The sequence below is a fragment of the Nanhaiella sioensis genome (genome assembly GCF_046557775.1).
GTDB lineage: Bacteria > Bacillota > Bacilli > Bacillales > SM2101 > Nanhaiella > Nanhaiella sioensis.
Genome location: NZ_JBKAEG010000001.1, coordinates 173,015 through 634,387, shown reverse-complemented (window position 1 = coordinate 634,387; position 461,373 = coordinate 173,015). Strand labels below are relative to the sequence as shown.

Here is a 461,373-nt window from a genome sequence, read left to right as displayed (position 1 = left end):
ATTACTGTAAATACCAAACTCACATTAACTCCCCCCCCTTTCAATCTATAAATTATATCACTAAAAGAAAGGGGGCGGTGCAATGTTCGAAATAGGCAAGCAGTTTCCACTTGCGGGAGACGTTGAACGCTTAGCAAAATATAAGCGAGGTAAATCGTTCTTTGACGGCAAGTAACACGAAGTCTATCAACGTGCATCGGAACTATTAAAAGACACACCTTTTGCGTTTAAAATGGAAAAGATATATATCGCGATTAACGGTAATTATTAATTGTAATTGCAACGGTAAAGAATGTGGAGTAAGCCTTATATTATGTGGTAGTTTTCAAAATTATGAAGTTAAAGAAGAGATATTGTATTAATTTGATAATTCAACAATTGGGCCATATTGTGGAATAACAAGTTTTTTTGATTAATTATTTAGTAGGTTATAACTTGCAGGAACTGGCTTAATTAGCTGACTCAGACTATATAAAAATATATTAAATCCCATTTTTGTTATAGGGGGGGATTTTCAGTGTTCTATACGCAGGATAAGTATTCATCATGGTATTTAGTAATTAGCTAAGATCTTCTGGGTGAAACAATGCTATTAGCTTATAACACTTATTTTGTATTTTGTTTACTAAATAAATTAGTGGCAAAAAACAGTAGCGTTTATTGCCCGAGTTCGAATACTCAAAGTAGTATTTATTAAACTTATGAAGGAGGGATCGCTAAAAAATATACGGTATACATGACACCCTATACCAGGTTGCATATCAGTCCATGTAAGATTAGGAATCAATGCACCAGAATCAAATGGAGGTGGATTTACCGGATTTTCGAAAATTAAATCTTGTGCTGGTCGGATGGTTGCAAGTGTTTTGAAAATTCCATTATTCGTAGAACGTTGAAGTAGATAATTAAATCTGAAAGAAGAAATTGCGTTTAAACCTATTGCTTCAGTGAGTATTTCAACACATGAGTCTACTTTAACTTTGACATCATTTTTCTTAATAAGAACAGGCAATCTTATTATTTCACCAATATTTATATTACCGATGACGGGAATTATTTCTGCTGATTGATTTTCAAAGTAGTTGGGGCATTTATCATCTTTACACTTACAACTCACCACAATAAATCATTCCTTTAAAAAAGTTATTTGATATTAGTAAATGTGGATTGTATAAAAAGGCAACTGATAAATGACCATTAAGTATTAAAAGTTTTAGAAACTCATGAATTAGTGAGGTTACTAAAAAAAGATAGGAGTGATTAAGTTGAGCAAAGCGAAGTATACAGGTGATGTTGGGTGTGAATATATGACTCTCTTAGTGAACGAAGGATCAAAAGAATTTCATAGTGCTTATTTTTCAACAGTTCAAGGTCAAGACGGAAAAGAATACTTTATAAAAGATGAAAATGCCCCATTTAAGATGCAGTCCAATTAAGTACTAACGGTAGGATCACAGAAATTAACGATAAGTTTATGGCTATGGATACAATTAATATTTCTACAAATAGTGGTGATGAACTTAATAATCATACTTTTATTGAGATATCAAACAGTGTATTAAAAACAGAGTCAAACAATGGGAATTTATTTTTAACCAACATATGTAACATATCATTTGTAGAAAAACCATAAATGAAGAATTTGTAAATCTTATATACCTCCCTTTCCGTTCGAGGCATAAGGATAGCTCAGGGAGGTTTGAGGGAATGTGATGAGTCTCCGTACATAATATTTTATTCGGAATTTATGTATAAGTTATGTGCGAATGTACTAGAAGATAAATAATTCTATAGAAAAAAATAGCATTGTGAAAAATGAAAAAATTCCTCCATACTCTGAAGCGGAAGGAGAGTACAGAGGAATTGCCATAACAAATCCTTAAAACTCTCTCTGTTTGTTCGTAAAGGAGGATACAGGAAGAGAGTGGTAATTATGGTGTACTTCTATGTTATGCAAGATTTTTATTCAAGCTTGCATTAATGTGCTAAGACAGATAAATCATTTTTATAAGACTTAATAAGCATGGAGTCGTTTAAAAATAAAACCTCTTCATCCTTGACCGGTGGACGCGGAGGAAGTAGAGAGGCATTATTCGAAAAAAAGAAGATACGACACTATATGTTTATGCAAATTTAAAACTGGGAGATTGGATATTTTTTATATAGCGTTTAAAATATGTAACCTCCCTGTTTCGATCAGTAAAGGAGGCATGCCCAGGGAGGTTTATATGAGTGTAGTTGGCCGTACATTATGTTATGCAAATTATGTATGTATGTACTAGGTAATACATACAAGTTTTATAAGACTTAATAGCAATTATGTATCCTCCCGAAATTTTCGAGAGGTGCTAAATGGCTGGATATAAGGTATCAACTTATAGAATACATTGTATGCAATTTAACTTAGTGAGTTTGTTGTTTTTAACCAGTAACTGAAATTGTACATCTGCCTATTATGATATATATACACATCCCTATACACCTATTTATTCAAAAGCATAATATGGAGTATATAATAGCTAGGGGGTGATTAAATGGCTCACTATAAGGTATCCACATCACCTTGTGGTTGTAAGTCTTTAGTTAAAGAAGAGGTAAAGGAAATTGTAACAGAGGTCACAACATGTGATTGTTGTACTAGAGATTGGCAAGCAAATGTATTAACGCTTTTTCCACCTGGTCAACAAGTTACCATACTCTTTAATAACGGTGAGAGTAGGGTTGTGATTGTAGATTCATTAGTAGGGACATTGCTAGTTGGTACAAATCAACAAGGACAAAGAGAAGTAGCTTCATTGTGCGATGTTTCAGATATAAGAGAAGGTGGATTATAAAAGATGTGTGAATCCTTGATGGAATGTGCCAAGTCATTAACAATGCATTTCGTCAAGTTACATAATAATTATTTTATTTGACTAGTAACCTCAATGATAGTTCTGTCCATTGTTTTAAGTAATAAGGAGAAAGAGAGAAATAGATTGAGTGTTCAAATGGAAAACTATATGGAAAAACAGTTAGATATCAGTTTTATTGTAAAGGATAAAAAATATTCCCTACTCTTTAACATTTGCTAAAGCAATTGTTGAAGTTAGCCATGTTGCAATTGATCCAAACAATAAAACTAGAGTTATAACAAGAGAACGCTCATTTGTTATGGAGTTATATCCTAGCCATTCTAAAAAATCAACAGGAGAAATGATAATAATAAATGTAAAAAATACCATAAAAATAAATGAATATGTTTTAGAGGCATTAAGGTGTTTTATGTTAAGTTTTTTAATATTTTTGTAGTCTAATTCATTTGACATTGTATCACTCCTTCTGGGTGATTATACCATGTTTGCTGATTTAGAACTATTGTATGCGTCTTAGAAATTACAAAAAGATACTTTAGTAAACACAAGATAGATTGTATTTGATAGGGGGATGTTCAGAAGATAAAAGAATGAGAGATTAAATGTACAACATGTTAAATCACCTAATGTTACTTAACAATATGGCGCAAGAATGTAGTTAAGGATATCCCAGCTACCTTTCAACGATCATCTTCTTGAAATCTTGAGTATATTTTTTGCCTGTATTTTTGTTTCCCATCCGGACACAACCTTTCTAAGTACATTTTAAGTACTTACTCTACCGTTCTGGTAGCTCTGTCAAAGAACTTAGTAATGAATATGGCGTATCGGAAGTAACTATTTATTTGGCCATAGCCTTTTTTAAGATTTCATTCTCCTCTTGAAGACGAAGCATCTGTTTTTGCATCTTTGAAATATCGTCAGCAGTAAGGCTTGAACCATCTTCTGTTTCAATAGGAGAGAACTTCTTATTCCAAATTACCACCCGAAGGGTTAATTCTACATACTGACCTAGGTTCACAATATACAAGCCAAGCATTTACTGATCGTATTAAATCTTATGGTATAACACACTCCTTTAGCCAAAAAGGATGCCCTTATGATAACGCCTGTATTGAATCTTTCCACGCTATATTGAAGAAAGAAGAAGTAAATCATGTTCAATATCTAGACTATAAAACTGCCAATATCGCCATCTTTGAATTTATCGAAGCATGGTATAACAGAAAAAGAAAGCATAGCAGCATTGCTTATAAAACACCCCAAGCAATAGAAGAACTATTCAAAGACTCTGCATAAAACTTAATCTTTTTGTGTCCAAGATATTGACTCAAATCCACTATTCTAGAAACAAGTAGTTTAGTCTTTGGTGGATTTCTATTAATATTTTATAATAACTAATAAAATCATCAAAAAGATCCCTCTTATTAATAAAAAGGATCCTAGTTCCAAATAAATAAAAAGTATAAAGTCATATAATAACTATAGCCATCTCTAAATATTCCTCATCATATTCTGTTGTTATTCTTTTCTAGAGTTCCTGTTTCCCCATGGCAGCTATCAAACATTTCTTTTTGCTCTTGTGTTGACCAATCAGGATGCATTTCTTGTATATAAGGCTTCATTTGTCCAAAGTTTATATTGTCATTACCTTCATCACTTGAATGTGCAAATGCATAGGATACGGTTCCCCCTAAGATGATTGTGGTACCTAATGAACTAAATATTATTTTTTTCATTGTTTTCCAACTCCTTTCTTAGATATTTTCATTGTAGATACTGAATATGGAGATTTTATGTTCAAATTGTGTGGAAGTCATGGAGATTATGTTTTTTCGTAAAGAAGATGATAATATTCATATGAGAGGTGGATTTAATGACTAAAATTCTCGTGATTGATGATGAACAAGTAATACTTGAAGTATTGGAAGCTTATTTTGAAAAAGAAGGATGGGAAATCTCCTTTGCTTCTAATGGTATCGAAGCATTAAAAAAAGTGAGGGAACAGAGTCCAGACCTTATAGTATTAGATTTGATGTTACCTGATATTTCTGGTGAAGAAGTATGTAGGTTGATAAGAAAGGATAGCCATATGCCCATTATCATGCTTACGGCTAAATCAGCTGAAGAAGATTTGATTAATGGAATCGTGATTGGTGCTGATGATTATGTAAAAAAGCCATTTAGTCCTAGAGAAGTTGTTGTAAGAGTTAAAGCATTATTAAGAAGAACACAGCAGATGACAGATGTGAAGCGAATTAGTTTTAATGATCAAAAGTTGATAATTGATCATGTGAAAAAGGAAGTAAAGCTTAATGCTGACATACTCGCTCTAACTCCAAATGAATATAAAATTCTAATTACGATGGCGAGCTATCCTGGAAGAGTATACAGTAGGGCTGATTTATTGGAAAAAATACAAGAAGATGGTATCTATTTTGAAGGCTACGAAAGAAGTATTGATACCCATATAAAAAATTTGCGCAAAAAAATTGAAACCGATTCTCGTCACCCTGAATTTATTGTTACTGTGTTCGGAATGGGGTATAAATTTGGAGGAGAAAAGGATGAGATTGACACTTAGGTCAAGGATATTAATGTATCTTTTAGTTGTCTCTTTAAGTGGTGTTTTCATTACAAGCTTTACCATCTTTTTTGGCGTTGAAAATCAATTTGCTGATTATCTCAAAAAAAACAGAGCGGAACGGATAGAAGCGATAAAAAAGGAAGTACTTCAACAATATGATGAGACGGGTAAGTTAACAAGCGAGCAACTAGATAATATTATGCATGAGCATGCAATGACAGAAAATTTATACTATAAACTTTATGATACTAACGGTGTTTTACTAATTGATACAACAGCATTGCAATCGATGATGGGTATGATGAGCGGGATGCATTCTTCAATTGACTTTAGTGATTATCGATCAGCTTCATACCAATTAATAAAAGGTAATAAACCAATCGGGAATTTAACAGTATTCTACCCAGAAAAATTAATGGGTGAAGATTTTATCTTTTTGAAATCAATAAAAAGAAATATTATACTCGCATTATTAGTTACTGTTGTTCTATCAATCCTATTTAGTTTATTATTTTCAAATCGTTTAACATTAGGGTTTAAGAAGTTGAAAAATGCAATTCTTGAATTACGCAATCATCAATGGCGAACACGAATGCCTATTCAAGAATTGACAGATGAAATGAAGCCTTTAGGAGAGTCTTTTAATCAACTTGCAGAATCTTTAGCAAAAGAGGAATTACTAAGAAAACAATTTACAGCAAATTTTGCACATGAACTTAGAACACCACTAGCAACGTTAAGAAGTCATATCGAAGCCTTTCAGGATGGCATATGGGTACCTGACTCAAAGAGGTTAGAGCAATGTCATGAGGAACTTATGAGATTAGTTCGTCTAGTCAATGAATTAGAAACATTAATAGCCGCAGAAAATCCACAAATTAGATTAGATAAAACAAAGATCGAGATTGAAAAACTCTTATCTTCTATAAAAAATCAATTCAGTCCATTATTTATGAAAAAAGGGGTGGATTTAAAAATTGAATCCCCTGCAGAACCATTATGGTTTTTAGGAGATCGTGATAAAATCATTCAAATTTTAACTAATGTAGTGAATAATGCTCTACAATATACACCACAAGAGAAAACAGTTTCTATTCATATAGAAATAAATCATGATCAAATTGTTTTTATAGTTAAAGATGAAGGTGAAGGAATAAGTGAGGACGACCTCCCTTTCTTATTTGAAAGATTCTATCGCGGTGATAAATCTCGTGACCGAAAAACTGGAGGAGTGGGAATTGGGTTATCAATCGTCAAGGCATTAGTAGAAGCACATCAAGGTGATATTAAAATAACCAGTCAATTAAACGTTGGGACAACAGTAGAAGTACAGTTCCCATTACAGTAAGGTCAATACCGTCAAGATTTTAAATATGCGTACTATTGTAGAAATAGGAGATTAAGCCACTGAGCTTAATCTTTTTTTGTTTTATATTTTTCCTCCTTTCGTTTTTGTTAATAGTGAGTAAACCTACATAACTTCCACATAAGTTGCTCACAAGATCTTTACAAGTATTGCTTATGATAAGAGCAAGTAAAGAAAACAAATTCAAAGATCACACAAAAAAATAGGAGGGGATTAGATGTTTCACTTTACCGTTAATACCGATAAACCAGTAAGTCAAATACTCAAAGATTTGGAGGAGAATTTATCTAAAGAACAGTTTAGTGTTTTATGGAGTTTCAATATTAAAGATAAACTAAATGCTAAAGGTTTAGAATATAATCAAGATTTTTATGTGTTAGAAGTATGCAATCCTTTTGATGCAAAAGAAGTTTTATCAATTACAAATCAAGTAGGATATTTTTTACCATGCAAAATCGTGGTGTACGGGGAGCAAGAAACCAACAAAATAGGGATGGTTAAACCGACCACATTAATGAGTATCTTAGACGATGCCAATCTAGATAGTAAAGCTAATGAAATTGAACAACGTCTAGTTAAGTGTATTGATCGCAGTAAATAAAGAAATGGATTGAGATTTATTAATAAGACAACGATGAGCTCGCGACATGATTTTGTAATATTGGACTCGGAGGTGGATCATTCATGATGATATTGGGTTTTTTAATCATTGGTTATCTTATTTATTTAGTGGTTAATAATCAACATCCAGTTGCCGAAAATAGAACTCAGTCAGCAACAAACTCAAATGCAATAGAAATTGCAAAGTCTAGGCTGGCAAAAGGAGAAATTTCCTTTGAAGAATTTGAGGAAATCAAGAAAAAGATTCTTTAAGTAAAACCAAAAATAACTTTATAAAAGGAATTGATTAGAAATGAATATACTTAATAGTGTTATTACAGCAGCTATTGTATTTACAGGTGGAGCAGGACTATCTCTAATTTCTGAAATAGATACACTAGATGAAAATTCGGTGAATCGAAAACAGGATGTAAGTTATGATCAAATGACGGATTGGATGGTCACAGGCAATTTTGAAAGTATGCAACAATTCATGGAAGAAGGAATTGTGAAATTTGAACAAATGGAACCATACATGAATGATATGCATCCCAATTTGGACTATCAAGAACAAGAAGAATTATATAAGAGAATGCATGGGGGTGGTGGTTCATCTCAGAGCAGTAATTTGAGAGGAATGAGTATGTATTAAAAATTGCAGGCTAATTACTCAGGAACCCTACAAAAGTTCAAAAAATATAAATATTGGAGGAATGAAACTATGTTGTTAATACTTATTCTGGCTATTAGTCTTTATCTGTATAAAACTGGTGAACTACAAAAATTATTAAGGAATCTACAATCTAAAGAAACCAACAGCACAAACGATCTTAAAGATGTAATCGATTATAGATATGCATCAGGTCAAATTTCTATAGAAGAATATCAAAAATTAATTGCATTATTATAATAAAAACAAAATAGGAAAGGAGAATATGTATGATGAATGGAGGACATATGGGATCCTTTGGAGGTAATGGAGGATTTTACGGATATAATGGAATGCCATCAGGATTCAACAATTTTGATATGATGTTTAATGGTTCTTTTATGACAATTATTGTGATTGGCATTATCACGGTAGGTTTAATATTAATATTTAAAAATCAAAAGATACATCGAACTAGCGCTTCATCATATAACAAGCAGGGTACAACAGTCATTGAGGCAGAAGAGGTTGCGAAGTTGCGTTATGCTCGTGGTGAGATTACACATGATGAACTTCAAGCCATTCTAAAAACTATTAAGATGTAAAGAGGTGAAATAGAGGTGTTAAACCTAGTTCTATCCATTATAATATTTTACTATCTTTTGAAAACAGGTGATTTATACAAATTAATAAAAATAGCCAAAAATTTAACTTTTGACTTGCTAACTGTCTTTAAAACAGGGAAACAAAATAATAGAGGTGACAATAATACATTAGATATATTAAAGCTACGTTATGTTCAAGGAGAAATTGATAAAGAAGAATATAAACAGATTTTAAAGAACTTATAAGTAAAGTAAAGAAGCTGTCTGAAATAGAATATGCGGCTTTTTTATAGCTTTTTGATGATGATTAATAGGATTTTCTAAGGTATGTATTAAATAGTTATAAACCCGCTCACTACATTGATTGGTTGATTGATCTAATGGTGAAATAATTACAAGAAATATTTTCAAGTAGCTACAATTTTGTGTTGTTTACATTTAATTTAGTCTTTATAAAAAACAGTATATCATTTTATATTTGTGCATTTTAAACATTCTTACTCAACAGTCCCTGATCCCACAAATGCTCTTCATTGTAATTTTTTTTGCAATTCTTACTGCAAATAGATTATTGTTTTTTAAATTTTTTCCTTACCTAGTGAACACATTATTTTGTAAATATCAACTCGACCATGATAAGAGATATTCGCATAATGCTCTCAAACACCTATTCCATTATAGGAACAGCAAATAATATTCTCCACGTGCCTCGTCATAATGAACATTACAAGCATGGGTTGAACATTATACAATTAAACTAATATACAAAAGGGGGTTAGTTGCCTCCTTTTTATTTTGCTGATCTTCAACAATATGGCGCTCATCTGTAATAAAGAATAGCGTCCTTTCTATATATTAATATTTACTTCAAATAAGCCGTTTCAGTATAATTAGACTGGTAAATTAATGAATGTTAAATATAGAGATGAAATATAAGGAAAACAAGGGTATACAAAGAAATGGGGTCAACATTATTGAATAAAAAACTATATCAATTCTTATTTCTAATGTCTTTATTCGTAATTATTTTACTTGTTTTCGTTAATCAATCTCCAAAGAAAATTAATTCTTATTATTTTACTTTATCGGGAGATAGTGAAAACTGGGAAGTAAGGAATTATAAGATTGCAATACTCCCTGATAAACATAAGACTGGGAGTACAGAACTAAAATTTAAATCTAAAGATGGGTTGAAAACAAATTTCTATGATTTTAGTGTTTATACGGCTATTAGCAAAGAAATAGAGGGCAGTACAGGTAAGAAAATAGTAGTAGAAGAAGAAACGATATATTCGCAATCTCGAGGTGGCTTCATACCAACAATAAACGAGATATTAATAGAAAAATATGAAAGTACATCTCCATTAATATATAAAGGAACTCCAATAACGATTGCAAATATTGAGGAAATATATGCAGAAGTGCTATGGGAAGACGAATCAGGGCAAATAATTAAGGAAAAAATATCATTATATCGATGAAAAAAATAAGTATCGGAATGAGATAATTTGTGAATAGATACATATATACTATCAGATGTTTTTCAACAATATTGATCTTAAACAATATGGCGCAAGAAGCTAGTAAAGGCTATCCTGACTACCTTAAGAATAATATCACTTGAAAATGGGTCAATCAGGTAACTGAATGACCTTATAATACAATATGGTCCTATTGATAATAAACATGAAAAGTGCCCTTTTTTTTATAACTTGTGTCATAATAAATTTAATACACATTTTTAGAAATTTGTATAGAAAAAAGTTTTAAGTAGAGTGGAGGTATTGTAGATGCAAAGTACTTTTTGGACTGTTCATGATCTGAGAACCTTATGCAAAGCCTAGTGTCTGAAGGCGATACTTTGCATAAGGTGATATAACAAATCGTCTTAGTTAGAGAATGCCATTTCTGACATGATTGGTTTTGCACCTTATCATATTTCATAAATAAGGGGCTGCAGAAATGAGTAAATCTAAAATAAGAAAAGAATTACCTAAAGAACTACTTACAGAGCTTCAAAAATATGTACAAGGTGAAACTATATATATTCCAAAACCCAAAAAGAACTATAAAAAATGGGGAACATGTTCTGGTGGAAGAAAGGAAATTAATGATAGGAATACCTTACTTAAAAGGGAATTTAACAATGGAAAGTCCATTAATCAATTTGCAGATGAATTTTTTCTTTCAACAGCAACAATCAAAAAAATAGTATATTCAAAAAAATAGTAATGAAAGCACTGATCATATTTTATATAAATAAGATCAGTGCTTTTTTATGGTGAAAATACTGCTAGATCATTTTTTCTATATATTTAACAATTACAAACGATTATCATTTATGTTAATGAAACTCTCTTGTTCCAATGTTAAAACAAGCTGACGTAGTTTTATGGGATCCTTATCGTTTGGAAGATGAAAGGATAAAGTAAATTGCGGTTGTAAACGTTAATCTTCTAGTACTGAAAAGCAACAATCAATGCGAATAGAAAATATACGATTTTCATTCATGTAGTACGTGAATGTATTTTGAAAAAATTATTAAAAATTTATAGAAAGGTATGATTTGCATGATGTTTCCTGTAACTTATTCTACACTTTGTGAAAATGAATTAAAAAAATACATTTTTGAGAAATATGAAGTAAAACCAGTTAGAGTAAATTTTTTCTTAAGAGGTATGAATGATACATATATCGTACATACAGAAGACTCTAAGTATGTATTTCGAGTGTACAGAAATGATTGGAGGACTAACAAAGAGGAGATTACTTTTGAATTAGATCTAGTACTTCATTTAGAAAGTGAAGGAATACCCGTTTCTTACCCAATAACTCGAAAAGATGGAGAATTCATTAATAGACTAAACGCTCCAGAAGGAAATCGTTTCGGAGTATTGTTTAGTTTTGCCCAGGGTGAAGAAAAGCCTATTGACAATGAACAAATAAGTTCCTTGTTTGGCAAATCAGTGGCAGAACTACATATAAAATCTGAAAATTTTACATCAACAAAGAAACGATTCGAACTAAATTTAACCTATCTTATTGATAAACCACTGAAAATAATAAAGGATTTTATGTTACACCGAATAGAGGATTATACTTTTATTGAGGAAGTTGCTAGTAAATTAAAAGCTAGAATTCAGGAGCTCGAAACTAGTGGGCTTGATTGGGGAATATGTCACGGTGATTTACATGGAAACACAAATATTAGCTTTAAAGAAGATTTTTCTTATACACATTATGATTTTGATCTTTGTGGGTATGGATGGAGGTCATACGATATAGCAGAATTTAGACTTGCACGCCAAATTCATACAAGAGGTGACAATAAAAAGTTAGAAAGTTTATGGAATGCATTTATTCAAGGATACACTTCTATAAGACCACTAAACCAGCATGATTTAGAAGCAATCCCAGTGTTTGTTGGGATTAGGAAGCTATGGTTAATGGGCTTATGCCTACATGATCTTCATATTGTAGGAAGTATTGATACAGGGGATGATTACATTAATAATAATTTAAAGTTCTTCAGAGAATTGTCTATTTAGCTTTAATTAGCATTTAATAATTTTCATACTTTAAAGGTTTAATGTAATTTATTTGTAAATCGTCAGGTAGTTGTTGTTTAACACTATCAACTGAAAAACACATAAGATCTTCCGCAATATGGCGCAATAAGTGTGTAAAGCTATCTGGAATACCTTAAGGATAGTTACCTATTAAGGAAACTTGAGTCTATTACAGCACGAATTGCCTGATAGACACTACTATCAGACTAAACTCGTGTGGTTTTTTTAATTCAGGGCGAATTTGTATTTGTTTATTAGTGTTACCAATTTCACATTACAAAACTTTTTACTAACTATAATAGAAATATAGTTGATTAGTTTTAGTTTTCGGTCTACAGCAAGAACCCTGTCAGTTATCCAAATATAGGAATAAGTTATTTGCTCTAGTTGTTGCTATAATATTACTCGTAATAGATAGTTAACGCGTTCGTGAAAAGGGTGCTGATTAATCAATGAAAAAAAGAATTTTATTATTTACTACTTTAGTAACTCTATTTCTTATTATTCTTATTTCTACATACACAAATAAAAGTACCATACAAATAGAAAATTATAATGGTAGTAAATTAAATATCGGAATAATTGGAACTAAACCGAATACTCAATTCAACAACGTAATATTCCACCAATTAGAGTTACAAGATATTGGAGAAAATAAGCAACAATATGATGCTTTTATGTTAACAGAGGAGGTCTTTCAAGAAGCATCATTACCTGAAAACAAAGGAGTATTTTTTAGAGGAAATTTAAAAACCCCTGTATTCTTTATAGGCCTCTACAAACCCTATTGGATATTTGCATATGATTTTGGAAAGACTTATAATGAGGAACTTTCATATGATTATATGGGTCACACACAAGGGTTCTTAATGATGGAAGATGGAAGTATACGGACTTGGACTATATCTTTGAAAAATTATGAAAAAAATGAAGAAAACATTTATGATATGTATTTAAATCTATTTAGCCTAATCGAAGATATTAAATATGGAAATTTAGCCAATCCGGTTAATGATGATCCAGAAGCTATAATAAGGTATGAAAATTATTAATTCAAATCAAATATAAAGACCTATCAGTTTTTGAAACACAATGATTAATGAGTCGAATAGTTCTATGACTACATGACAATATTATTCCACAAAAAGGCGCATATCTAAGAGGTATGCGCCTTTCATTATGAGAGAATACAAAAATTTAAATTTCGAACATTGTGATTACTTCAATTACAAAAAATCTTAATAGTCAGCTTATTTTTAAAAAGTGAAATTATTGTGTACATCCATCCTAATTCATATTTATTTTAATTTTCATAATGTAAACTGTATGAGACTAAGTGAATATTACTAACATTGGAGGTTTCTAATGATGAAAAAATATCTAATTATGATGACAGCTATAATAATATCTATTTTTGTTTTATCAGCATGTGGAAAAACTAACGATGAAGGTTCTGCTTCTTCTGACCAAAAAGAAAGTCATGAATTAACTGTTAGTGGTTCAAATTGGGAATTTGATCAAGAAACATATACGATCCCTGCGAATGTGGATGTAACGTTTAATTATGAAGATACTTCAGGTGTTCATGGGGTCAAATTAAGACCATATGATGATAAGGATAACATTATTGCAAAAGTAATGGATGGTGACAGCGCTACAATTAACTTAGAACCAGGTACGTATGAAATCCGTTGTTTAACATTTTGTGGTGACCCCGGACACAAGGAAATGAGATCTCAACTAGTTGTTGAATAATGGATTAGTAATTCTGACTAATAGACAACCTGAATTTTTTCAACAATCTGTCGCAAATCTGAAAGATAAGCATCATTTTTTACTTCTTTCAGCATAATGTCGATTTAACATATGCAGAAATGTAAATAGTTATAACAGCCGTATATAGAACTGGATGGAGCTTTTTAATGGTATAGCGACTAAATAAAGAAAATCCAAGAGAAAGGGGGTAAGATGGTTTGCTTCAGAGAATATCTATGCAGGAAAAAATGTACTTTTTGATTAATTTAATTCTCGCAATAATAAACTTCTATATTTTGTTTCAAAATATATTTATTCGTAATGTAGGAATGAACATGACTTCTTTGACAGCTCTGTTAATTGGGAGTGCTTGTGTGTTATCAATATGGAGAATAATAAAAAAATCAAAGAAAAACAATGAAAAACAGGGGATCATCTTGGATTAGGTATGACCCTATAAAAGATTTAACGACAGGCTATGATCATATATCCATTTAATTCTAACGTACTTAATAGAGATTATCCTTGGATTACGGATGCTGCATTAAAAGGAGAAAGTGCAAAGGTAGATTATGGGTATATGACAGTTGAAACCTTTACAGATGATTATTTAATAGAGTTTACATTAAAAGATATCTCTGGGTATTTTAATGCACCTGCAGGTCATGTATATGGTTATCCTAAAATAGAGGTTGACCCGAAACCAATAAACTAATTAATAAAGGGTGTACGAGGTACTCCCTTTTGTTGTGTTGATCTTCCACAATCTGGCGCGATGATCTAATATTATCGCGTTTTGTTTATGATATTGTTGTTTAGAAAGAACAAAGTTACTATTTACAAAACGAGAAATAATTAGATTTAGAAAGACTCAAAGAGGACTAAAGAATGGAAAAATTTAATGAGATTATAGATTTTCTGACAAGCCAAAAAATAATTAAAGATGGAATAATAGAATATAAAGACATAAATAGTGGAACTACTAATGCTGTTTTATACACTTTATATCTTAACAAGAAACCGAAATATGTGATAAAAAGAGGCTGGGACAAAACCCAGTTAAAATGAAGAAACCGAACGAAATCAAATTTATAAACCTTGATTTCATGCGGTTATATTTTTGAGTATTGTATAAAAATCAGTTAGATTTGAACTTATGTCCCAGCCTCTTATTGTAATTAAATCAATTGTACTTTTTCTTCATAGGAAGCTCTTATTCTTTCATAAGGTGCTTGACTTCTAAACCCTAATGGGATAAATAAAGCAACCTCATATTCTTCAGGTGAACGGTTAATAATTTCTAATACTACATCATTTACAAACCCTTCCATTGGACATGAATCGATCTCAAGTGAAGCAGCAGCTAGCATAATAAAAGATGATGCAAGGTACCCTTGTGATTTTGATCATGTTGTAAACGCTTCTTTATTTGGGAAAGATCTTAAGAAATTTAATGCGATAGGTACCCCATTTTCAGGAATTCTTGATTTAATCAGATTCTGTACTTCTTCTGATTCTGGGTCCAATAATTTATGCTTTTTCGTAAGAATAATGACAACAGCACTTGCCTCTTCTACTTGAGCCTGATCAAAAGCTGCACCTCTTAGTTTCGTTTTTGTGGCTTGATCTTGAACGACGACGTATTCAGAATGCTCCAGGTTTAGAGATGAAGGAGCTTTAATAGCACTTTCAAGAATGAATTTTAAATCCTTTTGATCAATTTCTTTTCCTTTTATAAAATGACGAGCTGCATGTCTAAAATTAACAGCCTCAGTAAAAATTTAACACAATAATTTCCTCCTCTTTGTTTTTATAATGGATCATAAAAATGATTGTTTACAATTTAAATAGTATTATGCGGTAATTTATAAGTAAATAAGTCAAATTTTTTTGACCTTTAAGGTGGAATAGTGATTACAATTCTAAGTCACAAAAACAATTTTGATTTTTTAGAGCTACTTTCAGACTTTAGTCAAATTTCACTTACCCTGCAGGAAATTTAGGTTTGTTGAAAGTTGCTATGTTTTTCTCTTGTATATAAGCTTATTATGAGCAGTTTAGAAACTTTGTCACCTGAGGATTCAGTTACTATAACTACAATTTTTTAAATATCCTGGAGTGATAAACCCCATGTGCGGAAGGAATATTATCTCCGTATGCTGATGTTTAAAGCATAAGCTTTTCTTGTATTATTACTTACTAGATTTATTTCAAACTAATTTCATAGCAGCTATTTTGTATAAAATAGCGTATAGACAAATAAATAGTCTTACATGGATAGGAATGGTAAGATATGAGAAAATTCACTTCTATTCTTGATACTTAAGTTCAACTTAATTTAGAAATAAGGAGGTAGAAAAATGGATAATTTTACATTTTATAATCCAACGAAGCTAATATTTGGAGATAACCAATTAGAGCAATTAACAACAGAAATACCATACGGCCAAAAGGTTCTTCTTGTGTATGGTGGAGGGAGCATTATACGAAGTGGTCTTTATGACAAGGTCATTTCATATTTACATGAAATAGAAGCCACCATTTTTGAACTATCTGGGGTCGAGCCTAATCCTCGTTTATCGACGGTTCATAAAGGCGTAGAAATCTGTAAATCTGAGGGAATTGAATTTTTGTTAGCTGTAGGTGGAGGAAGTGTTATTGACTGTACGAAAACGATCGCAGCTGGTGCAAAGTATGATGGGGATGCTTGGGATCTTGTGACAAAAAAAGCGACCCCACAACACGCACTTCCATTAGGAACGGTCCTTACTCTTGCAGCAACAGGATCTGAAATGAACGCGGGTAGTGTAATCACGAACTGGGAAACAAAAGAAAAATATGGTTGGGGAAATCCACTGATTTTTCCAAAATTCTCTATTTTGGAGCCGGTAAATACAGTAACGGTTCCAAGAAATCATACCATTTACGGAATAGTAGATATGATGTCACACGTATTAGAGCAATATTTTCATAACAGCAAAAACACTCCTCTGCAAGATCGCCTATGTGAGTCCGTTTTAAAAACCGTTATAGAAGTAGGACCTTCTCTCTTAGATGACCTAGAAAATGTAACATTTCGTGAAACGGTTTTATATTCGGGTACTATCGCTTTAAACGGCATGCTTCAAATGGGTTATCGTCCTGATGGGGCCACGCATAATATTGAGCACGCTGTATCCGCGGTGTACGACATTCCTCACGCAGGTGGACTAGCCATTCTTTATCCCAATTGGATGAAGCATAACATTAAAGTAAATCCAGCACGTTTTTCTCAGCTTGCGCAACGCGTGTTTTATGTGAATCCTGAGAAGAAAACAGATGAGGAAATTGGGCTAGAAGGAATAGAAGCGTTAAGTAAATTTTGGAAGTCTCTTGGAGCTCCAACACGCCTTATTGAATATGACATCGACGATAAACAGCTAGACGTAATCGCAGATAAAGCAGTCATAAATGGGGACTTTGGAAACTTTAATCGTTTAAACAAAGAAGATGTTTTAGCCATATTACAGGCCTCTCTATAAGAAACAGTAGAATTGCTTTAAAAAAGACACGCTGCCCTTTGGATATGCATTTTCAAAGGGTATTAATATGGCGCATTTCTTGAACTAGAAATTGTCTGAATAAACAGGTTCGTAAGTAGGGGGAATACTGAAACTTTTACTGGTATTTATTCGTTAATTATTAAAAGGGAGGAACAATGATGAGAATAAATACATTGTTATTTGTAATTATAGTATTTTCTTCGTTTTGGATAACTGGTTCTTCAAACGAAATGTTTAAAGACACGGAAGGAAGGGGCGAGGAATTTCCCCCATCTATGTCAGGGAAGATTAATATAAATGAAACGGATTATGAAATGTTAGTAGGTAATTACAAATGGGAAAGAAAGCAAGGTTTATATACTCAGGTTGTACAAACTGATGCTATTTCTCCGTACCAAATTGCTGATAATTTTGAATCTGTTAGAGTCGAACCCAACGATAAAATTAATATTCAGATTGAAGGCAATCCCCAAATAACTGTTTACTTATGGAATGAAAACGGAAGAGAAATGGAAGTTATGCTAAATGATAAGCAAGTATTGATACCAAATAGTAAAGGTCATAATATATATGAAGTATTAGCTAAATGGCCTGATGGTGAATTATCATACACATTTGTAATAGAAGTTAGATAAACAGTTCTACTTCAGATAAAGGATACTTTAATACCATTTCAATATTTTTGATTATTTACTACTTCCGATCTTCCACAATATGGCGCAAGAATCTAGTAAAGGGGTATGTCAGTTACCTAAATAATAAGATAAAAAAAGATATACTGAAAATGAATGAAGTAATCATAATACGATATGGCGCATATCTGAAATATAGATATGCGCCATTATTCATTTTAGGGGCTTAGTCCCGAAAATGCAGATTTACAACGTTAAGCAGTTATTCAAAATAAAAAAACTACATTTAACAACGATAAGGATTTTAATACAAGTTGTATGAGACAGTGAAAGGCCCTATTTTACGCCATAAATAACGTATTTATGACAACGTTTGTAACCATAACGTTGTCATTGTCAAATTCCTGACACTACCCCTTTTATATATTTTTATCAGGTGTGAATACTTTTCGAATATCTTCTTTTTTGACTAGTGCTTGAAAAATATTTGTTGTAAGATGATCCATAGGTTTTAAATCAAATAAGAGTAGTTATTAATTGTGGGTTGTGATCACTGTCATTACTCCGGTTTTATTTGAATAAAGTCTAAGTTGTTGGATACAGTAAAAATGCTTTTAAAAATTGATATCACGAGAGGGAAGAAGATAAATGAAAAAATTATTGTATATTAATGCACATCCATTAACTGAAGAACATTCTGTGAGTCTTCAAGTAGGTAAAGAGTTTTTAGAAAATTACGAAAAGAAAAATTCAGATGTAGAAATTGTTAAATTAGATCTATATAATGAATATTTACCTTTCATTGATGCAGATGTACTTAGTGCTTGGGGAAAATTAGGTGCTGGGGAAAGTTTTGATTCATTAACTAAAGAACAACAAGCTAAAGTAGGTCGTATCAGTCAAATAGCATCACAGTTTGCTGAAGCAGATCGTTATGTGTTCGTTACTCCAATGTGGAACTTTAGCTTTCCAGCAGTGTTAAAAGCATACATTGATACAATTGTAGTTAAAGGAATAACTATTGACTTTAATGAAAAAGGAACATTTGGTTTATTAAAAGGGAAAAAAGCTGTTCATATAATGGCTTCTGGTAGCATCTATTCTCATGGATCAAAGACAGAATCGGAACATGCTAACAGCCTCTTAAAAACAAATTTAGAATATATGGGGGTAGAAGAAATAGAGAGTATCTTTGCAGAAGGTACGGCTATTCCTGATTTAGCAGAAAAAAATAAACAAGCTGCAATTAATAAAGCACATGAAGTAGCACAAAACTTAGAAGTATAAAAAAGTATTTCAAAAAATAAATATTTTAATTCATTCAACTACCTTTAAAAATAATTTTTTCTACAATTTCGTATAACTTTTTTAAAAAAGTAAAGTAGTTTACCTCAAATGTAGAATCCATTTTGATGTATATTTTTTTCAAAATGGATTCTTTTGTTTGCCATACGATACGGGTTTTCATGAAATTTGATCAAACTTTATTTTAAATCAACATATTCAACAATATGGCGCAAAAATGCAGTTAGTGCTATTGCAACTACCTTAAGAGTAATATCTATCAATCAGAATTGTTACTGGCTGACCCCTAATACGATCTGTCGCTAATCTGAAATAAAGATTAGCGTCCTTTTCATTTTATGGTCATATTCTGTAACAAGAATTGCCTAAGTACTGAACATTTGAAATAATTGTTCTTAAGTTAAAGGGGTGCTGAAATGAAATAAATAGATTCAGAAATATTAACATAAGAACAAATTGATGTAACAAGACATCCAAATAAATATGGATATTTTGATATGGTCCGACAAGGTGGTGTTTGCATTGCAAAAATGTGTGAACTGTAACAGACAATTTAGTTGGAGTAAAATCTATAAATCGTTTTGGTGGGCATATAAGCCCATTGAATGTGATAACTGTAATACAGAGTATAGGATAAGACTTTCTGGTAGGTTCGTATTTGTATCTTTAACGCTTTTACCTATGTTGATTTTTAGCTTCTTCCTTTCACCCTTTAGTAATCCTTTTTTAACAATTGGTATGGGACTCACTATATTGTTAATTGGATCTTTATTTACACCATATTTAGTAAGATACAAATTGAAGAAGTAAACAAAAACCACCAAAGGGGTATAACTTCAACAATATGGCGCAAGAAGGTAGTAAAGGCTATCTGGACTACCTTATGGGTAGTTGTCTATTTTTCACTTATTTCATCTAATATTCGGGGGATCCATTTAAACTAACAATGGTAATGACGGAGTGAGTTTTAGTATCAATGACTGAAACATTAGTTGAAATAACATTTGTAACATATGCACAGCTCATTAACCACCTTTAGTGAAAAATGTTAATTCATTATATGTGAAGAGATGGGAATAAATTTAAAAAGAAAATGTAGTAACTTCAATGATAGTTGTGGTTACTAGAGTCCTTGAAAAGCTAACTAAAAAGGTGGAGATGCTGTTACATAAGCTAACTTTCCATCCGGTGTGAAAACTACAAAACCTGGAGGAAAATCAACTTGAATAGTAGCGATAACAGAATGAGTCTTTACATCAATAACAGATACGGATCGGTCTGGACTATTAACAACATAAATGAGTTTTCCATCTGGTGAAATATCTAGGTTTACAGGCGTTTGCCCAACTATTATAGTAGCGATAACAGAATGGGTTTTTGTGTCAATAACAGATACAGAATTATTACCACTATTTGTAACAAAAACAAGCTTTCCATCTGGTGTAATAGCGTTGTTTAATGGACCAGTGCCAACCGGAACATTTGCAATAACAGAATGAGTTTTTGTATCAATTACTGATGTAGAACCGTCTGCAATAACAACATAAGCTAGTTTCCCGTCTGAGGTTAAAGAAATCCTATTTGGGGAATCCTGAAGATCCAGAGTAGCAATAACAGTATGAGTTGTAACATCAATAATAGTAACTGAATTATTGAGATTAGTAACATATGCAATTTTTCCATTTGGGGTAAATAAAACTGATGATGGGCTTTGGCCAACTAAAATAGAAGCAATGATAGAATGTGTTTTTATGTCAATGGCAGAAACAGTCCCCACCAAATTATTGTTAACTACATAAGCAAGTTTTCCACTAGGAGAGATTTTTAGATTAACAGGAGTTTGTTCAACTGGGACAATAGCAACAATAGAATGAGTTTTCGTGTCAATAACTGTAACGTTATCATTACCTTCATCAACAACATAAGCAAGTTTTCCATCTGGTGTAATTGCCAAAGAAAAAGGTCTATTTACTTGGGCTGTAGAAATCAACGAATGAGTTTTAACATCAAAAACAGAAACATCTGAAGTGTCCCCAATATAAGCTAGTTTCCCGTCTGGTGTAAAAGCAGGGGTTGAACGAGATCCAACAGGAAGAGTAGTAATAACTGAATGGGTCTTAACGTCAATAACAGCGGTAGGCAAAAAATCACCTCATTAAATTATTTGTTATAACAAAGGTATGTGGGGAATTCTTATTTTGTAGATACAGAAGAAAGTTTTAGTAAACACAAGATAGATTGTGTTTGATAGGGGGATGTTCAGAAGATAAAAGAATGAGAGATTAAATGTATAATATGTTAAATTCACCTAATGATATTCAACAATATGGCGCAAGAATATGGTATAGCGAGTTCCCGACTATACCTATTAAAAATAGGACAACCACAAATGTTACTGGCAGAACTCATAATACGAAATGGCGCGTATATCGATTAACGCGCCATTTCGTATGTCTATTCATGAAATGAAAGAGTATTCTCTAATTAAATGGAAATTCATGTTAAAATATTGGTAGTTATGTGAAGTAGTTGAAAGGAGCGATATGAATGGATTTAGGAGCCCCACTAGCATTAGGAAATACTGCGAAAATTTATCTATATCATGACAGGATTGTCAAAATATTTAATGACTATTTGCCTCCTACAGAAGCTTTATATGAGGCAAATAAACAAAAATATGCCTATTCATGTGGATTACCTGTTCCTAAAGTTTATGATGTAACAAAAATAAATGGAAAACAAGCAATAATAATGGAATATATTTATGGGCGAACGATGGGTGACCTTCTATTACAAAACAGTGATCAAGTAGAATACTATATGAATATTTCCATTGATATACAACAACAAATCCATATGGTTAAGGCTGATCCAATTGAGACAATGTCTGAAAAATTAACACGTCAAATTGATGAAGCTCCTAATTTAAGTAATACCTATAAGTCAACTTTAATTCATCATTTAAATTCGATGACTTTTGAAAAAAGGCTTTGCCATGGAGATTTTCATTTGTTTAATTTGATTATGTCAGAGAATAAAGTGATAATTTTAGATTGGGTTGATTCGAGTGCAGGAGATTTTTATGCAGACATATGTCGTACTTACATTTTATATTTTAATTTTTCAAAAGAAATAGCTGATATGTACTTAAGGCTTTATTGTGAGAAAAACAAATTATCTAATGACGATATTCTTAAGTGGGTTCCAATTATTGCGGCGGCAAAATTATCTGAGAATATATCGACTGAAGAATCTGAAAGTCTTATAGATATAATAAGCAATTTCATACCTCATATACCTTATTAGGTGTATTCTTCTAATAATATGATGAGGACTGAGGTATGTGACTAGTCTTAATGAATTCTATAAAAATTGAGGAGAGATTTTTTGAGGAAGAAAAGGTATATAATATTAGGTCTATTTGTAATATGTATAGTTGTAATCACAATTTACATGAAAAAGCCAAACAATAGTGAATTTGTTAAGTGGTTTAAAGAAAGTTATAACGTTCGGTGTGAAGATGCTGATTGTTATGTTATAAACATAGGTAACCAATATGAAAAAACAAAAGATAATAGATTTTATTTTGCAGAAGGGTACTATGATAACTCAATAGGTTTATTCGCAATGGCAATGCAAACAAAACGAGTTTATAGAAAAGTTGGTGAATCTAATCAATTTTTTATTATCGAAGTAAAGGGGTTTTTCGGAAATTTCAAGGTATTAGAATTAAGACCAAATAAAGTAGATATATCTCAACTGGAGTATGATTTTAAGAATAATTAATATGAATCTGTTATTCAGCAAAATGGCGCTTTTCAGTAATAGAATTGTGTTTATCAATAATGATTTGTTATTATTTTTTTTTATAAAGTTGATTTATTATTATATGTTCTGTAAAATGATTAAAAATTAAAATAATAACATAAGTGATGATAGGATTTAGTAGTTTATTATCTCCCTGTATTTAGAGATCTGATGGTTGGTGGAAATCAGAACAAAGATAAGAACGAATTACCTCCTTGAACTTTCTTTGTGAACACAAATTAGCAAAGAACGGATGAACCGTTATTCGATATAAGTGGAAGAGGAATCTTCAATTAAGGGTGGTACCGCGTTAACCACGTCCCTTTTTAGGGACGTGGTTTTTTATATATAGAGGAGGAAGAATAAATGGGAAATGTCGAGAAACTTACTTATGAACAAGCAATGGAGGTTGAGAGGCAACTGAGAATATACAAAAATGGGGTTCAAGAAATTATTCCAGAAGCAGAACTGAAAGATAAGATTTCAAGATCTTTATTAGAGAATGAGCCATTAAAAATTAAATTAGGTTTAGATCCTTCAGCTCCTGATGTTCATTTAGGTCATACTGTTGTATTGAATAAACTGAAACAATTTCAAAATAATGGGCACATTGTTCAATTAATTATAGGTGATTTTACTGGGAAAATAGGAGATCCTACTGGTAAATCTGCAGAGAGAAAGCAATTAACTGATGAAGAAGTAAAGAAAAATGCTAAAACATATTTTGATCAATTTAGTAAAGTATTGGATATGGATAAAGTAGAGTTATATTACAATTCAAGATGGCAGTCATCACTGAATTTCGAAGATATAATTCAACTTTCATCAAAAATAACCGTTGCACGTTTAATTGAGAGAAATGATTTCTCTAATCGTATAGCTACAGGGAAACCAATTTCTCTTCACGAATTTTTCTATCCTCTAATGCAGGGATATGATTCAGTTGTTTTAGAAAGTGATGTTGAGTTAGGTGGAACTGATCAACATTTTAACGTTTTAATGGGAAGACATCTACAAGAGCATTATGGAAAAGAAAAGCAAGTGGTGATGATGCTACCATTAATAGAGGGTCTAGACGGTGTAGAAAAGATGTCAAAATCAAAGAACAACTATATAGGTATTGAAGAAGAACCTAGCCAAATGTTCGGAAAAACTATGTCAATACCTGATAGTTTAATACTCAAATATTTTAACCTAGTAACGGACTTATCAATAGAGGAAAAGCAACAAATATCTCAGGGGTTAAAAGACGGTTCTCTCCATCCAAGGGATGCGAAAATCTACTTAAGTAAAACTATAGTAGATATATTTCATGGTAAAGAAGCTTCAGAAAAATCAGAAGAACACTTTAGAACAGTATTCCAAAAAGGTTCAATTCCTAAAGACATACCAGAAGTAAAGTGGAATGAATCTCTTAAGGTACCAATAGTTGAATTATTGGTTAAATTGAGGATGCAAAGCTCCAAAAGTGAGGCTAGAAGAATGATTAACAATGGTGGTATTAGGATTAACACCACTAAGATAAATGACTCAAACCTTGTAGTTGATATCGAAGATGGTATGATACTCCAGGTGGGGAAAAGGAAATTTGTTAAAATAAAAGTATAAATATGTAAAGTCTATCTTCAACAAAACCAGCTAATAGTTTGTCAACATTTTTCAATAAAAAAATTTAATTATCCATGTTATACTAAAATTGTCCATGACAAATAACCTTCCGAATATGCAGTTTGGAAGGTTTTTCATTTGGTAGTTAGATATAGTAACTAGGTTATATCTTGGAAGGTTGTTTTGCTTTTTAATAAGGCATAAATCCAATGTAACAGCTTATTCACACATGCGATAATCGCAACCCTAAATGGTTTACCTTCATCGCGTTTTTTATCATAGAACTCTCGTAGTTTCTTGTTTCGTGCAATGATCTCATCAGTTGTCTTTTGCTTTCTGGAATCACGAATTCCACACCTTACAGCCATATATAGAGATCGTCTTAATCGGCTAGATCCTCGTTTAGTAATTTTGTTTTGAGTAGCTGTAAATCGACCAGAAGAGTAAACACTAGGGTCTATTCCTGCAAATGCAACTAACTTTTTAGGGTGATTAAACCTTTCTATCTCTCCAATTTCTGAGAGGATTGTTGCTGCAATTTTTTCTCCGATACCAGGGATAGATTGGATTATCTCATACTCTTCCATCTCTTCAGCGAGGGCATCTATTTCAGCTGCTAACTTTGATAGGTGCTCTTCGTATTGAAGAACGATATTGATTAATATCTTAAGATTAAAAATGTGACTGTCATACATATTATGTTGAAATGGATTTCTTTCAGCTGCCTCAATAAGTTTCACTGCTTTCTCTTCAGCCCACTTACTTGATCTACTCTTGCACAGAGACGAAATGATGCCGACTAGCTCTGAATTAGATACTTTTAATACAGACTCTGATGTAGGGAATGTATTAAGGACATTTAAAGAGATTCTGGAATATAGATCTCCAAAAACACCTCGATACTCAGGAAATAGTTGATCTAATAGAGTTTGTAATTGTAATTTTGTTTGAGATGAGACACTTACAATTGCCTCCTGTTGTCGGGTTAGGTTTCTCAGATTTAATAAATGAAGTCCTCTTTTTCTATGAGGTTCTAACTCTTCCTTGTAGAAAAGCTGGCAAAGTTGATACGCATCTACAGGGTCTGTCTTTACCTTTCTTAGATTTGTACTACGTGAGCGATGAGACACAAGTGGATTCACCATAATATACACATAGTCTTGTTCATCTAAAAACTGGACAACAGGTGAATGGTAAGAACCAGTTGACTCAAAGATAACCGAAGGTTTCAACCCACCTGATACTTTTGTAACTTCCTCTAAGAAATCTAATAAGCTATTTAAACCATCCAAAGTATGCTTAACACTAAAGCTTTTCCGATAAGCTTTACCTTTATTTAAAAAGGCTTGAACATGGCTCTCTCCTTTTGAAACATCCAGACCAACCACTGGATTCATCTATCAATCCCCTCCTACAAAAATGAATTAGTCGGTAACCCCTAAGCTTCTTGTAATGCCATAGGTTCGCTTGTTAAACGGGATCTATGTCCCAACCAGCCAAAAACATGTTTATACAAGTAGAGGGCGAACAGTTTTGTTGACGGGATCAAGTCCCACTGGCGCTGCGTTCTACCCCGACTACCGCTATCATAAGACCTCATGAAAAAAGGTCAACCAGAAAAAACTGATATGCTCCCCTTAAGGTAGACAGATTAAAAAATAAAATCTGATTACCTTAAGGGGGCTTTTTTATGTCCAATAAATTTTTCTCTATTGAATTTAAACATGAAGTGGTGAGGGCATATAACAACGAAAACTTCACTCTAAAAGAGCTAACAACAATGTACCAAATTCCTAAAAATACTATTTATAAATGGGTAGAGCGATTTGAGAAAAGTGGAATTGATGGGTTAATTGACTCTAAAACATGGAAAAACTACTCCAAAGAATTAAAGGAAGCTGCAGTTAAAGATTATTTGTCAGGGGAATACTCTCAACGTGAGGTTGTTCGTAAATATGAAATTTCGAGTTGTTCCGTCCTTGAGAAATGGGTTTACAAGTATAATAGTCATAGTGAATTAAAAGATACGAAACAAGGAAGGACAAGGACTATGACTAACGGAAGAAATACGACTTGGGAAGAACGGATACAAATTGTAATGGACTGTTTAGAGAATGGCAAAGATTATCAAACAACAGCTGAGACCTACAAGGTCTCTTATCAACAGGTGTACCAATGGGTTAAGAAGTATGAAAATGGTGGAGATGAAGGACTTAAAGATAAACGTGGAAAAAAGAAAGAAGAAGTAAAGCTAACTCCAGAAGAGAAGATTGAACTCCAGATGAAAAAGCTAGAAAGAGAAAATGAGCGCTTACGTGCGGAAAATTTATTCTTAAAAAAGTTAGAGGAAATCGAAAGGAGGCGAAAGTAAGCTGCATTCGATATGAAGACAAGTATATTGCCATTCAGGAACTTAATGAAAGCAAAGGCCTGAGTATTCTATTGCTTTGTGAAGTGGCAGGTATTACGAGAGGTGCTTACTATAAGTGGCTGAAACGGAAGCCTTCGGCACAAGAACTTCAGAACGAAGAGATTATTAAAGAAATGATGGTTCTACATAAGAAGGTCGATGGGATATATGGATATCGTCGAATGACGTTAAATATCAATCGGAAATTTGATGAGAACTTTAATTACAAACGTATTTATAGACTAATGAAGGTAGCCTGCATACAGTCTGTCATTCGAAGAAAGAAAAATTCTTATAAGAGCTCTACTCCTCAACATGTCGCAGAAAATGTGTTAAATCGCGAATTCACGGCAGAAAAACCGAATGAAAAATGGGTAACGGACGTAACGGAATTTAAATATGGAGCATCAAAGAAAGCTTATTTAAGTGCTATTCTCGATCTATATGATGGCTCAATTATTAGTTATGTTTTAGGGAATTCGAATAATAACCTTCTTGTGTTTAATACTCTTGACCGAGCGATAGACCAACTGAACGGGGATTATCCACTAATACATAGTGACCGAGGATTTCAGTACACATCTAAAGGGTTTAAACGAAAAATAGATGCCGCTAAGATGACACAAAGTATGTCGCGAGTAGGTCGATGCATTGATAATGGACCGATGGAATCTTTTTGGGGAGCACTGAAATGTGAGAAGTATTATTTAAATAAATATGAGAACTTTGAAGAATTATCTCAAGCCATAGAAGACTATATACATTTTTATAATTACGATAGGTACCAAAAACGATTAAATGGCCTTAGCCCTATGGAATATAGAGCTAAAGCCGCTTAAGTGACTTTTTATTATTTCCGCTGTCTACTAGACAGGGGGCAGTTCAAACTGGCTAACCTTATATTACGATATGGCGCAAGAATATAGTTAAGGCGATCCTGAGTACCTTAAGGATAAGTCTATTAAGAATGGGCACCAGGTAATTTGCGAATCTTATAATACGATATGGCGCATATCTGAAAATATAGATATGTGCCATTATTCTTTTTAGGGCGATATGGAGGATACTATAGTATATCTGGCACTCCAATAATTGGTCTAGATATAGGTGTCCAAATTATGGAACCATCTACTATTCTCCCTAGAAAAAATCTGACTCTACCGTTTTCATCTATACAAGTTAAAATAAGATCTCCATTTTCATTTACAATACTTTTGAAAGAAAAGAATCTCATAATATATAGGATTCTTAAGGAAATTTAATCACATTCTTCTGTTGTAATAATGATTCTCCACTTACCAGCTATCACATCTTCGTTTAAGGCAGTAATATCCTTAACAAATAATTTCCAAGTAACATTAGAATATAGAGAATTGAACGCTCTTAATTGTGGAATATGAGGAGCAGGAGCTCGGCCTTGTATATTTGTTTATTAATAAAAATGAACCTACTTTACTTAATATGGTAATAATAAGTATAAAGATAAAAGGAGGCAGGGATTTGAAAGAGAATGAGTTAATCCAAAAATCATTAAATGGAGATGATGAGGCATTTAATACGTTAACTTATCCCTATATCGAAAAAGCACATCAAACATCATTTTTATTACTTCATGATTTTAATCTAGCACAAGATGCTGTTCAAGAAGCTTTAATACAAACATATATTTCTCTTAAAAGATATGATGTGAAAAAAGGAGCATTTAAAACATGGTTTTTAGGAATTGTAGTGAATTCTTCTTTAAAAGTATCTCGAAAGAAATTTTATCATTCTGAATATGAGGATGAGTATGGCGAAAAAAAGAATGAAGTAGAGTCAAATATTATTCTTAGCGAGGAAAAAAAACATATATACAACTGTGTGAAAAAATTAAGTAACAAGTATAAGGTAACCATTGTTATGTATTATTTTCACGATATGACTGTTAAAGAAATATCATCTTCATTAAAGGTTCGAGAAGGTACCGTTAAATCTAGATTGTATAAAGCAAGATTATTATTGAAGAAAATGCTTGGTGAAGATAATTCACATATGATATTGAGAGGAGAAAATTTATGGAAGGAAAATTAAAAAAAGTCCTTGAAGATGTAGCGAATTTACACTCTTTCCCAAAGGAGATCAATATTCAAAATATATTACTTGAAAAAGAGAGGGGAAATAAGAAAAGAAAGCTGATTCTAGTAGTATCCCCAACAATTATTTTATGTTTATTTATTTTTTTCTTTACGCCATTTTCAAGTGCTTTCGTTGAAATACTAGGGAGTGAGAAGACCGAACATTTATATAATGATTATCTTATTCATAATGACCATTATTACATTCCAACCAAAAAAATTGTGCAAGGAAAAGAGGACCTAGATACACAATTGGGGGAAGTTATAAGGAGTGGAGAATGGAATTTATTAAAGGAAGGGGATATAGGAAAATCATCAAATTTTAATACTGGAGCAAAGTATTATAGCTTGAAAAATCATCCGAAATTACAATTCATAGCAATTGAATTAAAGGATTCTAAAGTGAAAGAAGGAAAAGAGGAAATAATTGGTTATCAAATATTAGAACGTATTGAACCAATTGAAGATATCAATATAAATGCTATATTCGAAGCTAAGAATGACCCAAAAGAAGTAAGTATTGCCTTAGAGAATATAAGAAAAAACACTACATTTTTACATGAGATATATTCAGATGATCTTGAACTAACCTTTATTAATCTTAGTAATGATAATAAGTATTACCATATTTTAATGTATTATCAATCAACTGGAAAAAATATTGGCAAGAATATTTATGTACATCAATACGAAAAAGGATATAGAGATAAGGTGTTTTCAGGTTTTAATTTTGAACAAAGAAAAATCCTATTGAAAACTGATGCAAATGGTATACAATGGGAAAAGTATATAGGATCTAACGATAAAATAGGCTATAAAGGCGTTAAAGAGAGTATTATGTTTGAGATTATTTTTGAAAATTACAAAACAGAAGAAGTGAGTCAATATATTAATTTATTTTATAAATAGGATGAACTATTTGATTATTGTTTTCAATATATTTCAAAAGTTAAAAACCAAAATCGTTTGTTTTTTAGCCAAAGAGTAGTCTCTAACATAGCTTCCTATCAAAGAGAAAACTCGATTTCAAAATTAAGATATTCAACAATATGGCGCTGTTCAGTAATAATACTGACATCGTGCATACATACCTGTTGGAAGTACTGGTAACTCTCTTTTTAGGAACAGCTGAAGTAACTATTAATGTATTATCCAGTATTGAATTATCGAATATAAAAAGTACCTAATTTGTGATTTGTCAAGATAAGACTAAAAAATAATCCATTGTGCTATCCTTTATACAGGCACACAATGGTTTATTTTTTAATTATTTACTGACCATATCCAGCGTCTATTAAACGTTGATTCCTTATTACTAATTCTTCTAGAATTTCTTTTGAGGACATACTAGTTAGACCAATATTTTCTTTATCTTCCGTGTATAGTTTGAATAAATTACTTGTTTCTGTAAGCAATGTCAAATCCTCTTCAGTAAATGCCTCTCCTTTTATACTTTTATCATATAAGTCCTTTACAAGCCCAAACGTATTAGCTATTAACCAATCTGTTTCGATTGTAGCATGTGGGACTTTGGTTAAAGTAAGTTTTGAAAGGTTCTGCAACAATTGAGAATAATCAAAGTCTTCTAAATCTGTTACTTCTAAAGTTGAGTGGTCTGGAAAGATAAAGTTCACCCAATAGATATCTGTAATATATTCCAGATATGATGCTTGTAATCTGTCCTCAATATAATTATTTTGCTTGTACTGAACATAATTTAAGATAACTGAAATTATCAAAAGGCTTACTAAAATTTCTTTTGCTCTTTTTTTAACTGTACTTATTACAATTACTTTTACTCTTTTTTTTAACTTACTTATCATATTAAACTCCTTGTTAATATATAAATTATCTATGTATTATCTATGTATTTAACTACTTAATTATCTTAAATAATTTAAGAATTTTCATTGGTAAATTTATCTTTTTTGCGAAAAAGATATTGGGTATCGTCTACAAGATCAACATTCATAAAACAGGTGAATTATAGAGTCTTAATCTCTAAGTTATTATTTACTTACAACAATCCCTTTCATATAATTAGATTGGTAAATTAATGAATGTAAGTTTGATATTGTAAAAGTATTGATAATTTATATTACATGGGAAAAGCGAGGGTAAATTATGTTGAAGAAAACGTTAGTAGTTATTTTATCATTAATGTTGTTACTTCCATCTACATCTGTATTTGCAGCTGGAGACCAGCCGAGTGCTTGGTCAAAAGATACGATTCAACGAGGCATTGATCTAGGAATTGTTCCAGAAAGATTACAAGCTAATTACGCTGACCCAATTACGCGAGAGGAGTTTGCGGAGTTATTAGTTAACGTGGCTTTTAAAAAGTTAGAAATGGTCGAAAGGTCATATGAATGGACAAAGGAAATGGTACTGGAAAAAGTGACGATTGATCAACCATTTGAAGATACGAATTTAGATCACGTCAACCTTGCCTATATTATTGGTAGTGTGAATGGTACATCTGATACGACCTTTTCACCAGATACTTATATCACACGTGAGCAAGCAGCACAAATGTTGATGAATACAATACATAAATCAAGTATTTTATTATACGCTACAAAAGAAGAAATGGGTTACTCGGATTATAATCAAATAGGTGATTGGGCGAGGCCAGCTGTAAGCGCTGCCTACACTTTGGGACTTATGCAAGGGTCTAACGGTCAATTTATGCCACGAAAGCATATTACGAGAGAGCAAGCGATTGTAACGATAATAAGAGTATTTGATCATGGAGATTATGGAGTTCTTTCGCTAAGGGGAGATGTCGTAGCTTATGCTTGGTTTGATGATTTGACATATAATGTTGGAAAAGACTATGTGTATGTATCCTATGAGGATGAGGGAGAGTTTAGTCTGTCTGACAAAACCTTAAGGGAAATGTGGTTTACTTATAATGCAACTTCTGAATCGGGAGTACGCTATGACCATGAAAAGGCAATTGTTATTTACGGCTTTCATAGCAATCTACTAAATTTAACTTATACATGGATTTTAGATGCAGCGTTAAAAGGAGAAGGAGCAAAAGTAGATTATGGCTATATGACAGCTGAAACATTTACAGAAAATCACTTACTTGAATTTACACTGAAAGACGTTCCAGGGTATTTCAATACAAATGCTGGTCATGTGTACGGCTATCCGAAAGTAGAAGTTGATCCCAAGTCAATAGATTAGAGATCTTAAACAATATGGCGCAAGAATCTAGTAAAGGGGTATGTCAGTTACCTAAATAATAAGATAAAAAAAGATATACTGAAAATGAATGAAGTAATCATAATACGATATGGCGCATATCTGAAATATAGATATGTGCCATTATTCATTTTAGGGGCAGATTACGTAATAAAGTTTATTAACAGTAAGATAAATATTATTGATAAAAAATACAATCAAAATACCTTTATAAATAATACTCAAACTATTTAAAAAAATCGGAAAACTACTTGACATTGGAGTCAACTCAAATGTTATTCTGGATTCATGGAAAAACTTTATTCTATACAAGAGGTTTCGCAGATACTTGGGATGTCCAAAGATACACTTCGGTATTATGACCGGATTGGGATCGTCTCGCCGTTTCGGAAAGACAATCGGTATCGCATGTATTCGAGGGATGACCTCATTGACTTGATGAATATTCATATCATGCGGTATGCGGACTTTACTCTTGAAGAAATCAAGGGTAAATTGGGTTTCCGAAAGATGGAAAATATCGATTCCACATACTGCGAAGAGGTTGCTGCATTTCTCGATGCTAAGAACGCAGAAACACGCAAGAAGATTATCCATCTGGAAAAGGTCAGTCGGTTGCTCAATATAGCAGCCGAAACGTTAAGGGATTTTAATAACGAAAGCGATCAACGGTTAGCAGGATTCGTTCGCGAGCTTTACGAGGATATCCGAGAGAATGAACCGGGAATTTCTATGGAGGGTTGTGATCAACATCAAGGTTAGGAATTTTTATTATCTGATTGCTGGCGTTCTTGCGATTCTGTTTGCCGTCACGCATGCATGGAACGGGCATTCCACTGTGCTGCCGATGCTCGACATTAGGGCGATGTCCATGGATTCTCGAGTGGTATTCACGTATGTTTGGCACATTATAACGGCGGAAAATCTGGTCTTCGGCATCGCATTCATTTACATGTCATTCCAAAGTGAGCGATCGAAGATCCGTTTTGCCGCATGGATGATCTCGGCGATCCTGATCGTCCGACTGATGGTCATTCTTGGTGTAACGGCATTACTTGACGTATTGGCTCTTACGGATACGATTATAGATTCGATTGCCATCGTAATCTATGTTGCCTTAGTCATACTAGGCACAACAATGAAGAAAAAACATGTCCGTGGTTAACTCTACAGTAACAGAGAAGTCCGAATGTGGCTAAAAATAAAGTCACGATATTTGTAAAAAAGATGCGATACATTTGTTTATGAAGTGTGGAGCAATGAAACTGCCCATCATGCGTGCAAAGCAACTATTGCGGGTATGGAGAGAATCAGCACCTTTAAACCAATGGGAGGAAAGGACATTTACTAATATTCAGCAATACCAGCTAATATAAGTCAATACTTTTTAAGAAATCATACTAGGTTAAAGGTGATATACTAAAATGGGCATGACAAATAAGCTTCAACATCTTTATTTGAAGTTTTTGTTAGTTATGTAATTAATTGTATTGGTTTATGCAGTGTACATTTGCTTATGCTTTAATATGGTATAAATCCAATGCAATAGCTTGTTGGCACAAGCTATGATGGCTACTTTGTGAGGCTTGCCCTCACTTCTTTTTTTGTCATAATACGTTCGGATTTTCATGTTGCGATTATTGGTTAGTCCACACTGAACAGCTGTATAGAGTGTCTGACGAAGCTTAGTAGATCCTCTTTTAGTAATACGGTTGATTGTGGCTGTAAACTGACCAGATTGGTATACCCTTGGATCAATCCCAGCGTAGGCTACTAGTTTTTTCGGATGGCTAAACTGCGCAACATCGCCTATTTCTGAAATAAGTGTCGCTGCTATTTTAGTACCTATCCCTGGGATGGATGTAAGAATCTCATACGCTTCAAACTGCATCGCTAACGATTCAATCTCCTGTTCTAGTATGTTAAGAAACTCTCTTTGTTGAAGAAGCATTTGAATATACATTTTTAGCGTAACCAAGTTACTTTGATACAGTGTCTTCTTAAATGGGTTCCGTTCTGCTGACTCTTTTAACTTCAAAGCCTTTTCATAAAACCATCCATACGATCTTTTTCCTCCTAGATCATACATCTTCCTTACTAATTCTTCCGCTGGTACCTTTAATACCTCATGAGAAGTAGGATAGAGGAGTAGCGTTTTTAAGGATAAAGGCGCATATAAATTACTAAAAACCCCTTTATATTCAGGAAATACTTGATCTAGTATCGTTTGGAATTGAAGTTTTAGTTGTACATAGTTACGTGTTAAGGAATCGTGTTGTCTATTCAGGTTTCTCAGATCCATCGTTTCAACACTTTTTCGTTGCTAGGCAACTAAGTCCTCATTGTAATACATCTCACACAAATGCTTCGCATCAGCTGGGTCTGATTTCACTTTTCGAAGACTACTTTTTTTCGTTTCGTAAGAAACAACGGGATTCACTAAATAGTACGTAATCCTTTTTTCCTCGAGAAACTGTAAAATAGGTTCATGATAGTGTCCTGTAGATTCAAAATCAATGACAGGTTTTAATTCAGCGTGGATTTCCACCGCTTTGAAAAACATAAAAAAATTACGTAATCCATTGGTATTATGCTTAAATTTGAAGGTCTTTCCGAAGGGTTGCTTTCTTGCCAGGAAAGCTTGAACTTGGCTTTCTCCTTTTGCGACATCCAGGCCAATCACTGGATCCATACTGTATCACATCTCCTTCTAGTAGATTTGTCGGTTGTCCCTGTCTACCTTGTAGTGTCATAGCTTCGCTTGTTATACGGGGTCAATGCCCCAACCAGCCTCAAACATGTTTCTACAAGTAGGGAGTGGACAGGATCAAGTCCTGGCGCATAGTCCTATCCCGACTACCTAAAGAATAGCCTATAAAAAGAAGGCCAACCAGATAAAATATCAATCTCGATGACCTTATAATACGATATGGCGCATTTCTCTAAGAGATGCGCCTGTATTTATGAATCGGCCATAGAATAAGGAATAACAAGTTGTTTGATTTATTAAATGTATGGTCTGTAATGTAGAGGAATCTTTTATATCAAGGTATTCAAACAAAATACTTTACAAATAAAAATTAAGAATGGTGAGAAATGCTCTATAAATAAAAAATATATAAAAATTTCGAATAATCATGTAATATATTGTTGTAATGTATAAATATTACAATTTAAATACATTGGAGATGTATTATATGAAATCATTAAAGAAGAATAAAGTTTACATATTTTTTTCTTCACTTCTACTAGTCATACTTTTATTTGGTTGTTCAAATCAACAAGTGTCTGAGGGCACAGAAAGCAGTCAAAGGGTTACTAATGATGTAGAGCTAAAAACAGTTCAATATGATAAACCTGAACATATTAAATCTATCGAATTGGAAAGTTCGGACTATAGTGATTTGGAATTTTTAAAAGATATATTAAAAGACAAGAGAGTGGTTATGCTAGGAGAAAGCTCACATGGAGTTTCAGAATACAGTCTGATTAAAAGCAGGTTAATAAAGTTTTTACATGAGGAATTAGATTTCAATGTTGTGGCATTTGAAAGTGGATTAGCAGAGGTGAATTCAACAAATGAAATGCTGTTAGATATAAGCCCTGAAAAAGCAATGAAAAATACCTTACACCCAGTGTGGTTTACAGATCATAATATGTACTTGTTTAAATACATTAAAGAACAAAAAGCAACTAAGAACCCAATTAATATAGTAGGATTTGATATGCAACCACAACCGTACATAGATAAATATATAAACGATTATTTTAAGGGTAGAAATACAGATTTTACAGCAGATTTACAAGCTGTAGAACAAGAGTTTTATATGTTTGTCAGTTCAATATGGAGAGGGAATTATCCTGAAAACTGGCATGAGGAAAGTGAGTTATTAATTGAAAAATACAATGATTTATTGTATCAATTAAGTCAAGGTAAATGGGAGGAATTTGTAAGTGAGGATGAAAAACAATTGTTCATAAAGATTTTTGAACAAAGAATTAGGTCTATTACAGAAAAATATACTGAAGAAAATGTTATGGATCAAAGTGGTAAAGGTGATTTTGAATCTCGAGATAGAATAATGGCTTCTAATCTAGAGTGGTTATTAGAAGAAATATATCCAGATGAAAAGTTCATTGTATGGGCACATAATGCTCATATTATGAAAAATAGATCAAATATTAATATAGATCCAAAACAGTATATGAACATGGTAGAATATTTACCAGAAATTATTAAGGAAGATTCATATATCGTAGGACTCTATATGTATAGCGGGAAAAATACATATCACAACGAAGGAGTTATTGAAGTAAGCACGGATCATAAATCAAACTCGATTGAGTATCATCTTAATGAACCAGGGTACCCTGTCTCATTTATAAATATTGATTTAGAAGATGATTCAACGAATAGATATTGGTGGAATTCTGAAGCAACAGGTAAGTTCTGGGGAAGTTTTGAAGAAATATTTATACCTAGTGAACAATATGATGGCCTCATTCAGATTGAGGAAGTGAATCCTCCGAATTTCCGTTAAAACAACCTAGTAGTAGAGAAAGAATCTATTTTACAAAATTCAAAGACTATTTAGTGATTTATTCCACAAAATGGCGCAAGAATGTAGCTAAGGCTATCCAGACTATCTTAAGAATAATACCAATGAAAAATGGATCAACTAGGTAACTGGTTGAAGCCTCATAATACGATATGGCGCTAATCTAAAAGAAAAATAAGTATCTTTTTTCCCAAGCAACTTCAATAAATTGTTTATTAATAGGATGAGAGACAATTTATTTAGGCATACCCATGTGTTACATTTACCCAAAACAAATGAAATTTGAATCATGTTAATTTTTTTTCATACAATACAGTGAAGTATAAAGGTTGGAAAGGTGGGGGAATGTGGATATGGGGTTAGTTTATGTTGCAAATATAGGTACCAATACAGTTTCTGTGATTGAAAGCAAAACACATTCTGTTATTGCTAATGTTCCTGTTGGGGATCAACCGAATGCTGTTGCAATCACGCCTGACGGGCAATTGGTTTATATTGCAAATAGAGGTGATGGTTTCAATCCCTCAACGGTCTCTGTGATTGATGGAAAGTCACACATTGTTATTGCTACTGTTTCAGTTGGGGTTAATCCGATTGCACTAGCAATCACGCCTGACGGGCAATTGGTTTATGTTACAAATAGCGGTGACTCTCCTGGTACAGTCTCCGTGATCGATACAAGGACGCATTCTACCATAGCTACTGTCACCGTTGGGCTTGGTCCAATTGCACTAGCAATCACATCAGATGGGCAATTAGTTTATGTTGCAAATAGTGTTTTTGCTGGAAATAATACAGTCTCTGTGATCGATACCAAAACACAGTCTGTTATAGCTACTTTACCTGTTGATAGGCCTGTTGCACTAGCAATCACGCCCAATTGAAAATGAATATGGATCATGGAAGAAACTCACTGTGTTCAATTTGAATAAAGGCATCTTGTGTAAAAGTACTAATCCAAAGCAAAAAAAATTGACTTTGCTCTATATTTTTGCGAATGATCTATAATAAATAGAAATAATGAAACAGTTGGTATGTTAATGCTGAATAAAATGATATATATAAAAGATACGAACACTTATTTATAGAATGAGAATCAAAATAAATCAAAAGATGTATTAAAGTATTTTGTCCAACAACCGTTGTTTGGAAATAAGCGGAGTAAAACGCACTGGCTAGTATTCTTAAAAGATTAATTTAGGTTGTTTCTTAAAAAACACCTCCAAACAATTTTGAAGGTGTAAAAAAACAATACATGTTTTCTATTTATTAATTTTTGATTCATCGATGGCATTCTTAACAGCTAGTTTAATCACCCAATATAAAATAACCATCGCAACTATAAAAGATAGGAAATTAAAAGATGGTGTAACTGCATCCATTTTAATTCTCATCACTCCAAAACATGTAAGAAAGAGTAGATTAAGTATTCAAACAGATATTGTCTTATAGATAAAAACAGTAAACATGAGCATTATTATAATAATTTTGCAATTCCCAATCTACTCTTTAACATTTGCTAAAGCAATTGTTGAAATAAGCCATACAGTTATTGATCCAAACAATAAAATAAGCATTGCAAAAAAAGCTCCTAATGCGTTATCTCCGAATGATTCAAGTATACCTAGTGGGGAGATAATGGTTACAAAAGAGAAAACTAGAATAAAAACAAAAGCATAAGATTTAGCATTTTCTAGGTGTTGTATGTTAAGTTCTTTAATTTCTTTATAATTAGTTTTTTCAGACATATCACACCTCCATTTGGATAATTGTACCATGTTTGATCATGCTAAACTATTATTTGTTTAGATGATATTCCTAATTTGTAAATGCTTTGTTAACAAAATATAGATTGTGGTTTATATAAAGGGTTACTCAAAAGATAAAAGAATAAGAGATCTTTACATGCATTTATTCCACTATTCTACAATATGGTGCAAGAAGGTAGTAAAGGCTATCTGACCTATGTTAAGGATAGTTATCTATTAAATAAACACAAGTGATAGTGAGTCGTATAGCATTTTATAAATCCCACTTCTGTAAAAGAGATGGGATTAATTATTTTCAGTATCTTGTTAGCAAATAATTAAGTCTGATTAAATAAGAGTTCTTCCTACAATTTAAAAATTCCTTGTGATCTGTTTAGTGTATGTGTTACGCGAAAAGTTGGTGAGTTCGCATTTACTAAAAATATACGCTTGGTCAGCATAATAAGCCTATAACTTTTAGATATTTTTAGAATAATATGAAGTATAGAGTTATGGAGGTGATGTCTAATAGAATGAGTGTATCGAAAGAAATGCCTGTGTTTATATTAGTATTATTTATATTGTTGGTCATTATATTATATTCAAGAGCAAATAGATATTCGCAATCATCCTTTATACCAGATCGATTTGTCGGAGGGATTAGTTTAATGATACCAGTTTAATTTTAAGATGAGGACTTATAAACTGTCTTCTTTTTTAGTGAGTAGTTTTTGCTTTATTATGTTCTCCATTTAGGTCCTGAATAGTTCCTCCAATATTTTTCATTATAATTCTATGATAGCACTACTAATTTCTCATTTCAGTTTCTCTGTATATCAATGAATACAATATTCAATTTTAGTTTATATAATGGGAGTTACAGAAAGTTTTATGAGGGATATTTAGTCTCAAAACTTTATTGAGGTAAGTGGTAAATGACTGTCGAATAGTAATAACACAAGCCTTAACCAGCTTATCTAAAAATTATGAGTAGTAAACACAAGTTGAGTAGTGTTTACTAATTATCTACCTTTAAAATTATTCCACAATATGGCGCGAATATGGATTAACATGGGTATAAACTGATCAATCTTTTTTATAAAAAATATCATTTATCGTTTAATAGAAGGAGGCATTTTGATCAATCTTTTTTCAAAATGTCTCCTTTTTATTGGCGATAGGTTCAAGTTTTTTGAGATACTTTTAATTAAAATTTGTTTTAAACCAACAACTGAAACACTACGACTGTGCGGTATTACTAACATTGAACAATTACATGCTCAAACAGAAAATGAAGTTTCTGATAATGAAGAATCACTATTCAATTTCGGTTTTTCATCTGAAGAAGATACACATGAAGATGATGGAGGTATGATTGGAATAGTAAATCTAACACAGTATAAAAAGAAACGATCAAAGAAGGCACCGATTGAAAACCAATTAGATTTTAATCTATTTTAAACTACCAGGGGCCGTCCATATGTCGTTTGGAAGCACCTTTTTATCTATTAACTATTTGGGCAAAAGAAAAATCGCTGATGAACTTTACGATAACCCACTTATAATTTCTTTGTTATCATTCAACAGACAGAAGTCACATTTTATTTATTGTTTAATTTTAACATTATATATAAAATATAGAATAATAATTTAAATAATTGCAATAAATATATCTTATATAATGGAGGTTGAACAAGTACTCAATGTTTACCTTACTTAGAGCTCAATTTTAATTCAAAGGATTAAATATAAAAAATTAGGTGATATGATATGTTGGAAACCCCGCTAGGTCATTTAAAATTGTTTGTTAATGAAAACGAAGTTGACTTCACACCTATTAAATTGGAAAAAATGGATCTGTTGGCCCCTGATGTGAATGGAAGGTACTTAATTCAATATAACTATAAAACTGAATATAAAAATCAAACAATCAAATGCTGTCTACCTTCTTTAAACATAAAAGGAGATATTCAGAGTGGTGAAAGGCTTGAATCGATTGCTTTTTATAAAAATTATATAAAGCTCTCAATTGGAGCAGAAGGTGAATTTGTTGATGATCCTTACTTTGATTTTACGGGAGAATATCTATCTAATGGAATAGAATATCAAACTACTAAATTAACTAAGGACAAGGTTTTTCAATTTGGGATCTGTTGGATTCAGCCATGTACTGACGAAAATGATGATCAAACATGGTGTGGTGCTGATCCTAATATCATGCCAGGTGTATAACGCTATAGAGTGAGTGAATCACGGAATTCTTGGTCCATATACGCACAAAACGAAAGATACTAGTTCTTGTAGAAAAAGGTTATTATATATCATTAAACAAAGGAACAAAAGTTCTTTTATGCGGAAAATTGTGGTATAATTGCGAAAGATAGTTTGTTTCTATAAGGGCGGTCGGCTAACCCCATGATAGAAAGGGGGTGACGCCACATGACTGTATACGAGGCACTAATGGTAGCACTGGGATTCTCTTCTTTGATAATCGCACTTGTTGCATTGTTCGTGCATATGCAGTCTATGAATAAAAAATAGACCTCCCTTACTCACAGGGCGAGGTCTATTTCTCTGAATTTAGCCGATCCCTAAAGGAACGTCTATCTGAGGCCGGAGATGCTGGAACATCTTCGGTCTTTTTAACATACTCTTTTTCTATACCAATCATACCATATTTTTTCAATTGTAACAAATGTGCTATAGCAATTATTAAAGGAAATTTAGTTTAGGAGGGGTTTCTTGCATTATATTGTAATCGATTTAGAATACACTAGAGGTAACAAAAGAAAAAATATACAAAATGAAATCATTCAGTTTGGTGCAGTAAAATCAAGCACTCCAAGTAACTTAGCGCGTGTTAAGTTTTTCTCTAAACATTTCAAACCCAATGCTTACATACCTAAACGAATAAGTGAACTTACTGGTATCTCCAATAAAACAATCAAAAGTGCCCCGTCTCTAGGACAAGTACTATATGGTTTTAGAAATTGGAACTTCAGTAAAGACTTTATAATGGTTAGCTGGGGGGAGAATGACCTACGAATATTAATTGAAAATTGTTATACATATGCGATTCATGTGAAAGGACTAAAGGGACATTTAAATATTCAAGAGGTCGTTATGGATGTGTTGCAGCTAACTCACGCACCAAGCTTAACAAAAGCAATTGAACTTCTAGGACTAACGTTTGTTAAAGAACAACACAATGCACTTAATGATGCTTATAATACATATATATTAATGTCACACTTATCACAAATAGTTGATGTGAAAAAATATATTGACCACAAACCTATTCTAAATCCTCTCATTAAAAAGAACAAAAACGGTTCTTACGTACTCTCTAAATTTGGAAAAAAAGTTATTGATAATATGATGATCTCAGTTAAATATAGTGGATATGATGATGAATTTTTTGAATCTGATAGTTTTTTTCAGTTGCAAAAGAAAACGAGAATTGATACAAGAACTGTAAAAGTCATACGGAAATACATTTCTTCATTTGTGAACCAAGCTTAAATTTATTTAGATTAGTAGGATGTTAAACTATAAAAAACCGTAGATGTTTAAGCATCGCCGGTCTTTTATACTTAAAACAAAACATAATATATTATCTCAGTTCTAAGATGCTCTATATGAATTTCCTAAGGAGATAATGCAATTTAAAAATGATACTATATTACCCCATTACAAGGGGGAATTTAAAATGAACAGATAAAAAAAATTGAGTATTAGGGGTAACAGTTGCAGAATTGGAATTAATGATTATTCAGGATTTAGGGTTATATATCACACCTGAACACTATTACACTTACGTTGATCGTTTTTGGGATATTGATTTTGTTAGGGATTATTAATAATCATACTACTAAAAACAAAGGTTTTGGAGGGGATAGGATAAGTTAATGCCTCGCATTTTTCCTCTATAGAGTAAGGACTTTTAAACATAATAAATACTCCCCCATAACATCTAAGGTTTTGAACCTGCTAGAAATGTTTGAAGGGGACTCAGAAGATTAATATAGCGAACTTATCAAAAAGTCAGTTTGTAGATATGTATACGAGGCGCTGATAGTAGCATCGAGATTTTTTTCTTTGGTTGTAGCATTAGTTGCATGGTTGGTGTAAATACAATGGATGAATAAAAAAATAGACCTCACTAAATATGAGCAAGACGAGGTCTATTTCACTATATAAGAAGATCCTAAAGAAACGTCTATCTGAGACCGAGGACGCTTTCAAATCTTTGGTCTTTAAATGTACTCATCATCTATGTTTCTCATATCATTTTTTCAATAAAACAATTGTACTATTAAATTACAGAACTACTATAATATCATGCTATCTTTTCGAAATTACAAAAACATCTAAATTCACATCTGTACAATAAGCTTGACCAATATAAATTCGTTCTTATGAAAGAACCATTGTTTTCATCTGTACAATTAATATATTAATTTGATGTTTCAGTCGAGCTATGACTTAGCTCACGCATCAATTCATATGCTATAAACGCAAAGGTTTATTTAGATTATATTAATTTCCACTGTGTTTCCTTTGTACCTTTTCATAGATTTCGTATACTTCTTCTGCAATCCCATGTACTTCTGCTTTGTTAGGAGCTTTCTTCATTGTTTCTTTTAATTCTTCTATTTTTTTGGACTCTTGTGGTGTTAATACGTCTCTAAGCTTTACCTCTTTGGACATGTCTTCCACCTGCTTTCATGTGTTACTTATACTTTCATTATACCAAATTTTTCTGTGCACTACACATCGCTTAACACACTAATGGGATGTTAGAAGTGGTGCTTTATGGGTTCAAAAACCTAACGGCTTTAAAAAAAGGCAAGGAAGCTATCATTCAAATTCTTTTTCACACTTGGAAGTTATTAGAAACTTTTTTCGTGCACATAACATATTGTTATGTACAAAACGAACACTACCCAAGGTTCTGCGTTTAAAGAAGATTGTTTATTTATAGCAAAATTAAGATTTTACACTTTGTGCATCTTGCGCACAACTCTAAACTCATAACTAAATAAAATAACGCTTTCCTTAACTTTCATCACCTGTAGACTCTCTTTTCTTGCCAACTGTTAGTTGAGAATCCTCTATATCTGTAAATTTTTGCAAATGTTTGCTTTTAGTCTGCTCTGTATCAATTTTACGATGAAGTAGAACACTTTGAGCAGATATTCCAGCAAGAATTGAATAGGCAATTAGCGTTTTAGCATCTTGAGGTTCTGGTAGTAAATAGGTGATTGTAAATACAGCAGCCATAGCACCATAGATAATATCTGCCCAGAAACCCAAATCGTTAGAGTACTTCAGTTTCCTTGGCTTTATTATTTTGTTTTTATTATGCAATAAATGAGATACAAACCCTGTTATACCTCCAATAGTAGCTGAACCAATTAATAAAACTAAAAGTGACATACAGAGGCCTCCTTACTTCTAGACTGATTTTTACAATACTTGACACCCTCTTGATTGAATAAGGGATTTTAATTGCCCTCTAGTATTTGGTCCAAAAATACCATCCACTTGTTTAGGGATATATACTTCTTGGAAACGACGTACTGCATCTTCCGTGTTGGGACCAAACACACCATCTACCCCATGTTGTTGTGCATTTTTATCAGGATAAAAATAAACACTAGCTAATGCTTCTTGGACTTTTTGTACATCTTCACTAATATCACCGCGTTTAATAATACCCTTAGGTAGGATATATTTACATTTAGAAATGCTATCGTCGCTTTCTCCTAATTCAGAAAACAGGGTATTATAAAAACTACGATCCATCTCATCCATATCAACTTTTCCTTCAACGCCTTTTACAGATCCAGTATCTGTATATTGAAAAATGGACCACTTTACCCAAATACCTATATTTTCAGGAGTGTCAACACCGTAATGTGCAATCCAAATGGGCCACTTTGATAGTGAATTATTAAAATTCTCTTTTGCAAAGGAAACGTACGTATATAATATGGGATCTTTTCCTGTAAGATCTTTAATAGTGCTTAACCATTGTTCACAATAGTTAGTAACATCTGTTTTATCCAAGTTTTCTTTTTGTTCAATATCGAGTACATGCGGAAGATCGTTATTAAAATGTGATATAACACTTAAAAACCATTTAACTTCTTTTGTTGCACTTTGACTAGGGTGACCAAAATGATAAAAACCAACTTTTAATCCAGCTTGTTTAGCAGCATTATAGTTACTTTCTACGTTAGGATCCTTTATTGTTGAGCCTTCACTAGCTTTTATATAAACAAATTCTATTCCATCAGATCTAACATCCTTCCAATCAATTTTCCCTTGCCAGTGAGAAACATCGATACCTTTAACATTATTTTCTGGGTTTCTACTTTGCATAATCTCTCTCCTTTACTAGTGGATTTGGATGGGTTACTACCTGACATTTTCATTGTAAAGGAATTATTGATTATATTAAATAAAATTTTTGAATATTTAGAAATGTTGTTATTTATACATACCATATCGATCTATAATGAGGGGTATCACAAATATAATATTTTCATAGTAATCCACTAAAAAGAACTAATACATAGGTTTTATGTACCCTTTGCGGGAGAGAACATATAATTTGATATGAGATAGTTGAATAATTTACAGAAGATAATTTACATAAATATACATAGAAAGATATTCTGAAATATTTTAATATGAATGCCGGTCAAGTGTTTAAGTATCCAAAGTAGAGAGTGATCAAAGCAAAAAAACTAAGAAATATACCAGTTATTTCCTTGTGTTGATCTTCGAAAGGTGAATGTGTGGAAGAATCATATAACAGGTAGCATTCTTAACCTTCATTACTCTTTTTTAGTGAGTTTTTGAAGTAGTGGATTATTTATTCTTTGAGACATCACCGTCTAACTGATGTTTTAATCAGAGATATAAAAGGGTGGGATTCTAGTTTTATTAACTAGAAAGCTGTTGAAATATCAAGTAACTAGACTACGTAACATCATTCTATAAAAAAGCATTTATAGTGCTTTTATTTTATGTTTTTGGGATTAATTGACTTAATTTACCTTATTTTACCTCTATCTAAAATTAATTACTTTATTATTTAATAATAGCAATAGTATATTTTTACAAAATAAGAATAAATATATTTATGTTAATTAACGAAAAATGTCGAATATTGTAGAATTATGTATTATTTTAGTGAATAATGGAATAATAGCTCTCTTTTTGGGGTTTTTCAGTTGATTATAATATGGCGTAACATGTAGTTGTAACTATAATTTCAAATTTCTGAAAATTATTCCGTTGTAGTTGATTTTTTTCCAACCAATCAAAATCCTTCTATTTTTTTGGCTAACAAAATACGAATGGTTAGATTGATTGGTTGGTTATAAAAGTGGATAGAACACCAATCACTCAATTTAAGATTATATTAATGCAGTACAAATAGGATATGATAATTCATACCATTTAGGCGAAAATTGTCATTTTTATTATCTGAACATTTATAATAATCACAAAAATAAACGTTATTACAACTAAAGGGGGTGATAAAGCATATAAATTCCTCATGTATCTTTTGGCTCTCAGATTTCTTTGTATTAAAAATAATTAAAAGAATATTTAGGAGGGGATAACGATGAGTGAAACGATTGAATTATTTGGATGGGATACTGTATATGGATCAAGCTTTGCGACTGCTAATGATGCTATTAAAGAATTAAAAAGTACCCCTGACAGTTTTAACGCAGAAAGTGATGATAAAACTATAACGTTAACGGGTAATTGGGGAGATTGGGAAATTACTACAGAAAGTGATGGCAGGAACCTTTCTCTACTTTGCCCTATAGTTGACGGAACGTATACAGGTATTTCACAAAATGATGAAAATCTTGATGGTGGAAGTATAACTATCGAAGTAGAACTTGCATTTTTACAAGAAATTTTAACAGAAGAGGAAAAAGATATACAGAAATTAGTAATAAGCAATGATACATCAATTAGTATTGTTGGTCACAGTTTTTCCAACATGGAGAGAGCTGATCAAGCTATTTTTAAAGAGTTATTTTTAGAATGGTTTCAAAAAAATATAACAGAATTTAAACACGTATTTAGTATATTTTTTATGAACGCATCAAAAGATAAAACTTTTAAATGGTTAACTCCAACAGATGTTAGTTTTGCTATCTCATCAATAAATACAGGAGACAAAAAACAGGATTTAAATAAAAGTGTTATAGGAATCATGATGATGACAGAAGGAAATCCACGTCCAATCAACATTCATAGTATAGATGAAAGGATGTTAAGGGACGGTAAAGCATCATTTGCCATTGCACCTAGGTTATTTTTGGAAAAATGGCTTCTCCCAGGAGTTGTACAAGCTTTTAATGTTGATGAAAGTTATTTTGACATAAGGCCTGATGGAACAAGCATAGAAAATATTAAAAAAATCAATTGGGCTAAGGCCAAAGTTAATAACGAAACAGTAGATATTTCTGTTGAAGCTGGACAGTACAGCTTGTCACTATTTCAAAATACACTCAAAGCATCATTTGATGGTGTTAATTGGAGTTCAGATGAAAAGCACTATAATGCATCTATGCAATACACACAAACTTATCAACTTCATGTTGGTAAGGACGGACTACTTACATTAGTTGAGATCGATAATAGTGACCCTCATATAGATATATCATCAACTGGTAATTGGGAATTAATCCTTGACCTTTGTCTAGATATTGGTTTACCTCTTTTAACTGCAGGGTTAGGCTTTGGTTTAACTAAGGTCGGGGAATATTTAGGACTTAAGGTTATATCAGAGGATGCTGTTAAGGCTGAGGCAGAAAAAATAACTGATGAAAGCTTGAATAAGGCAAATCAAGCTAATGTTGACGTCGTATCTCTTAATGAGGATTCACAAATTGCTTCAATGCCTATAAATAGTAGATTCCCTTTAATAGAGCTAGCACAACAAGATGTAGACTCGGCGTCCATAGCCTCATTAACACAAGAGAATGTAGCATCATTAGATCCTCAAAACTCATCATTATTGTTATCACCTAGATCTCTACTGGATGCGCAAAATGGTATTTTGCTTGTAGATGAAAATGATGGTTCAGTAATTTCATCTGTAAGATCATCGGAAAGTCTACCATCGTTAGTATTGGACTCTGACGATGAGAGTCATTTTGCTGAAGATGGGAGTGTTAGATCAGACTCGCTAGTAACTATCCCTATAGATTCTAGTAACCCTAGTGTAATTTCATCCTTTGAGGCAGAGCCGGTTAGTAGGAACTGGAGAACACCCCTTTCAGGAAGAACATTTCACACAAAATACCTTAAAGCAGCTATCGCAATCTCAGGAATAGGCGGTGCTATTAAAACACTGGTTGATTGGTCAGATGGAAAATTTACAGATCCAGATGTAACATTAGGAAAAACAAATACAGTTCAAGGCTTTACGGAACAAGCTGTAACTTCAGTTCAGTGGGCGAACGACAGCGAGTTCGAATTAACAGACATTCAATTAGTAGGTGGAAATATGTTATTAGTTGGTGACTTAAAGTAAAAAGAAATGAACGACTAACTTTAGTTATTCTAATAATCTTCCACGCTTATCAAAGAATACAGTTTTTAACTTTGGTCAGCGTGGATAAATGAATTTTCTAAATGAGTGTTGTTCTAAAAAATAGAACTTAAAGGAGGAGTACTTATTTATGAGCAGTTATCCGATTATCGATCTATTTGGATGGGATACTACCTATGCCATTAGTTACAAAAATGCGAATGATGCTATAAGAAACTTAGGGTCAACTCCTGCTGGCTTCGATTATCAAGATCCTCAACTTGGCCAAATAAATGGTGCATGGGGAGATTGGGAAATTACAACTAAAAGCGATGGCCAAAATTTAGTGTTAAAATGCCCAGTTCTAAATGGATTATATATCAGTGGGGTTGATAAATCTGTAACGACCCTTGATGGTGGATGGGTTGAAATTGAGGTTAAACTTACGTTTATTGAGCAAAAAGAACAAGATTACTTTGATTTCTTTTCAATCCAAGGTACAGGAAGACAAAATAACCTTATGATTCAAAAAAGTGATAATCCGGACGTACCTACTGTAAGTTTAGAGAACGCAGAATTTAATTATAATTCGGTGGTATCAAAAGCTCTTGGTAATCAACTATTTCTTGATTACTTTGAAAAGAACATTCTTACAGATTTTAAACATGTTTTTTCAAAATTTATTGTAGGTCAATCAGCAGCAAAAGGACAATTCTTATGGTTAAAACCAACTTCACTCCACTACGCCTTAAGCTCTTATAATGAAAGTGAAGACGAGGAAGAGAATTTAGAGAAAAGTGTTTTCGGAGTTTTAGCAATGACCGAAGATAGGAAACCTCCTGTTACGGGGCACAATATTGATGCCAGGATGATACCAGCATCTAGTGCTAGTTCAGCTTTTGCTATAAGTGATACTAGATTTGTAGAAAATTGGTTACGTGCAGGTGTACTTGCTATGAATTTAGGATCAAAACCAGAAGATTATAAAATTCAAGATGATGGCTTAACAATTACAAATAAAAATGAAATGCATTGGACAAGTTTTAAAGATGTCAATGGGAAGATATATGATGCAAAAATACCTGCTGAAAGCTTTACTATGACTCTTGACAATAGTGAAATAAAAGTAGAATTTACTGATTTGAATTTCCCTGTTGATAAGCAAGTTACTGCTCACTTACATGTTATTCAACATTATGGAGTTTCTCTTGGATCAGGAACAGATGCAGATGGAAATACTTATAGAAACGTTTTACAATTGGATGAATTAAAAGACCCTATAGTTAATATAAATTATTCAAATAAAGCAGATTTGAAAGAACAAATCATATCTATAGCAGTTTCTATAGTTGTAATGAGTTTAATAGGATATGTTGGTAAGTTAAAGGATATTGCCGAAGTTGCTGACGCTGTGGCAGAAGATGTAGATGAAGGCATAGCAGATGCAGCGGCAAACGGGGAAGATACAGCAACAACAGATTTATTTGAATCTGCAAAAGGTGTTTCTGATGCTATGTCCCCTGAAGACGAGGAGTTATTTAATAAAGAAGTTGGTAATAATCTCTTTGATACTTTTCGCTCAGCATATGATGAACTTGATGAACCACTACTAGCAAATGATTATGGTTCTAATGTAGATAGTTGGGCTAAATTTGAACAAAGTGGTGATTATTCACTATTAAACGAAGAACCAGATGAGTTTTTCACTGATGATTGGGATGCTTTTAAAAACCAATTCCCTGAAACAGAAGATGCATTGGATAAAGGTGCAGAAAATGCCGAAGAAGCAGGTCAAACTGAAGATGGTACAGCTGAGGAAGAACAAACAAGTAAATATGATAAAGTTAAAAACGCAATTAAAGAAAGTCCAAGAAAGATGGGTGAGTTTCTGAAATCACATAAATACAGAATAAGATACGGATTTTATTCTGCATTAATTGGTGGACCAATAGGATCAGCTCCTGAACTCATTGATTATATGGCTAAGAAAAAATGGAGTAAAGTTCCATCGATAGATGAATTCGGACAAACATGCGTTAATTCAGTTCAGTGGCCAGAAAACAGTGGCTTTAAACTAGAAACAGCATCTCTTCATTCATCTCTTATACTTGGAGGGGAACTAGTGCCAGTCATACAAGATAAAGATTCCTCTGAAAATTAAAATGTGAGAGGAGTGGTTTTCTTCATGGTTAATGAAACAAAAACTTTAAACTGGGACACAGTTTTTGCTATTCCTATTTCTAAGGTAAATCAATATATAATAGATCAAAAATCATCTCCTGCTAGATTTTCATTTCAAGATAATGAAGGAAATTCCATTAGTGGAGATTTTAAAGACTGGCAGATTAAACAGGGTGGAGATGGTTCATTAATTTGGCTTTCCCTTCCTATAAAAAATGTTAGTGGAAATAGTCAACTACTAGGAAATTATCAATTAGAAAGTGGAGAATTGATTGTTGAAGTAAAGTTAAGGTTTTTGGACCATACTGATAACGAGAACTCATTACAAAAGCACTTAAAAGTAAGGCACTCTTCAGAAACTCCTGAAGATCCTGTAGTCAGACAGGTGAAATTTACTGCTAACGTTCCTCCAAGTGGATCCTCAGTGGATATTTTTGGAGATGAAGCTGCAAATGCTGTAATGAGTAGCCTTATTATTAATTGGTTAAATGAAAACTTGATAGATTTTGACCATGTTTTTGCTATTATTAACCTCAATAATATGATTGATAAAGATGCAGATTGGGCGTGGTGTACGCCCTCTTATGTTGATTATGCTTATTCAAATGGTCCTTCAGAAGATAATAGTTTACTTGGCGTGTTGTGTATGACAGGTGGTAGACAAGCAGGAGTCCAACAAATTCAACAAATAGATCCTTTCGTCATTCCTGAAAATAGTGAGGCAGGATTTATTATCTCTAAGGAAAGATTATTAAAGGATTTAATCCTCCCAAATATTACGTCAAAATGGAAAAACTCACAAAGAAGTGATTATGAAGTTGTGGTGGGGTCAAATCCTGATACAGGAATATATCAAACACTATTACAATTAAAGTCTGGTAAATCAATAAGGTTAGATCAGGTTAAAAATAATGGAGATGTTTATACTCCTTATATGAAGAATATGGAAATTTCATTAGAAGGAAATCTCATCGTCTTAAATGGGTATACCGAGACTAAGGTAAATTCTGATATAACAGCTTGGTGTAAAACTACTCACAAGTATACACTTACTTTACAGAATAATAAAAATGGTCAATCAATCATTTATAGTGAATATCAAAGCCCAATTGTTATACATGGTACAGTTAATAATACTCCGGTAATAGAAAAGTGGATTGAGACAGCGATTGGAATCATTGCTTTTGGTATATTAGATATTCTAACAGATGGTATTGCATTTGTAGCAAGTTCATTATTATTAGGTTTAGTACTGGGAACAGCTGATCTAGAACCAGAAATCATTCAATCATTAAATGAGGATACATCACCTTCTATAGATTTACTCTCATTTAATGCAACTAATCCTATTAAGTGGTCAATCTCAGAAATATTTAAACTAGATATAGCACGATTAAATGGGCCATTTCAATTAGGAGGTACTCTATATCCTAGTAGCTAGGACTTTTACCAGATGGAATCTTATAGCAGTTTCATTGAAGATGTGACTGCTATAAGAATTTTTAAAGAGACTAAGCTAAAGGAAGGAGTGTATGCTATGGATACTATGGGCTGGGATTCGTTATATGTATGTTCAATTGATAGAATAAACAAACAATTAAAAAATAACATGAACCAAGTTATTACTGATTTCAGTTTCGTAAAGAAAGACCCAGAACATCCAGATGGAGATGTGGAAATACATGGGGTTTTTAACCCATGGCAAATTGAATTAAATGGTTCAAATTCATTGTTATGGTTTTCAACGCCAATAAAATCTGGATCCTTAAAAATTGGTAGTAATAACGTTTATGATATAAGTGGAATTAACCCCATTATGGAAATGCAGTTACATTTTATAAATAGTGCCCTTAATGTTAATTCTACGGAACTTACTTTTAACGTTCAAATTAAAGGAGAAAAGGTTGGAGATTCGACTGTCGGAGCGGTGACCACTGTAGAACCAGATTCTACAAATAAAATCAATAGTCAAACATCACTAAATACATGGTCAATGTTAAAGGTTTATTTACCCGAGCTATTTATTGAAAATAAAGAGAAACTTTCCTATGTGTTTTCAAACATAAACTTTGAAACTCAAAACACTAAATTTAATTGGTTAGCACCAAAACAAGTTAACTACGTTTATAAGAAGCCTTCACATATGAATGAGGGTTACTTATCAATATTAGGCTTAACCTCACATGATGATCCAACACAACTAAAGGATGATATTGATCCAACATTACTAGACAACAAGAACGGGATATTTATGTTGATCTCTAATAAACTCTTTCTTAAACATATCATTATGCCCGAATTAGCAGATTCATTTGGAAATGGAGCAACATCTTCAAATTTTATATATCAAGGAATAAATAGAACGAATGGTAAAATAAAAAATAAAGGAAGTCTAAGTTGTGGTTCCATAAAGAAGGGACTAGAAACATATCATCCTAAGATCACCGATCTAACTATATCTGTTTCAGATAACTATCTTATATCTAAAGCATCTGGGAAATTTGCTATAACTGGATTAGCAAATGCATCAGTGACTTTCACTATCACTAGTAAAAATAAATGCGAATTCAATTCATCTGAAATGACCATTAACTTTATCAAAGATCCCAAGCCAAAAGTCAAATATTCAAAACATATTCCCTGGTATGATTGGGTTGTTTCAAGTATTGGTGGACCTATTGTAATAGGAATTGTAGATTTAGTAATGGCAACGGTAACAAATGCTGTTAGTAAATCTGTATCAAAATCATTGGCATTACATGGAGGTACGTCTTTTTTAGGTAATCTAGGTGTTGATTTTGTTACATGGACTGGATCCAATAATAATTTTGTAATAAAAGACGCAGGGTTATCACAATCATTTTATATAAAAGGTGATTATGTGGACTGGCTGGATATTGCTCAGTTTAGTACTTATTACTGTAATATTGAATCTGTTGATGACATCTTCAATGGAAATTATGTGTGGAAAGTAACAACAACTAATCATAAAAATGTACTGCAAAATATTCATCATAAAATTGATAAAAACCCTAAAAAGAAGACATATACATTTAGCGTGTGGATGAAATCTGATGTAGAACATACAGTAACATTAAGATTAAGAAATAATGAAAAGACGGAACAATTAGATCAAAGCGTCTCTGTTGGTAATGATTGGCGTCAATATAAAGTTACAGTTCCTTTTAAGTTGGATAGTGAATGTATTCACACATTTTTGTATCCAGCAGGTAAAGAGGTTGGACAACATGGTTCTATCTATGTATCTAATCCAGAACTTTCAACAACCTAGGTTAGAAAAAAGGATTCAGGAACAAAACCCCTTAGAACAATTTTTAATTATTTATTTTACAAATTCTGGTTGTAACTTAAACAATGTAAACGTAGACTACAGCTCAACTGTTATACCGAATTTTAATCAATGTTATTCAAAAAAATGGCGCAAGAGGCTAGTAAAGACTATCTGGAATTTCCCTATTAAGTAAACACAAGTGATATTGTGTTTCGTAATATATCTATATGAATGAACAAAAAGAAGGAGTGTAGAATTTGGGATAATTCATATTAACATTTTTATACTTATCATCGGTGTGATAATGTTAAATTTAGGGTTTGATATCAAAAAAAGATGGATCATTAATCTATCCATCTTTTTTCTTACTATATCAATTGGATTCTTAGGAATAGGATATTTATGGGTATTGTCCATAATGCCCAGTGATTAATTAGTTAATCGGGAAAAAATAAAGTTCTTAACAAGGTTATATGGAACATAATAGAAATTATGGTTACTGCTATTTAAGGATAAAACTGAGATGTGTGCTAGGAAAAAAAGTACCTCACCATTCCTGGTGAGGTACTCCAAATGACATTAAATGATCAATACGCACTATCATCTTTCAGGTGGACAAATTTTATTAAGAGAAATACCATCTGGAGCTGGATCACAGTTCTCACCGCCACCAGTGCCACCACCACCAGTCCCAGAAGGGGAATATTGGAAAGCAACATTTGTTACAACAGGCACACAAATCTGGGGAGATGAAAAGGGTCAGCTCACGTATGATCATGAAAAAGATGATAAGTTCATATTGGAGTATATTGGAGGATCCAATGAGTTTTCACAAATTGAGACTTTAGAGTACACATATGAGACATCTTCTGTAGGTGTTAATAGTAGAGAAACGTTTACTGAACCACCAACCAAGAAAATATTTACTGATTCTAGTAAAGGTAGTGCAAAAGTTCAAGAGAATGAAATTATACAAGTTACTGTCAAATGGAATCAGTTTGAAGAGGTATTTGACTTAATTAATGAAATAGATTAATTAAAGAAACATAATAGAGATAATTGTTATATTATAGGTATTATTTGCATACGATGTAAATCCTTCAATGGAATTTTGAAAATTTAAAATATATTTATTATTTTCTGTTTGATTATAAATTATTAGGAAACTTATTGATTAATGAGTCGGCTGTTCTTCATAAATGAAAAATTGGGACCTTTTATTTGACATAATCAGCAATCTACTTTGCATTATAAGTAGCTTAGCTCCATTTGTCCATTATTAACAAAGACTAAAGCATATTTTTGCCACGCTAAACTTGTTAGTCCAACCTTCTATAGAAAAGAATCATAAATATAAAGTATATACAACTATAGGAGGTGACAATTACTAATGAAAGATAAAGATTGTAAATGCAGGGTCGTTCCACCACCACCACAAGGACCACAGGGGTCACCGGGGAAACAAGGGCCAATGGGACTTCAAGGGCCACCAGGACCACCAGGACAGCCAGGAGTTTTAACTTACGGAGTTTTAAGAGATGATGGAGGTCCATTTCCTGGAGTGGATGCGCAACCAATTACTCCCTTGGGAGGAGCATATGACACCCCAGGGCCTTTTAGTGGTACTACACTTAACCCTCTCTCTATTACTGTGCAAAATGCTGGTGACTACGAAATTTCATTTACAGTTATAGTATTCGATGCAGATGATTCAGGATATAATTTTGAAATTGATTTAACAATAGACGGTGTATTACGATCTGACACAAGTATAGGAATGGTGGGAGATCCAGGAGTTGTTACAGAAAATACAATCACAAGAACCACTATACTATCTTTAAATGCTGGACAAACAATTAGTACAGAGGTATCTTTAGTGTCAGGAACTACCATATCTTTTATGAAACCCTCTCTTAGGGTAATACAGTTATCTTAGAGAAATGAAGACTCCCAGAAACTGACGATAAATAACGTCAGTTTCTTTGTATATACATGAATACCATATTCAAGTATAGCTTACTAATAGCAAAACCATCACACATTTACTTTACTATTCTGTATTAACTAATTCGGTATGATCACAACAGCCTCCGGATTAACCCCAACAGACACAGTGGCAATAACGGAATGAGTTTTCACATCAATGACAGAAACAGTTCCAGGATCAAAGTCATTTGCAACATAAGCTAATTTTCCATCAGGTGTAAAAGCAAGATCTTCTGGCTCGTTCCCAACAAAAACAGTCGCAATAACAGCATGCGTTTTCACATCAATGACGGAAACAGACCCAGGAGTATTATCGTTAGTAACATAAGCAATTTTTCCATCTGGTGTAAAAAAAACATCCTCTGACTCATCTCCAACAGACACAGTGGCAATAACGGAATGAGTTTTTACATCAACGACGGAAATAGTTCCAGGAATATCATCATTTGCAACATAAGCGATTTTTCCATTAGGAGTAAAAGTTACCCGTGGATTCTCCCCAACAGACACAGTGGCAATAACGGAATGAGTTTTCACATCAATGACAGAAACGGTCCCAGGTTCAGTGTCATTTGCAACATAAGCGATTTTTCCATTAGGAGTAAAAGTTACTCGTGGAAAAGTGGAAGCAGGAGGCACAGGCACAGTAGCAATCACACTATGTGTTTTTGTATCCAAAACAGAAATTGTAGAATTAGAACTAGCAAAATAGATAATTTCACCATCGGGTGTGATAGATATCACGAAACCAAAATTACCTGGAATTGTCGCAATAATAGAGTGCGTTTTTGTTTCTACGACAAAGATAAAACCATTACTCGCAACATAAGCTAATTTTCCATCAGGCGTAAAAACTGTTTGAGCAGTTTGTACGGTAGTGCCAATTGTCGCTACCAAAGAATGCGTTTTGGTGTCTATAACATATATATTTCCATTACTATCACTCGTAACATAAGCTAATTTTCCATCAGGCGTGATGGCTATATCAGTTGGTTCAGTCACACCGTGTACAGTAGCAATTACCTCATGTGTCTTCGTATCAATCACAGATACATTATTGGAATTAACATTTGCTACATAAGCCAACCCCATAAAAATCACCCACTCCATCATTTATTATTAATTTAATATATGAAGAATAGTCGAGATATGCGATTCTTGATTTCAAATTAGTGTCATATCCGAAAAATGAATAATCTTGTATATATTATTGAAATCTATTTTACATAATAGGAGCTATAGGAACAGCAGATGCATTTTCACAATCATTAATATAACTATATTTTTACAAAGTGAATGATAAAGAATATACATGATTTTTTACATTGTTAATTTACCAAAGTTCTTTTCATACAAGTAAAATTCATTTCCAAAATCTCTTGCATAAAAAGTTTTTGATAAGATGCATTTTAGTAAACTCAAGTTAAGTTGTGTTTACTAATTATCAATCGTTAATGTTATGCAACAAAATGACGCTTTTCAGAAATGTTACTGAAAAGCGTCTTTATTTGTGTACTTCTTTCCGCGGCCTTAATTCTATAGTGTAAAATTAGTAGGAGAAAAGTGTGTGGATTGGAAAAAGATATAATATTTAAAGTGTACATATCGTGGGGGAATGATGAAAACACATTAATTATCGGAGCTACTGTATTAACAGTAATTCAAGTTAAATTGTAATTGTAAATGATGGACATTGATTAATATTCATATATACGGGGGTTATATAATGAGAGTAGGGAGAAAAATAAAGGAGATTATTGATTTTAATAGGGAAGAATCTCTAAGTGAAGTAAAAGAAAATAGAAAATTTATGATTAGTATTTTCTATCCAATAGATAGCTTGTGGAAGGAAGAAAAAACTCCTGTATATTTAGACTTGTTTTCTCCACAAGATGAGGAAGCAGAAAGAAACTTTAGGGATATCGGGGTAAGGGAAAATCATCTTAGAGATTTAACTATAAACTGCTATAATGATGCACCTATTTCTGAAAACTATATCAACTCTCCTGTTATTATATATTCTCCTGGTATGGGAATTGATAGAGATATGTATCTTTTTAATATAAGAAGACTCGTCTTAGAGGGTTATATTGTGGTTACAGTGGGATCAACATATGATACTTTATTTACTGTGTTTCCAAATAAAGAGATAGTATATCAGAGTAAAATTGTTCAAGATTCACCATCAACTAATTTTACGTTTCTAAAACAACTAATTGACATAAGAATTGATGATATCTCTTTATTGTTAGATTCTTTATCTGTGTGGAACGAAACGGATACCTTTTTTAGAAGGAGATTTGATTTAAATAGGGTTGGAGTTATTGGACACTCATTGGGCGGAGCAACAATATATGAGCTGGCTAATAGAGATGTACGAATTAAAGCAGGAATTATACTGGATGGCAGTTTGCATTTAATCTCTCATGAAAAGAAAATAGATAAACCCTTCATGTCAATTCGACAAGAAAAATCATCCTATGAGCAAATGAAACAAGTCTGAAGTAATGAGATTGCAGAGGCATATAGTAATGGGCAACAATTATTATACGATGTTTTAACAGGGGATAAATTATTTCTTAAGATAAAAGACTCAGATCACATGTCATTTACTGATGTACCAGTAATTTTTAACCATAATGATAATCTAGATGAATCAGTAAAAGTAGTTCACGATACAATAAATGAGCTAACTATTGCTTTCTTTGAACAATTTTTAAATGGTAAAGATACTTCTTTTCCTGAATGGGTTAATAGTAAAACGAATAATCCAAATATATACCTAATCGATTGTAAAGGGGAAATAGTGTAATAATACAAAACCCCCAATGTTTTGTGGTTACATTTTATCATTAATATGTTTATTTAGAATAAAAGTGCTGTACAATTCATGGGTTGATCTTACACAATCTGGCGCAAGAAGCTAGTAAAGGCTATTTGGACTATGTTATGGATAGTTACCTATTAAGTAAACACGGGTGATATTGTATTAACTAGTGAACTAAATTAGATAAGGGGAAATGACTATGCTTGAACACGTTTTTCCAACTAGTTTGAATTACATTAATTTTAAGTAGGTGACGTATGAATAATTTTAGGCAACGATTGCATGAAATGATTGATGAACTACCTAATGTGGAAGTTTTCAACTTGTTAAGTTATGTTTCATTTATAAAAGGTAGGTATGATTTCATTCATTCTTTTAAAAACAAGAGAAGTATAGTACGGGAAATATTCTAATAGTTACTCATTCTGTTGTCATTAAAACATTACTAGCATTCTTTAAAGATTATCCCTTAGAGAAATTATGGGCACCGCCTTTTATTCACAATACAAGTCTAGCAATAGTCGAATTAAATGGTAAAGAAAGATACATTGATTTGTCATATCTAAAAAAGGGATTCAATAAGAGAGGTGACCAAAATGATAAGAAAATCAATAGGTGCAATTGTTTATCAAGGAAATAAATTTTTAATCGTTCAGAAAACTAATATAAATACGCTTCAAGGTATACAAAATATTAAGGCTGAATGGGATTTCATAAAAGGAGGAGTAGAAAAAAACGATAAGAATTTACATTGTACACTATTCCGTGAATTAAAAGAGGAGACTGGTTCAATAGAATATAAAGTAGTAAAAGTTTTTAAAGAAAAGATCTGTTTTGATTTTCCAGATGACCTAAAAGAGAAAATAGGATATGACAAAAAGGAAACAACTATGTTTCTCGTAGAGTTTTTGGGTGATATTAATGACCTTATGCCAAATTATAATGAAATTAGTAAAATAAAATTCATAGAAAAAGACAAGGTAGTAGAAATACTCACCCACCAAGATACAAAAGATTATTTTACAAAGTATTCAACAGTTTAGTAGGTGCCTAAATAGACAAATACACAAAAATGGTGAATTTATTCACTTAAATTTAAGGTAGCTTTAACTGTAGAAAATATTACATTTTATCTCGAATTCAGGTCTTCAGTAAATTGGGGCATTAATTAAAAAAATATATTGAGATAAGGTAATAAATTTAGGTTTTACAATGATACCAGCAGAATAGTTAGTATACATGCAGCGACATTCAATAATGGCTGTAAATGTGATGGTAGTCCAATTGAACCTTTTGAAGAAAGAACGTTTATACTTCCAGAAGATAGCTATCCATGGGTAAAGATATGGGACCACGGGGAGGGGGACAATTTCAGTATACAAAATTGATCTTCAGCAATATGGTGCATATCTGAAATATAGATATGTGCCATTATTCATTTTAGGGCCATATTGTTGAATACTAGCCTTATTCTAACTAATACTTTGGTTTGATGGGCATAGGGAGGTACCAGTGTTGCCATACGAACAATAAAAATGACGTCAGTGTCGCGGTACACCCGTTGGTGAAGCCGACACTGAGGTCGAGTCATTCAGTCATTTACGTTCCCTTCGAACTTACCGTTGGTGGCATCAACGACTGCCATAGGGTTCCAAAACTCTCGGAGCAGGATTAGCTTACCATCGCGGAACAGCATCTTGTTCATGTAACTCTGAGTGTAAGTGTTACCATCAGGAGTCACAGCGTCCCCCTCGTATTCGCTTATGATAGTGTCGGGTTCACCCTCGACCGCATAGGAACGAATGCTGTGTAGCTTCAACCCCTTGAGTTGGGTAAGCATTTGGCGTAGATAAGTAGTAGCAACATCTTTTCCTTCAAAACGGTCCGGCATGTTGAGAGAAGGAGCGTATGGGAGCTCTAGCACGATGTCGTCCGCGAAGTATTCAAAGCTCTCCTCGGTGCTATTTGCGGAAAGTATAAATTGCGCCACCTTAATGTTGGACGCTGCCACTGGAGAAATGTTCACTGTTGTATTGTTTTGATTGGTCATTATAAATCCTCCTATAAAAAGTATTCAACTACTGTTGTGTATGGAACAGCTGTTGTATAACTTTATTTATGGGCACAGCTTTACTCCCACTCAAGTAACAAAACCCTGTTATTGTTGCATAAGATCCATTTTCCCCTAACTGTTTATTTAATTGATGAGATTGTAATGTTTTGGATGTGATAAATGGAAGAACTTCCAATCTCACATGCCTTCCTAAATTTAAGCTATTCCATTTTTAATAATTCCCTAATAGACCAACTTGCATATTTCAAATAATCTTCTGGAGATTTACTGCTGTTCTCCTTCCAATCGATTGAAGCTCCGTAGATCATCCAACTTAACATAGTGGCAATCATTCTTAGTTTTTCATTACTTTGATCAGGGTACTTATTTAATAGTGACTGAAAGATAATCTGTTCAAGTTCCTTTTTTAATATAGCTTCTATATTTCCAGCCATATCATGATAACTTCTCTGGCAACGGTCAGATAAGCCCATGTGAAATTTTGTAATGGATAAGAATAAACTCTTCAACATTCCCTCATTGAACTCTTTATTATTCGACAGTTCTTGAAGTACATTCTTCATTAAATCTTCTTTTATTACTTTTTCGAGCAAATCATATTTATCGAGAAAATGGTGATAAAAGGTTGCTCGATTAATCATGGCTCCTGATGTAATATCACTGATCTTAATACTATTGAAATCCTTTTTTTCTAAGAGTTCTATAAAAGAATCAATAATGAATTTCCTAGTTCGAACTGTACGTAGGTCTGTTTTTCCCTTAACCATAAAGATAACCTCCATCATTCCAGAATGATTTTAGACATTTCACTTAAACTGTGGCTTACGCAACAAAATGAGTTTTTTGTTGCTAGGATATTAAACTAACTACATCTATAATTTAAATTATACAACAAGCGTGCTTTATGCAACAGTTGTAATTTAATTGCAGTATCTGAAACTGCAGGAAAACCGAATGATTAAAACGTAAGTGATAAGGAGGAATTGAGGTGTCAAGTAAATCAACATTTAATAGAGAAGTAAGAGAATTTTGGTATCCAAAATATAATAAAAATGGATACCCTCATGTTCAACAAGGGGTCATTTTAAATCCTGAAAGGAACGAAGAATTTTCCCCTTTTATTTTTATGGCTGAAGACTGGTATAAGCGTGGAATATTCTCTGATCATCCTCACCGAGGCTTTCAAACTGTAACATATGTTGTGGATGGAAGGCTTGAACATATCGATAATGCTGGCGGTTACAGCCTTTTGGATGCTGGCGATGTTCAATACATGAATGCAGGCTGGGCAGCTAGACATGCGGAAGAGGCTTTTGATGATGATCTTATTCATACTTTACAAGTGTGGCTAAATCTTCCAAAAAGTCTGAAGCAAACAGAAACAAGTTATCAAAATATTCGCGTTGAAGACGCTCCTGTTGTGAACGTCGATGGAGGAAGTGTTCGCGTTTATTCTGGTGATATTGCAGGGGCAACTGGACCGATGAAAAGTTTGGTGCCAATTACGATGTCTGAAATCACCCTCCGTGGGGGAACGGACTATACACATGTTTTACCTGAGAATCATAATTCATTCTTGTACATGTTGGCAGGAGAGATGGAGTTTGGAGAAAGTAAAACAAAGATAGCTAAAACAGGAGCGGCTACCTTGTCCTTTAATGAAGAAGGTACCGCGTCTAACCCTAGTGAATTAAAAATAAAGGCGGTATCCCGATCCAAAGTGTTGATCTATTCAGGCGTTCCTATTCGGGAAGAAATAGCTTTTGGTGGGCCATTTGTGATGAATACGCAGGAAGAAATCAGGGAGGCGTTTCGAGATCTCCAGCGAGGAATATTTGGACCACCTGCAGTAAAGAAGTAAAAACAATATACAAAGATATGAGTGGGGACAAAATTTATGGATATTTTATTTTTAATTGGAAGAATTTTATTTTCAGTTATTTTTATTTCTGCAGGATTTAATCATTTAAAAGATTTTACGAATACAATAGAAATGGTGAAGATAACTAAAGCTCCTTTTCCACATTTGTCTGCTGCTATGAGTTTATTTGCCCTAGTCGGCGGTTTAAGTGTTGCTTTTGGCTTTTATGTAGAAATCGGGGCGTTACTTCTTTTCATTTTTCTAATACCGACAACCTTTATTGTCCACGGTTTTTGGAGATTGCCAGAGGAACAAAAGGAAATTCAGAGTGTGCATTTCTTCAAGAACCTTGCTCTTATGGGTACAACATTAATGATTCTTTATTACGGTTCTGGGCCTTTTAGTTTATAAAATTTTCTATTATATTTATTAAAAAAAGGTTAAATATTGTGTAGTTCTTGAGAATCTGAAATACATTAAGAAATTTATATAATGTTAAGCATTACTTGCAAAACTTGATCCTTTAAAATTTTATTCAACAATATTGGCGCCTTTCTTGAAGAAGGGCGTCTTTATTTATTGAAAGGGCCATGTTTTTGAATAAGCGAAAGATTAAAGAAACTAGTTATTATGAAAGTATGTTATAACATTTTGGAGTGTAGATTCTTTTAATAAATAGAAAGTTTTTGTATAATTCAAATATTCTTATCTATGTTTTTGGTATTGAGTGATATGCCACATAGTTTTTTAAAGGAGAACAAAGTAATTTTCTTATATATCCAGTGAAAGAGATATAATATGTCCAGTCCGGTAAACACATTTATTCGTATTTAAGAAAGTTAGAAAAGGGGATGGTTGATTATTATGGAATATCCAATATCAATAGATGTGAATGGGTTAACATTACGAGGGATGGCTCACAAACCATTAGGGGACAGTCAATCAGTATATCCTATTGTTATTCTGTTTCATGGGATTACTGGTTCTAAAATAGATGACAATTTTCTGTTTGTACGATTTTCACGAGAATTGATGAAGCACGGTATAGGAAGCGTCCGATTCGATTTTTCCGGTTCTGGTGAAAGTGATGGAGCCTTTGCAGAGATGACATTTAGTGGTGAGATACTTGAAGGGTTAGAAATTGTAAATATGGTAAAAAAAATTGATTGGGTAGATTCATCAAAAATTATGCTTACGGGACATAGTATGGGTGGTGCTATAGCTACACAAGTGGCAAAAGAAATTCCTGATGAAATACATAAAGTTTGCTTATGGTGTCCAGCTGGGAACATGGTTGGTAAAGCAAAAGCATACTTTGAACAATACCCAAAATTACCAAACGGAAATGTTGATTTAGAAGGACTTGAGCTTGGTCTAAGTTTTTATAAGGATCTAAAGAATCGTAATTTATATAATGGGATTACTTCCTATAAGGGACCTTTAATGATTATTCACGGGACAAATGATCAAATTGTTCCACCTGAATATGGACAAAAATATTACGATACCTATCAAGACAATGATGTCAAAATTCATTTTATACAAGGTGCCAACCATGTTTTCTCAAAATTAAGCTGGCTTGATGAACTATTTAAGCAAAGTACTCATTTTTTAAAAGATGGGTTTAAGAATTACGAGGTTTAAGGAAGACTTTAAGCGGCACAATTAGAATAGATGGTGAAGTATGAGTATAACAAAGTTAGTTTTAAACTTTTACATTCACTATGTGTTATTCATGAAGGAATTCGAAAAAACTCCTATATTTCTAGCAGGACTTTATATGATGTATTTTTGTTAGGGTTATATTAAATAAAGAGTTCTTCCACAATATGGCGCGATGATTTAACATCGCGTTTTTTGTAGAAAAGTCATTGTGTAACTTGAAAATTTTAGAAACATATAAGCAAAATTGTGGAACGTATTTGGAGAGGACTCTTTTTTAAGATTTTTAATTATGCATTTCAATTGTAAAACCTATGTTATTTAGGCAATATTTTGAATAGACACATCTAAAAGGAATCCCTTGTAAATAGACAAACAGATTTTTACATTCAAGTCATACTATAAAACAAGTCCATAAAGTGGTAAGCTAATGATTCAGTGTCACGATTTAAAATACATCCCTGTTATAAGATTAATCTTAGAGATGGACACATGAAAAATTTCAGGAGGTCTATACATGAATATAGATAATAACGATATTTTAATTCGATTACGATACGCGCTGGATATCAAGAATATAGAGATGGTAGAGATATTCAAGCTTGGTGGAATAAATCTCTCAAAAGAAGAAGTGCTGAAGGTGCTCACAAAAACAGAGGATAGCGACGTTTTTGATGACAATCGAGATCAAATACCATGTGATGATGAGATGTTTCAGTCTTTTTTAAACGGCTTTATCACGTTTAAAAGAGGAAAGCAAGATCCAAAGCCGGGACAGCCAGAACGACCAGCATTAACGTATGAACATGTGAATAATCTTCTTCTAAAGAAAGTGAAAATCGCTCTCACATTGACAAGTGAGGATATGATCGAGATATTGGAAGACGCTGGAGTGATCATAACAAAAGGGGAATTAGGTGCCCTATTACGTAAAGAAGGCCATAAGAATTACAAAGTGTGCGGTGATCGGTACGCGCGGAATTTCTTAAAAGGACTAACGATAAGATACAGGGGATAAGACTTGAACCATACTTCTTGCTAAGCTTATATTACGAAGGTTAATCAACCCGTATAACCTGATTCTTTTATAAGTTTGCCATTATTTTTCTAAGAACACCTGAACTTAGCTTTCTCCTTTTGCAACATCCAGGACAATGACTGGATCCATACTTTATCACTTCTCCTTTGTTATTAAATAAAATATCAATCTGGATGACCTTATAATACTATATGGCGCATTTCTGTAATGAAACGCGTCTTTTCTTTTAGGTTCGACTTAAATTTTGTACATAAATTAGGGACTTTAGACTTTATACAAAATCCCCTAATTCTTCAATCAGATTAGCTTCATGCTAGAAGGTTAATTAATTGAATTAGCTATATTAACCGTCATTTTACATCTTAGGGCCAGATCGTATTGTGTAGCTATGTACTTAAACTTTAGAGGCAGTTTATTTTCAGAAGGAATATTGCTTATACTCAAGAATAAGTACTATAAAACCTTATGGAGTGAAAAAATGATGACTATTCCTTTTAGATTAATAGAACAAAATGAAGAAGCAAAAAATTTAGTTATTGTCTTACCAGGGGCAGGTTATACAACACGAGCTCCATTGTTACACTTTACAACAGGGCTATTTTACACTAAAGGTTTTGATGTATTACACATTAACTATACATTTAGTAGTCAAGAAATATCTGATCTAAGTGAAATTGATTTCGCAAAAGACGTACAAGTTGTAATCGACAACGCAATCAAGAACAAGACATATAGTAATTGTTATGTAGTGGCTAAATCAATAGGAACAATAGCTTTGAGTTATCTGCTTGAAAATATAATGTTGAAGGATGTAAAAGTAGTATGGTTGACTCCATTACTGCAAAGAGATGACGTATTTAACAAAATGGTTAACAGTGATAATAAAGGAATTTGTATTATTGGAGATAAAGATAGTTGCTTCATTGTAGAACGGTTTGAAAAATTGAAGAATAATCCAAATCTTATATTAAAAGTGGTTGAGGGTGGAAATCACAGTTTAGAGCTTGATGGAGAACCAATAAAATCTATTGAAGTATTAAAACATATAATTTCTGATATTGATGAGTTCTAATAGTTTACTGAATATATTTAAAAGCATACCTTTTCATTATTCCACAATCTGGCGCTTTCTTGGAGAAAGGAGTTTCTTGTTGATATACTTACTTAGGTGAATCTTGTGGGTTTGCTGGAGTCTCTTCGATATCAGTACAAGAACAATTCGTATTATAGTTTGTGAAATATATATAAGAGAATCCAATAAGAGTGACAATTATTGCAATAAATAAACCTTTCTTAAACTTTTCTTTTGATTTAATAGTATTTAGTATTGGTGAAATTGGGTTAGGTTGCTTCATTAATTTCCCTCCATTACTATAAAGAGTTACTGCACATTAATTTTAATGGAAATAAATAAAGAAAGAAAGGGTTGACATCAATAAATTAAAATTAGTTTTATAGCGATCTTCCACAAAATGGCGCATATCTGAAATATAGATATGTGCCATTATTCATTTTAGGGACAGTTTGTGGAATAACGTTAAATATATAATAGGTTATAACCTGCAGATACTGGCTTAATTTGCTGACTCAGACCATATAAAAACTTATCAAATCCCTTTTCCATTTTAGGAGGGGGATTTTTAAATTTCTATATGCAGGGTAAGTAATCAACATGGTATATAAGAATTAGCTAAGACCCTGTGGGTGAAACCGTGAATGATTTTTACTTATAAGACTTATTTTGAATTAAGGTTACTAGTCTGTTACTCCATAAGCGAGTTTACTTTCAGGAGTGATGGCAATACATTTTGGAAACCTTACAGGAACATTAGCAATTATAGAATGAGTTTTTACATCAATAACAGGAACAGTACCATTGATGCATGTAACATAAGCTAGCTTACTGTCAGGGGTGAAGGCGATGCATAAAGGGGCTTTTTCAAAAGGAGTAGAAGCAATTAGAGAGTGAGTGTTGACATTAAAGATAAATATAGTGTCAGCAGATTCATCAAGAACATACAAAACTTTGCAATTAGGAGTGAAGGCCAATCTGAAAGGAATTACACCAACAGAAATACTAGCAATAACAGAATGAGTTTTTACATTAATAACCAAAACATTTGGCCCATACAGGGGAGAAGGTGATGAAAGATAAATTAACACCTGGAGAAACCCCTAGTGAAATAGTAGCAATAATAGAGTGAGTTTTTACATCAATTGCAGAAACAGAGAGGCTAAAACTACTTTCGTGTACAACATAAACTACTTTTCCGTCAGGAGAGATAGCGAGGGGTTGAGAAAATAAGGTGTCACTTGCACCTCCAACAGGTAAAGTAGGTATCACACTATGTGTTTTTGTATCAATAACAGAAGTAAACCAAAGCACCTTCCTCAATCAAACAAAATTATTATTACAAAAGTATGAGTGAATTTTTGGATTAATGAGAATAGAGATTTTTTTGAAATGAAATTATGGTAAACACAAAAGTAATTATGTATCCAACCCGAAATAAGGTAATAAAACTTGAATGGGCAGTTCTAGAGTTCATTTTCCTCAGTAAATATTATAAATAAAGAGTTAGAGCAATATTAATAATGGAGGGTCCCACAATGAAAATGAGGATATCTTTTCTGATATTTGCAATATTTGTTCTGGTGTTGGGCTGTAACAATAATGAAGAACATTCAGATGAACCAGATTTTATCGGAAAAATATTAGAAGTGGAGGACAAAAAAATATTAATGGATATTGAACAAGGTAATTTTTTTGACAAAGGATATACTGAAGAGATCATTCTTAGCTATGGACAATCAGTTGATCAAAACATTTTTGAACAAGGTAAGGAGTTTAAAGTTTGGATAGATGGTGAAGTTTTAGAAAGTAATCCACCACAAGGAAGAATTGGAAAAATTGAAGTTAATGAATAAACCTATTTTACCATTTGACGGTCAGAAATAACTGTAGGTGACCAAATCTCTACATCCTCTTTAAGATGCCTGATGATAATTATTTCTAACTGAAACCTCTCTAATATACTCTTATGATATATAGGATTTACCCCCTCTTCTCAACACCTTAATACGAATAGCCATAGAACAAATGATATTGTTAATTTAGAATAAAAGAAATAAGGGAATTCTCTTTGATTGAATTCCCTTATGCTTTAAAAATGTTTTCATTTGTACCGGAAGTTGTTACAGTAACTTTTCAGCCAATATTTTTGAGATGTTTTGTGCATCTTCCTTGTTAAGTATTTGAATTACTTCATCATTGGCTTTCTGAATTCTTGAAGCTCTATCAGAATATAACCATAAGTGTATTATTTCAGATGTATTATCTTCATTTGTAAAAACTAGATTAAAGTTTTCACCTTCAGAAGTCATTGGACCAGAATGAGATGTAGAATTTTCGATTGCCTTGATTATCACTTCAATATCTTCAGTTTCTTCAAGAATAATTTCTCTATCAATAAGTCGTTTTTCGGTTTCTGAATAAACTGCTGTACCGTTACCTTTTAATGTTATCATGCTAACATTCTTTGACACTTGAATTTTCTTACCAATACTGTTTCCTTTGTCATTCCCACACCCTGATAAAGCAAATAATAAGAGGAATAAAAACATAATTAATCCCATTTTTTTCAATGTCATTTCCCCCTCAATGAATTTCTTATTATCCTATTAGACGATAATTATATATTTTTGTCTCGAATAAATAATTAGTAATTTCTCTCAATGATTGGAACAGTAGGTTGTCTCCGTGAATTTTTAAAGTTCTTTCGAAATGAAAACCCTCCTGGATCGATTATGCAGATAAATTTACAACATAAAAAGACACAATCAAGTGTCTTTTTTATTGGGCTTTTTAATAGGCTCTGTTAAATTTCAATGTTGATATTTTTTTAGATAAACTAAAGGGGAACCTTGATATAAGGTTTCCCGTCTTTAGTTCACTGACCCCGTTATTTGACTATAGTATTAATCAAAGCCACCAACTTTACTGAAAGAATGTAAAACATCAACTTGTTCTATGTAACCTTTAATTACAAGAGAAGGTTCAGCAATCAATAATTCTTGATTGCTCATTGGGTAAAAACATTTAAAGTTACTTCTTAACTTGGTTCAATGTTTAATTTATTACCCTCAGCTTTAACTTTAAATTCATTTCCTATATAACCGTTTTCAGTTTTAATTGGGTAATAAAGATATACATTATTTTATTTGATAACATAGTCACTATCTTGAAATAAATCGAATAAAAAAGATCGAGAAAATCTATCTCGATCTTTAGAAAGATAACTAATTATTTAGAATCATATTGAAAACCGAATATGTGATATGTAAAGCTAAAATCTTCTACAGCACCAAGATCATCAAACTCTATAATCCAATCACCACCACTCACGTGACTCATGTATTCATCATATTGTTGGCCATTGATTGTATAATGAATAATTACATAATCAGAAATAAAATCTTGAAGCAACCATATAGCACCTGCATTTGGATTTGCTCTACTCCATTGAATATCTTCATTCCCATAGTCATTATAATCATCAGCAGTATTTGATGCCATATTAGACACCGCCAATTCATTACCATCTGAGTCTATTGCTGCTACATAATAATATTTAGTTTCATTTGCGTAAATACCGTTTGTATCGAGAAATTCATTTGCTGAAACTTCAGATAACAATGTGTTTGCGTCTCCTGGTTTGAAATCTGAGTCAGTACTTGAATATACGTTATAGTGATCAACATCTAAAGTATTACATTCCCAGTCTAGTACGATTTCAGATGGTTCTTCATTAATAGAGATGGATAAATTAATTTGAGTTTCTGGTTCTGTAGTTGTTTCTGCAAAGGAAAGGTTTGCTGTAAAATTTGAAAATAGTAAAATTACTGTTGCTAGAATAAATGTTTTCTTGATACTAGTTAATAATTTCAAAATAATCCCTCCAAGAGTTTTTGAATTACAAATTTTTTAGTTTACATATATTAACTTAGGTTATTTTGGTAAATATGTAAAATATCATAAAACTTTGTAATATTCTGATGAAACGTTTACATTGATATTTTGCTTTGAGAATCTAGCGTTCTCTTAAAATTACATATTTTGTTAAAAACTAATTAAGGTGTAATGTTAAACGTGGATGAACTATTTAAGCTACTGAGGCTATTTAGATAAAATTCTCATTATATCACGTCTCAATGAGAACGAACTTATATATACAAAAGGACTGGCTTCTATAAAGAAATAACAAATGAAACCTGAGGTTAACTCATAGAATTCATTAAACAAGAAATTTGGAAGGTGGTAGAAAAAAATGTCCTTTGTATATGTAGCTAATTTAGATGATGTGGGAAGTGTATCAGTAATCGATATAAAGACACACTCAGTGATTGCTACAGTAGAGGTAGGTGATGATCCAAGAGTGATCCAATTTACTCCGGATGGAAAGTTAGCTTATGTAATGAATGATACATCCCCAGGATCGATTTCTATTATAGATACTAAAACGCACAGTGTAATTGCTACAACTTTAATTGGAAACAATTCATCTGATTTACAGATTTCACCAGATGGTAAGTTAGCGTACGTTGCAAGTGTTCTGGAAGAGTTTGTTTGTGTTATAGATACAAAAACTCACTCAGTGATCGCTAATGTGGATATAGTAAATGCCCCAAGAGTGATATTAATAACTCCTGATGGAAGTGTAGCTTATGTTCTTAGTACAAGGGGACAACAAAGATTGACTGCTATTGATACAAAAACTCATAACATTATTTCCACTAATTTTATCATTGGAGATAGTGCAAATAATATGGTCATTACTCCAAATGGAAAAATGTTATATGTTGCAACAGACATGAGGAATGTAATGGTCATCGATACAAAAACTCAATCAATAATTACAACAATTGCAATTGGAGGGCAGTTTATGAATATCGGTATGGTTGTGGCACCAGATGGAAAGTTTGTTTACGTAGGAAGCGGGCAGGACAGAACTGTTTCAGTGATTGACACCAAATCACATAATATCATTGCAACTGTAGACGTTGGTGAAAGACCTGATAACATGGTCATTACACCAGATGGAAAATTACTATATGTTGCAAACGTAAGTGATAATACAATTTCTGTTATTGATACGAAGACAAATTCAGTTATAGCAACAATATCCGTTAATGATATAGGTAATAATGCAGGAATAACCTTATCTTTAGACGGGAAATTTCTATATGTGGCAAATATGGGGAGTGGAAATGTATCAGTTATTGAAACAAAAACACAATCACTGATTGCCACAGTACCCGTGGGGAGTAACCCAGTAGGTATTACGGTAGCACCAGTGTAACAAAAATAATATGAACAAATAGAGGGTAATAGAAAATCCTTATATCTAGACAAAGTTAATTAATTTGCTTCCACTATAGTAAAAAATAATAAAATCCCACCTCCGTTTATGAGAGGGATTTTTAAAGTGCTAATAAGTAGTTATATGCAGCCAACACGGTATATAAGAATTAGCTAAGACCTTACAGATGAAGCCGTGAATGATTTTTACTTATAAGTCTTATTTTGTATTGTGGTTACTAACAAAGTTTATGTTTGCTGAGTGAATACAGAAGCGTTAGGGAACGGGTTTTATCATAAGAGAAAGATCGTCGGGGGCTTGGATAATAAAGGTTTGTGCTGGTCCTTTGTCTATAAAGGTTTCTATATAGAACAACCATCTACCCATGTAAGATTAGTAACTAGAGATCCACTATAGTTACTTGGTCCAGCGTCCGATGTGGGTATTACATTGAGACTATGTGTGGGAGTCATAATTAAGGAAAATCAAGAAAAATATGTTTAATTAGGAGTAAAGGCAATTTTGATGGGAGTATCACCAACCTGAATGGTATCAATAACAGTGTGTGTTTTTATATCTATAACAGAAATAGTAGCACTACCTAGATTAGCTACATACGCTAATTTTCCATCAGGAGTAAAAGAGACTGATTGAGGTCTGTCCCCAACCTGAATGATATCAATAACTGAATGAGTTTTTATATCAATGACAGAAACAGTTCCAAAAACTATCAACACTTGAAATATAAGCTAGTTTTCCATCTGGAGAGAAGGTAACGAATCCAGGTGAATTACCAACTTGAACTTTAGCCACTAAAGAATGAGTTTTTACGTCAATAACAGAAATAGTAGCATCTCCAAAGTTAGTAACATACGCCAATTTTCCATCAGGTGTGAAAGCAATATCAGATGAAAGGCTTCCAACAGTTATTGTAGCAATAATAGAGTGTGTTTTAGTATCTATGACACTTATAAAGCTGTTTGGAACGGAAGAGTTCATATGATAAGCTAATTTTCCATCAGGTGTTATAGCCAAAAAGGGTGAAGGACCTTTTATCTCTGGAGCTGGAACAATCACTGTAGCAATGACAGAATGCATTTTAGTATCAATTACAGAAATAGAACTTCCCGCGAATCCAAAGTTTGTAACATAAGCTAGTTTCCCATTAGGGGTGAAAGCTAGAGCTATCGGCTGCAAAACAACTGGAATTGTTGCAATAACAGAATGTGTTACTGTACTTATAGCTAGCACGTTTGAATCATCATTTATAACATAAATCAGTTTGCCATCAGGAGTAATCGCTACAACATTTGGAAATGTTCCTACGGACACTGTAGCAATAACGGAGTGTGTATCAGTATTAATTACTGACATGTTGAGAGAACAGTTATTTGTAATATAAGCTAACTTTCTATCAGGAGTAATAATTATATCAAGTGGTTCATCACCTACCATTACAGTAGATATGACAGAGTGAGTTTTAGTATCAATAACTGACACATTCTCAGATCCAAAATTTTGTTACGTAGGCTAATGTCACGCATATACCACCTTTCATCAATTGTTAGTTAATACCTATGTTTGAAAGAGTTGTTTTATTCAAATTACCCAAAGTAGACATCATAAGCATTGAGAGAAATGGAAAATGACTATTAAATAGTAAAGAGAGTAGTTTCATCAAACATGTCTCAAAATTGAGAGGGTAATATGAAATTTTGATTTGGATACATTACTTGTAATTTTTAAATCAAAGTGATTAAAATGAAATGTTGTAAACATAAGTTGAGTTGTGTTTACTAAAAAAATGTTATTCAACAATATGGCGTTTTTTTAGTAAAGGGTAACTTTTTATAATGACATATGTTTGAGGAATTATTACAATAATGCTTTGAATTTTATGGCGAATTATATGTGACTAAACAGTAATAATTCATACGGAGGATAAAGAGATTTTGAGATGTTTTACAATAGAATGGTATAAAGAAATGCAAGTATATGGATTCTTAGCATTCCCAGATTCAAAAGAAGAGTGGGATGAGATGATTCGATATTACAAAGAAGAGAGAATTGATTACAAAAAGAATGCTAAAGAAGATTTAGAATCAAGACCACAAAAAGGAAATGTTACATTTTAATACTTTATACACTCATACCCCTTCCTATTTTAGGTTGGGGTAAAATTAACTGTTATACAACAATTGTTTTCTTTAATTGAATACCTTTCATAAGCATTTGTTTTTTAATCCCAGCCATTTTGTTGATAATTTTTCAACTCAAATTTAAGTCCCTGGTCAAAATTAACGCTATATTCTAAAGTATCTTTATACCAACTTTTGAGTCCACTTTTATTTTTTTTATAAATTTCAATGTCGATAAACACATCATATTGTGTATTGTCGTTTTCTTGTCTCTTAAAAACCTCTAAATTGCCTACACCGAAACCAATTGGAGTGCTTTTACCTAATTTATACTGATTTTTTACTGCTTTTATAATATCCAGAATTAATATATCTACAAGTAACTTATCTTTGGCATTTGAATTATTAAGCATATGGGTTTGCGCTTTTACTGTCTCAGATTTGTAATGATTACTAAAATAATTTGCTACAACTAATATAGTTAATGTGAAAATTACTCCAATAAAAATAAATTTATTGTTCAACAATAAAACATCCCCTTCGAAAGGTTTGTTTTATTATTATTCAATTTCTCTCATACATATGAATTTCTTAGATCCCTATCTTAAAACTACTGTTGGTGGAATTGAAGTTACTAAAAAGAGAAAATATATCAGTAACTATAGAGAACAGATAAAGAAACTCAATGTTAACGAGTCGAATAGTTCTAAGGCCATGACAATATTATTCATTTTATAGCCACATTATTGAATAATATATTAATTCTATTAGAAATATGATTGAGGTTGGTACAAAGTTTTATTTCGAAAAACAGTACAAATTTGTTGAAACAAAAGTTTTGTATTATATTTGATTTCCGAATACCGTCAGTAATTACGGTTTTTTTTGTTGTGAAGAAAAAAATTCATTTTATTTGTAACGAAATTTACGAAATTCGGATATATAGTGTGAAAGGAGGAAAAAACCTTGAGGGATCTCAGTGAAATTTATAATAATTATGCTGAAGATGTTTTTAAATATCTGATGTGTCTTTGTAATGACCCTGATTTATCAGATGAATTAACACAGGAGACATTCTATCAAGCTGTGAAATCTATTGATAGATACAATGGTGAGTGTAAGATGTCTGTGTGGTTGTGTCAGATAGCAAAGCATAGCTATTATAAATATTTAGAAAAAATTAAGAAAGAAAGAAAAAAAGTTTTAAAAGACAAAATAGTACATACTTCTCCTGAAGCTGAAATGATAAATTCAGAAAATAAAATTGAACTATTCAGAATGGTTCATATTCTTAGTGAACCGTATAAAGAGGTATTACTTCTTAGAATCTTAGGTAATATGAGCTTCAGAGAAATAGGTGAAATTCATTTTAAAAATGAGAACTGGGCTAGGGTTACATTTTATAGAGCAAAAAACAAATTAAGAGAAGGGAGTTAGATGGAGAATGAATAATGAATGCGGTATAGTGAGAGATTTACTTCCATCTTATATTGATGAAATTTGTAGTGAAGTAAGCATTCGATTTGTTGATAAACATATAGAATCATGTGATACTTGTAAAAAAATATTAGAAAACATGGAGAGGGAAATTCATATTGCTGATGAGATGAATAAAAGTGAAAGATTGAAAGAAAAGCAATCATTCACTAGGCTATCAAATTTTCTAAAAGACCTGAATAAATTCACTTCATATGTCTTAGTATTTTCATTAATTTCATTGTTTTTAGGAGCCTTGTTTTTATATAATTCAATTTTAGAGATGAATGAATATAAGGAAGAAGTTAAGAGTCTTGAAGTAGTAGAGCAGGAAAAAGGAGTCATAATGAATAAAGTATTTAATATTCTTGATTCACCAACTAGATTTTCAGAAAGAGAAAGGGAACAACTTCTTGGAGTATTTGATCTATACCAAGAAAAACTCAATTATTTAGCTGTTTTCCCGGCTAGAGAGATAGAAATTTGGCTAGAAGAACATGCAGCCGTAAAAAAAGAGCCAACTACTATTTATCCAATTGATTATAATAATGCATTACTAGTTATTGGAAGTGAAGGAGTTGTTGATAACAAAGAGATAATTATTCCAAGCACCTATGATAAAGGGAATGTAGTAATGGCGAATGAAGATTGGGTGGTTCAATACGAATATAGTGGTTCATATGAAAGTACTATTGAAAAGCATCTCCAGGCAAAACATTATGGACCTACTAACTTGAGTTTCTTTCAGTTACCTATCATATTTTTTATTATTTTTATGTTACTAGGTGTAGTATGGTTTATTCTCCAGAAACATAACAAAAAATTAGATGGAGATATATTAACATAATTGTTAACGCAATGCTGTTAACTGGTAATGATTCAGACTTATGATTTAAATATTAAAATCCATTGTATCAGTAATCTCTCAAATACGGAACTCTGTAACAAGAATGTTAGGGTTCCGTATTTTTCATGATAAATAATTCTTGTAACCATAATTGAAATTGAGTAGTGCAGCAGGTGGAGACTCTTCTCCAATTTTTTAGTAATCTAATGATTATTTTTTACTATTGTTCAACCTAAATTTGTTATTCCACAAAATGAAGTAAGAAGGTAGTAAAGATTATCTAGATTACCTTAAGGATAGTTACCTATTAAGGATAAGGAAGTACAAGTGATATTAAGGTTAGTTATGTTTAAAAACCTCCTCCATTATAAAGAAACGTTTATAATAAATAATCATAAGCTTGAAAATTTTGGAGACGGATTTATGTCAGAAAAAAATGTAGTTTGAATAATTTCACCTATTTGTTTAAGCTTATTACTAGCTATTTGAAATTATATTTTTTCGGGAAAAGGTTATTTTTCTTTTTAGCTTTCCATCTGGTTTAAGGGTAATAAAAAGGGGATTGATCTCAACCTGTACAGCAGATAGTTCATTGTTAGATACTTGCATACCTCATTAAATGAGCAAGAACAATCCATTTTGATTTGGTTAAGTAGGGATAATTGCTATGCCTTTAGGATTACTTCCAACTTGAACTGTCGCGATCACACTATGTGTTTTCACGTCAATCACAGATACATTGCCATCTTCATTAACAGTCACATAAGCGAATTTCCCGTCTGGGGTGAAGGTAACAACATCTAGATCGTTTCCAACCTGTACGGTTGCTATGACAGTCACTTAGATGAAAAAATAACATCGAGAGGGCTTAGACCAACTCTTACAGTGGAGATAACGGAATGAGTTTTTGTATCAAAAACAGATACGCTATTACCACCAAAGTTTGTCACATATACCAATTTTCCATCAGGAGTATAGGCTATATTATGTGGTTGAATATTTCCAACTGGGATTCTGGTAATAATGGAGTGAGTTTTTGTATCAATGACAGTTATGTTACCTGTATTTACAAACCGATCAGATACGTACGCTAACTTCCCATCAGGAGAAATGGATACAGATAAAGGATCACTGCCAATTGGTAGTATAGTAGCAATTACAGAGTGAGTCTTAGTATCAACTACTGATAAGCCATCTAATAAGTTAAGAATATACGCTAATTTCCCATCAGGTGTAATTGAAATAGCTATAGGAAACCTTCCAACTTGGACAGTAGCAATAACAGAGTGAGTTTTGACTTCAATGACAGAAACTGTATTACCAGGAAAATTAGAGTTACCATTATTTAGAACATAAGCTATTTTACTATCAGGGGTAAATGCAATGCTAGATGGGTTATCTTCAACCAAAATAGTCGCAATAACAGCATGCGTCTTGGTATCGATAACAGAAACTGTATTACCAGGTTGGATTTGACTTCCAAAATTCGTAACATAGGCTAATAGCCCATTTGGAGAAATAGCAATATTTTGTGGGCTGGCTGAGGGGTTATCTCCCACTAAAACATTAGCAATAATGGAGTGAGTCTTCGTATTAATAACCGAAACATTCCTGAATGTAAAATCCAATGTATAAGCAAGATTACCATTTGGTAAAAAAACAACTTTGAATGGAATATTACTATCCTGAATTGTAGCGATAACAGAATGAGTTTTAGTATCAATGGCTTTGAGTCCGAAAGAATTTGCTTCTAGATTCCGAAATACAGCATAAACTAATTTGTCATCAGGCGAGAGGGCAATGGATTGCGGGAATCCATCTACTCTAACAGTTGCTACAACAGAATGAGTTTTGGTATCAATAACTGATACATCCCTAGAGTTAATATTTGAAACATATGCGAACCCCATCCACTTACCACCTTTACAATATAGTTAATTAAGTATATGAGCAGAGATGGGAAAAATGATTAGTAGATTTAATGATAGTTGTGGTTACTAGAGTCCTTGAAAAGCTAACTAAAAAGGTGGAGATGCTGTAACATAAGCTAACTTTCCATCTGGTGTGAAAACTACAAAACCTGGAGGTAAATCAACTTGTATAGTAGCGATAACAGAATGAGTTTTTGTGTCAATAACAGATACAGAGTTATTACCACTATTTGTAACAAAAACAAGCTTTCCATCAGGTGTATTAGCGTTGTTTAATGGAGCAGTTCCAACCTGAACATTTGCAATAACAGAATGAGCTTTTGTATCAATTACTGATGTAGAACCGTCTACAATAACAAAATGAGTTGGAACATCAATAATAGTAACTGAGTTATTGAGATTAGTAACATATGCAATTTTTCCATTTGGGGTAAATGAAACTGATGATGGACTTTGGCCAACTAATATAGAAGCAATGATAGAATGGGTTTTTATGTAAATGACAAAAACACTCCCCACCAAATTATTGCAAACTACATAAGCAAGTTTTCCACTAGGAGAGATTTTCAGAAGGAGTTTGTTCAACTGGGACAATAGCAACAATTGAATGAGTTTTCGTGTCAATAACTGTTACGTTATCACTACCTTCATCAACAACATAAGCAAGTTTTCCATCTGGTGTAATGGCCAAAGAAAAAGGTCTATTTACTTGGGCTGTAGAAATCAAGGAATGAGTTAATATGTTACATTCACATAATGTTACTCAACTATATGGCGCATATCTGAAATTTTAGATAAGCGTCTTTTTATTTGAAGTTAATCTTTGAAAAGGATTGTCTAAGTACTGAACATTTGAAATAATTATTCTTGAGTTAAAGGGGCTTTAACGGAATATGGTATGAAAAGTTAGGGGAAGAGAAAGTGGATAAAAACATCACCATTAAAGAATTACAAAGCTTCATTAAAGCTAAAGATTATAAGCCAGAACTAAAAAATGCATATTTTCAAAAGTTAATTGAAGAAGTGGGGGAACTATCAGAAGTAATTAGAAAAAATAAAAGACTAGAACAGAACGGTTCAATTAAGGGAACGGTTGAAGAAGAACTATACGATGTGCTTTATTACATTATTAGTTTAGCAAATATTTATGATATAGACTTAGAGCAGTGTTTTCACTTGAAAGAAGAAATAAACATAGAAAAATATAAATAAGAACTTAAAAAGTAGTACAGGCTTTATAGACTACCCTAATGATAAGTTACCTAATAAGAAAATACGGCTCATAAGGAGTGAACATATGGAGGGTTTATTAATAATAATCACATTTCTATTTTTGCTATCTTATTCAGGAGATTTTTTAAGACAAAGAAAACAGACTGAAAAACTGATTGAGCAAAACGAGAAAATAATAGAGATTCTAGAAGATATTAAGAATAGAAACAGTTAGGTAGACCTGGAACCTTTTAAGTTAAATCGTTTCCGAATATAGCTACCAAATATAAAATACAGCAAATCCAGCCTATAATGATAAAAACAAACTTTCAATTAATAGAAGTATTATAGCCTAATTTCTCATTTAGAATATGAGAAATTAGGCTATTTTTTTGGAATAGCTCAATCTGTATGTAGCAAACAAAAATTCATATCAAAATGAGCTGTCATAATAATAATTACGACATTACTTGACGGGATTAGATGATATATTTTATTTAGAAAATAAAAATATCATTTTTGGGAGGAGAGTCTATGTTTAGAAAAATTAGAATGTGTTGCGATTTATACAAACGATATTCGTAAGTGTCAAATTATCCCCACCTTCCATTGATTTATACCCAATGAGATAAGCTCCTTACATACTAGATGTAGGAGGTTTTACTATGAAAAAACAGCGAATCAAGAAGGAATGGGAAGCTTATATTCAAGACTTTAAAGAAAGGTGGTAGTACCATTATGTATAGTGTGGTTGAAACCGTAAAAGAAAACGGGTTGAGCCCTTATCATTATCTTCATCATTTGTTTGAAACACTTCCCAATATGGTTCTAACCAATAAAGAAGAAATTGATAGAGTTTTACCTTGGTCAACGAGTCTTCCCTCAATTTTGTCGAGTTCCGAAAAAAAGTGAACCAAATAAAAAGTAACTCAGTAACAAACTCAGTCTTATTTTCTGGGTTATTTGACGGTTACTTTATTTGTGGCTTTTCAAGTGGGAGTTTGATTAGACTATTTGGGACTTCATATGAAAAAAAGGTCTTATGAAACCACGTAATCTCAAAAATTAGTATAAAGTGGATGAAGCACAACTTTCTTTATTTTACGATTAGCCCCATCTGATTGAATTTGCTTTTGTGTACTCACTGTTATGGAAGATTGGACCTCCAGTATCAGCAATTTGAGAAGAAGGTGGTTAAGTGTATTATTGATTGAAAACTAAAATATATTAACAAGAGGGTTTTTTACTTATGTGGCGTAAATATTTGAAAAGGGGAGCTATGCCTTATGACCATACTGATTCGAGTAGTACAACCAAAAGACGCAGAAAGAATTGTTACAATCATGACCCAGGAGAGTGTTTTGCCAACCATCATTGCAACCCCAAGTATGAGATTCCAAGATTTTGAGCAGCACCTTCAAAACTTAGGAGAGAACCAACACCAATTTGTTGCGGAAGAGAATGGAGTTGTTGTAGGGTTTGCAAGCCTAACAAGAAACAAGGAACGAAGAGGGCATATTGCGGGTCTTTCTCTAATGATAGACCAAGAGCACCATGGAAAGGGAATTGGCCGCAGGTTAATGGAAAAACTCATTGATTTAGCAGACAATTGGTTGTTAATTGAGCGATTAGAATTAACCGTTGTGGCAGGAAATGATCGAGCGTATAAACTTTATGAGCGTGCAGGCTTTGTAAAAGAGGGAGTACTTAAGGGAACGATTATTCAACATGGAAAGTTCGTTGATGAAATCACGATGGCTCGGTTCCGACCAGGTGGATTAATCAAATCATCGTAAAAGATAGAGTTGTAGAGGAACGCCGGATGAGAGAACTAGAAACAGAACGATTACGATTAAGATTATGGTCGATTACGGAAGATGACGCGGAAGACCTATTTGCTTATTTTTCTCTATATAGTGCAATGAAATATTGTGGTGAAAATGCTTTAACAAGTATTGACCAAGTAATCAACCTAACAATAGCTCTGAAAGCAGCTGAAGAAGGAAAGAAAGACTTTCGCAGCGGAATTCAAAGAAAAGAAGACAAGAAATTAATTGGTCCCATCGGTTTTAATAACTATCTTCCGATGCATCAAAAAGCGTAAAGGGCTATGACATTCATCGGCGTAAAGGTAAAAGTCAAATTATCCCCACATTCCATTGGTTTATACCAAATGAGATAACCTCCTACATCTAGTAAGTAAGGAGATTATCTCACGAGTTATTAGTAATTTGTATATGGTGAATATTTTACGTGTACCGATATTCAAAAATCTATTAACTTTTATCTATCTTTAGGGTTAAACAAAACTGGAAAGTAAAAAGAGATTTAGAAGGTGGAGGAATCTGGACAATTATTGGATTGAAGTTCCCAAAAGAAAATAGTTCAGAGTTAGTTTTACAAAATGATCCAAGTATCAATGTTACAGATGTTGGGTTTTAGTAGATGACGTAAACTAAGCTTATCAAGAACTTAGTCAACATTCTGATGTAACATGGATCAAAAAAACATTTTCAACGGAGTCTCGTCATGTAGCTGTCATGGAGGAACCTGATAAAAATGTATTGAAAATAAGGGGTTTTGTTGAAAGTAGGTGGGGATTTGAGATAAGGCAAATTTAACTTATAAATGTCGAAGACATATTAGGTTGTGAAGATTGATATCTAGAGGTGTAATAAATGAATAAAAGAATATTTCTAATAACCACTTTATTGTTGATCTTAGCAGTATACTATACATTTATTTATACTGAAAAGAGCTCTAATGAAGAAGTTGATACTATTATGTATGAAGAAATTAAACCTAAGGGAATGGTAACTACTACTGAATCAATAGCAGATAAGAATTTAGAGAAGTTAGTTTCAAAAGGAATAGACTATTTTTATTCTAGAAAGCCAAATGAGATTTACATAACTGAAATTTCGAACATTGAAGGTGGAACTTTTACCTCATTTACATTAGAACAAGGTAGTTATTACGGTGTCATGTATTCAGTTAAGAATTCTCAAGGTGAATACCATCTAGAAGACATAGATATATATATAACTAATTTAAAAGAGGCAATAAATGTTTCACATCTACTTGGGGATACCAATGGAGATATGAAACAAAAGTATCGTATTATTAGTGGGAAAATTAATGATAAAGTAGATTCAGTGGATATCTTTTACCCTAATAGTGATTACACCGTCATAGAATTAAATGATAATCAACAGACATTTATGTACGTGAACGTTGGTTATGTGGAGGCACCAAAAAAAATAATTGGTAACTTGAATGATGAAGAGGTATTCTCAATTGTGTATTAGCTGTAAAATTATTTATTAGAGATCCCATTGAAACAGTGCCTTTTTTAACTTTTTAATCTTTTGCAGATCCAGATAGCTTCATTAAATTTTTTTAACATCGTCGATTCTGAAAATATTATTCAACAATAGGGCACATTTCTCTAAGTGATGCGCCTTTATTTATGATTTGTGGAAAAATGTGGAATAAAAGGTTCTTTTGATTAATCATTTTTTAGGTAATAAATTGTAGTAAGAATCAAAATTCATTCGCTTTAATTTTTTTGCCTTTCAAATTAACCATCACAACTTCTCGAACGTATTTGTACTAATAGTGGAAAACGCCCTTTCATTAAAAAATCCTTTTAATAATTAAACTCTATACCTGTACATATGGTGTTTTTCTTAGTGTTTAAGTAGGTCTCGAACGTTGCGATTATACTAGTCGAATGTTCAGATGTTAAACCTGTTTTATCAAATATCATCGTTGGAATGGCTCTAGTCTCTTCTTTTAACCGAACTCCTTTATCTGTTAATGAAATTAATACACTTCTTTCATCTTCTTTTGAACGTTTTAAATTTATTTTTATGAAACTCAAGAATTAGTGAGTGGTTTAGGAGGGCAAAATGGAACTATTATTTGAACATCCGGGGTGGACTACCCTTTGGTTAATCATTATTTTTAGTAGTTTGCCAAGCATTATTGTGAGTGTCAGAGGAAGGAATGGTTAAATGACATATCAACCTAAATCGTATAGAAATTTCTTAGTTGGTAGTGGGAGTGTTGAATCCTTCTTTTCCAAACAAATGAAGGAATTAGAGATAGAGCAACAAGAGGCAAAGCAGCAATATGAAAGGATTTCCAAAGAAATACAAGAAGGTCATGAACGGATGAAAAATAAGGAACACAGGTTGTTAAGGAAACTCAAGAGTAATTGTGTTAACTAGAAGTAATAGCAACAAACGAAGGATCTAACTCAACTGAATCAGTAGCAATCACAGAATGAGTCTTGACATCAATGACGGAGACAGTGTTACTACCAAAATTTGCAATGTAAGCAAGTTTTCCATCAGTAGTAAAAGCAACCGAACTAGGAAATAAACCAATTTGAACAGTAGCAATCACAGAATGAGTTTTGACATCAATAATGGAAATAGTAACATCAGAACTATTATTAACGTAAGCAAGCTTTCCATCAAGACTAAATTTAGAGAACTGAGGATTTATTCCAACTTGAATAGTTGAAACAACGCAATGAGTTTTAATATCAATGACGGAGACAGTGTTACTACCAAAAATTTGCAATGTAAGCAAGTTTTCCATCAGGAGTTATCGTAACCGAAAGAGGAGCATTTTCAACTTGAATAGTAGCAATCACAGAATGGGTTTTGGTATCAATGACAGAAACGGTACCACTTGTAAAATGAGTAACATACGCAATTGGCATAAAATAAACTCCTTTACTGAAAGAATAAGTATTAATTATCTTTTGATGAACTCTGGATCATGAGAATAATAAACACTATTTTTAGGAAATATTATGAAACATAATAAATAATTAGTTTAATAAATACAAAACACCTCCACAATGTAGTGGGAGGTGCAGATGGATAGTTATTTTTTTTCGCTAACTTTATCTAATATTCGACCAATCATTTTATTTGTGGTGGATTCATCGATACCTGCTTTTACTGCTGCTCTTATCACAAAATATAAAATAAATATTCCAACCATGGCGAAAACGATATACAAAATAAACATGAGTAAGAGTCCGTTCATATAAAATCACCTCTGTCTAGTAAACGATAAAAAAATAAGTCTAGCAATTAATTATAACATTGAACTTGAAGAAATTACGGAAACTAATTAGCAAATGTGACGATTAGCAAAAAAATACTCTCCCTGCATGTTTGTCAAAGGAGGCAACAGGAAGAGAGAATGATAGTTAAAATGTTATGTATAGAGCTAAAGCCGTTTAAATCATCTTTATTATTTCCACTGTACTTGACAGGGGACAACTCACCTACTTTTTGACCTGAGAAAATTGAGTAATAAATTATTTTTCAATTATCTCTTTTTCATTACTACCTAAAACTCCGACTAATAATGAGAGAAGCCCACCTAAGAAAATAATTAAAAATAATATAACCATTAGTGCTCCTCCAGCAAATCCATCTCCAACATAAATGCCATAGGAAATACCAACTAGCCAAGAAAAGAATGGTGCTATTGCTAACATAATAGTAACTCCCCAAATAATACACCTTCTTTTTTTGTTCTTACCATGACTTAATTGAAAAGCTATTACCAATCCAAATAATATAATACCGATTGCTATTCCAATTGCCATTTACAACACTCCCTTTGATAAAAATGTAATATTAAACTGTTTTAGAAATTCATATCCTCTATAGTGTATATCAACCTTTCAAAATGTCTAAAAATATTATTGCATATAAAGATTTTTATTTATACACATGTTTTTACAAATTTATGTAAGTACTTGTTTCATACTTTTAATCATGCTGGTGTCAGAGGGCATGTGAAAATATAGCATAATTTTTATTGTACTCATAAATAAAAAGCCATTTTTGAAATTTTTTCAAAGTTTTCATTATTTAAATATCTCTTGGCTGTAGATCCGAGTGAAGCACTTTGTATAAAAGGAATAGGACTATACTTTTTTAACTCACTTGCAGATCCGGTAACTACCACCCTAATAAACTTCAAGTTATCAGATGATAGATTCTCTACTTTTCCGTTATTGGTAATTTTATATATGAGATTATTTACTGTTGACTTGTAATCACCACCATATGTTGCACTGTTAGGAATGACAATTAAACCAGCAATAATTAGTCCCTAAAAATAAATATAACATTATAGATATTGCTGCTTTTCATTATATGTGTTTTTTAAAACCATATTCCCTATAATTAAAGACATTATTTATAATACTTTTTATTCTTTTATAGTAAAATTATACTAATGGATATTTCATACTTAACCTTTTATTTCCAAAATTAGTGTTATTATAAACTAACAAACAAGTAGGTGATTATTTGTCTTCCTTGCGAATTTCTAGAATTGAGAAAAAGACTAGGGTTGAGGGACCTGGATTACGATATGCAATATGGGTTCAAGGATGTCTTATTAGATGTGAAGGATGTTTTAATCCACATACATGGGATATGAATGGTGGTATTGTACAAGATAATGACGAAATATTTAGTGATATTGAAAGTACTTCACAAACCACCCCAGAATTGGAGGGCGTTACTTTTTTAGGAGGAGAACCTTTCCATCAGGCTCAAGAATTAAGTATTCTAGCGAGTAAAATAAAAAAAATTGGTTTATCTATTGTAACATTTACAGGCTATGATTACGCTTCGATCATCAATTCCAATAATCCTACTTGGCATCGTTTAATAAAGGCTACCGATCTACTCATAGATGGTCCTTATATTGAAAGTAAGCATGATCTTAGCTATCCTTGGATTGGATCAAAAAACCAAAAATACCGCTTTTTATCTGATGTTTATAAACATCTTGAAGATTATCTTTCTACCATTCAGAATAAATTAGAAATAAATATACACCCGAACGGAACTATCACAGCGAATGGCATGGCTAATTCCGTTGATTTAGATATGTTACTTCAATTAGGTTATGTACGTAAGGAGGAATAGTTATGAGTTTAGAGATTGTATTAATTCCCTTAGCCTTTGCTTTAACAAAGGAAATCGTTGAAGGTATATCAGAGTTTAGAGAAAATCAATATACAATTATTGAAACCCGTATGAAAGATGAAAATCTTTTAAAGCAAGCACTAGAAGAATGGGATTGTTCATTTCGGCAGGTTGAAGAACCCTTAGATTTGAAAATAATTTATGACAATGAGGTTACCTTTATCATAGGCGAACAGGGTTGTTATTCATTAGTATTACCAAATTCAGCGGATAAAGGTGAGTACATGGAGTGGATTAGTAATGTTGAAGAATCTTATACCCATTACCTTCAACAAAGTGTATATCAAAACCTCATTTATAAGGCCAAACAACAAGGATTGATTTTAGAGAAAGAGGAAGTATTAGAAGATAATTCAATACAAGTTACTTACATATTAAATCAATAGAGAATAGGAGTGAATTGAATGGCACCAATGTACACAGGGAAAGGTAAGTATTGGGAATTGACCAATAGCTGGTGGATACTATTAACTTTATTGCCTTTTGGCATAACTAGTTTTATAAGTTTCTTATTCGTTGGAGTGAGAGTAAAGAAACCACGTTGGATAGTGTATGGATTGGTTTATCTAGCAGTGTGTATTGTAGTATTTATTTTACCTACTTCAGGAATCACAGCATTAACTGCGCTTCTATTTTGGATCATTTCAGTAATCCATGCATACAAGATTCGTCCTATCTATCTGATCCAATTAGATGTCTTACAATCCAAAGAGAAAGTGTTGGACAATCAAAAATATTCGAAGCTACGACAAGAAGCTGAGGAAAGATTCAATGTATCAGAAAGTACAATAACTCGTCCTCCTAAGCCCCCAACTGCTACTAAAAAAAGGAAGCTAGTAAATTCAGAAGAAATTACTACACCAACCGAGGTAGATACCGTACAAGTAAATAAAATTAACCTTAACATAGCATCTGAAAGAGAAATTGCTTCTATACCAGAGATCGGAATTATTTTAGCTAAAAAAGTGGTGATTAAACGCCAAGAAATAGGTGGTTTTCAATCAATTAATCAGTTCTCTGAAATAATGCAATTAAAAGAACGTACTATTCAAAATATAGAGAAAAAAGTGACTTTTTCACATGTAGATCATATACCTAAGGAAAAGAAATCGGGAAGAGTCATTGATTATTAAAAAGTATTAACGACAATCTATATTTTTGTAAATTAATAACTAGATGCAAAGGTGGTTGGATAATGGCAATTAAATTAAATCAAACAAAAACAAAATTATTACTTGCAAACCTATTAAAGGCTCGTTTTCCTTATTTATATATCCACACTTGGGAGGAAGAGCGCGTAATGTCAGTCATACGCTCAGTTGCTCAAGAGGTCGAATTAATAAAAACTCCAAGAGAGGTTTTAACATGGAGAATGACAACAGGTATTGTAGATAGTCAAGGTCAATCGAAGGGAAATTCAAAACAACCCATTAAAGCATTAGAATTTATTGAAAAATATGATAAGCCTTGTATTATAGTGTTACAAGATTTTCATGTGTATTTTGGAAATGACAGAAGGCTTCCTGATTATCAAGTAATTCGAAAACTACGTGATATGTTGATACATATTAAAAGAAGCCCAAGCCCGATTAATGTTATTTTTACATCACCTTTTTTAATTCTTCCAGAAGAATTACAGAAGGATATTACTATTATCGATTTCGATTTACCAACTTTCAAAGAAATTAAGTCTGTTTTAGATGAAATGATATATATTAACGAACAAAATGCAAGGATTAACATATCTTTATCTAATGAAGAGAAAGAAAGTTTAGCTAATGCTGCACTTGGTTTAACACTTTCTGAAGCCGAGAATGCCTTTGCACGTGCGATGGTAGAAGATGGTCAATTAGATATTAAAGATGTAGAAGTTATATTAGAAGAAAAGGAGCAAATTATTAAAAAAACAGGTATTTTAGAGTTCATTCGAAGTGAATTAAAAATGGAGGATATTGGTGGCTTAGAAAACTTAAAACGATGGCTAAAGAAACGTAACAAGTCTTGGTTAGACTCAGCAAAAAAATATGGCCTACCAGCTCCAAAAGGGGTACTAATTACAGGGGTCCCTGGTTGTGGTAAAAGTTTATTAAGTAAATCAATAAGTTCTATGTGGCATCTTCCACTGCTGCGTTTAGATATGGGGAAAATTTTCAGTGGAATCGTAGGAAGCAGTGAAGAAAACATGCGGAAAGCAATTAAAACAGCAGAAGCAATTTCTCCCTCAATATTATGGATTGATGAAATAGAAAAAGGATTTAGTGGTATTTCCAACAGTGGTGATGGCGGTACTTCATCTCGAGTTTTCGGACAATTTCTAACCTGGATGCAAGAAAAGAAAAGTCCTGTATTCGTTATTGCTACTGCAAATAACATATCTGCATTACCGCCTGAAATGATGCGTAAAGGGCGCTTTGACGAAATTTTCTTTGTTGATTTACCAACTAAACATGAAAGAAAAGATATATTAAAGGTTCACATAAACAAGCGCTTAAATCACCCAGATGTTATCAAAGGATTTAAGTTAACAGAAGAGGTATTGGAACATTTAGCTATTAAATGTGAAGGGTTTGTTGGAGCTGAAATTGAACAGCTTGTGATTGACGCGTTATTTGAAGCATACTCTTTAAACAGGTCAATTCTTATTGAGGACTTTGAAAAAGCTATTACAAATACAGTTCCATTATCTATTACTCAAGCAGAACAAATAAGAGCTATTCGTGATTGGGCAGATGTTCGTGCGGTTACAGCGACTCCTCGAGAAGATCGTGAAGCCTATAGAAATGATAAGATTTCAATAACCGACGATACTCAAACAGGATCTAAAAAAGATGAAGATGTTCGCTTTAATCGTGGTGGGAGAACAATTGATTTTTAAGGAGTGACTAGTTATGGAAAAGAAAATTCAAGTCCGTATATTTTCTGATGGACACATTGAAGCTGAAACAAAGGGAATTAAAGGTGAGAAATGCACGGACTTAATCCCTATTATTGAAGAATTATTACATGCTGAAGCTGTTCAAGCTAAGTATACAAAAGAATTTTATGAGACTGAAGAAGTCAATCAACAACAAACTCAAAAAAATATTCTTAAAGTTGAATAAGTTTTTTTAGAAAAATTCAGTATTTTTTATATTGGACCTGATAATCATAAGCATTAGAAAGGTACAGCACATATCTGGTGCTGTGCTTAGTTTTAAAAGATAAGACAGCTACTAATAGAATTAATACAAGAAAATATTATTCAACAATATGGCGCTTTTCGGTAATAAGAGAAGCGTCTTTTTTTATGTAAACGGTTAGATATTCAGTAATAAATAATATTTATATGCTAAAATTAGGAAGTATTGTTTGAAATGTAATAGATGTAGAGGAGAATAACAATAGTTATCTTAAATTCTAGCCTTTTATTGCAAGGTACTAATGAACAAAAGAACCGTTTTTATTCATGAAATTGGACATATAAAAGGAATAATGCTTCTGAAGATAGTGGATGCTTATGTTTTTATTGTTCTTATTTTAGAAGATAAGCAGTACAGAAGCGGAGAGGAAAGAATGGATAAGCTACAAGAAACAATAGATAAATTTAAATTGAATGTGTTAGCAGTCGAGAATGTTCCTCAGTCGTTTAGTTCGACTGTATATAAAATTCTACTAATGGATAATCGAACAGTATTTATTAAAATTCCTTATTCCAAACAAAAACTTGAACGAGAGTATAGTGTACTTAAGCGAATAGGAAATGATTTACCTGTTCCACAAGTGTTAGATTATTGGGAAGGTAATGAGGATATCACTGGTGCATTATTATTGTCAGCAATTAACGGTGTGCCAACTATAGAGAAGGTTGATTCAGCATTAGCGTTTGATATTGGAGTACATCATGCTAAGCTACATGCAATTGCTCCAAATGAGCATGATTTCAATAGTTCTGTTTCAAATGAGTATGATCATTGGTCTGAGTTTCTTAAGAGACAATTTAATTCCTTTGCAATAGATGTAAAAGAAGTGGTTGAACCAAGTTTATACGAACTGTCTTTACAGTATTTTAATAAGCAAATCAAATTACTCCCACCTCCTGACGGACCTTGTTTTATACATTTGGATTTTAGACCAGGTAATATTTTAGTTCATGAAAATAAAGTGGTCGGCATTATTGACTTTGAAAGTGTCCGAATTGGATCAACTGATATGGATTTCACGAAAGTTAATAGGGATATTTTTCTCAAATATCCGGGGACATTGCAAGCGTATCAGCAAGGATATGAATCTATTCGAGCACTTGTTGATTTACAAGAGGTGTTCCCGTTTTATCACTTTACCGACGCTTTTATTTCAATTGGTTGGTGTAAAAGAAGAGGTATCGAAAAACATCAAGCTTTTCTTCAGGAGAATTTAGTATATTTAAAAGGTATTCTAAATGTCAAATAACTAAAAGTGTACAATAATTTTGTTCACTTATTTAACAAACTAGCGCAAATCTTAATAAGATAAAGCATCTTTTCTATTTTGTGGGCCATGTTCTGTAACAAATAGGTTTTCTAAGTGTTAAAAATAAGTGATAATCTCTTAAAAAAAGCAAATATAACTAGCTAGCACAGACTATAAAAAAATTATCGAATCCCGCTTCCGTTAAAGGAGAGGGATTTTTTATAGTTCTAAACGTAGGATAAGCAGCCAACAGAGTATTTAAGTATTAACTAAGACCTTTGTGGAAGAAACCGTGAATGAATTTTATTTATAAGACTTATTTTGTATTGTGGTTACTAAATGAAATCAGTGACAAAAAAGAGTAGCATTAATTGAACGAGTTCGAATGGTAGTATTTGCATTCACAGAATTTACCCTAAAGGGTTGATCCATAAAAATACGGTACATATGTGATCCTATACCTGCATTCTTATCTGTCCATGTAAGGTTAGGAATCAAGGAACCAGTAAGAAAAGGTTCATTGGGGATAGGATCAGGAAACTCTAAATTTTGTGCAGGTTGGATGAATGCAAGGGTCTTGAAGTTTCCATTATTCGTAGAACGTTGAAGTAAATAGTTAAAGGAAAAAAAGACAGATGCGGATAACCCAAAAGCCTCAGTAAATACCTCAATAGAGGAGTCTATCTTAACTTTCATATCATTATTCTTGATTAAAACAGGCAACTTTATTAATTTTTGAGGTACTCCAATTGGAATTGTGATTTAATTGGTTTTCGAAGTATTCTGGACATTTATCGCCTTTACATTTACAGTTCACCATTAAACAATCAGACCCTTTACAGAAATAGTTGTTATTAATAAATGCAAATTGTTTGAAGATGTAACTGATAAATGACCAAGTCCAACATCTTTAATTAAGGAAACTCAAGAGTAAAAGTGTGTAATAAATAAATCTCTCCTATGGAGAGTTTTATTCAATTCAGTCTATATAGGAGGGAAATAGTATTTAACTTGATAATCATGCAATGACAAGGGCGTTTATTGCTCGATATGAAGTGAATATTACAGACAGAGATTTTCTGGAAGGATACTAAAGGGTTCTATAACTTCTATTTCAACTGTATAGGTGAAGTTACTTGGGGGTGGCTCATCTACATAGCTTATATTTATAGGTCGTGAGTTGTTAATATCCTTTGTTGTATTTTGGAAATCATCTCTGTCAGAATATGTTGAGGAAACAATTGGATTTGCTTCGCCACTTCGAAGAATATATATGTTGTAACTTATATTATAGCTTGATACTGTTTCCAACAGAAAACTCAAACCATAAGTTACGTTAATTAACACTTTTTCTGTTCCTGTTGATGTTACTTGTTGGGCAGTAGTAATTGGATCGAATGAACCAACTGCTATTGGAGGTCCAGTGTTAACATCTAATTGATCAAAAGCAATTTGAGTTATTCCAGGAGGTCCTGGGGGACCAGGCGATGGTGGAGGAACAACCTTGCATCCCTTATAGCTTGTATCTTTTTTATTATGAGCCAAGTATATCACCTCTTTTAAATACTGTATTCAACGGGTGAAGGTGATGTAATCATTTTCGCCTATATGCACAAAAAAGGCGAAAGTACTCGTGTGGTTGTTATTAAACACATTAAGCATTGTGGAATTCTAACAATTTAAAAAACACCTCTATCATTTAAAGAAAGGTGCTGATAATAGTTACTATTTTTCATTTATTTCATCTAATATTCTTTCGATTTTCATTTTATTAGGATTGGATTCATTATAAGTAATAACAATACGAGGTGAAATTAGAATAAAAATAAGGATTAATATAATAAGGATACCAGTGATAAAACTAATTCTTGCAAAAACTTTACTTTCTTTGTTGATTATTGGGAACAAAACAATTAATAGGGCTCCCACCCCAAGAGTTATAAGGGCAGACATAATTGATACCTCCATTCATCATTTATAAGAACATTTTACCATTTATTAAAAAATAGATGTATTTGTAATTAATCTATTTTACTAGCTTATTTGACAAAAACTGTATTACCAGGAAAATTAGAGTTACCGGTATTTAGAATATAATCTATTTTACTATCAGGGGTAAATGCTATGGTAGATGGGTTATCTTCAACTGAAACCGTCGCAATAACGACATGTGTCTTCGTATCGATAACAGACACTGTTTTACCTGGTTGGCTTGAAAATCCAAAATTAGTAATGTAGGCAAACTTCTCATCGGGAGAAATGGAAATGTTAAGTGGGGTGGCTAACGGATTATCTCCGACTAAAACATTAGCAATAAGTGAATGAGTCTTCGTATGGATTGTGGGAAGCCATCCACCCTTACAGTGGAGAGCGAGTCTTGGTATCAATGACGGATAGATCCCTTGAATTAATATTTGAAACATATGCGAGACCCATTTTTTAACCACCTTTTGTAAAGATAATATAGTGTATGAGAAGATATGTAAATAAATGTATAAATCACCTAGTAGACTCAATGATAGTTGTGTTTACTAAAAAAAGACTGCCCTTTATAAGTTCTTAACAAGGGCAATCCTTTAAACACACATTTCCGTTGTTAGTGTGATTTGCCATCCACCTGCAATATCACCTTGACCACTTCCATCATTATCGAAAATAAATAAAGACCATATACCATTCGGATCCTCAGAATTAAAAATACTTAATTGTGGACTATGAGGAGCTGGCGGTGGGGGATTATCTGGGTCTATTGTTGGTTTAAAAGTACCAGAAACAATTGGAGAAGGGATAATATCCTCTGCATCATCTGTAAGCGTAAGTGTAACGTTATTAATTGGAATAGCAAATCCTATATCGTTCATAAGAAATATTGTAGAACCACTAGGGGCTAATAGAAGGATTTGTATATCATTTGGATGTGAATGGCTTAAATCAATAATTGTAGCAGTGACTTTAGTAATTGTCCCTTTTAAGCCAGAAACGCTGATGTTTGATGGATAAGGTGTTGCGATTGCACCTTGATTAATAGTGATTGGGTTTAAATTAGCAAAAGTTTTTGTAAATGACACACATTTTTTCTTGGAATTACAACCACATTTAGATTTGGAATATATATACGACAAAATTTCACCTCCACTTCATATAAAACTATATACTTTATAAGATGCAGAAAGTTAGAGATGTGTATAGGTTTATTATTTAAAAAAAAGCTGATTTTAGTAAACACAAGATAGATTGTATTTGAAAGGGGGATGTTCAGTAGAAAAAAATGAGAGGTTAATCAAACTAAATGTACAACATGTTACATTCACCTAATGTTACTCAACAATATGGCGTAAGAAGGTAGTAAAGGCTATATGGCCTACCTTGAGGCCTACCATTAAAATTATTTATTTACTTATTACATTAATACAAACTTAACTATAAGAACTTACATAACATAAAGTACACCATAATTGTCATCGTCTCTCTCTGTTTTCTCCTTTCACGAAAAAACAGTAAGAGTTTTGCATACCTTTATTATAACGAGTATTGAATAGAGGTGGTTTTGTTTGACTACGACCGTGATTGATGTGAAAACGCATAGAATGATTACCACGTTACCCATTGGTAATGCTTTTTTTCTATCCTCAGTCTTTACACCAGACGGTAAATTCGCTTATATCACGAACAATGATGATACCACTGTAACGGTTATCGATGTGAAAACGCATACTGTGATTGCTGCTGTGCAGGTTGGGCGTGCTCCAATTATAGTCGCCTTCACACCAGAAAGTAAACTCGCTTATGTGACGAATTTTGGTGATACCACTGTATCGGTCATTGATGTGAAAACACATACCGTGATTGCTACTGTACAGGTTGGAACTAGACCATCTGGGGTCGTCTTCACACCAGATGGTAAACTCGCTTATGTCGCGAATAATTCCGATCGGGGTTCTGTTTGCGTCATCGATGTGAAATCTCATAGCTTGATTACGACTGTACGGGTTGGATTCCCAGCAGGTATAGTTGCCTTCACGCCAGACGGAAAAATAGCTTATGTAGTTGAAGAATAGTGGACTCAATGATTAGTGAATCGATTGGTTCCAGTTCTTCAGTAATGATAAATTGGAACTTTTTTATTTTGCATAATTAGGAATCTACTTTGGGGCATATAGTAGATTAGCTCCCTATATCTCCATTAAGGTGTGAAAGCCGGACTCCTCTCCCGTAGATCCCAAATTTTGATTAATCTTTTTTTAATGGTTTTTTTTGGTATCCATAGAATGTGAGTTTGGATGAGGTTTTTGATCAAACTTTCTTTAAAACCAACAATTTATGAAATAATTATATTCCTATAAAATTTAGAATTAGTAAACCAACCCCAAAATAATTGAGGGCAAAAAATTTTGTTTTTTTCCACATTTCCGACAACAATTTCCTAAGTGTACTTAATGTATATCACATAACTAAATATCTTTAATGTACCAAATTAGTGGTTCATAGATTTCACTCCCACTGTTTATTTCTTGGTTGTAAGTGAAAAATCTATTTACCTATTGTTAAAATCATCGAGAAAATTACTCTCCAACTTCAAAAGCTAGAACAGTTTTTAGTTTATCACTGCTTACCCTTCTGAAATCACTTAAATAAATTTCTTCGTGATCTCTGGATTTACGTCGATACCCATTTTCCTTAACATATGTTTCCATTGTTTTAAATGTTTTGATTTCCGTATCAAACGATCCAATGTGCATCATTACACAATGCTTTTTTGATTCTCTAGTGATTAAAGCAACTTCATCAAATTTAGGATTATTCTTTTTAGCTGATACAATACTTCTTGCTTTTTCAAAATACTTTTTAGAAACGAATTCTGGCATCATTATTCTAAGTTCCCATTCAAAAACACTTTGATCCACTCCATCGTATTCTGCTCCATTTATTGTACTCCAATGACCTTCTAGTGGCGGACAAACAAAACGTTGAAAATTTGGTATTTGTAAGTCATCATTTGCGTGACTCATTGATATTGTATAGGCAATACCATATAAAGCTTGAATTGATTGTGTAAACAAGTCGCTTCCTGGTTCGCCTTCCCCCCTAATTGCTATAAATTGTAAAGTGGGTATATCTACAACTGCTGCTTTTTTAGATGATGCTTTGTATAACATACTATATACTTTTTTATAATCTATTTTATCCATTTTATGCTCCTTTTGAATCATATTTTGTTAGTTAATTGATATAAGTCTGTTAATGCTATAATTCATCCTTGCAAAATGATTTTATTAGCCAGACATATGGGGAAATAATTCTCTATCAATTGTTTCAGATAATTTCCAAAATAAATTTGCTAATGTATCCCATTTATCTGAATTCGCAAAATACTCAATACCTTTTCATTTCATAAAAGATAGTCCCGAACATTCAAAGATCATTTCTTCAGTAATTGGATAATTATTGTACTTTAAAACTTGTTGTAGTGCATTTGTTATACAATGTTTACCACCGCTTGTTTTAAAGTTATTTACAAGTTTCTGCAAATTTTTCCGTTCCTCTGATACTATCATTGCACTGAATTACGACAGGGTACGTCGTAAATAAAAAAGTTTTTGGTAATATGTACACACGGACTATGGAATATCGTTAGAATAATGAACCCGCTCTTGAGTGTTGCTTTAATGTTCAATGACCTCTGTACTTTAAACAAAATGGCGTAAGAAAATTGTAAAAGCTATCTGGACTAAATTAAGGATAATACCATTTAAAATAGGTCAACCAGAAAAAAACTAGCTGATCTCATAATACGATCTTACGTTGTTTTGCATTTGTGTACTAAAGACAAGTTGTAACCAGGAAGGGAGAAAGGACAACATAATACTGAGAACATTATGTAATCTCCCTGTTCATTTTGTTGGTTTTCAAGTAGTAAATATAAAATATACATTGCCCTGCATGACGCATTTCAGTTATATGTTAAAATGCTCCTCATGTATTTAGAAATAAATTGAAACCTTTAAGATAATGAGCCGTATTAAAATCATCACGTCACTGAAAGAAGCTTAATTAATTCATATATCATCAAAAAAGTATAAGGGGTGATTTGTATGAAAAAAAGCTTGTTTATTATGTTCATTAGTTTTTCGCTTGTTCTAAGCGCGTGTTCTACAGACAACTCTACAAAAAAAGGAAATGAATATTCAGGAAAATCAGACTTTATTGAAGAACCAACAGTAGAAAATACTACATCAGATCAAGTACGAGTTGTAAGTAAAAATTCAAAACACTTGGATTTATATAACAAATTGGATGAAACTGTAACTCACTACGAAGAATACTATGATTTTTCAGGCGCTGTATACGTCGGTATGGAAGGAGAGGAAATATTCTCTAAAACGTTTGGTAAGGCTGACTATGATAAAGATACCCCAAATACCTTAGATACTAAATTCATGATGGCATTAGTGACTAAACAATTTACAGCTGCAGCGATATTATTACTAGAAGAAAGAGGATTGCTAGAGCTTGATCGTCAAGTTACAGATTACATTCCTGAAATAACTCAATGGGAAGGGATTACGATTCATCATCTATTATCCATGTCGTCTGGAATTGTAAATTCAGATCATAGAAAATTACTTGAGAATATTAATAAATTTCTTGAAAGTTCAGATGAATATCTTGAGTCTAATATTACCCCAATGCTAACTCCAGAAGAATCCATTGTTATATATAAAGACATTCCCCTTAACTTTAAACCAGGTGAAAGATATGAATATAGTAATTCAAATTATTTAATATTAGGGTTGATCATAGAACGAATATCGGGTATTCCATACGAAAAATTTTTAGAAGAGAATATTTTTGAACCTCTAGGGATGCCGAATTCGGGCTATAGTATTGACTGGGATATACAAGATAACAAAGCCATTGGATGGTATAAAAAAAGTCAATTTGAAAATGAGGTATATCCTATCCATTTTGACTATTTAGTCTATCATTCTGCTGGGGGTTTGTATACAACTATAAATGATTTAGTGACATGGGATAGGGCCTTATATTCTGAAAAATTATTAAAAAAAGAGACAATAGCAAAGATGTACGCTTCTTATACTAAGATTTCATCCTACGAGGAATATGGGTATGGATGGTTTACAAATGGAGATGCTGTTGAACATTCAGGATCTGTACCAGGATTTATATCTCATATTTACCGCGATCTTGATACAGAACTTGTCATTATTATCTTAAGCAATAATGAATCCTTAGTTGGGGGAGTTTTGGATATCTTAACAAATAACCTAAAAAAATTGTTAAAGATGAATGGTGATGATTAAAAGTAAAAAGAGGTTCCACTTTTTAACTAAACACAATGACAAGTGAGTCGAATAGTTCTAAGATAAGCTTATCTTACTATTGGACTTCCTGAAAATTTTATTCAACTATATGGCGCATATCTGAAGCAAGATATGCATCATATCATATTTTAGGGCCATATTGAATTATGAAAGTTGATGATTGTTAGTATGTTATGAGGGTGTAGAATAGTATAAGAAAAATATTGACAAATTGAATTTCAATATATAGAATTTTAAAAAATTACATAAAATAAACGCTTTGATTAGGAGTATTAAGGATAAGTTATTGTATAGAGAGCTGTCGGAAGGTGCAAGACAGTCAATAACATCCCCAACTCGCCTAGGAGTGGATAGATTGATATCTAAGTCTATACGGTTAACTTCCGTAACAAAGTCCTAAGATGTTTCGTTTAGCGAAAATGAAACAAGAAGAGTGGTACCACGATAAAAATCCTATCGTCTCTTTAAGAGATAGTAGGATTTTTATTTTATAGAAAAGAATTTTTAAGAGGTGAATTACAGTGGAAGATTGTTTTATTTGTAACAAGCATACTGGAAATGTTCAAACTTCAGGAGTAACCATTTATGAAGATGATTATGTTTATGTTAGTCACATCGATCAAGATAGCAAACCACATTATTTAGGGCACATAATGATTGACTTAAAAAGACACATTCCAACATTGGGTGATATGACAGTTGATGAAGCACAGGTGTTTGGAATGGTCATGGCAAAAGTAAGCAAAGCTCTTATTGAAAGCGAAAATGCTGAACATATTTATTCATATGTTTTAGGCGATGCTGTTCCTCATCTTCATATAGTTCCACGTTATCCAAATACCCCAAAAAAGTATTGGGGACCTTCAGCTGTTTATGACTGGGAAAATGCTCCTATGGGTGATAACGTTGAGGTTATAAGGCTGTGTAATCGTTTAAAAGCATATTTGGATATGCATTGATATGGGAAATTCAATTAGTGAATTTAGTTGGGTTGGGAGCCAAGAAAATTTCGTAGACTTAATAACTGTAAACAATATTAAGCACGTATCCTTAGGACGGTTCGGTGGTAACTCCCTTGAAGGTCAATATAAAAATGAAGATGGCTGCTTAATTTGGATAGATGAGAAAGCAAATTGGGAATTTACTGTTATTTTAGATGCACACCATTCAGCCGAAAGTGCTGAATTAGTATTAGAGCAATTCTCAAAGAGAAAGTTAGATATACAACTTATATTATCCTTACCATATGAACAGACATTAAAAAATATAGAGGGAACAATTGTAAACTTGTTTCAAGAAGATGCGTTTCTTACTGCTTGTCGAAAAGTTAAGGGGGAAACAGCTTGTCTGATCGTTCTAAGAAAGGATAAATATGTTTGGTGGTTTTCTATAGGTGATTGTATTTCTTACGTATTTCATCCAGAGCTTGCCAATCGGGGTCAATATCAAATAAACCAACGACAATTCTACGAATGGGTTGGACTAGTCAACACATTTGACCAAATAGTTCCCTGTTACAGTAGTGGTATAAGAGAACTAAGAAAAGGAACAAACTGTATATTTTTAACAACTGACGGGCTGATTGAATGTCCTAATGAACCTTTCTCTTCTCCAAAAGAGATTTATAATGTAATGAGAAGACATCAAATTGATGAAGGAGTTAATAAATTATTACAATCTATCAAGCGGAATAGTGTTAAAGATAGTACAACAATCATTTCTTGGGAAGTGAATATAACTAAAGAAGTGGCAAGACCAAGTGATGAATAGAATTGACACTTGTTTATATTCAACTTAGGTAAGGGGGGCAGTTTCTTGAAGTCCAGTTACCTAATAACAAAGTAAACAATCTGGCGCAAAAATAGAATAAAGGCTATCTTGACTACTTTAAGGATAATGTCTATTTAATAATTACTGGCTGACTGATCTGGTAATCGGGCAAGTAGTATATAAGGTTCTACCTCTAGAGTTTTCATTATTTTCGAATGTGAGTTTAAAAAAGAGAATGGGAGGTTATCGGGAATAATAAAAATTCCTAAAACACTTTCTCTTCCAAATTACTTATAGAAAACAATAGATAGGTACATGGTTATGGATACAGGTGGGGGACTCATTTGAAACGAACAGAAGATGATGTGAAAAAATTATCTATTCAAAAGTAGAAATTGACCTGAAACCAATAAACTAAATCTTAAAAGGTGGGTCCAGCTAACCCCTTTTATAATGAGATGATCTTCCACAATCTAGCACATATCTGAACAAATTAAAGATATGCCACTTTATTCATGCAGGAGACTTTTTATTTAATAGAGGAACAATATTGTGGAATAAAGTGTGTTTAAATATTAATTTTTTGGAATCATTCATTTTAAGTGAGGAGTTCTTAAAAAGTACAGAAATAAATTAAAGGGAGTATTACTTGATGATAGAAATATTTTCTGTTTATATTCCAGCTTTTGAAGAAGAAAGAAAAATTAGAATTTATCTTCCTAATGACTATAATCTCGTTGAACGTAGGTATCCAGTGATATATATGCATGATGGTCAGAATGTTTTTCGAGACAATGATGCAATTGGAGGGGTTTCCTTAGAACTCGAAACATATTTAAATGAAAAAAAACTAAATGTAATTGTTGTAGGAATAGACCTGAATAAGGAAGAGAGAAAGAATGAATATTGTCCTTGGGTAAATGGGGAATACAGTAAAAAATTGAGAGGAGAAATTGAGCCTTTCGGTGGAAAAGGAAAGCAGTATATTAATTTTATTGTAAATGAATTAAAACCTCTTATAGATGATAAATATCGTACGTTAATAGATCATTCTTCAATGGCAGGAATTTCATTAGGTGGTCTTATTACTACTTATGCTTGTTGTAGATATCCTAAAGTCTTTAAAAATATCGTAATAATATCTTCCGCTTTTTATGCTAATCAAGAAAATATTGAAGAGTTATTAAGAAATACGGATTTATCTGAAATTAATAGTTTTTATCTCGACTGCGGAACAAATGAAGCAGGTGAAGGAACAATAATTAGTAAAGAATTTGTAAACTCAAATAAATCTGTTTATGATATTCTAAAAGAAAAAATTCCTACTATTAATTTCAATATTATTGATGGTGGTGAACATAAATATTTGCATTTTAGGAGTAGAATTCCTGAGTTATTTAACCATTTAATTAACTAAGAGTTTACCTAATCATTATATATTAACGTATTTTCAATTATATTTATAAGCTTCAAATTATAATCCCCCCACTTTCAGTTTTTTTGGGTCGGGCCATAAAGTTTATCTAAAATGTTCTTTTTTATCAATGAGTCTCTTATAGGAATTTAAGGTTTGAATGATAAAACTCCTTCAGAATAATCTTCACAATCTGGCGCTAATCTGACATAAGGATTAGCGTCTTTATCATTTTAGGTCCATATTGTGGAATAACAAGTATTTTGATTTATCTATTTTATGGATCCATAGTTGTAGACATTTTAGTAGACACAATACCCACTGAGTCTATTAAGCCCAATTTATGGTTTTTTTATATTGTCTTAAATATGGATTAAGGGAGTCAAATGATGGAGTAACGGTTTGCAAACATGGAAAGTAGAATGAACAAGGTTTAGCAAAGGTTGGCAGTAGCAGAATCAAACATTAAGGATATTAAAGAGGACTTACCTTCTATTAAGAATAATACAACCTGGATTATCAGGTTAATCATCGGAGCTTTCATAATGGCTGTTTTAGGATTACATACAAGGGGGAATTTAATTGGGATATTGGTGTTGTTGGGCATTATTAATAATCCTATTACTAAAAACAAAGGTTTTGAATTCTACACTCCCTCTTTTTGTTTCTATATCAATTGGATTCTTAGGAATAGGATTTTTATGTGTATTGTCTATAATGCCCAGTGATTGATTTGTCAGTTAATCGGGAATAATAAAGTTCTTAATAAGGTTATATGAAAGAGAGAATAGAAATTATGGTGAACATCCAGAGTATATGTAAGCCCTCCCTGATCGTTCATGAATGGAGGAGACAACAGGGAGGGGAGAGTGATAATAAAGGGTGTACTTTATGGTATGTAATATATTTAATTAATCTTGTATGAATGTGATAGGTCAAATTAATCAATTTTATGCAACACAATGATTAGTGAGTCGATTAGTTCCAGTTCTTCAGCAATGAAAAATTGGAACTTTTATTATTTTATACAAACATGATCTACTTTGTGGTATATAGTAGTTTAACTCCCTGTACCCCTTATAAACATAGACACCTGTACATTTTTGTCACGCTATATTTATTAGTCCAACCTACTTTAGAAAAGAATCATACATATAAAGTATAAACAATTATAGGAGGTGAAGTTACTATGAAAGATAAAGACTGTAAATGCAGGGTGGTTCCACCAACACCACAGGGGCCACAGGGACCTCAAGGGAAACAAGGACCACAAGGACCACCCGGGCCAATGGGAACTCCAGGGATGCCTGGTAGCGCATTAGGTTTTTGTGAAATAATCGGCCCCACAACTGAAAATTCTAGTGACGAAGACGTTCCCTTTGGAACTGCAGGTGATTGTGTAGGTTTTGTACTTGATAACTCTCCCAATGATATACTCCTTCCAGCTGTAGGCTTTTATCAAATAACCTATGGAATTAATACTGAATTTTTTGATGGCGGTGGGGAAATAACATATACGGCTGTTAGTAGTATGACCGGGACTATTCAAGGATCTAGCGCTGTCACGGAAGGTATGGGTGGTTTTACCATACCAGCATCAAAATCAGTTTTATATCAGAGTACTATACCAAATGATAGGATTTCACTAAATGCGAGTATTACCAATAGTGCAGTATACAATTCTCAAACTCTTAAAATAATTAGATACACATAATAAATTTGTTGGACACTCTTATAAAACAAAAAGTGCCTTTGTATAAAAAATATAGTTAAATAGAATAATATTTTGGAGGTGAAAAAGGTGTATGGTAAGGACAAGGATTGTAAATGTAGCGTAGTTCCACCACTACCACAAGGACCACAGGGACTACAGGGGAAACCTGGGCCACAGGGTCCACAGGGGCCAATGGGACCTCCAGGCATGCCCGGCAGTGCGTTAGGGTTCTGTGAAATATTTGCTCCAACAGATGAGAATACTAGTATTCCCATGGTTCAATTTGGCATTCCTGGTGATTGTGTAGGTTTTGTACTTGATAACTCTCCCAATGATATACTCCTTCCAGCTGTAGGGTTTTATGAAATAACCTATGGAATTAATACTGTGTTTATGGAAGATGGTGGGGGGATGATAACATATATTGCTGTAAGTAGTGATAGCGGACCTATTCAAGGATCTAGCGCAGTCACACAAAGTAATCAGAGTGGTTTTACTATTCCTGCATCAAAGTCAGTTTTATATCAAAGTACTATGCCAAATGATAGAATTTCATTAAGTGCAACTATTTCCGGGGCAGTATATAATTCTTCAACACTTCAAATAGTTAGATACACTTAATAAACTGTTAGGCACTCACTCTTCCAAAATAAAAAGTACGATTTAATAAAATGAATATCATTTGTTCCTGTAGCTGTTACAGAAGAGTGGGATCAGTTCGATTATAATGCTGAAATACATTACAATCGTTTAAAAGGTGAAGGTGATATATATAAATCGTTAATACCCATGCTAAGTGAAATTGAAACACCAATGTTACTTCTATTAGGACAACATGATCCTGTTACTTGCGAGAAACAAAATAAAAATGGAAAAAACAGAATGGTTTATGTATTTGAGAATAGTGGGCATACGCCACATTATGAGAAAGCAAATGTATTTACGGATGTTGTTGTTGATTATATTAATACTAAAGTGAATGAATAAATAAAGGAAGTGGGAACCTTTTGACCCTGCTTCTTTATTAATGAGACTTGGGTTATAAAATTCTAGGTTGTGAAGAATTGTTATTAAACAATCTGGCGCTAATCTATATCAATTGGATTTTTAGGAATAGGATTTTTAAGGAAATTGTCTATAATGTCAGTGATTGATTAGTCATTTAATAGGGAAAAACAAAATCCTTAACAAGGATATTTCAAACAGAATAGAAAAAGAGTCAGATAATGAAAGGAATGTAAATCATGGAGAGGTTTTTATTTTTATTTGGCATTATTGTACTAGCATTTAGTGCTATCTTTTTTGTAATGATTTTTATTGGAGAATATGATGGCGCTACGCTCATAATGTCGGTATTAGGAATGTTAAATGGAAGTATTGCGATTGGAGTTTCTGAGATTCTAGGTAGACTCAAGAAAACATAATGATTAATGAGTCTAGAATTAGGCTAACGATTTTTCTGAATCTGTTGTTCCACAATATGGTGCAAGAAGTTAGTAAAGGCTATATGGAATACCTTAATGATAGTTACCTATTAAGGAAATACAAGTGATAATGTGTATCGTATCCTACATAAATTAGCCTTCAACGATCTGGCACCTTTCTTTAAGAAGGGTGCTTTTTCAATGAACTATTGTTAGTGGGACAATCATAAATGAAGGAACTAATAAAAGAAAATATAATAGGATGAAAGAGAAAAGGATGTCTTTCGACTAACGAGTATGTTAGTTGATGAAGCAAATATTGTTAGTCACATTTTTATAGAGGAAATGTGGTTTGTTTTATTGAATTAATATTTATCTATAATTTATAGGGAGAGTATTAATGAAGAAAGAGTTTAAGATTTATTACGGAGAACATAAATCTCAATTTGGTGTATTACGAATCCCTGAGAATTCAGAAACTTACCCAGTAATAGTTTTAATTCACGGAGGGTTTTGGCAAGCAAGATATAACTTAGAAGAAAATAATCCGATTGCTGATAATTTAACGAATAGAGGATTTGCTACTTGGAATATCGAGTACCGGAGAGTAGGAGAAGACCGAAAAGGATGGACTGGAACATTTAATGATGTTATTAGTGCTATTAATCATCTATCCAAGATAAAGGAGCTATCTCCCCTAGATATCTCAAATGTAACTGTTATAGGTCACTCAGCAGGTGGACATTTAGCCCTTTGGTTGGGTTCAAGAATTAAAGCTAATAACGATGGAACATTTAATGAGCTAATGGTTTGTATAAAGAAAGTTATCAGTTTAGCAGGTGTTACGGATTTGGTTAAGATGTGGGAAATCCACGAACTAAAGGGAATGAAAAGTCATGTAGCTGCACTATTAGGTGGAGGTCCACAAGAGGTACCCGAACGCTATGAACTGTTTTCTCCCATAGAATTATTGCCAATGAAAGTGGAACAAGTATTAATACATGGTGAGTTAGATCGTCATGTTCCAGTTGAGTTAAGCAAGAATTATTACCAAAGTGCTATGGGGAAAGGAGACAAAGTTAAGTTAGTTGTTATACCAGAGATAGAACATTTTAAGATCATTGATCCAACTTCATCTGCATGGGGCTCAGTTGTAGATTCAATCTAAATTCTTTCTTGAACTATAGGCAGTTTAGAGGTAGAAAAGCCAAACAGAAAAGTTTGGCTTTTACATATGTACCATATAAGTTTTTCTCTACAAAGAGAAATTTGGCTTGAAATTAGTTGAAATTCATACTAAATGGTACATAAGGTTTATTTTTTTCCTGATATTCCTTAATTATTTCAAGTGAAAATGGATAAAGTGCTGTCTTTGATACACTTTGTGTTAGTTCATAGTTAGTGTTAGTTTTCTCACCATTTACAACTGAAAAAAGGGTAACGCAAACGTAAATAACAGTATAATTCAAAGTGCGACTAAGACTTTTTTCATAATCTCAACACCTGTTATTTTTATGGTAATACTTCCTAATTAATAATGGGTATGAACTTCAACTAACGAGGGCTTAAAGATTCAATTAATATTCCAGAATGTGGTACATGTGAGAAATTGAGATATGCGTCTCTGGGAAAAGATCAATGGTCAATTAGTTTGCTTGATGCTAAACTAATAGAGGAATTGTAAAAGAACGGTTGTATTTCAACTTTCAACCTAACTTCTGAACGATGATTAATTAGAGGTGAGGAATTTGGTGAAAACAGATAAATTAGCTTCCTAAAATCAATTTTAGGAGGCTAATCAAATGAAGTTTAATTTAATTGAAAGACAAAATTGGGATAGAAATCCATATTTCGAACATTATTTAAGTCAAAAGTGTACCTTTAACATAACAGTAAATATAGACATTACAAAGTTATTAGAACAGCTTCGTAACAAAGAAATTAAGCTATATCCTGCCTTTATCTACATGATCAGTCAAGTAGTTAATTCACATGAAGAATTTAGAACATGCTTTAACGTTGAGGGAGTTTTAGGTTATTGGGATAAAATATTACCAAAATACACAATTTTTCACAGTGATAACAAATCGTTCTCCTGCATTTGGACTGAGTTTTCAAATGAATTTAGTGTTTTTTATAAAAACTACAATGATGATATCAAGAGGTATTATGATGTTAAAGGGCTTTTTACAAAACCCAATGAACCTAACAACTCTTTCTCTATATCAAGTGTCCCGTGGGTTAGTTTTACTGGCTTCAGCCTAAATATAAATGATGGTAGCGATTTTTTATTACCTATCATTACATGTGGAAAATACTTTACTCAAGAAAATAAAATATTGTTGCCTGTTTCATTACAAATGCATCATGCTGTATGCGATGGATATCACGCTTCTATTTTTATAGAGGGAATACAGCAGTTAGCAAATAACTGTCACGATTGGCTTTCTTAAAAGGCTAAGCCATTTTGCATTTGTTTAGGAGGATTACTGCAAAACTCCTTTGTTTATAACCAATTAGGCATAAATGGGTAAGGCTTTGCCTATGGGGTACTTATCTTGTGGGTCTCACCACTTGTTGAAAGTAAAATGATAAATATGATGTACTAATAAAGTGAGAAGAATTATTAAAGGATAGGAGGGATAATTTGAAACATTTTTTTATCATGTTTTTTTCAATTTTAGTGTTGTTTTTAGGTGGTTGTATGAGTAATAATACTTCTTCAGATGAAACATTAAATAACACTTCATCAGATGGAACAATTAATAACCTTGAAAAAGTAAATGAACAGCAAGTGTTAGTACAAAAATATGAGAAAGAGCTAGAAAATGCCGAAGACAAAATAAGTCAACTTTCAGAAGATGTTAAATATTGGAGAGGAACATATGAAACATCAAATCAAGTAATATCAAATACTATTACTAATCTACAACAGTATATTGAACATCAACTTATATTGATTGAGAATGAAATAGGGCATGTAGATTTATCCAGGGCCCTTAGTATCTATGATCCAGAAAAGGTTAAGGAAGGTTCGGAGGTAGGAACTTTAACTGTTAAGAATATTAAAATAGAAAAAGATGATAATAAGATTTCAAAATATCAAATAGATTTTAATGGTGAATTTCATTTAAAAGGCTCTGTTAGTATTGATGAGGGATATGGTGGTTATTTATTTATAGTAGATCCCAAATACTTAAATAATATTCCACATACTTTGGAAAATCTAAAGAAAGGGCTAATCTCTTTCAAAATTCAAAATGAAGATGAGTTTAATGAGGTTTTAAGTGAAAATTTATCAATGGGAGAAACCTTAACTATAAACGCTATTTTTAAAGATTTCACATCTTTCTATTATGCAGAAAGTCATGCTGTAGATATTGCTACGTTTATAAAGTTGATTGATGAATAAAAAAGACTCCTAATTTCCAGCATTCATTTGTATTATTCTAATAATACTCGTTTAACACCTTTAGATCGAGCACTTTGGAAAAGTGTGTACAAGCTGGTTAAGTAAACAAAATGATTAATGAGTCGAATAGTTCTAATACTACATGACAATATTATTCAACAACCTGGCGCATTTCAGATATAATGCTGAAATGCGTTTTTCTATTGGACTAATCTTCGCCGGAATTAATTTACGTATCAATGTTTTGAAGACTAATAAAAATAATCTTAACTTACTAAACCAAAGTGATAAAGTATTTCATTATTTACCTCTACTGTTTATGATAAGATGTAGGAATAAAAAGGTTATTGTTAAATTGAGTACTTCTAAACACAAGTTGAGTTGTAACAATATGGTGCAGATCTGAAAAAGGTATGCCCATTTTTTATTTTATGCTGAGATTGCTAACAAGTCCTTTAAGAGTTAAATGAATAGGTCTTATGAAGGATTCTTGTATGAATGTACTAAAGTAATAATATAAGTCAAAGTCCGCTGATAAAGTTCCCAGTATGATAGCAATTGGTATATTAATTACCTCTAAGACGTAAGGATCAAAACTGCACTTATCAAATAATATCACCATATTTCTTAGATAATTATTGTCATTCGGTATTAAACAACCCCACTCGTAGGTTCATAAAATATACACATTGGGTTTTGACAAACGTAAATTGTAATATAAATCTGTCATTTCAGAAATAATAAAAATCCTTTGATATTATGTCTTGTACTTTCACATTGATAGTAGCATCTGCACTGATTCTAGATTGTCTTGACAATGTAATATGCCTAGTTGAGATGCAGTTAATATTGAATCTGCAAATCCACCCCAAAAACTTACATTTTTGGAAGAATTATGTAAAGAAGCCATTTTGTGAAAGATTCAAAATGGCTTCTGTTGGTCTATTTAAGAATATGGACATACAAGAAATATTTGATCTGACTTTATTCCAAAGCTATATTACTTAAATTATATGTCTATTTTAAACGCTTATCATACATAAGTTGAATTTGAATACCATAAGGATCCTGAACAATCCCGTAAGCTTCACTGAAAACATTCTTAGCAAGAGGAGTAATAATTTGAACTCTATCATCGCTTGTTAAATTATTATAATAGTTTTGAATTTCTGCTAAGTTTGCACTTTGAATACAAAGTGAAATATTATTACCTACATTGTAGCTTTCACTAGGTAGCATTGTTTCTTCAGCAATCATTAGTTTAGTTTTTCCTAGCTGAAGTACCGAATGTGAAATATAATCTTTGTTACCTTCTGTTAAAACAAGTGAATTATCACGTTTTGCCATATCTGAATATGTCACACATAGTAGCTCCTTAGCATTTAAGTGTTTTTTGTAAAAGTTAATTGCTTCATATGCTTTGCCATTCATAGATAAAAAAACTGCAATTTCTAATGTCATTGAAATGACCTCCTTTTATTATTGACACTTTTAGTATAGACTTTAAAGGTATCAAACAATGACACCATTTAAGGAGTTAATATGAATAAGTCTGAAAGATTAAATGATATGTTGCAATTCATAAATAATAAAAAGACTTTTAACCTTAAGGATTTGATGGAAAAGTATAATATATCAAGAAGTACAGCGATTAGAGATGTTCAATCTTTAGAATTATTAGGGATGCCAATTTATGCTGAGCAAGGTAGAAATGGGAGGTATTTAGTATTAGAAAATCGTATATTATCTCCAATTATCTTTACTGTGGATGAAATGTTTGCTATGTACTTTGCTATGCTGACTTTGGAAGGATATAAAGCAAAACCATTTGAATATGAAATAAGTAATTTAGAAGAGAAGTTTAAAAAAGTTATACCTATTCAAGTGAAAGAAAATATTGAAAAAATGAAAGAGTTAATTAGCTTAGAAATAACCAACCATAGTAATTTTAATCCTTACATACAAGATTTAATTCAAGGCATTATGGATGAGAAAATCTACCAAGTGTCCTATAAAAAAAATAAAGAAAAAATACAATTAACAGGTCAGTTTATAAAAATAAACTCTAAATTTGGGCAATGGTATGCAAAATTTTACAATATCGATAAGCAAAGAGTCCAAACTTTACGGTGTGATAAGATTTTATCACTAAAAATGGTTAAAGATAGAATGTCAATGAGATTAGAATATTTATTATCACTATTAGGAACCTACCATAAACAAGAAAATGCTATTCATTTCTCCATTGTTGTAAATGATAAAGGAAAGGACTTATATGATAAGGAGCATTATCCATCAATGTCAATTTTAAGAGAAGACGAACATTATGTTATATCAGGCTATTACAATTTGAGCGAAGAAGATTTTATTTCAGACTACATTTTGCGCTTTGGTCAGAACATTATTTCTATAAGTCCGAACTCATTAAAAACTTTGATTCAAAGCAAGTTGAAGGTTATTACGCTACACATAAATAATATAAACTAACTCGATTGTGTTGATTATATTACAGAGAAAACCATTCTAATCGACTTTTTTCAGTAGCATATAGCCCCTCATGAGTAAATAAAATATTCCAATTTGGCGCATATCTGAAATATAGATATGTGTCATTATTCATTTTAGGGCCATGTTATTTAACAACAAAATATTTCATATTTATTGTGTGAAAAGGGTGTTTAATGTTAGTAAGTAATAGTAACGTGGAGATGGCTTAAGCTATTGATTTAGACAATTATGTTTGGTATAGTTGTCTTATTATAGAAGGGAGTGAGGGTAAACCATGACTAATTTAATGAGGATAACCTTGGGAATTAAATGTATTGCCTCTCACTCATGCGGATTAAATAATTAAGCCTCCATGAAAAGCGTATGTAAGTATATTTTCGAAAAAGAACGTAATGTGAGTCACAAGGTTAATTTATATAACCCTGTGGCTTTTTTAATTTCTGAAAGATTAATAAATATTACAGAGAAGTACTTATCATTTAATTTCCTGTTTTTCCTCACATAAGTTAGTCTAATAAATTATATCTCAGAGTCCTTAGATAATGGGGGAGGTTGTTGAAGAACGCCATAAATTTATGGGTAGGAGTTGATATAGTGCTTACTTTACAAAAAGTACAGCCAACGGAAGAGAATATATTACATAGCATAATGCAGTTTTACATTTATGAATTTAGTAGATATATTCCTTCTATAATTTTAGAACAGGATGGAACCTATGTACCTTTTAATTTAGAGAAGTATTGGGTTAATAGTAACTTTCATGCTTACTTTATAAAATTAGAAGATGAATCTATTGGATTTGCTCTTGTTGAAAGCTCAACTGAGTCGAGCCCAAACACAATTCAAGAATTCTTTATTATGGCTAAATATAGTGGTAATGGCTACGGAAAAGAAATAGCGAAAAAAATATTTACCATGTTTCCTGGTGATTGGAAGATTACTCAAATAGAAAAAAACAAGCCTGCTCGTTCTTTTTGGCAGGGAATTATTAACGATATTTGTAAGTGTGAATTTACTGAGCGTTTTGAAGGTGGAAAATACATTCAAGAATTTAATACTAAGTCAGAGTACAAGATTTCGAATCATAGGATATAAGAATATAAGATTAATTCTGTATATTTCCAGTAAAAAATATTAGGAAAGAAGGAATTTTCATGATACATGAAGCAGATATCAATGTAAGAAAAAAGTTGTTTCCTATGTTCAAAGATATGGATAATACCATGGTTCTTTCGTGTCTTCAAGGTCATATGGGAACTGTTTGGGTTGATGATCTTGAGAATCCAACTATTGCACAAATTATGGTAGGCATTTTTGTATACTATGCTGGTAACCCATATTCAAGGGGGAATGAGGAGTTACTATACAACCTTCCTGAACATATCTATGTGATCGTAAATAATGAAGAATGGAAAAATCGTATAGAGACTGTTCATAAAGGAGTTTTGGATAAATTTCAACGATATAAATTCCAAAAAGATCCTGAAGATCTAAACCAGAGTCATATACACACTTTTTTATCAAAATTATCAGAAGGATATAGACTATAAAAAATAGATTTAACATTAGCGAAAGAACCATCTTTTCATGAAATTTCAGAGGATTTTACAAGTCAGTTTGATTCGATAGATGATTTTATAAATAGAGGTATAGGGTATGCCATTTTATATGATGGACAAGTTGTATGTGGAGCGTCATCATATAGTATTTATAATCATGGAATTGAGATTGAAGTTGCCACACATCCATTACATAGAAGAAAAGGCTTAGCATCAATAGCAGCATCTGCATTGATTTTAGATTGTCTAGAGAATGGGGTTTACCCTAGTTGGGATGCAGCCAACATTGAATCTGCAAACTTAGCACAAAAACTTGGGTACGTGTTGAAAGAGTCATATGACACGTATTATATTAATTATAAAAAATAAGCAAAAATTAATAATCATTATTCCACAATATGGCGCAAGAAGGTAGTCAAGGCTATCTGGACTACCTTAAGAATAATTACCTATTAAGGAAACACAAGTGATAATGTGGTTCCTTGGACTATTTTTTAGAAAATCTCACACATCTTTAAAGAAGTTAACATACTGTACATTTACATGAAGACATAATAGCAAAATCCCTTACTCAATGAGTAGGGATTTTTTGAGTTTACTGTGGTTGCAACAGAATTCTTATTTACTTTCGTCTCTGGTGACGTTGATGCACTGGCAAGTACTATCGAGTGTTGCCGCACCGTTTGTTCCTACATCTAAAATTGAGAGAGGGTACGTATGACAGCCGATGTGTGGGTGATCACAGACTGTGTTGTTTGGGGTTAATGAATGATCTCCACCCTTTGAATCAAACACTCTGTAACTACATAATGTACTGGCGACTCCACCAGTTAATCGTTAGACTACATAATTCAAATCAACAGGAGGGCTGCCTCCTACTTGTAAGTCAACCAACGTGTCAACCTTAGCAACTCAATTTTTTTCTGTAACGCTTATTGTATCAGTTGTTAAAATGAGAGGTATAAATGGTGTTGGCTGATATAAGTAGAATTAAAGACGTATTACTTAAATCAGCCACAATCTTTCAAACAGCTGGATTGTGACCAACAGATGAACTAGGGAAAAGTTGGATTGGCAAGGTGTTATGGGGAAAAGAAGGGAAAACATACCGTTCAAATTTGAGCGGATTTACACATGTTTATGGAAATTCAAGAATAATTAAGGTTACTAAAAAACCTCCTAATAACTGGAATGTTTTGTAGGGTTGTTATTTTGACTGATGTCTCTTACTTATATCTTGTCTAGTCAATTTACTCGTCATAGATTCATCGATACCATTTTTAACAGCACGTTTGATTATCTCATATAAGACAATAAAGAAAATAGGTACAGCAAATAAAGCAAATAAAAGAACAGTTTCCAAGTGAATCACCTCATGTTAGAAAGTAATTCACATGGAGAATTATAACAATAATTATAATGAATTAAGTAAATAAAATAAGCAAAGTGGAGAATAGAAAAAAGCCTTGAATTATGCTTCAAGACTGAAAAATGGGTATTAAAACTAGTTAATTATATGAGAGCTATTAGCATGAAATGAATATTTTTTTATTATTTTGTGGTGATATCAGACTTAATAGCAAAAATGTTTCATAAAAAACACTTCAAAAATAATTGAAGATGTACACTGATAATACTTGCTTTCTATTTATTAATTTTTGATTCATTGATGGCGTTCTTAACAGCTAGTTTAATCACCCAATATAAAATATTTGCTCCGATTACGATAAAAAGTAAATAAATAAATAACCCCATCAATGGTGTAAATGCATTAAATGTCATCTTAAAACCCACTCCTGTATATAAAATTTATGTAATAGGTGAATAAATATAGTGTCTATTGTAACAAAAGACCCTTAAAAAAAATTAAGTAAATACAATGATAGTTGTGTTTCCTACCAGAAAATTCTATTTCTAATAAATGACAATGAAAATAAACAAGGTGATAGATATTAAGGAAATCCCAATTGCTGGACTAACATTTTTCTTCAATATGCTTAGTTTCTTTAGAGTCAGATAAACAACTCCAACGGCTAATATGATATATATATCTTCATACTTTGGTGAGAAATAATGAACAACATTGGAAAAAAGTAAAACTATCAGAAGAAACAATGGAAATTCAAGTTTTATATTTATCACCTCTAGTTTAATTATAAGATAATTCTAACAAAATGTTTAGTAAACGCAAGAAAGGTTGTGGTTAATAAGAGGGCAGAAGATAACAGAATGAGAGAAAATTATCAAACTAAATGTTCAACATGCCACATTCACCTAATGTTACTCAACAATATGGCGCATGTGCGGCCGAGCTTAGGTCGTATCATATAACGGGTGGGATTCCCGTCGAGTAAGAACTAGCCATTCACTCGTAGCGAGTCTTGGAGGACTAAAGGTAACTTTAGTCTTTAAGCGTAGACAGTTAGGTGGCGGGCCGAAAGCCAACTGGTTGAAGGGATTGAGCTCCATAATAATTGTGAATCGAGAGGGCTGATGCTTTATGCGCTGCAGAAAGCTACATTTTATCTTTCGTTAAAGGCAAGAAAGGAAAACCTCTCTGGAGTCATAGACCTTGGCACGTTATACATTGATATGATACGGCAACTCGGGAGACCCTACCGGTCTTTTCTTTTGTTTAGAAGAGTATGGTGTACAAGCGATAAAAAGCAAGAAAATCAAATGCCGTTGTAGGGAGTCGGATAGCAGCGTAGTACCAATGAAGTTGGGTAATGCCGATGGAGGAAAGGCTGCTACCTAGTTATTAACCTTACTAGAGACACATTTACTACACACAGAGGTAGGTACTTAAATGGAAACAAAACTACTAAGGATAGCAGAAATAGCAAAATCTAATCCAAAAATGAAATTCACATCACTTGCATATTTATTAAATAAGCAAGCACTAGCTCAATGTCATCGTGAACTACCCAATAGGAAAGCAACTGGGATTAACGGTACAACTAAAGAGACATACGGTGAAAGTTTAGAAGAAAACCTAGATGATTTAGTAAGCAGACTGAAAAGCAAAAGCTACCGTCCTGTTCCAGTAAGGAGAATGTATATTCCGAAGGTTAATTCAAGCAAGAAAAGACCATTAGGCATACCGGAACATGAGGATAAGGTTGTTCAAAAAGGCATTACTAAGATACTAAATACCATCTATGAAAATGATTTTCTAGACTGTTCCTTTGGATTCCGTCCAAATCGTAGTTGCCATGATGCTTTGAAGATACTGAACTTCTATATTGAAAAGAGGTCAGTAAATTATGTAGTGGATGTCGATATTAAAGGATTCTTTGACAACGTTGACCACACATGGATGATGGAGTTCTTAAAGCTGCGAATTGCTGACCCTAGTCTACTAAGAATAATTAGTAGATTTCTCAAAGGTGGGTATATGGAGGAAGGGAAGAAATACAAAACAGATAATGGCACACCGCAAGGTGGGGTAATATCTCCTGTATTAGCCAATGTATATCTCCATTATGTACTCGATTTATGGTTTGAGATAAAGGTCAAGAAACAATGCAAGGGGCGGGCATATATAGTAAGGTATGCAGATGATTTTGTGTGCTGTTTTCAATATAAGAGCGAAGCTCTGGAATTCTTTCAATCATTAAAATATAGATTAAAGAAATTTAACTTGGAAGTTGCCGAAGATAAGACCAAAATAATACCCTTCGGGCCGTTTGCAGAAAAAGATGCAAAACAAAAGGGGAATAGTAAACCTACAACTTTTGATTTTCTAGGATTTACTCACTATTGCAGTAAAAGTAAACAAGGGAAATTTCGGGTGAAGCGGAAATCGAGTCGGACGAAAGTCCAAAGTAAATTAAAAGAGTCTAAAGAATGGTTGAAGAAGAATAGAAATAAAGATATTCATATAATCATGGATAGATTTAGACGCTCACTTATAGGGTACTACAACTACTATTGCATTACAGATAACACAATAAATGTTAGTATCTTCAAAGATGGAATTGAGAAATTATTGTTTAAATGGCTCAATAGAAGAAGTCAAAGGAAATCTTTTACGTGGGATAAATTCAGACTATTTCTTGATAAATATCCACTACCTTCACCAAGAATTAAAGTGAATATATATGATTTAAGAAAAGAGATTAGTTATTTTCTGTGAATGATGATTAGGAGGAGCCGTGTGCATTAATAGTGCAAGCACGGTTCTGTGAGGGGATGGAAGTACAATTTACCGTAAGGTAAAAAGACTCCATTCTACTCGACTTCTGCAATAAAACGCGTCTTTTCTTTTGGAAAGAGCCATAATAGTTGCTAAATCAAAAGAATCAATCACTATATTTTATAGTTAACTTCAACAAACTTTTTCTTGAGAACTTTTTTGACCTCTTCAATTTTTTTTATCTTTCTTAGAGTGAAGAGCGAAAATAGAAAAACTAAAATATATGTTACATAGCTATAGTCCATCTCGCCTTTTGTAATAATTCTTCCCATAATATATGCCCCTCTCTCATACTCTTAATTATAATACTGCTTCTTTTCGAATAAGCGGTGGAATGCATTGCATCAATGCTTATTTTTCTTCGGTAGTTAATAATGTCTCTTAGCTTCAAATATCCAAATATCGATCAAAAAAGGGAAATTACATTTTATAAAATAAATTATATGGTACATTTTTTATAAATTGCACTAAAATTTTTGCTCAATTATACAAAACAGAAACTTTATTTGAGAATCGACGTCTATTATGTAGATAGTGATTATAATAAACCACTTTCATTTACGTTATATGAATTACTTATAAATCTATACTAAATACATTGGAGGATTATTGTTTTGAATCAAACTATTTACTTAATTCGACATGGAGAAACAGTTTTTAATACTGAAGGACGATATCAAGGTGAGCTTGATTCCCCTTTAACAATAGCGGGAATTGATCAGGTCAAAAATATATCAAGGCTATTAAAGCTATTAATCGATGATCCAAATGAATGGACGATGTATTCGAGTCCACTAGGAAGAACTATTCAAAGTACAAAAATTATTTGTGAAACTCTGGGCTATGATTTTAATAAGGTAATTATAGATAATAAAATAAAAGAAGTATCTGTAGGTTCTTGGGCTGGTTTAACAACTAAGGAAATAGAAGCTACATGGTCTAAGCTTATAAAAAATACAGATAGTTATAATTGGTATTTCAATTCTCCAGATGGAGAAAGCTATGAAACTGTTGTAGAGCGGGCATCCAAATGGCTTGATAGTATAAAGGGTAGAGAAAAAGTAATTGTCATTTCACATGGATTAATGGGGAGAGTGTTAAGAGGAGTATACAAACAAATGGATAAAGAGGAAGCATTAAGATTAGAAGTATCACAAAATACCTTTTTTAAATTGAATAATAAGGACATTGAGCGAATCAGTTACGAGTATGAGGAATTTTAATACATAAATCCATGTAAAGAGTATAATGTGTAAGAAAAGGTTTTATAGAGATTTTCTTTATTCCACAATATGGCGCATGAATATAGTCATGTCTATCTCGACCATATTAGGGTTAATACCTATTTAAAATAGGTCAACTAGAAAAAATACTGGCTGACTTCATAAAAATGGCATTATTAACGAAAATCACATATTACACAATATTTTCGTAAAATTTAACAATTGTGAAGGCTTAGAATTTAAATATGCATAAATGCAGTTAGTGATTTAGCATATCGCTACTTCCTTAACAATAATACCTATTAGTAATAGATCAATCAAGAATGTACTGGTTGATCTCATAATTCGAATGACTGGATTCATAACGTATTACTTCCTTTACATAGATTTGCAAGTTGCCTCTTAACATAGCTTGTAGTTTCATAGCTTCGCTTGTTATACGTGTTCTATGCCCAAACCAGCCTCAAACGTTTCTATAAGTAGGAGGTGAACAGTATTGCCGACAGGGTCAAGCCCCAATGGTGCTAGCGTTCTACTCTTCTGGAATGGCGTTAATCTGTAATAAGGGTTAGTGCTTTTCATTAATTTAGTGCCATATTGTTGAAGATTTATTGTTTATTGGACTTAGTATACAATTAATTAAAAAACACAAAGATCATTAATCAACATGTTGTTCATTAATGGTGTATGGAATCGTTAGAGTACATACGATGATGGGGAAAATCATTAGGGGGATAAAGAATGATGAAATCATCAGTGCTGTTTTTTGAAGAAATTGACCGTACCAGTCTGCCGTTAGTGGGTGGGAAAGGGTCAAACCTTGGAGAATTAAGCAAAGCTGGATTTCTCGTGCCGGGAGGTTTCTGTGTTACGACATCTGCATATAAGGAATTTATCCAAACAAGCCCTGAAATGGAGCAATTGCTGAACCAGTTGAATCAATTGGATATAAATGATTTAAATAGCTTACGTATGCTCGGGGAGAAAATTAGAAGTCATATGCAAGGACTTGCAATCCCTAAAGAAGTAGAAAAGAAAATCATTTTAGCATGGGAAAAAGTTGGGCAAGACCACTTCTATGCTGTCCGCTCAAGCGCAACGGCAGAAGATCTTCCAACTGCCTCTTTTGCTGGGCAACAGGATACTCATCTTAACATCCTTGGACAAGGACAACTTCTCGACCATATCAGGAAATGCTGGGCCTCTCTTTTTACAGACAGAGCTATTGCCTATCGAGTGAAAAATAATTTTGATCATGAGCATGTTTATTTATCAGTGGTCGTGCAACGAATGATTAAACCTGATATATCAGGAATTATGTTTACAGCTGATCCTATTACTGGAAATAGAAATGTGGTCTCAATTGACGCAAGTTTTGGGTTAGGTGAAGCAATTGTTTCAGGAATTGTATCTGCAGATTTATATAAAGTAAAATCGGGAGAAATAATTAGTAAAAGTATATCAGAAAAGAAAAAAGCGATAATTCCGCTTGTTCAAGGTGGTACTGAGACGAAGGAGTTGCCTATAGAGAAGCAAAAGCAGCAAGCTTTATCTGATCAAATAATTATAAAAGCAGCTGAACTTGGTAAGAAAATTGAAAACCATTACGGTTCTCCTCAAGATATTGAGTTTTGTATAGTAGATGAAGAAATTTTTATTGTTCAAAGTCGGCCAATTACATCCTTGTATCCACTACCTGATCTCCCACAGCAGCCTTTACGTGTATTATTATCCTTTGGCCATGTACAAATGATGACAGATGCGATGAAACCGTTAGGAATATCTGTTTTAAGAACGATATTCCCAAAGTCGTTTTTTGAGGAATCGGGTGGCAGACTTTTTATCAATCCAACACTTTTTCTACAAACAAAATTAGGAAGAAAAATATTCCCTAAGGCGTTAAATAGCATGGATGAATCAATTAGTCGATCAGTAGAAGAATTTATACATCGACCTGATTTTATGAAGAGTCCTGTTGTGAAAAAATCGATAAGACCATTATTGAAACACCTTCGTCCAATCATTAAGGAAGTTCTTCTAAAAATATTTATACATGATCCAAGTTTAACTAGAGGTCATGTAGAAGATGTCATGGGCAGAGTAGTTAAAACTGTTCGAGATGATCTACATCATAAATCGGGAGTTATTCGTTTAGATGCTGTTAAAAACAACTTGGAACAGCTAATAGGTCATGTTTCTAAAATTATGGCGAATCCGATGACATTGATGATTACAGCAAGAGTTCTACAAAAAAAGTTATACCAAATGACCGGAAGTGATTATGAATTTAACCAATTAACAAAATCATTGCCTGGGAATATCATGAGTGAAATGGGTCATGAGATGGGGGATTTAGCTGATTTAATTCGGGATTTACCAGAGGTAGAGAAATATTTAAAATCAGCACAAGACGATAGTTTTTATGAAGGTTTATTAATGGTTAAGGGTGGTAAATCCTTTAAGCAATCCTTTGAAGCATTTATTGATAAGTACGGGATGCGATGCCCAGGAGAAATTGATATTACAAGGCCTCGATGGAGAGAGAATCCAACTCTCATAACATCAACGATTCTAGGAAATAAGCAAAACTTAAAGCCAAATGATCATAGAGAAAAGTTCAAGCAAGGATTAAAAGAGGTGGACGAAGCAAAGAGAAGAGTTTTAAAACAGGTTGGTAATAGGGGGCTTAACAAAATTAAGCAAAAGTATATGTCTCGTCTAATAGACGTTTACCGTTATATGAGTGGTTTAAGGGAACATCATAAACATTTAGTTACAATAGTATTAGATGAATGTAAGCAAGCTTTACTGATAGAAGCAAATGAGATGGTGAATAAAAGAATACTTAAGAAGCAAGAAGATATCTACTTTTTAACTTTAGATGAAATAATAGAGATTGCCAATGGAACGTTCGAGTATAATGTTGCTATTTTCATCAAAGAACGTAAAGAGCAATATGTATGGCATCAAACTTTAAATCAGCCAAGAGTCATGACAAGTGAGGGTGAGATTATAACTGGAACTATTAGAAAAGGAAACTTCCCAGAAGGAGCTCTTATTGGTAGCCCTGTATCAGCAGGTGTAGTTGAAGGTAGGGCACGTGTTGTATATAAGCCTGAAGAAGCGAATTTGAATGAGGGTGAAATATTAATTGCAAGCTATACTGATCCGGGGTGGACCCCATTATTTCAAACTGCTAAAGCATTAGTAACTGAAGTTGGTGGATTAATGACTCATGGCTCTGTTGTAGCGAGAGAATATGGGATTCCAGCTGTTGTTGGTATAGATGATGCAATGAAAAAAATAAAAAATGGTCAATTAATTCGTGTCGATGGAAATCAAGGGTTTGTAGAGGTTATTACTGATGAAAATAACCTCAACAAATATTACTATTGACACAGAAAGTTAATCATGAAATTAGGATACTAAATGATTAATGAGTTGATTAGTTCTTCTCTAGGTAAGTTAATCTTACTAATGATCAATCTGAATTTGTTATTCCACTAGATGGAGCAAAAATGTAACTAAGCTTATCCATACTACCTTAAGAATCATATTAATGAAAATGGGTCAACAAGCTGGTTGACCTTAAAAATAAGAATGGCCCTTCTGTGTAATGATACTGAAAAGCGTCTTTAATTATTAATCTTTTTATCGTTTAAATTGTTAAATAGCACAAGTTTATCAAGAATGCTTAACTTTCAACAACTTTTCATTCTTCTACCATAGAATGGTGAGTTTATTTATTGAAAGGGCATACGTAATGAGTTCTCAAAATCCAAAAAAACTCCGACGTCATATTGGAAATGTTTTTTCGCAAACAACCTAATTTCAGAAAAATCCTCCCTCGAATGCTTTTAATTAATTTATTGATGCATTTTCTAACTGAATAAATACAATTCTAACATTGAGTGGAAGGTTTAAAGAAATTTATAATATTAACTTATATTCTCTACCTCATCTTTTTCTCCAGCAGCAACTTGGACAAAATAATGGATGAAAGGGCTTTTATTGATAAAGAGAGCATCTCCTTATTTGAAGATACAATGAGTCAAGTACACTCCTCTACTACAGTACATAAGATGGTTTGTAAATAACAATTTATTAATATGAGGGGATTGATGGAAATGTACTGTGTGCCTTATATGTATCAACATCCTTATAATGTGAATGTACCAATGCATACTTTTAGAAAGCCTAAACCTTATTGGGCTCATTCTAATAAGATATATGGCTCGTATCTGCCATATTATAGTCATAATAGGCTTGTATTAAGAGATTATGGAGCAAACCCATTTGTTTTAAATATCAATGAAGCTACCTTACAAAATAATACCTACCGTACAGCAATATGGACAGGTAAGCATTTTCAAGTTACATTAATGAGTCTTAATGTTGGTGAGGATATTGGTTTGGAAATCCACCCTAATACTGATCAATTCTTAAGAGTTGAACAAGGTCAAGGACTTGTTCAAATGGGTAAGGAGAGAGAAAGCTTAAGTTTCCAAAGAAGAATTTTTGATGACTCCGCCATTATGATACCTGCTGGAATGTGGCACAATGTGATAAATACAGGTAATGTTGCATTAAAACTATACTCGATATATGCTCCACCAAACCATCCATTTGGTACTGTTCATAGGACTAAAGCAGATGCAATGGCTATAGAAGAGGGTAACGGAAATAGAGATGGAATACAGTAGTTCTTCAGAAAAGTCATATGAAACAATAGAAGATTGGGAACTTATAGAAGTATTCAAACTTTTACAGCAAGGCAAAAATATGAAATATGAACATCATAATATTGAATGATCCTGATCATATAATAACACCATTTGTTAGTGCTAAAGATAACTTTTAACCATAAATTCAAAGGTAAAAGGGTAATATTCGATAGAGAAAAATATTTAACCTCCCTGTTCCGTGCATGAAAGGAGGGTAGCAATGGAGGGTGGAGGAAGTTCGCGATTTTTATTGCTATTATGATCTTATAGTTGATGGATACAGGCTAGAGGTCGCTGGTTCGAGACCTGTCGAAATCATCCTAACGCTAGAATCCTTGATAACTCAAAGGTTCTAGCGTTTTTTATCTCCGTTGACTTGAACTTTGACTTAATCGTACCGTTATGCTCCCATTAACCGACAAAGAAGTTTTCTTACTTTATTCGTCCAATCACGTATAAGACTCACGGTATTTAATATCATATTAAACTGTGATTATGTAGGAATAACAATGACTCAATAAAAAAGGTAACAACATGTTGCGGGAGTACTATCAAGGAAGGAAAAACGTGTGATTGTCCGTGACAATTGATTACTGAAACCTCATCTCTTGATTAAATAGAATTAGCGACGGTGGATGTAATAGAGGCATACAATGGGAGACCAATTGGATTACACGGTGAAGCTGAACTTACTGTTTCTGACCCAACAGGAAATGAAAGAGTAGTTATTAACTTTACTTTAAATGGTGTAATACAGCCTATAACTTTAGATCTAGCTACTAAAAACACTAACAAGCTCTTTTCATTTGAAAATGTAACGAAAGTAGAAATAACGGATATAATTGGAGGTGAAGACGTTTCTGTTGATATAATTGTGATGGTATGACGGAGCCATGTAGTTAGGTTTCTGCACGGCACATCTGACGCGTACCTTCTAACATTTTCGTCTTAAAGTAGAAATTGTATTCAGTATTGTATTGTAATAAAGCATAGGAAACACTCTATAAATACCTTCACATCAATGTTTGTGAATGCGTATTGGTTCCTTTCCTATAGTTGTTAGTATGTAAACTAGGAAAGAATGGCGTATACAGCGAAATACAAAATTCGGAGGGATATTGCAAAGGGAAAACGACTGACCCTCAAGCGCCCCCAGTGAATAGCCTTTATCTGCCAAAAGAACAATGCCGATTCAAAAAATCACTTTGACCTTACGCTCGCATACACTGTAATAAAAGAATTAAGGAGGTCGGTACGATGGTACTGGCTTATGTCGTGAGTAACGGGCCTGACACTATATCTGTAATCGATACGAAAACTCATTCTCTTATCGCTAGTACGTTAGTGGGGGGTGACCCTAATGATGTTGCGATTTCCCCTGATGGAAAATTAGCATATGTCACAAATACAAGCTTTCAAAGCAACACCATGTCCGTGATTGATACAAAAACTCATTCAGTCATTGCTACTGTAGCGGTGGGTGCTGCCACGTTTGCTGTGGAGTTTACCCCTGACGGCAAGTTAGCTTATGTTACGGATAACATTGATTCCATTATTGCAATAGATTCAAAGACACATTCTGTTATTGCTACTATTTTTTTAGAGGATAATGCAGATGTCATCGAGTTTACCCCTGATGGCAAGCTAGCTTATGTTACGGATGGTTCTAGTATTTCTCCAGACGACGTGGTGTACGTAATTGATACGAAGACACATTCCCTTATTGCTACAGTTGGTGTAGGAGAGAACCCTAATAATATTGCGATTACTCCCGATGGGAAACTCGCTTATGTCACAAACGAACAATCTAATAATGTGTCGGTAATAGATACGAAAACGCACTCTATTATTGCTACGGTTCTCGCAGGAATCAGACCACAGGACGTAAAGTTTACTCCGGATGGGAAACTCTCATATGTTGTAAATCAAGGCGATGATTTAACAAGTGGTTCCGTCACAGTAATTGATGTGAAAACGCACTCTGTTATCGCAACAATTCCGATAGCTAATCCGGGTGACAGTCCAAGTAATATAGCGATATCACCTGACGGGAAACTTGCTTATGTAGATACTTTTAACGGAAATACAGTGACGGCTCTTGATATGAAAACTCACTCAATCATAGCTACCGTTGCTCAATTAGAAAATAATCTCCGTTTTGTAGAGTTCACTCCAGATGGTAAATTTGTGTATGTGGGTAATGAGGGCGAAAACACTGTAAATGTAATTGATACGAAAATACATTCGGTAATCGCAACCGTTTCTGTCGGGAGTAATCCAGTTGCTATCGCATTCACACCGCATTAATATAATCTAACCTATTAAAAAGTCACTTTGACCTTATGCTCGCATGCATTGCTAAAAACGATTGTTAGGAGGTCGGTGCTAATGGTGCTGGCTTACGTAATGAATGCTAGTCCCTCTAGTGTTTCCGTTATTGATACGAAAACACAATCTGTAATTGCTACCGTGTTGGTAGGGCCAGGGGCTGATAATATAACGATTTCACCCGACGGGAAACTAGCATATGTTACTTTCACGAGAAATGTGATTAGTGGTGTGTCAGTAATTGATACGAAAACACACTCGGTTATTGCAACTATTCAAGTAGGGGTTATGCCGGTAGATATTGGAAATTAGTTTACGTGTGTAAACGTGAAGACGTTAGTGGTTTTTCTTCTGTAGCTGCTATAGATGTTAAGACTCATAGTTTGATAGCGACAATCAATGTTAGTGATGACCCAAGAGGCATTTTTTTTACACCCGACGGGAAATTAGCTTATGTAGTATGTCAAGATGATGGGAATGTAACAGTTATCGATACAAAGACACATTCCGTAATTGCTACAGTGTCAGTAGGGAACAGACCTAATAATATTGCGATTATTCCGAACGGTAAAAATGCATATGTCGTTAATCAAGGTGAGGGTTCAATACTCGGCTCTCTGACAGTAATTGACGTATTCGGATGTTAAATGCTAATGATGTAATTTCTACTGAACTGCAAACGACAGCAGCTGGACAATCCGTTCTTTTCGTACGACCTTCCCTGCAGGTAATACAATTATCTTAGAGGAACGAAGACTCCCAGTAGTTGACGATTTTTGTATATCATTGAATATAATTTTCAATTCTAGTAAGCATAATACCAGTTATAGGTAGTTTGATTCGTAGACCTCATCTATCGAAATATGTAACCTCCATTCCAAGAATCTGGAATAGAGGCAGAGGTGAAAAAGATGCATGATAAGGAGAAGGACTGTAAATGCAGGGTCGTTCCACCACCACCACAAGGACCGCAAGGACCTCCAGGAAAACAAGGACCACAAGGACCAATGGGACCACAGGGGCCAATGGGGATTCCTGGGATTCCAGGTAGTGCATTAGGTTTTTGTGAAATTTTTAATATTAGCCAACAAATTACGACTCCAATGTCTGGTGACCCGGTGATGCTTCCTGATCTCGGACCATGTGAAGGTTTTGCAACTACTATGCCTACAAATAATGAAATCATGATTCCTGCTACAGGTTTTTATCAAATCACATATAGTATTGATGTATCACTAGGTCAAGGTGATATGCTTGTATTTAGAGTTTTGATTAATGGAAGTGGTTTAAGTAAATCACAGTCTGTTTCGCAGAGTGATGGTATGGGGACTAATAGTTCACGTACTACAGTTTCAAGAACCATGCTTCAAGCTCTTACTATGGGTGATACTATTGAAGTTGAGGTCGTAAACGCGACTTTAACAGGACAAAATGGATACCTTTTCCCAATTTTGGATATAATCAGATACACTTAATTCTATGTCACTACATTTCAAAAAGAGAAGTAAACATAAGAAATGCCCTACTCTATCTAAAAAGTGGGGCTGCTTTCATGTCATCATGCCAGAATGTTTAGGCATCCTGATACAATTTTCTTGGGACTATGTATAACACATTCATTTTTTAGCTTGTATAATATAATACCAATTATTATAATGATCGACACGTACTTGTAAGAATTAAAATTGCTGGTTCACATATATTGTCTAAAATAGATAATCTATACGATAGGTGGAGTATCACATACTGTATAGCTTTGGGTCAATGTGTCTCTTATCTGACACAGGGTAAATAAACAGTGTAATAGCATTCCCATTTGTTACGTGTTCAATTACATACTGTATACCAAAAGCCTCTTGACCACTGACACTGGCTTGTAAGTCTACCATAGAATCAACTTTGGCAACCCAACCCTTTTCCGGCACACTTATTGTATCTGTTGTTAATATTATAGGGACAAATACTAATTCCCTCCATACCATCACTTAATGTTAATTGACCAAGCTGACAATTACAAAATATTTCATTGTTTCTTTTCCCTTTGCACGAACAGTCAGACATAGATTTTACTTCCCTTCAGGTTTTAAGGCGTTATTAACTAGTGAATGCCTGACTACTTAAATGTGCAACTGACAACTATCTACATTATACAAATGTCATTAGAAAACCATGGAAGGGAGGCCGTTAAAATTGCCTTAGTGAAATGGAGAATGTCCCACTATACCGAGCGTCATCATAAAAAGGAAGAAACTTGACATAATACTGTTTATAATCGCACTTACAACACTACGCGCAAAATCCTTTTCGCCTTTCTCTATGTATATAACCTTCGAAAATTATTAAACGATTTCAAGAGAATTCAATGGTGAATATCGCTAAGAACGTACAGTATCACAAGAGATTTGTAAAGGCACATCTTTGAACATAAGGAAAACAGTACAAATAATAACGGACTCATCATTTGCTATAGCTGTAAATACATTTCCATTATGATCTGTTATATCTACTTCTAGCTCTTTATTTGGATAGCCATTGAAGTTATGTAAATTATTGTTATCTTTGTATGTTGGCAAAGAAGGTAATAAGGTTTTAGCTATTGATAAATCAGATGAGTAGTAAGGAACATTCTCGTCATGTAACTCTTTTTCTGAAACATTTTGTAATATAGCTTCTATTTTATAATCCATGTTTCTACTGCTGAATATAGGAATCTTAAATTTTTGTTCATTTTCATTTATTTGAATATTTAGCTTAGGAGAATTCAAGTTTTCCTCATGTTTTTCTTTTAGTAGTTTCTTAATTGTTATTTCTGTTCTAATCCCTTCGAGGGTTTGCTGGTGATAAATCAAATATGCGATCAAAACAGAAGCGAATACACTAGAAACATTCTCTATTTTCCCTACTTCTAAATCAATATACTTTTCTACAAGTTCTGGTGATACAATCAAGATTATAATAGTTCCGAAGAGGAGATTAGTAATTATTAAACCTCTTCTATTGGATACGATTTGTTTTTTTATTTTTTTTTCAGATACTGTTTTATGAAATTCGTCATAATTATATATTTTATATTGCCTAAAAATAAAAAAACAAATTAATAAACCTATTGCTAACGTATCTAATCCATTCATTAAAACCTACCGTCCCTTACATGAATTTAAAAGTAAATTTATAACATAATAATAATCTATCATTTCTTACAATTTTGAACAATGAAAAAATATGTTTGGCCAGTAATAATAATTTGAAGTACAGTTTAACTAATAATCGAAACTTTGGGTAAAAGTGTGCAGACTAAAATCTTTTGCTGGTATTATTAACCGAATACATAACCATATGAGTATCATACGAAAGCGGGAAGGTATTTATGAACAATATATCAAATTCACACGCAACCAGATTCGGCGTCCTAGCCAAAATAGGCACAGAAACTATAATTCTACTGGACAAGCACAGTAAAAAAAACATCACATCGGTGCCAGGATATTTATAACTTAGTTGAAAGAATGTAAAGCTTGTGAAAGTACTCGCTCAAATTAACGGATGCGTTTCAATATTGACCTTCAATGAAAAAGATGAAAGATATACCAGCCTGAACTCTTGAACTGTAGCTTGGTGGTCTATTTTCAAGATATAAGGCCAACCCTCTGGGAATTGTCTACTGTCTGACCGTGAGTGTCGAGAACACTTGCGGTTTTTTATTGTTGTCATAGGCTTCTATACATTTTTGGCACATGATATATGTTAGTCCAATCTTCTATAGAAATTAACCATACATATAAAGTAAAACAATTATAGAAGGTGAAAATCACTAATGAAAGACAAAGATTGTAAATGCAAAGTTGTTCCACCACCACCCAAAGGGCCACCTGGTCCACCGGGGAAACAAGGACCTCAAGGGCCTCCGGGGCCACCTGGTAATATCCTAGGAGTATGCCAAATTGAAGGGGTTCAAGAGGAAACAGCATCACCAGGTCAAGGTGTTACATTTGGTGGTCCAGGGCCTTGTATAGGTTTATCAACTGCAGATAACAACAATGCCATTCGACTTTCTGATATAGGCATATATGAAATCTCATTTGAGGCAAATTGTACTTTAAACGCAACTAGTGAACTTTTTTTTCAATTTAATTCGGACGTAGTAGGGCCCATTGGATCAGACATTATGCTAGACCCTGATCCTTCTACATCGGAAGTATATCCAGTTTCAAAATCATTTCTTTATCAAAGTAGTGCCATGAATGAATTGATTTCAGTCTCAACACCTGTTGCTGATGCCGCACCTAGTTACGAAGGACATATTTTACATGTCATTAGACTTACTTAATGTGTCAAACCGTAAATAATTCGAATTTATTGGTTAAAATAAAAAGGCTGGTATCCAGTCTTTTATTATGGCTGTTTTCGCATTGATTGTTGCTTTTCGTTCAAAGATATGAGCACGTAAACATATAGCGTTCGTGGCATCTTTTCTACTTAAACAATTATTGAGCACTCCTAAAACTCGTCAAACTGTCCACTTTTAATAAAAATAGCAACAAAGTTTACGAAAAGAGCCTTTATTATTTATACTAATGCATACAAATAATTCTTGTTTACATCATGGGAACTTAATTGCAAGTGGACAATCAACATGGACTTTAATTGATGCTAAACATGTTTACCCAACCTTCTATATGTATTTTGGGAGAAAAAGATAGTTCTTGTTTTATTGTGGAACGCTTTGATAAATTGAAAAACAATCAAAATCTTATATTAAAAGTGGTTGATGGTGGAAATCATAGTTTAGAGCTTGAAAAAGATACTATAAAATTCATTGAAATATTAAAAAGTGTAACTTCTGATATAAATGAGTTTTTCATAATACGCCTATGGAGGAATAAGGACCTTAGAAAGTCATATCATTGATATGGATTTTTGTTACAATTTATATTTAAGACAATTAACTGTACACGGTAGATCTGTGTTAACCAGATAGGGTGAGGTATATTAATTTTACTACGAATGGTTTCAGATTTACCCATAATACTTTGAAAAAATATCCAAAATTCTATCCATTCTGAGGTGGATTAGAGCTAATGCTAGTATCAAGGTTCAAATAGAAAAGAGAAGAATGAAATAGTATGAAAATGAGTAGTTTTTCACTTCCCTTATATACAATTATTGGTATAATATTAGAGGAGTTTTAAGGGGGAGAAATAATATGAAAAGAACACTATTATTATCATTTGTTGTATTCCTAACTGTATTTGTTTCGGCATGTAGTCAAGAAAAAGCAAGTGATGGAGAAGAAATTGAGTCGGGAGAAATTTCAAAAGATGTTGAGAAAGAAAATGAAGCAGAGTCAATTGAAGTAGATAAAGGGTTGTTAAATGTTGAAGTAACTCTACCAAACTCGTTTTTTGAGGGAGAAAACATGGACAGTATAACGGCCCAAGCAAAAGAAGATGGCATAAAAGACGTCATACAAAATGATGACGGTACTATTACTTATGTAATGTCAAAGTCTAAGCATAAAGAAATGATGGATGAAATTAAAGATAGTATACTTACGACCGTCGAAGATTACAAAAATAATGGAGACTTTCCTTCAATTAAAGATGTAATACATAATGATTCATATTCAGAATTTACATTAGTAGTAGATCAAGAAAAATACGAGAACAGTTTTGATAGTTTTGCTCAACTTGGATTAGGAATGTCAGGTATGTACTATCAACTATTTAATGGTGTTGATCCACAAGATTATGTTGTAACGATCTTTGTTAAAAATGATGCCACTGGTGATTTATTTAAAACGGTTGTTTACCCAGATGCTTTGGACGAAACAGAATAATGATTAACTGTTATAAAAAAGCGCTCTTATAGAGTGCTTTTTTTTGGCTTTGCAAGTTAAATTATATTAACTGAGAAGGAGTTGTGCTAAAGAAAAAATTATAGAGTTTATTGATACTAATTGGAAATGCCACCTTGTTCATTATTTTCCTTTTCCCTTTCTTCTAAATATCTCTCATATGCTTCTTTTACTCTATCCGTTTTAGGTGCTATTTTTAAAAGTCTCTTGTTGAGATCGTTAAGTAAGTACAGACCTCTAAATAAGCAACCAAGAACGATACCCGAAACGATAATCATAGCAAATGGACCAGTTATAAAGAATAAAAGAGAGCTTAAGATAGTAGCTGCAATTATCGTTAATAACAAAATCACATGAATAACCCCCTTATGATTCTATAATTATATACTAAACGAAAGGAGGAGATGTAATATTCAAAATAAGCAAACAGATTCCACCTTAAGTCGATGATTAACAGTTCGAAATATATACGGGGTAGATGGACCTTTAACGGTAAGCAAAACAAGTATAATAGTAACACTAATATCACTAAATAAAACAACTAGCTGATTACATTCAATCTACGGTAGTTATATAGCTTTCGAAAAGAATGTGTACCATTTTGTAGCTTTTTGGAATTGCTATACACAGTGAGCACATAAATGATATTTCATTACAATATATTTAGGCTTTATCGAGGTGTACAATTACTAGTAGTAATCGTTAAATCCCAGCCTCCTGCAATATTACCTGAATCGTCAGGGAATGCATCAAAAACGAAAAGACTCCAAATGCCGTTAGGATTTGAAAAATTAAACGTACTTAACATTGAACCGAAAGATTGATTAGTAGGCGCTGGTGGTGGTAATGGTACTAGTTCACCTAAATAATTTGCTGGTTGAAATGTACCAGTGGCAAGTGGCAAAAAGAGTGGGATGATGCTTGATCCCATATCATCAAAAGTAAGGGTTATATCGTCTGCTTTACCAAATCCTGCTCCAGCCATAATTGTGGCATTTCTACCGCTAGGAGCAACTAATAATATGACAAGGTCACCGACAAAGGTGTGACTTAAATTATTAATGGATATAACTACTTTCACAATTTTGTCAGTAAATCCAGAGACACATATATTTGACGGATAAGGAGTAGCTGTTCCTTCTTCTGGAATTTGTATAGGCGTGGAATTTTGAAATTTTTTTGTGGTAAAAACGCAATTTGATTTTGGCGCAATTCTACAACGGTATATAGGTGGTATTTTTGACATGAGTTCACCTTCTAAAGGTATTTATTAATATATAATGGTTAAATAACAACAGTTGTATAGGTTGCTATCCTTATGAAGGAGTGGAATTTTTCAAAAGTAAGAAGTTGTACATTTGTCAATGTGGAAAGAGCCTGCTAGTGGGAAATATATACTGCAATATAGATGAGAGCATAAAATTGTTTGTAGCTAATCGAGCAGTTTTTGCGTAAGAATTATGAGGTAACATCGCTTTTAAGTAACAAGAGGATCAAGTTAAAGAAAGTTGACTAACTAATTATTTAAATGGATAGATAGTCATTGTTAAGTTGACTTAAATTTTATTAATTGCTTATATGAAGGTTGCTAATTATACTCTGTGGAAAGTGGTCTTGTGAGTTATTGATACTTATACATTTAAACACAGTCTTGTAAAATATAGATTTGACTAAGCTAGCTGTCAATTAATAGGTGTAGGGACTTCCTTCTAAGAAAATCATAGCGGTGGATTCGAAGTGATACATCTTTCAATGATTTCAAAATTGTAGTTGCCTAAACAATTCTGTCCTGCATCCCCGGAACATATTACTCTTATCTTTGTAACATTTGCAAATAAAATAGAATTATCAGCGGTATTCGGACGATTCGGTGCAGGGATATTAATGGGGGGTTCCATTATTTGCAGTTGCTCCACATTCAGAGTCAAAAGGCTCCATTAATATTCCCGAAAAGAGTGAGACCGTTTTTCGATGTGAACATGTCAATTGATTCATTACATGCTAAACTATAACCGTGTCCATTAAAGAACCGTTCAATAACAGTACAATTACAACAATTCCCACTAGAGCCATCAACGGTAACAGGACAATCACAACAAGCAGAATGTTCTTTAATGATGGTCTCATTGATGCCCAGCTTATTACCGCAACATGACGAAGCTTTATTTGCGCTCAATTTTTCCTCTGCCTTGTACAAATTTCTGCAATAAAATATGTTTGTATTATTATTATGGATAGGCACAGTTGTATATTTTGAAGGAATCATCAATGAATTATAGATTGTAAAATGTTATCGTTAGTAAGATAAATGATAGTTACAACATTAAAAGGTTTTTATAGTGTCTTCTCCTGCTCATAAAAATTTACGACAGCTTTTGCCATATCGTATATTTGTTTCTTTAAACTTTTAGGATGTATAATTTTTATTTGATCTCCGAAGCCTAAAATATATTCTTTTGCTTCTTGTTCTGCATCAAAGCTAAGTATTACTGGTATCCAACCATTTTCTAAAGGAGTTTCTACCTGTAAAATTTGTACAAAACGTCCAGGAAACTTTATTCTTTGAATAATATGAGGTGATACTTCTACATTCACCTCGTATCTCGGTAGGCTGTTAATAAATTCTGTTGTTGAAGATCTCCAAAAGTGCGCCAGGTTAAAGTCATTAGGTCGGTCAAATTCTTCCTTAGTTAGTGTTGCAGACTGCATTCGTGAAGCACGGTAGTTTCTGAATTTTCCATTTGTGTGCGCAACTAAATACCACGTACTCCCTTTAGCGACTAAACCTAATGGGTTTACAATTCGTTCAACACATTGTCCATCTGCACGTTCATATTTAATGTGAAGTTTCTTTTCATCCCATATCGCTTGTTGCAAAGTTTTAAAAGACTCAATTTTTCAGTTGACTGCCGCCATGTACTAGTATCTACATGGATACGGTTCCAAATATCATTCGTATTTTGTTCATAGGTACTAGGAACAGATGCAAGGATTTTTTGCCGTGCTTCATGCCAATCTTTTGCTAAACCTAGATCAGTAAGCAACTGAAGTGATGGAGAAATTAACAATGACATTATTTCATTGTGCTTCAAACCAGTTAAATTTGTCTTGTATTTATCAAGTAATGTCCAGCCCCCTGATTTACCACGTTCCGCAATTACAGGAATTCCCGATATACTTAATGCTTCCATATCACGATGAATCGTGCGTTCTGATACTTCTAATTCCTGTGCTAATTGTTTAGTTGTTAGTTTTCCCTTATTTTGTAACAACAGTAAAATGGAAATCAATCTATCTGCACGCATAAAAATACCCCCTGAAAAATAACAATAACAGAATAATTATTATATGACATAAGGTGACATCATTAAGTATTATACTATTCTTATCAAAAAAGTGGAGGTTGATTACATGAAACAATTAACAGGAAAAATAGCCGTAGTTGCTGGAGGAACAAGGGGAGCTGGGCGTGGAATTGCAATGATGCTTGGGGAAGCAGGAGCAACCGTCTATGTAACTGGAAGAAGTACGAGAGGTAATTTATCTTCAATGGGAAGAACAGAAACGATTGAAGAAACGGCAGAGCTCGTTAATAGTAAAGGTGGAATAGGGATACCAGTTAGAGTTGATCATACGGTTGAAGACGATGTGAAATCTTTGTTTAATAAAATAGAGGAAGAACAAAATGGTAAGCTTGATATTCTCGTAAATGATGTTTGGGGAGGGGATCCACTCACCCAATGGGAAACCCCTTTTTGGGAACATGATTTAGATAATGGGCTTCTAATGCAGAGAAGAGCGGTACATTCCCACATGATTACTAGTCATTATGGTGTTCCGCTTATGGTTAAAAATCAGAGAGGGTTAGTTATCGAAATAACAGATGGTGTAAGCTATGATTATCGAGGAAATTTATATTACAGTTTGGCAAAGATTTCGACCATCCACCTAGCACAAGCGATGTCAAAAGATTTAGAGGATCATAATATTATAGCAGTAGCGGTGAGTCCTGGATATTTACGTTCAGAAGCTATGTTAGATTGGTTTGGTGTCACTGAAGAGAATTGGCAAGAAGGAGCTGCTAAAGATCCACACTTCATCGCTTCTGAAACACCATTTTTTATCGGTAGAGCGATTGCAGCACTCGCGAGTGATCCGAAAGTACAAAACAAAACAGGAAAAGCACTTAGCTCATGGGAATTATCAAGAGAGTATGGATTTAAAGATATTGATGGAAGAAAGCCTGATTGGGGCAAATATTTTGAAGAAAATGTTCAACAAAATCAATAGTTCTCTCGGTTACTTGACATGACGCAATTCTTGAATAGAATCGCGTTTTTTTTGTCTATGATTGAGATATAAATAGTACCCTTGTTTCCTGAATCTTTGGCAACGCTAAGTCCTTCTATTTGCTGCTATTTTTTGCTATCTATGCTTTCCTTAACACGAATGCTAAAAAAATAGATGTTCATTTTTCGTATGCACAATGTCTATATCTTATTTATAATTTTATATATGTACAGTGAAAATACAGCCGAAATGAGAAACTGTAGAGCAATAATAGTGTAACGAAGGTAATGAAGTTATATAAATATCCGAAAGAAATAAAATTGTTATTACCATAGGCTGTTTTGTTGTTTTATCGTACTAGGAAATAAACACGATTACAGCTATCGTTCGTGGCATCTTTTGTTTGCTAAAGACTAAAAAAATCTTATAAAACATACTTCCTTCTCATATTTAGTGAAGATAGCAACAAAGTTTACGAAAAGAGCCTTACAATAATATTGCACAGATAAAATGAGGGATCTGAAATGATTAATGATGAAGCGTTAAAAAAACAATATTACGAAGCATTGTTAGCAAGAAATTCGTCATATGATGGTATTTTCTTTGCTGGAATTAAGACCACAGGTGTATTTTGTCATGCGACATGTCCGGCTAGAAAGCCTAAATATGAAAATTGCAATTTCTATGCAACAGCTGAAGAAGCACTTTTAGCAGGATTTCGTCCTTGTAAGAGGTGTCATCCAATGTCATATCCTAAAGAAATATCTCCGCTTGTACATCAAATGATACAGCTTGTTGAGGAAAATCCAGAAAAAAGGTGGAAGGATGCTGATTTCTCAAAGTTAGGTCTCCATGCAGCTACCGCTAGAAGACAGTTTAAAAAATTTTATGGTATGACCTTTGTACAATATGCGAGAGCTAGAAGAATGGGGATTGCAATGAAATCGATAAGAACAGGTGAAAAAATTATCAATGCTCAAATAGATGTAGGGTATGATTCTTCGAGTGGCTTTCACGATGCATTTTCCAAAATCATGGGAAAAGCACCAACAAAGTCTAAAAGTGTAAAAATGCTATATGCAAACTGGATAGATACTAAATTAGGACCGATGGTAAGTATAGTAGATGATGATTATTTATATTTACTTGAATTTGTTGATCGTAGAGGTTTGGAAAGAGAAATTGAACGTTTGCGAAATAAGTTAAACGCTTCAATCATTCCAGGAGTAAATAAAATATCAAAACAGATTGAAGAGGAAATCACAAACTATTTTACAAAAAAACTAACAACATTTAAAACCCCGATCATCTTACTAGGGTCTGAATTTCAAAAAACTGTCTGGAATGAACTGTTGGAAATTGAATTAGGAAAAACGACTTCATATAAAGAACTAGCTACCTTAATTAATAACCCAAGATCTGTAAGAGCCATTGGTAACGCAAATGGGGCCAATCAATTAGCAATCATCGTCCCATGTCATAGGGTTATCCAATCTAACGGAGATTTAGGTGGATATGGTGGCGGTTTAGAAAGAAAAAATTGGTTGCTAAACCATGAAAAAACGTATAATAACTTACTCTCCAACAAACCAAATTAACCTGATTTATCAAAGCTTTTTTAGAATGCAAGGATGGAATTTTTACCCTTGCATTCTTTTAGTAAGTACAAAGTAGTTTCAAAGTTCATTTCTTAGGCTGTTTTCGTATTGATTGTTGCTTTTCGTACTACTAAAGTTCGTGACATCTTTTCTTGTGTACAATAATGACTAACAATATAAAACCATTTTTGTGTTACTAATTTGATAACATTAGCAACAAAGTTTACGAAAAGAGCCTTACTCTATTATGCATTTGGTGCTCGATATACTTCTTCAAATGGTTGTACTACAACAAAGCCACTACCGCTAAACTTCATTTGAAAACTTTCTCCGCTTCCTCGACCAAACAAACTTTTAAATTGAATATCTGTAACAATATCAGGAGTTAAATTACTAGACCAAGCGATAGTAGAATTTGGGTCTGTCATTACTGGGTTATCAGGAGTTACTTCTAAAGTGAGAGGCTCATAATGACTAGTAAAAGCAATAAGACCATGTCCTTCTAAACGAACATTAAATAGTCCACCTGCTAACATACCAGCAATTTTACGAATCATTTTAATATCCCATTTAACAGTTGACTCGAAAGCCAAAATATCATTTCCATTGATAGAAATAGCTTCTCCATCAAGATTAATAATGTATATCTTTTTCCCACTATCTGAAAAATATACTGTGCCGTTTCCTGATGCTTTCATCAAGCTAACACCTTCTCCAGTAAATTGTTTTTTAAACATTTTACCGATGCCGTGCTCTAAAATGCTTTCTCTTACAAATTTAACTTGGCCCTTATAAGAAGTCATGGAACCGACCTTTGCCCAAACTTCTCCATCTAAATTAACCTCTAACATTCTAGGACTTTCTAGTTCAAATACACCTTGATTTTTTTCCTTTTGCTTCGTTTGATCTACAAACTCTTGAATAGAATATCGCTGATTCAAATAAAACCCCTCCTGAAAAATATTCTGAAACAAGATGGATATCGAAAGTGTTATTGAGGAATATATTTTTGTAAAATGTTTCTGTAATAAAGATAGCATATATCAAATTGATGTGATGTAGAATTTTGTCATTCATTTTATCCGTACATAAACTCATCTTTTATTAGTGCCGGTTAATTTAGTTTTTTTGGTCAAATTTTTCATATATGGGTCAAATCCATGAGTTTATCGGTCAAATGCATGAATTAATGGGTCAAATCCATGGGTTTATCAGTCAAATCCATGAATTCATCCATCGTGGTCAACGATTTAACAAATAGAGAAGAATTTTATTATTTAGATTGTATGAATTCTCTCTCGTATAGTTGGTTGTGGTTACTTAAATGAGCTTATTTTTTCTTTTGAGAAATTCCAATTGACTAAGAAAATCCCAATAAAAATGAGTAGCCCACCTAAATAAACATACCATTGAACAATTTCGTCAAGCAGTAACCATCCAAAAAGTACTCCAAAAAAGGGAGCTAAAAATAAAAAGGCACTCGTTTTACCTGGATCACCTTTATTGAGAAGGTAATACCAAGTTGCAAATTGAACGATAGAACCCATAATAGCTAAATATAACACAATTGATATAGATTCAATATTTATGATCATTTTTGGTGATTCAAGTATGATGCTCAAGAGTAAGAGTACTAACCCACCAAACAGCATTTGATAAGCTGTAAGTACCCATATATCAAAATGAGATCCCCATTTTTTAACTAATATAGTTGCTATAGCCCAAGAAATTCCTGCTCCAAGCCCTAAAAGTGTTCCAGGTTGTAATTGTAAGTGAAACCCAAATGTAACTATTACACCTAGACATCCTATTAAAACACCAATCCATTGATATAATCGGTATTTCATTCGTAGAAAAATGGTACCGAGGATTACTACAAGAAGTGGGTTAATAAATGTTAGAATAGAAGACTCACCCGCTGTAATCGTTCTTAGGCTTAGAAATATACATCCCATAACACCTGTAGTTTGAAAGAGTCCTATAATAAATATCTTCATCCAAGTGTCCTTGGGTGAATGTAGCTTTTTATTCTTAACCCAAAGAGACATTATTAATCCAGCAATTGTAAAGCGTAACCCAACTAAAAGAAATGGTGATACATATGCCAGGCCCATTTTTCCTATCGCAAAAGAAGATCCCATCAGTGAAGTAGCAAGTATTACTAGTAATGTGTAAACAATTGGATTCATAAGTTCCTCCGAATTAACTTTTATATTTAAAGGTAAACTCTTTCTCATTGATTGAAGTAATTGTACTAAAAAAAACACAGGTCCAACTATCGTTTCTTAGCATCTTTTCTTCTAAGAAACAATTGCATAATGCCCGATTTAAATGTAGTAATATTGTATAAATAGCAACAAAAAGTTGCTGTTTTCTCATGGATTGTTGCTTTTCGTATTGAGAAGTACACAACTAGAGACGTGGCTCTTTTCTTCTGTACAGCGATGACAAACAATATAAAAAATCTTTTTATAGTACTAAGCGGATAGCAACAGCAACAAAATTTTACGAAAAGAGCCTAAAAAAAAGACCTGATAAAAAATAAATATTACTGTATGAGTAGCGTAACATGGATATAATAAAATCATAATCGAAATATGGATGTAAAGTTATATTTTTTCACTAACTAAATTGATGGTTCTAAATCAATATATTAGTTATGATCGAGATGACTAAGAATGTGAGGGGAGAATAAATATGAGCGGAAGACCTGATGTAGCAAAGGTTGCCAGCCTTGTGAGCGAAAATTCTCGTGCAGCAATCCTGACAGTATTATTAGACGGTAGATTTCACCCTGCAAGCGAGCTAGCGTATATGGCGCAAATTAAACCTCAAACTGCTAGTTTTCACTTAACTAAAATGGTTGATGCCAATTTAATTACAATGGAAAAGCACGGGAGACACAGGTATTATGGTATTCGTAATCAGGAAGTTGCGCAAGTGATGGAATCTCTACTTTCAATAGCTCCACGTACTGAAATCAAGTCATTAAAACAAGCTTCTGAAGATAAAGCAGTACGTTTTGCACGAACTTGTTATGATCATCTTGCAGGAAGCTTAGGTATACAAATCACTGACTCTTTAGTTAATACAGGTATTCTTTGTAATAACACCACAGAGTTTGAGGTGACAGACAAAGGAGAAGAATTCTTTGCATCTTTTCAAATTAATCTTCGGGAAGTTAAGAATAAGCGTCGTGCATTTGCACATAAATGTTTAGACTGGAGTGAAAGACGTCACCACCTTGCTGGTGCATTAGGAAATGCTTTGCTAGAAAGAATATTGGAGTTAAACTGGATTCAACGCTCAGCCAATTCCAGAGCTATAACAATCACTCCTGCAGGTAAGAAAGGATTTAAAGACATATTCATGATTGATGTTTAAAGCAAGTTGTCTCTAGTACTGAACGGTACTTAATAAGACTGTTTTCACATTAATTCTTTTAAGCATTCTTTCTTCTCTAAAGAGCCATTTCATAGAAGCAATACGATGAGCATAGCAAAAATTGCAATTTGAACACAAAAAATTTATGTTTGCAGTTTTATGTTAAAAATTAGATGTTTGAAACACTTATACAACTAGATTAAGGTGCATCTTTCCTTCTATAACGAAGACTGGACAACTTTATCTGTTAGTTAAGGAACTATAGCAATATAGTTCAAGAAAAGAACCTAAATATTTCAATGCAACTGGTTAATACGAAATATGAATATTAAGAATTTGAACGCTTTTTTATCACTTAGGGCAGGTTGTCAATTTAAATCATGCGAATGCCTTTGATTCTAGAAAACAATAATGATAAGAGTGAGAAATATCTTGGACTCTATCACTTTGCCATTTCTGTAGACTCATAAAAACTGTCAACTCATTAACAGAATGGATTTAAAGCTGTCAGTGAACCTAGAGGTACAGGATATAGATATTATGAATACCATTTTAGATCCTGTTGGAAATAGAGTTGAAATAGTCATTAATGATAGTTAAAGATAAAAAACCTTTACTAAATGGCAAGAAATGAGGTAGAATTTTTTTGTTACATAAATAGAAGATAATGTTAATTTTTTTGCATTGGATTGGAGTATTATTTTGAAGATGATGTTACTTTTTTATTAATACGGGCTTGAAACAAAAGCTCGTATCGATTTTATAGCTATCGATACGAAATTACATATTTCGGGAGGTAGCAAAATGGAACATATTTGTTTTGAATTTAAAAATATTGAAATGACATATATAGATAAAAGGGTATTAAAAATTGAACGGTTAGCTGTGCATCAATTTGATCGAATTGGAATCGTGGGGAAAAATGGTGCTGGGAAAAGTACATTAATCAAGTTGCTTTCTGGGATTGTTCAACCTTCAGTTGGGAAGGTACATCGTTATGTAGAGCATGGGTATTTTGAGCAAATATCAGCACCAACAACTGATGAAGCAGACCCATCGTTACTTGGAAGGTTAGCTGTTCCGCAAAATTCTAACCATTTAAGTGGTGGAGAGCAAACAAGGCTGAAATTAGCACAATTGTTTACACATTATTATGAAGCATTACTAATTGATGAGCCGACAACTCATTTGGACCAAGAAGGTATTTCATATTTACTCGATGAATTGAGATATTACTATGGGGCACTGATAATCGTTAGTCATGACCGTGCCGTACTTGACCAGCTCACCACATCTATTTGGGAAGTCGATGAAGGAGAAGTACACGTTTATAAAGGTAATTACAGCGAGTATGTAGAGCAGAAACAATTAGAACGTGAACAGCAAAATCAAGCTCATGCACAATATATGAAAGAACAGAAGCGTCTAGCAAAAGCAGCGCAAGAAAAAATGAAAAAGGCCGAAAAAGTTGCACAAGCTGGAAGTATGTCAAGGAAAGAAGCGAAGGCTAAAGCGAACCGTATGTTTGAATCGAAGTCTAAAGGGACATGTCAAAAAGCAGTACATCGCGCCGCAAAAGCAATTGAACAACGTAAAGATAGGCTAAAGCATGTGGAAGCAGTGAAAGAGGAAAAGCAAATTGTATTTCACCAATCAAAAGCATTGGAATTGCACAATAAATTTCCAATTATGGCTGATAGATTTAGTCTCGAATTGGAAGATCGTAGATTGTTAGATGAAGTTAGTTTTCAACTCCCTTTAGGGAAAATAATAGCGATAACTGGTGAAAATGGAAGTGGTAAAAGTACACTATTAAAGCACATTGCCAGTCATGCCGTCGGTCTGACGATTACACCAAAAGCGAGAATTGGCTTCTTTCGTCAAATGAGCTATCAATTTACAAGTGATGAAACGATACTGCAATTTATGAAAAATCGTTCAGAATACGATGAGGGGTCACTAAGAAGTGCTCTACATTCGATGCAATTTATAGATACTGATTTATTAAAAAAAGTGAAGACGTTAAGTGGTGGAGAAGCGATGCGCCTCCAGCTCTGCCTATTATTTTTAGGAGAATATAACATATTATTGCTAGATGAACCTACCAATTTTTTAGATATCAGGACTATTGAAGCATTAGAGCGATTTATCTGTGCCTATAAAGGAACAATCATACTTGTATCGCATGATACAAGGTTCATAAAGAATGTGGCAGAGTTACGGTTAAACATTTCTGATAAAAAATTGCAACAACAGTGTTTATGAGTTAGCATATATGGTAGGTTAGACCGTACGTTCTTTATATGATTCTTATTTTCGAGAGAATTTACAATGAGCCGAGTGGAAAAGACGATCAATTTTTAAATTGTATTTTGTGGAGGCTGTATTTCGCATTAATTGTTGCTTTTCCTAATAAGTACGAAACACGTAAATATTTAACAATCGGTATTCTTTTCACCATTAAAGACTTTAAAATTACATTTAAGAGAAACAACAAAGTTTCCGAAAAGATGTAGAAGAGGACTTGTTATATGTCCTCTTTTCTTTTTTTGGAAATTACTCCAAATAATATTTTTAAGCTAACTTTTTACACAAAAGAAGGCACTTTAGAAGATGAAATTTTATAAAATTATTGAATTGGACTTAATAGAAGATGTTCTGGCCTTTGAGCACGACAGTAAAATTCAGGCATTTCACCATCCATAAAATCGTTACTCTTTGCTGTGACGATATCCCTGTAGTAAATTATATTTCCATATTTCCTTTACTCCTGTACATTATTGTATGTCTACGAAGTGTACATTCACATAATTAATATGGTGAATGACATACATTCCAAGTTGCTCTCATTCTCTCAACTCTTATATCAATAAATTACATGCTTAATAAAAATTTCTGTTAAACACTAAGATCATTGTACACCTTGATACATCCATAATTTAAAAACTGTATGATAAATGTACAATTTCGAATCAAACAGCTTACTCTCTTCATATTCATGTAATAACAAATAAAATGAAGAGGTGCATTCACTTGACTACTTTTGTCGTTGACACAAAAACTCACTCCCTTATAACTACACTTCCAGTAGGCATTCCAGCCGCTTTCTCAGGGGCTCCTCAATCTTTAACACCAGATGGCAAGCTTGTTTATACTATTAATGTAAATGGCCGTTCAGTATCTGTTATTGATACAAAGACACATTCAGTAATTGCTACGATTCAATTTGATGCTTCTACCCTTCCACAAGCTATTGATACTTCTCCAGATGGCAAATTAGTTTACGTTACTACAAATCTAGGTACTGTACCTGTTCTTGATGTAAAAACGCATTCAATAATCGCTACAGTTTCTATAGGAGAACTCCCTCTTACTTCGGTAAAGTTTACACCAGATGGAAAGCTTGCTTATGTTTTAGGTTTCAGAAGTTCTGAGCCCGGTACTCTCTCAGTTATTGATACAAAAACTCACACAGTTGTTGCTACTCTGATTCTTCCAGAAGATAGCACATTACCGTTATTTATTTCTTTTACACCAGATGGAAAATTAGCCTATATAAACGCAGGTACAACCGATTAAATAGCATTCAAATGAAGTTGTTAGCCCCATGGTCATCCCAAGATTAAAATATCATCATTATTTTATTTATTTTGATCTTCCTTAAAGGCTGTTTTCACATATGTTGTTGTTTATAAAAGATAAACACGTATACAACTTTTTTAATAGGAAAACAGCCATTGACTTTAGCCATTTATAAAATATTTATTTCCATTAAAACTCACTTGAATTTTTGCCTCCCCCATCTTATTATAAATTGAGCTAATCCACTAATAGATCTCATAACCTTGATTAAATGGGGGATCTATTGACCAAAAAATGATAAAAGGATTCACTATTATGAACTCCATAAAATACTTCCAATTCAAATGTTTACTTTATATTACTGTGTTTTTTCTTTTTGTCCTTGGTACTATTAACATTCGAAAACCTTTCTCAGCTCTTACTAAAGTTGATCTTCTTCAAATAGGGTTAATTTTCTTTTTCTTTTTATCAGCATTAAGTTTATATGACGAGATTTCAGAGCGTTTCTCTAATATACGACCCCTACAAAGGTTTATATTGTCTACATTCTCTTTTTTACTAGCTACCATTCTAGGTGGAATGATTGCTTTTCCTCTAGTAAAATAAATTGAGAATGATAATTGAGGCTATTTTGTTCAAATTTAATTATGAACATCTAAAACAACTTACATATTGATTAAGAGTCATTTAATGAATAGACACGATATTTTGCTGGTATTTCAGTTATATTTTGTATATGCTTAGAAACTTGTAAAATATCAACAATTTCTTCACCATTACTAACATAAATCTCCCCAGTATATGAACAATAATTTCTGTTTTCTTTAATAACAATCCCAGTAGAAGAAGACATATCCATATAGGATTCATCATATTTTACACTGTCAGTTGATGATAAATATAGTGTGGCTAACTTACTCAATTGCTCATGTTCTTTTACATGACTTAATATGAAAACTTCATCCACAAGCATTTTATCGTGCAGAGTAAGAAAATCTTCTATTTGTAGTATTTCAGATTTCAACACGTTTGAGAGCGATTGTGATTGAAGATGAATGTCTTCACGTACAACTGTTTTAAAAATTTCTTGTATAAGCAGATCCTTACCAACAACAAAAGGATGACCGAAGCCATACTTGTATAAACTCTCCTTCATGCTTATCATTCGTTCTATTTGAGGAACTGCGGAGACATCAATCATTAAAGTATTTCCTTTCAACCGAAGGGAATCAATTAAAATATCAATGTCATAAGGATTAATGTGTAAGTGAGAATAATACAAATCTCTATTCCAAAAATCAAGCTGATCGAGTGATAGTGAACCAAATAGAATTTCTTCAAGGATTTTGTACTTACTACCACCTCTTAATATATGTAAAACATCGTTCAGTAAGTTTGGGGTTCGGTCTAATATATTTCTGATTTCTGCGTTTTCACTAATGATTCGAAGCGTTACTTCTCCATGATCATGACCTGATATGAGTTGGAAGCAATGTGAAAAGGGACCATGCCCGATATCATGTAAAAATGCTGCAACTTTAGCAAGTTTTTTTTCATACTGAGTAAGAGAAATGTCTCCCCGTGCACTTAGGCTAGAGATAACTCGCTTCAGCAATTCATAGATTCCTAGGGAATGCTCAAACCTAGTATGAATTGCTTCGTTATGTAGAAAAAATGTATTACCTTGCTGTTTAATGAGAGATAACCTTTGAAATGCTTTCGTTTTAACTATTTCTATCAAGTCATCATCTTCAATTTGGATTGTCTTATAAATGGGATCATTGACTATCATTTCTACCTCCTGAGTTTAAACTGTAACTATTTGATTCTCCAATGCTATGGCAATAACATTATACCAAGATGAACAAAAAAATTAACATAAAATATTATTTGTTAATTTGTAGGTATATCTTATTACAGGCTGTTTTCTTATTTATTGTTAAATCCTTACAAAGTAGAATTCATAGCATTTTTTCATTTAAGGAAACGATCACATATAAACTCGCTTTCAGTGGTTTATTTGAAAAAATAATAAAAAGTATGCTAAGGAAAATAATAGAGGAAGTAGTGCGCTTATGGGCTGTTAGTAAACATCAACAAGACATGAGGTTGTGAGCTTGAGAATGATGCATTTTGAGCTTCTAGGGTATCACATTTTTAATATGTCAAGAATTTAGAGAAATGTCCTTTCATTGTAATATCGGTATCATTGTACTAGATTAATTGTATTACGGAGGTCGCATAAAGTTTTGTTTAGGGGATTATTTACATTGACTCATTCTGAGCTAATGATGCTTAATGTATCAGAAATTACACTATACTAACTACACTATGAGTTCACAGCAGAAGGAATGAACTCATAGTGTTTAAGATCGTCAATTAAAGAGCCAGCTATACACGGGTGTATTGATAATCAATCTAATTCCATCGTACCCTTGCCACGTGCTAAAAATTCAGCGTATTGTATAAATAAGACACCAATTAAGAAAAACACACAACCAATGAAGAATAAAATGTCAATAAAAACACTAGTAAGTTGAAGGTAGATATGAACCCTTCCGTTATTACAGAAGGATAATCCATAGCTTTTCTAAGAAAAAACGTTGACCATTTGTATAATGTATGAATAGAAATATCAACCTATAAGATCATAAAAATTCGCAAATCAAACCCTAATCGTTAAATCTAGTATTGTTAGTTTCTAATGATGTATGGGCAAGTTTGTGAAGTCACTACCTTCCAATACTAGTATTTCGACTGTATAAATTTGTAAAGTCTTAGCTATTAATCTACGTTGCTTTTATTAAAATATTTCAGAAGATGAATATAGTAAAATTAGTTTATCTGAAGGTATGAGTAAAAATTGAATAAACTTTATTTAAAAAATTTGTTTACAGGTGTCACAAAATGAACTTTCAAACGACTGATTAAATATAAAACAGGAAAAGAAGGTGATGATGGGATTGAACGAAGATAAGCAGCAACTTGTAATGGATTGGTACGAAAAATATTATGACGACGTGTACCGCTTTATTCTCTTTATGCTTGGTGATAAACAATGCTGTGAAGATCTAGTTCATGACACATTCGTGCGTGCGTATATTTCATATGACAAATTTGGCAACCGCTCGAATATAAAAACATGGTTGTTCAGCATTGCCAAGCATTTGGTAATTGATGAAATTCGCAAAAGAAAGAGAAGAAGACTTGTTTCGGTAGTTAAAGAAATTCCTTCACCTATTAATATCGAACAGTATATTGAAAATAAAGAAGCGGTCATGCAATTAATGGAGTCTATTCAAAAAATAAAACCAAATTATCGACTAGTAATTATATTAAAGAAAGTGGAGGAGTGTTCAACAAGAGAAATTGCAGAAAGTCTTGGCTGGTCCGAAGCAAAAGTACGTAAAACATTGTCAAGAGCATTGCAATTACTTAAAAAAATGAAAGGAATCGAAGAAGGAGGCGGCCGTATTGAACAAACATTTTGACGACCAATGGAAGCTGCTCCAACAAATTGGACCAACGAAAAATCAAAAAGATAAGATGAGAACAAGGCTTTTGAAATCTATTCAAGATCACCAGGTTGTTCACACGCCAAGACGGGCATTGCTATTAAAAAATTTCATCGCTGCTGCAATCCTACTAATGATTTGTGGAAGTTTTTTATGGCTGATTCTAGAAGAAAGTGCACAGCCACGAACGGCATATGAAGAATCATTTGAGTATAATCAGCTCAGCTGGATGTTAACTGATGTCTATCCCGAGAAAACTGGTGACGATATTCTTCTTTATAGGAAAGATGATCCAGTTGAAGTAGGTACGGTGACAGAAGTAACTGAAGAGGAGAAACAAGAGTTAGTTCATTCATTACCAATGTTTGTGGAAGAAACGCTTGAGAATTTTCCTTATCCAATGACTATGTATATTGAACATGCTAAGACGATGGATGCTGCGTTACGATATCACTTCTTTGTTGAATTTACGGATGGGAATTGGGTTCACATTACATTTGATTACCCAAAGCTTGAATATGCTGAAATTTTTCACGCAATGTCCACTTTGGAACTTAAAGGGAAGGAACCATATGTTCATAATGAACAGCTCTATGTCACACACGGCTATGATGACTTGTTGTATCCTGCTGGATTAGAGCCGATTTCCATTTCCCGTGAGAAAGAACATTATTACTGGGCAAATGCTTCGAATAGAGTATATTTTGACTACGTAGATAAAATTGTTAATGGACTTGGAGGCTGGGAGTTGCGATCTGTTAAGGGGCTTACTTATACATTTGTTCAAGAAAGATTTGAAACAGAATTATCAATCACTTTAGATAGCAAAGAAATAGCATATGAGTTTGTTTATCATGATCAAGACGAGTAGCTATATAAGTTACTAAAGTTTGTTGTTAATGAAAATAAATTAGCATAGTTAGATTTAATGCTGTACAATTGGAAAATATATTAAAATATACCTTTTATAAAATGTCTGTTTCAATTATAATAAATATAATCTTTCAAACGGGGTGAATGAAATGTCTTATCGTATTGTTCGAAGTAATTAGTTTTCGGGCTGGGCAAAAACGCGTACCAGCCATCAAGGGTGAAGTCTGCCCTTTTGTCGAAAACGAAATCTTTGAACAGTGTCGAGAGTCATTAACATACTTTTTAAAGCCAAGGCACTGGACTGTATTTTAAGAAAGTCTATGAGTCTTGGTTTTTTATATTTGAAAGGTGGATATATAAAAATGAATGAATTAGAATATAAAGATTTTTATGATAAAGTTGGAAAAGTAAATGGTTGGGATTTTAGTAAATTGAAGTCCACTTCAGTAGGGGTAAAATGGCATTTTTATGATGAAGTAGTGAAAAGGTGCAAATCTTCTGATGTATTGCTTGATATTGGTACAGGTGGCGGAGAAAATGTGTTGAACATTGCTCGTTCAGCAAATTTCTTGGTTGGAGTAGATATATCTAGTGGAATGATGGAAACAGCTCAAGCAAATCTTGCGAAATCAAATGTTTCAAATGTACGATTTTGTCAATTACCATCGGATAATTTACAATTTCCTGCAGAGTTTTTTGATATCGTTTCATGCTGCCATGCCCCATTTAATGCAAAGGAAATTTCAAAGGTATTAAAGAAAGGCGGAATTTTTTTAACTCAACAAGTCAGTGAAGGCGACAAACTAAATTTAAAAACAGCATTTGGTCGCGGACAATCGTTTGGAGAAAAGGATGGAACATTACAAGAAACATATGTACAAGAATTAATCAAAGCAGGTTTTTCAAATGTCCAAACCTTCGATGAAAATGCTCTTGTTTATTACGAAAGGCCAGAAGACCTTATTTTTCTGTTAAAGCATACACCTATTATTCCTAGATTTGGAGAGGAAAAACAAGACTTAGACATATTGAAGGGCTTCATAGAACAAAACAATACTAATAAAGGAATTTGTTCAAACTCTAAACGATATCTCATAATAGCAACTAAATAATAGAATAGAGTTTTATAACTATACAGGCATTCATGATGTGATAAATTATACTGCCAATTGCTTATGAGAAGCTTATAATATATAGAAAAATCATTGCTTATGAGTGAATCCCCCTATTAAGCAAAGGGTACAAACTTACAAACCTTAACAGAATATGGAGACAATTCACTGTGAGCATTTAATAAGTATATGAACTTGATTCTAGGATGATAAATCCCAATATGTCTTTTTATAAATTACATATTGGGATTAAATTATGCAATCGGTCGTTATGATAGGCCCTATTATGTTATTTGAATAATGTAGTTCATATTTTATAAGATCAGCTTCTATAACCTCCTATAAGTCTTTTGCACGAATTCTGCCAATCCATTTTTCATTCTTACACTATTCTTTCAAACTATGTCAGTTCAAAATGATAACTTATCAAAATTTTACTATTATAGTATTTTTTTATACGTAATTGTGCAACTTATACATCACATCATTCGTCAAACATATATAAGAAGTTTTCTATAAAAGGGTGAGTATTAAGAAAATAATTTACTTTTCGATTCAGAGTTGGTTATTTTACAAATTTAATAGTGAAAGGTACACGATTTTAAGAGAGTGGGTGACACTGGAGTTCAAACTAAATCATGTCCCTCCTCTTAGGACAGCATAGGCAATAAAGGAAAAGAAATTGAATTTAAAAGTCATAAGTTAATTCAACGCTATGGTCTGTTTGTATAGTTGAATATGCTATAACAACTTGATAATAATAGAAAAATAATTATAGTAGGTGCATGGATGAAAAAGAAACAGAAAAACAATAAGAAGAAAAGGAACCATCTCCCATTTCGGTTGAATGTGTTATTTTTTATCGTCTTTTTACTATTTTCAATATTGATTTTAAAGCTTGGACTTACTCAGATTGTATATGGGGAAGATTATCGACGTGAAATTGAAAAAAAAGAAGAGGTGACGGTAAGTGCATCCGTTCCAAGAGGGAAAATATATGATAGGAACGGTAAAGTCATTGTAGACAATTTACCGTTAAACGCAATCACATATACTGGCTATCAAGGTACAACTGCTGAGGAGCGTCTTAAGGTTGCGAGAGATCTAGCAATTTTCATTGACAAAGATACTAAAGATGTTACTGAGCGTGATAAAAAAGACTTTTGGATGTTAACTCATCCTGAAGAAGCTTTGGAAAAAGTAACAGATGCAGAATTAAAGAAACTAGATGATGGTGGTCTTGAAGCAACAGATATATACAAGCTTCAGCTTAATAGAATTACAGAAGAGGAGCTTGCCATCATTACAGGACAGGAGCTTGAAGTGCTTGCAATTTATCGTGAATTTAGTGGTTATGCACTCACACCACAAATTGTAAAAAGTAACAGTGAAAATAAGAATGATGAAGTTTCTGAAGAGGAATATGCAGTTGTAAGTGAGCATTTATCACAATTGCCAGGAGTAGATACGACGACAGATTGGGTGCGTGAATATCCGTACGGTGATACCTTTCGAACAGTATTAGGAAATATTACATCATCCAAGGAAGGGTTACCTTCTGAAGTAGCTACCTATTATGTCGCTAAGGAATATAGTCGTAATGACCGTGTAGGTAAAAGCTATATTGAGAAGCAATACGAAGATGTTCTACATGGTCAAAAAGAGAAGGTTAAAAATATAACAGACAAGGCAGGTAATCCCCTTAATCAGGAAGTTATTACAGAAGGTGCGAATGGTAAAGATCTTGTTCTTTCTATTGATATGGATTTGCAAATTGCAATTGAAAAAATTATTGAAGAGGAATTAGTAACTGCAAAAAGCAAATCGGGGTCTGCATTTTTAGACCGTGCCTTTGTCGTTATGATGAACCCTACTACTGGTGAAGTACTATCATTAGCTGGGAAGCAATATGTGAAAAATGATCAAGGTGAAGTGGAATTTTTGGATTTTGCTAGGGGAACTTTTCAGTTGTCGTATGCGATGGGTTCAACAGTAAAAGGCGCGACAGTGTTAACAGGCTTTGAAACAAATACAATTAAACCAGGTACTACCTTTATTGATAGTCCATTGAATATTAATGGTTTACCAAAAGGATCATATAAAGTGTTAGGTCCTGTAAACGACCTTGATGCGCTTAAAAAATCTTCTAATGTCTACATGTTTCATACAGCAATTGGGGTAGGTGAAGGTAATTATGCTTATGGAAAACCATTGTATATAAATACAGCTGCTTTTGACACGTTTCGTTATTATTTTAGTCAATTTGGTCTAGGGGTAAAAACAGGGATTGATTTACCTGGTGAACAAACTGGCTTTGCTGGAACAGATACACTCCCAGGTTTATTATTGGATCTATCTATTGGGCAATATGACACGTATACACCACTCCAGCTAGCACAATATGTATCTACTATTGCTAATGGTGGTTACAGGGTGAAACCACAAATTGTCAAGGATATTCATCAACCATCTGATGGTCAAAATGGACTTGGTCCAATTTTAAAGGAATTTAAACCTGAAATCTTAAATAGAGTTGATATGAAAAAAGAGTATATTGAACAAGTGCAGGAGGGGTTTCGTCAAGTAATGCAAGAATCTGGAGGTACTGCTGTAGGTTCTTTTGGAGACAAACCCTATAAACCAGCTGGGAAAACAGGAACCGCTCAAGTAGATGTGGATAAGTCGGAAAATGTAGCTTATGCTCATAATTTAACTCTTATTGGCTATGCACCTTATGACAATCCAGAGGTTGCATTTTCGGTTGTCGCTCCTACTGCAGACTATGGGAATAGTAAAACCTCCATCAATTTAAACATAGGCGAGAGAATTTTAGATGAATACTTCAATTTAAAGCAAAACAGAGCCAATGGTACGGAACAAGAAGTTATCGATGAGGCTGAGTCTGAATTAACCGATCCCACAAGTGAAGAAGAAAATGAGTAGTGATTGAGAGAGAGGGGCTAAATTTAGGAAATATCTATAAATTAGCTCCTCATATTAATTTGAAAGATTGTCATTCTTAGATAGTTTGCACTAGTCTACTATAATTTTCTTTTTCTGTATTATGTATAACTACATTGAGAAAACAAACAACCTTTTATATGGGAGGATTCCGATATTGACCCCGATAAAAAAAGCTTATGGGTATGTTACTAGAATGAAAGAAGGAAAAACACAAGTTTTAGTCTTTCAACATCCAATATCTGCAGCAGGAATACAAATACCAAAAGGCACAGTTAAACCTCATGAAAGTACTTATCATGCTGTAATAAGAGAAATTGAAGAAGAGACTGGGCTGAAAGATTTTCTTATTGAATATTTAATTGCGGAAGACTTATGGGAAAATGATGACGGTGCTATACATCATCGGTTTTTTTATAAAGTTTCTGTAACGACTGCATCAAATGAATGGGACTACGAGCCAACAGGCGGAGAGGAGGAAGAAGGACTAACGTTCCATTTTTTCTGGATTTCTTCAGAAAATGAGGTTGAACTTATTAGAGGACATGGTGATTATTTAAAGCTTGTCTTTGATTGAACATTGCATCTATGCATCCCTAACTTAAGCTATATGTGGAACATTTGTTATTTAACATTGTTTTAGCGATCGGAAATCGACACACCGGCGTTATATAACTTTAATGAATGTACTGCTGAGGTATTAATTTTTCACTAAGTAATTCAAAAGGCATGATTTATTATGGTATGTCACTTTATTAAAATTTGCAGATATATATACTACTGATTAAATAATCCTTAAGTGTAACAAATAAAGTTTTTAACGAACGAAGAAGGCTTGTAATGGCTAGGACAATATCATGATTCACACTTTATTTTCTGGGGAGAACGTAGGAGAGAATTATCCTCAACAAGCATTAACATGATTATATGGAGAATTGTTTATTGCCTGTCAGCTTGGGAGTCTATTAGAATTGTGTATAATCGCGCTATATGCCATTAAAAGACTTATAACTAAATTGGGAATTACGGAAACGTTATGAATGATAATGACTTATTTTCTAAAAATACAGATATGATTATTGGGAAAACACGACGAAGGCTAATACATACGAGTCGCAGTTTAATGTGGTAAAAAATCGAAAAATTAAGAAATAATACATTGATACTGCTAATGAAGTATGATATAGTAACTGGAAATTAGAGGTGATAAACATGACCTATTGTATAAGTTTTATTTCATTCGAACAATTTCATCATCATAACAATTAGCTGTGCTATACGATCCAAAAAATCGTACATAGGATGGCTATTTCTTATTAAATCGCATTTGACTAAGTTAACAACTTATCTCAGATGCGATTTTTTTATTTAGGTTCTTTTCGGAGACTATGTTGCTTTTGTTCTATAAATTTGAGCAACTGATGTGAATGATATGATTTTTATAGTCTGTTGAGAAGAACAGATGTCACGAACTCTAGTTGTGTATGTGTTTCTTAATACGAAAACTGCTTACTTTAATTATGGAGGAAGAAAAAATGAAAAAAATGGCTTATCAAAATGTCAAAGGAACGAAAGATTACTTACCAAGTGCTGAGATAATAAGAAGAGATATTAAAAGAACGTTAGAAGATGTATTTATCAAATACGGATGCAAACCACTAGAGACACCTATTTTAAATTATACGGAATTACTTGCTTCAAAATATGGGGGTGGAGCTGAAATATTAGAAGAAATGTATGCATTATCTGACAGAGGAGCAAGAGATTTGGCTTTAAGATATGACCTCACGATCCCCTTTGCCAAAGTAGTTGCGTTGAATCCGACCTTGAGGATGCCTTTGAAAAGATATGAAATTGGTAAAGTATTCAGAGATGGACCTATAAAAACAGGTAGACTTAGAGAATTTACGCAGTGTGATGTTGATATTGTTGGAGTAGAATCACAATTAGCTGAAGCTGAATTATTAATCATGGCATTGGATGCCTTCCGCCAACTCGATTTAGATATCATTATCCAATATAACAATAGAAAATTATTAACTGGCATATTGGAAGTATTTCAAACAGAGGATAAAAAGATTAATAAAGTTGTGATGATATTAGATAAGCTTGAAAAGGTTGGCTTAGACAATGTAATAAATGAGCTTGATGAAATAGGACTGTCGAAGTTAACGATTAAATCCATCAAACAATTTATCACTGCTAACAATCATACAAGCTACAGTTACTATCAATCATTCGCTGAACAAAATGAACGAGTAAAACAAGGACTTGATGATTTACAAGAGCTAGATAATTATTTGGAATTACTTGATGTCAGTGAACGATGTGAATTTAACCCATTTTTAGCAAGAGGGTTAGAAATATACACAGGTACGATCTATGAAGTTTTTTTGTCAGATTTATCACTGAAATCAAGCATCGGGAGTGGTGGGAGATATGACAATGCAATTGGTGGACTTATTGGAACGAATGAAAAATATTCGACAGTCGGAATTTCCTTTGGTTTAGATGTCATATATACAGCTATGAGTCAGTCTAAGAAACTAATTGACAAGACGGATCTAGATTATTATTTAGTACCAATAAACACTGAGAGAGAATGCTTGTTAGTAGCCAACTATTTAAGGAATCAAGGCTATAAGGTTGAATTGGAAATGAGTAACAAAAGATTAGGAAAGGCTCTTGATAAGGCAAACAAAGAGAAAATACCTTATGTAATTATTGTCGGAGAAGATGAAGTGAAGAAAAATCAACTAATAATAAAAAATATGTCTTCAGGAGAAGAGAAGTTCGAAGCTTTTCAATTTAATAGTTAAACTGCTTATATTATCAATGGTTCAACCATATAAACAGTGAATGACCGGTATACGATGGGTATATTTTGTTACAACCATGACAAGATTACAGCATAATTATATGTGACAGTGACCGCTTTTGAAAATAAGTCGAAGTTTGACAAGGTAAATATGTAAGAATATGATTAAAATGGGTAAGTAACGGTATAATTATATATATTTTCCATTGGTAAGGTCTACACGAACAGATTCTAATCTGGTGGATGTTGTGTAAGGAGATCTCCTCAAGAAAAAATAGCTTTATACCATTCAATGATACTACTATTTCTTAAGGGGGAAAGACGAGCGGTGAAAAGAGTAGACGTTGCATACGTACTCATCTTTGATGAGAATGACGAACAAGTTTTGCTGGTTAAAAATAAGGGCGAAAAGACCTCTTACTATACTTTACCAGGAGGGGCAGTAGAACAGGAAGAAACCCTACAAGATGCTGCTATCCGTGAAGTTAGAGAAGAAACAGGGTTTGTCGTAGAATTAGACGGTATATTTTCTATAAGTGAAGCATTCTTTGAAGAAAGTGGTAACCACGCTGTTTTTTTTACTTTTAGAGGAAAAATAACTGGCGGAGAAATGGGCATATCATTGCCTGAAGAGATTGAAGAAATCACCTGGATGGAATCGTCGAAAGCAGAGCAATATGTACATATTACAAACGAAAAGGGGTTGATTAAAAGTAAATCATCAGCCCCTTATTTTCTTAGAGGTAGAGTCAGTCATAAGGACTAAATATATGTTAATTGATTGGAAAAAGGTGAAGAGGAAATGGAAATAGAAGTTGTATGCTTTTTATTATCCTCTCTATCTAACCCCTAAATATAATCGAAAAGCATGATTTTTGAGCATTATCTCTAGCTTCCTTCGTTCAATTTCTTTATATATATCTATTGTAGATCCATGTTTTCCATGGCGTTTAAACCATTTTTTTAACAAGGTCATCACCCTTTGTTTTTTGATGATTTAAGTATAAACTGATGCGCCATTTTTAAATACGACCGAAAGATTGTTTAGATGTCATTCTTAAGACGGAATGTTTTCTCTTGCCAAAGGTCGATCAAAAACATGATTAAGAAGTACATAATTGGGACTTTTAAACACATTTCCTGTTAAATAAGAATGTGAATACATGTAAACTGAAAACGAACGGGCATGAGGTTTATTATAATGTGAACGCAGTCTTTGATTTAGTAAATATAATATTGAATTTCCGTGTGTTTACCCATGGAAACAAATTTCTGATAAAGATGTATATCCTTCCTATATTTAAAGAATCATAATCTAATCCAAACATTGAAATTATAAATGGAGAGGTTAATAATTTGTGGAAATGTTGAACTTAAACAGTTGTTATTAGATTTTCGAAAGAAAAAGTTGTTCTAAAAACTCATGGACTAGTTGTAACGGGGAAATGATAATCGTCATTATGATTTGGATGTCATATTTAATACATATAAAAATAGAGATATAGAATGGCATTCCAGGGGTAAGATTCAGTTTGACGAGAAAAGACTAAGGAGTCATAAGGTGATAAATGATGTCTGCTGACCTACTAAGCTACGAGTAGATCATTATCCAAGTAGAAGAGGTATGGAAATAACGCTGTTTTAATCAAAAAAACGCTCCTATTGAGCGTTTTTTTGATTGTTGGACACTTTATTAACTTTCTAATGTCTTTTTGTTCATCTTCTGAACCTTTTTAACGTTTTCAATATGAAAAGGTGAGTCAATACTTTCACTAACAATACTAAATGTATTATTATCTAAATCAAAGAACTCAAAACCTTTCATTCCCCCATAATCTTCAATATCTGTAGTTATAACACCATTACTATGAAGGTGGTCAAATACTGAATTAATATCTTCAACTACAAAATTAAAATAGACATTTTTCTTCTTCCCTTTAATGATAAATTCAGTTGGTTGTGGAGCTTCAACTTGAACAAGGGCCAATTGAGTTGAACTGTTTGGAAAATAAAAACCAGCCCCATCTTCCCATCCATCAATTTTCTTAACGCCTAAATTCTTTTCATACCACTTTGTCGCTTCCTTAATGCTAGTTACAGGGATAAATATACTTCCAACTTGCATCATCAAATCACTCCTTTTATATAAATTCCTAAGTATAACGTTTATAATGGTAAAAAGGTTACAATAATTTTATTTTTTTTGAGGGGGTTTTAGATGGTATTTGACAATTTAGCATTAACAATCACAAAACTATATAAATACTGTTTGAAATTAACAGGCTCAACATGGGTGGCAGAAGACCTTGTTCAAGAGACTTTATTAAAGGTTTATAGGCTGAGAGACTCAGAACCTAACCGAGAAATTACATACCCTTTTCTTTATACTGTGGCTAAAAACCTTTTTATAGATGAAAAAAGAAAAAAAAGAGACTTATTTTATTTCAATGAAGAGATTCATAATCAGACGAATGATTTTTTAGAATACGATAACTTGATTGAATCATTACTCGTATCTTTACCATTAAAACAAGCTATGCTCGTAACTCTTAAAGACGTATTTGGTTATACGGTAAAAGAACTAAGCTCAATGCTTCGCACAAGTAATGAATCTATAAAAACAGCATTACATCGGTCAAGAAAGAGACTTAAATCATCTCCAAAATCTAATGCAGATGTTAATGTTCAAAACCATCAAATCATTGTTGGGCTTTCTAGTGCAATAAAAGAGGCCAATGCTACCAAAATATTTTTTTATTACAGATTACTTGAAGCCCGTAACTTTAAAGTAAGGAGAAATAGTAGTCAGTCTGTATGTCATGTGGTAGATCCTGATGGAAATATACTCGAGTTTCTATCTTGTCATGATTCGAGTAGGAGAATGTGGGTTATGTGAATGTAAAAAGTCATGGATGTTATTTAGTATAGTCATTGTAATTAATTTTGGTTAGATCTTACCATATAAATTTAGCTATAGAAATTAGTGAGGACAGGGTAAATCGTTATTTCATCAAATCTTACTTTGGACAAAACGAAAGAGGCTGGGACATAACTTAAGTGTTTAACTAAAATTCCGAACAAAGTAATAACTTAGCGGATGAAATATACGTAGACTCCTGCGGGATGAAAAGCAACGGCTAGACCCCGCAGAGCGTAGCACGAGGAGGCTTGCCAGCTTCCCGCGGAAAGCGGAGTATATTTCAGGAGCGGCGTAACTAGAACTACAACCATTGTTCGGTTTCTATTTAGTTAAAATACTTTTGTCCCAGCCTCTGGGCTAGATACTTTTTTTCATTCCACAATTCGTACATTCACGTATAAAAACATAGTCCTTTGCAGAGCTTTTAAAAATGGATGAGTTACAATTATCGCAACGACCACTTACTTTGTCAGGGTATTTCTTGTAATCGTATACTATATTTAAATCTATCTCTGTATGATCTGTCATTTCATTACCTCAATCAATTATATTTTATAAATACATTTTATCAAAACTACACACAGATTTAAATATGACTATGTCTAGGATAAGTAGTAAAAAGCTTATAACAAATATTTTCGTTTAGGTACTCTTACAATGAAAATAACCATTTGAAGTAATATTATTCGATAGAAGACTACTGAATATATCGTCTACTTCACTTCTAACACGAAATTATAAAGAGCATCACCATCAGATACATTTGTATTTTCCTTATCCATCCACCATACACCGTAGCTATAATAATAAATTCCCTTGTCCATTGGTGCAAAAAAGGTGTTGTTTTCTACGATAACATCAGAAGTTTTAACACCTTCAATTTGCGTTACATGGATTTTGGTAGGCTTTGGTTCATAATGCATGACAAGCTTTACTACTTCACCTGACCTCACTTCAATAGGTGTTTCTCCTTCCCATTTCCACTGGCCCAGCTGTATCAACGCAAATGTTTGAACTTTTTGAAGTTTTCCAACAGTAACTCCCTAGTATTGTTTCATACTGTTTATTATTTATCTCAATTAGTGCAATTGGTGGCTCACTTTCAATCACTTCATTATTAGAACATGCAGCTGTAATTAGTACGAAAAAAATGATAGGAGTATACATTAGTTTTTTCATTTTTTATATCCTTTCTATTTAACTTATATAATATTTTTCGTTATAACGTATTAATAATCTGCTATACGCTAATAAGCTACACTGGATTTGATGATTAAATCATTAATGTAAAAAGAGAATTATTGTATAGATGTCAGTTTTATCACATGTAATGATCCTTATAACAAAATCTAATCTCCTGTTTCAGCCCTTGCTTCCACTAATGAAGATATAGGTTTTTCTCCTTCTTGAGTCGTGTTATGAAACCCCCTACTTTTAAACCCTTTATGACCATGTCAATTGTATAATGTAAAATACACCATATTCTATAAAAATATGTTAACTTAAGGAATTTTTTATGTTTATTTGAAATTATTTCACTCATAAACCCGTTATTATAAATGATAGACGAATCGAGAAATGCGCATGATCGTTTTATCTTGTCAGGAGGTCATTATGGAAGAAGAACTGAAATGGGTAGAAGAAGTGCTAAGTGGCAATAAACAAGTCTACGCACACATTATTAATAAATATAAAAATTCGTTATTTGCAACGATTCTACGGATGACAAAAAATCCACAAGACGCACAAGACTTAGTGCAGGAGGTGTTTATAAAGGTGTATCATCAGTTGCATAAATATGACGGCCAAGGCTCGTTTTCGAACTGGATGTATCGAGTGGCTATTAACCATTGTATAGACGAATTTCGGAAGAAGCACTATAAGATGAAGCAGGTTGAAATCAACGAAGGAGATCTATTAAACATGAATGATCCTGAAGTCATTTTTTTGAAAAAAGAGAAACAAAGGCAGCTTGAACGCTTAATCGAAACGTTACAAGAAGATGAGCGTATGGTTATTTTGTTACGGTATGTAAATGAACTCAGCTATAACGAAATAAGTGAGCTGGTAGACTTGCCTTTATCAACTGTACGAAATAAACTTCATCGGGCAAAGAGGAAGATGAGGCTTACTGTAAAACAAGGAGGGGATTACTTCTATGAATTGTCCAACGACAGATAAACTTTCTCAGTATGTAGATCAATTACTTCTGATACAAGAACACACTACAATTCAACATCATTTAAAAGATTGTGTGCATTGTCAGCATGTCGTAAATGCTTTTCAAGATGAGCAAAGATTTATAAAGGAAACATTACAAACACCTACACTACCTGATCAATTTGCTTCCACCGTTCTAGACCAGTTAGAACCATACAAACAGAAGGTTACTCGCAAGAAAAGGTCGACTAAAAAAAGAATCATGCTCACTGTAGCAGGCATCATTTTAACTGTAAGCTTAAGTGCGGTATTACAGCCTAGCTTTGCTCAATTAATTGGTGGCCTGTTTTCTACAAATCAAGTGGATGATGGCTTAAGAATGGCATCCCAAGCTGGTGTCGGTGAAAGAGTAAACCTTGAAGTTACTGATCAAAATATAACATTTAAAGTTGAAGATGTCATTGCAGATCCTTCTCGTCTAGCTATATCATATCAATTGGTAAATGAGCATGGCAAAATAATTGACTATGACATTGACTGGTCTGTCCATCCTAAGGACATGGACAATGACATTTCAGCAATCATTCAAAATGGCAAAATTATTCCTATGGAACGGAAGAGTTGGATGAAGCGTGAAGATGATTATGGGTTTATTGAATTCCCTTTAAGAGAATACGAGGAATTAGGAGAGGCGTTCACGTTAGTATTTAACATATCTAATATTAATGGTGTAAAGGGCAATTGGCAGCTAGATGTTCCAGTGGACTTAACAAGGAGTCTACAATTAACTCATACATTACCCTTAAATGATGTAAGTACTACCTATAATGGAGTGATGATCACGATGAAGGAAACACGCTATGCTCCATCATCATATGAACTACTGTATGAAACATCATTTACGGAGGAAGAATTAGCAAAGGTTGAAGAAAATATACAAAATTTTGAAGAACAGTATGGTGAAGGCATCATTAGTGATTTAACACTATATGGGTCTGATGTTAATTATCATTTGGAAAATGAAGAACATAATAACATACATGAAAATGATCGTACCTATCATGACACAATCTTCCAGGATAATTCCATAGATTCTAATTTTCATAGTTTAGGTACTTCTAACGAAGATTTAGCACTGCTTGGGCATAATGCATGGAGTACGTTTTTCACCCCACTAGGTGAGGATGAAAAACTGACTTTTGTGCTTGACGGCGTGGCAAAAACAGCCCCTTCAGATTTTTCGATAATAATTAATCCTAAAGAGTTAAAGAAAAATCCAGTTACATTTGAATATGAAGGAAACTATATGACAATTACAAAAGCAAAAAAACGTAATGAATATTCTTTGCGAAAAGCTATTATTCCTATTGAAATAGAAACCAACTTCACTATTGAAATGGAAGGTGGTAAGGATGAGCTAGCGTCTGAGTTCGTTCATTGGATAATAGAAGATGATAACGGCAATGTATATCCAACATTCGATACAAAATCAATTCTCAATAAAAAAGATAAAAACGATCGTTATAAAACTTCAATTGACATTCGAGCGTACGATATAGAAGAGATTCCAGAAGAATTCACATTACACTTACTTTCGGTTAAACGCTTTTATGAATTGGATAAACAATGGCAGGTCCCGCTTTATCAAATTGGAGAATGATATTGTAACCTTTTTTTAGAAATATAGATCATCAGGATTACAACTAGATTGAACCTCAATATTCAATACTGAATAATAAGGTTCTGACTTTACAGTGAATACTTGGTTATCATCAATTTTCATTAACAATAGCAGCTAAATTTTACGAAAAGAACTTAAGTAATAATATGACTATAAAGTTTTTTAAAAAAAGTTGTAAAGATGTTACGATAGCTGTTGTTTACATGTTTGTATCAGTTCCTGCCGGTCTTTTTTATTTTATAAAGTGTTGTATTGTTTGGGATGCTAGGATATCAACCCTAAAAGTTATATTTGTTCATCACCTAGTCAGTTCATTGCAAAAGAAATATAACAAAATTGTTTGATCTTTGTATCTAGGAATGTAGAGTCGTTTTGTTGAAAAAGTGAAGGAACGCCCAATAAGTAAGATTGAAGATGAGGAACGATTATGCAAAGTTATTTTTATAATATTTAACTTGGTTGCCTTAAATATGAATTAAAGTCAAAGCAATTCGTTTCAAAGACAGGTAATGTTACAAGCTACAAGACAATATAATAAAAGAGATCATGAAAGGTTTGACACAATAAACTTGATCGCCAACATTTACAGAATGTTTTAGATTAAGTAATAACTCTGATATTACAGAGGAGAAATATCATCTTTGAATGGGTTTTATAATGGTGGATATTAGAAAACAATCATATAAGTTACTCATTCTTATTCCTAAGCCCTGTTTCATCAGCTTCCCTAAGTCAAAGTTATGAGAGTTATGCGAAGACTTTACCTTTAATAAAAATAAAAGCTAAAATAATAAAACCCCAAACATGCTTCTAAAATTACTAGTTTGGGGTTTCTTTTATTTATATTTTTTCTTTATGTGATCGAAAGGCAGCGTTCTACATTCAAATTAAAACAAGGAAGTGACTTGAATGAAAAAGTTAATTAGATTAACGTTGTTTTCCATTTTCCTCATCAGCTCAGTTGCTTGCAGTAACGAAGCTGTAAATGATGAAGAAGTTCATGAACTTGTTATGGCATACAAAAAAGAGCAGTACACTATAGAAGACCCGTCTGCACCCCCTTCAGAGTTTGAAATTTCCGAAAATGTTAGTCACTATTTATCTGAAGATGCTTTATATGAACAAAATATAAATAGAATCTTTGATATAGCCCCTAAAGTTGCAAAAAAGCTAAACCAAAAAATTGAATTAGTAGATGTAGTACTTGTAAAAGGTGAAGAAGATGAAAATAGCAATATAGATTATGATTATACGATAAAATTAAAAATCGGTACTGATGAGATTATTGAAGTAAATGGACATGTAACAATATCTAATGACAATGGTTTGAAGATCATGAGCGACTTTGATCACTTTCGTCATATAGGAGCTAGGTTTATGAATAAATAAGTGTATTAAGCGAGACTAAAGAGTTTAAATCGTAATTGTCTATTGAATGGCACGAAATGAGGAGCAAATTTATCTTGTTATTTATGAGTTTTATCACAGTAGTATGATCAAATGCTCGTTTTAGCATAGATGTCGAAGAAAATAGTTTTTCTCCACAATTTCTTAATTTTCTGGATTGGTTGTTTATATATTTTGATTCACCAAAGCAAAGACACTAAGCGGCATCACTTTAGAATAGGAATAAAGCCTCTGGATCTTGTTGGTAAGATTGTAATAAAAAATTTACTAGCGAAGATGGTGGCTGAAATATGATTATAAGATATCCCCTAGCTAAAGGTGGTTCGACAATATTTTCATGTTGAAGAACCGTATTTAAGAGAGGGTTTAGGGTGAGATAGACGTGATAACGATTATCCCATCCTATTTGTGCGCTGTAATTTTTGGGTGAAGTTCGTGATGCAAAAAGAAAAACTGAATGCTTTTGGTTATGTTTCAGGTGTGGGCTTACAACATGGTTATATGGAAGTATACTCGTACATCCTGAATAATGTCAGGGTATTGGTCAAGCTTTAGTAAGAGTATGATTGAGAGAGTCAGAACGGTTTGGCTTGGGTATCATCACTTTAACACATAGCAAAAAGCATTTGAAATTTCATTGAAAATGTGAATTTACTCCTTGTTAGGGCGGGATATGGGTAAGCAAAAAGATTGATAATATTTACAACTGATTTGTAAAGAAAGCGGGGTTCAAATGTAATGAAAGGCAACGGATTGTCTGTCATCATATAACTTAAGTATTTATAACGAAAGTAAGTAGATTGACAGCTAACACAAAATCTCATGTCTATCAGCAACTTAGTTTAAAGTTTAAGAAAATCCTATTTTCGATCAAATAATATTGATGTGAGCATATGTCCTTTCACCGGGAATTTGCTGTTTTTGTAATTGCAAATATTAGGTTCCGAAGGAATATGTCGATATGTTTTTGTTTTTAATAGGGTGATCTATTCGATGATGGCATGCATATAAATATTTTGAAGTTCTGCTCATGACAAGATCGAATCATTCTATAGTTTATTCCTTAATATCATTTAGAATGAGGAAATCAAGTTTTGGTTCCAATGTCTTCATCAAATACATTTAATAGTTTTTTAGTGCCATATTCCATATTAACAACGACTGGTTTAAGGTCATTTTTCGACAAAAAAAGTCATAAAATTTGCAAAAAGAAGAAAAATATTAATTTACAATATTTTCAGTAAATAATATAATAGTTTCAGTGGGCTAAAACCACTACATACAAAAAATTACATTTAGGGGGAGATTCAATTTGAAGAAGACAAAGCTGTATTTGCTTCTCACATTGCTGTTAGCATTCACTATGGTCTTTGCTGCATGCGGAAATAGTGAAACAACCTCTGAGACAGAAGAGGTAGCAGAAAGTAACGAAACGACTGAAGAATCAGAAGAACAAACAGAAGAAGAAACAGAAGCGAATGAAACAGGACTTGCAGAAAATCAAGTTTTACGTGTGAATAATAATTCAGAGCCGAGTACTTTAAATCCTGGCTTAGCAGAAGATACAACTTCTTCGGCAGTTTTATTACAATCATTTGAAGGTTTAACGCGTGTCGGTAAAGAAGGTAAGCCTGAGATGGCAATGGCCGAGGATTATGAAATGTCTGATGATGGTCTTACTTATACGTTTAAACTTCGTGATGGCCTAAAATGGTCTAATGGTGACGCTTTAACAGCACATGATTTTGAATATGCTTGGAAATGGGTGCTACAAAACCCTGAAGCAAACTATGCTTATATTCTTGATTATGTAAAGAATGCTGAAGCAGCTAGAAATGGTGAAGTTGACCTTTCTGAAGTTGGTGTTAAAGCACTTGATGATCTGACTCTTGAAGTTCAGCTAGAAAATCCAACTGCTTACTTCTTAGAGCTTACTGCATTTTATACTTATTTCCCAGTGAATAGTAAAGTTTCAGAAGCAAATGCTGACTGGGCATTAGATGCTGGACCTGATTACACTTCAAATGGTCCTTTCAAACTAGCATCATGGGAGCATAACGATATAATTGTACTGGAAAAGAATGAAAATTATTGGGATGCAGATTCAGTAACATTAGAAACAATTGAGATCATTATGATTAATGATCAAAACACTGAATTAACGATGTTTGACAATGATGAGTTAGATTGGGCGGGTGACCCAACTGGTAGTTTACCTTCTGAGGCATTACCAAGCCTTAAAGAAGCAGGTATTTTAAATGTTAAGCCTATTGCTGGTGTATATTGGTATAAATTTAATACTGAAGAAGCACCATTTAACAATAAGAAGATTCGTAAAGCGTTTGCGTATTCAATTGACCGTAAAGCAATTGTTGAAAATATAACACAAGGTGGAGAAGTTCCAGCCTTTGGTATCATTCCACCATCTATCTTCCCAGAAGCAGCTGAAGGGGGATATTTTAAAGATGCGGATTATGAAACTGCTAAACAATTGTTGGAAGAAGGTTTAGCAGAAGAAGGCTATGCAAGTGTAGAAGACCTTCCTGCTATCGAGCTTTCGTACAATACGAATGAAACACATGCTAAAGTTGCACAAGCAATCCAAGATATGTGGAAGAAAAATCTAGGTGTAGAAGTGGAATTATTTAATCAGGAGTTTGCCGTTCATCTTGATGCAATGGATGCGGGTAATTACCAAATTGCTCGTTTAGGATGGCTAGGAGACTTTAACGACGCAATGAACTTCTTAGAAATATATAAAGAGGTCGGCGGAAACAATGATACTCGATGGGAAAATGATGAGTATAAAAAGTTATTGGATGATTCTAACAAAGAGACAGATCCTGCAAAACGAAAAGAGCTTTTAAGCAAAGCTGATGAACTTATCATGGAAGAAATGCCAATTGCTCCAATCTATTATTATACAAATGCGTATGTGAAGAAAGACAACTTAAAAGGCGTTGTAGTTTCTGGATTAGGAGACGTACAATATAAATGGGCATATTTCGAAGCGAAATAACCAATCGATAAATGATAGTGACCGATATATACTAGAATAAAAGTTAACTAACGAGGGTGACTCATAAAGATCCGACCATGAACCCATTTATTGTATATAGGGAATGTTGCCCGGATACTATACAATAATTGGAGTTAGTAGGTCTGACCTTTAGCTTTGAGTCACCTGTTTTTATAGTTCAAGTTAATGTTGCGGAGGTGTACAACCTTGTTTAAGTATATTTTAAAACGTCTTGGATTTATAATAATTACTCTTTTAGTAATTATTACTGTAACCTTTTTCCTTATGAAAGCAGCACCTGGAGGACCATTTACCTCAGAAAAGCCACCACCACCTGAAATTTTAGAAAAACTTAATGAATATTATGGTCTTAATCAGCCTTGGTATGCTCAATATTTTGATTATTTAGTTTCAGTAGCTAGCTGGGATTTCGGTCCATCCTTTAAGTACAACGGACAATCTGTAAATGATTTTATTAATGATGGATTCCCTGTATCATTAATACTTGGACTGGAGGCTATTTTTCTAGCATTGGCTTTTGGAGTATTATTTGGAGTTATTTCAGCTCTCAGACATAATAAGTGGCAAGATTATTCCGTGATGGTCTTTGCAGTATTAGGAATATCAGTTCCTAGCTTTATCATTGCGTCAGTCCTACAATATGTATTTGCGATGAAATTAGGGCTATTTCCAGTGGCTAGATTTGAATCATTTTCTTACCATGTTTTACCTGCAATTGCTTTAGCGTCGACACCGCTGGCGTTTATTGCGCGACTTACTAGGTCAAGTATGCTTGAAGTCTTAGCTTCAGATTATATAAGAACAGCGAAGGCAAAGGGCATTAAAAATACCGTTGTCGTCGTTAAGCATGCCATTCGTAATGCCTTAATGCCTGTTGTTTCCTATATGGGTCCACTAACTGCTGGGATTTTAACAGGTAGCTTTATTATCGAGAGTATATTTGGTATTCCTGGTTTAGGTAGCCACTTCGTTCGATCGATTACAGATCGTGATTATACAACGATTATGGGTGTAACTGTGTTTTATAGTATATTGTTACTCGTTTCAATCCTCTTAGTAGATATATTATATGGATTAATTGATCCTCGAATTAAACTGTCTCAAGGGAAAGGGGATTAATATGGATAGACAAATAGAAGAATCACAAACGATACAACAAAACTTACCTAAAGAATTATTCGAACGAACTAAATCTGAAGCACATGAAGCAGAAAAATTAGGGAAAAGCATCACATTTTGGAAAGATGTTTGGCTGCGCTTTAAAAGCAATAAATTAGCTGTATTCGGCATTTTTTTATTGTTCATACTCGGAATTATGGCCTGGATTGGTCCAAGCTTGACCCCATATGATTATGCGTCAAATGATTTAACCCAAGCGAATAAAGCACCTTCAAGTGAACATTGGTTTGGCACTGATAGCTTGGGGCGTGACGTGTTTACTAGAATTTGGCATGGAGCACGAATTTCATTGTTTATCGGTTTAGCAGCTGCAACAATTGATTTAATTATCGGTATCATTTGGGGTGGTTTAGCAGGTTACCTTGGCAAACGAACGGATGAAATATTAATGCGTATCGCCGATATTTTAACAGCTGTTCCATATTTGTTAGTTGTAATTTTGCTAATGGTCGTATTAGAACAAGGCTTAACAACAATGATTATTGCGATGTCTATAACCGGTTGGATTAATATGGCTCGAATCGTTCGTGGGCAAGTCCTTCAACTAAAATCTCAGGAATATGTGCTAGCAGCTCAAACGTTAGGTGCAAATACGAAAAGAATTATGGCTCGACATTTAGTTCCTAACTCAATGGGACCCATTTTAATTACAATGACATTAACGGTTCCTGCAGCGATCTTCACTGAAGCTTTCTTAAGCTATTTAGGTCTTGGTGTACCAGCACCACTCGCTAGCTGGGGAACGATGGCAAGTGAAGGTGTACCAGCAATGAAATATTATCCGTGGCAATTATTCTTCCCGGCTATATTTATATGTTTAACCATTTTTGCTTTTAATGTTGTTGGAGATGGCTTACGAGACGCACTTGATCCACGACTACGAAAATAGGGGGGAGAAAAATGAAGCCAATTTTAGAGGTAAAGGATTTAGCAATTTCTTTTCACACTTTTGCAGGAGAAGTAAAGGCAGTCCGTGGAGTAAATTTCCACGTGAACAAAGGAGAAACGCTAGCTATCGTTGGTGAGTCAGGTTCAGGGAAAAGTGTGACAACACAATCAATTATGAAGCTTATTCCAACACCTCCTGGTGAGTATGTACGGGGCTCAATCATGTTTAATGGTGAAGACATTGTCCAAAAAACGGAGAAACAGATGGAAAAAATCCGCGGTAAAGATATTGGGATGATTTTCCAAGATCCGATGACTTCATTAAACCCGACGATGAGAGTCGGACATCAAATCATGGAAGGGCTAATCAAGCATCAAAGCATGTCTAAAGCTGAAGCAAGGTTGGAAACGATTAATTTACTAAACATGGTTGGAATTCCAATGCCAGAGAAGCGTGTGGATGAATACCCTCACCAATTTAGTGGTGGTATGAGGCAGCGTGTTGTCATTGCGATTGCATTATCATCTCGTCCAAAACTATTGATCTGTGATGAGCCTACAACTGCTCTCGATGTGACCATTCAAGCACAGATTCTCGAATTATTAAAGGATTTACAAGAAAAGATGGATATGGCAGTTATATTCATTACCCATGATCTAGGCGTCGTAGCCAATGTAGCTGATCGAGTTGCGGTTATGTATGCTGGGCAGATTGTTGAAACTGGAACAGTAGATGAAATATTCTATAGTCCTGAACATCCATACACATGGGGGTTATTAGGGTCAATGCCAAGTCTTGAAGGCAGCGAGGATGAACTTTACGCGATTCCTGGATCACCACCTAATTTAATTAATCCACCAGTAGGAGATGCGTTTGCATTGAGAAGTGAATACGCGATGAAAATTGATTTTGAAATGGAACCCCCTATGTTTAAAGTATCAAATACTCACTATGCAAAAACATGGCTATTACATGAAAGCGCACCGAAAGTTGATCCTCCTGAAATTGTGAAGAGAATGAAAGTGCACTATAAATCTTTCAAACGCAGTCATGAAAGAGGGTAATTGAAGATGAACTTAAAAGAAGAAAAGCTGTTGGAGATACAAGACCTTAAACAACATTTTAAAGTTAGCAAAGAAAATACAATAAAAGCTGTTGATGGTATTTCCTTTGATATATATAAAGGTGAAACGTTTGGCTTAGTTGGAGAATCTGGTTGTGGGAAATCTACAACAGGGCGGACAATTATTCGCTTATACAACGCAACAGATGGTAAGGTATTTTATAATGGTGAGAACGTCCACGGGAAGAAGTCAAAAAAGGAATTAAAATCTTTTAATAGAAAAATGCAGATGATCTTTCAGGATCCATATGCGTCACTAAATCCACGCATGAAAGTATCTGATATTATAGCAGAAGGAATTGATATTCATGGTCTCGCTTCTTCTAAACAAGATCGGATGAATAGAGTCCATGAGTTATTAGAAATCGTTGGACTTAATCGTGAGCATGCGAGTCGTTTCCCACATGAATTCAGTGGTGGACAAAGACAACGTATAGGGATTGCAAGGGCACTAGCAGTAGACCCAGAATTTATCATTGCAGATGAGCCTATTTCAGCGTTGGATGTGTCTATTCAAGCCCAAGTCGTGAACTTGATGAAAAAACTTCAGAAAGAAAAAGGACTTACATATTTATTTATTGCGCATGACTTATCTATGGTCAAGTACATTAGCGATCGAATCGGCGTAATGTATCGTGGGAAAATTGTAGAGTTAGCAAAGAGTGATGAACTGTATAGCGATCCAATTCACCCTTATACTAGATCACTATTATCGGCAATTCCATTACCAGATCCAGATCATGAGCGCTCTCGTAAAAGAATAATTTATGATCCTCTCCAGCATAATTATGACAAAGAGACACCTACAATGAGGGAAATAAAACAAGGGCATTATGTTTACTGTTCGGAATCAGAGTATAAGCTGTATAAGGACAGATCGTAATTTATAAAGAGAATGATCTCTACATAGAGGTCATTCTTTTTTGAAGGCTGTTTTCCCAATGATTGCTGCTTTTCAGTCTAAGGTATATGCAATCCATATTGCGTATATGGCATCTTAAAAGCAATAAACCATTGTAAAAATTAACGATACTAATATTCTACTTATTGCTTAAGTAATTCTAAATTTTTCCTTAAGGCCCTTTTGTAAACTTTGTTGTTAATTATACAAAATTACCACGGTAAAAAAGAAGTCTTATGTGATTCTCTTCATAATATAGCAGATAAGATGCCGCGAAACTACAGTTGTATCCATGTTTATCTATTAGTACGAATAACAGCAATAAAATGCGGAAACAGCATGAATTGAGTAAATATTAAGAATTATTTGGTATAATTTATAATAAGTAGTAATTTTCTCTCATTCAAATGTGTTAGACAATATAATACAAAAGAGAAAATCACAATAGCTTAACTATAAAGTGGCCCTGAAAAACGAACAATTTTCTTTAGATTACGGGACTACCAACTACTATTTATATGATAAATGTTTTGGTTGGGGTCACTAGTTTCTTCTAAAATTTAAATATATCTTACATCAAACAAATAATGTTAGGTTATTTATATTTAAATTTTATGCCTTAGTTCCTTTAACTGACAAAAAAGATCCTTTCAAGGTATAATATTCCATAGTGGAGTGGTATCATGTTAGCTAATATTTTATCAATAGATTATAAAATAATAGTTTAAAAGGTGTAAAGCATGCATGTGCACACAAAAGGTTGAAAAGATTGTGATATCATTCCTAAAAGAATAAGTATAAACAAAACTATGGATTTGAATTTTCTATGGGTTATAAGGGGAGTTAAGATGATTATCAGACCAATTGAAGTAAGCGACGCAGAAAGCTTTTTAGAACTAAGTAAACGAATTGATGAATCAGGATTTATGTTATATGAACCTGGGGAAAAAGCGACCACACTTGAACAACAAAGAAAGTTTATAGAAAGTATTATAGCTGAAAAGAACTCTTTATTCCTAGTAGCAGAAGTAGAGCATAAATTAGTTGGATTTATGAGTGCATTTGGAGGTAAAGTTAAACGAAAGAAACATTCCGCATATCTTGTTTTAGGTGTACTTGATGATTTTCAAGGACGAGGCATAGCATCAAGTCTATTTAATAGTGTATTCGATTGGGCTAAAGATAAAGGAATATCTAGGCTGGAACTCACAGTTGTAAAAGACAATATAAAGGCACTTAACTTATATAGAAAAATGGGATTTGTTATTGAGGGTGAAAAAGTGAATTCATTAATCATAAATGGTCAACCTATGAACGAATATTATATGTACAAGTTACTATAACACATAGATGCTATCCTTTACATGAACTTAGCTATTAATATTAACAACAATAATTCATAATTTGTATTACTGAGCAAATAAGTAGATATAATAAAATATAAGTAAAGCCATTGTTGAGTTTATTGCTCAATCGTGGCTTTTATGCTTTTTGTCAAGGGTTATCTATAAATCATCATACATTTCATTTCTAATGCTGTTTCGTATTCATTAATGTCTTTCGTATAAGGAAGTCAATACAAACTCAACAAGAATCTATGAGTAGTTTTATGTACCGTGAATTCATAACAATTGTATATGTCTATTTTAGCTAGGGTATTTTGTAATCCTTAAAAAAGTTTATGAACTATCATTGTATTCTTTATTGAATTATGAGAATATATTAAAAATAATTAGGCATGTATAGTACATAAATTTTATAAAGGAGAAAGTGTATGAACAATTCGATACAGGATATGCTCAATCAATATAGTGAAAAACAACAGAACCGTGGCAGACTTTTAATTAGTTGTGCAGACAAGCAAGGGATCGTAGCGGCAGTTTCAAAGTTTTTGTTTAACTATGGTGCAAACATTATTGAATCAAGTCAATACTCAACAAATCCAGAAGGTGGCGTCTTTTTTATTAGAATTGAATTTGAATGTCCAGACTTGCTACATAAAGGGAGTGTTATGAAAAAGCAGTTCCAAAGCATTGCTGATCAATTCTCCATGGAGTGGCAACTTACATTCGTTCATGAATTAAAGAAAACAGCCATTTTCGTTTCTAAGGAGCTTCATTGTCTGCAGGAACTTTTATGGGAATGGCAAAATGGGGATTTGATGACGAATATTGCGTTAGTCATTAGTAATCATGAAGATGCAAGGGAAATAGTCGAATCTTTAGATATACCTTTCTATTATATCCCTGCAAGTAAAGACAATAGGAAAGAGGTAGAAAGTACTCAGCTTCAATTGTTAAAAGAGTATGAGGTAGATCTGATAATTTTAGCTAGGTATATGCAAATATTGACATCAGACTTTGTTGAATCATATCCTAATCAAATCATTAACATCCATCATTCGTTCTTACCAGCATTTGTCGGAGCAAGACCGTATGACAGAGCATACCAAAGAGGTGTAAAGCTCATTGGAGCTACATCCCACTATGTTACGAATGACCTTGATGAAGGACCGATCATCGAGCAAGATATTATGAGAGTAAACCACCGTGATAATGTTGAGTCCTTGAAGAAAATAGGCAGTTCTATTGAAAGAAGTGTTCTTACTCTAGCAGTTAAATGGCACCTAGAAGATCGAGTGATTGTTTACAAAAACAAAACCATTGTATTTTAAAATTTTGTAGTAGTTAACGTAGTTGACTACATATGAATGTTAAGGTTGTTATTATAGAGAGAGGTGAGAATCAGCACCTCTCCTCAAAATGTTGTTAAATAGCTTTGACTACTGTTGCAAGTATGACAACCAGTAGTATAAATAACACAAGAATTAACGCAAACCCAGTACCCACTGAGTCACCAACAAGGACAGGTTGATTGTAACAGGGTGCAGAATTTGTACAACCTCTCTCGTAGCCGTATCTGTAGGCAGAGTGTCTAACATCAGGTACAGCCCCGTAGTTGTATCCAGTATATCCTTGAGCTCCCCCATAATTATGCATAAACTAACCTCCCTTTCTTCTCCATATATGTGTATGAAAGAATGGGCAAATTGTCTATAAGAATACAGATTATTTATATTTTATTGATGATCCTTCATTACAACATGTTGAATATATATATATTATTAAGTCGAATTATGTAACTGCTACAACCTCTAATTTCTTCCATGTCAATACAATTAATCCGTGAAAAAATTCACAATGTCGTCAATAACGATCCGTTATATACACCATATTAATAGTATAATTGGTAATAAATAAACAATTAATTCTTATTTTCTTACTCTGAGTTGTGAAACAATTCACAAATGAAATCGCTTTAATGAAAATTTAATGATAATAATGGAGGAAGTTAACATGGACAAAATGAGCACAATGATAAAAGAAACTGCATGGGAGAATTTTAACGAAGGAACTTGGATGCATGCCATTGATGTAAGAGACTTTATTCAAAATAATGTGACACCATATACAGGTAATGAAGATTTTCTTGCTCTTCCAACAGCAAAAACATCTAGCTTATGGGAAGAAGTTTTAGAGTTAACGAAAAAAGAACGAAAAAATGGTGGTGTACTGGATGTTGATACTAAAACAGTATCTACCATTACTTCTCATAGGCCAGGATATATAAATAAAGATTTAGAAAGTGTTGTTGGTTTGCAAACTGATGCACCGCTAAAGCGCTCTATACAACCATTCGGTGGTATTCGAATGGTGAAGGATGCATGTAACGCATATGGATTTACGCTTGAACCAGAAGTAGAGAAAATTTTTACTGAGTACCGCAAAACCCATAACCAAGGAGTATTTGATGTGTATACTCCTGAAATGAGAAAGGCTAGAAAAGCTGGGATCATTACTGGACTACCTGATGCATATGGGAGAGGGCGAATTATCGGTGACTACCGTCGAGTAGCTTTATACGGTGTAGATCGATTAATGGATGAAAAAAGAAAAGCCCATGCCAAACTTGAAAATGATATGATGAGTGACGCAGTGATTCGTGATCGTGAAGAAATTTCTGAACAGTTTAGGGCATTACAAGAACTGAAGGATATGGCAGCTTCTTACGGATTTGACATTTCTAAGCCTGCCAAAAATGCACGCGAAGCAATTCAATGGTTGTATTTTGCCTATCTTGCTGCGATAAAAGAACAAAATGGTGCTGCTATGAGTCTAGGGCGCGTCTCAACATTTTTAGATATTTATTTTGAAAGAGAATTGAATAATGGGACGATGACTGAGTCAGAGATACAAGAGACAGTTGATCATTTTGTTATGAAGCTACGGATGGTTCAATTTTTACGTACGCCAGATTACAACGAATTATTTAGCGGTGATCCAACGTGGGTCACAGAATCAATTGGTGGCATGGGTTTAGATGGACGTCCCCTTGTGTCGAAAACATCATTTAGATTTTTGCATACGTTAGATAATTTAGGACCAGCTCCTGAGCCGAATTTAACAGTATTATGGTCGACAGAGTTACCGGAACATTTCAAGCGTTATTGCTCTAAAATGTCTATTAAAACAAGCTCCATTCAATACGAAAATGATGATCTAATGCGTGAAGAATATGGTGATGACTATGGGATTGCATGCTGTGTGTCTGCCATGAAAATCGGTAAGCAAATGCAATTTTTTGGGGCTCGTGCGAATTTAGCGAAAGCTTTATTATATGCAATCAATGGTGGGATTGATGAAAAGTTAGGTGTGCAAGTGGGACCTAACTTTGAACCGATCAAAGCAGATATTCTAGGTTATGACGAAGTGTTTGAAAAATATGATAAGATGCTAGATTGGCTTGCAAAATTATACATGAATACATTAAATGTAATTCACTATATGCATGATAAATATTCATACGAACGGATTGAAATGGCTCTACATGATGAAGAAATATTACGAACGATGGCATGTGGTATTGCTGGGTTGTCTGTTGTAGCAGATTCATTAAGTGCCATTAAGTATGCAAAAGTGCGTCCAATTAGAAATGAATATGGAATCGCTGTAGATTTTGAAATCGAAGGTGACTACCCTCAGTTCGGAAACGATGATGATCGAGTTGATTCAATTGCAACAGAGTTAGTTGAGAATTTCATGAATAAGTTACGCCAGCACCCGACTTATCGAAATTCACTGCCTACTCAATCCATTTTAACGATCACATCAAATGTGGTGTATGGTAAAAAAACAGGTACAACTCCTGATGGTAGAAAAGCTGGTGAACCATTTGCACCAGGAGCAAACCCTTTACATGGACGTGATAAAAAAGGTGCATTAGCTTCGCTGAATTCAGTAGCTAAGCTTCCTTACGATGACTGTTTAGATGGAATCTCCTGTACTTTTTCAATGGTTCCAAAATCTCTCGGAAAAGAAGCTGACACGAGAATAAGTAACCTTGTTTCGATTTTAGATGGTTATATGAGACAAGAGGGACATCATATTAATGTAAATGTATTTGAAAGAGAGCAATTACTAGATGCAATGGAGCATCCAGAAAAATATCCACAATTAACGATTCGTGTCTCTGGCTATGCCGTAAACTTTATTAAATTAACTCGTGAGCAACAGATAGACGTAATTAATAGAACATTCCATGAAAGTATGTGATCAGCATGAAAGGACGAATTCACTCAGTTGAAACTTGTGGTACAGTAGATGGACCAGGATTGCGTTATATCGTATTCACACAAGGCTGTCCGTTACGTTGTATTTATTGCCACAACCCAGATACTTGGAAAGTAGCTGGAGGTAAAGAAGAAGATACGAATGACTTAATTGAAGATATAAAAAAATATATGTCCTATATGAGTTTTTCAAATGGTGGTGTTACTGTAAGTGGTGGAGAACCACTAGTTCAAGCTGATTTTATCATTGATTTATTTAAAAAATGTAAAGCACTTGGCATTCATACTGCATTAGATACAGCGGGATCTGTAATACCTGCAAATATAGACGAGATCTTAGATTTAACTGACCTTGTTCTTCTGGATATTAAACATATAGATGAACAAAAACATCAAGACATTACAGGTTTATCTAATAAAAATACGATTTCATTTGCAAACCGTTTAAATGATAAGGGAATTCCTATATGGGTTAGGCATGTGCTCGTTCCAGGGTATACAGATCAGGAACAAGATTTAGACCGACTTGGACAATTTATAGGTACGTTATCGAATGTTGAAAAGGTAGAAATACTACCTTATCATAAAATGGGTGAATATAAATGGAAAGCACTTTGTTTGGACAATGAATTAATTGATACAAATCCACCTTCAGCCGAAGAGGTTGACAAAGCATACAAAATAGTTACATCGTACTCACCTACACTTATGAAATGATTAAAAAAAGAAGTAACACTAAACATCGTGTTACTTCTTTTTATGATGATGACGTTAGTTGGGGGATAAATATGTGCAATTGATCCATAAAGCTTGAAATTTGACCGATAAATGTGTGGAATTGACCCATAAAGGTTAAGAATTGACCGATAAATGTGTGGAATTGACCCATAAAGATTAAGAATTGACCGATAAATATATGAAATTTGACCCATAAAATATTTATTGACCCAAACTCTGTCAAAACTGACTGCTACACTAACAATAAAACAAAGTAAAAAAAGATGTCACAAAATATACATACAGGGGTATATTGACAATCACACTATGTATACAGTATTATGTAGGTGTACTAAATAACAAATTATTTGTGAAATGTTGAGCAAGTATATTTTTTAATGAATTATATACCCATATAGGTAATTGAGGAGGATGACAATGAAAAAGAAAATAGTAATAGTCGGTGGAGTTGCAGGTGGAGCAACAGCAGCAGCAAGGTTACGAAGATTAGATGAAAATGCAGAAATTATCATGTTTGAACGTGGAGAATATATATCTTTCGCAAACTGCGGTTTACCTTATCATATTAGTGAAGTGATTCCGCAGAGGGACAGTCTTCTCGTTCAAACGGTTGAGGGGATGAGTAAGAAGTTTAACCTAGATATTCGAAATTTTTCAGAAGTGGTAAAAATCAACCGTGAAGAAAAAACTGTAACGGTACATCAAGTACAAACTGGTAAAAAGTATCAAGAAACATATGACAAGCTGATCTTATCTCCAGGAGCAAGACCAATAGTTCCCTCATTTGAAGGTCTTGAACAAGTGAGGAACATGTTCACTTTACGAAATGTACCAGACACCGATCGCATAAAAGCGTGGGTAGATCAGCAACAACCAAAAAAAGCGGTTATCGTTGGTGGTGGGTTTATCGGGCTTGAGATGGCAGAAAGCCTTCATCATCGTGGCATTGAAGTGACAGTAGTTGAACTCGGTAAACAAGTAATGGCGCCACTTGATCCAGAGATGGCTGCGATTGTTCATGAACATTTACGTGACAAGAATGTAAATCTCATTTTGGAGGATGGAGTTAAAGCTTTCAAAAATAATGGTAAAACAATTGTGTTGAACAGTGGTAAAGAGATAGAAAGTGATATTACCATTTTATCAATTGGTGTTCAAGCAGAGAATGAACTTGCCATTGAATCTGGATTAGAAGTAGGAAAACGCGGTGGCATTGTAGTTAATGAGCACCTTCAAACAACTGATAAAAATATATATGCAATTGGTGATGCAATTGAAGTGAAGGATTATTTATTAGGCACAGCAACAATGGTTCCGCTAGCATGGCCTGCTAATCGTCAAGGCCGTTTAGCTGCTGATCATATTTATGGTTTAAATGTTGCTTACAAAGGCACTTTAGGAACTGCAGTTGCCAAAGTGTTTGACTTAACTGTAGCAGTAACGGGAAATAATGCAAAAACATTAAAACATTTGAACATTACTTTCGAAGCTGTGCACGTACATCCAAACTCTAATGCAAGTTATTATCCGGGAGGAAGTCCCGTTTCACTTAAAATGACTTTTGATCCTAACAGTGGAAAAATATTTGGGGTGCAAGGCGTGGGTATTAATGGAGTTGAGAAAAGAATTGACGTAATTGCTACAGCCATTAAAGGTGGATTGTATGTTCATGATTTACCAGATTTAGAGCTAGCTTATGCACCTCCGTACTCTTCAGCCAAGGATCCAGTCAATATGTTAGGATATGTAGCAACTAATGTAGTAGATAAAGAGTTGAAAGTTGTTCATTTTGACCAAATAGATAAAATTATTAATGACGGAGGGTATTTAATTGACGTTCGTGAACCGATGGAATTGGAGCTTGGAGATATTGAAGGCTCCGCGAACATTCCACTGGGGGACTTGCGAGAACAATTAGCAGAATTACCGAAAGATAAACCAATTTATATCACATGTCAAGTAGGGTTACGTGGTTATTTAGCGACTCGTATTCTACAGCAACATGGATTCGATGCATACAATTTAAGTGGTGGCTATAAAACATACTGTTATTACGAAAGAGATAAAAAAGGACGCAGTAATAACAATGTGAAAAATGACAAAGTATGTACCGACAACGATCATATTTTGATAAAAAAAAAGACGATAGACCAACAATAGAGCTTAATTGTATAGGTTTACAATGCCCGGGCCCAATTACTGAAGTATTTAAACGAATGGATACGATGAATCCAGGTGAAATTTTAGAAATCAAAGTAACAGATCCAGGCTTCTCTAGAGATATTGAGGAATGGTGTGACAAAACTGGTAACACCTTTTTATCCAAATTACAAAACGATACTGAATACTCCGTTTTCATCCAAAAAGGAAAAGGTCATACAGACATGAGTTCAACACCTGAGTTTCCTGTTCATTCAGAAGAAAAAGGTGTAACTTTAATCGTCTTTGATCAAGACTATGACAAAGCGATTGCTTCATTTATCATTGCGACTGGAGCTGTTGCGATGGGGAAAAAAGTGACGATGTTCTTTACCTTTTGGGGGCTCAATATCTTAAGAAAAACGATATCACAGAAAAAAGATAAAGATTTTACGAGTAAAATGTTTGGAGCGATGATGCCTGCGGGACCAAATAAATTACCAATATCAAATATGAATATGGGTGGCCTAGGTGTAAAACTGATACAAAGGGTCATGGAAAATAAAAATATTGATAATTTAGAAACGCTTATGCATACAGCGATGGAGTTAGGAGTTGACATGATTGTATGTTCTATGAGTATGGATGTTATGGGTATTCATCAAGAAGAACTTATTGACGGTATTCAAATCGGTGGCGTTGCAACATATTTAGGTAAAGCTGAAGAATCAAATATAAATTTATTTATATAATGGGGACTGACCTCAGGTGTTTTATTGCGACACCGGGGGTCAGTTTCTTATATGTTAAAATAGTATCATTGTTGTTACTTTTCCCTTTTAGTTATGAGATTGGTTTCGGTTTATGGATTGAATGATTTTATTTGTTGCGAGGTGACTGTATATGAAAATGAATGTTGGAATAATTGGGTGTGGGTCTATAACAGAATTCCGTCATGCTCCAGAGTACACGAATCATCCACACGTGAAAGATGTGTTTTTTTATGATCGTAATCTAGATAGAGCTAAGAGACTTGCCAGTATCTTTAATGGAAAAGTAGTTGATGAGATGGAACAAATGTTTAAAGACTCATCTATTCATGCAATTAGTGATTGTTCCTCTAACGAGTCTCATCATATAGTAACCACACAGGCACTACTTAATGATAAGCATGTGTTATGTGAAAAACCAATTGCAAACACAATCAGTGATGCAGAAAAAATGATAAAAACCGCAAAAGAGTCAGGTAAAATTCTTATGATAGCTCAAAACCAGAGGTTTACGAAAGCTCACAAAAAAGCTAAAGAACTTATACATAGTGGTATTTTAGGGAAAGTTTTAACATTTAAGACAAGCTTTGGTCATAAAGGCCCTGAGCATTGGGGTGTAACAAAAAGTAATGCAACATGGTTTTTTAAGAAAGAGAGATCATTTATTGGTGTAGCAGGGGATCTAGGTATACATAAGGTTGATCTTTTACGTTATTTATTAAATGATGACATCGAAGAAGTAAGTTCCTTTCAAGGAGCACTTCATAAAAAGAACGAAGAGGGAAGTCCAATTGAAGTTTGTGATAACATCGTTGGAATTCTTAAAACTAAAAAGGGTGCTCTTGGAACAGCTTCTTTTTCTTGGACTTATTATGGTGATGGGGATGATAGTACAATTATTCATCTTGAAAAAGGCTGCATAAAAATAAATCACAACCCTCAATTTGATATTGAAATAACTACAATTGATGGAAAAAAACAAACTTATCAATATGATGCAAATCATCATGATACAAACAGCGGTGTTATTGATAACTTTGTAGATAGTATTATTCACCAAAGGCAGCCATTAGTTACCGGAGAAGATGGGTTAGCTTCTTTGAAAGTTATTATGGCCATGGTTAAATCAGCAGAGACACGTACAGTTGTTATGGTTTGACCATGACAATATAGGAGGGAAAAATTGATGTCAATGATTACAAACCCCATTTTAAAAGGTTTTAATCCAGATCCTTCTATTTTAAGAGTTGGTGAGGATTATTACATAGCTACATCTACATTTGAATGGACACCCGGTGTGCAAATACATCATTCAAAGGATTTAAAAAATTGGAGCTTGTTGACTCATCCTTTAACACGCAAAAGTCAATTGAACATGATTGGAAATCCCGATTCGGGTGGCGTATGGGCCCCTTGCCTTAGTTATGCAAACGGCATATTTTATCTTGTATACACAAACGTAAAAAGCTTAACTGGGGCATATAAAGATACACATAATTACCTCATTACTGCAAAGGACATTATGGGTCCATGGTCAGAGCCCGTTTATTTGAATAGTAGTGGGTTCGACCCATCATTGTTTCATGATGATGACGGAAAGAAATGGCTACTAAATATGGTGTGGGATCATCGACAGGACAAAAATCCTTTTCATGGAATCGTTATGCAACAGTATTCAGAAGAAGAGCAAAGGCTAATAGGTCCAACCAGTCAAATCTTTAAAGGAACAGAACTTGGTTGCACTGAAGCCCCTCATCTGTATAAAAAAGATGATGATTATTATTTAATGGTAGCTGAAGGTGGAACAGGGTACGAGCATGCTGTTACTATTGCTCGTTCGAAATCTTTACTAGGGGAGTATGTAGTTGATCCATTAAATCCTATGTTAACGTCAATGAATCATGCTGACTTACTATTGCAGAAAGCCGGACATGCCAGTCTAGTGAAGACCCAATCAAATGAATGGTATATCGTCCATTTATGTAGTCGTCCTCTTAAGCCACAAATGAGGTGTATATTAGGACGTGAGACAGCGATACAGAAGGTGTATTGGACTGACGATGGCTGGTTAAGGCTTCAAGAAGGGAATAACCCAAAAGTTGAGGTCATTGCCCCGCAATTATCTGAACACTACTTGGAAGAAGAATGTGAAATCGATCACTTTAATAAAGACCAAATGAATATCCATCTTAGTGCATTGCGCGATTTTGCAAGTGAGGAGTGGGTTTCATTGACGACAAGACCAGGCTATTTAAGAATGACAGGCAGAGAGTCGCTGAACTCACTTCATAAACAAAGTCTACTTGCTAGAAGGCAGCAAGCATTTACGTTTGAAGCGGAGACAGCCGTGCAATTTGACCCGACAAATTTTCAACAAATGGCTGGGTTAGTGTACTACTATAATACGAATAATCACTATTACTTATATATAAGTCATGATGAAGAATTAGGTAAGCATATCGGCTTGATTAGCAGTGATAAGGGTAGATATAATGAACTGAGTTTTCAGAAGGTTTCAGTTGGAGAGTCGGCTAACATATTTTTTAAAATAACTGTCGATCACCAAAATCTACAATTCTATTATTCGGAAGATAGTGTCCGATGGGAAAAAATCGGTCCTGAATTGGATGCTAGTATTCTTTCTGATGATTACATCACTAATTATGAAGATGGTTCCGCTACTGAATTAGCTTTCACAGGGGCGTTTATTGGCATGGCAGTACAAGACTTGACTGGTCAACAGAAGCATGCCGATTTTGATTATTTTAAGTATATTGAACATGATTAAGCTGATAATAGTTTTGGTGTGAGCCGGACATAAAAAATGTAAACATGTACGATGATTAGGGCTGAATCTGAATAGAAGCAGCCCTTTTATATCTGTTAATTTTCTTCAATTCTTAGGTAGGTACTTTTAAACGAGATAAATAGTTGTTCGCTGTATGTTAAACCGCCATTCAAGCTACTTCATAGACATCGTCAGTAGCAAAACGATAGAGTTTTTTTGTTGTGGAAATTTTACAATCGAGACTTCATAAAGTTATACATCAGTTGAGCATGACGTCCTTTTTCTGTATAGGGATTAACTTTCGGGCGTAGTTGGCGAACAAACATTAAATCACATTCATAAGTTCTGCCGTATATACGGTAGCATTCGTCATGTGCCTTACATGCTGCATCAACATCATTGATTGGAGCACCAGGTCCACTACAGCCTGGGCCACACCATCTATAGCCGGGGAAAAGGCACCTTCTCGGACGCAAACTCGTCCTTCTCATAATCACAGTGGTAAACCCCCTTTCAACAATTTTTCCACTTATCTTTAAACCGTTCAGAAGAAGGATATCTTATGTTAATAAAGGAATATTTTGATAATTAGTATATGAATGGAAGTGTTATAGTGAGTGTTTCTTCACCTAGTAAATTACACAACAGTTACAAATAGTTATAATGCGTAGTGTAAGAAGAGTTTTTAGTGAAATTAACTATACGTTCTTATATTGATCTATGAATAGATGATCAAGAAAGCATCAATTTAAACGAAAACAACCTTGTGAAAAAGATGTATTAACTTTTGTAGAATATAGCCTGAGGACAGGTTAAAGGTATATAAATGGTGGGGGCTATCAAAACCAAAATAGAAAGTTCGAATATTCGAAGTTCGTGCCTCTCATAAATGGAATAAAGCGAAAAAGAGAGCGGTTCTAAAGAAATTATGATATTTTGTAATTAGAAAACTAGAATTTAACCTTATATTGATTTTGAGTTAGCTATATTTAGGAGGGGAATAAGTGAAGGATTTGAAACATTCTGAAAAATACATAAATATTAATGGGAGTAATTTTTATACGACTTGTGTTGGTGAAGGCGAGCCGATTGTTTTTCTTCACGGAGGTCCTGGAAGTGAACATCGCTTCTTTTTACCACATATTCTCCCATTAGCGAAAGATTTTAAGTTAATATTGTACGATCAAAGAGGTTGTGGTAAATCAGAAGGATCTAAACAACATAATTATTCTATGGCAGATGAAGTAAACACACTAGAGTTACTACGTGAAAAATTAGGGTATGACAAGCTTAACTTATTTGGTGAGTCTTGGGGATCAATGCTTGCATTATTATATGCAACAACATATCCTGACAGAGTAAACAAAATACTATTGACTGCTGCAATCGGAGTAACAAAAGAAGGGTTTAAAACGTTTGGAAGAGAAGTAGAGAAAAAACTGTCCAAAGAGGCAAAAGACAAATTGGCCAAATTAGAAGTGAGATTAAAAACTGATCATTCGGCTCTGGATCAAATTTTTAATATCTTAGACCCTTATTATGTTTATAATACAGAAGCCTTAAACCGTAAAGAAGAAATCATTAATAATCATGTAGTTAATGAAATGATAGGAAAGGATATACTAAGCAACTTTGACTTATCACCAAAGTTAGATTTGCTGTCAAATATACCAATTCTAGTAGCCCAAGGTAGTCATGATATTTTAACACCAACTCTAATTGAAGACTTGTTGATAAAATCTATCCCTCATGCCAGAATAGTAGAAATCGATAATTGTGGTCATTGGACTGTTGTAGAGTGCCCAGAAAAAATGATAGAAATCACCCGTGAATTTTTTTCATAAATTGTATTTAGTGCGAATTGTGTATATTTATCTTTAATATATTCAATTTATAAATAAATAGGAGCTTTAATTAATTTTTCTTAAGGATTATTAGGTTCAATTAATGCGAAAACAGTCTTTTGGAAGGAAAGTCACTGGATTGTTATGAAAATGAGGTTTTTATTGTGATGACTTTTATAAGGGAGAGAACTTATCATGTTTTTAACTTATCATCATACAAAGACATAATTGTATTAACAATCATTTTTGCCTCCGTCTTATAATCTCGACGGGGGCAAAAAAATGTATATCAAGGTTAAAAGCTTTATCGAACATCAACCTTTATTACCGGCTGTTCTCTACATATACCTAAATAAGCTGGTAGAATATTATGTTTAAGTAGGTACACAACTAGCGTTCGTAGCATCTTTTCTACTCTTAACACGATGACTAACATACAAAGCCACTTGTTATATTACAAATTTGGTGATAATAACAACAAAGTTCACGAAAAGATCCTATAAAAACAATATTGTAACTTGTTTGTAACTAATCATTCCCCTTTTGCTATTAAAATGAAATGGAGGATAAAAATAGAGAAAAGAATGAAAAGGGGAACTTAACATGAAACGAAACAAAGTAATAGTAACAACTGTATTGTCTGCATTGCTTGTAGGAGGTACAGTGACTGGCTTTATGCAAGTACCTGAAAAGGCAAAAGCAAAAGAATCAGTACTAGTAAAAGCTGATAAGAATCAAAACAATCTAGCAATTATTAATAAAACAGCAAGCGAGAATTTAGAAGAAATTTCTTCAACATTTACGATTAACATCCCAGTAATTGAAAATGAAAGTAATACTTCTTCATTACAAAGAATTAATACGATAATGGACTATGAAATCATAGACTTTAAAAATAGACTGCGTAATCAATTTGCCCAAACGTATTTAGACCTTAACGGTGAAGTGTCATTTGGCTTTAGTGGTGATGTAACTTATGAAGTGACGTTTAATAATGATAAGATTGTCAGTATACCAGTCACATACACACAATATACTGGAGGAGCACACTCAAATACAGAAATTGTTGGATATAACTTTAATTTAGAAACAGGTGAAGTGATCTATGTGAGTGACTTATTTAAATCAGACTTTCATTTTCAAAAAGAAATAAACAATAAGATTAAAGAAGAAATCTCTAAACAACCTGAAGGTTATTTTGAAGATGCACTAGTTACAGTAGATCGTCTTGACGTAAACTTTAATTATTTTATTAAGGACAATGCGATTGTCGTTCAATTTAAAGCCTACGAATTATCATCATATTCATCAGGTTTGCCAAGTTTTGAAATACCTCTTAAGGATTTCGAAAATGACTTAACACCTATCGGTAAAAGTATAATTAGTACCAAAAAATAAAACAATCACATATATTAATATGTACAGTCGTAAAAGCCTCTTAAATGCCTTATGGAAAAGAGGCTTTTTTACTTGAACTGAAAAAAGGTTATCCGTCAGAATAAGGTTATATTTGATAAACTATTCTAAAGGCTGCTTTTACATTAATTGATGTTATCATATTAAGAAACAAACTGAACATAGAGTTTTGACGTGTTTTTTCTATAAAACGATAATGTTTGCATAAAACCTCTTATATTAGTATGAAATAAACAAGGTTGCTATCGCATTGATTGGTGTTTGACTTATTAGGAAATAAGTACGTACACAACTATAGTTTTTGGCGTCTTTTCTTGTCTAATATGGTGGCTAACATATAAAGCTACTTTTTTTGTTACAAATTTCGTTATAATAGCAACAAAAGTTTACGATAAGAGCCTTAAGCAAAAGTTGTAACAAAATGTACGAAAAGATAAAAAAATCTTTGAGGTGAAAAAACATGGGATTAGATTTTGTGAAAACTCCCTTTCAACAAGAGTGGTATAACAAGGTGGGCAAGCTTGCAGACGAATTTGCAAAACGTGAGAAACATTATGATATTCATGGAACATTTCCATTTAACAATATTGAACAACTAAAGGAAGCTGGATATACATCATTAACGATTCCTAAACAATTTGGGGGGCAAAATATCTCATTGTATGAGCTTGTTTTGCTACAGGAAAGGCTCGCACAAGGCGATGGAGCTACAGCACTCTCAATTGGTTGGCATATAGGTTGCGTCATGGATATAACTGAAAAAAGTAGATGGGGGCATAATATGTTAACCTATCTTTGTGATCAAGTGAAAAAAGGAAAGCTGATTAATAGAGCTGCAACTGAACGGCAAACTGGAAGTCCTACACGGGGTGGTAAACCACAAACTTATGCTAAAAAAAAGAACTCAAATTGGATTATTAATGGACGAAAAACCTTTACTACGATGGCTCCTACATTGGATTTCTTTCTTGTTAGTGCAGCTGTTGATGATCAATTATGTGAATTTTTAATACCACGTGACTCAACTGGACTTCGAATTGAGGAAGCATGGGATACGATGTCTATGCGTGGAACTGGCAGCCATGATCTTGTTTTAGACCAAGTTGAGGTAGAAGAAAAATTTTTAGTTGAAAGGAATACGAGGGAAAGAAAAGGATTAGCAAATGGATGGTTACTTCATATTCCTGCCTGTTATATGGGTATAGCTATAGCGGCACGTAATTATGCCTTGCATTTTGCTCATACATATTCACCTAGTAGTATAAGTGGACCAATTAGTGAACTACCAAACATCCAAAGAATGACAGGGGAAATGGAGCTAGAACTTATGCAAGCACGCCATTTTATGTATTCAGTTGCAGAACGATACGGTACATCTCAACATAAACAATTGCTTATTCCTGAATTAGGTGCAGTAAAACATGTGGTGACGAATAGTGCAATCTCTGTAGTAGATAAGGCAATGCGTATTTTAGGTGCCCAAAGCTTGTTTAACGACCGACCACTCGAGAGATATTATCGTAATGTTCGAGCAGGACTTCATAATCCACCAATGGATGATGCTGTAATTGGAACCCTTGCACAGCATGCATTTTCAGAGATAACGAATAAAGAATCGAATATACAATCAACAAAGAAAGAATAAATTCAACAGGTTTATGGAAGTTTTTATATAACCACGTATATTTTCCCTTAAGCTAGGGCAATATGTTAGTGAAAAAAATTAAACTAAGGGAGATTGAAAGATTATGAATAAATCAGAATTAGTAAATGTAGTAGCAGAGAAGGCGGAGTTAAGCAAAAAAGATGCTGCGAAGGCAGTAGAAGCTGTATTGTACGCAATTCAGGAGCCATTGACTAAAGGAGAAAAGGTCCAACTAATTGGTTTTGGTAATTTTGTGGTACGTGAACGTGCTGCAAGAAAAGGGCGTAACCCCCAAACAGGTGAAGAGATTCAAATTTCTGCAAGTAAAGTACCAGCATTTGTTGCAGGTAAAGCATTAAAAGAAGCTGTTAATAACTAATAATGATCTCATAGAGATACGTCATCTTTTTTTAGATGACGTATCTTTTTTTGATAGAAATAGTGAATGAATGATAAGAATAATAATTGTTTATGAGCAATATAATGAATCGCTATAGTAATTGCAGCTCGTGGTTGTTAAGTTTATCGTTCACAATTTGTCCATTCATGCAAATTTAAAAATTTGTTAACATTTAAGAGGTAAATAATAAATGCAATCAGAAGGGATTTTTACAGCATGTATGGATTTAATATTGTTAATAAACTTCAAAAAATTGATAAGGATATTCATAGAAGTCAACTAAAATATCATACAAAACGTGTATTAGTAAGCAAAGAATTTACGTTTGATGCTGCACACCATTTACATTGTTATGATGGAAAGTGTAAAAATTTGCACGGTCACACATACAAAGTTGTTTTTGGTATAAGTGGTTTCGTTAATGACATAGGATTAGTAATAGATTTTGGAGAAATCAAAGATATATGGACAAATAACATTGAAGTTTTCCTAGATCACCGTTATATAAATGAAATGTTGCCCCCTATGAATACGACAGCAGAAAACATGGTTGTATGGATTTTTGAGCAAATGCATGAGTCAATTGAAATGAGAAAAGATAAATTGAAAGGTGCTAGGGTTGAGTTTGTTCGCTTATATGAAACTCCTACGTGCTTTGCTGAAGCGAAAAGAGAGTGGATGGAAGATAGGCATTAATGTACTTATTAATGTGAATTCAAGTAATCTAGCTAAGTAACATGATCTCCTACACTGTATAAATGAACCCCCGTACGCGAAAGCATTTTATAAAACTCTTATATATCATCTCCATTCTAATTTTGTAAATTGATTAAGAGTAGTGTTATGAAACTTTTATGTTGATTTTCTTGATGAGCCTGTAACTTAATAGGTGAGGGATATGACTCTTACCATATCAATAGAACGAATCTCAGGATGAATAAATGATCATATTCATAAAATACTGTAAGCTATACTCAAAATCATTCTCTAGACGGAGATAAAATCCAACCTCTATTATAAGACAGTGTGATTATTAAGATTTATAATAGTAGATGTGTATACATTTATTAAAGGGGAGATTAATATGCTAACATTTAAGAAACCTGATGTCGAACAGTTTTTACGTGCGTACAGAATTCAAAATTTTGTCGTGAATAATGATGAAAGTCAGCTTATTTTTAGCACGAACATTAGTGGGAAATTCAATTTGTGGGGAATGGATTTACCTAACCAGTTTCCTTATCCGCTTACATTTAATGATCAAAGTTGTCACGACCTTCGTTACGACAAAGCTGGGAAGTTTGTTATTGCAGCATTTGATCATGAAGGGGACGAAAATACTCAACTATATATGATTCCTCCTCATGGTGGACACTTAAATCCCCTAAGAACGGCAGAGGGGCACCAACACATCAACCCTATTCTGTCAGAAGATGGGAAAAGACTATATTATTCTTCTACGAAGGATGACCCAACATACTTAAAAGGGTACTGTTATCAAATGGATTCAGGAGAAGAAAAGGTAGTAGTAGACGGAGATGGAGCGGCTACATATTTAGCTGGTATTAGTCCAAATGAAGAAAATATGGTTTTAATTAAGCATTTCTCAAATACACATACGTTAGCATATGTAAAAACAGATGAAGAACTATTTTCATTAACACCAGATTCTGAGAATCAACATACGGTCAACGATGTAGTTTATGTATCTGATTCAGAGCTCTTTTTCCTTACTGATTACAATGAAGATTTTTCATATATAGCAAAATTTGATATCGTAAATCGAAAATTTAGTAAGGTGGTTTCTTTACAAGATGAAAGCTTTAACACTATTAAATATAATGACAGTCAAAAGCAATTATATGTAGTGAGTGAAAAAGGTGTTGAAGACCATTTATATGTATACGATCTTAAGTCAAGTCAATTAAAAGAAATACAACTTCCTGTTGGAAAGGTCGAACAGCTATCAGTTTCAGAAAAAGGTAATATTTATTTGTTAGGTACAGCTGCGACAAAGCCTTGGAATATATATGTAAAAGAGACTGGTACAAACGAATGGGTATCATTGACTAATAACCGAGTGTTAGGTGTAGACGAGGAACAGCTAGTTGATCCTCTAGTACTGAAATATAAATCATTTGATGGTCTGGAAATTGAATCACTCTTTTTCAAAGCAAAGCCTGAAAACAGTAATGGTCACGTAGTTTTTTGGCCACATGGAGGACCACAAGCTGCAGAACGAAAATTCTTTAGAGGTGTGTTTCAATATATTATTAATGAAGGGTTTAGTATATTTGCTCCAAACTTCAGAGGATCAACTGGTTATGGTTTGCAATTTACCAAAATGGTTGAAGGTGACTGGGGGCATGGACCGCGGCTTGATAATGTCGAAGGCATAGAGTTTCTCATAAATAATGGCTATGCTGAAAGAGATAAAATCTTTCTTATGGGTGGAAGCTTTGGAGGGTACATGTCGTTGCTCCTCCATGGTAGACATCCAGAATACTTCAAAGCTGTTGTAGACATTTTTGGACCTAGTGATCTGTTTTCCTTCATTAATTCGGTACCAGAACATTGGAAACCTGTTATGAACCAGTGGGTAGGAGACCCTGAAAAAGATAAAGAGAAATTAATTGAGTATTCACCGATCACATATTTAGAAAATATGACAAAACCTATGCTCGTCATACAAGGCGCAAATGATCCTCGTGTTGTTAAAGCTGAGTCAGATAAAATTGTTCAAGCATTACAGGAGAAAGGGCGAGAAGTCGAGTATATTGTTTTAGAAGATGAAGGGCACGGTTTTTCTAAAAAGGAAAATGAGCTTAAGGTGTACAGAGCTGTAAGTGAGTTCTTTAACAAACATATGTAAGGATAGCATAATCCTTCATACCATTATGGAATTAAGTTCTACGGTATAGAAACGGACTTAAGTCAAACAAACCAAAATCCTACTTATTTTGTGAAAAAACAAAATGAGTAGGATTTTAATTTTTCACAAACTACACTTTTCTTCACATCTTTTTTGATATATATATAACTTCTTGCGATGAATTTCAATGTGTTGTCGTATAACTTGTTAAAGTCCCTTCCAATGTCAGTACCTAACCTTTGTATAAAGTGTCTAAGTATTTGTTTTAATATAGAAAGTTTCTTTCCCTTTGGAGCGAACTTATCAAAAATAAGTATCTCTCCATCTAGCTTTAAAACTCGTATTATAGCTCAGTATTTTCATATTTGATTTTAAATATTATTTCTATTGATCAGCTTTTTATTATGTAAACCTCACTATTCTACTAATGTCCTCTAGAGCTAGGCTGCATCATAAATTAGTGTAGTGTTTCCACATTCACCAATTTGAACAATTACAATAGCTATATTTCTTCTAGAAAAAACTATATATCTTTTAGTTAATTGCTAATCAGGCTATAGGATGAATCAAACTCATTCCTAAGCTAGTTTATCTTTGGAATTATTTAGCATATTCTTTAAAGATAATAGTCAAAGACATTTATGTACAATACCTAACTATGTAGCGTAAGGGAGGATAAATTAAAATGTTAAAAGCAAAAACGCCAAATTTTATTGATGCTAACAAACAAATTATTCAAGATAGTATTGCTTCGTTAGAAATGATTAGAATCGGTGGAGTCGAACAATGCATTCTTATAAGGGGAAAAAATAAACATAAACCGCTAATACTTTTTTTACACGGGGGACCTGGTGCTGCTCAAATAGGGTATGCTCCAAAGCTTCAGCAAAAGCTAGAGGAAGATTTTGTAGTCGTGAACTGGGATCAAAGGGGTGCAGGAAAATCTTACTCAAAAGAAATTCAAATTGACAGTTTAAATATTAGCCAATTCCTCTCAGATGTACACGAGTTAGTAGTATTACTTATTCAGAGATTTAATCAACAGAAATTATACTTAGTCGGGCATTCCTGGGGAAGTCTATTAGGATCGTTATTTGTCAAGAAGCACCCTGAGCTAATACATGCATATATCGGTGTTGGTCAATTTGTGAATATGGTGAAAAATGAAGAAATCTCTTATCGTTTTACACTTGAGAAGGCTCATAGAACAAAGAATAGCAAGGCACAGAAGCAGTTAGAAAAAATTGGATATCCACCATATGATAAATTTACTGACATCGTTATTCAGAGAAAGTGGTTAGATAAATTTGGTGGTGCTGTTCATGGATCTACCATGATGAAGTCCATGCGTAAATCGGCATCTTATAGAGAATATTCTATTGTAGATTGGCTACGCTTTATGAGATATAATAAATTTTCTTTTTCCAACAGTAAGCTATGGGATGAGCTGATGGCGATGGATTTACTAAGCGAAGTGGATGAAATGAAAGTACCAGTGTATATTTGTGTTGGACGTTATGACTACACTACACCGTTTGAGCTTGCTGAAGAATATTATGAGCATTTAAAAGCGCCAAAAAAAGAACTCGTGTGGTTTGAAAAATCAGCTCATTCACCCAATTTTGAAGAGCCAGATAAATTTTACGAAGTGTGTATGCAAGCAACAAAATAATAGTGATAACGAAAACAACTGACCGTGACGCCCTATGGTTACGCCGGTCAGTTGTTCTAAGCTGTATTTATAATGATATTTTTTCGTTAATCTTATGAATAATGGCATGTGCGACACCATGCTCATCATTAAGTAATGTCGTCATATGACAAATATCTTTAATCTCTTGTTTTGCGTTTCCCATTGCAACACTATACCCAACCTTTTTAAGCATCGACAAATCGTTATGGCTATCTCCAATTGCTACTGTTTCGCTAAGTGGAATGTTTAGCATATTTGCCACAAGCTGTACAGCATTTCCTTTAGATGCTTCATGATGTTGAAGTTCAAAATTATTATCTGCTGATGAAACAACAGTGAGGTTTTCTTGTTCTGTGAAATAAGCCCATCCTTGTTGTCGCTTTTCCTCATCTAAGGAAAAAGCAAGGATGTTATAAACTGCTTCATTTGTATGAAGAATATCTTGATAGTGATTAACAAATGTAAAGCCTGTTTGAGTAAATTGTTTTTGCGTATCGGCAAGAAGTTTTTCTTTACTTATTTCTGGGTTTGCACTTGTTAAACGGTCTACCTCGATAGCCAAAACATCACGACAACGATGTGGAGTATATATTCCGTTATCTGTTGTAACCTCGTAATAGAGTTCGGTGTCTTCTAGAAACTTGATACTTCGTTCAACTACATTATTTTCCATAGCAAATGAATGCAGTAATTCACCTTTTTCTGTATGAATCATCGCCCCATTTGAACTAATGATCTTTGTTGATAACCCAGCTTCTCTACATATTTTAACGGCATCAAAATATGCTCTTCCTGTTGCAATGATAACTTCTACACCATTGTCCTGAGCGTCTTTAATTGCAGCTAAGTTTACTTTACTAATATTCTTCTTATGATTTAGTAGGGTGCCATCAAGATCTATTGCAAGTAATTTCATGAACCTTTTCCTCCTAGATTCTATATGAATGGCTGTTATTGTATAAAATGTTGTCTTTCGTACAAAAAATTTAAAACGTATACGACTAAATTACGTGGTATCTTTTCTCCGATAAAAGATGTCAAACGTATTAAATCCTTTCTTACTATATAATTTGGTGACAAAAACAACAAAGTATAAGAAAAGAGCCTTATAAAGGGTTGTTCGCAATGATAGTTTTTGTTCGTGTGAAGAAGTAAACACAGACACAACTTGTGTTCGTGCATCTTTTCTTCCGAAAAACAATGTCGAGCGTATTAAATTTTTTTTATAATAATTTTGCAAAAATAACAACAAAGTATAAGAAAAGAGCCTTATAAATGGCTTAGCAATAATAGTTGTTTTTAGTATTAAGAAGAAAACACGTACACAACACGGTCGTAGCTCTTTTCTTCGCTAACTATTATAAAAATGATATATTACTCATCAGTTACTCAAAAGTAGGTGATAAAGCAACACAGATACGAAAAGAGCCTTATAAATTTAACATTTGTGAAGAGGCAACTAATACTTCAACATCATAGTCATCCAGAACTTTCATGAGTGATTCATCAATTTGTTGATCAGTAATGATCACATCAATTTGTGATAATGCTGCAAATGTAAAAAAAGCCTGTGTATGAAATTTGGTTGAATCAGCTAAAACGATTACTTCAGTTGCTTGCTCAATCATTTTCTTTTTTACAAATCCATCCTCTTCATGCGCAATGGTTAGACCGCGATTTGATATGCCAGTAACACCAATAAATGCTTTGTCAACGTTGTAGTGTGAAAGCTTTTCTACAGTGGATGAACCATAGAGAAAGCGGTGTTCTTTATTTAATTGACCACCTAGCAAGTATATGTCTGCTCCAGGGTTATTGGACAATATTAAAGAATGACTAATTGAATTTGTTACTACTGTACAATCTGTAGCTTGAAGAAACTCTGCACAAGCTTGGACGGTTGTAGATTCATCCATAATAATAATATCGCCATCATTTACTAGCGTGGCTGCAACTCTACCAATTGCTTCTTTCTCTTTAGAAAGGAGATGTAGTCTGTCTTTATAACTTTTAATTTCATTATTTAAAGTTGGTAGAATTGCTCCACCTCTTGTGCGCAAGATAGCTTGCTTTTCTTCAAGCTTGACAAGGTCACGCCGAGCAGTATCACGTGAAACATTATATTGTTGACAAATTTCATCAACGCTTATCTTTTTATGGATTTTTAAGTAATTAAGAATGGCAAGCATTCTTTCCTCTTGGAACAAAATATCACATCCTTTTATACAGTTGTTATAAGTGATTATAAGTAAAAATAATAAAATAATCAAGTGTTTATAAGCTTTAGTAATTATTAATAAGTAATATTGAGTTATTTTCGTATGAAATGTAGTTTTTCCTACTAGGAAATAAACGCGTATACAACTAGGTTTCGGGGCTTTTTTCTTCTATAAAACGATGATTGGTGAGTAAAATGCTGTTTTTATTGTCAATTTTAGGAACTATCACAACAAAGTTGAGGAAAGAGCCTAATATTAAGGTAATAATACTTAATTAGCATATGAAAAATTATCATTGACTACTTGTATATACAGGTTTATACTTTAAGTGTAATTTGTATATACAAGTTTACTTAATATGTAAGCGATATCAGGAGGGTGAGATGATGGGGGAAAAACAACAAGTTGAGCAAATTATTAATGCAATAGGTGGGAAAGAAAACATTGAGGCAGCAACACATTGTGTTACAAGATTAAGGTTTGCGTTAAGAGATGATGATATCGTAGATAAGGAAGCTTTAGAAAAAATAGAAATTGTAAAAGGTACTTTTCTTGCGAATGGTCAATTCCAAGTTGTTATCGGTCAAGGTTTAGTAGATAAAATATATAAACAACTCGTAGAAATGGCCGAAATAGGTAGCTCAACTAAAGAGGAGATTAAAACAGTTGCCGAAAAGAAATTAAACCCAATTCAGCGAATGATTAAAATGTTAGCAGATATTTTCATACCTATTTTACCTGCCATCGTTACCGCGGGGTTATTAATGGGGATTAATAATATTCTAACTGGTCCAGGTATTTTTTATGATGAGAAATCTTTAATAGACGTTCATACACAATGGAAAGATATTGCTGATATTATAAATTTAATTGCTAATACTGCGTTCGTTTTTTTACCTGGTCTAATTGGTTGGTCAGCTGTAAAACGTTTTGGTGGAAGTCCGTTACTCGGTATAGTGCTCGGCCTAATGCTTGTTCATCCCGGTTTACTTAATGCATGGGCTTATGGAGATGCGTTAGCAAATAACGAAGTTCCTTACTGGAATTTATTCGGTTTAGACGTAGCAAAAATAGGATATCAGGGTCAAGTGTTACCTGTATTAATAGCATCATTTGTATTAGCCAAGATTGAGCTGTTTTTAAATAAGAGGATTGCGGATGCTTTCAAACTTTTATTAGTTGCACCAATTACTTTATTAGTCACAGGGTTTTTATCATTTATTATTATTGGTCCAATTACTTTCGCAATTGGGAATGGTATTACAGATGGGTTAGTATTGGTTTTTGATAAATTTGCAGCATTAGGTGGATTATTATACGGTGGACTTTACGCATTACTAGTAGTAACAGGGATGCACCATACTTTCTTAGCAGTAGATATACAACTGATAGGTAGTACTGGTGGAACATTCTTATGGCCAATTCTTGCTTTATCGAATATTGCTCAAGGGTCTGCAGCGTTTGCTATGATGGTAGTATCAAAAGATGAAAAACTAAAAGGGTTATCACTTACATCAGGGATCTCAGCATTTTTAGGAATTACAGAACCAGCTATGTTTGGTGTTAATATTCGGTTTAAATACCCGTTTCTTTTTGCAATACTTGGTTCAGCAATAGCAGGTTTATTTATTACAATAAATGCTGTTCAAGCTTTCTCTATAGGTGTAGGAGGTCTTCCAGGATTTTTATCAATTGTACCTGATAAGTGGATATCATTTTTTATAGGTATGGCAATCGTATTAGTAGTCCCGTTTGTATTAACAATAGTATACGGTAAACTAAAGAAAAGCTAATTAAGATGTTCAAGTACACATGAGATTGTTTAAAATAGACGGCGTCGATCTTCCACTTGATTGAAAGGTTACAGGTCGGATATAAAATCCTTATAACTCATTTTTTAACTTCATTTGATATAGCCGTGTTTACTAAAATATTCTTTTTAGTGAATTTATCCTAAACGATGATTGAGCGCAGAAAAAGCAAAGCTTTTTCTGCGATGCTCATTTTGTGTAGTTATTGAGCTCAGTGGTAGATTTTATAAAGAGAATATAAGTAATTATAAGGTTCAGGATACGTATGACTAGGAATTAGTAGGTAAATGAAACGATGAAATGGTCATCAATACAATCGATAATTTCTGTACTTTTATTGGAATGATTAATGCATCCAAGATTACTCAACAAAAGGATAGGTGGTAACAAAATGAAAGACCCTTGGTGGAAGAGATCTGTAGTATATCAAATTTATCCAAAAAGCTTCAAAGATACAACTGGAAACGGTGTAGGTGATTTACAGGGAATCATTTCTAAGCTTGATTATTTAACTGAACTTGGTGTAGACATTATATGGCTAACACCTATATACAAATCCCCACAGCGAGATAATGGTTATGATATTAGTGATTATTTTAGTATTCATGAGGAATATGGAACGATGGCTGACTTTGACTTATTATTAACTGAAGCACACAAAAAAAATATGAAGGTTATTATGGATATTGTTGTAAATCATACATCGATTGAGCATACTTGGTTTAAACAGTCACGTGAAAGTATGAAAAATAAATATCGTGATTTTTATATATGGCATGATGATATGGGAAAGGAACCAAATAATTGGCAATCCAAGTTTGGAAACTCAGCCTGGGAACTTGATGATCAAACAGGTCAATACTATTTACACTTGTTCGACATTACACAAGCAGATTTAAACTGGGAAAATGAACAAGTTCGCGAACATGTATATGAGATGATGCATTTTTGGTTTAAAAAAGGAGTTGACGGCTTTCGTTTAGATGTCATTAATCTTATTTCTAAAGATCAGCAATTTCCTAATGATGACATAACCAGATCAGGTGCTACAGGGGACGGAAGGAAGTTTTATACCGATGGTCCACGTGTTCATGAGTTTATACATGAGATGAATAGACAAGTGTTTTCAAAGTACGATAGTATGACAGTCGGCGAGATGTCATCAACAACGATTGACCACTGTATTAAATATACAAATCCAAAAAGACATGAGCTTGATATGACCTTTAATTTTCATCATTTAAAGGTTGATTATCCAAATGGAGAGAAATGGGAGGTTGCAAATTTTGACTTTTTGCGACTAAAACAAATTTTGTCCACATGGCAGAGTGAAATGATCAAAGGTGGTGGCTGGAATGCTTTGTTTTGGTGTAATCATGACCAGCCAAGAATTGTATCAAGATTTGGTAATGATCAAAGGTACCATAAGGAATCTGCTAAAATGCTAGCAACAACGATTCATATGATGCAAGGGACACCTTATATATATCAAGGAGAAGAAATTGGAATGACAAATCCTAACTTTGATCGCATAGAGGATTACCGTGACGTAGAGTCGTTGAATATGTACGAGATTAAAAAGAAGGAAGGAATGAAAGAGAACGAAATAATCAACATTTTAAAACAAAAATCTAGAGATAACTCAAGAACACCTATACAATGGGAGAATAGCAAAAATGCTGGCTTTTCAGAAGGAAAACCTTGGATTAATGTTTCTGCTAATTATAAACATATAAATGCAGTTCAAGCTCTACATGATAACAATTCTGTCTTCTATCATTATAAAAAACTAATTTCATTAAGGAAAAAGTATGACATCATCACATATGGGGATTTTCAACTAATTTTAGAAGATCATCCGCATATTTTCGCGTATGTGAGAAGTTTTAAGAATGAAAAATTGTTAGTGATAAATAATTTTTATGCTAAAGAAGTTACTTTTCTTTTACCTGAAACGGTCGAAATAAATGGTTATTCTAACAGTATATTATTATCAAATTATGATGGTTCACCAATGAACATTAATAATATCGAACTAAGGCCGTATGAATCGATTATTTATCACTTGACAAAATGATGATACAATAAATTTGGTGATTTAATATGAGACAAAACAAATATAATGCAATATATAACGATATTACAGGAAAGATTCAACGTGGAGAAATAGAACCGAATACAAAATTACCATCTGAACATGATTTAGCAAAAAATTATGATACATCAAGAGAAACGATTAGAAAAGCCTTGAATTTGCTATCGTTAAACGGCTATATTCAAAAGGTGAAGGGTAAAGGGTCTATCGTGTTGGATTTACGAAAGCTTCAATTCCCGGTATCAGAGCTAGTAAGCTTTAAAGAAATTGCTCAAAAGATGGAAGGGCGATTAGCAACACATGTTCATGAGGTCGTTTTAAGTGAACCTAACCTTTATATTCAAGATCATTTGAATATATCATCAACTGAAAAAGTATGGGAAGTCGTGCGAGTTAGGGAAATCAATGAAGAGAAAATTATTTTGGATAAAGATTATTTTATTCAGAAAATCGTACCGACATTAACGAAGCAAATTTGTAAGAATTCTATCTATGAATATTTAGAGAAAGAATTGAATTACAAAATAAGCTTTGCAAAGAAAGAAATTACAGTTGAAGAGGCAACGGAGGAAGATAAGCATCACTTAGATTTAAATGGTGATCGACACATTGTTGTAGTCAAAAATTATGTATATTTAGATGATGCTAAGTTATTTCAATATACAGAATCTAGACATCGAATGGATAAGTTCAAATTTGTAGATTTTGCTAGAAGAGGTCAATAAGAAAGTTCTTTTTATGAGTCCCATTCATTGTAGTTCTGATCGAGTTAGACTCAGTATTTAGGTGTTATCTAGGCATGAGCGGTATACCGACCTCATGCCTTTTCTTTTTGTGAAGAAAAACTGCTCACTTAATTATTGTGAAAATTGTACTATACATGAACCCTAATTCTTAATTAGGTGGAGTATAGTCTCCTGCTGACTTTCTTACGTGAAGACGAAGTTTACATGATATATAATAGGAAATTCAGCTAAGTTAATCATGCAATGCTTATACTCATGATAAACATGTATTTTACATAAGAAAGAGAACCTTTAGTACAAGTAATTACTATTATATTGAAAAAGGGGGAGGTTAATTTTGTGTTTATAAGACCTAGTAAAGGTAAAATTATTTCCGGTTTTCGGACAAAGCGTAGGCCAAATCATCACGGTATTGACATTTCTCAATCGGGTAAAACCGAGATTTTAGCAGTTGCTAATGGGAAGGTTAGTCGTTCGTATACATCAAAAAGCTATGGAGAAGTCATTTTTGTTGTTCATCATATTAATGGTCAAACGTGGGAGACAGTATATTCACATCTAGAACTAGGGACAAGAAAGGTAAAGGTGAATCAACTAGTAAAACAAGGTCAATTATTAGGATATATGGGTGAAACGGGTTATGCTTCAAGGCAGCATCTTCATTTTGAACTTCACAAAGGTCGATGGAATATTAATAAAACCAATGCTGTTAACCCGTTGGATTTTTTATAGAAAGTTGATCTATCATTTTTTATTCTAGTAGACTTAAAGTTACGCTAACATTGTAGACGGAGATCGTTATTTTTTAAGATACAAAAAAACTGTCGACTTAGTCGACAGCCTTGACCTTGTAGTTATCTATTTCTTCATGATTTAGTAGAATTTTCATTTCCAAGGTATTGAGCAAGTTGGTCATAAAAATCCTGAGGATGATCGACATTCAAAATGATTCTGCTAACATTTTTTTTCATACCATATAGAAGCTTTACTTGCTGAGGTTCGTTTAATAAAATCTCAAACGTAGGTTTTTCTTTTATAAAATCGATCGCTCTTGCATCAAACAACGTATTTAGTTCTTTATTTGATATCTGTTCTGGACCATCATAATGCTTAAACTCTTTAATTTTATCAAGTGGTACATCCATACGTTTAGAAAACCCTACGGTTAATAACAAGCTTTGTGTAGTTAATAAAAAAGGAGACAATCGAGTTGCCTGTATTTCAGCTAAGATAAACAGAACACTGTAAATGTTTAAAATAAGAAGAATATAGGCTACGACTTCATTCCATTGATGTAAAAAGTAATGGAGGCCAATTGATTCTATCACAATCGCATGAATGATCATAATATTACAGGCAATCATACTAGTCTTATGGTGGTACGTAAATCTCAACTCAGACGGGTTCGTAAATTTCTTTCGCCATGAAAAGAATGCATAATAAAACATGCTAATATCTGTAAGTAGAATTTGTACTATACGATTTCCAGGTAAATGTTTTTCAGCTATCTGCTTAATATTATGCTGGAAATATGTACTATTTGAATAGTTAGATTTATAGTCTTTAATGATAATCTTCATTTTTGAGACGATTTTAAATAAAATATACAGTTCTAGTAATACAAAAATTGCTTCGCAAAAAATCACAAAATAGTTTACAAAGGGAAATTCTTTAAAATAATTATTAGGAACAAATAAGTATGCCACACCGTAACTGAGAAGAATAACTAAACCTATATATTTGATGGAAAAACGCTTTCGAATAATGAAAAGGTAAGTTAACAAAGGAATGACTAAAATAAAATCAAGTAATGAACCTATAATTGCAGCGTCGGGAATTGGTTCTAATGATGGAAGGTTGTATAAAGTGAAATTCGCAATTAAAATAATACTAATTAACAGTAAGAACCAAATATAGTTATGTTTTTTGATCACATTTGCCATATTAAACCACCTCTGTCACCCATTATATAACATATTTCATAAATTTTCACTATTACCAATCTTGTTATATTCTATACTAATTTGAGGGTAAAAAAATCCAACTGATAGATTATATCTCTGCTATAATAGAATTATCATGCTTTCACCTAATATGTAATTAATTTTGACTACTACTTTCTAGCTAATTATTGAGGAGTATTTGTATATTTTGTGAGGCTCTTTTACATAACACTTACATTTAAGAAAGTGATATGTAATATGTGATTTTTATAGCCTTTGGAAGAAAATATGCTCCGAACGTTAGTTATATGCGAATATACCTTTTATTGCGAAAAAGCAACAGAGTGGGCATGATAGGCGGTGTTTAAATCATCGCTTATTTTATATCGTACAATTTTATTCTTTCATTGCATGTGCTAGATTTACTAAAGGCTAAATCATTTCGAATGATCATCGTATATACTGTTGAAAAAGGTGAGTAGATGCATTCAAGATTAATTGTAAATAAGCGACTTGTATTGGCATACTTTATTGGTGGTATAGTTTGGATTTTTTTTATAGATGATATTCTGATTCTTCTTAACATAATGCATGATCCTTACGCATTAAAACTAGTAGAAACTATTATTTTTATAGTGGTTTCATCATATTTATTATATAGTTTCATAAAACAAACTGAATATTGTAAGAAGGCTGAAGAGGATGAAAACCAATTATCCTTATTAATCAATTCCATGCCAGATTTCGTTTGTTTTAAAGATGGTGAAGGACGTTGGTTGAAGGTAAATGATTTCGGTCGGGACCTTTACCACTTAAATGAGGTTGATTATATTGGGAAAACAGATGCAGATTTAGGGGTAATTAATCCCTTTTTTAAAGAAGCGTTTGATGAGTGTTTGAAATCAGACAACGATACATGGAAGCAAGCGAAGATAACAAGAGCAGATGAATCATTTATATTACCTAATGAAGAGACAAAAACTTTCGATGTGATAAAAGTCCCATTGTTTTATGATAGTGGAGAAAGAAAAGGACTCGTCATTATTGGTAGAGATATTACACAACAAAAACTTACTGAAGCGATGCTATTGAAGAAAGAGAAATTGTCGGTAATCGGTGAAATGGCGGCTGGAATAGCTCATGAAATTAGAAATCCACTAACAGGTGTTAAAGGGTTTCTACAGTTAATGGGAGAAAATAATACTGCTTCAAAAGATCATCTTTCGATCATCATGTCAGAGATGGATAGAATTAACCACATTGTTAGTGAACTGTTAGTACTATCTAAGCCACAGCCTAAAAAATATAATCCATTTTTATTAAGTGAATCGCTATCATATGTTTGTAATATTACATCACATGAAGCGAAGGAGAAAGGTATCATCATAGATTTTGGCAATGATTCATATGACCCAACAGTATTCGGTGATAGAAATCAACTAATCCAAGTTTTTATCAATATCGTTAAAAATGCTATAGATGCTATGCCTAGAGGGGGAAGGATCGAAATTAGTGTAAACAATATTGATCAAAAGTTTGTTAAGGTCATAGTAGTAGATGATGGCATAGGAATACCGAAAGAAAGACTCAATAAAATAGGAGAGCCATTCTTCACCTTGAAAGAAAAAGGGATGGGCTTAGGGTTAACGATCAGTAATAAAATCATAAATGAACACAAAGGAACAATCAATATTGAAAGTGTTGTTACAGTTGGTACTACCGTTAGTATCACGTTACCGGTATACAATGATCATGTTCCCGAAGCTTGCAAATCTAGTAATTAATAGAATGTTTTATTCTTTCTACTAATCACAATTAATTTCTGTTTATACATAGGACTTGACATATGACCTAGTAAATAATATGATGTTAATTTCAACGAAATGTTTTTACCTAAATTATCAATAAGTAAGGTGTGAATATATGGAGTGGAAAAATCTTTATAGAGGGTTCCTTATGGGGACAAGCGATCTTATTCCTGGAGTAAGTGCTGGAACAATAGCAGTCATTTTAGGCATATACAACAGATTGATACAAGCGATTAATAGTTTTTTTAGCAAAGATTGGAAAAAACAACTAGGCTTTTTAATTCCTTTAGGCGTAGGGGTTTTATCAGCTATATTTCTTTTAAGTCATTTAATAGATGTACTATTGGAGGAATACCCCCAACCGACTAACTTTTTCTTTCTAGGGTTAATTATCGGTATACTACCGTTTTTGTACATAAAAGCAGATATAAAAAATACATTTACTAGTAAACACTATATCTTATTAGTAATTGCCTTTCTAGCCATTGCTTCTCTATCTTTGTTTAATCAAAAAACTGTCGTTTTGGAGACAATAGGTGCTACACAATTATTAGTTTTATTTTTTTCTGGTTTTTTAGCAAGTATGGCAATGGTTTTACCAGGTGTAAGCGGCTCTTTTGTATTGTTGCTCATCGGTATGTATGAACTTATTCTACATGAAGTTTCAGAGTTTAATTTCATCGTCATTGGTGCTGTTGGAGCGGGCGTATTATCTGGTATCGTCCTTATGAGCAGATTGTTAAAGTATCTTCTTACTTCATATCCAATAATGATGTATGCAGCTATTATTGGAATGGTGGCTGGATCAACCTTTGTTATTTACCCAGGAATTGACGGACAAATTATTATTAGTATAGTGACGCTTACTGTTGGGTTTGCCACAGCAGTTATTTTAGGGAGAATTGAAAACAAAAAATAACGAGAGAAAAAATCCCACCACTTAGTGATTCATATCACTATGGTGGGATTTATTTTAATCTATAATGAGAATAGTTATCAATCAACCTATCTATAACTAGGAGGCAATGAAAATGGAAATAAAAAATATATCTGATTTTACAAATGAGAATAAAGTGCTAAAAAAAGTGGTCTATCGGACAGACTACTCTACAACAGTATTGGTAAAGCTAGCACCTGGGGGAGAAGTAGCAGAGCATAATCACCCTAAGCATGACATTTTTGTGCAGGTTGTCGAAGGTGAAGTGAAGTTTGTGGTAAACGGTGAAGAACATGAACTGTCAAAGGATCACTTACTAAGATTAGAGGGTCATGAAAAGGTTAGTCTTCAAAATAACACTGAAGCTGATGCAACAGTTTATATAATACTTTCTAAACAATAATGAGGATAGAGTATAATGGGAGTCTTTCTTCATAACTTTTATGCGTTAATTGACATATAGTAGTAGCTTATAATAAGATTCACTGATCCTTCTTGACTGGGAACAGTGAATCTTTTATGTACGTTAACGAATCTATTATTTATACACTATACTGTTTTACTATTTTGGCATATACATTCGGTGACCTGTTTACGAAGTTTATATTTTTGAATTTTACCTGATGCAGTCATAGGGTAATCATTTACGAATTGTATATATTCGGGAATCTTATAAAAAGCGAGTTTACCTGTGCAAAAAGATTTCACATCTTCTTCTGTGATGGTTCGACCTTCCTTTACTTTAATACAAGCAGCTACCTTTTCACCATACTTTTCATCAGGAATGCCAATTACTTGTACATCTAAAATATCATCGTGTCTATATAGGAATTCCTCTATTTCACGGGGATATATATTTTCTCCACCCCGAATAATCATATCTTTCAATCTTCCAGTAATCTCTATATAATGATCAGGGTCCATAATAGCTAAATCTCCAGTATGAAGCCATCCATCTTGGTCAATTGTCTCGTCTGTCGCTTCTGGCATGTTGTAATATCCTTTCATTACTAAATAGCCTCTCGTACAAAGTTCACCAGGTGTTCCATATGGTACTTCTTTACCTGTAACAGGATCAACTATTTTCACTTCTACATGCTCGTGTGGTTTACCTACAGAGTTAACACGTCTGTCTAGCGGATCATTAGTCGTCGTTTGGGTTATGACAGGTGAAGATTCAGTTTGACCGTAAGCAATTGTAATTTCCTCCATACCCATCTCGGTCATGACTTTCTTCATTACTTCAATTGGACAATTAGAGCCAGCCATAATTCCAGTTCGTAGTGTTGATAGATCATATTGGTTAAAGTTCTCATCATTTAATTCTGCGATGAACATCGTTGGAACTCCATGTAATGCGGTACACTTCTCTTTTTCCACTGTTGACAATACTTCATCTGGGTTAAATTCTACAATAGGTACCATTGTAGCTCCAACGGAAACACAGGCTAAAATACTTAGGACACAGCCAAAGCAATGGAAAAATGGTACGGGGATACATAAATTATCGTTATTTGACAACTTCATTGCTTGTGCAACCAAATGTCCATTATTAACAATATTATTATGTGTCAACATAACACCTTTTGGAAATCCAGTTGTGCCAGAAGTATACTGCATGTTTATAACTTCATCTGGACTTAAAGATACCTCAACATCCTTAAGATGTATATCCGTTATGCCATCACTAAGTTCCAAAAGCTGATTCCAATTAAGCATATATGATGGAGTCTCACCAGAACCGATATAAATGATGTTTTTTAAGAAAGGCAAGTCATTAATATCGAGCTGTTCACTATTGAGGCTTTGAGATGTTGACTTAGTTATCTTTTCTATAATATCTATGTAAGAAGTTCCCTTATATCCGTTAATACAAAACAAACTTGTTGAGTCCGATTGCTTTAATAAATATGCTAACTCGGATTCTTGATAACTAGTATTAACTGTTACGAGAATTGCTCCTATTCTTGCAGAAGCAAATTGGAGTAATAACCATTCAGGAACATTTGTAGCCCATACGGCTATGTGATCACCTTTGTTAATACCTAAACCTAGTAATGCTTTGGCAAGATTTGTTGTCTCATCATAAAATTGCTTATACGTTAATCTTTTTCCTAACTTTGAGTAAACAACTGCTTCTTGATCAGGATACTTGGAAACCGCTTCAAGGAGTAAATCTCCTATTGTTTGGTTTTTTAATGTAGTCATAATTACCTCCTCATGTAATTTTGAAAATTTCACATTAAATTTACCTGACGTCTAGCAAAAGAATACTTATTATAAGTGTCATTTCATCATAGTTGCAGTAGTTGTTATATGCCATTTTTTATCGTTTTAGTAAGATGTGGGAATACGATCAATGTGTTGTTAACTTGTCAATCTAATTACATTATATACCTAAATTTGAATTTTCAAAACATTTTTAAAATAACCTTGAATAATTCAAATAGGAAGATGTATGATAGTAATAGATCTACGTACTGACCAGTAAGTATGTAAGGAGGGGTAAGATGAATTTTTCATATTCTGATAAGGTTAAAGTGTTGCAAAATAGCTTAATAGATTTCATGGAAAAGTATGTTTATCCAAATGAAAAAACTTTTGAACAACAATTAAACGAGAGTGAGAGTAGATGGACGGTACCTCCAATAATGGAGGAATTAAAAGACAAAGCAAAAGCAGAAGGGCTGTGGAATTTGTTCTTGCCAGATAGTCAACATGGTGCGGGGTTAACGAATGTTGAATATGCTCCATTATGTGAGATTATGGGGCGTTCAATCATAGCACCTGAAATATTTAACTGCGGTGCACCAGATACAGGTAATATGGAAGTGTTAGTGAGATATGGTACTGAACAACAAAAAGAAAAATGGTTAAAACCACTACTAGAAGGTGAGATTCGTTCTTGTTTTTCGATGACTGAACCTAATGTGGCTTCATCTGATGCTACTAATATTGAGGCGAGTATCATTCGAGAAGGTGACGAATACGTCATCAATGGGCATAAAACGTGGTCATCGGGTGCTGGTGATCCACGTTGTAAAGTAGCTATAGTCATGGGGAAATCTAACTTCGATGCTCAAAAGCATGAGCAACAATCTATGATTATTGTTCCTCTTGATACACCAGGAGTTAAGATTGAAAGGTGTTTACCTGTGTTTGGTTATGACCATGCACCTCATGGACATGCAGAAATTACGTATAATAATGTCCGAGTATCAGCAGAGAACTTAATATGGGGGGAAGGGAAAGGGTTTGCAATTGCCCAAGGTCGACTTGGACCCGGAAGGATCCATCATTGTATGCGCTTAATTGGCGCTGCTGAAAGAGCACTAGAAGAAATGTGCGATAGAGTACAACACCGAGTTGCTTTCGGTAAGCGATTAGCAGATCAAGGTGTGATAAAAGAGTGGATTGCAGATTCTAGAATTGAAATAGAACAGGCTCGGTTACTTACGTTGAAGGCGGCTTATATGATGGATACAGTAGGTAATAAACAAGCAAAAATGGAGATAGCGATGATCAAAGTGGTGGCTCCCAATTTAGCACTAAAAGTCATTGATAGAGCGATTCAGTCTTTTGGAGCAATAGGGGTGAGCGATGATTATACACTTGCGGCACAATGGGCTAACGCAAGAACACTGCGCCTTGCTGATGGGCCAGATGAAGTGCATAGAGCACAAATTGCCAAAATGGAGCTTAGAAGAAATAAAGAGCAGGTCAACAATAATGAAAAGCTCTTTTCATAAACTTTGGTACTCTTTTTACTAAGTTAAAAGGGTTGAGAAGAATAAAGCGTCTCCAATAAAGCTTATGAAAAGTAGATTCATTAAAAACTCATATGCTGTAACAAAAGGCGATCAACACAACATGTCAAGTTAAGCAAAATGTGTTTTATAGTTTTTACCTCACTTTATAGGTGGGGTATTTCAATCGAAAAACAGCAAAACATATTAAGTGAAAAGACAATGGAATAACAAACTTGATGTTCTAAATAAAATAATATTTAATAAAGAGGTGCCAAAAAATGACAGATACAATACCTATTCGAAAAGGAGAAGACTTACAGGTTGAAACACTAAAGAAATTTTTGCACACTGAATTTGGAGATTTACCAGATGCTCCTCTTGAGATTAAGCAGTTCAGTGCAGGTCATTCAAATTTAACATACGAACTTACAATAGGGGATTGGGTGGCAGTTCTACGTCGTCCACCATTGGGTCCTGTAGCTCCAAAAGCCCATGATATGCAAAGGGAATTTCATATTTTACAAGAGTTGCATCCCCATTATCCTATTGCACCTAAGCCTTTGTTATTTTCTCCAGATGAAACGATCGTTGGTAGCCCATTTTTTATCATGGAGCGAAAAAATGGGGTTGTCATAGATACATCGTTTCCGAAGGGTGTGTCGATTACGCCAGAATTAACAAGAGGTATCTCTAAGGAAATGGTAGACTCACTTGTTCAACTCCATAGTATTGATTATAAGCAAACAAAGCTAACAGAAATTACTAACCCCGAGGGTTTTTTAGAAAGGCAAGTACATGGGTGGATTAAGAGATATGATAGAGCGAAAACAGATGATATTCCTGAAGTCGATGTATTGACAAAATGGCTAGTTTCTCACATTCCTAGATCTCAACAATCTACTCCGATCCATTATGATTTTAAACTTAATAATTCGATGTTCGCGAAAGACGAATTGACAAAAATGGTAGGTTTATTTGATTGGGAAATGAGCACGGTTGGAGATCCATTGCTAGATTTAGGTGTAGCTATGAGTTATTGGATACAGGAGGACGATCCTGATATTTTAAAAATAGGGTTAGGAGGCACCTCAGTAACAATTCAAAAAGGTTTTATGACTCGCGAGGAGTTCATAAGAGCATATGCAGAAAAAAGTGGTCTTGATGTGTCTAATATGAACTTCTATTTGACTTTTGCTTACTTTAAACTAGCAGGTATTTGTCAGCAAATCTACTATCGATGGAAAAAGGGACAAACGAAAGATCCACGGTTTGAGTATTTCAATCATTTTGTAAATGCATTGATTATTCATGCACTGCATACATCCAGCAAAAATGATTCGTATTGAGGTGCTTATGATGTCAAAAATTCATCTGTTAATGCGAAAGGAAGAAATAGATTCCGATAAAATGCTCGATAATAAGCTAGCGGTTATTTTTGATGTGTTGTTAGCGACATCAACAATTACATCTGGTCTATACTTTGGAGCGAAGGAGGTTATACCAGTATTAAATGGAGAGGAAGCAGTGAAGGAATCATTGCAACGACAAGAGAATAGCTATGTACTCGTAGGGGAGTATGAAGGTAAGACAATAGAAGGGTTTCTTGACCCTAATCCATTAACATTAAGAGAAAAAATAGCTGAGAAAACGATGATCCTATCAACAACAAATGGAACAGTTGCCATTCGGAAAGCAGCTAGTTCAAAAAAAGTATTTATTGGCTCATTATTAAATGCTGCAAAATTAGCAGAAGTAATTGACTGTGAACATAATGATGAAACTGTAGTCATTATATGTTCTGGAACATCTGGTGAATTTTGTTTAGAAGATTTTTATGGAGCAGGGTGCTTTCTTGATTTTTTGTTAAATCATACAAATAAAGACTGGGAATTAACCGACTCGTCACTAGCAGCTCTCTATTTTTATCGAGGTAATAAGGAAAATGGAGAAAGCCTTCTTTTGGCAACACATGTAGGTTCAATGCTAAAAAAGTATGGCTATGAAAAGGAAGTAGAGTTTATTAGTAAAGTGGGTACCATGGGAATTGTTCCTTATTTGCACGAACAAGTAATTTTACCAATGTATTAACAGTGAAAATTAAGAGGTAGGGGGTTTGTGCTACGTGCTAAACAGTCTCTCTAAAGTGTGATTGTTTAACTAAAATAAATCATATAATATGTATTTTTGGGGGAGTGTAAGTCTAGGGAAGTCACGGATACAACCTTCTACCGTTACCCAAAGGACGTGGGTAACGGTAGAATTGCAGTCGTCTCCGCTTTTATTATTTACCTATCATTTTCATTATGTTATTTTTAAAAGCTTGCAATGCTTGTTGTCTAGTCTCTTGATTTAATAAGGCATCTTGCTGTGCTGCAATCAAGTTAATGATGGCACTTCCAATAATTACGCCGTCACAATGTTGCTGAAGCATTTTTACTTGTTCGTATGTCGATACACCGAAGCCAACAGCAACAGGTACTTTGCTATGCAGCTTAACATGTTCTAAAAAGCTTGAAATATCTGTATTCAATTCTTTTCTTGTCCCGGTTACACCTAACGAAGATACACAATATAAAAAGCCATTTGCATTTTCTGCAATTTTTTGTACACGATCTTCTGAATTAGGAGCTACGAGTGATATAAATTCTATGCCTTCTTTGTTACACCGGTCTCTCATTTGTTCACTTTCTTCAAATGGCAAATCAGGAATTAACAAGCCATCGACATCATTTTCCTTCATATGATTAAAAAATGCATCCTCACCTACTTGTAATACAGGATTATAATAAGTAAAGATAACTACAGGGATTGATACACCTTTCTTTCTCATCTCAGGTACAAGCTCGATAGCCTTTCTAAGTGTCATTTTATGCTGCAGAGCTCGGTTTGCAGCATCTTGGATAGTTGGTCCATCAGCTAATGGATCTGAGTATGGTACACCTAATTCAAGTATATCGGCACCGGCTTGCTGTAAATTAACAGCAAGGTCAATCGTTAGTTCAGGAGAAGGGTCACCCGCCATAATAAATGGGATGAATAAATCTTTTGTTTTAGTGAGCTTTGAACGAAATGGCTTTGTAGCTATCATGGTCATCTTCTCCTTTCAACTTATCTATTAATGTACTCATGTCCTTATCACCGCGCCCTGACAAACAAATAAGAATGGTTTCATCACTGGACATTTGTTTTGCTTCTTCGAATGCTTTTGCTAGTGCATGAGCACTTTCGATCGCAGGAATAATCCCTTCTTCTTGAGAAAGGAACAGTAGGGCATTTAATGCTTCGGCATCAGTGACATACTCATAACGAACACGTTTCGTTTGATGAAGATAAGCATGCTCTGGTCCAATACCTGGATAATCTAAACCAGCAGAAATGGAATAAGGTTCAATAATTTGACCGTCCTCATCTTGTATTAAATAGGTGAGTGACCCATGAATGACGCCAGGAGTACCCTTTGTTAGAGTTGCTGCATGTTCATCAGTATCAACACCAAGTCCGGCAGCTTCGACACCAATTAGCTCTACGTCATCTTCTAAAAATGGATAGAACATACCGATTGCATTACTACCACCACCAACACAGGCATATACCCGATTCGGTAAATGATTTTCCTTTAACAAAAATTGCTCTTTCGCTTCATCACCGATAATTCGTTGGAAATCTCTAACCATTTTTGGGTATGGATGAGGACCAACAACTGAGCCGATGATATAGAAATGATCATCGCAGTGGCTAACCCAATAACGTATCGCTTCGTTTGTGGCATCCTTTAATGTTTGGGATCCGCTTGAGACAGGAATGACCTCAGCACCTAATAACTGCATACGAAATACGTTCAATTTTTGCCTTCTAATATCTTCTTTACCCATAAAGACTTTACATTCTAATCCGAATTTAGCAGCAACAGTTGCTGTTGCAACTCCGTGTTGGCCTGCACCAGTTTCTGCTATAATTTTTGTTTTCCCCATCCTCTTAGCTAATAATGCCTGTCCGATTGCATTATTTAATTTATGTGCACCTGTATGATTCAAATCTTCACGTTTTAAATAAATTTTTGCACCACCGATTTTTTCAGTAAGCTGATCTGCATACGTTAGAGCAGTCGGTCGTCCGCTATATTCTTTCAAAATCTCTGTATACTGCTGTTTAAATTCAGGGTCACTCATTGCTTCTTGTAGTGCTTGTTCTAATTCTGCTAATGGTGCCATTAACGTTTCAGGTACGTATTTACCACCGAACTTACCGAAGCGTCCTTGTTGGTCAGGGACTGTCTGTTTCATCTCACATCTACCTCTCTATGAATTTCTTCTAATAAGTTTGTTATCTTCTCGTCATCTTTCTGATCTTGTGCTTCAATACCACTAGAAACATCTATTCCAAATGGCTCGTAATGAAGCAATTGTGCTACGTTCTGAGGAGTGATCCCTCCAGCTATAAAGCAAGGAACACCTTGCTGCTGTGCTTCTTTAAGATACGAAGGAACAGCTTCCCAATCGAAGGTTATACCAGACCCACCCCAAGCACCTTGGACTTTACTATCAACGACATAGCCGTCAACGACGCCACTATATGTTTGCATTAGCTGTAACCCTTGACGTTGATGGTGAATGACTTTCCATATAGGTATGTCAACATGTTCACGTAAGGATAAGATATATGGTACAGTTTCAGTTCCATGCAATTGGATGACATCAAGGTTTACATTGTTGAGTACGTTCATGATTGTTGAAATATCTTCGTTCACAAAAACACCAACTAGTTGCTGATTGTCTTGTAGAGGATATTTTTCAATCCACTCAGCTAGCTGAACAGGGTTAACTTGGCGTTTGCTCGCTGAGAAAATAATTCCTATATAGTCAGCGGTAGATGCAGTAGTAGTTTTTAAATCTAAGAGTGAGCGATTACCACATAATTTCACCTTAGTTGTTTTCAACGTGTTCACTTCCCATTAACTGGCGTATTGCATGAACTAGGTCATCTTGACGCATTAATGCTTCACCTACTAACACTGCGTTCGCTCCACAATGTTTTAACATTTTAATATCCTCATTAGTGAAAATGCCACTTTCACTAACTAGTAGGCTGTCTTTCGGAACATCACTCACTAAATCAATTGTTTGATGGAGTGATGTTTCAAATGTTTTTAAATTTCTGTTGTTAATACCGATGATTTTTGGTGTGAATACTGATAATACATTGTCTAATGTTTCTTTCGAATGTACCTCGACTAATACATCGAGATCCGCTTCTTGAGCTTGTACGTATAACTCATGTAGGTGAACAGGAGATAGTGCCTCACCAATTAATAGGATGGCATCTGCTCCTAATCGTCTACTTTCTTCAACTTGAATTGAATCGATAATAAAATCTTTTCTTAGAGCGGGTATATTAACTATTTTTTTTATATCAGATAAATATGAATGGTGTCCTTGAAAAAATGGTTCATCCGTCAGTACAGAAATTGCGCTTGCTCCAGCTTGTTCATACGCTTTAGCAATAGTCGTTGGATGAAAATCTCCTCGAATGATCCCTTTGGAAGGAGATGCTTTTTTTACTTCCGCAATTAGTCCAAGTGGTAGAGTAGTGTTTTTCAATGCTTCATAAAATGAAAACTTTTCTACTTGTACTTCATCTCGAAGTTCTAACTTATTGATCTCTTCACGTTTTACTTCCAAAATCTTTTCAAGCATGGAGCTGCTCCTCCTTTAAATTTCTGATCGATTCGTAATATTTATGAACATCTCCACGATCAATGGCTTGTTTTACTTGATGAACCCCTTCAGCAATACTCGATACTTGTTCTGCTACATATAATCCGGCTCCAGCATTTAACAAAAAGATGTTCGTTGCACTTTCATTTGCTTTTCCAGTAAAAATTTGTTGAATCAATTTTGCACTTTCCTTAGGACTTGATATTTTTAGGTCTTCCATATTTCCTCTCGGTAAACCAGCATCTTCAGGAGAAAATACATAGCGAGATACTTTACCATCTTTCAGCTCGACGATATCAGTGTCTGCAGCAATTGATATTTCATCTAGGCCATCTTGTCCAGTAACGAATAATACATGTTTAGAGCCTAGTGCATGAAGAGTGTGTGCTAATTTTTCTGAATAACTAGTATCAAAAATTCCGATTAATTGATGCTTTGCGTTTGCAGGGTTTGAAATAGGCCCTAATAAATTAAATAATGTACGGAAGCCGATTTCTTTACGAACAGGCGCTGCATGTTTCATCGCAAAGTGATAGTTTGGAGCGAATAAAAACGTCATTCCTTTTTTTATTAAAGCGTCTTTTCCTTGCTCAGGTGTTGTTTCAATTTGAATATTTAATTCTTCAAGAACATCAGCGCTTCCACTTGAAGAGGATACATTCCTATTTCCGTGTTTAGCAACTTTCACACCTAATGATGCTAAGCATATGGCAACTGCAGTAGAAATATTAAAAGTAGAGTGGCCGTCACCACCCGTTCCACACGTATCAACGACAATTTCGTCATTATATTCGATTGTTTTCATATTATGCCTCATCGCTTTTGCAAAACCAGTAATTTCATCTACAGTTTCACCTCTCAGGCGAAGAATAGTAAGTAAAGTAGCTAGCTGGCTATTTGTTAATTGTCCGGCCATAATATCGTTCATCGTATGAAATGATTGCTGTTCTGACAAAGTGTTACCTTCAATTAATTGTTTTAACGTATCTTTTATCATTTTGTCATTCCCCCTTGTTGTGGTGCTTTTGCGAATAGTTTTTCGGCTGATTGAATCGTTCGTAATAAGGCACTGGCTTTGTTTACTGTTTCTTTCCATTCAAGCTCTGGTTTTGAATCAGCAACAATACCTGCGCCTGCTTGAACATAGGCCGTTTCATCTTGGAGAAATATCGTTCGAATCGTAATACATGAGTCTATATTGCCGTCATATCCAATATAAACAATGGCACCAGCATATAGGTTACGAGCGGTAGGTTCAAGCTCTTGTAATATTTGCATCGCTCTTATTTTAGGTGCACCTGATACTGTTCCAGCTGGAAATGAGGACACAAGTGCATCCAATGGTTGAACGTCATCACGTAACCTACCCGTAACTTTACTAATAATGTGCATGACGTGAGAAAAATGAGTGACAGTCTTTAGCACTGGTGTATCAACTGAGCCGAAATTTGCAACACGCCCAATATCATTTCTTGCAAGATCAACTAACATATAATGTTCTGCAATTTCTTTTTCATCTGCTAATAATTCTTGCTCAAGTGCTTTGTCCTCTTCTTTCGTTCGACCCCGACGACGGGTGCCGGCAATCGGATGAATTTCTAAGTGTCCGTTCTCAATTTGTATGAGCCTCTCAGGTGAGCTACCAATGATCTCAAAGCCATCCATTTGAAAGTAAAACAGATAAGGCGAGGGGTTCACCTTGCGTAATACACGATATAATTCAAAACCGCTCACATTCACTTTTTTATGAAAACGTTGAGATAACACACCTTGAAAAATATCACCGTCTAAAATATACTCTTTTATTTTGTTTACATGTTCCTTGAACTTTTCTTTTGAATAATTACTTTCAATACCTTCAAGATCAACTTCAGTGTTTTGCTCAATAGGCATCATTAGATCAGAAAATGTAGTGGACTGTTTAATTTGTTCAAGTAATGAGTCTATTTTTGTTACAGCACCGTTATAGAGTGAAGTTTTTTCATCATCGGTTTCATCACCGTTTAAACGTACAAAGTGCAGCAAAGCAACTTCTTTTTTCTCATGATCGAAAGCAATAATTGTTTCACAAAAAAGAAATTGATAGCGTGCAACACGTATATCTTGATTGTTGGGTTCAGGGACTTTTTCAAAATCCGATATGGCGTCATATGAAATATATCCTACGCCACCACCTTTAAATGGGAAATTCACTTCAGGAATCTTTACAGCTAAATTATTTAATACATCATTTAAAGCATCTTTAAAACTGGGAGCTTCAGCTACACTATCATTTGTGTAATCGTAAATTTGAAACGTGCGCTGCTCTTCTTTAATTTTTATAAATGGGTTTAAGCCGATAAATGAATATCTTGACCATGGAGAAGAAGGGTCATGACTTTCTAAAATATATGTTGCTTGATCTCGTAACGTTTGAAATAATTGGACCGCTGTTAATGTATCTGATAAGAAACTATAAGTTAATGGGATTGTACGGTATTGATCCGTATCTTGAATAAATTGTTGTAGAGTTTCCATTGTTCACTTCTCCTTTAATTAATAATGGAGAATGAAATGGTTGAGGAAAGTGAATAAATATTGAAGAAAAAAAGATGCATCTAAATAAAGTAGCACGCATTTAGCATGTACTTTTAACGACATTATAACTATACTCGCCTCAACTAATCATACTCATTCTCAACTAAACTTAAAATGTATCGTTTATCTTTAAAGGAATAAACAAAACTTGTCAGCTTTTGGTGTGACTAAGTTTCTCCTTTTATACTGCAATATGGGTTGATCAAAAAATTGATCAATTTTCATAACTCTCTCATCTAAGCTTGTTTGTAAGTTTAATATATGTTGTCGTAACTGTCAATGGTGTATTCTTCAAGATCACAATTAATAACATCCAATAATCTCACACTGTAATAAAATAGACAAATACGGCTGTTGACAAATTTATGCAAGACGTGATAGTCTGTTAAAGACTTATAAAAGAAGGAGGTTACGTTATTATGTTAAACATCAATCAGTTCTTATCAACTATTACAAATATACATTACGTGACCTCAGCGGTTATTCATTAACGATTTATTTAAATTGTAAATGTATAACGCAGTTCACGTAAATATCGTGGGCTGCGTTATTTTATTCGAGGAATAGAAGGGGCACAAAAGTGTTTTCTCTATAATGTGAAATCCAAAAAGCGTATCGTATGCCTACGGTACGCTTTTTTTTCGTGAAAATTTACTAAGTTTATCAAATCATACTATTTGTAGGGGGCTTGAATATGGAGAAATGTAATACAACCTGTAATAAAACAAAAGAGAATGAGAATATGGATAGCGGTTAGAAAATAAAGGAAAATTGGAGAAATGTGGTGTATCATATGAAGTGGAAAGATTGGGATCGTAATTTAAAGGTCCGTTTGTTTGGAGAAGGAGTTATAAATATATTATTTTGGATGTATTTCCCATTTATGGCGATCTACTTTGCAGATCACTTTGGTAAGGGAGCTGCTGGAATGTTATTAATATTATCTCAATGTGCTGGGGTAATTGCTAATTTGTTCGGAGGATATTGTGCGGACCGTTTTGGCCGCAAAAAAATGATGGTATATTCTTATATTGGAACGGCATTTTCGTTTATACTGTTTGCTGCTGCTAACTCACCATGGTACGAATCACCTGTATTATCATTTATAGCATTTTCATTATTAGGAATATGGGGTTCTCTTTATTGGCCAGCGAGTCATGCAATGGTTGCGGATGTGGTTCCAGAAAAAGATCGAAACAATGTATTTGCAATTTTTTACATGATGATAAATATAGCTGTAGTTGTCGGACCAATACTTGGAGGGATATTCTTTTTCAAATATCGCTTTGAGTTGCTTGTTATGGCATTTGTAACGAGTGTGATATTTTCAATTGTGTTACAAATATATGTACGAGAAACAGCACCGAAATTTGAACAGACGAAGCAAGTGGATGGAGATAAGAAATGGTACTCATTTGTAATGGAACAAATGAGAAATTACCGAGTAATTGTGACTGATAAAGTGTTCTTTATCTTTATTATTGCAGGTATTTTAGTTGCACAAACATTTATGCAAATGGACTTATTGTTAGCTGTATATATGGCTGAAATTGTACCAGTTCAAACAATACTCTCTTTTAATGAATGGACATTGAAAGCTTCTGGTGAACAAGCGTTTAGTTGGGTGATTGCGGAAAACGGTTTGTTAGTTGCTTTATTCACTGTTCTTGCTACAAAGGTATCAAACAAATTTAATGAGCGGAACGTGTTTATGATGTCGGCATTGACTTACGGTGTAGCAATTATACTGTTCGGAAGTACTGTAAACGTTTGGGGCTTATTTTTTGCTATGTTTATATTTACAGCCGCAGAATTAATGGCTGTTGGCATACAGGAAGGGTATGTTGCAAAGCTTGCACCTGAAAATATGAGGGGACAATATTATGCTGCGGCTAGCTTAAGATTTACTATAGGTCGTACTCTTGCTCCAATATCTATTCCTTTAACGATATGGATCGGTTTTACTAATACTTTTTATATCATAGGCTTTCTAGCTTTCGTCAGTGCAGGACTATATTATGTGATGGGTTATTTAATGGAGCAGCAGACTAAATCGTCAAAAGGTATGAATAAAAAACTAGTATAAGATATTGTTATGTAGGCTTTTTAGGGATTATATATGGCTTGGCATTTTTTAACCAAGCTTTTGTGTGTCTTTTCTAGTTTAAAGAGATGTTAATACTGTTCAAATTTTATTGCTAGCAACAAGTTTACGAAAAGAGCCATAATTTATAACAATAGGCTATCTCTAAGTCTTATTTACGACTTCATGAGATAGCCTATTGTTATTGTAGTTTTTAAAAGTCACCTGGGTTATAAAAAACTTTGAATATGGTTATATAAAAGTGTGTTGTCATAACGATGCATGAATACCTTTTTAATGACAAAAAGCTGTGCTGTTAAACGTTTATTAGAAGAAAAATATTAAGCTGCATGATGAATTTGAGATTAAACAATTGCAATATTTTATATTGAAGTTAGGGATATTGCACTTAATCCTAAAGGTAGATAGAGATGAAAGATTAAATAAATTGTATTTTAGAATTGCAAGAACGTCTATAAAATAGGTATTTATTAATTATTCAAAATAAAAGAGAGTTATTTGTATGAAACCAACTTGTTTTATCTTTGAAATACTTGTAACCTATTGTTCATGTAGTTAACGAATAAATCTCCCTCGTTGACTAAACTCATAATTCTTTTGTCATAAATACACTATATGGATCCTCTTCGTAATCTGAAAATGGTTTGCAATATTCAAATCCATAATTTTCATAGAGTTTACGAGCAGCTTCAAAAGCTTCCATAGCACCGGTTCCTAAACTTAGCCGTGTATAGCCTTGTTTCTTAGCTTCTTCAATTATATGTTCAAGGATTTGCTTGGCAACTCCTTTACGTAAATGTGAAGGAACTGTTTTCATAGATTTTAATTCCCCGTGCTGAGAGTCAAGTTCTATAAGTGCCCCACAACCAACTAATTCATTTTGCTCCCATGCACTCCAAAATGTAATTTCAGGTTTCTTTAAATCTTCTATATTAAAACCATAATTAATATCGTCTGGGTAATGAATCCCCATGTTATGGACATGTTCCTCTATTAATGAAGTTATTTCAGTGCCTGTTAAGTCATCAAGTTTAATATCCAAAAAATCACTCCTCAGCATATCATATCGTTGTATTAAAAAAGAATTATACATGTGTAAACATAAGATTGTAAACAAAAACAGTAGAAATTTATTCCTCTATTAGAAGCCACATATAATTATAGACTTCTTATTAAATCGGCTTAAATACGTTAGGTGTTCCAGCCTTGTTTTAATAATAAGATTAATGGAGATTAGTAAATAGTAAAAACGCTTAAACTATCTCTAACCATATAAGTACAAGTAATCGCAGAAAGGAAGGACATTCATACTATTTGTCGAAAAAGGTGAATGTGTATATTGAAAGACCAATGGTAGATGAAACTGGAATATTTGTACCAAGTTAAAATATGTTTTTACCTCTGACAAATAATAACTGATATGTAATTCACCTTTTGACAGACACTTAAAAGCATACGTTTCACTTTTTCGTTTTTTGGTAGCATTTAATTATGTTGTATGAACTTAAACAGGTAGAGATCATTTTCGAGGTATTAAAGAGAATATGTATTTTAATAGAAAGAAAGCAAGTTATTAATCGCTAAATTAAGAATTTATTAAAGAGGACTAAAGAATGAAAAATATAAAAGATATTATTGATTTTTTGAGATGCCAAAAAATAATTGAAGATGGAGTAGAATATATAGGAATTAATAGTGGAACTACTAATGCAGTTTTATACATTTTATATCTTAACAAGAAACCGAAATATGTGGTAAAAATAGATAAACCTTATATTATCTCTTCAACAGTGGAATTTCTCCAAATTTATAAAGAGGTTAGACTGTTACCGGATGTTGTTTATAAAGATGTGAATAAAGGTTTTGCAATATATTCTTATATACCAGGAGAAACCCATAATTATCTGAGTTGTTCAAAATTAGAATGGATGGCAATTTTAATTAAAGAGTTATTTAATAAATACCGAAGGGTAGAAAGAAGAGTTAAGTGGGGGAGAATACACGGAATATCAAGAGATTCTTGGTCAGAATTTAATATAAAGAGCTTAGAAATGGCTCAATCAAACATAGGTGTTTTATTACCATATGAAGAACATAAAAGGGTAGAAATATTAGTTGATAAGTTAAAAACATACGAAAACCCAGAGGAAAAGTATTATCTTCACGGTGATACAGGAGTTCATAATTTTGTATACGACAGCAGTGAATTACAAGGTGTTATTGATCCATCACCCTTAATTGGACCAAAGATTTACGATTTCACATATGCTTTTTGCTCTTCTCCAGATAGCTTAAATTTGAGCACACTACTATCGTCATTTTCATTAATGACTCAAGACACTCCTATCACGAAAGAAAGGCTTATTGATGAGTTCCTTTTTCAATTATATACACGAATTGGAGTATGTATAAAAGTTCACCCTCATGATTTAAGTGGTTATATCGAAGCGTGGGATAAATTTAAGAAATATCTTCCTGACATTCAATGAGCAATAGCTTTTCAATTTGAAAGGTAGTATCTTTTCATTCAATGACCAAAAACTATAGTTACAGTACATAGGGTAAAAAAAGTTCAAGTGATTTTCCACAAAATGACTTGAGAAAGTAGGTTTATCCCAACGTTAAGAATAAAATCTATTAAAAATGGGTCAACCAGGTAGCTGGTTGGCCTCATAATACAGGATGGTGCAATAGTCTAATGTTCTACATCATACCAAGTAGACCGAAAATAAATTAGAAGTGACTAAAAGAACGTTACTTTGATAAAAGTTTTCAGAGTTGACTTTTGTATGACCGTAACACACTAGTTAGATTTATTCCTTTATCATCTAACTGTAACAATTCCTAATTAGATACTTTTTGAAAGTAGTGATACGTTTTATTTAACTTTTGTGATTGTTTACCTTTTTGACTTTCCATATTACCAAATTCAAAGAATTTTACTTTTTTGATCCCTACAAAATTCATAATTGCTTTCTTCATTAATACTTTATGAACATTATTTAAGAAAATAAGTGGATAATTCGTAGGACCCTTCATTGTAGAAACACAGACTACTGATTTTCCTTTTAAAAGTCCTTCAGCCATCCCTAGTCTTCCCTTGTTTTTATAAGCAAAATTAGAAGCAAACACTCGATCAATAAATCCTAAGAGCATTGCAGGAGGCCTCCCCCACCAAATTGGATAAACAAAAACAATTTTATCTGCCCACAATATTTGTTTTCTATACTTTTCTAGATCAGCATCAGTATGCATATCTCTCCTTAATTTATCTTCATTAAATATAAGCTGTGGACTAAATTTTTCTTCATATAAATCTATTACTTTTAAATCAGTAACATGTGGATTCTCTTTACTTCCTTCTATAATTTTTTGCAAAAATGCATAGGATAGGCTGTTATGATTTGGGTGTGTATAAATAATAAGAGTGTTCATCCTTTCACCTCATTTATTTATCATTTGATAAACAAAATATAACCTAAGTTATTTTAGTTGTCAATTGATAATTTTATTTTGATATCTATTTTGATATCTTATTATTAGAGGTGAAAATAATGGACAACATAACTCTTTTTAATAAATTGATTAAATTTACTGATTCAGTATATAGCGTTACTTACGAACTCTCGAAAGATGAAAAGCCACAAAATATTACATCTGTACAATATGATATGCTTGTTTTAATAGCATTAAAAAAGCAAACTAGCCCCAGCCAAATTAGTGATTGTCTTCATATATCAATGCCAAATGTTAGCCGTGAACTAAAAAAATTAGGGGAACACAATTTAATAAAAAGTAGTTCGGATGTAGAGGATCGAAGAAAAAAGTACATTTCTCTCTCAAAGGACGGAGAGTTATTGATTGAAGAAATTTATAATCGCATCTTGATCAAGTTCAATAACAGAATTAAGAATCCATCTCAAAAAGAATTAGAAGAAATTGATCGTGCTGTTGATGTGCTACAAAAATACGTTTATTTTGACTAACCAAACAGGTTTATGTTTTGAAAAGAATATAGATAATCATCATTCACAAACTGTGTTTTAAATAAACATTTTTAAATAGAGAGGGTAAGGAATGAATCACTCAAAGATAGGTATTGATGCTGGGGGCACACTCGTTAAAGTTGCGTACTCAAATAAAGATTTAATTAAATATAAATTATTCTCATCTCATAAACTAGATGAGGTTGTTACATGGATTCGATCTTCTTTTCATCACCCGAAAATTTGTCTAACTGGTGGTAAACAACAAGTTCTTGCTAATAAGTTAGAATTACCTACAAGATCTATCTTAGAATTTGATGCTACATGCAAGGGAGTAGCATTTATTTTAAAGCAGCACCAACTTTTTCTAGGAGACAGTTATATTTTAGCGAATATTGGAACTGGAACGTCCATACATATTGTGAAAAACGGTGAACAACAACGAATTGGTGGAACTGGTGTTGGTGGAGGAACATTGATGGGTTTGTCTTATTTATATTCTGGAAAAAAAGATTTTACTGAGATCATTCAAATATCAAGGGATGGTAATAGAGGGAATGTTGACTTAAAAGTAAATGATATTTTTGAAGGGATTGTTCCTCCGATTTCAGGAGATCTTACAGCAAGTAATTTTGGAAACATAGGTAAACTTTCCAAAGAATTTCCTTCACAATCTGACATAATCGTTTCCATAATTGGACTTATAGGAGAAACAGTTGTCACCATTTGCGAGCAGGCTGCAAATCGTTTTGATTCACAATCAATCGTATATATTGGTTCAACTTTTCGTTCCAATCCAATCTTAAAGAATATAATTAGAGAATATACCGAAATGAGAAAAAAGAAACCCTTATTTTTGGAAGAAGGTGAATTTAGTGGAGCTGTAGGTGCTTTAATAAGTTTACAATAAAGCTATAATGAAGTTGTGGTATATTTGAGCAGGACCACACAACGAAAGCATTTTTAATGGCTCTTTTAGCATAGGTTGTTGATTTTAATTATGACAAAGAGTAGTTACTTTTTATGTTAATATATATAAAGTTAAATGAGTTATATATGGTAAGGAGGAAAGATTTTGAATAACTACATTTGTGAAACTTGTGGAGTTCAATATACAGGTTCTATACAAGAACCAAAAGAATGCAAAATTTGCAAGGAAGAAAGACAATATGTTAGTTCTAAAGGGCAATCATGGACCACATTAGAAAAGATGATTGAAAGTAATACATATAAAACTATTGTTGGTATAGAAGAAGACAATCTTTATAGTATTAATACAAATCCAAGATTCGGGATTGGACAAACAGCCTATTTAATAAAGGATGATGAATTTAATTTATTGTGGGATTGCATTACATATTTTGACCAAAATACCATTAAAACGATTAATGAACTTGGTGGACTCGATGCAATTGCATTATCGCACCCTCATTATTATTCTACTCAAGTAGAATGGGCGGAAACTTTCGATGTTCCAATTTATATACACGAAGATGATAGAGAGTGGGTGACAAGAACAAGTGAAAAAATAGTTTTCTGGTCAGGTGAAACCCTCGAGTTAAGTAAAGGTCTCATCCTTCAGAGGATAGGCGGACATTTTAAAGGTGGTACCGTTCTAGAATGGAGAAATGGCAATAGACAAAACGGCATTCTACTTTGTGGAGATATTATTCGTGTGGTAGCTGACCGAGATTGGGTAAGTTTTATGTACAGCTATCCTAACTTCATTCCATTACCAAGTGTGACAGTTGAGAGGATCTCTAAAAGGATGAATGAATTAAAGTTTACTCGCTTATATGATGCATTTCATCGTGTATTAAGAGAAGATGCAGCTCAACGTGTACAGGACTCAGCAAAAAGGTATGTTGAAGCTATAAATGGAGATTTGTTTAATACATAAAGTTTTATTTAATGATAATATGTTTTGAAATAATACAGCCGTTTCATACTAGGATGTTGTTTTTTTATACCTCAATCATAAGCTTCACAGTTATACTATTGTATTTTTGTAAGAATTGAGAAGCATATGAAATTTATCTGTTCTTTTTCCAAATTTCTTATGCTGTGATGAAGGAAACTAAATTAGAATGAATTGTTTCAATACATTTATTTATAATTCATTTTTAAAAATAAAATATGAATTTAGTAGAAATTGAGAAAATTATCTAAATTACAATGGTACTACCCAATTGACGGAATTCATCAGTCAATCATATGTAGGTGCTGTTAAGGCTAAAGAAACAATAGAAAGGGGTAAAAGAAATACAGCAAAAATCTTATGAAAGTATGAGGCTTCATAAGCATATTTTTATTGATTGTAATTACTTTTATAATCCTTACTCAAACTTTAAGAAGAGGACTAGTTAAAAGTTCTCTTTTTAATTGTATGAGATGTAATAATAATATGTTAACTAGTGTTATCGATTAAACGAATTTTTGGGTGCAAAATCGCAAGAATAATAACATGCCAGCTCAATACCCAATATGTAACATACAAGTGTGAACTAGCTGGTTTTCAATGTAGTAATAAATGTTTAAGAGTTTAATAAATTCTGTAGTCTTGCTAATATCCTCAATGGATAATAATGGAGATGGCACTATAAACCAATAATAAAGCCATAATAATGTTAAATAGACTCCTATATTTATCTAAAAACTTCTGAAAGATAGTCCCGAATAAACTCCAGCTACATGAACTTACAATACCAACAAATCCTAAAAATAAGGCATAAATAAAGTAAATAATGTATGAATTGTAATAAGGATGAATAAATGAAGACACTACTGTAACTCCATATAGAATCCCTTTTGGATTTATAAACTGAACTAAGAAACCAATGACAAATAGATTCTTTTTTTCATTACTATTATTCTTTTTATCATCCGTTCCATTGTCTTTAATAGTTTTAAATGCTAGATATAACATGTAACTGACACCCAATATGGTTAAGGGTGTTTTAATGCTGGGCATAATTTTTATAAGCAAGTGGTTAAAAATACTGCATAGTAATATAAGTGTAAAAAAACCTAAACCAACCCCTATACAAAATTTGAGTGTTTTCTTTAGTCCATATTTAGTGGCAAATGTCATAGCCATAAAATTATTGGGTCCTGGTGTGAAGCTACTGATCAAAACAAACAAAAGAAATGGTAATAAAGGCATAAGTAGGATCCCCCCCCCTAAATGTATGTTATAGTGTATTAAAGTACAATATACTATACTTATATGTTATACTATACAAAATGTGCGTTATAATGTAAATTTTAATGAGGTGATGTAATGGAAGAGATTCAGAAAATATTAGGCAAAAATCTGAAGGCCATACGAGAAAAGCAAAAACTAAGCTTAGAAAAGGCTTCTGACCTAAGTGGTGTCAGTAAAGCCATGATTGGTCAAATTGAAAGAGGAGAATCAAGTCCAACGATAACCACCATTTGGAAAATTGCGAATGGGTTAAAAGTTTCTTTTACATCACTAATAAATGTTCCTGAACCTGAAGCTAAAATTGTGTTACGAAGTGAGGTCCAAGCTGTATCAGACGATAATGGAAGGTACAGAGTTTTTCCTACATTTCCATTTTCAGAAGATAAGCAGTTTGAAATATACTCAATTGAAATAGAACCAGAGGGGAAATTAGATTCTCGTGGACACAAGGATGGAACCGAGGAATATATTACTGTTTTTGACGGAGAAGTCCTTGTAAGCATAAATGGGGCGAACTATAAATTGAAAAATGGTGATTCAATTAAATTTAAGGCTGATAGACCACATTCATATTACAACACAGGGGATATTTTAGCTCGATTAAGTATGACAATTTACTACCCAGAATAATAAAAGGCTGGCTCTGATTCAGAAGGATGAAGTCGTTTTGGAATTTTTTTTGATACTTTTTCTATTTTTTTTTACGTATTTGAGTTATTGAAATTAAGCAATATAGTAGGTTAGTTAAGGGGTGATTTTGTAGTGCTTAATATTGAGATAAGAAGACCACGAAGTGGGGATAAAATCGAGCTAAATCAATTTTTTAGTACAGTCATAAAGGATACCTATGCAAGAGAAGGTTTATCGGAACTGTTTGATGAGATAGAGAATGAAATTGAAAACAAGAAACAATACTTGAAATGTGACTTTGATAGCAATGGGAGGAATCGATATTTTTTAATAGCTTCAGATAAAAATGATAATAAAATTATCGGTACAATTGAATATGGTCCAGCTAGTGAACTGATTAATAGTTGCACGGGTAGTATATTGAAAGAGTTGTATGAGGTAGGTACTGTATTTGTACATCCAGATTTTCAACATCGAGGTATTGGGACTTTACTATTAAATGTGATGTTTTTGACCTTACTAAATAGAGGAATAAAGGAATTTTGTCTGGATAGTGGATATACAAATGCACAAAAGGTATGGAAGAAAAAATTTGGAGAGCCTGATTATTTAATGAAGGACTATTGGGGTGAAGGGTTTGATCACATGATTTGGAGGAGATGGACTAATGATATACCCATTATATTTAGTAGCTGATTTCAGTTTACTTTGAAAATTCTTCTTATTATTAGCTAGGTGAGGTTTTTAAACAATAATTGGAGTACATTTTTTACGTTTAGAAGTAAAGTGATCAAGTTCTAAAGGGAATGAAATTAAGTAATTCCTTTTTAAACAATTAAAATTTTTTAGAAGAAGCCGTTTTGATAAAATGGCTTCTTTTTATTAGTAATCATGGAGTTTTGAAGCCTTTTGATCAAATTTTTTACTAAAGCTACAACAGGTTCGGATTAGTAAAACTAATTTAGCACAATAGGACACCCCCTATTAGTCATATTCACTCATCCAGACTCGTAAAAAACAGCTAAGTTTGTCCTTTACAAATGGAATTCAGTTTTATATAATCATTCTGTATTATAGGTTGTAATACAGATGGTACAGGGGGAGGGAAGCAATGTTTAATTTGGATCTCCGAAGTAGACAGCCAATTTATGAGCAATTAGTTGATAATATCAAACAATTGATTATTAACGAAGTGCTTAAGCCCGATGAGCAACTGCCATCCGTTCGGGCATTAGCAAAACAATTAACGATTAATCCTAATACGATTCAAAAAGCGTATCGTGAACTTGAACATCAGGGGTATATTTATTCTGTGAAAGGAAGAGGTAGCTTCGTTACACCATCGCCACAACTCCCTAATCAAGAGAAGCTCGAAAAGATGATGGAAGAAATCAAGAAATTACTATTAGAAGCGTTTTATTTAGGTATGACAAAAGAGCAAAGTATACAGCTAATTAATGAAGTAGAAAAAGTGGTCAAAGGAGGAGAACGCTATGATACAACTAAATAATGTTAGTAAACATTTTGATGGTCAAAAAGCGTTGAACTCTGTCAATCTACAAATTAATAAAGGGTCGATATTTGGACTACTAGGATCTAATGGTGCTGGGAAGACAACTCTATTGAAATTGCTTGCAGGGATTTATAAACAGCATAGTGGAGAAGTGCTAATTAATGATGAACAAGTTTTTGAAAACGAACGGTTAAAGCAAAACATCATTTTTATTCCAGATGTTGTCTACTTTTTCTCGCATTATTCAATTCTGCAAATGGCGAAGTACTATAAAAGTATATATCATTCATGGAATGAAGAAAGATTTAAAGAACTTCAACGTATATTTGGGCTTGATCCTCGAAATAAAATACATCGCTTTTCTAAAGGGATGCAACGTCAAGTTGCTTTTTGGTTAGCATTATCAACAATGCCTGACGTATTAATCTTGGACGAACCGCTTGATGGGCTTGACCCAGTTATGCGGAAAAGGATAAAAGACTTGTTAATTCAAGATGTTGCGGAAAGGGAGATGACGGTTTTAATCTCTTCTCATAATCTCCAAGAAGTAGAAGGGATCTGTGATCAAATTGGTATTTTACATGAAGGACAACTCATCATGCAAAAGGAAATTGATGCGATTAAATCAGATGTACACAAAATACAAATTGCATTTAGTAATAATATCCCTATGAATTTGTTCAACAAGGTAGATATGTTATTTAAAGAAGAACGCGGCAGTGTTATTATTTGTATCATTAGAGGGCATGAACAGGATATAAGAACAAGTTTCTTACGATATCAGCCCGTTATATTTGATGTTTTACCACTCACGTTGGAAGAGATATTTATTTATGAAATGGGGGATGTAGGCTATGCGATCGATGACATCCTGGTTTAAAGGAGGCATCTTCGTTCAAGATGTGAGGAGTGTGCTATGGGTCGGCACAATCTATTTTATGTTATTACTGCTTACTGTCCCATTATCTATTATTGATTTTCATAATGAGTTAAATAAAGGTTTTATTAATCAGGATTTTGATCTCTTTTCAGATGTGCAATATATAATTATTATTACTGTACCAGTTGTTCTAGCAATCTTTTTATTCCGTTATTTACAAACGAAGAGGTCTGTTGATTTTATTCATAGCATGCCGATAAAACGTACAACGATTTTTCACCATCATATGATATTTGGTGCATTCAATCTTGTATTACCAGTTATCCTTACTGCTTGCATCGCAGTAGTCTTAAGGTCAACTTTGCAGCTGGATGCATATATATCACTTATTGATATATTCAGTTGGTCAGGAAGCATTGTTTTATTTACATTGTTTATCTTTATTATAAGTGTATTTGTGGGGATGTTTACAGGGCTGTCTGTAGCCCATGGGATTTTAACATATATTTTCTTGTTGTTTCCATATGGGATAACGGTTTTAATATCGATGAATCTTGGTGTTTTACTATATGGATTTAACTATGAATATTATTTGAATGTTGGAATTGAAAAGCTATCTCCCCTCACAAGCTGGTATAATAGATTTTTTGGATACAGCAATGAACCTGTAGAGTTATTTACTTACACAGAAGTAACCGGGTATGTCATTGTAATGGCTTTTATTTATCTATTCTCAATATTGATTTATAAGAAGAGAGGGTCAGAAACCGCTACCCAAGCTGTAACCTTTAGCATTTTACAGCCTGTATTCAAATATGGGGTAACCTTTTGTACGATGCTTGTGGGTGGTGTCTACCTTTGGACATATCAACAAAGTTTTTCTTGGACATTCGCAGGGTATGTTATTGGTTCGATAATCGGGTATTGTGTGGCTGAAATGACTTTACAAAAAACATGGAGAATCGTTCCCATTAATAAAGGTTATGCTGTGTTTACGGCAACGATGGTTTTGCTCATTTCTGTAATCAATTTTGATATCATTGGCTTTGAAGAGAAAATGCCAAACATTAATGAAATTGAAAAGGTTTATTTTGACAATAGTATATATTCTTATTTGAACGAAGATGAAGACATTAAACGCTTTAAATATGCTGAAAGTAAAAATATCATAAACGTATATAACTTTCACCAACAATTAATAAAGGATAATGGGAAAAATAACAACAAAGAAGTAATAAATATGCATGTTGTTTATGAACTAACGAACGGTAAGAAGTTTATAAGATCTTATGACATCCCAATAGATGGTATGTATGAGGTGTTTTTTAAACCAATTTATGAATCTATTGAATATAAGAAAATCAGGGAAAATGAAATATTTGCAATAGATGCTAAACATATTGAAAACATCAAATTTTCTCATGGTGATAGATTGGGTAAAGAAAAAGTGATAGATGATACAGAGAAGTTAGAGGAATTGTTAGAGTTAATACGTGAAGATATAATAGATCAATCATATGAGGACATGATGGATGGAAAAGGTCATGGTGGCCGCGTAACCATCAGGTTAGGAAATAACTCACCATTGTTTGTGAATCGTGGACGAGGAATGGAAAGAGAAACATCGTTTCATGTTAATTGGGACTTTTCATACGAAAAACTAGTTTCATGGTTAGAACAAAATGATTATATGCAATACGCAACATTACTTCCAGCAGAGATTTCAACTATGAAGGTTATTGAATTGAAGAATGATGATGAAAAATTGGTAAAGGATAAAAGCTGGCGTGATACCGATAATATAAAAGCTTTATTTGATAGTCCATCAAGAAAAATGCTCAAAGTCACAAATGATCAGCAAGTATTAGATAGTTTACGTAGCTATCAGAGGCTCTATAGCTATTCTGAAAGAAACATTGATGTAAAATATGTCGTGTATTTTCAATCAATATATGGTGATTATTCTTTTATAGGTAGTTTTAGTGATGCAAATGTACCAGACTATATCGCGGGTTATTTCAATAATAATTAAAATGTTTTTTTAGGCTACCAACCCTATTAAATAGAAAAAAATAGCACCTGTTCATGGTGCTATTTTTTATTCTATAAAATGTTCACTATTGTTTGTCTTTAGTTGCCCCTTGGTTTTTCTTATTTTAAATATGCGTTTAACATCCACACATGCTTTTCTAATGAGTTTTTAATGCCGATAAACATATCCGCGGTAGGTTGGTCATTAGCATCTTCAGCTTGTTCAATCAATAGTTTGGATTCGTGGATCACTTTAAAAAAGTCTTCGGCAATAGCTCCAACCATATCTTTTGGTGTTTCTTTGTTCGTTGCTTCTTCGATTGAAGTGTGTTTTAAATAGTCAGCTAACGATGCAATAGGTTGTCCTTCGATAGTTAGAATTCTTTCAGCGATTTCATCAATATAAGTAGCTGCCTCGTCGTAAAATTCCTCAAACTTAGCATGTAGAGTAAAGAAATCAGCTCCAGTAACATACCAATGGTAATTATGAAGCTTCGTATACAATACGTTCCAGTTTGCTAGTTGTTGGTTAAGGGATTGAATAAGTGTAGTGTTTGTCATAAATGAATCCTCCTAAATTAGAATAATTATATTATATTACAGATTATAATAATTATCAATAAGAATTAATTATAATATAAAAATTTTAATAAATTAAATATATAACACTATATATTGTTAGCTTGAATACGTAGTCTATTCAATAAAATATGAGTTTTTTGTATAGGAATAAGACCTAATTTTATCCGAAAAAAAATATTTGATTGATTTTCTTATCAGAATTTTATAAACTAAAACAAATACTAATCATTGTATTCCTACTTGTTTGGTTGGAAATATCCTTAAAGTCGATTATTCATAATGGTAATCTTTTCTTGGAAAGGTGAAATGAGAAGTAAAATGTATTTAAACGAACATCCATTTGTGGCATTAAAAAAGGGGGGAGAACATGGCTTCAATAACGTATGATAGCTGGTCAGATCAACTATCAACAGATATTCAAGCGCAGTTTAAAGAAAGTTTAGATGTGTTGAAATGGGCTTATAAAGAATATAAAGATGAGATTGTTTATGCTTGTAGCTTCGGGGCAGAAGGAATGGTTCTTATTGATCTCATTAATAAAGTTAATAAGACAGCTAAAATCGTTTTTCTTGATACCGATGTACATTTTAAAGAAACTTACCAGTTAATTGACAGAGTGAAAGAAAAATATCCTACCTTACAAATTATGCTTCAAAAGCCAGAGCTAACTCTTAAAGAGCAGGCAGAACAACATGGTGATGAGCTTTGGAAAACAAACCCTAATCAATGCTGTAATATTAGAAAAATATTACCACTGCAAAAAGCATTAAAAGGTAATTTAGCATGGATATCTGGACTAAGAAGAGAGCAATCTCAATCGAGAAGCCAGACTAATTTCATCAATAAAGATGATAAGTTTCAGTCTATTAAAATATGTCCACTCATCCATTGGAGTTGGGAAGATATTTGGAATTATATCCGGTTCTTTAATTTGCCGTACAATCGCTTACACGATCAAGGCTATCCAAGTATCGGGTGTGAGTATTGTACGTTACCAACTGGTGATGATAAAGATTCCCGAGCTGGACGTTGGGCGAATAGCTCTAAAACAGAATGCGGATTACATCAATCAGGTTAGGAAGAAGAGTAGATGATATTTACAATAACCGCATTTGTTGTGGCTATTTTATTCGCATTAAATATTGGTGCTAGTGGAGCAGCTGCCTCCATGGGAGTTGCGTACGGATCTGGTGTCATTTCCAAAAAGAACATTGCACTTGTTATTAGTGGCATAGGTGTTTTTTTAGGTGCTGCATTAGGTGGAGGAGAAGTTGTTAAAACGATAGGGACTGAAATTGTTCCAGCGTCAATCATTAATGTTCATATAGCAATTAGCATTCTTGCAGCAGCTACAATTTCTTTATTCATTGCCAATATTTTAGGTATTCCTTTATCAACGAGTGAAGTGACTGTCGGAGCGGTAGTTGGAGTAGGTATAGCTTTTAAAGCACTTATGTTTGATACTTTAATTATTATTATGCTGTTTTGGATTATCACACCGCTAGTTTCATTTACAATTACGTTTTTATTTGGCAAGTTAGTTAAGAGGGTAGAAAGTAAACAAGGTTTCCTACAGTCAAAAAAGTGGAAGACTATATTAGCAGTACTAGTTGTGGTGACAGGTTTTCTTGAAGCTTTTTCTGCAGGAATGAACAATGTTGCTAATGCAATTGGACCACTTGTAGGAGCAGAGCTGATCCCCTTGCAACCTGGTATCATCCTAGGTGGTTTGTTTATCGGAATTGGAGCAATCGTTTTAGGTAGAAGAGTTATTGAAACGAATGGCAAGAAAATCGTAAGATTATCGTTATTACAAGGGAGTGTAGTATCAGGTACGGGAGCAGGTCTTGTATTTATCGCATCAATTTTCGGGCTTCCAGTACCGATGACACAGGTAACCACTTCGGGCATAATAGGAATTGGGATTGCTGAGCAGGGTAGAGGCCTCTTAAAGAAACGATTAATTAAAAAACTTCTCCTAGTTTGGATTGTTTCACCAGTATTTGCGTTAGCAGTATCTTATGGATTTATCAAATTATTTATTCAAGTAGATTTATATGTTGTAAGTGCGATGATGAGTGCTGCTTTTGCATCGTATGGCTTGTTGAAGTTAATGAGGTATACACAAGAAGACAGGCGGTCATATCATGAAGACGGCGGAGGTATTTAGCGCTTTAATTCCGACTAAAAAGATAAGATAACTTAAAACGGAGGTAACTTATGAGTTTGAAACCACATGGAGGAGAATTGATTCAACGCCTTAACTCTCCTTATTCAGTGAACGACATTACAACAGAAATTGAGTTAGATTTAATGGCTTTAAGTGATTTAGAATTGATTGCAACAGGGGGCTATAGCCCACTAGAAGGCTTCTTAGGCTATAAAGATTATACTTCAGTTGTGCATGATATGCGCTTAAATTCAGGTGCACCATGGAGTATCCCTATTACACTACCAGTTTCCGCGGATAAAGCTTCAAAACTAATTGTAGGCGAAAAAGCAAAACTTGTTAAAGATGGCACTGTTTATGGAGTCATTACAATAACTGAGGTCTATACACCAGATAAAGAAGTAGAAGCTCAGCACGTATTTCAAACGACAGATTTATCACATCCTGGTGTAAAAAAATTATTTGACCGTCCTAATGTATATGTTGCTGGTCCTATATATTTAGTTGAGCGTCCAAAGAAGGATAGATTTAATGAGTACTATCTTGATCCTCGAGAAACAAGAGAAATATTTAAACAAAAGCAGTGGAAAACAGTGGTAGGATTTCAGACTCGTAACCCTGTTCATCGTGCACATGAGTATATTCAAAAAAGTGCACTAGAAATTGTTGACGGTCTTTTACTTAATCCTCTTGTAGGAGAAACAAAGTCTGATGACGTTCCAGCAGATGTGAGAATGGAAAGCTATGAAGTGCTACTTAAGCACTATTACCCTAAGGAAAGAGTCTTTTTAGCAGTATTTCCAGCCGCGATGCGCTATGCTGGTCCTAGAGAAGCAATTTTCCATGCTCTAGTTCGAAAAAACTATGGGTGTACTCATTTTATCGTTGGCCGTGATCATGCAGGTGTAGGAGATTACTATGGAACTTATGACGCACAAAAGATTTTTGATCAATTTTCTAAAGAAGAAATAGGCATCGAAATTTTAAAATTTGAACATGCGTTTTATTGCAAAAAGACGAAAACGATGGCTACTTCGAAAACAACACCTAGCAGTTCTGAAGATCATCTTCATTTAAGTGGTACGAAAGTAAGAGAAATGTTAAGAAATGGGGAGGTTCCTCCAGAAGAATTTACTCGACCAGAGGTTGCGGAGGTACTTATTAAAGGATTGAAAAAAACATCAGTCCACTCATAATGTTCCGTGTTGACAACTTTGAGTAGAAGTGACGAGATATTTAATAGGGGCGTCTATTAAGGGAGTTAAAAAATCTTATTAGGCAGCCCCATTATTAAAAATATAACATTTTTGGATCAGGCTCTTTTGGTAAACTTTGTTGCTATTTTATTAAAGATGGTGCTTCATTATTGTCTAAGTAGAATAGATGCCACCAACACTAGGTGTATACGTGCTTATATCTTTGAATGAAAAGTAACAATTAATGCGAAAGCAGTCTTGTATTATTATATATTAAGTAATATAGGAGAGGTGTCCATGTCATCATCTAAAAACATCGTATGGCACGAAACAACAATTACTAGGAAAGATCGAAACAGCTTAAATAATCATAAAAGTTGTGTGTTATGGTTTACTGGACTTTCTGGATCTGGAAAGTCAACGCTTGCGAATGCAGTTGAAGTTAAACTTCATGAAACCCGCGTTAGAACTTATGTTTTAGACGGTGATAACATACGTCATGGTTTGAACAAAGACCTTGGCTTTAGTGAAAATGATCGTAAAGAGAACATACGGCGTATTGGAGAGGTATCTAAGCTATTTACAGATAGTGGTCAAATTGTTTTGACAGCTTTTATTTCACCGTTTAGAGAAGACCGTAATAGCGTAAGAGAGCTTTTTTCTAATCATGAGTTCATCGAAGTATACGTAAAGTGTCCACTTGAAGTATGTGAAACACGTGATCCAAAGGGGTTATATGACAAGGCACGGAAAGGTGAAATTCCTGAATTCACAGGCATTAGCTCACCATATGAGCCTCCTGAACAACCTGAATTGATTATTGAAAGCAACAAACTGTCAATAGAGCAATCTGTTGAACAGGTAATAAATTATTTAAAAGAAAAATCAATAGTAAAATAATATGGTTTCTTTCGTAAATAATTTTGCATTAGTTACTATATATATACAATAATAGATTATATAAAAAAGTTTCCTTCAGAGTTTCATACGTTCAATGATGTTATTGAAGGAAACTCCATACTTATATTTAATTAACGAATATAGTCATGGGATGAAAGTAGAGAGGGTACACTGCACAACAGTTATTTTTCGATATTTATTGAACATGAGCTATAATACGTTATAAGGGAGTTAAGGAGGGTGCTAAATGGCATATGTGAAAACATGGGAAAACAATGAAAAATTAAACAAAAATGAAAAACAGAAGTTACAAAAAGATGGGTTAGAAATATTAAACGATATTCCACATTATGCGAAAAATGGTTTTCAATCTATCCCAAAAGATCAATGGGATTACTTTAAGTGGGCAGGCTTATACTTACAAAAGCCTAAAGAAGATGGATATTTTATGATGAGGGTTAATGTTCCTTCTGGAATTTTGACTTATGATCAAGCTAATGTATTAGCTGGGATTAGTAAAGATTATGGTAGAGGTGTTTTTGACATAACAACACGTCAAGCTGTACAGTTCCATTGGCTAACAATTGAACAAATTCCAGATATTTTCAAACGCTTAGAAAGCGTTGGTTTGTCTTCAGTTGGGGCTTGTGGAGATATTACTCGTACGATAGTTGGTAACCCGCTTGCAGGTATTGATGGAAGTGAACTGATTGATACAGAACCTATTGTTAAAGAAGTATATGAATTTTTCCAGCATAATGAAGATTTCTCAAACCTTCCTAGAAAGTATAAAATGTCAATAAGTGCAAATGTCCATAATGCGGGGCATGCAGAAATAAATTGTTTAGCATTTATTCCAGCAACAAAAGAAATTGACGGAAAACAAGTTGCTGGATTCCATATTAAAGTAGGTGGAGGGCTTTCAGCACGTCCGTTTTTAGCACAAGAACTTGATGTATTCATACTTCCTGAAAAACTCAAGGAGACAGCAATAGCAATCACAACTTTATTTCGAGATTACGGTTATCGTGAAAAGCGCCATTTAGCACGGTTGAAATTTTTAGTTGCTGACTGGGGAGTAGAGAAATTCAAAGAAAAATTAGAAGAACTGACTGGACCATTACTTTCAAAAGGTAAAAATGAATTGAAGGAATGGAATGCAGGTTATTTTTATGGAGTACACAAACAAAAACAAGAGGGATTAAGTTATGTTGGCTTTAACGTGCCTGTAGGAAGGCTAACTGCTGACGAGGTTTTTGAGCTTGCTCGGATATCAAAAGCATACGGAAATGGTGAAATCCGCACTTGTAATTCTCAAAACTTGATCATTCCAAATATTCCAAATGAACAGGTAGATGTATTGTTAAAGGAACAAATCTTTACTAGAATTTCAATCAATCCTAGGAACTTTATTGCATATTCTGTCTCATGTACAGGTATTGAATATTGTAATTTAGCACTTGTAGAAACAAAAGAAAGAATGCGAAGTATTGCTGAATATTTAGATGAAGAAATTGCAATTGATCATCCTGTACGCCTTCATATGGTTGGCTGTCCAAATTCTTGTGGTCAACGTCAAATTGCAGATATTGGTTTACAAGGTGTGAAAATGAAAACAAAAGAAAAAGGTATGGTAGAGGCTTTTGAAATCTATGTTGGTGGTACACTGAATAATGATGGGAAATTTAATGAAAAATTAAAGGGAAAAGTTGATGCGGACAATTTAGGCCCAGTATTAAAAGATTTCCTAAGTTATTTCAAGGAGAATAAAGTAGAACAAGAATCATTCTATGACTTTGTTGGTCGTGTAGGGATTGAACCGCTTCAAAACGAACTAGACCAAATTTTAGCACAAATATAACATGTAAGCCTTTCGTAAACCTTGTTGTTATTGAGACTTTTTTGAACAGTAATTAATAATTTTTGCAAGTAACCTTATATTAAATGAGAAAAGGTGTCACAAATACTTGGTTTATAAGTATTTAATTCTTTATACGAAAAAGCTATGGTCAATGAAATACATCTAACTTAAACACAAAGGATAATGAACAAATTCTCACATGAAGGTACTACACCTTCATGTGAGTCATTATTTACATGCATATTGTTATAGAGAGAGTAAATGAATAGCAAGCTCATCTCATTATCGGTCAAAATCAAGATGGATAGTCACCCTGACTTTTCCACTACGTATTTAACTTAGTAGGTGATTAAAGTGAATTTGTACAAATTTGAAGTGAAAATAAATGAAGAGATTGTAGACGTAGTCATTGCATCAAAAAGCGATGATGAAGCGTTTCGTTATGTAGAAATAGAGTTAGAAAAGCATTTTTTAAGTATGCCTGATATAGATGATATCACACTATATGAAAAGAAGATTATCCGCAATGGAAGTGGTTTTGTTTTAGCATAGACTCTTTTAGTAAAATATGTTGTTATTTATACTAGTAATGGATAGTATGATGAGTTTTATGAGAACTCAATAAATGTAAATTGTAGAAAAGATGTCCCGAAGGCTAGGTGTATACGTGCTTAATACTTAGAACGAAAAGCAACAATCATTGAAAGCAGCCTTTCGTAAACTTTGTTTTTATATGGTTTCTAAACGCAGGCCTTTTTTTAAATGAGAAAGATGCCAAGAAATATTGTTTTATTTTTTACTATCAATAGCAACAAGCAATATGAAAAAGCCTTAGTATAAACTATAATATTGTTAGGGTGTTTTCGTTTTGTTGTATTGTATTAAAATATCCTAACCCACTGTTAAATTTCAGAAAAGATGCGATTCAACGAGTTGGGTGCATGTATACATATTCGTACTTTTATTATTCACTTACAATAATACGAGGAGGGGATGAAAGTGAAAGCTATTCTCTATATAGGGCATGGTAGTAGGGTTGAGGAAGCTAAACTTCAAGCTGTTTCTTTTATAAACGAAATGAAGCAACTAATTTCAATCCCCATTCAAGAACATTGTTTTTTAGAGCTAGCATCACCAACAATTGCTGAAGGAATTAACAATTGTGTGGAGCGAGGTGCTACTGAAATTATTGTTGTGCCAATTTTGTTACTTACCGCCCACCACGCAAAAAAAGATATACCAAACGAATTAGCAAAAGCTAGCACTCATTTTCCTGACATAGTAATTAAATATGGTCAACCTATAGGTGTTCATGACAAAATCATTGATATTTTGCTCGAAAGATTACATGAGAAAACAACAATTATTGATGGAGATACGTTAATTTTGCTCGTTGGTAGAGGTAGTAGTGATCCTGATGCTCCTCGTGATTTACGGACGATTGCCAATCTCTTACTTGAGCAAACAGGAGCAGGTTCAGTTGATACCTGTTTTTTAGCAGCAGCAGAGCCTTCTTTTGATGATATGTTACAGCAAACAATATATTCCCAATATAACAAAGTCCTTGTACTACCATATTTGTTGTTTACTGGTATACTAATGAAATCAATGGAGCACACAATTCAGAGCATAGCATCCAATGAAAAAGAATATATTTTATGCAATTATCTCGGTTATCATAAATATTTAGGAGATATCATTAAAGAGCGTACAGAAGCATTGTTATAACACGCTATAAGGAGAAACAAGATGAGTAGCTTTCCAATCTTAGTTCAACTGGAAAACAGAAATGCAGTAGTTGTTGGTGGTGGTAAGGTTGCATCTCGAAAAGTTAAGCACTTAACCGGCGCAGGTGCTAATGTAGTCGTTGTAAGCCCAAATATAAACGAAACAATGAAAACCTATGTAGCAAATCATCAGGTGGTTTGGAAAGAAAAAACGTTTGATCCTAGTGATGTAGATAATGCATTTGTAGTTATTGCAGCAACCGACAACGAGATCGTTAATAGAGCCGTCGCTGAGGCTACAAATTGTCACACACTATTAAATGTTGTAGATCAGCCCCACTTAGGAAATTTTACCGTTCCTAGTATATTACGGAGAGGAAAACTATCTATTTCAGTTTCGACTGATGGAGCTAGCCCTCAGTTAGCAAAAAAAATTCGAGATGAACTAACGAATCAATACGATGAAACCTATAGTCATTATGTAGACTTTTTATATGAATGTAGGCACATAATAAAAAATAAAGTGAAGAATCCACGAGAAAAGCAAGAGTTATTATTAGAAATTCTTGACCCTGCCTACTTTTCCTCATTAGAAATGCGAGAAAAAATATTATCAAAACTAAAAGAAATTAATAGCTGAGCTAAATTTTAATAAAGTGGTATATGCTCCATCATAGCTGCTTAATGTTAGCGGTATTAACTAATCTCCATAATAAAGCATCTTTCTTAGATGAATAATGAACGATAGGTTGTTCTTTTATTATAGAAAGATTTTGACCAAAAAAAGAAGAACTGTCAAAGGAAATGCAAGTGCCTTTTCGGAGCAGCCAAGGTTCGTGTAGAAGATCTCCACGGTAGACGTTATTATGTTTGTTGACGATAAACAAACAATAACGGTTTACTAAAAAGCTCGCAAAATCTTCATTGTGCGGAATGAATTCTTGATCATCAATCGTAAAATGTGCATGAAGTAGTGGTGAGAGTTGACGCTGTTTTTGAGAGCACATATAGCTGTATCGATTTTGGTCGTTGTCGGTTGATATTATAGAATAAGTATATGGTAAATGGTAAAAAAAAGTAGCAAGACGGCTTGCGATGAAATTGGATGCATGAATCTTTAGAAAAAAGACGCCTCGGATTCCTTGATATGTAACATAGGTCCTTACATTGATTTGTTGAAAAGGTTTGAACAACGATAAAAATGGGATGCCATTAACATACATGCCACTCACCGAAAGAAATACGATACTTATCCATGCTTGTTTTTCGTAACAATCTAGTTTTAACGGATACGGGATGATCTTTTGTAAAGATCGTTTACATACAGGCCAATGAGCAAATATGAGATCTTCCCATATTTGTTTAAATAATGGCTGACGACTTGAGTGTTGTATGGGATGATAACCGTTATTCTTCGACATTTTAAGCTCACAGCTCCTTAGCTATTAGGAGTTTCCTTAATTTATGTATAGAATAATCTATAACAAGAAAATTTATACAATAAACCTTTACATTTATATTTTGCAATGATATATTATACATACATTATTTGAACGGGGAGGGTTGTATTATGAGTAAATTAATTGTAATTAAAAGCGTAACTGGATATTTCATAATACAGCCCATAAACATAGGTATATAAGTTTCAATTTAGTTTCAATGTGAGAAACGATATGATATGAATGTTTAGCCATGGGCTGTAGTATGCCTATGGTTTTTTGTGATTTTGGACAAAAGAAGACAACAAAAATTTTTAACAATAATAAAAAAACATTCAAACATATCGGAGGAATTACATTGAATTTATTTACTTTAGGATGGAAAAAACAATTTGAAGAAGCATTTTTACCATACGATAACTCAGAATACACAGTAGGAAGAATCGCATTAGAACATAAGCGGATGTACCGAATATTTACAGAGCAAGGAGAACTATTAGGAGAGGTTTCGGGAAAATTTCGTTACAATACTCAAGCTAGAGAAGATTTTCCTGCTGTTGGAGATTGGGTCGTAATTACAACACAACCAAATGAAGATAGAGCTTTAATCCATGCGTTGTTACCAAGGCAAAGTAAGTTTTCACGAAAAAGTGCAGGAGAAGTTACTGAAGAGCAAATTGTTGCATCAAATGTAAACTCTATCTTTTTAGTAGCTGCGTTAAATCAAGATTTCAACTTAAGAAGATTAGAAAGGTATATTTTGCTCACATGGGAAAGTGGGGCTAATCCCGTCATCGTTTTATCTAAAAGTGATTTATGTACCGACATTGAAGAAAAAGTAGCTAAAGTAGAAGCTATAGCATTTGGTGTTCCGATCCATGTCATTAGTGCAAAAGAGGATACAGGGATTGAAAGCCTGCAACAATATTTAACAGACGGTCAAACAGTTGCGTTGCTAGGCTCCTCAGGTGCTGGGAAATCTACGCTATCTAATAAACTATACGGCAAAGATGTTCAAGCTGTTCAACAAGTGCGTGAAGGTGATGATCGAGGAAGGCATACGACAACACACCGAGAACTAATTGTACTCACAACTGGAGGTATTATTATAGATACCCCAGGCATGAGAGAGTTGCAATTATGGGATTCAGAGGATAGTGTGGCACAAAGCTTTCAAGACATAGAAGTACTATCAGAGCAGTGTAGGTTTACAAATTGCAAGCATCAGTCTGAACCTGGTTGTGCAGTGTTATCCGCAATTGATCAAGGTGTACTAGAGCAAAGCCGATTTCTAAGCTTTGTAAAAATAACAAAAGAGCTTGCTTATCTTGAAAGAAAAGCCGATAACAAGGCTAGAATAGCTGAGCGGAAAAAGTGGAAAAAAATAAGTGGCGATAGAACAAGGTTTCATCGTAAATAAATTTAAATCTTGTTGGAAACTTTGTTCCTATTTTACCTACTTTTGAACAGCAAAGTTTGCATATATTAGATGTTACGAATGCTAAGTTTGTGGTATTACCATAGTACGAAAAGCAATAATTAATCCTATAACACATACGTAAATTTGAATATTGAGGAATCAGGTGGTATTCCACCTGATTTGTTTGTAGTAGAGAGTTATATACGAAAGAGTTTGTAAAATATTAGGATATTAAGTATAAAAATTATTAATCGTAAATAGCTTTTTGGCTATATGATAACTCTCCATTTTAATCATGGCTGCTATGTATGATAAACAATACGGGATTTTACTTAGTCTAAAGTAAAAACGATAGGAAGGATCCACGAAACTAGGGAATGACTAAAAGATAACTAATTGTTATTGCAGAATCAGGAGAGGTAAACTACGTGATTTGGTTAATTATTTTAAAAGTTCTAGTAATTTTACTCGGCTTACATTTTCTTATTACAGGGTATAAAATGAATAAGAAATCACAAAAAAATGAAGAATTCATTAGTCCAAGTACATATTATAATGCTTCTCTATCCGAAACGGTTGTTATTTTTTTAATATCAAGGATTTTAAAGGTTATTCCAATATGGCTTCTAAAATTTATTCTTCTTTTATTTGGGATCATCTCAATTTTTATTGGGATATTTATCGTTCCATTACAATAATAATGTTTTTTTAGAATATATTAATGCTAGCCAAAAAATGGGGATAGATAGCTTAGTGTGATGATTTTTCGTACCATTGCTAATGATTTTGACATACTATCAAAAAGTGAAGGGGTTACAATGATAAATGTAAAAAAGACAGCAGGATAGGGGATGTTCAAAAAGTGTATCTCTTCCTTAGGTTGTTTCTCTCATAGTTGTTTTTCGTATTAGGAAATAAACATGTACACAACTAGATTTCATGGATTCTTTACTTGTGTAAAATAGTGACCAACATATAAAGCCATTTCTCGTAGTAACCAATTGGTGATAATAGCAATAGATTTAAGATTCCGAGTGAAAATATCATCTGAAGGAGTCTACAAATAAAACAACAACTACTTTAACCCCGACTTAAACTAGGACGGGGTTAAAAATATTTGAAGGCTAAGAGTGAAACAAATTATATTTTATCAAAATAGATAGACATTTTTATACGTGTGTTCTTTAATCATGTAGTATGTTTTCACGACTTTAAGTTTACTGAAAATGTTTTATCCATTTGTCAAAAGAATGAACGAGCCTTTCAACATATTGACTAGTTCTCTCATCTACTAATTCACCCTGTTCATTAAATAAGTTGTGTACACCAGATATTAATACTTGTGGTTCCACCATAACTAACGAACGAGTTGAAGTTAAGATTTGTCTTAGTTGAGCCTGAGCCTGTGCAGTACCTGCTCGGCCTGGAGTTCCACCCATAATTGCAATTGGTTTTTTTAACAATGGGGCTTCTTTTCCACCTCTAGAAGCCCAATCTAGGGCATTTTTTAACACACCAGGAACGGCTCCATTATATTCTGGAGTTACAATGAGTAAGCCGTCGGACTCTTGAATAGCCTTTTTAAATTTAGTGACAATCGAAGGGTCTCCATTCTTTTCAAGGTCTTCGTTAAACATAGGGATATAGGACAAGTCAAATGTATTGATTTCCATTTGTTGAGGCGAAAGCCTAATTGCTTCTTGGAGAAGAGCACGATTGTATGATTCTTTTCGTAAACTACCTGCAAAACCTAGAATTTTTGTTTTTTGTGTGTCCATTAGTTTCTTCCTCCATTAGATCGCTTTTTAAGTTGTTGTTACTTTAGCATACACTAAAAAGAATATTGCTATTTGCATCATAAGAATGAGCCTTGGTACTACAAACATGATGTCTATAATTAAAAAGATTGATATTAAACCTACGAATAATCCTAAATGATTAATTTTTAAGCGGTGATGTTCATACCTATACATATGAAAAACCAATGTTGTTGCAAAAAAGTAAAGAATGACAGCAAAGAATAATAATCCGATCATAAACAAATAGTTTAAATCATGCAAATAAATCATATTGATAAAAGCAGCAATCATACTTAACGTAATGAATATAATAAGATGTCCATATACAATCAATTGACCTGCAGACTTAATCGATTTGTCTATTTTTTTATCTATGTTATCAAAATATTGCCACCACATCGCTATAATAACTATAAATGACATAACAGCATAGGAGATGGACTCAAAATTCCCTTTTTCAGGCTGTAGGACGACAATGGTGCTAATAATCAATTCACCGAACAAGATAATTGTCAAAAGTCCAAAGCGTTCTAATAGATGTCCGATGTTAATAGGTGCTTTAACTAAATATTTTCTCCCGAAGATAGGAACTAATATATCCACAAATATACCTAAATAAAATATGACATATCTAATCCATGAATCGAAAAAAACAGAAGAAAAAGATACGATAATTCCAATCCAAAAGTACTTACCTAAAAACTGTGCAGTCTTTTTATGATGTATTGTTTCATACTGTTGTACTATTATATATTGGATTGCTGTCAGTACTCTTAATCCGATATATCCAACCATGAATGGTACATAATAGGTATCAAAATCAACAGATAAGCTAGAAGTCATAATTAGAACAAAGAACATTTGTACAATCATATACAACCGTTGATGAACAAAATCTTTTCCGAAACGGTTAATGAGTAAAGTTTGACCTACCCATGCCCACCAAATGGGTATCATCATAATGATAAATTTAACAAAATATTCTGCGTGTATAACACCGTCTTCTACATGGATAAGCACGTGTGTTGCAGTTGATATAGCCGCTACAAAAACTAGGTCATAAAATAATTCTAGCCACGTTACCTTTTTTTCTTCCATCCTCATCAACTCTCAATCTAATCATATTTTTACATACTGAATATATTAAATATTGTTAGTTAGTAGGAATCACACCCAATGATAAATTACGATGTGTTAATTCAATTAATATGAGGATTAAAGATTAGTGTGCAAGAACATTCCTATAATCGGGCTTCTTACCAAATTGACTTTTAGCAAATGGACATAAAGGGATAATTTTTTTGTTTTCTTCTCTTGCTAGATTGACTACCTTATCTACTAGTGCTTCCCCAACTCCCTCACCACGTAGTTGGTTTGATACGAACGTATGGTCAATTATTAATCGCTCCGCACCAGAGTTTACAAAGGTGATCTCTGCAATTATTTGACCTGCATCTTCAATATAAAATCGATTTACTCCTCTTAATATATTTTTCATCATGCCCTCCAATAGGTTTTCAGTTAACCCCATTTAATTATGTTGTCCAACTTAAGTTTTTAATTTTCATTTACATGGCTATTATCACAGAATGGACTATTTTTAGAAGAACCGCATCCACAAAGAGTTGCTCGTGTACATACAATTGTAGATTCTTTGTGTTTAATCGATAGGTTCCCTTTTATATAGATAGGACCATTGGATGCAGCTTCGATTGTTGTTTCATAAGCTGGTGTTTCTTGTTTACCTCCATCTTTTCTAATATACTCTAAAGCACCACTTGGACACCTTTCGATTACTTCAACTATTTTATCTACAGTTTCGCCATCGGCATTAATCCACGGTCTTTTTTTAAGGTTGAAAACTTTGGGTAACCCTCTAACACATTTCGCAGCATGAATACATCTTTCTTTCGAAAATGTAACGTCGATGGATGCCCCGGTATACCGTTTCTTTTCTACACTCATATTTATTTCACTCCTATAATACAAATTGGTTCGCATGATTAGATTCAGTAATATTTGTAAGAATAAACAGAAAATTAATAAGTGATAAATGGATATAGTATAACTCTATGGTTATTTGAATTCAAATTCTTTTGCTTCAATTGCATTGAGCATGCTTTTTACCCCCTTTAAATAGAGTTTTGGTTAACAATTCAATTTTCAGCGATTCTAAATTTCTTCCACAAAAGAATGGCTGCTAAATTATCTCGAATTAAGAATATCTTAATTCGAGATAATTATATGATTAAATTTGTTTTATGTCAACTATACGAATGAACTGATTGTTTAAAAGCAAATATGTATCATGACACAAATATAGGTTCAATTTGTATTATTCAATTCAAATATACTAAATCTTGATTCTTTATCTAAAATAAAAAAGACCTTACATTCTATTTTGTTAAACTGTGATTTACGATTCGATCATAAAAAGGTAAATTTTGAATTCTCTATAACTACTAATTTAATTATCTATGAGATAGAAACATTAAAACCAATAGAGAACACACTTTTCTCAGATGTTGATAACAAAATCAAATAGCAATAACCTTATTGGATAAAAGGAAAGTTGAGGAAAGGGCTAGGGAACAGTGGCGGCACAACTATTGTTTTAAGGTTTTAACATACTGGGATTGTATAATATCTTGTTGACAGTTTATAAATATAATAAAAATTCCATTAAAGATTATGAAATCGCATGGTTTGTAAAGGGTGGTTGAAAAAGAAAGAACATTTATTGGGTAGTCGTAAATAGGCTATCATTTAAATAGAGGCATTAGGAATTAGTTCAACAGTCGTGTTATTTAGATAGGACTGTTGAATGATGAAACTAATATAATATCATGAATCTCAATTACTACGAGTGTGTTAATTATACATGCAAAGATTTAAAAAATCATTATACGATGAGGGAACTGTTGACTATTCGATAGTTCCCTCATTAAAGTTAAGGTTAATGCAGAAATTCTAATAATCCCAATCTCAAAATTAGGATCTAGCTATGTGGACAAAAGTAGTAAATGAAAATGTTATAGGGTATAGATCACCATGCACGGCTGTACTGCCCAGGGCCTTCAACTGTTACCCCTAATTCTTGGGCAGCTGTTTTGGGCCAATATGGGTTGCGCAACAATTCACGTCCGATGAAAATTAAATCTGCGCGGCCATTTTTCAGAATTTCTTCAGCTTGTATGCCAGTTGTAATTAAGCCAACTGCACCTGTTTGGATATGAGCGTTTCGTTTAATGGTTTCTGCATAAGGGACTTGATAGCCAGGAAATACATCGAATCTAGTTGGAATTACAGCGCCTGAGCTACAATCAATTAAATCAACGCCTTGTTCTTTCATCATCTGAGCAATTTGAACATAATTTTCAATAGAATTCCCCTGATTATCATATTCATTAGCTGATACTCTTACAAATAAAGGTCCAGACCATTCTGATTTGACAGCATCAATTACTTCTTTCAACAAACGATAACGATTTGTTAAATTTCCACCATACTCATCGGTACGTTTATTAGTTAGTGGAGAGAGAAACTCATTTAATAAATAGCCGTGAGCAGAATGGATTTCAATAATATCAAATCCTGCCTCTTTAGAGCGGCGAGCTGCTAAAGCAAATGCTTGAATTACATCATCAATGTCGGCCTTGGTCATTTCAATAGGCACACGACTTTTATGATCAAAAGCAATTGGTGATGGTCCGTATATAGCTCCTTCAACTTGCGACTTTCTACCTGCATGTGCAAGTTGGATAGCTGCATGTGAGCCATTCTTATGTAATTGGTGTGTAAGTTGTTTGAGACCTTCAACGTGAGCAGCATCCCAAATACCTAAATCATTTGGAGATATCCTACCTTCTGGCTTTACTGCTGTTGCTTCAATCATGACTAAACCCACTTGTCCAACGGCTCGGCTAGTATAATGAGTTAGATGCCAATTTGTTACCTTCCCATCTTCCTCAAAACATGAATACATACACATTGGAGACATTACAATTCTATTTTTTAAAGTAACGCCTTTTATTATGTGGGGAGAAAATAAAGCTGACTCCATCCTACACGCCTCCTAACCAACTTAATTAAATATAGTATATCATTTCATATATTAAATAACACGAAAGATGATTGTATGGCTCTTTTCGTAAATTTTGTTATTGTTAACAACTTTAAACTATAAATAGAGGTTTTATATGTTAGTCATCGATGTACAGAAGAAAAAATACCAAGAATGATAGTTGTGTACGATGGATAGTGGCTTAATAATCATAATTGTAGAAAAGATGACACGTACGCTAGAGGTAACGTGCTTATATCTTAGAACGAAAAGCAACGCTTTGCGGAAGCATACAAAAAGAAAAAAACGACAAACTCAAGTTTTATAGATGGCTTTTTCTTTTTCTAAAAAACTACAATTAAAGCGAATCCGATCTGGATAGTAGTAAACATAAAAAAACCATTAAAAAAGAAATCTCTTTTTAATGGAGGAGGACATCTTTTTTCTAATTTTAACAGCTGTATTAGGAACATCTGTAATGATTCCATCAACTTTCCATTTGTAGTACAAACGAATAGATAATGGTCTATTGACTGTATAAGTTCTAAGGGTCATGTTTTCTTTACGACATTCGTCAACAAATTGCTTGCTTAAGAGGTTATGCTTGACATGTATACTCTTTGTGCCAGCATTTTTTGCACTTTCCCATGCTTTTTGTAATCTAGATGACACTAAAAACGCTGTATCTAGCTGAGGGTCAATCTTCATAACATTTTTAATACTATGATGATTAAATGAAGAAATGACTGTTCGGTCATCTACTTTGTATGCCTTTAACATGTCACAAACGATTTGTTCAATGCCTTTATATTCGATGAGGGAATTTTTTAATTCTAGGTTTAATAGCATTTTTGTAGTTGAAAACCAGCTTAGAAAGTGATCTAAAGTTGGAATTTTTTCACCCATATGCAAAGGCGTAAACCAGCTCCCCGCATCTAACTCTTCCAATTCTTTTGCAGTGTAGTCTTTTACGTAACCTACGCCGTTTGTCGTCCTGTTTAATGTTTCATCGTGAATAATCACAGGGATATTATCTTTTGATAATTGAACATCAAGTTCAATCCCATCTGCACCAAGCTCTTCTGCAGTTAAGAATGCAGTCATCGTGTTTTCAGGAGCTAATTTACTTGCTCCGCGATGGGCGTATACGAGAGTAGACATAAACCTCCCACCTTTTTTTACAATATTATACGCATGTAAGAAATAGAAAGTGAGTAAAGTAAAGGTTCTTTTCGTAAACTATGTTGCTTTTTTCACTTACATTAGAATAATTGATGTATAACTTTTATAGTTTTATAAAAAGGAAAAGTGCACCGATCGTATAGTTGCATTTGTATTTAGCTCATATTAGCAACGATTAATACGAAAACATCTAATAAATACGATTTAATCAATATTACTGAGTGAATGTGATCTGATAATTATCTTACCACACTTCTTCCTATTTTCTCCAAAACTTACAACAACAAAATAATGATTTTTTGTAAATGTGAAAAAATATTAGTGACTAAAGAAATGATGAGGAATATACAATTGAGGTATTTGAAAAAGGTTGTTATCCTACTTAAGCACATCACTAATACAAAAGCAGGATAACTCTTTGTATCTAGCCGAATTTCTTCGTACGTATCTTACTCAGCACTTGGGGAAAAAGCGTAGATTTTCCATGTGTCTTCTTGCATATCTTTTTTCAAATAGTACTTACCTTCAGCATTTTTAGTTGATGTTACATCTAAATCCAAATCGCTGTTTTTAATCTTGATTTCATAGTTTAAATCCTTGATTTGTACTGTAACGTATCTATCAGTTGATGTTGTTACTAATAAAGAAAAATTGTTGTCCGCATTAATTGCAAATTCATCAACTTCTTCTTTCATTTGTTTAACAAGGGATTTATAGCTCTCAACAGCCGCTATTCCTTGAGCTTGATAAAAGCCGATCGAGTCATTTATATATAATTGCTCTAATTCATCAAATGATTGGTTTGTCGATAATTCATTTTCATTCTCTATATATGATCTTAAAAACGAGGTAATTTCATCATTAGTCGGTACATTTGCTAGCTCTTGATGTAATGATCTATAGATCATTACTACTGCTTGAGCTCTTGTTGCATGATCCCTAGGTTTGAAAGTTTCATCATCATACCCTTTAACAATTCCTAGTGAACTTGCTTTTTCGATGTCTTCATACGCCCAGTATGAATTTGTAACGTCCGTGAACGATTGTTCGTCACTTTGTTCAAAAGATATTGTATTTTCAAATGCTCGTACGATCATAGCTGTTAGTTGGTCTCTTGTAATTTTTTCATACGGTGCAAAGCTGCCATCTTCTTTCCCATTAACAATGCCAAGGTTACTTGCAACATTTACATATTCATAAAACCAATCATCAGATGTGACATCAGTATACGTTTTACCTTGTTGGCTAGTTTGTAGACCCATTGCATTAACGAGTATTTTTACAAATTGGGAACGGGTAACATTGTCATTAGGTCTTATTTCCATATCATTTTGGTTATTTAAATAACCGTTAATAATATCAGCTTGTATAAAATGATTTATTTCAGTGTAAGCCCAATAATCTTCCTCCAAATCAGTTGGAAGATACGCAGAGACAGGTTTGTCTTGAGCAAAAACAGTCTGCATAGGAACACTTAACAGAACGAGTATAAAAGCTAAGAAGATTCTAGTATATTGAAACATTGTTTGCTCCTTTCTAAACAAATGTTGTTACATATAAATTTTATCTTGGTAGAGAATGTAAATCATTATTAAAATAATGGAAAAACCAGAGTGGAAAGGAGCGAAGTGTAAAATATTTCATCCCTATTAGTAAACTTTACTAATATTACGTTTGTAAAAGTTTTAAGCAACTGTTTTCATGTTATAGAAGGGAAGCTATCAGGATTACTAGTTTTATACGGATCCTCTCTTAATTAGTGATTATTTTCACATTGATTGTTATTCTTCGTCAAGAAGTAAACTCCCACACAACTAGAGTTCGTTCCATCTTTTTCGCTTGTAAAACGAATTCAAGCTGTCAAAATTCATTTTTAGCATATGTTTACTTTGAAGACAACAGCAACAAAGTTTACATAAAGACCATAATTAACATAACAACAATATATTACAAAATTAACCAGTGCTTAATATTTGAACCGACGAGTCATTTGTTGTATGATATACCCGTGACTTATTAGTCATATTGTAAAGTGAAAAGGATGAATTTTTACTGTTTGTGAGCTAGTACATATATTAGTTTTGGTGTTTTGGTGTTTTGGGAGTAGAATATGTGTGACTTCCTCTTGTATGCAAGCTTTTATTCGTGTTTGTGATTAAATGCACGTGATGGAGGTAAAAATTGAAGGGAGCGATGACTGATGGGTCAATTTAAAGTTCGGTCCGAAAAATTAATTGCAGAGTTGATTAAACAAGGAGTGAAGATAGAACTATCAAAACCGAGGGCGGATTTATCTTCACTTAAGACATTCAAAGAAATAACTAGTAAACAGTCAACAATTATTCATGATTGGTAAACAATAATAGATCAAATTACCGGAAGGGGAGCAAAAATGAAATTAAGTGATTTTTCCATTAGGAGGCCTGTATTTACACTAGTATCTATGTTACTAGTCATTATTTTAGGCTTTGTTTCACTATTAAATATTCCACTAAAATTAATACCTGATATCAAGCCGCCAATCGCGGTTGTAGTTGCATCATATCCTGGTGCGAGTCCAGCAGAAGTAGTTGAAAAAGTAACGAAACCACTTGAAACTAATCTCTCAACTCTACCTGGGCTAAAGACGTTAACTTCGACATCACAGGAAAGTGCAAGTTTAACGTTAATGGAATTTTCATGGACGACTTCTATTGAGGATATTGAAAACGAAGTACGTAGTAGAATTGATCAGACACAACTTCCAGACGATGCAGGAAAACCAAGCTTTATGAAGTTTGATCCGTCACAGTTTCCAATTATCCAAATGTCTGTCACAGCAAACGCTAATGATAAAAAAGAATTGCAAAGTTTAGCGGATGGACTATCTCAGGAATTAACAAAAATAGAAGGTGTTGCAAGTGTTAATTTATCTGGGAATACGATAGACGAAATTAAAGTTGAGCTTGACCAAGGTTTACTCCAACAGTATTCATTAACTCAAAATGATATTGTAGATCTGTTGAAAGCACAAAATATTTCTTTGCCAGGAGATACGATTTTAACTGATGGGAAGGAGCTGACTACTAGGGTTATAAGCTCGATCATATCAGTGGATATGCTGAAAAACATAGCAATTACAGTAGATCCAACAACTGGAGAAAAAGTTACTCTTGGTGATATAAGTGAAGTGAAAGTTGCTCCACAAAACGAAGATACAATCACTCGTGCAAATCAGGATCCAGCTTTACTAGTTAGCGTACTACAGCAGTCCGATGCAAACACAGCCTCTGTTTCAGCGGCATTTAAGGATAAACTTGATGACATCCTTGGCAAAGAGAAATATGAGGATGTAGAAGCCCAAATTTTATTTGATCAAGGTGATTTTATACAAGTAGCGATTGATAATATATCTACTACACTTATACTAGGTGGACTATTTGCGATGGTCGTATTATTCTTCTTCCTTCGTAATGTAAAAAGTCCGTTTATTATTGGAGTTGCAATACCGTATTCAGTTATATTAACTTTTGTACTCATGTATTTCTCAGATTTTTCATTAAACATCATGACACTAGGTGGGCTTGCACTAGGCATTGGGATGTTAGTAGATAACTCGATAGTTGTTATTGAAAACATATACCGGCATTTATCAATGGGGAAGGACCCAAAAGAAGCAGCCTCTCATGGCGTAAAAGAAGTAGCAGGTGCCATTACAGCTTCAACATTCACAACTATTGCAGTGTTTGTTCCAGTTGTCTTTATTACAGGGATTATTGGTGAATTGTTTACTGAATTTGCAATGACTATTGCATTTAGCTTGTTTGCATCATTAGTCGTAGCATTAACAGTTGTACCGATGCTTGCAAGCCGTATGTTAAAAGCTCCAAAAGAAAATAAAGAGAAAGTACGTCGAGACTCTCCATTTATGAAAGGTCTTGATCGTTCAATTAAGTGGGCTCTTCGACGTAGAGCTGTTGTATTAATTACTGCTGTTGTATTTTTAGGATCTGGACTCTATGGAATTACAACTGTAGGGATGGAATTTTTACCAAAAACTGATGAAGGATTCTTTACTATTTCAGTAGAGTTGGAAAATGGTACAGCGTTAACTGAAACAGACAAAGTAGTTGAACAAATAGAAAACGTGCTAGCAGATGAAGATGATGTTGATGTGTATGTCAGCTTGCTTGGCTCTACACAAGAAAATTCATTTAGAGGTACCAGTCAAGGGAATATTGCTGAAATTTCTGTGAAAATGAAGGACTTTGATAATAGAGAGCGTTCTACATTCCAGTTTGTTGACGATGTGAAGCGTGAGATTGAAAAAGAAGCCGAAAGAGCAAACTCAACAGCAGAAGTTTCATTCAATTTGCAATCAACTACTGGTTCTGCGCCAAACACACTATCTTTTAGTGTGAAGGATATTGATAAGGAACGACTAGAAGATGCTGTAACACAAATTTATGATGAACTTCTTACGATAGATGATGTAACAGAGCTCACAACTGATTTAAGTGATACAGTGGAAGAAGTACAAATGACAGTTGATCGTGAAAAAGCATTTGCGAATGGCTTAGCACCCGCTCAAATTGCTATGACTGTTAACAATGTGACACGTGGAGTAAATGCAACTAGAATTACCGATGAAAGTAATGAAATATTCAACGTGCATGTTAGCTATGATAAAGATATTACATCTAACCTCGATCAATTAAAAACTCTGTTAGTGAAGAAGCCAGATGGCTCATATATTCCTATTTCGGATGTAGCTGAAATTACAATTGGCGAAGGTCCTGTTAACATACAGAGGATCAATGAGCAAAATGCAGTACAATTTACGTTGAAATATGCTAATTCAACCAATTTGGGTGCAATTTCTAGCGAAGTCGATGAAAAGATAGCTGATTTAGATTTAAATGATGAAACCGAGATTACCTTCGGTGGGGATCGAGACCTATTAGAGTATTCTATCGATGATATGGTATTTGCGTTTATTTTAGCGATTGTTTTTGTTTATTTAGTCATGGCAGCTCAATTTGAATCATTAAAATATCCGTTTGTAATTATGTTTACCGTTCCATTAATGGTCATTGGGGTATCCATTGCCTTAACAGTTACAAGGGTTCCTGTAAGTTTAATGGCGATTATTGGCTTGATTGTACTTGCTGGTATTGTTGTAAATAATGCGATTGTGTTAATCGATTATATTAATCAGAAGAAGAGTGATGGCTATAAAACGTATGATGCAATCGTAGAGGCGGTTAAGGTTAGGACGCGTCCGATATTAATGACAGCTACAACAACTATATTAGGTTTATTCCCGTTAGCACTCGGACTTGGCGAAGGTACGGAAATGAATCAGCCGATGGGTATTACAGTTATTGGTGGGTTATTAAGTAGTACATTCCTAACATTATTCGTCATTCCAGTTGTGTATAGCTTCTTTGATAAAGAGACGAGAAGACTGAATAAAAAATACATTACTCCTGATGGTCATCTCATTCCGGCATATTTATTAGATGAAATTCACGAAAGGCCAGAAGTCAAAGAACAAGCTGAACAATTACCACCAGTAGAAGATACAATTTATAGCGAGGATAATTTACCAGTTGAACAAAAGGAACACAAAAACGAAGACATGGTATCTATGCTCGAAAACATATTAAAGTTAGTAAAGGATCAAGAAGGGAAAAAGAATGACAACCTAAAAGAAGATAAAGAGAAATAAAATATTTAAGACTACAATGAACAATGTAAAATAGGTGGAGTTGACTTTCTCCACCTAAAACATATTTAATCTAAATAATATTAGGGGAAATGACATTCTTTTTACTATTAATATTAATTGTAAATGATGCTGTCCTACTATAGAAGGTCAGCCCCTCTCTCATTTTAAGGATATAGGAAGTGATTGGATGAAAGATAAAAAAATATTCATCCTAGAAACTGCGATGAAATTGTTTGCGCAAAATGGATACCATAACACCTCAATGCAGGAAATTGCCCATGAAAGTGGCGTGGCGAAAGGATCATTATATAATTATTTCTCTTCTAAAGAAGAACTGTTTTTGTCAATTTTTAAGCATTTTTATGAGCATTTTACAAAACAAATGTCTGAGCAAATCAACGATGAAGTCAAATCTGAAAGAGACCGTTTTATTATTCAAATCCATCGCCAACTAAAAGAATTTACGAAGTATCGAGACTTTTTACAAATGCATATGAGAGAGAAAGCCTTTCCAGAGAGGGGCAAAATAAAAAGTTATTTATTTCAAATGCGAATAGAAATGTATCGCTGGTACAAAAGTCGCATTCTTGCTATTTATGGAGATGATATTCGTCCATTTGCTTTTGATTTAACTGCTATGTTCAGTGGGATGCTCGTAGAATATTTATCCTTTCTCATATTTGACTATCAAAAACTTGATTTAGAAAAACTAGCTGGATACTTAGTAGATCGATTGGATGACCTTGTAAAAAGTGTTGCAAATAAGCATGAGGTTATTATTAATGAGGACTCTATACGTCAATATTTTAGTCACCTTACAAATGATAAATATCAAGAAATCGTCCATATGATTTTGCAAATGAAGGAAATAATTATTGGTGCAAATTTAACAGATGATGATGAGAAACACGCGCTGGAGACGTTAGAAGTTTTACTAACGCAGTTTCAAAACAATGATGAATCTCCGCGAGTAGGAGTAGTACAAGGCTTATTGCTTTTTTTAGAAAAACTACAGATAGATGACATGATGAAGTATATTACATCTATTCGCAGTTTGATATAGGAGGGGATCGTATGCGCTTTGTGACGGCAAAGAAGGATGACCGCTTGTTTGTAGGTACTGTAAATAAAGAAATGACAGAAGTGCTAGATTTAAACGCCACTGAACAGGACGCTTTTACTGATAAATTAATTCCAGAATCATTGCTACAGTGTATCCAACTTGGTCATATGTTTGAAGAACGTGTTCAACAGATAGTAAAGTGGGCTAAGCAAAACAACAACAATGTTTACACTTTAACTGATGTAGAGTTGTTAGCACCCATCCCAAGACCATCGAAGAATGTATTTTGTGTCGGCAAAAACTATGCTGACCATGCGATAGAAATGGGAAGTGCAGCGGATATTCCAACCGATGTAATGATGTTTTCTAAAACTCCAACGACTGTCATTGGTACTAACGAAATCGTATTAAATCATCGAGATATAACTAACCAGCTCGATTATGAAGGGGAGCTTGCAGTCGTTATCGGTAAGAAGGGGAAGGGCATCTCAGAAGATGAGGCATTAGATTACGTATTTGGATATACTATAGTTAATGATATTACTGCAAGAGATTTACAAGCGCGGCATAAGCAGTTTTTACTGGGAAAAAGCTTGGACACTTCATGTCCAATGGGACCAGTGATCGTTCATAAATCGCTCGTCAAGCAGCCGAATCAATTAAACATTGAGACGAGAGTGAATGATGAGGTACGTCAGAGTGCAAATACAAAACAATTTATTTTTTCTATTGAAAAGATTATTTCAGTACTTTCTCAAGGTACAACGTTAGAGCCAGGAGATATTATTGCGACAGGAACACCAGCAGGTGTCGGTAAAGGCTTTAGCCCTCCTAAGTTTTTACAACCTGGTGATGTTGTAGAAGTAACTGTCGAAGGAATTGGTACTTTATCCAACTCCATAGAAAAATAGAGGATGTCAAATAAATTTTCATGTGAACTGCTGAAGGAGATTTCAGTTGCAACATCTACAATAAACTCTTATTTGACCCTAAAAATTTCAATATTTGTTCAAAAGGCTGTTTATTATCTACTTGATGAAAAGTATGTAATGGACAGCCTTTAGTTGTTACTCTTTCTATGATGGATTCCATTGGAAAATGCTCAATTTTTAATTGATGATTAACCTCATGCCAAAAAAGAGGCGTTGCCACATATGCACCTACATTTCCTCTTACGGAATATGGTGCAATAATTGTTTTACCTTCAGCGTGCTGAACATAGTCGATATATAAGCGATTATCCCGCTTTTTTTTCAAACGTTCTACCGTAAATTTCTGTGGGTCATTTTCTATTAAATAATTTGCAATAAATCGAGTAAATAGCCGTGTATCATGATAAGAAAATGTGTTGGGTGGTAATGGTATATATACTTGTAATCCTTTATTACCTGAAGTTTTCACAAACGATTGAAGCTGTAATTGATCGAATATTTTCTTCATCAATAGAACTGCTTGGACTGCAAGTTTAAAATATTGCCTAGAGGGAGGGTCAAGATCAAAAACAATTTCACTTGGACCCTTTGACTTAATGCTATTAAACGGCACGTGAAATTCAATTGCAAGTTGGTTTCCGAGCCAGGCTAACGTTTCAGCATTGTTACATATGATGTAAGTAATATCTTCATTTTTAATAGTTTGAACAAAGTCAGGAGCATATGCTGGACAGTTTTTTTGATAAAACTTTTCACCATACATCCCGTGCGGGTAACGGATTGTAGTTAATAATCGATTTTGTAAAAAAGGAAGCATGTAGTTTGAGATGCTGTTTAAATAATCGAGATAATCGCGTTTAGTAATAAACCTCTCTTTCCATAATCTTTTTGCTGGGTTTGTTACTTGAACAACAGTAGTAGATTCAGGCTGGTTTAGCTGTTGTTCAACGTGAAGCTTTTCCCATGTGCATTCATTTACATTTAAATCCGTTAAAAAACTTGAAAATATTGGTTGTCTTAAACTGCCATTATAAACTTCCAGATATTTTAGCTCTACACATATACTAGGCTGTATGCAAACAAATTGAGTTGTTTCAGTTTGTTTGTTGTCTTGAATTACTTGAGAAAGTGTAGATCTTTCAACAGGACTCAAGCCGTGTGAAAATAAACCTATTTCGTAAATGCTACCCTTACGAAAGAGACCTACGTGAAAGTAGCCATTTGATTTTTCATATTTCGTCACAAAAAACTGACCTATTTTCCAGTTTTTCACCTTTATCCAACGAGTGGTTCTCTTCCCAACTTCCCATTTACTATGTAGTTGTTTCGCAATCAGCCCTTCACCGTTATGTAACTGCACTTCATTCCATAAGGAATCAAAATGACAAGATTCGCTAATAAGTTGAATAAGATTCTCCCTATCCATTGTGACAGTAGTAGGGAGAGCAAGCTGTGAAAATAAGTGATGTAATTGTTCCTTGCGTTTAACGTAAGGTAGATGTGTCGTCATATTACCACTATATTGTAGCAAATCAAATACTAAAAAATGGGCTGGAGCCTGGATAAGGCTGTGTTTAATTCTTTCTTGATCTTTTAAGCGACCCCTAAATTGGATTTTAGAGAAATTAGCTTTTATAGATGAATCCAAAATACATATCTCACCATCTAAGATGAGAGGAAGAAATGACTCAATCTTCTCCAGCCTCATGCTCTCCACAAATGATTTTATTTCAGGGAATTGGTTTAGTAAATTATTCCCGTTACGACTCATTAACTTACATTCATTATGATCAATAAACAATAGCCCTCGAAAACCATCGTATTTGACTTCATAAGTCCATTCTTCTCCTTTTGGAGGGGTAAATGACAATGTTGGAAGCATAGGTCTTATCATGCTTTTTCCCCATCCTTTCATTTTACATTTAAATTTAGAATACCTATTTGAGCCGAAGAAAATACTTTACTGATTATAACTGTATTTTTCTTGAACCGATTGAATAAAAGATTCATACAATAGCCTAGATAATAATTCCTTATATGCCTACAGAGAGGTGGAAATTAAGTGATACAGACACATAATAAATGTAGTTGTAACGTTCCAAAAACACTTCAACCGAAGAAAGAATGTATTATTCAGGATGAGACATGTGGTAATTTTACTTTGAGTTGTGGATGTAAAGATGATATATGGACTTCCCCTTCTTTTCCTGTTGGAGGTACAGTCACAGTGTTTTATGACAAGGGCTGTGCAGATATATTAACAGTAAATATATATTTAAATTTAAATATTGTAGGTACATTGACAATTCCTAATGCATTTCAAGGAAATAACGGAAATACACGTTCAATTACTTTAAAGTCTTTTAATCGAATTGAAATATGCTGTCATGGTCAAACAGATCAATCCAAGAGTTGTACAGGTAAATTTTGTATAAGTATTAATTACCCATGTATGTAATGAGAAGGTATGTAGCACTTAATAAAGAAGAATAATCAAAATTGAAAATAGTATTGAAACAATGTTGTTTTTAATTCATGTTTACCAAATGAATGAACAAGTTAACGATCCTTTTTAGTTATTATATTCTTCTGCAACTACCTCTCCTTTTATTATTAATAATACAAAAAATAAAGAACTTTTCTAAAGGAATTGTTATTACAATAAATCACAGTTATAGAAGTACTAAGGCAAATTTATATAAATAAATTGGACAACCTCTCTTCTGAATATGTAAGGGCAGTATTCAATAATTAAGTCATTTTGAAATTTTTATACAAACTTAGTGATTCCGTTTATACAAGCTGATATGTTAGTACATAAATTATTAGCAAAGAAGGGAGGGGAAATAATGTCAAATTGTTGTTGTCCTGATAGAGGGGATGAATTTTTTAAAGATGAATTATGCGGAAACTTCACCATACCTTGTGGTACACAAGAAGTTGTTATTTGGACTACTGAAAATGATGCAATGGAATTTTTTCCAGTCACTGGCTCGTTAACAGTATTTTTGGATAGAGGCTGTGGAGATTTAACAGTGGAATTGTTAGAAGGTGGTACTACTGGTACAGTGGTTAAAACTTTAACGATTACACCAGCAATGATGAGTAATAATGGGAATAGTATGTCTACTACACAAATAGGCTTTGATACAGTTCGATTGTCTTGTGCGGATGACATGGATACAGGTGCTGCATGTCGTGGGAAATATTGCTTATGCGTTAACTATGAAGCAGCAATTTAGCTTTTATACTGAAATGAAGTAAATAAAAAGTGGAAAAGAGTATTAATTGGTTTCTTATTATTAGCATACAAAGGTCTGACTCCACAAACTCAACAGTGTCAACTTAACTCTATATTAACGATTGTTATATATAATATATAGTTTGTGAGTTAGTCTCTTTGTAATTGTTGAAGTAAATATCAAAATTTAAGAAGACAATCAATTATTTCAATGCCCATATAAATAATAATTACATACCTTAGTATATTTATTTTGTTGGGAGGTGATATTATGCCGTGCTGTTGTCCAAATGGAGACACTGGTAATGGTGGAAACATTCGTAATTGTGTTTGCACGGTTTTAGAAGATAATATAAATCAAGATGTAATTTTAACAACAAATAGTAATACTATATTCTATGCATTTGGTAACATAAGAGAGTCAAGCACAGGACAGGGAAATTGTTTTGTTACTGTATATTTTAGGGTTAGTGAAGTAGATTTAGAATCAGGTTGTGTTACTTTACAATTGTTACAGCCAGAAGGAAACAGAGAAATTAATGTAGGCAATCAATGTTGTATTAGGTTGAATCAAATTTGTCAAAATGATGAATTAGATTTAACCCCTATAGATGATACTGTCGTAGTAGATTGTAGCTGTCTATGTTCTGTCCAAATCATACCTCCATTGTAAAAAATGTATTTAATCAACATCAAATGTATATTGTATTTTGGCATTGCCAATGCTAAACGAACCTTACTCATCATATTAAAGGATGCTTATAATGATTGGTAAGGTGCTTTATTCTGATATTATATATGATCTATTTGTATTGTGATTAAACTTAGTTTGGATATTTACATATTAATTAATAATAGGAACGTTGAATGTTTTTCATTTTTACTACATAACAAAGGAGATTTTTATATGCAAAAAGCCGTATTTTTAGATCGAGATGGAGTCATTAATGAGGTGTTGTCACATCGTGTGAAATTTGTAAATAAACCGAGTGATTTTTATTTATTGGATGGCGTAGGTGAGGCGATAAAGTTGTTAAATCAAGATAACTTCAAAGTCTTTGTCGTAACGAACCAAGGTGGGGTTGGGTTAGGGTATATGAAGGAACAACAGCTAATACGTGTACATGAGAAAATGAAGCTTGATTTGAAGGAATACGGAGCGATGATTGATGATATTGCTTATTGTCCCCATAAACCTCATGAGGGATGTGCATGTCGAAAGCCTGAACCAGAGATGATTACGAATCTTGCTCAAAAACATAACATCGCGCTTAAAGATAGCTATATGATCGGAGATCGTGATGTGGACATTTTTGCAGGTAAGTCGGCAGGGACAAAAACCATCTTAGTTGGAAATGATGAACAGCTTGGATTAGCTGATATGTGGTTTGCAAATTTATTACTTGCTGTTAAGTGGATTATAGACGAAGGAGAACGTGTGACGTAATGGAGATAACCGAGGCGAGAAAAATTCCCGCCTGATTTTAGTAATTGTTCCTATGATGTTACTTTTTTTCGTGATGTTCTCTGTTTTGTTTTTGTAGTACCTTTTTTATTAGCTGGTGTTGCGGATTGTGGTTGTTGCTTAGTTCTGTCAATGCTTGCTTGCAATGCACTCATGAGATCAACTACATTTGTTCTTGGTATATCGTCAACACTAGTCGTTTCATCGGTGTTAACCTTTTCCTCGATAAGCTTCATTAATGCAGTACGATAATCATCCTTATATTTGCTTGGGTCAAAGTCTGTCGTTAACTGATCAATTAATAACATAGCTGTATCAAGCTCTTTATTATTAATCTCTATTTGTTCTGGTATATTTGGCACGTCACTAACATTTCGCACTTCATCTGGATAATGGATCGTTTCCATGAGGAGGCCATCATGATATACCCTAACAATAGCTAGATGACGCTTTGAACGAATAGTTATTTCGGCAATGCCAATCCGTTTAGATTTTACAAGTGCTTCTCTTAATAAAGCGTATGCTCTAGTTCCATTATCATTTGGACCCATAAAATAGGAGCGATTAAAATAGATAGGGTCAATATCATCTAAATTAACAAAATCAATAATTTTAATACTTTTCTCCTCATATTCCTCTTTTAATTCTTTCATTTCTTCTTCAGATAAAATGACAAATTTACCTTTAACATATTCATAACCTTTTACTAGGTTATCATTTGTTAGTTCCTCATTACATATTGGACAGATTTTCTCATATTTAATTGGAGTTTTACATTTTTTATGTAACGATCGGAATTTAATATCTTTATCTTCAGTTGCTGCATATAGTTTTATTGGGATCGTTACAAGCCCAAAACTAATTGACCCCTTCCAAATTGTGTGCATGACAACGCCTACCTTCCAAAGATTATATAATGTTAGCATTAACAACAAAAGGAATATGATAAGTTACAATCTTTTCCTTGATAATTTTTAAGTGTAGACAAATAGAGCAGTAATCAGAAAATGAGCTTTCTTCAAAAGCTTTATGATTATTTTGATTAGGCTGTTCGCACTATTAGATGCTTTTCGTAAAATGAGCTAAACACGAATATAACTCATGTTCGTGGCATCTTTTTTTCTCTATGCACAATAACAACCATATCATACACATCAGTTGCTCAAATGTAAGTGAAAATAAGAAGAAAGTTAATGAAAAGATCCTTTTCATAAGATAAACGATGGATTTAGCCATTTGTCTTGATTTTATAGAACAAATGGTGGCATAAATGTTTGATGTATGTGTGCTTATGTTAAAGGGTGAAAAATGGCTATCAATGTGAGTACAGTTTTAAAAAATCTATTTTGTAAACGGTTGCAAAATAGCGTAAATACGATAAACTAAAGTTAGGAAATGAATTCTGAATGTTTAGATAAGGTATATTGTATGGGGGGAGAAACGATGGGGAATACTTATTTTTTCACAGGCTTTCCTGGGTTTATTGCAAGTCAAATTATTCGCTATATGATGAAGGAGAGCTATGAAATTGATCATATTTATGCACTTGTTTTGCCTGATATGATTAACGAAGCTGAAAAGGAAATAGAGAGGCTATCTGAAGATAAGTTAATTGATAAGACTCAATTTACCATTTTACCTGGTGATATTACTAAGGATAATCTAGGTATAGCTGATGAGTATATGGCCTCATTAAGGACTACTGTTACACATGTTTTTCACCTAGCAGCTATTTATGATCTAGCAGTACCAAAAGATGTTGCATACCTTGTAAATGTACAAGGTACAAGTATGGTGAATGAATTTGTAAAAGAAATGAGCAAGCTTCAAAGATACATTTACTTTAGTACAGCTTATGTTGCAGGAGACCGTGCAGGAACAGTTTTGGAATCTGAATTAGAAAAAAATCAAACCTTTCAAAATTACTACGAAGAGACGAAATATGAAGCAGAAGTGCTTGTTAAAAAGATTTTCAATGAAGTTCCTACAACCATCATTCGTCCTGGAATTGTTAAAGGAGACTCTATAACAGGGGAAACAATAAAGTTTGATGGACCGTATTTTATCTTGAATTTTCTGGATCGCTTGCGCTTTTTACCTATCTTGCCTAACATTGGCAGAGGTCAAGTAGAGCTGAACCTAGTGCCTGTTGACTATATTATTGCTGCTTCCTGCTATCTAGGTCACGCTAGTGTTGGGGAGGGGAAAACATATCATTTAACAGACCCTTCTCCGTATAAGGCTAGTGAAGTTTATACAATGTTAATGGGTGAACTCTTACACAAGAAACCGCGTGGTAGAATACCAATTTCTTTAACAAGAGCTTTCTTGCAGATTAAAAACTTGCGTAAAGTATTAAGAGTGGAGAAAGAATCTCTAGACTATTTTTCGTATGAAGCAAGATTTGATTGTTCTACTGCTAAAAATGATTTAAAAGGTAGTGGAATTACATGTCCTGATTTTAAATCTGGTGTAAAAGAAATGGTCGCTTATTATAATGAACATAAACATGATAAAAATAAACAACTTATTATTAGATAGTACCATACCATAATGAGACATGATTTGTTAGCTTGTTTACTACTCATTGTTAGTTTGGAATAAAGTTTGATCAAAAATACTATAAACGAGTACTTTGTAAAAAATAGATAGAATCCATTTTGATTATAATTGATTGATCAAAATGGATTCTTATATTTCATAAGGCTGTTTTCGCATTGTTTTTAGTACTAAGAAATAAATACTTATAAGGAAAGCGCTCGTGGGATATTTTCTCATTTAAAATGAGGTCAATTGCATAAATAAAGAGTCATTTAACATAAATTTAAAATACTCTTTATACTATGAAATAATAAACACCAACTATTAGTAGTATTATTACAACAACGAATATTACATTAATCCATTTTTCACCTATTCTATGGAATATTCGTACAAACATAATTTCCCCCCTTTTTATATATTTCTACGTTCGTAAACAACAATAGAAAGAACCCAGGACATGATTATTAACATTAAACATATGGTTGATATCCAAAATGACAGAGATATTACATTGTATCTCAATAAGTCGGAGAGTATTAAACCGATGTTTATATCTATCCATTCTAATATTCGTAAACCTAATATGATCACTCCACCTATCGTCAATATAACTATTAAATCTAGGACCTGTACTATACGTGATCCTGTCATGAAAAAAATAGGAAAATAAATACTATAAAACAGAAGTAAAATGAGAATAGATATTATTACAGATTGAACGCTAAACCAAGGGAGTTCATTTGCAGGAAGAAAAAAACCGGTGATCCACCACCATAACGTGGTTAGAAAGAAGGAGATTGCCATAAACATAAAAATTCCTATATATTTTGAGGTTACGATATCCCTTCTTCGAAGTGGAAAAGAAGCCAACAATCGACTATTATTATTTTTCTCATCAGATTTACTAGCTAGTACAATTAAGAAGTGGCTAAATAGTGCTGCTGGAACAGCAAGAGGTAAACCTTCAAAAGCGCCTAATAGAAAAAAGAAAAAACCGATAAACACAAAACCAAGAAATATAAACCTTCTTTGAATTTGTATGTCTTTCAAAAGTAACTGCATCATTTTTAACAATCCCCCTGTGTATAAACCAAAATATCATCTAATGTAGGTTTCTCTACAACAACTTGACTATCAAATGAGTTTTCAGAATAGATGTTTTTTGAAATTAAACCTTCGAACCCTAGAGGTGATTGCTGTAAACCTATTAAATGTTTTTTCATTGGTTGGGATGCAACAGGCCCTTTTAATATAAAATATTCATCTAACAGCTCCTCTTTACTACCACTAAATATTAATTGTCCGTTACTTATATAAACAATGTAATCTGCTATTCGTTCTAGATCTGTACTTATATGAGTTGAAAAAAGAACAGATCGATTTCCATCTTGGATATAATCACTTAATATCGATAATACTCTCCTTCTAAACACTGGATCTAGCCCAGAGGTAGGTTCATCCATTATTAATAAATCAGGTTCATGTGCAAGTGCAGCTGCTAAGGAGAATTTGATTTTCATTCCTTTTGATAAGTTACCGATTTTTTTTCGTTCTGGCAATTTAAAATCTGTTAGATATTGTTTGAAAACAGCATTGTTCCAGTTTGAATAAAATGATGCGATGATCTTACCCATTTCCTTTATTGAAAGATGGTTATAATAAAAGTCTTCATCGTATACAAAACCAATTCTTTGTTTAATTTCTCTTTCCCATGCTCCCATCGATTTGTTAAATACAATAACTTCTCCTTTATCAGAGGGAATTAGGTTCATAATTGCGTTAATTAACGTTGTTTTACCAGCGCCATTCGGCCCAATTAAACCGGTGATAAAACCACTGTTAATCTTAAAATTTAAATCATTCAAATTAAAATCCTTATAAGATTTAGAAAAGCCACTAAACTCAATTACATGCATATAATTATTCATCCTCTCCATACAAAAATGTGAGCATATTAATTAATTCCTCGCGGTTGATTCCTAAAACTTTACTTTTCATAATAACTTGCATTAATTGATTTTCTAACCCGCGGCATTTGTCTTCTCTGATTAATTCTTTTGTGTTACCTGAAACAAAAGTTCCTTTGCCAGCGACGGATGTTAAAAGACCTTTTTTTTCTAACTCATCATATGCTCTTTTCGTTGTAATCACACTTATCTTCAAATTCTGAGCAAGGTTTCGAATAGAAGGAAGAAGTTCCCCTTCTTTAAGATGTCCTGTCAGAATTTGATTTTCAATTTGCTCCACAATTTGAGAATATATTGGTAATTTTGAATTTAGAGATACAGATAAATGCATAATATCACACCAAAGTCCTTTAACTGTTTATATTGTATATATACAGTATATATGATAGTTATTTGATATTCAAGAAATAATTTCCAATAACAAAAAAGCTCCTAAAGGAACTGTTTGCATCCTGCTTTTTTTTTGTCATTTTTTTAATTGCTTAAAAATATACTTTTGTACAAGGCTCTTTTCGTAAACTATGCTGCTTTTTCACTTACAATTGAGTAGCTGATGTGTTGATATGATTTTTTATTATCTTTAGAGAAAAAAATATGTCCCGAACAATAGTTATATGCTGTTTAGCTCTCATTACGAAAAACAGCAATTAATATGAAAACAGCTTTGTACGAAGATTATTACAAATAATGCTTCTTTTTATGTTTATATGTCATGTCATTAAATTCAACTTGTTTATTAAAATAGCAGACTTGCTCTTAATTGTTAACACAGCTAACATAGGTCTATTTAGTAAGAAAATAGGTGCTGCGAAATCAATTGTTTATATGATTATTTCTTAGTACGAAGCACAACAAACTTTTAGAAAACAGTTTTTTGTATTACTAAAAACGAAAATAGTGAATGTTGGTGATATATATGGAAGAATTAATTTTATTATTTATTGAATGGCTAAGAGAATTCTCGTATTTTGGAATTTTAATTGCATTAACATTTGAGTTTGTACCTGCTGAATTAGTTCTTCCTTTAGCGGGCTATTCTGTGTATCAAGGAGTAATGAATTTTTGGCTAGTTGTGTTAGCTGGAACCGTTGGAGGAACGCTTGGTCCATTAACATTGTATGCACTTGGACGTTTTGGTGGAAGGCGGTTCCTTACATCGTTTGGAAAATACTTTTTTATACGTGAAAAGGAGCTAACAAAAGCAGAGCGATTCTTTGATAAGCACGGCGGGATTGTAGCTTTTACTGCTAGGTTCTTGCCTGGGATTAGGACGATCATTTCAATACCTTGTGGATTGGCAAAAATGAATGTGACAAGCTTTAGTTTATATACGTTTGCGGCTACACTTCCTATCACATACTGCTATGTTTATATGGGGTTCAAATTAGGCACTAGATGGCAAGATATTGCACAGATAGCTAATAGGTTTATGTATATTGTAGTTATTATTATTATCGCCACCATCATAATTTATGTTATGTTACATACTCGAGAAAATCGAAAAACTTGACAGTCTCTACATAATAAATGTTCGTTTTTTCGACAAAGGGGAGTAGCGTTAAGGGATGCCCTTAACGTAAAGTCGTCAATACATGGATAAAAATCTATCGGCTTTGTTGGAATACTTCATGTCTAGCGAGACCTTTTCCTAATATGGCAAAGGTCTTTTTGTGTTTGCTAACTATGCCCGGTCGTCGTTTGAAAGTGATTGACCACCTTTTTGATCTGTAATAGGTTGAAGAATCAAATGATCATTAGGAGGGATATAATTTAGATCTTTGGAGGCATGTTTGGTTTAATCATTATGCGTTTTGCTGCGAGCTGGTTTGTTAGGTTATTTAAAAACAGCCATGGTCTTGAGACAACCGTATTTCTGATAGTAGGTTGGGTAGGTGTGAAATGAAGTATTCACGTTAACACATGAGGAGGTTGGTCTGATCTCATCCCATTTTCTAGAGTCGGTTTTGTGGAAAAAAATTTTTTGTCTAGGGTTGTTATTGCTTGCAGGTGGCGGTTGGTTACGATCTAGTAAAAAGCAGCATGTCGTAAAGAAATGATTAATTAAGTAAATACCCAATATGCCGCATTGAAATATTTAGAATACTAAATATATTAAGTTTCACCCCAAAAAGAAGTGGATAAGTTCGTACAACTATAACGTAAATGAAAATTTAACAATAGGGGTGTGTAGTTTTTGATAAAAGTTATAAGAAATGGCATGATTGCATGTGCTCTAGTAGGAGTAATAGGGGTAGCAGGTACTATTGCACATGCAAATGAAAATAATACCGACATTGATAGCACTACAAGCTTAAACACTAACAATGAAGATCCAAATTCAATACCAGGAGACTTTTGGTATTTTGTCAAAATTACACTTGAAAAAATACAGCTTGCAATTTCGTTTGATGATATGCACGATGCTGAGTTATTAGCACGGTTTTCATCTGAAAGATTGTTAGAAGCCGAGAAGTTAATCGCTAATGGTGACAATGATTTAGCTGAGGAATTGATCCTTAAGGCTACAAAGCTCATAGATGATTCTGAAGGTATAATTGAAGATAGAGAGGATGCAGAAGCAAAGAGTCCTAGTGATGAAGATAGTAGTAACGATATTTATGGAGATACAAGTCAACCTAAAATAGATAATAATGGAAATAGTAGCGAAGAACAACAAGATGAATTGACGGGTATTAAAACACAACTCGCACAAAATATTATATCTTTAACTGCTGCGTTAGAGAAAGTTGGAAATAATAATGCCCAAGAAGCACTAAAGAAAAATATTAAAAAAAGTTACAAGCGGATTGACGACAAGATGACAAAACTTGGAGCATTACAAGAAGAACAAAAAAATATTGAAAATGATATAGAACTAATAATGAATGAGTTGTATGAAGATATTGAAAATGATGCTCAGGATCAAAAACATGACAAGAACAAGAAGCAAAATCACAAAGATCAGAAAGAATTAGAGAAAGAACAGAAGAAAAAGGCACATGAGATGAAAAAAGAACAGAAAAAAAAGGAGAAGGAACTAAGGAAAGAGGAAAAAAGCAAAAAAATAGAACAACAGTGAAAAGATAGTAAATCATGTAATTGATGTATTGTAATCATTTCGTAACCATTTCATTAATAATACGTGATATAATTATCCGTGTTAACACAAAGTGCTACCAACACTAAGCGAGGAAAATACATATCCTACAATGATAACTAGAAATATTGTTAACAATTGTCAAGTTATTAAGGCACTCAATATAATTGAGTGCTTTTTTCTTGATTCTACTTAGGTAATATATAGTAATTGTTAGTGACTTATGTTGCTGAACGTACCATATTGTTATAATAAAAGTGTTGTAGATTATATAAGTTAAATGAATATAGTGGTATGAAAAAAAATAGTCAAAAAAAATGACTATTTTTCTATTTTCTACCCCTATAAAAAAATCAGAGCTACCGAACTTCATATTAGGAAGAGGGGTGTAATCGGTGCTCAGTCTGTTGTTTAAAATTGGCAAGAAAGAAAAATCATTAGAAGCAATAATTGGAGAAATCCAAAACGGTAACAGTCAATTACATTACAAGATTATAAAAAAATATCATCCTTTTATTGCCAAGACTGTCTCCTCTGTATGTAAACGATATATTGATGAAACAGATGATGAGTTTAGCATTGGTCTTATTGCATTCAATGACGCAATTGAAAAATTTGAAAGAGAAAAAGGTCGTTCTTTTTTAGCTTTCGCTGAGCTAATTATTAAGAGGAGAGTCATAGATTACATTCGGAAACAAGCACGTAACCGATCAATACCATATGATTTACATGAACGTGAAAACGATGTACGTCCTCAAACACTAGAGTCACATCTATCCTTCGAAGAATATGGCAAACAAGTTGAACAAGAACGACGAAAAGAAGAGATTGAGCAATATAAGCAGGATCTTAAAACATTTGGCTTAACATTTCAAGATTTAGTAAATCAATCACCAAAGCATGCCGATGCTAGACAAAATGCCATTACTGTAGCGAAGATTCTTGTTGATCATGAAGAGCTTCGAGCTAGTCTGTTGGCAAAGAAACAGTTACCAATAAAACAATTAGAAAAACAAGTAAAAGTGAGCCGAAAAACGATAGAGAGAAACCGCAAATATATAATTGCCATTTCGGTCATTCTCACTGGTGATTACTTGTTTCTTAAAGAATATTTGAAGGAGGTGATCTAAAATTGAAAAAGGGGGTCATTATGGAAATAAGCAGTAAATTTGTTACAGTATTAACAGATGAAGGAGAATTTTTACGGACAAATAAGCTGCTAGAACAACAATATGATATTGGTCAAGAGATCATATTTCTGCCCTTTCGTGAGGGGAAAAGAAGTTATTCATTTTTGTTAAACATTTCACGAATTGATAAATGGAAGCTTGCACTTGTTAGCACAATAGCCACTCTATTAGTTATCATTTCTGTTTTACCATTTTATACACCAAATAAGGTATTTGCTTATATGTCTATTGATATTAACCCGAGTATAGAATTATCTATAAATAATAAGCTAGAGGTTTTAAGTGTAACAGCACTTAACACCGAGGGTGAAAGAATTATTGAGAATTTATCAGATTGGGAAAAACAAGATATTACGTTTGTCACAAATTCTATCATTGATGAAAGCAAGAAGTATGGATATTTAATTGAAGGTAGTAATCTACTTATCACAACGGTACAAATACATCAAGGATCTACAACAAAAGATATTGAAAAAAAATTAGAAGAAAAAATTGTGATAATATCTGAAACATTAGAAAAGGATATTATTCATGTTACTTCTGTTAAAAGTGATGAAAATACACGTAAGAAAGCAGAGGAACAGGGTATCTCTACTGGTAAATACTTAATTGAAGAAGTTGAAAATAGAGATAAAGAGCATAAGGAAGGTGAGGATGCTAAAACATCCTCTAATCACTTAAAAAACGAAAGCATTATTAAGTTAGAGAATCAAAGAGAAAAGAAAGAAGCAAAGGATAAAAAAGATAAAAGGGATCATGAAAATAAAAAGGTCATAAAAGATAAAAGGGACAATGAGAACATAAAGGATAAAAAAGATAAAAGGGATCATGAGAACCAAAAAGACAAAAAAGATAAAAGGGATCATGAGAACATAAAGGATATAAAAAGATAAAAGGGACCAAGAGAACATAAAGGATAAAGAAGATTAAAGAGATCATGACAATAGAAAGAACGACACAAAGGAATAGAAGAACAAATTTTTTACTAACTAAGTAGGAATAATTAAATAAAAAAGTAATTTCCACAAGATTAGTGATGTTGTTTAATGTTTGTTTGAATTATAGAAATTAGAATTCTATCTTGTTAGACCTTACAAACAGGTGGAATAGATTTTACACATGTTCAAATTTACTTAATGGTTGTACTCATTTTATGAATACTCTACGTAAAAGTGCTATAATAAATAGGGAAAACATAGCAATGAAGGAGAGTATACAATGATAAGTAAAAAATTACTTGAAGGTTTAAATGAACAAATGAATTTTGAATTTTATTCTGCACATGCATACATGGCAATGGCAGCATACTGTTCGTCTGAAAGCTTTGATGGTTTTGCGAACTTCTTTTTAGTCCAAGCAGAGGAAGAACGTTTTCATGCGATGAAATTTTATAACTTTATTAATGCTTTAGGTGAACGTGCAACAATTATCGGTTTTCCTGAACCAAATAATGAATTTTCATCCCTGTTGGACGCTTATGAAAAAGCGTTAAGCCATGAAAAAGAAGTTACCAAGCGTATATACCAATTATCAGACATTGCATTGGATGAGCGTGAACATGCAACGATTAATTTTTTGAAATGGTTTATCGAAGAGCAAGTTGAAGAAGAGGATTTATTTGATAGTATTATTCAAAAATTAAAGCGTATTGAAAATGACAGCAATGCTATCTTTATGTTAGATAATGAATTTTCTGGCCGCTCTTTTTCACCAGAATCTGAATAACACAGTTAATACATAAGTCTGTATGAAATTTAACCGAGTGATAATATCACTCGGTTTTATCCATTTGGTATTAAATTTTGTATTTGGGTAACCCTCACCTAATTATTTTGGAAACTGCCCGTTAATATGATGCTGAGCTTGAGTGACGAGTCTTTTCGTGATTTCTCCACCTACAGACCCGTTCGCTCGTGAAGCACTATCTGGACTTAAATTCACGCCAAATTCTTGAGCTATTTCAAATTTTATTTGATCTAACGCCTGTTCTATACCAGGCACAAGTAATTTATTACTACTACGCCCCATTTTAAATCATCTCCTTGTTTATGTGTAAAACATCATAAGAATGAAATATTCTTATTAATTATAGTGTTAAACGTTCTAAAAATTTTATGCGGTAGGACGAAATAAATATCTTTTCAACAGGCAATAAATATTTGGAAGAACAAAAAAATATGTATGTTAGGAGCTATGTGTAACATCATAAAAACATCTGTTCAACGTTTATTATTTTTTAGTGTATTTATTTTAGCAAAAGTTATGCTCGGAGGTAAAAGTGATGGTGCTTACAAAGGGTATTTGTTGCAAATCCCGATAAAACGTTACAATATCTTAAAAATCGTTTAGCTAATTTACAGTTAGGTACGTTTTATATAAAGGCTTTTTTTTATAACACGTTGTTTTTTTATAAAAATTACTACATCAAAACGAAGTCTTTTGTAATTAGCATCATTTTCTAGAAAAAAGATGCCATAAAACTATAGACAGCTGTGTGCATAATACGAATAAGAACAATGGGACTATAGCCTGCTATAGTCTCTAGAGAAGAGCAGATGCAAAAGATGATCTTGTTATTCGTTTGGTGTTTATCTCTTTGTAATGATCAAGGTGGAAAAACGCATAATAAAAAGAGAGGAGTTTGCCCCCCTCTCTTAAGCAACTAAAAAGAATGGTAGTTTTGTTCATGCCGCAAAGAAGGTGGTAAATTGCCTAATTGCAGATTAATGCTTGTCGTTCTAGCATAATGGACATCTTCGTGCAGGAAGCACAGGAGCTGGTGGTCTTACACAAGCACAACCGATAATGATTAACAGCACGAATAAAACGATAACCAAAGCAAAGATAGATCCAAACCCATCACTCATAAATACCATTCCTCCTTTCATTGTATATTAATACTTTATTAAAAATGTGGTAAATTGATTGTACGTTTATACTTAATGAATACATCCATTTTTCATGTAACAACGATATTTTTTTATGATATGATTATGTGTATATGTAATGAATGAGGGAATGAAGAATTAATGTTGAAAAAATTTCGTGAACGCATAAGTGGCTTAACACCTTTTCAAATTATTGTCAGTTATTATTTTTTAGCAGTTTCAATATCAACATTTTTAATCAGTTTACCTGTTGCGCATAAACCAGGTATTGAACTATCTTTTTTGGATGCATTATTTACAGCAGTTAGTGCAGTAAGTGTTACAGGATTAACTGTTGTGTCAACCGCAGATACATTCAGCACTACAGGTGTGTTTATCCTTTTGTTAATGCTACAAGTTGGTGGTATTGGCATTATGACCTTAGGGACATTCATTTATGTTTTAATCGGTAAAAAGATTGGTTTGAGGCAACGTCGATTAATTATGACCGATCATAATCAGTCAAATTTATCTGGATTAGTCATGTTAATGAAGCAAATCCTTTGGCTCATTATTATTATTGAACTCATCGGTGCTGTTATTTTAGGAACATACTTTTTGAAGTATTATCCAACTTGGCAGGAGGCATATTTACACGGTTTATTTGCAGCAGTTAGTGCGACAACAAATGGTGGATTTGATATTACTGGACAATCACTCGTTCCGTTCGCTAAGGATTATTTCGTGCAATTTATTACGATTATCTTAATTACTTTAGGAGCGATAGGGTTTCCAGTACTTATTGAAGTCAAAGATTATTTATTAAACAAAAGGGAGAATGGACAGAGCTATCGCTTCTCACTTTTTACAAAAATCACAACAATAACTTATTTTAGCTTATTAATTTTTGGTACACTTATCATTTTGTTATTTGAATTTAATCATTTCTTCGCTGATAAATCATGGCATGAATCTTTTTTCTATGCTCTATTCCAGTCAGTCACAACGCGGAGTGGCGGTTTATCGACGATGAACGTTAGTGAGTTTACCGAGCCTACCTTGTTAGTTATGTGTGCTCTTATGTTTATCGGAGCTTCACCGAGCTCAGTAGGTGGAGGTATTAGAACGACAACCTTTGCGTTAAATTTGTTATTCTTATTCCATTTTGCTAAAGGTCGTAAAACAGTTAAAGTATTTAAAAGAGAGCTTCATGAGGAAGATGTGGTTAAATCATTGGTAGTTACGATGATGGCATTTATGATGTTTTCACTAGCAATTGTTATATTAACTTTAACCGAGCCTTTCACACTAACAGAGATTATTTTTGAAGTGAGCTCTGCATTCGGAACAACTGGTCTATCAATGGGGATAACACCAGGGTTAAGTGTGATAGGTAAAATAATCATCATTTTGTTAATGTTTATAGGAAGAATTGGGTTGTTAACATTCCTCTTTTTAATAGGAAAACGGTCAAAAGAGCCGAATTATCATTTTCCGAAAGAGAGGGTTATTATTGGATAATCACACACATGAAGACATTGCAAAGCCTGACCTTTATATTGGTCAGGCTTTGCCGTGTTATATGGATTTGTTAGTTTAAGCACCTAGCGCCCCCTCGTGGTCACTTCGATATATCTCTTGAAGGTAAAACCGTAACTTCAAGAGATATATATATGACCCCAATGCGATTCGTAGATAGACGAGGTACTTTTTTAATTTAATGATTATGCTATAAAATTTGAGATAAGAATGCTTTTGTTCGCTCATGTTGAGGATTGTCAAATAGTTCTTCAGGAGTACCAGTCTCAACAATTTCACCATGGTCAAACAAGACGATACGATCTGCAACTTCTCTTGCGAAATTCATTTCATGGGTAACGACGAGCATTGTCATACCAGATTCTGCTAATGTTTTCATAACATCAAGCACTTCACGAACCATTTCAGGATCAAGGGCTGATGTTGGCTCATCAAATAGCATTATTTTTGGTTGCATAGCTAGTGCTCGAGCAATCGCCACACGCTGCTGCTGTCCACCGGAAAGCTGTCCTGGATATTTGTCAGCTTGCTCAGGAATTCCAACACGTTCAAGGAGTTCATGAGCAATTTTTTCTGCTTTTTCCTTTTTCCATCTACGAACCCAAATAGGGGCTAATGTTATATTTTTCAAAATTGTCATATGAGGGAATAGGTTAAATTGTTGAAATACCATTCCAGTTTCTTTACGAATTTCTTCGATGTTTTTTACATCATTTGTTAAGCTAATTCCGTCGACAACAATCTCACCATTTTGAAATTCTTCCAAAGCATTGATTGTTCGAATAAAGGTTGATTTACCTGATCCGGAAGGTCCGAGTATAACGACAACTTCTCCTTCTTTCACATTCATATCTACGTTTTTTAGCACATGAAGCTTTCCAAACCATTTATCTAAATTATTAACAGTTATAATATCTTCTCGTTCTTCAAGTGGTGTTGTTAATTTTTCAACAGCAAAAATACTACCCATTAAATATACCTCCTATCGTTTCCCAACTGAGAGGGATGCCTCTAGCTTTCTACTTACGTAAGACATTAAATAACAGAAAATGAGAAAGACCAATGCAACAAAGACGTAAGCTGTCATATGTGTCCCTAAATATTGTGGATTTGCTATTATTTTTTTGGATATACCTAACAAATCGGATAACCCAACAATCGTTACTAGCACTGTATCCTTAAAAATACCTATATACAAACCGACAATCGGTGGAATAACGATTTTTAATGCTTGTGGTAAAATGATAAAACTAGTCATCAAAGTCTTATTTAATCCCAATGCCTGAGCTGCTTCAAATTGTCCACGTGGGATTGCTTGAAGTCCACCACGAACATTTTCTGCTAAGTAAGCTGCTGAGAACATAATAAACCCTATCATAGCACGTAGCACATTATCTATTTCTATACCATCACCTAAAAACAATGGAACCATCAATTGAGAAATAAATAGTAATGTAATTAATGGAATTCCACGTACGATTTCAATAAATAAAATGCTAAACCATTTTACAATTGGAAGTGTACTACGTCTTCCTAAAGCAAGTAATACTCCAATAGGGAAGGATATAACAATTGCAACTAATGCAATTAATAGTGTTAATAAAAATCCACCCCAGACACTCGTACTAACCTCAGGTAAAATACCAAATCCAGATAATAAGAAGATAGAGACTGGGAACAATAAGAACCAACCAGTTAAGGTTAATGTTTTTAGTTTATTAAATTTTGCTCCCACAAAATAAGTCGCAATAAGGATAACGATGTTTATACCTAACCATATTCTTGTCATACCTTCAACAAATGGTAAACACCCAACAACTAGCATAACGATACCAATCGTCAATGCGATAGGTTTTACAATACTTTTCCATATTCCCCATGAAAAACCTAACATAATAGATACATATGTTAATAATAGCCAGACTCTCCAAAGTTGGTCGATCGGATATTGTCCGACAACAAACAGCTTAAAGTTATCGGCCACAACCCGCCACTCTGCAGTGACAAATATCCAATATACTGAACCTTTAATAATAAAATAGGCAATAACGATAGATAAAATTGTTAACGCTGTGTTTAACCAGCTACTAAAAAGGTTTGCCTTAAGCCATTGCAAAAAACGGTTAGGTTGTGTATCTGAATTAATGTCAATTTGTTTCGGTTCGTGTTTTTCAACACCGATATTTCCCATCGCTACCACCTACCTTTCAACAATTTGTGCTTTTTTGTTAAATATATTCATAATTAATGCTGTAATTAAATTGATAAGTAAATATACAGCTATCCAAATAAGGACAACCTCAATTGCCCGTGAATTTTGTCCAAGTGTAGTTTTCCCTACGCTCACAATTTCTTGGTATGCAATTGCCACACCTAAACTTGAGTTCTTTATTAAGTTCAGATATTGACTTGTAACAGGAGGGATAATTATTCTAATTGCTTGTGGAAAGACAACTAGACGCATCGTCGTAGACGGTTTTAAACCAAGTGCATTAGCAGCTTCTTTTTGTCCTTGCTTGACACCTAAAATACCAGCTCGAACAATTTCTGCAATATAAGTAGAAGTATAAACACTTAATGCCAAAAGTAGTGCAAGAAACTCAGGTCTTAGTAGACTACCACCAGTAAATCCTCTACCTTCAATTGAAGGGTTTGAAATATCGAATGGAGCCTGCTGTGTAACAATTAACGATACTACAATCGCTAGTATAATTGCACCTGTTCCCCAAATGAAAGGGTAAGTTCGTTTTCCTAAATCAATTTGTCGCTTTAGTTGAACGCGCCACATGATAATTGAAAGTATAATACCTATTAACAGAAGGATTGTCCAAACGAGTGAGCCAGAGTTTTGCTGAAACCATGGAATAGCAACACCACGATTAGTAAATATAAATGAACTACTTGTTTTAACATCATCGATTAATGGTAATTGAAGTAATACAGCATAATACCAAATAAATAATTGTACTAATAAAGGTGTATTTCGAAAGATTTCAATATAAATGCTTGAAAGCTTACTTACGAGCCAGTTAGAAGATAGCCTTGAAATACCTGCAATAATCCCAATAATCGTTGCAAAGATGATACCGAATAACGCAACTTTCAATGTGTTTAAAATACCAACAAGCAAAGCCCGTCCATAAGTATCAGATGATGAATATTCAATTAAAGAGTCGGTTATCCCAAATCCTGCCCGTTGCCCAAGAAAGGAGAAGCCAAAGGCAATACCAATCTTTTCAAGCCCATTGATTGCATTAATAATAAAATATGCTCCAAATAAGGCAACAATGAAAACAAAAATAAGCTGTAATAATATTGGAATTATTCTTTTGTCACGCCAAAATGGAGTTGAAACTGACATTTCCTTTTTCATATATCCACCTCACAATGGAAAAGGTCTGCATTATATAATCAATAGTAAGCAGACCTTTTCGTTCATTATCAATGTATTGCAAAACCAGCAATTAGCGAAACGGAGGGGAGTACATTAATCCACCGTTTGTATACATATCATTTATTCCGCGCTCTAATCCGAAAACTGAACCTAAATTACGTTCGAAAATCTCACCGTAATTTCCTACTTCTTTAATTACTTTGTAAGCAAAATCATTGTCAAGCTTTAACTGCTCTCCTAAATTATTTTCACCTGCACCTAATAGACGTTGTATTTCTGGGTTATTACTATTAAGCATTTCATCAACATTTTCAGAAGTAACACCTAATTCTTCAGCACGCATCGTTGCAAATGTGACCCACTTTACAATATCAAACCACGTATCATCTCCACCGATTACAGCAGGAGCTAACGGTTCTTTTGATAAAGTCTCATCTATAATGATGTGTTCGTCAGGATTTGCCATGTTTGCTTGTCGTGCGATTAATCCGGATTTATCAGTAGTGTATGCGTCAGCAGTTCCTTCCTCGTATGCTTGAACAGCTGCATCTTGCGTATCGAAAACGATTGACTCGTATTCAATTCCATTTGCATCTAACACATCTGCTAAGTTTAGCTCAGTAGTCGTTCCTTGTTCCACGGAAATACGAGCACCTTGTAAATCTTCTAAACTTTTAATTCCACTATCTTTACGAACGATAATACCTTGACCATCGTAAAATGTTACTGGAGCAAAGTTTAATCCAACCTCTGAATCACGGTTTGTCGTCCAAGTTGTATTACGAACTAATACATCAACTTCACCTGTTTGGACAGCTGTGAAACGTTCCTCTGATGTTAATGGGCGAAATTCAATCGCGTTTGCATCCCCTAAAACTGCTACAGCAATTGCTTTAGCAAAGTCAACATCAAAGCCTGAATATTGACCATCAGTACCTACAAACCCAAATCCAGGTAACTCTCCGTTAACCCCGGCAACTAATTTTCCTCTGTCTTTTACTGTATCAAGTATTGATTTTGATTCTTCACTTGATGCATCGTCCGAGCACCCAGCAATAATTCCAACTACTAATAAAAGAAACACTGTGAAGATACCAAATCTTTTTTTCATTTTTTTCCCCCTTATGTATCTTTTTTCAACAATATTAACTAGTTCAATCGTATTAATTAACCGAAAATATTGAATAGTAATAAAGTTGATAATCTTAATATAATATAATTTTTATTATATTTCAATATTTTCAGAAACTTTTATAGTTATTAAGAGTAATGCTGTTTAATAATAGGAAGGATGTATATTTAATTAGGTAGAAAATAACAGATGGATTTTTCATTAAGAAGGTGGTGTGAAGAATTTACTTATAGAATAAGAAAAAGTTATATAGGTGACAGTGTTAAATAATACGAGTTGAAAATAATTATACTAGGAGAAGAAAATAAATACATTTTTGTATAAAGGTATCTTGAGATATTTTCTATTTATCCTTATAAAATTCCTGTAATCATACATTTTGAATAGTATATAACAATAATTTAACGAATAAGCTAACAGTAGCTAAAGGGGCGAAAATCATAAATATCATTTGTGAAATACTCCCAATAAGTATAGTTCAATGATATAAAATATCCCCCTTAGCGACTTATACAAGATAATTAATCTGTACCATAACTGACATCTTCTGTTGGGTGCATGAAAGGTGCACCATTTGGCTTCTTTTTTTCTTCAATTAATTCTCTATTTTCTGGTGTATTCCATCCTATATCATTAGTAGGATGTACCCAGTCATCGCCTGCCATTATGGCAGGGTCGATATCGTCAGTCCATTGATTTAATGGTGAGTTTGGAGAATTATACAGGCTATCCCCAATAACTACACCATTCTTATTAACAAATGGTTCTTGCAATTTTTCGCCAGTTCCTTTGAAGTTTGGAGCATTTATTTGATGAGGCATAGTTTCATCAAATATTGATGATGATTCCTTTTCATTTTTCTTAGTCATTTATGTTAACACCTCACTAAATCACTAAACTTTAAATTAATGTTTTTTATGTGCTTTTGTGCTTCATATGCATTATATTCCAATTACTTGAAATGAAGCTTCAAAATATGATCTAGTTTTCTTGAAAGAGTATACTCCTTTAGAGCTATTATGAGCGAACAATTCAATTATCATGCATACCTTTTGGTCGTTCGAACAAGATAAAAGGTGAAGCATATCATTTAAAGAGTACAGGTAGGTGAAAATATGAAGGATGATTCTTTTGCGTTTGCTCAACTTGACAGTGAAGATTTAACGAAGGTTCAGCAAGTAGAAAAAGAGCTTAGAGCTGAAAAAGGCGAAGAAATCGTTTTAATTGCATATAAAAATACCATCAACATGAAGTAATAAAAGCAGTTCAATCTTTGCGTATATGTGGAGGAATAGTTATGAAACGAAAAGTAAAATATAATGCAGCAAGAAATAATAATTTTACACCAAAGGAAAGTCTACCTGATACTGAATTTTCAGCTGAAGCTGACTATGAGGAACCAATAAAAGGGGCCAATAGAAACTCTAAAAAAGGGTATCAGCAAAGACAAGAGGAGGAGTAAAGTTCCATGGGAAAAAGAATGCAGAAAAAACAGCACGCAGGTGATCAAAACCATAAGATGTCTAAAGATTTATTACGTGAAGAGTTTGGTGGGGAGTTAGGGGATTATAATGCAATGAAGCCCTATGAAGGGGCACTTGAGTCGAAAAACAAGAACTGTGACAAAGAGTAGCAACTTGTTATTCAAAGGTGGAGGGACATCTCCACCTTATGTTAATTTATTTGGTGTTAGTTATATTATCTATTGTTGATGTAAAGTAACTTGTCTTGTTTGTCGATGGATCAAAATATACTAATAACAATGTTTGCTCATGAACAATTTTTTCTGATAACAAATAGTGTGAAAGATTAAAATTAAGCTCTTCAATGACGGTATGCTTGTGTATATCTTTTTCACTAAGTTGTAAATGTGTAAATTGACGTCCGAAAACGTGAGGGTTGTTAACAATATCACGATAATATGCTGCTCTAGTTGGTTTTTCTAATGAATCATTCCACCACGGTTTACGCGGTTTATGCTTTTGCTTACGTAAGTAATCATATTTCATTAATCCTGAAATGATGTCCAAATCTTTTACATTTGTTTCGTGCAAAAATTGATATAACCTTTTAAATAAATCTTCCAATTGATGTCCAATTCTTATCCAACCTTGTTCATCCCAATACGTACCGAATAATTGAAAGAAGTCAAATGGAGTTGGATAGCTATTAGATACAAGGAATTCAATCGTTTGATCCATTCTATGGTCATTCCAATATTTTTCTAACACGTCTTCAACTTGTTTAATACGCATAATGTCGTCGAAAGGTAAAATATCATTCTCCAGAATTTCATAGGGTGAAGTGTCCATATATTTATATCCGTGGTCCTTTGCTGTTAGTCGAAGACCTGTTCCTCGTAGCATTTTCAAAAAGCCAAGTTGTAGTTCTTCAGGTCGCATAGCAAAAACATCATTAAAAGTCTTCCGGAATGATCCATAGTTTTCTTCTGGTAGGCCGGCAATTAGATCAAGGTGCTGGTCAATCTTACCACCTTCCTTAACCATCGTCACAGTACGTGTCAGTTTTTCGAAATTTTGCTTGCGCATGACAAGCTCATTCGTTGCATCATTTGTTGACTGAACACCTATTTCGAATCTGAACAATCCAGGTGGTGCTTCTTGATTCAAAAACTCAATGACTTCAGGACGCATAATGTCAGCAGTAATCTCAAATTGGAACACGGTACCTGGCTTATGCTCATCAATTAAAAATCTGAACATCTCCATCGCATAACTTCTACTTATATTAAAGGTTCGATCGACAAACTTTATTGTTCTAGCACCGTTATCCATTAAATAACGAATATCATCTTTTACCTTTTCGCGATCAAAATAACGTACCCCAACTTCTATTGATGAGAGACAAAATTGGCAACTAAAAGGGCAGCCACGGCTTGTTTCAATATAGGTTACACGCTTGGATAGACTTAGCCTGTCTTCTTCAAAACGAAAAGGTGAGGGCAATAACTTTAGGTCAAGCTTTTTTTGTGGACGCTTTATAACTTTTTGTTTTTCTTGTCGGTAAGCAATCCCATCAATTTTTTCGAAATTATTGTCATAATTAAGTTCGTCAAGTAATTGCTTAAACGTTTCTTCACCTTCGCCGATGACGATAAAATCAACTTCAGGAATTTTATCTAACCATTCACTTACATCATATGTCACTTCGGGACCACCTAACACGATTGTAAGCTTTGGGTTTATTTTTCTTAGCATTTTTATCACTTTAATGGTTTCTTCTATATTCCATATATAACAACTGAAACCAACTACATCTGGTTTTTTTCTATATATATCAGTCACGATATTCATTACTGGGTCTTTAATAGTATATTCTGCAAGCTGTACATCATACTCTGGTTCAGCATATGCCTTTAAATATCTAATTGATAGGCTTGTGTGAATATATTTTGCATTTAATGTACTTAAAACTACATTCATTAGATTTTTTATCTCCTTTTACTTTCGCTATAGCAATAACACGTCGATTTATTCTATCATAATTTTAGCCGAAAATTGCATTCTAAAAACAAGCAGTTTATGTTATATATATTTTTTTCTTTTTCTAATGCACATATCGTATTAATTGTTGCAACACTAACCAATATTTAACGGTGTTATATGTTGTACTTTAAAGATGAAAAAAACAAACATTCAATTCACATACAGTCTTTTAATTTTTCTATTATAATAGAAATAAAAGTTTAGGAGATGAGAGAATGCATAGAAAGATTAGATGGGGAATACTAAGTACTGCAAATATAGCTCAAACAGCCATTATTCCAGCGATTCACAAAGCAACTAATGCTGAAGTAGTTGCTATTGCTAGCGCCAATGAGCAAGTGAAAAGTGTTGCTGAATCATTAGCCATACCTAATGTATATAAAAGCTATCAGGATTTATTATTAGATTCTAATGTTGATGCTGTTTACATACCTCTACCTAATGGTTTACATGCAGAATGGGTGAAGGAGGCTGCTACACACGGTAAACATATTTTATGTGAAAAACCAGCAGCACTGAATTCTTCGGAGATGAAGGATATCATCCAAGCATGTCTGAAGAATAATGTCATTTTTATGGAAGCATTTATGTATCAATTTCATCCACAACATAAAAGAGCAAAAGAAATTATAGCATCTGGTGAAATTGGTGACATTAAACTAATGCGTTCAAGCTTCTCATTTACATTAAATGATCTTGAAGGTAATATCCGTATGGTGCCTAAATTAGGAGGGGGGAGCTTGTATGATGTTGGTAGCTACTGCATCAATACAATTCAGTACATATTAGATTCGGAACCTATTGAAGTTTTTGCTCAGGCCCATATACACGAAGAATATCATGTAGATATGTCAACATATGCTCTATTAAAATTACAAAACGATGTGATGGTTTCTTTTGATTGTAGTTTTGAAAGGTCTTTTAGCGCATATTATGAAATGGTAGGTACGAAAGGCAAACTGGTTTTACCGAGGGCATTTACACCTAACTTATATAATAACGTAGGCAAAATAATCGTATCAAATGAGCAAGAAGAGTCTAGAGTAGAGTACTATGAAGCAGACCAATATGTTCTGCAAATAGAACATTTCTCTAATTGTATATTGAACAAATCGCAACCTATGTATACCGGAGAGCAAAGCCTAAAAAACATGAAAGTCATCGATGCATGTTTTCAATCTATAACAGCGGGTGAAAAGGTAAACATAAGCTGAATTTTATGAACACGAGCAAATTTATAGGTCAAATTTACATGTTTATGGGTCAAATTGAAAGTTTATCAGTCAATTTCCTGTGTTTACGGGTCAAATTATTAGTTTTATCGGTCAATTTCCTATATTTATTTGTCAAATTAAGTTCTTTCTAAAAATCTAAAAGGAAAAGCTGTCTCAAATTTGAGACAGCTTGCTTCATGTTATTTAGTTGGTTCAACCATGCGTCGAACAATTTTAGGAATAAGTTTGCGAGGTCCAAATCTAACAGATGTCGCCATAATACGGTTCATTAAACCAGGTATGATTACCGTCTTGCCCTTCTGTAAACCTTCATATCCTGCTATTGCTACTGACTTAACGTCCATCACTTTGCCACCAGTGAAATTTTTCGAGTGATCCATGTCGGCAGCAGATTGAAAGCCAGTTTCAGTTGGTCCAGGGCAAAGAACACTAACTGATACGCCAGTACCTTCTACTTCATTTGCAATGGCCTCAGAAAGAGATAATACATATGCTTTTGATGCCGAATAGTTAGATAAATATGGTCCGGGCTGAAAAGATGCTGTTGATGCTACATTTAATATTTTCCCAGATTTTCTATTGACCATTTGAGGTAAGAACAGTTTAGTTAAATAAGTAAGTGCTGTGATGTTCACTTGAATTAATTCCAATTCTTTGTTGATATCCGTTTCAGCAAAGAACCCAAAACTTCCAAATCCAGCGTTGTTTACAAGGACTTCAACATCAATCTTTTCATTTTCACAATAATCGTAAATTTGCTGTGGCGATTCAGGATTTGATAAGTCTTTTGAAAGTACCTTTGCTTTAATATTGTAGGTTTTCATTAAGTCGTTTGCTAAATCATTTAACTTTTGCTCATTTCGCGCGATAAGTAGAACGTTATGATTATCTTTAGCAAATAGATGGGCTAATTCAAAGCCAATTCCACCAGAAGCTCCAGTAATTAATACAAAGTTATTAGACATATAATAGCACCTTCCTCATTTACAAGAATTTTTATTTTAATATTTTTTTTGCAAGCTTTAGTCCATTTTTCATATTTGGGTAACGTAATGGTATGTCAAATTTAGTCGTTTGTTTTAGAACACTTTTGTAATGGGAGAACGTATTAAAACTATGTTTACCATGATATGCACCTACACCACTAGTTCCAACGCCCCCGAATGGAAGGTGTGGAGAAGCTAGATGATAGAGCGTATCGTTAATACATCCACCACCGTAAGAGATGTTGTTAATGATGTGCTCTTGAGCTTGTTTATTGCTAGAAAACAAATATAGGGCTAATGGTTTCGGTCGGTCGTTTACCATGTTAATCACTTCACTCGCATCACTATATTCAATGACAGGTAGTATTGGGCCGAATATTTCATCTTGCATTATTGAATCGTCCCATGTAATATGATCTAAAATGGTAGGTTCAATCGCATGCAATTCTTCATCTATATTTCCACCAACGATAATATTACCGTCACTTAAATATTTTACTAACCGCTGAAAATGGCGTTCATTGACTATATGAGTATATTCTTCATTAGTTAGAGCATTATCAGTATAAAACTCATTGATTATTTTCCTCATATTATTAATGAGCTCGTCTTTTACACTATGGTGAACGAGCATGTAGTCTGGAGCAACACAAGTTTGCCCAGCATTAAAGAATTTACCCCATACAATTCGTTTTGCTGCAAGTTTTAAGTCAGCCGTTTCATCAACAATAACTGGACTTTTGCCACCAAGTTCTAAAGTTACTGGAGTTAAGTTTTTTGATGCAGCTTCCATCACAATTTTGCCAACTGGGACGCTACCTGTGAAGAAGATATAATCAACGGGTTCATTTAAAAGTTGTGTACTTTCTTCTACTCCGCCCTCAACTACAGCTATATACTCTTCATCAAAGGTTGAAGACAACAGTTCTTTTAAAATTGCTGAAACAGTCGGTGTTAACTCTGAAGGTTTTAAAATTACAGTATTTCCACCAGCAATTGCACCAAGGATAGGAGTGAGTGCTAGTTGGAATGGGTAATTCCACGGAGCAATAGTAAGGGTAACACCGTAAGGCTCAGCATATCGATAACTTGATGCGCCAAAGTGAGAAATAGGAGTTTTAACTCTTTTTGGTTTAACCCATGACCTCAAGCCTTTTTGAATAACTGAAATCTCAGATAATACTAAGCCGATTTCAGACATATAAGTATCAGCTTCAGATTTGTTTAAATCAGTCTTTAATGCGGTAGTTATCCCACGTTCATTTTCAAGAATTGCCTTTTTCAACTTGCTAAGGGCGTTCAATCTGAAAGTAACATCTTTCGTTTCACCTGTGAAAAAAAACTTTTTTTGTTTTTTTACTAAATCGCTAATTTCAGTCATGTAAAATTCCCCCTATACTTTTTATTTCAATTCACAGTTGTTTTCCAGTAATGAAATAAGATGCTTCATATGCTCTACAGCTTGAAGAAGGGTTAAGTAGTAATAATTACCTGTGCCGTGTTGTCTAACATCAACAAGACCAGCTTGTTTTAAATTTTTTAAATGGTGCGAAATTGCTGGTCTGGATAATGGGAGCTTTTCAGCTATTTCATTTACATTAAGCCCTGTTTCTTCATGTTCATCTAATAAAAGTATGATATCTTGTCGTGTTTTATCTGAAAGGACTTGAAAGGCAGGGATCGCTTCACGGAATACTGCTAAAATATCTTGAGGTTCTGCTTTATGTTGCTTCATGACGACACCTCGTTCTTTCGTTTAAACTTTTAAACCAAATGTATAACATTATTAACAATATGTCAATGTATTCGAATCAATTGTAGTCTATAGTTGAAAAAATATTAAACTATCATTAATATAAATAGACGTGAGCAAGATAATTCTATAATTTATGAGAACTGGATGGTGTCAACATGATTCGTACAATCGTATGGTTTATCTATTTTTGGCTACATTTACTATTTACTGTCCCCGCCTTACTAAAAGCGAGACAGCTAGATAAAAGAGAATTGCACTCAGAAAGAGACCAAATCGTTTTAAGAGAAACAAGACGGTGGTCTAGAACATTAGTCAATCTTACAAGCTCAACGATCAATGTGAAAGGTAAGGAAAACATTCCAGATCATCAGCCTGTTCTTTTCGTAAGTAATCACCAAGGGAATTTTGACATTCCTATTATATTAGGTTTTCTAGACAAAAAAATGGGGTTTATTTCTAAATTGGAAATTAAAAAATATCCTATTATTTCTCATTGGATGTTATTGATGAGATGTGTGTTTATGGATCGTAAGAATATTCGTCAATCAGTTAAGGCAATCAATTTAGGGATTAACAATTTAAAAGAAGGACATTCACTTGTTATTTTTCCTGAAGGAACTCGAAGCAAAGGAAATGCTATAGGTGAATTTAAACCAGGTAGCTTTAAGTTAGCGACTAAATCAGGCGTGCCAATTGTCCCAATTACGATCAATGGCTCATATAAAATCATGGAAGCTAACAAGAATATTCTTAAAGGAGCGAATGTTGAAGTAATTATTTCTAAACCTATTTCAAAAGAAGAGTACGATGGTATGACGATCAATGATCTTGCAACAAATGTACAAAATATTATTGAAAAAGAATTAGTTTGAGCCCATATTGTTACCAGATGCATCATATTTACATTAAAAGATATCTAGCCATAATAGAAGAGTCTGAAGATAAGAACAGGCTCTTTTGTTACTTTAGTGAAGTTGCATTACAAATATATTTCACTCCGTAAGTATGCTGAGCATCCATCCGATCGTTGAAAGCTGCTTGAAAGAATCAGTCCGAAAGCTTGTTTTTGCATTGATGGTTGTTATTCGTTTTAAGAAATAAACACGTACACAGCTAAAGCTCGTGAAACCTTTTCTACAACGATAACTAACAATGTAAACTACTTTTTTGGTACTAATTTGATAACAATAGCAACAAAGTTTGCGAAAAGAGCATTACGATATGAATTTAAAAAATATAAATTGTAAGCAAGCTTACAGAAAAAAATCGAAGGTGGATATAGAATAAAAAAATAGTGTTAGGAAAATCATATTGTTAGTTCTTTAGAAAGTCCTAACCTATTGATGATACTTGTTATCATTAAAGTGAATTTATTAAAAGGAGTGAGTATATTGACAACGTTGGCAGAACAACTAAAGGCATACAACGAAAATGCAGTAAAAAAAATGCCTGAAGAGGTTTTAAATAAAATGGTTCAGGCTACTACAGACCTTGCTCAATCAGATATTGCAAAAGGATTAGAAATTGGTGATCATGCTCCAGATTTTACTTTGTCTGACCCAACAGGAAAAGAACTTAATCTTTATGAGCAACTACAAAAGGGGCCGGTTATATTAACTTTTTATAGAGGTGAATGGTGTCCTTATTGCAATCTAGAACTTAGGGCATATCAGCAAGCATTACCGGAAATAAATGCTCTAGGTGCGCAATTGATTGCTATTAGTCCTCAAACACCAGATCATTCGTTGTCAATGAAGGAAAAAAATGAACTTGCATACCCAGTCCTAAGTGATGTGGGTTCTCACGTAATTAAGGAATATAATTTATTATTTGAATTACCAACATATTTAGTTGAAGTGTACAAAGGTTTCGGTATTAACTTAGAAGAATTTAACGATAGTGACTGGTCATTACCTGTTCCAGCAACATTTATAATCGATCAGAATGGGAAAATTAGATTAGCTTCTGTTAACCCTGATTATACGAAACGAATGGAACCATCAGAAGTAATTAACGAACTAAAGTCGTTATAATTTTTTAAGGGTCTAAGCTCTATTTGAGTTAGACCCTCTTATTTTGTTGTTTTTCATTGACTGAAATTCATCTTACTAAGAATTTAATAACTTATAAATTTAGCATTCGAGGTCTTTTCTACTTTGGCTATTTTCGCATTCCTCATTGCTAATTACGTTAAGCCCAAGTGTTCATGGTATCTTTTCTCATTATAAATATGGTCATTTTCATAAGTTCATTTGTTGTTGTCCTAAATTAGTCTCAATAACAACAAGTTTGTGAAAAGAGCTTATATTAAGTTAGTTATTATTTTGTACTTCATCATGTGAATGGTTGTCTGCAGTGTTAGTCTCTATATTTGTTGTTTCAATATTTAAGTGTGCTTTTAAATCCTGTCTTATTATTTCGAATGCATCATAATCAACGATATAGTCGTATTGTTCGTTTGAATAACCAGGCACTGTGTACGTTTCTATCGTTACATCTCCCGTCGCATAATCATAGAAGGATAACATTTCATCAAATGTCAAATTTGTAATAATATTATCTCCAATTGCGTCAATTACATTGCCGTATTTTGTTATAGAACCAAGTGATGCAGCTTTTTTCACTATAGCTTCTAAAATCAACTGTTGTCGTTTCCCTCTCTCCACATCGGTATCAATTTTCCTTGTTCTTGCTAAGGCGAGAGCTTCTTCTCCGTTTAGTGTTTGTAATCCTTTTTCAAGGTGGATAGCTTTTGAACGGTCTTGACTATCCTGCTCTGTAAATGTAACAGGTACATCAACTTCTATCCCGTTGAGGGAATCTACTATATCCATGAAAGAGTTGAAGTTAACAGTAGCATAATAATCAACAGGTATATCAAATAATTCTTCTACTGTTTGCACAGCGCCATCTGCTAAACCAAAATGATATGCGCTATTAATTCGATGCTTTTCTCCATCATAAAATTGTAAAGGAACATAAGAATCTCTAGGGATGTGCACAAGTTTAACTGATTTCTTGTTCTCGTTAAACGTAGCTAGTAACAATGCATCAGTTCGTGGTCCTTCACCTAATCTGTCTCCAATATTTCTAGTTTCACTGTCGTCAACGCCCATTAATAAGATAGAAATATTGTCTGATTTAGGATTCACCCCATCAGTACGTCTTTCTGATTGCTCACCTCTGTCAAGCTCTTTATGTGCTTTTTCAGCAGTTGTTTGTGCTTTATTAAATAGAACGGATGCGTATACCCCACCAGCTAATATGAGGAACAACAAAGGAATTGTCACGTATATGAGTAGTTTTCGATGTTTTTTATTTTTTAGCATTAGTTTCCTCCAAATTAATTCTACTATTCGTAAATAATAACATAAGCAAAAAACATAAAAGTTACAAGTAAGTAACAAAGAGAATACAAAATGCTAGTTTTTAATACAAAATCTGCATATAAGGAGCAATTTTCATTTTTTTCGCAGGTAGTTCTCTGATAACTTGTTGTTTTTCCTAGCTAATAAATAACCACGTATATAACTAGAAAACACAATATCATTTTCTATAAAACGTCATCTTTAAATCCTAGTTTAGGAATGGTAGCAACAAAGTTTACGAAAAGAGTCTATTCTCAAAGTTTCTTTCGTAAACTTTGTTGCTTTTTTCATTTATATTTGTGTGTATTATATAATTTATATTGCAAAACATGCCCCGAACTTTGTTACAAGCGTGTTTAGCTCTAATTACGAAAAGAAACAATAAATGCGAAAACAGCCTTTCACAATAAATAAGTTATCAAATTATATGAGATTTGCATGAAAAAAAATAAAAATTTTAGTGAAGAAATTCCAACTGTATTATTACAGAAAATAAACTGTTACATATTATGTTAGCGTTTACAAATATTTAAAATTCAGCAATTGCTTAAAAAGATAAAAATTGTATTACAAAAAATAAATAAATGTTTGACTTTTGTCACAGTCAAAAACCATATAAAAAACTACAATTAGATATAGGGGAATACATTAACAAAGATTAGGGGTGATGTAATGTCAATACTACCAAAGAAAAATGAACTTGGTTTTTATGAAATTAGATTAGAATCAATAGGAGGTCTTGGGGCTAATTTAGCTGGAAAAATGCTAGCAGAAGCAGGTGTGCTAGGGCTTGGATTGAACGGTTCCAACTTTTCCTCGTACGGCTCAGAAAAAAAAGGTTCGCCTGTAAAAGGATTCGTTCGTTTTTGTGATCCAGATACAGAAATTAGAGCACATAGTCCGATCGAACAGCCGCATGTCATCGGAGTTTTTCATGAAGCATTATATAAAATGGTCGATGTGGTCAGTGGATTGGCTTCGGATGGAATCGTATTAGTTAATTCAGTTCGAGAGTTTGATGCTGTTAAAGGTGATTTACAACTTAAATATGGAACATTGGCGATTGTTGATGCTCTTGGAATAGCAGTTGAAGAAAAAACAAAGGTCAATACTGCTATGCTTGGTGCATTGTTTAGAATATGCGATTTCTTAGATGCAGACGCTATGCGTGACGTTATTCGAAAGACATTTGAAAATAAATATCCACATTTAGTAGAACCGAATATTCGAACATTTAATCGTGGATATGCGCAAGTACAGTTTAAGACCTACGATGTCCCAGGCGAAGTAGTTGAAAAACAGTTTACTAGATTAGAAGCAAAACTAGGGTATGATACACAAACTTCCGGAGGAATAATTACCGCTAATGCAAATAGTATTTTTAAAGATCTAAGTGGTTCTCGACAAGGTTTCTTACCTCAATTTGACCAAGATAAATGTATAAATTGTGCTGCTTGTGATACAGTTTGTCCAGATTTTTGCTTTGTATGGGAAAAAGGTGAAGACAAACGTGGTCGAGTGCAAATGTTTCTTAAAGGAATTGATTATCAATATTGTAAGGGGTGCCTTAAATGTGTCGAAGCTTGTCCTACTTCTGCATTAGCAGATTTGAGAGAAGAGATTGGTTTCGCTGAAAAGAATCAAGTAAAGCATAAATTCCCATTAGTATCAGGAGGTGTTTTATAGTGGCAATGATTGAAGAAAAAGTAAATGAAGCTAATAGAGCTGAGCAAGTCGTCACGTTTGAATCAGGAAATGAAATGGCCGCAATGGCTGCTGCACAAATTAACTATCATATAATGGGGTATTTCCCAATAACGCCGTCAACAGAAGTTGCTCAATATTTAGATCAAATGAGATCAAGGGGAGAACATGACATCCAGCTAATACCTGCTGATGGTGAGCATGGTTCAGCAGGAATATGCTATGGGGCAGCTGTTGCTGGAGCCAGAGTTTTTAATGCAACGAGCGCCAATGGATTATTATATATGATTGAACAATTACCAGTACAATCTGGAACTCGTTTCCCTATGGTTATGAATCTCGTAACACGTTCTGTAAGTGGGCCGCTTGATATTAGAGGCGACCATTCTGACTTATATTATGCCTTAAACACAGGGTGGGTTATATTAACGGCTAGAAGTCCTCAGGCAGTGTACGACATGAATATGATCGCGCTGAAAATTGCCGAGCATGCTGATGTGAGGTTGCCTGTAATTGTTGCATATGATGGTTTCTTTACTTCTCACCAAAAAAGAAAGGTAGAGTATTTTAAAGATAGGAATGTTGTGCAAGAGTTTGTTGGAGAATGTCCTACTGATTATCCACGAGCAGTTGATTTACATAACCCAGTTACAATTGGTGCACATATGAATGGTGATGACTTAATAAATAATAACTACCAGCAATCAGAAGCGCTTTATAACTCATCAGAAGTATATAAACAAATTACTTGTGAGTATGCAAAGTTATCAGGGAGAGAATACCCTATACTAGATTTATATAAAATGGAAGATGCAGAAGTGGCATTATTTCTATTAAATTCTGCTGCTGAAACAGCAAAGGATACAGTGGATAAGCTTCGTAGTAAAGGTGTTAAAGCTGGGGTAATTAGTCCAAATATGATTCGGCCGTTTCCTACAGAAGAGGTTAAGCATGCATTGAGAGGTGTAAAAGCGCTTTTAGTAGGTGAACGAGCTGATTCTTACGGAGCTAATGGACCAAATATCACGCATGAGGTGAAATCAGCCCTCCAAGAAGATAGGGATAATGATACGATTGTACTGAGTCGTGTGTTTGGAGTTGGTGGGAAGGATTTTTTTGTTGACGATGCAGAGGCTTTCTTTAATGAGGCAATTTCTGCGGTAGAAAAAGGATATGCCGATAAAGTATTCGATTACTACGGACATATAAAAGGATATCCAGAAGACTCACTTAAGCAAGCGATAAAACCAATGCACGGTGAAACGTTTAAATCAGGACTCATTAAAGTAACTGAAGATGCAGAAACGAATAAATTAAAAGTTAAAATCCCACCATTAAGAGCATTAACTAGTAAGCCAAAACGTATAGCATCAGGGCATGGTGCATGTCCAGGTTGTGGGATTTTTTCTGGATTAGAGTTGTTCTTTAAAGGCATTGAAGGCGACATTGTTGTCTTATTTCAAACCGGTTGTGCGTATGTAGTAACTACGGCATACCCTTATAGCTCACATAAGCAAACAATGATTCATAATTTATTCCAAAATGGCCCAGCAACTCTATCAGGTACAGCAGAAGCCTTCTTCGAAATGAAAAGACGTGGAGAGATCGATGTTGCAGATGATTTAACATTCGTAATGGTTACAGGTGATGGAGGTATGGATATTGGAATGGGATCTGCAATAGGGACCGCTCTACGTAACCATAAAATAATTATGCTGGAATATGATAATGAAGGGTATATGAATACAGGATCACAAATGTCCTATTCAACACCTTTGGGTCATATGACGAGTACTACAGGTGTAGGTAAAATACAAAGTGGTAAAGCATTTCATCATAAGGATACCGCTCAAATAATGGCTGCTACTAATATTCCATATGTCTTCACTGGTACAGAAGCATTTCCGCAAGATTTGGTAAAAAAGGCTGCAAAAGCACAATGGTATGCACAAAATGTTGGCACAGTTTATGGGAAGATTTTAATCACATGTCCTCTAAATTGGAAGTCTGAGGATCGTTTCGGTCAGAAAATTATGGAAGCAGCTGTTCACTCTTGCTTTTTCCCGCTTTATGAAATTGAACGTGGAGAAACAACAATAACATATAATCCAGAAACGAAGAAAAAGCGAATTCCATTAACAGATTGGTTGAAATTTATGGGTAAAACTAAGCATCTATTAAAGGAAGAAAATAGTGAGATGCTTAGCGAGTTTGAAGATGAGGTAGAAAGAAGATGGCAACGTTTAAAAGCATTTAATGACAGTCCATATTTGTAAATAAACAAGAGACTAACTCACGAGAAGAGCATTGTTTGCTCGATATAGTCCATTGATGATATTGATTATATCGAGTGACTATACTTTAAGAGTTAGTCTTTTGTTTTGTTCTATAGTGAATAGGCAAAGAAGTGTAAGGTATAGTTAGTGATACAAAATATTTACATTAATACAAACTTTAACTATGATATAATATATTATATTAAAAATTCGACAATTTTGAATAATTCTACATTATTCAACATGATTGTTACTTGCCACATTTTGATTAAGCCCATAAACGGTGTATCCTACATAAGAAAAGCTCTATGCAGTATTATGCTACTACAATCTTTTTAAAGTAGGGAAGGGGCTAAGAAGCGTTTTTTCTTATGATTAAAAACGACTAATTGAGACAGTATTTGTTTTAAAGGGGAGGGTTAATGAACTTGAACGAAACAACTAATGATAACGAAGTTGAAAAGTTAAAAAAATACATATCACAGCTTGAAAAGAATAATAAGCAGCTTCAACAACAACTACTTGACATTCGTACATACTATAAGAAAGCAAATGAAGCTATCATTGTATTTGATAATAAAGGTAATTTTGTGAAAGTAAATGAGATGGCATGCGAAATGTTTGAACTTCCCGAAGAACAATTACTTACTAAGAACATGAGAGATTTTTTAACTGTTGTTCCAAAAGAAACTATGATTAAGAGGTTGACCATTTTTGAATCAAATAAGCACGTAACTAATGAATTTCCGATAAGATTGAATAATGGAACATTAAAATATATAGAATATGGAACAAACATAAATGTAATTGGAGATTATTGCGTTTCGCTATTTAGAGATGTCACAAAACGTAAAAAAATAGAGCAAGAACGTTCTATAAATGAACAAATGTTACTAGAATTGTTTGACCATACTGTAGATGGTATACTCATTTTCGACAAAGAAGGTCAATTTATTGACATGAATGAACCTATGAGAACATATTTAAATATAAGAGAAAGTCAAATACGTTCTTTTAATATTTTTCAATTTGTACATATGAATGATCAGCAATACATAAAAACTGTGCTAAAGAATCTTGTCATAAATCGTAGAAAGAAGGGTGTACTGCATGTTGTACTCCTTGATGGTAAAGAGATATACGTAGAATACTCAGTTGCAGCAAATGTAAATAGTGGATCTAGGATAGCGATCATACGTGATATCACTCAAAAACGAGATATGGAAATAGAGCTTGAAAAAAGTGAAGAAAGGTTCCGAGCGATTTTTGAGCACGCCCATGAAGCGATTATGTTGTATGATGACAGTTTTCAAATAAAAAAAGCAAACCATGCTGCAAGTCGTACTTTTGAATTACCTCTTGATATTCTTATTTCAAAAAAATTGTCCGATTTTGTTGACAATAAACATCCTAAAATGAAGGATTTATTGGAGAAATTCCGTGATAATATCGAGATTAGAGATGATTTAGTATTTTATATGCCTAATGGTGAGAAGAAATATCTTGAATTTACAACTAAGAAGGGAATTATAGATGGCTTAAACGTAGTTGTCTTCAGAAATATTAGTAAACGTATTGAGATTGAACATCAGCTTAGAGAAAGTGATCAGAGGTTTAGAAATACATTTAATTGGGCGTTGGATGGCATAGTTTTTTGGGATCATCAATTCAATATCGTTGATGTAAATCCAGCAGCATGTGACATATACGGTTTAAGTCAAGAAGAATTAACAAACTCGAATTTATCCGATTTTATTGATGACCTAGAATGTGAAAATGGAGGTTTAGTTAACTTTAACGAAGAAGGCGAATCAAAGGGTAGATTAAAGATAAGGGATAGTAGGAAACAACTTAAGTATCTTGAATTTGCTGCAAAGCAAAATGTTGTAGAAGGGCTTAATATCACAATTGTCAGAGACGTTTCTGAACGTATCGGTATGGAGGAGCATATTAGAAAATCAGACACACTTAGTGTTGTAGGTCAACTTGCTGCAGGAATTGCTCATGAAATTAGAAATCCAGTTACCGCATTAAAAGGTTTTATACAATTACTAGAAAGTAGTATTAAAGAAAATTATCAAATGTATTTTGATGTCATTACTTCTGAAATCAATCGTATAGAAACGATCATAACTGATTTTTTGATGTTGGCAAAACCTAAGCATGAATTATTTGTACATAAGGATGTATCAACAATTGTCAAAGAAACAATTGACTTATTATCAGCACAGGCATTGCTTCATAATATAGAATTTGTCACAGTTTTTAAAGATGGTTTACCTTTTATGTATTGTGAACCAAATCGACTGAAGCAAGTATTTATTAATATTATAAAAAATGGCATTGAAGTGATGAGTAACGGTGGAACGATTACTGTTAAAACGGAAATGAGAAACCAAACTGAACTGATGATTACAATTCGAGATGAAGGTAACGGCATGCCAAAAGAAATGTTATCAAGATTAGGTGAGCCATTTTTTACGACAAAAGAGTCTGGAACAGGTTTAGGACTGATGGTCAGTTATCAGATTATCGAAGAACACAAGGGCAGTATACATGTTGAAAGTGAGCAAGGACAGGGTACAACTTTCTATATTACATTACCAGTCGAGAAATGATCGACTCCAATTCGCATTCATTGTTATTTTATTTTGAACTTAGCATGTAAGTGCCTAAACTTTTATCTTTTGAGGATGACTTTAGCATATAAGCAACTGTAGATTCAATTAAAAGGATGTATAAGAGTTGTTTGTTGCTTTTTGTACTAAGAAGTAAATACGTATAAATCAAGCTTTCGAGGAATTTTTCTTATTTATAATAAAGTCAATTTTGCCTAATTTAATGACAATAGCTACATAGTTTACGAAATGAGCTTATTTTATTTAACATTTGTATATACCTTGTCATATAATTAACTAAAGTAAAAAATGTTGGTCTAGGTAAAAAGGGGGTTATATACATGAAAATCAAACAAAAAATTGGTTTTTATACACTACTTTGCTCAAAAATGAGTATCATATCAAAAGCGGAACAAGAAGAAATCATTACAAAAATAAATAACAACAAAAAAATTAAATATTGATAGATGCTATAAAGCAAAAAGCTAGGTGAATAATATAGGTTCACCTAGCTTTTTTGTTGTTAATATGCCATTTATTGAGCATAGAAATATAATCTTTATTAAGAGATTTTGTCTAATTTTGCGAATCTATTTACAAGAAAAGAATATTTTGTAATAATTCACAAGTACTCATTTTTTTTGTATGTTTAGAAAACGACATTTAGAGTGAAGCAGATCATTTCATACAATTTTGTGACAACTTCGTCTAAAGATCGCATTTGAGGGGAGAATGGTGGAGAAATTTATGAATAATCTTAATAGTCTTCAATTAAAGATTGATAAAAAAAGAAAAGAAATGTTAACGTTAGCTTCAGAAAGAAATTACTCAAGTGAAGAGGTTGTTAAGTGCAGTCAAGAATTGGATAAGTTAATTTATAAGTACCAACAACTAACGTTGAAGAAACAAGAGCGTCTATCTTATCAAGTATTTTTCTTTTGGGACAAGCCTATGAAGAAAGGTAAAGTGAAATCTGGAACTAAAACAGGGTGATTGCGTCTAGTTGAAGAAGATAAGATTGGATTTACTACTTTACAAACGGTAGAAAAATACTTAAAATAAGTTTATATAATATTAATTATTTTAATGTTTATAATAATTTAAATATTCACCAAACTCCAACTAATACAATAATAATTTCACCTCCTAATTTATATTTATATATGATGTATTGTGATGAACGTCACAGACTATCTTGCGAAGATTTGGTCAAATAAAGATTGAGATAACGCTTACATTATTCGACATCATATACAGCATGTTAGAGACTCTCCAAAGAAACTCACCTAGATAAAGTTAAAACCGCCGTAGAACACTCAATATTCTTATACCGATAAATAAAGCTTAATGGACACCTGAATAACCCTGTCAACAAGCAGAAACTATATGCCGTTTTCCTGTTTGACTAGAATTAGGTCTTTTATTTGGTTTTTTAAGGCTCTTTTCGTAAACTTTGTTCTATATTTTCCTACATTAGAACAGCTAATAGTGACTTTGAGGCTATGCTCATCGTATAACATAATGCCTCGAATACTATAGTACGTAAAAAAGCCTTTTTTATAGACATTATTGTGAAAATAATAACAAAATGTTTTGGAGCATTCGTTTGAGAAACGTCAGGTTGGTTAATCAGCAGCATTGTTGCTAATTGTTATTCATTACACTATGTCTCAAATATTATAGCAAGATTTAGACGTACAACTGAATGATGTAATAGAGCTTATTCAAAAAGTGCAATAGCTTTTCGAATGAACTCATTTATAAATTTTTTAGAGGAGTGAGGGTAACGAATGCACATCGTAGTTTGCGTTAAACAAGTACCAGACACAAAGATTATTAAAATTAATCCTAAAACCAATACGTTAGACCGCCGGAGTGCTCCCGCTATTTTGAACCCGTATGATGCTCATGCTGTTCAAGAAGCAGTCCGCTTAAAAAAGCTAGTAGGTGGGAAAATTACTGTATTATCAATGGGTCCACCACAAGCAGATGCCGTAATTAAAAAATGTATTGAAATTGGCGCAGATCAAGGATACTTAATCTCTGATCGGGCGTTTGCTGGAGCTGATACGTTAGCAACCAGCTATGCCTTGTCGAAAGCGCTAGAGAAAATTAAGAAAGAACAACCAATAGATTTGGTGTTATGTGGAAAGCATGCAATAGATGGTGATACAGGGCAAACAGGACCAGGAATAGCAAGAAGGTTAGATATACCTCCAATTACCAATGTCATTGAAGTGGTGGAAATTAATCAGCCAGAAAAAACGATGTTAGTTAAAAGGAAATTATCTAATGGATATGAACTTATTCAAACAACTATCCCATCACTCTTAACAGTTGAAAAAGAAATAAATGACATTGAATATGCACCATTACCTAACATGATAATGGCTGCGCGTTATTCTCCTATAGTTTGGACTGTTAATGATCTTGAAAATGTAGATCGAAAGCAGCTAGGGCTAAAAGGTTCTCCGACGATAGTTGGCAAAATGTTTACCCCGCCTAAGCCAGAAGGTGGGAAAATAATTGAAGGAACAGTCGATGAACAAGTCAATCAAATTATTAATCTACTCTTGGAAAAGAAAGAGTTATTTGAAGAAAAAGTTGAAGGCTGAAGAAAGCTGCTTGAACTATGAGATAACCTCTAATAACGACTACTTTTCAAAGAATGAATAGGGGGAAGCTATATGGAAGAAAACAGAGGTGTTTGGGTTTTTATAGAGCAAAATGATGGAAAAATAGAAGGAGTTTCATTAGAACTGCTAGGAGCAGGTAGAAAGCTAGCAGATAAACTAGATGTTTCTTTGGCAGGAATTATACTCGGAGATGGTGTGAAGGAGCAGAGCTCAGATATATTTGCATTTGGTGCAGATGAGGTTTATGTCATTGATGATCCGATTTTGAAAGATTATCGTACTGAAACTTACATGGCAGGGGTTGTGAAAGTTAGTGAGAAATATAAACCAGAGATTTTTTTATATGGTGCAACTCCGAATGGGAAGGACCTTGCAAGTGCTGTAGCAACAGATTTAAGTACTGGGTTAACGGCAGACACAACGATGCTAGACGTAAATGTCGAAAAGCGATTATTAGAAGCTAGTCGTCCAGCTTTTGGTGGAAATATTATGGCAACGATTTTGTGTAAGAAGCATCGACCACAAATGGCTACTGTGCGTCCGAAGGTAATGAAAGCGCTATTACCAGATTACGGTCGTACAGGTAACATGATCGAAGAAACAATTGATTTACAGGAAGATCAATTGCGTACTAAGGTATTGCAAATAGTGAAAGATGTTGACAAGAAGGCAGCACTAGCTGAAGCGCATGTTATTGTAGCTGGTGGGAAAGGTTTGGGTGATGAGAAAGGGTTTCAACTCATTCATGAATTAGCAGATGTCATTGGGGGAACAGTTGGGGGTACTCGTGATGTAGTAGAAGCTGGATGGCTACCACACGAAAATCAAGTTGGACAGACTGGAGAAACAGTAACTCCTAAAATATATTTTGCTATAGGAATATCAGGTGCAATTCAACATGTTGTTGGAATGAAAAATTCTGAATATATCATTGCCATTAATAAGGATGAAAACGCACCTATATTTGATGTGTCAACATATGGAATTGTAGGAGATGCGCTTGAAATCGTTCCAAAACTAATCGAACAATTCAAGAAGGTACGTACTCAGAAGGACGGTGAAGTTAGCTATGTCTGAAAAATTTGATGTTATAGTCGTAGGAGCAGGACCAGCAGGTACTTCTTGTGCATATACTTGTGCAAAAAATGGTTTAAATGTACTTCTTATTGAACGTGGAGAATACCCTGGCAGTAAAAACGTCATGGGTGGCGTGTTATATAGAAAGCAAATGGAAGAGATCATTCCAGAGTTTTGGAAAGAGGCTCCTTTAGAAAGGCCGGTTATTGAACAACGCTTTTGGATGATGGATAAAGAATCCATGGTTTCCTTTGGGTATAAGGGTCTTGAATGGGGAAAAGAGCCTTATAATAACTTTACGGTTTTACGCGCTAAATTTGATCAATGGTTTGCTCAAAAAGCAGTAGAAGCTGGAGCGCTATTAATTAATGAAACCGTTGTGAAAGAATGTATCGTAGAAAATGGTAAAGTTATCGGTGTAAGGACTGATCGACCGGATGGAGATGTATACGCAGATGTTGTTGTTTTAGCCGACGGAGTTAATTCTTTATTAGGAAAACAATTAGGATTTCATAAAGAATTTAAGCCTGATGAGGTAGCGTTAACCGTCATGGAGGTGATTAACCTGCCGAAGGCTAAAATTAATGAAAGATTTAATCTCGAAGATAATCAAGGCTGTACAGTTGAAATCTTTGGAGACTCAACTAAAGGAAATTTAGGTACAGCCTTTTTGTATACAAATAAAGATAGTCTAAATTTAGGGGTAGGGACTACACTATCGAGTATGATTAAAGCAAAGATGAAGCCATATGATTTACTCGATTATGTAAAGTCACATCCGATGGTCAAACCTTATGTTGATGGCGGAGAATCGGTAGAATATTTGGCGCATCTTATTCCTGAGGGCGGATATCATTCTATACCAAAAATCGTTGGTGACGGTGTTCTCGTTGCGGGTGATGCAGCACAATTCGTAAATGCAATTCATCGAGAGGGATCAAATATGGCAATGTCATCTGGACGACTTGCAGCAGAAGCGATTCTGTACGCAAAAGAAAGAGATAGCTACTCTGAAGCTACATTGAATGTGTATCGTGAGAATATTTATAACAGTTTTATTGGAAAAGATTTAAAGAAATATAAAGATGCAACTCATACATTCGAAAATAATCCACAATATTTCAAGGAATATTTACCAATGATGAATAAAGCTGCAAGTAAGTTTTTCACAGTTGATGGAACACCTAAGAAGGATAAACAAAAGGAAATTATTCGAACAATTAGAGGTGAAAAAGGTACATTTAAACTCATGTCTGATATGTATCGTGCGTGGAAGGCGGTGAAATAATGTCAAATACAATAGAAGATAAACAGTATTTAGTACGGTTTAAAGCAGATACAGAGTCCCACTTAACAGTATTAGACCACGATGTATGTATCGAAAAGTGTCCAGATAAGTTGTGTACCGTATTCTGTCCAGCGGAAGTTTACAAATGGGAGGATATACGGATGCATGTAGGGTACGAAGGTTGTCATGAATGTGGAAGTTGCCGTATTGGTTGCCCATACCAAAATATCAAATGGGAATATCCTAAAGGTGGGCACGGTGTAGTATTTAGACTAGCATAATAAGTGAAAAATGATCGTTCGTGATTATGATAGTGACCATGTTTGTGACCATGGAAAGTATACTTCGTAACTTGCGATATGATTACAAATTAAGTCGGCTTAGTGCCGGCTTTTTACATACTCCTATAATCGTCGTTATCAATTATATTTGGGATCGATGGATTGACATTATAAACAAGGTATTAAAGGATTAGTAGGGGAAAATTCAGATCATTGATGTTATGTTAATACTGTTCGACAAAGAAGTTAACGAACCGGGAATCAATACGCTAGGTACTTCACTTGACAATGGTGGAAGGCAATTCGAATAGTGGCGTCTAGACAGGTGTGTACAAGACGGCAAGTGGTTACAATTTTGATTGGACATTGCCGAATAAGAGTTAGGAGCGCGGGGGATACTACGTTAGATAGCTGTTAAACCTATTCTTTTCAAGTCCTCTGAGAAATCCCCGTTCTTTATTGGGCGGGGCAATTTTTTTTATTCAACTTTATGTCAAGCGGTTCATTACCGAACGCTTTAGCATTGAACTCAACGTTTGCAGAGCCGATTGGGTTGACATTCGTTATATTCATATTAAAATTACCACTAAAATCGGTTTATCGAGCCAAGTACCCCATTCTGTTACCTTCAGAAGATTTATACTCCCTAGTAGTACAGACTTCCCAATAATATATTTGCCGACGCTGAAAGACGTCACGATTTCAGTCGGGTAAGTATCATGGATTTTTATACCAATAGCGGACACTTGAGTTTCTAAAGTAACGTCTGATTCAAGGGTTTCTATCAGACTTGATTCCACCGGGTTAACTTTCCAATAATTTCGTCAAACTCAACACTGATCTTGATAACTGCGCCCAATATAATACCGAACCAACCTATCACTTTTATAAAGTCCCTCCTCAATATCCTCGCCAACTTCATACATACCGAATCAATAAATTTACGTTATCTTTTTCGGCTTGCTCTTCGACTGCTTCCTCAGTTATCTCTTTTCTTGCTTTTTCAGTCGCAATCTCAACCCTAACTTCAGTAGGATTATCAGTTGCTACTTTCGCTTCATCCTTGGTTCGTAACATGGGCGAGTTTTTCCTCGGCATTATTTGCGACATCGGTAGGTAATCACTCTACTGAAACGGTAGCAATAACGGAATAGGTCTTAGTATCGATAAATAAAACTGTTCCATTAGGAGTATTGTTTACAGTTTGCAAGTAGCATTTAGTAACTTGACATCTTTTTTCGTATAGGTCAGTGTAAGTAATTTTAGTCGAGAGGTTTTAAAAGCCCGGTTGTTAAATGTCCCTGGGAAACTGTTAGTTTAAGTCAGGGGGAGTATATTTGCCGAAAATCTATATTGTATTTGTCGCCCACCTTAAAACTTATCGCAATAAATTATTAACGTGGGATGATATAATAGGACATTTAAACTAATCGAAAGTTAACTGTGAAGAATTCAGTTAATTATAAGTCAAAGGTAATAGTGAATGAAAAAGAATAATAAAATAGTAAATTAAGATAGGATGAAATACTCTGAAAAACAAGATGAGAATTACGATAATTAATATAGGAGGGCATGAAAGGTATACAAAATCTGTTCAAAGAAATTGTTATGCCAGGGAAACTTTATGCAACTAGGATAAAGAGTGGAATAGTATTGAAAAAATGTTAACTAATATATTACTGTATAATTTGAATTTGTAATGTTTGGATAGAAGGAAGGAGTAATCATATGAATGACGTAAATATAGATATAATGTTGCTTTGTGATGGTGATCGTCGAGCAAAAGAAGAAATACATTCTGATGTAGAGCTGACGGTTGGAGATTGTTTGGAAATTATTTCTGATTTGAGAGATTGAATAGGACATTGGTGGTAAGGTATATTTAGTAAGTTTACTACAATTACAAACGATAGGGAATTAATACTATCTTTTCCGATCCTCCGCAAAAAAACCCCGTTCGTAAAGAACGGGGTAAATTGTTTTATATGAGTTGTTTATCCTAATTCGATAAACAACAATCAATTCGTAAACATCCACTTGTTAAGAAGTGAATAAGGTATGTAAATCAGTTATGTGTTAGTTTTCACATAATTGAATAAAAAGAGTAAAGCATATAAATTAACCGACTTGTTTGTTTGAGTAGTTAATTAAAAGGCAATCAGATTTTATATGTGTTTCTAGCTCTTTAGCTAACTCAAAAGCCTTATGCATGGAATGAATAGATTTGATAAGAACCTGAGGATTTCGGTAATGAAACATTCCATCAACGTATGCAGGGAACACTATAACTTTCCATATATATATTTCTGAATTGTTGTCTATAGGTTCACCTTCTAAAGCTATTAGCCAATGAGTAGCCATATTCGTATGATCTACATGTTCTTTAATTTGTTCCACAAATTTACTACGATCACTCTCGCCCATACAAATACATGATTTTTGATAAAACTCTCGATAATTAGGATGTGTATTCATTTCGCCACTCCTTTCTATCTAAAAAGAATCTACATGATTAAAAGGCTGTGACTATATTATATGACAAAAAATACAATTTTCATATCATATTTTTTAAATTTTCAGAAAAAGTTCACATTTATTATTATTTTGTAACTTAAGCAAGTCATTTAAAGTACTTTTCTTGTATATTCTTTGCAATTCTTGAAGTTTGATTTGAGACTTGTGGAATTGAATATCCAACAAACAACGGTGATGTAGTAAACCGTGGAATGACTTTAGCGTAAATCTCATTTTCTACATAATAGAAAAAAAGATTATAACTATTACAGTTTTTGTGAAAATGATTTAATACATAATGGGTTGCAATTTGGATATAATCAGCCATCAGTAAATGTTTCTCAAAAGATGGTAGCTTGATATTTAATTCAACAAAGCCCATTCGGGGAAAGGATGAAATGTTGAACAAAACACCATCTTTTGAAGCAATATGAATGCCTTCGAAATCCCTTATTGAAACATTTTGTGAGTAATCAACATAATTAAGGCCTACAATTTGCATATGTGGGTGTCTTAACGATCCACCCGAATATGGGCCATGGTTTTTAAAAAATATAACTGACTGGTATTCATTTGTGTTCATTAATTTTATCCAATGCTTTAAGCTAAAGGATAAGAGTCCATACAAATGATCCTTTGAATAAGTCGAAAGTTCTGAGTGACAATCATCAGTTTCAATTATTACAGTTTGATATGCGTCTTTTAGAACTGGATATTTATTCTTTAGTAGAATGATTGCTCCGTCTTCGTCTATAATATTTTCCAAGCTATCACGATCACAGAATGGACATGATGCATTTTTATTTATTATATTTTCTGGTTTATTTGCACCTATAAGCATATTGAATTCTAGGTGTGTATTAGACACAACAATTTCACCTACTTTCTTTCTTTTGAGATTCTGCTAGGTTATAGCAAGAATAGCTATTTCTTAGATGTACATAATGGGAATAAAATCTCAACGGTTGTTCCTTTGTTTTCAATACTATGAATCTTTATATGTCCGTTATACATATTAACGATCCTTTTACATACGACAAGGCCAAGACCAGTGCCTTTATCCTTCATTGTAAAAAATGGTGTGAATACTTTCGATAATACCTCTTCCGTCATACCTTTTCCATTATCTGTGATCTCAAGTCTGCAAAATTTATCTCTTGTACATAATTGTATCTTAATTTGTCCATCATTCTTTATCGATTCAAGAGCATTTTTTGTTAGATTTAATATGACTTGTTTAATATGATCTTTTGAAAGGCGAACATAAACTTTATGTGTTGGCGTAATAACATCTAACTCTACATTATATAAATTTGCTTCTGAGCGCAGAATAGGGTCAAGTTCATCTAAGATATCTACTAGGCAATACTTTTCGTTTTTTTGAATGGTAGGTTTACCAAGAACTAAAAATTCACTTGAAATTTCATTAATTCTATTAATTTCTGTTTGGATAACGGAGAAATAATATTGATCTTCTTGGTTTTTATATTTTTCACTTAACAGTTGAATGAGCCCTTTTATCCCAGTTAAAGGGTTGCGAATCTCATGTGCAGTACTTGCTGCTAATGCTCCCACTAACTCAAGCTTTTGTGCATCATTCTGTAGGCGTTCAACTTTGGCTTTTCTTTTAAGTAAAACATATTCTCCAAATAAAAAAAGGATATTAGTAAAAAAGAACGTAAGCCCTATAATTAACAAACTTGTTTGAATGAGCTCTTTTTTCTCCAAAGCTAGAGGTTGAGCTTCTATTACCCAAGGTACTTCATTAAATTGTTCCTTAATTGGGAAAGGTTCGTTAATATTTTTAGCTTGCTTCGTTCCAAATAAAAATGGCTGATTGGAATCAGAAACTTTAATAATCATATTCGGGGTTAACTGATTCATGACATTTTCCATATAATTAAGGCGTAAACTCGCTAATAAATAACCTTTTATTTCATCGTTATTTTGAGTAATAGGTGTGATAACTACTATGACTTCATCACCACTAACTCTACTAAAAAGGGATTTTGAGATTGTTGTTTTTTTAGTTTTTTGTGCCTCTAGAAAATACTCTCGATCGTAGATTGGAACATTCTCAAGCATAGCAGTCGAACCTACTGTGATAACTCCACTTTTATTCACAAAATACAATCCATCAAATCGAGGATCTTTTTGTTGTGTATTTTGTAAAATTTGAGTTAAATTACTTTCGCTCTCATCTAATATGTTATAGACTAATGCAAGCGTTTCTAGACTAACTTTTGCCTCACCGATAAAACTGTCTATATGATTTTCATGAAATTTGACAATCTCTTTCGTTTCATCATACAAATCTTTTTTTAAATCATCTACAACATAGTTAATTACTACCGTAATAATTAATATTGATGGAATGATTACTAATAAAATGTAAAAAGAAATGTGTTTATATAATCCATGTTTTTTCTTCAAGATATACCTGCTCCTTGTTATAAACATACGTATAGTATTATATCAAATCTTAAAGAAAAAGCTATAAAATGGAATAATAAAGTGGGTGGAAACATTTTTGTTTCCACCCACATGTATTTTCATCCTCATCCTAGACGTTTTCCTCATTATCAGGATTACCAGGCTCGTCGTCAATAATACCCTCATCATCGGGATTGCCAGCCTCATCGTCAACAATACCCTCATCATCAGGATTGCCAGCCTCGTCGTCGACAATACCCTCATCATCAGGATTGCCAGCCTCGTCGTCGACAATACCCTCATCATCAGGATTGCCAGTCTCATCATCGACGTTACCTTCATCATCAGGATTGCCAGTCTCGTCATCGACGTTACCTTCATCATCAGGATTGCCAGCCTCGTCATCGATATTACCTTCATCATCAGGGTTACCAGTCTCGTCGTCGACAATACCCTCATCGTCTGGATTAGCTTCACCAATCGTATCATCATCTACATCTTCATCTAATTGAAAAGTTCTGAACAAAAATAGAGCGAATTGTGAACGTTTTACTTCGGAATGTGGTGAAAATGTTGATTCAGTCGTTCCTTTGGTTATACCGTTATTGAATAAAATTCCAATCATATCATCGTGACCACTATCTGTTATATCTGTAAATGGTGTTGTTTTATCTCCTTCTAAATCAAATGCTCTAACCAAAACAGTAGCGGCTTGACCCCGTGTGAAAGTAGCAGTTGGATTAAAATTCTCCGCCTTTATGAATAATCCAGCTTCAACGGCAGCTGCAATTTCTTTGTAATACAAATCATCAGGGGTTACATCTTCAAACCCTGGGTCCTCAACATCAGTTGTGTCCAAATCCATCATTCTAACAAACATTACTGCTGCATGCTGCCTTGAAATATCTTCCCAAGGTTGGAATGTGCCATCTTCATATCCTGTGATGACACCCATATCTACTAAATCGTTAATAGCTGAAACAGTTTCTTCATCCATGTTTTCGAGAGAAACATCTGAAAAATCACTTTCAAGTGCCTCTTCAGTCACTTCTTCTGCTTCAGCTGCTTCAGCTTGATTTCCTCCTCCAATTATACCTAGGGCTGGGCTAACTGCAAAAGATGTAACTAGCATTGAGCCAACAACGACTTTAACAGTAGCTTTTTTTAGGTTTGGAAATCTCTTTTTGACATAGTTCTGTACACTTTCTTCTAAATCATTTTTATCATCATTTTGTTTTGAATCAAATTCTGTTGCAAATTCTGTTTGGTTCTCATTTACATAAACTGTAATTGTTGTGTTGTTTTCATGTGTTTCAACTTCATGTCGTAAGATTTGTACCATAAAAAAATCACCTCGTATTGGAGTTAAATAACTACTAAATAGTTTGTAATACGAGGTGATTTTTATACACAATGATAATTAGTTTTTATGATTAGCTCTTTTCATAAACTTTGTTGCTATAGTTCCTAAAATAGAAGATATAAATGTCATTTTATTCAACAGTCATCTTTTTATAGAAGAGAAGACATTTCTAAGCCTAGTTGTGTGTATATTTTTAGTTCGAAAAACAATAATCTATTCGAAAACAGCCTTATACTTATAGCTGCATTTTTTACAACAGCTTTGCATTACTGTGATGTGATTTATATTTATGTTTATCGAGCAAAGTTTTATAGAGCTGTGTTATTTTTCTTCTAGCTTGACCAGTTCGTTTGTAATCGTTTCTTGTACTGCTGTCTTAATCTCGGCTGAAATAATGTCTTCTTTTTCAAGTCTACTAATGGCTTCATGCTCCACATATAGAATGTGTTTTTTTAAAGCTGCCATTTGGTTTTCCTTTAATTCAGGGTGTTCCTTAAATAATTGGTTAAGGTCGTTCTGTATATTTTCTATATGTGCGTCATAAGTAGCTAATAACTCCTTGTAAACTAGATGAGGGATATATAGTTTAGATTTAACATTATATAGCTCATCCTTTGATGCTTGATATCGGTATAGTTGAGCTAAATATCTTTCATAATCATCAGAACCTTTTCTAGTAGAAATAACGCCTAGTTTTTTTATAAGAGGCTTTATTGTTAAACCTTGGAATACAAGGGAAAATAGTACAACACTGAATGCTAGAATTAAGATATCTTCTCGTCCCGTAAAGTCACGCGGTAAGCTTAATACGAGTGCAATGGATAGCGACCCTTTTAACCCTCCCCAATTCAACACATGTTTCCAATTTAATGGGAAATTTTTGACGATTGACAAGCTAGTATAGACCGCAATGCTTCGACCGATTAATACGATGAGCAACGCTAATCCAATCATGCCCCATTTGTCAGTTAGGTCTATTCTTGTTATTTCTAATCCAACCATTAAAAAGACAAGTGAATTGGCAAGTAATGCAGCTACGTCCCAAAAATTATTGATATTTAGTTTTGTAGTTGGGCTCATCCCAATTTTTGATCCATAATTACCGAAGATAAGTGAAGCTACAACTACTGCGATAACTCCTGAAGCATGTACGCTTTCGGCTAATAAAAACGATCCGTAAAATAAAATAATACTAAAAATAATTTCGAGGGGATAATCATCAAAATATTTAGTTAATAGAGAGAATGCATATCCTAATGAACCACCAATAATGAGTCCTAGTGAGATTACCTTTACAAATTCCCAAGCACCTAGGCCAGCGCCTACCCAACCTTGATCAATATAAGAGAGTAAATAAAATGCAGAAATATTAAATAGAACAACTGCTAAGCCATCATTAAAAAGAGACTCACCCTCAATTACAGTAGCAAGGCGTTTTTTAACACCAACACTTTTAAATATTGATAATACACTTACAGGGTCTGTAGCACTCATTAATGCGGCGAATACGAAGGCTGCAGGTATAGATAAATTTAACAGGTAATGGGATGAAAAACCAATGATAAGGAAAGATAAAAAGGTTCCGCCAAATGCTAATGCAATAATTGGCTTTTTATTTTCCAACAAATGTGTATATGGGAGTTTAAGTGCAGCTTCCCCTAATAAAGCAGGTAGAAACAGTGTAATGATAACAAAGTTGAACACTTCTCCTTCGGTAATAAACTCCTTCAATGGTTCAAGTACAGGGATATTTACTAACCCAATAATAGTTCCTACAATAACAAGCGCAATTGGATATGGTTGCTTAAACTTCTTTGCTATTGCAGTTATTCCTGCCGCAAGCATGATTAAAATCATGCCAAGTTCAAAAATGTGGTGCAAGTCTAATTCGTGCATTTTTTTATCCTCCTTAAAATAAACAACGTTTACAATAATTGCAACTTTCTTAATTATTCGTTCTTATCCTATCATACTTAGTTAGAAAAAATCACAAAGATTAACATTATTTTCATATGAGCTCAATTAATCGGGTTAATAAAGAAGGCTTTTATATTTTGCATCATAATCGTAATTTCCTTACTCTGGGTATTAAATTGATATTTTTCGAATATTGTTTAGAAGGACTTTCATAAACAATGTAGAATAGTAGAAGTGGTTCAAAATAAAAATAAGGTGGGGAAAATATGAAATTTGAAACTTATACATACGAACGCCCAAATATGAAAGAAATTGAAGCCCAATATCATTTGGCTATTAACAAATTCAAAAATGCTAGTAATGTAGATGAGCAAGAACTAGCGATGAACGACATAAACAATATTCGTAATGATGTGAGTTCAATGTTTAACCTTTGTTATATCCGTCATAGCATCGATACAGAGGACGAATTTTACAAGCAGGAACAGGATTATTTAGATGAAGTTCAACCTTTGCTTCAAGGGTTAATATCGGATTATTACAAAGAACTTGTCAATTCCAAGTTTAGAGTTGAGCTAGAGGAGAAGTGGGGTAAGCAATTATTTGCCTTAGCTGATGCTGAATTAAAAACATTTTCACCTGAAGTAGTAGAAGATTTACAATTAGAAAATAAATTATCCACAGAATATACAAAGTTGATAGCTTCTGCAAAAATTATGTTTGAAGGAGAAGAGCGTACACTTGCTCAGCTAGGTCCATTTGCTGAATCCACTGATCGAGAAATGAGAAAAAAGGCAAACGAAGCACGGTTTGGCTTCTACAAAGAGCATGCTGAACAACTGGATGATATATTCGATAAGCTAGTTAAAGTACGTACAGAAATTGCCGTAAAACTCGGATATAAAAATTTTGTTGAGTTAGGGTACTATCGAATGACAAGAACTGACTATAATGCAGATATGGTTAAAAATTTCCGAGACCAAGTGAAGGAATATATTGTTCCATTAGCTACTAAATTACGGGAACGTCAACAAGAGCGCATTGGGGTCGATGCTTTAAAATATTACGATGAAGGCTTTCAATATAAAACTGGTAACGCAACACCAAAAGGAAGTCCAGAATGGATTATAAATAACGGTAAGAAAATGTATGAAGAATTATCTCCTGAAACAAACGAGTTTTTCAACTATATGATTGATAATAATTTAATGGATCTCGTGGCTAAAAAGGGTAAAGCAAGTGGTGGGTATTGCTCCTATATAGAAAACCATAAGTCGCCATTTATCTTTTCAAATTTTAATGGTACTTCAGGCGATATTGATGTACTAACACATGAAGCGGGGCATGCTTTTCAGGTGTATGAGTCTAGAAATTATGAGATCCCAGAATATAATTGGCCTACTTTTGAAGCTTGTGAAATACACTCAATGAGTATGGAATTCTTCACTTGGCCATGGATGGAGCTATTTTTCGAAGGAGATACGGAAAAGTATAAATTCTCTCATTTAAGTGAATCGTTATTATTTCTTCCTTATGGAGTTGCAGTTGATGAATTCCAACATTTTATTTATGAAAATCCAGAAGCTACACCGAAAGAAAGGAAGTTGGCTTGGAGAGACTTAGAGAAAAAATATTTACCACATCGAGATTATGATGGAAATGAATATTTAGAACAGGGTGGTTTTTGGCAACGTCAAAGTCACATTTATCAAACTCCGTTTTATTATATTGATTATACGCTTGCGCAAATTTGTTCTTTCCAATTTTGGAAAAGGTCAAGAGAGGATCAGCAATCTGCTTGGAATGATTATGTTCATCTTTGCAAACAGGGAGGAAGTCAATCATTTACAAATCTTGTAAAAGTTGCGAATTTAACATCTCCTTTCGAAGAGGGCTGTGTCCAATCAGTTGTAGGTGAAATTGATGCATGGTTAAGTGGAGTAGAAGATAAAAAGTTGTAATCGTTGTAATGTGTTTAGAGGCTGTTGATCTATACAACAGCCTCTTTTACAATGGTTGATTTTGTTTATCGTACTTAGAGATAAACGAGTATACTAACTAGTGCTTGTGGCATCATTTCTTCTCTTTAACAGTTCGCATATAACCTCAACTTGTTGTTATAATTAACATTAACAAGAAACTTCCAGAAGAAAAAATTCAAGTCTTTGGTGTCATTTTTTAAATCATAACAATATGAATATTAGTGAAGTCAACAGAAAAGGAGACATGCGATGATTCAGTTAAAAACATCTAGAGAAATAGCATTAATGGAAAAGGCAGGTGCTTTATTAGTTTCATGTCATAAAGAGATTGCAAAACTAATTAAACCAGGTATATCAACATATGAAATAGACCAATTCGTTGAAAGATATTTAAAGGAACACGGAGCTACTCCTGAACAAAAAGGATTTCGGGGATACGAGTTTGCTACATGTGCATCCCTAAATGATGAGATTTGTCATGGATTTCCTCGCAAGAAGCCTTTGAATGATGGGGACATTGTCACGATTGATATGGTCGTTAATTTGGATGGGGGATTAGCAGATTCAGCTTGGACATATGCAGTCGGACAAATCAATGACAAAACAGAAAAATTACTATCCGTAACGAAAGAAGCTATGTACAAAGGAATTGAAAAAGCACATGTTGGGAATAGAATGGGTGATATTGGTCATGCTATTCAAACATTTGTCGAAAATGAGGGTTTTTCAGTCGTACGAGAATTTGTTGGACACGGAATTGGACCAACTATTCACGAGGAGCCTCAAGTGCCTCACTTTGGTTTACCACATAAAGGATTGAGATTAAAGGAAGGTATGGTAATCACCATAGAACCTATGGTGAATGTTGGTGCTTGGCAATCAAAAATGGATGATAATCATTGGACTGCCCGTACGATTGATGGGAGTCTATCAGCACAATATGAGCATACTATTGCAATTACAAAAGATGGACCTCAAATATTAACTGACCAACAAGAAAGAACTAATGTATAGATACTTATAACTTAAGGGTGACTACAGTGGTTTGTTACAACCTGAAAGAGCTGTTAACAAGATATATTCCAGAGAATAACAGCCAATTTGATTAAACATATTTAAGAGTCAATTGTAGTGGCTGTAACTTCAATTATAAAATTCATTTGAGTAAGTTGTGAAAAAAATATTTTGCACTAAATAAAAATAGAGCAGGATACAAGCCTATAATAATATTAACGAGGTAAGACATTGTACAGTAAAATGAATTCTTCTTATAAATATGGTAAGCAATCAGTGCAAGTAACGATCCAAAGTAAGAAAGTGTACTGAAGAATAAGTGACCATTCTTTGCATCTAATAATTTTAATAGGAAATAACCGAGTGTTGAACCATTTAAGAATAGGATAATGTAGGATGTAAATAACAAACATATATGTATGTTCTTCATGTAAACACCTCACCCATAATCTTATGAACAAGTAAAAACATCTAGAACAGAAAAAAGCACAAATTGAAAAGGTAAATCATATTTATTTTAAGTTTATTCCAAAAAATTATAACCAAGTGATGAAGCGGTAAGGCTATACAACTTTTAAAGGTTGAATAAGATAAAAAGGACCTCATCTTTTATGAGGTCTTTTTTTAGTGATTTTATATTATTGAAGTATGTAATAGTTAACTAAGACAACAGATGTTAAAAGAGAAATGATTAGATGAAACTATTAATAATATTGTTCACAAACAAAAAAATACGTCTATTGTAGTGGAAGCAGGATCTCTACAGTTGTTCCTTCATTCTCTTTGCTAGTAATAGATAGTTCTCCTTTGTGGTCTTGAATAATCTTTTGGCTTATCATCATTCCAAGACCTGTCCCACTTTCTTTCGTAGTGAAGAACGGGTTGCCTATGTTCTCAATAATTGAACTTGGTATACCTTGTCCATCATCTTGTACCTCAATTAGCAGGTTATTACTTGTGCTCGTACAGAGTAAGTGAATGGTTCCACCTGTTGGCATTGCTTCAATGGAGTTTTTTAATAAATTTATAAACACTTGCTTTAACTGGTTCGCCTCACATGTAAGGAGAGTAGATTTATTTGAATTCTCGTAATGGATATTGACGTCACGTAAATTACATTCTGATTGAAACAGTAGAATGACGTCTTCAATAATTGTATTGATTTTTACTTGTTCGTATTTTACTGCTTGTGGCTTGGCTAAGATTAAAAACTCACTAATAATTAAGTTTATACGTTTGAGTTCATCTAATATTAATTTGGAATAATATTTATACGGATTATTTTTATCACTATCTATAATTTTCATGAATCCTGATATGACCGTTAATGGGTTACGGATTTCATGTGCAACTCCTGCAGCCATTTCACCCACTACTGCAAGTTTTTCAGACTGAATAAGCCTTGCTTCTGTTTCTTTTTTACTACTAATATCTCTGGCTATGACTGAAATAGCTATGATTACTTGTTGGTCATTGTAAATGGGTGATAATGTGATTTCAGCATCTACATCTTTCCCATGTTTACCTTTATCACTGAATGGTAATGCAACAATCCTTTCTCCAGATAGGACTCGTTGTAATAATTCATTTCTTTCTTCACGTTTGAAGTTGATTTTTTCAATGTGAAATCCTACAGCTTCTTCGTAGGTCCAACCGTAAATTCGTTCAAATGCATCGTTCATCATAATTATAGTCCCATTTATATCTAATAACAGAATAGCATCATTTGAATTTTCAAAAAAAGATTGGAAGTATTCTTGAATAGATATCAATTGTTGCTTCATTATTTGTTCGCTATGTTGAGCGCTTAACCAGAGCTGTCTCGTATTAATTGCCAAAAAAATAAAAAATATCGTAGTTAATACGGTGAAGTAACCGAAATAGATATCTGTTGTTGTCGAAGGAGTTGCAAAATTTTCTTCGTAATTTGTTACAAAGAAAAATATTAGCATGCAGGTAGCAATTGCCCCAGAAAAAATGATAGGTAGAACTTGATGATAAAGGGTGGTAACTATGATCCCAAATATGATTAGAAAATAGTTCCCACTGTTAGGTGAGAAGAAGTTTAGAACAAAAAAATATGTGAACAATGAAATGATGATTACATACATCGTCAAAGTTGGATTGGCAGCTAGAAATATAAAGCTATATATTAAAAAAAGTAGGGCTATTCCAATCAGCATGATAGTGTGAAACTCATTTATATAAATGGAGATAGCTAATTCTATTGCGTAAACAATGGATAGCATATTACTTAAAAACTTGTTCCTATTATGGATAAATTCTTGTACATTCACTCGTCATCAGTCCTATTTATATAAGTATCTTAATATTACCATAATTATGAAGTATAATGATATGAAAAATCTAAAATTTCTAATAATTAAGAAAAGAAAAATGTATGCACTAATTTATACAGCGAGTAGAAAGTGTTGTAAAGATATTTTTACATTGACGCTTTTCGTAAGTTTTTCTTGTTAACGAAGGTGCCTTTATGATTCAATTTTGAGTCTTAAGAGAGACTCGGTAGTCATGAACGTTGATAGTTTCTCTCGTAATTTTTTATTAGTAAAGGAATTCAAGTGATTTAGGCAAATATTATCTGCTTGGCATAATAACTGCATATATAGTTTTAGTAAAGGTTTTTTTTACATTGATTTTTGTTTATCATACCAAGAAAAAACACGCAAACAACTAGCATTCGTTGAACCTTTTCTTATCTAAAAATGATAAAAATCATTTCATTGACTTAGTGACTTAGATGTAGGATGTAAAAATCAATAAAATTTACGAAAGGCTGTTTTACGCATTAATTATTGCTTTTCGTAATAAGAGTTGTACACAAATATAACTACCGTTAAGGGCATATTCTCTTCTCTAAATGATAAAAGTCATGTCGTACACATCAGTTTCTCAAATGTAAGTTGAAAAAATAAACTAAGCTTATGAGAAGATCCTTACGAAAAGAGCTAAAAAAAGAGGGGGAGATATGATGGATAAACTTAAAGAACTTAGGAAACTACTTCTAGAACTAAATGTAGATGGACTTCTTATCACTAGTGCTCAAAATAGGCGGTATATAACAGGCTTTACTGGTTCTGCAGGAGTTGTACTTATTTCAGCAAATGAAGCTAAGTTACATGTGGATTTTCGTTATGTAGAGCAAGCGACCAAACAGGCAATTGGGTTTGACATTGTTAAACACAAAAGCAACACGATAAATGAGATCGCCAATAGTGTGTCTGTGCAGTCGGAGCTTATCGGTATCAAGAAGTTAGGTTTCGAACAAGAGCATCTATCATTTGGTGCATTTAAAACATATGAAGAAACTCTTTCCTCTCAGCTAGTTCCAACATCAGGGATTATTGAAAAGTTAAGGATGATAAAAACAGATGAAGAAATTGATACGATTAAAACAGCAGCAAAAATTGCTGATGGGGCATTTAATCATATACTAGAATTTATACGCCCAGGTATTAGCGAGAAAGAGATAGCTAATGAATTAGAATTATTTATGAGAAAGCAAGGGGCAGACTCGTCATCATTTGATACGATAGTAGCATCGGGCTATCGGTCTGCATTTCCACACGGTGTTGCTACTCCAAAGATTATTGAGTATGGAGAGATGGTAACGCTAGATTTTGGTGCTCTTTATAAGGGATACCGATCAGATATTACTCGTACGATTGCTATGGGTGAGCCTGATGAACAATTAAAAGAAATTTATTCTATTGTTAAAGAAGCGCTATCGTTAGGTGTAAAAGGAATGAAATCAGGTTTATCATGTAAAGCCGGTGATAAAATTGTTAGAGATTACATTACTGAAAGAGGTTATGGAGAATATTTTGGTCATGGGACTGGTCATGGCCTTGGTCTAGATTTACATGAACTTCCTTTTTTATCAGCTGTAGCTGACCATGTCTTACAGCCAAACATGGTTATAACAGTAGAACCTGGAATTTATATCCCTCATCTTGGCGGTGTAAGAATTGAAGATGACATTGTCATAACAGATAATGGTAGTGAGCGATTAACACATTCAACAAGAGAGCTAGTTTTCATATGATAGGAAAAAGGTTAACAAAAAAAATACCGTATAGAGAGAATTGTCTCTTCTATACGGTACAAATTTATCATTTAATCTTCGATTCTATTAAGGAAAGGCTTTAGTGAAACTTTGTTGCTAAAATTAGCAAAGCAAGCTGGTGTTATATACGACTGTCATCGTCTTATGATAGAAAAGAGGTGACACGTATAGTAGTTGTATAGATTGTTTTTTCATTGTTCGAAGCAGATTTGTCGTTGTGAGATATTTCTAAAAAGCTGATTTTAGCCTTTAGACTTATACAATTTGCTTTTCAACTACCTTAACTGTTATTTTTTCTGCTCTTATATCTGTGTGGAACTCTGTAACATCTTGGTTTTCGAGCAGTAAATCAGCGATTTGATCCTCAAGCTGTTCTTGGATGACTCTACGAAGTGGTCTAGCTCCAAATTGAGGGTGATAGCCTAATTCAGCAATTTTTTCAATCGCTTCTGGTGAAACAGTTAATATTAAGTTTTGATCTTTTAATGTTTGTTCTAGTTCTGAAATTAATAGCTCTACTATTTTCTGTAACTGTGCTTTTTCCAATTGATTGAATTCGATAATGCTATCAAATCTGTTCAAAAATTCTGGTTTAAAGAATGAACCTAACGTATTTAGAATATTACTTTCTTTAATAGCATCGGTTCCGCTATGTTCAAAGCCTACTGTAATTGTTTTATGTGATGTTCCAGCATTACTGGTCATTATAATTACTGTATCTTTGAAGCTAACTGTTCTACCTTGGCTATCAGTAAGACGGCCATCTTCTAAAATTTGAAGAAACATATGTTGCACATCAGGGTGTGCTTTTTCAATTTCATCTAATAAAATGATACTATAAGGATTTCTGCGGACTTTTTCTGTTAATTGACCTGCATCTTCGTGCCCAACATATCCAGGAGGTGAACCTATTAATTTTGATACCGAATGTTTCTCCATAAATTCACTCATATCAAAACGAATCATCATATCCTTAGAGCCAAATAATTCTTCTGCTAAAGTTTTTGTTAGTTCCGTTTTTCCGACACCTGTTGGACCTACAAATAGAAATGATCCAATTGGACGATGTTTTGCTTTTAGTCCAGCTCTGCTTCGACGAATGGCTTTTGCAACCTTCTTAACAGCTTCCTCTTGTCCTATTACTTTTGATGATAAGTTTTTCTCCAAGTTTTTCATTCTATTATGTTCATCTTGTTGTAACTTCCCAACAGGGATACCTGTTTTTTCTTCAATAATTTTTTGAATAACTTCCGTATTTACCAATGCTTTCTCTATATTATTTTGATCTTTTAATTGTTTTTCTAGCTTGATTTCTTCGTGTCGTAAATTTGCAGCTTCTTCGTAATTTTCTTGATTTGCTGCAACCTCCTTTTCTTTTGTTATTTGAGATAGGCGATCTTGTATAGCTTGTTCATCGGTGTGACCAAACTCTAAATTAATTTTCGATCCAGCCTCGTCAAGTAGATCAATAGCTTTATCAGGTAAGAAGCGATCTTGGATGTAACGGTGTGATAAAGTGACACATTGTGTGATTGCTTCGTCAGTATATTTTACATGATGGTAGTTTTCGTATTTTTCTTTAATACCATGTAATATTTGTTCCGCTTCATCAGTTGTTGGTTCTGCTACAGTAACCGGTTGAAAGCGTCGTTCCAAAGCAGCATCCTTCTCAATTTTGCGATATTCATTAAGTGTTGTTGCTCCAACCACTTGCAACTCGCCCCGAGCAAGTGCTGGTTTTAGGATGTTACCTGCGTCCATAGAGCCTTCGGCTGAACCAGCTCCAACTAATAAATGGATTTCATCAATGAAAAGAATAATATTTTTTCTTCTTTGAAGCTCTCCAATGATTCTTTTTATACGGTCTTCGAATTGACCACGCACACCAGTATTTGCTACTAAAGATGCAACATCAAGTAAATATACCTCTTTATTTAACAGTTTAGTCGGGACATTATTGTCAGCTATTTTTAACGCTAAACCTTCTGCTATTGCTGTCTTACCAACACCCGGTTCACCTATGAGTACGGGGTTATTTTTGTTGCGTCGATTTAGAATTTCAATTACTCTATTTATTTCTTTGTCTCTACCGATAACAGGGTCAATTAGGCCTGCTTTGGAAGCATGTGTGATGTTGCGTCCAAATTGATCTAATAATCCTCCTCTACCTCCATGTTGAGTTTGTTTGCTATGTTCTTTGGACTCGGATGATGATTGAGAACCTTGAAACATGTGCTCAAAAGGAAATTGCGAAAACCCTTGGAAGCCAGAGGGTGTATTTAATTTATTACGTTCATTGATAAAGCATTCTTGGCATAAAGGTAATTGTTCCTGGTTACCGTTTATGTTCAGTTTAACTACAATAGCAGCTTCTTTATTTTTACAAACTTGACATTCCATAACATAAAACCTCCATATTTAAAATTTATTGTTATTAATAAACTCTGATATCAGTTGAAATACAATTCAGTTTAGACTTTGACTAACTTTGACTTTTAATATGAAAAATAGACCGATTGAATCGGTGTGTGTTTGACTAACTTTGACTTTATTATACTCTGACCTTTTTTGACATTCAACTATTTTGTCTTGATTTCTAATAATTTACTTAAGGTCCATAAATGTTATTGGAATGTCGTATTAGAAAACATGAGTGATCTTCTTCTCATTAGCATGAACAACGGTAAAATTGATTGTCTATATAAACCAAGGCTCTTCTCGTAAACTTTGTTGCTCTTTTTACTAAGAATGGACAGTATGATAAGTTTTACAACTCCATTAATTTAAGAGTAGAAAAGATCACGAACAATTGGTATTCCCGTGTATATACCTAATTAAAAAAACAACAATCGATGCGAAACGAATATGAAGATTCTAGCTGAAAAATTGGAAGTGTAAAGGCTATTTAAGAAGTGATAGTGATGCATTAAATGTGGATAATGGAGAGAAGTAGGAATAATTTAGGTAATTATCATCATACTAACATCAAAGGAATAAATATGTAATTATTTAACTCAAGCTCATTTATTCTTTTCAGTTTAATACTTCAAAAGAAAAGGTTCTTTTCGAAAACTCTGTTGCTTTTTTAACTTACATTAGGGCAACTGTTGGGTAGTATGTCATTTTGGCAGTCTTTAAAGAAAAAAGTCGCCTATCGTGTTTAGTTTTTTTTAGGGAGAGCAACAATGAAAGCTAAAAAACGGGCAACAAAATCAATAAGCAAATGAGGCACATGATGAAAGAGGGACTCAGTACATTTCAGGTTGCAATAATGGTTTTTATGATACAAACAGGCATTGATCAATTAAGCTTACCACGTTATACAGCAGAAGCGTTTGGGACAAATGGGTGGGTTGGAATTTTAATATTTTCCGTGCTTGTCATTTTGAATTTAATACTTATAGCGTTAGTATTTCGTTTTGGAAAAGATAAAACCATATTTGAAATATTAGAAGACGTAATATCACCAATTCTTGTAAAGCCACTATATGTTTTTTTAGCTTTGTTGTGGAGTACAACTGGGGTCTTAGTTTTAAAGTATTATGACTTATTGTTACGTACCTTATATTATCCAACTATGCCCTCACTTTTATTTATTATCTTTACTTTAGTTATTACATATTGGCTAGTTAGAAGTGGAATATACCATATCGGGAAAACAACTGTTGTATTTTTTGGGCTTACTATATGGATTGTGTTGTTGTTTTTCTATTTAACACCTGAATTTAGGATTTTAAGATTTACACCCTTTATTTTTGAAGGGGAGAAAAAGATTATTGACGGCGGTTTTGGTGTGTTAGATGCTTTTTTAGGTTATGAGCTAGTTATTTTAATCATCCCATTTATGATGAAAAAGAAATCAGCTTTTAAAGCATTGATATTCGGGAATATCATTACAACATTTATTTTTCTTGTAAATTGCTTTGTTGCTTACGGTTATTTCAGTTATGACCAATTGGTAAATGACACGTATCCATTCATAACTATGATTGAATATTTTCAATTGCCTTTTTTCCAACGCTTAGATGGATTTATTGTTAGCTTATATTTCCTAAGAGTTTTGATAACTATCGTTGTTTATTACTGGTCTGCAGATTTAGTACTTAGACATGCTGTGCCATCAATTAAGCCTCGTTATACGCTCTTGTTTTTAATAATTTTAACTTTTTGTTTGTCCTTCATACCAAATCTCTCAAGAGAGTTAGATGAATGGGATATTTGGTTAGGATTAATAGAAGGAGTGGTATCGATTGCTCTGCCTATTTTTTTATTATTGTTACTTAGTATTTCTCACGTAATAAAGAAAAGAAAAGGTGTGTCATAAAACTCATTTTCAAATGATCAATAGAAAAAACGAGCAGCTATTTAATTTCATAGCGCTCGTTTTCATACCGTCAACTAGATTAATTTCAAACCGTTTTCGATGAGCTGAGATAATGCCTTTTCTTCACTTTTTAAGCGGTTTAAGTCTTTATGAAGTTTTTCTTGTCCTTCAGGATTCAGATCATTTTCAGCTAGAAGCTCTAAAATTTCTAAGCGTAATAACCAATCATTTGGGAATTCTATATCTAGTTGATTTATCACTTCTAGTATAGCTTCAGATGGATTTGAATGAAGACTGATATCTTCTCTTATTTCACGTACTTTTGTATATAAATGATCTAATGGGCTTAAGGAGTTAGTTGCGTTAGAATTAACTTCTTCGTCCTCTACTATGCTTTCTGATGAAAAATAAGCTTCAGGATCTGCTGAACCAGCATAAACAGATGTAACGTGTGACCCAACAGCCATATCATACATACCCCAATCTGGTTGGAAAAGCGTTTGATTGTTATATGTGACTGAGGCTTCTTTAAAACGAATGAGAATTACTTTACTGTTCTTTCTTATCATTTCATGAACAACTCCAGCAACGATGACACCGCTTTCAAACTGTAGTGTTGCTTTGTCATTAATAATTATTCCATGCTGCTCTAATTCAACATCAGTTAGGTCTTCTAAAGGTTTATCTTCTCCTTTTAGCTTTCCAATTGGTGATCCGAAGCCATCAGCATGAACATCTTTCCCATGATTAGCAAGTTGTTTGTCATCAAATGATAAGATGGATTCGCCTGACGTATTTAAATAAACTGCTTCTTGTTTTTCATCCTTTATTAGTTTTGAAACAGTCCCAGTCAACTGTAAGCCTGAACTATACTCAACTGTTGCAGTTGCACCAGATTGCACAGCTTTTTCTAGACTCTCTGTGCCACCGACATAAAATGCCATCCGCTTTGAATATTCTTTGACAGCATCAATTAATTGATCAAAATCTTCGCAAACAAAAAGTTGAGGCTGTTTTGTTGTAATATCGAAACCAGTTGAAATAACATGATCTAGATCAAATGGAATTTTTTTAACTTCATCTGTTAAACAACTGCTACTTTCTCCAACAGATGATAATAGGCCTGCACCATATATTTTAGGATCGTTGATGCTTCCAATTAGTCCATATTCTACTGTCCACCAGTAAAGTCGTGATATTTCTTCAGCTTCAGAGATTTGTGTAACAGCTTTCTGTTTTTCTGCAAGAATTCTTTCAGCTTCAGCAATCTCTTCTTCAGTTGTGCTTCCTTTTTCTAATAAATTAGATAATGTACGAACAGCTTCAAAAACATCATGTTCTTCCTTTGTTGCGATAGCTTTTCGCCCAATTTCACCAAATGTTTTGACGTATTCAGCATATTTTTTATCACAAAGAATTGGTGCATGCCCTGCAGCTTCATGAATAATATCAGGAGCAGGTGTATATTCGATGTTTTCTAATTTCCGAATATCAGTTCCGATCGGGAGTAACCCATGGGCTTGGAAGTCAAAGAAAATTACTCCTGGAATATATCCATCTATTGCAACCGCACCCCAATTAAATGGATGAAGGCTATTATGCATTTCTTCCACTCTAGGTATACGTTCAATGTTCATGCCTGAGGCTGTAACACCATTTGTATAAGCTTCGTGAGCGACATCTTTAAAGAAATTTACATTTTGTCTCATCACATAACGCCAAACAGCGTGATTAATAGGAGTGTACGCATCGTACTGCTGTTCAATAACATACTCTCTTAAATGAGCTGGAATCTCGCTTTTTTTTACTATATTCATTGTTATTTCCTCCCTTACAAATAAAAAGTTGAGATAAGTTATTTGTGTCAAAATGGTGACGGTTAATATTATATCACACAAACGCTTTTAAGCTGTTGTGTGATAAAGAAATTTTAAATTTCTTTACTTATTAAATAATGTATGCACGAAAACATAAGATAAATGCTTCGTTTTAGGCTATAAATGCTAGAACCTCCTTAATTAATTTAATAATATATATGTGTTAGAATTCGTGTTATTTAATGATTAATATAATATTTCAATATTTAATAAAGAAATCCTGTCTTGTATTCTAATATTTTTGAATAATTAAAAATTATACAGATTATTTTTGAATTTTGTGTGTTTTTTTGATTATACTAATTTTACCAAAGGATATATGGTATGATATGAAGAGATTTATTTATGAATTTAGCTGCTTTGTTAGTTATAAAAACGTAGGGGAATAGGTATGTTGGATACGACACATTTGGCAAAGGATAAGAAAATCATATTTGCATGGTTGTTATTTGGCATTTATTTTTTGATGCTCATTTACATGATGTTCTTTGGATTTTCTAGAAGTAGTTTTGAAGAATCTTCGTACAACCTTATTCCATTTAAAACAATAGGTAATTATGTGAACAATATTGGATACTATAGTGCACGTGTAATCATGATAAATCTAATTGGGAATATCATTGTTTTTATACCTTTCGGATTATTTTTGTCTTTATTGATCCCTAAGCTGCGAAAAAGCGGTTTATTAATTTTAGTATTCATATGGTTGATTAGCAGTCTCGAATTACTTCAATTTGTTTTTAGCTTAGGTAGTTTTGATATTGATGACATTTTGTTAAATACTTTAGGTGCTTGGCTTGGATTAAAGGTGCTTCAAACAGTTAGAATGGCATTGGAAAATTAAAGATAATAATGGAAGGAGCTTATTTCATTATGGTATCTATTACTCAATTCGCCCCCTACAGCTTAATAGAAAAAAAGGATTACTTAGCACATTTAGTTCGCGGTCATGGCTTTAATTTCGAATTCAAAGAGGAGAGCAGTAAAGGTAGTAGCTCTTTAATTGATGATATAAACCTTCATAAATTGCAAACATTAACAAGTGAACAGCTTGTTGGATTACAATGGAATGAAGGGTTAATTGAAGCTGTTACCCAAAATGTCATGAGCCTAGTGTCAAAATATATTTATGTCGAAAACCTAGAAATAACAGTAGTCCCAGCTCTTGCAAAACCTCATCATATACCTCAGTCACTTTGTATTTTTGCCTATATAAATCATCATGGTAATATACTCATTTTCGTTCCACCAAACCCAGATCTCGATTACTTAAAATACGTTTTAGCACACCAGGCTTTTTACTCTTCTCCACAAAGCCCAGTTAATCAATTGAACGGCATTTTTACTTTAGCTGATTGGTTTAAATTGGAGGGGGCAGCCCAGTATTTTAGCCTATCCTTCTTTGAAGATAAGCGTTGGTGGGCTGACTACACAATAGATGAAGGGAGATACTGGGCTAGTGTGAAAGGGATGTTACAGTCAACAAATGTACAATTAAATAGGAAATTTTATTTTGGGTATTATGACGATGATATACCTACATATACTGGACAGGCATTTGCTTATAATACTGTTATGTCTTATGTAAAGAGGTTCCCTATTAACTCTTTTACAGAGTTATTCAATATTGATGTACAACATCTATTTGAAAATTGTGAGGACCACCTTTCACCATGCAATGTATAATTGTAAGCTAACTTAAATAATGTAGGCTCTTTTCGTAAACTTTTATCAGTGATTGAGAAAACAGCTTAACGAAAAATAACGAATGGCAGATCTTAGATAGGTCTGCCATTCGTTATTGTAACACTATAAATCAGCGTGGATCAGTCCTCAACTAGTTGCTCACGTCATCCTGATTAAATTTACCTATGTTTCGTATTTTTACATCTGATTTAATTGTGACGTCAATTTCTGGGTACACTTTATCCCAATCAAGGCTTTTCCACTCTTCATATGTAAGACTATTTCTTATTTTTTGGCCTAAGCCTATCACGTCAACATTATTCTTTTGTAGAAACTTCATTACAGCCATAGTTTCTTTATCAACGAGCTCTTTTATTATTTTTTCTAGTTTCTTTTGTTCTTTAGGTTCTTCAATATTCAAGTCACCGGTATACTCTTCTAAAGAACCAGTAACATGGATATCAATTTCTACTGAAAAGTGATCATCTTCTTTTTTGGTAATATGTATTTTATGTTTGTTACGTACATATGAAAGGTGAATATGATCTGCAATATCTCCCTTCATTAAATCGATATCAAGTAATCCTTTACGAAAGTTTTCTCTTAAAAAAAATAAGTAGACAGCTTGTTTTCTTGAGATCGTCGTAATAAGTTTATCTTCATTAAACAAGGCAAAGCTGTCAAACTCAATATTATTTGAAGTTGCTGTAAATACTGGTAAAAAGGGGTCAATGCCATCATCAAAATAAGATCTAGAAAATTGATATAAATTAACAGATGGAAAAACAAATGTCTTTTCGAACTTATTTAACATTGTATCTAAATATAAACCTAAGTTAGGTTCTTTTTCTAATTTCTTTGTAATGATTTGATCTGCTTTTCCTTTTGTCACAGCTAGCTTTACTCTAGAGCCAATGCTAGGATCTCGTAATGCTGTATGAATAATCGGTAAAATCCCTTCTTTTGCGAGTTCTTCCCCAAATAACATAATCTCAAGCTGACCATTTACGATCTCAAAGCTTGATTGCGCCATCGTATCAATCTCAATATCTTTCGTTGAATTCCCAGATGCTTGCAGTGTTTCAAAAACGTTACCAGTTTCTGTAGCGCGAGGATATAAGGCTGTAACATCAAGATAAGCATCCTCCTCTTCAGAAAGGTCATAACCTATTGCATTGATCATAGCTAAGTCATCAATTCCATAACTAGTATAACAGCCACTTAATAGGACAATGCATATTGTTACAAAGAATATGTTACGCATTTGTTTTCCTCCTCATATGTGTGATGCTTATAAGTACTATAAGGATAATTGGTAATAAAATAGCTATTCCGATTTCAATTCGTGCAAGTATTGTTAAGGCTAATTCAACCTCTCTCATCAATGTCAGGTTCAAAGAAATTATAAACGTAACGACTAACAATAATGCAAATGAGCGATTTGGCTTTATTTTTGGCAAAGCGTGCTTTATAGCTTCATTTGCAGACCAATAATACATGACAACAGTAACTAAAACGGATAAAGAAGCTAAATTATATAGAAAGCCTTCAATTCGTTCCACAAAAGGAAATCTAATGTAATCAAGCAATGTCAACGAAGGAAATGATTCATTTTTTAAGTACTCAAAGCTAAAATAACCAAAAGATACAAAGCAAACGAAGAAATAGACCGTTGTTGTAATAACATTTGCATAAAAAAATGATTTAATTGTAGATCTCTTTACAGCTAAATAAGGAAACAATAGCAAGATAATTTCATACCCTAAATAAGCAGTAAACACTCCGCTACCACCTTCAACTAATTTTTTGCTGCCTTCAAAAATAAATGGTGTAAATCGAGACAACCTAAATTCGGAAAGGTGGAAAAATAATAAAAACATAGTCCATATTGATAAAAAAAAGAAAATAACGGTTGCTTTACTAATATGATAAATGCCACTCGTTACGAGCCAATACGTTAATAATATCGATATAAATACGTATCCAGTAAATGGCATCGTCGGATAATATAACATTCTCAACAACATTTCAAAATCCTTTGCGATAAGAACTGCCAAAGTACCCCATTGCAGAGCTAAAAGGAGGTAAAAAGGCCGCAGCAATGAAATAGGTAAAGCATCCTCAAATATGTTAAATATCGACCTTCCTTTACCGAAATGAAACACGAGACTAATGAGCACTATATTTAACATGACGATTATGGAGATTAGTAAAACTCCAATCCACCCGTTAGTTCCAAAAGCATCAGCTGCTACACGAGGTAAGCTGAATAAAATAATCCCTGATTGAACCATATGGATAAGTATAGCAGTTGGAAAAGGTTGGAGTTTTTCTTGCATTCATAAGTCCCCTTTTCTTACAAAATCTTGTTTAAGCTACTCTCAACTAGCTTTTGTCGTTATTTTAATTTTTTTCTTGTATCATTTGTAGGGCTACTTATGTTAGGACGGGTATTAAAAATACTAAGAGGCCCTCTAATGATCGTATCTTTCCAACCACTAAGATTTGTTGGTGATATAGGCCAAAAATATGGCGCTTTTAAATTAGTTAATCCAGTGAGATGAATAACTAAACAAGCTATGCCAAATACAATGCCTAAGTTACCTAACAAACCAGCTAATAAAATAAATCCAAACCGAATAATCCTAATAGAATTACTCATGACATAACTAGGTATGACAAAAGAAGAGATGGCAGAAATTGAAACAGCTATAATTAAAATATTACTCGTAATACCAGCGTCTACTGATGCTGACCCAATGACAATTCCTCCAACAATACCGATTGTTTGACCAATCTTCGTCGGTAGACGTGCTCCAGCCTCTCTTAACAACTCAATGGTAAATTCCATCAACAATGCTTCCATTATTGGTGGAAAGGGCACATTACTTCTTGATGTAATTAAGCTAATTAATAGTAAGTCGGGTACCATTTCATAATGATATGTAGTTATTGACACATACAGAGCTGTAAAAGAAACAGTTACAAATAAAGCAAAAAGGCGTAACAACCTTGTAGCAGACCCAACGAGCCACCGCTGGTTATAATCATCTGTTGACTGAAAGAAATCAAAAAAGCTCGTTGGAGCACTGAACGCATAAGGACTGTTCTCCATCATGCCGACAACTTTTCCTTCAGTTAGTTTAGACGAAATGACATCTGGACGTTCTGTCGTATGAAATTGTGGAAAAGGTGAGTTTGGAGATTCATCGATTAATTGAACAAGCATGTTAACATCATAAATTGCATCAATCTCTATGTTTTCGATCCTTGTCTTAGCATCTTGGACAATTTGTTGATCAGCAATGCCATCAATATATAATAAATACACGTTACTTTTTCCTATTTCACCTACCGACAATTTTAGTACTTTTAAATGAGAGCTTTTCACTCTACGCCTAATTAGAGATAGATTTGTATCTATTAGTTCATTTAATGCATCATGTGGTCCTGTTATAATTGTCTCAGATTCAGCTGTTTGTATCGCGCGTGTTTCTAACTTTGTAGCTTCGAATATATACGTATTATTTTCGTGGAAAATAGCAGCGTTACCATCTAAGATTGCCTTTACTACTTCTTTATTTTCGTGGCTAGGCTGAAATTGGCTTTGCTGTAGAAACGAGTGCACTTCTTCAGGGTCAAGATCTTCTAATTTATCAATAACATCGCTGTTTAGTGTTTGTTTGTCAACCATATACTCGAAATAGATTAGCCTTACATCGACTCGTTGACAATATTTCTTAGATATGTCAGTACAATCTGTAAATTGCTGCTCAATATGTGAATAGGTAGGTTCAGGGTTACTATCATGCTTTTCTAATTCATTGTCGGATGTCTTCTTTTTAGTTGTATCATTTTTCATCCGCTTTTTAAAAAATGTAAACACTTTATCACCCCGAATTTATAGTAATTTCTAACTATGCGAATAAATTAGTCTCAATAAATGTTTTGTCCTTAGTATGGACTTCTATAGATACTCTATTCCAAGATAGGATATACCAATATGTCATATTAGAATCTTGACTAGAAGATTGGGATTAATTAAACATTTTGTTTATGACGTAAATGAGATATTCCTAATGTTAATAAGAGTAGTGTAGGAAGTAATACTGCAATGATTGCTTCAGCAAAACCGAGACCGAGTAACCACTTATCAACTTCAAGAGAGCCCTTAACAAAAAGCGATAAACAAAATGAGACGATAATTAAACTTAAAATCGATTTTCTAGGAGAAATTTTTGGAATTGCTTGTCTAAGAACTTGATCAGCACCCCAATAAAAAAACACAACAGTGATAATCACTTCTAATATAAAAAAGTGAAAAACAAAGCCTTCAACCCTTTCTATGAATGGAAACTCCAAATATTCAAGCATAGTTAGAATTGGAAATTTTTCATTTAACAATTGACGATAGCTAAATAAGCCAAAAGCAACAAAACATGTACTAACATAGACAAAAGTGACTATGGCATGTCCGAGTAATACTGATTTTACAGCTGTTTTCAGTTTCAGCATATAAGGTATAAAAAGAAGGGTTAGCTCATACCCTAAAAAAGCCGATACAACTTGTATCCCACCTTTGAATAGCTCTTTGTCACCTTTAAAAACAAATGGCGTTAATCTTGTAAATCTAAACTCGGGTAGAAGAAATCCTAATAATAATGTCATTAAGATGACAGCGAAGAAAACAACTGAAGCTTTGGCGATGTGATAAATTCCTCTTCGAACGAGCCAGTATGTAAAAAAAAGAGACATTAATACATATATATATGCTGTACGTGTTGGATAGAAAAATAAATTCAATTGCAATTCGAAATCTTTTGCTATTAATACTCCAAGAGTACTCCATAGTAACGCTAAAAAAAGATAAAATGGCCGCAATAAAAATTGTGGGAGTCCTTCATCCAAAATCTTAAAAATTGATTTTCCATTGCTATAAAAGAAGACTAAACCAATTGCTAATATGTTCACTGCTACTAGTAGAGATACAATTATTACCCCAATCCATCCATTCGTCCCAAAAGTCTCAGCACTGATACGAGGTAAAGTAATGATGGTAATGCCAATTTGTATCATATAAACAACGATAGTGACTTGATAAGGATGAAGTTTTTCTTGCATGTTGTATCTCCTTATTTTGTTACATGTTTTATGGAGCTTTGATTAGTATTAGCAATTGAGCTTTAACTATTCAAAGAACAAATACGATGTAGGATCGAAACAAAATAGGTGAAACGTGTATTTAGGGAAGTAATAGAAATTATATTGGAAGTCTATAACTATGCTGCTCATTGTTATAGGCACTTTTCGTAAACTTTGTTGTTATTTTTTCACTTACATTTAAGTAACTAATGTGTTTTAGATAACTTTATAACCTTTGAGTAGTAAAGAAGCTCCGAACGGTGGTTATATTTGTGATTAGCTCTTTTTACGGAAAGGAACTATTAATGTGAAAACTTCCTATTACAAACACCTAAACATAGACTAAGAAAATTTTTGATAGGCATAGGGGGATGTCCATACCGATTATTTACTACATACATATAATAGATAGAAGCGGAAGGATGCTGTAAAATATGTTCAGACAGTTACCCTATATTAAAAAGTTTCTATTTGGATCGGTATTTAGGCTATCTTTTTAGAATGGGTAATAAACATCTAAATAAAATCACAGTAATTGAGTATTAATAAACCTTTTCTAGTATTGCTATTTATCCTTCTCGCAAGATTTAGTTAGAAAGGAGGAATAAATATGCTACACGAAGAACACATCAGTAATTTAACAAATAGATACTATTATCAACCAGTTAGAGTGATGGGAGTTGGCGGCTGGAGTTATGATGGAGTCATTGAAGGTAGGACTGGAACGGGTTTATTTGTTCGTGGTCGTGGTGGAAGAAGGTTCTTTCCTTTTCGGGCTGTCGCAACGATCTTTTTGTTAAGTGCATTATTCCGTCGTCGCCGTTTCTAATTACCACATACTAAAAGGCTGTTTTTCATTGATAGTTGTTTTTCGTTTTAAGAAATAAACACGATGGGCATCTTTTTTCTACAACGTTAACTAACAATGTAAACCACTTTTTTGGTACTAATTTGATAACAATAGCAACAAAGTTACGAAAAGAGCCTAATAAAAATTAATGTTAGAGGGGATTAAGCCCACAGTCAAGATAACCTTTTGCATTCAATAAATATTGATTGTGGGGTCCGCCTAACATGTAAAATATTGTTAGAGGATGAATAAATCAGTTGTCCAGTTATTTGTGAATCTTACAAAGGAAAACAATTAGTTGTAGCATTGATTGATTAATGTGAAAAACGAGAATGTATAGCTGAGTAATGATGATATCGTATAGGTTGTTTATTAATGCTAAAGAATAACCACACATACATTCAGCCTTTGTGCTATTTTTATTCTTATTTTTATGATAGTCGTGTAATATATACAAAAAGAGCCTTAACAATGACTTCGTAATAGGGCAAAATATAAAACCTTTTATTAAGTATTATCATTTTATAGCTATAGGTATTTTCTATATAATGGATGTAATAACATTTACATAGGAGAGGGCACATGAATCAAAAAATTAGAGTGTTAGAAATTCGGCTAAATGATCGTTATAAAGACTATCCTGCACTATATCATTATAAAGATATCGATCGAGAACAAATATTTGTCAGACGTGAATGTGAGTATTATGTGAAGGACGGCATTGTATATGAACAAGTATCATCAGCATTAGAAGAGGACCGTTTCGTTTTATATGTGAACAAAATTGGAGATGATACGATCGATCCCAATGCACGTGTGAGAGAAAACTTATGTGTGGAAGTAAGGGAGTATAGGAGGATTGGAGAGCAAAAGCTTCTTAAAATATATGATTGTCGTGATCATATGGACGTTTTAGGATATATAGGTAATTCATTTATATATATAGAAGGAAAAGAGTATAAAAGGTCGTCGGTAGAGGCAGATGAGGATCGGCAAACATATATTTTATACGTAAATGATACTGGTACTGTCCTTGAATGATATATGAGTAGAAATTTAATGGGTACGTAAAATATATAGAAGAAAAAAGAGCTTGAATATTGTTTCAAGCTCTTTTACGCAACAGATTAGTTTAATAGATAAAAGATTAATGTTAAATACGAGAATAACCTAATTTTACTTATTTTGTAATAAAGGATAAAGTCGCAAATTATTATATTCTAAATCCTCTTGAATAAATTATCTTCGAACCTAATTCAACAAAACAAATTGACTTTAATTTTCATCATATTGATAATAAGATTTCACAGCAGTTCGGTAAAATGTTTCACCATCCTCGGTCGTTCCAACAATTTCATAGGTGACATTGTACGTATCAGCTTGGATTATATCAAGAATTTCATTCGAAATATCTCTAGGTTTTTTTTGCTTAGATTTATTTTTCTTCACTTTCTTATCAATCTTTAATTTTTTATCTTTTTTATCTTTATTTTTCGCTTCTTTTTCAAGCTCTCTCCAATTTAAGTTAAGTGCATTTGACCCTTGAAAATTTGTAACTATAAAGTAGGCATCTTCGTTGCTACTATTTATATCTATTTGCCATTCTCCAGCACCAGGTTGGTCTATAGTAAATGTTTGAATATAAGTGTTTTTAAAGAAATTCTCTCCCTCAGATTGTATATATTGCTTTGATTTTTTTGTATATTCTTTTCCTTTCGGAGATATAAGCTTTACATTCACATCTTCGCTAGCTGTTAATATTTGAAATACAACTCTATTATTATCAGATTCTACGGGGATAAGTTCTTCTACTAGTTGATTAGTAGATAAACTACCGCCTCTTAATAATTGTTCAGGTACATATTGCGAGTCAGATGAAGCAGCTGTGAACCAATTTGCCGATGTGTGAGCAGATGTATCATTTAACAAAGTTGCAATTCTATCAAAGGAACTGTTGCCCATCCGAATATTATCGTGATCTATGTCGTCTCCTCCACTAAAAAAGTGAGTGCCATACGGAAGCTTAGAACTCCATACAGGAACAAGACCATCGTTATCACCGCCTATATACGCACCACCAAACCAAAGAGCAGAAAAGAAAGGCCCCCATCCAGTGCCTGAAGCAGTATAATAGTTATTTTTGTATGCGCTTTCATTTTCGTCGGTAATTAGACGGAATTTTTCCATTTCCCCTGTTTGCATTGCATATGTTCCTTCATCAGTTCTGCCAATCAAGTCTGCTAACCAATTTGCCCAAGAACTATATGCCAAATCAGCTAAAGGAGAACCATAGTGTGGAGAAGATAATGTTATGACATCGTTTACGTATGGCCATGCTCCAAAATGGACGAGCGCTGTTTGTGAATCGACCCCTCCTTTACTATGAGCGATAATAGTAACTTGCTCTCCAAAATAGTTGTAAATTTCCTCTAACATCGGTGCTAGCATTTGACCATTATGCCACATATCCGCAGCATCTCCACCAGTTGCATCCTCAAGTTGTACAAAAGCTGTTCGATAGCCATTAGCATATGCATAATTGTACATATCGTTTTCACCGTAATAAACTGTTTCTTCCCACCAATCCTTAGCGTTTCCGTGTAAACCTTGGACGAACACGAGAGGAGATTTGTTCATATTCACATTGTCAGGTAATGCACCTAAGTACCAAGTTCCAGGTGTGTTAGTTACATTAATTGGTTTTGGAATTGCATCTGTTACAATAGCACCTTTTACAATACTTGATGGAAATACTAGCATCGCAGTTAATAGCACGATTAATAGATAAGTACGGATTTTCATTTTTCCAACTCCTTTAATTCATATTTACTACTATATAGTAAATGCATATATCTAATTGTAATATTACAAATATTCAGTGTATTTATCAAGATTGATAATATTTTCACAAGTAATGTAAGTTATGGGCTAAGTAAAAAGTCTTATTTTGTATTCGCATTTGCTCTCATTAAGGTTGATATAAGTAAGGTTCTTTTCAAAAACTATGTTGCTTATTTTCCCTCACATTTGAGAGACTGAATGGTTTTATATGACTTTCATAGTCTATAGAGAAGAAAGATGCCTCGAGCATTAGATGTATTAGAATTTAGCTATTATTACGATAATCAACAATTAATTGGATAACAGTCTTTTGTTAAGAAAAATCACAAGCTTATACAATCAGAAAAAAGGAATTTTGTTGTTATTAAATAAAAACAGCTATGCAATGGTTTATTTGGCTTTAACTGTATTAAAGTAACAAGGATCCCTCAAATCAAATTTAAATTTGCCATTGTTTCTAAGTACGAAAACAACAGCTATATGAAAAATAATAAAGATCACCATAAATTGGGTGTTTTCATCATGTGCATTCGTACAGTCAGTTTGTTTTTATACACATAAACTGAACATATAACTAGAAAGGAGGAATGGTAATATGTATGGTTATGGTGGTTATGGATATGGTGGAGGACCTTTTGGTGGATTTGCGTTTATTGTAGTATTATTCATACTGTTGATCATTGTACTTGGAGTTGTGGTACGTCCTTATTAGAGTATACAAGATAACAGCATCTTTCATTCATGAAATTAGATGTTCAATAGCGTAAATGCATTGGATCTATAAATAGGTTGATCGCCTATATGGCTTTTAAGGTAGTACTCTTATAAAAAGAAGAGTACTCCTTTATTTTATTTTGAGGAATGAAATAGTTTTTAGGCTGAAAATAAATACTATTACTGATCTAAAGGAAGTAAAGTCCCTCAAGATTTATCGTGAGTATAATTAAATACTTCATTATTAATAGTGACTACGTTATAATCGTTTATTGTGGTAGTTAAAGATCAAGAAACAAATTTGAATTTAAGAAATATTGATTAGATCAACAAATATGTCTATTAATGGAGTGGAACATCTAATGAAAAAAAAGATCTTATTTATTGGTGCAGGCAGAATGGCCGAGGCCATTTTTTCTGGTTTACTAACATACAAAAAAGAGTATATTGAAGAAATTATTGTTACGAATCGAACAGATGAACAAAGATTATTTGATTTGAAGGAAAAATATGGTGTCACAACATCAACAAAATGGCAGGATGAGGTCGCCCATGTAGATATCATTATTTTGGCTATGCCTCCTGAAGCGCACAAAGAGATACTAGAAGATTTGTCTTTATGGATTAAAGGACAATTAGTTGTCACTATAGCAGGTGGAATAGGCATACAGCTACTAGAAAATATTCTGCCTGAGGAGACGCCAGTTGCTTGGATTATGCCAAACACTGCTGCAAACATTTCTCAATCTATGTCTTTATACACTTTTGGCAAAGCTGTTAAGGAGAAGCATCGCCAAGAGTTAGAGCTAGTATTAACTGGAATAGGTGATGCAGAACTATGTACAGAGCAACAAATACATGATTTAACTGCTATTACTGGAAGTGCACCAGCGTTTTTATATCGTTTTGCTGAGGCGTTAGAACAGTCGGCGTTAGAATACGGTGTTACAAAAGCCCAAGCACGCAAGCTCGTTACGCAGATGATATATGGATCAGCTGCTATGTTGAAGGAAGGACATGCTCCCGACGAACTACGTGATCAAGTGACATCACCTGGAGGTTCTACAGCAGCAGGAATAGAAGTGTTAGATCAAAATCAATTTACAAATATTATTGAGCAAGCGGTTATCGCAACACAAAAGAAGGCACAACAACTGGCAGGTAAATAAATAACTATTCCTCGGTACGTGACCTCGTTTTACTGAGTAATATTAACAAAAAAGTACAATAAAAAGCCTAAAAGAAAGATACCTCTACAGCCAATCATCTGACTATAATGAGGTATCTTTTACTGTCTTATTAAGCTCTTTTCGTGAATTTTGCCGTTTTTTCTCTTGAATTTGATTTTTAAGTCTTTAGGGGAAAAAGATGCCATAACGTTAGTTAAATTCGTCTTTAGTATTAGGTAAGCAACAAATAATGCGAAAAAAGCCTTTATTAATAACTAATACTATTTAAATTTAATGATAACAATATGGTTATGTCAAAATGGTTGTCGCTTAAAGTTAGGCATAACCGTGTACGATAATAGTAAAAATAATAATGAAGCTTACGAGAAGAAGATTGTCAACTTTATTTATTATTTGAAGCATTATTTTTGTAATATGTGTGCGTTTCTGTTATTTTTTAATTGAGAATTAAATTCAATTAAATATACTACAACACTTCTTATAGTTACATCATATTCATTCATATAAATGGGAGGGTAACTAACATGACAAACAGAAAACATGGCTTTCAATGGCAATCGTTTTCTGGACCAAACATGGCGTATGTTCAAGAGCAATATGAGTTATTTTGTAATAATCCTAATCAAGTGGATGATAGTATTAAACAATTATTTGTTAAGTGGGGACCGCCTACTTTTTCAATTAATAAGCATTGTGAATCTCAAAACAACCAATCAGACCAATTATCAAAAGTTGCTTCGGCAATCCAGCTTGTTACAATGATCCGAACAAAGGGACATTTGTATGCAAAAATTAATCCGCTCCATAAGCATTTTAATCAAAATGCTTCTTCACCTAACTTTCTAAACTTAGAGACGTATCATTTAACGAAAAATGATCTGAACAATATGACTGCCGATATTATATGGGAGCATGCACCTCACTCAATACGTACCGGACTTTCTGCTATCGAAAAATTAAAAGAGCTCTATACAAGTTCATTGTCATTCGAATTTAATCACGTACAAGACTTAGAAGAAAGGGCATGGCTATATAAAGTAGTTGAAACTGAGTCTTTGTATGAAGAGTTGCCACAAGAGCAAAAGGTAAGTCTTCTTGAGCGCTTAATTGAAGTTGAGAGCTTTGAAATGTTTTTACACAAAACATTCGCAGCTCAAAAACGGTTTTCAATTGAAGGGCTTGATATGTTAGTTCCAATGTTAGATGAAATTATTTATGCAAATGCAAAAACAGGGACTAAAGACATTCTGATAGGGATGGCACATAGAGGTAGGTTAAATGTGCTGGCTCATGTTTTAAGAAAACCATATGAAAAAATCTTTGCTGAGTTTCATCATGCACCGAATAAACATCTTGTCCCATCTGAAGGATCAACAGGGATAAATTACGGTTGGACGGGTGATGTTAAATACCATTTAGGTGCAGATCTTAATATTCACGAACAAGAAAGTATTCACACAAAAATACACCTCGCGAATAATCCTAGCCATTTAGAATTTGTTAATCCTGTTGTTCAAGGGTTTACCCGTGCAGCCCAAGAAAATCGACAGAAGCGAGGATTCCCGATACAAAACCAAAGTAGTGCATTAAGTATTCTCATTCATGGTGATGCTGCCTTTCCAGGAGAAGGTATCGTAGCAGAATCATTAAATTTAAGCCGATTAAGAGGATATCAAACAGGCGGTACGATACACATTATTGCAAATAATCAAATTGGATTTACTACAAGCCCTGTTGACTCTCGTTCTACATTGTATGCAAGCGATATAGTCAAAGGTTTTGAAATACCTATCATACATGTAAATGCTGATGATCCGGAAGCTTGCTTAGTAGCTGTACGCCTCGCTTCACAATATAGGGAGAAATTTAAGAAAGATTTTCTCATAGATTTGGTAGGTTATCGTCGTTATGGCCATAATGAGACAGATGATCCAATGGCAACACAGCCTTTAACGTATAACTTGATTCATAAGCACACTCGAGTAGCTGAAAAGTATGCTGAGCAACTATATGAGAAGGGACAGTTCAGTGTTGAGCGCTTCAATAATTATAGACAATTTATGAACAACAAATTATCCGATAGTAATAAACAAATAACTGCACAAGAAAATACGAACGATAAGACCAGCATAAATGAAAGGTTATCATCTAACTTTTCAGAGAAAAAAACTCTAATAACTGAAAAACAACTACTCGATATTAATACTTCATTAGTCGAATGGCCTGAAGACTTATATGTATACCCGAAATTAAAAAAAATACTGCTGAGACGAAAGGAAACGTTGAACGAACAAGGAAAAGTTGATTGGGGGTTAGCTGAAGTGTTAGCGCTTGCATCAATTATTTCTGATGGTACACCGATAAGAATGACAGGCCAAGATATTGAAAGGGGCACATTTGCCCACCGCCATATTGTTATAAATGATTATCAAACTGATAGAAAATTTTCTGCTTTACACAACATGGACCATAGCAAAGCATCTTTTGCGGTATATAATAGTCCATTGTCTGAAGCGGCCGTACTAGGTTTTGAGTATGGATACAGCGTTTATGCTTCAGATACATTGGTTATTTGGGAGGCACAATTTGGAGATTTCGTGAATGCTGCGCAAGTAATCATTGACCAGTTTATATCAGCTGGGAGAGCTAAATGGGGACAGAAGTCAGGGTTAGTCATGCTACTTCCACATGGATACGAGGGACAAGGACCAGAACATTCAAGCGCTCGGTTAGAACGTTTTTTAACCTTGTCTGCGGAAAATAATTGGACAGTGGCTAATGTAACTTCCTCTGCGCAATATTTTCTCATTCTCAAAAGGCAAGCAGCTATGTTAAGTGATGAGGGGGTTCGTCCACTAATTATAATGACACCGAAAAGTTTACTACGTCATACAAAGGCAATGTCATATATTGAGGAATTCACTAATCAGCAATTTCAAGAAGTTATTGAACACCCGCTTGTTGGAGAAGATTATGAGGCTGTGACACGGCTTATTCTTTGTACAGGAAAAATTGCCGTAGATATAGTTTCTGAGTTGGAGACGAGATCCACAATAGCATCACGTAATATTCATATATTACGTATAGAACAATTATATCCTTTTCCAAAAGAGGAAATTATTCAAAAAATACAACGCTTTCCAAATTTAGCTGAGATCTTTTGGGTACAGGAAGAACCTAAGAATATGGGGGCTTGGGAATTCATTTATAAGTTGTTACAACCTTCCTTACAGCGTGTGAAATTTGATTATATAGGACGACCGTATCACTCAAGTCCTGCAACAGGAGATCATGTAATTCATAAGTTGGAACAGGAGCAAATTATCCAACAAGCACTGAAAATAACAGAGGAGTGGGCATAATGAAAGAAATTAAAGTACCGGAACTCGCAGAATCTGTTACAGAAGGTACGATTTCTGAGTGGTTCAAGCATAAGGGTGATTCCATTTCCAAAGGTGAAGCGATAGTAGAGTTAGAAACTGACAAAATTAATATAGAAATTTATGCAGAATATGATGGAGTATTAGAGGATATTTTAGCTGAGCCAGGTGAAGTTGTTTTTGTAGATCAAGTAATTGCGAAAGTAAATGATAACAGAGAAGTTCTTACTTCAAACGAGTCATTTTCTAATGTTGCTACCGAAGAAACAGTTCATGGTGATCAACCGAAAATAGATGTACGTGAGGGAGAGCAAACGAACAAAATGTCATCACAAAATGAGCGTCCGATAGCAACACCAGCCGCTAGGAAAAAAGCTAGAGAATTAGGGATTGATCTAAAAAAAGTTGATTCAAGTGATTTGCTCGGTCGTATTAGACCTGAAAATGTCATAAACTATGCTACTTCAATCCAAGAAAAGCAAGATAAATCAACGATAACTGACTATGCTCAACCACCTTTCACTGACCTTACTCAACCTAAACAAATTGAACGGATTCCAATGTCACGGCGCCGTCAAACAATTGCACACCATTTAGTTCAAGCGCAACAACAAGCAGCGATGTTGACTACTTTTAATGAAGTAGATATGACAGCAATTATAAATTTGCGTAATAGGAAAAAGCAAAGGTTTGAAGAAAAATATGATGTTCGCCTTGGCTATATGTCTTTTTTTACGAAAGCAGTTGTAGGTGCATTAAAAGCCTTTCCAATGTTAAATGCTGAAATTCAAGACAACGAAATTTTACTAAAACGATATTATGATATCGGTATTGCTGTGTCAGCAGAAGAGGGCTTAGTTGTTCCAGTTCTCCGTGATGCAAACCAATTAAGTTTTGCAGACATTGAAAAGGGAATTAGGAATTTGGCCTCTAAAGCTAGAGAAAAAAAATTATCACTTCAGGATTTACAAGGAGGTACATTTACGATTACTAATGGTGGTGTGTTCGGTTCATTGTTTTCAACTCCAATTTTAAATGCACCCCAAGTAGGGATATTAGGGATGCATAAAATTCAAAAAAAACCGATTGTTATTGATGAAGATGATACGATTGCAGTTCGACCAATGATGTATATTGCTCTTTCTTATGACCATAGAATCATTGACGGCAGAGAAGCAGTGCAATTCCTTGTCCATGTAAAAGAACTGGTAGAGGACCCTGAATCATTATTACTTGATGGATAATTTATGATGATGGGAAAGGGTGAGATTAATATTTAATCTCACCCTAAAAATTTATAAATATGACGTTGCTAATTTGCGAGAAAGATGTTCAATGATCTCTGTCATTGCTTCATCGTTTGCAGATAGCAGTGTTTCACTTTTTATGATTTGTATTTTTTTTGCTTCATAATAATCTAATAAAGCCTGTTTAGTCGTTAAGCCTTCTTCTAATAAATAGGATGGTTCTAGTAATTTTCTTAATGCAACCTCATCTTGCATAAGCAGAATTTGGGGATTTAATGAATGAAAAACCCCTTCTTTCATCCCTTGTTCGTAAAAATATTTAATGGTCGTTTTTCGTTTTCTTCTTGCAAAAATAATTTCTTCATATAAATTTGGAAAACCAATTTTCAATTCTTCTAAAAACAATTCAGAAATATATATAGCCGTTAGTACTTCTTGCTCAAAAACTTTTTGGAAACGTTCTATATAAGTAAATTGATTATTTTCAATGGTTTGTTCGCCTTGCTTAAAATATTCAATATAGTTAACCGTTATTTCATTTAAGATTTCTTCTTTTGAAGAGAAATAATTGTAAAGTGTCGCTTTGCTAATTTGCATATGCTCAGCTATATCTTGAATTTTAAGTGAATTAAATCCTTGAACTCGAATGATACTCATTAATTTTTGTGCATATGTTTTTCTCATTTGTTCCCTTAACTTAGGATCAATCTTACGCATAGAAAATCCCCCTTAACAACTTAATTATAACATATACTAATATAGCCTTATAATAAACATTTTAGACAAAAAAAGTTTTTTTAGTTTACAATGTCGGGTGATGGTGTTATAGTTACATATGTAATACATTTTAGACTAAAAAAACATTATTAGTATAAAAAGTTAAAATATTAAAGGAGTTGTTTTATTATGACAAACAAAGTGGCAATCATAACAGGAGCGAGTAGTGGGATTGGTCAGGCAACAGCTTTAAAGTTAGCAGAGCAAGGATATCAAGTGATGTTAGCTGCAAGACGGGAGGAAAGATTAAAGGAATTACAAGCACAAGTTAAGGAAATTGGTGGTCAGGCTTCATATCATGTGACAGATGTAACATCGTTTGAGGAAATGGAAACTTTAGCGAAAGAAACGATCAATGTTTTTGGTAAAATAGACGTACTAGTAAACAATGCAGGGATTATGCCGTTGTCATTTTTGAACAAAAGAAAAGTGGATGAATGGGATAAAATGATTGATGTGAATATAAAAGGAGTACTTTATGGGATCGGAGCGGTTCTACCGTATATGGAAGAACAAAAATCAGGGCACATCATCAATATTTCTTCTGTAGCAGGGCATCGAGTTGGGCCTGGAAGCTCTGTTTATAGTGGCACAAAATATGCTGTAAGAGCTATTACCGAAGGGCTGCGACAAGAAATGAAATCAGGACAAAATATTCGTACAACAATTATTTGCCCTGGAGCAGTTGCAACAGAACTCACTCATACAATTACAGATGAGGATGTTATCCGTAATTTCCAAGAAAGATATGTTGATTTAAAGACATTACATGGTATAGACATTGCAAATGCGATTGCGTATGCAGTTCAACAGCCTGATCATGTTGATGTAAATGAAATCATCGTTCGTCCAACAGATCAAATGTTGTAATAAAGTATCATTGCTAATAAATTTAATACATGAACAGAGTCTGTTGTTAAGCTTCGCAATATGTGTAATAAGATTTTATTATTACACTAAATTGAGCTTAAGCTTCAGGCTCTTTTTATTAGGCTATTTTCGATGGTTGTTATTGTCACTAAATTAGTATAGTAAAAAGGGATTTAGAACGTTTGACATATTTCAAAATAAAGACGCAACGAACGATAGTTGTGTGCTTGTTTATTACTAAATTTTAGAAAACAACAATTAATGCGAAAACAGCCTTTTCCGTGTAGCTTTTGTATTTTCCAAATAAGCTAAATGGCTCACATGTAATATTAAAGTGAGACAACCTTTCTTTCTTATAAGGTTGTAATAATTCTTGTAGAAAACCTTATTGGCAAAATATAAATATATATGATATAAATATTAATAAATCTAAAATGGTACATAAATATTTATTTCATACGAGAGGTTGAAAAATTGTGGACAATAACTCATCTAATTTTATTAGACCAATGATAAAGAAGGATTTAGAAACTGGAAAGCGTGATCATGTTACTACTCGTTTTCCACCAGAGCCAAATGGTTACTTACATATAGGTCATGCTTTAGCTATTATTACGAATTTTGATTTAGCTGATGAATTTAATGGGAAAACCAATTTACGCTTTGATGATACAAACCCATTGAAGGAAGATATTGAATTTGTCAATTCAATAAAACAAGATATAGAATGGCTTGGCTTTGATTGGGATGGGTTATTTTTTGCTTCAGATTATTTTGAAGAAATGTATAACCGTGCTATTTTATTAATTAACAAAGGTAAGGCATATGTAGATGACCTTTCCCCAGATGAAATCCGTGAATACCGTGGTACTTTAACTGAACCAGGTAAAGATAGTCCATACCGGAACCGATCTGTGGAAGAAAATCTTGATTTGTTCAAACGCATGCGTGATGGTGAATTTGCTAATGGCGAACGCGTGTTAAGAGCCAAGATCGATATGAGTTCTCCTAATATAAATTTAAGAGATCCAGTTCTTTATCGTATTTCACATACGACACACCATAATACTGGAGATAAGTGGTGTATTTATCCTGTATATAGTTTTGCACATCCGATAGAAGACGCGATAGAAGATGTAACTCACTCACTTTGCTCATTAGAATTTGAAGATCAAAGGCCTTTATATAATTGGGTCGTTGAAGAAAGTGAAATGGACAGCAAGCCACAGCAAATTGAGTTTGGGCGTCTGAACTTAACGAATACTGTAATGAGTAAGCGAAAACTAAAGCAATTAGTTGAAGAAGGGTATGTTGATGGGTGGGATGACCCACGTTTACCAACTATTTCTGCATTGCGAAGAAGAGGGTATACACCTGAATCTATCCGTGCTTTTATTCGTGAATTAGGTGTAACTAAAGGAACAGGTGAAGTAGATTCTAGAATGCTTGAACATTTTATTAGAGCAGATTTAAAGTTAACTTCACCACGTACGATGGGGGTACTTCGTCCATTGAAGGTTGTCATTACCAATTATCCTGAAGGACAAGTAGAGATGTTAGATGCTGAAATTAATCCTGAAAATCCTGAGATGGGCTCAAGACAAATTCCATTTTCACGAGAGATATACATTGAACAAGAGGATTTTATGGAGAATCCGCCAAAAAAATATTTCCGACTATTCCCTGGTAATGAAGTGCGATTGAAGCATGCTTATTTCATAAAATGTGAAGAGGTAATCAAGGATGATGACGGTAATGTTGTTGAAATACATTGTACGTATGATCCTGAAACGAAAAGTGGCTCAGGCTTTACTGGACGTAAAGTGAAAGGAACCATTCATTGGGTTGATGCAAACGAAGCTATTCCTGCAGAATTCCGCTTGTATGAGCCTTTGATTTTAGATGAGGAAGAGCAAGAAGAAGAAATTCAGGAAGAAAAAACATTTATTGATCGTGTAAATCCTAATTCTTTGCAAATCTTAAATGGGTTTATTGAACCTAATATGAAAAATGTAAAACCACAAGATAAATTTCAGTTTTTTAGACACGGATATTTTAATGTAGATCCTAAACATACTTCTGATGAACATACTGTTTTTAACTTAATTGTTTCATTAAAAAGCTCATTTAAATTGTAAGAGTTTTACAAAAGAGGGTCAGCCCCACTAAATTACAGTGGAGCTTGACCCTTTTGTTTCTTTCTCAAGTAATTTAATCATCTTACCAGCTGTATAAATTACTACCCAAGTTAACATTAATATATTAATAAATTAGTTAATTTAGTTATCCATACAATTATATACGCAGATGGAATTAAAAATAATTGCGCTAATATTGTGCCAAAGAGCCTTGATATCATTAACCAGCCATATGTTTCAGCCATCTTATCAGCACCTTTAGGATGATTCATTGATTTTTCTGTTAACAATGCAACCTGGGGATCTAAAAAGATAGTAAGTAAAATTGTGGCAAAGCCATTTATAACCCCTGTAGTCATTAACGAAGCTGTTGATGTTTCATCATTTAGTAAAGAAGCATATAACGATGCGAGAACCCCTGAAGTATAAATAGCAGTTACTATCATATTAGTAAGTAATATTCTTTTCGGTATTCCGCCAATCCGGAGTCTATGTATCATTTGAAATCTAGGGTATTTTACGTATTTATCCGTATGTTTTAGTTTTTGAATATTTGTCGTACTAAAAAGCCTGATAACAGATCCCTCTATTTCAAAACGTTTTATGACCTTAACTGATAATCTTGTCATAGTAGGAAATAACAATATCGCAATAAATGTTCCAATAGTTGCGCTTAAAAGTACTAATCGTAAAATTGGTACGATATCAACACTTGTATTCACTTTAGCTTGATCAACAATTCCACCGAGTAAAACTACATGAAACATATTCGATGTCCTTGCAACTAATAAAACAACACCTGTTAACGATAATGAAACTGCAAGTTTTCTAAGTCGAACCCCTCCTAAACGTATGCTATAAGATAATGTTTCAACACTATGGATAACAATAGTAAAAAAAATAATAATAGAAATTATTGTAAACATATAATCACCTAATGCTATCATATTACAATTTTAGACAAATAGATATACATAAAAAAAGGAAAAGATAGCAGATGTCCATTTCTACATAAAAATCTATATTTGTCATGTGAAAGTGAGGTTGACTATTTTAAATCGAACCTCACTAGAAGACTAATTTTATTTAGGTCGATACATTGACCTATTTTTTGCTTTCTACATAAGGCATAATATCGTACGGAGTAAGTATGGTTCTCTTTTTTCTCTCATCTGTATACATAAAAACCTCTTTCCCATTTACTTTCCATTCCTTTGATTTTAGGTGTTTTATAATAGCATAGTTTAGTGAATACATTTGTTTAAAAGAATTATAGTCGAGTAAAAGTTGGCCTTCTTTATTGAGTGTAACATTTGTTTCAATGAACATTGATTCTGCTTTTTTTACTGAAACGATGAAGTCAAAGAGTGTTTTTGAATTTTTATATTCAGGTGCATTAATATCCCCCAATTAATTCACTCCCCGTTTGCTTAATGAAATAACACATTTTCTACACTCTATAGTGAATGCACAATTTAGCATTAATGTTACGATTAGACGAACATTGTTTAATCCAGGATGCTAACTGCCTGTGTTAAGTTTGTATTGACTCAGCACTTACATATATGTAAACAGTTGCTATATTTACGTCAGAAAGAATAATGGATAAGTTGTAGAAGGGATTAACATTCTTGTCATGCGATTGGTTAAGCAAAGGGCATCTAATTATTCGTTAACTTATATATTTTTAGTTATCACTAAAAATATATATAAATATTGTGGAAATATACAGCAATATTTATGAAGGAATAAAACATGGTGATTGCTATCATTAATATTGAGGTGATGATCATGTATAAAAAAATATTTCAAAATCGTAATTTCCTTCGCTTTTTTTTAGGAGGAGCTGTATCACAATTAGGAGATCGGTTAACTGGATGGGCATTTTTATTTTTGACAATAGAAATGACAGGTTCTGCTCTTCATACTACGGGGATGGTCATTGCAGAAACAATTCCATACGTTTTATTCGGTTTAATTGGCGGTGTGGTAGCTGACCAGGTAAATAAAAAGAAGCTGTTAATTATAATTGACATGTTAAGAGCACCGATTATTTTATCCTTGGTTATTATAGAATATATGAATTTATTAACATACCCTGTATTACTTGTTTTCGCGTTTATCATCCAAAGTTTTGGCTGTTTTTTTAATCCGTGTCATCGAGCGATGCTCCCAGCCATTACATCAATTGACGAGAGAACAGTTGCAAACAGCTTGATTGATACAGTGTCTAGAGGGATTTCTGTATTAGGCCCGTTTATAGCTATCTTGTTCATAAATACGGTTGGTGTAATACACTTTTTTACATTTGATGTATTTTCATATCTCATTAGTGCTTTCTTCATTTTTAAAATACAAATAAATGAAACAAAATCAATAGTTATTAAGAAAAGTTTGTTTGCAGCATATGGATCAATTAAAGAGTTTTTTATGTGGGTACAGAAAAATGTACAAGTGAGGAATTTGTTCACTATTACTTTCATCGTTGTTTTTTTTAATACGTGGGTTTGGGATGTAGGGATACTATTAATGATAGTGGAACTCAGTGATAAGAGTGAAACGATCTATTCTACACTGCAAGGGGTTTTTGGGTTAGTAGTCGTAAGTGTAAATTTACTTATTCCCCTTATCTTTAAACAAATGAATTTGAAAACGTATTTATATGGGTCACTTGTATGGGGAATAGGTATTGTAATTTTAACATGGACTACACAGTTATATACGATATTTATTGCTATCATCATTATTGGTATAGGTATGCCAATGTCTGGCCTTTCTCGAGTATTTCTCATTCAAAAGTTAGTTCCAGAACACATGCACGGAAGGGGCTTTAGCTTTAATGCTGTACTATTATATTTAGCAAATGTTCTATCGTTAAGCTTATTCGGAATTTTAACGTTATTCATTAACATCCAAACAATCTTTTTGCTATCAGGATTGATAATTATATTAACTTCATTATATTCTCTATCGCGCATACTTTTTTCTAAACATAGTTGGGGTAATATTGTACACTTTCTTAAATAATTGATTATAAGTGTGAATTGATGAAAAACCACAAGCTAATGCGATTTCGATAATTGTTTTTTTGGAATGCACGAGTAAATGTTGACTTTTATATAAGCGATATAATTGAAGCCATGAATAAGGCGATATGCCGATTTTTTCTTTGAAAATATGAGACAATTGGTATTTACTTAGATGAGCGATAGATGCCATATCATCTAACGTCCATTTATGGTTATAGCTTTCCTTCATGGCCTTAATCGTCTTTTGGATTTGTTCATTCGGAGATTCAAATAGTTGACTTGGCCAATTCGGTGAGTGGCTATTAATGGAATATTTCATCAGCATTATTGCGAGCTGTGATGTACTATGATCTATAAAACTCTGTAATGAATCTAGACTATCATTTTCAAGGCTCACGAAATCTTTCACAAATTGTACCCACTTTGTCAATTGCGGATTGTAGTGGGGCATTTGTGCAAAGTAAATATCATTCCCACCATATTGTAATAGAGACTCGGATGCAGCTTGAAGTTCTTTAACATCTAATTCAATTAGCAATTTTTCTTTTTCTATAGATAATTGTTTATGATCTTCCATTGGATTAATTAATAGAAAGCTATTTTCATGTAGTGTTACATCTGTTTGTTTCATTTGATAATGACTCTTTCCATTTATTGAAAAAATGAATTTGTAAACAGGATCATTCCGCCAGCTTCTTTCTCCTAACTTAGTTGTCCTATTTAACAACAGACCATTTTTATGTTCAATTATCAGATTTGTTTCCATATATGTTCTCCTCGTTAAAAAATGAATAGTATAATTATAGCATGCTTGGAATTTATGGGGATGTTGTTTTTGTGTTTTAATTCAAGGGTCTTTTCGTAAACTTTGTTGCTATTGAGACTAATTTAGAACAGCAATTAATAATGTTATGCAATTGCCCTCATTTTATATGAGAAAAGATGAAAACTGTCTAATTGAAAAAAAGGAACCAACGAGTAAAACTACTTTAAGTTGAAATTACAAATCAGTTTACAGTAAATATATTATATATCCTTGGAGGAGATTATGAAAAAATTTGTCCTTTTAACAATAGTAGTTACCATATTTTAAACAATATCTATTGTTGTCTATCATCGACAAACCCATCAAACAAAGACTTTAATGCAATTGTATGAGCATCAACTTAGTAAAGTATCAACAGTAACAATTGTCGATGGTAGTACAGGCTATAAGAAGACAGTCATTGATCAACAAGTGATTGATGCTTTTTTAGAAAATATACAGTATGTAAAATTTATTCCAGATGAAAACCAAGAACAAAGAGATGGCTTTAGGTATGCGATTACTTTATATGAGATGGAAGATGTAACCTTTAACTTTAGTTTAACAAAGGTCGACGGTGTATATGATCATACAGAGCCTGATATGTTTCCAATTTTAGACGAGTTTTATAATCGAGTGAATATTGAGGAGGATTAGTATTTTAGTACTTGATTATAACAATTGTTAAGGAGTTGATTACCGATGAAAAAAATAATGAACTTATCAATTTATTGTACCTTAGTTTTATTATTTGGTTGTACAAACTCAATTCCGAAAGGGCAGCATAATGATTTAAATATTAATCTTCTAACAAGGGTGGATGTACAAAGGCCAACATCGCATGGGAGCTATGAAGATGAAGTTATGATGGTTACAAAAAATGAGACAATTCAAGTAATAAGAAATGTCTTTAAAAATATTAAATGGGAGAGAAATGTGGATACTAAAATATCTAGACATGAAGATGTGAAAGCTACCTTTTTCTATACTTATGATGAAAATATGCCAGAATTGTTAACCGACTATTATATTTGGTTTGATGAATTGAATCAAACAGCTATTGTTATTGAGGAGGCTGAAAGTTCTCTTGGAACTATTGACGAAGAACATACTTTACTTTTAAAAGAGTTATTGTTAAGCCAATAAAAAAACTCATCAACACTTATTAAATAACGGATCTAGAACCTCTTTCTGGAAGCTTTCTAACAGATCAATTTGTGAAGTATACATCACTGGTGAAAAACTTAATATTAATTGTTCGTGTTCATCCTCAACGATTGTTACATAGTTAATATCCTCATTATTTAAACGCTTTGTTAATTCTTGCTTTATCATCTGTAATTCACCCATGCCTTCATTAATGTCGATAGCGATATTTATCCTAGCCACTTGTTCACCTCATTCTTATCCTTGCTTTTTGTTTTTATCATTATAGACCAAGCTTTTAATAGGCATACGGACGATGTATCATGTTTATCCACCTTTTAGTGTAACTTAATGAAAACAAGTAGTAGGTTGTCATAGTTTTTAAGCAGGAAAATGCTATGAAGCTGTATGTGGTTATTTTCTTAGCAATTTTTTTAAGATAGTTAAAAAAAGTTAAGCTATTGTAAAGTTTTTAAATAAAATGCCATATGCAAGAAAAGATTTGATAATATAGGTGTCGGGTGAAGATAGCACCTAGGCTTAATTAAGGTCAGTGGATTTTGTAGATTGTATTATAGGGAGGAGAAAAATGGAAAACATTTTAAGTAAGAGGATAGTACTGATCGGTGTATGTTGTATCATGGTTTTAACATTATTTTTGACTTCTTTTAAAGACAATGACCAAGCAAATGCAGCTTCTACATCATTTCGGTTCGTAGTGATGGGGGATAGTCGAGGCGCTAGTGATGGAATTAATGAAACAACTTTACGTTCATTGTTAACCGAGGTTCAAAATATAACTCCACAACCTGAATTCATTTTGTTCACAGGTGATCAAGTTATGGGTGGATCCGATGTCGCTCAAGAACTATCTGATTGGAATGACATTGTAGATGATTATTTTCCGTTAAACAAGTATTATCCAGCACTCGGTAATCATGAAGATGATGAAACTATTTTTAGTAATGCTTTTACCCATTTACCTTCGAATCAACTATCTGGTTATAAACGATCAGCGTATTATTTTGATTATGGGAATGTGAGATTCATAACTTTAAACTCAAATCGCAAAGATAACCGTGGAAACTATGTCGTTGACTCATCGCAACGAGATTGGCTAGAAAGTGTTCTTGACAATAATGGAAAAATACATAATTTTGTGCAGTTTCATGTCCCTGCATACCCGATTGGTGCACATTACGGTAGGTCGCTTGATGCAAATGACAGAGAACGAGATGCATTATGGGACATATTTGATAAATATAATGTAACTGCAGTTATGACAGGTCATGAACATAACTACAATCGAAGAGAAATCAATAGTTCTTTTAATGATAACGGCTATTCATTTGGCAATAGTATATATCAGCTCACGATAGGAGGAGCAGGGGCACCGTTATCATCAACGGTAAGGGATTCGAAAAATGTCGAAGCTGGTCCATTATCGAGCTATCATTATATGATTGTAGATGTAGCTGGCGAAATTGCTGCTTTTAAGCTTTATGACATCAATAGTAACTTATTAGATTCGTTTACTGTTGAACGTAATTCAGACTCTACATCTTCTACAACTACGACTACATCAGAATTTCAAAACGGGCTGTATCCAACTTCAACGTATGAAGGGGCGATAGATTCGTATCTATCAGAACAAAATCCCACAGAAAACTTCGGTTCAGTACAATCTCTATTAGTAGATGGAGATGATCCTTCTAACAGTAGTAAAAATAAATATGCATTGATAAAATGGGATATTTCAACTATTCCGAATAATAAAAAGGTCGTTTCAGCTAATATTACCTTTAATATAACGGATGGTAGTTCAAGTTCATATGAAATATATGGGCTAAAGCGTGATTGGTCAGAGTCTCAAGTAACCTGGGAGCAAAGCACAAATAATTCTAACTGGGATGTGCCAGGAGCAGGGGGGATGACTGACCGTGAATCTTCTATAATTGGAACGATAACTGCTAGTAATTCTGGAGCACATACAATTCATTTAAATGAATCAGGTATTTCAATTGTCCAATCTTGGATTGAAAACCCTTTAATGAATGCCGGAATAATTATTGCAAATTCGAATAACCGAAATGGAATTGATATTAGTTCAAGTGAAACATCAGATGAAGGTTTACGACCTAAACTTACAATCGATTATGAGTAATTGTCATTCGGTGGATTAAGGAGTTACGAGATTCTTCTACTATTAAAAAAAGAAAATAGAAAGGTTTAACTATAAATGAAGCCAGTATTTTCTGCACGGGATTTAGCGGTTACACAGGCTGGTGTAGCTGCTCTTTTATTTTTAATAATGCCTATTTTACATTTCATAGATAATAGTCATTATAAATGGTTGTCAGTTTTACATGGTGTGGGTGCAACGTTAACAATGCTTGTAAGTTGTTACATGCTCCACCTATTGTACCCATTATTAAGAAGAAGGGCTGACGCAGTCAAACGTTTGAAGTTTGTTTTAATGATAGTAAATATTCTTATTGCAGCTACAATTATTACTGCTAATTGGTTATACATTGGCTATCGAGCACCTGATGGTGCAAGACAATGGTTTATCTATCACCAGCCGTCTATTCATTTAATTTTAATGGAATATAAAGAATTCGTTGCACTATTTCCATTACCACTAGGAGTAGGCGCACTATGGATATTGCATCGGTTTGGAAAAGAAATGGAACATACTCCAAATAATCTTATTTCTTCCACCATAGCTGTTATTATAACGCTCATGTGGATATGTTTAATAATTGGATTTGTTTTTGGAATAACTATGGTAAAAATAAAAGGGGTTTAGGTGAGATTCAATGACTGAACAGCGGAAATCTGGTGAAATCGTAGCGGTACTTATCTCCATTATTGTTGGCTTATTTGCATTAATTATTAGTCACATATGGAGCATAGCTAATCCGTTAGTAGCAAATGCATATTTATTAAAAATCGGTTCTTGGTTGCCCGGTTGGTGGGGAATTGGAGTATATGCCGGGAAAGAAATGATTGCATTACTAGTTTGGGTGTTTAGTTGGATTGCAATGCATTTTATGTTAAGGAATGTACAGCTTTCATTATTTAAGTGGATATATATTTTTTTGATTAGTATTCTTTTCTTGTTAATCATTACATGGCCACCTATTTATCATGCAATTTGGGGCTGGCTACCGACAAAACCGTAATGAAGTTGGGGGCATATTTGGTGTTATTTTATGGAAAATATAAAATGAGTTTTGCAGTGGTAATTGTGATAATGCTACTACTAGTTTCTTTTAGATTTACAACCGTTCCGACTTCAGGGTTTTTAAGTGTTGATGATCATGAATCTCCTTCCTTCAAGGTTGGTGTTATTAGATCATCTGACCAATCGCTAAATATGGATGAACATATGGAACAGCTAAAAGAAGTTTCTGTTATTGCGGGTGCAGATCGAGTAATTACGAATGCAACTAAAAAAGAACATTCAAGCTTTTTTCCAATTTATGATGAATTATCAACGGTAAAATCGTTTAATGACAAATATAGTTACCTACCTTATGATATGACAGGAAAATATGGGAGGACTGTCTATGCTATTAATTATGGAGATACGAAGATGATTTTCCTTCGTGGAGATGAACTGAGAATGGATGAATCTCAACAATTAACTTGGCTAAATTCAGAGGTGAAAGCTAGCAATCAAATGCATCATATTGTGTTTATACATAACATACCTCGTGATGTTTCTTTTTGGGATAGCATAAATGATCTCGATATTCACTTAGTCATAACAGAAAATAAACTTTTTACTAGGAAGTCTGTTGTGATGCAGGAGCCTTCTGCTTGGAACGATGCGTATGAATCGCAATGGGCTGTATGGGAATTGAATACTAATCCACAAATAATGTACTTAATGCTTGAAATGTCTAGCAGTGAAATAACTGTAAAAGCACTAAATCAACAGGGAGAAAGCGTAGATAGAATGATATATGATGTCGCATATAAACAGCTCGACCTCGTCCATAAACATACGGCCGTTCCGATTCAAGCAATGTGGAAGTATCATGAAGGTACTGATGAAATAAGTTCTTTTATTCATGATGGGTATGATATTTCAGGAGAAACTCCAATCACAAATCGTTATCAAGTTCCCGTTGAAGACTGGCGCAGTAAAATGTATGATGATTCTTCATGGAAAATTGGTTACGGTCCCTTTGGTTACATGACTGAGCCTATACATATGAAAATCAATCAACAATTACCACCAATACATCATTCTGTTACTTACTTTTTTCGTAAGACATTTGACTTTGATGAGGACCTTGAGCAATTAAAAAAATTATTTTTACACATAACTTTTGAGGATGGGTACGTAGCTTACTTAAATGGTGAAGAAATTAGCCGTGATGGAATGAAAACGGGCTTAGTTACACACCAAACATTGGCTCAGCCAAACGAAACACATTTATACGAAACAAAAGACATATCTAATCATAGCAATAAGCTAATTGTGGGTGAAAATGTACTTTCTGTTGAAGTGCATAGTAGTCACCCGAAAGCTTCCAACTTTATTTTTGATTTAAGTTTTACATATGAACTAGACAACATAATTGGGGAATGAAAATATGGAGAAAGTGAGATTGTTTTTTCTTAGTTGGATAATTCTGATTCAAGGCTGTGGTCAGCCAAATGATCAACAATTGTTACTTGCTACAATTCAGTCTACAAACCAACACCTTATGATTGAAAACGGAGATCATTTTGTGTGGGAGAATCCTGTAATAACGTTAAACGATGAATATTATTATCATATAGATTATGTCCCTAGAGGGAAAATTAGCATTGCATATCATGCCTTTAAAAATGAAGATGGTCATACATTTGAACCAGGTTTACTAAAAGTACGTAAAGTAGAAATCCGAGTGTCTAGATTAAACGATGAAAAGGATTTAACTTATACATGGTAGTTTGTTATTGTAGCATTTGAAGAAACAAATATCGTATTACTGCATGATTGGAATTAGGTGGAGTAGCGAGCTCCACCTGGTTCACTGGCTTCACACATATGCTTGAAAATAATACATATTGTATAGAAGGTAAATGTACATTAAGTATTTTTAAATATATGGCTCCATGTCTTATTGTAAATTAGCTTTTTTAACCTGCTTTGTTCTTTTCTAATAACTACATCAAATGGCCTCATCATTTCATAATCTTCATGCTCTAAAATGTGACAGTGCCAAACGAATCTTCCCGTGTAAGGTGCAAACTTAGCAATAATGCGAGCGGTCTCACCATGGAAAACGTTAATAACGTCCTTCCACCCGTGATCATTAGCTGCTGGGGGCATTCTTTCACTAATATATTTAATTTGTTTTGTTTTCTCGTAATGCTCAACATCAAATAGTTGTTTATCTAGTATTTGAAATTTCACAAGGTGTAAGTGAATCGGATGGCCCCCAGTTGTTGGGTTACTCAAGCTCCAAATCTCAATATCGTTTAATGCTGGTTTTTCTGTGATTGGATCATCCCAAGTTTTATAATCTAATAACCGAATTCTGCGGCCATATTGGTCGTCTTGGGCGATAAGCTCTAAATGTCTTGTTCTAATTGCTTCTTGCTCTTTATAAAAATTGATGTCTGTTAATTTTGGTGGAATGGTACTAGTGTCATTGCTTAATAAAGGTAAGGTTACACGAAATTGCATTATAAACCTCGTATTTGACTGATTAATTTTGGGATCTTCTGGGAATTCATCTTTCGCATCATTTATTAAGACAATTTTGTTGTGCTTTTGTGAAGAGAAATCGATAATGACATCAGCTCTTTCTGCAGGGCCGAGGATAATGCTTTTTATAGTAACAGGCTCTTCTAATAACCCTCCATCGGTACCGATTTGATAAAAAGGTTGATTAGAGTCAAGTCTTATTTTATAATAACGGGCGTTCGAGCCGTTGATAAGTCGGAAGCGATATTTTCGTGGTTCAACTTCTAAATATGGCCATACTTTTCCATTGACAAGAATATTTTCCCCCATGAATTTTGCAACAATTGAGGGGTAAATATTTGTAGGGTCATCTGCTTCTTTTTTTGGATAATATAAAGATCCGTCTTTATTAAATGTACGGTCTTGGAGCAATAATGGTATTTCATATTTATCTTTTGGCAGGTTTAATGACTGCTCATGTTTACTACGGATCAGATAGTAGCCGGCTAATCCCGCGTATATATTGAGTCTCGTTATACCGATAGCATGATCATGGTACCATAGCGTTGTGGCATCTTGTAGATTTTCATATTCATAGACTTCTTGTTCAAAGAAAGGCCCCACTTGTTTAAATCCATTTGTAAACCAAGCATCTGGGTAACCATCGCTATCTGCAGGGGTTATTCCTCCATGTAGATGGACAACTGTTCGAACTTCTGGAGTATCTTTTCCTGCACCATGTACGGTTTTATCGATAGGCAAAAAATGCTTAGATGGTAAATCATTAATCCATTTTACTCTAATTCTCTCACCTTTTGACACTTCGATCACTGGTCCAGGGTATGTGTGTTCATATCCCCACACACGTGTTTTTGGCATTGAACTATGGAGGGACTGGTGAAATTCTGTCATTGTTACCTCATAATATTTTATCCCATCCTTCACTCGAACTGGTTGTAATACTCTCGGTAATGGTAATTTATCGATAAATTTTAGCAGATTCATCGCATCTTCACCTTTTCTATAAATAATTACTATTATAGTCTATTTTAAAAATAACGTAGTCATGAATGAAAAAATGGATGCGCAGAAGTAACTATACAAGGTCAAGCATGGAGAAGTGTTTTAATTATAGCTTAGATGTTTATTGTTGCGGAGTCATGTGAGGGTAGGTAGATTAAGCTTTAGCTCTATCAAGGTTGGCCTTTTTAGACAGGTAGAGTTGAGCTTCCACCTGTCTATGATTAAGGCTCATTTCTGAATTTTGTTGCTTTTTTCATTTACATTTGAGTAACTGATTTGTGTATTATATGATTTTTATTGTCTATAGAGAAAAAAGATACCACGAACCCTCATTGTGTAAGTTCTTTTACTTCAAATGCGAAAAAGCCTTCATTAATGAATTATTTTAATTATAACAAGCTGAACCTATTACTGATGGTTGTTTTTTACCTTACATCTCGTTATTTTCCTAACATTTGTTTTACAACATCTTTTGTTTGAAGTAGGCCAGTTGGATCTTCTTTTGTTTTATACTGGCAAAATTTTTCAGACCAGTCTGATGTTCTTACCCTTAAAGGTAGCGGATTCATACTTAGTTGAGATAGGATCACATCTGCAACTTCTGATGGGGTTTGATAAATATTATCTGATCGATTTGTCCTTGAGCCCATATAGTCATTAACAACTTGTTCAAAATCATCCTTAGGGAAGCCACCTCCACTAGAAACACCAGCAAGAACACTGTTAGCAAATTCAGATGAAATACCACCTGGCTCAATAATCATGAACTCGACTCCAAAATAAGGAGTTACATAAGTAGCAAGGCTCTCATAGTAGCCTTCAAGAGCAAACTTTGTCGCACAGTATATTTCATTTAGTGGTTGTCCAACTAAACCACCCACCGATGAAATTGCTACAATTCTTCCTTTTTTCTTCTCACGCATATAAGGAAGTACAGCTTTTGTACAACGAATTGCACCAAATGTATTTATATCAAATACATTGATATATTCCTCTTCAGAAGATTGTTCAGTCGTTTTGATATATCCAATTCCTGCATTATTTACTAATAAGTCAATGTGTCCTTCTTGATTAATTACAGTTTGAATAGCTTGATCTACTGAATCTTGTGACTGGACATCTAACTGCAATAACTCAACTTCTAAACCTGATTGTTGTAATTCTTTAATAGGTTGACCCTTCTCTAAATTTCTCATTGTTGCGTAGACCTTCCAGCCTTCATTTGCCAACTTTTCTGTTAATGAAAGGCCAAGACCAGTCGAGGTTCCTGTTATTACTGCAATTTGTTTTTCCATTATTATCCTTCTTTCTAATTTATTAACTAACTTGTACTGTCCTAGTAATGTAAATGAGGGATTAGCAATACATTCAGATATTGGACATCAATGCTTAGCTTATACTGACGTGGATATTTTAATTACATCCATTTATTCTGTACATAATAAAATACTTATATAATTTATCATGGCATATTGTCCTTTCCACATTAGACATACGCATATTCTTTTGCTAAGGCTGTTTTTCTTGTTAATAAATAATCACGTTTTTAATAATAGTTTCGCGTCTTCTCTTATAAAATGATGAGAATTTCAGAAACCCTTGGTTTGTCAATTTGTATTTATAACAAGATAGCTTACTAAAAGAGCCTTTTATTATAAAGAAGCATTGCTAATCAAGCTGATTATAAATATTAGAGTATACTCTAAGTCAAGAAGAATAACTAAAAAATCATTTTATAAAGTGTAGGTATGTTTATGGTTAAGCGGATATAGATTAATTTCGTGAAAGAAAGTAGAACTTCATAATAGGATAGTAGCCTGTTTAACAAATGAAAGGATTATTTTTTTATATCTTGGATATATGAACTCTTTCCACACTCATTGGTGATATGTATTAAATAGTACTAGTCTCAGACTTCAACGGTTGATTTATTCTATTGTAATTGGTATAATTTTCTTATTCTTATAGAAGGGAGTGAGAGTTAACGATGACTAATTTAATGAGGATAACCTTGGGAATTATATGTATTGCCTCTCACTCATGCGGAATAAATCATTAGCTTGTTTTTTAATATGTGTTAGAAATGAGTATGGTGTGAGTATGGATTTTTAAGAAAGCTGTTATGAGTCAATTTGGTGTTCGTACGAAGAAGATTAGTACCAAAGAGTAGTAACAGTGACTATGAGAAGAATGAGTTTTGAAGCCACAAGGTTATTTGATATAGCCCTGTGGTTTTTTTAATGCACTCATAAAACAGTAAATACTTTAGCTTCATTTCCAGTTATTCCTCAATAATATTAGTCAAATAAATTTTAAATGGAGGAAAAAAGAATGGAGTTATATTCACATGGGTGGAATCCTTATTTTGAGAAGCAGCTTAAAGATTTTAAACAAGAAGGTCATCAAGTAGCGAGAATCGTAAAGAAAAATAAAGATCATTATTTAATTGCAGTTAACGGACAACCTCTTACAGCAAAAATTTCTGGTAAGTTTAGATATAATGCTAAACTTACAAAAGATTTTCCTGTTGTTGGCGATTGGGTTATGTATGAAATGATATTTGATAATGACAACCATGCTTTCATTCATCGAGTTTTAACAAGAGAGAATGCATACGAAAGAAAACTCCCCATCTCAGGAGGAAGAAAGATAAATAATGGTTTGATTGAAGGGGGAAGAACTGAAGAACAAGTTATTGCGTCAAATATAGATACTGCATTTATTGTGGTAGGGCTAGACGGAAATTTTGACATTCGCAAAGTGGAACGGTTTTTATCGCTCATTTATCAGAGTGGAATACAACCAGTAATTATCTTAAATAAAATAGATTTGTGTACAGACATTCATCAAATTAAAGAACAATTAAATGAAATAGATAACGAAGTCCCAGTTCATTATGTTAGTGCTGAAAAAGATATTAATATGGATGTTTTTTTTGAATATGTTAAGTTCGGAAAAACAGTTATTTTACTTGGATCTTCAGGAGTTGGAAAGTCGACAATAACGAACTTCTTGGTGGGGGAAGAAAAGCAACAAAAACAAGCTATAAGTTCAACATCAGGCAAAGGAAAGCATACAACAACTAGTGTAGAGCTTATCCCTCTGCCGGCAGGTGGGATGATTGTTGATACTCCTGGTGTAAGAGAAGTACAGCTTTGGGGAGATGAAGATATTCTTGAACAAAGTTTTAAGGATGTAAGGGAATTAAGTGCCTATTGCAAGTATAGAAATTGTCAACATAGAAAAGAACCTGGATGTGCCATTCTAACAGCGATTGAGAAGGGAAGTTTAAGTCGAAAAAGAGTGGATAGTTACGAAAAGCAACTACTAGAGTTACAAAGACTAGCTATAAAGAGAAGAAACTTTGAGAAGAAAATAAATAACAAAAGAAAATGAGGAGCCTTTTATTATGATGAAAGTTAAATATCTTTTTATTAATGTAGATTTGGCAGAGATGTTAGTGCAATACTGGAAAAATGATATAGGTTCAATAGCTGCTTTCAGAATATCCTCTAATGCTATTTACACGTTTAAATACAAAGGTGAGACAAGGTTTTTAAGATTTTCACCAAAAACCGAAAAGTGTAGAGAGAACACTCTAGCAGAGCTTGAATTTATTAATTACTTACGTAGTAAGCGATACGATGCATTAGAGGTCGTAAATGCAAAAAATGGTGAGGATCTTATTGAGGCACAAACTCCTTGGGGTGTTTATTATGCTTCTGTATTTAAACGAGTTGCAGGGGTACCTATAAATAAAACTGATTTTAGTGATCATGTCTTATTTAGCTATGGTAAAGCATTAGGGAAGCTTCATCAGTTAGCTTGTGATTATAAGCCAATAAGGAACAGGCGCAGGTCGCATAGTGATGTGTTAAATTGGATAGATAATACGTTGAGTCATTTTCCAAACGAAACTGCAGCTATGGTGGAAACAGCTATGCTTAAGCAATATTTTAAAACGATTCCTTTAACAAAACACAACTTTGGTTTAGTTCATTATGACTTTGAATACGATAATGTTTTCTACGATGGGCCTTCAGAATCTTGTCTAATCATCGATTTTGACGATGCTATGTATCACTGGTATGTGATGGATATAGTTCAAGCTCTTGATAGTTTAAAAGAATGTATGTCTAGTGACAACTATCAGGTGAAGAAGAAACAGTTTTTGGCAGGGTATCTTACTGAATATGAAATCTCAGAAGATATGATGTCAATCATTCCTGCATGTAAACGTTTTGCTAACTTATATGGGTATGTACGTGTCTTACGATCACTAGATGAACAGTGGAATCATGAACCACAGTGGCTAATGAAGCTGAGGAAAAATTTATGCAAATCTATGAAGATTAATTCATCATTCTTTGGAACAGAAATAAAACAAGTGGGGAGCATTGGTATTGTAGATCAAAGTATCATGCTATAACAATTTAATATTCAGAAAATTATTTACAATACTTCATGAATCAATTAGACTAAAACTTGTATAAATTAACAATTTTTCGGAGGTGGAAATATGCAAAACAAAGACCATATGAAGCCCGTACTTATTGAACATGAAGAAATAAAGCTTATAGGAATTCCGTGTATAAGCTTAAAGGACATGAAGAGTAAATATGAAAATGCAAAGGAAAGCCTGTTTGCTATATCTCAGCATTTGCCACAAGTTGTGAACGAGCGGATTCATTACGGAATTTGGCCAATAACAGAATTACAGGATCATCCTGAAACACATGCATATATTCTCTGTGTTGAAGTAAAATCTTATGATGGCATACCTGAGTGGTTTACGAAAATCACTCTACCTAAGCAAAGCTGTGTTGTAGTAGCAAACAACGATCATGATTTTAATGCTGCGGGAGAAGCACTTTATTCTTTTGTAGAAAAAAATAACCTAGAGTTAAGCTCTAACGGTCGAGAGTATCGAATTTGTGAAAAATACGACTATGATGTAGATGGGTATGAACGATATTCGCTTCCAATTGTTTCATAATCTAAGCTACTATTTGTATAATAATTAGAAAATAAAAGGGCTAAAAACGAGCCCTTTTATTATTTGGGATTTTTCTAGTTGAAGTTAGCTTTTAACTTCTTCTTTTTAACCCTATAGGAATGAGAAAATAGTATCGTTGTTCAATTGTTAAATAAGAATAATAGAATATAAACGTATTTTTTTGTTTAGGAGCAGTACTCAATTATAATTTTAATATGAGTTTTGATGTCTTTAGGAGAAGGAATGAGCATGCCCAATAAAACTGCTGAAACGTTCAATCTTTTAGCTAACATATACGCAGAGAATGTTGATAATGACAGTCCTTATAACGCTTTTTATGAGCGACCAGCAATGATGGAATTGTTGCCAAAACACTTACATCATAACAATGTTCTTGATGCTGGCTGTGCAGCTGGCTGGTATTCAGAGGCATTAGTTAAACGAGGAGCTAGTGTAACAGGAATAGATATAAGCCCTCGTATGGTTGAAGTAGCTAAGCAAAGGCTAAATAATAAAGCAAGTATATTGTGTCAAGATCTCGAAAAGAGCTTGCCATTTGAACATGATGAATTTGATGTTATTGTTTCTTCATTAACACTTCATTATATTAAAGACTGGGAATTCACATTTAGTGAGTTTAATAGAGTATTAAAACCTCATGGAACTTTGTTATTTTCAGTACACCACCCTTTTATGGAATTTACTCATTTCAAATGTGAGGACTATTTTGAGCAGCGGGTGATAACTGATATATGGAGAAAACAAAAGATTGCAATTGAGGTACAATATCGCGGTAGACCTTTACAGCAAATTATAGCTGATACGGTAAAATTTTTTAACATAGAAGAAGTGGTAGAACCTCAACCGTTGGAAATAATGAAAAAAGATTATCATGATGCATTTAAGTATTTAATGAAAAATCCTCACTTTATCATTTTTAAAGTCGTATCAAAAAAGTGAGTACATTGAGAACTAGAATTGAGGAAAATATTGAATGATTTAAGATTCATCTGTTAATCAAAAGCCCTTTTTATGCTTTTTACATAAACGGATTTGTAAATCAGGGAAGTAATAGGAATAATATTATGTCGCTTTTCTTGATGGAAAAGCGTTTTTTATGCTTTGTTAAATTTTATTGATATCAAAGTTTCATTTTCCGTTTCTCCTCGTATTTTATTGTATTATATTGGGGGGGTAAATTTCAAAATTATTAATCAAGGTTTAAATATTGAAAGTAAAGCATGATAAAAAAGTCTCATAATCATAAATCAGCATTTATTAAATGAGCTTATTTGTCTAAAAAACTCGAATTTTTTTACTAGATATAGCTTCGTTATTATGTCATTATTATGAATAATAAGTTATTTACTCAAGAGTAAGTAGGGTTGTTTCTAATTATTAAAAATCACCTATCTCGTTACCTACAAATTTATTAACTTCAACCATTATAACATCTATTCTCCAACTTTGATTTACGCTCTTTTCGTAACCGTTGTTACTATTTTTTAAAATGGACAATATGATGAGTATTATTAGAGCTTAATAATTGTAAAAGTAGAAAAGATGCCCCGAACACTAGATGTATGTGTACTTTTATCTAAGAAATCTGTAACAACAACCGATATGAAAACAGACTGGATTTAAGTAGGACTTACGCAGATGAATCTTCTAAACGCTTATGATGACTACTAATTAGTTTGTGTGGTTTTTGTCGCTTTTTCAGAAAATTTCTTATATAACTGATAATTCCGATTAACGACACGTATTGACAAGGTAATTATTTATGTAAAGGGGGAAAAAGGATGAAGATGAAAAATGATATGATTGATTTCGCACTAGAAACTAATGTGAATCCGTATTTATTAGGAAAATATGAACCTATACATGATGAAGTTTTTGTTGAAAATTTAGAAGTCATTGAAGGGGAGGTTCCTAAAGATATAAATGGAATTTATGTGAGGAATGGTCCTAATCCTAAATATGAAACGAGAGGAAGATATCATTGGTTTGACGGTGATGGAATGCTTCACTCAGTTCAACTTCGTGATGGAAAGGTAAGCTATCGAAACAGATGGATTAAAACAGCTGCTTTTGAAAGAGAAGCCGCTGTAGGAGAATCGATATGGTTTGGGCGTATGGAATCTATGGTGAAAAACCCAAAGGATATGCCACTGAAGGACACATCAAATACCGATGTTGTTTTCCATAATAAACAACTGATGACCTTGTGGTATATGTCAGGTAAACCATACAAAGTTGATCCTCAAACGCTTGAAACGTTAGGGATTGAGGATTTTGGAGGAAAATATAAAAATAATATATCAGCGCATACGAAGGTAGATGAACAAACAGGTGACTTAATGTTTTTTGATTATGGACCATTAAGGTCATCGTTGACATATGGAGTTGTATCTGCTTCGGGGATTTTAATGCATTGTGTAGATGTTGATTTACCTGGTCCACGCCTTCCTCATGATATGGCAATTACAGAAAATTACTCGATATTAATGGACTTACCGTTATTTGCGGACTCAAACGCAATTAGCAAAGGCCGATACAAAGTCGAATTTCATCGAGACGTTCCTAGTAGGTTTGGTATTTTTCCTCGTTTTGGGTCAAATGAAAATATTCGATGGTTCGAAGCCGAGCCTTGCTATATATATCACACGATCAATTCTTGGGAAGAGGGAGATGAAATTGTCTTACTCGGTTGCAGGGTTGAGGAACCAATGCCTGAAGTAACAAAAAATGCTTGTCCGCTTGCAAGAATGTTAGCCTATTTACAGTTAAATGCTAGGTTATACTATTGGCGTTTTAATTTAACGACGGGCGTGGTTAAAGAAGGATTACTTGATGATATTAATACGGAATTTCCTACTGTGAATTTAAACTTCGTAGGCAGAAAATCACGCTATACGTACAATGTTCATATTTCTAACGAACAAACGTTATCGTTTGATGGCCTTGTAAAATATGATACCGAAAAACAGAACTCTGAAACGCTCATGTTTGGGAAAGGACGATACGGAAATGAAGCAGCTTTTGCTCCACGGCAGTATTCAAATTCAGAGGATGACGGTTACTTAGTTACGTTTGTTCACGACGAAGTAGAAAATCAATCTGAGTTATTAATCATTGATGCCCTTAATTTTGCTAATGGGGCAATCGCAAGGGTGAAAATTCCAGTAAACATTCCGATAGGGTTTCATGCATGCTGGGTCCCGGGTGAAAAGATTGATTAAGATACTGAATAGTTAGTTAGCAGTAAAAAGATTTGCTTGTTTGAATTTCGTTTAAATAGGGTGCTATAGATAAAACAATTTGACTAAGTTTTTTTCGTGAACTTTAATGCTAATGTTACTAATAATTACGGGCCCCACAAAGGTTAGTTGTATACACGATGACTACTGCCTAGATGAAAATATAGGAGGCAATTTATTGTATATATTAGGAGGTTACCAAACAGATTTTGCGAAAAATTGGAGTCGGCTTGATTTAGCTGTATTTGACATGCTGAAGGAAGTAGTAGAAGGAGCATTGGCGAATGCAGATATTTCCCCCCTTGAAATCGATACTGCTCATATAGGAAATTTTGCGGGGGAACTATTTAATAAACAAGCACAATTAGGAGGTTTATTTGCAGCTATCCATCCAGATTTTGCTGGAATCCCAACATCACGCCATGAAGCTGCGTGTGCTTCAGGTAGTATGGCGGTACTTGCAGCTTCTCCTGAAATTGAGGCAGGACGTTACGATTTAGCTTGTATTATTGGAATAGAAGAGATGAAAAATGTTCCAGCAAGGAAGGCAGCAGAATACTTAGGGTCTGCATGTTGGCTAGGCAAAGAGGCGGTAAATGCAACATATCCATGGCCATATCTCTTTAGTGAAATTGCTGAAGAATATGCTAAAAGGTACGGGTTGTCTAATGTGCACTTAGCTGAACTTGCTAAGAAAAATTTGTATAATGCACAAAGTAACCCAAATGCACAAACAAGAAACTGGAAACTAGATAAAGAGAATTTTCTAGAAGATGAACAACAAAACCCGGTAATTGAGGGGAGGCTACGGCAAATAGACTGCGGAAGAATTACCGATGGTGCAGCATGTATTATTCTAGCTTCAGAAGCTTATGCAATTGAATATGCAAGGCGTAAAGACATTAGATTATCAACAATACCTAAAATTAAAGGGTGGGGACATCGGACTGCTACTATGCTGTTAAAGGATAAAATGCAAGAAAGTAGCGATTCACCGTATGTATTTCCTCATGTAAGAAGAACAATTTTAGATGCTTTGTTTAGATCGAATATTAAGAGCATTGATGAACTAGATGTAATAGAAACACATGATTGTTTTACGATCTCAGAATATTTGGCTATCGATCATTTTGGTTTAACAGCTCCAGGGAGAAGTTATGAAGCAATTGAATCTGGCATGATAGCAATAGATGGAAAGCTCCCAATTAATCCAAGTGGAGGGTTGATAGGGGCAGGTCATCCAGTTGGAGCAACAGGGGTTAGAATGCTTTTAGATGCTTATAAGCAGGTGACGAACACGGCAGGAGATTATCAGATAGAGGGCTCAAAAAATGTTGCTACGCTGAACATAGGTGGTAGCACAACTACAAGTGCAAGCTTCGTAGTAGGGGTGTAGCCTACTTCCCTATGTAATACACCATCAATTCTTTGTATATGAAGGTGGGGAGATAATGGAAGTATATATTTTTGATGCAATTAGAACACCGAGAGGTTCAGCCCGAAAAAATGGCTCTTTACGTTCGTTCAAACCCATCAATTTAATTGGTCTGTTGTTAAAAGAAATTGTCCGACGAAACGACTTCGATGCTAAGACAATCGATGATATAATTCTAGGCTGTGTTACCCAAACGAAGGAACAAGGTGCAAATATTGCTAGAGTAGCTGCACTTCATGCTGGGTTACATCATTCTGTTGGAGGGATGACGGTAAATCGATTTTGTACTTCTGGATTAGATGCGATCAGTATTGCAACACAAAAAATTGCAACAAAAACTGATCATTTAATCATTGCAGGAGGTGTAGAATCAGTTTCTCGCGTGCCAATGTTTTCTGATGAAGGGGCCTGGTTCACGGATAGTGAAGTAATGCAAACTACTCAGTTCGTTCATATGGGTGTTGCTGCGGATATTATGGCATCATTGTATTCAATTTCAAGAAGAGACGTTGATTTATATAGCATCGAATCGCACCGAAGAGCGAGTAGAGCTACGAGAGAAGGATATTTTACTAAATCTCTCATACCTGTGTCCGCACAAGATGGTAGTTTATTATTAACACAGGATGAATGTTTTTTAGAGCATGTTAACGATACAACTTTTTCTTCCATAGAACCGAGCTTTAAAGGAGGTGAAACAGACAAAACCATATTATCTTCTATACCATCGCTGACTGAGTTCACTCCTACACACCACTGGGGAAGTTCCCCTGCATTAGCTGATGGAGCTTCTGTCATTTTAATAGGTTCAAAAGAAAAAGGTGAAGAACTAGGGCTACACCCGAGAGCTCGAATACGCATGACTGCAACTACGTCGGTGCATCCTCTATTTCTTACAGGTGGACAACATGCACTTGCCAAAGCACTTGATAATGCAAATCTAACTGCCAAAGACATAGATATTTATGAGTATAATGAAGCTTTCGGCGCTACTGTCTTACACTTCATTAATGAATATAATCTTGATCATGAGAGAGTAAACAGCAATGGCGGCGTCATATCAATGGGGCATGCATTAGGTGCAACCGGGGGAATGCTCCTTTCTACTATATTGGACGAAATGGAGAGAGTAGATTATGAGCTTGGCGCAGTAGGGATAAGCGGTGGAGCAGGTGTAGGGTCAGCAATGATTATTGAACGAGTATAACTATACACACCTTTTAGATGTGTAGAATTGTAGCCATAGAGATTAATGGAAACGATAACATGGCTAAGTGAACCATTGTTATTGTATAAGATAATCATTATAAGGAGGAATGTTAGTGAGTACTACAGTTATGCAAGATCATAAATTGTTTAACAAGGAACACCATATATTTCGCCGTTCATTACGAAAATTTTTGGAGAAAGAAGCTTTGCCTTATTTTGAACAATGGGAAGAAGAGAAATGTATTCCTCGAACATTTTGGAAGAAGATGGGTGAACAAGGGTATTTATGCCCATGGGTTGACGAGAAATATGGTGGAATCAATGCAGACTTTGGTTACTCGGTTATCATTGGAGAAGAGCTTGACAAAATAGGGGGAGGCCTAGGAGGAATAGGCTTACATAATGATGTTGTTATGCCTTATATCGACTCCTATGGAACAGAAGAACAGAAGAAAAGGTGGTTTCCACCAGCTTTAACAGGTGATCTTATTTCAGCAGTCGCAATGACTGAGCCTGGCACTGGGTCAGATTTACAAGCTGTAAAAACAACAGCTATTCGTGATGGGGACTCTTACATTCTGAATGGTGAAAAAACATTCATAACAAATGGGATACACTCTGACCTCGTCATCGTCGTGTGTAAAACAGATCCACAAGCAGAACCCGCATATAAAGGTGTAAGTTTAATCGTTGTTGAAAATGGCACATCAGGATTCAAAAAAGGAAAGCAACTAAAGAAGGTTGGGCTACATTCCAATGATACTTCAGAGTTAATATTCGAGGATTGTCGTGTACCAGTTACGAATTTATTAGGTGAAGAAGGAAATGGCTTTTATTATCTTATGGAAAAACTTCAGCAGGAACGACTCGTTTTAGCAATCGCAACTCAGGCTTCATGCGAAAGGATGCTTGAAATAACAATAAACTATGTGAAACAGCGTGAGGCATTTGGTAGACCTATCGGTAAATTTCAAAACACGCGTTTTAAATTGGCAGAGATGGCTACTGAAATACAGATTGGTAGAACATTTGTAAATGATTTGATTAGCAAGCATATGAATGGTGAACATGTCGTTACTGAAGTTTCAATGGCAAAATGGTGGATAACTGACCTTGCTAAAAAGGTAGCGACTGAATGTATGCAGTTACATGGTGGCTATGGTTTTATGGAAGAATATGAGATTGCTAGAAGGTTTAGAGATGTACAAGTGGGCTCAATATATGCTGGTACAAACGAGATAATGAAGCAAATTATAGCAAAAAACATGGGGCTATAATGGACTAATTCCATAAAAACAAAATAATGTGCAAAAATAATTAATATGTAAACAGCACAAGTACCATGGACAAAATCCCTTTGAAGAAAGTAAAAAAAATGATGTGGAGAAAATTTTAATGTTAGCAGAAACGTTATTTTTACATGTATTAATTATTTTTGCACCAGTGTTATTTTATTTTGTTATTTTCGAAAACAAAAAACTAAATATCTTTAATCCTTATATATATGGTTTGATGCAAGGTACAGCAGCAGCGCTTTGTATGTTATTTTCAACATATAATTTTGGTTTGTATTGGGATTTAAGATATGTCCCTCTCGTATTATCATTTCTATACGGAGGACCAATTAGCGGGGGCATTGTAGTATTTTTTATTATTATGACTAGAACATATATGGGTGGAGAAGCTTTATTTTACGGATATATTAGCGTGCTGTTGGCAGCTTCCATTCCAATGCTCTTTTCTATGCGCTTTTGGAATTTTGAGAAGAGTAAACGTATTGTTATTGCAGTCATAGTAAGCTTCTGGCCTGCGTTTATTCAGCTTGGGATCTTAGTTAGTTGGCTTATATTTGATGGAAGTATAGATGGGGATGTTAAACAGTTACTTTTATATATTATTATATTTGGAATCATCCTTAACATAGGCATTGGATTTGCAGCTAAGCTGTATGAAGTAGTGATAGAAAGAGAAAGGATGAAACAAGAAATACAAAATGCTGAGAAATTAAACACAATAGGAGAGTTAGCTGCTTCCATCGCCCATGAAATTAGAAATCCATTGACAGTGGTTAAGGGGTTTCTTCAGTTAATGGAAAAACAACAAAAGAGTGAAAATCTGGAATATCTCAGAATCGTCCTTAGTGAACTTGGAAGGGCAGAATCTACTATTAGTGATTATTTGAATTTTGCGGAACCACAGTTTGAAAAAGTTGAGAGTTTCCCCTTAAATGAGGTTATTATTGATGTTTGTAAACTACTAGAGCCATTTGCTTTTAAAGAAGATATACAATTGAAAATTTCGTTGAACTCTAGTGATCATGTATTAACCGACCGAAATCAAATCAAACAAGCCTTCGTCAATATCATTAAAAACGCTATTGAGGCCTCGGAAAACGGAGGAAGTGTAAATATTACTGTAACGAGTGATGGTATGTACTTCTATATAATAATCAAGGATACTGGAAAAGGGATGACTAAAGAACAGCTTAATAGAATAGGAACATTATTTTATACAACGAAAGATAAAGGTACTGGATTAGGTACGATGGTTTCGATTAGAATAATACAATCAATGGATGGGAGAATTAGCTTTGAAAGTCAACCTGGTGTAGGCACAGAAGTAAAGATTATCATACCACAATTAAGGTAATAATAGTCCCAAACAAAGGTAAGGGACTATTATTGAATGGTTAAAAATAAAACCTTATTTTCTACTTTATACACATTGACTGTTGATTTTCATACATAGAAACAAACGATATACATTTGTAACAAGGATAATGCTATTAAATCATAGCTAACTAAGCTACTTTAGTAAAAATAGAATCAAAGCGTTTTGATTTAATATGGAGCTTATGATAATAAATCGGGTTTGAAACGATTTGCTAGCAACCTAGTCGCTAGCTTTGTGTCAATATCATAAACTAATAATTCTTGTGCATTTTGTTGTCCAACTATTAATCGTTCTCCGAATGGAGAGATTAAAGAAGAGGTGCTTTTTTGATTTTCTAAAGCATAATTTACACTTGCAAAATAAATGTCATTTTCTAAACTTCTACACACCATTGCTTGATTAAAAAATTCGGGATTATCAACACAACCTGTATATTGTGGGTGAAACACAATGCTTGCACCACGCATAGCTGCCCATCTAACAGTTTCTGGATATCTAAAACCTTCATGGCAAATGACAATGCCAAATTTCACATTATTAATTTCGAATATATAACGCCCATCTCCAGGGACATAACCGAAAAAGTCTTCGTCTGGAGCAATTTGGTTTTTAGTTTGATAACCTAGTATTTCACCATTATTATTTATTACAAATGCAACGATATGGAATCCAAGTTCATCTTGCCACTCCATGGGGATAATTACGGCAGTTTTTGTTTGCTTAGCTAATGAACAAATTTTTTCTAATGCAGAGATTTGAAAACTGTGATTATATTCATCAACTTTATAACCTACTCCTCTTAACCCAGGAATGATAGATTCAGGAAAGCAAATAAGGTCACAATGATGATGAGAGGTCTGATGTATCATTTGCTTAACTGTTTCTAACCCTTCGTTTGCTGATTTTGGAAACCTTGTTTGAGCCAATCCGATTTTCATAACCAAAACCTCCATTTATGTAAATAATAAATAAATAACCTTTTTTCGTTAGGTTCTTTTCGTAAACATTAATGTTTTTTTGACTTCATTTGAGACCCTGTTAGGAAGGTGCATTTTCAAGGTATCTAGAAGAAATGATGTCCCGAAATTCAAGGTGTAACCCGCTTAGTTTTCTTAGTACATAAAACAACAACCAGTGAGAAGAAATGGAGTCAGGAGTGCAAGGTTGATATAAAACGATCATTACTAATTAAATTTAGTATATCATAAAGAAAAAAGTGGAAAAGACTTACTATTAACATATGAAGTGGAAAAGACTTAATCGTTGTATAGAGCTCTTAATGATGAAAAAGCTTGTTTGGATGATTATGGGTTGTAGACTAACAATTCCCAAGAATATGAATTATAATAAATATATAAACATACGATTGTAGTACGATCAAGAGGGGGAGATAGTAATGAGTAGAATAACTAGCGGCTTGTTATTGATAATTATTGGTATCTTTTTTTTGCTAGATACATTTGATGTAATCAATAATTTTTGGGTAACTCTTTGGCCTTTGACATTAGTAATTGTTGGTCTTGGATTTCATATTGGATTTTTCGCAGGGGGAGCTAAAAGGAGCTCTGCTGGGGTTCTCGTTCCTGGCGGTATCTTACTCGTTATTGGCTCAGTAATGCTCTTTCACACAACATTCGGTTGGGGTTATGCTGTAAATACTTGGCCTATATATTTGCTGGCAGTTGCTTTAGGGTTATTTGAATTATGGCTATTTGGAGGTCGGGAAAACGGTTTACTAATCCCAGTCTCTATATTATCATTTCTAGGTATCTTCTTTTTTATCGATAACTTATTACCAATATCAATTTTTGAGTTTTGGCCTGTAGTGCTGATTATAATTGGACTTGGTATGTTATTTAGTACCAAAAAGAATAAAAATATGGACATCTAATGTATTGCGTATGTTCAACAAAAGAAGATTACTCCTAAGTTGAACAGTCTTTGAAAGGAATTTGCAAATGAAACTAGTCGGAAATAAAGTAAAATTAAGATCAATTGAACAGCAGGATTTACCAACATTATGGGATTTTATCTACGGTGAAGATGAACCAGAATGGAAAAAATGGGATGGACCTTATTTTCCTTTAGCAAAAGAAAGTTTAGAAGAGTTTAAAGTAAGTACGTCAAAGAAAATGCAAGAAGCGAGTTTGTTTGCAATCGAGGTGAATGGCAAGCTAGTAGGTACAACAACTTATTATTGGGAATATAAGCCAACTCGATGGCTTGAGGTTGGCATAATTATTTATGACCCAAATTATTGGAGCGATGGTTATGGAACGGATGCTTTAGTATTGTGGGTGACAGAAATGTTTAAACGTTTTCCTATCGAACGGGTTGGTTTAACAACTTGGTCAGGTAATGAACGAATGATGAAATCAGCAGAAAAGCTTGGAATGAAGCTTGAAGGACGTTTGAGAAAGTGTCGTTACCATAACGGTATTTACTATGATTCTATTAAGATGGGTGTTCTACGTGATGAATGGGAGAAGCTGTACAATGTTGATTTGAGTGATATTCATAAGGAACAGCCGCAACCGTAAAAGAGACTATTTTTTACAATAGTGAAGGAATAAGCCTTTGAATGGAAAATACATATTCTTACATGAAGTCATCATGTTTTTTTACGGAGATTTTCATATTGTTTGTTAATTGTGGATCTGAAAATTTAGACGTCCCAATATGAAAGTTTTGGAGTTATTTCTCGGCTCTAATTACGAAAAGCAACAACTAATGCGAAGATAGTTTTTACTATGGCTCTTTCGTAAATAGTGTTTCTTTTTTAGCTATATATATTTAACTGATGTGTGTTAAGTGGTTTTTATATCTTTAGAGAAGAAAAGATGCCCCGAAGGCAAGAGGTATATGTGCTTAAAACATTGACCGAAAAGCAACAACTAATGCGAAGATAGTCTTTACTAAGGCTCTTTTCGTAAACAGTGTTTCTTTTTTACCTATATATTTTTAACTGATGTGTGTTAAGTGGTTTTTATATCTTTCGAGAAGAAAAGATGCCCCGAAGGCAAGAGGTATATGTGCTTAAAACATTGACCGAAAAGCAACAACTAATGCGAAGATAGTCTTTACTAAGGCTCTTTTCGTAAACAGTGTTTCTTTTTTACCTATATATATTTAACTGATGTGTGTTAAGTGGTTTTTATATCTTTCGAGAAGAAAAGATGCCCCGAAGGCAAGAGGTATATGTGCTTAAAACATTGACCGAAAAGCAACAACTAATGCGAAGGTAGTCTTTACTAAGGCTCCTTTCGTAAACAGTGTTGCTTTTTTTACATATATATATGTTTAACTGATGTGTGTTACATGATGTTTATAGTCTTTGGAGAAGGCAAAATGCCCCAAATGTTAGTTATATACTTGTTAGGATCTAAATAGGAAAAGCTACAATTAATGTGAAAGCAAAAAATGAGGTCTAGCTCAATATTTTTTAACTAGACCAATAGTTGTTGTGAACATCCCTCCTAAAGTAGTTAAGATCCCAACAGATAAGCAACTAGCAAAATATAATTTAGTAGCCAATAACATTTCACTCGGTTCAGGGCTTCTTACGGATGAACGACTAAAAAATTTATTACGCATGAGATAATCTGCAAAACTATAGCTTTTAAATATAATTATGATACCAAATAATATTAAACCAGTTCCTGCAACAATAATAATAATCTTTGAAAGATCCTTTTGTGACAATACAATCCCCCCCTAGAGAGTATTTTAGTGGAACAATCTCCCAACGTAAATCTTTTTTACTCATTTTTACAAAATTACGATACTAACCGTTAAAAATTCACACTAAAATAATAAAGGCGATTGATGGAGAAGTATAGTTTTTTCGTTGTTCTGACTTATAGGACAAATTGTAGAATTACATAGAGTTAAGAGTTTGAATTAATTGGTTTTGTCTGATTGATAGTGTGACAGTATAAAGGGATTGTATAACACACTTTAAACCTTTATTATTTTAGTACGTATGTTAGTAAATCAACAATAATTCCATCTTTGAAAGGATGCACATAAATGATCGAAACGATAGCATATTTAAGAAACGAGCTAAAGACTTGTGAAGACTGGGAAAAAGATCAGAGTGATTTATGGTTTTGGGATAAGCTCGGACGGCTACCTTTCAAACTGATTGACAGATTCACACCTAAATTCATCCAAAAGAAGGTTGGATTGATTCTTGATGAGCTAGGGTCATATATCCAATCAGGAGGCACGTATTTAAGCTCGATAGCTGCTTTGAAAAATTATTATCCCAATCAAAATATTCTAACTTTAGAGGATGTAGAAAACCTGCCTATTGCGAGTATGGATGAAGCTGCTGCAAGGCTTTCAGTAAATCGAAAAAGAGCAGCCACATTGCAGGGGGCAAGCACTGGAGTTGGAGGTATATTCACTCTAACTATTGATATACCTATGTTGCTCGGCATCCAATTAAAAACTCTTCAAGACATAGCGATTTGTTATGGTTTTGATCCTGCTGATAAAAATGAAAGAATTTTCATCGTGAAGGTTTTGCAATTTATTTCTGCTGATATTGTTGGCAAAAAAGCTATTTTACAGCAGTTGTCGATGTTCGACTCTAATCAAAATGAACAAAGCAGAGAAGTTGTTTCAGAACTTCAAGGATGGAGAGAGGTTGTATTTTCATATCGTGATCAGATTGGCTGGAAGAAGCTTTTTCAAATGATCCCGATTGCTGGACTCCTGTTTGGTGCTTTTATAAATCGCTCTGCAGTAAATGATATAGCCGAAGCAGGAACCATGATGTATCGTAAGAGGGCAATCCTTAAGCGTATAAAGTTGAAAGAAGAAGAATAACAGATAAGAGCAGGGGAGAGTATGTCTTCTTCTATATTGAAGGGAATACGAACATTTAAAGAAACAAAGTTAAAATAGTCTTACATAACATTAAAATGAATTTATAAATAGAAGGAGTATTGAATTGGGGATAGTTCAAATAAACGTACTATGACTAATCAGTAGTATAGTAATATTAAACATTGGGTTTAATATAAGAAAAAGGTGGCTGATTTGTCTAGCCATCATTTTTCGTGGATATCAATTGGCTTCTTTGGAATATGATTTATCCATACAATACCTAAGATGCCGAGTGATTTTCATTGAAAGGTCACTAATTTAAAGCTCTGCAATTAGATGGGCGATTTGAGCAAGTAAAACGAATGTTAATACTATATGTTGTCATAGAACATAGGAGACAATGTCTTTACGAGCAAGAAAAGCACGTAGTTATTTAGCATCCTTTCCATGTATTACAGCGACGTTGGTTCAAACCACCATCTAGTTGCTAAAAATCCTTTTCGAAAAAAACTTTATGAAAGTGGGAAAAGTATGACTAAAAACAAATCAAAAATTATATGAGAACTGATAAGTAAAACCATATTCCTTTTCCAAACATATAAACTACCCCATATTATACCTCCGATTAAAGCTGCAAGAACTAAAACAATATTACCTGCATAAATGTGTGCAGATGCGTATAAAATAGCTCCTGCAAATATGGCTTGTTCTGGCTTAATTAAATATGAAAGACGTTGTTGAATCAAGCCACGCCAAAAAAGTTCTTCTCCAGGGATAATAACGCAAAACAATACAATATAGTGCCACCAAAGGGTTGGATTTACTGTTTCATAAAGGGCTTGAATTTGATTAATGAATGGTAATTGTAAAATTATTATAACTACCTTTCCAACTACAAATAACAAGTACAACGCTACTCCTGAGCAGCAACCTATTATTAAACTCCTTATCCAACTACCTTCAAAGTGCATTCTTTCAATATTTATCGATATGTAAGATAATACGAACAGCGATATTGGAAGTGTGTACCAAAATAATGGTAGAAAACGAAAGGCTATAAATAATAATAAGTGTGCCAAAAGGATGATGTATAAAAATTTGCGATCTTTAATATCGGTACCCCCACTTTCAAATGAATGGTGCTTACAAAATGGTTAGAAGAACAAATTCTCCTGAATAATCAATTATCCTGATCAATCAGACAGATTTTTATAAAGAATGCTCCCATTGATTATTGTATTTCATATTAATTAATAACGATATAATCAGTTCGAATCATGATGTTTTTCTTCTTTAAGACGATGAATCTCCGATTTAAATTAGTAACAAAGAATAATAATGTACTTACATTGACATCATAACAAAGGACAAGTATTCATAGGAGGTTTTTTATGACACAGTCAAAAGGGCAACAAGAAAGACAATGGTCTGTTAGGAAGCAATCTCAAAATCCACACGGCAAAGTAAAATCGTATGATGAACTAGTGAATGAAGCTACAACAAATAAAAATAGGAATGAAAAACAGTAAGTAAAATTTCTACACGCACTTTCTTGTTAGTGCGTGTTTTTATCATTTATCGGTCAAAAGGCACTCACTTCAAACTGAAACTATGTGAAGACAGTGAAGGTTAAATAGGGAATGACCATTGTACCCCAATCTAGAAAAATAGAATATGTAACTCAGCTCTAACCCTTAAATCGTCTCTTTTTTCACAATGACTCGTATTTTGCATGCATCAATCGTTCAGCTTCGGTTTTCGTGATAATTATAGAACTGTCATTTCTATATTAAAATAGGAACAATATAAATTACAAACAATCATTTAATTTTGGGTTTTTAATATCAAGTATTTTTTTGTGAAGAATTGAATATTTATCTCTTATTTCAACCTGTAGTTAATAATTGTGCGAGAAAAAGAGATGAGGTATGTATAGCATGTCCTATACAACTTATGTATATGATAAATATTGATTTGATCATACTATGCACATATAAGGAGGGATATATGATGGAGAACAACGTAGTTATTAAAGAATTAAATGCATTATTGAAAGGAAGATATATGGGTATACATGCTTATGAAAGCTATATGCAAAATGTAAAAGATGATGAATTGAGAAAGGATCTACAACAAATACAACAAAATCATAAAGAACATGCAAATCTACTAGCTGAAAGGATTCAAAACTTAGGAGGTAAGCCTGTAGATAATCCTGGTATTGTAGGTAATGTAAAAGAACTTGTAAGTGAAATCAAGGGATTTCCCGATACAAAAGAAGGAATTGTTCAAGGGCTTATTGAGGGTGAAAATACCTATTCAATTAAAATGTCAGAGGATATCGTAAGAGGAGATTTGGATGATGAAAGCTTAAAAATAGTTGAGAAAATCATTGATGAAGATAGGAGTCATGTTCAGCAATTAAAAAATATTCTTCATTAAATAATATAAATAGTATGATCCTATGCTTAATTGTTTGAAAATTCTTGAATAGTACCTAATGATATGGTACTATTTTTTTGAACAATCGTTCAAATGTATGTAAATTTCATTATGGAGTGATTATTTGGATAAGAAAAACTTGCCAAAAGAAGATGCTAAGTCGAAAATTATCTCACATGCAACTTCAATATTTTCTCAAAAAGGCTATGCGTCTACTTCGATAAGCGATATATCCAAAGCAACTGGTTTAAGCAAAAGCCATATTTATTATTACTTTGAAAATAAGGAGATGCTATTTATATTCTTAGCTAAAAAATCAATGACCGAATGGAGGGAGAAATGGCAACGCACATCAATTTCATTTGAAAATGCAACTGAGAAACTGTATGGAATAGCTAGACATGTGTTATATAATTTTGAAACCCCATTGCTACAAGCAGGAAGAGAAATGGCTACTAACGATCAAGTGGATCCTAATACTGTTCAAAACTTATATACAGACCTTGCTGCTGTTCCCTTTGAAACTTATCTTGAAATATTTCAAGAAGGTCTTGAGGCTGGAGAATTTTTTATAAAAAACATCCAAGAGACAACAATGTTATTTAGCTCCTGGATGGGCGGTTTATGTGCATCAATTGGTATTCTTGAATTTGAAACTTTAGAAAAACTTTTTATTGAAGCCGTGACTATATTTTTGGAATCAATTAAACCTTAACAACAACGATATTTTTTTAATAGAAATTGAACGAACGTTCAAATAATATACATGTGAAATCATCATTCCTTCTTAGCCCTTTCTTGTCGTCTACTTGATGCATGAAAGAATAATTGAGTTGGGCTCCAGCTATTTCTGACGTAAACTTTAATGAGATGAACGAAACTGTGTTTTTAAAACAATTTAAAGGAGGAGCAATTAATGCGTATTTCTTTAATAGGAGATAGTTTAACTGAAGGAAAACCAGGTATTTCTTTTTCATCAATTCTACAAAAGAGAAATAAAGATATCTTAATAGATAACTATGGAAAAGCAGGGGATACGGTAATCAGCTTAAACAAACGTTTAGCAAATACAACTTTTCCTTACGAATACGATTTAACGTTTTTATGGATAGGAATCAATGATGTATATTCACAATTATTAGGTGTCAAACCACAGCCTTTTGCAAAAAATCATCAAGAATTTAAGCAATACTATCATCAGATTCTTCATATCTTGTCTGAATCATCAACTAAGATTGTCACTGTCACACCTTCAGTTATAGGGGAGAAATTGGACAATGATGCTAACAACACATTGAAGCAACTATCTTCTTTAATTCATACGATCTCTATACAATACGATAATGTAGCATGTTTAGATTTACATTCCCTCTTCAAAAACGAACTCCATGGTCTTAATACTTCAAATTATATATCTACTAGTGCTATTAAAATTTTATTTGATGTTCTCCTTTATAAAAAAGCTGTACGAATTGATCATATTTCATCAAAAAGGGGGTTATACCTAACTCTTGATGGCGTTCACTTAAATTCTGTAGGAGCTACATTCGTCGCTGAGCAATATGAGAAAATGGTCAACACGTCAATACAAAATGATGTACAAAAGGCTGATGTTATTAATTAGTACTGTTATTAATTGTTGTTCCTTTCAATGGGTGTATATATTAGAAATCCTGTTACGAAAAACATATTAGACTGCTGATTAGTTTTGTATGAAAGCCAATTTTCTACAAAGTTTATAGTCATAATAAAAAATCGTTTCTGATGTAGATCTGTTTTTACAGCAAGCTATAAATCTCATTAAATCGGAGGGTTTTACATGATGAGCGGTAGAAAGGTAGCGATTGTAACTGGTGGTGCATCAGGAATAGGGAAGGCAATTTGCAATGAATTAGTCTCAAGGAACGTGTTTGTAGTCATAACAGATATTAATGAGAAAAACGGAAAGTGTACTGAAGATGAACTAAACAAAGATGGTGTAAATGCTAAATTTATATGTTTAGATGTAACAAATGAGAAAATGGTAAGGAGCGTTTATTCAGAAATATATAGTGAGTTTAACAGGATAGATTATATTTTTAATAATGCGGGTTTTGCGATGTATGGTGAACTATATGATATGTCCATTGAACATTGGGAAGACATTGTGGACGTAAATGTGTGGGGGGTTATTTATGGAACGCAATTTGGTTATCAATTAATGAAGAAACAAGGCTGGGGTTATATAGTTAACACTGCATCTGCTGCTGGACTGGGCCCTTCTCCATTAAGTGCAGCATATGCTACAACAAAACATGCAGTAATTGGTTTAACTACATCTCTTCATTATGAGGCTGAAAATTACGGAATTAACGTAAGCACACTATGTCCTGCATTCGTTCGAACATCAGCGTTTGACAATGCAAAAGCAATTAAAATGGACAAACGAATGATGACTAATCAACTTAAAAAACAAAAAATGATGTCTCCAGAGAAACTAGCAACAGTAGCTATAGACGGTGTGCACAAAAATAAACCGATAATTTGTCCACTGCCAATGCGAAGAACGATAGATATTATGTTTTTGTTGTTCCCGGTTGCACATAGATTGTTAATGAGATTAGTATGTAAAGTTGGACGAGAGGCGAAGGTCACTACGTAAATAGTCTTTGCGCTTCCTCAAAGATTAGCTTAATATTAATTATCAACATCTTATCAATTGACAGGCACATGCCTAGTTTTTTTTTCGTATGATACATATATGAAAATGAAGGAAGGATGATTGTATGTATTATTACACTCCACAGTACCCGAATCAACAAGCTCTTGTCCACCCTCAACAACGACATTTAAATACACAAGTAAATAATCGATCTGATCATGAAGTCAATACACAGCAAGTTGTTGAAGCTTTAAATGAAGCTGTAATAGGTGAAGCAACAGCAATTGATTTTTATGAAAGATTATTAAAGGCTGCACCGAATGAGCAACATAAGAAAGATCTTGCACATGCTTTAGAAGATGAACGAGATCACCTCAAATTATTTGCAGACTTGTACACCGTTTTAACTGGTAATGAGCCTAAATACAAAATTGATAAGGTCGTTTTTAGAACATATCGTGAAGGGTTAAAGCTTGCTTATGAAGATGAACTAAAAGCTTATGAATCATACCGTAATAGCTACTTGTTAACAAAAGATTTAAGAGTTCGTGATACATTCTTTCGAGCATTCACAGACGAAATCGAACATGCAATCCGCTTCGGTTTTCTGTTGTCAAAAAGCAGGCGATGACCGAAGAGTAGATTTAAGAGTTCAATTTTAAAAGTGAATGAAGTGAATTCAGATGACTTTATTCACTTTTTTTTTGCTACTAAGTAAATTTCTCCTTGTTTTAATGATGGCGATGTAAATTACTCCAACATATTTTATTTTAAAAAATCTAAAGTTTAATACAATTGTTCAATGTATCCATTACAACAAATAGATTTACTCTATTTAACCTGCTTTTTTATCAGGAAGCTATTTTACAGAGAAGTCTAGAATAATTGCTTGTAAACACAATAAACCCTACAGATGGGTTATTCTAATAGAACACCCCCTGTAGGGATTTTGTCTACAACAATTAGGACACGCTTTGACGCTTGGGACTTTGATGTCCTATCTTTCTCATTTTAGATATACAAGTTATGCCACTCAAAACTCTTTTCTTTTATAAATATGAAGCGCTATCGTATAGGATACAATGAAGAGTACTAGTGCAACTATCCAAAAAAGAGTCGAAAATAACAACTCCACATTTACGCTTAGCATAGATTCAGATGATACATTTTTCCAAAAGAATTCAAACCACCCGCTACTAAGAAAAAACACCACAATTCCTGCAGTTACACTAATTATTTGTATCATATCGGATTTTTCTACTCCTAAATGGTACGTAAGTGGAAATGAACAACCACCTAATAAAAGAGCCAATCCAACACCTTTAAGTAACCAGGTAATTGAATAGACATTTAATATATCCCCAATAAATAGTTCGCTCAACACGAATACGATAACCACAACTAATGAACCAATAAACACCATAATGGAATAAAAAAGATATTGGCTTCGCACAATATGACTTCTTCTCAATGGTAGCGTATTCATAAATTTATTCCATCCAGAAATCGCATCATGCTTGACTCCCTCAAATGCAGCTTGGGCTATGAGGAGAACTGGAAGAATTCCAGCAAAACGTAAAGTTAGCTGATTTTGTATAAAGAGCAAAATTGCAGTTATTACAACACTCAACACCAAATAGAACTTAAAACTTCTTTCAACAGTATAATACTGTTTTAACAACAAAGCTTTCATGTTTTTTTACCTCGCATTAATAAAAGTGTCACATCGTCAATGGAAAAATTTTTTCTCGTTATTGACGGAGAAACTCGCTCTAGATCACTAATAAGCACATCAACTGTATCATCATTCTTTTCATAAGCAACAATCACATCTGACTCAATTTGCTCAAACTCCCTATATTTACATTGCAAGATTGCATATTGTGATAGCAACGTCTCTTTATTAACTTGTAGCAGAATTTCGCCGTCTCTAATAAAAATTAAAGCATCTGCTATTTTTTCAATATCGCTTGTTATATGCGACGATAACAAAATACTACGCTGTCCATCTTTCACATACTCCTTTAACAATTGTAATAAATTCTCTCTACTCGATGGATCAAGACCCGCTGTTGCTTCATCTAAAATGAGTAACTTCGCATCATGAGACAAGGACACTGCTGTAGATAGCTTCATAGACATCCCTCTTGAAAAGTCACTAATCTTCTTATTTTTCGGTAAAGAAAAAAGGTCAATATATTGATTAAATGTTTTTTGATCCCAATTCTGATAAATATGCCGAAATACTTTTCCTAATTTTTCGATATTTAATTGCCCAGGCAAGTACATTTCATCAAAAACAGCACCTATATCTTCTTTTAAATAGAACTTATTTGAATCAAGTTCTTCTCCGAAAATCCTGATGAACCCTTCATCCTTATGTAATGTACCTAAAATCAATCCCATTGTTGTAGATTTTCCTGCCCCATTTTCTCCGATAAATCCGATAATAGTACCATAAGGAATGCTAAAAGATACATTTTTTAACATAAAATTTTTATCTACATAACGTTTGCACAATCTTTCTACTTCTAAAACATTTGCCATATATACTCTCCTTCTTAACAGCATAGTAGTGATGCAAGCAATAGAGTTACATCAAAACCTTTTCTATAACAGAACAATCGTTTTTTAATTGCTCACCACTAACATCTGCATAAACCATTTGTAACGTAGGATCCCACTTCTTAAATAGTTCTACGGAAAAGTTGATTCCCATCATCAATAGATTAGCTTCTTCCTGAAATGAAAAACTTGTATTTGTCTGCTAATAAAAACCCAATATATGTTCACTTAATAATAGGTATCTGTATCTGGTTCTTTATTTTTTTGATAACATAAGTGACAACATGTCCCGTACTGCATGAACCAGCAAAGCAATAACATAAATTGTCATGAACATATTAAAAAATGGAAAGGAATAGGGAGCAATCCATTGTGTAAATAGTTTCGAATCCAGAATCCATCTCCCAAACTTGGCAATTAAATTATCACTATCATTAATATTTGGCTCTAGGAAAGTGCCATCAATGGCGATAAAGATCAATTGAACAATTAAAAATACCCCAATCGTTATCATCCAGCGCTTTGCTAGGCTAGTATTATATGTTTTTTTTGTACCTGACATTTTACCCCTTCTTTTCTTACGTTCTATAATTTTTAGTTCCTTCAAGCATCTGTTGGTTCAATGAAATTACCCAACCTACAGAGTCTATTAAATCAAGTTACTCGGTTTTACTAAAACACTACAAAAATATCACTCAACTTTAGCACATGGAAATCCTCAGATATTGAATTTCTAAAAGGTTTGACATCATTTCACCCTAATCTTATTAAATCAGGCGGAGCAGTCTCCACCTGATTTACTGATCTTTATGTTTACTAGAACGAGTTCACTGACTTGATGTTAAATGATCACATATAGGTGAAGCTAGTATGTCAGGCCCCTTTTCCTAATACCCATCGATCTTTTTTAAACATAAGTGCGCCAAGTAAGAACAAGATAGCGATGACAAGAACTGAGCTTCCTACTACCATTCCTATGCTTTCAATAGAATACACGCCGAAAATTAATTGTTTAATTAAGGCGAAAATATTGAAAAAAGGAATGAGGAAATGGATTGTAGTTAATTCATTTACAGATAAGCCCATTAGTAAAAAGAATGGAATCATCGCTAACATAGACAAAGGCGAGATGTAATTTCCAGCTTCCTTAACGGTATTTGCTAATAGACTTAGCATCATCATTATGCTAGAAATTAAGGGTGCAAAAGCTAAAATTCCGATACTCATAACCCCAATGAATGGAGCCACTTTGTCGTCTGGTATAACATTCGTTAGTCCTTCGGTAAATAATTTCGTCGTAATAACGAACATCACTGTCGCAAAAATTCCACTAAACGTACTTAAGGTAGAAACGGTTAGCCATTTACCAAAAAGTATGTTTGTGCGTTTCACTGGTGTCATTAATAATGCTTCCATCGTGTTCCTTTCTTTCTCCCCTGCAAATAAATCATTACTAGTAGGAATACCACCCGTAATAATAGACATCACAATAATTAGTGGAGCAAGAATGCTTAGGAGAAAGCTTGATGTATCTTCCTCAGATTCAGAAATGCTATTAATGGAGAAATGAAATGGCTCAAATGCGTCAGCGTCTAGATTATAATCTTCATACCTCTTTTGCTGGACGGTTTCTTTTAAAGTGTTTAGATGAGAGTTTATCGTACTGGTAGCTAGCTCGCCTTTTTGACTAAATTGATCTACGTATATATCAATAGTTGGTGAGCCACCTTGTTCAATCTGGTCAAGAAATCCTTGATCTGGATATAAGGCAATCGTTGCTTCTCCGTCTTTCACAGTTTGGATAGGATCAGTCACCTTGGACACTGTAATACTTTCTAAATTTGAAAACCAATCATATGTTTTATCATCTATCGTGTTCTCTACAGCAACTGTATAGTTTTCGGTTGAATCTTTAAAGAAGAATGCCTCGTAGAAAAACACCATTCCTAAGCTAAATAACATTGGAATGAGAATACTAAGCATGATTGTCTTACGATCACGAAGCGAGTCAATTAATTCTTTCTTAAAAATTGTCCAAATCACTTTAAGCACCTCTCACTAATCTTGACATGAATATATAATTTAAATCATCACTTTCTTCTTGTTTATAAAGTTCATCAATAGCACCTTGATATACGAGCTCACCTTTATGAATCATAATAATTGACTGACATAACATTTTAACCTCTTCCATAATGTGGCTAGAGAAAATAATTGTTTTACCTTCTTTACGTAGCTGATGAACTAATTCACGAAACATATTTGCTGACGTAATATCAAGACCTGTAGTAGGTTCATCAAATAAAATAATGTCAGGATCATGAATGAGTGTCCTAGCAATTGCTACCTTTTGGCGCATTCCTTTAGAGTATCCGCCAACTTTTCTGTCGATATAATCCTTCATACCAAAACGTACAGCTAATTGATCGATACGGACATTCGTTTCGTGCTTACTAATACCGTAAAGTGAAGCGAAATAAGCTAAATTTTCTCTTGCTGAAAGGCGATCATACAATCCAGTCTCACTGCCGAATAAAACGCCGATTTGCTGCTTTATACCCATTGTTTTCTTGGATATATCAATACCATTAATCTTTATAGATCCATTTGTAGGCTCCATAATTGTTGATATCATTCTTAACAAAGTTGTTTTCCCTGCACCATTTTCTCCTAATAGACCAACGATCTCACCCTTTGAAATAGAAAAAGAAACATCCTTTACAGCCGCAATCGTCTTCTTCTTTTCCATAAATTGTTTGGATACGTTTTTCACTTCGATCATCTATCGTTCGCTCCCTTCATTTGTAACTGTCTTCACTTTACAAAACCTTATGAATTTTACCAACCATGTTGTCGTGAAACATTCTTTTCCTGTCGTGAATATTCCATTTATGGTATTTTATTTATGTTAGGATATAAAAAACAGATAAGTTTCGGAGTGAGTATATGGTGAAGGTTGGTCTAGTTGACGATCATAAGTACGATTTGGAGAAACTTGAAGCATTATTAAGAAATGAAGAGATGTTCTCGATTCATTTTTCAACAACTGATTCTGAAGAAGCTTATGAGTTGATAAAGAAGAATGAGATAGATCTCCTGATCACCGATATTGAAATGCCTAAGCTTTCAGGTTATGAATTAGCTGATTTTATTCAAACTTATGCCTTGGACATAAAAGTAATTTTTTTAACTGGTCATAGTGGATACGCTGTTCATGCATTCGAATTGGACGTTCTTGACTATATTTTAAAGCCATATTCTAAAGATAGATTAATAAAAGGTATGAATAGATATACAAGGCATTTGGCACCTACAAAAGATGAAGGAAAGTTAGTGTTAAAACAAAAATCTGAAATGAACTTCATTGATAAAAAAAGCATTCTCTTTATTGAAAGAACAGGTCGATCATCAAAGTTAGTTACTATAGAAGGAGAGTTTGAAACGTACCAATCTCTAAGTGATTTAGAAGGTCAGTTGAATAACCGAAATTTCATTCGCTCTCACCGATCTTTTATTATTAACCTACATTACGTAAAAAATTTCTCAATATATGCTAAAAATTCTTTTTCTATCTCTTTTCAGCATACGAATCAAACAGCGATTATTACCAAAAGTAAACTTGAATACGTGCAAGAAAATTATTTTTAAAGGGGTACAATTGTGTATTTAAGGATTTTTCATACGAGTGTGATCTTTATTGTCCTTTTATTATCTTCATTAACAGTCATACATAAATTATTTCTATCTATTAACGCGATAATAACATTCTCAATTGTCTATGCTGTTGTGTGGTTGTTTCTATGGAAGAAGGTTCAAAAAATATTCTTCCAAGTAGAGACTATTTTATTGTTAAGTAGCATACTTTGGCTCATTCAAATTATCATAGTGTTTCTTCAATTTTATAGTAATAAGCCTATCGTATTTGCTAGTTTATGGGTCGTAAATATGCTAGTTGAATGTTTCAGATGGTCATCATTGGGTAAAATACAGCTTTTATTAATGAATGAGTCAGTTTTGCAAGAAGAGCAGATGGGTATACAAGATGCTTTTCGAGAAATACGGAATCAAAGGCATGACGTGATGAAGCATATGAATGTTTTTCAATACATGCTGGAAGAAGAAAGATTAATAGAGGCGAGATCATACGTTGAATCACTGATCGGTGAATACGAAAATGTTAATTTAACCATTAAAGGTGAAAAAGGACATGTCACAGCACACTTACATCATTATTTTGTCGAGGCTATGAAAGAAGGGGTAGATGTAACCTATCAGTTACAAGTTCCACTAACACTATTACCAATGAGTAACTTAGATCAAAGTAAGTTAGTTAGTAATTTACTAGAAAATAGTGTCGAAGCTGCCGCCGGATATTCAAGAGTTCATAAAGAAGGTTCTGTCATATTAAAGTCATCAATGGTAAGTGGCTTTTACATACTTGAGTCAGTAAATCACACCGAGCCTATTCCAAAACATATTATCGATTCATTATTTACATCATATGGTCAGTCTTCAAAAGGAAAACATCGAGGATTCGGTACGACAATTATAAATGATATTATTAATGAGTATCACGGTAAAATAACTTACACGTATGATACACCATCTTTATATATTAAAATTAAAATGCCAATCGTTAAGAACTAAATTCAATTTAATCAAAACCTTATATTCAAACTTATAGGGAAAGTAGATGTTCTACTAGAGGGATTGTTATTAAAGAGCAATATAGTTATGAAAGGCTATATTCGAATTGAATTAATTGTTGCTTTTTGAATAGGCCGTTCTCGAAATAATCGGTGCTTTTCGGGGCGCTTTTCTTCTCTAAAACTATAATAATACATACCAGGTCAAATGTAAGTGAAAAAAGAATAATTTAAGGAAAAGAGCCTTAGCAAAGACTACCTTCGTAATAATTGTTTCTTAAAGTTCAAAGTTTTAAGCAAGTATACCTCTAGCTTTCGTGGCATCTTTTCCAAAATTACTTTTATTGAGCTCTCATAAAGCTCATCATATGGCGCATTATTAATAACAATAACATCAAAGTTTAAGAAAAAACCTTATGAGAAGAAATCTATGAGCTGATTTAAGTTAGCCACAATGAAAGGGTTATATATATAATAATCCTTTCATTGTGGCTATTTAATATGTATTATTGAGGAATTTATGAACTTTATGGGGAATGATCTACCCGATGAACACATTATAGTAAAATAAAAATATACAGTATATACAATAGATAAAATGTGAAGATGAAGCATGATTAAAACTCCAGATATACCTGTTCAGTAAAAAGTCTGAATAGTATATCATATATTATCCTAATAAAGTATAGGAGGGGTACACCATGTGTAAACTGACACGTTTGAAACTAAGTTTTATTTCTGGACTAATTTTTATGTTATTTTTTAGTTTTTCAACTACTGATGTTGTATTCGCAAGTGAAGCTAATGCAGATGAAATGTTAGGAACATGGCAAATGATAGTAGATGGAGAATCTGGAGAGGGGGCATTTTTTTATCGCTTTGAATTTAAGGATAACAATAAAGTGACTGTAATTAAGCAATATGGTGGTCATAATGTAGAAGAAGAAATGTCATGGACATTAAACGAAACTTTTTTAAGTATGACTAGTGAAACAGGTGCACTGATTACTGAGTTTGATAATATACCGCTTATTGTTAATAAGGACGGAGATATATCATACAAAAATGGTTTTTATGAAGGCGTTGCCAAAGAGTATAATAGTCCCTTATCAATTTTTCATTGGGTAATGATTCTAATTGTTTTAATGGGCTTAAACGAGTTGTTTAGAAAATCAAAATGGGCTGGAATTGTCTTTTTTTTCGTTTTACCGATAGCCTTATTGCCTATATGGACAAGTTACGGTGTTTCTTATTGGTTCAAATGGGTAAAAGTATATTCTGTTGTAGGTGCAAGTGTATGGTTTATTTTAATGAGATATTCGAAGCTTGGAGGACTTACATCTGCAAAACTAGTAGCTGCATTGTTTTTAGCATTAAACATTGGAGAGGCAGTAACACAAGATTTTACTATGGGCTATTTACCTAACATTTTAAATGGTATAGCAGGTGTGTTGTCAATTGCTACGCTATTTTATGGTTTTAAAGGAATATATATTGATAATAGTAAAGATAAGGATATGCTATGGCCCAAAATGCCTCTTTTATGGATAATCGCTTATGATATTTGGAATTGGGTATTTGTTTATTTAAATTTCCCAGGATCGGCGTCTGCTCAATTTATGGTGTTACTATCTTGTACATTACCTGCAATGTTCATTAAGAAAGGGACATGGTTACAAGCGCGTGCGTTCACATTGGCAGCTTGGTTTATGTATTATTTTACATTCCCAAGATTCACAGAATCAGTGGAATTACTCGTACCGCGCAACGATTTTTTAATGCTGTCAGTAGCTGTAATTAGTTTAGTAGCTAATGGGGCATATGCATACGTTTATGTGAAGCGAGTTGTGAAAATGAAGAAGCAAGGTGAATTTGCTCTCGTTTAAACATGAAGTGAACAAAATGTATAAATAAATTAACAAAGGGTGACTGGTGATATTAAGTTAAAGGTTGTTGAATGATTGTTACCTTATCCTAAGTTACCCTTTTTTAGGCTGTTTTGGATGTTTGCTGTTTATCATACTCTGGAGTATATGTTAAATGCATCTTTACTTCTATAGAATTTTAGAAATGAGACATAAGTTCCATCCTGTTGTTACAAAATTTATTACAAGAGCCCCTTGGTTTTAGCATTTTTTTCTTAAACTTTGTTGTTATTTTTATTAAAAGGACAGTATGAAGGGTTTACATGGACCTCAATATTGTAAAAGTAGAAAAGATGCCACGAACGCTAGGTTTATGCTTATCTTTTAGAATGAAAAGGAACAGTCCACGCGAAGACAGCCTTAATTTATATATAGTAAGCAATCAATATCGAAATTTCAGTATGAGAAGAATCGTTTGTGAATACGTTATATTAGGGATAATAAAACAATCCTGTTAGAAATATTTGACCGAATCAACTCACATGCAAATAATTTCTATGGAGTTTTTCTTGTAGTTGTGATATATTAACCTAGTAAAAATTGAAAAGAATACCGTAAGCACTCATGAAATTATCCATCATTTACGGGAGAGGTTCTAGAACACCCTCTATAAAAAACTAAGGAAATAGCTGCGTCCTTAGGGTGGAGTTTTTTTATTTGATTTTATAGCAATCAAATTTAAAAACTACATCGTGTTTGACAAATGCTTTTTTTATTTGGCTATTTTCTGCTCACTTCAGATAAATAGCATCAAAATAAACGAAAAAAGCCAGTTGTTTTACTAACTTAAAAGGAATTCAAATAGTAAATATAACATTGCTAAAAAAATCACCTAATAATGGATTGATATAAAACTCTTTGACAAATTGAATATGGACAGAATTTAACAGAAGAGAGGGGTCACGCATAATGAAGAATGAAAAAGCTGTTGTAGTTTTTAGCGGAGGTCAAGATAGTACTACTTGCCTTTTCTGGGCAATGAAAAGATATAAGACTGTTGAGGCAGTTACGTTTCAATATAATCAGCGACATGACAATGAAATTGAAGTGGCAAAAAATATTGCCAATGAAGTGGGTATAAAACATACAGTTCTTGATATGAGCCTTCTCAGCCAATTGGCTCCAAATGCATTAACACGTGATGATATTGCTATTGAAGAAAAGGAAGGTGAATTGCCTTCTACTTTTGTTGATGGCAGGAATTTATTATTCCTGTCTTTCGCTGCTGTGCTAGCAAAACAAAATGTAGCTAAACATATTATTACTGGTGTATGTGAAACAGATTTTAGTGGGTATCCAGATTGTCGAGATGTGTTTATAAAATCATTAAATGTTACGCTGAATCTCGCAATGGACTATCAATTCGTTATTCATACACCACTCATGTGGCTTGATAAAGCAGAAACGTGGGAATTGGCAGACGAATTAGGTGCTTTTGATTTCGTACAAAAGAAAACTCTAACATGCTATAACGGCATTATTGCCGAAGGTTGTGGGGAGTGCCCTGCATGTAAATTACGTAAAAGAGGCCTTGATCAATACGTTTCTACGAAAAATAGGGGTGAAAACAAGTAATGATTCAACAAATCTATCCTCAAGTACAACACCCTTATCAATTTGAATTAAATAAGGATATGCAATTTGCAGCTGCGCATTTCGTTCCGCATGATGAAGCAGGAAAATGTAGGGAATTACATGGGCATACGTACTTTGTGAATATAACAATTGCGGGTGATGATCTTGATCATACTGGTTTCCTTGTTAATTTTCAGCAAGTAAAAAAACTAATTCACGGCAAATTTGATCATACTGTAATGAACGACCATAACGAAATATTTAATGATCAAAATCCAAATGATTTTCCTACTACAGAAGTTGTTGCAAAAAAGATATGGGAAATTATTCAAGAACATTTAAATACGTTATCAAATAGCCCGAAATGTCTTCAAGTATTTGTTCGTGAAACACCTACGAGCTATGTTGTATATCGTCCAAAAGCCGGTGAACGATGATGAAAAAAACAATTCCAGTATTAGAAATTTTTGGTCCCACCATCCAAGGTGAAGGCATGGTTATCGGTCAGAAAACGATGTTTGTTCGTACAGCAGGATGTGATTACGCATGTAGTTGGTGTGATTCTGCTTTTACATGGGACGGGTCTGCAAAAAATGAAATAGAGCAACTAACTTCGCAGGAAATATGGCAGAGACTTCTGGAACTTGGAGGAAATCGATTTAACCATGTTACGATTTCTGGAGGAAATCCAGCACTACTTCAGAACCTTGAACACCTACTAATCTTGTTTAAAGAAAAGGGAGTTAGAGTAGGGTTAGAAACACAGGGAAGTGTTTGGCAGGATTGGTTTCTACTAATCGATGATTTAACCATATCACCGAAACCACCTAGTTCTGAAATGAAGACGAATTTTGAGAAATTAGACTTTATTATTGACGGGTTAGTAAGTAGAGGTAGACAACAGCATGTAAGTCTAAAAGTGGTAGTATTTGATGATAAGGACCTAGCATATGCAAAAATGGTACACAAGCGTTATGAGCATATTAAATTTTATTTACAGGTAGGTAATGAGGACGTTCTGTCGGAGGATCCAGCAATTATTAATAAACTACTTCACAAATATGAATGGTTAATTCAAAAAACAATAGATTCTGCTGAATTGAATAATGTAAAAGTATTGCCACAGCTACATACACTCGTATGGGGCAATAAACGGGGGGTATAAACTCATTTTACTTAACCCCATGTATGTGGGCAAATAAATGATTGTCTATGACACAATAATTTGAACGAATAATGATCAATAGGAGAGATGTAAAATGCAAGGAAGAAAAGATGAAGAACTTAAGGATATAACTCTGTTAGGGAACCAAGGAACAAACTATATATTTGAATATTCACCTGATATTTTAGAGGCTTTTGATAATAAACATACGAATAGAGATTACTTCGTAAAAATGAATTTTCCTGAATTTACGAGCTTGTGTCCAAAAACCGGTCAACCAGACTTTGCAACGATTTACATTAGCTATATCCCAGATGTAAAAATGGTGGAAAGTAAATCTCTTAAACTATATTTGTTTAGTTTTAGAAACCACGGAGATTTCCATGAAGATTGCATGAATATTATTATGAATGATTTAATTAAACTGATGCAACCAAGATACATCGAGGTATGGGGTAAATTCACTCCAAGAGGTGGTATCAGCATTGATCCATACTGTAATTACGGCATTCCTGGCACTAAATATGAAGAAATGGCTAACTACAGATTAATGAACCATGACCTATATCCTGAGAAAATTGATAACAGATAATTCCTATATTATCCTAAAATATCCTTTAAATAGCTATAGTTTTGCGACCAAATGTGTGACCATCAAGTAAATTGTGACCAATGTGACTAAAATTTTTGACTGAAAATATGACTACTAAAATAGGAAATGTGACCTCAATTTGGTCACATTTCTTTATTATTTTTTGATTCAAACCTCTGTTCAAAATGTGAGGTCTTTTTATTGCAGTTGCATTTAAAATATATAAATTAAGTACGGTAATAGAAGACTATAAGAAAGCTGTTTTTGAAGTATTCTAATGTATCTAATGTATTACAGACCGATAGTTTATTTGAATACTAATCATGAGTATTAATGGAGGAGTTTAAAAGGTAATTTCTATATAACACTACCGTAATTTATTGCTGGATCGTTGCAATAAAAGTGGTGTTTTATTAAAAAGGTAAAATATGAGACATTTTCTAGTAACCAACGTCTAATTATATAAAGGGGTGAGGTTATCTTGAAGTATTTAAAATATATATTTGCTATTATTGGGGTAGTTTCAATTTTTTTAGTAGGTTGTTCAAACTTAGTAGAAAATGAAGAACAATATATAGAAGTTCAAAAACGTATCGTTGATGAAAACGAATATGAAAACTTCAAAGAAATTACTAATAATGAGCAAGTTCAAAAGGTAAAAGATATATTAAACGATATTAATTGGGAAATTGCACAAGTAAATATGCAACACCCTGCTGATTACAAATTTGTATTTCAATTTAAAAATCCTGATATAGAAACCAAAGTGATATTATATGAACTTTGGATAAGTCCGAATAAAGATAAAGTTGAACTCGTAATAGAAGCTGTAAATAAATATGTTCAGTTAAATAAAGAAAAATCTGCACAACTATATGAAATACTTACAGGAGGGAAATATTAAGAAATTGTCCTCAATGAGGGATCTTCTATTATCCAAGTTCCATGAAAAAATAAGAGTTATCACAATAAAAAAATATTTTATTGTAAATAAGTTTTGATAAAGTGAGTCATTATAAAGAGGATGTTTAATGAATAAATTATGCTGGGTTCCAACTGATTGGAATACACCTGAACGATACAGAGGTATCCCTCATTCAGTACCGTTTGAATCTCTCGACAGTTAATTAAGGTAATGAGGAACAGTACGTACTCTGGTGAGTGGAGGATTGAAAGGGTAATAGAGTAAATATCAACCTTAAGGAAATATGTTTATAGATTTAAGGTAAAGCAAGACTTTTACCGTGAAAACATTTATGAATAGTGCGATGCATAGACTGTTTAAAACGATAAAAGGAGGCCGATACGATATGGTACTTGCATATGTTGTAAACCGTCAAGATATCGGTACAGTAACGGTCATTGATACAAAAACGCATTTAATAATTAGCACTGTGAATGTGGGTAGGCTTCCAAGGAATATTGCAATCACACCAGATGGGAAACATGCATATGTTACGAACACAGGCACGGATTCAGATCCTGGAGACACAGTATCAGTAATAGATACAAAGACACATTCAGTCATAGCTACAGTGTTTGTCGGAGATTTTCCAGTCAATGTCGTAATAGCACCAGATGGTAAAACAACATTTGTTATAAACAGTGCACTTACAAGTAGCAGCGTGTCAGTAATAGACACGAAAACTCACTCGGTTATAGCTACAGTTCCTGTTGGAACTAGCCCGAATCGAATAGCTATAGCTCCTAATGGGAAACTCGCATATGTCACAAATGTTGGAAGCAATTTACAAGGGAACACGGTATCAGTAATTGATGTAAAGACTCTCTCGGTTATTGCAACTGTTACTGTCGGATTGAATCCACGAATCCCTGCATTTACTCCAGATGGAAAGCTTGTATATATAACAAATGAAAATTCTAATAACGTGTCGGTAATTGATACTTGCACCCATTCTGTTATCTCAACTGTAGGAGTAAGAAATAATCCACGGGGTATTGCTTTTACTCCTGATGGGAAGTTTGCATACATCACAAATTTAAATAATGGATCTACGGGTTCAATTTCAGTAATAGACGTAAAAACTCATACCCTTATTGGAACTGTACCAATAGGTAATAATAATGATCGTCCAAATAGAGTTGTAATAACTCCATGTGGAAATTTTGCATATGTGACGACTATTAACGGTAGAATCGTGACTGTTATTGATATTAATACACAATCAATTATTGCAACAGTACAAGTTGGTAGTTTAAATCGTTCAATAGCCTTCACACCAGATGGAAAACTTGCCTACGTAGGAAATATTAACGATAATTCTGTATCAGTGATCGAAATAAAAACTCATTTAGTCATAGCAACAGTTTCAACTAGAACTCCTAGAGGGATCGCATTTATACGGTAAGAATAGTCATTTTTATTGGACTGTACTTACAATAAATGGAGCATTTTATGAAAATATAGATAAGCCCAAATTTCATTTGGCTCATCTATTGATAGAGATTGCTTCAATTTCTTGTAACCATTTATCAATGGCAGCTTTAGGGAAGAAGAGCTCACCCTTAATTTTTATATAAGGTATTACACTTTTACCATTTGAATCTGGGAATAACTGAGTTACTTGTTCATTACTTATACCCAAGTAATTGGATAATTGTTTGGCAGTTAATAGTTGATTTTGTTCTGCATCAATTTTGTTTGATTGTGTGGCTTCAATTCCATCAGACAATTGTTCTGCAATTAACCGATCACCTTCCTTTAATCCATTTGAAATAAACCAACTACCTATTACAATACAAATTGCTAAGGTAAATAATGATCTTGCTATTAAATTTTCTTTCATAGATTTTCACCCCTAATATAATATATGTCTATTATATAAAAATTTCCCAACAAAAGGACGTGGAACTTAATTTTCGGTTTTTTGTTTTAGTAAATCAGAATAAAATGACAATTTTATAGTGAATTAATACCAAAATTAAAGTGATTTCATGAATACAATTGAAAGAACAATAAATGCTGATTTTAAATGGTTACCCTTCGAGAAATTGTGATAATTGATGTGAATATAAATTTTGAAAAGATAATTGACAATTTAAGAGTATTTTCTCCCCATTGTTGAATATAGTTGATAAAAGGGAGATGATGTAATGAGTTGGAAAAAGAGATATGCTATTAAACAAAAATACAAACCATTTGATGAATTATTAATAAAGACGAACTTAGAAAAGGTTATACAAGAAATTAATGGCGAATTATCACAACATGAAATTGAGGAAGTTAGAATTGTTGAAAATAATATTCTCTTCCCTGATTGTATTATTTCATTTGATATTACACAAAATCATTTGCAATTCAAGAAATTTAAAAAGGAGAATCCTTCAAGTGTTAGAGCAACTTTTAAAGTGACTTTACATTCAGATGGTTACTTTAGATTTAATATTGGATCTGAAGAATATGAAGAAATATCAGAAGGTTTAATTGAAGATTTGTTTGAAAAAATACTCTTTCATGAAGGTTAAATAGAAATGAAATCACGAAATATAGCCAGAATATGGATTTTATTACGACTGATACGGTGTTCTTTTTTGACTACAATAATAAAACATAAACCACCTATATAATGATAGGTGGTTTAATGTTAAATTAAAACTTTTGAACGTTTGCTGCTTGAGGGCCACGGTTTCCATCTTCTATGTCAAATGAAACTTCTTGACCTTCTTCAAGAGATTTGAATCCGTCACCTTGAATAGCTGAGAAGTGTACAAATACATCATCTCCACCTTCTACTTCGATAAATCCAAAACCTTTTTCTGCATTAAACCATTTTACCTTACCTTGAGCCATTTTGTTTCCTCCTGTGTGGATATCTTCCACAGTATATTACTATTCTTGCTCAAAACTATTACTAAAGATGTAATCATATATCCTGTCTTTTCTCTAACGATAATAATAAGAACAACAATAATTGATTTAACTATACCATTTTTAGTATAAATTAGTAAGGTGTATTTACAGAAAGTTTATGCACTAACGTAAACACAGTAAAATAGCCATCTTATTAAATTATTTTAACTCTTATTAAAACCCATCATACTGTAGGCAGTATATTCTCATTTTCTATTTTTTTAACACCAATGAACATTTGTGATATCAAATTAATTTAATTTTTGCAGACACCAAGAGCGAAGAAGACATAGTATTTAATACAGAATGCTTATTTACTTTACTCACCTTTTTGAAAGGTAGTGACGTTTATACATCTACAACTATTGTCAAGAGTTACCACGGATGCACCAGTTCCATTATCCAATATTGATAGACGATACATATGACAGCCGAGTGGTGGGTGATCACAAACTGTATTGTTTGGGGTTAATGTATAAGACTGATTATCCCTTTCATCTAATATATTATAACTACACAATGTTGTAGTAACCCCACCAGTAATTCGCTCAACTACATAGTTTACATCAACAACTTCACCATTTCCCACAGACGCTTGTAAGTCTACCATCGTATCAACCTTTGCAACCCAATCCTTTTCTGTGACTGTTATCTTGTTCGTTGTCAAAATAATCGGCATAAAAGGAGTCGGACTACCGTCTAATAATGTGAAAGGAGTATTTTCGCACTTACAGAATATTTCGTTGTCTTTACCTTTGCACTGACAATTTGTCATTATGCTCATTCCCTTCGTTTTCTAAAGAGACTCTTCTAACTAGTGAATGCATGTTTACTTAAATGTGCAACTGATAACTGTCTACATCGTCAATTATTATTAGGACACAGAATGCTAATTCAATTTCCTTAATTTTTTCAAGTGCCTGTTTGTTATAATAAACAATATGTTTATTTTTCTATCACATAAATCTTATTAACAGGAGTGGACTATAAAATGTTGTATGCAGGCTTATATCTTCAACTTCTTTTTTACGTAATCGGAATAACTATTTTATATTGGGTGATTAAACTTGCTGTTAAGAACGCCATCAATGAATCAAAAATTAATAAATAGAAAATATGCAATTCTTTTGGAAGAAGTTTTATATCAACATTTTTGCTAATTTGTCTAATAACATTTATAAATCTATTAACAACATGTATATTGTGTTTATAATAGGACTGAATTGAGTTCTATTTCCATTTATAATCAAAAGCTACATTTTAATGTATCGAGGATAAGTGAAGCTAGAAATGGACACATATCAACACTTTCAAAAAATAGCAAAGGATGCGGGATATCTACCTCCTTGGTAAAAATTACAAAAAAAAATCTCTCAATTAGTACATTCTTGTAAAACAGAACAGGATGTCATAGTCATTAATGAGAAAATTAGTAAACATAACACAATATGTCCTAGCCCCATGCTAAAAAAATCAAATAAACCTGGATGAATTGGAAAAAGCCAAAAAAATTTGGTGATTTTCTGTATACTTGTTTAACAATCACTCGAGAATCCCACTGTTTCCGTAAGTTATCAGCTTGCCCTAATGCTATCTTTTTTTAATGAACTTTTTCCGAGATAATGATGGCTCTACTCTAATTTTGTCGGTACTATGCATGTTAAATGGAATTATTGCGATTGGGGTTTCTGAGATTCTAAGTAGACTTAAGAAAACATAATGATTAATTAGGTTATTTGGAACTGAAGCCAGTCCTTTTTCTATTTGTAATCTGAATGATTACTTTTTCTATAAAAGCTATATTTTAATGTAAATATGTTTTGATAAAGTGAGTCATTATTTCATGTAAAAAACCTTCATTTATTTATAATGATATAGTCCTCTCGTTTCATTTCTAGTAATACTTTAACTAGTTAGAGCTTTTTGTGAAAAAAAACAAAATAACGCATTTTTCTATGAATAGTACATAAGATTAAAAATATTTTAAATAATAAGGAGGAAGAGATGAAAAAGAAATTTCTTAAATTTACCTTAACTGGAGCGCTGATATTCTTAATGACTGGGCAAGTAGTTGCACATGATGAAATAGGAGATGTAAGCGTTGAAAAAGGGGAGAGAACGAATTATGAGAACTTAGCAGTTCCAATTTTAGAAAGGAGCAAAAACCTTAAGTTTTTGAAAGAAGTTGCTACTCCTCAAATGAAAATAGTTAGAGAAGATGGTAAGGAAAATTCATATGCAGATGTTTATGCACACAAAGGCTATGCTTACGTTGGAACACATAGGAGAAATGGTGGAAATGGTGGGGTAAGAGTGTTTGATCTTAAGGATCCTGAGAACCCAAAGGAGGTGGCTGTTTTTGCAAACGATGCCGTTCCTGGTACATGGCAGGAAAAGGTTATTGTCAAGTCAGTAACTACTCCTTACTTTCATGGAGATCTGGCGGTTGTTTCGGTTCAGCAAATGTCTCGTAACAACCCAGAGTCAAAAGGAGGCTTTTTATTATATGATGTCACAAACCCAGCGAATCCCCAAAAACTTGGTTTCTGGGAAGTAACCAAGAAAACGAATGGAACTCATGAATTATATTTAACAATGCAAGGTAATCGTGCAGTTGTATTGGCTGCTAATCCTTACGCTGATTATTATAGCAATGGTGAGGAAAGAGATTTTCAAATTGTTGATGTGAGTGATCCAACAAAGCCAGAGACCGTTTGGCAGTTTGATCCTAGAACATTACCTGAAGTATCTGAGACATTTAATGGATACCATTGGGAATCTCCAGATGGAAAAATAAGACCTCTGTTTAATCATAGTACAATGGTAGATGAGACTGGAAAATTTGCTTATGTTTCAATGTGGGATTTAGGAACCGTTATTTTTGATATTCAAGATCCCACAAACCCTATCCTTCTCGGGCGTACTGAATTCGCTTCTAATCAACAAGGTTCTGCTCATTCATCCACGTTAGCAAAGGGTGGTACAATTTTAATTGAGACTCGTGAGGTTTATGCGCCAGTAAGAGAGGGGTATGAACAAGCTTATGGATATACACGTATCTTTGATATAAAAGATAAAACGAATCCAAAGTTACTAAGTGAATTTACGACTGATTTAACGTATGACATTCCCGATACTAATAATGTTACATTTGCTAAGACAGTTCATGACCCTAAAGTAAGAGGAAACACACTTTATCTCTCATACTACGCAGGAGGAGTGCTTGCAGTAGATATTACAGATGCTAGTAATCCAACAGAAATAGCACGTTATACACCGGAAAATTCTGATATTTGGGGAGTGTTTGTTGATCGCAACTATATTCTAGCTTCTGATATTGGAAATGGATTGAAAGTACTTCAAAAAAATAACAGTGTAACCAGCGATAATAACAATATTTTACAGTATTGATAGATGTGAGAGTTTAACTAAAAGTAATATAAGCAAACCCTCTCTTTTAAGTAAGTAATGTATAACACTTTTTGCAAACAGTCTGTTGTAAAGTAAATAACAACTCTGAATTATGTATCCCCTCTAATCTCGATCATTGGATAAGAGGGGCTGAATGTTAATAAATTAATGTTAAATTTGTAAATCACATTTGAAACGTTAGGGTATTTCACTCACAGAGAAAAAAGGAAAATTTATATAACACAATGATTATTTATTGAAGTGATTAAGGACTGAAACTAGTCCTTTTTTGTTTATAAAAACAAAGCTCATATTAGTGCTGAATTTGATTTCACAATAAAAGTTACATTTTATTATAGGTAGCTATGCTTCTATAAACATAATTGAGATTCCACTTAAACAGAGGATCCCAAATTCATTTCATATACATACAATATTTGTACTTTATGGATGGGGATAAATCCCATTACGCATTATATACAACAAAAAAAGTAGCTAACAGTGATCCTACATTCTGTTAGCTACTCCTCTAGATATTTAAACTGTACTTTTCCTTTAAATGTAGACTTTATAACTACATTAAAAGTTGATTCATCAATATCCTTGCCTACCTTTTTATATCTGATTTTTAATGAGTCAGGAGACCGTGAAAGGATATTCATATATATATCAGGGCTCTGAATCCTTTGCTGGTCGTCAAATTTTAGATTCGGATCAAGAGATTTCTTTTCAAAAATATAATGATTCGGATTAGAATTAAGAATAATTAGCTCATTATTTGAAAAAGGTGGAAGTGTATTAGAAAAATTCACTGTAATTGTTATTGTATCTTCATGTTCTTCAATAGATTTGCTGACTACTAATTCATTGAAGGTATCTTCAAAATAATAGCGTTCATAAAGATAAAAGCCGAACCAAAAAATATAAAATAAAGCAAATAATAATATTATTATAATTAATTTTTTTCTCATAAACTCCTCTTTTAAGGTAGGTTTTAAAGTTGGATTTTAAGGAATATTTTCAAGTACAAAATTAATTGTATTGCAGAAAATCCTCCAAATGGATAGAGCTATAAACTCTTCTTCATTCCACAATTATTACACTCACGTAAGAAAACATAATCCTTTACAAAACTTTTAAACTTGTTGAGTTACAATTATCGTAGCGATCACTAGCTTTGTCGGGGAATTCTTTGGACTGTCAACACCTAACTAGACAATTTTCTTAAGGTGTTTATTTTTGTACTCAATAGGACTTGCATAACCCAGTGTGCTATGAATACGAATATGGTTAAACCAATGTACGTAGTCATGGAATTCTCGTGTTAATTCTTCTAAACTTTCATACTGCCTCCCTTTGACAAATTCTGTCTTAATAATTTTAAATGTAGCTTCTGCAACGGCATTATCATAGGGGCATCCCTTCATGCTTAAGGAGCGTTTAATAGAGAACGTTTTTAAAGCTTCATCAATTAACTTATTTTTGAATTCGTTTCCTCTATCAGTATGAAACAATTGGATATGATGAAGGTCTTCCTTTATTGAAGCGAAGGCACGATAAACAAGCAACGCATCCTTATTGGATCCCGTACTATATCCAATAATTTCTCGGTTAAAGAGATCAACAAATACACATATGTAATGCCATTTTTTATCAACCCTTACATATGTTAAATCGCTTACGACAACGGATAACGCTTCGTTCCGCGTGAATTTACGGTTTAGTTCATTGGAATAGTGGTCCTCATTTGGCTTTTCTGAATGGGGTTTAAACTGTGCGACAGTATATTTAGAAACCAGTCCTTGTTCTTTCATGACTCTACCAATGCGCCTTCTAGAAACAGCTTTCCCAAGCTTTATAAGTTCATGTTTAATTTTGCGTGTCCCGTAATTCTGTCGACTCTCATGAAAGATTCGAACAATATGTGACGTGATATCATCCTCATGAGTTCGCTGTTTTGCTTCATAATAAAAAGTGCTTCTTGGGAGTTGTAGGACTTGGCACATTGCTGATATCGAGTATTTGTGTTTGTTTTGCTTAATCACATTTACTTTTGTCCTAGTATCAGCGCGGCTTGCTTTAAAATATCATTTTCCATTTCTAATTGCTTGTTTCGCTTACGTAATTCTTGCAGTTCCTTTTGTTCAGGAGTTAGGTTGTCCTTCTCTTTGAATGACCCGGAATTTTTAAATTGATTAATCCATTTATCAAGAGAGGAAGGTGTTAAGTCGTATTCTCGGATAATTTCTTTCCGTGGCTTTCCATTTTCATAAAGCTGTACTATTTGTTGCTTGAATTCTTCGGTAAACGTACGGCGTGATCTTTTTGTCATGTAGATTCTCCTCATCATTCATATAGTAAGTTCATTCTACTTGACCTTAAAATTTCTGTCTAACTAAGTGTAGCCGATCCACTTTGTAGTCGTATACTTTAGTCATATTACATCACAACTTAAAATAAATTTAACTATTTTATAATAACAGATTATAAAACGTTAATTTGAAATAGTTGGGGTGAAAAAATAGGTGAATACAAGCAAAACTGATGAATGGAACTTTTAAAAAACAGTTAAATTCATAGCACGAGTCCGAACAAACGCATCTCTGACATCGCCTTGCATTCAGCCGCAGAAGCCATTAGAAATATAGTATCGGCAGTTAAACAATTCATACCAAAAGTAAAATTAGGAGCAGTGCTATGTTCTACTTGGAAATCTGATTCAAGTTGAACGCCACTTACGGTATCTGCTAAAATTGGAGAAACTTGAATTCTATTGCCTTCAAACATTGCAGCTAAACGATAATTTATTACAAATTTATAAGAAACAGGTTGGGAAGGTAGAGTATCATTTACTGCTGATAATGCTCCTATAAAAAAATTCGACTGAAAACTTCCATCAATCTTCACTTGTCTACCATGAACGTATTCAGGTAATTTTAATTCTAAAAGGGTAACCTCGTTTCCATCGTCAGGCAATAATATTGCTCGTTATGTATGACATAGCTATTCCTATACCAAATATTTGAAAATGAATATGTATGAGACTAATAAAATAATTCTAGGGAAGCAGTATGTAGATGTTCTTGTTTTCTCTATTTATTAGTTTAGTATACTTTCAATAAAAAGATAAATTGTTTCCAGCATCATGTTAAATTACAACCGACTCAATATTTCAAAATCATCTCTAAGCAGTTTGTCCAAGCATATATTATTTAATTGAATAAAATATTCTGAGATTCCTTTTAAAATTGAGGAATGGATATAATATTTTGGAGGTGAGTACATTGTCTGTATGTATTGATACAACTCTACCTGATTTCCTTTTAGCTAATCAGCAATATTCCTATCAATCATGTGACCTTTCAACAGAACCAGATACTGGTACAGAAGTGAGAACATTAATTTCATTAGGGAACCCAAAGCAAGTAGGACAATTCGAGGTTAAAGTGTTGGTTAATGATACATTTGTTGAAGTAGACTTTGATGAAAACGGCGTGTTTTTATCTAACCCAACGATTCTTGATAATAAATGTAGTCAGTTTCTCATTACATTTTTTGAAGAAGATAATTATAGATTTCAAGTGACTGTTTTTAGGATATCAGATGGGAAAGAGCTTGCGGAAGAAGTTACAAATATCAGAGTAGCAGACTGTTAAAAAAATTGCGGGAAAAATTTCAAGACTTTTGAAAGATTAAACAGTTTTATTGAAAAAAGCCCTAGATTATTTGAATCTAGGGCAGAAAGAAGGGGAAAAACTTATGAAAAATCATCATATTAATTATTGACCAAATGCAAGCAAGATAAACATGATTTTTAAACCTCAGATAAACGACTTATCTTTGACCTATTATGTGCATTTCACCTTTCCCATCTATACGATATAGAATCCACTTAACAATCCATACCTCATGATAATTATCTAACTCATATAATTTGCAATCTTCTATTACTCCCGTTCGTGTAAATCTCCTCGTTTTCTTCATATGTATCTCCCGTTAGATAGAGAAGTATTTATATGAATAGTTTCCCAGAATACTAGATTAAAGTCTGAATTGTTAAGCTTATATTTTATTAAATATAATGTATTTTCATATCTTATTTTAGAGGATATACCAAAATTATGTAGAAAATATTATTGTTGAAGGAGGAGAAGGTAAGTGGAAAAAATTAACATTTCAAAGCTGATATTATTCTTTATTACTTATCATCATTGAAGTTTAACGGTGAATTTGATCAACCAGGGTTTCCTTTTTCATACGTTTATACTTCAAACAATAAAATATTGGAAAAGCTAGAATCAAAGAGGCACTTCGACAAAATTAAAGATTTATTTGAAGTGAATAATATAGACGAATTAATAGAGAAGTTCGAAGGTTTTAACAACCTTATAAGGAAGGATATCCAAATTCTTTTAAAGGATACCGGAGATAAAATTTCATATAGATTATTCAGAAATAGTTAATTACAGATAAAATGACCATTTTATTTGGTTAAAGACTACATATGGATTATACAAAGGAAGAGGGTCAAAAAATGAAAAGTAATAAAAGTCAAATCAATCAACAAGATACTCAACTTTTAGAAGCGAAAGAAAATCAATTGCTTGTTACAATTATTTTGGTTGGGGGCTTTCAGTTTAGATGTAAGGTAATCGATTTTGACATCTTCACTGTACTTGTAGACGTAGAAGGGAAACAACAGCTAATATATAAACATGCTATTTCTACTGTTGTGAATAATACAACTACTAAAAAACAAAGATGATTATTAATGATTTATAGATGTGGTGGGGGATATCGTGAAGAAAAATTGGTTGTTAACTATTATAGGCTTGTTGCTATCTATATTCATTGCTGGTTGTACTAATACGTCAAGTTCAGCACCATTGGACAATATATCAGAAGAAAAGATCGAAACAACAATAGAAAATAAAGATAATGAGAAAGAAATATTAGCTGAACAGGATGAACAAGCTAAAAAACAATTAGAGGAACTTGAAAAAGAAAAAGAGCAAGAAGAATTAGCTCAACGTTTTCATTTAGAAGTAGCTACTGTTAGTAGAATTGTAGATGGTGATACGGTTGAATTGACTGACAATAGGAAAATACGTTTGGTTGGTGTAAATACTCCAGAATCGACGTCTAGAATTGAAGAGTATGGAAAAGAAGCAAGTAAATACACACAATCACAATTAGAAGGAAGACAAGTGTGGTTACAAAAAGACGTATCTGATACTGACAGGTATGATCGTTTCTTACGTATTATTTGGCTCGATATTCCTACAGATGATATGGATGAATCAGAAATAAGAGAAAAAATGTTTAATGCTGATTTGGTCATTAATGGTTTTGCAGAGCCTTCTACATATACTCCAGATGTAAAATATAGTGATTATTTTATCAAATTTGCAAGGGAAGCGCGTGAAAATAATATCGGACTGTGGGCTTTCGGAGAAAACGGAACTACCAAAGGAGATCTAGATGGAGAAAAGGAAGCTTCAAAAATAAATTCAACATCTACTGAACAAGATTATGATAGTTCATCAAACGAAGTAGGCGTAGAATCATTTATAAATTGTACAGAACTTAAAAAGATATATCCAAACGGAGTTGGTTCCGACCATCCTGCATATGCATCTAAACATGATCGTGACAAAGATGGCTGGGCTTGCGAAAGCTAGTTAGCATGATGGGAAAGGGTATTTACCTTATAACTATGTATCTGATAAGATATAAGTCTGTTACATAGAAAGGTGGAAATATAATGAATAAAACAGAATTTATTAACGCAGTTGCTGAAAAAGCAGAACTTAGCAAAAAGGACGCAAGTAAAGTATTAGAAGCAGTAACCAACTCAATTAGTGAAACACTAAAAGATGGTGACAAAGTTTCTCTTCTCGGCTTTGGAACATTTGAAGTACGTGAAAGAGCAGCTCGTAAAGGACGTAATCCACAAACAGGTGAAGAAATTGAAATCGCAGCAAGTAAAGCACCTGCATTTAAACCAGGTAAAGAGTTAAAGGATGCTGTGAAAATCTAGTCACAACCTTGAAAAGTCTATCATAAGATAGGCTTTTTTCTGTAACAACACAATGAAGAGACATTAGGGTGGTTTGAAGCTTCAATATTTGTAGGACTGAAACTTGGAGATAATACCAAGAGCAAGAAATAATAGAAGAAAGATGGAAATCGTCACCTTTAGTTACAACAGAAAAGAGTATTATATTGTTGCGTTTATAAGGTTTATAATAAAAAGACCATTTTTATTATGAATGGATACATTAATAACTATGAATTAACATATATTAACAAAACAACACGATTGACTACCACGACAAAAAGAGCCCTGCAGAGTATGTAGGGCTGTTATATTATTTGTACATTTATAATGTCATCAAATTTAATTATATGTATTTCATCGAACTTATCGATTACTCTAATATGCTTATTTATTTGATCTCTAAAATGAATTTCCCTGATGCATGGTTTAAATGTCCCTCCCTCAAAATATGTCACAGTCGCTTCTTGTGTAAATTCAAAAGCTTCTAGGACTGTACTATTAATTTCCTCTATCTCATGCTCATCTAAGTCAGGCTTTTGCACCTTATAATAATAAGCCTTTGCTTCGTTCATCATCTTCATATGTTCCGGTTGTATAACTGCGGATACCTATCTTATAATCCCTCGATTTTTCAAACGTATCTTCTCTGTACTTATTGTATACGAAAATACGTTCGTTTAATAAAGAAAAAAATTACAAAAATATAGTGTCCTGTCCACACATTTAATGTAGTTAGCATAAGCGATTTTTCTAATAGGAGCAATAGCAATAGCAAGTGGAGTTTCACGACTGAAATTGTTGAAATTAGAATATGGATCTTCACAGCAATTACTAATATCCATATTTATACAACTCTTCATTAGATGATTAATAAAAGAATATGAGAGAATTTTTAAAATGATGTTAGTCAAGTCGTTTGATATAAAAATAAAACTTGAATTTTAATGAAATAGGAGTTATTGTGGCTGCTTTTTACAAGTGAAAAAATATATGAAAATGATGATTTTACCTGTTCGCGTTTTAAATTGTATTAATATAGTAAGTTATCAGTACAAGCAGTTTCTCTCTTTTCACATATAATGTTGTGAATAATTAAGAGAGGAGTTAGCAATAAATGAAAACAATGAGTTTTAATATTCTAGCTGATAGAAGAACTTGGAACAGTCGTAAAGATGGCATTATTAACAAAATTCTCGAAATAGATCCTGATATTGCAGGGCTTCAAGAAGCTTTGGCAACTCAAAGAGTAGATTTAATCGATGGACTATCTGACTCATACGATTTAGTTGAGTTTAACATTCCTGGTAACTATGATAACCCTATTTTAATAAGAAAAGACTATTTTACAATTCTTGATTCAGGTTTTGTTGAAGCTGCTGAGTGTAATTTTATACGCTATGTTACGTGGCTGCTTTTAAGAGAAAATAACTCATGCAATGAATTCTATTTTTATAATAATCACTTCTGCTTTCAGCCATTATCAAGCAGAGAAGAGCAAGCCATCATACAAGCTGAAACAATTAATCAGCATCAAATGCAGTCATGCAGTAATGATTATGTCGCCATTGCAGTAGGAGATTTTAACTCGAATAGGAATAGCTCTGTAATGCAATACCTGTTGGATCAAGTTCCAATTGAAGGCATACCTAATCCAGTAAATTTAGTGGACACATGGGATGTTGCAAACCCTAATACAGCCAAGCCTCCTACAACAGATCGAGGAGCAGCCATTGATTGGATTCTTACACTTTCGGGCGCAGATGTTACTGATGCAACTGTAGAAAACTCAGATGGATTTTCCGATCATTTTCCAGTAACGGCTACGTTTGAATTTTAGAATATAAATGAAGATAACCTAGTTTTTTAGGATATCTTCTTACATAGGATTTATCCATTAAATTTAATCAATAAAACGCTCTATTTAATTTAAATCATTTGCTAGTGTGATAAGAATGAGGCCTATATAAGCGATGGCTATGTTTTCTTTTTTCTGTTATAACATGCATCGATGGAGATATTGGCAGTTTTATAGACTAGATATTGAACATGATTCACTTTTTCCTTCTATTATATAGGGTAGATTGATTCAATACAGGGATTATTATAAGGACATCCTTTTTGACTAAAGGAGTGAGTTATACTGTAAGATTTATTTAATACAGTCAGTAAATGCTTGGCTTGTTTATTGTGAACCTAGGTCAGTATGTAGAATTTACCCTTCGGTGGCAATAGAGTTGTTCAAGCATTTTCAGAGCTTTTATTATAACTTCAGTTGTCATTTCCGATGAAAAGGAATAGCCGACAATTTTTAGTCAATGTAAATCCATCACATATGCTAAATAGCACTATACATCTTATACCGTATACGCATAAGTAATATCTTCGACCAATTTCATTAATTTAGAAGTAAATAGTTTCTTTTGAAGATGTGTTCTCTAGTTACAACTTTCTCATTTAAACTAACAATAGAGTGGATATCGGTTTTTTTCATTAATGGTTGGACACGTTTCAAACTTATGTGGATTCCTTCTTCTGTTAATTTATGGAGAATTGTTAGAGACCCATAACGCCCCTTACTCTCTTTATAGATGGTTGTCATTTGCTCAGTAATTTATCTATTTCCTCTTTCATGTTATGGCGCATAGCCTTTTTTTAGATTTCTTTCTCCTCTTCAAGACGAAGCACTTGTTTTTGTATCTTTGAAACATCATCAGCCGTAATGCTAGAACCATCTTCTGTTTCAATATGAGTGTATTCTCATATTCCTATTATAAATGGTTACTTCAGCTACACCATATTCATCACTAAGTTCTTTAACTAAGCTACCAGAACTAAATGTTTAACGATATCTTCTTGAAATCTTGAGAATATTTTTTGCCTGTATTATTATTTCTTGTATAGAGACAACCACCTTTTGTACATTTTATGTACTTAAGGAAGTTGTGTCCATAAAACAGTTACATGTTAAATATAATATGTTTTATTAAAAAGTACGATTAAGCTATGACACAATAAAACTCTCATTATAGCTAAATAAATTCTAGCCCCTAACAAAGAGGAGCTAGATTCTTAAAACGAGTTATTACTTTTAGGTTTACCACAGGTTAAATCTACAATATCATTGTTAAATTCCAATTCAGTTAGGTCGTCAAGATTATCTACACATTCAAACTGTTGAGGTGGAAGTAGATCAATTAACAATAAAAAAACTTCCATAGTATCTTTACCGTTGGGAGGAATCTCTACAGTTTGAACAAAAGCAGGTGTGTTTGTAGGGAATAGGCTAGTAGTCAAAATTTGTTTTGCCTTCTCTTCATAACAATCTAAAATACAAGCGAATCGATCCAGAGAACCTGGTTCAAATTCATCAATGCAATCTCTAACACATGCTAAAGTTTCTTTCCAAGTTGCCATTATATGCCTCCTTGCATACTGAGAAAATCAAGTTATGATTTACAAAAACAATATATGTAAACGAATTTAATATGTGCTGCATATAAAGTAAATTAAGGGAAAGATACAAAAAACGAGTATTTTATATGGAGGTTAATAGAAAACTGAATGGCATGATTTATTAGATACAATGCACCTTATGGTCAAAGTGAAGATATATTGTCAACTTGTTTTAAATGTAGGGTAGTATTGTTATTCTCCCCCTCTACTAATTTCCCCTACTCAAACGATCGTTAGTAAAAATCAATTCCGTGCATTAGCTGTTTGATTCCTAAATAACCAGTTGATTCTCTTCTAAAATGACCTCGATGCTAGGTCAGATGAATAACTTAATAAATATACCAAATATAGGTTTACAAAAAGTGTAAGACATCTAAATTATCTATGCATAATCTATAAACACAAACCTTGTTGCGTGTTCTATTTTTCAGTGAATGCTTATAGAAACACGTCTTTGTTTTACTAGGTAGTTATTTCTGTTTCTTCATACAATTCTAGTTATAATACATGTAAGTATAGCAGTGACCTGGAGAATCCTGGTCACTGCTATGAATCAATTTTTATAGAATCATTTTGTTTTATTAGTTTTCTGGAGGAGGTCCTATTATTACACCATCTGTTCCTTCAATTGGTGCAAGAGCTCTGGAAATTAAATTGGGATCTATATTATAAGCATTTTCATACACTGCAGGAGGTGTTCTTGTTAGTGAGACTGATCCTTCCGTAGACTCAAATTGATCATTATTAAAAAATAGAACTAATTTAGTATCATCTTCAACCGCTGAAATCCAGTGCCACCATCCCATAGGAATGAAAACTGTTTGACCAAATTTATCCAAAGTATATGTTACTAATTGTGGAGTATTGGGGTCTAAAACAGAAATAATGACCTTTCCGGAAACAAGAAAATCTACTTCCCATGCATTTGGATGCCAGTGTGGTTCCCTTATAAAGCCTTTAGACAAATTTAAACTTACAACAGCCCCACCTATCATGGAGGGATTTTGTGTTGAAGTTAAAGCAAATGCAATATTTTCAGGATTTCGTTCAAAAAATACATTTTGGTTTATATCAAAAAAGAGGTTTGGTGTTCCCTTGCCTGTAATATTTCGGTTATCTGTGACATAACCAGAAGTTGGGTTTGTCAAAACTTCACCATCTTTCATAAAATTTAATGATTACTGTCATATTCTATTCTTTAATTCTAGTAATGTGTGTATGTTTGTCCTATGTACATTTCATCAATTTGAATCACAAAAAGTAATAGTTGAAAGCCGTATTCTAAGTAAAGGGTGGATTTTGCAAAAAGTAATATTAGCAATTAACGGTATACAAGAATGCTATAGGAGTTTAATAAACTGTTAGAACTAGTAAATTTGGATTGATATAAGAACTAATTACTATTATTTGTAGATAATGAGGAGGTTTTCGGTTGACTACCTTGTTATCATGATGAAGATTCCATTTTTGTATACAGGAATAAAATTGATGTTAAAAAATTGTAAAAAAACATGAGGATTTTACTTAAATTAGACTTCAATTGTTTGTTAATCTCTCTAAAACGGTAATTCATAAATACTTACCATGTAATCTTCTTCAAGATAAGCATAATATCTAGTATAGAGGTAAAAGGTTGGAATTGTGTGAGGAAGTATGACAGTTTAGTTGTTCATTAATTGAAGCAAATGATTTCAATCAAGATAATGTAAGTGACATAGTTACATAAATATGGAGGTTTTATGTATTTTGAAATACTTAATTGCTGGTATGCAATGAAATGACTTAGTCACTTGAATGAAGTGTAGCCAATCCAAGTAATAGGGGGTAAATAGGTGATATAAAATGAAGTGTAATTAAAGTTATTTTCATCACATAAATACATACAAAGATTCAAAAATGGTTTTAATATTTGGAAAAAAATCAAATGCTTGGTGCAATTTTGCATGAAAGCATAAATACTAGCTAAGTTTGAAAGGTACGAACATTACGGAAAGATGGAAAGGGATAAGAAAGTAAGAGCATGAGTGTAACAAAAACAACTTAAAAAAATATTCCATGTTAACAACTAGTAAATTAATTGATTTTCCATAAAATGTACAAACCAACTATCCCCTTTTTTAGTTAATAACAATACTTATATAGTGTACAAAAAAAAGAAAGGGTTGGAAACATTTATGGAAAAAGAAGTGACATTTTGTGAACCTTCACAAATAATAGCAGAGCCAGTTGAAGAATTAGATTGTATAACATTATGTAACGTAGCTGTTAAAAAAGAGAGAACATGTAGGAGTGAAGAAGAAATTATTTGTTGTTTAGAAACATGCAATGATTTTCCAATTGTTCGTATAGATGATTGTAGAGCATGTTTTATAGATTCTTGTTGTGAGGTCAAAGAGGATAGTTCAATTACTGGATTAAAAACAGCAGATGTAAGTGCTACTTTCCAAATTTCGGTGTTAGTTCAAACTCAAGCACCTAGTGGAGAATTATGTCCTGCAGTTTGTACGAGAAATATTACTGTAGACATCCCTGATGTATTTGAGTCTTGTGAAATCAAAAACTGTAGAGTTGTTGAAGCTAGGGCAGAATGTAGAGCTGATAGGTTTGAAGGATGCGAGATATTTGTTTTTGTTGAAGTGGATATTAGAACTGAAGCATGTGTATTAGAAAATGAAGTTAAAGTTGCAAGGTGTTTATTTGGGTAACAAATATGAGTACACTCCAGTATTGAGCTGGAGTGCTCTTATTTTTAAAAGCAACAATTAATGCGAAAACAGCCATATAAAAAGATAATCCTTACTCAAAATAACATATACCATTATAGGTAGGTTTTTTATGTGTTCACTCTGTCGGGTACATCATGATGTTTGTTATATTATTTGTACATTAATAATGTCTTCAAATTTAATTATATGTATTTCATCGAATTTATCGGTTACTCTAATATGCCTGTGGAATTGATCTATAAAATGAATATATCCCATACATGGCTTAAAAGCCCCGTTCTCAAAATATGTCACAGTCACTTCCTGTGTAAACTCCAAAGCTTCCAGGACTGTACTATTAATTTCCTCTATCTCATGCTCATCTAAGACAGGCTTTTGCACCTTATAATAATCAGCCTTTGCTTCTTTCATCATCTTCATATGTTCAGGTTGTATAAATGCGGGCATCCATTTCATAATTCCTCGATCTTTCAAACGTATCACCTCTGTACTTATTATATACGAAAATATGTTCGTTTAGTAAAGAAATAAGTTATAAAAAATCTAGTTATCTATCCTCACAAATGATTGGGAATAATATATTTTGTAGTCGGAAAGGAATTTCCAACTTAATTATCTGTATTTATATGAATAGAGGAGTTAAAGTTTTGCATTTATCTATCATATAGTTCGATAAAGAAAAGTAAATTTTGTCTCAAATCATTATAAAAATCTTAGACAAACTGAAAGAATACCCAAATTCGAGTACTCTTTCAGTTGTAAAGAATAACAATAGATATATATTTACTTAACCCAAGGTGGTTTAGGTTTAGGGTCTTCTTCTTTACAGTCGCAGAATACTAAAGTGAATAAACTCAGAAATCTGCAATCTGCATCGTCTGTTGCATCACTAATCTCAAGCATTCTCTCAAATTGCTTAGCAATATCAACGTTAGTTAAACTATCAATGGCACCTTCAACTTTACCCGCAATATCATAATCCTCTTTACAAGAATCACAGAATGCTAAAGTGAATAAACTTAAAAAAGTACAATTATGAGCCATGTTATTCCTCATCCTCTCAATTAATTAATATAAATATCAAATTTATAGTATGTCTCATAAAGCACTTATGTGTAGATACTAGTACATAATATAAGAAATGTATTTATACCTATGAGGCAGAGTGATTACTGAAGTGTGAAAACAATAATAATTATGTCTGAGAGTCTGTAGCACTAATGTTAAAATAACAATTACCTAAAATTGAAAAGTTCTTAATAAATTCAATATTATAATCCTATATTTAACATTTATGTGATAAATTACAATATGGTTATGCATAACCATATTTCTCTTTTTCATTTTTCTAATCCCTAGAATTATCTGGGGATCTTTTTGAGTTAATCAACATAATGGATGTTGTGTCTATTAATCTCTAACTGTGTAATGTCAGTTAAATCCTATTTATAAAACTCAGTTGTGTTGGCAACATGGTTACAGATAAAATAACGGTGATCGCTGTACGTTCCAGTTTACTTGTTGACGTCAGTTCACCAAAGAATTTTTACTTACCCGTCTAATCAAAAATATATAACTTTGCATACAATACTCCAAACAAATGATGAAAAGAGGTTCTTTTATGGGTGCCTATGTTTCAAAATCCTCCTGTTGCGGAAGTACCAAGACGCTCAGTACGGAAAAGATAGCTTGCTGCGATTGTCCGATGGAAATTGATTCGCAAACCAGAAATATCAACCTTACTTGTGGTCAATCTATGACGGTTTTTGGTGGGAACTTTAGAGGACTATTGTCCGGGTCAATTGCTGTAGGAGAGGATTCTGCCTGTGGCCTTCGTGTTACTATCACGACAAACGGTGTAGATGTTGTACTAGATATCCCTCTTCCAAATGATCCGGAAAATAGCAATACTTTAAGTATTGCATATACAAATGTATCTAATATCACTGTTGCCTGCATGAGTGATGGGGGTGGAGATTGTATTGGTAATTATTCTTATAAACTGATCGATAGATGTATTAGTCCTTCGTTACCTAGCCCTCCTCCACCCTAATCTGCAGATTTGACTTAATAAATCACCCTCAAAATAAATATTCTTCTTCAAGGGCGATCGTTTGTATTTCTATTAGACATTATAAATAACTTACCGTAGAGATATTTGCTCTTTATGAAATAAGGGGAATTTTCTTAATCTCCTTCAAGTCTGTATCTGCTTTTTCTCATTAACTTATTCCATAGCAGTTGATGAGCTTGAAGTTGTATCAAAGAGAACTCATTTAGTAATGAAACGGGATTTACAGAAATGTTCCGAGTATCCCACTCCATGAGGGTATAAAAGTGATTAACTGGAAAATGGAAACTCAAGAAGAGGACGAACAATATCTTAAAATTCTATTAATTTTACACAATATCTATCGCCTCTTAAAGCTGAAGATGACTTTGAAGGAGAATCTTGGAGTTTAAACCGGTTAAGATGGACAAAAGGTGGACAAAAAATAAGCCGTTGAAATATACTGTTATCCTTAAAAACATACAATGTATTTCACTGACTGGATGATATGAAAACAGCCCAACTCTATGTGTAGAGTTGGGCGTTTCTTATAATTAACTAGTTTGTTGAAAAGAGGTGACCTTGATAGACAATAACTCTAGACCAATGATAATTATCCAATAATCATGACTGTCAAGCCAAGAGGAACTCTCAACTACACAAGCAGTTTGCCATCTGGAGTAAAGGTGGCGAATAATGGAAATATCCTCATCAGAATAGTGGTAATTTTTACATCAAAGACGACACAGTTCTTTCGTCATTGCTAGCTTAGTTAGCGAGTTTTCCATTGAAAGATAGGTTGGGCAGATAAACATGATCTACAACAGGTAAAGTAGTGGTCACAGTTTTCACATCAATCACTGTTGTCGTCATATTCGAACTTCTCTGTTATATAATTATTACTATAAAGATATGACAAGATTAGTTTGAATGATTAACTGAAACAACAACTCTTACTTAAGCTGGTAGGAATAATTGAAAAACAAACTCTAATGACAGGTTGTAAATTTCTTTTATTTGGCTCCTTTCGTATACTTTGTTTTTTTTTAGTCACATTGAACTTGAGTCAATATCTTGGACACAAAAAGATTAAGTTTTATGCAGAGTCTTTGAATAGTTCTTCTATTGCTTGGGGTGTTTTATAAGCAATGCTGCTATGCTTTCTTTTTCTGTTATACCATGCTTCGATAAATTCAAAGATGGCGATATTGGCAGTTTTATAGTCTAGATATTGAACATGATTTACTTCTTCTTTCTTCAATATAGCGTGGAAAGATTCAATACAGGCGTTATCATAAGGGCATCCTTTTTGGCTAAAGGAGTGTGTTATACCATAAGATTTAATACGATCAGTAAATGCTTGGCTTGTATATTGTGAACCTAGGTCAGTATGTAGAATTAACCCTTCGGGTGGTAATTGAGTTACGTAAGCGTTTTCTAGAGCTTTTATTACGACGTCTGTTGTCATTTCCTCTGAAAAGGAATAGCCGACAATCTTTCGCGAATGTAAATCCATCACCGATGCTAAATAGCACCATCCGTCTTTCACCGTATGCACATAAGTTATATCAGCCACCCACTTTTCATTAATTGATGCAGTTGAAAAATCTCTTTTCAAGATGTTTTCTCGATTTACAACTTTCTCATTTGAACTATATGGACGGAATTTCTTTTTAACAATAGAGTGGATATCAGCTTTTTTCATTAAACGTTGAACACGTTTCAAACTGATGTGTATTCCTTCTTCTGTTAGTTGATGGTGAATTTTTGGAGCCCCATAACGTCCTTTACTCTCTTTATGGATCGTTGTCATTCGCTCAGTGATTTGTCTATTTTCTTTTTCACGTTTTGATTCAACCTTATTTAATGATTGATAATATGTACTGCGAGGTATATTCAATACCTCACACATAAGTGACACTGGATGTTCTGTCGTTTTCTCTTGGATGAAGCCCATTAGCTCGTCTGAATTTACTTTTTCGCGAATATGGCCATAGCCTTTTTTAAGATTTCATTCTCCTCTTGAAGACGAAGCATCTGCTTTTGCATCTTAGAAATATCATCAGCTGTAAGGCTTAAACCATCTTCTGTTTTAATAGGAGAGTACTTCTTATTCCAATTATAAATAGTTACTTCCGATACGCCATATTCATTACTAAGTTCTTTGACTGAGCTACCAGAACGGTAAAGTTCAACAATCATTTTCTTGAAATCTTGGGTATATTTTTTGCCTGTATTTTTGTTTCCCATCCGGACACAACCTTTCTAAGTACATTTTAAGTACTTAACGTTTTTGTGTCCATAAAACTATACTAACTCCACATTTTAGTAACTGATGTGTATTAATATTTATAGCCTTTAGTGAAGAAAAAATACCGGTGTTTAGCTCGTATTACTAAAAGCAACAAGTAATGCGAGAGCAGCCTTTTATGATGTTTCTTTTTGATTTGTTAACACGATGATAAGGAGAGAGGATATGAAGAGGTTTATGAACTTGTACGGTTTTTTGCTTTTTACTTTATCCCTTACATTGTTGGGTTTGCTTCTTTTAATGAATAGTGTTAATTATGGTTCAGTTACTGCAAATAAATACTTGAGAGAGAAAAGGGGAGGAAGTATGAATTCTGAAGAATTCTTAATCATTAAAGAGGGATACTTATATTCTTATATTACACTAGGTGGAGTAATGTTTTTCGTGGGGCTCTTATTTTCTTGTCTATGTTTATATATAAATTTTAATAAATATAACAAAAGTCACCAATAAAAAGCACTATCATAAAACATAACGTTTTTTATTTAGAATTTTTTTGAAAAGTTTGTTGCTGTTGCTATTAAATTACATTCATACGAATCTGTTTAATACGTGTGTTAACGTTTTACAGTTGAAAAATGTACCTTAGAATGAGCTTTAAAACTAAAAAGTATAGTAAAACTTTGCATTTGTATATTTGAATGCAGGGTTTTTTTGTTTTCGTAAACTAGGATCCAAGCTATTTTTTTATACATGAATACTATGAAATTATCAAACAAAAGGAGGTGAGTTTATGTCTGTTGAATTAGGACAACCAACTATTGAAATTGTAACAGATGTAACACAATCAGATGTCGGAGTAGGACTAACTGAAACAGCAATTACGGGGTTTATTGACATTGAGAAAGTAATTATAATAGGTGATCGAGTTGTCATAATAGAAAAGAAATTACCATTTTCGTATTCAATTATTACAGGAGTTTTAGAAGGATAAATGAAAATAATCAAAACGAGACTAGGGTTGGAAACAGCCCTAGTTTAACTTAGTAAACTAAATGATTCACTTGTATACTAAAGCCTTAAAGTAGTCTTTTTTTGTAAGTATGCAAGTTTATTTCTTTAGGGATTCATGAATAATAGGTAAACTCTTCTCACTTATTCGTAGAGTAAGGAAAAAAACTGTAAACAAGTATTAGCACATTACTTAAATTTTGAAAATACAAAAAATTAACAATAATCTGTAGTTTGTGTAGTGTATTCTATGATACGATTGAGTAGTTTAATAGTAAATAAAAAACATATAGAAAGGATATGGTAGAGTGAAAAAAATCATTTTTTCATTAATCGTCCTAGTACCATTCATTATTACACTAAAAGGTCAAGTATACGCTTCAGAGAATTCTAGTGAGCTATATTTTGACTTATCTACAGATGCTTTTCCTAGCATTGAACCGGAGGGGTTTACCGGTTTTTTTAATCAATATTTCATAACAACTCATACTCCACATCATAATGGGTATGACAAAATCTATAACACGACTGAATCACAAGTAATAGAAGGAAAATTCCAATATGGTGATATAAGAAAAGACCTTGAAGGCGAATGGGTTTCAATTTATTTATGGTCATTTGCTGAGGACGATGCTATTTGGAGAAAGATAGGTAGGGAAAAAACTAATTCAGATGGTCGAATATTATATAATATCCCTGAAGATCAAAAGTTAGATAGGGGGTTGCACCTAGTTAGATTACATGTTGAAGGTGATGCAACCTTTACAAATATGCTTATTAAAGTCATTGACCAAAATGAAAAATTTGTTGTATTTGATATTGATGGTACGTTGACAACTGATGACCTTGAGTCGGTAAAAGAGTATGCTGATGAATATTTTTCAGAGACATATCGGGCAGAAATGTATGAAGGTGCTAATGAGGTTGTAAAATTTTATGTTGAACAAGGTTACAATATTATTTACTTAACTGCTAGACCATATTGGTTATCAAGTGTTTCACAAAAATGGTTGATTGATAATGACTTTCCGTTTGGGTTGCTACATACGTATCCGGAAGGATCTTTTGCTAATGACGCAGCAGGCTATAAAGAAGACTATTTACTAAGTGTATTGAATAGAGAAGGCTCGGTAGACTTTGCTTACGGAAATGCGTTAACAGATATAGAAGCATATTTAAATATTGGGTTAAGTAACGATCAAGTATTTATTATCGGAGAGAATGCAGATGTAGAGAGAATTACAGCTGTTAATAATTATCCAGATCACTTAATGACACTTGGAAATCTCCAATAGACCTAATAGAGCAAATATTCGCGAATATTTGCTCTAACTATCACGCCTTGAGAACCTATGAAAATTATACCGTGGACGAAAAAATATTACTTAGTTAAAACTCATTTTCCGATGTGTCCCTGGAAATTTGTTACAGTTGCCTCATTGCCATTATTTCATCGTAATAACAACAGAGCGGTAGCTATCATATCATCAAAGTTCGGTGAGTTTTACATCACTAACAAAGAGTGTGGCGTGGAAACATTCACATAGTAATGTAAGCAAAATTACCTAGATGATTGTTACCTTGATTAGTAATAATATCTGTCTAAGGGATCGTGGTGACAAGAAAGAAATAGAATTACAATAATAGGATGGTTTTTTGGGGTGAGGGCACAAGTTCATGTACCCGGGTATTTTTATACTTTTTCTGGTTTATCATTAGTTACATATGTACCCGCGATAAAGTCATGAAGAGAACGACAATCTTTACGAATTAACACCATTAATATGCTAATTAGCAAACCAATTCCTATCGTTAAAATATATACATATTGTGCAAGGAAAGTTCGCATGAACATGGTGAATAAAGTAACATCAGCACCATTCTTTTTAATAATTCTAATACCTGATAGTCTTTTTCCAACATTGTAACCGTACCAAAGTACTGGAGCTAAAAATATATATAGGACGAAAATAAAATCAATATGTAATAGATCTATCCCAATAAGATAATGACTGAAAAGAGCAAGTGGCAAGTATACACATATAATATCTAGTATTAAAGCACCTAAACGCTGAAAAAATCTTGCTGGATTATGTAACATCATAAACACACCTCGATCCTACATCATTATAAACCTTATATAGGGTGCATACTAGAAAAATAGGATTGGTAAATACTACAGCGTACAGGGATTTACCTTCTTTTGAGAAAATGCATATTCAATCTCGTAGATTATCAATGAGTATCTAATGATTCAAATCCGTACTTACCTACACTTCTATTACCCTTATATGCTAAAAATATTCCTCGTTCAAAATTAAGTAATAGTCATTACATTAATAGACCCCGTGACTTAATTTCTCTCTCTTTAATTTCTTATACACTTTTCTATATTTATAAGCCTTTTTTTATTTGCAGTTGTTGACATGTTTATTATTATAGAAAGTTGTCGCTATTTTGTTGATCATTGAATCAAATAGTTAAATGAAAAAAATTAGTACAAAAGGGGGGACCTTATTCGCAAATTTTCCTTTATCGTAAATTCATTTATAAACCTGTCGAGCATACACTGAACTATAACAACTAAAGGAGGTCGGTACAATGGTACTGGCTTATGTTGCAAATGGAGATGGCACCGTGTCGGCTATCGATACTAAGAAGAATTCCGTGATCGCTACAATATTTGTTGGAAATCAACCAAATAATATAGCAATCACTCCTGACGGCAAATTTGCTTATGTTCTGAAAACCGATAGAAATTTTATGGGCACTGTATCTGTAATAGATATCAAAACACATTCAATCATTGCTACAATACCGATAAATAATAATGCTAGCTCCCAAAATAATATCGCCTTTACTCCCAGTGGTAAATTAGCGTATGTCACGAACCTTGGCTCTAGTAACGTATCAGTTATTGACACTAAGACGCACTCGGTCATTGCTACTGTTGATGTTGAAATAGGGCCAAGAAGTATTGCTATTTCACCAGATGGTAAGTTGGTCTTTGTTTCTAAATCTCAGAGTGTGTCAGTTATTGATACAAAGACTCACAATGTGATTGCTACTGTTCCTGTTGGAGATTTTCCGAGGGTTATAGCTATTGTACCGGGTGGGAAACTACTCTATGTTTCAAATAATTCTTCAGGAAATATTTCCGTCATAGATACGAATACTCACTCGATCATTGCTACTGTGACAGTTGAGAATATGCCAAGCGATATCGTATTTACACCAAATGGGAAAATGGCATATTTATTAAATGGAAACCAAAATGCCATAGGTTCAGTATCTGTAATCGATGTTAAAACTCATTCTGTAATCGCTACAATTCCAGTAGGGAACACCGAAGACCTACCAAATGATATTGCAATAACATCAGAAGGGAAATTAGTGTACGTAACTACTTTATTCGGAGACGAAGTAACAGTTATTGATACAAAAATGCAATCAATCATTGCGACAGTTCAAGTAGGTCGTTTTCCAGCAGATGTCACCTTCACACCCGACGGAAAACGAGCATATGTTGCGAATAACCTCGGTGCTACAGTAACAGTAATTGATGTAAAAACGCATTCTGTAATCTCAACTGTTAGCGTTGGTACTAATCCTCAAGCAATAGCAATTACACCACAATGAGCGCCAGCAAATATGCTGGCTTTTCGGTAATCATGATAAATCGAAATACGACTTTAAATAAAAGAAAGTCTTTAATAAAGGCTCTTTTCGTAAACATTGTTACTATTGTTATCAATTTAGTACTATAAAAGGTAGTTTTAATTGTTAGTCATCGTTGTACAGGAGAGAAGATGCTAGGTTTACTTGTAATACGAAAAGCAACCATCAATGCGAAAAAACAATCTTAATAAATGTGAAGAGTTTAAGGACAATAAGGCCTTAGGTTTTTGGACTGACTATATTGGATTTGAAGAGGATGTTGTTAAGAATTACACAGACTAATGATTGTTATACAAATAAAAAATGCCAAGGAGTTTTCAATTGTGTTTTTGTATATAGGAGGGTGAAATAAAATGAAAGCTTTCTTTCTGTTATTTGTATTAATTTTCATTATTGTTGGTATTGTAAAGAGTAAAAATAAAGATTATCTTAGGTTGAGTGGCATATCTCTAATAACCATATTTACTCTAAATGCTCTATCATTATCGAATCATCAACCAGTTAATAATGCATATTTGGTATTCTTTTATCTATCTGATGAACAGGTAGATTTATTAATTCAATTCTCTATTGGTTTGGCTTTAGTAGGGCTAATTATGTACATTTACTCTGATTATAAAGAATAAGTGATAAATTCCCATTACTCTTTCTGAATGATCATCCTCGAATTTAAGGTTAAAGTAGAATCCATTCCGTTATAAATTGCTCCTGAACAAATAAGAACAACTCCTACACTTGCGAGGTAGAACCTATTAAAGCTTTCCGAAAGAATGTTCAGAAGCTTACCAAATGCAGCCCAAGCATAAAAATCATCACTAAATAGATCAGTATGTTACTTAGTCTCTTTATAACATCTCCTTCTTACTTAATAACCTTATATTAATTATATACATTTAGGAGTAGGAGAGGAGTCATCGTTTCTAATGTTCACTAATGAAATTCACAGCTTTGATAGTCATATATGTGTTTGATATAGGATAGGGTACATGAAGAAGTTTCACATTTACGTTAAGGGCTAATTTGACTTGTGTCTTTTTTTAATATCATGTCTAACCAGTTTACTCATCATGGATTCATCGATTCCATTTTTTACAGCACGTTTTATTATTTCATATAAGGCGATTAAGAGGATAGGGATAGCAAATAAAATCAAAAACAAAAACTCCAACAGATTCACTCCTAACAAATAGTAAATATTTACTAGATTAAAAATTTACTAACATCAAGTTCCTTCACTGTTTAAGCATAGGTGTTAAAAATAGTTAAATCTTATCTCGTTCTGCTAGTAATTTTTCAATCATTTTCTTTGTCATAGAATTATCAACGCCATTTTTCACAGCCCTTGTAATAACCCAATACATTGCGAGTAGATTGACAACCCAAAACATAAGAAAAAAAGTAATAAATATAAAATCAATTGAATAACCAAAATTAAATTATATCACCCCTTTTTGAACAGGTTGTCTCGAAAATAAGTGCTCACAATGGGAGTATCGTGGTTAAAAACCAAGGCACGCTGGTCAATGAATATTTATATTGAGGGTCTCACCATTATCAAAACGAAGATTTTCTTTATTACAGGTTATTAACCCTTTGCATTTGGGGCATGTGACTGTAGTACCTATTATGATAGCAAAATCATATGTTCTTCTATCATAAATTTTTACTGGTGAAGGAAACCAAAATGAACATTCTTGGCAATGGATTTCAAGTGAATTTATATCAGTCATGTATACACCTCCTTGTATTATTTATTCTATTCTTTACAATAAATCATATGATAAATCAGGATGTCTAGATGAATAAGAAGACAGCCAAAATAAAAAAGAGGCCTAGCTTATCATATTAACCAGACCTACTAAAGAAGTTAAGAAGTCAAATTTCTATCCTCCAATTTTAAGATAATAAAAAAGTTATCGCTATTAGCTAAGCTTCGAATTTATATCTTTGCATAAGGCTCTTTTTGTAAATTTTGTTGTTATTTTCATCAAATTTGTATTTTTAGAAATGGATTTAGGTGTTAGGCATTTTGTTTCAGACGAAGAGCAAATGCAAAAAACTCTAGTTGTGTAAATGATATGCTTATTTCCTACATAGAAAAACAACAATTATTATGAAAACAGCCTTGCATAAATCAATTGTTAATGAAACTATATATAATTAAATTCGTTATTCTCAAAAAAAAATTATTATAGAAAGCACCGTCATGAACAATGTAGGTTACGTAAAAGAGGGAACTCTTAAGCATCTAATACTGTATAAACGTCTGTGGAAGAAAATAACGGTATGAATGTGTTGTTTTCAGCAATTTGTGTTTCAATCGTATAAATACCTACTTTTTTAAAAGTTATAAGAAGAAATCCACATGATAATTCTTCATTAATGGTAGAGTTAAAGATTATTGTTCCATTTTCATCAAAGTTAAGAGGGAAAAATTGTCCACTTTCAGAATCATAAGAAAAGGTCTCTATATCCTTTCCTTGGTTAGGGTCTGCTAATGTAGAAAACACTGTCACTTCACTAGGGACTTGATCAACAGTTGCTTGAAAGCACGAAAAAAAGCCTTGTTGCTCATCAACAATAATTGTGTTATCTAAGGTTGTATAAAAGCTTATAGACATATTCTGTACACCTCCTAGATTAAAGGATACTTACAGTTTATTCACTCTAAAAGATAATTGGTTGTATATTAATACTATTTGAAATGTTTGTTTTAACATTTATGAACGAAAAGTAGTTTAGCGGATAATAAGGTAAGTTGAATAGTGCTCTTTGAAAATTTTTTTACTAATAGATTAAACGTTTAGATCAAACCTTATTTTAAGGACCAAAGAATTTATATGCATGTCAATATTCCTCTAGTAGGTTAAGTTACCTAAGTGACTCATATCACTATTCTGAATCTTTTTATACTTTACACTACTCCTATAGTATTAAGTAGATTTTGGGTGTGAAGGAGTCAGTTTGATGACTAACTTACTACAAATGATTGAAAACAAAAGAGAAGAAATGAAAGAAATAGCTGAAAGAGAGGGACTTACAAGTGATAAGGTTATTCGATGTAGTCAAGAGTTAGATAAGCTTTTGAATGATTACCAAATATCAATGGCAGTGACGAAGGACTAACTCGTATTCAACTTAACTAGAACATTTATTAAAAACATCTCCTTTTCAGTACGTTTTCTTCTGTCATAGATCTCTATTTCCATATACAACCTTTGTGATGTATCCAAACATTGTATTTTTTACTGAATAAACTATTTTGAGACATTCTTTTATATGAGAACTTTTATTTTCTAATAGGGTGTGTCAATTGACATGATGTAGGGGGTGAATAAATGACTAAGAACAATTCTCCAGTTTTTCTCTCTACCCAAGAAGAAAGACCTGTAGAACTCCCATTAGACGGAAGTAGGGTAGAGTTACTAAGATTAAGAATACCAGAACATTTATATGGAAGACAGACGAAACTTGATGGGTTCTTTCAGTCAAATTTTTTTGTGGTTGGTATGGAAGATAATATCGAGCCCGTACAATTACCCTACAAATATGAAATCGCTTATCAAATAATGCTTGAATCAGCTGAAGCTAACTACTCTCCTGCCTCTTCCATATTATTAGATACTGTGAGTGGAGTACAGCAGCCTGTTCGATTCGATGTAGAGCATAACACAAATCCAAACTTTACGGTTTCCTTACCTTGTGTTTCAGGAGACCTCTTGCTGATGGCATCTGTTGTTGAAACTCAGGGGGGTGTGGCTGGAGCATTTGTTAATACTAGATCAATGAATGCCTTATTGATTAATTAATATTGACTAAATTCCTAAATGAAGGGCACAGTATGATATGGCTCTGTTTCATAATAGCCTTAGTAATTTTTCATTGTCGATTTAACAAAGAGGCTGGGACAAAACCCAATTAAAATGAAGAAACCGCACGAAATCATATTTATAAACCTTGATTTCGTGCGGTTTTATTTTTGCTTAATGTATAAAAACCAGTTAGTTTTCCACTTATGTCCCAGCCTCAAAATAAAGGAGGTGAATTCAAGAGAGATGATTGTAAATATCAGCTGTATTTCTAATTTTGTGAATTCTGTTATTAAACATATGCATCGATTTTGAATTCTTTAAGTAATTTACTAATTTGGATGTTTCTTCTTACAAGTAGCTCATTCTACATGAGATAACATACAACCTCTTTTGTTTCAATAAGTGGATATAGACATAAAAGAGCTTACTACTCATGGATTATGTAAAGGATAAATTGGGAGGCCGGTTAACATTGATGGTACTGATTGGCTCACATGTTGAGTAATTTGATAAGTATCTAAAGCTTAGATTGTTAAATTTTTCAAATCATTTTACATACGATTTTATTTAATAGATCATTTGTCACAGTAAGATAAATTGCCATAATACTTCTTATTAGTATAATTTCCTTATTTTGGATAATTTATATTGTGATGCTTTAAAATGCCCTATATAATGAGACTGATTAATATGAAGATGACTATAATTCGCATTGTCAGGATATTTTAATTAGGAGGTGTGACTGTTGAAAAAACTAATTACGCTTGTTATGATATTCGGATTATTAGCACCTTTCAGTGCAGGTAATGTCGAAGCATCAGGTAATTGCGGTGGGAAAACAGAAAACCCTTGTGATGTCTACTAAAGGTTGTTTATATGTTGCTTTTAAACAAAGAAATAACTAGGTATAAGCCAAGGATTCGTGGTACCTTATCTCGTAGGTCAATTTCATAAAATTATCTATTGCTGTTCTAACTTAGTCTCAATTGCAATTAAGTTTATGAAAAGAACCTTATTAAAAACACGCTTAGCAACAAGAACAACATCATTAGGAAATTATTGATGATTTGTTCATAGCTATTTTTATTTTTTTGTCTGGCCCACACCAAAAAGGATAGGGGAACATAATTTAAAATGGATGGGATTGCTTCACTTCACATTAGCCCCTACTTTTGGAGCAGGGGCTTTTTTATATTATATTAAGAATCAATGATAACAATATGCAACCATATTGGGTATTTTTGGATCTTAAGATCACAATACTTGTTAACAGAGCTTTGCTGAAGTTAACTAACTAACACGTTTGTTGTAAATAACAACTTTTCATTAATATTATTATGTACATATCAAAACAAACTGTTTGAAGAATATACAGCTTAGATTTCCATACTCTTCATATAATAACTATATTCTCAAATAGTATTTATAGTTATACAAACCTGCTAGAGCTTAAACAACTGTAAATACTAGTTTTATAACTTTGCTTCGTCGAAAATTATTTTCCGTACTAACATTAAGATAGATTTTTACGCATTGTTTCTTCAACGAGAAATGAAATGTTTAAGGAGGTTAGTGATAAACAGAAGCTTAAAAACTGTTGTATATCGCTTTAATAATTTGAAACTGTAACTATACTGAAAGAGTTAAATTCAGAATGTGAGTTAATGGATTTCAGAACTAATAACTACTCAAAAAAGATAACAGCTATTTTTTATGAGACATTATGATAATGGTGTTTTACATTTTACCTAGCTGTAAACCTCCCCAAAAAAGTTCATTTCAAGCTTATTCGCAAATCACAGTTGATCTTTGTTACACATAAATTATCAGTCATAAATGTATATGTGTTGGATGGTTGTCACTTTTTCACAAATAATTTATAAAGCAGGGATCTATATGTGAATATCAAAATATTAATGGTTTTGATTGATTTCATTAGTATTTTAAAGGTTTATCTATATTAAAGTCTTGTAATGCTGATAGAAGGCAAATGAATATTTGAAATTTTTATGTTAATATTTTGTAAAATAAATATAGGAGGAGGGAATATGCGGAGAGATAATATCGCAAAAGATATACTTCATCTTTATGATCTATATAGTGGTCGGATTTTTAAATTTATTTTTGTACTTACTAATGACTACCATATTGCACAAGACTTAACTCATGAAACTTTTATGCAAGTTGATAACTCATATTATCAGTTAAAAAAACAAGAAAAAGTAGAAACCTGGTTATTTCAAATTGCTCATAATATTTCTATTGATTATTTTAGAAGGAAGAAATTAAATGTAGTTGAGCGTATGAGGTCATCTTCAAAAGAGAAGGAAGTTGCACCCTCAATAGAGAATACAATCATTATCAATGAACATTTTAAAGAATTGTACCAAGCTCTTATAAAGCTGAAACCTTCATACCGAGAAGTTATTATTCTTAGAAAGATAGAAGAATTATCGATTAAAGAAACTAGTAAAATTTTAGGATGGAAAGAAAGTAAAGTGACAACTACATTATCTAGAGCGCTAAAGGAACTTCAACAGAAACTAGAAGCAGGTGGATATGTATATGAGCAATTTTCCTAAAGAAAATTCATTTAAGCATATAAAAACGTTGGATGAAAGCATACAATGGAATCCAGAAAAACAATTTGAGTTAAGACAAAAGTTAGAGTATAACATTAATAAAAAAAATAAGAGAAAAGTATTCAAAATAAGGTTACTCCCAATAATCGGTGTTGTTACTGCAATGTGCATGATGGGTATTCTGTTAATTCCATATGTGCTGGAAAACGATATTAATGAAGCGGGAAATGCTTCAGCACCTGTCGAAAAAATAGCTGATGCTGTACTAAGTGTTGAAGAATTACTTAATGATGACTCTGTAGAATATTACGTGAATTTAGACATACATGAAGGCTCAGAATGTAATTTTTGGCTAAATAATTTACATAATAGTTACAATTATAAGTACAAAGTATATGCTCCCGATGGAAGTTTAATTGGGGAATCAATAACTGCTGGCTCACAGGAAAGACTATATTCTGTAGATTTGAATGAATATGGGTCAGGTGAGTATAAAATAAAGGTGTATACTCCTAATGGTAATATAGGAGGTAAATATCATTTGAGAGTGAGAAACTTTTAAAGGATTAGGATAAGAAAAACTGAATTACTCCTCTTTGCTTGTTCGTATCAGAATAAGTGTAAAACAATAAAACTATATAGTAGGGATAGGAAATCATTTTTTAGGTTAATAAATAACAGGACAACCTGTTGATAGAACAACATAAAAATAATCACCTAGTTTTGAAAAAACTTCTGCACTATGAGAATTAAATCATAATCTGCCTTTACTATTCCTTGAAGATTGTTCAATTCAAAACCGAAAAAAAAAAGACACACTAGAGAGTAAGTGTGCCTAAAAGAAAAGAGGTGGGTTATGAAAAAGTTCATTAACACTGTATTAATATTAAACTAAAATTGTGTGTGGATTCTATGGGATGTTTATGTGATTTTGTGTGATTAAGCTTAGATCTATTAAAATAACAAAGAGGATGTCTTAAATATTAAATTTCCTACTTGGAAAGCGGTAATTAACGAATAAAATGTGTATTGAAATCAATACCCAGTTTATGGATATTATAGGTGGCGTGTTTAATACAATGGTTTTTATAAAAATAAATATATTTATATAAAATGTTAAAATACGTAGCATTTTAAAAGGATATATAATCAAATATCAATAAATCCCTCCTCAGATCAAAATCATACTTTTGCGAAATTTGATACAATAATTATAGAAATTAATTTCCCCCTAATGCACTTATATAGCATTAATTTTGTAGATAAAACGTTACTATTTGTAACGTTTTATTTCTTTTTCACTTATAGTTGTGCGACATAATTGAGAAGGGAAGAAGAATTACAATAGATACATCATCGTTATGTAGATGAAATTCTTTATTACACGGAAATAATCAATTAGTAAAACAGTGTACCTCAGATAAAAAAGTTAAATAGGCTTAATAGAAGAGTATGTATATCTAAGTCAAGCTGAATTGCCAAATAAGGTGTTTGAATTCGATGAGTGCAGAAAAAGTCCTTTAGTGGCTCATAAAGAGAATGGGAAAATGATGGAGATTAAGCTATTATTCCTAAGCTACTTATATACATGTTTGTTACACAAAAACCAAGTCACTTTAGAAGGCTAAATACTTTTTACTCTCTCTAACGAAACTATCATACAAATTAATTACGATTCTAAGTAGTATTGTACGGTATAAATCTAAAATTCATTTAGTAATGGTCTGAAACAGTATGAAGGTTTTTGGGTTTTTTATAGCATTTCTGTCTTGCATGAGAAATTTATCCAAGCACTGCTGCTTTAAGTTGAATAATATATTCTGTAGTCTAATGAATAGGACTCAGATTCTCACAGAACTTATGACATTCTAGAATAGATAGGGGGGAGAATAATTGACTAAAAACCATGATATCGCATTTCTTTCTACACAAGAAGATAAGCCTGCTATACTACCATTAGATGGAACTAGAGTAGAGCTGCTAAGGTTAAGAATTCCAAAACATTTATATGGAAGACAGGTGAAGCTTGATGGATTTCTTCAGTCGAATTTTGCTGTAGCGGGTTTTGAGAATGATGTTGAACTTTCTAGTTTTCCATATAAATATGAGTTAGCTTATCAAGTAATGGTTGAATCAGCAGAAGCTAATTTAACAATGGCTTCTCCGTTATTATTAGACACAGTAAGTGGAGTACAGCAGCCAGCACAGTTTGATGTAGAGCATAACACAAACCCAAACTTTACAATTTCAATACCTTGCCTAGCAGGAGATCTTGTGCTTATGGCTTCTGTTGTTGAAACACAAGGGGGTGTAGAAGGCGCTTTTGTAAATACTAGATCGATGAATGCTCTTTTGTTTTAAGCTAACTTAAATGATAGCCAAGATAAAAATCTCGAAAGACGCCATAATAATATATGCAAAGGGAGAAGCGATTGTCTAATTATGTTCAACATAATATGCTATATCTTACTAGATAAGTTGAAAGCTTCTTTGGTAAACAGTTAATACAAAAAATTTGAACCGTTAGAGAAAGTATATTTTGTTGAAGTTTTTGCCGAAAAAAAGAACCACGAACAATAATTGTATTTGTGATTTCTAGTAGTTAAAAGCAGCAATTTTATGCGAAAACGCCAAATTAAGCTAAAGAAAGGATAACTGTCGAGTTATCCTTTCTCTACATTGTTAATCATTTCATAACCGTTGTTAATGCTGTACGATAGATACGTTATCGATATAAACTGTTGTAGCAGCATTTCCCCCCTCGATATTTCCTAGTTCAAATACTATCTTTCCGTTAGTATATGTTTGCTCTGTCATTTGGAAAGAGTAGGTAAATGTCTGCATGTCGGTTGTTAAATCAAAAATTTCTGTATTGGCATACGGTATAAACCATGGATCTGTTGTAAGTTCTTTACCGATATTAACATTCATCTTTCTTGGTGTATCACTTCTAGCATCAAATGTAACCGTATACAATTTACCGTTGTTAAATTCAATACCATTTTGGTACACTTGTGGAGAATAAGCTACATTACCAACTGTTTGCATTTCAATTGCTAATTCACCATTTACAACTGATTTATTACCCTCTGCAACACCCGTCCATTGATCTCCCCACCATGCTGTCCAAAAATGATCATTTGTAGCAAAATCGCCATTTTTTAAAAGGTTTTCTCCGATGGGTTCGATGACTACATTATCTATGAAAATATTATGTGCACCTGCGCCATATTTGCCCATTAATAATTTTAGACTGACTGCATCAGACTGTGGCATTGTCATTTGAAAGCTGTAATTATTCATATTGCTGGATAAATTAATTGTTTCACTCAAGTATCTATTATATTGTGAGTTCTCTATAGAAACGACCATATCCCTATCAATTGTTGATCTTGCATCGAAGGATACGAGATAATCCAGGTCTTGTTGTAAATTTAACCCTCTTTTCTCTAATATAACGCTCCATTCTTCGTTACCTTGTTCAGAAATAACAACATTAGCTTCTTCATTTTCTGCTAATATTTGAGCTACTGTATCATGATGCACATATGGTGACCAATCGCTTAAGCCACAAGAAAAGTCAAAGTTCCTATCTACTGTTGGAATGCAACCATTTTCGTCATTTGCTTCATATACGCGCACATAGTCAATTTCCATTTTTCCTGGAAACGCAGTTGGATCATCAGGATTTTCTGTAAATTGGCCTCCTACTGCTAGATTTAGAATGATATAGAATTCTTGGTCAAACGGTGCTGGAAATGGATTCAGTTCTTCAGCAGGATTAAGGCTAAACCAGTTGTTTAAAGTTTGATATAAATTTCCGTCAACATACCAACGAATTTCTCCAGGTTCCCATTCTACTGAATAAGTATGGAAGTCTGTAATCGCTCCACCTTCAGGGAAATGATATGCTTTACCTGTGTATTCTCTTATTGGCCATAAACCACCATAATGTATCGTACCTGAAGCTTCATGGGGTTTACCTCCAGAAGCTTCCATTATATCAATTTCACCAGAAGCAGGCCATGATCCATAAACATTATCAGTTGGAAGAAGCCAAAATGCTGGCCACAATCCATTACCTTTTGGGGATTTTATTCTCGCTTCAAATTTTCCATATTTTTGCCCAAATAATCCCTTTGTTTTAAGCTTGGCAGATGTATAGTCATATGTACCATATTCATCAGATATTTGCTCTTGCTTTGCTTCAATAACTAGATTGCCATTATTAATATATGAATTCCCGGGAGCATCTGTATAATATTGCTCTTCATTATTTCCCCAGCCTGGTGCGTCAGTAATTACATTACCATTTTCATCAACAAGATAGTTTCCGAAATCATAAGTCCATTTTGTCCTGTCAATCTCATTTCCATTAAATTCGTCGCTCCACACAAGATTCCATTCAGAGCTGTTTGCTGCTTGTACATTAATTTGACTTTCTGCTCTACTTGCAGAAGTTAGAGTTGGGATACTAATTAGTAAGCATAATAAAAAAGTTAGTAATTTTTTCATTTGAAACCTCCTAAATTAGTTTTTTACATTATTTATTTTAATAATACTAATTTCAACTAGGTAGGTATGTTATTTTGGAAACGGTTACATTTTTTTGTATTGTGATTATTTTTATTTGTTTGTAGAAAAATTGTAGAAGTAGTGTTTAAATAGATAATCTTAAAATTCATTATTTAGTTGAAGGAACGATACTATAGGCTGTTACCTATAAAACTAGTTTTAGAATAGCTTTTGCTTTATGTAATTTTGAGAGAAACAAGTATAGTAATCGTAAAATTGTTTGCTGTAATTATAGTTACATAAATATCCACCCAATGCTCTGAGTTCAGTAACATTTTACAAAATATATGGAAAAGAGATAATCAACAAAGGAATTTCGTGGAAGCTATTATCATAAATGTACTTCTAGCATTTCTGGGTCGTAGAGGAGATGCGAAGTTAATATATGAGGAAAAAGAGGCTGGGACATAAGTGGAAAACTAACTGGTTTTTATACATTAAGCAAAAATAAAACCGCACGAAATCAAGGTTTATAAATATGATTTCGTGCGGTTTCTTCATTTTAATTGGGTTTTGTCCCAGCCTCTGCATGGATATCTAGGATAAAATGATTCATTTGTTTCCCAAGATTCAACAGTTTGCCATGCAGCCTTTTGATCGTAGCCCTTTCCCATAAGGTAGGCAATGGCTGCGATTTCGCGTATTGCGTGAATGTATGAAGTATGCTGTGCCTCTTTTAAACCATATTAAACGATCGGCTCAACGGTACCTAATACCATGTGCTTTAAATTGTTATTGTAACCATTATGTGGGTTATGGTGATCTCTATAATAAAGTCTGTGAAGGTCAAAATTATACATTTAAACACTCCTCTAATTTAATTCTTTCAAGAACACTATATGAGGTATATGTCTTTGCCCAACGGCAAATGCCTAATAAAACATTAATATTTAAAATTGGGCATTTTAAAGAGTGATACACATATTCTTGTCAACATTGTACGCATAAAGAAAAAGGAGAGTTTGAGGTATTGAATCATAAATGGGTACGAATAAGAAAGTAAAATATATCTACGGGACTACCAAAAATAAAAATGAAGATGAGAATATAATTTATCATTAATGGTAAATTTATAGAAAAACTGAGAAATAGTGAATGATATTGAATTAGATCGAAAAAATAAAAGTAAACATGAATAGGGTATTACATTTAGAGCATAGAAAAAGTGTGTCAGTGCATTTTAAAAAGTCTCTTTCTGAAACTTTGTTGCTTTTTTCACTTGCATTTGACTAACTGGTATGTACTGTGATTATAGTTTTATTGAAAAAAAGATGCCCCGAAAGTTAGATACATACGAGTTTTGCTATTATTACGAAAAGCACCAATTAATTTGAGAACAACCTATTACGAACAGCAACTATTAAGACAAAATCAGCCTTTAAAAAAGATCAAATACATGTTACCTGTACAAGCATCTTCTCTGTTATTACATATAATATAGTAATTATGTAGGAGAGGGGGGAAAATATGTTAACAATGAGCTTCAATATACTAGCTGATAGGAGAACTTGGAGAAATCGCAGGGATGGTATAATTAATAAAATATTAGACATTAATCCTGATATAGTAGGGCTTCAAGAAGCTATGTCAACACAAAGAAGAGATTTAGAAGCAGGGTTATCTGGCATGTATGATTTAATACGATTTAATATTCCAGTTAATTACGGCAATCCTATATTAATAAGGAGTAATCGATTTACTATTTTAGACTCTGGTTTTGTTGAAGCTGCGCAATGTGGCAACACGCGATATATAACTTGGTTATTGCTAAGAGAAGTTGATTCGGGTGAAGAGTTTTATTTTTATAATAATCATTATTGTGTAAGCCCTACTTCGAGTAAAGAGGATCATGCAATTGAATTAGTGTCCCTAATTAATCAACATCAAGTAGGAAATAACAACCGTCATGCTATTGTTGTAGGAGATTTTAATGCAACAAGAAATAATGCTATTATGGAATATTTATTAGATCAAATACCGATAGATGGTACACCAAATCCAATGAATATAGTAGACACATGGGATATAGCAAATCAAGGTGATCCAAAACCATCAACAACTGAACGTGGAGCAGCGATTGATTGGGTTCTTACTCTTTCTGGGACATCAGTTACAGCAGCTACAGTAGATAACTCTGAGGGATTTTCGGACCATTTTCCTGTTACTGCAACGTTCACGTTGTGAACGATTAACGAAAGATAGCCACAATAAGGCTATCTGTTACATAGCATATGATTTACTTTGTATAGTTTTCATTTTATTAATCGTTTCTTTACTTTGGTTATAGTTTAGAACGGAGTTGAAATATGTTTTTTGGATCTTCTTATGAAAAATCTGTTGAAATTTATTATTTATAAGTAAGAGAGGATACACACATTAATCATATTAATAAAACTACGAAATAGTTGCATATTTAATTGATTTGTCCTAAAATCTAACTAACGTTAGTTAGATTATATTTTTTTTTTATAGACTTACGTTTTGGAATTGATATAAGTATTGTTAGGTGGGAAACACTAATTATCCTAGAGATGCTTAAAGATGTTAATAAGGAGGATATAAATCATGGCATGGTTATATCTTATTCTCGGTGGTATATCAGAGGTAGGTTGGGCGTTTGGTTTGAAATTTTCGGAAGGCTTTACAAATATCCCTTTCGTTATACCGACGGTTTTACTTATGATTTTTAGCTTTTGGGCTTTCTCAAAATCACTTAAATATTTACCTGTTTCAACAGCATACGCAGTGTTTACTGGAATTGGTGCCTTTGGTACATCCATCGTTGGGATCCTGTTTTTAAATGACGCAGTTAGTGTACTAAAAATCATTTTATTAATAACCTTAATTAGCTGTATTATTGGGTTGAAATTAATACCAGAACAAGCAAAAGGAGAAAGTGCATAATATGAGTTGGATTCTACTAGTACTCGCTGGATTCATGGAAATAGGAGGAGTAACTTTTCTTAAATTATCTGAAGGGTTTACAAGGCTAAAACCTTCATTGTTCTTTGTACTTTTCATGAGTTTAAGTTTTATATTCCTTTCAATGTCATTAAAAGAAATTCCTATTAGTATTGGCTATGGTATATGGACAGGAATAGGTGCAGCTGGAAGTGTATTAATTGGTATGTTTGCGTTTAATGATCCTAAAGATTACAGAAAACTGGCACTGGTTAGTGGTATCATCATAAGTATTATAGGGCTAAAACTAGTATCTTAATCGCGGGGTGGTCAATTGAGTAAGGGAGAAGAGACAAAATTAAAAATATTAAATCAAGCTTTAATTTTGTTTTCCGCAAAGGGCTATGAAGAGACATCTTTAAAAGATATAGCGACTAGTATTCACATTAAAGCACCCTCCATTTATGCATATTTTTCTGGTAAAGAAGAATTATTTATAAGTGTAATTGAATATGTTATGTCAGAGTATATCAATTTTATTAAAGAGCAAGAGGTAGCTACAGCAAAATTTCCTACGAAAGAACGGCTGTATTTTTTGTTACATGAACTAAATGAATATTTTAATAATAATAGCTTAGGTCTTTTTATTAAAAGGTATGGTATTGTTCCGCCAGATAAGTTTAAAGACCTACTAAACCGAAAATATAATGAATGCGAAAAGGAAATAAGGAAATTACTATATACTATACTAAAAAATCATTCAGACAACAGTCAATTTATTGATGATGAGAAGATTGTTAACTCTTTTCTTTGTATGTTGGATGGGATGCTCTTTTACTTAGCAAATTTTTCTTATGAAGAGTATGAAAAAAGACTCAATAATACGTGGGAAGTTTTTTGGAGAGGTATAGTTAAATATTGATTTTTTTAGATCCTTTCATATGGTTTGTAGTTTCTCACACTTAGTATTTCCATCGTACATAACGAGAGGGCGTTGAATATGTACGGAAGGCTACCATATGAAATTATTTCTTGCGGTTCTATCTTAGTAACATTAGCAACAAAATTTACGAAAAGAGCCTTTATTTTCTTTTTATTGCAGGATAGTATTTACCTTTTGATAGGAAATCTGATAAGATATAGTTCGTTACATAGAAAGGTGGTAAAAAAAATGAATAAAACAGAATTTATTAACGCAGTAGCTGAAAAAGCAGAACTTAGCAAAAAGGACGCAAGCAAAGTATTAGAAGCAGTAACCAACTCGATTAGTGAAACACTAAAAGATGGTGACAAAGTTTCTCTTCTCGGCTTTGGAACATTTGAAGTACGTGAAAGAGCAGCGCGTAAGGGGCGTAACCCACAAACTGGTGAAGAAATTGAAATTGCCGCAAGTAAAGTACCGGCATTTAAACCAGGAAAAGAATTAAAAGACGCTGTCAAAAACTAAAGAAATAATCCAGCATAAAAAAAGTCTATCTAACACGATAGGCTTTTTTCACTTTTTGCAAACTCAATTGTTTTCGAAAATATGAAGAATTTCTTGTAAAGATTCTTCATCTCCCGTTTGTAAGATTTCAACTATTCCTGTAGTGCTGTTATAAATGACTTCGTTTCCGTTAAGCTGTATTTGTACGGACCCATCATTATGTCTTTCTATGTTGCCATCTTTAAATTTTGTACTTAGTGAATGATAAATATCCATTAAAGACATATCAATGATGCGTTGATCATCAATCTTAACGTTTTTTGCAACTTCAAACACTTTTTCTCGTGAATCCTCAAATAGCTTTTCACCTTTATCATTTAATAAACCAGCATAATAAAGTATCCCTACAACAGCAATGGTTATCATTAAAATCTTCATACTTCGAGCTCCTTTGTTTGTCTACTTTGTCATTCACTAATCATCTGTAAAAGGTAATTAACGGTTAATATTAGGTTGTCCATAATGTTAAGGTGCTTAAACTTAAAAAAGTTTGGTTTAGTTTGCATAATTTTTGAAAATGGGGATATATATTGATTGAAAAACAACTAAGAGGCTCACTAATGGTACATTTGCTTGGTCACAAAGTAAAAATCATGATAAAAGGGGGCTGACAACATGAAAATTTGTCCAAAAGTATGGAATAGTTTAACTGTTAATGAAAAAATACACTTATTAATGGATCATATTATTTCTAGTCATCTGTGAAATTTTAGAAACATTGCGTAAATTGTATTAGGAGAGGCTTACAATCTTACTATTGCCAGTATAGAGTATGGCTCTGCATACTATTACAGGGAGTCAAAGCTATTTTCGACTTCCTAGATTATTTATTAGTATGAAATTATGAATTAGGCTACTTGCTTAACATTTTATACGTTTATTTCGGATCATTTTATTAACCTAAAACATGAAAACTATGGATTTTCATTGACGTGTTTCAGAAGGAATAGTCATTGAATATAATAAATTATATATAATGGAATTTATAATATGAAGTAACGTAATTAGGTGATAAGTTTGTAGAAAATAAGAAATAGAGAGTACTTCTTAAACATATTCGTAAAAAAATTGAGTCTGGAAAGATTAAGAATAATGTGGCAGAAATTATTGAACGAAGTGAGAAAAAGGTGTAGGGTAGCTACACCTTCATGCTGTATCACACAGATATAGTTTATAATTGTAAGCACTGCTAATACTATGGAATGATAGTAAGTTCCTGTCGTATATCCCCAATAAATTTATCTACATAATAAAACCCTATCGGTACACATTGAGCCTCTTCTTCAGTCTGTTGCTCATCTTGGCAGACTTCAAAATAATATTCATCTGAACTTTCATCTTGTGTAGCCTCATGCCTTACAAATACGTTAGGGTTGTTTAACAACCCTAGCTCATTCAAGAGGTGATAGCGTGCTTTTTCTTCAGACATTTTATATGTAAAGAAAATAACTGATGGCTTTGAACTTTCATCACTAATCATAAAGGTGAGAAAATATGCTTCATCTCTATAAATCATGGTACTTAAACCATTATGTTCATCGTAACCACCATCATGGGGTTCACCAAGAAACTTCTTAATATCTTGTATTGTTAAATTGCTTTCATCTGTATAATAATCAATTGCAGTAATTAATTCGTCTGAATCATCTTTATAATCCACTGTATAGTAATAACAATTACCAAAGAGTTTTCTTTTGAGACCAAACATATAACCTTCCTCTTCAGGTTTACCATTGTCACCAAGAATGTCTTTTGACGTTACATAACCATTTAACGAATAATTACATCCGTTTAATATCCCACTCTTCGCTAATTCTAAAAAATTATTGTTAATTAAAGATGGTTTAAACTTACTATCTAATACTCTAGCAAAAAATACAGCAAATTGATCTCTTGTAATTGGTTGATTCGGTTTGAATGTTTTGTTTGGAAATCCAGTAGTTATTCCATTTGCAAATAATTTGTTTATGTATGGGTAATATTCATTATCTAGTGAAACATCTGTAAAGTATTCTCCATAGTCACCTTTTAAGTCATAGCTTCGAACTAGAATTTTTGCCATTTCTCCTCTTGTAAGTGGCTCGTTTGGGTGAAAACTGTCTACTATATCAAAAATACCTTGGTCAATTACAGCAGCAATTTCTCTATAAGCGCTATGGTCCTCTTTTACGTCAGGCAATTTCGGATTTGTAATATTTTCTGTATTTATTTCCAAGGCACGTGTAACCATTACTGCAGCCTGTCCTCTGGTAACATTATCTTTTGGACCAAATTCCCCATTATTGTAGCCTTTAATTATACCTTCTAAAGTTAGATATGCAATTTCTTCGACTGCCCAATAATCGTGTGTTACATCAGTGAATGAACCTTTAGCCTTTAAGTCGTCATTTGCTGAATGACCGATAGTAGGATTGGTTTGCAGTACTAAACCGACAAACATAGAAATAACAATCATTTTCCAAAATGAGTTTTGATTTTCCAAACTATGCATCCCCTTTAGTTTAGGTAAATTTTCCAACTTAAACATTATTAGGTGTTTTATCCTAGAAGTCAATAATAAAATCTCAATTTATGTAACTAAGTTTTGATATATAAAAGAGCCAGTAAGGTATAGATAAACACTTGGCAAATGCTCAAATCTTTATAGCTAATTGGCCGACCACTGATATACTAAAATTTGTTCAAGTGCTTTCGTTCCTATATGACTGTTCTCATTTAAGTCCGTTTAATTGATTCTGATAAATTATATATGTTGCAAATGGTATAACGAATAAAAGTACAATCAGTAAGCTACTAATTATGCTTTTTTTATTGTTTTTGTTGAAGGACAGTATCGAAATGATTAGCATAGCTAATGCTAAAGCAAATATTAATGATTCAAATACTGCCATACGCCTCACCCCCTCTCATGGAGAATGAAGATGACCACCCTTAGATATTCGCTATTGTATTCCAATTATGCCATAGATGTCCTATGTATGGAGCTTGCTGAGAATATACGACTAACTTTCGTGACACCTTTTCTTTTTTAAACAGCAACAAAAAAGGACTCCATTTTAGTCCTTAGTGATCTCAATAATCTTTGTGTTTAGTAAAACTTTATAACCCAGTTCTCTTAACTCATAGCATAGTAGTGTTTAAGTTAGGGGTACCGACAGAAAATGCGAATTAACAATGCTAAGTTCATGCTACCTTAGATAGAACAACATAATTATTGTGGAGGATATTTTTGAGAAAGAGAATCATATATACATTCTTAGTGTTGTTTTTCATACTTCTAGTTATCTTAACAGCATTTCTTATTCCAGTTAGCATTGTGAGTGGTCTAGATATTTAACCTCTAACAGTAGGATTTCAATTACCTTTTATCGAAAAGTATACTTCTCTCACTTCAGTCGAAGTGCAATAATAAAAAGGTGACCTTAAATTAGTCACCCAAATAAATTCGTTCTTCCCAATATTTTACGGCAGTATCGTGCATGTCTTCAAATGAGTTAAAGGACGTGTTTTCTTGTGTGAATTTATCAAGCTTTTTAATAAATGCTTCAGTTAAATTATTGATGTTAACACTTGGTTTTTTAGCAAAAGGAGAGCTATTAAAAAATTCATCATGGCATGAAAATTTTGTATATTTATTAATGAATTTTGTACTATACAGTTCACTAGAATCGACTGTCTGTAGATCAAAATCACGCGTAGTTTTATTATAGCTGTACAAGTAATCCGAGAAAAACTGCGGGATACTGTAGTCTACTTGCTCCAAAGTACTCACCTCTCTTTCGTGTGAATATTTAAAGCTCCTGTCGTAATTGAAGACAAGGTGCAACGAGCATTATTAAATATGTGTTTATTCTTTTTTTGAAAAACAACTATGAATGGAATGAAAAATAGTCTATATAGTAATTATAAAATGAGATAGCTTGAGAAAAATGGTAATAAATTGAATAATATGTGAATTATTAATGTGTAGTAAATATTGCTTGTAATAGGAATTCATTTCGTAAACGGCTTGTTGTCCTAACTGAGCACGTATAAAGTATTAGTTTGTCGAAAAATAGCTTATCTTTTTTATTGACTGTATATTCAGTCAAAAATATAATGTTAATAACAACAGTGTCTATAGAATGAAAAGCTCCGTATTAAATATTTTGATTGAGGCTTATTTATAAGGAGGGTGACAGATGGATTTGAATTATGAAGTTCATGGTGTCGGAGATCCCATTGTGATGATTCATAGCCCTGGTGTAGACATGCGTGAATGGGCGTATATTGTTCCATATTTATCTCAGACTAATCAGGTCGTTATTTTCGACGTGCGGGGTGCAGGGAATTCACCCGCACCAATTTCACCATCTAATTTTGTAGATGATTTAAGGAAATTACTGGATCACCTAGGCATAAATACAGCTACTCTTGTTGGTCATTCAATGGGAGGACAAATTGCAACCGATTTTACGCTTACCTTTCCATCAAGAGTTAAACAACTCGTGTTAATTGCTCCTTCATTAACAGGATTTCAATATTCACGTGAATTTACTGAATGGATGGAGCAGGTAAACGCAGCTGCCCCAAATATTAAAAAGCTTGCTAATTTGTCCCTAAGTGGTCCTAATTACAGTGTAACGATGTCAAGTAAGCAAAAGGATTTTCTCTATGAAATGACTATCCACTATATGACCAAAGTATTTTCAGAATGGGAGAACTTTGAAATTATTTGGCCTGTTCCACATGCTATTGATAGATTACATGAGATAAAGGTACCTTTGCTCTTTATTCAAGGAGATAAAGAATGGAGTGACATATCTCGAATCGCTGATCACTTCAAACAAGTGAAGTTAGTTCATTTTTTTATGATTAAAGGTGCTGATCATATGTTAACCTTAACTCATCCAAAAGATATAGCTTATGAAATTATGTTGTTTTTACAGAAAGGATTAAGTAAGGATGCCACGTACAAGAGAAACAAATGAAGAAATCCGTCGGATTACAAGTGGAAAAATTTTACAAGCAGCAATGGAGCTTTTTATATCAAAAGGCTTTCATTCTACTTCAATTGACGAAATAGCAAAGCAAGCAGATATTTCTAAAGGTCTTCTTTATCATTATTATAAGGGGAAAGAGAATCTAATTGATGCAATGGTTGTAATGCGAGTGGGAGAACTTATCAAGGTTATGGAGACTGCAGTGTTACAAGAGACGCCTGTGGAACAATTGTTATTTATCATTGAAGGTTCTTTGGAAAATGTTCGTGAACAGCCGATGATTTTTCGATTTTATATAAATTTACTTACTCAAGCTAAAGGAGATAAAGTACTTTCAAAATATACTATGAAATTACAAAAGGAGTATGAGAAGCAATTTGAGGTACAAACTGAGATCTTTGAAAAGCTTGGCGTATCAAATGCCAAGATGAAATCTTTACATTTTTCATCTACCCTTCAAGGAATCATGCTCATGTATTCGACATACCCTAACCTTTATCCTTTAGAAAAAATTAAGAATGAGGTAATAAAAGAGTTTTGTAATTAGATGAGGCTGCTATTGCATAACTTGATATTGTGGCATCGTTGCTAACATTAAAAAACGAAAATCTCAAAATATCTATTTTAGTGAAAATCTTAATTTGTGCCATAGATAATGAACTGACTAGCAACTTTATTCATTGGTATCTAACCGTCCCTTGTCATCATTAAAAAAGTGCCTCAAAGTTTGAAAAAGGGTTAAACACAGTAATACCATGAATTAGAAGCTTTGTACACAAATAGATTTATTTATATAAAACCTTATGCATGACATAGAGTATATTAAATTTATATCGATTTAACTAAATGTATAAAAAGATTAGTTGTAGCTATTTACCTTTATATATTGTATTTGGTAAAATATAGATTGGTACATAGAAAGGTGGTAGTGAAATGAATAAGACAGAATTCATTAATTCAATAGCTGAAAAAGCAGAGCTTAGTAAAAAAGACGCCGGTAAAGCACTAGAGTCTGTATTCAGTGCAATTAGTGACTCATTAAAGGATGGTAATAAAGTTTCTCTACTTGGTTTTGGAACGTTTGAAGTACGTGAAAGAGCAGCGCGTAAAGGACGTAATCCACAAACTGGTGAAGAAATTGAAATCGCTGCAAGTAAAGCACCGGCATTTAAACCAGGAAAAGAATTAAAGGAAGCTGTAAAGTAAATAGATGCCAAAAGAAAAAGCTTATCATGATGATAGGCTTTTTCTTTGTTTGTAATTTCATAAAGCTCACCTTTGCTCTATGACAACCTTTCACAATCTAATATTTATTCTAATTTGATGGTTAATCCACTGTAAATTCTGCTGTCAAATGGTACTTATCATAATCTCCTGCTTTTCTAGCATCCAGTATATCTTTCACTATACGGTATTTACCAGTATTCAAATTTCCGTACAGCCAACTCCAATCAACAGTCCATTCCTTAACATCGGAAGAAGGCAAGCCATAGCCAATATCATTGAATCCATAGTTACCATCAAAGCCAACAGGGACTTGATACCAGCTTCCGTTTATATTCTTTTCCAACAAAAAATATTCACCATAGGTGTATTCCTCGTCGGAGGTATTCTCAAATGCCACAATCAAGCCAGTAGAGGAGACTGTTTCTTCTAGTGCAATCATAGTTACACCATCGAAGTTGTTGACAGTTTCATATAATGTAGGTTCCCAATCAGAATTAGTACTTCCGCATCCTGACAATAATGTCAAACTTATTACCATATAGAATAATAACCATATATATCTTTTCAATTAATCACCACATTGCGTCATATTATTTAACAATTATTTCTGCCTACCAACAATCAAATGATACAATAGTTCAGATGTTGGGAGCTACTTGAAAATTTATACAGTATTAATTGCTAAATTAAGGTATAATAATTTTCGATTATACATATATAGGAGGTTTACAAATGATCCTAGAAATAACTACTCAGGTTCGAGTTTCTAGCATTAAAGAAGGGCAAAAGTGGTATGAAACATTGCTAAATAAGAAGCCTGATTTTACTCCACACGAGGGATTTGCAGAATGGGAACTAATTCCTGGTTGTTGGTTGCAGGTCGCAGAAGGAACTCTTACTGAGGGTAACGGACCATTACGTTTAGGAGTTACTAATATTGTAGCTGAAAGAGATAGACTTGTAGAAGAGCTTAAAATTGATAGCTTTGAAATACAGTCAAGACCAGAAGTTCCAGTTAAATGGGGAACATTCACTGACCCGTGGGGAAACCGAATTGGATTTTTTGAATATTTAGATAAGAATGAAGAGCAAGAACGTATTAAAACAATCTTGGGAACAATAGAAATATAAAACTTGTAAGAAAGGGAACTTCCAGGAGTTAGAAGTTCCTTAATCACATATAGCAACAACATTTACTAAATAGCGTAAGTGAAAGAATAGGATAGTTTAATAATGAAGGTGCTGTTTTTTATCAAATTAGTACCACAAAAATGGGCTTTATGTTGAATTCATTGTTGTATAGAAAAATACGGTTCTCGTTTAGTAGGTCGTTGGATGAAGGATAATAATGATGGCAAGGTAGAGGTTTTCGCTATTTGGGAATATGATAGTTATGAAGATTATTTACAGATTGAATCCAAGGTAACGAGTGATGTTGCTCATGTTAAGCGTATTACAGATTGGTTTGCAAAATATGGTGGACGAGAACGTGTTAAAGAATACATATTAGAAATGAAAAACGAACCTTTAGAGTCAACTGTAACCAACTAAGTATAGAAATTAAGCTAAAGTAATTTTAAATTGTATTTTAAAGGGTGACTTTTATGGCTACATACGATGAAATAAAATTAGAACTATTTGAATTAAATACTGATGATATCAATAGTTTAATCGAATTATCTACTTCAGTTGACTGGGATTATGATAAGTATGAAATTGGTACAGTTTTGTCAACTGGTACAATATTTGGCCACAAAAATGCTTTAGGGAAAGTAGTCTCTTGCGCAGCTATAATCCCGTATGATAAAAATTTAGCTTCTATCGGTATGGTTATTGTTTCTAAAGAATTTAGAGGGTTAGGTCTAGGGAAAGAGGTAACTCAAAAATGTATAGATGCTTGTTCCAAAGACAAAACAATTATGCTAATTGCAACACAAGATGGGAAAGCCTTATATGAAAAAATGGGTTTTAGAACTGTAAATTATGTTCATAAGTATCTTTGTGAAAACTATACTAATAATCTTAAGTTATTAGCTAAATAATGTTACCCTTGGAGCTTTCAATGAAATTGATATTAATAGAATTGTTGACTTAGATAAAGCTGCATTTGGAGATAAAAGAAGTAATTTTCTTAAAAATAGAATAAATCAATCGGAGCAATGTATAGTAGCTAAAGATAACAACGGCAAAATTTTGGGTTATGGTTTATCTATAAGAGGTTCCGTAAATTTAATATTAGGACCTATAGTAGCTCCGGATCATGAAACAGCTACTTTAATACTAGACAAGCTAGCATTTGGACATCAAGGGAAATTAAGAATTGATGTGCCAAAGAGTAATGATCAATTTATGTTGTTCCTAGAGCAAAGTGGTTTTAACAAAGTTAGTGAACCACCAATAATGGTCATTAACTCTGAAAATTTGCCACCTAGGAACAATACATTATTCGGCATTGCGGCTCAAATTTTTGGTTAAGGTAACTCTTGTAGAGCTGTTCTCAATGAAATATGTCATTAGTTTTGCCAGGTTTTTGTAATATTACTATGTGCACTGACTTAAAAAGAATGACATAACGTAAACTTAAGCTCACATCTAAATAGCATGCATTTTGGATTATGAGCTCAAAAATCCAAATATCGTTGTAAGGCTATCGGCTTGCTTCTATAGAGGTGGAAGTGTCAACAACTCTTCGCAAATGTTATATTACTAAAAAAAATTTTACTTAGTATGGAAGGATATTATTATAGTTCTTAATAACTTCACCGAATCCATTGTTTATTAATAATTTTACTATTTCTTGTGATAACCCTATCTCTTTATTAATCAAATAAGAAGCTTTTGAAGTCACAAGAACTTCTATAGTATTTATCTTTTTAGAGTCAATTTCCTTCCAAAGTTCGTAAGTGTGTAAAAGGTCCTTAAGTGTAAGTAAAGTATAATCTTCACCTTGAAAAGTCATATCGGGTCCAATTTGATACCATGTATCACCTTCGTCAGTTAACCATTTCTCTCCAATAATGTCTATTGCATTTTGAATATAGTATGCAGATTTTAAATATTCTTCATTTTTTGTTTCAATATAACTTTTTAATAACAGGTTTAATCCCCCTAACACATGATTAAGTGAACTGTGTGTGGGTAGTGTATCTTGATAAAATGAAAAATAATCGCTAATTAAAAATGCATCTGGTGCAATTTCAAGAACTTTTCTAGATTCAATTTGGTCCACTAAGAGGTCAGCATAATTTAGTAAGTCAATTTTTAATTCTGGAATTTCTAGTAAATCTCCTGTTTCTTCTAGGAAAAGAGCTATCCCTTCATTATGACGTGTATCAATATAAGGAGCTTCTATACCGTATTCCCTTTTAAGCCAAGTGCTTGTAATTTCAGTCTCCCAAAACTCCTTATTTCCTTTAAAAACTGTTAAGTTTGCTATTGAATTTAGAACCAAATCGTAAAAGTACCTTTCTTTTGTTTCTTTGTATTCCTCTAATGCAGAAAAATCCTTTACGAGCAACAAATTCCTTCCGTAATTCAGCTTAGACTCTGGTAGAGGCTCAACAGTAGTTACAAGTTTTTTATAGGGTCCTTTAGCAGTATACCAACTATTAGTTTTCCATTTATGGTAATTTGATTTTTTTATCCATTCGTCAAAAGAACTATCAGAAGTAAATAAATCTTTTTCAGAAAAAAGAGACCAATGATCTACAATGTCTTCTCCTAAAGACTCCATATCTAATTTAATGTGTAGCTGGTCTTTTTTTACAATCACATCAACATCCCGATTCTCAGATATAAGTTCTCTGACGATACTTTCTCTTTCATCTTCGTAGGTTTGAGATAATTCTTTTGAATGATATATTTTACTAATCATAACATTTGAGTAATATTCACTCCCATTGTATGTGGTTAGTAAACCTAGTGGGTTAGTGGTTAGATCAAAACCTATATCTTCATTGTATCTACGTCCTGCCAAAAATTGGTCAAATGGCTGCAATGTGTAGTGTGATACTTCTGGTATGGGAAATGTGACAGTCACATCTATTGGATTTGTACTATTATTTTCGAGGGAGGTAAAGATAAAAAAATCGCCATTATCCAAAGTTCTTTTTGTAATTATAAGAAAAGAATTTGGACTAGTAAGTATCTTATAAGTATAAATTGTATCTTTACTGTTCAAATAAACCTGTTCTTTTGTATCAGATTGTTCAAATCCATATTTTTCCTCGTTAATCATAATGTTTCGAATATGTTCTTGTTCAGAAAATTCAATATAAGAGGTCGTTGTAAGCTGTTTTCCTTTTCCATATTCTAAATAAAACCCTAGAAAAAAAATAAAAATAACTACAAACACGAATCTTTTCAAGAGTATTTCCTCCAATGTAATTGAATTACAAGATAACAATATTGTAGGTATTTGAATAGTTGTTTGTTAATATTTGTATATTTTATATATTATATCCGGGTATTTGTGAAATTTTTTGATACAAAAATAAAGAAATATGTTAAAAGCCGCCTATGAAGATAAAAGTGGTATTGCAACTGCGCATGATATGGAGCTTATATTGTCATGGATCACCTAACAAGAGCCCACATGTTCAGCAATTTATTGATAAAGAATATCAACTTCAAGAGAGAGACTTGGAGATACGTCGAATCCAATCATTTAGCTCTCAATACCCCTTTGTAAGAACTTCAATGAACAGCTCATTTTGTCAAAGAAAGATTTACACAATCATATTTAAAAGGACTTTAGTTGAGAAACGACGTCTTTTCTGTAGATAGTGACGATAAAAACCTACTTTCTTTTACAACATAAGAATTTGAAATGGCTTAATTGTATAAAGGATATGGAGAAAGTAATTGTCATTTCACATGGATTAATGGATAGCGTTTTAGGGGTGGATTCAAACAAATGGATAAAGAGGAGGCATTATGCTTGGGAATTTAGCAAAATACTCTTTTTATATTGGATAATCAGAATATTTAACAAATCAGTTACAAGTATGAGGGATTTTAGTACATAAACAAAAACCAAAATGAAGAATATTGGAATTAGCCAAGACCTTCTTGTTTCCTGGCTGTAGCATTCTGTTAGTACAAGCTCAAACAAAATGTTAAAGAATAAAAAAAAATCGTCTATAAAAGACGATTCTTTTTATTAAAACTTTTGAACGTTAGCAGCTTGAGGTCCACGGTTACCTTCTTCGATATCGAATGAAACTTCTTGACCTTCTTCTAATGTTTTGAATCCGTCACCTTGAATAGCTGAGAAGTGTACAAATACATCATCTCCACCTTCAACTTCGATAAATCCAAAACCTTTTTCTGCATTAAACCATTTTACTTTACCTTGTGCCATTTTTCGCTTCCTCCTGGGTGGATAATTCCACATTATATTACTATTCTTACTCCAAATATATATTAAAGATGAAAATCTTTCAGATATTTCCTTTTAACAATCATATTGGAACAACAATAACAGAAATAATTGTACCACATAAAGTTTCAAGAAGAAAGGGCTTTATTATTTACTTGCTGTAGAAATCAATTTTCGAACTAATTTTGTCTACACTTTTTAGTTCAAGATATATTATTGCTTACTTTATAATAATAATGTAATAGGTAATTTGCTTAATGCAAAATTTTTCACGATTAAGAAGTAAATGATCTATGTATGGTAAAATAATGAAAAGAACATTTTTTCTAGATATCTTAAAAATTGATAAGAACAGGTGATGCATATGAAGATTGTGAAAGAGAAAGGTAAGTCAAATTATGTATCAACAGGTATTACATTTGGGTCAGCATTAGCAATTGCAATATCTTGGAGTCTTCATAAATCAATTATTTGGGCTTGTATACACGGTCTATTAAGCTGGATTTATGTGTTGTATTATGCCTTAACTAGATAAAAAAATATGTAATAAAACATCATGTTGTAGAGACATGTATCAAATTTTTTGTGATGCTTAAAGAGACTATTAATATAAAATAACGATCAAAATGAAGTAGTTATGTATAAGCTCCTATTTACTTTTATGTAAAAAAATGAGATTATTAGTTAAATCATAAACGAAATCTCACATTTTTAGCGATGAAAATGATTGAATATTGTAACAAAAGATAGTTTATTGACAAATGTTTTCGAAAAGAGGTAATTTCTATTGATAACATTGGAAAATCTCTATGATAAAATGATCTTTGATGAACGTAGTAATGTTGAGCTAGGTGCAGCCATAAAAGTAAGTGATAAAACGATAGCAAATATGAAAAACTATTTGAAAAATCGGTCTCAAAATGAACCGAAGCTTGAAAATATTTTAGCGTTAGCTAGGCTATATGCTAATAATCCTACTAATATCGATGCCATTGTCCAAGATTTTGGAAAAAATGATATAGGTGCAACTAATCTACTAAAATTAATGGATTATGCGTATGATAATAGCTTGTTTGACTTTTTGGCTGACTTAATTAAACGGTGTGAAGGGAAAAGTCAAAATTTACAAAAAGCTGCTACATTATATGATTTGCTAAGGATAAAAAAGACCCAAAATAAAAAGTGGACGAGCATCATCTTAGAGGCTAAGTTAGTTAATTCAAGAGATCCTGTTATAAATTGTTTATTATATCTTATTGAAGCTTTAGTAGCTTTAGAAACTAATAATTTTGAGGAATTAGAAGAAAAAAGTGAAGATTTATTGACATATGCTCATAATTTAAAAAATGCGTACTTGAAACTTAATTTTAGTATGAGGGCTTTAGAGCTTTCTATGAGATCAAAGATGAAACTGCATAAACATGATGAAGTTCACCTTATTTCAGATAAGATATTAAAAAGTGATGCGGGTGACAGAGTTAAAGCTTCAGCGTATTTCTCTTTAGGAATGGCAAAGTTCTTTACTCATTTTGAAGAATGTGAAGCGGATTTAGAAAAAGCTTCATATTTATTTAAAAAAAATGGTATGATTAAAGATAGTCAAGCGGTAAGCTCTCATCTATTTATAGCGAAATGTTACCATAAAGTTGATTTGGAAAATGCGACTGGTGACATAACTGATTTCGACCGTGCGTATTACCTTTTTCAGAAAGGTTTAATTGCAGAATCAGAACAATTACTTAATAAAGCTACATACGATGATTACGAAGCTCCATTTATTAGTTTTCTGAGAGGTTTAATCTCAACTAATGTAACATCAAAGAGGGATTATTTTAGGCAATCTATTATCTTATTTGAGGCGGTTGGTGATATACATTATGCTCAATTGTCCATAATTGAATTACACAAATTAGAAAAGGAAGGAGCAGTAAATTGAAGCGATTATTAATTACACTTTTTGCTTTAGCAATTATCCTAGTAAGTAGTAATTTGACATCAGGGGCTGATGAAATAGCAGGTCATAATTTGGAGAAAAAATCACCAGTAACGAGTAAGTCATTATCTCCAATAGAGCCAGATGGAACTTAAAACTAAATTATGATTAAGATGGACAGTGTTCTATATGAGCACTGTCCATCCTTCGTTTTAGGGGCTCGGAATAACCAAAACATGAAAAAGAAAATACGAAAATGCAATTAATTTACATATTAGTTTAATAATTGGAGTGAAGTCTCATGTCTGAACGTCAAAAACAAATTGAAAGAGAAATAGAAGATATTATTGAACAAACTCTTAACATCTTTCATGAGAATGCTTTCTTAAACACGTGCTGGGAAGCAGATATAGCGTTAGAAAAAGACGTACACATCACAGATTCTTTGATTCTCAAAGATCCCTTTGATAAATAAATATATATAAACTCCTTAGAAATTACAAACACAATAGTAAAATGTAAAAATGTTCTTGTAACTAACCTTTCAAGAAAAAATCATGATTTTGATTTTATTATAAATGATTGTGTAAAACAAATTTCTACCTGCTACGTAGCCGTATTATTTTTGAACGTTACTGAAGTGTAGCGTTTTTTGTTTCGTTATGACATTGGATGGAAGATTGAGAATCTTAGAGACAGGGAAGTTGAAAAATTTAGTTGAGCTTTTCAAAACTAAGGGGCTTTTTTGAAATACTAGAAAGTCAGGAGAACACAATAATGATTAAGAGAATATACCAAACAGCATACCTATTAGGGATGCAATATTGATGTGCATGTTGTCAATGCTTAAAAGGAAAATTGGGGTCCGAGGTTTTGGCACCATTTCACATAAAGGCAATAACCTTCAAGTGAAATGGCTCTAGTATGTAGAGGAGAAGAATATGTAAGTAATGATATAAAGAGCTAGTTTGTTTCAGCGATAACTTTATAGTTTTTGTGGTTAATAACTGTTCGACGGTGTTCAAGCTCTAGTTCATTAAAATTATCCATATAAGTTAAGTCTACAATAACAGAGTTTTCATTCACTTTCTCAACGATACCTTGTAGCCCACCTCTGAACTCGATGATGTTCCCCACTTCTGCTTTTTTCATGTTATCTCTCCTTTAAAAACTTATACTTCCAATTTTGCCCTAAAATAGATAATCAGTAAAGCAATTTTTTGGATAATTGACATTTATTATCGTTAGTTCATACGTTTGATCTTATAATTGTATTAAATTACCATTATAAATGAGTCAATATGACTATTTTAGTAAGGTTATTTTTTACTAGGTTCGCTCTCATATAGACATTAAATAACTTTACATGTAAAATACTAAAATATCTGGTTTGAAGTATTACTACGATGTAATAGGCTAGCTTACATACTTTTTAGTTTTGTTACCAATGATTATATAGATCTCATCATTTATGTCCAACAATAAGATTTTGACAACAGGTTATGATTAGAGGGGGAATGTCCATATGGATCAACAATATATAACAGAAATATTAGATAAACTGCGTGATGGAGAATTAAATGAGTTTAGAGTTAGTAAGGACCAGTTCTATACTTATCGAAACGTAATAGTTAGTCGCAGTGACTTTAAGCATTTTCATGGAATTGCTCAAAGAGGTGGGGACGTCATATATCGTTATCTAACAGAAGAGCGTAGTTAAACTCCGGGTGTCTCTAATAATCGTGTTATGCCGCTCTTACCGCATTAATAATTTATCGTTATTACTCATGTAAACTACTAGGAATTGTTTGTTAATGCGATCATCATCAGAAGGTATATACAACATCTGCTCTTTGTAACTAAGCAACAAAGATATTCACTTGAAACATATATGAAAGGTTAATTGGAAGGTGGAGCGAAATTCTTTCTTAATTTTGCTAAAGCATGTCTTCGCCATGATTTAACTGCAGCAATTGAAACACCTTCTTCACTAGCAATGCGTTGTAGTTTTTTACCATGAAGAAAAGTACCTAATAGCCATTTTTGTTGATTCGTTGTTAATACTTCACAATACATGAGCAGACTTTCAAGCTCTGTTTCTTTATCCACGTACGAACCGGCAAGAAACTGAAGGTTTTCATCACTCATACAGATGAAATGACTCTCTACACGGTTTTCTTTTGTCAATTCGGATAATAATTTTCCTTGAATTGTTGCATAAGCATAAGTTGAAAAAATTCCTTTTTCACGATCGTATCTTTCATAAGCTTGCCATAAAGCAATTAAGGCACTTTGATAATAGTGATCAAAGTTTTTGTAAAGATGAAGTTTTCTCATTATTGCTAGTATCATCGGTCGGTATTGATGGATCATTTGTTCAAACTGTGTATTATCGCTCATCGAATTTTCCTATCGAAAGCGCGCTTTGACTATTATTCCGCGGTAACACTAACTTACTTGACAACAGCTTAAATGTACAAATGCCTGAATGAAGGGTATTATGCTATATGAGTTGTTAGAAAATAAAGTTTCATATTAGCAGATTATATATATGCGCTAAGTAAGGCTGGGTGAAATTTTAAATTCGCAAGATTTCATATGTGCAAAAGTGGGAACTTTCTGACACGTCCATGCCCCAAAGCAGCAATATTCTTATGTATAACAAATTTACAATAAAAAAACCTGTCACAAAAAATCTGTGTACAGGCTTTTTAAAATTTCTTAGTGTTAATCATTGTTATATAATGTTTCAAGGATTGATTCTAGGACACTAATGTCACTTATTAATAAAGCAGGAAGGAAGATAAAAACTACGATAATCGCTACGTTTGCTAACAGAAGTATTTTCAACGTTTTAAATAATCGCATACAATCACTTCCTTTTTACAAAGATAAACAAGCAACATACGATTTGAAGTCTACATTAATCGCTTTAGCGCCACACCTCCAGTTGTTTTGAAGTAATAACAAAGCTTTGTAATTTTATTATAAAGGGTATATGCGAAAATAACTATTGTTAATTTCTGAAAATATTGAATTTTTAAACATATATGTTATAGATTCTTTTGCTCAAGTTTAATCATCTCGTTCTCAAGCCATGATGTGTTCAAATTTTCACCTATAAAGACGAGATTCATCGGCATTTGTACTGGTTCTTTCATATAAATCGGCATCCCATACGAATACTGAAATAAGAACATCGATTCAGAATGAGTAAATTTCAAGTAGCCTTTAATCCGTAAAATAGTTTCGGGCATCTCCCGTAGCCAGTTTTCAAAAGCATCTATGTCCAATGGTTGCATGAACTGGTACACGTATGATTTTACTTTTAAATCATGTTGAACATGAGTGGTTTGTTTTGAAATACGATTGTTTTTTGGAACTGCCTGAATTTGTTGTAATGAGATATTTGCAAAAGTAGTTAACAAACAGGTCGCATGAGTATTGTAGGCTTGAATTGAAAATATTAGATTTGCCTGTTCAGCATCTGTTAAATGGTCAGTTTTATTTAAAAGTAATGTATCAGCGTGACGAATTTGTTCGTATAATAATTGCTGCATCTGTGGAGAAAGCTTATCACGGTCAAACCATCTTTTTGAATCAACAATTGTAATAATACCTTGTATTGCTAATTTATCTGCAAAAATAGGTGACATACACGCATCAACCACTTCTATTGGATGTGCAACTCCAGTTGTTTCTATATAAATAACATCTATGTTTTGGGTTAATAATAGTTCTTGAAGTTGTGCTTCTAATTGGCCTTGCATCGTACAGCAAACACAGCCATTTAGCAGTTCTTTCAAAGGTGTGTTATCTGGGACTACTTGTGAGTCAATTGATATTTTGCCTAATTCATTCATGATTACAGCAACTTTACGGTTGAGTTGTTTTTCTTGTTGTAGCAAATTTGTAAGTAGTGTCGTTTTGCCACTACCAAGAAATCCAGACAAAATGATAATATCTATTTTTTTCTTCACTGTTTTTTTCTCTCCTTAAGGTCACGTACATTCTATCGTAGCTTATTGAATTTCAGTTCGTCAATGATTTATGTAAAGGTTAACATAGGCTCATTTTGTAATATGGTTATTTATATGAAAATAACCATAACACAAGGCGATTAATGTCATACTCATATTTGGATAGAAGGAAAAGATGCTGAAAATATAGTGGATATGTGTATATCATAGTAGGAAAAGCAATAATCAATGCGTAAACAGCCTTTACAAATGATCTCAAAGTTAACTAGGAATTGTTTTTGTTAGGTACTAATGGGAAGTTTATAGTACAATTTCAATTAAACTCGCCCAACAGAATTGGGCTTTAACCATAATGAGCTTTATGGAGGGATGCTGGTGGAGAGGATTGCACTTGTTTCAGATATACATGGGAATATTCCGGCGCTAGAAGCGGTATTGCTAGATATTAAACAACGAGGCATTGAAAAAATTTATTGTTTAGGTGATTTGGTTGGGAAGGGGCCACATCCAGAGAAAAGCATCGATATCATACGTGACACCTGTGATATCGTTGTACAAGGTAATTGGGATGACTTTCTTCCAAATGAAACAAATAATACATATATTCAATGGTATCAGCATCGTTTAAGTTCAGAACAACTTTCGTATATAAAATCTTTACCATTTTCGCATGATTTTATGATGAGTGGTCGAAAAATCCGGCTGTTTCATGCTTCATCTACGAGCGTTCATCACCGAGTCTATCCTTGGGACTCGCTAGACAAGCGGAAGGAAATGTTTACGAATACTGAAAAAACTGGTGGATTAAATGGACGTAAGCCAGACGTTGTTTGTTATGGAGATATTCATTATGCCTTTATCCACCATATACAAGAGAAGGTGCTTATAAACGTTGGAAGTGTAGGTAATCCTTTAGATATGACACAGGCATCTTATGTCATCCTAGAAGGGGACAACGGTTCTGATGTAGAAAGCTCCTTTGCGATTCAGTTAGTTCGAGTACCATACGATATTGAGCTTGCCATTCGCCAAGCAAGAGAAGAAGGAATGCCAGAGCTTGAGCCTTATATTGATGAGCTGAGAACAGCAACATATAGAGGTTTGAAAAAATAAATGAAATAGCAATTATCTAAGTTACAGTAGAAAAACTGTGTTTCATCAAATGATGGACCACGGTTTTTTCGTTTGTTTTTAATTGTTTTATATGGGTCTTTTCTAAAATCTTTTAATTAAAAATGGACAATATGATGAGTTTTATGAGAGGTCAAAAAATTGTAATAGTAGAGAAGATGGCACGATCTCCATCTATATACGTGTAAATATCTTCAACGAAAAGGAACAATCATTGTGAAAACGGACTTAAATATCATTGGAGAGGTATCATTTCCCACTAACACTGACAGAAAAAGTGCTAGCGGACAAAATGATTTCCCAATACAGGATTTTATATGCGGATTGTCGAATAAGCAGAAAACAAGAGTAAAAAAGGAGATGTGATTATGGAGGTAAAAACTGCAGACTTATGTGATAAATTTGGAGTTGAATTATCAATTTGTCAAACAGCATTTCGTTCTTTCGGAAAAAAACACATATTTTCTGGTCCAATCACAACGGTAGATGTATTTGAGGACAATGTTTTAGTTAGAGAAGCATTGGAGACAGTTCCAGAAGGATCGGTCTTAGTAGTAGATGGTGCTGGTTCGAGAAGTTGTGCTTTGCTCGGCGATAGACTAGGTGGTATTGCTATGTCGCGTAATTTAAGTGGCATTATTATTAATGGGTGTGTCCGTGATTCGGCAGAACTTGCTACACTTAATATCGGTATTTTAGCTATAGGAACACACCCCTTGAAAAGTAAAAAGGAAGGGAAGGGGAAAAGGAATGAGCGATTACACTTTGGTGGAATTGAATGGAAGCCTGGCTATTTTGTTTATGCTGATGAGGACGGGGTCGTAGTTAGTCTACGGGAAATTAAGCTGTAAAATCATTTAAGTTGAAAAAAGTGTGTTGCCTAAGCATTTATATGACTTAGGCAACACCTTTTATTATTTAACATGTAGTTGGATTGATCCTTTGATTCTAGACCATATTCTATACTTAAGCTTAATTAACTTAAGGGGGATTATTTCCACCTCGATTAGTGCGTTCATGTAGATTAAACAAATACGGTTACAAATCTTAATAGCAAGGTTACGCATGAGATGTAAGTGGAAATAAAAAATGGCTAGGAAAATCCTTATTTAAAGGACGCATAAACAACGTATCATTACCAATGGTTGATTTGAGTTCAGTTTTTAACAGATCTTGTAGGAAGTCCGGAGTAAAATGAAAATGAATTGCTTTTTCATCTGACATCAAATTACTAAGAATGTTCACAGCATCAATCTTATCATTACTAATGATGTCGTAAATATTTAACACGCCATCATTTTGGTCAAAAATAATAATGCTATCTTCCTCTTCAATATAGTAAGTCGCATCTTTAAAAGCTAAAATAATATAAAACATTAGCAGATGTTTACAATCTTTTACCCCAAATGTGTTTGATACAGGAACTCTTGTGCTAGCTAATCTTTCAATAATTTTAAGGTGTGATTTTTTATTCACATTTAATTTTTTTATCGTTAAAGGATTTATGGGTTTAAGACTTAAGTCAGCGCGCTGTATAGTAAAGCTACTTTCTAAGACTTTATTGAATCCAAATTTAGGATAGAAATCTAATACAGAATCATTTGCAAATAAATAAATGAAATCACAATCGTTTTCATATTTTGCAATGATATGTTTCATTAGTTTCGCAGCTAAACCTTTGTTTCGATATTGGGGGTGTGTCATAACAGTGCCAACTTGAATCGCGTTAAACTCTTTCCCTTTGTGCGTGATACTCATTTTATTTATTGAAGCGTTGGCAATAACTTGTTTTTGATCAATAAATGAATAACATATATAGCTATCATCCCAATATCCTAAGTCAAACCATTGTTGAAAATCTATGCCAAAAACATCTTTAGCTAGCTTAATAAAACTCTCTCTATACGTTGAATTATTTTTATAATCACTAATTAGTTGTAATGTATTCATATTGTATTCTTTCTCCTTAGTTTAGATGTAGGTAACAATCCTATATGAGGTTATGGTAGGTCCTTATACATAGCTCATATGACAGTGTATAAATTTTACCTTTGTAAAACTTCTTTCCAAAGATACACATTTGATGTAAATGAATGCTATACAAACTTAGAATTAAACAAGGTACAACATAGTTCTCAAAGCATCTTTTCTTTAATAAAGCGATGGAAGGTCAATAATAATTTTTTAGTTTGTATCATAAGTTTGTGAAAAACGCTTTGGTGAAAGTATGACATTCATTTTATTCGATAAGGTCGGTGAAAATCCTTTTTTATATTGTATTTTAAAAATAGGAAGAAAAGGTAATAGACAAAAGTCTCCTGTTAGCAAAAGAGAATTTACATGAAATTTTGTTTTTACAATGTAAGTCTGAAAAAAGTAATTCTATTAATCTCATTACAGAATGTATAGTTTTTTAATATTATTCCGATTTTTAACTTAATTTTCATATTAATATGATAATCTATAAAAGGGAGAATAATTATGGTAGGAGGTTTGTTTTGTTTATGATTTTAAAAGTTGGAAAAAGGATTTGTATTAGTGTAATCGCTTTATTGACCCTTGTTGCTTTTTTACAAGTAGAAGTTGCTATTTTTGCAGAAGGAGTAGGGGATCCAGCACCAGAAATTGAAGCAAGAGGTAATGTAAATGGGAAGAGGATTTTATTTGACAATACTCATGGACAAACTGCCGGTGCAGCTGATTGGGTAATAGACGGGGGATTTTCAGATTTTGCGAATGCTCTCGCAGATAACGGCTATTACGTTAAAGAACTTAGACAATCTACCCCAATTACTTATGAAGACATAGCTACATATGATGCTTTTATAATACCTGAGGCAAATATACCTTATAAAAGTTCTGAGCAAGCGGTCATGGTACAGTATGTTGAAAATGGAGGAAGTATTTTTTTCATATCTGACCATTATAATGCTGATCGAAATAAAAACCGTTGGGATTCATCTGAAATTTTTAACGGTTATCGTCGTGGTGCGTGGAATGATCCAACAAAAGGGATGAGTACTGAAGAGCGTAATTCAACAGCGATGACGGATGTAACGAGCTCTGATTGGCTCTCAGAAAATTTTGGGATTCGTTTTCGTTATAATGCTATAGGTGATGTTACCGCTAATCAAATAGTAACACCAGACCAATCCTTCGGAATTACAGAAGGGGTAAACAACGTGGCTATGCATGCTGGGTCAACCTTAGCTATAATAGATCCAACAAAAGCAAAGGGAATTGTATATTTACCAAGCACAAACCAAAAATGGTCTTATGCAGTAGATCAGGGCGTATATAATGGTGGAGGAATCGAAGAAGGCCCTTATGCAGCGATTGGGAAGTATGGGTTAGGAAAAACTGCGTTTATCGGAGATTCATCTCCAGTAGAAGATGCAACACCTAAATATGCACGTGAGGAAAATGGATCATCTAAAAGAACCTATGACGGTTTTCTTGAAGTTGATGACGCTAAGCTTCTTGTGAATATGGTAAATTGGCTAACGGTTCAAGAAAGCTATACAAGCTTTGCTGATATATCTGGACTTGAACTGGATCAACCAACATCATTATTACATTTTGAAACACCACAAAATTCCACAGAGCCTGAATTTGAGCCATGGTCTTTACCTGACCCAGGTTATAAGTGGTGGGATCAATCGACTTTTGCGAAAGGGTCATTTGGTTATGTGGAAGGTGATCAAAACCCTACATCCAATGTGTTTTTCTCTGAATATATTGAAGGAAGCAGCTATAATAAAGCACTAGAAATTTATAATGGAACAGGTGTAGCTGTTGATCTATCACAATATACAATTGAGCTATCCAATCTTTCTAGTAGTATTTCATTAACTGGTACAATAAGCAGTGGGGAAGTTTTTGTTATTGCAAACCCTAACGCGGACCAAACTATTTTAGTAGAAGCAGATATGACTGAAACAAATATGGTTTTTAATGGTGATGATTCAATTGTCTTAAAGCATAATGGCGTTATTATTGATGTTATTGGTGTTCAAGGCGCTAGCTTTGCAAAAGATAAAACGTTGCTAAGGAATAGTGATATAACATCTGGTGCAGCTACTTATAATAGTAACGACTGGACATTCTACCCTTCAAATACATTTGATTATATCGGAAGTCATTAATCAAGCATTGTGAAATAACTAGGATGTTAAGATGAAAAACAACCTTAATAGATATAACTACTTACCTTGCTTATATACGGGGTTAAGTGGTTATTTTTTTGGAAAATTTTGTATAAAAGGTTACATTTGTTCTACCTGTCCTAAGGTGAAAATACACGTATACAATAAACGATCGAGTAATCTATATATTCAAAAAATACTAAAGTGTTTTTCTGCTTTGTGTTTAAGGATATAGTGTTATGAAGCTTGCAATAATGAAAATAGCTACAAATATTACTTTTTTTTAGCATTAGTGTTATGGGATTAAATGCTAGAGTCTATAAGCAGTTTTTGCCTAGTTTGTGTTATTGATATATAGCGGTAGATAATATGCTTAATTATTAGACAGTAAATTCGATACAGTACAGAATTCATTTTTTGAGAGAATATTCTTTGTTCTTCTTTGGTTATAATTACATTGTTTTAACAGCTAGCTTAGAGAAAATGAGTGTTATGATTGAAACATTAACTACAGTTAATCAAAAGATTGTTACTATCATGAAGGAAACGACACTAAGTGCGGAAAAGATCAAAAATACCTTTAATTGATGAAATACGTAGATAACGCATATTTTATTAGCGTTATCGTCTTTTTTAATATCACTCCTAGTAGTTTATAACTGACGGTGATATAATAGTAAGGATGTATTATAAAATGGAGGAACGTAAATGATTACAGTTACAAATGTAAGCTTACGTTACGGTGACCGTAAGCTATTTGAGGATGTTAATATAAAATTCACGCCTGGTAATTGCTATGGCTTAATTGGAGCAAATGGTGCAGGTAAATCAACCTTTTTGAAGATATTATCTGGAGAAATTGAAGCCCAAACTGGTGATATACACATGACACCAGGGGAACGTCTAGCGGTGTTAAAGCAAAATCACTTCGAGTATGAAGAACATGAAGTTTTAAAAGTTGTTATTATGGGGCATGAACGTTTGTATGAAGTGATGCAGGAGAAGGATGCTATCTATATGAAGGCTGATTTTTCAGATGAAGATGGTATCAAGGCGGCAGAGCTTGAAGGTGAGTTTGCTGAACTAAATGGTTGGGAAGCAGAGTCAGAAGCAGCAACATTATTAAATGGCCTAGGTATTGGTGAAGACCTTCATGCGAAGAAAATGAGTGATTTAGCAGGTGGAGAAAAAGTAAAGGTTTTATTAGCGCAAGCACTTTTTGGTAAACCTGATGTTCTATTACTAGATGAGCCTACTAACCACCTTGATATGAAAGCGATCCAATGGTTAGAAGAATTCTTAATTAATTTTGAAAATACCGTGATTGTTGTCTCACATGACCGTCACTTTTTAAATAAGGTTTGTACACATATGGCAGATTTAGACTTTGGGAAAATCCAAATTTATGTAGGGAACTATGATTTTTGGTATGAATCTAGTCAACTTGCCTTAAAAATGACTCAGGATGCTAATAAGAAAAAAGAAGAAAAAATTAAAGAATTACAAAACTTTATTGCACGTTTTAGTGCAAATGCATCTAAATCAAAACAAGCTACCTCTAGGAAAAAACTATTAGACAAAATTTCACTTGATGATATTAAACCTTCATCTAGAAGATATCCGTTTGTTGGCTTTTCTCCAGAAAGAGAGATAGGCAACGATCTGCTACGAGTAGAAGGTTTGACAAAGACACTTGATGGTGAAAAAGTACTAGATAACGTTAGCTTTACAATGAACAAAGATGATAAAATTGCGCTAGTAGGTCGTAATGAAGTTGCAAACACGACATTACTTAAAATTCTGATGGGTGAAATGGAGCCTGATAGCGGCTCGTTTAAATGGGGAGTAACTACTTCACAAGCATATTTCCCTAAGGATAACTCAGCTTTTTTTGAGAACAGTGATCTTAATTTAGTTGAATGGCTACGTCAGTTTTCACCACAAGATGAAAGTGAAAGTTTCCTACGCGGTTTTTTAGGTAGAATGCTATTCTCTGGTGAAGAAGTATTGAAAAAGGCTAGTGTTTTATCTGGAGGAGAAAAGGTTCGCTGTATGTTGTCAAAAATGATGCTTAGCAGTGCAAATGTATTAATTCTTGATGAGCCAACGAATCACCTTGACTTAGAATCTATTACAGCAGTCAATAATGGCCTCATTGCCTTTAAAGGATCCATGTTGTTCACGTCACATGATCATCAATTTGTTCAATCGATTGCAAATCGTATCATTGAAGTGACGCCGAGCGGAGTTGTCGATAAACAAATTACTTTTGATGAATATATTGAAGATGATGAGTTGCAACGTCAAATTGCAACTATGTATAAATAATTGTATAAGATATGAGTGGAAAGGATAGATAAAATATAAACATCTATCCTTTTTTCTTTAGGTTCTTGTCGTAAACCTTGTTGTAATTGAAACTAAATTTGCACAGCTAATTGGTGATTGTATCGGTAACCATTATATTCAAATAAAAAAAGATGGTGTGAAGGTAAAATTGATACGTGTTTAGTGTTTTATTACGAAATATAAAAATTAATAGAAACCAACCTTTCATAATGTGCTGATAAATTCATATAAAAAAATTCTATATGAAGGGATTGTTTATGGAATATATAGAAAACCTTTCAAAAACTATTATTTACATAGAAAATAATTTAACAAACAAATTAACGATAGAAGATATTAGCCATTATAGCGGTTACTCAAAGTTTCATTTTCAAAGACTCTTTCATCAAGTGGTTGGGGAAACTGTAGGTCAATATATCATGAATAGAAGATTATCCGAAGCGGCAACCCTTTTAGTGAACGATTCTATGAATATTTTGCAAATTGCTTTAGAGCTCGGGTATGAATCACATGAAGCTTTCACTAGGGCTTTCAATAAAAGGTATAAAATGAGTCCGTATCAATTTAGACAACTTGGAGTAACAACAGAATTTATCTACAAAAATCCAATTGATGTACAATATCTTACAAATAAAAATAAGAATTTATTAGGAGACATTGAGGTAGTCACGTTGGAAGATCTTCGACTTAAAGGCTATATGGCATCAAATACATCACACGAAGAAATATATGCAAGCTGGTCTAAACTACGTAGGGATATCCATAAATATGATAAAACAGATACGTATTTTTATGGCGTTTTGCACTACCCTAAGTCATTTGGATTAGAAATTGATTTTAAATATATAGCTGCTGTGGAGGAAGATGAAATTATACAACTTCCTAATCAAGAATTAAAGGAGATTACATTGCCTAAAAGTAATTATCTCATTTTTAATCATCAAGGATCCGCAGAGGCGTTACCACTATCGTATGAATACATTTATGGTGTATGGTTACCAAAATCTAAATATGTTGCTAATGGCTTATATGATTTTGAGAGATATCGCTCTTTTGAGGAAGGTACAAAGCATGCGATACAAATATGTATTCCAATTACAAGTAAGTAACGTGCCTTATACTAATGCATAATATGGTCACTTTAGCATTAATCATCAAGTTTTTGTTTCTTGTTACCTTTATCTTTAATATGAAGGGAGAGAGAAACATGAGACGAGATGATTTTTTATTTTTATCAGCAAATAAGATTGCTAAATTAATTGCAAATGGGGAGTTGACTTCTGTGCAGGTGGTACGTGCGATCATTCGAAGAATTCAACAATTTGATGTGAAAGTAAATGCAGTTGTGAATGTAAATATTGATCAACTTATAAATGATGCCAAAAAAGCAGATCAACTAATGAAAGAAGGTACTAAGCTTGGACCTTTACATGGTGTTCCAATAACATTAAAAGAATCGTATGCAGTCAAAAGAATGAAAACAACAAGTGGCTTTACTCCACTCAAAGATTATGAGACAAATTTTGATGCTACTGTTGTACGTC

General features: G+C 33.3%; 438 protein-coding genes, 9 pseudogenes, 1 riboswitch and 2 other annotated features (2 of these 450 only partly in view). Of the genes and pseudogenes, 285 read left to right on the top strand and 162 right to left on the bottom strand.

All coding sequences use genetic code 11. The features are described 5' to 3' along the window. Positions 1-23: the 5' portion of a hypothetical protein gene (locus V1503_RS02985; protein ID WP_320259084.1), read on the bottom strand. Its footprint begins 190 nt before the window's first position; 23 of the gene's 213 nt are visible here — the first part of the coding sequence; it begins with the start codon at positions 21-23; its stop codon lies beyond the left edge, outside the window. Between the two features lie 611 nt (positions 24-634). Continuing rightward, a complete protein-coding gene (locus tag V1503_RS02980; protein WP_410624738.1) occupies positions 635-1,120 on the bottom strand; it encodes a hypothetical protein in 486 nt (161 codons plus the stop codon). Positions 1,121-1,265: 145 nt separating this feature from the next. Between V1503_RS02980 and V1503_RS02975 the strand changes: the two genes are divergently transcribed. Together V1503_RS02975 and V1503_RS02970 are read left to right on the top strand one after the other, a co-directional pair. Then, a complete protein-coding gene (locus V1503_RS02975; RefSeq protein ID WP_410624736.1) occupies positions 1,266-1,436 on the top strand; it encodes a hypothetical protein in 171 nt (56 codons plus the stop codon). A 1,098-nt stretch (positions 1,437-2,534) separates the two neighbouring features. Further along, on the top strand, positions 2,535-2,834 hold the full coding sequence (locus tag V1503_RS02970) for a hypothetical protein (protein WP_410624734.1): 300 nt from the start codon (positions 2,535-2,537) through the stop codon (positions 2,832-2,834). Between the two features lie 219 nt (positions 2,835-3,053). On the opposite strand, the gene V1503_RS02965 is transcribed toward V1503_RS02970, so the two are convergent. Next, positions 3,054-3,308: a hypothetical protein gene (locus V1503_RS02965; protein ID WP_410624733.1), complete on the bottom strand. Its 255-nt coding sequence runs from the start codon at positions 3,306-3,308 to the stop codon at positions 3,054-3,056. 388 nt (positions 3,309-3,696) lie between these two features. Continuing rightward, positions 3,697-3,840: a hypothetical protein gene (locus V1503_RS02960; protein WP_410624732.1), complete on the bottom strand. Its 144-nt coding sequence runs from the start codon at positions 3,838-3,840 to the stop codon at positions 3,697-3,699. On the opposite strand from V1503_RS02960, the pseudogene V1503_RS02955 reads away from it, so the two are divergent. Then, positions 3,813-4,154 (top strand): annotated as a pseudogene (locus tag V1503_RS02955) (transposase); the annotation flags it as partial. The gene V1503_RS02960 and the pseudogene V1503_RS02955 sit on opposite strands and share 28 nt — an antisense overlap. Before the next feature lie 209 nt (positions 4,155-4,363). Here V1503_RS02955 and V1503_RS02950 read toward each other — a convergent pair. After that, complete coding sequence (locus V1503_RS02950) at positions 4,364-4,594, bottom strand: hypothetical protein (RefSeq protein ID WP_410624730.1); 231 nt, start codon at positions 4,592-4,594, stop codon at positions 4,364-4,366. A gap of 137 nt (positions 4,595-4,731) precedes the next feature. Here V1503_RS02950 and V1503_RS02945 point away from each other — a divergent pair, with 137 nt between their 5' ends. From V1503_RS02945 to V1503_RS02875, 15 genes are all read left to right on the top strand, one after another. Beyond that, a complete protein-coding gene (locus tag V1503_RS02945) occupies positions 4,732-5,439 on the top strand; it encodes a response regulator transcription factor (protein WP_410624728.1) in 708 nt (235 codons plus the stop codon). Beyond that, positions 5,423-6,790, top strand: coding sequence for a sensor histidine kinase (locus V1503_RS02940; RefSeq protein ID WP_410624726.1), 1,368 nt, complete (start codon positions 5,423-5,425; stop codon positions 6,788-6,790). The genes V1503_RS02945 and V1503_RS02940 overlap by 17 nt, the downstream gene beginning before the upstream one ends. 235 nt (positions 6,791-7,025) lie before the next feature. Next, positions 7,026-7,409, top strand: a complete 384-nt coding sequence (locus V1503_RS02935) for a DUF302 domain-containing protein (RefSeq protein WP_410624724.1) — start codon at positions 7,026-7,028, stop codon at positions 7,407-7,409. An 83-nt stretch (positions 7,410-7,492) separates the two neighbouring features. Beyond that, positions 7,493-7,681 (top strand): SHOCT domain-containing protein, encoded by a 189-nt coding sequence (locus tag V1503_RS02930; protein ID WP_410624722.1) that lies wholly within the window; start codon positions 7,493-7,495, stop codon positions 7,679-7,681. A 40-nt stretch (positions 7,682-7,721) separates the two neighbouring features. Then, the gene (locus V1503_RS02925) at positions 7,722-8,060 is read left to right on the top strand and encodes a hypothetical protein (RefSeq protein ID WP_410624720.1); all 339 of its coding nucleotides are present in this window, start codon (positions 7,722-7,724) and stop codon (positions 8,058-8,060) included. 69 nt (positions 8,061-8,129) lie between these two features. Further along, positions 8,130-8,318 carry a hypothetical protein gene (locus V1503_RS02920; RefSeq protein WP_320259071.1) on the top strand — a complete coding sequence of 63 codons (189 nt, stop codon included), beginning with the start codon at positions 8,130-8,132 and terminating at the stop codon, positions 8,316-8,318. 29 nt (positions 8,319-8,347) lie between these two features. Continuing rightward, entirely contained in the window at positions 8,348-8,662 is a 315-nt protein-coding gene (locus V1503_RS02915; RefSeq protein ID WP_410624717.1) for an SHOCT domain-containing protein, read from the top strand. Between the two features lie 15 nt (positions 8,663-8,677). Next, positions 8,678-8,908 (top strand): SHOCT domain-containing protein, encoded by a 231-nt coding sequence (locus V1503_RS02910; protein ID WP_410624715.1) that lies wholly within the window; start codon positions 8,678-8,680, stop codon positions 8,906-8,908. Positions 8,909-9,636: 728 nt separating this feature from the next. Beyond that, positions 9,637-10,143 (top strand): hypothetical protein, encoded by a 507-nt coding sequence (locus V1503_RS02905; RefSeq protein WP_410624713.1) that lies wholly within the window; start codon positions 9,637-9,639, stop codon positions 10,141-10,143. Positions 10,144-10,624: 481 nt separating this feature from the next. Then, positions 10,625-10,891: a CD3324 family protein gene (locus V1503_RS02900; RefSeq protein ID WP_410624711.1), complete on the top strand. Its 267-nt coding sequence runs from the start codon at positions 10,625-10,627 to the stop codon at positions 10,889-10,891. Between the two features lie 341 nt (positions 10,892-11,232). Continuing rightward, positions 11,233-12,210: a phosphotransferase gene (locus tag V1503_RS02895; RefSeq protein ID WP_410624709.1), complete on the top strand. Its 978-nt coding sequence runs from the start codon at positions 11,233-11,235 to the stop codon at positions 12,208-12,210. Between the two features lie 473 nt (positions 12,211-12,683). Next, the gene (locus V1503_RS02890; RefSeq protein WP_410624707.1) at positions 12,684-13,283 is read left to right on the top strand and encodes a hypothetical protein; all 600 of its coding nucleotides are present in this window, start codon (positions 12,684-12,686) and stop codon (positions 13,281-13,283) included. Positions 13,284-13,596: 313 nt separating this feature from the next. Continuing rightward, the gene (locus V1503_RS02885) at positions 13,597-13,986 is read left to right on the top strand and encodes a cupredoxin domain-containing protein (RefSeq protein WP_410624705.1); all 390 of its coding nucleotides are present in this window, start codon (positions 13,597-13,599) and stop codon (positions 13,984-13,986) included. Positions 13,987-14,464: 478 nt separating this feature from the next. Further along, positions 14,465-14,701, top strand: a complete 237-nt coding sequence (locus V1503_RS02880; protein ID WP_410624703.1) for a hypothetical protein — start codon at positions 14,465-14,467, stop codon at positions 14,699-14,701. Between the two features lie 173 nt (positions 14,702-14,874). After that, on the top strand, positions 14,875-15,054 hold the full coding sequence (locus V1503_RS02875) for a hypothetical protein (protein ID WP_410624701.1): 180 nt from the start codon (positions 14,875-14,877) through the stop codon (positions 15,052-15,054). 110 nt (positions 15,055-15,164) lie between these two features. On the opposite strand, the gene V1503_RS02870 is transcribed toward V1503_RS02875, so the two are convergent. Both V1503_RS02870 and V1503_RS02865 read right to left on the bottom strand, forming a co-directional pair. Next, on the bottom strand, positions 15,165-15,356 hold the full coding sequence (locus tag V1503_RS02870) for a nitroreductase family protein (protein WP_410624699.1): 192 nt from the start codon (positions 15,354-15,356) through the stop codon (positions 15,165-15,167). A gap of 36 nt (positions 15,357-15,392) precedes the next feature. After that, the gene (locus V1503_RS02865; protein ID WP_410629371.1) at positions 15,393-15,767 is read right to left on the bottom strand and encodes a nitroreductase family protein; all 375 of its coding nucleotides are present in this window, start codon (positions 15,765-15,767) and stop codon (positions 15,393-15,395) included. A 579-nt stretch (positions 15,768-16,346) separates the two neighbouring features. Here V1503_RS02865 and V1503_RS02860 point away from each other — a divergent pair. From V1503_RS02860 to V1503_RS02845, 4 genes are all read left to right on the top strand, one after another. After that, complete coding sequence (locus V1503_RS02860) at positions 16,347-17,507, top strand: iron-containing alcohol dehydrogenase (protein ID WP_410624697.1); 1,161 nt, start codon at positions 16,347-16,349, stop codon at positions 17,505-17,507. Between the two features lie 179 nt (positions 17,508-17,686). After that, a complete protein-coding gene (locus V1503_RS02855; RefSeq protein ID WP_410624695.1) occupies positions 17,687-18,163 on the top strand; it encodes a hypothetical protein in 477 nt (158 codons plus the stop codon). 645 nt (positions 18,164-18,808) lie between these two features. Then, the gene (locus V1503_RS02850; protein ID WP_410624693.1) at positions 18,809-19,447 is read left to right on the top strand and encodes an FMN-dependent NADH-azoreductase; all 639 of its coding nucleotides are present in this window, start codon (positions 18,809-18,811) and stop codon (positions 19,445-19,447) included. A gap of 501 nt (positions 19,448-19,948) precedes the next feature. Next, complete coding sequence (locus V1503_RS02845; protein ID WP_410624691.1) at positions 19,949-20,275, top strand: TIGR04104 family putative zinc finger protein; 327 nt, start codon at positions 19,949-19,951, stop codon at positions 20,273-20,275. Between the two features lie 105 nt (positions 20,276-20,380). Here the strand turns inward: V1503_RS02845 and V1503_RS02840 are convergent, their stop codons facing one another. Together V1503_RS02840 and V1503_RS02835 are read right to left on the bottom strand one after the other, a co-directional pair. Continuing rightward, a complete protein-coding gene (locus V1503_RS02840; protein WP_410624689.1) occupies positions 20,381-20,491 on the bottom strand; it encodes a hypothetical protein in 111 nt (36 codons plus the stop codon). 118 nt (positions 20,492-20,609) lie between these two features. Beyond that, positions 20,610-21,608: a cytochrome D1 domain-containing protein gene (locus tag V1503_RS02835; protein ID WP_410624687.1), complete on the bottom strand. Its 999-nt coding sequence runs from the start codon at positions 21,606-21,608 to the stop codon at positions 20,610-20,612. Between the two features lie 404 nt (positions 21,609-22,012). Here V1503_RS02835 and V1503_RS02830 point away from each other — a divergent pair, with 404 nt between their 5' ends. The 3 genes from V1503_RS02830 to tyrS all read left to right on the top strand — a co-directional run bounded on the left by V1503_RS02830 (position 22,013) and on the right by tyrS (position 24,880). Next, the gene (locus V1503_RS02830; RefSeq protein WP_410624685.1) at positions 22,013-22,771 is read left to right on the top strand and encodes a phosphotransferase; all 759 of its coding nucleotides are present in this window, start codon (positions 22,013-22,015) and stop codon (positions 22,769-22,771) included. Between the two features lie 81 nt (positions 22,772-22,852). Then, positions 22,853-23,251, top strand: a complete 399-nt coding sequence (locus V1503_RS02825; protein WP_410624683.1) for a hypothetical protein — start codon at positions 22,853-22,855, stop codon at positions 23,249-23,251. A gap of 137 nt (positions 23,252-23,388) precedes the next feature. Next, positions 23,389-23,599, top strand: a binding site (T-box leader). Positions 23,600-23,638: 39 nt separating this feature from the next. Then, complete coding sequence (gene tyrS, locus V1503_RS02820; RefSeq protein ID WP_410624681.1) at positions 23,639-24,880, top strand: tyrosine--tRNA ligase; 1,242 nt, start codon at positions 23,639-23,641, stop codon at positions 24,878-24,880. A gap of 158 nt (positions 24,881-25,038) precedes the next feature. Here the strand turns inward: tyrS and V1503_RS02815 are convergent, their stop codons facing one another. Then, positions 25,039-26,277, bottom strand: a complete 1,239-nt coding sequence (locus tag V1503_RS02815; protein WP_410624679.1) for an IS110 family RNA-guided transposase — start codon at positions 26,275-26,277, stop codon at positions 25,039-25,041. A gap of 293 nt (positions 26,278-26,570) precedes the next feature. Between V1503_RS02815 and V1503_RS02810 the strand changes: the two genes are divergently transcribed. From V1503_RS02810 to V1503_RS02800, 3 genes are all read left to right on the top strand, one after another. Beyond that, a protein-coding gene (locus V1503_RS02810) for an IS3 family transposase (protein ID WP_410624677.1) occupies positions 26,571-28,129 on the top strand; the annotation gives its coding sequence in 2 pieces (ribosomal slippage) (positions 26,571-27,213 and positions 27,213-28,129; 1,560 coding nt in all). 661 nt (positions 28,130-28,790) lie between these two features. Then, entirely contained in the window at positions 28,791-29,360 is a 570-nt protein-coding gene (locus V1503_RS02805) for an RNA polymerase sigma factor (protein ID WP_410624675.1), read from the top strand. Further along, a complete protein-coding gene (locus V1503_RS02800; protein ID WP_410624673.1) occupies positions 29,345-30,313 on the top strand; it encodes a hypothetical protein in 969 nt (322 codons plus the stop codon). The genes V1503_RS02805 and V1503_RS02800 overlap by 16 nt, the downstream gene beginning before the upstream one ends. 362 nt (positions 30,314-30,675) lie before the next feature. On the opposite strand, the gene V1503_RS02795 is transcribed toward V1503_RS02800, so the two are convergent. Further along, positions 30,676-31,227 carry a hypothetical protein gene (locus V1503_RS02795; protein ID WP_410624671.1) on the bottom strand — a complete coding sequence of 184 codons (552 nt, stop codon included), beginning with the start codon at positions 31,225-31,227 and terminating at the stop codon, positions 30,676-30,678. Positions 31,228-31,528: 301 nt separating this feature from the next. Here V1503_RS02795 and V1503_RS02790 point away from each other — a divergent pair, with 301 nt between their 5' ends. From V1503_RS02790 to V1503_RS02780, 3 genes are all read left to right on the top strand, one after another. Next, complete coding sequence (locus V1503_RS02790) at positions 31,529-32,599, top strand: S-layer homology domain-containing protein (RefSeq protein ID WP_410624669.1); 1,071 nt, start codon at positions 31,529-31,531, stop codon at positions 32,597-32,599. Between the two features lie 306 nt (positions 32,600-32,905). Next, on the top strand, positions 32,906-33,379 hold the full coding sequence (locus tag V1503_RS02785) for a MerR family transcriptional regulator (RefSeq protein ID WP_410624667.1): 474 nt from the start codon (positions 32,906-32,908) through the stop codon (positions 33,377-33,379). Beyond that, positions 33,360-33,782 carry a hypothetical protein gene (locus V1503_RS02780; RefSeq protein WP_410624665.1) on the top strand — a complete coding sequence of 141 codons (423 nt, stop codon included), beginning with the start codon at positions 33,360-33,362 and terminating at the stop codon, positions 33,780-33,782. The genes V1503_RS02785 and V1503_RS02780 overlap by 20 nt, the downstream gene beginning before the upstream one ends. Positions 33,783-34,112: 330 nt before the next feature. On the opposite strand, the pseudogene V1503_RS02775 reads toward V1503_RS02780, so the two are convergent. Next, a pseudogene (locus V1503_RS02775) lies at positions 34,113-35,309 on the bottom strand (IS110 family RNA-guided transposase). Positions 35,310-35,814: 505 nt separating this feature from the next. Between V1503_RS02775 and V1503_RS02770 the strand changes: the two are divergent. Next, positions 35,815-37,158: an erythromycin esterase family protein gene (locus V1503_RS02770; RefSeq protein WP_410624663.1), complete on the top strand. Its 1,344-nt coding sequence runs from the start codon at positions 35,815-35,817 to the stop codon at positions 37,156-37,158. Between the two features lie 371 nt (positions 37,159-37,529). Continuing rightward, a complete protein-coding gene (locus tag V1503_RS02765; protein WP_410624661.1) occupies positions 37,530-38,060 on the top strand; it encodes a YncE family protein in 531 nt (176 codons plus the stop codon). A gap of 618 nt (positions 38,061-38,678) precedes the next feature. Here V1503_RS02765 and V1503_RS02760 read toward each other — a convergent pair. After that, positions 38,679-38,924, bottom strand: a complete 246-nt coding sequence (locus V1503_RS02760) for a hypothetical protein (RefSeq protein ID WP_410624659.1) — start codon at positions 38,922-38,924, stop codon at positions 38,679-38,681. 533 nt (positions 38,925-39,457) lie between these two features. Here V1503_RS02760 and V1503_RS02755 point away from each other — a divergent pair. From V1503_RS02755 to V1503_RS02735, 5 genes are all read left to right on the top strand, one after another. After that, the gene (locus V1503_RS02755; RefSeq protein ID WP_410624657.1) at positions 39,458-39,607 is read left to right on the top strand and encodes a hypothetical protein; all 150 of its coding nucleotides are present in this window, start codon (positions 39,458-39,460) and stop codon (positions 39,605-39,607) included. Between the two features lie 454 nt (positions 39,608-40,061). Then, positions 40,062-40,385, top strand: coding sequence for a hypothetical protein (locus tag V1503_RS02750; RefSeq protein WP_320259484.1), 324 nt, complete (start codon positions 40,062-40,064; stop codon positions 40,383-40,385). 309 nt (positions 40,386-40,694) lie between these two features. Beyond that, positions 40,695-41,156 (top strand): hypothetical protein, encoded by a 462-nt coding sequence (locus tag V1503_RS02745; protein WP_410624655.1) that lies wholly within the window; start codon positions 40,695-40,697, stop codon positions 41,154-41,156. A gap of 207 nt (positions 41,157-41,363) precedes the next feature. Then, positions 41,364-41,465 carry a putative holin-like toxin gene (locus V1503_RS02740; protein WP_320259486.1) on the top strand — a complete coding sequence of 34 codons (102 nt, stop codon included), beginning with the start codon at positions 41,364-41,366 and terminating at the stop codon, positions 41,463-41,465. Positions 41,466-41,666: 201 nt separating this feature from the next. Then, entirely contained in the window at positions 41,667-42,446 is a 780-nt protein-coding gene (locus V1503_RS02735; protein WP_410624653.1) for a 3'-5' exonuclease, read from the top strand. A 1,017-nt stretch (positions 42,447-43,463) separates the two neighbouring features. Here the strand turns inward: V1503_RS02735 and V1503_RS02730 are convergent. The 3 genes from V1503_RS02730 to V1503_RS02720 form a co-directional block, all read right to left on the bottom strand. After that, positions 43,464-43,634 (bottom strand): hypothetical protein, encoded by a 171-nt coding sequence (locus V1503_RS02730; RefSeq protein ID WP_320259488.1) that lies wholly within the window; start codon positions 43,632-43,634, stop codon positions 43,464-43,466. 348 nt (positions 43,635-43,982) lie between these two features. Continuing rightward, positions 43,983-44,363, bottom strand: a complete 381-nt coding sequence (locus V1503_RS02725) for a DUF4257 domain-containing protein (protein ID WP_320259489.1) — start codon at positions 44,361-44,363, stop codon at positions 43,983-43,985. 30 nt (positions 44,364-44,393) lie between these two features. After that, the gene (locus V1503_RS02720) at positions 44,394-45,311 is read right to left on the bottom strand and encodes a GH25 family lysozyme (RefSeq protein ID WP_410624650.1); all 918 of its coding nucleotides are present in this window, start codon (positions 45,309-45,311) and stop codon (positions 44,394-44,396) included. A gap of 1,255 nt (positions 45,312-46,566) precedes the next feature. Between V1503_RS02720 and V1503_RS02715 the strand changes: the two genes are divergently transcribed. From V1503_RS02715 to V1503_RS02690, 6 genes are all read left to right on the top strand, one after another. Further along, positions 46,567-48,498 (top strand): TULIP family P47-like protein, encoded by a 1,932-nt coding sequence (locus tag V1503_RS02715; RefSeq protein ID WP_410624648.1) that lies wholly within the window; start codon positions 46,567-46,569, stop codon positions 48,496-48,498. Positions 48,499-48,646: 148 nt separating this feature from the next. Next, the gene (locus V1503_RS02710; protein WP_410624646.1) at positions 48,647-50,656 is read left to right on the top strand and encodes a TULIP family P47-like protein; all 2,010 of its coding nucleotides are present in this window, start codon (positions 48,647-48,649) and stop codon (positions 50,654-50,656) included. 24 nt (positions 50,657-50,680) lie between these two features. Continuing rightward, positions 50,681-52,117 carry a TULIP family P47-like protein gene (locus V1503_RS02705; protein ID WP_320259493.1) on the top strand — a complete coding sequence of 479 codons (1,437 nt, stop codon included), beginning with the start codon at positions 50,681-50,683 and terminating at the stop codon, positions 52,115-52,117. Positions 52,118-52,129: 12 nt separating this feature from the next. Further along, positions 52,130-53,968, top strand: coding sequence for a TULIP family P47-like protein (locus V1503_RS02700; protein ID WP_410624643.1), 1,839 nt, complete (start codon positions 52,130-52,132; stop codon positions 53,966-53,968). A 583-nt stretch (positions 53,969-54,551) separates the two neighbouring features. Further along, on the top strand, positions 54,552-55,004 hold the full coding sequence (locus V1503_RS02695) for a hypothetical protein (RefSeq protein ID WP_410624641.1): 453 nt from the start codon (positions 54,552-54,554) through the stop codon (positions 55,002-55,004). Positions 55,005-55,358: 354 nt separating this feature from the next. After that, positions 55,359-55,904, top strand: a complete 546-nt coding sequence (locus tag V1503_RS02690; RefSeq protein ID WP_410624639.1) for a hypothetical protein — start codon at positions 55,359-55,361, stop codon at positions 55,902-55,904. Between the two features lie 128 nt (positions 55,905-56,032). On the opposite strand, the gene V1503_RS02685 is transcribed toward V1503_RS02690, so the two are convergent. Then, the gene (locus tag V1503_RS02685) at positions 56,033-57,046 is read right to left on the bottom strand and encodes a cytochrome D1 domain-containing protein (RefSeq protein WP_410624637.1); all 1,014 of its coding nucleotides are present in this window, start codon (positions 57,044-57,046) and stop codon (positions 56,033-56,035) included. Between the two features lie 634 nt (positions 57,047-57,680). On the opposite strand from V1503_RS02685, the gene V1503_RS02680 reads away from it, so the two are divergent. The 4 genes and pseudogenes from V1503_RS02680 to V1503_RS02665 all read left to right on the top strand — a co-directional run bounded on the left by V1503_RS02680 (position 57,681) and on the right by V1503_RS02665 (position 59,824). Then, entirely contained in the window at positions 57,681-58,457 is a 777-nt protein-coding gene (locus V1503_RS02680) for an alpha/beta hydrolase family protein (protein ID WP_410624635.1), read from the top strand. A gap of 99 nt (positions 58,458-58,556) precedes the next feature. Further along, positions 58,557-58,766: a hypothetical protein gene (locus tag V1503_RS02675; RefSeq protein WP_410624633.1), complete on the top strand. Its 210-nt coding sequence runs from the start codon at positions 58,557-58,559 to the stop codon at positions 58,764-58,766. Between the two features lie 412 nt (positions 58,767-59,178). Then, a pseudogene (locus V1503_RS02670) lies at positions 59,179-59,421 on the top strand (histidine phosphatase family protein); the annotation flags it as partial. Then, the gene (locus V1503_RS02665) at positions 59,378-59,824 is read left to right on the top strand and encodes an NUDIX domain-containing protein (protein ID WP_410624631.1); all 447 of its coding nucleotides are present in this window, start codon (positions 59,378-59,380) and stop codon (positions 59,822-59,824) included. The pseudogene V1503_RS02670 and the gene V1503_RS02665, both read left to right, overlap by 44 nt. 548 nt (positions 59,825-60,372) lie before the next feature. Here V1503_RS02665 and V1503_RS02660 read toward each other — a convergent pair. After that, positions 60,373-60,831 carry a nuclear transport factor 2 family protein gene (locus tag V1503_RS02660; protein WP_410624629.1) on the bottom strand — a complete coding sequence of 153 codons (459 nt, stop codon included), beginning with the start codon at positions 60,829-60,831 and terminating at the stop codon, positions 60,373-60,375. Between the two features lie 224 nt (positions 60,832-61,055). Then, positions 61,056-61,622 carry a TetR/AcrR family transcriptional regulator gene (locus tag V1503_RS02655; RefSeq protein ID WP_410624627.1) on the bottom strand — a complete coding sequence of 189 codons (567 nt, stop codon included), beginning with the start codon at positions 61,620-61,622 and terminating at the stop codon, positions 61,056-61,058. Positions 61,623-61,843: 221 nt separating this feature from the next. On the opposite strand from V1503_RS02655, the gene V1503_RS02650 reads away from it, so the two are divergent. The 5 genes from V1503_RS02650 (at position 61,844) to V1503_RS02630 (ending at position 66,489) form a co-directional block, all read left to right on the top strand. Beyond that, positions 61,844-62,716 (top strand): pirin family protein, encoded by an 873-nt coding sequence (locus V1503_RS02650; RefSeq protein ID WP_410624625.1) that lies wholly within the window; start codon positions 61,844-61,846, stop codon positions 62,714-62,716. Positions 62,717-62,752: 36 nt separating this feature from the next. Continuing rightward, complete coding sequence (locus tag V1503_RS02645) at positions 62,753-63,127, top strand: DoxX family protein (protein ID WP_410624623.1); 375 nt, start codon at positions 62,753-62,755, stop codon at positions 63,125-63,127. Positions 63,128-63,580: 453 nt separating this feature from the next. Beyond that, complete coding sequence (locus tag V1503_RS02640; protein ID WP_410624620.1) at positions 63,581-64,360, top strand: alpha/beta hydrolase family protein; 780 nt, start codon at positions 63,581-63,583, stop codon at positions 64,358-64,360. A gap of 535 nt (positions 64,361-64,895) precedes the next feature. Continuing rightward, positions 64,896-65,396 carry a YehS family protein gene (locus tag V1503_RS02635; protein ID WP_410624618.1) on the top strand — a complete coding sequence of 167 codons (501 nt, stop codon included), beginning with the start codon at positions 64,896-64,898 and terminating at the stop codon, positions 65,394-65,396. Between the two features lie 502 nt (positions 65,397-65,898). Beyond that, on the top strand, positions 65,899-66,489 hold the full coding sequence (locus V1503_RS02630) for an alpha/beta hydrolase (RefSeq protein ID WP_410624616.1): 591 nt from the start codon (positions 65,899-65,901) through the stop codon (positions 66,487-66,489). A gap of 88 nt (positions 66,490-66,577) precedes the next feature. Here the strand turns inward: V1503_RS02630 and V1503_RS02625 are convergent, their stop codons facing one another. From V1503_RS02625 to V1503_RS02615, 3 genes are all read right to left on the bottom strand, one after another. Further along, a complete protein-coding gene (locus V1503_RS02625) occupies positions 66,578-66,772 on the bottom strand; it encodes a hypothetical protein (protein ID WP_214484675.1) in 195 nt (64 codons plus the stop codon). Between the two features lie 400 nt (positions 66,773-67,172). After that, positions 67,173-67,580: a YncE family protein gene (locus V1503_RS02620; protein ID WP_410624614.1), complete on the bottom strand. Its 408-nt coding sequence runs from the start codon at positions 67,578-67,580 to the stop codon at positions 67,173-67,175. Next, positions 67,522-67,761 carry a YncE family protein gene (locus V1503_RS02615; RefSeq protein ID WP_410629370.1) on the bottom strand — a complete coding sequence of 80 codons (240 nt, stop codon included), beginning with the start codon at positions 67,759-67,761 and terminating at the stop codon, positions 67,522-67,524. The genes V1503_RS02620 and V1503_RS02615 overlap by 59 nt, the downstream gene beginning before the upstream one ends. Positions 67,762-68,027: 266 nt before the next feature. Between V1503_RS02615 and V1503_RS02610 the strand changes: the two genes are divergently transcribed. Next, positions 68,028-68,345 (top strand): DUF3221 domain-containing protein, encoded by a 318-nt coding sequence (locus tag V1503_RS02610; RefSeq protein ID WP_410624612.1) that lies wholly within the window; start codon positions 68,028-68,030, stop codon positions 68,343-68,345. Between the two features lie 267 nt (positions 68,346-68,612). On the opposite strand, the gene V1503_RS02605 is transcribed toward V1503_RS02610, so the two are convergent. Then, positions 68,613-69,062 (bottom strand): hypothetical protein, encoded by a 450-nt coding sequence (locus V1503_RS02605; protein ID WP_410624611.1) that lies wholly within the window; start codon positions 69,060-69,062, stop codon positions 68,613-68,615. 658 nt (positions 69,063-69,720) lie between these two features. After that, the gene (locus V1503_RS02600; RefSeq protein ID WP_410624609.1) at positions 69,721-70,365 is read right to left on the bottom strand and encodes a hypothetical protein; all 645 of its coding nucleotides are present in this window, start codon (positions 70,363-70,365) and stop codon (positions 69,721-69,723) included. 379 nt (positions 70,366-70,744) lie between these two features. On the opposite strand from V1503_RS02600, the gene V1503_RS02595 reads away from it, so the two are divergent. Beyond that, entirely contained in the window at positions 70,745-71,776 is a 1,032-nt protein-coding gene (locus tag V1503_RS02595) for a cytochrome D1 domain-containing protein (protein WP_410624607.1), read from the top strand. A 500-nt stretch (positions 71,777-72,276) separates the two neighbouring features. Here V1503_RS02595 and V1503_RS02590 read toward each other — a convergent pair whose 3' ends face one another. The 3 genes and pseudogenes from V1503_RS02590 to V1503_RS02580 form a co-directional block, all read right to left on the bottom strand. After that, complete coding sequence (locus tag V1503_RS02590) at positions 72,277-72,513, bottom strand: YncE family protein (protein WP_410624605.1); 237 nt, start codon at positions 72,511-72,513, stop codon at positions 72,277-72,279. After that, positions 72,479-73,231: a beta-propeller fold lactonase family protein gene (locus V1503_RS02585; RefSeq protein ID WP_410629369.1), complete on the bottom strand. Its 753-nt coding sequence runs from the start codon at positions 73,229-73,231 to the stop codon at positions 72,479-72,481. Before V1503_RS02585 ends, V1503_RS02590 begins: the two co-directional genes overlap by 35 nt. After that, positions 73,211-73,282, bottom strand: a pseudogene (locus tag V1503_RS02580) (hypothetical protein); the annotation flags it as partial. The pseudogene V1503_RS02580 and the gene V1503_RS02585, both read right to left, overlap by 21 nt. Before the next feature lie 446 nt (positions 73,283-73,728). Between V1503_RS02580 and V1503_RS02575 the strand changes: the two are divergent. Further along, positions 73,729-73,911 carry a DUF4085 family protein gene (locus tag V1503_RS02575; RefSeq protein ID WP_410624603.1) on the top strand — a complete coding sequence of 61 codons (183 nt, stop codon included), beginning with the start codon at positions 73,729-73,731 and terminating at the stop codon, positions 73,909-73,911. A 104-nt stretch (positions 73,912-74,015) separates the two neighbouring features. Here V1503_RS02575 and V1503_RS02570 read toward each other — a convergent pair whose 3' ends face one another. Continuing rightward, the gene (locus V1503_RS02570) at positions 74,016-74,441 is read right to left on the bottom strand and encodes a hypothetical protein (RefSeq protein ID WP_410624601.1); all 426 of its coding nucleotides are present in this window, start codon (positions 74,439-74,441) and stop codon (positions 74,016-74,018) included. Between the two features lie 439 nt (positions 74,442-74,880). Here V1503_RS02570 and V1503_RS02565 point away from each other — a divergent pair, with 439 nt between their 5' ends. Together V1503_RS02565 and V1503_RS02560 are read left to right on the top strand one after the other, a co-directional pair. Further along, positions 74,881-75,351, top strand: coding sequence for an RNA polymerase sigma factor (locus V1503_RS02565; RefSeq protein WP_410624599.1), 471 nt, complete (start codon positions 74,881-74,883; stop codon positions 75,349-75,351). 7 nt (positions 75,352-75,358) lie between these two features. Further along, entirely contained in the window at positions 75,359-76,237 is an 879-nt protein-coding gene (locus V1503_RS02560) for a zf-HC2 domain-containing protein (protein ID WP_410624597.1), read from the top strand. A gap of 648 nt (positions 76,238-76,885) precedes the next feature. On the opposite strand, the gene V1503_RS02555 is transcribed toward V1503_RS02560, so the two are convergent. The 4 genes from V1503_RS02555 to V1503_RS02540 form a co-directional block, all read right to left on the bottom strand. Beyond that, positions 76,886-77,077, bottom strand: coding sequence for a cytochrome D1 domain-containing protein (locus V1503_RS02555; protein WP_214484669.1), 192 nt, complete (start codon positions 77,075-77,077; stop codon positions 76,886-76,888). Next, positions 77,074-78,147: a beta-propeller fold lactonase family protein gene (locus V1503_RS02550; RefSeq protein ID WP_410624595.1), complete on the bottom strand. Its 1,074-nt coding sequence runs from the start codon at positions 78,145-78,147 to the stop codon at positions 77,074-77,076. The genes V1503_RS02555 and V1503_RS02550 overlap by 4 nt, the downstream gene beginning before the upstream one ends. A gap of 108 nt (positions 78,148-78,255) precedes the next feature. After that, positions 78,256-78,687, bottom strand: a complete 432-nt coding sequence (locus V1503_RS02545; RefSeq protein WP_410629368.1) for a YncE family protein — start codon at positions 78,685-78,687, stop codon at positions 78,256-78,258. A 34-nt stretch (positions 78,688-78,721) separates the two neighbouring features. Continuing rightward, positions 78,722-78,859 (bottom strand): YncE family protein, encoded by a 138-nt coding sequence (locus tag V1503_RS02540; protein WP_410624593.1) that lies wholly within the window; start codon positions 78,857-78,859, stop codon positions 78,722-78,724. Positions 78,860-79,089: 230 nt separating this feature from the next. On the opposite strand from V1503_RS02540, the gene V1503_RS02535 reads away from it, so the two are divergent. The 6 genes and pseudogenes from V1503_RS02535 (at position 79,090) to V1503_RS02510 (ending at position 83,612) form a co-directional block, all read left to right on the top strand. Continuing rightward, positions 79,090-79,380 carry a MazG nucleotide pyrophosphohydrolase domain-containing protein gene (locus tag V1503_RS02535; protein WP_410624591.1) on the top strand — a complete coding sequence of 97 codons (291 nt, stop codon included), beginning with the start codon at positions 79,090-79,092 and terminating at the stop codon, positions 79,378-79,380. 726 nt (positions 79,381-80,106) lie between these two features. After that, positions 80,107-80,308 (top strand): annotated as a pseudogene (locus V1503_RS02530) (transposase domain-containing protein); the annotation flags it as partial. 358 nt (positions 80,309-80,666) lie between these two features. Beyond that, on the top strand, positions 80,667-81,176 hold the full coding sequence (locus V1503_RS02525) for a GNAT family N-acetyltransferase (RefSeq protein WP_410624587.1): 510 nt from the start codon (positions 80,667-80,669) through the stop codon (positions 81,174-81,176). A gap of 26 nt (positions 81,177-81,202) precedes the next feature. Further along, positions 81,203-81,484 carry a GNAT family N-acetyltransferase gene (locus tag V1503_RS02520; protein ID WP_410624585.1) on the top strand — a complete coding sequence of 94 codons (282 nt, stop codon included), beginning with the start codon at positions 81,203-81,205 and terminating at the stop codon, positions 81,482-81,484. Positions 81,485-82,058: 574 nt separating this feature from the next. Then, positions 82,059-82,688 carry a hypothetical protein gene (locus tag V1503_RS02515; RefSeq protein WP_410624583.1) on the top strand — a complete coding sequence of 210 codons (630 nt, stop codon included), beginning with the start codon at positions 82,059-82,061 and terminating at the stop codon, positions 82,686-82,688. Positions 82,689-83,396: 708 nt separating this feature from the next. Further along, on the top strand, positions 83,397-83,612 hold the full coding sequence (locus tag V1503_RS02510; RefSeq protein WP_410624581.1) for a hypothetical protein: 216 nt from the start codon (positions 83,397-83,399) through the stop codon (positions 83,610-83,612). Here V1503_RS02510 and V1503_RS02505 read toward each other — a convergent pair. The 4 genes from V1503_RS02505 to V1503_RS02490 form a co-directional block, all read right to left on the bottom strand. Continuing rightward, positions 83,605-83,979 (bottom strand): YncE family protein, encoded by a 375-nt coding sequence (locus V1503_RS02505; RefSeq protein ID WP_410624579.1) that lies wholly within the window; start codon positions 83,977-83,979, stop codon positions 83,605-83,607. The genes V1503_RS02510 and V1503_RS02505 overlap by 8 nt on opposite strands. Next, a complete protein-coding gene (locus V1503_RS02500; protein ID WP_410624577.1) occupies positions 83,954-84,112 on the bottom strand; it encodes a YncE family protein in 159 nt (52 codons plus the stop codon). The genes V1503_RS02505 and V1503_RS02500 overlap by 26 nt, the downstream gene beginning before the upstream one ends. Positions 84,113-84,279: 167 nt before the next feature. Further along, positions 84,280-84,444, bottom strand: coding sequence for a hypothetical protein (locus V1503_RS02495; protein WP_214484688.1), 165 nt, complete (start codon positions 84,442-84,444; stop codon positions 84,280-84,282). A gap of 277 nt (positions 84,445-84,721) precedes the next feature. Further along, positions 84,722-85,015: a hypothetical protein gene (locus V1503_RS02490; RefSeq protein WP_410624575.1), complete on the bottom strand. Its 294-nt coding sequence runs from the start codon at positions 85,013-85,015 to the stop codon at positions 84,722-84,724. Between the two features lie 712 nt (positions 85,016-85,727). Here V1503_RS02490 and V1503_RS02485 point away from each other — a divergent pair. From V1503_RS02485 to V1503_RS02460, 6 genes are all read left to right on the top strand, one after another. After that, complete coding sequence (locus tag V1503_RS02485) at positions 85,728-86,354, top strand: 4Fe-4S single cluster domain-containing protein (protein WP_410624573.1); 627 nt, start codon at positions 85,728-85,730, stop codon at positions 86,352-86,354. A gap of 2 nt (positions 86,355-86,356) precedes the next feature. Next, a complete protein-coding gene (locus V1503_RS02480) occupies positions 86,357-86,800 on the top strand; it encodes a hypothetical protein (RefSeq protein WP_410624572.1) in 444 nt (147 codons plus the stop codon). Between the two features lie 18 nt (positions 86,801-86,818). Further along, on the top strand, positions 86,819-87,547 hold the full coding sequence (locus V1503_RS02475) for a ComEA family DNA-binding protein (protein ID WP_410624570.1): 729 nt from the start codon (positions 86,819-86,821) through the stop codon (positions 87,545-87,547). 62 nt (positions 87,548-87,609) lie between these two features. Continuing rightward, complete coding sequence (locus tag V1503_RS02470; RefSeq protein ID WP_410624568.1) at positions 87,610-89,289, top strand: Ycf46 family AAA ATPase; 1,680 nt, start codon at positions 87,610-87,612, stop codon at positions 89,287-89,289. A gap of 13 nt (positions 89,290-89,302) precedes the next feature. Further along, positions 89,303-89,515, top strand: a complete 213-nt coding sequence (locus V1503_RS02465) for a DUF2997 domain-containing protein (RefSeq protein WP_410624566.1) — start codon at positions 89,303-89,305, stop codon at positions 89,513-89,515. A gap of 451 nt (positions 89,516-89,966) precedes the next feature. Then, complete coding sequence (locus tag V1503_RS02460) at positions 89,967-90,842, top strand: phosphotransferase family protein (RefSeq protein ID WP_214484746.1); 876 nt, start codon at positions 89,967-89,969, stop codon at positions 90,840-90,842. 345 nt (positions 90,843-91,187) lie between these two features. Here the strand turns inward: V1503_RS02460 and V1503_RS02455 are convergent, their stop codons facing one another. From V1503_RS02455 to V1503_RS02435, 5 genes are all read right to left on the bottom strand, one after another. Further along, on the bottom strand, positions 91,188-91,538 hold the full coding sequence (locus V1503_RS02455; RefSeq protein ID WP_410624564.1) for a hypothetical protein: 351 nt from the start codon (positions 91,536-91,538) through the stop codon (positions 91,188-91,190). A 366-nt stretch (positions 91,539-91,904) separates the two neighbouring features. Next, positions 91,905-92,387, bottom strand: a complete 483-nt coding sequence (locus V1503_RS02450) for a hypothetical protein (protein ID WP_410624562.1) — start codon at positions 92,385-92,387, stop codon at positions 91,905-91,907. 180 nt (positions 92,388-92,567) lie between these two features. After that, the gene (locus V1503_RS02445; protein ID WP_410624560.1) at positions 92,568-92,795 is read right to left on the bottom strand and encodes a hypothetical protein; all 228 of its coding nucleotides are present in this window, start codon (positions 92,793-92,795) and stop codon (positions 92,568-92,570) included. Positions 92,796-92,881: 86 nt separating this feature from the next. Beyond that, on the bottom strand, positions 92,882-93,265 hold the full coding sequence (locus V1503_RS02440; RefSeq protein ID WP_410624558.1) for a YncE family protein: 384 nt from the start codon (positions 93,263-93,265) through the stop codon (positions 92,882-92,884). A gap of 153 nt (positions 93,266-93,418) precedes the next feature. Beyond that, positions 93,419-93,964, bottom strand: coding sequence for a hypothetical protein (locus V1503_RS02435; protein ID WP_410624556.1), 546 nt, complete (start codon positions 93,962-93,964; stop codon positions 93,419-93,421). Between the two features lie 429 nt (positions 93,965-94,393). On the opposite strand from V1503_RS02435, the gene V1503_RS02430 reads away from it, so the two are divergent. Then, a complete protein-coding gene (locus tag V1503_RS02430) occupies positions 94,394-94,900 on the top strand; it encodes a YncE family protein (protein WP_410624554.1) in 507 nt (168 codons plus the stop codon). A 504-nt stretch (positions 94,901-95,404) separates the two neighbouring features. Here the strand turns inward: V1503_RS02430 and V1503_RS02425 are convergent. Further along, on the bottom strand, positions 95,405-96,031 hold the full coding sequence (locus tag V1503_RS02425) for a GyrI-like domain-containing protein (RefSeq protein WP_410624552.1): 627 nt from the start codon (positions 96,029-96,031) through the stop codon (positions 95,405-95,407). 903 nt (positions 96,032-96,934) lie between these two features. On the opposite strand from V1503_RS02425, the gene V1503_RS02420 reads away from it, so the two are divergent. The 12 genes from V1503_RS02420 (at position 96,935) to V1503_RS02365 (ending at position 107,919) form a co-directional block, all read left to right on the top strand. Beyond that, the gene (locus V1503_RS02420; RefSeq protein WP_410624550.1) at positions 96,935-98,164 is read left to right on the top strand and encodes a serine hydrolase domain-containing protein; all 1,230 of its coding nucleotides are present in this window, start codon (positions 96,935-96,937) and stop codon (positions 98,162-98,164) included. A gap of 271 nt (positions 98,165-98,435) precedes the next feature. Beyond that, positions 98,436-98,652 (top strand) — a binding site (T-box leader). Between the two features lie 54 nt (positions 98,653-98,706). Next, positions 98,707-99,144 (top strand): HIT family protein, encoded by a 438-nt coding sequence (locus V1503_RS02415; RefSeq protein WP_410624548.1) that lies wholly within the window; start codon positions 98,707-98,709, stop codon positions 99,142-99,144. 1 nt (position 99,145) lies between these two features. Further along, positions 99,146-99,955, top strand: a complete 810-nt coding sequence (locus tag V1503_RS02410; protein ID WP_410624546.1) for a PP2C family serine/threonine-protein phosphatase — start codon at positions 99,146-99,148, stop codon at positions 99,953-99,955. Positions 99,956-100,607: 652 nt separating this feature from the next. Next, positions 100,608-101,372: an alpha/beta hydrolase gene (locus tag V1503_RS02405; RefSeq protein ID WP_410624544.1), complete on the top strand. Its 765-nt coding sequence runs from the start codon at positions 100,608-100,610 to the stop codon at positions 101,370-101,372. Between the two features lie 440 nt (positions 101,373-101,812). Then, positions 101,813-102,097: a hemolysin XhlA family protein gene (locus tag V1503_RS02400; protein WP_410624542.1), complete on the top strand. Its 285-nt coding sequence runs from the start codon at positions 101,813-101,815 to the stop codon at positions 102,095-102,097. A 461-nt stretch (positions 102,098-102,558) separates the two neighbouring features. Continuing rightward, complete coding sequence (locus tag V1503_RS02395) at positions 102,559-103,083, top strand: hypothetical protein (RefSeq protein WP_410624540.1); 525 nt, start codon at positions 102,559-102,561, stop codon at positions 103,081-103,083. A gap of 87 nt (positions 103,084-103,170) precedes the next feature. Further along, complete coding sequence (locus tag V1503_RS02390) at positions 103,171-103,704, top strand: hypothetical protein (RefSeq protein WP_410624538.1); 534 nt, start codon at positions 103,171-103,173, stop codon at positions 103,702-103,704. Between the two features lie 192 nt (positions 103,705-103,896). Continuing rightward, positions 103,897-104,070 carry an alpha/beta fold hydrolase family protein gene (locus V1503_RS02385; protein ID WP_410624536.1) on the top strand — a complete coding sequence of 58 codons (174 nt, stop codon included), beginning with the start codon at positions 103,897-103,899 and terminating at the stop codon, positions 104,068-104,070. Positions 104,071-104,327: 257 nt separating this feature from the next. Next, positions 104,328-104,507 (top strand): hypothetical protein, encoded by a 180-nt coding sequence (locus V1503_RS02380; protein WP_410624534.1) that lies wholly within the window; start codon positions 104,328-104,330, stop codon positions 104,505-104,507. 400 nt (positions 104,508-104,907) lie between these two features. Further along, positions 104,908-105,675, top strand: a complete 768-nt coding sequence (locus V1503_RS02375; protein ID WP_410624532.1) for an alpha/beta hydrolase family protein — start codon at positions 104,908-104,910, stop codon at positions 105,673-105,675. A gap of 634 nt (positions 105,676-106,309) precedes the next feature. Then, positions 106,310-106,960, top strand: a complete 651-nt coding sequence (gene catA, locus V1503_RS02370) for a type A chloramphenicol O-acetyltransferase (protein WP_410624530.1) — start codon at positions 106,310-106,312, stop codon at positions 106,958-106,960. 194 nt (positions 106,961-107,154) lie between these two features. Beyond that, positions 107,155-107,919, top strand: coding sequence for a hypothetical protein (locus tag V1503_RS02365; RefSeq protein WP_410624528.1), 765 nt, complete (start codon positions 107,155-107,157; stop codon positions 107,917-107,919). 1,017 nt (positions 107,920-108,936) lie between these two features. Here the strand turns inward: V1503_RS02365 and V1503_RS02360 are convergent. Next, positions 108,937-109,380, bottom strand: a complete 444-nt coding sequence (locus V1503_RS02360) for a VOC family protein (protein ID WP_410624526.1) — start codon at positions 109,378-109,380, stop codon at positions 108,937-108,939. Between the two features lie 81 nt (positions 109,381-109,461). Between V1503_RS02360 and V1503_RS02355 the strand changes: the two genes are divergently transcribed. The 3 genes and pseudogenes from V1503_RS02355 to V1503_RS02345 all read left to right on the top strand — a co-directional run bounded on the left by V1503_RS02355 (position 109,462) and on the right by V1503_RS02345 (position 112,355). Then, positions 109,462-110,406, top strand: a complete 945-nt coding sequence (locus tag V1503_RS02355; protein WP_320259656.1) for a helix-turn-helix transcriptional regulator — start codon at positions 109,462-109,464, stop codon at positions 110,404-110,406. Positions 110,407-110,982: 576 nt separating this feature from the next. Next, the gene (locus V1503_RS02350; RefSeq protein ID WP_410624524.1) at positions 110,983-111,522 is read left to right on the top strand and encodes a GNAT family N-acetyltransferase; all 540 of its coding nucleotides are present in this window, start codon (positions 110,983-110,985) and stop codon (positions 111,520-111,522) included. Between the two features lie 59 nt (positions 111,523-111,581). Then, a pseudogene (locus tag V1503_RS02345) lies at positions 111,582-112,355 on the top strand (GNAT family N-acetyltransferase). An 838-nt stretch (positions 112,356-113,193) separates the two neighbouring features. Here the strand turns inward: V1503_RS02345 and V1503_RS02340 are convergent. Beyond that, entirely contained in the window at positions 113,194-113,349 is a 156-nt protein-coding gene (locus V1503_RS02340; RefSeq protein WP_320259653.1) for a DUF6019 family protein, read from the bottom strand. 281 nt (positions 113,350-113,630) lie between these two features. Then, the gene (locus tag V1503_RS02335; RefSeq protein WP_214484013.1) at positions 113,631-113,768 is read right to left on the bottom strand and encodes a hypothetical protein; all 138 of its coding nucleotides are present in this window, start codon (positions 113,766-113,768) and stop codon (positions 113,631-113,633) included. A 1,027-nt stretch (positions 113,769-114,795) separates the two neighbouring features. Between V1503_RS02335 and ltrA the strand changes: the two genes are divergently transcribed. The 9 genes from ltrA (at position 114,796) to V1503_RS02290 (ending at position 125,934) form a co-directional block, all read left to right on the top strand. Next, positions 114,796-116,124 carry a group II intron reverse transcriptase/maturase gene (ltrA, locus tag V1503_RS02330; RefSeq protein WP_410624521.1) on the top strand — a complete coding sequence of 443 codons (1,329 nt, stop codon included), beginning with the start codon at positions 114,796-114,798 and terminating at the stop codon, positions 116,122-116,124. 674 nt (positions 116,125-116,798) lie between these two features. After that, complete coding sequence (locus V1503_RS02325; RefSeq protein WP_410624519.1) at positions 116,799-117,407, top strand: histidine phosphatase family protein; 609 nt, start codon at positions 116,799-116,801, stop codon at positions 117,405-117,407. A gap of 741 nt (positions 117,408-118,148) precedes the next feature. Next, the gene (locus tag V1503_RS02320; RefSeq protein WP_410624517.1) at positions 118,149-120,803 is read left to right on the top strand and encodes a phosphoenolpyruvate synthase; all 2,655 of its coding nucleotides are present in this window, start codon (positions 118,149-118,151) and stop codon (positions 120,801-120,803) included. Positions 120,804-121,534: 731 nt separating this feature from the next. After that, positions 121,535-122,110, top strand: a complete 576-nt coding sequence (locus V1503_RS02315; protein ID WP_214484015.1) for a cupin domain-containing protein — start codon at positions 121,535-121,537, stop codon at positions 122,108-122,110. Between the two features lie 652 nt (positions 122,111-122,762). After that, positions 122,763-123,017, top strand: coding sequence for a hypothetical protein (locus tag V1503_RS02310; protein ID WP_410624515.1), 255 nt, complete (start codon positions 122,763-122,765; stop codon positions 123,015-123,017). Positions 123,018-123,388: 371 nt separating this feature from the next. After that, complete coding sequence (locus tag V1503_RS02305; RefSeq protein ID WP_410624513.1) at positions 123,389-124,438, top strand: YVTN family beta-propeller repeat protein; 1,050 nt, start codon at positions 123,389-123,391, stop codon at positions 124,436-124,438. A 27-nt stretch (positions 124,439-124,465) separates the two neighbouring features. After that, the gene (locus V1503_RS02300) at positions 124,466-124,771 is read left to right on the top strand and encodes a YncE family protein (RefSeq protein ID WP_410624511.1); all 306 of its coding nucleotides are present in this window, start codon (positions 124,466-124,468) and stop codon (positions 124,769-124,771) included. 5 nt (positions 124,772-124,776) lie between these two features. Further along, the gene (locus V1503_RS02295; protein ID WP_410624509.1) at positions 124,777-125,106 is read left to right on the top strand and encodes a YncE family protein; all 330 of its coding nucleotides are present in this window, start codon (positions 124,777-124,779) and stop codon (positions 125,104-125,106) included. 264 nt (positions 125,107-125,370) lie between these two features. Beyond that, entirely contained in the window at positions 125,371-125,934 is a 564-nt protein-coding gene (locus tag V1503_RS02290) for a BclA C-terminal domain-containing protein (RefSeq protein ID WP_410629367.1), read from the top strand. A 264-nt stretch (positions 125,935-126,198) separates the two neighbouring features. On the opposite strand, the gene V1503_RS02285 is transcribed toward V1503_RS02290, so the two are convergent. Continuing rightward, on the bottom strand, positions 126,199-126,444 hold the full coding sequence (locus V1503_RS02285) for a hypothetical protein (RefSeq protein WP_410624507.1): 246 nt from the start codon (positions 126,442-126,444) through the stop codon (positions 126,199-126,201). A 390-nt stretch (positions 126,445-126,834) separates the two neighbouring features. Continuing rightward, positions 126,835-127,590 carry a hypothetical protein gene (locus V1503_RS02280; protein ID WP_410624505.1) on the bottom strand — a complete coding sequence of 252 codons (756 nt, stop codon included), beginning with the start codon at positions 127,588-127,590 and terminating at the stop codon, positions 126,835-126,837. Between the two features lie 683 nt (positions 127,591-128,273). Here V1503_RS02280 and V1503_RS02275 point away from each other — a divergent pair. Next, the gene (locus tag V1503_RS02275) at positions 128,274-128,786 is read left to right on the top strand and encodes a hypothetical protein (RefSeq protein ID WP_410624503.1); all 513 of its coding nucleotides are present in this window, start codon (positions 128,274-128,276) and stop codon (positions 128,784-128,786) included. An 876-nt stretch (positions 128,787-129,662) separates the two neighbouring features. Next, positions 129,663-130,295 carry a hypothetical protein gene (locus tag V1503_RS02270; RefSeq protein WP_410624501.1) on the top strand — a complete coding sequence of 211 codons (633 nt, stop codon included), beginning with the start codon at positions 129,663-129,665 and terminating at the stop codon, positions 130,293-130,295. Positions 130,296-130,411: 116 nt separating this feature from the next. On the opposite strand, the gene V1503_RS02265 is transcribed toward V1503_RS02270, so the two are convergent. The 4 genes and pseudogenes from V1503_RS02265 to V1503_RS02250 all read right to left on the bottom strand — a co-directional run bounded on the left by V1503_RS02265 (position 130,412) and on the right by V1503_RS02250 (position 133,618). Next, complete coding sequence (locus tag V1503_RS02265) at positions 130,412-130,666, bottom strand: hypothetical protein (protein ID WP_320259641.1); 255 nt, start codon at positions 130,664-130,666, stop codon at positions 130,412-130,414. 317 nt (positions 130,667-130,983) lie between these two features. Further along, on the bottom strand, positions 130,984-131,559 hold the full coding sequence (locus tag V1503_RS02260; protein ID WP_410624500.1) for a hypothetical protein: 576 nt from the start codon (positions 131,557-131,559) through the stop codon (positions 130,984-130,986). 678 nt (positions 131,560-132,237) lie between these two features. After that, positions 132,238-132,489, bottom strand: a complete 252-nt coding sequence (locus V1503_RS02255) for a hypothetical protein (RefSeq protein WP_410624498.1) — start codon at positions 132,487-132,489, stop codon at positions 132,238-132,240. Positions 132,490-132,647: 158 nt separating this feature from the next. Beyond that, a pseudogene (locus V1503_RS02250) lies at positions 132,648-133,618 on the bottom strand (helix-turn-helix transcriptional regulator). A gap of 106 nt (positions 133,619-133,724) precedes the next feature. Between V1503_RS02250 and V1503_RS02245 the strand changes: the two are divergent. Continuing rightward, the gene (locus V1503_RS02245) at positions 133,725-134,603 is read left to right on the top strand and encodes an SDR family oxidoreductase (RefSeq protein WP_410624496.1); all 879 of its coding nucleotides are present in this window, start codon (positions 133,725-133,727) and stop codon (positions 134,601-134,603) included. Between the two features lie 524 nt (positions 134,604-135,127). Next, positions 135,128-136,201 carry a bifunctional transcriptional activator/DNA repair enzyme AdaA gene (locus tag V1503_RS02240; protein WP_410624494.1) on the top strand — a complete coding sequence of 358 codons (1,074 nt, stop codon included), beginning with the start codon at positions 135,128-135,130 and terminating at the stop codon, positions 136,199-136,201. Between the two features lie 245 nt (positions 136,202-136,446). Here V1503_RS02240 and V1503_RS02235 read toward each other — a convergent pair whose 3' ends face one another. Together V1503_RS02235 and V1503_RS02230 are read right to left on the bottom strand one after the other, a co-directional pair. Next, entirely contained in the window at positions 136,447-137,142 is a 696-nt protein-coding gene (locus tag V1503_RS02235; protein WP_250886781.1) for an AIM24 family protein, read from the bottom strand. 375 nt (positions 137,143-137,517) lie between these two features. Then, positions 137,518-138,390, bottom strand: coding sequence for a DMT family transporter (locus V1503_RS02230; protein ID WP_410624492.1), 873 nt, complete (start codon positions 138,388-138,390; stop codon positions 137,518-137,520). Positions 138,391-138,898: 508 nt separating this feature from the next. Between V1503_RS02230 and V1503_RS02225 the strand changes: the two genes are divergently transcribed. The 3 genes from V1503_RS02225 (at position 138,899) to V1503_RS02215 (ending at position 143,164) form a co-directional block, all read left to right on the top strand. Then, positions 138,899-139,585, top strand: coding sequence for an ArsR/SmtB family transcription factor (locus V1503_RS02225; protein WP_214484033.1), 687 nt, complete (start codon positions 138,899-138,901; stop codon positions 139,583-139,585). Positions 139,586-140,389: 804 nt separating this feature from the next. Next, positions 140,390-141,850, top strand: coding sequence for an Msr family ABC-F type ribosomal protection protein (locus tag V1503_RS02220; protein ID WP_410624489.1), 1,461 nt, complete (start codon positions 140,390-140,392; stop codon positions 141,848-141,850). A 768-nt stretch (positions 141,851-142,618) separates the two neighbouring features. Then, the gene (locus V1503_RS02215; protein WP_410624484.1) at positions 142,619-143,164 is read left to right on the top strand and encodes a cytochrome D1 domain-containing protein; all 546 of its coding nucleotides are present in this window, start codon (positions 142,619-142,621) and stop codon (positions 143,162-143,164) included. A 679-nt stretch (positions 143,165-143,843) separates the two neighbouring features. On the opposite strand, the gene V1503_RS02210 is transcribed toward V1503_RS02215, so the two are convergent. Beyond that, positions 143,844-144,959, bottom strand: a complete 1,116-nt coding sequence (locus V1503_RS02210) for an HD domain-containing protein (RefSeq protein WP_410624482.1) — start codon at positions 144,957-144,959, stop codon at positions 143,844-143,846. A gap of 1,171 nt (positions 144,960-146,130) precedes the next feature. On the opposite strand from V1503_RS02210, the gene V1503_RS02205 reads away from it, so the two are divergent. The 7 genes from V1503_RS02205 (at position 146,131) to V1503_RS02175 (ending at position 155,212) form a co-directional block, all read left to right on the top strand. Beyond that, a complete protein-coding gene (locus V1503_RS02205) occupies positions 146,131-146,658 on the top strand; it encodes an RNA polymerase sigma factor (RefSeq protein WP_410624480.1) in 528 nt (175 codons plus the stop codon). After that, a complete protein-coding gene (locus tag V1503_RS02200; RefSeq protein ID WP_410624478.1) occupies positions 146,642-147,553 on the top strand; it encodes a hypothetical protein in 912 nt (303 codons plus the stop codon). Before V1503_RS02205 ends, V1503_RS02200 begins: the two co-directional genes overlap by 17 nt. A gap of 364 nt (positions 147,554-147,917) precedes the next feature. After that, positions 147,918-148,667 carry a class I SAM-dependent methyltransferase gene (locus V1503_RS02195; protein WP_410624476.1) on the top strand — a complete coding sequence of 250 codons (750 nt, stop codon included), beginning with the start codon at positions 147,918-147,920 and terminating at the stop codon, positions 148,665-148,667. Between the two features lie 789 nt (positions 148,668-149,456). Continuing rightward, positions 149,457-151,610 (top strand): peptidoglycan D,D-transpeptidase FtsI family protein, encoded by a 2,154-nt coding sequence (locus V1503_RS02190; protein WP_410624474.1) that lies wholly within the window; start codon positions 149,457-149,459, stop codon positions 151,608-151,610. Positions 151,611-151,785: 175 nt separating this feature from the next. Next, positions 151,786-152,205 (top strand): NUDIX hydrolase, encoded by a 420-nt coding sequence (locus V1503_RS02185; RefSeq protein WP_410624472.1) that lies wholly within the window; start codon positions 151,786-151,788, stop codon positions 152,203-152,205. 958 nt (positions 152,206-153,163) lie between these two features. Then, positions 153,164-154,447: a histidine--tRNA ligase gene (locus tag V1503_RS02180; protein ID WP_410624470.1), complete on the top strand. Its 1,284-nt coding sequence runs from the start codon at positions 153,164-153,166 to the stop codon at positions 154,445-154,447. Positions 154,448-154,774: 327 nt separating this feature from the next. After that, entirely contained in the window at positions 154,775-155,212 is a 438-nt protein-coding gene (locus tag V1503_RS02175) for an NUDIX hydrolase (RefSeq protein ID WP_410624468.1), read from the top strand. Positions 155,213-156,139: 927 nt separating this feature from the next. Here the strand turns inward: V1503_RS02175 and V1503_RS02170 are convergent. After that, positions 156,140-156,574 (bottom strand): VOC family protein, encoded by a 435-nt coding sequence (locus tag V1503_RS02170; RefSeq protein ID WP_410624466.1) that lies wholly within the window; start codon positions 156,572-156,574, stop codon positions 156,140-156,142. A 90-nt stretch (positions 156,575-156,664) separates the two neighbouring features. On the opposite strand from V1503_RS02170, the gene V1503_RS02165 reads away from it, so the two are divergent. After that, entirely contained in the window at positions 156,665-157,342 is a 678-nt protein-coding gene (locus V1503_RS02165; protein ID WP_410624464.1) for an RNA polymerase sigma factor, read from the top strand. Between the two features lie 381 nt (positions 157,343-157,723). Here the strand turns inward: V1503_RS02165 and V1503_RS02160 are convergent, their stop codons facing one another. The 3 genes from V1503_RS02160 to V1503_RS02150 all read right to left on the bottom strand — a co-directional run bounded on the left by V1503_RS02160 (position 157,724) and on the right by V1503_RS02150 (position 158,545). Further along, positions 157,724-157,894 (bottom strand): DUF8096 family protein, encoded by a 171-nt coding sequence (locus V1503_RS02160; protein WP_214484047.1) that lies wholly within the window; start codon positions 157,892-157,894, stop codon positions 157,724-157,726. A gap of 185 nt (positions 157,895-158,079) precedes the next feature. Continuing rightward, a complete protein-coding gene (locus V1503_RS02155; RefSeq protein WP_410624462.1) occupies positions 158,080-158,319 on the bottom strand; it encodes a hypothetical protein in 240 nt (79 codons plus the stop codon). 1 nt (position 158,320) lies between these two features. After that, the gene (locus V1503_RS02150; protein WP_410624460.1) at positions 158,321-158,545 is read right to left on the bottom strand and encodes a hypothetical protein; all 225 of its coding nucleotides are present in this window, start codon (positions 158,543-158,545) and stop codon (positions 158,321-158,323) included. 435 nt (positions 158,546-158,980) lie between these two features. Between V1503_RS02150 and V1503_RS02145 the strand changes: the two genes are divergently transcribed. The 10 genes from V1503_RS02145 to purU all read left to right on the top strand — a co-directional run bounded on the left by V1503_RS02145 (position 158,981) and on the right by purU (position 172,420). After that, positions 158,981-159,547, top strand: coding sequence for an RNA polymerase sigma factor (locus V1503_RS02145; RefSeq protein WP_410624458.1), 567 nt, complete (start codon positions 158,981-158,983; stop codon positions 159,545-159,547). Next, positions 159,525-161,186, top strand: a complete 1,662-nt coding sequence (locus tag V1503_RS02140) for a DUF4179 domain-containing protein (protein WP_410624456.1) — start codon at positions 159,525-159,527, stop codon at positions 161,184-161,186. The genes V1503_RS02145 and V1503_RS02140 overlap by 23 nt, the downstream gene beginning before the upstream one ends. A gap of 930 nt (positions 161,187-162,116) precedes the next feature. Continuing rightward, a complete protein-coding gene (locus V1503_RS02135; RefSeq protein ID WP_410624454.1) occupies positions 162,117-162,596 on the top strand; it encodes a hypothetical protein in 480 nt (159 codons plus the stop codon). A 1,381-nt stretch (positions 162,597-163,977) separates the two neighbouring features. Further along, positions 163,978-165,633: a peptide ABC transporter substrate-binding protein gene (locus V1503_RS02130; protein ID WP_214484056.1), complete on the top strand. Its 1,656-nt coding sequence runs from the start codon at positions 163,978-163,980 to the stop codon at positions 165,631-165,633. Between the two features lie 207 nt (positions 165,634-165,840). Beyond that, positions 165,841-166,773, top strand: a complete 933-nt coding sequence (locus V1503_RS02125) for an ABC transporter permease (RefSeq protein ID WP_320259619.1) — start codon at positions 165,841-165,843, stop codon at positions 166,771-166,773. A gap of 1 nt (position 166,774) precedes the next feature. Continuing rightward, positions 166,775-167,722 carry an ABC transporter permease gene (locus tag V1503_RS02120; RefSeq protein WP_410624451.1) on the top strand — a complete coding sequence of 316 codons (948 nt, stop codon included), beginning with the start codon at positions 166,775-166,777 and terminating at the stop codon, positions 167,720-167,722. An 11-nt stretch (positions 167,723-167,733) separates the two neighbouring features. Further along, the gene (locus V1503_RS02115) at positions 167,734-168,786 is read left to right on the top strand and encodes an ABC transporter ATP-binding protein (RefSeq protein ID WP_410624449.1); all 1,053 of its coding nucleotides are present in this window, start codon (positions 167,734-167,736) and stop codon (positions 168,784-168,786) included. A gap of 6 nt (positions 168,787-168,792) precedes the next feature. Then, positions 168,793-169,728 (top strand): ABC transporter ATP-binding protein, encoded by a 936-nt coding sequence (locus tag V1503_RS02110; RefSeq protein WP_410624447.1) that lies wholly within the window; start codon positions 168,793-168,795, stop codon positions 169,726-169,728. 866 nt (positions 169,729-170,594) lie between these two features. Continuing rightward, positions 170,595-171,089 (top strand): GNAT family N-acetyltransferase, encoded by a 495-nt coding sequence (locus V1503_RS02105; protein ID WP_410624445.1) that lies wholly within the window; start codon positions 170,595-170,597, stop codon positions 171,087-171,089. Between the two features lie 431 nt (positions 171,090-171,520). After that, positions 171,521-172,420 (top strand): formyltetrahydrofolate deformylase, encoded by a 900-nt coding sequence (gene purU / locus V1503_RS02100; RefSeq protein ID WP_410624443.1) that lies wholly within the window; start codon positions 171,521-171,523, stop codon positions 172,418-172,420. A 94-nt stretch (positions 172,421-172,514) separates the two neighbouring features. On the opposite strand, the gene V1503_RS02095 is transcribed toward purU, so the two are convergent. Further along, entirely contained in the window at positions 172,515-172,745 is a 231-nt protein-coding gene (locus tag V1503_RS02095) for a YjcZ family sporulation protein (protein WP_214481913.1), read from the bottom strand. A gap of 366 nt (positions 172,746-173,111) precedes the next feature. On the opposite strand from V1503_RS02095, the gene pflB reads away from it, so the two are divergent. From pflB to V1503_RS02065, 6 genes are all read left to right on the top strand, one after another. After that, entirely contained in the window at positions 173,112-175,358 is a 2,247-nt protein-coding gene (gene pflB / locus V1503_RS02090) for a formate C-acetyltransferase (RefSeq protein ID WP_410629366.1), read from the top strand. Between the two features lie 5 nt (positions 175,359-175,363). After that, entirely contained in the window at positions 175,364-176,092 is a 729-nt protein-coding gene (gene pflA, locus V1503_RS02085; protein WP_214481915.1) for a pyruvate formate-lyase-activating protein, read from the top strand. A gap of 438 nt (positions 176,093-176,530) precedes the next feature. Beyond that, positions 176,531-178,273, top strand: coding sequence for a CoA-disulfide reductase (locus tag V1503_RS02080; RefSeq protein WP_410624440.1), 1,743 nt, complete (start codon positions 176,531-176,533; stop codon positions 178,271-178,273). Continuing rightward, positions 178,219-179,004 carry a DsrE/DsrF/DrsH-like family protein gene (locus V1503_RS02075; protein WP_410624438.1) on the top strand — a complete coding sequence of 262 codons (786 nt, stop codon included), beginning with the start codon at positions 178,219-178,221 and terminating at the stop codon, positions 179,002-179,004. The genes V1503_RS02080 and V1503_RS02075 overlap by 55 nt, the downstream gene beginning before the upstream one ends. Positions 179,005-179,155: 151 nt before the next feature. Next, positions 179,156-180,181, top strand: a complete 1,026-nt coding sequence (locus V1503_RS02070) for a Gfo/Idh/MocA family protein (RefSeq protein ID WP_410624436.1) — start codon at positions 179,156-179,158, stop codon at positions 180,179-180,181. 27 nt (positions 180,182-180,208) lie between these two features. After that, positions 180,209-181,810 carry a glycoside hydrolase family 43 protein gene (locus V1503_RS02065; protein WP_410624434.1) on the top strand — a complete coding sequence of 534 codons (1,602 nt, stop codon included), beginning with the start codon at positions 180,209-180,211 and terminating at the stop codon, positions 181,808-181,810. Between the two features lie 230 nt (positions 181,811-182,040). On the opposite strand, the gene V1503_RS02060 is transcribed toward V1503_RS02065, so the two are convergent. Further along, positions 182,041-182,301, bottom strand: a complete 261-nt coding sequence (locus V1503_RS02060) for a phospholipase (protein ID WP_214482197.1) — start codon at positions 182,299-182,301, stop codon at positions 182,041-182,043. A 513-nt stretch (positions 182,302-182,814) separates the two neighbouring features. On the opposite strand from V1503_RS02060, the gene V1503_RS02055 reads away from it, so the two are divergent. Beyond that, positions 182,815-183,654 carry an alpha/beta fold hydrolase gene (locus V1503_RS02055; RefSeq protein WP_410624432.1) on the top strand — a complete coding sequence of 280 codons (840 nt, stop codon included), beginning with the start codon at positions 182,815-182,817 and terminating at the stop codon, positions 183,652-183,654. 304 nt (positions 183,655-183,958) lie between these two features. On the opposite strand, the gene V1503_RS02050 is transcribed toward V1503_RS02055, so the two are convergent. Beyond that, entirely contained in the window at positions 183,959-184,090 is a 132-nt protein-coding gene (locus tag V1503_RS02050; protein ID WP_410624430.1) for a hypothetical protein, read from the bottom strand. A 167-nt stretch (positions 184,091-184,257) separates the two neighbouring features. On the opposite strand from V1503_RS02050, the gene V1503_RS02045 reads away from it, so the two are divergent. From V1503_RS02045 to V1503_RS02020, 6 genes are all read left to right on the top strand, one after another. Further along, positions 184,258-185,052 (top strand): DUF3298 and DUF4163 domain-containing protein, encoded by a 795-nt coding sequence (locus V1503_RS02045; protein ID WP_410624428.1) that lies wholly within the window; start codon positions 184,258-184,260, stop codon positions 185,050-185,052. A 478-nt stretch (positions 185,053-185,530) separates the two neighbouring features. Next, a complete protein-coding gene (locus V1503_RS02040; protein WP_410624426.1) occupies positions 185,531-186,715 on the top strand; it encodes an acyl-CoA dehydrogenase family protein in 1,185 nt (394 codons plus the stop codon). 103 nt (positions 186,716-186,818) lie between these two features. Further along, positions 186,819-187,094 carry an HU family DNA-binding protein gene (locus V1503_RS02035; protein ID WP_410624424.1) on the top strand — a complete coding sequence of 92 codons (276 nt, stop codon included), beginning with the start codon at positions 186,819-186,821 and terminating at the stop codon, positions 187,092-187,094. A gap of 237 nt (positions 187,095-187,331) precedes the next feature. Then, complete coding sequence (queD, locus tag V1503_RS02030; RefSeq protein ID WP_214481924.1) at positions 187,332-187,811, top strand: 6-carboxytetrahydropterin synthase QueD; 480 nt, start codon at positions 187,332-187,334, stop codon at positions 187,809-187,811. A 388-nt stretch (positions 187,812-188,199) separates the two neighbouring features. Beyond that, a complete protein-coding gene (locus tag V1503_RS02025) occupies positions 188,200-189,987 on the top strand; it encodes a S9 family peptidase (protein WP_410624422.1) in 1,788 nt (595 codons plus the stop codon). Between the two features lie 685 nt (positions 189,988-190,672). Then, positions 190,673-191,659: an alpha/beta fold hydrolase gene (locus V1503_RS02020; protein ID WP_410624420.1), complete on the top strand. Its 987-nt coding sequence runs from the start codon at positions 190,673-190,675 to the stop codon at positions 191,657-191,659. 67 nt (positions 191,660-191,726) lie between these two features. On the opposite strand, the gene V1503_RS02015 is transcribed toward V1503_RS02020, so the two are convergent. Next, positions 191,727-192,596, bottom strand: coding sequence for a Cof-type HAD-IIB family hydrolase (locus V1503_RS02015; protein WP_410624418.1), 870 nt, complete (start codon positions 192,594-192,596; stop codon positions 191,727-191,729). Positions 192,597-193,110: 514 nt separating this feature from the next. Further along, a complete protein-coding gene (locus V1503_RS02010; RefSeq protein WP_410624416.1) occupies positions 193,111-193,887 on the bottom strand; it encodes a DeoR/GlpR family DNA-binding transcription regulator in 777 nt (258 codons plus the stop codon). Positions 193,888-194,285: 398 nt separating this feature from the next. On the opposite strand from V1503_RS02010, the gene treP reads away from it, so the two are divergent. The 4 genes from treP (at position 194,286) to V1503_RS01990 (ending at position 199,283) form a co-directional block, all read left to right on the top strand. Beyond that, positions 194,286-195,692 carry a PTS system trehalose-specific EIIBC component gene (treP, locus tag V1503_RS02005; RefSeq protein ID WP_410624414.1) on the top strand — a complete coding sequence of 469 codons (1,407 nt, stop codon included), beginning with the start codon at positions 194,286-194,288 and terminating at the stop codon, positions 195,690-195,692. A gap of 409 nt (positions 195,693-196,101) precedes the next feature. Continuing rightward, entirely contained in the window at positions 196,102-197,787 is a 1,686-nt protein-coding gene (treC, locus tag V1503_RS02000) for an alpha,alpha-phosphotrehalase (protein ID WP_410624412.1), read from the top strand. Between the two features lie 26 nt (positions 197,788-197,813). Further along, complete coding sequence (treR, locus tag V1503_RS01995; protein WP_410624410.1) at positions 197,814-198,530, top strand: trehalose operon repressor; 717 nt, start codon at positions 197,814-197,816, stop codon at positions 198,528-198,530. Positions 198,531-198,890: 360 nt separating this feature from the next. Beyond that, positions 198,891-199,283 carry a M23 family metallopeptidase gene (locus V1503_RS01990; protein ID WP_410624408.1) on the top strand — a complete coding sequence of 131 codons (393 nt, stop codon included), beginning with the start codon at positions 198,891-198,893 and terminating at the stop codon, positions 199,281-199,283. A 134-nt stretch (positions 199,284-199,417) separates the two neighbouring features. Here V1503_RS01990 and V1503_RS01985 read toward each other — a convergent pair whose 3' ends face one another. Further along, complete coding sequence (locus tag V1503_RS01985; protein ID WP_410624406.1) at positions 199,418-200,494, bottom strand: hypothetical protein; 1,077 nt, start codon at positions 200,492-200,494, stop codon at positions 199,418-199,420. Positions 200,495-200,976: 482 nt separating this feature from the next. On the opposite strand from V1503_RS01985, the gene V1503_RS01980 reads away from it, so the two are divergent. The 3 genes from V1503_RS01980 (at position 200,977) to V1503_RS01970 (ending at position 203,642) form a co-directional block, all read left to right on the top strand. After that, positions 200,977-202,278 (top strand): ATP-binding protein, encoded by a 1,302-nt coding sequence (locus V1503_RS01980; RefSeq protein ID WP_410624404.1) that lies wholly within the window; start codon positions 200,977-200,979, stop codon positions 202,276-202,278. A gap of 139 nt (positions 202,279-202,417) precedes the next feature. Then, positions 202,418-203,221, top strand: coding sequence for a DUF368 domain-containing protein (locus V1503_RS01975; RefSeq protein WP_410624402.1), 804 nt, complete (start codon positions 202,418-202,420; stop codon positions 203,219-203,221). A 112-nt stretch (positions 203,222-203,333) separates the two neighbouring features. Continuing rightward, a complete protein-coding gene (locus V1503_RS01970; protein ID WP_410624400.1) occupies positions 203,334-203,642 on the top strand; it encodes a cupin domain-containing protein in 309 nt (102 codons plus the stop codon). Positions 203,643-203,788: 146 nt separating this feature from the next. On the opposite strand, the gene V1503_RS01965 is transcribed toward V1503_RS01970, so the two are convergent. Continuing rightward, positions 203,789-205,447: an AMP-binding protein gene (locus V1503_RS01965; protein WP_410624398.1), complete on the bottom strand. Its 1,659-nt coding sequence runs from the start codon at positions 205,445-205,447 to the stop codon at positions 203,789-203,791. Between the two features lie 302 nt (positions 205,448-205,749). On the opposite strand from V1503_RS01965, the gene V1503_RS01960 reads away from it, so the two are divergent. From V1503_RS01960 to V1503_RS01950, 3 genes are all read left to right on the top strand, one after another. Then, positions 205,750-206,988 (top strand): acyl-CoA dehydrogenase family protein, encoded by a 1,239-nt coding sequence (locus tag V1503_RS01960; RefSeq protein WP_410624396.1) that lies wholly within the window; start codon positions 205,750-205,752, stop codon positions 206,986-206,988. Positions 206,989-207,266: 278 nt separating this feature from the next. Beyond that, the gene (locus V1503_RS01955) at positions 207,267-208,334 is read left to right on the top strand and encodes a phosphotransferase family protein (RefSeq protein ID WP_410624394.1); all 1,068 of its coding nucleotides are present in this window, start codon (positions 207,267-207,269) and stop codon (positions 208,332-208,334) included. A gap of 10 nt (positions 208,335-208,344) precedes the next feature. Then, the gene (locus V1503_RS01950) at positions 208,345-209,076 is read left to right on the top strand and encodes a 2-phosphosulfolactate phosphatase (protein WP_410624392.1); all 732 of its coding nucleotides are present in this window, start codon (positions 208,345-208,347) and stop codon (positions 209,074-209,076) included. Positions 209,077-209,269: 193 nt separating this feature from the next. Here the strand turns inward: V1503_RS01950 and trpA are convergent, their stop codons facing one another. Genes trpA through trpE form a run of 6 tightly spaced genes read right to left on the bottom strand, consistent with a single transcriptional unit; the run spans position 209,270 to position 215,219 of the window. Beyond that, entirely contained in the window at positions 209,270-210,076 is an 807-nt protein-coding gene (gene trpA / locus V1503_RS01945; protein WP_410624390.1) for a tryptophan synthase subunit alpha, read from the bottom strand. Then, positions 210,039-211,271, bottom strand: a complete 1,233-nt coding sequence (gene trpB, locus V1503_RS01940; RefSeq protein WP_410624388.1) for a tryptophan synthase subunit beta — start codon at positions 211,269-211,271, stop codon at positions 210,039-210,041. The genes trpA and trpB overlap by 38 nt, the downstream gene beginning before the upstream one ends. Further along, positions 211,268-211,924, bottom strand: a complete 657-nt coding sequence (locus tag V1503_RS01935; RefSeq protein ID WP_410624386.1) for a phosphoribosylanthranilate isomerase — start codon at positions 211,922-211,924, stop codon at positions 211,268-211,270. The genes trpB and V1503_RS01935 overlap by 4 nt, the downstream gene beginning before the upstream one ends. Further along, positions 211,911-212,681: an indole-3-glycerol phosphate synthase TrpC gene (trpC, locus tag V1503_RS01930; protein WP_320257539.1), complete on the bottom strand. Its 771-nt coding sequence runs from the start codon at positions 212,679-212,681 to the stop codon at positions 211,911-211,913. Before trpC ends, V1503_RS01935 begins: the two co-directional genes overlap by 14 nt. After that, on the bottom strand, positions 212,674-213,699 hold the full coding sequence (gene trpD, locus V1503_RS01925; RefSeq protein WP_410624384.1) for an anthranilate phosphoribosyltransferase: 1,026 nt from the start codon (positions 213,697-213,699) through the stop codon (positions 212,674-212,676). Before trpD ends, trpC begins: the two co-directional genes overlap by 8 nt. Continuing rightward, positions 213,696-215,219, bottom strand: coding sequence for an anthranilate synthase component I (gene trpE, locus V1503_RS01920; protein WP_410624382.1), 1,524 nt, complete (start codon positions 215,217-215,219; stop codon positions 213,696-213,698). The genes trpD and trpE overlap by 4 nt, the downstream gene beginning before the upstream one ends. 853 nt (positions 215,220-216,072) lie before the next feature. Between trpE and V1503_RS01915 the strand changes: the two genes are divergently transcribed. After that, the gene (locus V1503_RS01915; protein WP_410624380.1) at positions 216,073-217,365 is read left to right on the top strand and encodes an MDR family MFS transporter; all 1,293 of its coding nucleotides are present in this window, start codon (positions 216,073-216,075) and stop codon (positions 217,363-217,365) included. Positions 217,366-217,969: 604 nt separating this feature from the next. Here the strand turns inward: V1503_RS01915 and V1503_RS01910 are convergent. Further along, complete coding sequence (locus tag V1503_RS01910) at positions 217,970-218,425, bottom strand: GNAT family N-acetyltransferase (protein WP_410624378.1); 456 nt, start codon at positions 218,423-218,425, stop codon at positions 217,970-217,972. A gap of 571 nt (positions 218,426-218,996) precedes the next feature. Here V1503_RS01910 and V1503_RS01905 point away from each other — a divergent pair. After that, a complete protein-coding gene (locus V1503_RS01905; protein WP_410624374.1) occupies positions 218,997-219,872 on the top strand; it encodes a hypothetical protein in 876 nt (291 codons plus the stop codon). A 355-nt stretch (positions 219,873-220,227) separates the two neighbouring features. On the opposite strand, the gene V1503_RS01900 is transcribed toward V1503_RS01905, so the two are convergent. Next, positions 220,228-220,818, bottom strand: a complete 591-nt coding sequence (locus V1503_RS01900) for an NAD(P)H-dependent oxidoreductase (RefSeq protein ID WP_214481952.1) — start codon at positions 220,816-220,818, stop codon at positions 220,228-220,230. A gap of 119 nt (positions 220,819-220,937) precedes the next feature. Between V1503_RS01900 and V1503_RS01895 the strand changes: the two genes are divergently transcribed. The 3 genes from V1503_RS01895 to V1503_RS01885 all read left to right on the top strand — a co-directional run bounded on the left by V1503_RS01895 (position 220,938) and on the right by V1503_RS01885 (position 223,269). Beyond that, entirely contained in the window at positions 220,938-221,369 is a 432-nt protein-coding gene (locus tag V1503_RS01895; protein ID WP_410624372.1) for a MarR family winged helix-turn-helix transcriptional regulator, read from the top strand. 91 nt (positions 221,370-221,460) lie between these two features. Continuing rightward, entirely contained in the window at positions 221,461-222,279 is an 819-nt protein-coding gene (gene coaW / locus V1503_RS01890) for a type II pantothenate kinase (RefSeq protein WP_320257532.1), read from the top strand. Between the two features lie 165 nt (positions 222,280-222,444). Then, positions 222,445-223,269 (top strand): MBL fold metallo-hydrolase, encoded by an 825-nt coding sequence (locus V1503_RS01885; protein WP_410624369.1) that lies wholly within the window; start codon positions 222,445-222,447, stop codon positions 223,267-223,269. A 672-nt stretch (positions 223,270-223,941) separates the two neighbouring features. On the opposite strand, the gene V1503_RS01880 is transcribed toward V1503_RS01885, so the two are convergent. Next, positions 223,942-224,532 (bottom strand): LysE family translocator, encoded by a 591-nt coding sequence (locus tag V1503_RS01880; RefSeq protein ID WP_320257530.1) that lies wholly within the window; start codon positions 224,530-224,532, stop codon positions 223,942-223,944. A gap of 117 nt (positions 224,533-224,649) precedes the next feature. Between V1503_RS01880 and V1503_RS01875 the strand changes: the two genes are divergently transcribed. The 5 genes from V1503_RS01875 to V1503_RS01855 all read left to right on the top strand — a co-directional run bounded on the left by V1503_RS01875 (position 224,650) and on the right by V1503_RS01855 (position 229,629). After that, on the top strand, positions 224,650-225,204 hold the full coding sequence (locus tag V1503_RS01875) for a helix-turn-helix domain-containing protein (protein WP_410624367.1): 555 nt from the start codon (positions 224,650-224,652) through the stop codon (positions 225,202-225,204). A 132-nt stretch (positions 225,205-225,336) separates the two neighbouring features. Beyond that, the gene (locus tag V1503_RS01870; RefSeq protein WP_410624365.1) at positions 225,337-225,900 is read left to right on the top strand and encodes a GNAT family N-acetyltransferase; all 564 of its coding nucleotides are present in this window, start codon (positions 225,337-225,339) and stop codon (positions 225,898-225,900) included. Positions 225,901-226,315: 415 nt separating this feature from the next. Beyond that, positions 226,316-226,714 carry a GntR family transcriptional regulator gene (locus tag V1503_RS01865; RefSeq protein WP_214481972.1) on the top strand — a complete coding sequence of 133 codons (399 nt, stop codon included), beginning with the start codon at positions 226,316-226,318 and terminating at the stop codon, positions 226,712-226,714. Further along, positions 226,698-227,597 carry an ABC transporter ATP-binding protein gene (locus tag V1503_RS01860; RefSeq protein ID WP_410624362.1) on the top strand — a complete coding sequence of 300 codons (900 nt, stop codon included), beginning with the start codon at positions 226,698-226,700 and terminating at the stop codon, positions 227,595-227,597. Before V1503_RS01865 ends, V1503_RS01860 begins: the two co-directional genes overlap by 17 nt. Next, the gene (locus V1503_RS01855) at positions 227,572-229,629 is read left to right on the top strand and encodes a DUF6449 domain-containing protein (protein WP_410624360.1); all 2,058 of its coding nucleotides are present in this window, start codon (positions 227,572-227,574) and stop codon (positions 229,627-229,629) included. The genes V1503_RS01860 and V1503_RS01855 overlap by 26 nt, the downstream gene beginning before the upstream one ends. A 119-nt stretch (positions 229,630-229,748) precedes the next feature. Here the strand turns inward: V1503_RS01855 and V1503_RS01850 are convergent, their stop codons facing one another. Beyond that, positions 229,749-230,189 (bottom strand): Dps family protein, encoded by a 441-nt coding sequence (locus V1503_RS01850; RefSeq protein ID WP_320257525.1) that lies wholly within the window; start codon positions 230,187-230,189, stop codon positions 229,749-229,751. 388 nt (positions 230,190-230,577) lie between these two features. On the opposite strand from V1503_RS01850, the gene V1503_RS01845 reads away from it, so the two are divergent. From V1503_RS01845 to V1503_RS01810, 8 genes are all read left to right on the top strand, one after another. Continuing rightward, on the top strand, positions 230,578-231,288 hold the full coding sequence (locus V1503_RS01845; protein WP_410624358.1) for a phosphoadenylyl-sulfate reductase: 711 nt from the start codon (positions 230,578-230,580) through the stop codon (positions 231,286-231,288). A gap of 12 nt (positions 231,289-231,300) precedes the next feature. Further along, positions 231,301-232,380, top strand: coding sequence for a sulfate permease (gene cysP, locus V1503_RS01840; RefSeq protein ID WP_410624357.1), 1,080 nt, complete (start codon positions 231,301-231,303; stop codon positions 232,378-232,380). Between the two features lie 50 nt (positions 232,381-232,430). Then, entirely contained in the window at positions 232,431-233,576 is a 1,146-nt protein-coding gene (gene sat / locus V1503_RS01835; protein ID WP_214481982.1) for a sulfate adenylyltransferase, read from the top strand. Between the two features lie 297 nt (positions 233,577-233,873). Then, positions 233,874-234,476 (top strand): adenylyl-sulfate kinase, encoded by a 603-nt coding sequence (gene cysC, locus V1503_RS01830; RefSeq protein WP_320257522.1) that lies wholly within the window; start codon positions 233,874-233,876, stop codon positions 234,474-234,476. Between the two features lie 247 nt (positions 234,477-234,723). Next, positions 234,724-236,337 (top strand): nitrite/sulfite reductase, encoded by a 1,614-nt coding sequence (locus V1503_RS01825; RefSeq protein ID WP_410624354.1) that lies wholly within the window; start codon positions 234,724-234,726, stop codon positions 236,335-236,337. A gap of 354 nt (positions 236,338-236,691) precedes the next feature. After that, positions 236,692-236,889: a DUF3906 family protein gene (locus tag V1503_RS01820; protein ID WP_214481992.1), complete on the top strand. Its 198-nt coding sequence runs from the start codon at positions 236,692-236,694 to the stop codon at positions 236,887-236,889. A 441-nt stretch (positions 236,890-237,330) separates the two neighbouring features. After that, a complete protein-coding gene (locus tag V1503_RS01815) occupies positions 237,331-238,065 on the top strand; it encodes a sirohydrochlorin chelatase (RefSeq protein ID WP_250886594.1) in 735 nt (244 codons plus the stop codon). Positions 238,066-238,086: 21 nt separating this feature from the next. After that, positions 238,087-238,704 carry an NAD(P)-binding protein gene (locus V1503_RS01810; protein ID WP_410624351.1) on the top strand — a complete coding sequence of 206 codons (618 nt, stop codon included), beginning with the start codon at positions 238,087-238,089 and terminating at the stop codon, positions 238,702-238,704. Between the two features lie 31 nt (positions 238,705-238,735). Here the strand turns inward: V1503_RS01810 and V1503_RS01805 are convergent, their stop codons facing one another. After that, entirely contained in the window at positions 238,736-239,485 is a 750-nt protein-coding gene (locus tag V1503_RS01805; RefSeq protein ID WP_410624349.1) for a YqjF family protein, read from the bottom strand. 376 nt (positions 239,486-239,861) lie between these two features. Here V1503_RS01805 and rsgA (V1503_RS01800) point away from each other — a divergent pair, with 376 nt between their 5' ends. Further along, positions 239,862-240,923 carry a ribosome small subunit-dependent GTPase A gene (gene rsgA / locus V1503_RS01800; RefSeq protein ID WP_410624347.1) on the top strand — a complete coding sequence of 354 codons (1,062 nt, stop codon included), beginning with the start codon at positions 239,862-239,864 and terminating at the stop codon, positions 240,921-240,923. A 428-nt stretch (positions 240,924-241,351) separates the two neighbouring features. Continuing rightward, positions 241,352-241,621: a hypothetical protein gene (locus V1503_RS01795; protein WP_410624345.1), complete on the top strand. Its 270-nt coding sequence runs from the start codon at positions 241,352-241,354 to the stop codon at positions 241,619-241,621. A gap of 519 nt (positions 241,622-242,140) precedes the next feature. Here V1503_RS01795 and V1503_RS01790 read toward each other — a convergent pair. From V1503_RS01790 to V1503_RS01760, 7 genes are all read right to left on the bottom strand, one after another. Then, a complete protein-coding gene (locus V1503_RS01790) occupies positions 242,141-242,701 on the bottom strand; it encodes an NADPH-dependent FMN reductase (protein WP_410624343.1) in 561 nt (186 codons plus the stop codon). 27 nt (positions 242,702-242,728) lie between these two features. Further along, positions 242,729-243,820 (bottom strand): low temperature requirement protein A, encoded by a 1,092-nt coding sequence (locus tag V1503_RS01785; RefSeq protein ID WP_410624341.1) that lies wholly within the window; start codon positions 243,818-243,820, stop codon positions 242,729-242,731. Between the two features lie 124 nt (positions 243,821-243,944). After that, a complete protein-coding gene (locus tag V1503_RS01780) occupies positions 243,945-244,220 on the bottom strand; it encodes a GNAT family N-acetyltransferase (RefSeq protein WP_410624339.1) in 276 nt (91 codons plus the stop codon). A gap of 59 nt (positions 244,221-244,279) precedes the next feature. After that, positions 244,280-244,687, bottom strand: coding sequence for a (4Fe-4S)-binding protein (locus tag V1503_RS01775; protein WP_410624337.1), 408 nt, complete (start codon positions 244,685-244,687; stop codon positions 244,280-244,282). A gap of 1,081 nt (positions 244,688-245,768) precedes the next feature. Continuing rightward, a complete protein-coding gene (gene namA, locus V1503_RS01770) occupies positions 245,769-246,785 on the bottom strand; it encodes an NADPH dehydrogenase NamA (protein ID WP_410624335.1) in 1,017 nt (338 codons plus the stop codon). 402 nt (positions 246,786-247,187) lie between these two features. After that, the gene (locus tag V1503_RS01765) at positions 247,188-247,946 is read right to left on the bottom strand and encodes a glycerophosphodiester phosphodiesterase (RefSeq protein ID WP_214482014.1); all 759 of its coding nucleotides are present in this window, start codon (positions 247,944-247,946) and stop codon (positions 247,188-247,190) included. Between the two features lie 470 nt (positions 247,947-248,416). Then, complete coding sequence (locus V1503_RS01760) at positions 248,417-249,490, bottom strand: S-layer homology domain-containing protein (protein WP_410624333.1); 1,074 nt, start codon at positions 249,488-249,490, stop codon at positions 248,417-248,419. A 677-nt stretch (positions 249,491-250,167) separates the two neighbouring features. Between V1503_RS01760 and V1503_RS01755 the strand changes: the two genes are divergently transcribed. The 4 genes from V1503_RS01755 to V1503_RS01740 all read left to right on the top strand — a co-directional run bounded on the left by V1503_RS01755 (position 250,168) and on the right by V1503_RS01740 (position 255,651). Continuing rightward, positions 250,168-250,323: a hypothetical protein gene (locus tag V1503_RS01755; RefSeq protein WP_410624331.1), complete on the top strand. Its 156-nt coding sequence runs from the start codon at positions 250,168-250,170 to the stop codon at positions 250,321-250,323. A 36-nt stretch (positions 250,324-250,359) separates the two neighbouring features. Next, positions 250,360-253,677, top strand: a complete 3,318-nt coding sequence (locus tag V1503_RS01750; RefSeq protein ID WP_410624329.1) for an efflux RND transporter permease subunit — start codon at positions 250,360-250,362, stop codon at positions 253,675-253,677. A gap of 187 nt (positions 253,678-253,864) precedes the next feature. Further along, complete coding sequence (locus V1503_RS01745) at positions 253,865-254,740, top strand: TetR/AcrR family transcriptional regulator (protein ID WP_214482024.1); 876 nt, start codon at positions 253,865-253,867, stop codon at positions 254,738-254,740. Between the two features lie 11 nt (positions 254,741-254,751). Continuing rightward, positions 254,752-255,651, top strand: coding sequence for a fumarylacetoacetate hydrolase family protein (locus V1503_RS01740; RefSeq protein WP_320257508.1), 900 nt, complete (start codon positions 254,752-254,754; stop codon positions 255,649-255,651). A 55-nt stretch (positions 255,652-255,706) separates the two neighbouring features. Here the strand turns inward: V1503_RS01740 and V1503_RS01735 are convergent, their stop codons facing one another. After that, positions 255,707-257,566: a DNA ligase D gene (locus tag V1503_RS01735; protein ID WP_410624326.1), complete on the bottom strand. Its 1,860-nt coding sequence runs from the start codon at positions 257,564-257,566 to the stop codon at positions 255,707-255,709. A gap of 168 nt (positions 257,567-257,734) precedes the next feature. On the opposite strand from V1503_RS01735, the gene V1503_RS01730 reads away from it, so the two are divergent. The 4 genes from V1503_RS01730 (at position 257,735) to V1503_RS01715 (ending at position 260,360) form a co-directional block, all read left to right on the top strand. Then, the gene (locus V1503_RS01730; RefSeq protein ID WP_214482026.1) at positions 257,735-258,130 is read left to right on the top strand and encodes a DUF3992 domain-containing protein; all 396 of its coding nucleotides are present in this window, start codon (positions 257,735-257,737) and stop codon (positions 258,128-258,130) included. A 391-nt stretch (positions 258,131-258,521) separates the two neighbouring features. Then, positions 258,522-258,914, top strand: coding sequence for a DUF3992 domain-containing protein (locus V1503_RS01725; protein WP_214482027.1), 393 nt, complete (start codon positions 258,522-258,524; stop codon positions 258,912-258,914). Between the two features lie 270 nt (positions 258,915-259,184). Next, positions 259,185-259,586, top strand: a complete 402-nt coding sequence (locus V1503_RS01720) for a CotY/CotZ family spore coat protein (RefSeq protein WP_214482028.1) — start codon at positions 259,185-259,187, stop codon at positions 259,584-259,586. Positions 259,587-259,820: 234 nt separating this feature from the next. Beyond that, positions 259,821-260,360, top strand: a complete 540-nt coding sequence (locus V1503_RS01715; RefSeq protein WP_410624322.1) for a D-glycero-alpha-D-manno-heptose-1,7-bisphosphate 7-phosphatase — start codon at positions 259,821-259,823, stop codon at positions 260,358-260,360. Positions 260,361-260,410: 50 nt separating this feature from the next. Here the strand turns inward: V1503_RS01715 and ku are convergent, their stop codons facing one another. After that, positions 260,411-261,265 (bottom strand): non-homologous end joining protein Ku, encoded by an 855-nt coding sequence (ku, locus tag V1503_RS01710; protein ID WP_410624320.1) that lies wholly within the window; start codon positions 261,263-261,265, stop codon positions 260,411-260,413. Positions 261,266-261,821: 556 nt separating this feature from the next. Between ku and V1503_RS01705 the strand changes: the two genes are divergently transcribed. Continuing rightward, positions 261,822-262,919, top strand: coding sequence for an SDR family oxidoreductase (locus V1503_RS01705; protein WP_320257501.1), 1,098 nt, complete (start codon positions 261,822-261,824; stop codon positions 262,917-262,919). A gap of 414 nt (positions 262,920-263,333) precedes the next feature. Here the strand turns inward: V1503_RS01705 and V1503_RS01700 are convergent, their stop codons facing one another. The 3 genes from V1503_RS01700 to V1503_RS01690 are packed head-to-tail and all read right to left on the bottom strand — an operon-like array spanning position 263,334 to position 265,220. Beyond that, positions 263,334-263,987 carry an ABC-2 transporter permease gene (locus V1503_RS01700; protein WP_410624318.1) on the bottom strand — a complete coding sequence of 218 codons (654 nt, stop codon included), beginning with the start codon at positions 263,985-263,987 and terminating at the stop codon, positions 263,334-263,336. Positions 263,988-263,989: 2 nt separating this feature from the next. Further along, a complete protein-coding gene (locus tag V1503_RS01695) occupies positions 263,990-264,838 on the bottom strand; it encodes an ABC transporter ATP-binding protein (protein WP_410624316.1) in 849 nt (282 codons plus the stop codon). Between the two features lie 4 nt (positions 264,839-264,842). After that, the gene (locus V1503_RS01690) at positions 264,843-265,220 is read right to left on the bottom strand and encodes a GntR family transcriptional regulator (RefSeq protein WP_214482049.1); all 378 of its coding nucleotides are present in this window, start codon (positions 265,218-265,220) and stop codon (positions 264,843-264,845) included. A gap of 585 nt (positions 265,221-265,805) precedes the next feature. Here V1503_RS01690 and V1503_RS01685 point away from each other — a divergent pair. The 6 genes from V1503_RS01685 (at position 265,806) to V1503_RS01665 (ending at position 270,901) form a co-directional block, all read left to right on the top strand. After that, positions 265,806-266,399 (top strand): DedA family protein, encoded by a 594-nt coding sequence (locus V1503_RS01685; protein ID WP_410624314.1) that lies wholly within the window; start codon positions 265,806-265,808, stop codon positions 266,397-266,399. Positions 266,400-266,675: 276 nt separating this feature from the next. Continuing rightward, complete coding sequence (locus V1503_RS25135) at positions 266,676-266,792, top strand: hypothetical protein (protein WP_496113355.1); 117 nt, start codon at positions 266,676-266,678, stop codon at positions 266,790-266,792. A 291-nt stretch (positions 266,793-267,083) separates the two neighbouring features. Continuing rightward, positions 267,084-267,968, top strand: coding sequence for a DUF5667 domain-containing protein (locus tag V1503_RS01680; protein ID WP_410624312.1), 885 nt, complete (start codon positions 267,084-267,086; stop codon positions 267,966-267,968). 413 nt (positions 267,969-268,381) lie between these two features. Continuing rightward, positions 268,382-269,116 carry an RNA polymerase sigma factor SigI gene (gene sigI / locus V1503_RS01675; RefSeq protein ID WP_214482052.1) on the top strand — a complete coding sequence of 245 codons (735 nt, stop codon included), beginning with the start codon at positions 268,382-268,384 and terminating at the stop codon, positions 269,114-269,116. A gap of 2 nt (positions 269,117-269,118) precedes the next feature. Then, positions 269,119-270,069: an anti-sigma factor domain-containing protein gene (locus V1503_RS01670; RefSeq protein ID WP_410624310.1), complete on the top strand. Its 951-nt coding sequence runs from the start codon at positions 269,119-269,121 to the stop codon at positions 270,067-270,069. A gap of 325 nt (positions 270,070-270,394) precedes the next feature. Further along, complete coding sequence (locus V1503_RS01665) at positions 270,395-270,901, top strand: ferritin (RefSeq protein ID WP_320257495.1); 507 nt, start codon at positions 270,395-270,397, stop codon at positions 270,899-270,901. A 102-nt stretch (positions 270,902-271,003) separates the two neighbouring features. On the opposite strand, the gene V1503_RS01660 is transcribed toward V1503_RS01665, so the two are convergent. Together V1503_RS01660 and V1503_RS01655 are read right to left on the bottom strand one after the other, a co-directional pair. Then, positions 271,004-271,204, bottom strand: a complete 201-nt coding sequence (locus tag V1503_RS01660) for an alpha/beta-type small acid-soluble spore protein (protein ID WP_214482057.1) — start codon at positions 271,202-271,204, stop codon at positions 271,004-271,006. Positions 271,205-271,914: 710 nt separating this feature from the next. Further along, positions 271,915-272,043, bottom strand: coding sequence for a YjcZ family sporulation protein (locus tag V1503_RS01655; protein ID WP_214482063.1), 129 nt, complete (start codon positions 272,041-272,043; stop codon positions 271,915-271,917). A gap of 162 nt (positions 272,044-272,205) precedes the next feature. Here V1503_RS01655 and V1503_RS01650 point away from each other — a divergent pair, with 162 nt between their 5' ends. Continuing rightward, positions 272,206-273,564: a TrkH family potassium uptake protein gene (locus V1503_RS01650; protein ID WP_214482066.1), complete on the top strand. Its 1,359-nt coding sequence runs from the start codon at positions 272,206-272,208 to the stop codon at positions 273,562-273,564. Between the two features lie 208 nt (positions 273,565-273,772). Here V1503_RS01650 and V1503_RS01645 read toward each other — a convergent pair whose 3' ends face one another. The 5 genes from V1503_RS01645 to V1503_RS01625 form a co-directional block, all read right to left on the bottom strand. Continuing rightward, positions 273,773-274,552 (bottom strand): amino acid ABC transporter ATP-binding protein, encoded by a 780-nt coding sequence (locus V1503_RS01645; RefSeq protein ID WP_250886597.1) that lies wholly within the window; start codon positions 274,550-274,552, stop codon positions 273,773-273,775. Positions 274,553-274,564: 12 nt separating this feature from the next. Then, entirely contained in the window at positions 274,565-275,773 is a 1,209-nt protein-coding gene (locus V1503_RS01640) for an amino acid ABC transporter permease (RefSeq protein ID WP_320257494.1), read from the bottom strand. A 9-nt stretch (positions 275,774-275,782) separates the two neighbouring features. Further along, the gene (locus tag V1503_RS01635; RefSeq protein WP_410624305.1) at positions 275,783-276,955 is read right to left on the bottom strand and encodes an amino acid ABC transporter permease; all 1,173 of its coding nucleotides are present in this window, start codon (positions 276,953-276,955) and stop codon (positions 275,783-275,785) included. 91 nt (positions 276,956-277,046) lie between these two features. Further along, positions 277,047-278,087, bottom strand: coding sequence for an amino acid ABC transporter substrate-binding protein (locus tag V1503_RS01630; RefSeq protein ID WP_410624303.1), 1,041 nt, complete (start codon positions 278,085-278,087; stop codon positions 277,047-277,049). 542 nt (positions 278,088-278,629) lie between these two features. Further along, positions 278,630-278,977 carry a DUF3905 domain-containing protein gene (locus tag V1503_RS01625; protein WP_214482072.1) on the bottom strand — a complete coding sequence of 116 codons (348 nt, stop codon included), beginning with the start codon at positions 278,975-278,977 and terminating at the stop codon, positions 278,630-278,632. 246 nt (positions 278,978-279,223) lie between these two features. Here V1503_RS01625 and V1503_RS01620 point away from each other — a divergent pair, with 246 nt between their 5' ends. Genes V1503_RS01620 through ykzE form a run of 3 tightly spaced genes read left to right on the top strand, consistent with a single transcriptional unit; the run spans position 279,224 to position 279,741 of the window. Continuing rightward, entirely contained in the window at positions 279,224-279,364 is a 141-nt protein-coding gene (locus V1503_RS01620; RefSeq protein ID WP_410624300.1) for a hypothetical protein, read from the top strand. Positions 279,365-279,405: 41 nt separating this feature from the next. Continuing rightward, complete coding sequence (gene ykzP, locus V1503_RS01615) at positions 279,406-279,570, top strand: protein YkzP (protein ID WP_214482208.1); 165 nt, start codon at positions 279,406-279,408, stop codon at positions 279,568-279,570. Positions 279,571-279,576: 6 nt separating this feature from the next. After that, positions 279,577-279,741 carry a protein YkzE gene (gene ykzE / locus V1503_RS01610; RefSeq protein ID WP_320209390.1) on the top strand — a complete coding sequence of 55 codons (165 nt, stop codon included), beginning with the start codon at positions 279,577-279,579 and terminating at the stop codon, positions 279,739-279,741. 46 nt (positions 279,742-279,787) lie between these two features. Here the strand turns inward: ykzE and V1503_RS01605 are convergent, their stop codons facing one another. Further along, positions 279,788-281,551, bottom strand: coding sequence for a B12-binding domain-containing radical SAM protein (locus V1503_RS01605; RefSeq protein WP_410624298.1), 1,764 nt, complete (start codon positions 281,549-281,551; stop codon positions 279,788-279,790). 278 nt (positions 281,552-281,829) lie between these two features. Here V1503_RS01605 and V1503_RS01600 point away from each other — a divergent pair, with 278 nt between their 5' ends. After that, positions 281,830-282,828, top strand: a complete 999-nt coding sequence (locus V1503_RS01600; protein ID WP_410624296.1) for a Gfo/Idh/MocA family protein — start codon at positions 281,830-281,832, stop codon at positions 282,826-282,828. A 200-nt stretch (positions 282,829-283,028) separates the two neighbouring features. On the opposite strand, the gene V1503_RS01595 is transcribed toward V1503_RS01600, so the two are convergent. From V1503_RS01595 to V1503_RS01585, 3 genes are read right to left on the bottom strand one after another with little or no spacing between them, the layout of a single operon-like run. Beyond that, positions 283,029-283,814, bottom strand: a complete 786-nt coding sequence (locus V1503_RS01595; RefSeq protein WP_320257486.1) for an SDR family NAD(P)-dependent oxidoreductase — start codon at positions 283,812-283,814, stop codon at positions 283,029-283,031. Positions 283,815-283,845: 31 nt separating this feature from the next. Then, a complete protein-coding gene (locus V1503_RS01590) occupies positions 283,846-285,216 on the bottom strand; it encodes an aldehyde dehydrogenase (RefSeq protein ID WP_410624293.1) in 1,371 nt (456 codons plus the stop codon). Between the two features lie 21 nt (positions 285,217-285,237). Next, positions 285,238-285,570: an ArsR/SmtB family transcription factor gene (locus V1503_RS01585; protein WP_214482084.1), complete on the bottom strand. Its 333-nt coding sequence runs from the start codon at positions 285,568-285,570 to the stop codon at positions 285,238-285,240. A 176-nt stretch (positions 285,571-285,746) separates the two neighbouring features. On the opposite strand from V1503_RS01585, the gene V1503_RS01580 reads away from it, so the two are divergent. Continuing rightward, positions 285,747-286,463, top strand: coding sequence for a lysophospholipid acyltransferase family protein (locus tag V1503_RS01580; protein ID WP_410624291.1), 717 nt, complete (start codon positions 285,747-285,749; stop codon positions 286,461-286,463). A gap of 510 nt (positions 286,464-286,973) precedes the next feature. Further along, a complete protein-coding gene (locus V1503_RS01575) occupies positions 286,974-287,624 on the top strand; it encodes a peroxiredoxin-like family protein (protein WP_410629365.1) in 651 nt (216 codons plus the stop codon). Positions 287,625-287,903: 279 nt separating this feature from the next. Here V1503_RS01575 and V1503_RS01570 read toward each other — a convergent pair whose 3' ends face one another. Further along, on the bottom strand, positions 287,904-288,920 hold the full coding sequence (locus tag V1503_RS01570) for an LCP family protein (RefSeq protein ID WP_410624289.1): 1,017 nt from the start codon (positions 288,918-288,920) through the stop codon (positions 287,904-287,906). A gap of 711 nt (positions 288,921-289,631) precedes the next feature. On the opposite strand from V1503_RS01570, the gene V1503_RS01565 reads away from it, so the two are divergent. The 9 genes from V1503_RS01565 to V1503_RS01525 all read left to right on the top strand — a co-directional run bounded on the left by V1503_RS01565 (position 289,632) and on the right by V1503_RS01525 (position 300,839). Continuing rightward, the gene (locus tag V1503_RS01565) at positions 289,632-290,645 is read left to right on the top strand and encodes a 2-oxoacid:acceptor oxidoreductase family protein (protein ID WP_410624287.1); all 1,014 of its coding nucleotides are present in this window, start codon (positions 289,632-289,634) and stop codon (positions 290,643-290,645) included. 5 nt (positions 290,646-290,650) lie between these two features. Beyond that, positions 290,651-292,939: a thiamine pyrophosphate-dependent enzyme gene (locus V1503_RS01560; protein WP_410629364.1), complete on the top strand. Its 2,289-nt coding sequence runs from the start codon at positions 290,651-290,653 to the stop codon at positions 292,937-292,939. Between the two features lie 428 nt (positions 292,940-293,367). Continuing rightward, positions 293,368-295,557 carry a PAS domain-containing sensor histidine kinase gene (locus V1503_RS01555; RefSeq protein WP_410624285.1) on the top strand — a complete coding sequence of 730 codons (2,190 nt, stop codon included), beginning with the start codon at positions 293,368-293,370 and terminating at the stop codon, positions 295,555-295,557. Between the two features lie 341 nt (positions 295,558-295,898). Continuing rightward, positions 295,899-296,021, top strand: a complete 123-nt coding sequence (locus V1503_RS01550) for a hypothetical protein (RefSeq protein ID WP_320257477.1) — start codon at positions 295,899-295,901, stop codon at positions 296,019-296,021. A gap of 283 nt (positions 296,022-296,304) precedes the next feature. Next, positions 296,305-296,550, top strand: a complete 246-nt coding sequence (locus V1503_RS01545; RefSeq protein ID WP_214482108.1) for an aspartyl-phosphate phosphatase Spo0E family protein — start codon at positions 296,305-296,307, stop codon at positions 296,548-296,550. A 797-nt stretch (positions 296,551-297,347) separates the two neighbouring features. Next, complete coding sequence (locus V1503_RS01540) at positions 297,348-298,172, top strand: electron transfer flavoprotein subunit beta/FixA family protein (RefSeq protein ID WP_214482110.1); 825 nt, start codon at positions 297,348-297,350, stop codon at positions 298,170-298,172. A 72-nt stretch (positions 298,173-298,244) separates the two neighbouring features. After that, entirely contained in the window at positions 298,245-299,270 is a 1,026-nt protein-coding gene (locus V1503_RS01535; RefSeq protein ID WP_410624282.1) for an electron transfer flavoprotein subunit alpha/FixB family protein, read from the top strand. Beyond that, positions 299,263-300,558: an FAD-dependent oxidoreductase gene (locus V1503_RS01530; RefSeq protein WP_214482114.1), complete on the top strand. Its 1,296-nt coding sequence runs from the start codon at positions 299,263-299,265 to the stop codon at positions 300,556-300,558. The genes V1503_RS01535 and V1503_RS01530 overlap by 8 nt, the downstream gene beginning before the upstream one ends. After that, a complete protein-coding gene (locus V1503_RS01525; protein WP_214482118.1) occupies positions 300,558-300,839 on the top strand; it encodes a ferredoxin family protein in 282 nt (93 codons plus the stop codon). The genes V1503_RS01530 and V1503_RS01525 overlap by 1 nt, the downstream gene beginning before the upstream one ends. Positions 300,840-301,757: 918 nt before the next feature. Here the strand turns inward: V1503_RS01525 and V1503_RS01520 are convergent. Continuing rightward, positions 301,758-301,916 (bottom strand): hypothetical protein, encoded by a 159-nt coding sequence (locus tag V1503_RS01520; RefSeq protein ID WP_410624279.1) that lies wholly within the window; start codon positions 301,914-301,916, stop codon positions 301,758-301,760. 651 nt (positions 301,917-302,567) lie between these two features. Here V1503_RS01520 and V1503_RS01515 point away from each other — a divergent pair. Beyond that, entirely contained in the window at positions 302,568-302,696 is a 129-nt protein-coding gene (locus V1503_RS01515; RefSeq protein WP_284730446.1) for a hypothetical protein, read from the top strand. A 261-nt stretch (positions 302,697-302,957) separates the two neighbouring features. Here the strand turns inward: V1503_RS01515 and V1503_RS01510 are convergent, their stop codons facing one another. From V1503_RS01510 to V1503_RS01490, 5 genes are all read right to left on the bottom strand, one after another. Continuing rightward, positions 302,958-303,314, bottom strand: a complete 357-nt coding sequence (locus V1503_RS01510) for a hypothetical protein (protein ID WP_320257473.1) — start codon at positions 303,312-303,314, stop codon at positions 302,958-302,960. A 145-nt stretch (positions 303,315-303,459) separates the two neighbouring features. Next, the gene (locus V1503_RS01505; protein ID WP_410624277.1) at positions 303,460-304,221 is read right to left on the bottom strand and encodes a DUF4931 domain-containing protein; all 762 of its coding nucleotides are present in this window, start codon (positions 304,219-304,221) and stop codon (positions 303,460-303,462) included. 56 nt (positions 304,222-304,277) lie between these two features. Then, complete coding sequence (locus tag V1503_RS01500) at positions 304,278-305,786, bottom strand: ATP-binding protein (protein WP_410624275.1); 1,509 nt, start codon at positions 305,784-305,786, stop codon at positions 304,278-304,280. Positions 305,787-305,916: 130 nt separating this feature from the next. Then, positions 305,917-307,128 carry an S-layer homology domain-containing protein gene (locus tag V1503_RS01495; RefSeq protein WP_410624273.1) on the bottom strand — a complete coding sequence of 404 codons (1,212 nt, stop codon included), beginning with the start codon at positions 307,126-307,128 and terminating at the stop codon, positions 305,917-305,919. Between the two features lie 342 nt (positions 307,129-307,470). Beyond that, positions 307,471-309,045 (bottom strand): cation:proton antiporter, encoded by a 1,575-nt coding sequence (locus tag V1503_RS01490; RefSeq protein ID WP_320257469.1) that lies wholly within the window; start codon positions 309,043-309,045, stop codon positions 307,471-307,473. A 287-nt stretch (positions 309,046-309,332) separates the two neighbouring features. Here V1503_RS01490 and V1503_RS01485 point away from each other — a divergent pair, with 287 nt between their 5' ends. Beyond that, positions 309,333-311,027, top strand: a complete 1,695-nt coding sequence (locus V1503_RS01485) for a M3 family oligoendopeptidase (protein WP_320257468.1) — start codon at positions 309,333-309,335, stop codon at positions 311,025-311,027. 270 nt (positions 311,028-311,297) lie between these two features. After that, positions 311,298-312,062: a type I methionyl aminopeptidase gene (gene map, locus V1503_RS01480; protein ID WP_214482128.1), complete on the top strand. Its 765-nt coding sequence runs from the start codon at positions 311,298-311,300 to the stop codon at positions 312,060-312,062. A gap of 737 nt (positions 312,063-312,799) precedes the next feature. Here the strand turns inward: map and V1503_RS01475 are convergent. Further along, complete coding sequence (locus tag V1503_RS01475) at positions 312,800-314,359, bottom strand: ATP-binding protein (RefSeq protein WP_410624270.1); 1,560 nt, start codon at positions 314,357-314,359, stop codon at positions 312,800-312,802. Positions 314,360-315,054: 695 nt separating this feature from the next. Here V1503_RS01475 and V1503_RS01470 point away from each other — a divergent pair. Beyond that, positions 315,055-316,128: a M24 family metallopeptidase gene (locus V1503_RS01470; protein ID WP_410624268.1), complete on the top strand. Its 1,074-nt coding sequence runs from the start codon at positions 315,055-315,057 to the stop codon at positions 316,126-316,128. Between the two features lie 276 nt (positions 316,129-316,404). Here the strand turns inward: V1503_RS01470 and V1503_RS01465 are convergent, their stop codons facing one another. Next, complete coding sequence (locus V1503_RS01465) at positions 316,405-318,549, bottom strand: ATP-dependent Clp protease ATP-binding subunit (RefSeq protein ID WP_410624266.1); 2,145 nt, start codon at positions 318,547-318,549, stop codon at positions 316,405-316,407. 835 nt (positions 318,550-319,384) lie between these two features. Here V1503_RS01465 and V1503_RS01460 point away from each other — a divergent pair. Beyond that, a complete protein-coding gene (locus V1503_RS01460; RefSeq protein ID WP_410624264.1) occupies positions 319,385-320,473 on the top strand; it encodes a GerAB/ArcD/ProY family transporter in 1,089 nt (362 codons plus the stop codon). 74 nt (positions 320,474-320,547) lie between these two features. Here the strand turns inward: V1503_RS01460 and V1503_RS01455 are convergent, their stop codons facing one another. Further along, a complete protein-coding gene (locus tag V1503_RS01455) occupies positions 320,548-322,284 on the bottom strand; it encodes an aromatic amino acid hydroxylase (protein ID WP_410629363.1) in 1,737 nt (578 codons plus the stop codon). A gap of 457 nt (positions 322,285-322,741) precedes the next feature. On the opposite strand from V1503_RS01455, the gene V1503_RS01450 reads away from it, so the two are divergent. Together V1503_RS01450 and V1503_RS01445 are read left to right on the top strand one after the other, a co-directional pair. After that, positions 322,742-323,194 (top strand): VanZ family protein, encoded by a 453-nt coding sequence (locus V1503_RS01450; protein ID WP_410624262.1) that lies wholly within the window; start codon positions 322,742-322,744, stop codon positions 323,192-323,194. A gap of 29 nt (positions 323,195-323,223) precedes the next feature. After that, positions 323,224-324,036, top strand: a complete 813-nt coding sequence (locus V1503_RS01445; protein ID WP_410624260.1) for a DUF2268 domain-containing putative Zn-dependent protease — start codon at positions 323,224-323,226, stop codon at positions 324,034-324,036. Between the two features lie 151 nt (positions 324,037-324,187). Here V1503_RS01445 and V1503_RS01440 read toward each other — a convergent pair whose 3' ends face one another. The 4 genes from V1503_RS01440 to V1503_RS01425 form a co-directional block, all read right to left on the bottom strand. Then, positions 324,188-325,300 carry a Ger(x)C family spore germination protein gene (locus tag V1503_RS01440; protein ID WP_214482135.1) on the bottom strand — a complete coding sequence of 371 codons (1,113 nt, stop codon included), beginning with the start codon at positions 325,298-325,300 and terminating at the stop codon, positions 324,188-324,190. Next, positions 325,293-326,375 (bottom strand): GerAB/ArcD/ProY family transporter, encoded by a 1,083-nt coding sequence (locus V1503_RS01435; protein ID WP_214482136.1) that lies wholly within the window; start codon positions 326,373-326,375, stop codon positions 325,293-325,295. The genes V1503_RS01440 and V1503_RS01435 overlap by 8 nt, the downstream gene beginning before the upstream one ends. Before the next feature lie 59 nt (positions 326,376-326,434). Then, positions 326,435-327,922, bottom strand: coding sequence for a spore germination protein (locus tag V1503_RS01430; RefSeq protein WP_410624257.1), 1,488 nt, complete (start codon positions 327,920-327,922; stop codon positions 326,435-326,437). Positions 327,923-328,077: 155 nt separating this feature from the next. Continuing rightward, positions 328,078-329,157, bottom strand: a complete 1,080-nt coding sequence (locus V1503_RS01425) for a GerAB/ArcD/ProY family transporter (protein WP_410624256.1) — start codon at positions 329,155-329,157, stop codon at positions 328,078-328,080. Between the two features lie 631 nt (positions 329,158-329,788). On the opposite strand from V1503_RS01425, the gene V1503_RS01420 reads away from it, so the two are divergent. Beyond that, positions 329,789-330,007 carry a hypothetical protein gene (locus tag V1503_RS01420; RefSeq protein WP_214482139.1) on the top strand — a complete coding sequence of 73 codons (219 nt, stop codon included), beginning with the start codon at positions 329,789-329,791 and terminating at the stop codon, positions 330,005-330,007. Between the two features lie 603 nt (positions 330,008-330,610). Further along, the gene (locus V1503_RS01415; RefSeq protein WP_214482140.1) at positions 330,611-331,069 is read left to right on the top strand and encodes a hypothetical protein; all 459 of its coding nucleotides are present in this window, start codon (positions 330,611-330,613) and stop codon (positions 331,067-331,069) included. A 234-nt stretch (positions 331,070-331,303) separates the two neighbouring features. On the opposite strand, the gene V1503_RS01410 is transcribed toward V1503_RS01415, so the two are convergent. Then, on the bottom strand, positions 331,304-332,830 hold the full coding sequence (locus tag V1503_RS01410; RefSeq protein WP_410624253.1) for an esterase/lipase family protein: 1,527 nt from the start codon (positions 332,828-332,830) through the stop codon (positions 331,304-331,306). A gap of 634 nt (positions 332,831-333,464) precedes the next feature. Here V1503_RS01410 and V1503_RS01405 point away from each other — a divergent pair. From V1503_RS01405 to odhB, 4 genes are all read left to right on the top strand, one after another. Further along, the gene (locus V1503_RS01405) at positions 333,465-333,581 is read left to right on the top strand and encodes a sporulation protein YjcZ (protein ID WP_410624251.1); all 117 of its coding nucleotides are present in this window, start codon (positions 333,465-333,467) and stop codon (positions 333,579-333,581) included. Between the two features lie 364 nt (positions 333,582-333,945). Beyond that, positions 333,946-334,752 carry a pyrroline-5-carboxylate reductase gene (gene proC / locus V1503_RS01400; protein ID WP_410624249.1) on the top strand — a complete coding sequence of 269 codons (807 nt, stop codon included), beginning with the start codon at positions 333,946-333,948 and terminating at the stop codon, positions 334,750-334,752. 545 nt (positions 334,753-335,297) lie between these two features. Then, positions 335,298-338,135: a 2-oxoglutarate dehydrogenase E1 component gene (locus tag V1503_RS01395; protein WP_410624247.1), complete on the top strand. Its 2,838-nt coding sequence runs from the start codon at positions 335,298-335,300 to the stop codon at positions 338,133-338,135. Continuing rightward, complete coding sequence (odhB, locus tag V1503_RS01390; RefSeq protein ID WP_410624245.1) at positions 338,135-339,397, top strand: 2-oxoglutarate dehydrogenase complex dihydrolipoyllysine-residue succinyltransferase; 1,263 nt, start codon at positions 338,135-338,137, stop codon at positions 339,395-339,397. The genes V1503_RS01395 and odhB overlap by 1 nt, the downstream gene beginning before the upstream one ends. Before the next feature lie 51 nt (positions 339,398-339,448). Here odhB and V1503_RS01385 read toward each other — a convergent pair whose 3' ends face one another. Further along, positions 339,449-340,117: a TetR/AcrR family transcriptional regulator gene (locus tag V1503_RS01385; protein ID WP_410624243.1), complete on the bottom strand. Its 669-nt coding sequence runs from the start codon at positions 340,115-340,117 to the stop codon at positions 339,449-339,451. A gap of 189 nt (positions 340,118-340,306) precedes the next feature. Here V1503_RS01385 and V1503_RS01380 point away from each other — a divergent pair, with 189 nt between their 5' ends. Beyond that, on the top strand, positions 340,307-341,047 hold the full coding sequence (locus V1503_RS01380) for an SDR family oxidoreductase (protein WP_410624241.1): 741 nt from the start codon (positions 340,307-340,309) through the stop codon (positions 341,045-341,047). Positions 341,048-341,523: 476 nt separating this feature from the next. After that, entirely contained in the window at positions 341,524-343,185 is a 1,662-nt protein-coding gene (locus V1503_RS01375; protein ID WP_320257452.1) for a glutamine--tRNA ligase/YqeY domain fusion protein, read from the top strand. 116 nt (positions 343,186-343,301) lie between these two features. On the opposite strand, the gene V1503_RS01370 is transcribed toward V1503_RS01375, so the two are convergent. Together V1503_RS01370 and V1503_RS01365 are read right to left on the bottom strand one after the other, a co-directional pair. Further along, the gene (locus tag V1503_RS01370; RefSeq protein ID WP_320257451.1) at positions 343,302-344,111 is read right to left on the bottom strand and encodes a lipid II flippase family protein; all 810 of its coding nucleotides are present in this window, start codon (positions 344,109-344,111) and stop codon (positions 343,302-343,304) included. A gap of 178 nt (positions 344,112-344,289) precedes the next feature. Continuing rightward, positions 344,290-344,595 (bottom strand): hypothetical protein, encoded by a 306-nt coding sequence (locus V1503_RS01365; protein WP_214482149.1) that lies wholly within the window; start codon positions 344,593-344,595, stop codon positions 344,290-344,292. Between the two features lie 345 nt (positions 344,596-344,940). Here V1503_RS01365 and V1503_RS01360 point away from each other — a divergent pair, with 345 nt between their 5' ends. Beyond that, complete coding sequence (locus V1503_RS01360; protein WP_410624238.1) at positions 344,941-346,212, top strand: MFS transporter; 1,272 nt, start codon at positions 344,941-344,943, stop codon at positions 346,210-346,212. Here the strand turns inward: V1503_RS01360 and V1503_RS01355 are convergent. Then, positions 346,153-346,980: a helix-turn-helix transcriptional regulator gene (locus V1503_RS01355; RefSeq protein ID WP_320257448.1), complete on the bottom strand. Its 828-nt coding sequence runs from the start codon at positions 346,978-346,980 to the stop codon at positions 346,153-346,155. The two genes, V1503_RS01360 and V1503_RS01355, sit on opposite strands and share 60 nt — an antisense overlap. 378 nt (positions 346,981-347,358) lie before the next feature. Here V1503_RS01355 and V1503_RS01350 point away from each other — a divergent pair, with 378 nt between their 5' ends. Together V1503_RS01350 and V1503_RS01345 are read left to right on the top strand one after the other, a co-directional pair. Next, entirely contained in the window at positions 347,359-347,676 is a 318-nt protein-coding gene (locus V1503_RS01350; protein WP_410624236.1) for a hypothetical protein, read from the top strand. Positions 347,677-347,721: 45 nt separating this feature from the next. Beyond that, complete coding sequence (locus tag V1503_RS01345) at positions 347,722-348,165, top strand: hypothetical protein (RefSeq protein WP_410624234.1); 444 nt, start codon at positions 347,722-347,724, stop codon at positions 348,163-348,165. A 9-nt stretch (positions 348,166-348,174) separates the two neighbouring features. On the opposite strand, the gene V1503_RS01340 is transcribed toward V1503_RS01345, so the two are convergent. Continuing rightward, positions 348,175-348,408 carry a hypothetical protein gene (locus tag V1503_RS01340; RefSeq protein WP_410624232.1) on the bottom strand — a complete coding sequence of 78 codons (234 nt, stop codon included), beginning with the start codon at positions 348,406-348,408 and terminating at the stop codon, positions 348,175-348,177. A gap of 346 nt (positions 348,409-348,754) precedes the next feature. On the opposite strand from V1503_RS01340, the gene V1503_RS01335 reads away from it, so the two are divergent. The 5 genes from V1503_RS01335 (at position 348,755) to V1503_RS01315 (ending at position 353,114) form a co-directional block, all read left to right on the top strand. Next, positions 348,755-350,329, top strand: coding sequence for a DNRLRE domain-containing protein (locus tag V1503_RS01335; protein ID WP_410624230.1), 1,575 nt, complete (start codon positions 348,755-348,757; stop codon positions 350,327-350,329). 75 nt (positions 350,330-350,404) lie between these two features. Then, positions 350,405-350,974 (top strand): hypothetical protein, encoded by a 570-nt coding sequence (locus tag V1503_RS01330; protein ID WP_410624229.1) that lies wholly within the window; start codon positions 350,405-350,407, stop codon positions 350,972-350,974. Positions 350,975-350,984: 10 nt separating this feature from the next. Further along, positions 350,985-351,350, top strand: a complete 366-nt coding sequence (locus V1503_RS01325) for a hypothetical protein (protein ID WP_410624227.1) — start codon at positions 350,985-350,987, stop codon at positions 351,348-351,350. A gap of 20 nt (positions 351,351-351,370) precedes the next feature. Further along, positions 351,371-352,768 (top strand): hypothetical protein, encoded by a 1,398-nt coding sequence (locus V1503_RS01320; RefSeq protein WP_410624225.1) that lies wholly within the window; start codon positions 351,371-351,373, stop codon positions 352,766-352,768. 4 nt (positions 352,769-352,772) lie between these two features. Next, on the top strand, positions 352,773-353,114 hold the full coding sequence (locus tag V1503_RS01315) for a hypothetical protein (protein ID WP_410624223.1): 342 nt from the start codon (positions 352,773-352,775) through the stop codon (positions 353,112-353,114). Positions 353,115-353,254: 140 nt separating this feature from the next. Here V1503_RS01315 and V1503_RS01310 read toward each other — a convergent pair whose 3' ends face one another. Beyond that, positions 353,255-354,859: a multicopper oxidase family protein gene (locus V1503_RS01310; RefSeq protein WP_410624221.1), complete on the bottom strand. Its 1,605-nt coding sequence runs from the start codon at positions 354,857-354,859 to the stop codon at positions 353,255-353,257. A 458-nt stretch (positions 354,860-355,317) separates the two neighbouring features. Further along, on the bottom strand, positions 355,318-356,172 hold the full coding sequence (locus V1503_RS01305; RefSeq protein WP_410624219.1) for an SDR family oxidoreductase: 855 nt from the start codon (positions 356,170-356,172) through the stop codon (positions 355,318-355,320). A gap of 1,036 nt (positions 356,173-357,208) precedes the next feature. Here V1503_RS01305 and rsgA (V1503_RS01300) point away from each other — a divergent pair. From rsgA (V1503_RS01300) to V1503_RS01260, 9 genes are all read left to right on the top strand, one after another. Continuing rightward, positions 357,209-358,273, top strand: a complete 1,065-nt coding sequence (gene rsgA / locus V1503_RS01300; RefSeq protein ID WP_410624217.1) for a ribosome small subunit-dependent GTPase A — start codon at positions 357,209-357,211, stop codon at positions 358,271-358,273. A gap of 13 nt (positions 358,274-358,286) precedes the next feature. Further along, positions 358,287-359,306, top strand: a complete 1,020-nt coding sequence (locus tag V1503_RS01295; protein WP_410624215.1) for a phosphotransferase enzyme family protein — start codon at positions 358,287-358,289, stop codon at positions 359,304-359,306. Between the two features lie 90 nt (positions 359,307-359,396). Then, positions 359,397-359,873, top strand: coding sequence for a GyrI-like domain-containing protein (locus V1503_RS01290; protein WP_410624213.1), 477 nt, complete (start codon positions 359,397-359,399; stop codon positions 359,871-359,873). Between the two features lie 249 nt (positions 359,874-360,122). Further along, positions 360,123-360,833: a class I SAM-dependent methyltransferase gene (locus tag V1503_RS01285; protein WP_410624211.1), complete on the top strand. Its 711-nt coding sequence runs from the start codon at positions 360,123-360,125 to the stop codon at positions 360,831-360,833. Between the two features lie 842 nt (positions 360,834-361,675). After that, the gene (locus tag V1503_RS01280) at positions 361,676-363,115 is read left to right on the top strand and encodes a carotenoid oxygenase family protein (RefSeq protein ID WP_410624210.1); all 1,440 of its coding nucleotides are present in this window, start codon (positions 361,676-361,678) and stop codon (positions 363,113-363,115) included. Positions 363,116-363,311: 196 nt separating this feature from the next. After that, positions 363,312-364,529, top strand: coding sequence for an acetyl-CoA acetyltransferase (locus V1503_RS01275; RefSeq protein ID WP_410624208.1), 1,218 nt, complete (start codon positions 363,312-363,314; stop codon positions 364,527-364,529). A 55-nt stretch (positions 364,530-364,584) separates the two neighbouring features. Then, positions 364,585-365,775, top strand: a complete 1,191-nt coding sequence (locus V1503_RS01270) for an acetyl-CoA C-acyltransferase (RefSeq protein ID WP_410624206.1) — start codon at positions 364,585-364,587, stop codon at positions 365,773-365,775. A 130-nt stretch (positions 365,776-365,905) separates the two neighbouring features. Next, entirely contained in the window at positions 365,906-367,054 is a 1,149-nt protein-coding gene (locus tag V1503_RS01265) for an acyl-CoA dehydrogenase family protein (RefSeq protein WP_410629362.1), read from the top strand. A gap of 118 nt (positions 367,055-367,172) precedes the next feature. Next, positions 367,173-368,426, top strand: coding sequence for an ATP-binding protein (locus V1503_RS01260; RefSeq protein ID WP_410624204.1), 1,254 nt, complete (start codon positions 367,173-367,175; stop codon positions 368,424-368,426). A 203-nt stretch (positions 368,427-368,629) separates the two neighbouring features. Here the strand turns inward: V1503_RS01260 and V1503_RS01255 are convergent, their stop codons facing one another. Further along, positions 368,630-369,388, bottom strand: a complete 759-nt coding sequence (locus V1503_RS01255) for a carbon-nitrogen hydrolase family protein (protein ID WP_410624202.1) — start codon at positions 369,386-369,388, stop codon at positions 368,630-368,632. A gap of 458 nt (positions 369,389-369,846) precedes the next feature. Between V1503_RS01255 and V1503_RS01250 the strand changes: the two genes are divergently transcribed. Both V1503_RS01250 and V1503_RS01245 read left to right on the top strand, forming a co-directional pair. Further along, the gene (locus V1503_RS01250) at positions 369,847-370,341 is read left to right on the top strand and encodes a LiaI-LiaF-like domain-containing protein (protein WP_214482169.1); all 495 of its coding nucleotides are present in this window, start codon (positions 369,847-369,849) and stop codon (positions 370,339-370,341) included. A 67-nt stretch (positions 370,342-370,408) separates the two neighbouring features. Continuing rightward, entirely contained in the window at positions 370,409-370,990 is a 582-nt protein-coding gene (locus tag V1503_RS01245; RefSeq protein WP_410624200.1) for a GNAT family N-acetyltransferase, read from the top strand. Positions 370,991-371,882: 892 nt separating this feature from the next. Here V1503_RS01245 and V1503_RS01240 read toward each other — a convergent pair. Next, positions 371,883-372,152, bottom strand: a complete 270-nt coding sequence (locus tag V1503_RS01240) for a hypothetical protein (protein ID WP_214482171.1) — start codon at positions 372,150-372,152, stop codon at positions 371,883-371,885. A 327-nt stretch (positions 372,153-372,479) separates the two neighbouring features. On the opposite strand from V1503_RS01240, the gene V1503_RS01235 reads away from it, so the two are divergent. After that, positions 372,480-373,283: an EcsC family protein gene (locus tag V1503_RS01235; protein WP_410624197.1), complete on the top strand. Its 804-nt coding sequence runs from the start codon at positions 372,480-372,482 to the stop codon at positions 373,281-373,283. 512 nt (positions 373,284-373,795) lie between these two features. On the opposite strand, the gene V1503_RS01230 is transcribed toward V1503_RS01235, so the two are convergent. Continuing rightward, positions 373,796-374,188: a CPBP family intramembrane glutamic endopeptidase gene (locus V1503_RS01230; RefSeq protein WP_410624195.1), complete on the bottom strand. Its 393-nt coding sequence runs from the start codon at positions 374,186-374,188 to the stop codon at positions 373,796-373,798. Between the two features lie 486 nt (positions 374,189-374,674). Between V1503_RS01230 and V1503_RS01225 the strand changes: the two genes are divergently transcribed. The 6 genes from V1503_RS01225 to V1503_RS01200 all read left to right on the top strand — a co-directional run bounded on the left by V1503_RS01225 (position 374,675) and on the right by V1503_RS01200 (position 378,997). Beyond that, positions 374,675-374,812, top strand: a complete 138-nt coding sequence (locus tag V1503_RS01225) for a DUF6254 family protein (protein WP_214482174.1) — start codon at positions 374,675-374,677, stop codon at positions 374,810-374,812. A 481-nt stretch (positions 374,813-375,293) separates the two neighbouring features. After that, positions 375,294-375,725, top strand: coding sequence for a DUF2383 domain-containing protein (locus tag V1503_RS01220; protein ID WP_410624192.1), 432 nt, complete (start codon positions 375,294-375,296; stop codon positions 375,723-375,725). 124 nt (positions 375,726-375,849) lie between these two features. Then, positions 375,850-376,440: a TetR/AcrR family transcriptional regulator gene (locus V1503_RS01215; RefSeq protein WP_410624190.1), complete on the top strand. Its 591-nt coding sequence runs from the start codon at positions 375,850-375,852 to the stop codon at positions 376,438-376,440. 201 nt (positions 376,441-376,641) lie between these two features. After that, positions 376,642-377,349, top strand: a complete 708-nt coding sequence (locus tag V1503_RS01210) for an SGNH/GDSL hydrolase family protein (protein WP_410624188.1) — start codon at positions 376,642-376,644, stop codon at positions 377,347-377,349. Between the two features lie 198 nt (positions 377,350-377,547). After that, the gene (locus V1503_RS01205) at positions 377,548-378,366 is read left to right on the top strand and encodes an SDR family NAD(P)-dependent oxidoreductase (RefSeq protein ID WP_410629361.1); all 819 of its coding nucleotides are present in this window, start codon (positions 377,548-377,550) and stop codon (positions 378,364-378,366) included. Between the two features lie 124 nt (positions 378,367-378,490). Continuing rightward, positions 378,491-378,997, top strand: a complete 507-nt coding sequence (locus V1503_RS01200) for a ferritin family protein (RefSeq protein ID WP_410624186.1) — start codon at positions 378,491-378,493, stop codon at positions 378,995-378,997. A gap of 402 nt (positions 378,998-379,399) precedes the next feature. On the opposite strand, the gene V1503_RS01195 is transcribed toward V1503_RS01200, so the two are convergent. The 6 genes from V1503_RS01195 to V1503_RS01170 form a co-directional block, all read right to left on the bottom strand. After that, positions 379,400-380,059, bottom strand: coding sequence for an ABC-2 transporter permease (locus V1503_RS01195; protein WP_410624184.1), 660 nt, complete (start codon positions 380,057-380,059; stop codon positions 379,400-379,402). Next, complete coding sequence (locus V1503_RS01190) at positions 380,056-380,913, bottom strand: ABC transporter ATP-binding protein (RefSeq protein WP_410624182.1); 858 nt, start codon at positions 380,911-380,913, stop codon at positions 380,056-380,058. The genes V1503_RS01195 and V1503_RS01190 overlap by 4 nt, the downstream gene beginning before the upstream one ends. A gap of 46 nt (positions 380,914-380,959) precedes the next feature. Continuing rightward, entirely contained in the window at positions 380,960-381,091 is a 132-nt protein-coding gene (locus V1503_RS01185) for a hypothetical protein (protein WP_410624180.1), read from the bottom strand. A gap of 96 nt (positions 381,092-381,187) precedes the next feature. Then, positions 381,188-381,493 (bottom strand): YfzA family protein, encoded by a 306-nt coding sequence (locus V1503_RS01180; RefSeq protein ID WP_410624178.1) that lies wholly within the window; start codon positions 381,491-381,493, stop codon positions 381,188-381,190. Positions 381,494-381,804: 311 nt separating this feature from the next. Then, on the bottom strand, positions 381,805-382,974 hold the full coding sequence (locus V1503_RS01175) for an ABC transporter permease (RefSeq protein WP_410624176.1): 1,170 nt from the start codon (positions 382,972-382,974) through the stop codon (positions 381,805-381,807). 1 nt (position 382,975) lies between these two features. Continuing rightward, positions 382,976-383,713, bottom strand: coding sequence for an ABC transporter ATP-binding protein (locus V1503_RS01170; protein ID WP_410624174.1), 738 nt, complete (start codon positions 383,711-383,713; stop codon positions 382,976-382,978). 164 nt (positions 383,714-383,877) lie between these two features. Between V1503_RS01170 and V1503_RS01165 the strand changes: the two genes are divergently transcribed. The 9 genes from V1503_RS01165 to V1503_RS01125 all read left to right on the top strand — a co-directional run bounded on the left by V1503_RS01165 (position 383,878) and on the right by V1503_RS01125 (position 393,203). Next, on the top strand, positions 383,878-384,579 hold the full coding sequence (locus V1503_RS01165) for a LytR/AlgR family response regulator transcription factor (RefSeq protein ID WP_410624172.1): 702 nt from the start codon (positions 383,878-383,880) through the stop codon (positions 384,577-384,579). 12 nt (positions 384,580-384,591) lie between these two features. Beyond that, entirely contained in the window at positions 384,592-385,578 is a 987-nt protein-coding gene (locus tag V1503_RS01160; RefSeq protein ID WP_410624170.1) for a sensor histidine kinase, read from the top strand. A 700-nt stretch (positions 385,579-386,278) separates the two neighbouring features. Continuing rightward, positions 386,279-387,463: a DUF5692 family protein gene (locus V1503_RS01155; protein ID WP_410624168.1), complete on the top strand. Its 1,185-nt coding sequence runs from the start codon at positions 386,279-386,281 to the stop codon at positions 387,461-387,463. 622 nt (positions 387,464-388,085) lie between these two features. Beyond that, positions 388,086-388,129: riboswitch (PreQ1 riboswitch) on the top strand. A gap of 282 nt (positions 388,130-388,411) precedes the next feature. Further along, complete coding sequence (gene queC, locus V1503_RS01150; RefSeq protein ID WP_410624166.1) at positions 388,412-389,077, top strand: 7-cyano-7-deazaguanine synthase QueC; 666 nt, start codon at positions 388,412-388,414, stop codon at positions 389,075-389,077. Continuing rightward, on the top strand, positions 389,077-389,514 hold the full coding sequence (gene queD / locus V1503_RS01145; protein ID WP_320257418.1) for a 6-carboxytetrahydropterin synthase QueD: 438 nt from the start codon (positions 389,077-389,079) through the stop codon (positions 389,512-389,514). The genes queC and queD (V1503_RS01145) overlap by 1 nt, the downstream gene beginning before the upstream one ends. Beyond that, the gene (gene queE, locus V1503_RS01140) at positions 389,514-390,242 is read left to right on the top strand and encodes a 7-carboxy-7-deazaguanine synthase QueE (protein ID WP_410624163.1); all 729 of its coding nucleotides are present in this window, start codon (positions 389,514-389,516) and stop codon (positions 390,240-390,242) included. Before queD (V1503_RS01145) ends, queE begins: the two co-directional genes overlap by 1 nt. Before the next feature lie 94 nt (positions 390,243-390,336). Beyond that, the gene (gene queF / locus V1503_RS01135; RefSeq protein WP_214482190.1) at positions 390,337-390,834 is read left to right on the top strand and encodes a preQ(1) synthase; all 498 of its coding nucleotides are present in this window, start codon (positions 390,337-390,339) and stop codon (positions 390,832-390,834) included. 481 nt (positions 390,835-391,315) lie between these two features. After that, positions 391,316-391,738 (top strand): YhfM domain-containing protein, encoded by a 423-nt coding sequence (locus V1503_RS01130; protein ID WP_410624161.1) that lies wholly within the window; start codon positions 391,316-391,318, stop codon positions 391,736-391,738. Positions 391,739-392,144: 406 nt separating this feature from the next. Continuing rightward, positions 392,145-393,203 carry a beta-propeller fold lactonase family protein gene (locus tag V1503_RS01125; protein ID WP_410624159.1) on the top strand — a complete coding sequence of 353 codons (1,059 nt, stop codon included), beginning with the start codon at positions 392,145-392,147 and terminating at the stop codon, positions 393,201-393,203. Positions 393,204-393,284: 81 nt separating this feature from the next. Here the strand turns inward: V1503_RS01125 and V1503_RS01120 are convergent, their stop codons facing one another. Then, the gene (locus tag V1503_RS01120) at positions 393,285-393,641 is read right to left on the bottom strand and encodes a helix-turn-helix domain-containing protein (RefSeq protein ID WP_410624157.1); all 357 of its coding nucleotides are present in this window, start codon (positions 393,639-393,641) and stop codon (positions 393,285-393,287) included. Between the two features lie 307 nt (positions 393,642-393,948). Between V1503_RS01120 and V1503_RS01115 the strand changes: the two genes are divergently transcribed. Then, positions 393,949-394,320, top strand: coding sequence for a hypothetical protein (locus tag V1503_RS01115; protein WP_214484640.1), 372 nt, complete (start codon positions 393,949-393,951; stop codon positions 394,318-394,320). A 124-nt stretch (positions 394,321-394,444) separates the two neighbouring features. On the opposite strand, the gene cspD (V1503_RS01110) is transcribed toward V1503_RS01115, so the two are convergent. Together cspD (V1503_RS01110) and V1503_RS01105 are read right to left on the bottom strand one after the other, a co-directional pair. Then, complete coding sequence (gene cspD / locus V1503_RS01110; protein ID WP_410624155.1) at positions 394,445-394,645, bottom strand: cold-shock protein CspD; 201 nt, start codon at positions 394,643-394,645, stop codon at positions 394,445-394,447. Positions 394,646-395,024: 379 nt separating this feature from the next. After that, on the bottom strand, positions 395,025-395,480 hold the full coding sequence (locus V1503_RS01105; RefSeq protein ID WP_410624153.1) for a hypothetical protein: 456 nt from the start codon (positions 395,478-395,480) through the stop codon (positions 395,025-395,027). Between the two features lie 1,229 nt (positions 395,481-396,709). Here V1503_RS01105 and V1503_RS01100 point away from each other — a divergent pair. Continuing rightward, entirely contained in the window at positions 396,710-398,116 is a 1,407-nt protein-coding gene (locus V1503_RS01100; protein WP_410624151.1) for an LVIVD repeat-containing protein, read from the top strand. A gap of 521 nt (positions 398,117-398,637) precedes the next feature. Here the strand turns inward: V1503_RS01100 and V1503_RS01095 are convergent. The 4 genes and pseudogenes from V1503_RS01095 to V1503_RS01080 form a co-directional block, all read right to left on the bottom strand. Further along, positions 398,638-399,087, bottom strand: coding sequence for a hypothetical protein (locus tag V1503_RS01095; protein ID WP_410624149.1), 450 nt, complete (start codon positions 399,085-399,087; stop codon positions 398,638-398,640). A gap of 98 nt (positions 399,088-399,185) precedes the next feature. Next, positions 399,186-399,310 (bottom strand): annotated as a pseudogene (locus tag V1503_RS01090) (DUF8096 family protein); the annotation flags it as partial. Between the two features lie 17 nt (positions 399,311-399,327). Continuing rightward, positions 399,328-400,448, bottom strand: a protein-coding gene (locus tag V1503_RS01085) for an IS3 family transposase (protein WP_410624147.1) whose coding sequence is annotated in 2 segments (ribosomal slippage) — positions 399,328-400,199 and positions 400,199-400,448 — 1,122 coding nt in all. Because the reading frame shifts where the segments join, the coding sequence is not laid out codon by codon here. A gap of 242 nt (positions 400,449-400,690) precedes the next feature. Further along, a complete protein-coding gene (locus tag V1503_RS01080) occupies positions 400,691-401,092 on the bottom strand; it encodes a hypothetical protein (RefSeq protein ID WP_410624145.1) in 402 nt (133 codons plus the stop codon). A 308-nt stretch (positions 401,093-401,400) separates the two neighbouring features. Between V1503_RS01080 and V1503_RS01075 the strand changes: the two genes are divergently transcribed. After that, positions 401,401-401,772 (top strand): hypothetical protein, encoded by a 372-nt coding sequence (locus V1503_RS01075; RefSeq protein WP_214484513.1) that lies wholly within the window; start codon positions 401,401-401,403, stop codon positions 401,770-401,772. 178 nt (positions 401,773-401,950) lie between these two features. Here the strand turns inward: V1503_RS01075 and V1503_RS01070 are convergent, their stop codons facing one another. After that, a complete protein-coding gene (locus tag V1503_RS01070) occupies positions 401,951-402,100 on the bottom strand; it encodes a hypothetical protein (RefSeq protein WP_214484514.1) in 150 nt (49 codons plus the stop codon). Positions 402,101-402,650: 550 nt separating this feature from the next. Here V1503_RS01070 and hfq point away from each other — a divergent pair. The 3 genes from hfq to V1503_RS01055 all read left to right on the top strand — a co-directional run bounded on the left by hfq (position 402,651) and on the right by V1503_RS01055 (position 404,156). Continuing rightward, positions 402,651-402,881, top strand: coding sequence for an RNA chaperone Hfq (hfq, locus tag V1503_RS01065; RefSeq protein ID WP_214484516.1), 231 nt, complete (start codon positions 402,651-402,653; stop codon positions 402,879-402,881). Between the two features lie 34 nt (positions 402,882-402,915). Next, positions 402,916-403,797 (top strand): thermonuclease family protein, encoded by an 882-nt coding sequence (locus V1503_RS01060; protein ID WP_410624142.1) that lies wholly within the window; start codon positions 402,916-402,918, stop codon positions 403,795-403,797. Between the two features lie 83 nt (positions 403,798-403,880). Then, positions 403,881-404,156 (top strand): HU family DNA-binding protein, encoded by a 276-nt coding sequence (locus V1503_RS01055; RefSeq protein WP_320257411.1) that lies wholly within the window; start codon positions 403,881-403,883, stop codon positions 404,154-404,156. A gap of 326 nt (positions 404,157-404,482) precedes the next feature. On the opposite strand, the gene V1503_RS01050 is transcribed toward V1503_RS01055, so the two are convergent. After that, a complete protein-coding gene (locus tag V1503_RS01050) occupies positions 404,483-404,758 on the bottom strand; it encodes a YolD-like family protein (RefSeq protein ID WP_410624139.1) in 276 nt (91 codons plus the stop codon). A gap of 533 nt (positions 404,759-405,291) precedes the next feature. Between V1503_RS01050 and V1503_RS01045 the strand changes: the two genes are divergently transcribed. Continuing rightward, complete coding sequence (locus V1503_RS01045; RefSeq protein ID WP_410624137.1) at positions 405,292-406,014, top strand: endonuclease/exonuclease/phosphatase family protein; 723 nt, start codon at positions 405,292-405,294, stop codon at positions 406,012-406,014. A 558-nt stretch (positions 406,015-406,572) separates the two neighbouring features. Here V1503_RS01045 and V1503_RS01040 read toward each other — a convergent pair. The 3 genes from V1503_RS01040 to V1503_RS01030 all read right to left on the bottom strand — a co-directional run bounded on the left by V1503_RS01040 (position 406,573) and on the right by V1503_RS01030 (position 408,778). Then, positions 406,573-406,776 carry an IS3 family transposase gene (locus tag V1503_RS01040; RefSeq protein WP_410624135.1) on the bottom strand — a complete coding sequence of 68 codons (204 nt, stop codon included), beginning with the start codon at positions 406,774-406,776 and terminating at the stop codon, positions 406,573-406,575. Between the two features lie 470 nt (positions 406,777-407,246). Further along, positions 407,247-407,591: a hypothetical protein gene (locus tag V1503_RS01035; protein WP_410624134.1), complete on the bottom strand. Its 345-nt coding sequence runs from the start codon at positions 407,589-407,591 to the stop codon at positions 407,247-407,249. A 620-nt stretch (positions 407,592-408,211) separates the two neighbouring features. After that, positions 408,212-408,778: a cupin domain-containing protein gene (locus V1503_RS01030; protein WP_214484522.1), complete on the bottom strand. Its 567-nt coding sequence runs from the start codon at positions 408,776-408,778 to the stop codon at positions 408,212-408,214. Positions 408,779-409,804: 1,026 nt separating this feature from the next. Between V1503_RS01030 and V1503_RS01025 the strand changes: the two genes are divergently transcribed. Next, positions 409,805-410,335: a hypothetical protein gene (locus tag V1503_RS01025; protein ID WP_410624131.1), complete on the top strand. Its 531-nt coding sequence runs from the start codon at positions 409,805-409,807 to the stop codon at positions 410,333-410,335. A 165-nt stretch (positions 410,336-410,500) separates the two neighbouring features. Here the strand turns inward: V1503_RS01025 and V1503_RS01020 are convergent, their stop codons facing one another. Together V1503_RS01020 and V1503_RS01015 are read right to left on the bottom strand one after the other, a co-directional pair. Beyond that, on the bottom strand, positions 410,501-410,830 hold the full coding sequence (locus V1503_RS01020) for a YolD-like family protein (protein WP_410624129.1): 330 nt from the start codon (positions 410,828-410,830) through the stop codon (positions 410,501-410,503). A gap of 309 nt (positions 410,831-411,139) precedes the next feature. Next, the gene (locus tag V1503_RS01015; RefSeq protein ID WP_214484525.1) at positions 411,140-411,400 is read right to left on the bottom strand and encodes a hypothetical protein; all 261 of its coding nucleotides are present in this window, start codon (positions 411,398-411,400) and stop codon (positions 411,140-411,142) included. Between the two features lie 577 nt (positions 411,401-411,977). Between V1503_RS01015 and V1503_RS01010 the strand changes: the two genes are divergently transcribed. Further along, positions 411,978-412,409, top strand: a complete 432-nt coding sequence (locus V1503_RS01010) for a hypothetical protein (protein ID WP_410624127.1) — start codon at positions 411,978-411,980, stop codon at positions 412,407-412,409. A 1,093-nt stretch (positions 412,410-413,502) separates the two neighbouring features. Here the strand turns inward: V1503_RS01010 and V1503_RS01005 are convergent. Next, positions 413,503-414,656, bottom strand: a protein-coding gene (locus V1503_RS01005; RefSeq protein ID WP_410624125.1) for an IS3 family transposase whose coding sequence is annotated in 2 segments (ribosomal slippage) — positions 413,503-414,404 and positions 414,404-414,656 — 1,155 coding nt in all. Because the reading frame shifts where the segments join, the coding sequence is not laid out codon by codon here. A gap of 794 nt (positions 414,657-415,450) precedes the next feature. Between V1503_RS01005 and V1503_RS01000 the strand changes: the two genes are divergently transcribed. Beyond that, positions 415,451-415,651, top strand: a complete 201-nt coding sequence (locus V1503_RS01000) for a hypothetical protein (RefSeq protein ID WP_320257408.1) — start codon at positions 415,451-415,453, stop codon at positions 415,649-415,651. Between the two features lie 325 nt (positions 415,652-415,976). Then, positions 415,977-416,963 (top strand): LNS2 domain-containing protein, encoded by a 987-nt coding sequence (locus V1503_RS00995; RefSeq protein ID WP_410624123.1) that lies wholly within the window; start codon positions 415,977-415,979, stop codon positions 416,961-416,963. Positions 416,964-417,361: 398 nt separating this feature from the next. Here the strand turns inward: V1503_RS00995 and V1503_RS00990 are convergent, their stop codons facing one another. Next, positions 417,362-417,769, bottom strand: a complete 408-nt coding sequence (locus V1503_RS00990) for an RDD family protein (protein ID WP_410624121.1) — start codon at positions 417,767-417,769, stop codon at positions 417,362-417,364. A gap of 500 nt (positions 417,770-418,269) precedes the next feature. Here V1503_RS00990 and V1503_RS00985 point away from each other — a divergent pair, with 500 nt between their 5' ends. Both V1503_RS00985 and V1503_RS00980 read left to right on the top strand, forming a co-directional pair. Next, positions 418,270-419,307: a beta-propeller fold lactonase family protein gene (locus V1503_RS00985; protein ID WP_410624119.1), complete on the top strand. Its 1,038-nt coding sequence runs from the start codon at positions 418,270-418,272 to the stop codon at positions 419,305-419,307. Between the two features lie 392 nt (positions 419,308-419,699). Then, a complete protein-coding gene (locus tag V1503_RS00980) occupies positions 419,700-419,972 on the top strand; it encodes a hypothetical protein (protein ID WP_214484530.1) in 273 nt (90 codons plus the stop codon). A 389-nt stretch (positions 419,973-420,361) separates the two neighbouring features. On the opposite strand, the gene V1503_RS00975 is transcribed toward V1503_RS00980, so the two are convergent. The 3 genes from V1503_RS00975 to V1503_RS00965 form a co-directional block, all read right to left on the bottom strand. Beyond that, positions 420,362-420,523: a DUF6019 family protein gene (locus V1503_RS00975; RefSeq protein ID WP_410629360.1), complete on the bottom strand. Its 162-nt coding sequence runs from the start codon at positions 420,521-420,523 to the stop codon at positions 420,362-420,364. A 343-nt stretch (positions 420,524-420,866) separates the two neighbouring features. Further along, positions 420,867-421,076, bottom strand: coding sequence for a hypothetical protein (locus V1503_RS00970; RefSeq protein WP_410624117.1), 210 nt, complete (start codon positions 421,074-421,076; stop codon positions 420,867-420,869). Between the two features lie 510 nt (positions 421,077-421,586). Further along, positions 421,587-421,967, bottom strand: a complete 381-nt coding sequence (locus V1503_RS00965) for a hypothetical protein (protein ID WP_320257402.1) — start codon at positions 421,965-421,967, stop codon at positions 421,587-421,589. A gap of 346 nt (positions 421,968-422,313) precedes the next feature. On the opposite strand from V1503_RS00965, the gene V1503_RS00960 reads away from it, so the two are divergent. The 5 genes from V1503_RS00960 (at position 422,314) to V1503_RS00940 (ending at position 428,101) form a co-directional block, all read left to right on the top strand. Further along, positions 422,314-422,472 carry an aspartyl-phosphate phosphatase Spo0E family protein gene (locus V1503_RS00960; RefSeq protein WP_250886837.1) on the top strand — a complete coding sequence of 53 codons (159 nt, stop codon included), beginning with the start codon at positions 422,314-422,316 and terminating at the stop codon, positions 422,470-422,472. Positions 422,473-422,684: 212 nt separating this feature from the next. Further along, a complete protein-coding gene (locus V1503_RS00955; RefSeq protein ID WP_410624114.1) occupies positions 422,685-423,155 on the top strand; it encodes a hypothetical protein in 471 nt (156 codons plus the stop codon). Positions 423,156-425,206: 2,051 nt separating this feature from the next. Continuing rightward, the gene (locus V1503_RS00950) at positions 425,207-425,740 is read left to right on the top strand and encodes an RNA polymerase sigma factor (protein ID WP_410624112.1); all 534 of its coding nucleotides are present in this window, start codon (positions 425,207-425,209) and stop codon (positions 425,738-425,740) included. Next, entirely contained in the window at positions 425,724-426,302 is a 579-nt protein-coding gene (locus V1503_RS00945) for a hypothetical protein (RefSeq protein WP_410624110.1), read from the top strand. The genes V1503_RS00950 and V1503_RS00945 overlap by 17 nt, the downstream gene beginning before the upstream one ends. A gap of 1,331 nt (positions 426,303-427,633) precedes the next feature. Next, a complete protein-coding gene (locus V1503_RS00940) occupies positions 427,634-428,101 on the top strand; it encodes a hypothetical protein (RefSeq protein WP_214482210.1) in 468 nt (155 codons plus the stop codon). 342 nt (positions 428,102-428,443) lie between these two features. Here the strand turns inward: V1503_RS00940 and V1503_RS00935 are convergent, their stop codons facing one another. Then, a complete protein-coding gene (locus V1503_RS00935) occupies positions 428,444-430,255 on the bottom strand; it encodes a glycoside hydrolase family 16 protein (protein WP_410624108.1) in 1,812 nt (603 codons plus the stop codon). Positions 430,256-431,782: 1,527 nt separating this feature from the next. On the opposite strand from V1503_RS00935, the gene V1503_RS00930 reads away from it, so the two are divergent. From V1503_RS00930 to V1503_RS00910, 5 genes are all read left to right on the top strand, one after another. Then, on the top strand, positions 431,783-432,499 hold the full coding sequence (locus tag V1503_RS00930; protein WP_410624106.1) for an endonuclease/exonuclease/phosphatase family protein: 717 nt from the start codon (positions 431,783-431,785) through the stop codon (positions 432,497-432,499). A 381-nt stretch (positions 432,500-432,880) separates the two neighbouring features. Further along, entirely contained in the window at positions 432,881-433,219 is a 339-nt protein-coding gene (locus V1503_RS00925; RefSeq protein WP_410624104.1) for a DMT family transporter, read from the top strand. A 1-nt stretch (position 433,220) separates the two neighbouring features. Next, positions 433,221-433,535, top strand: a complete 315-nt coding sequence (locus V1503_RS00920; RefSeq protein ID WP_214482214.1) for a DMT family transporter — start codon at positions 433,221-433,223, stop codon at positions 433,533-433,535. 15 nt (positions 433,536-433,550) lie between these two features. Beyond that, entirely contained in the window at positions 433,551-434,138 is a 588-nt protein-coding gene (locus tag V1503_RS00915; protein ID WP_410624102.1) for a TetR/AcrR family transcriptional regulator, read from the top strand. Between the two features lie 249 nt (positions 434,139-434,387). Then, the gene (locus V1503_RS00910; RefSeq protein WP_320209665.1) at positions 434,388-434,663 is read left to right on the top strand and encodes an HU family DNA-binding protein; all 276 of its coding nucleotides are present in this window, start codon (positions 434,388-434,390) and stop codon (positions 434,661-434,663) included. Between the two features lie 63 nt (positions 434,664-434,726). Here the strand turns inward: V1503_RS00910 and V1503_RS00905 are convergent, their stop codons facing one another. From V1503_RS00905 to V1503_RS00890, 4 genes are all read right to left on the bottom strand, one after another. After that, positions 434,727-435,080, bottom strand: coding sequence for a hypothetical protein (locus V1503_RS00905; protein ID WP_320257393.1), 354 nt, complete (start codon positions 435,078-435,080; stop codon positions 434,727-434,729). A gap of 817 nt (positions 435,081-435,897) precedes the next feature. Then, complete coding sequence (locus V1503_RS00900; RefSeq protein WP_320257392.1) at positions 435,898-437,184, bottom strand: S-layer homology domain-containing protein; 1,287 nt, start codon at positions 437,182-437,184, stop codon at positions 435,898-435,900. A 229-nt stretch (positions 437,185-437,413) separates the two neighbouring features. Next, the gene (locus V1503_RS00895; protein WP_410624099.1) at positions 437,414-437,593 is read right to left on the bottom strand and encodes a hypothetical protein; all 180 of its coding nucleotides are present in this window, start codon (positions 437,591-437,593) and stop codon (positions 437,414-437,416) included. A 536-nt stretch (positions 437,594-438,129) separates the two neighbouring features. Further along, entirely contained in the window at positions 438,130-438,465 is a 336-nt protein-coding gene (locus V1503_RS00890) for a hypothetical protein (protein WP_410624097.1), read from the bottom strand. 418 nt (positions 438,466-438,883) lie between these two features. Between V1503_RS00890 and V1503_RS00885 the strand changes: the two genes are divergently transcribed. From V1503_RS00885 to V1503_RS00875, 3 genes are all read left to right on the top strand, one after another. Further along, positions 438,884-439,672: an alpha/beta fold hydrolase gene (locus tag V1503_RS00885; protein WP_410624095.1), complete on the top strand. Its 789-nt coding sequence runs from the start codon at positions 438,884-438,886 to the stop codon at positions 439,670-439,672. Beyond that, positions 439,647-440,231: a TetR/AcrR family transcriptional regulator gene (locus V1503_RS00880; RefSeq protein WP_410624093.1), complete on the top strand. Its 585-nt coding sequence runs from the start codon at positions 439,647-439,649 to the stop codon at positions 440,229-440,231. The genes V1503_RS00885 and V1503_RS00880 overlap by 26 nt, the downstream gene beginning before the upstream one ends. A gap of 386 nt (positions 440,232-440,617) precedes the next feature. Continuing rightward, positions 440,618-440,890: an HU family DNA-binding protein gene (locus tag V1503_RS00875; protein ID WP_214482222.1), complete on the top strand. Its 273-nt coding sequence runs from the start codon at positions 440,618-440,620 to the stop codon at positions 440,888-440,890. A 121-nt stretch (positions 440,891-441,011) separates the two neighbouring features. Here V1503_RS00875 and V1503_RS00870 read toward each other — a convergent pair whose 3' ends face one another. Beyond that, a complete protein-coding gene (locus V1503_RS00870; RefSeq protein WP_320257388.1) occupies positions 441,012-441,479 on the bottom strand; it encodes an immunoglobulin-like domain-containing protein in 468 nt (155 codons plus the stop codon). A gap of 164 nt (positions 441,480-441,643) precedes the next feature. Between V1503_RS00870 and V1503_RS00865 the strand changes: the two genes are divergently transcribed. The 4 genes and pseudogenes from V1503_RS00865 (at position 441,644) to V1503_RS00850 (ending at position 443,386) form a co-directional block, all read left to right on the top strand. After that, on the top strand, positions 441,644-442,042 hold the full coding sequence (locus V1503_RS00865; protein WP_410624091.1) for a VOC family protein: 399 nt from the start codon (positions 441,644-441,646) through the stop codon (positions 442,040-442,042). 174 nt (positions 442,043-442,216) lie between these two features. Beyond that, positions 442,217-442,462: pseudogene (locus V1503_RS00860) on the top strand (NIPSNAP family protein); the annotation flags it as partial. A 53-nt stretch (positions 442,463-442,515) separates the two neighbouring features. Continuing rightward, positions 442,516-442,953, top strand: coding sequence for a GNAT family N-acetyltransferase (locus V1503_RS00855; RefSeq protein ID WP_410624088.1), 438 nt, complete (start codon positions 442,516-442,518; stop codon positions 442,951-442,953). Positions 442,954-442,978: 25 nt separating this feature from the next. Further along, positions 442,979-443,386, top strand: a complete 408-nt coding sequence (locus V1503_RS00850) for a GNAT family N-acetyltransferase (RefSeq protein WP_410629359.1) — start codon at positions 442,979-442,981, stop codon at positions 443,384-443,386. 247 nt (positions 443,387-443,633) lie between these two features. Here V1503_RS00850 and V1503_RS00845 read toward each other — a convergent pair whose 3' ends face one another. Beyond that, positions 443,634-445,277, bottom strand: coding sequence for a hypothetical protein (locus tag V1503_RS00845; RefSeq protein ID WP_410624087.1), 1,644 nt, complete (start codon positions 445,275-445,277; stop codon positions 443,634-443,636). Positions 445,278-446,072: 795 nt separating this feature from the next. Next, complete coding sequence (cspD, locus tag V1503_RS00840) at positions 446,073-446,273, bottom strand: cold-shock protein CspD (protein WP_214482229.1); 201 nt, start codon at positions 446,271-446,273, stop codon at positions 446,073-446,075. Between the two features lie 382 nt (positions 446,274-446,655). Here cspD (V1503_RS00840) and V1503_RS00835 point away from each other — a divergent pair, with 382 nt between their 5' ends. The 4 genes from V1503_RS00835 to V1503_RS00820 all read left to right on the top strand — a co-directional run bounded on the left by V1503_RS00835 (position 446,656) and on the right by V1503_RS00820 (position 448,699). Continuing rightward, positions 446,656-446,826, top strand: coding sequence for a hypothetical protein (locus tag V1503_RS00835; protein WP_214482230.1), 171 nt, complete (start codon positions 446,656-446,658; stop codon positions 446,824-446,826). A 252-nt stretch (positions 446,827-447,078) separates the two neighbouring features. Continuing rightward, on the top strand, positions 447,079-448,227 hold the full coding sequence (locus tag V1503_RS00830; protein WP_410624085.1) for an AimR family lysis-lysogeny pheromone receptor: 1,149 nt from the start codon (positions 447,079-447,081) through the stop codon (positions 448,225-448,227). Continuing rightward, positions 448,224-448,379, top strand: coding sequence for a hypothetical protein (locus V1503_RS00825; RefSeq protein ID WP_410624083.1), 156 nt, complete (start codon positions 448,224-448,226; stop codon positions 448,377-448,379). Before V1503_RS00830 ends, V1503_RS00825 begins: the two co-directional genes overlap by 4 nt. A 146-nt stretch (positions 448,380-448,525) precedes the next feature. After that, on the top strand, positions 448,526-448,699 hold the full coding sequence (locus tag V1503_RS00820; RefSeq protein WP_410624081.1) for a hypothetical protein: 174 nt from the start codon (positions 448,526-448,528) through the stop codon (positions 448,697-448,699). Positions 448,700-449,187: 488 nt separating this feature from the next. On the opposite strand, the gene V1503_RS00815 is transcribed toward V1503_RS00820, so the two are convergent. Beyond that, positions 449,188-449,376 carry a YkvS family protein gene (locus V1503_RS00815; RefSeq protein ID WP_214482234.1) on the bottom strand — a complete coding sequence of 63 codons (189 nt, stop codon included), beginning with the start codon at positions 449,374-449,376 and terminating at the stop codon, positions 449,188-449,190. A gap of 373 nt (positions 449,377-449,749) precedes the next feature. Here V1503_RS00815 and ykzS point away from each other — a divergent pair, with 373 nt between their 5' ends. Then, entirely contained in the window at positions 449,750-449,944 is a 195-nt protein-coding gene (ykzS, locus tag V1503_RS00810) for a protein YkzS (protein ID WP_320257381.1), read from the top strand. 179 nt (positions 449,945-450,123) lie between these two features. On the opposite strand, the gene V1503_RS00805 is transcribed toward ykzS, so the two are convergent. The 3 genes from V1503_RS00805 to V1503_RS00795 all read right to left on the bottom strand — a co-directional run bounded on the left by V1503_RS00805 (position 450,124) and on the right by V1503_RS00795 (position 452,204). Beyond that, positions 450,124-450,624 carry a sigma-70 family RNA polymerase sigma factor gene (locus tag V1503_RS00805; RefSeq protein WP_410624079.1) on the bottom strand — a complete coding sequence of 167 codons (501 nt, stop codon included), beginning with the start codon at positions 450,622-450,624 and terminating at the stop codon, positions 450,124-450,126. A 327-nt stretch (positions 450,625-450,951) separates the two neighbouring features. Further along, on the bottom strand, positions 450,952-451,092 hold the full coding sequence (locus tag V1503_RS00800; RefSeq protein ID WP_320257380.1) for a hypothetical protein: 141 nt from the start codon (positions 451,090-451,092) through the stop codon (positions 450,952-450,954). Between the two features lie 185 nt (positions 451,093-451,277). Next, on the bottom strand, positions 451,278-452,204 hold the full coding sequence (locus V1503_RS00795; RefSeq protein WP_410624077.1) for a CobW family GTP-binding protein: 927 nt from the start codon (positions 452,202-452,204) through the stop codon (positions 451,278-451,280). A 375-nt stretch (positions 452,205-452,579) separates the two neighbouring features. Between V1503_RS00795 and V1503_RS00790 the strand changes: the two genes are divergently transcribed. Then, complete coding sequence (locus V1503_RS00790; RefSeq protein ID WP_410624075.1) at positions 452,580-453,317, top strand: metallophosphoesterase family protein; 738 nt, start codon at positions 452,580-452,582, stop codon at positions 453,315-453,317. Positions 453,318-453,703: 386 nt separating this feature from the next. After that, on the top strand, positions 453,704-454,186 hold the full coding sequence (gene rraA / locus V1503_RS00785) for a ribonuclease E activity regulator RraA (RefSeq protein ID WP_410624073.1): 483 nt from the start codon (positions 453,704-453,706) through the stop codon (positions 454,184-454,186). A 208-nt stretch (positions 454,187-454,394) separates the two neighbouring features. Here rraA and V1503_RS00780 read toward each other — a convergent pair whose 3' ends face one another. Further along, positions 454,395-455,285: a GNAT family N-acetyltransferase gene (locus V1503_RS00780; protein ID WP_410624071.1), complete on the bottom strand. Its 891-nt coding sequence runs from the start codon at positions 455,283-455,285 to the stop codon at positions 454,395-454,397. Between the two features lie 554 nt (positions 455,286-455,839). Between V1503_RS00780 and V1503_RS00775 the strand changes: the two genes are divergently transcribed. The 4 genes from V1503_RS00775 to V1503_RS00760 form a co-directional block, all read left to right on the top strand. Then, the gene (locus tag V1503_RS00775; RefSeq protein ID WP_320257375.1) at positions 455,840-457,480 is read left to right on the top strand and encodes a lamin tail domain-containing protein; all 1,641 of its coding nucleotides are present in this window, start codon (positions 455,840-455,842) and stop codon (positions 457,478-457,480) included. 708 nt (positions 457,481-458,188) lie between these two features. After that, on the top strand, positions 458,189-459,808 hold the full coding sequence (locus V1503_RS00770; RefSeq protein ID WP_410624069.1) for an ABC-F family ATP-binding cassette domain-containing protein: 1,620 nt from the start codon (positions 458,189-458,191) through the stop codon (positions 459,806-459,808). A gap of 278 nt (positions 459,809-460,086) precedes the next feature. Continuing rightward, a complete protein-coding gene (locus V1503_RS00765) occupies positions 460,087-460,938 on the top strand; it encodes a GyrI-like domain-containing protein (RefSeq protein ID WP_410624066.1) in 852 nt (283 codons plus the stop codon). A gap of 98 nt (positions 460,939-461,036) precedes the next feature. Continuing rightward, positions 461,037-461,373, top strand: the 5' end (the start) of a protein-coding gene (locus tag V1503_RS00760; protein ID WP_410624064.1) for an amidase. The gene runs 1,151 nt beyond the window's last position; only the first 337 of its 1,488 coding nucleotides appear in the window; it begins with the start codon at positions 461,037-461,039; the stop codon falls past the right edge of the window.

Coding starts and splice junctions, on each gene's coding strand:
- V1503_RS02900 (WP_410624711.1), top strand. CDS start 10,625: ATGAGTAAATCTAAAATAAGAAAAGAATTACCTAAAGAACTACTTACA.
- V1503_RS01010 (WP_410624127.1), top strand. CDS start 411,978: ATGGGTGCCTATGTTTCAAAATCCTCCTGTTGCGGAAGTACCAAGACG.
- V1503_RS02635 (WP_410624618.1), top strand. CDS start 64,896: ATGAATATAGATAATAACGATATTTTAATTCGATTACGATACGCGCTG.
- V1503_RS00955 (WP_410624114.1), top strand. CDS start 422,685: ATGACTAAGAACAATTCTCCAGTTTTTCTCTCTACCCAAGAAGAAAGA.
- V1503_RS01370 (WP_320257451.1), bottom strand. CDS start 344,111: ATGTTTACAATAATTTCTATTATTATTTTTTTTACTATTGTTATCCAT.
- V1503_RS02840 (WP_410624689.1), bottom strand. CDS start 20,491: ATGAGCTGTGCATATGTTACAAATGTTATTTCAACTAATGTTTCAGTC.
- treP (WP_410624414.1), top strand. CDS start 194,286: ATGGGGGAAAAACAACAAGTTGAGCAAATTATTAATGCAATAGGTGGG.
- V1503_RS02730 (WP_320259488.1), bottom strand. CDS start 43,634: ATGTCCAAAGAGGTAAAGCTTAGAGACGTATTAACACCACAAGAGTCC.
- V1503_RS02745 (WP_410624655.1), top strand. CDS start 40,695: ATGTTGGAAACCCCGCTAGGTCATTTAAAATTGTTTGTTAATGAAAAC.
- V1503_RS01000 (WP_320257408.1), top strand. CDS start 415,451: ATGTCTGTTGAATTAGGACAACCAACTATTGAAATTGTAACAGATGTA.
- V1503_RS01590 (WP_410624293.1), bottom strand. CDS start 285,216: ATGACTGAAATTAGCGATTTAGTAAAAAAACAAAAAAAGTTTTTTTTC.
- odhB (WP_410624245.1), top strand. CDS start 338,135: ATGAAAGAAATTAAAGTACCGGAACTCGCAGAATCTGTTACAGAAGGT.
- V1503_RS01545 (WP_214482108.1), top strand. CDS start 296,305: ATGAATAATCTTAATAGTCTTCAATTAAAGATTGATAAAAAAAGAAAA.
- V1503_RS02245 (WP_410624496.1), top strand. CDS start 133,725: ATGAAACAATTAACAGGAAAAATAGCCGTAGTTGCTGGAGGAACAAGG.
- V1503_RS00965 (WP_320257402.1), bottom strand. CDS start 421,967: ATGTCTATAAGCTTTTATACAACCTTAGATAACACAATTATTGTTGAT.
- V1503_RS01070 (WP_214484514.1), bottom strand. CDS start 402,100: ATGAAGAAAACGAGGAGATTTACACGAACGGGAGTAATAGAAGATTGC.
- V1503_RS02420 (WP_410624550.1), top strand. CDS start 96,935: ATGAAAAAAAGCTTGTTTATTATGTTCATTAGTTTTTCGCTTGTTCTA.
- V1503_RS01690 (WP_214482049.1), bottom strand. CDS start 265,220: ATGCATTTATCTGTATCTCTAAATTCAAAATTACCAATATATTCTCAA.
- V1503_RS00910 (WP_320209665.1), top strand. CDS start 434,388: ATGAATAAAACAGAATTTATTAACGCAGTAGCTGAAAAAGCAGAACTT.
- V1503_RS01285 (WP_410624211.1), top strand. CDS start 360,123: ATGCCCAATAAAACTGCTGAAACGTTCAATCTTTTAGCTAACATATAC.
- V1503_RS02915 (WP_410624717.1), top strand. CDS start 8,348: ATGATGAATGGAGGACATATGGGATCCTTTGGAGGTAATGGAGGATTT.
- V1503_RS02785 (WP_410624667.1), top strand. CDS start 32,906: ATGGAAAAACTTTATTCTATACAAGAGGTTTCGCAGATACTTGGGATG.
- V1503_RS01785 (WP_410624341.1), bottom strand. CDS start 243,820: ATGGAAGAAAAAAAGGTAACGTGGCTAGAATTATTTTATGACCTAGTT.
- V1503_RS02165 (WP_410624464.1), top strand. CDS start 156,665: ATGGTATTTGACAATTTAGCATTAACAATCACAAAACTATATAAATAC.
- V1503_RS01305 (WP_410624219.1), bottom strand. CDS start 356,172: ATGGAAAAACAAATTGCAGTAATAACAGGAACCTCGACTGGTCTTGGC.
- V1503_RS01755 (WP_410624331.1), top strand. CDS start 250,168: ATGGGTCAATTTAAAGTTCGGTCCGAAAAATTAATTGCAGAGTTGATT.
- V1503_RS01325 (WP_410624227.1), top strand. CDS start 350,985: ATGACTGAACAGCGGAAATCTGGTGAAATCGTAGCGGTACTTATCTCC.
- V1503_RS01760 (WP_410624333.1), bottom strand. CDS start 249,490: ATGTTTCAATATACTAGAATCTTCTTAGCTTTTATACTCGTTCTGTTA.
- V1503_RS00930 (WP_410624106.1), top strand. CDS start 431,783: ATGTTAACAATGAGCTTCAATATACTAGCTGATAGGAGAACTTGGAGA.
- V1503_RS02945 (WP_410624728.1), top strand. CDS start 4,732: ATGACTAAAATTCTCGTGATTGATGATGAACAAGTAATACTTGAAGTA.
- ykzE (WP_320209390.1), top strand. CDS start 279,577: ATGGGAAAAAGAATGCAGAAAAAACAGCACGCAGGTGATCAAAACCAT.
- V1503_RS02720 (WP_410624650.1), bottom strand. CDS start 45,311: ATGCAAAGTAGAAACCCAGAAAATAATGTTAAAGGTATCGATGTTTCT.
- V1503_RS01735 (WP_410624326.1), bottom strand. CDS start 257,566: ATGATAAGACCTATGCTTCCAACATTGTCATTTACCCCTCCAAAAGGA.
- V1503_RS02275 (WP_410624503.1), top strand. CDS start 128,274: ATGAAAGACAAAGATTGTAAATGCAAAGTTGTTCCACCACCACCCAAA.
- V1503_RS01245 (WP_410624200.1), top strand. CDS start 370,409: ATGAAACTAGTCGGAAATAAAGTAAAATTAAGATCAATTGAACAGCAG.
- V1503_RS01695 (WP_410624316.1), bottom strand. CDS start 264,838: ATGCATGTAATTGAGTTTAGTGGCTTTTCTAAATCTTATAAGGATTTT.
- hfq (WP_214484516.1), top strand. CDS start 402,651: ATGAAAAGTAATAAAAGTCAAATCAATCAACAAGATACTCAACTTTTA.
- V1503_RS01685 (WP_410624314.1), top strand. CDS start 265,806: ATGGAAGAATTAATTTTATTATTTATTGAATGGCTAAGAGAATTCTCG.
- V1503_RS00960 (WP_250886837.1), top strand. CDS start 422,314: ATGACTAACTTACTACAAATGATTGAAAACAAAAGAGAAGAAATGAAA.
- V1503_RS02885 (WP_410624705.1), top strand. CDS start 13,597: ATGATGAAAAAATATCTAATTATGATGACAGCTATAATAATATCTATT.
- V1503_RS01600 (WP_410624296.1), top strand. CDS start 281,830: ATGCATAGAAAGATTAGATGGGGAATACTAAGTACTGCAAATATAGCT.
- V1503_RS01440 (WP_214482135.1), bottom strand. CDS start 325,300: ATGCGTAACATATTCTTTGTAACAATATGCATTGTCCTATTAAGTGGC.
- V1503_RS02225 (WP_214484033.1), top strand. CDS start 138,899: ATGAGCGGAAGACCTGATGTAGCAAAGGTTGCCAGCCTTGTGAGCGAA.
- V1503_RS02585 (WP_410629369.1), bottom strand. CDS start 73,231: ATGGTAGGTGATGAACCACTTGATATAATTATTACTCCTGATAGAAAG.
- V1503_RS01850 (WP_320257525.1), bottom strand. CDS start 230,189: ATGACAAACACTACACTTATTCAATCCCTTAACCAACAACTAGCAAAC.
- V1503_RS00970 (WP_410624117.1), bottom strand. CDS start 421,076: ATGACTGATATAAATTCACTTGAAATCCATTGCCAAGAATGTTCATTT.
- V1503_RS02305 (WP_410624513.1), top strand. CDS start 123,389: ATGGTACTGGCTTATGTCGTGAGTAACGGGCCTGACACTATATCTGTA.
- V1503_RS02190 (WP_410624474.1), top strand. CDS start 149,457: ATGAAAAAGAAACAGAAAAACAATAAGAAGAAAAGGAACCATCTCCCA.
- V1503_RS01985 (WP_410624406.1), bottom strand. CDS start 200,494: ATGGCAAATGTGATCAAAAAACATAACTATATTTGGTTCTTACTGTTA.
- proC (WP_410624249.1), top strand. CDS start 333,946: ATGAAAAAAAAGATCTTATTTATTGGTGCAGGCAGAATGGCCGAGGCC.
- V1503_RS00820 (WP_410624081.1), top strand. CDS start 448,526: ATGTCTGAACGTCAAAAACAAATTGAAAGAGAAATAGAAGATATTATT.
- V1503_RS02870 (WP_410624699.1), bottom strand. CDS start 15,356: ATGCTAGCTGCTGCTTCACTTGAGATCGATTCATGTCCAATGGAAGGG.
- queC (WP_410624166.1), top strand. CDS start 388,412: ATGAAGAATGAAAAAGCTGTTGTAGTTTTTAGCGGAGGTCAAGATAGT.
- V1503_RS01875 (WP_410624367.1), top strand. CDS start 224,650: ATGGAAGAGATTCAGAAAATATTAGGCAAAAATCTGAAGGCCATACGA.
- V1503_RS01900 (WP_214481952.1), bottom strand. CDS start 220,818: ATGAACACTCTTATTATTTATACACACCCAAATCATAACAGCCTATCC.
- V1503_RS00775 (WP_320257375.1), top strand. CDS start 455,840: ATGATTTTAAAAGTTGGAAAAAGGATTTGTATTAGTGTAATCGCTTTA.
- V1503_RS01220 (WP_410624192.1), top strand. CDS start 375,294: ATGGAGAACAACGTAGTTATTAAAGAATTAAATGCATTATTGAAAGGA.
- queD (WP_320257418.1), top strand. CDS start 389,077: ATGATTCAACAAATCTATCCTCAAGTACAACACCCTTATCAATTTGAA.
- V1503_RS02105 (WP_410624445.1), top strand. CDS start 170,595: ATGATTATCAGACCAATTGAAGTAAGCGACGCAGAAAGCTTTTTAGAA.
- V1503_RS02940 (WP_410624726.1), top strand. CDS start 5,423: ATGAGATTGACACTTAGGTCAAGGATATTAATGTATCTTTTAGTTGTC.
- V1503_RS01315 (WP_410624223.1), top strand. CDS start 352,773: ATGGAGAAAGTGAGATTGTTTTTTCTTAGTTGGATAATTCTGATTCAA.
- queE (WP_410624163.1), top strand. CDS start 389,514: ATGAAAAAAACAATTCCAGTATTAGAAATTTTTGGTCCCACCATCCAA.
- V1503_RS01535 (WP_410624282.1), top strand. CDS start 298,245: ATGGAAGAAAACAGAGGTGTTTGGGTTTTTATAGAGCAAAATGATGGA.
- V1503_RS01410 (WP_410624253.1), bottom strand. CDS start 332,830: ATGAAAATCCGTACTTATCTATTAATCGTGCTATTAACTGCGATGCTA.
- V1503_RS01045 (WP_410624137.1), top strand. CDS start 405,292: ATGAAAACAATGAGTTTTAATATTCTAGCTGATAGAAGAACTTGGAAC.
- V1503_RS01810 (WP_410624351.1), top strand. CDS start 238,087: ATGAGTAGCTTTCCAATCTTAGTTCAACTGGAAAACAGAAATGCAGTA.
- V1503_RS01105 (WP_410624153.1), bottom strand. CDS start 395,480: ATGACAAATTGTCAGTGCAAAGGTAAAGACAACGAAATATTCTGTAAG.
- V1503_RS02050 (WP_410624430.1), bottom strand. CDS start 184,090: ATGTTAGTCATCGTGTTAAGAGTAGAAAAGATGCTACGAACGCTAGTT.
- V1503_RS02660 (WP_410624629.1), bottom strand. CDS start 60,831: ATGACCAATCAAAACAATACAACAGTGAACATTTCTCCAGTGGCAGCG.
- V1503_RS01360 (WP_410624238.1), top strand. CDS start 344,941: ATGGTGATTGCTATCATTAATATTGAGGTGATGATCATGTATAAAAAA.
- tyrS (WP_410624681.1), top strand. CDS start 23,639: ATGGGAAATGTCGAGAAACTTACTTATGAACAAGCAATGGAGGTTGAG.
- V1503_RS01155 (WP_410624168.1), top strand. CDS start 386,279: ATGTGTAAACTGACACGTTTGAAACTAAGTTTTATTTCTGGACTAATT.
- V1503_RS00895 (WP_410624099.1), bottom strand. CDS start 437,593: ATGGCAGTATTTGAATCATTAATATTTGCTTTAGCATTAGCTATGCTA.
- V1503_RS02760 (WP_410624659.1), bottom strand. CDS start 38,924: ATGTCTGAAAAAACTAATTATAAAGAAATTAAAGAACTTAACATACAA.
- V1503_RS00865 (WP_410624091.1), top strand. CDS start 441,644: ATGATCCTAGAAATAACTACTCAGGTTCGAGTTTCTAGCATTAAAGAA.
- V1503_RS01605 (WP_410624298.1), bottom strand. CDS start 281,551: ATGAATGTAGTTTTAAGTACATTAAATGCAAAATATATTCACACAAGC.
- V1503_RS02080 (WP_410624440.1), top strand. CDS start 176,531: ATGAAAAAGAAAATAGTAATAGTCGGTGGAGTTGCAGGTGGAGCAACA.
- V1503_RS02195 (WP_410624476.1), top strand. CDS start 147,918: ATGAATGAATTAGAATATAAAGATTTTTATGATAAAGTTGGAAAAGTA.
- V1503_RS02470 (WP_410624568.1), top strand. CDS start 87,610: ATGGCAATTAAATTAAATCAAACAAAAACAAAATTATTACTTGCAAAC.
- V1503_RS02495 (WP_214484688.1), bottom strand. CDS start 84,444: ATGAACGGACTCTTACTCATGTTTATTTTGTATATCGTTTTCGCCATG.
- ykzS (WP_320257381.1), top strand. CDS start 449,750: ATGGATCAACAATATATAACAGAAATATTAGATAAACTGCGTGATGGA.
- V1503_RS01120 (WP_410624157.1), bottom strand. CDS start 393,641: ATGAAAGAAAATTTAATAGCAAGATCATTATTTACCTTAGCAATTTGT.
- V1503_RS01465 (WP_410624266.1), bottom strand. CDS start 318,549: ATGGAATGTCAAGTTTGTAAAAATAAAGAAGCTGCTATTGTAGTTAAA.
- V1503_RS01905 (WP_410624374.1), top strand. CDS start 218,997: ATGAAAAATATAAAAGATATTATTGATTTTTTGAGATGCCAAAAAATA.
- V1503_RS01765 (WP_214482014.1), bottom strand. CDS start 247,946: ATGTCTACTCTCGTATACGCCCATCGCGGAGCAAGTAAATTAGCTCCT.
- V1503_RS02360 (WP_410624526.1), bottom strand. CDS start 109,380: ATGACATTAGAAATTGCAGTTTTTTTATCTATGAATGGCAAAGCATAT.
- V1503_RS01395 (WP_410624247.1), top strand. CDS start 335,298: ATGACAAACAGAAAACATGGCTTTCAATGGCAATCGTTTTCTGGACCA.
- V1503_RS01210 (WP_410624188.1), top strand. CDS start 376,642: ATGCGTATTTCTTTAATAGGAGATAGTTTAACTGAAGGAAAACCAGGT.
- V1503_RS02850 (WP_410624693.1), top strand. CDS start 18,809: ATGAAAAAATTATTGTATATTAATGCACATCCATTAACTGAAGAACAT.
- trpA (WP_410624390.1), bottom strand. CDS start 210,076: ATGATAGCTACAAAGCCATTTCGTTCAAAGCTCACTAAAACAAAAGAT.
- V1503_RS02800 (WP_410624673.1), top strand. CDS start 29,345: ATGGAAGGAAAATTAAAAAAAGTCCTTGAAGATGTAGCGAATTTACAC.
- V1503_RS01205 (WP_410629361.1), top strand. CDS start 377,548: ATGAGCGGTAGAAAGGTAGCGATTGTAACTGGTGGTGCATCAGGAATA.
- V1503_RS01560 (WP_410629364.1), top strand. CDS start 290,651: ATGATTGAAGAAAAAGTAAATGAAGCTAATAGAGCTGAGCAAGTCGTC.
- V1503_RS02675 (WP_410624633.1), top strand. CDS start 58,557: ATGTCATTTACTGATGTACCAGTAATTTTTAACCATAATGATAATCTA.
- V1503_RS02135 (WP_410624454.1), top strand. CDS start 162,117: ATGAAAAAGTTAATTAGATTAACGTTGTTTTCCATTTTCCTCATCAGC.
- V1503_RS01445 (WP_410624260.1), top strand. CDS start 323,224: ATGGTATCTATTACTCAATTCGCCCCCTACAGCTTAATAGAAAAAAAG.
- V1503_RS02690 (WP_410624639.1), top strand. CDS start 55,359: ATGAAAGATAAAGATTGTAAATGCAGGGTCGTTCCACCACCACCACAA.
- V1503_RS01525 (WP_214482118.1), top strand. CDS start 300,558: ATGTCAAATACAATAGAAGATAAACAGTATTTAGTACGGTTTAAAGCA.
- V1503_RS01530 (WP_214482114.1), top strand. CDS start 299,263: ATGTCTGAAAAATTTGATGTTATAGTCGTAGGAGCAGGACCAGCAGGT.
- V1503_RS02210 (WP_410624482.1), bottom strand. CDS start 144,959: ATGATAGTCAATGATCCCATTTATAAGACAATCCAAATTGAAGATGAT.
- V1503_RS02855 (WP_410624695.1), top strand. CDS start 17,687: ATGAGAATAAATACATTGTTATTTGTAATTATAGTATTTTCTTCGTTT.
- cspD (WP_214482229.1), bottom strand. CDS start 446,273: ATGGCACAAGGTAAAGTAAAATGGTTTAATGCAGAAAAAGGTTTTGGA.
- ltrA (WP_410624521.1), top strand. CDS start 114,796: ATGGAAACAAAACTACTAAGGATAGCAGAAATAGCAAAATCTAATCCA.
- V1503_RS02380 (WP_410624534.1), top strand. CDS start 104,328: ATGGAGAGGTTTTTATTTTTATTTGGCATTATTGTACTAGCATTTAGT.
- V1503_RS01265 (WP_410629362.1), top strand. CDS start 365,906: ATGCAAGATCATAAATTGTTTAACAAGGAACACCATATATTTCGCCGT.
- V1503_RS01250 (WP_214482169.1), top strand. CDS start 369,847: ATGAGTAGAATAACTAGCGGCTTGTTATTGATAATTATTGGTATCTTT.
- V1503_RS01655 (WP_214482063.1), bottom strand. CDS start 272,043: ATGAGTGATGGGTTTGGATCTATCTTTGCTTTGGTTATCGTTTTATTC.
- cysC (WP_320257522.1), top strand. CDS start 233,874: ATGTCATCATCTAAAAACATCGTATGGCACGAAACAACAATTACTAGG.
- V1503_RS01235 (WP_410624197.1), top strand. CDS start 372,480: ATGATCGAAACGATAGCATATTTAAGAAACGAGCTAAAGACTTGTGAA.
- V1503_RS02770 (WP_410624663.1), top strand. CDS start 35,815: ATGAAATCATTAAAGAAGAATAAAGTTTACATATTTTTTTCTTCACTT.
- V1503_RS02610 (WP_410624612.1), top strand. CDS start 68,028: ATGAAAATGAGGATATCTTTTCTGATATTTGCAATATTTGTTCTGGTG.
- V1503_RS00885 (WP_410624095.1), top strand. CDS start 438,884: ATGGATTTGAATTATGAAGTTCATGGTGTCGGAGATCCCATTGTGATG.
- V1503_RS01425 (WP_410624256.1), bottom strand. CDS start 329,157: ATGCAAGAAAAACTTCATCCTTATCAAGTCACTATCGTTGTTTATATG.
- V1503_RS01720 (WP_214482028.1), top strand. CDS start 259,185: ATGCCGTGCTGTTGTCCAAATGGAGACACTGGTAATGGTGGAAACATT.
- V1503_RS02440 (WP_410624558.1), bottom strand. CDS start 93,265: ATGTTTCAAATATTAATTCAAGGGATCTATCCGTCATTGATACCAAGA.
- V1503_RS02130 (WP_214484056.1), top strand. CDS start 163,978: ATGGTCTTTGCTGCATGCGGAAATAGTGAAACAACCTCTGAGACAGAA.
- V1503_RS01585 (WP_214482084.1), bottom strand. CDS start 285,570: ATGAAGCAACATAAAGCAGAACCTCAAGATATTTTAGCAGTATTCCGT.
- V1503_RS01040 (WP_410624135.1), bottom strand. CDS start 406,776: ATGACAACCATCTATAAAGAGAGTAAGGGGCGTTATGGGTCTCTAACA.
- V1503_RS01520 (WP_410624279.1), bottom strand. CDS start 301,916: ATGTTACGAACCAAGGATGAAGCGAAAGTAGCAACTGATAATCCTACT.
- V1503_RS02115 (WP_410624449.1), top strand. CDS start 167,734: ATGAAGCCAATTTTAGAGGTAAAGGATTTAGCAATTTCTTTTCACACT.
- V1503_RS25135 (WP_496113355.1), top strand. CDS start 266,676: ATGTTTGGTTTAATCATTATGCGTTTTGCTGCGAGCTGGTTTGTTAGG.
- V1503_RS01790 (WP_410624343.1), bottom strand. CDS start 242,701: ATGGACACACAAAAAACAAAAATTCTAGGTTTTGCAGGTAGTTTACGA.
- V1503_RS02335 (WP_214484013.1), bottom strand. CDS start 113,768: ATGACATTTAATGCATTTACACCATTGATGGGGTTATTTATTTATTTA.
- V1503_RS01195 (WP_410624184.1), bottom strand. CDS start 380,059: ATGAAAGCTTTGTTGTTAAAACAGTATTATACTGTTGAAAGAAGTTTT.
- ku (WP_410624320.1), bottom strand. CDS start 261,265: ATGCACACAATTTGGAAGGGGTCAATTAGTTTTGGGCTTGTAACGATC.
- V1503_RS01350 (WP_410624236.1), top strand. CDS start 347,359: ATGCAATTGTATGAGCATCAACTTAGTAAAGTATCAACAGTAACAATT.
- V1503_RS02515 (WP_410624583.1), top strand. CDS start 82,059: ATGAATAAAAGAATATTTCTAATAACCACTTTATTGTTGATCTTAGCA.
- V1503_RS01775 (WP_410624337.1), bottom strand. CDS start 244,687: ATGAGTGTAGAAAAGAAACGGTATACCGGGGCATCCATCGACGTTACA.
- V1503_RS02890 (WP_410624707.1), top strand. CDS start 12,684: ATGAAAAAAAGAATTTTATTATTTACTACTTTAGTAACTCTATTTCTT.
- V1503_RS01095 (WP_410624149.1), bottom strand. CDS start 399,087: ATGAGAAAAAAATTAATTATAATAATATTATTATTTGCTTTATTTTAT.
- V1503_RS01420 (WP_214482139.1), top strand. CDS start 329,789: ATGCTACACGAAGAACACATCAGTAATTTAACAAATAGATACTATTAT.
- queD (WP_214481924.1), top strand. CDS start 187,332: ATGTATGGATTTAATATTGTTAATAAACTTCAAAAAATTGATAAGGAT.
- V1503_RS01815 (WP_250886594.1), top strand. CDS start 237,331: ATGAAAGTGAAAGCTATTCTCTATATAGGGCATGGTAGTAGGGTTGAG.
- V1503_RS01860 (WP_410624362.1), top strand. CDS start 226,698: ATGATACAACTAAATAATGTTAGTAAACATTTTGATGGTCAAAAAGCG.
- V1503_RS01295 (WP_410624215.1), top strand. CDS start 358,287: ATGATGAAAGTTAAATATCTTTTTATTAATGTAGATTTGGCAGAGATG.
- V1503_RS02065 (WP_410624434.1), top strand. CDS start 180,209: ATGTCAATGATTACAAACCCCATTTTAAAAGGTTTTAATCCAGATCCT.
- V1503_RS01565 (WP_410624287.1), top strand. CDS start 289,632: ATGTCAATACTACCAAAGAAAAATGAACTTGGTTTTTATGAAATTAGA.
- V1503_RS00815 (WP_214482234.1), bottom strand. CDS start 449,376: ATGAAAAAAGCAGAAGTGGGGAACATCATCGAGTTCAGAGGTGGGCTA.
- V1503_RS01485 (WP_320257468.1), top strand. CDS start 309,333: ATGAAATTTGAAACTTATACATACGAACGCCCAAATATGAAAGAAATT.
- V1503_RS02500 (WP_410624577.1), bottom strand. CDS start 84,112: ATGCCAATTGCGTATGTTACTCATTTTACAAGTGGTACCGTTTCTGTC.
- V1503_RS02700 (WP_410624643.1), top strand. CDS start 52,130: ATGGAATCTTATAGCAGTTTCATTGAAGATGTGACTGCTATAAGAATT.
- V1503_RS01200 (WP_410624186.1), top strand. CDS start 378,491: ATGTATTATTACACTCCACAGTACCCGAATCAACAAGCTCTTGTCCAC.
- V1503_RS01190 (WP_410624182.1), bottom strand. CDS start 380,913: ATGGCAAATGTTTTAGAAGTAGAAAGATTGTGCAAACGTTATGTAGAT.
- V1503_RS01165 (WP_410624172.1), top strand. CDS start 383,878: ATGGTGAAGGTTGGTCTAGTTGACGATCATAAGTACGATTTGGAGAAA.
- V1503_RS02035 (WP_410624424.1), top strand. CDS start 186,819: ATGAATAAATCAGAATTAGTAAATGTAGTAGCAGAGAAGGCGGAGTTA.
- V1503_RS01470 (WP_410624268.1), top strand. CDS start 315,055: ATGGATAAACTTAAAGAACTTAGGAAACTACTTCTAGAACTAAATGTA.
- V1503_RS00980 (WP_214484530.1), top strand. CDS start 419,700: ATGAAAGCTTTCTTTCTGTTATTTGTATTAATTTTCATTATTGTTGGT.
- V1503_RS01855 (WP_410624360.1), top strand. CDS start 227,572: ATGCGATCGATGACATCCTGGTTTAAAGGAGGCATCTTCGTTCAAGAT.
- V1503_RS01055 (WP_320257411.1), top strand. CDS start 403,881: ATGAATAAAACAGAATTTATTAACGCAGTTGCTGAAAAAGCAGAACTT.
- V1503_RS01740 (WP_320257508.1), top strand. CDS start 254,752: ATGCGCTTTGTGACGGCAAAGAAGGATGACCGCTTGTTTGTAGGTACT.
- V1503_RS00950 (WP_410624112.1), top strand. CDS start 425,207: ATGCGGAGAGATAATATCGCAAAAGATATACTTCATCTTTATGATCTA.
- V1503_RS02460 (WP_214484746.1), top strand. CDS start 89,967: ATGGATAAGCTACAAGAAACAATAGATAAATTTAAATTGAATGTGTTA.
- V1503_RS02790 (WP_410624669.1), top strand. CDS start 31,529: ATGTTGAAGAAAACGTTAGTAGTTATTTTATCATTAATGTTGTTACTT.
- V1503_RS01490 (WP_320257469.1), bottom strand. CDS start 309,045: ATGCACGAATTAGACTTGCACCACATTTTTGAACTTGGCATGATTTTA.
- V1503_RS02320 (WP_410624517.1), top strand. CDS start 118,149: ATGATGAAATCATCAGTGCTGTTTTTTGAAGAAATTGACCGTACCAGT.
- V1503_RS01750 (WP_410624329.1), top strand. CDS start 250,360: ATGAAATTAAGTGATTTTTCCATTAGGAGGCCTGTATTTACACTAGTA.
- V1503_RS01960 (WP_410624396.1), top strand. CDS start 205,750: ATGAATTTTTCATATTCTGATAAGGTTAAAGTGTTGCAAAATAGCTTA.
- V1503_RS01825 (WP_410624354.1), top strand. CDS start 234,724: ATGGCATATGTGAAAACATGGGAAAACAATGAAAAATTAAACAAAAAT.
- V1503_RS02625 (WP_214484675.1), bottom strand. CDS start 66,772: ATGAAGCAACCTAACCCAATTTCACCAATACTAAATACTATTAAATCA.
- V1503_RS01125 (WP_410624159.1), top strand. CDS start 392,145: ATGGTACTTGCATATGTTGTAAACCGTCAAGATATCGGTACAGTAACG.
- V1503_RS02630 (WP_410624616.1), top strand. CDS start 65,899: ATGACTATTCCTTTTAGATTAATAGAACAAAATGAAGAAGCAAAAAAT.
- V1503_RS02755 (WP_410624657.1), top strand. CDS start 39,458: ATGAGTGTATCGAAAGAAATGCCTGTGTTTATATTAGTATTATTTATA.
- V1503_RS01805 (WP_410624349.1), bottom strand. CDS start 239,485: ATGTCGAAGAATAACGGTTATCATCCCATACAACACTCAAGTCGTCAG.
- V1503_RS01450 (WP_410624262.1), top strand. CDS start 322,742: ATGTTGGATACGACACATTTGGCAAAGGATAAGAAAATCATATTTGCA.
- V1503_RS02725 (WP_320259489.1), bottom strand. CDS start 44,363: ATGTCACTTTTAGTTTTATTAATTGGTTCAGCTACTATTGGAGGTATA.
- V1503_RS02525 (WP_410624587.1), top strand. CDS start 80,667: ATGACCATACTGATTCGAGTAGTACAACCAAAAGACGCAGAAAGAATT.
- V1503_RS02815 (WP_410624679.1), bottom strand. CDS start 26,277: ATGAATCCAGTGGTTGGTCTGGATGTTTCAAAAGGAGAGAGCCATGTT.
- V1503_RS01915 (WP_410624380.1), top strand. CDS start 216,073: ATGAAGTGGAAAGATTGGGATCGTAATTTAAAGGTCCGTTTGTTTGGA.
- V1503_RS01405 (WP_410624251.1), top strand. CDS start 333,465: ATGTATGGTTATGGTGGTTATGGATATGGTGGAGGACCTTTTGGTGGA.
- V1503_RS01955 (WP_410624394.1), top strand. CDS start 207,267: ATGACAGATACAATACCTATTCGAAAAGGAGAAGACTTACAGGTTGAA.
- V1503_RS02160 (WP_214484047.1), bottom strand. CDS start 157,894: ATGACAGATCATACAGAGATAGATTTAAATATAGTATACGATTACAAG.
- V1503_RS02920 (WP_320259071.1), top strand. CDS start 8,130: ATGTTGTTAATACTTATTCTGGCTATTAGTCTTTATCTGTATAAAACT.
- V1503_RS00945 (WP_410624110.1), top strand. CDS start 425,724: ATGAGCAATTTTCCTAAAGAAAATTCATTTAAGCATATAAAAACGTTG.
- V1503_RS01260 (WP_410624204.1), top strand. CDS start 367,173: ATGTTAGCAGAAACGTTATTTTTACATGTATTAATTATTTTTGCACCA.
- V1503_RS01435 (WP_214482136.1), bottom strand. CDS start 326,375: ATGCAAGAAAAACTCCAACCTTTTCCAACTGCTATACTTATCCATATG.
- V1503_RS01645 (WP_250886597.1), bottom strand. CDS start 274,552: ATGGGTAGTATTTTTGCTGTTGAAAAATTAACAACACCACTTGAAGAA.
- V1503_RS01975 (WP_410624402.1), top strand. CDS start 202,418: ATGGAGTGGAAAAATCTTTATAGAGGGTTCCTTATGGGGACAAGCGAT.
- V1503_RS02260 (WP_410624500.1), bottom strand. CDS start 131,559: ATGTCAAAAATACCACCTATATACCGTTGTAGAATTGCGCCAAAATCA.
- V1503_RS01540 (WP_214482110.1), top strand. CDS start 297,348: ATGCACATCGTAGTTTGCGTTAAACAAGTACCAGACACAAAGATTATT.
- V1503_RS01620 (WP_410624300.1), top strand. CDS start 279,224: ATGAAGGATGATTCTTTTGCGTTTGCTCAACTTGACAGTGAAGATTTA.
- V1503_RS01865 (WP_214481972.1), top strand. CDS start 226,316: ATGTTTAATTTGGATCTCCGAAGTAGACAGCCAATTTATGAGCAATTA.
- V1503_RS01635 (WP_410624305.1), bottom strand. CDS start 276,955: ATGAAAAAGGAAATGTCAGTTTCAACTCCATTTTGGCGTGACAAAAGA.
- V1503_RS02410 (WP_410624546.1), top strand. CDS start 99,146: ATGGGAAATTCAATTAGTGAATTTAGTTGGGTTGGGAGCCAAGAAAAT.
- V1503_RS00935 (WP_410624108.1), bottom strand. CDS start 430,255: ATGAAAAAATTACTAACTTTTTTATTATGCTTACTAATTAGTATCCCA.
- V1503_RS01630 (WP_410624303.1), bottom strand. CDS start 278,087: ATGAAAAAAAGATTTGGTATCTTCACAGTGTTTCTTTTATTAGTAGTT.
- V1503_RS00780 (WP_410624071.1), bottom strand. CDS start 455,285: ATGAATACATTACAACTAATTAGTGATTATAAAAATAATTCAACGTAT.
- V1503_RS02490 (WP_410624575.1), bottom strand. CDS start 85,015: ATGGCAATTGGAATAGCAATCGGTATTATATTATTTGGATTGGTAATA.
- V1503_RS02710 (WP_410624646.1), top strand. CDS start 48,647: ATGAGCAGTTATCCGATTATCGATCTATTTGGATGGGATACTACCTAT.
- V1503_RS01515 (WP_284730446.1), top strand. CDS start 302,568: ATGAATGACGTAAATATAGATATAATGTTGCTTTGTGATGGTGATCGT.
- V1503_RS02595 (WP_410624607.1), top strand. CDS start 70,745: ATGTCCTTTGTATATGTAGCTAATTTAGATGATGTGGGAAGTGTATCA.
- V1503_RS02680 (WP_410624635.1), top strand. CDS start 57,681: ATGAGAGTAGGGAGAAAAATAAAGGAGATTATTGATTTTAATAGGGAA.
- namA (WP_410624335.1), bottom strand. CDS start 246,785: ATGGAGTCAGCTTTATTTTCTCCCCACATAATAAAAGGCGTTACTTTA.
- V1503_RS01950 (WP_410624392.1), top strand. CDS start 208,345: ATGTCAAAAATTCATCTGTTAATGCGAAAGGAAGAAATAGATTCCGAT.
- V1503_RS02060 (WP_214482197.1), bottom strand. CDS start 182,301: ATGAGAAGGACGAGTTTGCGTCCGAGAAGGTGCCTTTTCCCCGGCTAT.
- V1503_RS02845 (WP_410624691.1), top strand. CDS start 19,949: ATGGATATTTTGATATGGTCCGACAAGGTGGTGTTTGCATTGCAAAAA.
- map (WP_214482128.1), top strand. CDS start 311,298: ATGATTCAGTTAAAAACATCTAGAGAAATAGCATTAATGGAAAAGGCA.
- V1503_RS02705 (WP_320259493.1), top strand. CDS start 50,681: ATGGTTAATGAAACAAAAACTTTAAACTGGGACACAGTTTTTGCTATT.
- queF (WP_214482190.1), top strand. CDS start 390,337: ATGCAAGGAAGAAAAGATGAAGAACTTAAGGATATAACTCTGTTAGGG.
- V1503_RS01965 (WP_410624398.1), bottom strand. CDS start 205,447: ATGACTACATTAAAAAACCAAACAATAGGAGATTTACTCCTTGAAGCG.
- V1503_RS00765 (WP_410624066.1), top strand. CDS start 460,087: ATGGAATATATAGAAAACCTTTCAAAAACTATTATTTACATAGAAAAT.
- V1503_RS02045 (WP_410624428.1), top strand. CDS start 184,258: ATGAAACGAAACAAAGTAATAGTAACAACTGTATTGTCTGCATTGCTT.
- rsgA (WP_410624217.1), top strand. CDS start 357,209: ATGGAGTTATATTCACATGGGTGGAATCCTTATTTTGAGAAGCAGCTT.
- V1503_RS02795 (WP_410624671.1), bottom strand. CDS start 31,227: ATGATAAGTAAGTTAAAAAAAAGAGTAAAAGTAATTGTAATAAGTACA.
- V1503_RS01580 (WP_410624291.1), top strand. CDS start 285,747: ATGATTCGTACAATCGTATGGTTTATCTATTTTTGGCTACATTTACTA.
- V1503_RS01025 (WP_410624131.1), top strand. CDS start 409,805: ATGGAAAAAGAAGTGACATTTTGTGAACCTTCACAAATAATAGCAGAG.
- catA (WP_410624530.1), top strand. CDS start 106,310: ATGAAGTTTAATTTAATTGAAAGACAAAATTGGGATAGAAATCCATAT.
- V1503_RS01650 (WP_214482066.1), top strand. CDS start 272,206: ATGTTGAAAAAATTTCGTGAACGCATAAGTGGCTTAACACCTTTTCAA.
- V1503_RS01345 (WP_410624234.1), top strand. CDS start 347,722: ATGAAAAAAATAATGAACTTATCAATTTATTGTACCTTAGTTTTATTA.
- V1503_RS01970 (WP_410624400.1), top strand. CDS start 203,334: ATGGAAATAAAAAATATATCTGATTTTACAAATGAGAATAAAGTGCTA.
- V1503_RS00855 (WP_410624088.1), top strand. CDS start 442,516: ATGGCTACATACGATGAAATAAAATTAGAACTATTTGAATTAAATACT.
- V1503_RS02715 (WP_410624648.1), top strand. CDS start 46,567: ATGAGTGAAACGATTGAATTATTTGGATGGGATACTGTATATGGATCA.
- ykzP (WP_214482208.1), top strand. CDS start 279,406: ATGAAACGAAAAGTAAAATATAATGCAGCAAGAAATAATAATTTTACA.
- V1503_RS02765 (WP_410624661.1), top strand. CDS start 37,530: ATGGGGTTAGTTTATGTTGCAAATATAGGTACCAATACAGTTTCTGTG.
- V1503_RS02740 (WP_320259486.1), top strand. CDS start 41,364: ATGACTGTATACGAGGCACTAATGGTAGCACTGGGATTCTCTTCTTTG.
- V1503_RS02075 (WP_410624438.1), top strand. CDS start 178,219: ATGTACCGACAACGATCATATTTTGATAAAAAAAAAGACGATAGACCA.
- V1503_RS02655 (WP_410624627.1), bottom strand. CDS start 61,622: ATGGTTAAGGGAAAAACAGACCTACGTACAGTTCGAACTAGGAAATTC.
- V1503_RS01510 (WP_320257473.1), bottom strand. CDS start 303,314: ATGAATACACATCCTAATTATCGAGAGTTTTATCAAAAATCATGTATT.
- V1503_RS01225 (WP_214482174.1), top strand. CDS start 374,675: ATGACACAGTCAAAAGGGCAACAAGAAAGACAATGGTCTGTTAGGAAG.
- V1503_RS01625 (WP_214482072.1), bottom strand. CDS start 278,977: ATGACTAAGAAAAATGAAAAGGAATCATCATCAATATTTGATGAAACT.
- V1503_RS01270 (WP_410624206.1), top strand. CDS start 364,585: ATGGAAGTATATATTTTTGATGCAATTAGAACACCGAGAGGTTCAGCC.
- V1503_RS02070 (WP_410624436.1), top strand. CDS start 179,156: ATGAAAATGAATGTTGGAATAATTGGGTGTGGGTCTATAACAGAATTC.
- V1503_RS02925 (WP_410624720.1), top strand. CDS start 7,722: ATGAATATACTTAATAGTGTTATTACAGCAGCTATTGTATTTACAGGT.
- V1503_RS02640 (WP_410624620.1), top strand. CDS start 63,581: ATGGAATATCCAATATCAATAGATGTGAATGGGTTAACATTACGAGGG.
- V1503_RS01330 (WP_410624229.1), top strand. CDS start 350,405: ATGAAGCCAGTATTTTCTGCACGGGATTTAGCGGTTACACAGGCTGGT.
- V1503_RS02475 (WP_410624570.1), top strand. CDS start 86,819: ATGGCACCAATGTACACAGGGAAAGGTAAGTATTGGGAATTGACCAAT.
- V1503_RS01355 (WP_320257448.1), bottom strand. CDS start 346,980: ATGGAAACAAATCTGATAATTGAACATAAAAATGGTCTGTTGTTAAAT.
- V1503_RS02170 (WP_410624466.1), bottom strand. CDS start 156,574: ATGATGCAAGTTGGAAGTATATTTATCCCTGTAACTAGCATTAAGGAA.
- V1503_RS02395 (WP_410624540.1), top strand. CDS start 102,559: ATGAAAGATAAAGACTGTAAATGCAGGGTGGTTCCACCAACACCACAG.
- V1503_RS01280 (WP_410624210.1), top strand. CDS start 361,676: ATGAAGATGAAAAATGATATGATTGATTTCGCACTAGAAACTAATGTG.
- V1503_RS02695 (WP_410624641.1), top strand. CDS start 54,552: ATGATCAATACGCACTATCATCTTTCAGGTGGACAAATTTTATTAAGA.
- V1503_RS02140 (WP_410624456.1), top strand. CDS start 159,525: ATGAATTGTCCAACGACAGATAAACTTTCTCAGTATGTAGATCAATTA.
- V1503_RS01550 (WP_320257477.1), top strand. CDS start 295,899: ATGAAAATCAAACAAAAAATTGGTTTTTATACACTACTTTGCTCAAAA.
- trpC (WP_320257539.1), bottom strand. CDS start 212,681: ATGCTTGAAAAGATTTTGGAAGTAAAACGTGAAGAGATCAATAAGTTA.
- V1503_RS02895 (WP_410624709.1), top strand. CDS start 11,233: ATGATGTTTCCTGTAACTTATTCTACACTTTGTGAAAATGAATTAAAA.
- V1503_RS00875 (WP_214482222.1), top strand. CDS start 440,618: ATGAATAAGACAGAATTCATTAATTCAATAGCTGAAAAAGCAGAGCTT.
- V1503_RS02550 (WP_410624595.1), bottom strand. CDS start 78,147: ATGGGGTTCGCATATGTTTCAAATATTAACTCTAGGGATGTATCAGTT.
- V1503_RS02220 (WP_410624489.1), top strand. CDS start 140,390: ATGGAACATATTTGTTTTGAATTTAAAAATATTGAAATGACATATATA.
- V1503_RS00880 (WP_410624093.1), top strand. CDS start 439,647: ATGCCACGTACAAGAGAAACAAATGAAGAAATCCGTCGGATTACAAGT.
- V1503_RS01100 (WP_410624151.1), top strand. CDS start 396,710: ATGAAAAAGAAATTTCTTAAATTTACCTTAACTGGAGCGCTGATATTC.
- V1503_RS02240 (WP_410624494.1), top strand. CDS start 135,128: ATGATTAATGATGAAGCGTTAAAAAAACAATATTACGAAGCATTGTTA.
- V1503_RS02020 (WP_410624420.1), top strand. CDS start 190,673: ATGTTAAAAGCAAAAACGCCAAATTTTATTGATGCTAACAAACAAATT.
- V1503_RS01170 (WP_410624174.1), bottom strand. CDS start 383,713: ATGATCGAAGTGAAAAACGTATCCAAACAATTTATGGAAAAGAAGAAG.
- V1503_RS02560 (WP_410624597.1), top strand. CDS start 75,359: ATGAATAATGAATGCGGTATAGTGAGAGATTTACTTCCATCTTATATT.
- V1503_RS02230 (WP_410624492.1), bottom strand. CDS start 138,390: ATGAATCCAATTGTTTACACATTACTAGTAATACTTGCTACTTCACTG.
- V1503_RS02150 (WP_410624460.1), bottom strand. CDS start 158,545: ATGAAAAAACTAATGTATACTCCTATCATTTTTTTCGTACTAATTACA.
- V1503_RS01570 (WP_410624289.1), bottom strand. CDS start 288,920: ATGCTAAAAAATAAAAAACATCGAAAACTACTCATATACGTGACAATT.
- pflA (WP_214481915.1), top strand. CDS start 175,364: ATGAAAGGACGAATTCACTCAGTTGAAACTTGTGGTACAGTAGATGGA.
- V1503_RS02145 (WP_410624458.1), top strand. CDS start 158,981: ATGGAAGAAGAACTGAAATGGGTAGAAGAAGTGCTAAGTGGCAATAAA.
- V1503_RS01335 (WP_410624230.1), top strand. CDS start 348,755: ATGGAAAACATTTTAAGTAAGAGGATAGTACTGATCGGTGTATGTTGT.
- V1503_RS01660 (WP_214482057.1), bottom strand. CDS start 271,204: ATGGGGCGTAGTAGTAATAAATTACTTGTGCCTGGTATAGAACAGGCG.
- V1503_RS02315 (WP_214484015.1), top strand. CDS start 121,535: ATGTACTGTGTGCCTTATATGTATCAACATCCTTATAATGTGAATGTA.
- V1503_RS01595 (WP_320257486.1), bottom strand. CDS start 283,814: ATGTCTAATAACTTTGTATTAATTACTGGAGCTTCTGGTGGAATTGGC.
- V1503_RS01255 (WP_410624202.1), bottom strand. CDS start 369,388: ATGAAAATCGGATTGGCTCAAACAAGGTTTCCAAAATCAGCAAACGAA.
- V1503_RS00985 (WP_410624119.1), top strand. CDS start 418,270: ATGGTACTGGCTTATGTTGCAAATGGAGATGGCACCGTGTCGGCTATC.
- V1503_RS02965 (WP_410624733.1), bottom strand. CDS start 3,308: ATGTCAAATGAATTAGACTACAAAAATATTAAAAAACTTAACATAAAA.
- V1503_RS02095 (WP_214481913.1), bottom strand. CDS start 172,745: ATGCATAATTATGGGGGAGCTCAAGGATATACTGGATACAACTACGGG.
- V1503_RS02355 (WP_320259656.1), top strand. CDS start 109,462: ATGAATAAGTCTGAAAGATTAAATGATATGTTGCAATTCATAAATAAT.
- V1503_RS02480 (WP_410624572.1), top strand. CDS start 86,357: ATGAGTTTAGAGATTGTATTAATTCCCTTAGCCTTTGCTTTAACAAAG.
- rraA (WP_410624073.1), top strand. CDS start 453,704: ATGGAGGTAAAAACTGCAGACTTATGTGATAAATTTGGAGTTGAATTA.
- V1503_RS02875 (WP_410624701.1), top strand. CDS start 14,875: ATGGAAAAATTTAATGAGATTATAGATTTTCTGACAAGCCAAAAAATA.
- V1503_RS01700 (WP_410624318.1), bottom strand. CDS start 263,987: ATGATGCAGTTACTTTTGAAAGACATACAAATTCAAAGAAGGTTTATA.
- pflB (WP_410629366.1), top strand. CDS start 173,112: ATGAGCACAATGATAAAAGAAACTGCATGGGAGAATTTTAACGAAGGA.
- V1503_RS01780 (WP_410624339.1), bottom strand. CDS start 244,220: ATGAAAAATATATTAAGAGGAGTAAATCGATTTTATATTGAAGATGCA.
- V1503_RS02110 (WP_410624447.1), top strand. CDS start 168,793: ATGAACTTAAAAGAAGAAAAGCTGTTGGAGATACAAGACCTTAAACAA.
- V1503_RS01705 (WP_320257501.1), top strand. CDS start 261,822: ATGGGGAATACTTATTTTTTCACAGGCTTTCCTGGGTTTATTGCAAGT.
- V1503_RS01035 (WP_410624134.1), bottom strand. CDS start 407,591: ATGGCAACTTGGAAAGAAACTTTAGCATGTGTTAGAGATTGCATTGAT.
- V1503_RS02445 (WP_410624560.1), bottom strand. CDS start 92,795: ATGTCTGCCCTTATAACTCTTGGGGTGGGAGCCCTATTAATTGTTTTG.
- V1503_RS00835 (WP_214482230.1), top strand. CDS start 446,656: ATGAAGATTGTGAAAGAGAAAGGTAAGTCAAATTATGTATCAACAGGT.
- V1503_RS01640 (WP_320257494.1), bottom strand. CDS start 275,773: ATGGGAAATATCGGTGTTGAAAAACACGAACCGAAACAAATTGACATT.
- V1503_RS01495 (WP_410624273.1), bottom strand. CDS start 307,128: ATGGTACAAATCTTACGACATGAAGTTGAAACACATGAAAACAACACA.
- V1503_RS01310 (WP_410624221.1), bottom strand. CDS start 354,859: ATGAATCTGCTAAAATTTATCGATAAATTACCATTACCGAGAGTATTA.
- treR (WP_410624410.1), top strand. CDS start 197,814: ATGAGACAAAACAAATATAATGCAATATATAACGATATTACAGGAAAG.
- purU (WP_410624443.1), top strand. CDS start 171,521: ATGAACAATTCGATACAGGATATGCTCAATCAATATAGTGAAAAACAA.
- V1503_RS02665 (WP_410624631.1), top strand. CDS start 59,378: ATGATAAGAAAATCAATAGGTGCAATTGTTTATCAAGGAAATAAATTT.
- treC (WP_410624412.1), top strand. CDS start 196,102: ATGAAAGACCCTTGGTGGAAGAGATCTGTAGTATATCAAATTTATCCA.
- V1503_RS01380 (WP_410624241.1), top strand. CDS start 340,307: ATGACAAACAAAGTGGCAATCATAACAGGAGCGAGTAGTGGGATTGGT.
- V1503_RS02025 (WP_410624422.1), top strand. CDS start 188,200: ATGCTAACATTTAAGAAACCTGATGTCGAACAGTTTTTACGTGCGTAC.
- V1503_RS02880 (WP_410624703.1), top strand. CDS start 14,465: ATGATCATATATCCATTTAATTCTAACGTACTTAATAGAGATTATCCT.
- V1503_RS02950 (WP_410624730.1), bottom strand. CDS start 4,594: ATGAAAAAAATAATATTTAGTTCATTAGGTACCACAATCATCTTAGGG.
- V1503_RS01980 (WP_410624404.1), top strand. CDS start 200,977: ATGCATTCAAGATTAATTGTAAATAAGCGACTTGTATTGGCATACTTT.
- V1503_RS02830 (WP_410624685.1), top strand. CDS start 22,013: ATGGATTTAGGAGCCCCACTAGCATTAGGAAATACTGCGAAAATTTAT.
- trpB (WP_410624388.1), bottom strand. CDS start 211,271: ATGAAACAGACAGTCCCTGACCAACAAGGACGCTTCGGTAAGTTCGGT.
- V1503_RS02040 (WP_410624426.1), top strand. CDS start 185,531: ATGGGATTAGATTTTGTGAAAACTCCCTTTCAACAAGAGTGGTATAAC.
- V1503_RS01180 (WP_410624178.1), bottom strand. CDS start 381,493: ATGTCAGGTACAAAAAAAACATATAATACTAGCCTAGCAAAGCGCTGG.
- V1503_RS01745 (WP_214482024.1), top strand. CDS start 253,865: ATGAAAGATAAAAAAATATTCATCCTAGAAACTGCGATGAAATTGTTT.
- trpD (WP_410624384.1), bottom strand. CDS start 213,699: ATGATAAAAGATACGTTAAAACAATTAATTGAAGGTAACACTTTGTCA.
- V1503_RS00905 (WP_320257393.1), bottom strand. CDS start 435,080: ATGAAGATTTTAATGATAACCATTGCTGTTGTAGGGATACTTTATTAT.
- V1503_RS00925 (WP_410624104.1), top strand. CDS start 432,881: ATGGCATGGTTATATCTTATTCTCGGTGGTATATCAGAGGTAGGTTGG.
- V1503_RS02375 (WP_410624532.1), top strand. CDS start 104,908: ATGAAGAAAGAGTTTAAGATTTATTACGGAGAACATAAATCTCAATTT.
- V1503_RS02015 (WP_410624418.1), bottom strand. CDS start 192,596: ATGAAATTACTTGCAATAGATCTTGATGGCACCCTACTAAATCATAAG.
- V1503_RS01385 (WP_410624243.1), bottom strand. CDS start 340,117: ATGCGTAAGATTGATCCTAAGTTAAGGGAACAAATGAGAAAAACATAT.
- V1503_RS01050 (WP_410624139.1), bottom strand. CDS start 404,758: ATGAAGATGATGAACGAAGCAAAGGCTTATTATTATAAGGTGCAAAAG.
- trpE (WP_410624382.1), bottom strand. CDS start 215,219: ATGGAAACTCTACAACAATTTATTCAAGATACGGATCAATACCGTACA.
- coaW (WP_320257532.1), top strand. CDS start 221,461: ATGAATCACTCAAAGATAGGTATTGATGCTGGGGGCACACTCGTTAAA.
- V1503_RS01415 (WP_214482140.1), top strand. CDS start 330,611: ATGAATCAAAAAATTAGAGTGTTAGAAATTCGGCTAAATGATCGTTAT.
- V1503_RS01665 (WP_320257495.1), top strand. CDS start 270,395: ATGATAAGTAAAAAATTACTTGAAGGTTTAAATGAACAAATGAATTTT.
- V1503_RS00920 (WP_214482214.1), top strand. CDS start 433,221: ATGAGTTGGATTCTACTAGTACTCGCTGGATTCATGGAAATAGGAGGA.
- V1503_RS02465 (WP_410624566.1), top strand. CDS start 89,303: ATGGAAAAGAAAATTCAAGTCCGTATATTTTCTGATGGACACATTGAA.
- V1503_RS01115 (WP_214484640.1), top strand. CDS start 393,949: ATGAGTTGGAAAAAGAGATATGCTATTAAACAAAAATACAAACCATTT.
- V1503_RS02645 (WP_410624623.1), top strand. CDS start 62,753: ATGGATATTTTATTTTTAATTGGAAGAATTTTATTTTCAGTTATTTTT.
- V1503_RS01845 (WP_410624358.1), top strand. CDS start 230,578: ATGGCTTCAATAACGTATGATAGCTGGTCAGATCAACTATCAACAGAT.
- V1503_RS02520 (WP_410624585.1), top strand. CDS start 81,203: ATGAGAGAACTAGAAACAGAACGATTACGATTAAGATTATGGTCGATT.
- sat (WP_214481982.1), top strand. CDS start 232,431: ATGAGTTTGAAACCACATGGAGGAGAATTGATTCAACGCCTTAACTCT.
- V1503_RS02510 (WP_410624581.1), top strand. CDS start 83,397: ATGACATATCAACCTAAATCGTATAGAAATTTCTTAGTTGGTAGTGGG.
- V1503_RS02860 (WP_410624697.1), top strand. CDS start 16,347: ATGGATAATTTTACATTTTATAATCCAACGAAGCTAATATTTGGAGAT.
- V1503_RS00990 (WP_410624121.1), bottom strand. CDS start 417,769: ATGTTACATAATCCAGCAAGATTTTTTCAGCGTTTAGGTGCTTTAATA.
- V1503_RS01290 (WP_410624213.1), top strand. CDS start 359,397: ATGCAAAACAAAGACCATATGAAGCCCGTACTTATTGAACATGAAGAA.
- V1503_RS01715 (WP_410624322.1), top strand. CDS start 259,821: ATGCAAAAAGCCGTATTTTTAGATCGAGATGGAGTCATTAATGAGGTG.
- V1503_RS00805 (WP_410624079.1), bottom strand. CDS start 450,624: ATGAGCGATAATACACAGTTTGAACAAATGATCCATCAATACCGACCG.
- V1503_RS02970 (WP_410624734.1), top strand. CDS start 2,535: ATGGCTCACTATAAGGTATCCACATCACCTTGTGGTTGTAAGTCTTTA.
- V1503_RS02270 (WP_410624501.1), top strand. CDS start 129,663: ATGAAAAGAACACTATTATTATCATTTGTTGTATTCCTAACTGTATTT.
- V1503_RS02120 (WP_410624451.1), top strand. CDS start 166,775: ATGGATAGACAAATAGAAGAATCACAAACGATACAACAAAACTTACCT.
- V1503_RS02685 (WP_410624637.1), bottom strand. CDS start 57,046: ATGGGGTTGGCTTATGTAGCAAATGTTAATTCCAATAATGTATCTGTG.
- V1503_RS02405 (WP_410624544.1), top strand. CDS start 100,608: ATGATAGAAATATTTTCTGTTTATATTCCAGCTTTTGAAGAAGAAAGA.
- V1503_RS01895 (WP_410624372.1), top strand. CDS start 220,938: ATGGACAACATAACTCTTTTTAATAAATTGATTAAATTTACTGATTCA.
- V1503_RS02280 (WP_410624505.1), bottom strand. CDS start 127,590: ATGAATGGATTAGATACGTTAGCAATAGGTTTATTAATTTGTTTTTTT.
- V1503_RS01880 (WP_320257530.1), bottom strand. CDS start 224,532: ATGCCTTTATTACCATTTCTTTTGTTTGTTTTGATCAGTAGCTTCACA.
- V1503_RS01015 (WP_214484525.1), bottom strand. CDS start 411,400: ATGGCTCATAATTGTACTTTTTTAAGTTTATTCACTTTAGCATTCTGT.
- cysP (WP_410624357.1), top strand. CDS start 231,301: ATGATATTTACAATAACCGCATTTGTTGTGGCTATTTTATTCGCATTA.
- V1503_RS00800 (WP_320257380.1), bottom strand. CDS start 451,092: ATGCGATTATTTAAAACGTTGAAAATACTTCTGTTAGCAAACGTAGCG.
- V1503_RS02455 (WP_410624564.1), bottom strand. CDS start 91,538: ATGAAAGTTAAGATAGACTCCTCTATTGAGGTATTTACTGAGGCTTTT.
- V1503_RS02935 (WP_410624724.1), top strand. CDS start 7,026: ATGTTTCACTTTACCGTTAATACCGATAAACCAGTAAGTCAAATACTC.
- cspD (WP_410624155.1), bottom strand. CDS start 394,645: ATGGCTCAAGGTAAGGTAAAATGGTTTAATGCAGAAAAAGGTTTTGGA.
- V1503_RS00770 (WP_410624069.1), top strand. CDS start 458,189: ATGATTACAGTTACAAATGTAAGCTTACGTTACGGTGACCGTAAGCTA.
- V1503_RS02180 (WP_410624470.1), top strand. CDS start 153,164: ATGAAAAAAATGGCTTATCAAAATGTCAAAGGAACGAAAGATTACTTA.
- V1503_RS02425 (WP_410624552.1), bottom strand. CDS start 96,031: ATGGATAAAATAGATTATAAAAAAGTATATAGTATGTTATACAAAGCA.
- V1503_RS02290 (WP_410629367.1), top strand. CDS start 125,371: ATGCATGATAAGGAGAAGGACTGTAAATGCAGGGTCGTTCCACCACCA.
- V1503_RS01460 (WP_410624264.1), top strand. CDS start 319,385: ATGAAAGAGGGACTCAGTACATTTCAGGTTGCAATAATGGTTTTTATG.
- V1503_RS02930 (WP_410624722.1), top strand. CDS start 7,493: ATGATGATATTGGGTTTTTTAATCATTGGTTATCTTATTTATTTAGTG.
- V1503_RS02385 (WP_410624536.1), top strand. CDS start 103,897: ATGTTACTTCTATTAGGACAACATGATCCTGTTACTTGCGAGAAACAA.
- V1503_RS01725 (WP_214482027.1), top strand. CDS start 258,522: ATGTCAAATTGTTGTTGTCCTGATAGAGGGGATGAATTTTTTAAAGAT.